The organism is Dyella japonica A8 (assembly GCF_000725385.1).
Classification (GTDB): domain Bacteria; phylum Pseudomonadota; class Gammaproteobacteria; order Xanthomonadales; family Rhodanobacteraceae; genus Dyella; species Dyella japonica_C.
The window spans coordinates 2760023-3221395 of record NZ_CP008884.1 but is presented as its reverse complement, the minus strand read 5'-3'; the positions used below and the strand labels follow the sequence as shown (position 1 = coordinate 3221395).

Annotated in this window: 392 protein-coding genes, 2 tRNA genes and 1 pseudogene (2 of these 395 only partly in view); 193 read left to right on the top strand and 202 right to left on the bottom strand. The window is 62.9% G+C overall.

The window, feature by feature from the left end; translation table 11 throughout:
• The 21 genes from HY57_RS13445 to HY57_RS13345 all read left to right on the top strand — a co-directional run.
• A protein-coding gene (locus HY57_RS13445) for a hypothetical protein (RefSeq protein ID WP_019467503.1) crosses the window boundary here: on the top strand, positions 1-1017 show its 3' portion. 471 nt of this gene lie to the left of the window's left edge; only the last 1017 of its 1488 coding nucleotides appear in the window; its start codon lies beyond the left edge, outside the window; the stop codon is at positions 1015-1017.
• Between the two features lie 366 nt (positions 1018-1383).
• Entirely contained in the window at positions 1384-2265 is an 882-nt protein-coding gene (locus HY57_RS21655; RefSeq protein ID WP_144240833.1) for a hypothetical protein, read from the top strand.
• A 131-nt stretch (positions 2266-2396) separates the two neighbouring features.
• On the top strand, positions 2397-2780 hold the full coding sequence (locus tag HY57_RS13435; protein WP_019467505.1) for a hypothetical protein: 384 nt from the start codon (positions 2397-2399) through the stop codon (positions 2778-2780).
• Between the two features lie 310 nt (positions 2781-3090).
• Positions 3091-4236, top strand: coding sequence for a Bd3614 family nucleic acid deaminase (locus tag HY57_RS13430; RefSeq protein ID WP_019467506.1), 1146 nt, complete (start codon positions 3091-3093; stop codon positions 4234-4236).
• A gap of 190 nt (positions 4237-4426) precedes the next feature.
• The gene (locus HY57_RS13425; RefSeq protein ID WP_026034318.1) at positions 4427-4714 is read left to right on the top strand and encodes a PAAR domain-containing protein; all 288 of its coding nucleotides are present in this window, start codon (positions 4427-4429) and stop codon (positions 4712-4714) included.
• Positions 4715-4725: 11 nt separating this feature from the next.
• Positions 4726-6105, top strand: coding sequence for a tetratricopeptide repeat protein (locus HY57_RS13420; protein WP_019467508.1), 1380 nt, complete (start codon positions 4726-4728; stop codon positions 6103-6105).
• Positions 6106-6288: 183 nt separating this feature from the next.
• Positions 6289-8295 (top strand): type VI secretion system Vgr family protein, encoded by a 2007-nt coding sequence (locus HY57_RS13415; RefSeq protein WP_019467509.1) that lies wholly within the window; start codon positions 6289-6291, stop codon positions 8293-8295.
• A gap of 10 nt (positions 8296-8305) precedes the next feature.
• Positions 8306-8845, top strand: a complete 540-nt coding sequence (locus tag HY57_RS13410) for a DUF6931 family protein (RefSeq protein ID WP_019467510.1) — start codon at positions 8306-8308, stop codon at positions 8843-8845.
• Positions 8846-8882: 37 nt separating this feature from the next.
• Complete coding sequence (gene tagH, locus HY57_RS13405) at positions 8883-10175, top strand: type VI secretion system-associated FHA domain protein TagH (protein ID WP_026034320.1); 1293 nt, start codon at positions 8883-8885, stop codon at positions 10173-10175.
• A 25-nt stretch (positions 10176-10200) separates the two neighbouring features.
• Positions 10201-10848 carry a response regulator transcription factor gene (locus HY57_RS13400; protein ID WP_019467512.1) on the top strand — a complete coding sequence of 216 codons (648 nt, stop codon included), beginning with the start codon at positions 10201-10203 and terminating at the stop codon, positions 10846-10848.
• Positions 10849-11232: 384 nt separating this feature from the next.
• Entirely contained in the window at positions 11233-11820 is a 588-nt protein-coding gene (locus tag HY57_RS20925) for a helix-turn-helix domain-containing protein (RefSeq protein ID WP_158407932.1), read from the top strand.
• A gap of 121 nt (positions 11821-11941) precedes the next feature.
• Positions 11942-13279, top strand: coding sequence for a type VI secretion system baseplate subunit TssK (gene tssK, locus HY57_RS13390; protein ID WP_026034321.1), 1338 nt, complete (start codon positions 11942-11944; stop codon positions 13277-13279).
• 37 nt (positions 13280-13316) lie between these two features.
• Positions 13317-14609 (top strand): type IVB secretion system protein IcmH/DotU, encoded by a 1293-nt coding sequence (gene icmH / locus HY57_RS13385; RefSeq protein ID WP_430536792.1) that lies wholly within the window; start codon positions 13317-13319, stop codon positions 14607-14609.
• A gap of 3 nt (positions 14610-14612) precedes the next feature.
• Positions 14613-18131 carry a type VI secretion system membrane subunit TssM gene (gene tssM, locus HY57_RS13380; protein WP_019467516.1) on the top strand — a complete coding sequence of 1173 codons (3519 nt, stop codon included), beginning with the start codon at positions 14613-14615 and terminating at the stop codon, positions 18129-18131.
• Positions 18132-18135: 4 nt separating this feature from the next.
• Positions 18136-18885 (top strand): type VI secretion system-associated protein TagF, encoded by a 750-nt coding sequence (gene tagF, locus HY57_RS20920; RefSeq protein WP_019467517.1) that lies wholly within the window; start codon positions 18136-18138, stop codon positions 18883-18885.
• Complete coding sequence (locus HY57_RS13370; protein WP_019467518.1) at positions 18882-19595, top strand: PP2C family protein-serine/threonine phosphatase; 714 nt, start codon at positions 18882-18884, stop codon at positions 19593-19595. Before tagF ends, HY57_RS13370 begins: the two co-directional genes overlap by 4 nt.
• A 2-nt stretch (positions 19596-19597) precedes the next feature.
• Positions 19598-23272 (top strand): bifunctional serine/threonine-protein kinase/formylglycine-generating enzyme family protein, encoded by a 3675-nt coding sequence (locus HY57_RS13365; RefSeq protein ID WP_019467519.1) that lies wholly within the window; start codon positions 19598-19600, stop codon positions 23270-23272.
• Entirely contained in the window at positions 23269-23598 is a 330-nt protein-coding gene (locus HY57_RS13360; protein WP_019467520.1) for a hypothetical protein, read from the top strand. Before HY57_RS13365 ends, HY57_RS13360 begins: the two co-directional genes overlap by 4 nt.
• A gap of 119 nt (positions 23599-23717) precedes the next feature.
• Positions 23718-25418 (top strand): ShlB/FhaC/HecB family hemolysin secretion/activation protein, encoded by a 1701-nt coding sequence (locus HY57_RS13355; RefSeq protein ID WP_019467521.1) that lies wholly within the window; start codon positions 23718-23720, stop codon positions 25416-25418.
• Between the two features lie 12 nt (positions 25419-25430).
• Positions 25431-33926 (top strand): beta strand repeat-containing protein, encoded by an 8496-nt coding sequence (locus HY57_RS13350; protein WP_019467522.1) that lies wholly within the window; start codon positions 25431-25433, stop codon positions 33924-33926.
• Positions 33927-33932: 6 nt separating this feature from the next.
• Entirely contained in the window at positions 33933-35030 is a 1098-nt protein-coding gene (locus HY57_RS13345) for a hypothetical protein (protein ID WP_019467523.1), read from the top strand.
• 31 nt (positions 35031-35061) lie between these two features.
• Here the strand turns inward: HY57_RS13345 and tssA are convergent, their stop codons facing one another.
• Positions 35062-36114 carry a type VI secretion system protein TssA gene (gene tssA / locus HY57_RS13340; RefSeq protein ID WP_038581068.1) on the bottom strand — a complete coding sequence of 351 codons (1053 nt, stop codon included), beginning with the start codon at positions 36112-36114 and terminating at the stop codon, positions 35062-35064.
• Positions 36115-36305: 191 nt separating this feature from the next.
• Positions 36306-37424, bottom strand: a complete 1119-nt coding sequence (gene ald / locus HY57_RS13335) for an alanine dehydrogenase (protein ID WP_019467525.1) — start codon at positions 37422-37424, stop codon at positions 36306-36308.
• Between the two features lie 164 nt (positions 37425-37588).
• Here ald and HY57_RS13330 point away from each other — a divergent pair, with 164 nt between their 5' ends.
• Positions 37589-38062 (top strand): Lrp/AsnC family transcriptional regulator, encoded by a 474-nt coding sequence (locus HY57_RS13330; RefSeq protein ID WP_019467526.1) that lies wholly within the window; start codon positions 37589-37591, stop codon positions 38060-38062.
• 306 nt (positions 38063-38368) lie between these two features.
• Here HY57_RS13330 and HY57_RS13325 read toward each other — a convergent pair whose 3' ends face one another.
• The 4 genes from HY57_RS13325 to HY57_RS21650 all read right to left on the bottom strand — a co-directional run bounded on the left by HY57_RS13325 (position 38369) and on the right by HY57_RS21650 (position 43027).
• Positions 38369-40453, bottom strand: a complete 2085-nt coding sequence (locus tag HY57_RS13325) for an FUSC family protein (RefSeq protein ID WP_019467527.1) — start codon at positions 40451-40453, stop codon at positions 38369-38371.
• A 174-nt stretch (positions 40454-40627) separates the two neighbouring features.
• Positions 40628-41152: a hypothetical protein gene (locus HY57_RS13320; RefSeq protein WP_144240832.1), complete on the bottom strand. Its 525-nt coding sequence runs from the start codon at positions 41150-41152 to the stop codon at positions 40628-40630.
• A gap of 431 nt (positions 41153-41583) precedes the next feature.
• Positions 41584-42516, bottom strand: coding sequence for a LysR family transcriptional regulator (locus HY57_RS13315; protein ID WP_019467529.1), 933 nt, complete (start codon positions 42514-42516; stop codon positions 41584-41586).
• Between the two features lie 244 nt (positions 42517-42760).
• The gene (locus HY57_RS21650) at positions 42761-43027 is read right to left on the bottom strand and encodes a hypothetical protein (protein WP_144240831.1); all 267 of its coding nucleotides are present in this window, start codon (positions 43025-43027) and stop codon (positions 42761-42763) included.
• A gap of 104 nt (positions 43028-43131) precedes the next feature.
• Between HY57_RS21650 and HY57_RS13310 the strand changes: the two genes are divergently transcribed.
• The 4 genes from HY57_RS13310 (at position 43132) to HY57_RS21280 (ending at position 54080) form a co-directional block, all read left to right on the top strand.
• A complete protein-coding gene (locus tag HY57_RS13310; RefSeq protein WP_019467530.1) occupies positions 43132-51126 on the top strand; it encodes a YDG domain-containing protein in 7995 nt (2664 codons plus the stop codon).
• Positions 51127-51169: 43 nt separating this feature from the next.
• A complete protein-coding gene (locus HY57_RS13305) occupies positions 51170-52846 on the top strand; it encodes a ShlB/FhaC/HecB family hemolysin secretion/activation protein (RefSeq protein WP_019467531.1) in 1677 nt (558 codons plus the stop codon).
• Position 52847: 1 nt separating this feature from the next.
• Complete coding sequence (locus tag HY57_RS13300; protein WP_019467532.1) at positions 52848-53681, top strand: sulfotransferase family protein; 834 nt, start codon at positions 52848-52850, stop codon at positions 53679-53681.
• A gap of 225 nt (positions 53682-53906) precedes the next feature.
• Positions 53907-54080, top strand: coding sequence for a catalase-related domain-containing protein (locus tag HY57_RS21280; RefSeq protein ID WP_200873940.1), 174 nt, complete (start codon positions 53907-53909; stop codon positions 54078-54080).
• 620 nt (positions 54081-54700) lie between these two features.
• On the opposite strand, the gene HY57_RS13290 is transcribed toward HY57_RS21280, so the two are convergent.
• The 3 genes from HY57_RS13290 to HY57_RS13280 are packed head-to-tail and all read right to left on the bottom strand — an operon-like array spanning position 54701 to position 56137.
• On the bottom strand, positions 54701-55183 hold the full coding sequence (locus tag HY57_RS13290) for an HAD domain-containing protein (protein WP_019467534.1): 483 nt from the start codon (positions 55181-55183) through the stop codon (positions 54701-54703).
• Positions 55184-55215: 32 nt separating this feature from the next.
• Complete coding sequence (locus tag HY57_RS13285) at positions 55216-55590, bottom strand: hypothetical protein (RefSeq protein WP_019467535.1); 375 nt, start codon at positions 55588-55590, stop codon at positions 55216-55218.
• Between the two features lie 52 nt (positions 55591-55642).
• Positions 55643-56137: a hypothetical protein gene (locus tag HY57_RS13280; RefSeq protein ID WP_019467536.1), complete on the bottom strand. Its 495-nt coding sequence runs from the start codon at positions 56135-56137 to the stop codon at positions 55643-55645.
• A gap of 249 nt (positions 56138-56386) precedes the next feature.
• Here HY57_RS13280 and HY57_RS13275 point away from each other — a divergent pair, with 249 nt between their 5' ends.
• Together HY57_RS13275 and HY57_RS13270 are read left to right on the top strand one after the other, a co-directional pair.
• Positions 56387-56869: a helix-turn-helix domain-containing protein gene (locus tag HY57_RS13275; RefSeq protein WP_081500772.1), complete on the top strand. Its 483-nt coding sequence runs from the start codon at positions 56387-56389 to the stop codon at positions 56867-56869.
• 535 nt (positions 56870-57404) lie between these two features.
• Positions 57405-58499 carry a tyrosine-type recombinase/integrase gene (locus HY57_RS13270; protein WP_019467539.1) on the top strand — a complete coding sequence of 365 codons (1095 nt, stop codon included), beginning with the start codon at positions 57405-57407 and terminating at the stop codon, positions 58497-58499.
• Positions 58500-58610: 111 nt separating this feature from the next.
• Here the strand turns inward: HY57_RS13270 and HY57_RS21645 are convergent, their stop codons facing one another.
• The 4 genes from HY57_RS21645 to HY57_RS13255 are packed head-to-tail and all read right to left on the bottom strand — an operon-like array spanning position 58611 to position 61445.
• A complete protein-coding gene (locus HY57_RS21645; RefSeq protein WP_144240830.1) occupies positions 58611-59279 on the bottom strand; it encodes a hypothetical protein in 669 nt (222 codons plus the stop codon).
• A gap of 11 nt (positions 59280-59290) precedes the next feature.
• The gene (locus HY57_RS13265; protein WP_019467540.1) at positions 59291-59821 is read right to left on the bottom strand and encodes a hypothetical protein; all 531 of its coding nucleotides are present in this window, start codon (positions 59819-59821) and stop codon (positions 59291-59293) included.
• Positions 59821-60135 carry a hypothetical protein gene (locus HY57_RS13260; protein ID WP_038579839.1) on the bottom strand — a complete coding sequence of 105 codons (315 nt, stop codon included), beginning with the start codon at positions 60133-60135 and terminating at the stop codon, positions 59821-59823. The genes HY57_RS13265 and HY57_RS13260 overlap by 1 nt, the downstream gene beginning before the upstream one ends.
• 2 nt (positions 60136-60137) lie before the next feature.
• Complete coding sequence (locus HY57_RS13255; RefSeq protein WP_144240829.1) at positions 60138-61445, bottom strand: hypothetical protein; 1308 nt, start codon at positions 61443-61445, stop codon at positions 60138-60140.
• A gap of 494 nt (positions 61446-61939) precedes the next feature.
• On the opposite strand from HY57_RS13255, the gene HY57_RS13250 reads away from it, so the two are divergent.
• The 3 genes from HY57_RS13250 (at position 61940) to HY57_RS13240 (ending at position 65314) form a co-directional block, all read left to right on the top strand.
• Positions 61940-62689 (top strand): DUF5131 family protein, encoded by a 750-nt coding sequence (locus HY57_RS13250; RefSeq protein WP_026034322.1) that lies wholly within the window; start codon positions 61940-61942, stop codon positions 62687-62689.
• 18 nt (positions 62690-62707) lie between these two features.
• The gene (locus HY57_RS13245) at positions 62708-64000 is read left to right on the top strand and encodes a three-Cys-motif partner protein TcmP (protein ID WP_019467545.1); all 1293 of its coding nucleotides are present in this window, start codon (positions 62708-62710) and stop codon (positions 63998-64000) included.
• Positions 64001-64144: 144 nt separating this feature from the next.
• Positions 64145-65314 carry a DUF3800 domain-containing protein gene (locus HY57_RS13240; RefSeq protein WP_019467546.1) on the top strand — a complete coding sequence of 390 codons (1170 nt, stop codon included), beginning with the start codon at positions 64145-64147 and terminating at the stop codon, positions 65312-65314.
• Between the two features lie 85 nt (positions 65315-65399).
• On the opposite strand, the gene tcmP is transcribed toward HY57_RS13240, so the two are convergent.
• Positions 65400-66233 carry a three-Cys-motif partner protein TcmP gene (gene tcmP / locus HY57_RS13235; protein ID WP_050997996.1) on the bottom strand — a complete coding sequence of 278 codons (834 nt, stop codon included), beginning with the start codon at positions 66231-66233 and terminating at the stop codon, positions 65400-65402.
• Between the two features lie 392 nt (positions 66234-66625).
• Here tcmP and HY57_RS21640 point away from each other — a divergent pair, with 392 nt between their 5' ends.
• On the top strand, positions 66626-66838 hold the full coding sequence (locus tag HY57_RS21640) for a hypothetical protein (RefSeq protein WP_158407931.1): 213 nt from the start codon (positions 66626-66628) through the stop codon (positions 66836-66838).
• Positions 66839-66884: 46 nt separating this feature from the next.
• Here HY57_RS21640 and HY57_RS13225 read toward each other — a convergent pair whose 3' ends face one another.
• Genes HY57_RS13225 through HY57_RS13215 form a run of 3 tightly spaced genes read right to left on the bottom strand, consistent with a single transcriptional unit; the run spans position 66885 to position 69629 of the window.
• Entirely contained in the window at positions 66885-67421 is a 537-nt protein-coding gene (locus HY57_RS13225) for a hypothetical protein (RefSeq protein WP_019467549.1), read from the bottom strand.
• Positions 67422-67470: 49 nt separating this feature from the next.
• Entirely contained in the window at positions 67471-67962 is a 492-nt protein-coding gene (locus tag HY57_RS13220; protein ID WP_019467550.1) for a hypothetical protein, read from the bottom strand.
• Positions 67959-69629, bottom strand: a complete 1671-nt coding sequence (locus HY57_RS13215; protein WP_019467551.1) for a DNA-binding protein — start codon at positions 69627-69629, stop codon at positions 67959-67961. Before HY57_RS13215 ends, HY57_RS13220 begins: the two co-directional genes overlap by 4 nt.
• A 205-nt stretch (positions 69630-69834) precedes the next feature.
• Between HY57_RS13215 and HY57_RS20915 the strand changes: the two genes are divergently transcribed.
• From HY57_RS20915 to HY57_RS13195, 4 genes are read left to right on the top strand one after another with little or no spacing between them, the layout of a single operon-like run.
• The gene (locus HY57_RS20915; protein WP_019467552.1) at positions 69835-70968 is read left to right on the top strand and encodes a hypothetical protein; all 1134 of its coding nucleotides are present in this window, start codon (positions 69835-69837) and stop codon (positions 70966-70968) included.
• On the top strand, positions 70958-71662 hold the full coding sequence (locus HY57_RS13205) for a hypothetical protein (protein ID WP_019467553.1): 705 nt from the start codon (positions 70958-70960) through the stop codon (positions 71660-71662). Before HY57_RS20915 ends, HY57_RS13205 begins: the two co-directional genes overlap by 11 nt.
• A complete protein-coding gene (locus tag HY57_RS13200; protein WP_019467554.1) occupies positions 71659-72822 on the top strand; it encodes a tyrosine-type recombinase/integrase in 1164 nt (387 codons plus the stop codon). The genes HY57_RS13205 and HY57_RS13200 overlap by 4 nt, the downstream gene beginning before the upstream one ends.
• Positions 72812-74419, top strand: a complete 1608-nt coding sequence (locus tag HY57_RS13195; RefSeq protein WP_157786214.1) for a DUF4365 domain-containing protein — start codon at positions 72812-72814, stop codon at positions 74417-74419. The genes HY57_RS13200 and HY57_RS13195 overlap by 11 nt, the downstream gene beginning before the upstream one ends.
• 98 nt (positions 74420-74517) lie before the next feature.
• On the opposite strand, the gene HY57_RS13190 is transcribed toward HY57_RS13195, so the two are convergent.
• Positions 74518-74862 carry a hypothetical protein gene (locus HY57_RS13190; protein ID WP_144240827.1) on the bottom strand — a complete coding sequence of 115 codons (345 nt, stop codon included), beginning with the start codon at positions 74860-74862 and terminating at the stop codon, positions 74518-74520.
• Between the two features lie 429 nt (positions 74863-75291).
• A complete protein-coding gene (locus tag HY57_RS13185; RefSeq protein ID WP_019467557.1) occupies positions 75292-76173 on the bottom strand; it encodes a DNA-binding protein in 882 nt (293 codons plus the stop codon).
• A 31-nt stretch (positions 76174-76204) separates the two neighbouring features.
• Here HY57_RS13185 and HY57_RS13180 point away from each other — a divergent pair, with 31 nt between their 5' ends.
• Complete coding sequence (locus HY57_RS13180; protein ID WP_200873881.1) at positions 76205-77365, top strand: tyrosine-type recombinase/integrase; 1161 nt, start codon at positions 76205-76207, stop codon at positions 77363-77365.
• Between the two features lie 541 nt (positions 77366-77906).
• Here the strand turns inward: HY57_RS13180 and HY57_RS13175 are convergent.
• Positions 77907-79823: an AI-2E family transporter gene (locus tag HY57_RS13175; protein WP_019467560.1), complete on the bottom strand. Its 1917-nt coding sequence runs from the start codon at positions 79821-79823 to the stop codon at positions 77907-77909.
• Between the two features lie 192 nt (positions 79824-80015).
• Positions 80016-80933, bottom strand: coding sequence for an MBL fold metallo-hydrolase (locus HY57_RS13170; protein WP_019467561.1), 918 nt, complete (start codon positions 80931-80933; stop codon positions 80016-80018).
• A 504-nt stretch (positions 80934-81437) separates the two neighbouring features.
• On the opposite strand from HY57_RS13170, the gene HY57_RS13165 reads away from it, so the two are divergent.
• The 5 genes from HY57_RS13165 (at position 81438) to HY57_RS13145 (ending at position 88632) form a co-directional block, all read left to right on the top strand.
• The gene (locus HY57_RS13165) at positions 81438-82931 is read left to right on the top strand and encodes a catalase (protein WP_081500773.1); all 1494 of its coding nucleotides are present in this window, start codon (positions 81438-81440) and stop codon (positions 82929-82931) included.
• A 285-nt stretch (positions 82932-83216) separates the two neighbouring features.
• The gene (locus tag HY57_RS20910) at positions 83217-83744 is read left to right on the top strand and encodes a hypothetical protein (protein WP_019467563.1); all 528 of its coding nucleotides are present in this window, start codon (positions 83217-83219) and stop codon (positions 83742-83744) included.
• Between the two features lie 777 nt (positions 83745-84521).
• Positions 84522-86009 carry an efflux transporter outer membrane subunit gene (locus tag HY57_RS13155; protein WP_050997998.1) on the top strand — a complete coding sequence of 496 codons (1488 nt, stop codon included), beginning with the start codon at positions 84522-84524 and terminating at the stop codon, positions 86007-86009.
• On the top strand, positions 86006-87607 hold the full coding sequence (locus HY57_RS13150; RefSeq protein WP_019467565.1) for an MFS transporter: 1602 nt from the start codon (positions 86006-86008) through the stop codon (positions 87605-87607). Before HY57_RS13155 ends, HY57_RS13150 begins: the two co-directional genes overlap by 4 nt.
• Before the next feature lie 29 nt (positions 87608-87636).
• Entirely contained in the window at positions 87637-88632 is a 996-nt protein-coding gene (locus tag HY57_RS13145) for an HlyD family secretion protein (RefSeq protein WP_019467566.1), read from the top strand.
• Positions 88633-88778: 146 nt separating this feature from the next.
• On the opposite strand, the gene HY57_RS13140 is transcribed toward HY57_RS13145, so the two are convergent.
• Entirely contained in the window at positions 88779-89732 is a 954-nt protein-coding gene (locus tag HY57_RS13140) for a sigma factor-like helix-turn-helix DNA-binding protein (protein ID WP_200873880.1), read from the bottom strand.
• A 675-nt stretch (positions 89733-90407) separates the two neighbouring features.
• Here HY57_RS13140 and HY57_RS13135 point away from each other — a divergent pair.
• Both HY57_RS13135 and HY57_RS21270 read left to right on the top strand, forming a co-directional pair.
• Complete coding sequence (locus tag HY57_RS13135; protein ID WP_026034325.1) at positions 90408-91160, top strand: SDR family oxidoreductase; 753 nt, start codon at positions 90408-90410, stop codon at positions 91158-91160.
• A gap of 905 nt (positions 91161-92065) precedes the next feature.
• Positions 92066-92632, top strand: coding sequence for an acyloxyacyl hydrolase (locus HY57_RS21270; protein WP_081500774.1), 567 nt, complete (start codon positions 92066-92068; stop codon positions 92630-92632).
• Positions 92633-93047: 415 nt separating this feature from the next.
• Here HY57_RS21270 and HY57_RS13130 read toward each other — a convergent pair whose 3' ends face one another.
• Positions 93048-93377, bottom strand: a complete 330-nt coding sequence (locus HY57_RS13130; RefSeq protein ID WP_019467570.1) for a hypothetical protein — start codon at positions 93375-93377, stop codon at positions 93048-93050.
• Positions 93378-94263: 886 nt separating this feature from the next.
• Here HY57_RS13130 and HY57_RS13125 point away from each other — a divergent pair.
• Both HY57_RS13125 and HY57_RS13120 read left to right on the top strand, forming a co-directional pair.
• Positions 94264-94893, top strand: a complete 630-nt coding sequence (locus HY57_RS13125) for an HD domain-containing protein (protein WP_235186566.1) — start codon at positions 94264-94266, stop codon at positions 94891-94893.
• A gap of 575 nt (positions 94894-95468) precedes the next feature.
• On the top strand, positions 95469-96290 hold the full coding sequence (locus HY57_RS13120) for an alpha/beta fold hydrolase (RefSeq protein WP_019467572.1): 822 nt from the start codon (positions 95469-95471) through the stop codon (positions 96288-96290).
• 364 nt (positions 96291-96654) lie between these two features.
• Here HY57_RS13120 and HY57_RS13115 read toward each other — a convergent pair whose 3' ends face one another.
• From HY57_RS13115 to HY57_RS13075, 9 genes are all read right to left on the bottom strand, one after another.
• Positions 96655-97077, bottom strand: coding sequence for a cupin domain-containing protein (locus HY57_RS13115; protein ID WP_019467573.1), 423 nt, complete (start codon positions 97075-97077; stop codon positions 96655-96657).
• A gap of 84 nt (positions 97078-97161) precedes the next feature.
• On the bottom strand, positions 97162-97641 hold the full coding sequence (locus HY57_RS13110; protein ID WP_019467574.1) for a carboxymuconolactone decarboxylase family protein: 480 nt from the start codon (positions 97639-97641) through the stop codon (positions 97162-97164).
• A 505-nt stretch (positions 97642-98146) separates the two neighbouring features.
• Entirely contained in the window at positions 98147-99220 is a 1074-nt protein-coding gene (locus tag HY57_RS21265) for a LysR family transcriptional regulator (protein ID WP_081500779.1), read from the bottom strand.
• 171 nt (positions 99221-99391) lie between these two features.
• Complete coding sequence (locus HY57_RS13100) at positions 99392-99979, bottom strand: TMEM175 family protein (protein WP_026034327.1); 588 nt, start codon at positions 99977-99979, stop codon at positions 99392-99394.
• Between the two features lie 570 nt (positions 99980-100549).
• Positions 100550-101446, bottom strand: coding sequence for an RNA polymerase sigma-70 factor (locus HY57_RS13095; protein WP_019467577.1), 897 nt, complete (start codon positions 101444-101446; stop codon positions 100550-100552).
• Between the two features lie 606 nt (positions 101447-102052).
• Positions 102053-103105: an FUSC family protein gene (locus HY57_RS13090; RefSeq protein WP_019467578.1), complete on the bottom strand. Its 1053-nt coding sequence runs from the start codon at positions 103103-103105 to the stop codon at positions 102053-102055.
• A gap of 636 nt (positions 103106-103741) precedes the next feature.
• Positions 103742-104635, bottom strand: coding sequence for an MBL fold metallo-hydrolase (locus tag HY57_RS13085; RefSeq protein WP_235186564.1), 894 nt, complete (start codon positions 104633-104635; stop codon positions 103742-103744).
• Positions 104636-105066: 431 nt separating this feature from the next.
• Entirely contained in the window at positions 105067-105693 is a 627-nt protein-coding gene (locus HY57_RS13080; protein WP_019467580.1) for a response regulator transcription factor, read from the bottom strand.
• The gene (locus HY57_RS13075; RefSeq protein WP_019467581.1) at positions 105686-108742 is read right to left on the bottom strand and encodes a sensor histidine kinase; all 3057 of its coding nucleotides are present in this window, start codon (positions 108740-108742) and stop codon (positions 105686-105688) included. The genes HY57_RS13080 and HY57_RS13075 overlap by 8 nt, the downstream gene beginning before the upstream one ends.
• 130 nt (positions 108743-108872) lie before the next feature.
• On the opposite strand from HY57_RS13075, the gene HY57_RS13070 reads away from it, so the two are divergent.
• The 4 genes from HY57_RS13070 to HY57_RS13060 all read left to right on the top strand — a co-directional run bounded on the left by HY57_RS13070 (position 108873) and on the right by HY57_RS13060 (position 111619).
• Positions 108873-109268, top strand: coding sequence for a hypothetical protein (locus tag HY57_RS13070; RefSeq protein ID WP_019467582.1), 396 nt, complete (start codon positions 108873-108875; stop codon positions 109266-109268).
• A gap of 123 nt (positions 109269-109391) precedes the next feature.
• Complete coding sequence (locus HY57_RS13065) at positions 109392-110375, top strand: LysR family transcriptional regulator (RefSeq protein ID WP_235186563.1); 984 nt, start codon at positions 109392-109394, stop codon at positions 110373-110375.
• Between the two features lie 409 nt (positions 110376-110784).
• Positions 110785-110958 carry a hypothetical protein gene (locus HY57_RS22300; RefSeq protein WP_019467584.1) on the top strand — a complete coding sequence of 58 codons (174 nt, stop codon included), beginning with the start codon at positions 110785-110787 and terminating at the stop codon, positions 110956-110958.
• A gap of 169 nt (positions 110959-111127) precedes the next feature.
• Positions 111128-111619, top strand: coding sequence for an Ohr family peroxiredoxin (locus tag HY57_RS13060; RefSeq protein WP_019467585.1), 492 nt, complete (start codon positions 111128-111130; stop codon positions 111617-111619).
• Between the two features lie 438 nt (positions 111620-112057).
• Here the strand turns inward: HY57_RS13060 and HY57_RS13055 are convergent, their stop codons facing one another.
• Positions 112058-112972, bottom strand: a complete 915-nt coding sequence (locus HY57_RS13055; RefSeq protein ID WP_430536793.1) for an alpha/beta fold hydrolase — start codon at positions 112970-112972, stop codon at positions 112058-112060.
• A gap of 354 nt (positions 112973-113326) precedes the next feature.
• Positions 113327-114457 (bottom strand): ATP-binding protein, encoded by a 1131-nt coding sequence (locus HY57_RS13050; RefSeq protein WP_019467587.1) that lies wholly within the window; start codon positions 114455-114457, stop codon positions 113327-113329.
• 960 nt (positions 114458-115417) lie between these two features.
• Between HY57_RS13050 and HY57_RS13045 the strand changes: the two genes are divergently transcribed.
• From HY57_RS13045 to HY57_RS13035, 3 genes are all read left to right on the top strand, one after another.
• Positions 115418-116836, top strand: a complete 1419-nt coding sequence (locus HY57_RS13045) for a cytochrome ubiquinol oxidase subunit I (protein WP_019467588.1) — start codon at positions 115418-115420, stop codon at positions 116834-116836.
• Positions 116837-116841: 5 nt separating this feature from the next.
• Positions 116842-117849 (top strand): cytochrome d ubiquinol oxidase subunit II, encoded by a 1008-nt coding sequence (gene cydB, locus HY57_RS13040; RefSeq protein ID WP_019467589.1) that lies wholly within the window; start codon positions 116842-116844, stop codon positions 117847-117849.
• 239 nt (positions 117850-118088) lie between these two features.
• On the top strand, positions 118089-118373 hold the full coding sequence (locus tag HY57_RS13035; RefSeq protein WP_050997999.1) for a hypothetical protein: 285 nt from the start codon (positions 118089-118091) through the stop codon (positions 118371-118373).
• Here the strand turns inward: HY57_RS13035 and HY57_RS21630 are convergent.
• Complete coding sequence (locus HY57_RS21630; protein ID WP_144240826.1) at positions 118342-118632, bottom strand: Tn3 family transposase; 291 nt, start codon at positions 118630-118632, stop codon at positions 118342-118344. The two genes, HY57_RS13035 and HY57_RS21630, sit on opposite strands and share 32 nt — an antisense overlap.
• Positions 118633-119161: 529 nt before the next feature.
• Here HY57_RS21630 and HY57_RS13030 point away from each other — a divergent pair.
• Both HY57_RS13030 and HY57_RS13025 read left to right on the top strand, forming a co-directional pair.
• Positions 119162-120721 (top strand): DHA2 family efflux MFS transporter permease subunit, encoded by a 1560-nt coding sequence (locus tag HY57_RS13030; RefSeq protein WP_019467592.1) that lies wholly within the window; start codon positions 119162-119164, stop codon positions 120719-120721.
• A gap of 48 nt (positions 120722-120769) precedes the next feature.
• Positions 120770-121219 (top strand): MarR family winged helix-turn-helix transcriptional regulator, encoded by a 450-nt coding sequence (locus HY57_RS13025; protein WP_019467593.1) that lies wholly within the window; start codon positions 120770-120772, stop codon positions 121217-121219.
• Positions 121220-121591: 372 nt separating this feature from the next.
• Here HY57_RS13025 and HY57_RS13020 read toward each other — a convergent pair whose 3' ends face one another.
• Positions 121592-122386: a hypothetical protein gene (locus HY57_RS13020; RefSeq protein WP_038579830.1), complete on the bottom strand. Its 795-nt coding sequence runs from the start codon at positions 122384-122386 to the stop codon at positions 121592-121594.
• A 172-nt stretch (positions 122387-122558) separates the two neighbouring features.
• Here HY57_RS13020 and HY57_RS13015 point away from each other — a divergent pair, with 172 nt between their 5' ends.
• Positions 122559-122834 carry a helix-turn-helix domain-containing protein gene (locus tag HY57_RS13015; protein WP_235186562.1) on the top strand — a complete coding sequence of 92 codons (276 nt, stop codon included), beginning with the start codon at positions 122559-122561 and terminating at the stop codon, positions 122832-122834.
• Between the two features lie 206 nt (positions 122835-123040).
• On the opposite strand, the gene HY57_RS13010 is transcribed toward HY57_RS13015, so the two are convergent.
• From HY57_RS13010 to HY57_RS12985, 5 genes are all read right to left on the bottom strand, one after another.
• On the bottom strand, positions 123041-124069 hold the full coding sequence (locus tag HY57_RS13010) for a hypothetical protein (RefSeq protein ID WP_144240825.1): 1029 nt from the start codon (positions 124067-124069) through the stop codon (positions 123041-123043).
• Between the two features lie 267 nt (positions 124070-124336).
• The gene (locus HY57_RS21625) at positions 124337-125710 is read right to left on the bottom strand and encodes a hypothetical protein (RefSeq protein WP_144240824.1); all 1374 of its coding nucleotides are present in this window, start codon (positions 125708-125710) and stop codon (positions 124337-124339) included.
• A 449-nt stretch (positions 125711-126159) separates the two neighbouring features.
• Positions 126160-127098: an ATP-binding protein gene (locus HY57_RS12995; RefSeq protein ID WP_019467600.1), complete on the bottom strand. Its 939-nt coding sequence runs from the start codon at positions 127096-127098 to the stop codon at positions 126160-126162.
• Between the two features lie 309 nt (positions 127099-127407).
• Positions 127408-129471 carry a hypothetical protein gene (locus HY57_RS12990; protein WP_019467601.1) on the bottom strand — a complete coding sequence of 688 codons (2064 nt, stop codon included), beginning with the start codon at positions 129469-129471 and terminating at the stop codon, positions 127408-127410.
• 76 nt (positions 129472-129547) lie between these two features.
• Entirely contained in the window at positions 129548-130228 is a 681-nt protein-coding gene (locus HY57_RS12985; protein WP_019467602.1) for a hypothetical protein, read from the bottom strand.
• Positions 130229-130569: 341 nt separating this feature from the next.
• On the opposite strand from HY57_RS12985, the gene HY57_RS12980 reads away from it, so the two are divergent.
• The 4 genes from HY57_RS12980 to HY57_RS12965 all read left to right on the top strand — a co-directional run bounded on the left by HY57_RS12980 (position 130570) and on the right by HY57_RS12965 (position 136991).
• Complete coding sequence (locus HY57_RS12980; RefSeq protein ID WP_038579826.1) at positions 130570-131517, top strand: hypothetical protein; 948 nt, start codon at positions 130570-130572, stop codon at positions 131515-131517.
• A 389-nt stretch (positions 131518-131906) separates the two neighbouring features.
• The gene (locus tag HY57_RS12975; protein WP_019467604.1) at positions 131907-133121 is read left to right on the top strand and encodes a tyrosine-type recombinase/integrase; all 1215 of its coding nucleotides are present in this window, start codon (positions 131907-131909) and stop codon (positions 133119-133121) included.
• A gap of 23 nt (positions 133122-133144) precedes the next feature.
• Positions 133145-134674, top strand: a complete 1530-nt coding sequence (locus tag HY57_RS12970) for a site-specific integrase (protein ID WP_019467605.1) — start codon at positions 133145-133147, stop codon at positions 134672-134674.
• Positions 134667-136991, top strand: coding sequence for a hypothetical protein (locus tag HY57_RS12965; protein ID WP_026034330.1), 2325 nt, complete (start codon positions 134667-134669; stop codon positions 136989-136991). The genes HY57_RS12970 and HY57_RS12965 overlap by 8 nt, the downstream gene beginning before the upstream one ends.
• A gap of 552 nt (positions 136992-137543) precedes the next feature.
• Here the strand turns inward: HY57_RS12965 and HY57_RS12955 are convergent.
• The gene (locus HY57_RS12955; protein ID WP_038581019.1) at positions 137544-137855 is read right to left on the bottom strand and encodes a hypothetical protein; all 312 of its coding nucleotides are present in this window, start codon (positions 137853-137855) and stop codon (positions 137544-137546) included.
• Positions 137856-138324: 469 nt separating this feature from the next.
• Here HY57_RS12955 and HY57_RS12945 point away from each other — a divergent pair, with 469 nt between their 5' ends.
• Entirely contained in the window at positions 138325-138651 is a 327-nt protein-coding gene (locus HY57_RS12945) for a helix-turn-helix domain-containing protein (protein ID WP_019467610.1), read from the top strand.
• Between the two features lie 292 nt (positions 138652-138943).
• Here the strand turns inward: HY57_RS12945 and HY57_RS12940 are convergent, their stop codons facing one another.
• Entirely contained in the window at positions 138944-139912 is a 969-nt protein-coding gene (locus HY57_RS12940) for an SOS response-associated peptidase family protein (protein ID WP_019467611.1), read from the bottom strand.
• Between the two features lie 235 nt (positions 139913-140147).
• On the bottom strand, positions 140148-140465 hold the full coding sequence (locus tag HY57_RS12930) for a hypothetical protein (protein ID WP_100218310.1): 318 nt from the start codon (positions 140463-140465) through the stop codon (positions 140148-140150).
• A gap of 522 nt (positions 140466-140987) precedes the next feature.
• Here HY57_RS12930 and HY57_RS12925 point away from each other — a divergent pair.
• The 11 genes from HY57_RS12925 to HY57_RS12885 all read left to right on the top strand — a co-directional run bounded on the left by HY57_RS12925 (position 140988) and on the right by HY57_RS12885 (position 149887).
• Positions 140988-141959 (top strand): AAA family ATPase, encoded by a 972-nt coding sequence (locus tag HY57_RS12925; protein ID WP_235186561.1) that lies wholly within the window; start codon positions 140988-140990, stop codon positions 141957-141959.
• Between the two features lie 5 nt (positions 141960-141964).
• Complete coding sequence (locus HY57_RS12920) at positions 141965-144169, top strand: S8 family peptidase (protein WP_081500777.1); 2205 nt, start codon at positions 141965-141967, stop codon at positions 144167-144169.
• A 63-nt stretch (positions 144170-144232) separates the two neighbouring features.
• Positions 144233-144433 carry a DUF2188 domain-containing protein gene (locus HY57_RS21255; protein ID WP_081500778.1) on the top strand — a complete coding sequence of 67 codons (201 nt, stop codon included), beginning with the start codon at positions 144233-144235 and terminating at the stop codon, positions 144431-144433.
• Positions 144434-144515: 82 nt separating this feature from the next.
• A complete protein-coding gene (locus HY57_RS12915; RefSeq protein WP_019467616.1) occupies positions 144516-145064 on the top strand; it encodes a hypothetical protein in 549 nt (182 codons plus the stop codon).
• 105 nt (positions 145065-145169) lie between these two features.
• Positions 145170-146081: a hypothetical protein gene (locus HY57_RS12910; RefSeq protein ID WP_144240823.1), complete on the top strand. Its 912-nt coding sequence runs from the start codon at positions 145170-145172 to the stop codon at positions 146079-146081.
• A 32-nt stretch (positions 146082-146113) separates the two neighbouring features.
• Positions 146114-146902 (top strand): FRG domain-containing protein, encoded by a 789-nt coding sequence (locus HY57_RS12905; protein ID WP_038579818.1) that lies wholly within the window; start codon positions 146114-146116, stop codon positions 146900-146902.
• Between the two features lie 323 nt (positions 146903-147225).
• Positions 147226-147810 carry a hypothetical protein gene (locus tag HY57_RS12900; RefSeq protein ID WP_019467619.1) on the top strand — a complete coding sequence of 195 codons (585 nt, stop codon included), beginning with the start codon at positions 147226-147228 and terminating at the stop codon, positions 147808-147810.
• 15 nt (positions 147811-147825) lie between these two features.
• The gene (locus tag HY57_RS21620; protein ID WP_144240822.1) at positions 147826-148296 is read left to right on the top strand and encodes a hypothetical protein; all 471 of its coding nucleotides are present in this window, start codon (positions 147826-147828) and stop codon (positions 148294-148296) included.
• 282 nt (positions 148297-148578) lie between these two features.
• On the top strand, positions 148579-148836 hold the full coding sequence (locus HY57_RS12895; RefSeq protein ID WP_019467150.1) for a hypothetical protein: 258 nt from the start codon (positions 148579-148581) through the stop codon (positions 148834-148836).
• Between the two features lie 28 nt (positions 148837-148864).
• On the top strand, positions 148865-149218 hold the full coding sequence (locus HY57_RS12890) for a hypothetical protein (RefSeq protein ID WP_019467151.1): 354 nt from the start codon (positions 148865-148867) through the stop codon (positions 149216-149218).
• A 57-nt stretch (positions 149219-149275) separates the two neighbouring features.
• On the top strand, positions 149276-149887 hold the full coding sequence (locus HY57_RS12885) for an OmpA family protein (protein ID WP_038579813.1): 612 nt from the start codon (positions 149276-149278) through the stop codon (positions 149885-149887).
• Between the two features lie 471 nt (positions 149888-150358).
• Here the strand turns inward: HY57_RS12885 and HY57_RS21250 are convergent, their stop codons facing one another.
• A complete protein-coding gene (locus tag HY57_RS21250) occupies positions 150359-150652 on the bottom strand; it encodes a UBP-type zinc finger domain-containing protein (protein WP_081500741.1) in 294 nt (97 codons plus the stop codon).
• Between the two features lie 119 nt (positions 150653-150771).
• The gene (locus tag HY57_RS12880) at positions 150772-152604 is read right to left on the bottom strand and encodes a GMC family oxidoreductase (RefSeq protein ID WP_019467153.1); all 1833 of its coding nucleotides are present in this window, start codon (positions 152602-152604) and stop codon (positions 150772-150774) included.
• 197 nt (positions 152605-152801) lie between these two features.
• Between HY57_RS12880 and HY57_RS21615 the strand changes: the two genes are divergently transcribed.
• Positions 152802-153266 (top strand): hypothetical protein, encoded by a 465-nt coding sequence (locus HY57_RS21615; RefSeq protein WP_144240821.1) that lies wholly within the window; start codon positions 152802-152804, stop codon positions 153264-153266.
• Between the two features lie 21 nt (positions 153267-153287).
• Here HY57_RS21615 and HY57_RS21245 read toward each other — a convergent pair whose 3' ends face one another.
• The 3 genes from HY57_RS21245 to HY57_RS12865 all read right to left on the bottom strand — a co-directional run bounded on the left by HY57_RS21245 (position 153288) and on the right by HY57_RS12865 (position 156078).
• Positions 153288-154136, bottom strand: a complete 849-nt coding sequence (locus HY57_RS21245) for an SDR family NAD(P)-dependent oxidoreductase (protein WP_026034253.1) — start codon at positions 154134-154136, stop codon at positions 153288-153290.
• A 125-nt stretch (positions 154137-154261) separates the two neighbouring features.
• Positions 154262-155257, bottom strand: a complete 996-nt coding sequence (locus HY57_RS12870) for an NAD(P)H-quinone oxidoreductase (protein WP_026034254.1) — start codon at positions 155255-155257, stop codon at positions 154262-154264.
• 80 nt (positions 155258-155337) lie between these two features.
• Positions 155338-156078 (bottom strand): PA1136 family autoinducer-binding transcriptional regulator, encoded by a 741-nt coding sequence (locus HY57_RS12865; RefSeq protein WP_019467159.1) that lies wholly within the window; start codon positions 156076-156078, stop codon positions 155338-155340.
• Positions 156079-156538: 460 nt separating this feature from the next.
• Between HY57_RS12865 and hchA the strand changes: the two genes are divergently transcribed.
• Positions 156539-157423 (top strand): glyoxalase III HchA, encoded by an 885-nt coding sequence (gene hchA, locus HY57_RS12860; protein ID WP_019467160.1) that lies wholly within the window; start codon positions 156539-156541, stop codon positions 157421-157423.
• A gap of 169 nt (positions 157424-157592) precedes the next feature.
• Here the strand turns inward: hchA and HY57_RS12855 are convergent, their stop codons facing one another.
• On the bottom strand, positions 157593-158012 hold the full coding sequence (locus HY57_RS12855) for a nuclear transport factor 2 family protein (protein ID WP_019467161.1): 420 nt from the start codon (positions 158010-158012) through the stop codon (positions 157593-157595).
• A gap of 435 nt (positions 158013-158447) precedes the next feature.
• Between HY57_RS12855 and HY57_RS12850 the strand changes: the two genes are divergently transcribed.
• Positions 158448-159314: a fumarylacetoacetate hydrolase family protein gene (locus tag HY57_RS12850; RefSeq protein WP_026034255.1), complete on the top strand. Its 867-nt coding sequence runs from the start codon at positions 158448-158450 to the stop codon at positions 159312-159314.
• Between the two features lie 257 nt (positions 159315-159571).
• On the opposite strand, the gene HY57_RS12845 is transcribed toward HY57_RS12850, so the two are convergent.
• Together HY57_RS12845 and HY57_RS12840 are read right to left on the bottom strand one after the other, a co-directional pair.
• Positions 159572-160558 carry an enoyl-CoA hydratase/isomerase family protein gene (locus HY57_RS12845; protein ID WP_019467163.1) on the bottom strand — a complete coding sequence of 329 codons (987 nt, stop codon included), beginning with the start codon at positions 160556-160558 and terminating at the stop codon, positions 159572-159574.
• A gap of 656 nt (positions 160559-161214) precedes the next feature.
• Positions 161215-162201 (bottom strand): LysR family transcriptional regulator, encoded by a 987-nt coding sequence (locus tag HY57_RS12840; protein WP_200873879.1) that lies wholly within the window; start codon positions 162199-162201, stop codon positions 161215-161217.
• Between the two features lie 50 nt (positions 162202-162251).
• Between HY57_RS12840 and HY57_RS12835 the strand changes: the two genes are divergently transcribed.
• The 5 genes from HY57_RS12835 (at position 162252) to HY57_RS12815 (ending at position 167976) form a co-directional block, all read left to right on the top strand.
• Entirely contained in the window at positions 162252-163283 is a 1032-nt protein-coding gene (locus HY57_RS12835) for an NAD(P)H-quinone oxidoreductase (RefSeq protein WP_019467165.1), read from the top strand.
• Between the two features lie 470 nt (positions 163284-163753).
• Positions 163754-164467 carry a gluconate 2-dehydrogenase subunit 3 family protein gene (locus HY57_RS12830; RefSeq protein WP_026034257.1) on the top strand — a complete coding sequence of 238 codons (714 nt, stop codon included), beginning with the start codon at positions 163754-163756 and terminating at the stop codon, positions 164465-164467.
• On the top strand, positions 164464-166239 hold the full coding sequence (locus HY57_RS12825) for a GMC family oxidoreductase (RefSeq protein WP_019467167.1): 1776 nt from the start codon (positions 164464-164466) through the stop codon (positions 166237-166239). Before HY57_RS12830 ends, HY57_RS12825 begins: the two co-directional genes overlap by 4 nt.
• A 50-nt stretch (positions 166240-166289) precedes the next feature.
• Positions 166290-167618 carry a cytochrome c gene (locus tag HY57_RS21240; RefSeq protein WP_085931567.1) on the top strand — a complete coding sequence of 443 codons (1329 nt, stop codon included), beginning with the start codon at positions 166290-166292 and terminating at the stop codon, positions 167616-167618.
• Positions 167619-167730: 112 nt separating this feature from the next.
• A complete protein-coding gene (locus tag HY57_RS12815; protein ID WP_019467169.1) occupies positions 167731-167976 on the top strand; it encodes a hypothetical protein in 246 nt (81 codons plus the stop codon).
• 533 nt (positions 167977-168509) lie between these two features.
• Here the strand turns inward: HY57_RS12815 and HY57_RS21610 are convergent.
• The 3 genes from HY57_RS21610 to HY57_RS12800 form a co-directional block, all read right to left on the bottom strand.
• On the bottom strand, positions 168510-170057 hold the full coding sequence (locus tag HY57_RS21610; protein WP_144240819.1) for a hypothetical protein: 1548 nt from the start codon (positions 170055-170057) through the stop codon (positions 168510-168512).
• 767 nt (positions 170058-170824) lie between these two features.
• On the bottom strand, positions 170825-172297 hold the full coding sequence (locus HY57_RS12805) for a mechanosensitive ion channel family protein (protein ID WP_026034258.1): 1473 nt from the start codon (positions 172295-172297) through the stop codon (positions 170825-170827).
• A gap of 322 nt (positions 172298-172619) precedes the next feature.
• Positions 172620-173084 carry a MerR family transcriptional regulator gene (locus HY57_RS12800; protein ID WP_019467172.1) on the bottom strand — a complete coding sequence of 155 codons (465 nt, stop codon included), beginning with the start codon at positions 173082-173084 and terminating at the stop codon, positions 172620-172622.
• A gap of 348 nt (positions 173085-173432) precedes the next feature.
• Here HY57_RS12800 and HY57_RS12795 point away from each other — a divergent pair, with 348 nt between their 5' ends.
• Both HY57_RS12795 and HY57_RS12790 read left to right on the top strand, forming a co-directional pair.
• Positions 173433-174263 carry an alpha/beta fold hydrolase gene (locus tag HY57_RS12795; RefSeq protein ID WP_019467173.1) on the top strand — a complete coding sequence of 277 codons (831 nt, stop codon included), beginning with the start codon at positions 173433-173435 and terminating at the stop codon, positions 174261-174263.
• 187 nt (positions 174264-174450) lie between these two features.
• On the top strand, positions 174451-175449 hold the full coding sequence (locus tag HY57_RS12790) for an alpha/beta fold hydrolase (protein WP_019467174.1): 999 nt from the start codon (positions 174451-174453) through the stop codon (positions 175447-175449).
• A gap of 147 nt (positions 175450-175596) precedes the next feature.
• Here the strand turns inward: HY57_RS12790 and HY57_RS12785 are convergent, their stop codons facing one another.
• Positions 175597-176871: an NADH:flavin oxidoreductase/NADH oxidase family protein gene (locus HY57_RS12785; protein ID WP_019467175.1), complete on the bottom strand. Its 1275-nt coding sequence runs from the start codon at positions 176869-176871 to the stop codon at positions 175597-175599.
• Between the two features lie 188 nt (positions 176872-177059).
• Between HY57_RS12785 and HY57_RS12780 the strand changes: the two genes are divergently transcribed.
• From HY57_RS12780 to HY57_RS12760, 5 genes are all read left to right on the top strand, one after another.
• A complete protein-coding gene (locus HY57_RS12780) occupies positions 177060-177530 on the top strand; it encodes a MerR family transcriptional regulator (RefSeq protein ID WP_038579797.1) in 471 nt (156 codons plus the stop codon).
• A 107-nt stretch (positions 177531-177637) separates the two neighbouring features.
• Positions 177638-178543, top strand: coding sequence for an acetoacetate decarboxylase family protein (locus tag HY57_RS12775; protein ID WP_026034259.1), 906 nt, complete (start codon positions 177638-177640; stop codon positions 178541-178543).
• A 35-nt stretch (positions 178544-178578) separates the two neighbouring features.
• Positions 178579-180060, top strand: a complete 1482-nt coding sequence (locus HY57_RS12770; protein ID WP_019467178.1) for a coniferyl aldehyde dehydrogenase — start codon at positions 178579-178581, stop codon at positions 180058-180060.
• Positions 180061-180324: 264 nt separating this feature from the next.
• The gene (locus HY57_RS12765) at positions 180325-181020 is read left to right on the top strand and encodes a type 1 glutamine amidotransferase domain-containing protein (RefSeq protein ID WP_019467179.1); all 696 of its coding nucleotides are present in this window, start codon (positions 180325-180327) and stop codon (positions 181018-181020) included.
• 188 nt (positions 181021-181208) lie between these two features.
• Complete coding sequence (locus HY57_RS12760) at positions 181209-182576, top strand: alpha-L-fucosidase (RefSeq protein ID WP_026034260.1); 1368 nt, start codon at positions 181209-181211, stop codon at positions 182574-182576.
• Between the two features lie 115 nt (positions 182577-182691).
• Here HY57_RS12760 and HY57_RS12755 read toward each other — a convergent pair whose 3' ends face one another.
• The 4 genes from HY57_RS12755 to HY57_RS12740 form a co-directional block, all read right to left on the bottom strand.
• Entirely contained in the window at positions 182692-185208 is a 2517-nt protein-coding gene (locus tag HY57_RS12755) for a glycoside hydrolase family 3 C-terminal domain-containing protein (RefSeq protein ID WP_019467181.1), read from the bottom strand.
• Positions 185209-185308: 100 nt separating this feature from the next.
• A complete protein-coding gene (locus HY57_RS12750; RefSeq protein WP_050997988.1) occupies positions 185309-187630 on the bottom strand; it encodes a family 20 glycosylhydrolase in 2322 nt (773 codons plus the stop codon).
• A complete protein-coding gene (locus HY57_RS12745; RefSeq protein ID WP_019467183.1) occupies positions 187617-188663 on the bottom strand; it encodes a glycosyl hydrolase family 18 protein in 1047 nt (348 codons plus the stop codon). The genes HY57_RS12750 and HY57_RS12745 overlap by 14 nt, the downstream gene beginning before the upstream one ends.
• An 8-nt stretch (positions 188664-188671) precedes the next feature.
• Entirely contained in the window at positions 188672-190300 is a 1629-nt protein-coding gene (locus HY57_RS12740; protein ID WP_019467184.1) for an alpha-L-fucosidase, read from the bottom strand.
• A gap of 286 nt (positions 190301-190586) precedes the next feature.
• Between HY57_RS12740 and HY57_RS12735 the strand changes: the two genes are divergently transcribed.
• From HY57_RS12735 to HY57_RS12695, 9 genes are all read left to right on the top strand, one after another.
• Complete coding sequence (locus HY57_RS12735) at positions 190587-191612, top strand: aldo/keto reductase (protein ID WP_019467185.1); 1026 nt, start codon at positions 190587-190589, stop codon at positions 191610-191612.
• Positions 191609-192457 carry an amidohydrolase family protein gene (locus tag HY57_RS12730; RefSeq protein WP_019467186.1) on the top strand — a complete coding sequence of 283 codons (849 nt, stop codon included), beginning with the start codon at positions 191609-191611 and terminating at the stop codon, positions 192455-192457. Before HY57_RS12735 ends, HY57_RS12730 begins: the two co-directional genes overlap by 4 nt.
• A 49-nt stretch (positions 192458-192506) precedes the next feature.
• Positions 192507-193253 (top strand): SDR family oxidoreductase, encoded by a 747-nt coding sequence (locus HY57_RS12725; RefSeq protein WP_019467187.1) that lies wholly within the window; start codon positions 192507-192509, stop codon positions 193251-193253.
• A 13-nt stretch (positions 193254-193266) separates the two neighbouring features.
• Positions 193267-194124, top strand: a complete 858-nt coding sequence (locus HY57_RS12720) for a fumarylacetoacetate hydrolase family protein (RefSeq protein WP_019467188.1) — start codon at positions 193267-193269, stop codon at positions 194122-194124.
• 54 nt (positions 194125-194178) lie between these two features.
• A complete protein-coding gene (locus HY57_RS12715; RefSeq protein WP_019467189.1) occupies positions 194179-195498 on the top strand; it encodes an enolase C-terminal domain-like protein in 1320 nt (439 codons plus the stop codon).
• A gap of 3 nt (positions 195499-195501) precedes the next feature.
• Entirely contained in the window at positions 195502-196647 is a 1146-nt protein-coding gene (locus HY57_RS12710) for an alpha-hydroxy acid oxidase (protein ID WP_038579781.1), read from the top strand.
• 217 nt (positions 196648-196864) lie between these two features.
• A complete protein-coding gene (locus HY57_RS12705) occupies positions 196865-198448 on the top strand; it encodes a family 20 glycosylhydrolase (RefSeq protein WP_158407930.1) in 1584 nt (527 codons plus the stop codon).
• A 273-nt stretch (positions 198449-198721) separates the two neighbouring features.
• Positions 198722-199132, top strand: coding sequence for an ACT domain-containing protein (locus HY57_RS12700; RefSeq protein WP_038579778.1), 411 nt, complete (start codon positions 198722-198724; stop codon positions 199130-199132).
• Positions 199129-199623 (top strand): GNAT family N-acetyltransferase, encoded by a 495-nt coding sequence (locus tag HY57_RS12695; protein ID WP_026034265.1) that lies wholly within the window; start codon positions 199129-199131, stop codon positions 199621-199623. The genes HY57_RS12700 and HY57_RS12695 overlap by 4 nt, the downstream gene beginning before the upstream one ends.
• Before the next feature lie 169 nt (positions 199624-199792).
• On the opposite strand, the gene HY57_RS12690 is transcribed toward HY57_RS12695, so the two are convergent.
• Together HY57_RS12690 and fucP are read right to left on the bottom strand one after the other, a co-directional pair.
• A complete protein-coding gene (locus tag HY57_RS12690) occupies positions 199793-200143 on the bottom strand; it encodes an L-rhamnose mutarotase (protein ID WP_019467194.1) in 351 nt (116 codons plus the stop codon).
• Positions 200140-201440, bottom strand: a pseudogene (gene fucP / locus HY57_RS12685) (L-fucose:H+ symporter permease). Before fucP ends, HY57_RS12690 begins: the two are co-directional and overlap by 4 nt.
• Positions 201441-201614: 174 nt before the next feature.
• On the opposite strand from fucP, the gene HY57_RS12680 reads away from it, so the two are divergent.
• Together HY57_RS12680 and HY57_RS12675 are read left to right on the top strand one after the other, a co-directional pair.
• Positions 201615-202394: an IclR family transcriptional regulator gene (locus HY57_RS12680; RefSeq protein ID WP_019467196.1), complete on the top strand. Its 780-nt coding sequence runs from the start codon at positions 201615-201617 to the stop codon at positions 202392-202394.
• Positions 202395-202942: 548 nt separating this feature from the next.
• Entirely contained in the window at positions 202943-205960 is a 3018-nt protein-coding gene (locus HY57_RS12675) for a TonB-dependent receptor domain-containing protein (protein ID WP_019467197.1), read from the top strand.
• Positions 205961-206272: 312 nt separating this feature from the next.
• Here the strand turns inward: HY57_RS12675 and HY57_RS12670 are convergent, their stop codons facing one another.
• Genes HY57_RS12670 through HY57_RS12660 form a run of 3 tightly spaced genes read right to left on the bottom strand, consistent with a single transcriptional unit; the run spans position 206273 to position 210426 of the window.
• Entirely contained in the window at positions 206273-207562 is a 1290-nt protein-coding gene (locus HY57_RS12670) for a c-type cytochrome (protein WP_019467198.1), read from the bottom strand.
• Entirely contained in the window at positions 207559-209820 is a 2262-nt protein-coding gene (locus tag HY57_RS12665; RefSeq protein ID WP_019467199.1) for a xanthine dehydrogenase family protein molybdopterin-binding subunit, read from the bottom strand. The genes HY57_RS12670 and HY57_RS12665 overlap by 4 nt, the downstream gene beginning before the upstream one ends.
• A gap of 42 nt (positions 209821-209862) precedes the next feature.
• On the bottom strand, positions 209863-210426 hold the full coding sequence (locus HY57_RS12660) for a (2Fe-2S)-binding protein (RefSeq protein WP_430536848.1): 564 nt from the start codon (positions 210424-210426) through the stop codon (positions 209863-209865).
• A 131-nt stretch (positions 210427-210557) separates the two neighbouring features.
• Here HY57_RS12660 and HY57_RS12655 point away from each other — a divergent pair, with 131 nt between their 5' ends.
• Entirely contained in the window at positions 210558-211652 is a 1095-nt protein-coding gene (locus HY57_RS12655) for an XdhC family protein (protein ID WP_019467201.1), read from the top strand.
• A complete protein-coding gene (locus tag HY57_RS12650) occupies positions 211649-212281 on the top strand; it encodes a nucleotidyltransferase family protein (RefSeq protein ID WP_019467202.1) in 633 nt (210 codons plus the stop codon). Before HY57_RS12655 ends, HY57_RS12650 begins: the two co-directional genes overlap by 4 nt.
• A 780-nt stretch (positions 212282-213061) precedes the next feature.
• On the opposite strand, the gene HY57_RS12640 is transcribed toward HY57_RS12650, so the two are convergent.
• From HY57_RS12640 to HY57_RS12600, 9 genes are all read right to left on the bottom strand, one after another.
• Positions 213062-213739 carry a YoaK family protein gene (locus HY57_RS12640; RefSeq protein ID WP_019467204.1) on the bottom strand — a complete coding sequence of 226 codons (678 nt, stop codon included), beginning with the start codon at positions 213737-213739 and terminating at the stop codon, positions 213062-213064.
• A 42-nt stretch (positions 213740-213781) separates the two neighbouring features.
• Positions 213782-215251: an alginate export family protein gene (locus tag HY57_RS12635; RefSeq protein ID WP_081500744.1), complete on the bottom strand. Its 1470-nt coding sequence runs from the start codon at positions 215249-215251 to the stop codon at positions 213782-213784.
• A gap of 21 nt (positions 215252-215272) precedes the next feature.
• The gene (locus tag HY57_RS12630) at positions 215273-216178 is read right to left on the bottom strand and encodes a hypothetical protein (protein ID WP_026034266.1); all 906 of its coding nucleotides are present in this window, start codon (positions 216176-216178) and stop codon (positions 215273-215275) included.
• Between the two features lie 40 nt (positions 216179-216218).
• A complete protein-coding gene (locus HY57_RS12625) occupies positions 216219-216659 on the bottom strand; it encodes a DoxX family protein (RefSeq protein WP_019467207.1) in 441 nt (146 codons plus the stop codon).
• Positions 216660-216668: 9 nt separating this feature from the next.
• The gene (locus HY57_RS12620; RefSeq protein WP_019467208.1) at positions 216669-218549 is read right to left on the bottom strand and encodes an amidohydrolase; all 1881 of its coding nucleotides are present in this window, start codon (positions 218547-218549) and stop codon (positions 216669-216671) included.
• Entirely contained in the window at positions 218546-218824 is a 279-nt protein-coding gene (locus tag HY57_RS12615; RefSeq protein WP_019467209.1) for a XapX domain-containing protein, read from the bottom strand. The genes HY57_RS12620 and HY57_RS12615 overlap by 4 nt, the downstream gene beginning before the upstream one ends.
• A gap of 27 nt (positions 218825-218851) precedes the next feature.
• The gene (locus tag HY57_RS12610; RefSeq protein ID WP_019467210.1) at positions 218852-219505 is read right to left on the bottom strand and encodes a hydrolase; all 654 of its coding nucleotides are present in this window, start codon (positions 219503-219505) and stop codon (positions 218852-218854) included.
• Positions 219506-219571: 66 nt separating this feature from the next.
• Positions 219572-220393, bottom strand: a complete 822-nt coding sequence (locus tag HY57_RS12605) for an alpha/beta fold hydrolase (RefSeq protein ID WP_019467211.1) — start codon at positions 220391-220393, stop codon at positions 219572-219574.
• A 459-nt stretch (positions 220394-220852) separates the two neighbouring features.
• The gene (locus tag HY57_RS12600; RefSeq protein ID WP_019467212.1) at positions 220853-221485 is read right to left on the bottom strand and encodes a response regulator transcription factor; all 633 of its coding nucleotides are present in this window, start codon (positions 221483-221485) and stop codon (positions 220853-220855) included.
• 218 nt (positions 221486-221703) lie between these two features.
• Between HY57_RS12600 and HY57_RS12595 the strand changes: the two genes are divergently transcribed.
• The 5 genes from HY57_RS12595 to HY57_RS12575 all read left to right on the top strand — a co-directional run bounded on the left by HY57_RS12595 (position 221704) and on the right by HY57_RS12575 (position 229141).
• Complete coding sequence (locus HY57_RS12595) at positions 221704-224757, top strand: sensor histidine kinase (RefSeq protein ID WP_019467213.1); 3054 nt, start codon at positions 221704-221706, stop codon at positions 224755-224757.
• Between the two features lie 305 nt (positions 224758-225062).
• Positions 225063-227273 (top strand): TonB-dependent receptor, encoded by a 2211-nt coding sequence (locus HY57_RS12590; protein WP_019467214.1) that lies wholly within the window; start codon positions 225063-225065, stop codon positions 227271-227273.
• On the top strand, positions 227273-227980 hold the full coding sequence (locus tag HY57_RS12585) for an acid phosphatase (protein ID WP_019467215.1): 708 nt from the start codon (positions 227273-227275) through the stop codon (positions 227978-227980). Before HY57_RS12590 ends, HY57_RS12585 begins: the two co-directional genes overlap by 1 nt.
• Positions 227981-228145: 165 nt before the next feature.
• Positions 228146-228730 carry an alpha-ketoglutarate-dependent dioxygenase AlkB gene (locus tag HY57_RS12580; RefSeq protein ID WP_038579771.1) on the top strand — a complete coding sequence of 195 codons (585 nt, stop codon included), beginning with the start codon at positions 228146-228148 and terminating at the stop codon, positions 228728-228730.
• A 129-nt stretch (positions 228731-228859) separates the two neighbouring features.
• A complete protein-coding gene (locus HY57_RS12575; RefSeq protein WP_019467217.1) occupies positions 228860-229141 on the top strand; it encodes a hypothetical protein in 282 nt (93 codons plus the stop codon).
• 23 nt (positions 229142-229164) lie between these two features.
• On the opposite strand, the gene HY57_RS12570 is transcribed toward HY57_RS12575, so the two are convergent.
• The 4 genes from HY57_RS12570 to HY57_RS12555 form a co-directional block, all read right to left on the bottom strand.
• Positions 229165-229752, bottom strand: a complete 588-nt coding sequence (locus HY57_RS12570) for a GIY-YIG nuclease family protein (RefSeq protein ID WP_144240818.1) — start codon at positions 229750-229752, stop codon at positions 229165-229167.
• A 50-nt stretch (positions 229753-229802) separates the two neighbouring features.
• Positions 229803-230234 carry a DUF6326 family protein gene (locus tag HY57_RS12565; protein WP_019467219.1) on the bottom strand — a complete coding sequence of 144 codons (432 nt, stop codon included), beginning with the start codon at positions 230232-230234 and terminating at the stop codon, positions 229803-229805.
• Positions 230235-230299: 65 nt separating this feature from the next.
• Positions 230300-231040: a DUF4440 domain-containing protein gene (locus tag HY57_RS12560; RefSeq protein ID WP_158407929.1), complete on the bottom strand. Its 741-nt coding sequence runs from the start codon at positions 231038-231040 to the stop codon at positions 230300-230302.
• A gap of 64 nt (positions 231041-231104) precedes the next feature.
• Positions 231105-231974: a helix-turn-helix domain-containing protein gene (locus HY57_RS12555; protein ID WP_100218286.1), complete on the bottom strand. Its 870-nt coding sequence runs from the start codon at positions 231972-231974 to the stop codon at positions 231105-231107.
• A gap of 43 nt (positions 231975-232017) precedes the next feature.
• Between HY57_RS12555 and HY57_RS22225 the strand changes: the two genes are divergently transcribed.
• From HY57_RS22225 to HY57_RS12540, 4 genes are all read left to right on the top strand, one after another.
• Positions 232018-232140, top strand: coding sequence for a hypothetical protein (locus tag HY57_RS22225; RefSeq protein ID WP_019467222.1), 123 nt, complete (start codon positions 232018-232020; stop codon positions 232138-232140).
• Positions 232141-232215: 75 nt separating this feature from the next.
• Positions 232216-233451 carry an NnrS family protein gene (locus HY57_RS12550; protein WP_019467223.1) on the top strand — a complete coding sequence of 412 codons (1236 nt, stop codon included), beginning with the start codon at positions 232216-232218 and terminating at the stop codon, positions 233449-233451.
• A gap of 26 nt (positions 233452-233477) precedes the next feature.
• Positions 233478-233897 carry a group III truncated hemoglobin gene (locus HY57_RS12545; protein WP_019467224.1) on the top strand — a complete coding sequence of 140 codons (420 nt, stop codon included), beginning with the start codon at positions 233478-233480 and terminating at the stop codon, positions 233895-233897.
• Between the two features lie 67 nt (positions 233898-233964).
• Positions 233965-235911, top strand: coding sequence for an FTR1 family protein (locus HY57_RS12540; RefSeq protein ID WP_081500749.1), 1947 nt, complete (start codon positions 233965-233967; stop codon positions 235909-235911).
• A 10-nt stretch (positions 235912-235921) separates the two neighbouring features.
• On the opposite strand, the gene fdxA is transcribed toward HY57_RS12540, so the two are convergent.
• Positions 235922-236245, bottom strand: a complete 324-nt coding sequence (gene fdxA, locus HY57_RS12535) for a ferredoxin FdxA (RefSeq protein WP_019467226.1) — start codon at positions 236243-236245, stop codon at positions 235922-235924.
• A 232-nt stretch (positions 236246-236477) separates the two neighbouring features.
• Here fdxA and ccoN point away from each other — a divergent pair, with 232 nt between their 5' ends.
• From ccoN to ccoS, 7 genes are read left to right on the top strand one after another with little or no spacing between them, the layout of a single operon-like run.
• Positions 236478-237944, top strand: a complete 1467-nt coding sequence (gene ccoN / locus HY57_RS12530; RefSeq protein WP_019467227.1) for a cytochrome-c oxidase, cbb3-type subunit I — start codon at positions 236478-236480, stop codon at positions 237942-237944.
• A gap of 11 nt (positions 237945-237955) precedes the next feature.
• Positions 237956-238612 carry a cytochrome-c oxidase, cbb3-type subunit II gene (gene ccoO, locus HY57_RS12525; RefSeq protein WP_019467228.1) on the top strand — a complete coding sequence of 219 codons (657 nt, stop codon included), beginning with the start codon at positions 237956-237958 and terminating at the stop codon, positions 238610-238612.
• The gene (locus HY57_RS12520; protein ID WP_019467229.1) at positions 238609-238800 is read left to right on the top strand and encodes a cbb3-type cytochrome oxidase subunit 3; all 192 of its coding nucleotides are present in this window, start codon (positions 238609-238611) and stop codon (positions 238798-238800) included. The genes ccoO and HY57_RS12520 overlap by 4 nt, the downstream gene beginning before the upstream one ends.
• Positions 238797-239705, top strand: coding sequence for a cytochrome-c oxidase, cbb3-type subunit III (ccoP, locus tag HY57_RS12515; RefSeq protein ID WP_019467230.1), 909 nt, complete (start codon positions 238797-238799; stop codon positions 239703-239705). The genes HY57_RS12520 and ccoP overlap by 4 nt, the downstream gene beginning before the upstream one ends.
• Entirely contained in the window at positions 239689-239904 is a 216-nt protein-coding gene (locus tag HY57_RS12510; protein WP_019467231.1) for a hypothetical protein, read from the top strand. The genes ccoP and HY57_RS12510 overlap by 17 nt, the downstream gene beginning before the upstream one ends.
• On the top strand, positions 239901-242093 hold the full coding sequence (locus HY57_RS12505) for a heavy metal translocating P-type ATPase (RefSeq protein WP_019467232.1): 2193 nt from the start codon (positions 239901-239903) through the stop codon (positions 242091-242093). Before HY57_RS12510 ends, HY57_RS12505 begins: the two co-directional genes overlap by 4 nt.
• A complete protein-coding gene (ccoS, locus tag HY57_RS12500; RefSeq protein ID WP_019467233.1) occupies positions 242090-242299 on the top strand; it encodes a cbb3-type cytochrome oxidase assembly protein CcoS in 210 nt (69 codons plus the stop codon). Before HY57_RS12505 ends, ccoS begins: the two co-directional genes overlap by 4 nt.
• On the opposite strand, the gene HY57_RS12495 is transcribed toward ccoS, so the two are convergent.
• The 9 genes from HY57_RS12495 to HY57_RS12455 all read right to left on the bottom strand — a co-directional run bounded on the left by HY57_RS12495 (position 242283) and on the right by HY57_RS12455 (position 252983).
• Positions 242283-243053 (bottom strand): helix-turn-helix domain-containing protein, encoded by a 771-nt coding sequence (locus HY57_RS12495; protein ID WP_019467234.1) that lies wholly within the window; start codon positions 243051-243053, stop codon positions 242283-242285. The genes ccoS and HY57_RS12495 overlap by 17 nt on opposite strands.
• Positions 243054-243149: 96 nt before the next feature.
• Positions 243150-246227, bottom strand: a complete 3078-nt coding sequence (locus HY57_RS12490; RefSeq protein ID WP_019467235.1) for an error-prone DNA polymerase — start codon at positions 246225-246227, stop codon at positions 243150-243152.
• Positions 246228-246375: 148 nt separating this feature from the next.
• A complete protein-coding gene (locus HY57_RS12485; RefSeq protein WP_019467236.1) occupies positions 246376-247788 on the bottom strand; it encodes a Y-family DNA polymerase in 1413 nt (470 codons plus the stop codon).
• Positions 247789-247797: 9 nt separating this feature from the next.
• On the bottom strand, positions 247798-248421 hold the full coding sequence (gene imuA / locus HY57_RS12480; protein ID WP_019467237.1) for a translesion DNA synthesis-associated protein ImuA: 624 nt from the start codon (positions 248419-248421) through the stop codon (positions 247798-247800).
• A 10-nt stretch (positions 248422-248431) separates the two neighbouring features.
• A complete protein-coding gene (locus HY57_RS12475) occupies positions 248432-249001 on the bottom strand; it encodes a LexA family protein (RefSeq protein WP_026034272.1) in 570 nt (189 codons plus the stop codon).
• 112 nt (positions 249002-249113) lie between these two features.
• Positions 249114-250220: a glycosyltransferase gene (locus HY57_RS12470; RefSeq protein ID WP_019467239.1), complete on the bottom strand. Its 1107-nt coding sequence runs from the start codon at positions 250218-250220 to the stop codon at positions 249114-249116.
• Between the two features lie 167 nt (positions 250221-250387).
• Positions 250388-251530, bottom strand: coding sequence for an adenosyl-hopene transferase HpnH (gene hpnH / locus HY57_RS12465; protein ID WP_026034273.1), 1143 nt, complete (start codon positions 251528-251530; stop codon positions 250388-250390).
• A gap of 121 nt (positions 251531-251651) precedes the next feature.
• Positions 251652-252212: an isopentenyl-diphosphate Delta-isomerase gene (gene idi / locus HY57_RS12460; RefSeq protein WP_019467241.1), complete on the bottom strand. Its 561-nt coding sequence runs from the start codon at positions 252210-252212 to the stop codon at positions 251652-251654.
• 213 nt (positions 252213-252425) lie between these two features.
• Entirely contained in the window at positions 252426-252983 is a 558-nt protein-coding gene (locus tag HY57_RS12455) for a DUF2147 domain-containing protein (protein ID WP_019467242.1), read from the bottom strand.
• Between the two features lie 45 nt (positions 252984-253028).
• Between HY57_RS12455 and hpnI the strand changes: the two genes are divergently transcribed.
• From hpnI to HY57_RS12430, 5 genes are read left to right on the top strand one after another with little or no spacing between them, the layout of a single operon-like run.
• Positions 253029-254195, top strand: a complete 1167-nt coding sequence (gene hpnI, locus HY57_RS12450) for a bacteriohopanetetrol glucosamine biosynthesis glycosyltransferase HpnI (RefSeq protein ID WP_026034274.1) — start codon at positions 253029-253031, stop codon at positions 254193-254195.
• Positions 254161-255687: a hopanoid biosynthesis associated radical SAM protein HpnJ gene (gene hpnJ, locus HY57_RS12445; protein ID WP_019467244.1), complete on the top strand. Its 1527-nt coding sequence runs from the start codon at positions 254161-254163 to the stop codon at positions 255685-255687. Before hpnI ends, hpnJ begins: the two co-directional genes overlap by 35 nt.
• A 22-nt stretch (positions 255688-255709) precedes the next feature.
• On the top strand, positions 255710-256540 hold the full coding sequence (gene hpnK / locus HY57_RS12440) for a hopanoid biosynthesis-associated protein HpnK (protein WP_019467245.1): 831 nt from the start codon (positions 255710-255712) through the stop codon (positions 256538-256540).
• Complete coding sequence (locus tag HY57_RS12435) at positions 256537-257556, top strand: lysylphosphatidylglycerol synthase domain-containing protein (RefSeq protein ID WP_019467246.1); 1020 nt, start codon at positions 256537-256539, stop codon at positions 257554-257556. Before hpnK ends, HY57_RS12435 begins: the two co-directional genes overlap by 4 nt.
• 11 nt (positions 257557-257567) lie before the next feature.
• On the top strand, positions 257568-258458 hold the full coding sequence (locus tag HY57_RS12430) for a hypothetical protein (protein WP_019467247.1): 891 nt from the start codon (positions 257568-257570) through the stop codon (positions 258456-258458).
• Positions 258459-258479: 21 nt separating this feature from the next.
• Here HY57_RS12430 and hpnA read toward each other — a convergent pair whose 3' ends face one another.
• Positions 258480-259445 (bottom strand): hopanoid-associated sugar epimerase, encoded by a 966-nt coding sequence (gene hpnA, locus HY57_RS12425; RefSeq protein WP_019467248.1) that lies wholly within the window; start codon positions 259443-259445, stop codon positions 258480-258482.
• Positions 259446-259785: 340 nt separating this feature from the next.
• Between hpnA and HY57_RS12420 the strand changes: the two genes are divergently transcribed.
• From HY57_RS12420 to HY57_RS12395, 6 genes are all read left to right on the top strand, one after another.
• Complete coding sequence (locus HY57_RS12420; RefSeq protein ID WP_235186558.1) at positions 259786-260925, top strand: phytoene/squalene synthase family protein; 1140 nt, start codon at positions 259786-259788, stop codon at positions 260923-260925.
• On the top strand, positions 260922-262922 hold the full coding sequence (gene shc / locus HY57_RS12415; protein ID WP_019467250.1) for a squalene--hopene cyclase: 2001 nt from the start codon (positions 260922-260924) through the stop codon (positions 262920-262922). Before HY57_RS12420 ends, shc begins: the two co-directional genes overlap by 4 nt.
• Positions 262922-263656 carry a hypothetical protein gene (locus HY57_RS12410; RefSeq protein ID WP_019467251.1) on the top strand — a complete coding sequence of 245 codons (735 nt, stop codon included), beginning with the start codon at positions 262922-262924 and terminating at the stop codon, positions 263654-263656. The genes shc and HY57_RS12410 overlap by 1 nt, the downstream gene beginning before the upstream one ends.
• A gap of 77 nt (positions 263657-263733) precedes the next feature.
• Positions 263734-266346, top strand: coding sequence for an MMPL family transporter (locus HY57_RS12405; RefSeq protein ID WP_019467252.1), 2613 nt, complete (start codon positions 263734-263736; stop codon positions 266344-266346).
• A 25-nt stretch (positions 266347-266371) separates the two neighbouring features.
• A complete protein-coding gene (locus HY57_RS12400; RefSeq protein WP_019467253.1) occupies positions 266372-266734 on the top strand; it encodes a copper resistance CopC family protein in 363 nt (120 codons plus the stop codon).
• Between the two features lie 56 nt (positions 266735-266790).
• On the top strand, positions 266791-268446 hold the full coding sequence (locus HY57_RS12395) for a copper resistance D family protein (protein WP_019467254.1): 1656 nt from the start codon (positions 266791-266793) through the stop codon (positions 268444-268446).
• A gap of 168 nt (positions 268447-268614) precedes the next feature.
• On the opposite strand, the gene HY57_RS12390 is transcribed toward HY57_RS12395, so the two are convergent.
• From HY57_RS12390 to HY57_RS12370, 5 genes are all read right to left on the bottom strand, one after another.
• A complete protein-coding gene (locus HY57_RS12390; RefSeq protein ID WP_019467255.1) occupies positions 268615-269553 on the bottom strand; it encodes a polyprenyl synthetase family protein in 939 nt (312 codons plus the stop codon).
• Positions 269554-269573: 20 nt separating this feature from the next.
• Positions 269574-270788, bottom strand: coding sequence for a 1-deoxy-D-xylulose-5-phosphate reductoisomerase (locus tag HY57_RS12385; RefSeq protein WP_019467256.1), 1215 nt, complete (start codon positions 270786-270788; stop codon positions 269574-269576).
• Entirely contained in the window at positions 270788-271714 is a 927-nt protein-coding gene (ispH, locus tag HY57_RS12380) for a 4-hydroxy-3-methylbut-2-enyl diphosphate reductase (protein WP_019467257.1), read from the bottom strand. Before ispH ends, HY57_RS12385 begins: the two co-directional genes overlap by 1 nt.
• Complete coding sequence (gene dxs, locus HY57_RS12375) at positions 271711-273627, bottom strand: 1-deoxy-D-xylulose-5-phosphate synthase (protein WP_019467258.1); 1917 nt, start codon at positions 273625-273627, stop codon at positions 271711-271713. Before dxs ends, ispH begins: the two co-directional genes overlap by 4 nt.
• 172 nt (positions 273628-273799) lie before the next feature.
• Positions 273800-274579, bottom strand: coding sequence for a ferredoxin--NADP reductase (locus tag HY57_RS12370; protein WP_430536791.1), 780 nt, complete (start codon positions 274577-274579; stop codon positions 273800-273802).
• A 548-nt stretch (positions 274580-275127) separates the two neighbouring features.
• On the opposite strand from HY57_RS12370, the gene ahpC reads away from it, so the two are divergent.
• Together ahpC and ahpF are read left to right on the top strand one after the other, a co-directional pair.
• Positions 275128-275691, top strand: a complete 564-nt coding sequence (ahpC, locus tag HY57_RS12365; RefSeq protein ID WP_019467260.1) for an alkyl hydroperoxide reductase subunit C — start codon at positions 275128-275130, stop codon at positions 275689-275691.
• Positions 275692-275845: 154 nt separating this feature from the next.
• Positions 275846-277435, top strand: a complete 1590-nt coding sequence (gene ahpF / locus HY57_RS12360) for an alkyl hydroperoxide reductase subunit F (protein WP_019467261.1) — start codon at positions 275846-275848, stop codon at positions 277433-277435.
• A gap of 95 nt (positions 277436-277530) precedes the next feature.
• Here the strand turns inward: ahpF and HY57_RS12355 are convergent, their stop codons facing one another.
• Positions 277531-278184: a glutathione S-transferase family protein gene (locus tag HY57_RS12355; RefSeq protein ID WP_019467262.1), complete on the bottom strand. Its 654-nt coding sequence runs from the start codon at positions 278182-278184 to the stop codon at positions 277531-277533.
• 116 nt (positions 278185-278300) lie between these two features.
• Here HY57_RS12355 and HY57_RS12350 point away from each other — a divergent pair, with 116 nt between their 5' ends.
• Positions 278301-278885, top strand: a complete 585-nt coding sequence (locus HY57_RS12350) for a TetR/AcrR family transcriptional regulator (RefSeq protein WP_019467263.1) — start codon at positions 278301-278303, stop codon at positions 278883-278885.
• 88 nt (positions 278886-278973) lie between these two features.
• Here the strand turns inward: HY57_RS12350 and HY57_RS12345 are convergent, their stop codons facing one another.
• The gene (locus tag HY57_RS12345) at positions 278974-279231 is read right to left on the bottom strand and encodes a hypothetical protein (protein WP_019467264.1); all 258 of its coding nucleotides are present in this window, start codon (positions 279229-279231) and stop codon (positions 278974-278976) included.
• 258 nt (positions 279232-279489) lie between these two features.
• On the opposite strand from HY57_RS12345, the gene HY57_RS12340 reads away from it, so the two are divergent.
• Positions 279490-280173 (top strand): aspartyl/asparaginyl beta-hydroxylase domain-containing protein, encoded by a 684-nt coding sequence (locus HY57_RS12340; RefSeq protein ID WP_019467265.1) that lies wholly within the window; start codon positions 279490-279492, stop codon positions 280171-280173.
• A gap of 112 nt (positions 280174-280285) precedes the next feature.
• On the opposite strand, the gene tssE is transcribed toward HY57_RS12340, so the two are convergent.
• Both tssE and tssH read right to left on the bottom strand, forming a co-directional pair.
• Entirely contained in the window at positions 280286-280723 is a 438-nt protein-coding gene (gene tssE / locus HY57_RS12335; RefSeq protein WP_019467266.1) for a type VI secretion system baseplate subunit TssE, read from the bottom strand.
• Positions 280720-283425 carry a type VI secretion system ATPase TssH gene (gene tssH / locus HY57_RS12330; RefSeq protein ID WP_019467267.1) on the bottom strand — a complete coding sequence of 902 codons (2706 nt, stop codon included), beginning with the start codon at positions 283423-283425 and terminating at the stop codon, positions 280720-280722. Before tssH ends, tssE begins: the two co-directional genes overlap by 4 nt.
• Before the next feature lie 171 nt (positions 283426-283596).
• Here tssH and HY57_RS21960 point away from each other — a divergent pair, with 171 nt between their 5' ends.
• Together HY57_RS21960 and tssJ are read left to right on the top strand one after the other, a co-directional pair.
• Positions 283597-283866: a hypothetical protein gene (locus tag HY57_RS21960; RefSeq protein WP_200873878.1), complete on the top strand. Its 270-nt coding sequence runs from the start codon at positions 283597-283599 to the stop codon at positions 283864-283866.
• A complete protein-coding gene (gene tssJ, locus HY57_RS21230; protein WP_019467268.1) occupies positions 283863-284390 on the top strand; it encodes a type VI secretion system lipoprotein TssJ in 528 nt (175 codons plus the stop codon). The genes HY57_RS21960 and tssJ overlap by 4 nt, the downstream gene beginning before the upstream one ends.
• 149 nt (positions 284391-284539) lie before the next feature.
• Here tssJ and fusA read toward each other — a convergent pair whose 3' ends face one another.
• Complete coding sequence (gene fusA / locus HY57_RS12320; protein ID WP_019467269.1) at positions 284540-286675, bottom strand: elongation factor G; 2136 nt, start codon at positions 286673-286675, stop codon at positions 284540-284542.
• 380 nt (positions 286676-287055) lie between these two features.
• On the opposite strand from fusA, the gene HY57_RS12315 reads away from it, so the two are divergent.
• From HY57_RS12315 to HY57_RS12295, 5 genes are all read left to right on the top strand, one after another.
• Positions 287056-289497 carry a TonB-dependent receptor plug domain-containing protein gene (locus HY57_RS12315; protein WP_019467270.1) on the top strand — a complete coding sequence of 814 codons (2442 nt, stop codon included), beginning with the start codon at positions 287056-287058 and terminating at the stop codon, positions 289495-289497.
• Between the two features lie 105 nt (positions 289498-289602).
• Entirely contained in the window at positions 289603-289980 is a 378-nt protein-coding gene (locus tag HY57_RS12310) for a TraR/DksA family transcriptional regulator (RefSeq protein ID WP_019467271.1), read from the top strand.
• An 82-nt stretch (positions 289981-290062) separates the two neighbouring features.
• Complete coding sequence (msrB, locus tag HY57_RS12305) at positions 290063-290551, top strand: peptide-methionine (R)-S-oxide reductase MsrB (RefSeq protein ID WP_019467272.1); 489 nt, start codon at positions 290063-290065, stop codon at positions 290549-290551.
• A gap of 27 nt (positions 290552-290578) precedes the next feature.
• Positions 290579-291871, top strand: a complete 1293-nt coding sequence (locus HY57_RS12300) for a thiolase family protein (protein ID WP_019467273.1) — start codon at positions 290579-290581, stop codon at positions 291869-291871.
• A gap of 57 nt (positions 291872-291928) precedes the next feature.
• On the top strand, positions 291929-293362 hold the full coding sequence (locus tag HY57_RS12295; RefSeq protein ID WP_019467274.1) for an amidohydrolase family protein: 1434 nt from the start codon (positions 291929-291931) through the stop codon (positions 293360-293362).
• A gap of 44 nt (positions 293363-293406) precedes the next feature.
• Here HY57_RS12295 and HY57_RS12290 read toward each other — a convergent pair whose 3' ends face one another.
• Positions 293407-294645, bottom strand: coding sequence for an OprO/OprP family phosphate-selective porin (locus HY57_RS12290; protein WP_019467275.1), 1239 nt, complete (start codon positions 294643-294645; stop codon positions 293407-293409).
• 228 nt (positions 294646-294873) lie between these two features.
• On the opposite strand from HY57_RS12290, the gene HY57_RS12285 reads away from it, so the two are divergent.
• The 4 genes from HY57_RS12285 to HY57_RS12270 all read left to right on the top strand — a co-directional run bounded on the left by HY57_RS12285 (position 294874) and on the right by HY57_RS12270 (position 299312).
• Positions 294874-296634 (top strand): amidohydrolase, encoded by a 1761-nt coding sequence (locus HY57_RS12285; RefSeq protein ID WP_019467276.1) that lies wholly within the window; start codon positions 294874-294876, stop codon positions 296632-296634.
• A 96-nt stretch (positions 296635-296730) separates the two neighbouring features.
• On the top strand, positions 296731-297456 hold the full coding sequence (locus tag HY57_RS12280; RefSeq protein ID WP_192813474.1) for an HAD family hydrolase: 726 nt from the start codon (positions 296731-296733) through the stop codon (positions 297454-297456).
• A 40-nt stretch (positions 297457-297496) separates the two neighbouring features.
• The gene (locus HY57_RS12275) at positions 297497-298309 is read left to right on the top strand and encodes an NAD-dependent protein deacetylase (protein ID WP_038580976.1); all 813 of its coding nucleotides are present in this window, start codon (positions 297497-297499) and stop codon (positions 298307-298309) included.
• 76 nt (positions 298310-298385) lie between these two features.
• Positions 298386-299312 (top strand): CHAD domain-containing protein, encoded by a 927-nt coding sequence (locus HY57_RS12270; RefSeq protein ID WP_019467279.1) that lies wholly within the window; start codon positions 298386-298388, stop codon positions 299310-299312.
• Between the two features lie 3 nt (positions 299313-299315).
• Here the strand turns inward: HY57_RS12270 and tadA are convergent, their stop codons facing one another.
• On the bottom strand, positions 299316-299804 hold the full coding sequence (tadA, locus tag HY57_RS12265) for a tRNA adenosine(34) deaminase TadA (RefSeq protein WP_026034284.1): 489 nt from the start codon (positions 299802-299804) through the stop codon (positions 299316-299318).
• An 83-nt stretch (positions 299805-299887) separates the two neighbouring features.
• On the opposite strand from tadA, the gene HY57_RS12260 reads away from it, so the two are divergent.
• Entirely contained in the window at positions 299888-300598 is a 711-nt protein-coding gene (locus HY57_RS12260; RefSeq protein ID WP_019467281.1) for an SDR family NAD(P)-dependent oxidoreductase, read from the top strand.
• Between the two features lie 27 nt (positions 300599-300625).
• On the opposite strand, the gene HY57_RS12255 is transcribed toward HY57_RS12260, so the two are convergent.
• The 4 genes from HY57_RS12255 to folD all read right to left on the bottom strand — a co-directional run bounded on the left by HY57_RS12255 (position 300626) and on the right by folD (position 305357).
• On the bottom strand, positions 300626-300979 hold the full coding sequence (locus tag HY57_RS12255; protein WP_019467282.1) for a gamma-glutamylcyclotransferase family protein: 354 nt from the start codon (positions 300977-300979) through the stop codon (positions 300626-300628).
• A gap of 71 nt (positions 300980-301050) precedes the next feature.
• Complete coding sequence (guaA, locus tag HY57_RS12250) at positions 301051-302631, bottom strand: glutamine-hydrolyzing GMP synthase (RefSeq protein WP_026034285.1); 1581 nt, start codon at positions 302629-302631, stop codon at positions 301051-301053.
• A 222-nt stretch (positions 302632-302853) separates the two neighbouring features.
• Positions 302854-304311: an IMP dehydrogenase gene (gene guaB / locus HY57_RS12245; RefSeq protein ID WP_019467284.1), complete on the bottom strand. Its 1458-nt coding sequence runs from the start codon at positions 304309-304311 to the stop codon at positions 302854-302856.
• Positions 304312-304490: 179 nt separating this feature from the next.
• Positions 304491-305357: a bifunctional methylenetetrahydrofolate dehydrogenase/methenyltetrahydrofolate cyclohydrolase FolD gene (gene folD / locus HY57_RS12240; RefSeq protein ID WP_019467285.1), complete on the bottom strand. Its 867-nt coding sequence runs from the start codon at positions 305355-305357 to the stop codon at positions 304491-304493.
• 78 nt (positions 305358-305435) lie between these two features.
• On the opposite strand from folD, the gene HY57_RS20890 reads away from it, so the two are divergent.
• The gene (locus HY57_RS20890) at positions 305436-306557 is read left to right on the top strand and encodes a GNAT family N-acetyltransferase (RefSeq protein ID WP_158407928.1); all 1122 of its coding nucleotides are present in this window, start codon (positions 305436-305438) and stop codon (positions 306555-306557) included.
• On the opposite strand, the gene moeB is transcribed toward HY57_RS20890, so the two are convergent.
• The 8 genes from moeB to ndk form a co-directional block, all read right to left on the bottom strand.
• Positions 306558-307724: a molybdopterin-synthase adenylyltransferase MoeB gene (gene moeB / locus HY57_RS12225; protein ID WP_019467287.1), complete on the bottom strand. Its 1167-nt coding sequence runs from the start codon at positions 307722-307724 to the stop codon at positions 306558-306560.
• A gap of 200 nt (positions 307725-307924) precedes the next feature.
• A complete protein-coding gene (gene der, locus HY57_RS12220; protein WP_019467288.1) occupies positions 307925-309325 on the bottom strand; it encodes a ribosome biogenesis GTPase Der in 1401 nt (466 codons plus the stop codon).
• A 24-nt stretch (positions 309326-309349) separates the two neighbouring features.
• The gene (bamB, locus tag HY57_RS12215; RefSeq protein ID WP_081500753.1) at positions 309350-310576 is read right to left on the bottom strand and encodes an outer membrane protein assembly factor BamB; all 1227 of its coding nucleotides are present in this window, start codon (positions 310574-310576) and stop codon (positions 309350-309352) included.
• On the bottom strand, positions 310573-311217 hold the full coding sequence (locus HY57_RS12210; protein WP_019467290.1) for a YfgM family protein: 645 nt from the start codon (positions 311215-311217) through the stop codon (positions 310573-310575). Before HY57_RS12210 ends, bamB begins: the two co-directional genes overlap by 4 nt.
• A 147-nt stretch (positions 311218-311364) precedes the next feature.
• Positions 311365-312348 (bottom strand): helix-turn-helix domain-containing protein, encoded by a 984-nt coding sequence (locus HY57_RS12205; RefSeq protein ID WP_100218291.1) that lies wholly within the window; start codon positions 312346-312348, stop codon positions 311365-311367.
• 71 nt (positions 312349-312419) lie between these two features.
• The gene (gene pilW / locus HY57_RS12200) at positions 312420-313217 is read right to left on the bottom strand and encodes a type IV pilus biogenesis/stability protein PilW (RefSeq protein WP_019467292.1); all 798 of its coding nucleotides are present in this window, start codon (positions 313215-313217) and stop codon (positions 312420-312422) included.
• A complete protein-coding gene (gene rlmN / locus HY57_RS12195; protein ID WP_019467293.1) occupies positions 313207-314349 on the bottom strand; it encodes a 23S rRNA (adenine(2503)-C(2))-methyltransferase RlmN in 1143 nt (380 codons plus the stop codon). The genes pilW and rlmN overlap by 11 nt, the downstream gene beginning before the upstream one ends.
• A 187-nt stretch (positions 314350-314536) precedes the next feature.
• A complete protein-coding gene (gene ndk / locus HY57_RS12190; RefSeq protein ID WP_019467294.1) occupies positions 314537-314962 on the bottom strand; it encodes a nucleoside-diphosphate kinase in 426 nt (141 codons plus the stop codon).
• Positions 314963-315197: 235 nt separating this feature from the next.
• On the opposite strand from ndk, the gene HY57_RS12185 reads away from it, so the two are divergent.
• The 3 genes from HY57_RS12185 (at position 315198) to HY57_RS12175 (ending at position 319681) form a co-directional block, all read left to right on the top strand.
• Positions 315198-315821, top strand: coding sequence for a TetR/AcrR family transcriptional regulator (locus HY57_RS12185; protein ID WP_019467295.1), 624 nt, complete (start codon positions 315198-315200; stop codon positions 315819-315821).
• 76 nt (positions 315822-315897) lie between these two features.
• Positions 315898-318282, top strand: coding sequence for a 3-hydroxyacyl-CoA dehydrogenase/enoyl-CoA hydratase family protein (locus HY57_RS12180; RefSeq protein WP_019467296.1), 2385 nt, complete (start codon positions 315898-315900; stop codon positions 318280-318282).
• A gap of 190 nt (positions 318283-318472) precedes the next feature.
• Positions 318473-319681: an acetyl-CoA C-acyltransferase gene (locus tag HY57_RS12175; protein ID WP_019467297.1), complete on the top strand. Its 1209-nt coding sequence runs from the start codon at positions 318473-318475 to the stop codon at positions 319679-319681.
• A 189-nt stretch (positions 319682-319870) separates the two neighbouring features.
• Here the strand turns inward: HY57_RS12175 and HY57_RS12170 are convergent, their stop codons facing one another.
• Entirely contained in the window at positions 319871-320254 is a 384-nt protein-coding gene (locus HY57_RS12170) for a YidH family protein (RefSeq protein ID WP_019466718.1), read from the bottom strand.
• Between the two features lie 137 nt (positions 320255-320391).
• Between HY57_RS12170 and HY57_RS12165 the strand changes: the two genes are divergently transcribed.
• The 3 genes from HY57_RS12165 (at position 320392) to cycA (ending at position 323254) form a co-directional block, all read left to right on the top strand.
• On the top strand, positions 320392-320937 hold the full coding sequence (locus HY57_RS12165; RefSeq protein ID WP_019466719.1) for a DUF2058 domain-containing protein: 546 nt from the start codon (positions 320392-320394) through the stop codon (positions 320935-320937).
• 89 nt (positions 320938-321026) lie between these two features.
• The gene (locus HY57_RS12160; protein ID WP_019466720.1) at positions 321027-321764 is read left to right on the top strand and encodes a 2OG-Fe(II) oxygenase; all 738 of its coding nucleotides are present in this window, start codon (positions 321027-321029) and stop codon (positions 321762-321764) included.
• Positions 321765-321841: 77 nt separating this feature from the next.
• Positions 321842-323254: a D-serine/D-alanine/glycine transporter gene (gene cycA, locus HY57_RS12155; protein ID WP_050997969.1), complete on the top strand. Its 1413-nt coding sequence runs from the start codon at positions 321842-321844 to the stop codon at positions 323252-323254.
• Between the two features lie 137 nt (positions 323255-323391).
• On the opposite strand, the gene HY57_RS12150 is transcribed toward cycA, so the two are convergent.
• The 4 genes from HY57_RS12150 to HY57_RS12135 all read right to left on the bottom strand — a co-directional run bounded on the left by HY57_RS12150 (position 323392) and on the right by HY57_RS12135 (position 326586).
• Positions 323392-323467 (bottom strand) — tRNA-Gly (locus tag HY57_RS12150).
• Positions 323468-323527: 60 nt separating this feature from the next.
• Positions 323528-324136 (bottom strand): CDP-diacylglycerol--glycerol-3-phosphate 3-phosphatidyltransferase, encoded by a 609-nt coding sequence (gene pgsA / locus HY57_RS12145; RefSeq protein WP_019466722.1) that lies wholly within the window; start codon positions 324134-324136, stop codon positions 323528-323530.
• A 129-nt stretch (positions 324137-324265) separates the two neighbouring features.
• Positions 324266-326095: an excinuclease ABC subunit UvrC gene (gene uvrC / locus HY57_RS12140; RefSeq protein ID WP_019466723.1), complete on the bottom strand. Its 1830-nt coding sequence runs from the start codon at positions 326093-326095 to the stop codon at positions 324266-324268.
• A 17-nt stretch (positions 326096-326112) separates the two neighbouring features.
• Positions 326113-326586 (bottom strand): low molecular weight protein-tyrosine-phosphatase, encoded by a 474-nt coding sequence (locus tag HY57_RS12135; protein WP_019466724.1) that lies wholly within the window; start codon positions 326584-326586, stop codon positions 326113-326115.
• A gap of 183 nt (positions 326587-326769) precedes the next feature.
• Between HY57_RS12135 and HY57_RS12130 the strand changes: the two genes are divergently transcribed.
• Both HY57_RS12130 and HY57_RS21955 read left to right on the top strand, forming a co-directional pair.
• Complete coding sequence (locus tag HY57_RS12130) at positions 326770-327186, top strand: energy transducer TonB (protein ID WP_019466725.1); 417 nt, start codon at positions 326770-326772, stop codon at positions 327184-327186.
• 56 nt (positions 327187-327242) lie between these two features.
• Complete coding sequence (locus HY57_RS21955) at positions 327243-327401, top strand: hypothetical protein (RefSeq protein ID WP_019466726.1); 159 nt, start codon at positions 327243-327245, stop codon at positions 327399-327401.
• Positions 327402-327405: 4 nt separating this feature from the next.
• Here the strand turns inward: HY57_RS21955 and kdsB are convergent, their stop codons facing one another.
• From kdsB to HY57_RS12105, 5 genes are all read right to left on the bottom strand, one after another.
• Positions 327406-328179 (bottom strand): 3-deoxy-manno-octulosonate cytidylyltransferase, encoded by a 774-nt coding sequence (gene kdsB / locus HY57_RS12125; RefSeq protein ID WP_019466727.1) that lies wholly within the window; start codon positions 328177-328179, stop codon positions 327406-327408.
• A gap of 157 nt (positions 328180-328336) precedes the next feature.
• Positions 328337-329641 (bottom strand): 3-phosphoshikimate 1-carboxyvinyltransferase, encoded by a 1305-nt coding sequence (aroA, locus tag HY57_RS12120; RefSeq protein WP_019466728.1) that lies wholly within the window; start codon positions 329639-329641, stop codon positions 328337-328339.
• A 43-nt stretch (positions 329642-329684) separates the two neighbouring features.
• Positions 329685-330773 carry a prephenate dehydratase gene (pheA, locus tag HY57_RS12115; RefSeq protein WP_026034176.1) on the bottom strand — a complete coding sequence of 363 codons (1089 nt, stop codon included), beginning with the start codon at positions 330771-330773 and terminating at the stop codon, positions 329685-329687.
• Between the two features lie 78 nt (positions 330774-330851).
• On the bottom strand, positions 330852-331937 hold the full coding sequence (serC, locus tag HY57_RS12110; protein ID WP_019466730.1) for a 3-phosphoserine/phosphohydroxythreonine transaminase: 1086 nt from the start codon (positions 331935-331937) through the stop codon (positions 330852-330854).
• A gap of 98 nt (positions 331938-332035) precedes the next feature.
• On the bottom strand, positions 332036-332803 hold the full coding sequence (locus tag HY57_RS12105) for an FHA domain-containing protein (RefSeq protein ID WP_019466731.1): 768 nt from the start codon (positions 332801-332803) through the stop codon (positions 332036-332038).
• Between the two features lie 151 nt (positions 332804-332954).
• On the opposite strand from HY57_RS12105, the gene HY57_RS12100 reads away from it, so the two are divergent.
• Together HY57_RS12100 and infA are read left to right on the top strand one after the other, a co-directional pair.
• Positions 332955-333233, top strand: coding sequence for a polyhydroxyalkanoic acid system family protein (locus HY57_RS12100; RefSeq protein WP_019466732.1), 279 nt, complete (start codon positions 332955-332957; stop codon positions 333231-333233).
• 304 nt (positions 333234-333537) lie between these two features.
• Positions 333538-333756: a translation initiation factor IF-1 gene (infA, locus tag HY57_RS12095; RefSeq protein WP_019466733.1), complete on the top strand. Its 219-nt coding sequence runs from the start codon at positions 333538-333540 to the stop codon at positions 333754-333756.
• Between the two features lie 288 nt (positions 333757-334044).
• Here infA and clpA read toward each other — a convergent pair whose 3' ends face one another.
• Positions 334045-336312, bottom strand: a complete 2268-nt coding sequence (gene clpA, locus HY57_RS12090) for an ATP-dependent Clp protease ATP-binding subunit ClpA (RefSeq protein ID WP_019466734.1) — start codon at positions 336310-336312, stop codon at positions 334045-334047.
• A gap of 121 nt (positions 336313-336433) precedes the next feature.
• Positions 336434-336760: an ATP-dependent Clp protease adapter ClpS gene (gene clpS, locus HY57_RS12085; RefSeq protein ID WP_019466735.1), complete on the bottom strand. Its 327-nt coding sequence runs from the start codon at positions 336758-336760 to the stop codon at positions 336434-336436.
• A gap of 132 nt (positions 336761-336892) precedes the next feature.
• Between clpS and HY57_RS12080 the strand changes: the two genes are divergently transcribed.
• Genes HY57_RS12080 through hflD form a run of 3 tightly spaced genes read left to right on the top strand, consistent with a single transcriptional unit; the run spans position 336893 to position 339154 of the window.
• Positions 336893-337384, top strand: a complete 492-nt coding sequence (locus HY57_RS12080) for an NUDIX hydrolase (RefSeq protein ID WP_019466736.1) — start codon at positions 336893-336895, stop codon at positions 337382-337384.
• A complete protein-coding gene (gene mnmA, locus HY57_RS12075; protein WP_019466737.1) occupies positions 337381-338520 on the top strand; it encodes a tRNA 2-thiouridine(34) synthase MnmA in 1140 nt (379 codons plus the stop codon). Before HY57_RS12080 ends, mnmA begins: the two co-directional genes overlap by 4 nt.
• A gap of 10 nt (positions 338521-338530) precedes the next feature.
• Entirely contained in the window at positions 338531-339154 is a 624-nt protein-coding gene (gene hflD / locus HY57_RS12070; protein ID WP_019466738.1) for a high frequency lysogenization protein HflD, read from the top strand.
• A gap of 27 nt (positions 339155-339181) precedes the next feature.
• On the opposite strand, the gene HY57_RS12065 is transcribed toward hflD, so the two are convergent.
• Positions 339182-340504 carry an MFS transporter gene (locus HY57_RS12065; protein WP_019466739.1) on the bottom strand — a complete coding sequence of 441 codons (1323 nt, stop codon included), beginning with the start codon at positions 340502-340504 and terminating at the stop codon, positions 339182-339184.
• A gap of 240 nt (positions 340505-340744) precedes the next feature.
• On the opposite strand from HY57_RS12065, the gene aqpZ reads away from it, so the two are divergent.
• Positions 340745-341449, top strand: a complete 705-nt coding sequence (gene aqpZ, locus HY57_RS12060; protein WP_019466740.1) for an aquaporin Z — start codon at positions 340745-340747, stop codon at positions 341447-341449.
• A gap of 76 nt (positions 341450-341525) precedes the next feature.
• Here aqpZ and gloA2 read toward each other — a convergent pair whose 3' ends face one another.
• From gloA2 to ligA, 3 genes are read right to left on the bottom strand one after another with little or no spacing between them, the layout of a single operon-like run.
• Positions 341526-341921 (bottom strand): SMU1112c/YaeR family gloxylase I-like metalloprotein, encoded by a 396-nt coding sequence (gene gloA2, locus HY57_RS12055; protein ID WP_019466741.1) that lies wholly within the window; start codon positions 341919-341921, stop codon positions 341526-341528.
• 4 nt (positions 341922-341925) lie between these two features.
• The gene (gene epmA / locus HY57_RS12050; RefSeq protein WP_019466742.1) at positions 341926-342882 is read right to left on the bottom strand and encodes an EF-P lysine aminoacylase EpmA; all 957 of its coding nucleotides are present in this window, start codon (positions 342880-342882) and stop codon (positions 341926-341928) included.
• The gene (gene ligA, locus HY57_RS12045; RefSeq protein WP_019466743.1) at positions 342879-345269 is read right to left on the bottom strand and encodes an NAD-dependent DNA ligase LigA; all 2391 of its coding nucleotides are present in this window, start codon (positions 345267-345269) and stop codon (positions 342879-342881) included. The genes epmA and ligA overlap by 4 nt, the downstream gene beginning before the upstream one ends.
• Positions 345270-345479: 210 nt before the next feature.
• Between ligA and HY57_RS12040 the strand changes: the two genes are divergently transcribed.
• On the top strand, positions 345480-346022 hold the full coding sequence (locus HY57_RS12040) for a phosphatase PAP2 family protein (protein WP_019466744.1): 543 nt from the start codon (positions 345480-345482) through the stop codon (positions 346020-346022).
• Positions 346023-346073: 51 nt separating this feature from the next.
• Here HY57_RS12040 and rnk read toward each other — a convergent pair whose 3' ends face one another.
• Positions 346074-346484 (bottom strand): nucleoside diphosphate kinase regulator, encoded by a 411-nt coding sequence (rnk, locus tag HY57_RS12035; protein WP_019466745.1) that lies wholly within the window; start codon positions 346482-346484, stop codon positions 346074-346076.
• 234 nt (positions 346485-346718) lie between these two features.
• Here rnk and HY57_RS12030 point away from each other — a divergent pair, with 234 nt between their 5' ends.
• Together HY57_RS12030 and HY57_RS12025 are read left to right on the top strand one after the other, a co-directional pair.
• Positions 346719-348194 carry an MFS transporter gene (locus HY57_RS12030; RefSeq protein WP_019466746.1) on the top strand — a complete coding sequence of 492 codons (1476 nt, stop codon included), beginning with the start codon at positions 346719-346721 and terminating at the stop codon, positions 348192-348194.
• Between the two features lie 62 nt (positions 348195-348256).
• Positions 348257-349447 carry a cation:proton antiporter gene (locus HY57_RS12025; RefSeq protein WP_019466747.1) on the top strand — a complete coding sequence of 397 codons (1191 nt, stop codon included), beginning with the start codon at positions 348257-348259 and terminating at the stop codon, positions 349445-349447.
• An 89-nt stretch (positions 349448-349536) separates the two neighbouring features.
• Here the strand turns inward: HY57_RS12025 and fabV are convergent, their stop codons facing one another.
• On the bottom strand, positions 349537-350742 hold the full coding sequence (gene fabV, locus HY57_RS12020; RefSeq protein WP_019466748.1) for an enoyl-ACP reductase FabV: 1206 nt from the start codon (positions 350740-350742) through the stop codon (positions 349537-349539).
• Positions 350743-351000: 258 nt separating this feature from the next.
• Between fabV and HY57_RS12015 the strand changes: the two genes are divergently transcribed.
• From HY57_RS12015 to HY57_RS12000, 4 genes are all read left to right on the top strand, one after another.
• Positions 351001-352332 (top strand): OprO/OprP family phosphate-selective porin, encoded by a 1332-nt coding sequence (locus HY57_RS12015; protein ID WP_157786201.1) that lies wholly within the window; start codon positions 351001-351003, stop codon positions 352330-352332.
• A gap of 125 nt (positions 352333-352457) precedes the next feature.
• Positions 352458-352727: a hypothetical protein gene (locus tag HY57_RS12010; RefSeq protein WP_019466750.1), complete on the top strand. Its 270-nt coding sequence runs from the start codon at positions 352458-352460 to the stop codon at positions 352725-352727.
• Positions 352724-352978, top strand: a complete 255-nt coding sequence (locus tag HY57_RS12005) for a hypothetical protein (protein WP_019466751.1) — start codon at positions 352724-352726, stop codon at positions 352976-352978. Before HY57_RS12010 ends, HY57_RS12005 begins: the two co-directional genes overlap by 4 nt.
• A gap of 16 nt (positions 352979-352994) precedes the next feature.
• Positions 352995-354566, top strand: coding sequence for a PepSY-associated TM helix domain-containing protein (locus HY57_RS12000; RefSeq protein WP_019466752.1), 1572 nt, complete (start codon positions 352995-352997; stop codon positions 354564-354566).
• Positions 354567-354648: 82 nt separating this feature from the next.
• Here the strand turns inward: HY57_RS12000 and HY57_RS11995 are convergent, their stop codons facing one another.
• Both HY57_RS11995 and HY57_RS11990 read right to left on the bottom strand, forming a co-directional pair.
• Positions 354649-354966: an antitoxin Xre/MbcA/ParS toxin-binding domain-containing protein gene (locus tag HY57_RS11995; RefSeq protein WP_019466753.1), complete on the bottom strand. Its 318-nt coding sequence runs from the start codon at positions 354964-354966 to the stop codon at positions 354649-354651.
• 249 nt (positions 354967-355215) lie between these two features.
• Positions 355216-356652: a PLP-dependent aminotransferase family protein gene (locus tag HY57_RS11990; RefSeq protein ID WP_019466754.1), complete on the bottom strand. Its 1437-nt coding sequence runs from the start codon at positions 356650-356652 to the stop codon at positions 355216-355218.
• 100 nt (positions 356653-356752) lie between these two features.
• On the opposite strand from HY57_RS11990, the gene HY57_RS11985 reads away from it, so the two are divergent.
• Entirely contained in the window at positions 356753-357190 is a 438-nt protein-coding gene (locus tag HY57_RS11985; RefSeq protein WP_019466755.1) for a carboxymuconolactone decarboxylase family protein, read from the top strand.
• A 16-nt stretch (positions 357191-357206) separates the two neighbouring features.
• Positions 357207-357671 (top strand): cupin domain-containing protein, encoded by a 465-nt coding sequence (locus HY57_RS11980; RefSeq protein ID WP_019466756.1) that lies wholly within the window; start codon positions 357207-357209, stop codon positions 357669-357671.
• Positions 357672-357678: 7 nt separating this feature from the next.
• On the opposite strand, the gene HY57_RS11975 is transcribed toward HY57_RS11980, so the two are convergent.
• The 18 genes from HY57_RS11975 to HY57_RS11895 all read right to left on the bottom strand — a co-directional run bounded on the left by HY57_RS11975 (position 357679) and on the right by HY57_RS11895 (position 376637).
• The gene (locus HY57_RS11975) at positions 357679-359340 is read right to left on the bottom strand and encodes an esterase/lipase family protein (RefSeq protein WP_019466757.1); all 1662 of its coding nucleotides are present in this window, start codon (positions 359338-359340) and stop codon (positions 357679-357681) included.
• A 132-nt stretch (positions 359341-359472) separates the two neighbouring features.
• A complete protein-coding gene (locus tag HY57_RS11970) occupies positions 359473-360144 on the bottom strand; it encodes an NAD(P)H-binding protein (protein ID WP_019466758.1) in 672 nt (223 codons plus the stop codon).
• Positions 360145-360153: 9 nt separating this feature from the next.
• Complete coding sequence (locus HY57_RS11965; protein ID WP_019466759.1) at positions 360154-361014, bottom strand: SDR family NAD(P)-dependent oxidoreductase; 861 nt, start codon at positions 361012-361014, stop codon at positions 360154-360156.
• Positions 361015-361071: 57 nt separating this feature from the next.
• Positions 361072-361644, bottom strand: a complete 573-nt coding sequence (locus tag HY57_RS11960) for a TetR/AcrR family transcriptional regulator (protein WP_019466760.1) — start codon at positions 361642-361644, stop codon at positions 361072-361074.
• A 70-nt stretch (positions 361645-361714) separates the two neighbouring features.
• Positions 361715-363286, bottom strand: coding sequence for a phospholipase D family protein (locus tag HY57_RS11955; protein WP_019466761.1), 1572 nt, complete (start codon positions 363284-363286; stop codon positions 361715-361717).
• Positions 363287-363459: 173 nt separating this feature from the next.
• Complete coding sequence (zipA, locus tag HY57_RS11950) at positions 363460-364512, bottom strand: cell division protein ZipA (protein ID WP_019466762.1); 1053 nt, start codon at positions 364510-364512, stop codon at positions 363460-363462.
• Between the two features lie 13 nt (positions 364513-364525).
• The gene (smc, locus tag HY57_RS11945) at positions 364526-368035 is read right to left on the bottom strand and encodes a chromosome segregation protein SMC (protein ID WP_019466763.1); all 3510 of its coding nucleotides are present in this window, start codon (positions 368033-368035) and stop codon (positions 364526-364528) included.
• Between the two features lie 324 nt (positions 368036-368359).
• The gene (locus tag HY57_RS11940; protein WP_038579746.1) at positions 368360-368623 is read right to left on the bottom strand and encodes a BolA family protein; all 264 of its coding nucleotides are present in this window, start codon (positions 368621-368623) and stop codon (positions 368360-368362) included.
• Complete coding sequence (locus tag HY57_RS11935) at positions 368620-368919, bottom strand: YciI family protein (protein WP_019466765.1); 300 nt, start codon at positions 368917-368919, stop codon at positions 368620-368622. Before HY57_RS11935 ends, HY57_RS11940 begins: the two co-directional genes overlap by 4 nt.
• 79 nt (positions 368920-368998) lie before the next feature.
• Entirely contained in the window at positions 368999-369487 is a 489-nt protein-coding gene (locus HY57_RS11930) for a hypothetical protein (protein ID WP_019466766.1), read from the bottom strand.
• 4 nt (positions 369488-369491) lie between these two features.
• On the bottom strand, positions 369492-371012 hold the full coding sequence (gene lysS / locus HY57_RS11925) for a lysine--tRNA ligase (protein WP_019466767.1): 1521 nt from the start codon (positions 371010-371012) through the stop codon (positions 369492-369494).
• A 105-nt stretch (positions 371013-371117) separates the two neighbouring features.
• Positions 371118-371480 (bottom strand): hypothetical protein, encoded by a 363-nt coding sequence (locus tag HY57_RS11920; protein ID WP_026034182.1) that lies wholly within the window; start codon positions 371478-371480, stop codon positions 371118-371120.
• Positions 371481-371521: 41 nt separating this feature from the next.
• A protein-coding gene (prfB, locus tag HY57_RS11915) for a peptide chain release factor 2 (RefSeq protein WP_100218269.1) occupies positions 371522-372647 on the bottom strand; the annotation gives its coding sequence in 2 pieces (ribosomal slippage) (positions 371522-372571 and positions 372573-372647; 1125 coding nt in all).
• Between the two features lie 288 nt (positions 372648-372935).
• Positions 372936-374609 carry an asparagine synthase B gene (gene asnB / locus HY57_RS11910; RefSeq protein WP_019466770.1) on the bottom strand — a complete coding sequence of 558 codons (1674 nt, stop codon included), beginning with the start codon at positions 374607-374609 and terminating at the stop codon, positions 372936-372938.
• 93 nt (positions 374610-374702) lie between these two features.
• Complete coding sequence (locus HY57_RS22220) at positions 374703-374831, bottom strand: hypothetical protein (RefSeq protein WP_019466771.1); 129 nt, start codon at positions 374829-374831, stop codon at positions 374703-374705.
• A 51-nt stretch (positions 374832-374882) separates the two neighbouring features.
• Entirely contained in the window at positions 374883-375275 is a 393-nt protein-coding gene (locus HY57_RS11905; RefSeq protein WP_019466772.1) for an STAS/SEC14 domain-containing protein, read from the bottom strand.
• 80 nt (positions 375276-375355) lie between these two features.
• The gene (locus HY57_RS11900; protein ID WP_019466773.1) at positions 375356-376294 is read right to left on the bottom strand and encodes a PD40 domain-containing protein; all 939 of its coding nucleotides are present in this window, start codon (positions 376292-376294) and stop codon (positions 375356-375358) included.
• 61 nt (positions 376295-376355) lie between these two features.
• Positions 376356-376637, bottom strand: coding sequence for a hypothetical protein (locus HY57_RS11895; protein ID WP_019466774.1), 282 nt, complete (start codon positions 376635-376637; stop codon positions 376356-376358).
• Between the two features lie 255 nt (positions 376638-376892).
• Between HY57_RS11895 and HY57_RS21850 the strand changes: the two genes are divergently transcribed.
• Positions 376893-377066 (top strand): hypothetical protein, encoded by a 174-nt coding sequence (locus HY57_RS21850; protein WP_019466775.1) that lies wholly within the window; start codon positions 376893-376895, stop codon positions 377064-377066.
• Positions 377067-377103: 37 nt separating this feature from the next.
• On the opposite strand, the gene HY57_RS11890 is transcribed toward HY57_RS21850, so the two are convergent.
• The 6 genes from HY57_RS11890 to HY57_RS11865 form a co-directional block, all read right to left on the bottom strand.
• The gene (locus HY57_RS11890; RefSeq protein WP_026034184.1) at positions 377104-377520 is read right to left on the bottom strand and encodes a GFA family protein; all 417 of its coding nucleotides are present in this window, start codon (positions 377518-377520) and stop codon (positions 377104-377106) included.
• A gap of 86 nt (positions 377521-377606) precedes the next feature.
• The gene (locus tag HY57_RS11885) at positions 377607-378716 is read right to left on the bottom strand and encodes an S-(hydroxymethyl)glutathione dehydrogenase/class III alcohol dehydrogenase (RefSeq protein ID WP_019466777.1); all 1110 of its coding nucleotides are present in this window, start codon (positions 378714-378716) and stop codon (positions 377607-377609) included.
• 63 nt (positions 378717-378779) lie between these two features.
• Complete coding sequence (frmR, locus tag HY57_RS11880) at positions 378780-379055, bottom strand: formaldehyde-responsive transcriptional repressor FrmR (RefSeq protein ID WP_020415530.1); 276 nt, start codon at positions 379053-379055, stop codon at positions 378780-378782.
• Positions 379056-379409: 354 nt separating this feature from the next.
• Entirely contained in the window at positions 379410-379634 is a 225-nt protein-coding gene (locus HY57_RS11875; RefSeq protein WP_019466779.1) for a hypothetical protein, read from the bottom strand.
• A gap of 168 nt (positions 379635-379802) precedes the next feature.
• Complete coding sequence (locus tag HY57_RS11870; RefSeq protein WP_019466780.1) at positions 379803-381086, bottom strand: sensor histidine kinase; 1284 nt, start codon at positions 381084-381086, stop codon at positions 379803-379805.
• 20 nt (positions 381087-381106) lie between these two features.
• Positions 381107-381781, bottom strand: a complete 675-nt coding sequence (locus HY57_RS11865) for a response regulator (protein ID WP_019466781.1) — start codon at positions 381779-381781, stop codon at positions 381107-381109.
• 122 nt (positions 381782-381903) lie between these two features.
• On the opposite strand from HY57_RS11865, the gene HY57_RS11860 reads away from it, so the two are divergent.
• The 4 genes from HY57_RS11860 to HY57_RS11845 are packed head-to-tail and all read left to right on the top strand — an operon-like array spanning position 381904 to position 386180.
• A complete protein-coding gene (locus HY57_RS11860) occupies positions 381904-382626 on the top strand; it encodes an ABC transporter ATP-binding protein (protein ID WP_026034187.1) in 723 nt (240 codons plus the stop codon).
• Positions 382616-383539: an efflux RND transporter periplasmic adaptor subunit gene (locus HY57_RS11855; RefSeq protein ID WP_038579740.1), complete on the top strand. Its 924-nt coding sequence runs from the start codon at positions 382616-382618 to the stop codon at positions 383537-383539. The genes HY57_RS11860 and HY57_RS11855 overlap by 11 nt, the downstream gene beginning before the upstream one ends.
• Positions 383536-384987, top strand: a complete 1452-nt coding sequence (locus HY57_RS11850) for an efflux transporter outer membrane subunit (protein WP_019466784.1) — start codon at positions 383536-383538, stop codon at positions 384985-384987. The genes HY57_RS11855 and HY57_RS11850 overlap by 4 nt, the downstream gene beginning before the upstream one ends.
• A complete protein-coding gene (locus HY57_RS11845) occupies positions 384987-386180 on the top strand; it encodes an ABC transporter permease (RefSeq protein ID WP_019466785.1) in 1194 nt (397 codons plus the stop codon). Before HY57_RS11850 ends, HY57_RS11845 begins: the two co-directional genes overlap by 1 nt.
• A gap of 82 nt (positions 386181-386262) precedes the next feature.
• On the opposite strand, the gene HY57_RS11840 is transcribed toward HY57_RS11845, so the two are convergent.
• Positions 386263-387072 (bottom strand): class I SAM-dependent methyltransferase, encoded by an 810-nt coding sequence (locus HY57_RS11840; protein ID WP_019466786.1) that lies wholly within the window; start codon positions 387070-387072, stop codon positions 386263-386265.
• 462 nt (positions 387073-387534) lie between these two features.
• Between HY57_RS11840 and HY57_RS11835 the strand changes: the two genes are divergently transcribed.
• Positions 387535-388722, top strand: coding sequence for an alkaline phosphatase family protein (locus HY57_RS11835; RefSeq protein ID WP_100218270.1), 1188 nt, complete (start codon positions 387535-387537; stop codon positions 388720-388722).
• Positions 388723-388789: 67 nt separating this feature from the next.
• Here HY57_RS11835 and galE read toward each other — a convergent pair whose 3' ends face one another.
• Positions 388790-389830 carry a UDP-glucose 4-epimerase GalE gene (galE, locus tag HY57_RS11830; RefSeq protein WP_200873877.1) on the bottom strand — a complete coding sequence of 347 codons (1041 nt, stop codon included), beginning with the start codon at positions 389828-389830 and terminating at the stop codon, positions 388790-388792.
• Positions 389831-390617: 787 nt separating this feature from the next.
• On the opposite strand from galE, the gene HY57_RS11825 reads away from it, so the two are divergent.
• Both HY57_RS11825 and HY57_RS11820 read left to right on the top strand, forming a co-directional pair.
• Positions 390618-391646: a polysaccharide biosynthesis/export family protein gene (locus HY57_RS11825; RefSeq protein WP_019466789.1), complete on the top strand. Its 1029-nt coding sequence runs from the start codon at positions 390618-390620 to the stop codon at positions 391644-391646.
• 341 nt (positions 391647-391987) lie between these two features.
• Positions 391988-393160 carry an undecaprenyl-phosphate alpha-N-acetylglucosaminyl 1-phosphate transferase gene (locus HY57_RS11820; RefSeq protein ID WP_019466791.1) on the top strand — a complete coding sequence of 391 codons (1173 nt, stop codon included), beginning with the start codon at positions 391988-391990 and terminating at the stop codon, positions 393158-393160.
• A gap of 63 nt (positions 393161-393223) precedes the next feature.
• On the opposite strand, the gene HY57_RS11815 is transcribed toward HY57_RS11820, so the two are convergent.
• The 21 genes from HY57_RS11815 to tpiA all read right to left on the bottom strand — a co-directional run bounded on the left by HY57_RS11815 (position 393224) and on the right by tpiA (position 417019).
• On the bottom strand, positions 393224-394666 hold the full coding sequence (locus HY57_RS11815) for a glycosyl hydrolase family 28-related protein (protein ID WP_026034189.1): 1443 nt from the start codon (positions 394664-394666) through the stop codon (positions 393224-393226).
• Between the two features lie 123 nt (positions 394667-394789).
• A complete protein-coding gene (locus HY57_RS11810; protein ID WP_019466793.1) occupies positions 394790-395950 on the bottom strand; it encodes a glycosyltransferase family 4 protein in 1161 nt (386 codons plus the stop codon).
• An 84-nt stretch (positions 395951-396034) separates the two neighbouring features.
• Positions 396035-397999, bottom strand: coding sequence for an asparagine synthase (glutamine-hydrolyzing) (gene asnB / locus HY57_RS11805; protein WP_019466794.1), 1965 nt, complete (start codon positions 397997-397999; stop codon positions 396035-396037).
• Entirely contained in the window at positions 397999-399084 is a 1086-nt protein-coding gene (locus tag HY57_RS11800; RefSeq protein WP_026034190.1) for a glycosyltransferase family 4 protein, read from the bottom strand. Before HY57_RS11800 ends, asnB (HY57_RS11805) begins: the two co-directional genes overlap by 1 nt.
• Positions 399081-400397, bottom strand: a complete 1317-nt coding sequence (locus HY57_RS11795; RefSeq protein WP_019466796.1) for a hypothetical protein — start codon at positions 400395-400397, stop codon at positions 399081-399083. Before HY57_RS11795 ends, HY57_RS11800 begins: the two co-directional genes overlap by 4 nt.
• Positions 400394-401674, bottom strand: coding sequence for a glycosyltransferase (locus HY57_RS11790; RefSeq protein WP_019466797.1), 1281 nt, complete (start codon positions 401672-401674; stop codon positions 400394-400396). Before HY57_RS11790 ends, HY57_RS11795 begins: the two co-directional genes overlap by 4 nt.
• 136 nt (positions 401675-401810) lie before the next feature.
• On the bottom strand, positions 401811-403271 hold the full coding sequence (locus HY57_RS11785; RefSeq protein WP_019466798.1) for a lipopolysaccharide biosynthesis protein: 1461 nt from the start codon (positions 403269-403271) through the stop codon (positions 401811-401813).
• A gap of 68 nt (positions 403272-403339) precedes the next feature.
• Positions 403340-404569 (bottom strand): glycosyltransferase, encoded by a 1230-nt coding sequence (locus HY57_RS11780; RefSeq protein WP_019466799.1) that lies wholly within the window; start codon positions 404567-404569, stop codon positions 403340-403342.
• A gap of 8 nt (positions 404570-404577) precedes the next feature.
• Positions 404578-405690 carry a hypothetical protein gene (locus HY57_RS11775; RefSeq protein ID WP_019466800.1) on the bottom strand — a complete coding sequence of 371 codons (1113 nt, stop codon included), beginning with the start codon at positions 405688-405690 and terminating at the stop codon, positions 404578-404580.
• A 22-nt stretch (positions 405691-405712) separates the two neighbouring features.
• Complete coding sequence (locus tag HY57_RS11770; RefSeq protein ID WP_019466801.1) at positions 405713-406807, bottom strand: DegT/DnrJ/EryC1/StrS family aminotransferase; 1095 nt, start codon at positions 406805-406807, stop codon at positions 405713-405715.
• Positions 406804-407391, bottom strand: a complete 588-nt coding sequence (locus HY57_RS11765) for an acyltransferase (protein WP_019466802.1) — start codon at positions 407389-407391, stop codon at positions 406804-406806. The genes HY57_RS11770 and HY57_RS11765 overlap by 4 nt, the downstream gene beginning before the upstream one ends.
• Positions 407388-408341, bottom strand: coding sequence for a Gfo/Idh/MocA family oxidoreductase (locus HY57_RS11760; RefSeq protein WP_019466803.1), 954 nt, complete (start codon positions 408339-408341; stop codon positions 407388-407390). The genes HY57_RS11765 and HY57_RS11760 overlap by 4 nt, the downstream gene beginning before the upstream one ends.
• A 219-nt stretch (positions 408342-408560) precedes the next feature.
• Positions 408561-410771 (bottom strand): polysaccharide biosynthesis tyrosine autokinase, encoded by a 2211-nt coding sequence (locus HY57_RS11755; protein WP_019466804.1) that lies wholly within the window; start codon positions 410769-410771, stop codon positions 408561-408563.
• A 37-nt stretch (positions 410772-410808) separates the two neighbouring features.
• The gene (locus tag HY57_RS11750; protein ID WP_235186557.1) at positions 410809-411225 is read right to left on the bottom strand and encodes a low molecular weight protein-tyrosine-phosphatase; all 417 of its coding nucleotides are present in this window, start codon (positions 411223-411225) and stop codon (positions 410809-410811) included.
• Between the two features lie 757 nt (positions 411226-411982).
• Positions 411983-412753, bottom strand: a complete 771-nt coding sequence (locus HY57_RS11745; protein WP_019466806.1) for a formyltransferase family protein — start codon at positions 412751-412753, stop codon at positions 411983-411985.
• On the bottom strand, positions 412743-413723 hold the full coding sequence (locus tag HY57_RS11740) for a polysaccharide deacetylase family protein (RefSeq protein ID WP_026034191.1): 981 nt from the start codon (positions 413721-413723) through the stop codon (positions 412743-412745). Before HY57_RS11740 ends, HY57_RS11745 begins: the two co-directional genes overlap by 11 nt.
• A gap of 580 nt (positions 413724-414303) precedes the next feature.
• Positions 414304-415089, bottom strand: coding sequence for a hypothetical protein (locus tag HY57_RS11735; protein WP_019466808.1), 786 nt, complete (start codon positions 415087-415089; stop codon positions 414304-414306).
• A 248-nt stretch (positions 415090-415337) separates the two neighbouring features.
• Positions 415338-415670 (bottom strand): hypothetical protein, encoded by a 333-nt coding sequence (locus HY57_RS21600; RefSeq protein WP_144240816.1) that lies wholly within the window; start codon positions 415668-415670, stop codon positions 415338-415340.
• A gap of 31 nt (positions 415671-415701) precedes the next feature.
• Positions 415702-415786, bottom strand: a tRNA-Leu gene (locus tag HY57_RS11730).
• Between the two features lie 11 nt (positions 415787-415797).
• Positions 415798-416244, bottom strand: coding sequence for a preprotein translocase subunit SecG (gene secG / locus HY57_RS11725; RefSeq protein ID WP_019466810.1), 447 nt, complete (start codon positions 416242-416244; stop codon positions 415798-415800).
• A 25-nt stretch (positions 416245-416269) separates the two neighbouring features.
• On the bottom strand, positions 416270-417019 hold the full coding sequence (gene tpiA, locus HY57_RS11720; protein WP_019466811.1) for a triose-phosphate isomerase: 750 nt from the start codon (positions 417017-417019) through the stop codon (positions 416270-416272).
• Between the two features lie 121 nt (positions 417020-417140).
• On the opposite strand from tpiA, the gene HY57_RS11715 reads away from it, so the two are divergent.
• Positions 417141-417956: an SDR family NAD(P)-dependent oxidoreductase gene (locus tag HY57_RS11715; protein WP_019466812.1), complete on the top strand. Its 816-nt coding sequence runs from the start codon at positions 417141-417143 to the stop codon at positions 417954-417956.
• A gap of 81 nt (positions 417957-418037) precedes the next feature.
• Here the strand turns inward: HY57_RS11715 and HY57_RS11710 are convergent, their stop codons facing one another.
• The 4 genes from HY57_RS11710 to orn all read right to left on the bottom strand — a co-directional run bounded on the left by HY57_RS11710 (position 418038) and on the right by orn (position 421995).
• Positions 418038-418973 carry an isopenicillin N synthase family dioxygenase gene (locus tag HY57_RS11710; RefSeq protein ID WP_019466813.1) on the bottom strand — a complete coding sequence of 312 codons (936 nt, stop codon included), beginning with the start codon at positions 418971-418973 and terminating at the stop codon, positions 418038-418040.
• A 121-nt stretch (positions 418974-419094) separates the two neighbouring features.
• Positions 419095-420447, bottom strand: coding sequence for a phosphoglucosamine mutase (gene glmM / locus HY57_RS11705; RefSeq protein ID WP_019466814.1), 1353 nt, complete (start codon positions 420445-420447; stop codon positions 419095-419097).
• 59 nt (positions 420448-420506) lie between these two features.
• Positions 420507-421415, bottom strand: a complete 909-nt coding sequence (folP, locus tag HY57_RS11700; protein WP_019466815.1) for a dihydropteroate synthase — start codon at positions 421413-421415, stop codon at positions 420507-420509.
• A gap of 19 nt (positions 421416-421434) precedes the next feature.
• Positions 421435-421995, bottom strand: a complete 561-nt coding sequence (gene orn / locus HY57_RS11695; RefSeq protein ID WP_019466816.1) for an oligoribonuclease — start codon at positions 421993-421995, stop codon at positions 421435-421437.
• 124 nt (positions 421996-422119) lie between these two features.
• Between orn and sbcB the strand changes: the two genes are divergently transcribed.
• Together sbcB and HY57_RS11685 are read left to right on the top strand one after the other, a co-directional pair.
• Positions 422120-423568 carry an exodeoxyribonuclease I gene (gene sbcB, locus HY57_RS11690; protein WP_019466817.1) on the top strand — a complete coding sequence of 483 codons (1449 nt, stop codon included), beginning with the start codon at positions 422120-422122 and terminating at the stop codon, positions 423566-423568.
• Between the two features lie 10 nt (positions 423569-423578).
• Entirely contained in the window at positions 423579-424265 is a 687-nt protein-coding gene (locus HY57_RS11685; RefSeq protein WP_019466818.1) for a DUF2461 domain-containing protein, read from the top strand.
• Between the two features lie 227 nt (positions 424266-424492).
• Here HY57_RS11685 and HY57_RS11680 read toward each other — a convergent pair whose 3' ends face one another.
• Complete coding sequence (locus HY57_RS11680; protein ID WP_019466819.1) at positions 424493-425404, bottom strand: LysR family transcriptional regulator; 912 nt, start codon at positions 425402-425404, stop codon at positions 424493-424495.
• A 293-nt stretch (positions 425405-425697) separates the two neighbouring features.
• On the bottom strand, positions 425698-428289 hold the full coding sequence (locus tag HY57_RS11675) for a bifunctional aconitate hydratase 2/2-methylisocitrate dehydratase (protein WP_019466820.1): 2592 nt from the start codon (positions 428287-428289) through the stop codon (positions 425698-425700).
• Between the two features lie 578 nt (positions 428290-428867).
• Here HY57_RS11675 and acnA point away from each other — a divergent pair.
• The gene (acnA, locus tag HY57_RS11670) at positions 428868-431618 is read left to right on the top strand and encodes an aconitate hydratase AcnA (protein WP_019463727.1); all 2751 of its coding nucleotides are present in this window, start codon (positions 428868-428870) and stop codon (positions 431616-431618) included.
• Positions 431619-431789: 171 nt separating this feature from the next.
• Here acnA and HY57_RS11665 read toward each other — a convergent pair whose 3' ends face one another.
• The gene (locus HY57_RS11665; RefSeq protein ID WP_019463728.1) at positions 431790-432236 is read right to left on the bottom strand and encodes a hypothetical protein; all 447 of its coding nucleotides are present in this window, start codon (positions 432234-432236) and stop codon (positions 431790-431792) included.
• A 117-nt stretch (positions 432237-432353) separates the two neighbouring features.
• Here HY57_RS11665 and HY57_RS11660 point away from each other — a divergent pair, with 117 nt between their 5' ends.
• A complete protein-coding gene (locus HY57_RS11660) occupies positions 432354-434039 on the top strand; it encodes a long-chain-fatty-acid--CoA ligase (protein ID WP_019463729.1) in 1686 nt (561 codons plus the stop codon).
• A gap of 161 nt (positions 434040-434200) precedes the next feature.
• Here HY57_RS11660 and HY57_RS11655 read toward each other — a convergent pair whose 3' ends face one another.
• Positions 434201-434569: a PilZ domain-containing protein gene (locus tag HY57_RS11655; RefSeq protein ID WP_019463730.1), complete on the bottom strand. Its 369-nt coding sequence runs from the start codon at positions 434567-434569 to the stop codon at positions 434201-434203.
• A 99-nt stretch (positions 434570-434668) separates the two neighbouring features.
• Positions 434669-435844 carry a DNA polymerase IV gene (locus HY57_RS11650; protein WP_019463731.1) on the bottom strand — a complete coding sequence of 392 codons (1176 nt, stop codon included), beginning with the start codon at positions 435842-435844 and terminating at the stop codon, positions 434669-434671.
• Positions 435845-436314: 470 nt separating this feature from the next.
• Here HY57_RS11650 and HY57_RS11645 point away from each other — a divergent pair, with 470 nt between their 5' ends.
• From HY57_RS11645 to HY57_RS21845, 5 genes are all read left to right on the top strand, one after another.
• Complete coding sequence (locus HY57_RS11645; RefSeq protein WP_026033675.1) at positions 436315-437229, top strand: segregation and condensation protein A; 915 nt, start codon at positions 436315-436317, stop codon at positions 437227-437229.
• Positions 437230-437279: 50 nt separating this feature from the next.
• The gene (gene scpB / locus HY57_RS11640) at positions 437280-438161 is read left to right on the top strand and encodes an SMC-Scp complex subunit ScpB (protein ID WP_019463733.1); all 882 of its coding nucleotides are present in this window, start codon (positions 437280-437282) and stop codon (positions 438159-438161) included.
• Positions 438158-439645: a pseudouridine synthase gene (locus HY57_RS11635; RefSeq protein WP_038579728.1), complete on the top strand. Its 1488-nt coding sequence runs from the start codon at positions 438158-438160 to the stop codon at positions 439643-439645. Before scpB ends, HY57_RS11635 begins: the two co-directional genes overlap by 4 nt.
• A gap of 14 nt (positions 439646-439659) precedes the next feature.
• Positions 439660-440007, top strand: a complete 348-nt coding sequence (gene arsC / locus HY57_RS11630; protein ID WP_026033868.1) for an arsenate reductase (glutaredoxin) — start codon at positions 439660-439662, stop codon at positions 440005-440007.
• Between the two features lie 158 nt (positions 440008-440165).
• A complete protein-coding gene (locus tag HY57_RS21845; RefSeq protein WP_019464933.1) occupies positions 440166-440333 on the top strand; it encodes a hypothetical protein in 168 nt (55 codons plus the stop codon).
• Between the two features lie 20 nt (positions 440334-440353).
• Here HY57_RS21845 and HY57_RS11625 read toward each other — a convergent pair whose 3' ends face one another.
• The 3 genes from HY57_RS11625 to HY57_RS11615 are packed head-to-tail and all read right to left on the bottom strand — an operon-like array spanning position 440354 to position 443304.
• Positions 440354-441157 (bottom strand): amidohydrolase, encoded by an 804-nt coding sequence (locus HY57_RS11625; protein WP_019464932.1) that lies wholly within the window; start codon positions 441155-441157, stop codon positions 440354-440356.
• Positions 441145-442290 (bottom strand): pyridoxal phosphate-dependent aminotransferase, encoded by a 1146-nt coding sequence (locus HY57_RS11620; protein ID WP_019464931.1) that lies wholly within the window; start codon positions 442288-442290, stop codon positions 441145-441147. The genes HY57_RS11625 and HY57_RS11620 overlap by 13 nt, the downstream gene beginning before the upstream one ends.
• 60 nt (positions 442291-442350) lie before the next feature.
• Positions 442351-443304: a LysR substrate-binding domain-containing protein gene (locus HY57_RS11615; RefSeq protein WP_019464930.1), complete on the bottom strand. Its 954-nt coding sequence runs from the start codon at positions 443302-443304 to the stop codon at positions 442351-442353.
• Positions 443305-443419: 115 nt separating this feature from the next.
• Between HY57_RS11615 and HY57_RS11610 the strand changes: the two genes are divergently transcribed.
• Positions 443420-444001 (top strand): FMN-dependent NADH-azoreductase, encoded by a 582-nt coding sequence (locus tag HY57_RS11610; RefSeq protein WP_019464929.1) that lies wholly within the window; start codon positions 443420-443422, stop codon positions 443999-444001.
• 38 nt (positions 444002-444039) lie between these two features.
• On the opposite strand, the gene HY57_RS11605 is transcribed toward HY57_RS11610, so the two are convergent.
• Together HY57_RS11605 and HY57_RS11600 are read right to left on the bottom strand one after the other, a co-directional pair.
• Positions 444040-445716 (bottom strand): amidohydrolase, encoded by a 1677-nt coding sequence (locus tag HY57_RS11605; protein ID WP_019464928.1) that lies wholly within the window; start codon positions 445714-445716, stop codon positions 444040-444042.
• A gap of 114 nt (positions 445717-445830) precedes the next feature.
• Entirely contained in the window at positions 445831-446067 is a 237-nt protein-coding gene (locus HY57_RS11600; RefSeq protein ID WP_019464927.1) for a hypothetical protein, read from the bottom strand.
• A 329-nt stretch (positions 446068-446396) separates the two neighbouring features.
• On the opposite strand from HY57_RS11600, the gene HY57_RS11595 reads away from it, so the two are divergent.
• Together HY57_RS11595 and ligD are read left to right on the top strand one after the other, a co-directional pair.
• The gene (locus HY57_RS11595) at positions 446397-446633 is read left to right on the top strand and encodes a hypothetical protein (protein WP_019464926.1); all 237 of its coding nucleotides are present in this window, start codon (positions 446397-446399) and stop codon (positions 446631-446633) included.
• A gap of 31 nt (positions 446634-446664) precedes the next feature.
• Positions 446665-447567, top strand: a complete 903-nt coding sequence (gene ligD, locus HY57_RS11590; protein WP_100218183.1) for a non-homologous end-joining DNA ligase — start codon at positions 446665-446667, stop codon at positions 447565-447567.
• On the opposite strand, the gene HY57_RS11585 is transcribed toward ligD, so the two are convergent.
• From HY57_RS11585 to HY57_RS11575, 3 genes are all read right to left on the bottom strand, one after another.
• Positions 447564-448001: a response regulator gene (locus HY57_RS11585; RefSeq protein ID WP_157786183.1), complete on the bottom strand. Its 438-nt coding sequence runs from the start codon at positions 447999-448001 to the stop codon at positions 447564-447566. The two genes, ligD and HY57_RS11585, sit on opposite strands and share 4 nt — an antisense overlap.
• A 137-nt stretch (positions 448002-448138) precedes the next feature.
• Complete coding sequence (locus HY57_RS11580) at positions 448139-448789, bottom strand: response regulator (protein WP_050997893.1); 651 nt, start codon at positions 448787-448789, stop codon at positions 448139-448141.
• Positions 448750-450348: a sensor histidine kinase gene (locus HY57_RS11575; RefSeq protein WP_100218185.1), complete on the bottom strand. Its 1599-nt coding sequence runs from the start codon at positions 450346-450348 to the stop codon at positions 448750-448752. The genes HY57_RS11580 and HY57_RS11575 overlap by 40 nt, the downstream gene beginning before the upstream one ends.
• Positions 450349-450827: 479 nt before the next feature.
• On the opposite strand from HY57_RS11575, the gene HY57_RS11570 reads away from it, so the two are divergent.
• The 3 genes from HY57_RS11570 to HY57_RS11560 all read left to right on the top strand — a co-directional run bounded on the left by HY57_RS11570 (position 450828) and on the right by HY57_RS11560 (position 452688).
• Positions 450828-451526 carry a response regulator gene (locus HY57_RS11570; protein ID WP_081500624.1) on the top strand — a complete coding sequence of 233 codons (699 nt, stop codon included), beginning with the start codon at positions 450828-450830 and terminating at the stop codon, positions 451524-451526.
• Positions 451527-451587: 61 nt separating this feature from the next.
• On the top strand, positions 451588-452166 hold the full coding sequence (locus HY57_RS11565) for a DUF4136 domain-containing protein (protein WP_019464920.1): 579 nt from the start codon (positions 451588-451590) through the stop codon (positions 452164-452166).
• 63 nt (positions 452167-452229) lie between these two features.
• A complete protein-coding gene (locus tag HY57_RS11560) occupies positions 452230-452688 on the top strand; it encodes a glycine zipper domain-containing protein (RefSeq protein WP_019464919.1) in 459 nt (152 codons plus the stop codon).
• Positions 452689-452736: 48 nt separating this feature from the next.
• Here HY57_RS11560 and HY57_RS11555 read toward each other — a convergent pair whose 3' ends face one another.
• The 3 genes from HY57_RS11555 to HY57_RS11545 all read right to left on the bottom strand — a co-directional run bounded on the left by HY57_RS11555 (position 452737) and on the right by HY57_RS11545 (position 456447).
• Positions 452737-453975, bottom strand: a complete 1239-nt coding sequence (locus HY57_RS11555; RefSeq protein WP_081500623.1) for a BamA/TamA family outer membrane protein — start codon at positions 453973-453975, stop codon at positions 452737-452739.
• A 169-nt stretch (positions 453976-454144) separates the two neighbouring features.
• Entirely contained in the window at positions 454145-455047 is a 903-nt protein-coding gene (locus HY57_RS11550) for a DUF2950 domain-containing protein (protein WP_019464917.1), read from the bottom strand.
• Positions 455048-455058: 11 nt separating this feature from the next.
• On the bottom strand, positions 455059-456447 hold the full coding sequence (locus tag HY57_RS11545; RefSeq protein ID WP_026033865.1) for a DUF3300 domain-containing protein: 1389 nt from the start codon (positions 456445-456447) through the stop codon (positions 455059-455061).
• A 246-nt stretch (positions 456448-456693) separates the two neighbouring features.
• On the opposite strand from HY57_RS11545, the gene HY57_RS11540 reads away from it, so the two are divergent.
• Both HY57_RS11540 and HY57_RS11535 read left to right on the top strand, forming a co-directional pair.
• The gene (locus HY57_RS11540) at positions 456694-457542 is read left to right on the top strand and encodes a hypothetical protein (RefSeq protein ID WP_019464915.1); all 849 of its coding nucleotides are present in this window, start codon (positions 456694-456696) and stop codon (positions 457540-457542) included.
• Positions 457543-457573: 31 nt separating this feature from the next.
• The gene (locus HY57_RS11535; RefSeq protein WP_019464914.1) at positions 457574-458743 is read left to right on the top strand and encodes a hypothetical protein; all 1170 of its coding nucleotides are present in this window, start codon (positions 457574-457576) and stop codon (positions 458741-458743) included.
• Between the two features lie 8 nt (positions 458744-458751).
• On the opposite strand, the gene recJ is transcribed toward HY57_RS11535, so the two are convergent.
• Together recJ and HY57_RS11525 are read right to left on the bottom strand one after the other, a co-directional pair.
• Complete coding sequence (gene recJ, locus HY57_RS11530) at positions 458752-460467, bottom strand: single-stranded-DNA-specific exonuclease RecJ (RefSeq protein WP_019464913.1); 1716 nt, start codon at positions 460465-460467, stop codon at positions 458752-458754.
• Positions 460464-461373 carry the 3' portion of a hypothetical protein gene (locus HY57_RS11525; protein WP_019464912.1) on the bottom strand. The gene runs 14 nt beyond the window's last position, so 910 of the gene's 924 nt are visible here — the last part of the coding sequence; its start codon lies beyond the right edge, outside the window — the gene reads right to left on this strand; the stop codon is at positions 460464-460466. Before HY57_RS11525 ends, recJ begins: the two co-directional genes overlap by 4 nt.

Sequence of the window (461373 nt, the reverse complement as noted above, 5' to 3'; positions counted from 1 at the left end):
AGCGTGGCCCCTTTATTCGTCATAGACAACGGAAGGTTGGCATATCGCCGCGCGCCCTTATGGGAGTACTTGGTTGACTGCACGAACTATAGTGACGGCAAGTGCTCCGAATCGAATCGCAGGGATGCGGTCAGCGCTTACGTGGACGCTCAGCTCGCCCGCCTGAAGAGCGGTGACTTCGTTGACCCCTATTTTGCGAATGAATATTTGCGAAAAGTTTATAAAACTGAGTTATTTCAGGACGATGGGAAGTGGAAGGCGGAGTTCGACTCCATCGATAAGCGTAAAGCCAGAAAATCCGATATTGGCAGCCTTGTCTTGCAAGGTGAGTCAACAAAGGGCGATCTCATCGCGACCTTCAAACTTCAGGAACAAGGGAAGTTTGATTTTCAGAATGCAATTACGACGGAATTTTCGGCTGGCGGGACGTATCGTTCGCCAAACAACGTCACTTACCTCGTGCGAAGCAAAGCCGATTGGTTCATAAATTCGTATCAGCTTCACCGTGCGGGGCGTCGGGCGCCGTTTGACGAGAGCCTGTATCCGTCACCGGAAGATAAAGACGGGGCCAAGCGTGGAGTGCTTGGACGCCGAGCAATGGAAGGTGTGGCGAAACTTGAAGATCAGTTCGGCGCATTGAGGGTCTCCACGCTGGATAGAGACAGACAGGTGACCGGGGAGCGAGCTCCTGGCAAGAGAGAGATCGCAAGCGGAACGGTTAAACATGTTAATGATCGCCATGGCAATTTGATCACAACGCCGCTGCCGACGGTGGCCCTGGATGTCCGTGGCCGCTCTGAAAGCTTTCGATCTACCAATCCGATCGAGGGGACACGGTACGCGCAACACAAGAACTATCTATCCAAGAATGGCTTTGTAGAAGTCGCGCCAAATGTTTATCGGCGAAGTGCTGATGCACGAGAAATAATCCGCAAGGAACAATTGTCCGCTGAGTATCACGGGGTGGCCGGCCTCATCAATGCCGGCTTGAAAGATTCAATCTCTATCAGCAAGTGAAGTGAGGGCGCGGGTAGCCTGTCCGGAAAACCCGGGGCAAAGTGAGCTCTGACCATGGCCCCCTAAGCAAGGGAAAGAGTGGGCATTTGAGCGGTAGGATTGCCGTTGATGACGACACATCGAAATAACAACGGTGCCCACTTGCAAGGTTCAGAGCGGATCCCGGAAAACCTGGCAGATACGCGCACTGGTCGAGAGCTTCAATCGGTAGCAAGTGGTTGTGCCAGCGCCAGTCCTCTATGTGCGCCAGGTTAGAAAAAGATGTGGGGCACGCGTTGCGCGGATTCGTGCGATTCCAGGTGCCGCCTGAATCATTGCGTCTCCTTGGGAAGTTGACCCGAAAATCTTTCTCAGGCAGGGAAAATCATGCGTGCCGAAGACATCAATATCGTTGCCAATCACCTCGATCCTTACTTGCATAGAACGATAATAAAAAAATCATACAACCCTGGCACCGGCAGGATGGCGGACGTTTCAAGATCGGTTATCGTCGATGATGGCGCGCTACCGGGTAATGACCCGATGATGACTGGCTCACAGGTGGCCACCGCCCAGTTGCTGGTTGGCATTCCTGGCAACGATTCCCAAGAAAGTTATTGGCTGGAGTACGGCCGCCGTATTCATCAGCGCTTCGTCGACAACGAACCGCTGGGTATCCGCTGTGACAGTTGCACCGCCCTGGCTTACTATCTTCTCCGCACCAACGGCTGCAGCGGACATATCTCCGTCATCGAGCAGGCCAAGGGCAATGCCAATGGCCATTGGTTTCTGCTGGTTGGCTGTCCACCTGGTGCAGCCATCAGCTATCAGAACAATTTTCCGCGTGGGAGTTTTGTCGTCGATCTTTGGGGGGTTGGGGTCAAGCGCCAACGCGCCGAGAGCCATAGTTTGACTTCGGTGATAGATCCGGCATCGTGCATCTATTCGTGCGGTGACGACAGCCTTAAGCGAAAGATCAACTATGCCGGATCGGTGACGGTGCCGAGTCAGGCTTCGTTCGTAGCTGAGACCACTGTATCTGGATGCTTTGGTGACAAGTCGCGCAGCGCCAAGCTCAAGGCGCTGGATGGCATGCTCGGCCAATACCACGCAGGCACAGCGACGCTGGAACAGCTCGCCACCACATTTACCGGCTGGATCAACAACAAGGATAAGCGACAGGGTGATGCTATCGATAGCATCCGAAACGCCACAGGGAAAATGGCTGAGCTCCGGCAAAGTTTGCGTTGGCTTGGCCGTGCAGTATGAAGAAATGGAAATAAACGGATCGGGTTCACTTGTGGTCCCCTTGGCTGACGGAGTCCGACCCCGCTTTTCCCTTTCTGGGGTGGCTGGCCACACATGAGTCAGTATTTGGGTTCTCCCACGCAGGGGCATCAATGAATCGCTGGCAGCTGAACATAACCAAGCAGGGAAAGGCGGGGTTTCTCGTATTCAGTTACGAGAATGGAAAGATCTACTGCATGACTCTGTACGCGGCGGATTCAGACGGCTACAGCCTGTTGCACGATGCCGTGGCAGCCGTGGCGGTCGAGGCTAAAGGACAGAATAAGATTCCATCAGATCACGAAGCGATTCACGTTCTTCTTGGTCAGAACCTTGGAGTGCATGCCGATCAGACTAAGGCCGAAGGTCGACACTTTCATTGGGTTTTCGCCGGACTGGATGCAGAGAATGGCTTCGTAACCTTGATCAAGGGCTTGAAGACCCAGAAGTTCGTCACATCGGCTGTTGCCCAGGAAATGGGTGCCCTAATGCTGTAGTGAGGGCTATTGCATCGGCAAGCGAGGCATTGCTGTAAGCGGTCCCAGAGAAGATGGTTGGATCCTGCACGGCAAAAGGGACATTGCCTGATGGCTATTCTTAGACAGGGAGTGCGCTGGCGTTTAAGGGGTCATGGCAAGTCACTCCCGAAGAGAGAAGCGGGGTCGGGTTCACTTACGGCATCCTTTGGGACTGAATTCGATTGGACTGCTCGCGTCGGACGTCAGGCGCGAAGTTCTCGGGCTTGCGGTCTGGCAAATGCGTTCCTGGCGAGCTTGATCTCGTCATTTTCTACAAGGGTGGTGACCCATGGATTTGGAGCAATTTCTGACGAAAGCAGCAAAGGCGTCCAGTTGGGATGAGCTGACGGGATGTTTTTCCAACGCCGAGAATCGAACGGCTTACTACCAGGTCGGAACCGTCACCTATTTCGCTTCCGAGCCAGTGATTTCGACCATCACTCCCTTGTGGCTACTGGTCATGTCGAGGACGAGTCGAAAAGTACTGAAGGGGAAGGATCTTCGGTCCAATTATCTCAGCCGCCAAGAGGACAGATCGGCGGCAGAGGTGGGGATTATGCAACTGACGCTCGATGGTTCGCCTCAGTACGTCAGGGTTGTTGCCCCCGGGGTGAATCCAAGCCCTGGTGGCGAAGTGAAGCGCATTTCCCTCGCTGAACTTCAAAGGAGTTTGGCGGACAAGTACAAAGTACTTGCACCTGGTGGGAATATCGTGAGTGATATTCAGTCCATTGTGGCGTCGGTGAAGTCAGACGAAGGCTATCGTGTGGCGGGAACGCAAACCGTCCATCGCCTCTATCTTGCGGCGGCGTATCTGCTGCTTCACAAGAAGCATGAGGACGGAAAGAAGGATGGCGTTGTCAGCCTTATTGTAGACAGGGGTGGAAACATCGTCAGCTGGGGTATGAAGAATAGTGACGTGTCGTGCTGGCATGGTGAGACCAGTGCCGTCATGGCGCTTGGCGGAAAAGTGCCTGACGGTGGATGTATCTTCTCGACGCTGAAGCCTTGCAAGATGTGCGCGGGCCTGATTGTCGGCGGTAGCGGCTCGGTACGAGTCTATTTTGGCCAGCAGGATTCAGGGGACGACGCCAGGAACACGGTACTTGATAGGGGTCGTCGCAATTTCTCCCTCGATGCCCACAAGCGTGAAAGCTTGCCCTACGGTTTGATGGTGAATCACGGGGACAAAAAGATAGCCCTGGCCGGCACGTTGCATGAAAATTTCGAAGGTCAAAAAGAGGGCGGCACGGTCAGCCCCATCGACTATGTCGTCAGCAACGAAGCAAGGGGCCTGATGGAGGCAACCGAGGCCGCCTTGAGGTCAAAGAGGACGAAGTATGCACTAACGGATCGCCCATTGAATCCAAACACGAAAAGCGTGGTGGATTACTTGGTGAGGTTTCTCGAATTTCAGGACATCAGGCTGGGATAGTTCTTCGTGTCGGTTTCATGCATGCGACGAGTGACCGAAACCCGCAAACATGCTTTGCCCCGCGCCCATTCGCGACAAGATATTCACGACCTTGAGCGAAAGCATATAAATCAGTGCGATTCATTTTACTGGATCGACAACAACGTGATATCGATATTCATCAATGACGTAGTCGATAGCCGGAGCACTCATGCAACCCGCTGCACGCCTAACTGATCTTCACACCTGTCCCATGGTGACCGGCGTGGTGCCGCATGTGGGTGGTCCGGTCTCCGCACCCGGTGCGCCGACGGTGCTGATCGGTGGTCTGCCGGCAGCGCGACTGGGTGACATGGCGGTATGCGTGGGGCCGCCGGATTCCATCATCAAGGGTTCGCCGACGGTACTGATCGGTGGTCAGCCAGCGGCGCGGCTGGGGGACAGTACGGCCCATGGCGGGGTGATTGTGCTGGGGTGTTTTACGGTATTGATCGGGTGAAGGGAGCGCACATGGATCAGCACTCGGCTCATGTCCTGGTGAACCTGTCGGCCTTGCGCCTGGAGGTGCCTGACTATCGCGACACCTTGCGCGAGGCCATGGAGGCGCACCGGGCGAATCAGCTGGACAGGGCGGAGCAGCTCTATCGAGCAGTGCTTGAGCGACATGCAACGCAACCGGATGCGCTGCATTACCTCGGCGTATTGCAGCATCAGCGCGGGTTGAGCGATGAGGGCGCGACGTTGATCCAGGCTTCGCTGCGCGTCACGCCGAAGCATCCCGACGCGCATAACAACCTCGGCAACATCCACAAGGAATGTGGACGACTCAAAGAAGCGGAGGCCTGCTACCGGCAGGCGCTGACATGCTCGCCGGGGCACCATCACGCGCAGAACAACCTCGCCATCGTGCTGGAGGCACAGGAGCGACCGGAGGAGGCTTTTCTTGCCTATGCCCGGCTCCTGGAAATCGCGCCCGAGTATGCTCAGGGCCATTACCTGCTGGGCCTCTTCCTGCGCAACTACGCGCAGAACATTGAGCACGTCGAGCAATCGGTCGAATGCTTTCGCATGGCCTACGCGCTGGACGACCGCAACCTGCGTGCGCTGGAAGGCATGGGCATCTCGCTGTACGCGCTGAACCGGCGCGAGGAGGCAGCGCAGGTGTATCGCGACTGGCTGGGTCGCGAGCCGGACAACCCGATTCCGCGACACATGCTGGCTTCTTGCGGCGGCGCCGAGACGCCACCACGGGCGGACGATGCCTATGTGCGTAACGTGTTTGACGGTTTCGCCGACAGCTTCGACGAGCAGTTGCTGAAGAACCTGGGCTATCGGGCACCGCAAGTGTTGATGGAAACAATGGCCGCGGTGCTGAACGGTCCCAACGCTACGCTGCATGTGCTGGATGCCGGTTGCGGCACGGGCTTGTGTGGCCCGCTGCTGAGCCCTTACGCGGCCCACCTCGTTGGCGTGGACCTGTCGCCCGGCATGGTGGAGAAGGCCAGGGCGCGTGGCGGCTACGACGAACTGGCGGTGGCTGAGCTGACGGCGTATCTGGAACGCCACCCGCAACAGTACGACCTGGTGTTGTCGGCCGATACTCTGGTGTATTTCGGCGACCTGCAGCAAGTTGTTGCGGCGGCCCACGCCGCGTTGCGCCCCGGCGGCTGGCTGGGCTTTACGCTGGAAGCGCTGGAAGCGCTGGATGCCGCGGATGACAGGGTGGAACTGACGCCCAGCGGGCGTTACCGGCATTCGCGCCGTCACGTGCAACGGGTACTGGATGACGCCGGCTTCACGGACGCCCGCATCGAGGGCGACGTGCTGCGCCGGGAGGGCGGCCAGCCGGTGCGGGGCTGGGTCGTGCGGGCCCGGCGCGCGAGCGCCTGACTACCCCATTTTCGGGACTGACCCGCCGAAGCGCTGGACGCTATGCTCGGCGGCGAGCCGCGCACGGCGCCGCGCTCATTCCGTGAGACGAAGTGACGGGCAGTCCGGCCCGGCTTTCGCTATGTATGCGGTTTACCGGCCGCTGCATGGGCGGCGTAGCGTTGCCTTCCTGGAAACCGACCGATGGCTCATGCGATCACCCTGTCCAGCGATCTCGGCGACAAGCTGCTGTTTGCCAGCATGCGCGCCGACGAGCCACTGGGCCGGCTGTTCCGCTATGAGTTGGAACTGCTGAGCCAGGACGACCAGGTGAATCTTCGCCAGCTACTGGGTACGTCCATGACAGTGAAGTTCGTCGCGGCGGACGGCTACACGCGGTACTTCAATGGCATTGTCATCGAGGCCGCGCAAACCGGCTTCCGCACCATCGACAAGCTCAGTTACGCGGTATACCGCGTGACCCTGGCGCCCAAACCCTGGCTGCTCACCCGCAAGGTGGACTGCCGCATCTTTGTGGACCAGAGCGTGCCGGACATCGTGCGCACGGTGCTGGGCGAGATCGGCTACGGCGACCTGAAGTTGAGCCTGAGCGGCAACTACGACAAGCGCGATTACTGCGTGCAATACCGCGAGGACTATTTCAACTTCATCAGCCGCCTGCTGGAGCAAGAAGGCATCTACTATTTCTTCACGCATGCGGACGGCGCGCACACCATGGTGCTGGCCGATGCGCTGGGTGCACACGCGCGCACGCCATCGTTCGAAAAGATTCCCTATGCGCCACCAGTGCAGCAGGGTAAGCGCAACGCGGCATCGGTCGATGCCTGGCGGCAACTGCGCGGGGTGCACGCCACCAAGGTACAGCTCACCGACTACGACCCCCTCAATCCGCGCACCTCGCTGCTGGCCACCGAGGAGATCGGGCAGGCGGGCGATTGCCATGAGATTTCCGGCCTGGAGGTATTCGACTACCCCGGCGCGCATGAGGTCACCGCCACGGGCGAGCGCTATGCACGCGTGCAGGCCGAGGCGCGCAATGTGCAGCGCTCGCGCTACGAGGGAAGCACCAATGCCTGCGGCATGGCGGTTGGCGCGTTGTTCGAACTGAAGGATTTTCCGCGTCGCGCATGGAACCAGGAGTACCTGGTCATCGCCACGCGCATCCGCCTGGCCGAAAGCGGGTATGCCTCCGGCGACAGCGACGGCGAACCGTTCACCTGCGAGCTGGAGGCGATCGAAAGCAAACTGCCGTTCCGCAGCCTGCCGCAGGCGATCCGCCCCACCATCGCCGGCCTGCAGACGGCCGTGGTCGCCGGCGATACCGCCGAGGACATCGCGGTGGACAAGCATGGCCGCATCCAGGTCATCTTCCACTGGAACAAGCTCGACAGGCAGAACGGCCGACAGTCCTGCCCGGTACGGGTCGCATCACCTTGGGCAGGCAAGAGCTGGGGTGCGGTAAGCATTCCGCGGGTGGGCCAGGAAGTGGTGGTGAGCTTCCTGGAAGGCGATCCGGACCGGCCGCTGATCATCGGTAGCGTCTACAACGCCGACAACCCGCCGCCGTACAGCCTGCCGGACAACAAGACCCAGAGCGGCATCAAGAGCCGCAGCCTGCAGGGCGGCACCGACGACTACAACGAGATCCGCTTCGAAGACAAGAAAGGCAGCGAAGAACTGTATCTGCACGCACAGAAGGACATGCGCGAAGAGGTGGAAAATGACCACTTCGTCGAGATCTCGCACGATGAGACGGTCACCGTCAAAAACGACCAGACCGAAACCGTGCAGCACGACCGCAAGCTCAGCGTCGGCAACGACGACAAGCTGGACGTGACCCAGAACGCCACTACCAGCGTCGGCCAAACCTTCAAGCTCACGGCGGGCAGTGAGATCCAGCTGGTGGCCGGCGCGTCCAGCATCGTGATGAAGAGCTCCGGCGAGATCGAGATCAAGGGCGTCAACGTGAAGATCACGGGTGACGTAAGCGTGAAAGTGGAAGGCCAGGTCGAAGTAGGCGTCAAGGCAGGAGCCACCATGGATATCGGCGCGGGCGCAAGCCTCAAGGTGCATTCCGACGGCATGCTGGAGGTCAATGGTGCCGCCATGACCACGGTGAAGGGCGCCATGCTCACCCTCAACGGCGAGGGCATGGCCAAGCTCGGTGGCGGCATCACCATGATCGGCTGAGGAAGCGCCCATGTCCGCCCTGATGCAGGCCGCCCGCCAGATGGATCTTTCGCCCGACGCCGTCGCGCGCCTGCACGCGGAGATGACGCCGCAGTCCGCCGTGCGGGAGCTGCTGGATGCCGGCATGACCACGGATGCGCTGAAGCTGCTGGCAAGGCTGCTGCCCAAGCGCTACGCCGTGGCCTGGCTGTGCCAGTGCGCGCGCGGACAGGCGCTGGACGGCGAAGCCCTGGCGGGCGCGTCGCTGGCGGAGAAATGGGTGCGCGATCCAAGCGAGGGCAACCGGCGCGCCGCATTCGAATTTGCGACCACCGGCGGATACCAGTCACTCGGCGCATGGCTGGCCGCGTCGGCGGGCTGGGCGGGCGGCAGCCTTGCACCCGCGACACAGGCCACGCCAGTTCCACCGGCCGACCATTTGACGGCGCGCGCCGCTGTCGCAGTGATCAACCTGTTGGCGGCGCTGGTGGCGGACGCGTTCGAGGCGCGCCGCGTGGCCTTCATCGGGCACGCCATGAACCTGCTCGAAACAGAACGTGCGGGCGCTTGAGCAGTACACGGCCATTGACTGGAAAAGGGATGAACGCGTGTCCAAGACCTTGATCCTCGCCGTTGTCGGACAGCAGGCCGCGCAATTCGGCAGCCGTCGCCACAAGGCGTTCGAAGGGCAGGGCGGCAGCATCGGCCGTTCGGACGACTGCGATTGGGTGCTCAACGCGTCCGGCGTGTCGCGCACGCACGCCATGATCCGCTTCCTCAATGGCCTGTACTTCGTCGAAGACCGCAGCACCAACGGCATGCTGCTCAACGGCATGGCGCTGGCCAAAGGCGAGCCATCCGCGCTGAATCACGGCGACCGCCTGCAGATCGACAGCTTCGAGGTGGAGGTGGCCTTGCGCGATGGCGCTGCCGCCGAACCTGACCGGACACACGTCGCGCCGACACCCGCGCCGGCACCGGCACCGGCTCCTGTATCGGCCCTGCCTGTGCACGAGGCCTTCGACCTGGACATGCTGGGCCCCGGGCCCGCCCCGGCGCACACGTCGTCACTGGACAATCTGATTGATGGCCCGGGTGCCGTCCTGCCCGGTGGCGATCTTGATCCGCTGAGCTTCCTCAACGCGCCGCTATCGTCCCAGCCGCCGGTCCGCGAGGCGGCGGCATCGCCCGGCTGGAATCACAGTCCCGGCATCGAGGATCACTTCCGTCCACCCCATGCGAGCACCCAGCACCAGGCCTTGCCGGAGAACTGGGATCTGACCATGGGCGACTTCGCGTCGCCACCGGTGGCGGCGAGCCCGGCGGCGGTCACGCCGGCTCCGGCACCCGCGCCTGCGGCGGCCTCCATGCCGGCGGAACTGGAACAGATTTTCCGTATCGTGGTCGACGGTGTGATGGACGTGCTGCGCGCACGTGCGGAGATCAAAAACACGTTCCGCCTGCCGGTCACCATCATCCAGCGTTCGGAGAACAACCCGCTGAAGTTTGCCGCGACGCCGGAGGAGGCCATGCAGAAGATCATGGCGCCGCCCAGCGCCGCCTTCCTGGCCGGCAGTGCCGCGTTCGACGATGCCTTCGACGATATCCGTTGCCACCAGATGGCGATGCTCGCCGGCATGCGCGCCGCGTTCGACTCGCTGCTGTTCCACTTCAATCCGGACCGCTTCGAACGGGAAACGGACAGTGCCGCGCGCCGCTCGGCGTTCTCGGGCAAGGGGCGCTACTGGGAGCGGTACCGGGAGAACTTCGACGAATTATCGAAAGATCCGGACGGCTGTTTCCGCCGTCTGTTTGGCGACGAGTTTGCGCGCGCCTACGAGGCCCAGCTGGCCCGGCTCAAGTCCGCGCGCCGGGCAGCCATGGCGCCGACACGTCGTTGACGGGCGATCACGAAGACGGGGGACGATGAAAGTGTCTGGCTTCCTGCTGATCGATGACCACGCCATGTTCCGCGAAGGTATCGCGCTGACCATCGCGCGGGAATTCCAGGACATGCCCATCCATGCCGTCTCCACCGGCAAGGAAGCCATGGAGGTGCTCAATGCGCACAAGGAAATCGATCTGGTGATGATGGACATCTATTTGTCCGACATCGCAGGCAATGTATTGCTTCGTTACCTGCGCCAATTGAGGCGCAAGCTGCGCATCCTGGTGGTGTCGGCGTCGCGGGATCCGGTCGATGTGCATCGCGCGCTGTCCGCTGGCGCGCACGGCTATATCCATAAGAGCGCCGACAGCCACGGCCTGCTCGATGCCATGGCGCGCGTGCTGTCAGGACAGGACTATGTCCCTGCCGCGTTTGCGCAGGCGGGCGTGCATGCGATGCGCGCGGATGATGCCGTGCTGCTCGGCAGGCTCACCCCGCGGCAGACCGAAGTGTTGCGATTGGCCTGCGAAGGCCTGCGCAACGGAGAGATTTCAAGCCGGCTTGGCATGGCCGAGAAAACGGTGAAGGCACACATGTCGGCCGTGCTGGCGGTGCTGGACGTGCCCAATCGCACGCAGGCAACCATCGTCGCGCGTCGCGGCGGCCTGTTGCGTCATTCGATGTAGATAGCAGGTTGTGTCGTGCGGTGACGCGATCGCGCGACGGTAACGCAGATAAAGCCAGGGAAAGGTTCGATCGCAGTGCAAAGAGCTGCTGTCGCGGTACTTCCAGTCATCGGATTGGAAGGCAGTAGAGTGTTGCCGAACGCAACGTCCACACCATCAGGCCTAGTGCTTTTTTGCCGAATTTCCGCCTCGAACTAGGACTTTGGTCCGATGCGCCAGGGCAAGCACGATCCTATGCTCTCTGGCGAACAAGAGGCTATCCGACGGATGCGCCACTTGTCCCGAGGCCAAGTCATCTCTCTGCTCCGCCCACCGATGACTTTGCCTCACACGCGCCACCCTTGGAAGGTTGGCGCGGTTTTGCCTAGCGACAGGGGGCTACCGATGAGCGTGGAAGGAACATGGCGCACGCCATGTGCAGCGGCGTTTTCGGAGGAAATACGGCATGCCACCACGACGATGGCCGGTGGAGTGCCGCCACCCCGCACCGTGGTATACCCAGATTTCGGGGTAGGCCTGCATCGGCGCATACGCGCCTACATCGATGCCAACCTTGGTGACGACTCTCTCGGCATCGCTTCGTTGATCCGTGCGTTCGGTGTATCGCGGTCCACCTTGTGCCGCTTGTTTGGCGACGAAGGCGGGGTAAGCCGATACATCCGCCAGCGACGCCTCGGCTATGCGCACAAGCATCTGATGGACGACCCCGGGTGCAGCATCACCTGGCTTCTGTACGAGCTTGGCTTTGCCTCGGAGCGCCAGTTCCAGCGCGCATTCCATGCCACGTACGGCATCTCGCCGGCACAGTGGCGCAAGCGTTGCCGCGGCTGCACCGTGCTTGTGCATGCCACCGATGACGAGCAGGTCGGCCATGTCATCGAAGAAGCGTATGACCTGGCGGTGGCGTCGGAGGCCGTCGCTTTCGCGCCGGACTCGGTGAGACGGAATGCCGGGTGCGTCACCAAACCATGAACCACACTTGCCGACAGTCGATCGTTCGCTCGCGCCGCAGTTCATTCCACGGCGCCTGCAGGAGTGGCCGGGTGCCGCGCGCGACGACCCGGACGGCCATCGCAATGGGCGGGCGCGACAGATGACCCAGAACAACAAAGTCGTTTGGAGCGAAGGCCTGTTCCTTCGTCCACAGCACATGCAGCAACAGGAGCGCTACCTCGAGCGCTTCGTTGCGTTGCGCAGCGAGGCCTTGCGGCCTTATGCATGGGGCTTCACCGAGCTGGAGCTGGAAACCAACCTGCTCGCCATGGGCAAGTTCGGCATTCGTCGTGCACGCGGCGTCTTTCCGGACGGCACGCCCTTCGCCATGCCGGGCGACGATCCGTTGCCGCCCGCGCTGGAGATCGATCTCAACTGGCGTGACCAGACCGTCTATCTCACCCTGCCGCTGCGCTCACCCTCGCAGGCGGAGAGCGGCTGGCCGGATGCGCCCGCCGACAAGCTGTTCCGTTACCGCGTGCGCGAGACCGAAGTAGGCGATGCCTCCGGCAGCGTCGAAGGTACGGCGCTGCTCGAGGTCGGCGGACTCAGTAGCCGCCTCCTGCCGCAGTCGCATCCGCTGGAAGGGCTTTCGCGCATTCCACTGGTGCGCGTACTGGAATGCCGGCCGGACCAGCGCGTGGTGCTGGACGAGGGTTTCATACCCAGTGTCATGAGTTGCCAGGCGGCGTCGCGCCTGAGCACCTTTCTGGTCGAACTGCTCGGGCTGCTGCATCAACGTGGGGAGGCGCTGGCCGGTCGCGTGGCGCTGACGGATCGCGGCGGTGCCGCGGAGATCGCGGACTTCCTCCTGCTGCAAGTAGTCAACCGCTACCAGCCATTGGTGGCGCACTGGTCCGCGGCACCTGTGGCGCACCCGGAAGATCTCTACCGCGTGCTGGTGGAGATGGCCGGTGAATTGGCCACGTTCACCACGGCCGGCAAGCGTGCACCCGCCTTTCCGCCGTACCGGCAGGATGCGCTGCAGGAAAGTTTCGAGCCGGTGATGCTGGCCCTGCGCCAGAGTCTGAGTGCGGTGATGGAACAGACGGCCATTCCCATTCCGCTGCAGCAACGCAAGTACGGCGTGTGGGTCGCTGTTGTTCCGGACCTTGGCCTGCTGGATACCGCGGCCTTCGTGCTGGCCGCCAAGGCGGATCTCAAGTCGGAGGACCTGCGTCGGCAATTGCCCGCGCAGGCCAAGATCGGGCCGGTGGAGAAGATCCGTGACCTGGTGAACCTCCAGCTGCCGGGCATCGTGGCCAATCCGCTTGCCGTGGCACCGCGCCAGATTCCCTATCACTCGGGCTACGTGTATTTCGAGTTCGACAAGAACTCGTCCATGTGGCGCGAACTGAAGACGTCGGGCGGCATCGCCTTCCATTTCGGCAGCGAGTTCTCCGGTCTGGATCTGCAGCTGTGGGCCATCAGGGGCTAAGCAGATGAATACCGAACGGCCTTACGACGACGAGTCCATGCGTGACGCCACGATAGTGCGTCCGCGCCAGAGCGGCGGGCCTGCCGCACAGCCATCCGCGCCAGCGGCCGGACCGGTGCCGGTCATGCCCGCGCCGGAGCCCGAGCGCACGGATATCAGCGAGCTCCTTGGCGGCGGCATGAACCCGCTGGTGCAGGCGGCCAGCCCCTTGTTGTTGCTGGGTGTGCAGCTGAGGCACAGCGTTGCGCCGCCCAACCCGGCGCATCTGCGCGAGCAGGCCGTGGTGCAGGTGCACAAGTTCGAGCATCGCGCCAAGGAGGCCGGCATCGCGACGCAGACCATCACCGCTGCGCGCTACGTGCTGTGCACCATGCTCGACGAGGCCGTACTGAGCGCGCCATGGGGCGAGCAGAGCGGCTGGTCGCAGAAGACGCTGCTGGTGACCTTCCATGGCGAGAGCTACGGCGGCGAAAAGTTCTTCCTTATCCTCGACCGGCTATGCCAGGACTTCGGTGCACACATCGACCTGATCGAGCTGATGTACACCTGTCTTGCTCTGGGTTTTGGCGGGCGTTACCAGGTAGAGGCCGGCGGGCGCGCCCGGCTGGCCGACCTGCAGGAAAGCCTGTATCGACAGATCAAGGCGAAGCGCCCGGCGCCGGCCGAAGAGCTGGCGCCGCACTGGCGCGGCATCGAAGACCGGCGCAATCCGCTGATGCGCTACGTGCCGCTATGGGTGGTCGGCGCGGCGGCGGCCAGTGTGCTGGTGGGTGCGTTCCTGTATTTCCACGTACGGCTGAATGCGCTGTCAGCACCCTTGAGCGCCCAGGCCGCGCGCATCGGCTTGTCCAGTGCCGTGCCGCCCGCAGATGCGGCGCGCCCGGCGCCTGTACACAAAAGCCTGCGGCAGCTGCTGGCGCCTGAAATCCAGGCCGGGCAGCTGGACGTGGACGAGCAACCGGATGGCAGCGCCAAACTGCGCCTCAACGCAGCCACCATGTTTTCGTCGGGCGGGGTCGAGGTCGATCCTTCGCAACTGCCGTTGCTGCGCAAGATCGCCGAGGCGCTCAACCAGGTGCCTGGCCGCGCCATCGTGGTGGGTCACACCGATGACCAGCCCGTGCGCTCGCTCAAGTTCAAGGACAACTACGAGTTGTCCGCGGCGCGTGCGAAGGCGGTCAGCGACATGCTCGCCAAATCGCTGGACAACCCGGCACGTCTCGAATCCAGCGGTGCCGGCGATTCGCAGCCGATCGCGCGCCCACCCGAACTGCCCGCCAACCGTACGCGCAACCGTCGCGTCGAGATCCTGTATCTGCCCGGGAGCTGAGTTGTGAAGAACATCGTCTCACTGCTCAAGGCAGGCTGGTTCATCACGCTGGTGGGTGTCGTGCTGCTGGCCCTGTTGATCTGGCTGGCCGGTCCTTATCTCGGCATCGGCGCCTCGCAGCCACTGGCTAGCGTCCAGGCACGCCTGGTACTGATCGTGCTGCTGGTGGTCGCATGGGCGGCGTGGCTGCAGATCCAGCAGCTGCGCGCGCGCCATCGGCAGCAGCAGCTCTCCAAGGAGATTTCGGGGCAGGACGCGCGTAGCGAGCAGGATCGTGGCGATCGCAGTGCGGCGGAGCGCGCGCAGCTGCAGGCGCGATTCCAGGAGGCCGTGGACACGCTGCGCAAGACGCGCCGCAGCGGCGCCAATCTCTACACGCTGCCGTGGTACGTGGTGATTGGCCCGCCGGGCTCGGGCAAGAGCACGCTGCTGCAGCATTCGGGCCTGCAGTTTCCGTTGTCCGACCGCTTCGGCAAGCAGGCGTTGCGCGGCATCGGCGGCACCCGCAATTGCGACTGGTGGTTCACCGACGAGGCGGTGTTCCTGGATACTGCGGGCCGCTACACCACGCAGGATTCCGACCGGGGCGCCGATGCGTCGGCGTGGAGTGAATTCCTCAAGCTGCTGCGTCGCTACCGCCGGCGGCGCCCCGTGAACGGCGTCATCGTGACCATGAGCCTGTCCGACCTGCTGACTATGGACGAGGCCAGCCGCGATGAGCACGTACACCTGATCCGCCGTCGCCTGGACGAACTGGTGGAGCATCTGCGCATCGGCGTGCCGGTGTACCTGGTGTTCACCAAGTGCGACCTCGTCGCCGGCTTCACCGAGTACTTCGACGATCTCAACCCGGACCAGCGCAGCCAGGTGTGGGGAGTGTCCTTCCCGGTCGGCAAGACCATGGACGGCAGTGCCGCCCGCCAGTTCGCCGACGAATTCCGGCTGCTGCTGGAGCGACTCAACACACGACTGCTGGATCGCCTGCATGGCGAGCGCGACCGCACCCGGCGTGCGGCCATACTGGCCTTCCCGCAGCAGTTCAGCGCCCTGGGCGACGTGGCGCGGCAGTTCGTGGAAGGGGTGTTCAGCGGGCACGCCTATGGTGCGCCACTGTTGCTGCGCGGCGCATATTTCACCTCCGGCACGCAGGAGGGCACGCCGATCGACCGCATGATGGGCGCGGTGGCGCGCACCTTCGGGCTGGAGGCATCGCAGGTGCATGCGCCGGGTGCGCAGAGCCGCACGTTCTTCGTCGAGCGCCTGCTCAAGGGCGTGCTGTTCAAGGAGTCGGGCTTTGCCGGCACCAATCCCGCACTGGAGCGCCGCAAGCTGTTGCTGCAGGCTGCCTGCTATCTGGCGGTGGTCGCCGCCACGCTGCTCCTGCTGCTGGGCTTTGCCGGCAGTTACGCGCGCAACAGCAGCTATCTCGCGCAAGTGCAGTCCGCGCTGAAGGATCTGCCGGAGCATGCCGACCTGTCCGGCGCGCACGACCAGAAAACCTATTTCGCTTTGGCGCTGCAGCGCCTGGAAGCCCTGTCGGGTGTCGTGGATATCGCCCGGCAATATCGCGGACAGGAACCGCTGTCGATGCGCTTTGGGTTGTACCAGGGGCGTGCGGTCGGCAGCGAACTGCAGGATGCCTACGTGCGCGAACTCAACGGGCTGTTGCTGCCCGGCGTGGCCGCCCAGTTTCGTGCGGGGCTGGTGGCACACGCCTCCGAGCCGCAGGCCTTGTACTACTACCTCAAAGCCTATCTGATGCTGGGCCAGCCCAGGCACGACAACGTCGATGAGCTGGCCGCGCTGACCCAGCTGGAGTGGCGGCGGGTCTTTCCTGATGACGTCGTACTGCAGAAGACGCTGGAACGGCACTTCCAGATACTGCTGGACGACCCCGGCAGGTTGCGCGCGATCACGCTGGACAACAGCCTGGTGGAGCAGGCCCGCAACACCTTGCGTTCGGCCGATCTGGCCAGCCTGATCTACGGCAACCTGCTGCTTACCGCCGAGGGCGGCGATCACGCACCGCTGCAGCTCGACAAGGAGCTGGGCCTGCTCGGCAATGTATTCCGTCGCCGCAGCGGCACACTCTTGTCGCAACCCTTGCCGCCCCTCTACACGCAGGCTGCGTTCGAGGACGAGGCAAACCAGGGCATCGAGAAGGCCGTGCAGGGGTTCGCCAAGGATGACTGGGTCTTTGGCGCCCAGCCCATCGACGCTATGCAGCGTGCGCGCCTGTCGCAGCAGGTGCTGGCGCTCTACGAGCAGGATTACATCAAGGCCTGGGACTCGCTGTTGGCCGACCTGCAATTGCAGCCGGTGAGCGACATGCCGTCCGCCAGCGCCCTGGCGGCAAAGTTGGCAGGCCCCAGTTCGCCCCTGAAGCTGCTGCTGAAGCTGGTGCGTGACAACACCAGCGACCTGATGCGCACGCCGCCGCCCGACGCAGCTGACAAGGCTGTGGCTGCCGCAGCGGGCGCGGCCCAGAAAAAAGCCACCAGCAACGCGCTGGCGGCGACGCTGGCCAAGGCGGCGGGCGGCAAGCCCGAAGCGGCGACCGACAAACCGGGGCAGGCGATCAGCGATCACTTCGCAGCACTCAACAAACTCAGCGAAGGTGCGCCCGGGGCCGCACCCATCGACCAGACGCTCACCGCGCTGGATCAGCTCAGCAAGACCATGCTGACCATGACGGATTTCAGCAGCGCCGCCAGCCAGCCCAATCCGCAACTCCTGCTGGCGCGCCAGCAGGCCGCGCAACTGCCGCCGCCGGTATCCGGCTGGGTGGATTCGCTCACCGGCAAAAGCGAAGCCCTGGTGGCTTCGGGCGCCAAGGGCGCGCTGGACGACCAGTTCCAGCAGACGGTGGTCAAGGATTGCGGCGACTTCATCCGCGGGCGCTACCCGTTCGCACCGGACAGCCGCACCGACATCCCGGTGCAGAACTTCGGCGAGATGTTCGGCTACGGCGGTCGCTTCGACACGCTCTACAAACAGAACCTGGACAAGCTGATCGACGCCACCGGCAAGACCTGGCGCTGGAAGAACACGCCGGGCGTGGTGACCGGCTCGCCGGCCATGCTGGCACAGGTGCAGGCGGCCGACCGCATCAAGCAGATGTACTTCCGCGGCGGCAATCTCCCCGAGGTGGATTTCACCGTGCTCACCCCCGTGCTGGATGCCGGCATCGCGCGACTGGTGGTCGATGTGGACGGACAGAAGTACGACTACCAGCCCGGTGGTGCGCCCAGCATGGCCATGAAGTGGCCGGGCCCGACGCCCGGGCATGTGTCGATTGCTGCCTATGACGCGAGCGGAACCCTGTTGAGCAGTTTCGATTACCAGGGCGACTGGGCCTTCTTCCGCGCACTCCAGGCCGCGAAACTGCAGAAGCAGTCGGACCTGCGCTTCATCGCCGGCTTCGATTTCGGTGGCCGTGGCGCCAGGCTGGGCATCCAGGCCAGCAATCTGCGCAACCCGTTCCTCAACGACGACGTGCAGCGTTTCCGCTGTGGCGGCTAGGCCGATGACCTATGCCGATGCAGCAGGGTTCTTCGGCAAGTTGCCCAGCGCGGGTGACTTTGTGCAACGCCGTCTGCCGGCCGCCTTTGTGGATGCGTGGGACCGCCATTTCGAGCACGCCATGGCAGCGCTTCCCGATGCACTCGGCCCCGGGTGGAAGAGCTGCTTTCAGGCGGGGCCGCCGTGGCGTTTCGTGTTGCCGCCAGGCCTCTGCGGCGAGAGCGCGTTCGCCGGCGTGATGCTGCCGTCGACCGACCGGGTAGGGCGCTGCTTTCCGATGGTGATCGCCACGCGGATCGCCCACGCGCCCGGTGCGGGTGCGTGGCGCGAAGACGATGGCTGGTATGCGCAGGCCGAGCGCATGGGTGTGGCGGCCTGCACCGATCCGGCATGGGGCGTGGACACATTCGACACGCAGATACGCGCACTGGCGGACCTTTCCGACGAAACGGCCGTGCCCGCGCGCGAACCTCCGTTTGCAGTGGACTGGGCAACCGCCGACCACTGGCGCTTCCCGTTGCCGCGACACGCCGACGCCACGGGGACGCTGCTTGGCTGGTGGTCGCAGCTCAGCGGCATGCCCCAGCCGTGGTGCCTGTGGTGGTCCGGCGGCGGTGCACGCGTGCCCGCCAGCGCGCTCGCCACGCGCGGGCTGCCCCGGCCCGAGGCCTTTGCGGGTTTCGTCGACGCCATTCATGCCGGCGCCGCCTGGCGTTCGCCGGATGTCCTGCAGCCATCGGAGGCCTGCTCATGATGACGCGCTACCAGTCCGCCGGACGCACGGACACCGGCAAAGTCCGGGCGCACAACGAGGACGCGATCCTGTTGCGCGACGAGGTGGGGCTATGGGTCGTGGCCGATGGCCTGGGCGGCCACGCGGCCGGCGACTATGCCAGCTCGATGATCGTGGAGCGGCTCGCGGCGCTTCCCCGCCAGGGCAACGTCGTCGATTTCATGGAGGCGGTCGAGGATGAGCTGCTGCGCATCAATGGCGACCTGCTGCAATCGGCCGCCACGCGCGGCGTCGACCTGATCGGTTCCACCGTGGTGGTGCTGTTGTACGGCGAGGAATACATGCTGTGCGGCTGGGTCGGCGACAGCCGCGCCTACTGTTATGAGAACGGCCGGTTGCGGCAGATCACCCGCGACCACGTGCATGGCGTCAAGGACGACGTGACGCAACTGCACCACGCCGCGCCCGGGCCTTCGCCCGGCGCACTCACCCGCGCCATCGGTGCCGAGCCGCAACTGTTTGTGGACTGGGTGGTGGCTGGCTCGCAACCCGGCACGCAGTTCGTACTGTGTTCCGACGGTATCAACAAGGAAATGTCAGACGACGAAATGGACGATGCCTGTCGACGCGTGCAGGAACCCCAGGCCCTGGTGGCCCGGTTGTTCGACCTGGCCATGAGCCGGGCCGCGCGCGACAACGTTTCCGCCGTGATCGTGCGTCTGGAGGAATGACCATGGCCGTGCCGCGCGCACTTCCCCTGAACGAGCTGCTGGATGAATTCCGCGCCGGCCGCATCGCGTTGCCCGCCTTGCTCGAGGCGATCAAGACGCGCGGCGTGCTGGACGAGGCCGACTACCGCGCGGAGGTGGCGCAGTTAGAGCAGATGCGCGACGCCGGCCAGCTGGATGCGGACGTGGTGCTTGCGATGATCGCCCGCCTGGGCGCGATGCGCATCATCGGCGCGCGGCCACCGGTGGATGCGGATGCCACCGTGGTGATGCCTGCCGTCACGCCAAAGCCCCCGCCGGCAACGCCAGCACCCGATCCGGAGTTGACCTTGGTGCAACCGACCGCACAGCCGGCGCCGGACGACGAGATGACCATGGTCAAGCCGCACGCGCCGGCGGCACCGGCGGGTGGCGCGTCCCCGGGTGATACCTCGACGCGCGGCACGACCAGCAGCCTGTCCAGCCTCGGCAGCTGGGAAAGCATCGCGGCGAAGGAGGGTGGCGACTATGTCACCGTGGGCTCGTTGCTGAAGGGTCGCTTTCACCTGGAGCGCGAGCTGGGTCGCGGCGGCATGGGTGTGGTCTACCTGGCGAAGGACGAGCGCAAGGTCGAAGCCCGCGACCGCGACCCGTACGTCGCGGTGAAAGTGTTGAATGACGAATTCCGTCGTCATCCCGATTCCCTGATCGCGCTGCAGCGCGAATCGCGCCGCTCGCAGCTGCTGGCGCACGACAACATCGTGCGCGTATTCGACTTTGACAAGGACCGAACCATCGTCTTCATGACGATGGAGTTCATCGACGGCTCGGACCTCAAGAGCCTGATCCGCGAGCGCGCGTACAACGGCATGCCGCTGGCCAAGGCGCGGCCATTGATCGAGGGCATGGCGCGCGCTTTGGCGCGCGCGCATGCCGCGGGCATCGTGCACTCGGATTTCAAGCCCGGCAACGTGATGGTGACGCGCGAGGGCGTGCCCAAGGTGTTCGACTTCGGCATTGCCCGCGCAGGCAAGTTCGCCGGAGATGCCGCCGGCGAACAGACCGTGTTCGATGCCGGCACGCTGGGCGCATTGACGCCGGCCTATGCCAGCCTGGAGATGATCCGCGGCGGCGAACCGTCTCCCAGCGATGACATCTACGCGCTGGGCTGCGTGAGCTTCGAGCTGCTGACGGGCAAGCATCCATTCGACAAGGTCAGCGCCGAGGTGGTACTGAAGGAGGGGCGCAAGCCGCCCGCCGTGCCGGGGCTGACCCGTCGCCAGTACCGGACGCTGTGCGATAGCGTGGCGCTGAACAGCGCCCAGCGCCTGAAGAGCGCCGAGGCCCTGATTGAGGGCTTGCGCGAGGTGGGCCTGAAGGAGCGTATGGGCCCCTACGTGCTCGGCGGATCGCTCGCACTGGTACTGCTGATGGCAGGCGGCTGGGGCGTGACGCGCTACATGCACAGCCACCACCTGGCCAAGGTGATCGCGAGTTTCTCCGCCACCGGCAAGCAGCGCTACGCGAACGAAGTGCAGGCCATGCAGGCCCTGTCGAGCCTGGATGAAGACGACCGCAAGCGCGTCATCATCGACCAGGGTGAGGCCATCCAGAATTATTTGCTCAGCCGCATCGATGCCTATTGGCAACCGGCGCAGAAACGGTTCGACTATGCGGGCGCCCAACGCGTACTGGCCTTGCGCGATCAGCTTCGCCTGTATTCGCCAGCGCTGGACATGAAGCGCGGCGAGCTGGAGCGGCAGCGCAACGAATTGCTCAACACGCTGGACACGCAGCTGAGCAAGCAGATCGATGCCGGCGCAATCTTCGAGAACCAGCCTGACAACGTCGTGGCCACCCTGACGCGCATCCGCGCGGTAGACCCGGGCAGTGCGCTACTGAAGAACGCCGAACTGGAATTGAAATACGACGTCGCGATCAGCCAGTCGCTGGCCGCCGACCGGCTCGACGAAGCGAAGCAACGCCTGCAGCTCGCCACGCGACTGTTCCCGGGCTCGGCCCGGTTGCAGCAACGCGACGCACAGCTCGCTGCGGACGAGCAGGCGGCGACGTTGCGTCAGGTCGCTGCCGCTGCCCAGGCCACGCCCGGCGCGCAGAGCCTGCCGGATGCCCGCCGCGAGCTGGCCAGCCTCGTAGCCAAGCCCGCCACCAGCGCAGATTGGGAGGCCGCCGTGACCCGCGCGGCAACCCCGCTGCAGAACGACAGCGCCGCGGAGACGAAGCGACTGTTCGACGCACTGGGTGACGCGATGGCAGGCGAGGCCTCCCGCGTCACCGATCCGATGCAGGTGCAACGCACGCTTGCCTGGGTGAACTTCGGCCTGCAGTACGCGCCGCGTTCGCCCAGGCTGCTCGAGCAGCGCAGCCGTCTGGATGGACTGCAACAGCAGATGGAGGCGCAGCTCGCCAAGGACAGCGTCGCGGCGGAGATCGATTCGCGCATCGAGTCGATGCGCCGTGCGGCGGCGGCCAACGACGTGGCCAAGGCGCAAGAATCGCTGGACCGCGTGCGCAGCTTGCAGGGCAACCATCCCTTCCTGGTGAACGAGGGCCCGCAACTGCTGGCGAGCGCCTATCTCGGGCAGGCCAGGGAGGCGTTCCAGCGTGGCCGCTACCAGGCTGCGGCGGATATCACGGGGCAGGGCGTACGCGCACTGGGCAATCGTGCCGACCTGCGCAGTGCGCGCGAACGCTACGGCTTTGTCGCCGAAGTCATGCAGGGTGGCACCAGCGCGCTGGCTGGCACGGATTACGATCGCCTGAAGAAGCAGCTGACGGACCTGCGCAAGACCGACAGCACCGCGCTGGATGGCCTGGAAGCCGACCTGAAGCAGCGTGGCCAGCTGCCACAAGGCTCGTTCTCCGCCAGGCTGGAAGCGCGCAAGCCGGCGCAGGCATCGACAGCGGCACCCGCCGAGGCAAGCTCCGCGGCGCCAACGGCCGCCGTCGCGACGAATGCCCCCGCAGCACAGGCCGCAGCCAAGGCAGCGGCAGGCACCACGGCTGCGCCGGCAACCGCAGCCAAATCCAATGCCAATACGCCGGCCGGCCCGGATCCCTGCGGGGTTCCGGCATTGGTCGGCGCCGGCAAGGCCTGTTTCGACATGCTGGACGGCAAGCGCGGCCCCGCCATGATCGTGGTGCCGGGCGTGGGCAGCGGCGGGGCCTATGCCTTGTCGCGCGCAGAGATCACCGTCAACGACTTCAACCGCTACTGCACGGCCACTGGACAGTGCCACGCGATGACCGTGGAGGATGCCGAACTCGGCAACCTGCCCGTGAGCAATATCAGTCTGAGCCAGGCCAAGGCCTATGCGGCATGGCTCACGAGCAGCAGCGGCTACACCTATCGATTGCCGACCGATGCCGAGTGGTTGCACGCCGCGCAGGCGGGCGGCAGCTGGAAGCAGTCGGAAGACAGCAATTGCATTCCACCGACGGCCAACGGCTCCGATGTGGCCGGCGCGCCCGTGGCCGCGCGGGGGCGCGAGCCCAATCCCTGGGGGCTGATCAACATGTCGGGAAACGTGTGGGAATGGGTCACCCATGACGGGGCCACCCTGGTGCGCGGCGGCAGCTTCAACAGCTATTGGTCCGATTGCACGGTGGAGGCCCGGCGCGCGGACAGCGGCGCCCCGCAGAAAGATGTCGGCTTCCGTGTGCTCCGGGAGCTGAAATGAGCGAGCGCGAGCAGGGCATCAACGAAGGACTGCGTGCGCTGGACGAAGCGCATCGGCTGGGCCGGCTCAACCGCGAGGAATACCGCGCGCGGCGCCGCCGGCTGCTGGGTACGCTGCATGGGGGCGATGGTGTCATCACGCGCCGCACCACGATGCGTGTACCGGAGCCGCAAGATCCGCCTTCGCCTTACGGCGGCGCCGGGCAGGCGGATGTGTTGCCGTCGATGTTTCCCCCGCGTCCCTGGTTGATGAGTGGACGCACCTGGGCCTGGGCGACCTGTGGTGTGCTGTGCCTCCTGCTGGCCTATTGGCTGCTGGCCGCATGACCAGGTTCGGCCGCCTCGGCATGATGTATCGTTCGGCATTCGATGGGCCGGGGGAGCCGGTCATCGCGGCGTCGATCGGGGGATCGAGGCGTCTTTTTCGAGGGGAATCGAACGTGCGAATGGCAGGCCTTGCGGCTGCCCTGGCCTTGGCCATGGGTAGCGGGCGAACGTATGCGCAGGACATGGAAGCCACGACGGCAGCGCCGACGCCAGGCAGCAGCGAACACGCCGTGCCACCGGTCAAAGACCGCGAGCAGGCGGGTGCCGGAACGATGTCGGTGCGCGGCTTCCGCGTGAAGGGCGTGGGCGAGCATGCCTCGGCACACATCACGCCCGAGAGCATGCAGGCGTTGGCCGATGAGCAGTACAGGCAGCTGGCCGGCACGAACGACCACGCGGTGCTTAGCATTGCGCAGCTGGAGAAGGTGGCCGACGCCATTACCAAGCGTTACCGCTCCAGCGGCTTCATCGTGGCGCAGGCCTTCGTGCCGGCGCAGTCCGTCGGCGCTGACCAGGTCGTCGAGATCCAGGTGCTGGAGGGCACCATCGGCAAGGTCGTGGTGAAAGGCGCCAAGCGCTACGGCACGGACATCATTGCCGCGCCGGCCGAACGCCTCAAAGGCCAGCCGCTGCAGAAGGACGAGGTGGATACCGCGCTGCTGTATGCGCGCGACCTGCCTGGTGTGGCGATCACGTCCACTTTCCAGCCGGGCGAGCATACCGGCGAGACGGACCTGGTCATGGTGACGCAGGAAGAGCGTCGCCCCTATGCGATCACCGTGGGCGCCAACAACTACGGCACCGACGTGACCGGCCGCTATCGCGCGCAGCTGGGCGTGGCGTGGAACAATCCGCTGGGCTATGGCGACGTCTTCAATGCCAACCTCGACTATGCGTTCGCGCCGGCGCAAAGCCTGTTCGGCGCGCTGAGCTATCGCGCGCCCATCGTCGCAGTACCCGGCCTGGCCGTGGTGGTGGGCGCCACGCGCAGCCAGCTGCAGGTGGACAATGGCGTGTTCGCTTCGTTGCGCGTACATGGCCCCACGTCCACGTGGTATGGCGGCGCCGACTGGAAGTTTGTCAACGATACCAACCTGCAAGCGCTGGGCACGTTTCGCCTGATCCGCGAGGAATCCAAGCTCAACAGCAGCGTGATACTGATGTCGGACGAGCGCTTCGACGTGGCCGAGCTCGGCTTCTCGATGAACCATACCGACACGCGCTGGCATGGTATCGACCTGCTGCAGGCCAGCGTGCGCCAGTCGATCAGCGACCGTTCGCCGTCACAGGTGGACCTGGTCAGCCCTGGGCACGACAGCAGCTTCCTGGTCGGCAAGCTGGCCTATACCCGCCTGCAATTCCTGACCCGCACGCAGCGCCTGTATTTCAAGGTCGCCGGCCAGTACACCAACGATGCGCTGACGCCGATGGAACAGTTCGTGATCGGCGGCCCGGACAACGTGCGCGCCTACCCGATTGCCGATGTGCTGAGCGATCGCGGCTATTACACCTCGGTGGAGTACCACGTCGACGCGCCCGGCTTCGCCGACAAGGTGTCGCCGTTCTACGCCCGGCCGTGGCGCGAACTGCTGGAGCTGGAGGCCTTCGTCGATTATGCCAGGGGCTGGTCCGTGGGTGGCAACAGGCTCAATGGCGTAACAGCGCAGGAAGTCAGCGATATCGGTGCGGGCTTCCTGTTTCGCCTGCCGCGCTTCCATCACTTTGAAATGCATGTGGATGCCGCCAAGGCGCTCAGCTCGTTGCAGGCGTCCGATGGCAAGGGTTACCACGTGTATGTGCGTTTTGGCATGACGTTCTGAGGGGAGACGACCATGAACCGTACCCATGACCGCACGCGTCACCCCGCATCCTCCTTGTTGCCACGCCTGAAGCGCAAGGCGCTGCCGGTCAGCCTGTCGTTGCTCGGCATGGTGGCGGGTTCGCTGCTGCCGTGTGGCGAAGCCGTGGCCGCAGGGCCTGCCGCCGGCACCCTGCCGACGGGCAACAGCATCGTCAGCGGCACGGCAACGGTAAACACCACGGGCACGACACTGACGGTGACCCAGACGTCGGCCCAGCTCGCCATGAACTGGACCAGCTTCGATATTGCTTCCAACGCCAACGTCGTTTTCGCTCAACCCGGTGCGAACGCGATTGCGCTCAACCGCATAGGCATTGGCTCGGGCTCTCCGACGGCCAGCCAGATCTTCGGCGGCCTCAACGCCAATGGCCAGGTCTTCCTGATCAACCCGGCCGGCATCGTGTTCGGCAGTTCGGCCAGTGTGAATGTCGGTGGCCTGCTGGCCAGTACGCTGGACATGAATCCTGCGACGCTGGCCGGCGGCGCGCAAACGTTCCACCTGGACAAAGGCACCGCGACGGGCAGCATCGTCAATCAGGGCACGATCAGCGCGGCCAGTGGCGGCGGTGTCGTGCTCGTCGGCGGCAGCGTGAGCAATAGCGGCTATATCCTGGCCGACGCCGGCCACATCTTCCTGGATGGCGCTGATCACGCCACCCTCGATTTCGACGGCAACAACTTGATCAATGTCACGGTGACCGGTGCACTCGCGTCGGGTTCGGGCACGGCGGTGGACAACGCTGGTCTGCTGCAGTCGAGCGGAGGCATGGTGGTACTGCAGGCATCCGCCACGCCAGGCCTGTTCACCCAGATGGTGAACAACAGCGGCGTGATCAAGGCGGATGGCATCAGCACCATCAACAGCGGCGCGGGCGGCACGGTGCAGCTGATTGGCAATGGTGGTGGCGTTGTGAGCACCAACGCGATGTCCGCCAATGCTGCCACGGGCGGCACCGCGGGAAGCGTGGCGATCACCAGCGACCAGGCCGTCAATGTGAGTGGAAGCATGTCCACCACCGGATTGGCGGGCAGTGGCGTGTCGCTCACCGGCAACGCACTGACACTTGGCGCGACGATCAATTCAGGCGCAAGCCCCACGACGCTGACCTCGCAAGGCGTCATCACCCAGACCGCCGGCTCGCTCAGCGCCGCCACGTTGACTGGCAGCTCGGCCGGAACCACCACGCTGACCCAGGCCGGCAATGCGATCAGCACGCTGGGCAACTACGCCAGTGGCGGCGATCTGTCTTTGGCTACCAGCGCCGGCCTGACGTTGAATGGTGCGGTAAGTGGCCATAACGTCACGCTGAATGCACTCGGTGGCTCGATCAATCAGACCGGAGGCGCGCTTAGCGCAGCCAGTTTGAGTGGCGGCTCCTCCGGCGCTACCTCGCTGGTGCAGACCGGCAATGCGATCAACGCCCTGGGCAATTACACCAGCGGCGGTGACCTGGCCCTGACCACCAGTGGCGCCCTGACACTGACGGGCCCAGTGAGCGGCAACAACGTCACGCTGACTGCGCTCGGTGGCGCGATCAGTCAGACCGGAGGCGCGCTCACCGCGGCCACGTTGAACGGCAGCTCGTCCGGTGCCACCACGCTGACGCAGGCCGGCAATGCGATCGGCGCCCTGGGCAACTACGTCAGCGCCGGTGATCTTGCGCTGAGCAGCATCGGCAACCTGGCTCTGAATGGCGCGGTGATTGGCAACAACGTGACGTTGAATGTCACGGGCGCCATCAGCGAAGGCGTCAACGGCAGCCTGACGGCGAGCGGCCTCACCGGCAGTACGGGCGGCAGCACGGCACTGGATCAGGCCAACAACCGAATTGCGCAGCTCAACGGCTTTTCCGCCAGCGGCTTCAGCCTGAAGAATGCGCAGGCGCTGAACGTCACCAACACATTGTCTGGCGGCAGCGCCGTGACGCTGACCACCACCAGCGGCGACCTGACCTTGAACGGGGCGGTGAGTGGCACCAACGTGGCGTTGAATGCGAGTGCGGGCGCCGTCAACCAGACGGGCGGCACGCTCTCGGCGGGCACGCTGAGCGGCGGCTCTTCTGCTGGCACCACACTGACCCAGGCCGGCAATACGATCAGCACTCTGGGCAACTACGCCAGTGGCGGTGACCTGGCCCTGGCCACCAGTGGCGCCCTGACACTGAATGGCGCGGTGAGCGGCAACAACGTCACGCTGACTGCGCTCGGTGGCGCGATCAGTCAGACCGGGGGCGCGCTCACCGCGACCACGTTGAGCGGCAGCTCGTCCGGCGCCACCACGCTGACGCAGGCCGGCAATGCAATCAGCGCCCTGGGCAACTACAACAGCGGCGGTGATCTTGCTCTGAGCGACACCGGCAACCTGGCCCTGAATGGCGCGGTGAGTGGCGGCAACGTCGCGTTGAATGTCACGGGCGCCATCAGCGAAGGCATCAACGGCAGCCTGACCGCGAGCGGCCTCACCGGCAGCTCGGGTGGCAGCACAACGCTGGATCAGGCCAACAACAAGGTTGCGCAACTCAACGGCTTTTCCGCCAACGGGTTCAACCTGAAGAATGCCCAGGCACTGAGCGTCACGAACACATTGTCCGGCACCAGCGCCGTGACGCTGACCACCACCAGCGGCGACCTGACCTTGAACGGGGCGGTGAGTGGCGCCAACGTGAGCTTGAACGCGAATGCGGGCGCCGTCACCCAGGCCGGTGGCACGCTCACGGCGGGCACGCTGAGCGGCGGCTCTTCCGGCCCCACCACGCTGACCCAGACCGGCAATGCGATCAGCGCGCTGGGCAACTACAGCACGGGTGGCAACCTGGCGGTGAGCACGGGCGGCAACCTGTCCGTGAGTGGCCCGGTGAGCGGTGCCAATGTCAGCCTGACGGGCGGCAACACGATTGGCCTGGGTGCCAACGTCACGGCAACCGGCACCCTGGGACTGTACGGCGCCGCCGTCACCCAGTCGGCGGGCACACTGAAGGCCGCCACGTTGACCGGCCAGTCAACGGGCGCTACGTCGTTGACGCAGCCCACCAACGTCATCGGTGCGCTGGGCACCTATACAAGCAACGGCTTCAGCCTGGTCAACGCGAGCGGGCTGCAGGTCACCGGCGCACTGACAGGCGGTGCCAGCGTGGCGCTGACGACCCAGAGCGGCAACCTGGTCATCAACAACGCAGTGAGTGGCGCCAGCGTTGCGTTGAATGCTGGCGGCGCCATCAGTGAAGGAGTGGGTGGCACGCTTTCCACCAGCGTGCTGACGGGCGGCTCGTCTGGCGATACCACGCTGGCCCAATCCGGCAACCAGATCGGCAGTCTTGGCAACTACAACAGTGGCGGCGGCTTCACCCTGACCAATGGTGCAGCCATTGCGCAGGGCACGGGCAGCACGCTGACCGTCGCCGGAGCCACCGCGCTGAATGCGGGCAGCAACGCCATTGTCCTCACCAACGGCAATCAACTGCAGCAAGGCGTGAGTGCGACCGGCAGCGGCATCGCCATCACCAACAGCGGCAACCTGGACATCACCAGCCTGAGCCCTGGCCTGAACAACCCGGTCAGTCTTGTCTCGCTCCATGGCGCGCTGAGCCTGCCAGGCGCCCCGATCAACACCGGCACCGCGGATCTGGCGTTGAGTTCGTACGCCGTGCTGGCTCCCTTAGTGGACCTGTCCGGCGCCAACGTCTTGCTGTCTGGCTACCTCGGCATCAGCCTGGCCCACAACGTCAATGCGACCAATACCTTGAGCCTGGTCAGCACGAATGGCGCCGTCGCACAAACGGGCGGTGCACTCAACGCGGGCGCGCTGACCGGCCAATCCGCCGGTGCGACATGGCTGACCCAAGGCAACAACAAGGTCGGCACCATCAGCGGCTACACCAGCGGCAGCGACTTCAGTCTCACCAACGCGCAGGCCATCGGGCAAACAGGTGCCCTTGTGGTGCAGGGCAATACCGCGCTCAATGCCGGCAACAACACGATCACGCTGGGTCTCAACAACGACCTGCACGGCGCCGTGGGCATCACCGGTGGCAGTACACAGATCAACAACGATCGTGGCTTGAGCTTCAACACCAGCAACGTGCTGGGCAATCTGACCGCGACAACCGCCAACGCGGCGATCACACAGGTCGGTGCGCTCACCGTGTCGGGCGCGAGTACGTTCAATGCAGGCGCTGCGCCGATCACGCTGGCCTATGCGAATGGATCGGGGCAGTGGGCCAACAGCTTCGGCACGCAGGTCAACGCGATCGGCACCGGCATCACCCTGGCCAGTCAGAGCAACCTGATCATGGGCACCTTGACCGATGGTGCGAATGGCGCGGTCAACCTGATGTCCGGCGGCACCTTGTCCCTGCCATCCACACCGATCAACACCGGCACGTCGGACCTGACGCTGGTTTCCGCTGGCGGCCCGCTGACAACGACGGCAAACCTGGCTGGCAACAACGTCTCGCTGTCGGGCAGCCAGGGCGTCACGCTCGCCAACAACATCACGGCGGCACGCAACCTGACGCTGACCAGCAGCAACGGCGCGATCACACAGACCGCGGGCACGCTGGTGGCGAACACGCTGAGCGGCCAGTCCGCAGGCGCGACATCGCTGAACCAGCCCACCAACGCGATCAACACCCTGGGCAACTACGCGAGCAACGGCTTCAGTCTGGCCGATGCCAACCCGCTGACCGTCTCCGGGACGCTGACGGGCACCGGTGGCAATATCGCCTTGACCACGACGGGCGGAAGCGATCTCACGGTGGCCGGCGCGGTGACCGGCGCCAACGTCACGCTGACTGCCGGCAATCAACTTGGCCTGAATGCCAACGTCAACGCCACCGGCGCCCTGGGGCTGTACGGCGCGGCCATCACCCAGTCGGCGGGTGTGTTGACCGCAGCGACGTTGACGGGCAAGTCAACCAGTGCGACGTCGCTGGCACAGGCCAACCAGATCACGCAGCTCAATGGCTTCATCGCCAACGGCTTCGCGTTGAACAATGCCGGCCCGTTGAATGTTGCCGGCACCTTGAGTGGCGGAAGCAGCGTGGCGCTGAGCGTGCAGAGCGGCGACCTCGCGCTGAATGGTGCAGTCACCGGCAGCACGGTCACGCTTGATGCCGCAGGCAATATCAGCGAGGGGACATCGGGAAGCATCGCCACGGCGAGCCTCGGCGGCAGCTCGGGCGGCAGCACCGCGCTCACCCAGGCCAACAACGCCATTGCGCAGCTTGGCGGTTTCTCGGCGAACGGCTTCAGCCTGGCCGATGGCACGGCACTGGCCATTACCGGGCCATTGAGCAGCAGTGCGGTCACCTTGAACGTCAACGGCGCCGTGACCGAAGGTGCCGGTGGCAGCATCGTCACCGGCACGCTCAGCGGCGCATCCACCGGCAGTACGACGCTGGACCAGGCTGCCAACAGGATCACCAGCCTCGGGAACTACTCTAGCGGCGGTGATTTCAACCTGGCCAACGGCGCGGCGATCGCTCAGTCGGGCCTGCTGGCGGTGCAGGGCAAGACCACACTCAACGCGGGCACCAACGCCATTACGCTCGGCAACAATAACACGCTGGGCGGTGCGGTAAGCCTCACCGGCGGAAACACGCTGATCAACAACGCTGGCGTCCTGACGCTGGACACCAGCAGCATTTCAGGAAACCTGACCGCAACCACGACCAGCAACGCGGCGATCACGCAGACGGCCGGTGCGCTGAGCGTTTCGGGGCAGAGCACATTCAACGCGGGTGCCGGCGCCATTACTTTGGGCAGTGGCAACCGCCTGCTGGGTGCGGTGAGCCTGACCGGCGGGAATGTGCAGATCAACAATGCTGTTGCGCTGGATCTGGGCGCCAGCACGGTGTCGGGCAACCTCAGTGCGAGCGCGGCCAATGCCGCCATCACCCAGACAGGCGCACTGGGCGTGATGGGCACCAGCACTTTCAACGCCGGCAGCGGCGCGATCGCGCTGATGTCCCCGGGCAATGCCTTCGGGTCGACCGTCAACGCCACGGGCACGGGCATCGCCATCGGCAGCAGCGGCGATCTGCACATGGGAGCACTGAGCGATGGCACGAACGGCGCCATTCGCCTGATCGCGGGCCGCACGCTTTACCTGCCGAACCAGGCGATCGACACCGGCGCGGCGGATCTGACCCTTAGTTCGCTTGGCGGCGTGCTCGCCACCGCAAGCGCACTGAATGGTGCCCATGTCTCGCTGTCGGGTAGCCAGGGCATGACGCTGGCACACGATGTCTCGGCCAGCCAGTCACTCAATCTCGCCAGCAGCAACGGCGCGATCACCCAGACAGCTGGCTCGCTGAAAGCCCCGCTGCTGACAGGCAGCTCGCAGGGCACCACGGCACTGACCCAGGCCAACCAGATCACGCAGCTCGGCAGCTTCGCCGCCAACGGCTTCAGCCTGACCAATGCCGGCGCGCTGACTGTCGCCGGACCGTTGACCAGCACCGGCAGCGTGGCGTTGACCACCCACAGTGGCGACCTGACACTGCTGGGCGCGATGAGTGGCACGGACGTGTCGCTCATCGCGGCCAACGGGGCGGTGAACCAAACCGGCGGCACGCTTACGGCGAACACGCTGAGCGGCCATTCCTCCGGCGCCACCTCGCTGACGCTGGGTGTGAACACGATCGGCAACGTCGGCAGCTACAGCAGTGGCGGTGATTTCAGCCTCGGCGATGCGAGTGCGTTGACGGTATCCGGCCCGTTGACCAGTGGCGGCAACATGACGTTGGGTACCAGCGGCAACCTCACGCTGGCTGGCTCCGTCAGTGGCCAGGCCGTGACCCTGAATACAGGCGCCGGCAACGTCAACCAGACCGCCGGCACGCTGACGGCAGGCACTTTGACGGGAGGCTCCTCGGGCGACACCCTGCTGACCCAGGCCAACCAGATTGGCCTTCTGGGCGGCTACAGCAGCGGCGGCAACTTCAGCCTCACCAATGGCGCCGCCATCGCGCAGAGCGGCGCCCTGCAGGTGCAGGGTGCGGCCACGTTGAATGCAGGTGGCAACGCCATCACGCTGACGAATACCGCGAACCATCTTGGTAGCGTGCTCAGCCTGACCGGGGGCAACACGCAGATCGTCAACAGCGGCCCGCTGACGCTGGGGGCGAGTCAGATCAACGGCAGCCTGAGCATCATCAGCAACGATCCGGCGATAGGGCAGACCGCTCCGCTCCACGTCAGAGGCAGCAGTTATTTCAACGCCGGCACCGGCAGCATCGCGCTGACCAACACCGGCAACCGCCTGGATGGACCGGTGACGGCCATCGGCACGGGCATCGCGATCACCAACGCCGACGACCTGGGCATCGCCTCGCTGTCCAATGGCCCGAACGGCGCCGTCAGCCTGATTTCCCTTGGCGGAACATTGACCCTGCCGGGCACCGCGATCACAACGGGCAGCGCGGATCTGCTGCTGACCTCCGGCGGCGGCGCGCTGAGCACGGCCGCCGACCTGAGCGGCGCGAACGTCACGCTATCGGGAAGCACCGGCCTCAACCTCGGCAACACCATCACGGCAGCAAACAGCCTGAACCTGCTCAGCAGCCACGGCGCCATCAACCAGAGTGCGGGCCTGTTGAATGCGGCCCTGCTGGATGGCAGTTCGGCGGGGGCAACCAGCCTGGGCCAGTCCAACCAGGTGCGCAACGTGGGCAGTTTCAGCGCCAACGGTTTCAGCCTGACCAATGCGGGTGGGTTGATCGTGGCCGGTCCGCTGCTCAGCAGCGGCGATGTATCGCTCACCACGCAGAGCGGCGATCTGGACATTGCCGGCACGCTGAGCGGCCAGCACGTGGCGCTCAATGCGGCGGGGGCGATCAGCGAAAATACCTCCGGCAGCCTGATCGCCACGGCATTGAGTGGCAACGCGGGCGGCACGACATCGCTGGGCACGCAAGACCAGCCCATCGCCAACCACATCGGCACGCTGGGTGGCTTTGCCTCACTCGCAGGGTTCAGCCTCACCAACGGCCCGACGCTGACCCTCGCCTCCGTGGGCGGCAGCAGCTACACCGTGAACGCGGGCACGTCGCCGCTCTATCTGTCGGTGCTGCATGGCGACCTGCTGCAGGCCGGCACCACACCGCTCTACGACAGCCAGGGCACGTTTGCCGCCAGTGGCCATATCGGCCTGGCGACGGCACCCATCTATGAATTTGGCACCTTGCCGTATCTGGTCGAATCCATCGGCCTTCCACCCGCGTATTTCTATGCACTGGATCGCGAGGGCAATGCCTTGCCCGACTTTGGCCTGCTGTCGATCAACGTGCCCATCACCATGTCGAGCGGCCACGCGCAGAACGGCAACAACCACCTGGATTCGTATATCGACGCCAGCATCATCACAGCCAGCTATCGCGCCTACGGCATCGTGCCTTCCGGTATCCGCCTGCCGCCCGACCAGCAGGCCTGCGATCCGCAGGACAGCGCCGATTGCCAGAGTGATTGAGCACCCATGCGCAGCCTGAGCTTCTGTCTGGCACTGTTCGCGCTGGCGGTCATCACGACCGCCACGGCCCAGACCGGACCGCGACTGACGGGCAGTGCAGTCATCGCCGAGTTGAAGGATGCGCAGCAGAAGCTGGATACGCGCATCCAGCTGCATCCCGATGAGCCACTCAAGACGGTGTCGCAGCGCCTGGCGCAATGGCAGGAAGCCCTGAAAAAAAGCCTGGGCACGGATGCCGCGCAGCCGGTGGACCTGATGGGCGACGCGCGTCGCGCACAAGCCATGCGCGCACATGCCGCGGCCATGCGCACGGCAGCCCTCATGGATAGCTGCACGCATTGCCTTGATGGCGACGCAGCCGTCATGGCCCAGGCACTGGCGTTGACCGTCGATCGACTGGCGGATGCGCGGGATGCGCCGTCCGCGCCGCCGCCGGTGGTCGAGTCCGTGGAGACGCCGGACCGACGCGCGATCTTCGCGGTGCGTAGCGGGGAAGGGGATAAGCACCTAGTCCTGGCAGGCAGGAACCTTGCCGATGCGCAATGCGCTGATCCGCAGGTATCCGCCACCGATGAAAAAGGCACACCTTCCGCCGTACAGCCCACCGTCACCAACGCCCAGCCGGGCCGCATCGAGCTGACGCTACCCGCTGGAAGCGGCCTCACGCCGGGCAGCTATGTGCTGCATGTCAAAAGCCAGCGCAAGGCATTCCTGGTGGGCTGCGTAGCACAGCCCGAGGCGCTGGGTGTGCTGCAGATCGCGCCCGCGCCACGGTTTGCCGTGACCTACACGCTGGATGCCCGCTGCTCCCCGCAGCCCGGCGGAGAGCCTGCAAAAACCGGGAGTCTGCCGGCGCTGACGGCCTATGGCGCGACACAGGTCGCGCAGGTGGAACCCGATGCCTGCCCAACGCCCGTTGGCTACACGCTGTCCGCCCAGGTGACCTACGCCGATGGCAGCCAGGCCGGGATTAGCCCCATCGCGCAACCGGCGGATGCCGCCATCACCGCCGGCCTGCCGGGCGGGTTGTCGCTGCAGTGGAATCCGGCCGTGCGGCAACTGGTGCTGCGCAGTGCGGCCAATGCGTGCACGGGCTTCTATTGAGCCGGCGCGTGCGCCGATCGCAGCGTGACGGCTATTCGTCGTCGCCTTGTCCGGAGACGACCTGCAGTTCGCCGAGCCCGCCGGGTGCGAGGTCTTTCAGCAGGTCGAGGAAGTTCTTGCCCACCAGGCGCTGGGCGCGACGCAGGAGCAGCGGCACCGGGCTGGAGGGCTCCTTGCGTGCGTAGTAGTCGCAAAGATCGTCCAGGCAGCGCAACACATCCTGCGGGCCCTGGATGCCCTGTGCCTGCACCGCGCCCGCGCTGACCGTGCCCGCATCCTGCGCAGCCGCTTCATTCGCGGCCATGTCATCCGTCGATGCTTGCGGCGCGCGCAGGCTGCGCTGGCTTTCAAGAAAACTTTTCAGCTCATGGGCGTCGCTGAGCAACGGCTTCAGTTCCGGGCCGGCCGTGCCTACGCGGTCCATGAAGATGGCATCGATCGCCTTGGCATGCTCCAGGGCCTCCGCTGCAGCCGCCGTGGTTTCGGCCAGCTGCTCATACGGGCAATCCATGCAGCAGGCTTCGATCTCGGTCTGTGTTGGCAGCTCGCCGCCATCCACCGACTGGGCGTCGGCGGTCTTCAGGCTGCCGTTGGCGATGCGCAGATCGCGCAGGCTGAAGCGGCCCAGTCGCGGCGACTGCACGAAGGGCGTGGTGCGAACATGGCCAAGCAGACCCACGGGATCGCTGATGGGCGCCACGGAGTTGACCCGGTAGGTCGGGTCGTCGTTGTCCTCGGCGTCCAGTTGTGGATGGACGGTGCTCCAGTGCTGTTCGAGCAGCCCGCGGATCAGGGCGAGGCCTGCGGTCCAGCCGGGGATGCCTGCCGTGCGCGTCCATGCGGCGGTCAGGTGCGTAGCAAGGCGCAGGTCCTTGGATCGTGCGAGCAGGGCCTGCGAGCGCTCCGCCACGCGGACCCAGTCGGGCTCTTCCGCCTGCTTGACGCTGTCGCCGACGACGCGCTCCGCCTTGGTTGCCGCCGCCCGCTCCAGGGCGAGGAAATCGGCGTCATATTCCAGGTTCTCACCCGAGGGCGCGTCATCGGAGATCGGGGCCAGCAGAGGTTCCAGATCGTAGATCGCCATGATGTCCACACTCGCTGAGCCTGCACGTCATGGTAAGCAGCACCGGGGGATGGCACCCGTCATTTCGTGTCGCTCGCCGCGTCGCGCTTGCTGGCGTCGGGCACAAAAAAAGCGGGCACCCGAAGGTGCCCGCCAAATGACGCCGTTGCGCTTCCCTCGTCATGCGAAGGAAGGCAACGCAGCGCGATGACTTACAGGCCGATCGCGGTTTCCGCCTTCACGTACGGCAGGTTGTGGGCCAGGGCCACCGGCTCACAGGTCACCTGGCCTTCGCTCACGTTCAGGCCGTTGCGCAGGTGCACGTCGTTTGCCAGCGCCTTCTTCCAGCCCTGGTTGGCCAGTGCAAGGGTGAAGGGCAGGGTCACGCTGTTCAGCGCGAAGGTGGAGGTGCGGGCCACGGCGCCCGGCATGTTGGCGACGCAGTAGTGCACCACGCCGTCGACCACGTAGGTCGGGTCGGAGTGGGTGGTGGCGTGCGAGGTTTCCACGCAGCCGCCCTGGTCGATGGCGACGTCCACGATCACCGAACCCGGCTTCATGGTGCGCACCATGTCATGCGTCACCAGCTTCGGCGCGGCGGCACCCGGCACCAGCACCGTGCCGATCAGCAGGTCGGCGCGACGCACCAGCTCTTCGATGGCTGCGCGGGTGGAGAACACGGTGGAGATGGCGGTGCCGAACTGGGCAGCCAGACGCTTGAGGGCATCGGCCGAACGATCGACCACGGTCACCTTGGCGCCCATGCCCACAGCAATCGTGGCCGCATGGGTGCCGGACACGCCGCCACCCAGGATCACCACTTCAGCCGCCGGCACGCCCGGCACGCCGCCGAGCAGCACGCCGCGACCACCCTGGGCCTTCTCCAGCGAATGCGCGCCGACCTGCGGAGCGAGGCGGCCGGCCACTTCGGACATCGGCGTCAGCAGCGGCAGCGAGCCGTTGGGCGAGGTCACGGTTTCGTAGGCGATGCAGATGGCGCCCGAATCGATTAGGTCCTTGGTCTGCTCGGCATCCGGAGCGAGATGCAGGTAGGTGAACAGGATCTGGCCCTTGCGGAGCTTCTTGCGCTCGACGGCCAGCGGCTCCTTCACCTTCACGATCATGTCGGCGTCGGCAAAGATCTGGTCCGCGCTCTCGATGATGGAGGCGCCCGCCGCGACATAGTCGGCGTCGGTGATGCCGGCACCCAGGCCAGCGCCCGCCTGCACCATCACCTGGTGACCGTTGTGCACGAGCTCCTGCACGGACGACGGGATAAGGCCCACGCGGTATTCGTGGTTCTTGATTTCTTTCGGCACACCGATGCGCATGGCTTGAATGCTCTCTAGCTGGGTAGGAAAGGTTGCGGACCCACCGGGGTGGGCGCCGGTGCAGCAGTATGATTGAGATATCAAGCAATAAAGTGCGGATTATTCATGGCGAATGGGTTCGCTGTAGAATAGTTGGCGACTTTTTGGATATTTCATGAAATCTTATGCTGCAATCAGAATTCGCCCTTGACGACCGGGATCGGGCGATCCTCCGGCTGCTTCAGCAGGACGGTCGACTGACCAACCTGGAGCTCGCCCAACAGATCAATTTGTCCCCCTCGGCATGCCTGCGCCGCGTGAAATTGCTGGAGGAGCGCGGACTCATTTCCCGCTACGTCATGCTGGTGGACGAAAAGGCCGCGGGGCTGCCGGGCACGGCCTTCGTGCTGATCACACTGGACCAGCAGGGGCGCACGGCGCTCGACTCATTCGAAGCCGCCATCCAGGACCACCCGGAAGTCACCGAGTGCTGCCTGCTGGCCGGCGCTGCCGATTACATGGTGCGCGTGGCGTATGCGGACTCCGCGGATTTCGAACGCATCCACACGGAGATCCTGACCCAGCTCCCCGGCGTGGTCCGTGTGCAATCCACGCTGGCACTGCGCACGGTCAAGAAGACCACCATGCTGCCGGTGTGAGCGGTGCTCGCGACGCCTGGTGAAGGCGGGGCGTCGGCAAGGGCCTTGGAGCTGCCAACAAAACCCCGCGGGACCCCAGTTTCATCATTCCGGCGCCCCACAGGGACTAGCTTCGCGTCGTGGGCCGGAATCCAGTGGCCTCTGTCGTAGGTTTTCGCAAGGCGCCCCAAAAAACATGGCCGGCTATCGCAACCACGCCATGTCTTCGCCACTGGATTCCGGCCTTCGCCGGAATGACGGATGGGAGATGTCACTACGTTTTGTTTGCGGCTCTTAGGGGAGGGCGACCACGCGCGCAACGAAACACTAGGCGCGCCGGTTGTCGGCATGTCCGACGATGTACGGCGCCAGTGCGGATTCGTCGTCGCGCAGGGCGTTGCGCAACTGCAGCAGATGGGACAGGACAGGCTGGCAGCTGGCGCGCGCCCTCGGCAGGCTGTGGCACACTCGCACGATGGCGCACTCCACCGCGCGATCGGCTTGCGTCCACCGGGCCTTGTCCGGCTCATCATAGAGCTGTGCCAGCGCCTGCACGGCTTGCTGTGCCAAGGCGCGCACGTCTGGCGGCAGCGCCGCGCTTTCCATGTCCTGCCGGAGTTCGAGCAGGGCGCGGCCGCACTCGTGTATCGCCAATCCCCATGCCATCAGGCTTCGCGACGACGCACTGCCATGCCGGGTGTGCTGCACGATCTGGTGAAAAAGATCGCGGTGGCCGCTTTCGAACGCGTAGAGCAGGCCGGGCATCGGCGCCGTTGCCGCCCGTTGCACCTGGCGACGCAATTGCTGCATCTGGCGCCGCCACAACCAGCGGGTGCCGACCACGGCGGGTATCACCATGAAGGCCATGCCGGTGACCATCAGGCCAAACAATGAAGCCAGCGCTTCGTTGATGAAGCGTTCCGACTCGTACGTCATCGGGTTCTTCAGCGCAAGCATGAGCACAAAGCCCAGCGTGTAGCCGGTGCCCACGCCCGGCAGGGTGGCGTTGCGGGTGGTCAGGTAGGGGCCGATCATCAGCAAGGGCAGGGTGCCCAGGACCAGCATGACGAAGCCATCGCCACCGGGCAGCAACACGAACGCCGACACATACGAGGCGAGCGCGCCCAGCGCGAAGCCGGCCAGCGTATTGGCGGTGGCGGCGACAGGCGCACTGGTGGTCGCGAGCAGTCCGCTGAACAAGGTGGCCAGCAGCATGGCCGTGGTGCCCGAAGGCCAGGCAGTCATCAGCCAGAACGCGCCAAGGCCAAGCATGGTGAAGAACGTGCGCGCCGCAGCGATAAGCGCGGCAACGCGGTCATTGGAACGCCTGAACACAACGCGCTCCGAGGCGCCAGGCAGGTGCCCTTGCGTGTCGCGCAGTGTGGCCTCGAGCGCCACGAAATCGCACAGCTCACCGGCGAAACGACGCAGCAGGGTGGCCCCGCTGTCAAATTCCAGCAGCAGATCCGGCTCCTGCCGGAGGGTGGCGCGCAACTGCGCCGCCCGTACCTGAAGCCGTTCTTCGCAGGCATCGAGCCGGGCGGCGAGTGGTCGTGGCGCAAGCGATCCAGCGGGCGCAAGCGCCTCCCCAACAGGGGCGTAGAGCTGAATCAGCGCCTGCGCCGTACGGCCGTGGTGGCCGCGCTCCAGCCGGTTGATCAGGTGGTGCAGGGATTGGAAGCTGGTCGCCGCGGCCATGTAGCGCAAATTCAACAGTCGCATGCGGCTACTGCGTGCGCGCGCCTGTGGATCCTCGAAGACTACCGATGCACGCAGATCTTCCAGCTGTACGGCGGCGCGGACGCAGCGCAGGTGCGCCTGCTCCAGCTGCGCCCGCGGGATGCTGCCGAGCAGGCTCTCGCGCGCCAACGCCATGAAGTCTTCATAGTGCTCGCGCTCGGTGCGCTGCAGGACATCGCGCAGGCCCTCGGGCCAGACCATATCGCTGACCAGTGCCGCGACGACGATGCCCAGCATCACCTCGCTGACGCGCAGCATCGCCGTGTCGAAGATGCGGTGAGGATCGCTGGCGGCCGGCAGCACCACCACCGCGGCGGTATAACCCGCCAGCACAAAGCCATAGGCCCGGAAGTTGCGATGGAACACGGCGCCACCCGAGCACAGCCCCACCCACAGCGACAGGCTGAGCACCAGCAACTCACTCTGCTGGGGAAAGAGCGCCATGAGCAGCAGCGCAAACAGGCTGCCGGTGACGGTGCCGATGGCGCGATAGAAGCTCTTGGCCAGCACCATGCCGCGCTGCGGATGCATCACGATGGCCACGGTGATCATGGCCGTTGCGGGCTGCTGCAACTGGAGCAGCATCGACAGCCAGGCCGTGAGGTAGAACGCCAGCAGGCACTTGAACACGAAGATCCAGGCTTGCCGTTCGCCCGTCAGGAAAAGGCTCATGCGGGAGCGTCGCCGCATGCCTGGGCGAACCGTGATTGCCGCGCTCATCGTGTCCTTGCTGCTAAGAAATGGAGAGACGGCATCACGGGTGCCGAGAAGCGACGGATGCCGCACGGCGTCCGTGCGGCATCACATGCGCGGCCCCGCCGCTGACGCGGGGATGGCCGGGCCGGATCAGCCCTGGATCTGGTATGCCTCGGTCTGTGTGTGTGCAATGCCGATCAGCGCGAGCTTCTTCAGGCTATCCAGGCGCTTGGGAAGTTCCGACACGGGCGTATGGGCAACATCGAGTGGCTTGCTCGACGTGGCCACCAGTCGCGCACCATCGCAAATCGTCAACGTCATGGTCTGCTGGGCCGGCGAGCCACCCGTTGCGACGGCCGGGGCGGGCTTGGCGCAATAGGCATCATCACGGGGCTTGGCGGGCTCGCCCAGTTCCACCACCAGTCGCGGCGAAACAAGGGTGCCAGCGCTGCCATCCATGGTTTTCGCGTTCGGAATGACCTGCGCGATCTGCTGGTTGGTGGCGCCGGGCAAGGCGCCGCGCACTTCCACCGGCAGACTCGGCATGGCCTTCTTCCAGTGGTCGACCGTATCGTCGGAGTTTGCCCAGCGCGCATCGACGGTGGCGTGGCAACCGGTCAGCAGCAACATGGCGGCGGCACAGGCAAAGGCGATCAGTCGGGATGGGATAGGCATGGCTTAGGTTCTCTTTTATGTCGACGGGGAGGCACGGCACGCGCCGCGCGTTGCGGGTGCATCGGTTCGCCGGACAACTCGCGTTCCCGGGAAAATCGATGCATGGGCAGGCACGGCCACAGGGCGCAGAAGCCCGTGCGACGCAGGTGTCGTCACGTGGTGCGTGACCTGTCTGTTCGGGGAAGGGGGAGGGACGTCAGCCGGCGGGCGCGCCCGGATGGCCGGGGTGTCCGGGCGCCCGGGCCGTGCCACCAACGATGGCGGGCATGCCCGGCGTGCACGACGCTGGCATCAGGCCAGTGCAGCGCGATGATCGCGCGGTAAACACAGAAGCAGTCATTGCTTGAACGTGCAGGGATCAGCGAGGGGCGCCAGTGTCATCGAATCGCCATCTTCGATAAATCACTGGTGGCGCCCGTCATAGGGTCCTGTCAGTCCCCAATGTTCATGGCCGCCGACTCCCATGGCGCGCCCGCGGCCCAGCGATCCACCAGAAAATCAATGAATGCACGGGTGCGGGGCGTGAGGTGCCGCTTGCTGGGATAGACGAGGCGAATGGGATCCGGCGGCGGGCGATACGCGCGCAACACTTCCACCAGCCGACCCGCCCGCAGGTCATCGCCGATCACGTAATCCGCAAGATGCGCAAGCCCGAATCCGGCGAGTGCCGATTCGCGTATCGCCTCGGAGTTGTCGACGCTGATCCGTCCGGGGCCTTCGTACAGATAAGCACCGCCTTCCGTCTGCAGGCGCCACGGCCGTGGCCGCTCCGCGTTGATGTAGACGATGGTGTCGTGATCGGCCAGGTCGTCCGGCTTCAGTGGCGCACCACGCCGCGCGAGATACTCGGGCGATGCGCAAACGATGAACTGCTGCCATGCCACGGTGCGCGTCAGGATCAGCGAGTCGTCCTTGGGTGCACCGATGCGCACGGCAATATCGAAGCCTTCATCGATCAGGCTCACGAAGCGATCGGTGAACCACAGCTCCGCACGCAGTTCCGGCCATTGCTTCAGGTAGTCATGGATCACCGGCAGCACATGGCGCCGCCCGAGCGATGGCGGCACCATCAGCCTGAGCGTGCCCGTGGGGTGGCTGCGGCGCAGCGCCATGGTGGCATCCACGTCTTCCAGCTCTTCCAGGATCTGTCGCCAGCGGTCATACACGACCGCGCCTTCGTCGGTAAGGCTCAGTTTGCGCGTGGTGCGATGAAGCAGGCGCACGCCGAGCTGGCTTTCCAGCCGCGTGATGCTCTTGCCCACGGCGGAGCGCGTAAGCCCGAGCCCGGTGGCGGCGGCAGTGAAGCTGCCGGAGCGGACAGCCGCCACGAAGGCGGCGATATCGCCGAATCGATAAGGTTCCATGATGAGGTGGGTCGTTGCTGCCGGGTTGCCGATGCAGAAGCACGTGCGAGGGCGACGAGCCGCCTTGCGGTATCGCCTTCATGCAGAAAGAAAGCACGGCGAGGGGGTGTCGGCCGTGTACCTGCGCCTATGGTACTAGCAGCCATGCAGTTCCAGGCCGCAACCGGGGCAACGGGTGGGCTGAGAGTCCTGTTTCACAAGGCCTCTGGCCGCTCCGCTGGGCGGATGCCTCAACCTTTGACGGTCATGGCGGCTTGCCAGTGATGCGCAATCTTTTGCGACGCCGCCCGGCATGAAGTGGGCTCATGGCCGGCATGGAGATGACCAAAGACATCTTGTGATCCACGTCACAAATGGGCAGCATGGCGGCCGCCCTGACATGGTCCTGGCGTGTCGACATTTTCAGCAGCAGCCGTTGCCGTTGATGCTCTTGCGACACCACGCCATGGCAGGTGCCAGACGAGGAAGTTGGCGCAAAAGCCGTATTGAGTTTTTGGATATCACCGCCCAAGGGGGCGCACCGTCGGTGCGTATCGCGCGTGATATCGGTCGAGCCATTACCGCATGACATGAAGTCTGGTGCTCAAGCGTGAGCGCCGTACAGGGGAAAATCTGGTGAACCATATCTTCCGGTTGGTCTGGAACCGCAGGCTGGGCGTGTTTCAGGTTGCGTCCGAATTCGCACGCGGCCGTACCAAAGGTGGTCGCAGCGCTGATGGCGGCATGCGGCGTGCCGCGTGGCTGGCCGGTGTCCCCCTGAGCTTGCCGCTATGGGCATGGGCGGCCGCGTTACCCACCGGCGTCGTCGCGGAGAGAACCGCCGCCACTGCATCCTCCATCGTCGCAGCCAACGCACTGCCTACCGGCGGCCAGGTCACCAGCGGCGCCGGCCAGCTCTCGCAACATGGCAACACGCTGACGGTCACCCAGCAGAGCCAGAACCTCTCGCTCAACTGGCAAACCTTCAACATCGGCAGCCAGTCCACCGTGGATTTCGTGCAGCCGGGCGCCAGCGCCATTGCGGTCAACCGCATCGCCGACACCCGTGGCAGCCAGATCCTTGGCCACCTGAACGCCAACGGCCAGGTGTTCCTGATCAACCCCAACGGCATCCTGTTCGGCAAGGGTGCGCAGGTGAACGTGGGCGGCCTGGTCGCCTCCACGCTGGATGTCGGCGACGAAGCGCTGGGCAGCAGCACGCTGACCTTCAGCGGCACTGGCAAGGGCAGCGTCATCAATCTGGGCACCATCAACGTCACCGGCGGCGGTTACGCAGCCCTGTTGGGCAACCAGGTTGGCAACCAGGGGGCGATCCATGCCCAGCTGGGCAGCGTGGCGCTGGCGGGCGGCAGTGCGGTTACGCTCAACTTTGGCGGCAACAAGCTGGTGAGCGTGCAGGTAGACAAGAGCACGCTCGACGCGCTTGCGCAGAATGGCCAGCTGATCGAAGCAAACGGCGGCCACGTATGGATGACGGCCGGTGCGCGCGACAGCCTGCTTGCCAGTGCGGTGAACAACACCGGCACCATCGAGGCGCAGACCGTACAGAACCAGAACGGCCATATCATGCTGATGGGCGGCATGGAGGCCGGCGCGGTCACGGTGGGCGGCACGCTCGATGCCAGTGCGCCCCATGGCGGAAATGGCGGCCAGATCGAAACCAGCGCAGCGAAAGTCAATGTTGCAGATACCGCAAAGATCACCACGGCCGCTCAACTCGGCCTGACGGGCACATGGCTGATCGACCCACATGATTTCACGATTGCGCCGAACGGCGGCAACATCACGGGCGCGGCGTTGTCGGGGGCGCTGACGAGTGGCTCCGTCACGATCGAATCGAGTGCGAGTTCGACAGGTGGCAGTGGCAACGTCAACGTCAACGACAACGTCAGCTGGAACGCGAACGCGCTGACGCTGACAGCGGCCAACAACGTCAACGTTAACGCGACGATGACGGCAAGCGGCACGGCGGGTCTTGTCGTCAATACGGCGACGACCAACGGCTCGGACGCGGCGGTGGCCGGCGGTACATTGAACATGGGACTGGGCGGCAGCGGGTTCGCAGGTCGCGTGAATTTCACCGGCGCGGGCCAGGCGCTGACCATCAACGGCACCCCATACACGATCGTCACGACGCTCGGCGTCGCTGGGGACGGCGGCACGACCACGCTGCAAGGCATCAAGAACAACCTCTCCGGCCATTACGCGCTGGGCGCCGACATCAACGCAAGCGTGACGAGCAGTTGGAACAGTGGCGCGGGTTTCACGCCGATCGGCGGCGGCAACGCCGGTACGGCGTTCTCGGGAGTGTTCGAGGGCCTGGGCCATACGATCAGCGGGCTCTACATCAACTACAACGCGACGGGTTCGGCTGCAGGCGTCGGCCTGTTCGGCGCTTCGTCAGGAGTGATCCGGAATGTTGGGGTGTCGGGGAGCGTTTCGGCCGGCGGCTCAGGGACGGCCATCGGCGGCTTGGTGGGGGCGAGCTACGGCACCGTCGTCAACGACTATTCGGCGGCATCGGTCAGCGGGTCAAGCTCAGGGGTACGCAACTGGGTTGGCGGGCTAGTCGGATGTAACGCGTGCAATGGGTTTGGCGACACGCCAATCTATTCGGCGAGCGGCCGCACGGTGACCGGTGGCACGATTGCCAACGCATTCGCCACAGGTTCTGTCCACGGTTTGTCAAACTTGGAGGTCTTGGGTGGGCTGGCGGGGACCAACTATGGCTCCATCAGCAATGCCTACGCTACGGGAGCGGTGATCGCTTCCTATGGTGGTGGCAACCCCGCCAATGACAATCTCGGTGGGCTCGTAGGCAATAACTACGGCACGATCACGAATGCTTACGCCACAGGCAACGTATCGTTCGGTCCTCGAAGCAACAACAACCAGAATTTTCTCGGCGGATTGGTGGGCAACAGCGCGGCCGCCGGCAGCACCGGCGCGATTACCGACACTTATGCCACGGGAACCGTGTCCAGTCCCGACTCGAGCGATATACGCGGCGGCCTGATCGGGCAACTCGTGAGCGGCCCAGTAACCTCCAGCTACTGGAATACCACGAACAACGCGGCGCCCGGTGGCGCCAGCGTCGGCGTCGGCGCTGGCGCTGGCAGCGCTAGCGGGATATCGGGCCTGACCACGCCCCAGATGGAGCAGGCCAATAACTTCTCAGGCTGGAGCATCGCCACGACAGGTGGCCAGGGTCTGACATGGCGCAACTACCTTGGCTACACCACGCCCCTGATCGAGAGCCTGCTGATCCCGTTGACGATCAATGCGAGCAACCAGACGGTTACCTATAACGGAACCAATCAGTTTGCTGCGGCAGTCAGCTCTTCGCTCGCATCGCCGAATTATTCCTACATCACGGCGCCCGGACTGACGGCGGCGCAGCACGCCGGCAGCTACAGCGAGAGCTTGGCGTCCGCCTATTCGTACAACTATGACCTGACCATTGGCACGCCGAGCGCGACCCTGACCATCAATCCGGCGACGTTGACGCCGACGCTGACCAACAGTGGCGTGATCAAGACCTATGACGGCACGACCAATGCGCCGACCGGTTTCACGCCGACGTATGGCTACAGTGGACTGATCGCCGGCGATTCCGTCACGCTGGCTAAAACCGGCGTGGCTTACAACAGCGCACACGTGGCCAGCGCCACCAGTGTCACGGTATCGGGCCTGAGCATCGCCAGCATTGCCGGCAGCAACGGCTCGCTGGTCAGCGACTACGCCCTGGCGTCCAGCAACGTGAGCGCCGCTGCATCTATCACGCCCATGACGCTGACGGCGTCGCTGTCCAATGCCGCCAACACCACCAAGACCTACGACGGCACGACAGCGGCACCGGTTGGCTTCATGCCGACGTACACCATCACTGGCCTGCTGGCCGGCGACAGCGCCTCGGTGAGCAGTTCGGCGGCGGCGGTATTCAATTCGGCGCACGTCGCCTCGGCCACGACGATCACGCAGGGTGGCCTGTCGCTGTCGTCCGTCACCGGCAACGGCAGCGATAACTCCGTGCTCAGTGATTACACCCTGGCAAGCACCACGGCTTCCACGGGTGTCGGCGTGGCCAACATTACGCCATGGGTATTGACGGTCACGGCGCCGACCATCAGCGGCACGCTGACCAAGGTCTACGACGGCACCACGGCGGCGCCTGGCGCAAGCCTGATCGGTGGCAGCATCAGTGGCGCGCTCAGCGGCGACAGCCTGTCGCTCAATGACAGCGGCATCACGTTGGCCTACAACAGCAGTCACGTAGCGAGCGCCAACAGCATCCATGCCAATGGCAGCCTGACGCTGGGCATCCTCAGCAGCACGAACGGCAGCCAGAGCACGGATTACAGCCTGCTGCCTCCGACCATTGCCTCAGTGGCAGGAACCATCACGCCAGCCGAGCTGACGATTGGCTTGTCCAACACCACCAACGTCACCAAGACCTACGACGGCACGACGACGGCGCCCGCCGGGTTCGCCCCGACGTACAGCATCTCGGGACTGATCTCCGGCGATAGCGCCTCGGTGAGCAGTTCGGCCACGCCGGTGTTCAATTCGGCACATGTCGCCTCCGCAGCGGACATCACGCAAGGTGGGCTGTCGCTGGTATCGGTTACCGGCAACGGCAGTGACAATTCCGTGCTCGGCGATTACGCCCTGTCGAGCACCACGGCCCGCACCGGTGTCGGCATGGCGGGCATCACACCCAGAACACTGACCGTGTCCGCCCCGACCATTGGCGGCGTGGCCACCAAGGTTTACGACGGCACCCTTTTTGCGCCAGGGGCAAGCCTGGTAGGCGGCAGCATCAGCGGGGCGCTCAGTGGTGACAGCCTGTCGCTCGACACCTCCGGCGTGACGCTGGCCTACAACAGCAGTCACGCCGCAAGCGCCAGCAGCATCAGCGCGAGCGGAAGCCTGGCGGTGAACATAGGCAGCAGCACAAACGGCAGCCAGAGCACGGACTACAGCGTGATACTGCCCACCATCGCCCCGGTGGCCGGAACCATCACACCTGCGCCTTTGATAGCGACGCTGGTCAATAGCGGCGTGACCAAGACCTATGACGGCACCACCCATGCGCCCACCGGCTTCACTCCGGTGTATACCTTCAACGGACTGGCCTCCGGAGACACCAACGCCAGCCTCGTCGACACTGGCGAGCTCTACAACAGCGCGCACGTGGCCGGTGCCACCAACCTCACGGCATCGGGCCTTGGCATCACCGGCATTGTCGGCAGCAACGGCTCGCAGGTCAGCGATTACCTCTTGGTGTCGACCAGCGTGAGCGTAGCGGCATCCATTACACCCGCGATGCTGACGGCGATACTGGCCAATAGCGGCGTGACCAAGGTTTATGACGGCACGACCGCCGCGCCGGCCGGGTTCACCCCGACATACAACTACATCGGCCTGGTTAGCGGCGACACCGGCGCCAGCCTGGCCGATACCGGTGCGGGTTACAACAGCGCACATGTGGCAGGCGCCACCGACGTCACGGTATCGGGCCTGAGCATCAGCAGCATCACTGGCTCCAGTGGCTCGCAAACCAGCGATTACACCCTGGCATCCAGTAACGCGAGCGTGGCGGCAACGATCACACCCGCCATGTTGACGGCAACGCTGACCAATAGTGGCGTGACCAAGACCTATGACGGCACGACCGCTGCACCGGCCGGTTTTGCCGCCATGTACAACGTCAGTGGCCTGATCGCCGGCGACACCGGCGCCAGCCTGACCGATACGGGCGCGGCCTACGACAGCGCGCATGTAGCCAGCGCCACCAGCCTCACGGTTTCGGGCCTGGCCATCGGCGGCGTCGCCGGGAGCCATGGCTCGCAGGCCAGCGATTACGCCCTGACGTCCAGCAACGCAAACGTGGCGGCGACCATCACGCCGGCACCGTTGACGGTATCGCTGCTCAATACCGGCATCACCAAAACCTATGACGGCACGACGGCAGCACCGGTCAACTTCAGCCCGATGTACGGTTTCTCGGGCCTGGTGTCCGGCGACAGCGCTACGGTAGGCAGCGCGGCAACACCGGTGTTCAACTCGGCGCACGTCGCCTCGGCGTCAACCATCACGCAGGGAGGCTTGTCGCTGCAGTCGATTACCGGCAACGGCAGCGACAACTCTGTGCTTGGCGATTACACCTTGGTCAGTACCAGTGCTTACGGAGCGGCAAGCATCACGCCGGCAACGCTGACGGCGAGCCTGACCAACCGTGGCGTCACCAAGATCTATGACGGCACGGCCGCCACGCCGCCTGGCTTTATGCCGGTATACAGCTATATCGGCCTGATCACCGGCGATACCAGTGCAACCCTGGGTGACACCGGTGCGGCCTACAACAGTGCGCACGTGGCCAGCGCCACCGATGTCTCGGTGTCGGGTCTGAGCATCAACGGCATTACCGGCGGCAACGGTTCACAGGCCAGCGACTACATGCTGGCCTCCACCAGCGCGAATGTGGCCGCAACCATCACGCCGGCAACGTTGACGGCAAGCCTGACCAACAGCGGCGTGACCAAGACCTACGACGGCACGACCGCTGCACCGGCCGGTTTTGCCCCGACCTACAGCTACGGCGGCTTTGCCACCGGCGATACCGGCGCGACCCTGGGCGACACGGGGGCGTCCTACAACAGCGCACATGTGGCCAGCGCCACCAGCATCACGGTATCGGGATTGAGCATCGGCAGCATCAGCGGCAGCGATGGCTCGCAGGCAAGCGATTACAGCCTGGCCTCCACTAGTGCGAATGTGGCCGCAACCATCACGCCGGCAACGTTGACGGCAAGCCTGGCCAATCGTGGCGTTACCAAGGTCTACGACGGAACGACGAGCGCACCGATCGGTTTTACGCCAATCTACAGCTACAGCGGACTGGTTTCCGGTGATACCGGCGCCAGCCTGAGCGACACCGGGGCGGCCTACAACAGTTCGCAGGTGGCCAACGCCACGGATGTCACGGTCACGGGCCTGGGTATCGGCAGCATTGTCGGCAGCGTCGGTTCGTTGGCCAGCGATTACGCCTTGGCATCCCGCAGCGCCAGCGTGGCTGCCGGGATCACGCCCGCCGCACTGACAGCCAGTCTTACTGGCCCGATCAGCAAGGTGTATGACGGCACCACGGCGGCAACGCTTGCGTCAGGCAATTACTTGCTGCGCGGTTTCGTAAGCGGGCAGGGCGCAACGGTGACGCTGTCCAGCGGCACCTACAACAGCAGCAACGTGGCGAGCGCCACATCGGCGACGGCAACGCTCGTCGGCGGCGACTTTGTCGCTGACAGCGGCACGAACCTGTCCAATTACATCTTGCCCATCAGCGCGAGTGGCGCCGCCAGCATCACGCCAGCGTCACTGCTGGTGACGGCAAACAACGCCGGCAAAGCTTATGACGGCCTGGCGTACACCGGCGGCCCCGGTGTGCTTTATAGCGGCTTCGTGAATGGTGAAGGCGCATCAGCACTCGGTGGTGCGCTGAACTACGGCGGAAACTCGCAAGGTGCGGTGAACGCCGGGCTCTACACCATCACGCCGATGGGACTGAGCTCCGGCAATTACACCATCAGTTACCGCGATGGCCTGCTGACGGTGAGCCCAGCCCTGTTGACGGCCGAACTTACGGGGACGGCCGGCAAGGCCTATGACGGCACCACGACGGCGACGCTGACGTCGGGCAATTACACCTTGATCGGCGTGGTGGGCAATGATGCAGTAAGCCTCAACGACCCCGGTACCGGCACTTACGCCACGGCCAATGCCGGCAGCGGCATCGGCGTGCAGGTGGGCGGGCTGGCGATCAGTGGCAACGGGGCGGGCAACTACATCCTGGGCAACAGCACAGCCAGTGCGGCTATCGGCACGATTACTCCGGCACCACTGACCGTCACGGCCAGCAACGCCAGCACCATCTACAACGCGAAGGCATACAGCGGCGGCAATGGTGTGACCTATAGCGGCTTCGTCGATGGACAGACCGCCTCCGTGCTGGGTGGCGCGCTGATCTATGGCGGCAATTCGCAAGGCGCGATGAACGTGGGTAACTACGCGCTTACGCCCGGCGGTCTTTCATCAGGCAACTACGCCATCACCTACGACAGCGGCACGCTCTCGATATCGCCCGCCACGCTGACCTATATAGCGACGCCGATGCAGGTTTATAACGGCCAGGCGATTCCACCCCTGACGGGCACGGTCACTGGCTTCCAGGGGAGCGATACCTTGGCCAATGCCACCACCGGCACGCCGACCTTCGCCACGCCCGCCACGGCGCAAAGCCCCGTCGGGCAGTATGCGATCAACGGCAACGGACTGGCCGCGAACGATGGCAACTACGTCTTCGTGCAGGCGGCCGGCAACGCACTGGCGCTCAATGTGGCACCAGGCGACACCTTGACCCTGCCTGGTGTGGCGTACATGCAACAGCAGCTGGGCCAGCCGGCAGCCGTCAGCCTGCTGGTGTCGACGACAGCCGCACCGGACGAAGCGTCCTCGGAGGCCGTGCCGTTGCGATCCGTCACCCCGGCTGCCGCACCGGACCTCTACACGCCGGATGTACGCGTGGTGGGCGGTGGCGTGCGCCTGCCATGACGACCTACACCATTTCTCCTGTTTGTTTTCCGGATGCTTGCCTGTGACCCGATTCACCGCGTTGCGCTTGTCGCCCCTTGCCATGGCATGGCTGGCCGTTCCCGCGTTTGCACAACAAGTGCCGCCCAGCAGCGGCCAGCTATTGCAGCAGGCCCAGCCCCCGCAGCAGCCGTTGCCCCGCCGTGACACGGGCGTGCAGATCCAGGCGCCCGTGGCCGCCCGCGCCACCGACAACACCTCTTTCGAGGTGAGGCAGATAACCATTGCCGGCAACACGTCGTTCGATACCCAGACGCTGCATGCACTGGTTGCCGATGGCGAGGGCCACACGCAGACGCTCGCCACGCTCACCGCCCTGGCGCAGCGCATTACCGATTACTACCGCAATCATGGGTATCCATTGTCCCGCGCGGTGGTGCCCGCACAGGCGCTGAATGATGGCGTGGTGCAACTGCGTGTCATCGAAGCACGGTACGACCAGGTGCAGGTGAGCAATCACAGCCGTGTCGATACGACCCTGCTCAAGGACACACTCAGCCCGCTGCAATCGGGTCAGCTGGTGACGCAGGACGCCCTGGATCGCCAACTGCTGTTGTTGAACGACCTGCCGGGCGTGCAGGGGCATGCGGTGCTAGGCCCGGGCAACACGCCTGGCACCAGCAACCTCACCGTCGATGCGCAACCGCTTTCACCTGTGACGGGCAATCTCTCGCTGGACAATGGCGGGGATCGTTACACCGGCCGCGTTCGCCTGGGCGGCAACGTGGCCGTGAACAATCTGGCGGGCCTCGGCGATCAGCTCAGCGCAGGCGTCTTGGCCTCCGACGGCCACATGCACTACGGTCGCGTCGCCTATGACTTCGCGTTCAATGGCGCAGGCACCCGCTTCGGCCTTGCGTACTCGGCGCTGTCCTACAAGCTGGGTGACGGCCTGTCGGAACTGGATGCCCGTGGCCATGCCGACGAAGCCAGCGCATGGCTGTTTCAGCCCATCGTGCGCAGCCCCAACACCAACTTCAGCGTGCGACTGGAAGTGGACAATCGCCATCTGTCGGACGACACGGGCAGCACCGGCATTCACGATGTCCGCCACTCGTGGGACTGGACGGCCAGCGGCACGTTCGACCATCGCGACGACTGGGGTGGGGGAGGGGTGACGCAGGCGCAACTGTCGCTGACGCGCGGGCAGTTGGGTTTTGACGATCCCGTGGCCAACGCCAGTGACGCGGCCACGGCCCACACGCAAGGCCACGAACTGCATTGGGATGGCAACCTGAGCCGCCTGCAGGTGATCACGGCCTCGACGCGCCTGTACGTGGCGCTCAGCGGTCAATACAGCCATCACAACCTCGATTCCTCCGAGCAATTCCTGCTGGGCGGCATGCAGAGCGTGCGGGGCTACGAAGTGAGTACGCTGGCGGGCGCATCCGGCTACCTGGCCACGATGGAACTGCGCCATGACCTGGGCCTGCCGGGCGGCGCCTGGCAAGGCAGCATGTTTGTCGATCAAGGCGGCATGTGGATCAACCCGCAGCCATGGGCTGGAACCACCGGCAGCAACCACGCTACGCTGGCCAGCGCGGGCCTGGGAGTGAACTGGGTCGGCCCCGATCAATGGTTGGCGCAAGTCCAGGTGGGGCAGCCGGTGGGCAGCACACCGGAACAGGCAGGCAAGCGCCCGTCCACGCGGGCATGGGTGCAGCTGAGCAAGGGGTTCTGAGGTGGCAGCGTCTACGTTCGTTGGTGTCACCGGCCTGCCGCGCGCAGGCTCGACACTGCTGTGCCAGCTGCTTGCGCAGCACCCCGACATCCATTGCGAAGGGCGCAGCTCGCCGCTGTGCAATGCGCTGCTCGGCATCCGGCGGATGATCAGCGACGATCAGTTTTTCCTGTCGCAGCTGGACTCATCGTTTGAGACGAGCTACGCGCACCTGGCCTCGGCCATGCAGGGATTCCTGCGTGGCTGGCATCACGACAGTGGCGCACACAAGGTGGTGATCGACAAGAACCGCGCCTGGCTGCACGCGGTGGAATTGCTTCTGCATATTGAGCCGAACGCCAAGTTGATCGTCTGCCTGCGGGAACTGGGGCAGATTTACGGATCGATCGAAGCGCAGCATCAGCGCACCATCCTGGTGGACTTCATCGATCACCTGGCGGACTACGACCGCTACGGCCGCGCCGATGCCCTGTTCGCGAAAGACCGCGTGATAGGTGCGCCGCTTATTTCATTGCAGGCCGTACTGGACCTGCCGGAGGCGGTGAAGCAGCGCCTGTACTTCGTGCGTTTCGAGGATCTGGTGGCGCAACCCGTGAGTTGCATGTCGCATCTGTATGCCTGGCTGGGGCTGGCGCCGTTCGAGATTGATCCGGACCAGCTCATGATGGGAACGCAGGAAAGCGACAGCCACTATCGGATGAAGTACCCGCACCGGCAGGCCACCCGCATCGTGGCGCCCACGCCGCATGCGGTGCCACCGCGGATCCAGAAACAGATCGAGTCGGTATGGGCATGGTTCTATCGACTCTATTACGGTGAAACGCTGCCCCGGTGACAATCATGGCGGACACGTGCCGCCGGGTAGTCACAGGCCGTGCCATTGCTACGAAGCAGCACCTTTTTTCCGCGCCGGTTTGCCCGACCGTTCCGGCTTTCCGTCCAGCGCCATTTTCCATTCCGCCGCAGCGAGTTTCGACACAAGGAAATCAGCCAGCGCGGTGATTTTGGCCGGTCGCGCGCGGGCCGTCGGCGTCACGAAATACAGGCCGCCTTCGGGCAGATGAGCCAGGCCCAACGCCAGCTGCTGTTCGACGACACGGCCCGGGCAATGGGCGACGCCCGCGATGAAGTGAAACAACGCCACATAGACAACTGCGCGAAAGCCGATCCCGCATACGGCATAGGCGTTGCCGCTGCGCTGGCCTGGCTCAAGCACAAACCGCCACAGCGCTGAGGCACTCCAAGAGCAGCATCCCGCCTGGCTAGCTAAGCGGGCGGGTTGCTGACGGTTGGTGGCACCAAGCGAGGTCTTGAGAGCATCCTTGGATAGGGAGAAGGCTTTGGAAGCAGGACGCTTACCGGCATCACGTCCAAATTATCTTATTTTACATAATATACATTATGCGAATTACTGGTACTTTGTGGAGTGTTGCGTCACCTAGGGCCATCCTAGACCCGAACCAAGTAATTTTGTTACTTGCCGCCAAGTAAAGTTGTTACTTGCTCGTCGATTGGCCCTTCGCGACCAAATAACGTTTTTGCTTGCAGCTGATCTGTTCTTCGCAGAGAACCCTCTTGTCTGTAGCACCGAGACATGAGCCACTGCTGCAGGCAACCTTTGCCATTTCTGCACCGAAACCTCGTCCATTTTTTTCAACTGCAGAAAAACATCGTCCAGTTCGAAAACTCTGCATTGAAACCTGCGCCAAAGTGTTCCATCCGCATTGAAACTTGCGCCAATTTTGTTGAGCGCAGATCACGGCTGTCATTCTATATGCTCTCTATATGCTCTGGACTCTACATGAGAGTCGAAGCCAGCTGACGGACATCTGAAGCCGGAAGCCTCACGTCTCGTTAGTTGTTCGAGTTACTCGCTTGGCGCTGTTGCATCAAAGCAAGAGGATTGACCAATGCCGCGCGCAAGGCATTGGCCTCCGCGTCCCCAAAGCCGTCTCGCGTGACCACGACTAGCGCGCTCGGGTCGTACAGGTGAGGCATGTCGTCGACGGCTATCCATGTCATGCCTGGCTCGGCGTTGCGCTCAAGCCACGCCATTGCCTCTTTGTGACGGGTGCCGCGATCGGTGTCACCTGCGGCCTGCGGAATGTCAGGCGTCACGTCTACGATGCGCGCGCGAAGATCGGAGCTAAAATACGAGCGTAGTGCGTCCAAAGTCTGTGTATGTCGCCACGAAGAGGCAATGACCACAGCCACACCAGGAAACTCGCGCAACACAGCCTCAAACGCAGGAAGGTCGACGAAATACGTTTCGGGCCCGCCGTCCTTCGGGTGAAGAACGCCATCGAAATCGAGCAAAATGTAGCAATCGGTGTGCATGTCGTAGCTCAGCTAACTGGATGGATCTCACTTTAACCATGCTCAACGGGTTGGTTTTCCTGGATGGCTGCGCTGGCGACAGCGGCAGGATCTCTGGGTAGCTCATCTTGTGGGCGCTTCCCTCCCAAATAGCTGTTCACGGACGCGAACCAGAATGCTAAGCGCCACCCATCCCCCACCCCGCCGAAGGCCCGGATCACCTGGTCGAGGCCCTGAGCAGGTCGGCCCGATGTGGGCTCGAATAGGTAGGCCGGGTACCAGTCCACTCCGTCGAGGCGAACACCAAATATCCGCTCCTCGCGGAGCCATTGCTTGAGGTGTTGGTGATCCAGGCTTTTGGCCGGAAGCCATTCGGTGCTGCGAAACGCCTCCTGGCGAGCGCCAGTCAATGGGTCACTGGGGTCCATGAGGCTACTCCTGGGTCAGTTCGAAACACATGACCAGAGTCGGTTGCTCGACCTAGCCCACTAGTTGGCTCAGTGCTTGTGTGAGCTGCTGGCGGACCGAAGCTTGCGCAATAGGGCCGCACACCAAGTGCTCCCGCTCTAGGGTTGGCCACGAATCCAGTGGCCATCGTTGTTCAAGTGCCAGCCAGCGCGTGCCCGGGCTACGGCGTCGGTCCAACCACAATCGAAGGCACGCATAGCGGGTGGCGAGAGCCGAGTGATAGTCGCTCCAGCACGAGTTCGTCAGCTCCTGCAGATACATGGAGTCGACCACCCGAGACGCTATGCGGTTGGGAAGCTTGCTCCGAAGCGTTTCGATCGGCGTGTGAAGGGCTCGCCGATCGGAGATCACAATCTCCAGTTGAGCCAGGTACGGCGCCAGTACTTCCTCCAGCTGCGACTCGGACGATCCGGTCATGTCGAGAACGCCATCCAGCTCGAGAAATAAGACGGCCATCGTCCGCGGCCCCGCTGATTGCTCGACGGTCAAGTCTGAATGGATCGACATGGCTTCTTCTGCGTGACTGGATGCGAATGAGCTTCGCCGGATGGTGTGATTTTAGCGCGGCCACTCGCTCGCGGAACAATCGGCTGACTTCCGGCGCATTGATTTGACGACGCTGTACGATTATTCGGATTGATTATTCCTTGTAGGGCATAAATGGCCACGTAGATTCCGCCATGTAGGGAACGACCATCTTGGCTGTTTGCGCCCTCCATAATCTGCTCTGCGGTTTCGTCCATACAGAGCATATCGATGGCCTTCCACACCACTCAGCAGATGCGCCGCCTCGCCCGCGCACGACTCGATCACGCCGGCAACTGGTGCCGGGAAATGCTTCCTCGGCTCCAAATCACTCCCCGAGGAGGCTGGATTGCCGCTACGCGCGATGCCCTGGGGATGTCGCAGTCAGAGCTCGCGCGCCGGCTGGGTGTGCGTCCCAGTTCAGTGGTTAAGCTGGAAAAAAGCGAGCGTGCCGGCACGGTGCGCATCGAAACCCTGCGCCGCGCGGCAGCGGCCATGGATTGCGAATTGGTGGTGTTGGTCGTACCTCAGCAGCCTCTGCAGTCCAGCGTGGATCAACAGCGTCTGAAGCTCTTCAACGCGACGCTCAATCGTGTCGCCGCCCACATGAAGCTCGAAGGCCAGTCGGTGTCCGATGACCTCTACCGGCATCTTCTGCAACAAGCGGAAGCCGAAATACCGGACACGGCGCTGTGGCGGGGCGAGCTTGACTGATGCCCTGGGGGCGATTCCCCGCTCGATGACGGGCAAACACTTCGACGCCCCGTGGAAGTGCGAGGGCCAACGCTGCCTTGGGCGACGACTCAGGGCGAATGGGCGTTCGACGCGTATGGGGGCGGCCAACGACTGGTCGGAGCACGGTGCAACGAGAATCCCGATCCCAACGGGGCGGCCTCGTGCCAGCCCGTCGGCGTTCACCCCCTATCGGCGGTGACCCGACTCGGGTCACACAAGCCTTTGACCCCTTGGCTGCCTCTGCTGTCCGGCTGAAGTCGCACATGTCGATTTTCGTGCGAAACATCGACATGTCGGCCGAACGTGTCGATGCCGTCGACATGAGGTTGCGGCGCCGATGCCAGATCTCGACAGCCTTCGATTCAGTCAGGTGATACCGTGCTTGCCACACCATGTGATGCGTTCATCCTATTGAAATTCATGCGATTTCAACCACAACAAAGATAGCGAATAATGGCACTTATTCGCTATCATGGGTCATCGGCGCCGCGCTGAGCGCCCCAGGATGCCTCCCATGGCCGAGCCGACTACCCTTCCCCTTCGTGTCGTCGATAGCCTCGAAGGTCTAACGACCGTGCCGGCGATTGCGCCCGAGATCCATGCACCACGTCCTGCCTTAGCCGCCTCCGTCGAGGCCGTACTCGCTCGACTTGCCAGTTGGTCGGCGGACTTTGCCGAAGGCAGCGCGCCGGCCACGGTCAAAGCGGTGCGTTCGGACTGGGTGCAGTACCTGGCCTGGTGCGAAGCGACCGGCGCGACACCCCTGCCCGCCTCCGTCACCCAACTGGAGACGTTCTTGTCGGCGGCGATTGATAAAGGTCGCAAACGCGCCACGGTGGATCGCTATCTCTATACAGTCGGTCTGGTGCATGTCGCCGCGGGCTTGCCGAGTCCGTCGAAGGATCCGGACTGGCCGGTGAAATGGAAGAAGCTGATCCGGCGCCTGAAGACGACTGGCGGTCATGCGCGCAAGCAGGCTGGCGAACTCGACATGGCCGGTATCGAGACCATTCTCGCGTCGCTGGGCAACAGCCCGCGGGACCTGCGTGACGCGGCGTTGCTGTCGATGGCGTCGGACACGTTGTGCCGTGAATCGGAATTGGTGGCTATTCGGGTCGAGCACCTGCACCACAACCGCCGGCGCAACACCTGGTCGCTGCACGTTCCGTTCTCCAAGACCAACCAGGATGGTGCCGCGCCGGACTATCGGTTTGTGAGTCTGGAAACGATCGTGCGCGTTCGCGCGTGGCAAGCGGCAGCTGGCATCGATGAAGGCGCCCTCTTCCGACCGATTGGTGGCCGCCCGAAGGCGAACGGTGATTCCGCCGATGCACTGCTACCGCAGGAAGTGGCGCGGATATTCCGGCGGCGTGCGAAAGCGGCCGGATTGGAGAACGCTGGGAGCATTAGCGGGCATTCGGCGCGGATTGGGTCGGCGAATGATCTGGCAGAGCACGGTGCAACAGGCACCCAGATACAACAAGCAGGCGGCTGGAAAACGGATCGCATGGTGACGTACTACACGCGACGGTCACAGGCAGGCGCGAATGCCATGACCGGCTTGCGCCAAGCGCGACGACCGACAAATGATAAAGAAAGGACGTCCTAAGTCACCGCCGGGTATGGTGATCCTTTAAAGTTCATGCCGTGCGTGAACGGGTTTCACTCCGGCGACTTAGGCTCGGCACCAATTTACGATGCGCGAAGCGAAGTCATGCGTTCACACCACAACCTTAAGTGGTGTGGTGGCGGACAAAATCCATCCCGGAGCACCTGCCACAGCCAATTGTCGCTCGTTTGCCAGTAGGGTCAGGTCAGGGTCGTTCAATCCGACACTTGTTAGGATCAAGCCACCGTTTGTGGCCGCTCTCAATTCATTTCCTTGCAATACCCCTCTTAGATACGGCAACTCAAGCGTGGCTCCACCTGGCATCCAGCGAACAAGACGCCTCGCTACATCAAGAGGGACATAGGATGTGGCGGCGGCTTTCGGGCTCTGGGCCTGAAAGTTCTGCATCTGAGCACCCTGAAAATGCGTCGAACAAATATCTGCCCTGGATGTCAGTTCCCGGTAAGCGCTCGTCTTTGCGACGAGCATGTATGTAGTTGCGTGGAGGCGAAGCTGGTCCGAAATGGGCTTGGATGTTCCCAGTGCGTGTACAGGTGTAGCTCGATGATTGGAGCTCTTGATGAACTGGATGGCGGCACTAACTGACGGCAGGTCATGAACAACTACAACCGGAAATCGATCGGCACTAATCATGAGCCTGTAGGGATTGCCAGTACCCGATAGATAGCTCTCATCGTAGATAGCTCCCGGATACTTCAGATGCAATTGCTCCCTGCCGGACGGTTGCTGAAGCCTCTTAACGGAACTTGCATAGCTCATGGCTCCCCCCGTTAGGTAACAATGCGAAGCCCAGAGCCATGGAGTGCGGCAGCCCTGTGAAGAATTGCCGCGCAAGCTGACGTAACATCGTCTATAAGCGGGCTGGTGGTGCCTCTTCCTCCGCGTAGCTGTGAAGACCCCAGGGCTTGAGCAAACTCGTCTTCCATCTGCTCCAAGCGTTCTTCGCAGAATGAGTAGAAGTCACCTTCAAACAGCTTTGCGATCCATAGACTCTGAAGAAGGCGAGTTGCATCCGAGCTCAAATCGCTAACCAGGGCTCGGCCGGCCTTTTGGGCAACGGGAGTCGCGCCGATAGCTGCGAGCTTCTGCTCCCATTTTTCTCTGAATTGAATTACCGGGTCCACGCAGCTTCGAGCAAAAACCTCGCGAAACCAAAACTGGTCCATGTATCCGCGCCTTTCTTGCCGACGATTCAAAATTATCGTCGCAATGATCGAGGCAATTGATACCAAGAGGGCAAAGATGGCTATGACATTTGATGCTGACGATGACGACTCGGCGCCAAAAACCAGGATATTCATCAAGGAGCCCTTCCGAAGATATCTCTCTTGTCGCGAAGAGCTCGCTGTATCCAATCTGGGATTTTACTTAGAATGAAATCTGGACCGCTGAATTGAAACTGCTTCTCAAATCCTTCGCCGCCAAGCTCGCGCACCGAAGGTCCAAAAAGGCCCAGAAAGTAAGAGCTAGTTACCGCGTAGGTTTCCTCTGGGATTCGGACCTGAACAACTTCTCCTGCTGCGAGGGAGTCAAGCTTGAGATCGTGGCGTGCCTTCTGGCCTCTGTCTCTGCCGGTAAAAACGGGCATACCAAGATTCTCGAAATCAATGACCATGATTAGGTACTCAATTTTTCTACGTCAAAGGAACTAAGCGGCGCAGCAATGCTTATCACGACACCGGGGAATCGCTGAGCTTGCAACGACTGCACTGCACTACTATCGGGCTTATTGAGAAGATCATTGGCTTGGTTGAACGCAATGACGGAGCGTTGCAATGATGGGTTGAATTGCATCTTATGGCGGCCATCAAACCTGATCGCCGTTGCACCGCTTGTGATAGTCATGCAAGTCGGCTTTCTCTTCATGGCTGCTTCTTCTGAAAGACCCTGAAAAAATTCAATAAAGTCAACCGTCCCTTGCCCGCGATTCGTGGCGGCACTGGTGTTGATGCTACTCACGTCGCCCTGAAGCGCCATCACGGTCAGCAAGTCCTCTTCATGCCAGTCACTGCTAAATAGGCCGGTGCGCTTGTGTTGCAGCAGATAGGGTTCCACTGAAGTCCAGGCAAAGCCCTCTCGGTCGAGCCTAAGAAATGTATCGGCCATGCTATTTCCGAAGCTGGCAATCACGCATCGATAGACAAGATCCTGATCTTCAAGATCAATGAACCCAACGATCACCCATTGCGCAAGTCCCGAATGAGTTTGGGCGTTGTCCAGAATTTCGCCTACGTACGTCAAAAGTTCAGACCTGGCCGCTGGCGTTAGCTTGTAACCCATGGCTGCGAGGCATGCCTGCAAGTGATCAGCAAAATCTGCGCACGTCTGCGATCGCTGATCGATCACCTGCCCCTCGATAACAAGCGCTTTTCCACGATTTTGGTGTCGAAACACCTTGGCCCCAGATTGAAGGCTGACCTTAATATCCTCCTCGGAGCCAGCGTTCAGCACGCGTACGCATCCAACCTCGTCCATCATGTTTCGAATTTTGCCGTCCCTTGGCTTGTACCCACGAATGTACGCGCCACGAACATGCCGAATTTCGAGCGAAATCTCTCTCAAGATCACACCCAAAATCGAGTCGGCCGCCAGGCCAAGGTAACGAACGTTTCTATGATCTAAGGCGAGTTTTGGAACCTTGGCTTGACGCACATATGCAATCACGTCGTGAAGGAATTGAATTGTGTCTTCCGGATTTTCAGATAGTGAAAATTTCTCTGGCAGCACAAACGTTTCCGGCCGCAAGTGTCTGCGTCCGCGGAAGTAGATATAAGGCTCAAAGAGATCAAGGATTCGTGAGCGGTACGTCCCTAGTGCCACCGGGTCCTCGGAAACCCGGTCTCCCGACATGCGCTTTCCCTTTCGTGAGAGGCGATGTTCCCAACGCTCTTTCTCAAGCCGGATAGTCCTTTGCCGCAGCTGCATCCCCGCCCCCTGTCTATCGAAGACCAATTATGGGTGTGGCGGTAACCGAAGTCGATGCTGTTTGATTCAGGGGCTGCCTACGACCGCAATCTGAAAAAAATCTCGCGTGGACATGCAGTTAGGTCTGCCAGAGCGCGCCACCATCAGGCCGTTCACGCGAGGACTCATGCCGCCGTTAGGTGTTGCTGCGCGGCTGCGTCGCTGACCATGGCCCGTTAGGAGGCCGCCAGTTCTGAGGTGTCGCTATCCGCTGCCAGTACGGAAGGCTCGTTGCGTGCAGCGGAGCCGCGTCCGCGACCCAGGCTGGGTCTTGCGACCCGGTCCCGGCAATGGGCTACTACCAGGCGGGGTGTATCGAGGATAATTTGGTGGAGTACCTAACGGACGTCCGGCACCTTGGGCTCGGGCTAGACTGGTGCGCGCCGACGAGGGATGCATGGCGGCTCAGCTCCTGCGACGATCGGGACGTAACGTAATTAGGGAGAGGCACTTCCATGGCAACGACGTCAAAAATCGAATGGACTGAGCAAACATGGAATCCAATCGTGGGCTGCACCAAGCTCTCGGCCGGATGCAAGCACTGTTATGCCGAGACCTTGGCTCGCCGTCTGCAGGCTATGGGGACGCCAGGCTATGAGAATGGCTTTGCCTTGACTCTATTGCCGGGGCGATTGGAAGAGCCCTTGCGCCGCAAGAAGCCCACGGTTTACTTCGTTAACTCCATGTCCGACCTCTTTCACGAGAAAGTGCCGGACGTCTACATCGAGCAAATTGTCGATGTGATGGCCAGGACTCCACGGCATTCCTATCAGTTGCTGACGAAGCGTGCGGCCCGCATGGCCCGATTCTTTAAGAATCGCCCGGTGCCGGAGAATGTCTGGCTTGGCGTATCAGTCGAGAACCGTCGTCACGGTGTGCCGCGCATCGACCATTTACGCGGCATTGCAGCACGCATCCGCTTTTTATCGGTCGAACCGCTGCTGGAAGACGTGGGGCCGCTTAACCTTCGCGATATCCATTGGGTCATCGTCGGCGGCGAGTCCGGGCCCAAGGCACGGCCGATGGCACCAGCGTGGGCAGAGGCTGTGCGCGTGCAGTGCAAAAAGCAAAAGGTCGCCTTCTTTTTCAAGCAATGGGGTGGCTGGGGCGCCGATGGTAAGCGCCGCGCTAAGGCTAAAAATGGCCGCTTACTGAATGGTCGTACGTGGGACGAGATGCCTGCTACCCTGCATTCCTGGGGGTAATCGGGAGGATCGCCTGGTATGGGCAACAAGGGATATGTCTGGTCCTTAGGCGGGCCGTTGCCGGTCATTGACGACCACAGCCTGGCCAAGCACGAGGTGTTGCGTTCATACCTAGTGAACTACCTGCGCATTCTCGCGCTCAGTGCGCGCAGCGAAGGAATCCGGGTCACCTTGGTTGACGGCTTTGCGGGTGGCGGTCGTTATAGGACCTCTCAGGGAGTGGAGGTTGGCGGGTCGCCACTGGTGCTATTGCATGCGCTGCGGGAGGCACGGGCCAAGATCGTGCTGGACCGGCAAGCGCGAGGCATACGCACCCCCTACACCATCGATGCACACATCCACCTCGTGGAACGCACGCCAAGCTCCTGCGCGTTCCTGCGAAAAGTGATTGACGAAAGCCCAGAAGCGCACGCGCCTCAGACGCAAGTAACAGTCCATCAGGGTGATTTTCACCAAACATTGCCAGCGATCTTGGGCGACATTCGAGTACGTCAGCGGCGTACCGGACGCAGCGTCTTCATCCTCGACCAATACGGCTGGAGTCAGGTCAATCTGGATAGCGTGCGCCAAATCTTTGCCGAGCTACCGCGGGCGGAGGTCTTCCTGACCTGGATGATCGACAACTTAGTGAACTTCCTGTCTGAGAAAACTGTGGGTGCGCTGAATCCTGCTCTCCAGCGTATCGGCCTAGGAGATGCGCTGACGGCCGAGCACTTGCTCACTATCAAGGCCGCAGACGAAACCGGGCTTGGCGACCTGACGTGGCGCCGTGCGATCCAAAGCTTGATGACAGATCAGATCCGTTTAAGTTCGGGAGCGACCTACAGCACGCCATTTTACATTGTGCCGAGGAACAGCCGGCGCGGGTATTGGCTGCTGCACTTGGCGCGGCATTTGCGCGCCAATGAAGAGATGAAACGAATCCACTGGCAGAACAATAACCTTCACCATCCGGGTGGCTCGGGTTTCAACATGCTCGGCTATTTGGGCGGCAACGGCCAGCTGACCTTCGACAATCGATTTGACCAACATGCCCAGCAGGTCACGCTGGAAGCGTTGCAAGAGGATATTCCGCAACGACTCCGCAGCTTGCGCGGCCCCATCCGTTTTGGGGACTTGGTTCAGCACACGGCCAATGAGACACCTGCCTGTCTGGCCCAGCTCCAAGAGGCGGTATTCACCCTGGCGCGAGAACGCCAGCTCATGCTCACCACGCAAGCCGGTGCAGCACGACGCACCGCACATAGTGTGGCAGAGGACGATTTGATTGAAGTGCCGCCTCAACTGTGGCTGCTTCCGATTCGTTCCTAGCTGATCGTTGCCTGGCATAGTGGATGGCTTCGAGGCAATGGATGCTTGACGCGAAGCTACTTTGGCCATTGGTTCTTCGTCCAAGACAAGACGTCCATGCTCTCTACAGACGCCCACTCTTCCTCGCTTTTGTAGGTGGATCACATGTATTTCCATATCGATGAGTCTGGCAACACTGGGAACAACTTGTTTGACCCCAACCAACCCCGCTTAAGCTATGGGCTGTTAGCGAGCGCCACGAATGTGGATGCGAGAGGTCAAGCGCTGCATGCTCGGATGTTAAAAACGCTTGGTGAGCCGACTCTTCACGCCAATGTACTGGGTGTCGAGAGATTGACGCGCATTGCCCCGCTACTCGCGGAACTGCAAACGAAGATGCAGTTCACTATGGACTATTACTTCATTCAAAAGCCGGTCTACGCCCTGGTTCTTTTGTTCGATGCGGTCTTCGACGCAGGTTTGAACAAGGCCGTGAAGTGGGACTCGTACTGGACACCGTTACGCTTCGTGCTGATTCACAAGTTGGCCTCGATTGTCAGCGACGATCTGCTCGAGGAGGGTTGGCGGCTTTGCACCCACAAACGCATCACCACGCAAGGCGAGGCCATCGTTGCCCTGCTTACCGAGCTAAGGAAGCGCGCGCTAGCATCATCGCTGGACGGACGATCCAAGGAGATCATGGCCGACGCCTTTGCCTTTGGCATTGCGCACCCACTGGAGTTGGATTTCGGCACTCAGGACGACAAGATCATGTCGCCGAATGCGGTGTGTTTCCAGTTTGTGCTTAGCTCCATGGCACGACGACTGCGCAAGAAGAGCCTCAAAGACGCGTCGTCGATCATTGTCGACCAGCAGGCCCAGTTCAATCGCGCACAAATTGGTACGCACTACCATCAAAAGTTGATTGCCCAAGGCATGAAGCGCGCATCGACTGAGGACCGCGCGTTTATGGTCGGACACCCCTTGTATGCCAATTTCGGCGCTGATGAAGTGCTGTTGCGCGGCATGCCTCGCGCGGAGATTCAAATCAGGAGGAGCAGCGAGAGCATTGGCTTGCAAGTCGTCGATATTTATCTATGGATCACCAATCGCCTTCTCCAGGACGCGCCACTGTCGGATGAGCTCACCGGTCTCGGATCAATGTTCCTGCCGCGATCGTTTATCGACGGCATTTCACTCGAGGGAATGGCACGGCGATTCGAGGAGTTCATGGCTGGCTTGCCAGAGGCTTCTGCACTCACCAAGCAACAGATGCAGATGGTGGCCGAAAACATTGCAGCGCATCATGCCCACGTCAAAACCTTGGGTCTCTAGCCAAGCAGCCTAATGAATTCTTGGGTACTTCAATGGCTACATGGATCTGAGGAAGAAGTGGCCGAGAGCATGTTCATGGACATCTTTAGCCCAGAGGGAGTCGCGCCTGGGGCTCAGTATTGCTGACCTCATCCCAAAACTGATTGGCCAAGGGGTGAAAGCCCGCCAAGACAAGCCAGTAAAGCGGCTGGTTCTTACGTCCTGTCACGCGCTCCACGTTATCACTGACCTTTAAGCCCAGTTCTCGCAACAGCATTCGCCAGTGACTGAACACGGCAAGTACCAACTGGTCGTTGCGCAAACGGGTGTCGATATGGGCTTCCCAGCCGGGTGCGAAATGGCTTAAGGCGCCCGACCGCATGAGCTGTTTTACATTCCGCTGCAAGTCCATCAGGCTCACGTGGATGAGAACATCCATTCGCGGCACGGTGGCGAGCCTGCGGATCACCGTGAAGGGCAGTGCTTCAATGCTGTATGGATCAAGAAAAGCCAGATGAAGAGCGGACTTGGATAGGCCGCGCACAATCGTGGCGACCGTTTCCTCAGCCCGGCCGGCATAGGTGGATACGTTTGTGATCTGCTGCTGTGCAAGGCGTGCGCGGCATGCATCCGTGTTGATGGAGTCAAGGTCGCCAATGTGGAGGTGACCAAATGGTGCCCGCCGAAGCCCTTCCAGACCTGCCGCGACGGCACTACCCTCGATGAGGGTTGGTTGGTCTTTAATCCTGGACCGCCCCGGACCGCAGTAGAGTTCGATGTAGCTAGAGTTTCCTTCGAACTTGCGTCGCGCCGCCGAGGAAATGTCGATGTAGTGCCGCAGGCGTTTATGCTTGTCTTGCGCCCAGCTTCCAACGATTTCTCGCCGAAACCCATCGATTGGGTCGGTTTCATATTTCTCGTCGGAGCGCTTGGTTGGCACGGTGATCCTCCTGATCGATAAAGCGGGTCGGTCGAGCACTCCCTCCGGTGCTCTACTAAGACTGAAAGGCTCCGGCCTCACCGGAGTCACCTGTGCCACGAAGGACATGCGCGATCCAAGGCACTCTGCCCCAATCACCCTATCGGCATCTAACAACAAGGATTAATAGGCCAAAAGCGCTATGTGACTGACCTCTCTTGCTGGCGAGGCGTCGACTCCTCTCCTCCCCTCCCCTGTGTCGAAATCATCGTCCATTACTGCCCCGCCTTGTTCCTTCCTGCTTTGCTCTTTGATGCCGTGGTCGCCTTGCGCGGCGCGCGCTTCGAAGGGGCGGCCTGTACGTGTCGCCATTGCTTGACGGTCGCCCCCAGCGCCGCCACTTGGCCTGCCTGATGAGCAAGGGCTTGCTCGGACGTTCGCAGAGCGGCCTGCAAGGTGTCACGCCCTGCCATGAGCTCGGTAACCTGCTTGGCGTGCTCGCGTCGCGTCCGCTCCTGCTGCTGCACGAGTGCTTTGATCTCCTGGCGGCCCTGGTCCACTCGCTGATGCGCTCGATCCTCCATCGCTCTTATATGCGTCTGCGTCGCCGCGTGCTCTGCCCGTAGCGCATTGAGCTCAGCTTGCTGCCGCTCGAGTTGCTCATGTGGCTGATCACGTTGGTGCCGCATATCGGCTGGCAGCGGACGACGTGAGCACTAGGACGTCCACTTGGGCCGACGGCCAGGTCGAGAAAAGCGCCGGCGTGTTCGGCTGCCGCGAGCCAGTAGCGATGTCGATTGCCTCGACAGAGATGCCGTTCTTCGGGTTCGACCATAACCCGTAGGCATCGGCCGTCATGCCTGCGTCGTCCCCCACGAGCACGCCGTAGTGGTCGGTCGCGGCCTGCAATACCCAACGTCCCAAGCCCGTGCCTCGGTGGGGTTGCTCCGTAAACTGCCGGATACCCTGCTTGTAGGGAACGCCCGCAATCATGAATTCCCGGCACACGAGAAAGCTGTGGCCGTTGTGGGTCGAAGGCCCGCCATAAAAGATCTCGTGGATCTGCCCGTCCACCAGGAATGAATCCTTCCAGATGCCCATGCCGCGCGTAGGGTCGTGGGCGACAGTGACCGCCTGAAGGGCGCTGATGGAGGCAATCCAGGCATTCATCTGCGACTGGTCGAGGATGTTCACGAGGCGCGGAATCATTCGGTTCTCGTTCGGGTTGGATTGGTTGCTAGGGAGTGTCGAGGGAATGTTAGGCGACGACCGGCGCGCGCCAGACTTTGATGCCGTACGCGGCCAGGCCGGCGCCGACCACGAGCACGGCGCAGAATTTGCCAAAGTTGATCCAGTCCTGGCGAGCGCGATGGCGATCCTCGGAGTCGCGATGGCGCTGATCGTTACGCTCGATGCGATCGGCCGCCTCGCGACGTTCCTCGGCGGTCTCGGCGTGGCGGTAGCCGTGAGCGAAGGTGTCGTGCGTGCCTTGGGTGCGTTGCGCCGCGCCTTCGGCGTGGACGCGGCGGGTGTCGGCGGCGGCCTGTTCGACCGCGTGGATGGTGCGGGCGAACGCGTCGGCGGCCCCCGCCATCGGTTGGCCCGTGGGCGCGCGCGGACCCGCGACGCGGCCGCGTTCGCGTGACGCCGCATCGGCGTGGGTGGCGCGAGGGGTCGGGCCGCGGCCGTGGCGCATCTGCTCGCGCACGTCGTCCAACTGCTCGTGGTAGGTGCGGTGCGGACGGCTCATGACGGGTCTCCGGAGGGGCTTGTGCGTTTGGCTTTGCGGGTGGTCTTGGGCTTTGGCGCGGCCTTGAGGGCGGTGACCTCGCCCTCGAGGCGCGCGATGGTCTGCTGCGCGGTGGCCAACTGGGCCGTCAGCGGACGCAGGGTCTTGCATTCCGCCTCGCGGGCGTTCAGGCGCTCCTCGAGCGCGCCCGACTGGCGGATGTCGCGGTCGCGCTGCTCCGACAGCCGGGTGACCGCGGCCGTCTGATCGATGAGTTGCGTTTCCGCGCTTGCCGCGCGCGCCGAGGCGGCTTCTGCCTGTTGCCGGGCGGTGGCCAACTCGGCGTTGCGCGTGGTGTGGTCGGTGACGAGGCGCCCGTGGCGATCCTGCAGGGCGGCCAGCTCCGAGGTCACGGCGACCCGGGCGGCCTCACCGGTCGCGGCGGCCGCTTGCGCCGCGTCGCGCTCGTCGACCGTGGCCTGGCGCGACGCGGTCAGTGTTTCGATGGTCTGGCGTGCGACCTCCAGCGCCTCGCGGTCCTTGGCGTGTTGCGCGTCGGCCGCCTGCAACGCCTGGCGCAAGCCGCTGGCCTCGTTTTGAAGACGCTCACTGGCGTCTTTCGCCTCGCGCAGTTCCTGCTGCAGCGTGGCGAGATGGCGCTCGCGTTCGTCGTTCGCGCTCGCGGCGGCTGCCTGCGCCTGCGCAAACTGATCCTGGGCCTGACGAAGCGCCTCGCGCTCGATGTCCAGCGTGGCGCGTTCGCCATCGAGTGCGCGCTGACCGGTTTCGGTGGCCGCGGCTTGCAGTGTCTGCCAGGCGTCCCAGAAGCCCTTGGGCACGTCCGGCGGCCGGGCCCGGCGGGCCGGCGAGAGCCGGGCCATGGCATCGGCAATCTTGGGATAGACCTGGTTGGGCGAACCGCGTCCCTCGGTCACCCCGTGCACGAGCTTGAGGCTGGGCACTTGGCCCAAGTCGAGCGCGGCTTCGACGATGGCGTCGACGTCGACCTGGCTGAGCGGGCGCGGGGTCGGGCCGCGCACCGCCTCGTAACGTGCGCGAATCCGGGCGAGCGCGTCTTCCTGCGCGACGCGTTCGTGGAGGGGCTGGTAGCTCGCACGGTGCCCGCCGGCGAAGGCCTGCTGCACGCCGTCGAGCTCGGACAGATCGGTGAGGTCGCCGGCACGCCGCAGCAGGTCAGGCACATCGAGTGCGGCGTCGACCAGCAGCAGCGCCTGTCCCTTGGGGAACTGCAACGCGTCGGTGGCCTGCGGAAATGGGATGCGCATCGGTGGCTCGCCGGCGAGCAGCTGGAAGCCCGATTGCGCGGGTGTGCGCCCGGGCAGGTACGTCAGTGCCCGGGGCGACAGAACCAGGGTCCGGCCATCGCCGCCGAGGGCGATGGCATGGTCAGCCGGGTTCTTAGGGTCGATGGCCCGGGGTGCGATCCCCATCGGGACGCGCGCGGTCACCGCCAAGGTGGCCAGCGGCACGCAGCAGACGCCGTGCTCGCTGAGCTTGTCGGCGTACCACGCCACGCAGCGGCCGGTGTCGATCAGGCGCTGTAAGAGCGTGCACACCGCATCGAATGGCGTCCACACGACGTCGCCGTCCGTCGACGCTCCGGCGGTGGCCGCCAGCACGGCGGCGTCCCAGCGGGTGGTCAGCAAGTGATCGGTGGGCGTAGCCATGGCGGCGGTCCGAGGCGGCAGTGGTCGCCACGGTACCTCCGGAGGGGCTAAAAGTAAAGTATGAAATGAAGGCTATGTAGCCCATAGTCTTGTATAGTCACAATGGTCAATAATTTCAGTTATTGCCCATTGTTGACCTTGTAAGGAGGATAAGGCCGGCGCATACTGGCCGCGTGGCCGGCACCGCGCCGGCGTGGAGGCAGCTATGACGACGCATGTGGCCGAGCGCGCCCAGCGCGCATCGTGGGTGGCGATGGAAGTCGCTGCGCATGGCGGCGTGAGTTACAACCGGGGCCCGTTGGAAAGCTTGACCGGCGGCGGCCGTCGACCGGAAAGCACCACCTTGCGCGTGCTGTGGCGCGCGGGCAGCTTGACCAAGGCGGTGATCAGCCAGCTCGACCGCATCGCCGACCACCTGGTGACGCGTAACGTGCATGCGCACGCACGCCGCGTGATCGAAGGCTACTGGTCGACCCATCCGTCGAAGCCGCACCTGTACTTCTTGTACGAGCGCAACGGCCAGCGCGTCAGTGCCGTGCCGGTCCAAGACCGTGAGGAGACCGCGTTGTCGTGGGCCGAGTTGCACCTGCCCGATCATGCGACGGCCGAAACCGGCGTGTTGATTGAGCTGCTGCGCAGCCGCTCGCCGGAACGGTTGGAGGCGGTGTGGGAAGAGTTGCGCCACACCCTGGACCTCGCACTGACGCCGCCGGCGGCGGAAATGCAGGTGACCACGACCGACCCGACGGTGGTGATTCAAACCGATCCCGCCGAGGCCCGCCGGGCCCGGCTCCTGGCGCTCGGCTGGCCGACCTCCGCAGAGGTCGCCGCGCGCGTGGGCAGCCAATCGCGCAATGCCGGTCAATGGGCAAAGGACAAGCGCGATGCGGGGCAGCTGCTCGGCGTGTGGGACGCGACCGTGCGGACCTTCCGCCATCCGGACTTTCAGTTCGAGGCGGACGGACAGTTGCGGCCCGAGGTCAAGGACCTGCTCGCCGCCTTGGCCGACCATCCGGACTGGACCAGTGAAACCGACACCAATGGGTGGCGCCGCGCGTACTGGCTGTACCAGCCCTTCCGCTCCTTGAGCCGGGCGGCACTGGCGTTCGCGACGCTCCACCCGGAAGGGCAAGGCTCCGCGTTGAACGATAGTCCCGAGGGGGCGCTGGAATACCTGCAGTCGCTGCGCGAGGCCTACGCCACGCCCGAGGATCAGCGCGCGCGGACGCCGGCGGAAGTGTTCGTCGAGCAGCCCGCGGCGGTCATTGCGCATGCCCGCCAGGCGGCGGCCGCGGCCCTGCCGGGTTTCGACGCCGAGGGCAATCCGCGTGCCGCATAACGTCCTCGAGCGCGTCAAGCTGCTGCCGCTGATCGCGCGCACCTACATCCGGGTGTTCGAACCCGCGCACGGCGACGTTTTGAGCGCCAACCCGCATGCCACAGGCCGTCTCTCACTGAAGCAGGACATGCCACGCGGGGCCACCCACGCGTCATCCTGGTACATCGCCGAGACCCTGCGCTCGGCGTTCTGGGAGAGCGTGTTGCGCGACGTCGATCCAGATGACGACGGCGGGGTCATCCTCGACCCGCGCGTGTTGGCCAAGTACGCCGTGCAATCGGTGCAATTGCTCGAACCGGCCAGCGTCTTGCGCCTGGAGCCCGCCGCGCGGCGCCACGTCATTGGACTCAATAACCATCGCCTCAACAGCGAGTGGGACCATCACCTCACCACGGCCATCTACGAAACCACCCATGTGATGGCGGGGCTGGCCCAGCTGCAGTGCCGCGCGGCCAATCCGCCCCTGGACCTACCGGGCATCTCCTGGCGTTCCCGCCAGGCCGACGCGGACCTCGCCTATGTCTTGTACGTGCCCCCTCGCGTCAGCGCCCATTGGGCTGCCTTGGACGACCTGGTGCTACTCAACACCCCCGCGGGGCACCAGCTGCTCCGCAGTGTCCTCGCGCAAGACCAGATGACGTGGCTCAATGATCCCGGCACCTCGGGTGGCACCCCGCCGCCAGGTGCGGTATGAGCGACGAGGGCCACGAACTGCTGGTCCTCGATGCGCTGCACAGCCTGCAGCGCGTCACGCCTGTCGGTCCCGTGGAAGTGACCACAGCAACCAGCACCGGGGACGTGCTCGATCGCCTGTCCCGGTGGGCACGTGAATTTGCCCGCGGCCAGGCCGAGGCCACCGTGAAGGCCGTACGCGGCGACTGGGGCCAGTACATTGCCTGGTGCGACAGCACGCGCCACAGCCCCCTGCCCGCCTCGCCCGACCAGCTGGAAGCCTTCCTGCATAACGCGGTCGCGCGCGGACGCAAGCGCACCACGCTCAAGCGGTATGTCTACACGGTCGGCCTGATCCACGAGGCGGCGGGCCTGCCCAACCCCGCCAAGGATCCGTTGTGGGGACCGAAGTGGGCGGCGCTCGGCAAAGATCTGGCGCGCCGCAAGGACGCGTACGGTCGTCCCGACAACGGCAACCTCAAGAAACAGGCCGGTGCGCTCCTCGAAGACGACATCGAGGCGATGCTCACTGGGCTGGGCAGCAGCCTGCATGACCTGCGGGACGCCGCGCTCCTGGCGCTGGCCTCCGACACCCTGCTACGCGAGGCGGAACTGGTCGGGGTTTGCGTGGAGCATTTCCAGCAGCAACGCGCGACTGGTAACTGGACCCTGTGGGTCCCGTTCTCCAAGACCAATCAGGCGGGCGAAGAGGCTGACTACCGTTTCGTCCAAGCATCCACCATGGCGCGCGTGCGCGCGTGGCAGGCGGCGGCCGGCATCGAGGATGGCTTGCTGTTTCGACCGATCGGCGGGCGGCCACGCCAGACCACCGGCACCGCCCCGCTGCCCGCGCTGACGGGCCCTGCCGGCGCCGGCGCCGATCCCTCCCAGGGCCTGCCCGCCCCGATCGTGGCGCTGAAGCCGCGCGAAGTGGCACGGATCTTCCGCCGGCGCGCCCACGCGGTGGGGTTGGACCACGCGGCCTCCATCTCGGGGCATTCGGCGCGCATCGGTTCCGCCAATGACCTGATCAACCATGGCGCCACCACCGCGCAGATCCAGAACGCCGGCAACTGGAAGAGCGCCGAGATGGTGACCGCCTATACCCGCCGCTCGCAGGCCGGCAAGAATGCTGTCGCGCTGCTGCGCCAGCGCAAGCACGGAGGCGGCGATGGCGCGTGATGCGGCCGCACTGGGGCGCGCGCGGCAACGCACCGGTCGCCTGGGCCAGGGTCAGGTCGAGACGCTGTTCATCCAGATGGACCTCACCCCCCGTACCGAACTGTGGGACGACGGCGAGGACTGCAACGTCGAGTTCACCCGGGCCGACGGCCGCTGGGAGCGGGTCTTCGTGCAGGTGAAAGGCACCGAGGCCGGTTTCCCCACCGCCCGCGATGGCACCTGGTCCGTGCGGCTCAAGGCGAACGCCGTGGCGCGGTACCGGCGCGCGGCGCACCCCGTGGTGTTGGTGGCGGTCGACGTGCGAACAGGCGAATGCCGCTGGGACGACTTGCGCGCGCTGGCCAGCGCGGCGCCCGGCCCGGTCACCCTTCGGGTGCCCACCGGCCAGCGCTTGGCCGTAGCGGACCGCGCTGCGTTCGTGGGTCGGCTGGGCCACTTAGCGGACGCCATGCGTGCCGAAGTGCTGCCGGCGCCCAACGCCCTGGCGCTCGAGGAAGCGCGGCTGCGGACGCTCGATCCTCGGCTGGGTGTGCGACTCACCGCGACCAGTGGCGCAATCACGCGCGAGATCTGGGCCGCATCGGGCTCGCCCGAGCTGCAGATGCAGGGGGAGCTCACGCCCGAGTTCGCCGATCTGATGGACGCGCACATCCGGTATGGCACACCGGTCACGGCAGAGTTCCGCAACTTCTCCGTCACCGGCTCACCGCTGTTCGAGGAGCTCGGGGTGGCGCCGATCGCGCTGATCGAGCTGGTCAGTCCGGGCAGCGTGCATCAGTTGGCCCTGGGCTGGCTCGATGCGGACGGCGCGTTCCAGTGCGCCGTCGAAGGTCCGGCGGTCGGCTACGCGGGGCAGGAAGGCCTCGAGGTGCGGCTGGAGGGCGCGGCGCTCCCTGTGGCGATCACCATCCGCGGCGCGACGGGCCCGCTCTCGCCCGGGCAGCGCCGCACCCTGACCGGGTCGTTCCGCTTCCAGTTCGGCGGCTGGGACGGCCACCTGTACCGCAAGCTGCCGTGGTGGGATAGCGTCTACGCGTTCCTTCAAGCGCTCGCGGGCGGCGCGATGTTCGCGTTGGCCCGGCGGGAGTTTGGCCAGTACGTCGACCTCAGCACCTTCCAGGTCACCGAGAACCTGCAGGCGTTCGCGCGCAAGGCGCTCGCGGGACTCGGCCCACTCCCCACGATCGTGGCGGCCGCGCGCCGGTGTGCGTCCGACCACTGTTGGCGGGAGGGCGTGATCCCGCACGACGAGATCCAGCGCTGGGCCAGGGTCGCGCGCATCCTCCAAGGCGAGGCCGTCGCCTTGGCGCCGCGACCCTGGGTGCTCCAAGGCATCGGCGAGCTGCCCGACGATCAAGAGGTGGCGCTCGCGCATCTCATCTCGCCCATCAGGCTGCCCCTCATGGGCGAGTCGATTGGTCAGCTCGAGGTCGTGTGGCGACTGGCCAACTATCGACTGGAGCGGGATCCGGACTCGCAACAGGTCATGCTGACCCCCATGCCGACGAGCACTGCCCACGCCGTGCTCCATGATCCATCCATCGCCAACGATGACCTCGTCGCGTCGGCGGAGCGCCGGGTGCTGGAACAGGCCTGAGCCACGACGGTACCCGGGCCCCTTTGCCGTGCGCAGAGGAGCCGGCGAAGCGACAATCCATCGCTTTCACCGCGCCTTCCCTCTTACCTGTCGTCGCCCTAGCCGCTGGTGTCGAAATCACTGGGCTCAACCGGCCAGCCCAGCACGCCACTGAAGTGGGCATACGCCAAATGCCCCAGGGTGTAACCATGCGGCTGCGGCAGCGTGATATGGGCACTTGGCGCCCATCGCGCCGTGGCCGCCTCGCCGGTGCCCGGCTTGCGACGGTGGCGCACCGCGGCCACCACTTTCCCTGCGCTATCGTGCTCAAACCACGCCTCGTACTCCCAGGTCACGCCGTCGGCAACAAACGTACTTTCGATCTTCTGTTTCATCGCTTGGAACCTCTGATATTGATGTCGATTGGCGACCGCTGATTCGGTCACCGCGATCAAATTAGTCATGCACAAATCAGGATGCTGAACGGGCCAACTTCGTTCGTAGCCATTCCAGCCGTGCGCCCGCCCCGTCAATCGGGGGTGCCCCCCCCCCGACGGCGATGCGGGTCGCGCGCGCATAGAACTCCAGCTCACTCGGCCCTGGTGCGAGGCGGTCAAGGAGTATCTTCATGTCCAATAGGTCTCCTGGTGATTCCAGCGGCCCCGGTCGATCCTCGATAACGCTGACCGCTACAGCCGGCGCCTTTTTCACTAGGTGCAACTCCCGGTCTGCGGTGGTGGCCACCCTTCTTGATGAGCAGCGGAGCATCCAAGCAAGCATGATGCGTGTCGCCCGCTGCCCGGTGAAATTGACTCGCCACGCGACGCAAGGCCTGCTGGTAGTGGGCAGCCACCTCTAGACTCGCTCGCAACGCGCCGCGCGAACAAGGTCATTCAGGGCGACATCTTGACCCGTTGTCGCCGAGGCTTGGCGGTTGGCGTCGTCGGCGTTTTGCGCGTGGTGTGTTTCGAATTGGCGGTTTGTGTGGGGCGCCATTGCTTGATGGCCGCCTCCAGGGCCGAGACTTGCCCGGCCTGGTGCGCAAGGGTTTGCTCAGCCGCTCGCAAGCCGGCCCGTAAGGCGTCTCGTTCCGTGGTGAGGCCGGCGAGGCGCTTGGCGTGTTCGTGCCTCGCCCGCTCCTGCTTCTGACCCAATGCCTTGAGTTCTTGGCGCGCCTGATCCACCTCCTGGTGCGCGCGGTCTTCCGCTGCGCGAATATGTGCCTGCGTCGCGATGAGTTCCGCGCGTAACGCGTCGAGCTCCGTCTGCCGGCGCTCAAGCTGCCCCTGGAGTTGATCACGTTGATGTCGCGTATCGGCCGCTTGGGCCACGAGTTGGTCGACTAAGCCTTGGCGTTCCGCGAGTTGCAGCTCAGTCTGTGCCAACTTACTCATGCCCTCGGCTAGGTCCGCCTGGGCCGCGGTGAGTGCGATCTCCCACAACTTGCGTTCTTGCGTTAGCGACGTTTGCTCCGCAAAAAGGGTGTTCTGTTGTTCCGTCAGGGCCGCCTCGGCACTCGTGGCGGCGTGCATGAGCGCCAGTCGCCAGGCTTCCGCGAACGCCTGTGCCACCTCACCTGGCAGCTCCGGCAACAGCGCATGACCCTTTAGGCGTTGCGCTAATTGCTCCCACCACTGTTCAAGCAACTGACCGACGCGGGCCGGGCTGCCGCGACCGAGCTCGGTGCGCACGCGCTCGACCGTCGGACGCTCCCCACGCGTCAACACCGCGTCCGCGGCCTTGAAGACGTCGGTTTCCGGCACTCCCGCAGCCATACCCTGCCCCTTACATCGATTAGGTCTGATAATGGCAGTTTATCCGACCTTAATTGAAAGAAACCGCTTTTTAGATACGGTGTACGTAATGAATCATACGCCTTTAGCACTCGACGCGATCACTACGCGACTGGACGTGGCCACGTTGGATGCCGCCAGTCAGGCGGCCGCGGCGGCGTTCGTGGCCGCAGGCACCGCCACGAACACAGTGCGCAGCTACCGCAGCGCCCTCGCCTACTGGGCCGCCTGGCTGCAAGGCCGCTACGGGATTCGGCTCGGCGACGGGCCATTGCCGGCCACGGTGGCGGTGCAGTTCATCGTCGATCACATGGCGCGACCGACCGAGGCCGGCACCTGGGAGTACGCCCTGCCACTCGCACTCGATGCCGCCTTGGTCGCTGCCGGCGTCAAGCATCGGGCGGGCCCGCTGACCCTCAACACGGTCAGTCACCGGTTGGCCGTGCTGGCCAGCTGGCATCGCGTGCGCGACTGGGAGGCGCCGACCGACGCGGTCGCGGTGCGGACCTTGTTGCGCCAGGCCCGTAAGGCCCAGGTCCGCCAAGACGTGGAAGTCCGTCGCAAAACAGCAATGACGGTCGAACCGCTGCAGGCCCTGCTCGCCACCTGCACTGATGGCCTGCGTGGCGTGCGCGATCGCGCCCTGCTCCTGCTGGCGTGGAGTAGTGGCGGCCGGCGGCGCTCGGAGGTCGTGGGCCTTCAGGTCACCGATGTCCGATTACTCGACGCCGATACCTGGCTGGTGGCGTTAGGGGCCACCAAGACCAACACCACCGGTACCCGCCGCGAAAAGCCCCTGCGCGGTGAAGCGGCCCAAGCGCTAGCGGCCTGGCTCGCCGCAGCGCCGGTGAGCACTGGTCCGCTGTTCCGCCGTCTACATCGGGGCGGCCGCGTCGGCACCACCGCGCTCACCGGCGATCACATTGCAAGGATGGTGCAGCGGCGCGCCCGGCTCGCCGGCTTAGCGGGGGACTGGGCGGCCCACAGCCTGCGCTCCGGTTTCGTCACCGAGGCCGGCCGCCAGGGCGTCCCGCTCGGGGAGGTGATGGCGATGACCGAGCACCGCGGCGTCGGCACGGTGATGGGCTACTTCCAGACGGGGAGCCTACTGGCCAGCCGGGCCAGCACCCTGCTCGCCGCGATGCCTGAGCCCGATGGACCTTCGCCAACTTAGTCCACACGAAAGCGAACGGATCGGTACCGCATGGAAGGTCTTCTCGCCATCCCCAATAAAAAGCCCGCAAGAGGGAGCTTGCGGGCTTCAGGTCATCCGTCTTCGCGCTTCGCAGGGAGGGGGGGCGACAAAGCAATGGGACCGGTGTCTCACGACATGCAATTACCATACTCTGCGGTATATTAATAATATGTGATGGGCGCCAAGGAACACACGTCCTTCGCCAAAAAGCTGAGGTTGCGAACGGTCTGGTGTCTCCGCGCGGCCTCGCCAACCTTGAGCAGGCATCATGTGGACGGACTGCATTTCGCGACAGGCCAGATGTCGTTGGCTCGAGAGGCCTCTGTTGCTGCGGGCCTGGGACGGAAACGCCAGCGTGCCGTGCCGAAGCCATCACTCTCGCAGATGCCGGTCATCTCTCAGATCGTTTAAGAGCCAGGCCCCATTTATGTCGGCGCGAACGGTGACACTGTGCGTCTCGCCTGCTTGGTTGTCGTCCTCGAAAGCAAGGTCGGCCACCAACTGTGGTGTTCGTCGCCGTCTATTGCGAAGAGACCGCCCTGCTCTTGGGCAACCTTCCCACCGCCTGCCGCGCGGCTGCCTCCAGCGAATTCACGATCTCATTTACGTCGGAACCCACAACTGCCTGTACCTCCCTTTGCCTCAATGAATCTGTGAGCAGCGCGGCAACAATGCATGCCTCGGGAAACCGCCCACGTAAGTCAAGTGCCAAACCATCAATGCGTCGCTCTGTGCATAGGTCACTGCAAATGATATAGAGCATTGACACGGCGTCTGGTGCCAATTCCACACGAGACTCGGAATCGAAAGCAGCAAAGTCATCTGTGGACAGATGCCGAGCATCGAGATGCATGTCACGCAAGATCCGAGTGAGAAGCTCCGCGGCCAGATCATCGGCCAGCGAGCCCAAACTCACGCAAAGAACCAACGAATGGGGAACCACCGACATCGGACCTTGCCAGCGACCGCTGATGCATTCGCGCTGCTGGCGCAGTCTTCGTCCTATGCTCATTTCGTCTAGGACAGAGGTCCTATGCTGCCTCCGGGTCCATCTACGGCCGTCACTACCGAGCATCTCAACGACCGTCACGATGACCTCACGAACGCCAGACTGCTGCTCTCGACTAATGACGCCTCGTGCGAGATCCGAGCGAGCGAGCTCCAGCGCCGGCATGAGAACCAGATCGCAATAGGCAACAAACGATCTGCGTTTAAGGAATGCACGCGCATCATCAAGAATTTCGTCAGCGTCGGCGGAAAGTGCCCGCTGATAGAGCCTCTGTTGCATTGTTAATGCCGGCGTGTCGCCCAATAGGACGCTAATCGAATCGAGCGCCTTTACGTTTCGTCCTGTAACCACGAGACACAGCGTCAATGGTGTCGACATCACTAGCCCAATCGGCCCCCACAGCCAACTCCAGAAGATCGCAGCCACAACGACCGCCAATGGAGACAAGCCCGTGGTATGACCGTAGAGAAAGGGCTCAACCAACTGAGATACCACCGTTTCGATAATGAGATACAACGCCAGGACTTGAAGTAGCAGCGACCACCCTGAATCCACAGCCGCCGCGAACAGCGCTGTGACTACTGCCACGATCCATACGCCAACATACGGCACGAATCGCAACGTTGCTGTTAGGGCAGCCCACAACGGTGCATTGGGAACACCGATGAGTGTCAATCCCAACCAAATACCGATGCCAACTCCGAGATTGACCGAGAACGTCGAGACAAAGAATCGCGATAATCGTCTTCCCGCGTCGTTAATCGCCGCCGTGGTTGCTCGAAGATCTGAACCACCGACAAGTCGTATAAAGCGATCGCGCAGGGATTCGTGCTCGAGCAAAACGAAAACCAGGACGACGAGCACAATGCCCGCTGTCTGCAATGGAGTCCAGGCCGTGAAGAGTATGCGAGTCAAGATGGCCATTGGCCTGCTCGGCGCCTTCGCTAACGCAGGGGCCTCAGTAGCTGTATTTGCCACTGTGATCGATGATCTGACATCTGACCTCCTAGGCAAGGTGGCACTTCGGCCGTCGATCGGGTTGATCACATCGCCAAATTCCCCTTGCATTACCTCGATGCGCCCGACGGTGATGGCACGCAACATATGAATCTTGGAGTGAACCGTCGCCTCGTACCGTGGTAGATCTCGAGCTATATGAATGACCTGCGAGCTAACCATGGCCACCAGTCCGGTGATTACGACGGCAAGACTCAGCACGGCGACAAACACGGAGCCAGCATGCCCTAGGCCCCACCGCCTGAGTAGGCGAACCCACGGCGCCATGAGCAGACTCAGGAATAGCGCAAGGACGATCGGAGTCAGCACCTCTCGTCCGAAATACAACAAGGCCAACACGGTGGCGTGAGCGACGATGGCAATCGCACGCTGGGGCGCCAAACTCGGCAACGTCTCGGAATCGTGAGCCATGGGAAAGAGTCCTCCCCTTGCTAACACTTGAGCTTGAAGAGCGCCGTGTTGGCACCCTGGCTAACCGTGACGCGGCTCTCGCGGAGGCGTGGTCATAACACACATCGCATGCCCCTCACGACAGCCGCGCGGCAAAGTGGATCCAGCCCCGCCTACGGCAGGCTGCCATCACCTCATCTCCTAGCCGAGAGGTCAGTAGTCCCAGGTCACCGGTACCCAACGAAAGGCGTCGCCAGCGACCGCCACTCGGCCGACAGAAGGAAACGGCAAGTGAGCGGCTATCACTGGCTCACTGGTCGCCGCCAGCTCGCGCAAAAGACCAAGCCGGACGCGAACCGCCTCTTCGGGGTCATGGTCGAAAGCGTTATGCCAGTCGGGGTGATCAAAGTGGTTCGGAAACACGGCATCGCCGAGGAACGTCAGTCGGCTGTCGCCGGACACCAGGCGAACCACGCTGTGCCCGTGGGTGTGTCCGCCGGTGCAGCAGACAACGACCCCAGGTGCCACCTCGTACTTCGTCTCGAATGGCCGAAGCTGGCTGCGATACATATCGACGAATCGCTCTTCGGCTGACTCGAGCACATCCGGGAACCCGCCAAACGTGTTGCGGGAGAAATCAGGCGCCGTCCAGAACTCAATCTCGGCAGCCGCCAGGTGAATCGGCACGTCAGGGCGCAGTCGATCTCGCAGTCCGCTGGCGAGTAGCCCGCCGACATGGTCCACATGCAGGTGCGTAAGTACCACGTCAGTCAAGGATGCGGGATCGATGCCCGCGGCGTCCAGCCGCGCCGCCAACCGTCCAACCCCCGGGGAGTCCGGAAATTCCGCTCCCGTCCCAGAGTCGATGAGTACCGTCCGGTCGCCACTACGCACCACGAGTACGTTCAGCGGCCACCTGTACACGTCCAGCGGCTGGAGCGTGTCATTCAGCCAAGCAGCCAGATCGGCCGGGGCAACATTGGTGGCCAACGTCGAGGCTGGTAGCGAGAACACCCCATCGCTGAAGACGATCACCTCGATCTCGCCGATCCGCAGCGCGTAGCGGGACGGAACCAGCTCTTCGAGCCGCTGGTGGCCGTCGCCCAAAGTGTTTTTTACGGAGGACATCATGGAATCTCCAGGAATACCGCCCGATCGCTCGGGCCAAACCAGTCGGGCGACTGGCAGAAAGTCTCCATTGAGAACCTGGCGTTATCGGACACGGTTCACGGCAGAAGGCCCTATGCCCCCAAACGTAGACGGGAAAAACGCAGTGCGCTAGGTCAGTAAACGGACTCACAGTGGTGACCAATACGCACCAGAGCGGAGATCGAAGAGAAAGCACCGCTGCAACTGCGCGCCACAAATCTATGTCTCGCACGTTTCCTTGCTTGCCCTAGCTGGCCCCAAGAAGCCTAGAGCTGACTGATTAACCATCGTAGCGATGCGGCTGGCTGCGCTCAGATCTGGCACTAGTGCAATTGATGCAACACCGTGGTGCCACTTGTAGATCTACCATTTTCCTCTTGCGCTACATAGCCTTCATCCTGCCGAACCCTCCTACCCTTTTCAGATCGCGCCGTCTTCGTTGGCCCTCATTAGAGAGCTGCTGTCCACCTTTCTTAGCCAATCGCCATGACTGACAAGACCCCACTTACCACCGCCTTCGGCGCTCCAGTCGTTGAAAATCAGAACAGCATGACAGCCGGACCACGCGGACCGCTGTTGATGCAGGATGTTTGGCTTCTTGAAAAACTAGCGAATTTCAATCGCGAGGTCATCCCCGAACGCCGCATGCACGCCAAAGGCTCTGGCGCCTTTGGCACTTTCACCGTCACCCACGACATCACGCGCTACACCCGAGCGAAGATATTCAGCGATGTTGGAAAAAAGACCGAAATGTTTGCGCGTTTTACCACGGTCGCCGGTGAGCGCGGCGCGGCGGACGCCGAGCGTGACATCCGTGGCTTCGCACTCAAGTTCTACACCGAGGAGGGTAACTGGGACCTGGTTGGCAACAACACACCGGTGTTCTTCCTACGTGATCCACGCAAGTTTCCAGACCTCAACAAGGCAGTAAAGCGCGATCCGCGAACCAATTTGCGAAGCGCCCGTAACAACTGGGATTTCTGGACCAGCCTTCCCGAGGCCCTTCATCAGGTGACGATCGTGATGAGCGATCGCGGCATTCCGGCCAGCTACCGTCACATGCACGGATTCGGCTCGCACACTTACAGTTTGGTCAACAGCGACGACCAGCGTTTCTGGGTCAAGTTCCATATCCGCACGCAACAGGGAATTCGAAACCTCACGGACGCGCAGGCGCAAGAGATGATTGGGCGTGACCGCGAAAGCCATCAACGCGACCTTTTCGATGCCATCGAACGCGGTGACTTCCCGAAATGGACGCTACACATCCAGGTAATGCCCGAGCTTGAAGCCCAAAAGGTGTCGTTCCACCCATTCGACCTGACGAAGGTCTGGCCCAAGAAGGACTATCCACTGATCGAAGTTGGCGTGATTGAGCTCAACCGAAACCCGGAGAACTTCTTCGCTGACGTCGAGCAAAGCGCTTTCGCGCCAAGCAATCTTGTTCCAGGCATCGGCGTATCACCGGATAAGATGCTGCAGGCTCGACTTTTCGCGTACTCCGATGCGCAGCGCTATCGTCTTGGCGTAAACCACCATCAGATTCCGGTCAACGCCGCTCGCTGTCCTGTCCACAGCAACCACCGCGACGGCGCGATGCGAGTCGACGGCAACTACGGTGGGGTGCTGCATTACGAACCTAACAGCTACGGGCAGTGGCAGGAGCAGCCGCTGTACCGGGAACCACCACAGAAGCTGCAGGGTGATGGCGACTTCTGGAGCTTTCGCGAAGACGACGCCGACTACTTCAAGCAGCCGGGCGATCTGTTTCGCCTGATGACGCCGGAGCAGCAGCAGGTGCTGTTCGACAATACCGCGCGGGCAATGGCTGACGCACCGGAGTTCGTCAAACAGCGCCACGTAGCCAACTGCGGCAAGGCCGATCCGGCCTACGGTTCCGGCGTAGCCAGGGCGTTAGGTTTGTCCGTGCCAGTGTCGGTAGCGGGCGACGGAGGGCCATCCGTCGAATCAAAGCTATAGCTGAAGGACACTACCATGATCTTCGGCGCGGATATCTCAGGCAACGGCTCCACTAGCCCGTAGGTTAGATCCGTGGTGTTAGCAAGGAATCTATCGAGGCGTTGAAACGAAGCTTGTGTGCGTACTTTGATTGCGTTGGCCGGGATAGGACAACGTGCCGAACTCGGCTACGTCACACCGAAAACAAGTCGTCTTTCGCACTTATGAAATGCGCACACGTCGTTCTGGATGCCATTACTTCTTCGCAACATCAATCGATTACTGGTCTTTCTCGTTGGAGGGGTTATGAGTATTTGGTTGGGAACGCTGACAGTAATTCACACACTTCTCAGCATCGCAGCGCTTCTGGATGGTATGGAAACTGTTCATAAGCTGGCCTTTGGTGGCATTTCATGGTCGCGACATTCCACTTTTATCGCGACGGCCCTGGCGACATCAATTACTGGGTTTCTCTTTCCTTTCCACGGAGTCACTCCAGCCATCGCTGTTGGCGTCGTCGCCACGATCGTTTTGGTCGTGGCGTTAATCGGCAGACCCAAAGCCGCACAATCTCGTGGCTGGGCCATTGGCTACTCGGCCTGCCTGATTGCCAGCGAGTACTTCCTGTTCTTCGTCGCTGTGGCGCAGGCTTTCACCAAGATTCCGGCCCTGCACGCGTTGGCGCCAACGCTCAAGGAGCCGGCGTTTGGCATTGTACAGATTATTGTTCTGTTGACCTTCGTCACGCTCGCAATCCTGACGATTCGTCGACTTTCGACACGACGCGGCATCGCCTCTTCTCATGACCGGGGCTTCTCAAGAGCACAGCATTAAAAATCTTTCCATGGCGCCCATCGAGACGCTAATAAGTTCTTTTGTATCAAACCAGACCTGGAAGTACGTCGCAATCACCCACCCTGGCTGGAGTCGTCTCGCACTGGCGAAAGTTAGTGCCCTGCACGCTGATATCTGCTTGTTAGAAGGTGGTCATCATGTCATCTAATTCTTCTGATTTCGGACGCATCATTGCATTTGCAATTGCCGTGGGCATTTGCGGCCTAGTGCTATTCGTAACTCGGGCCTACGCCGAGGGTGGTTCGCCCACCAATGAGCTAATGAAAATGACCATGCATGCGGATCAGGGCCCTCCTTCCTCACATCCATGATCGCCCCGCAACCTGCATCAAATGCACTAACGAAGTCGATGACTGAAGGATGCGCCTAGTGATCTATTTGTGCGGCTGATGATCGTGAATTTTATGGGCCAGTGTTTCCATGATTCCTTCGCCTCGAACCATACTCAGGAAGGAACCAGCTACTACTACGCCCCCTATGGAGGGAATGCTGATCTCCTCGGTCTGCGTGGCTGCATTCAGGCGGTGAGCTACTAGTGAGGTGGCCACTCTCGGGGCCGTCAGGCAGGACCGTACCCAATTTCCAGAGAGCGAGCGGTGTCGCTGGAGATGACTCGATGAAGCGCCAGCACCTCATGGGGGCAAAGCGATCTTGAGATGGAACGCGGCTACCGACCGCTTGGTGCCGGTCGGCACCCCTGCAGCACTTGGGGTAGCACGACTATCTGGCCCGCTCTTCACCGTTTCAGGACTCCTAATGAATCCCGCAGTTCGACGCCAAAACCTGAGATTTGCTGTCTATGTGGCTCCAGCCATCGCCCTGGCCCTCGCCGGCTGCGTAGGATCGGTAGACGTTCGGCCACCAACGCTTGCAGCGACGACAGTGGCCGAACAGGCACGCAGGTCGACAGTGGCGGCGGCACCCGCATTGACCGAGGATTCCCCTCCCTCCGAATGGTGGCAACTATTTGGCGATACGACGTTGACTACGCTGGAAGCCGAAGCCTCAGCGTCCAATCTGGATCTCCAGGCCGCCACCGCGCGCATTGACGAGAGCCGCGCACAGCTTGGTCTGGTCAACGCGTCACGACAGCCCCAGGTTGCGGCGGATGCCAGCTATGAGCGTGCGGGAATCAGCCAGCATTCGCCACTGGCTATGGTGGGCGCCCCAGCCAGCGCCACCAATCTATGGTCGATCGGTTTGGAAGCAAGTTGGGAGCTAGATTTGTGGGGCCACCTACGTCACCTGAGTGAATCAGCAGATGCACGCCTACAGGCCAGTGGTTTCGGCATGGCGTCAGTCAAAGTCTCTGTCGCGGGCAACGTGGCACGCACATACCTTTTACTGCGTGGTACGCAAGCGCAGATCTCGATCACCGAAGAGAATCGCCATATCGCCGAACACTTGGTGCAATTGGCGGATAGCCGTCTGCAGAACGGTGTGGCGACCCGCTTCGATGTAGCGTCGGCGCGCGCCGATGTAGCTAGCATCGAGGCTCGTCTGTCGCGACTTCAACAACAGCGCGACGCCTTGATGAACGCGCTAGCGCTACTTCTAGGAAAGCCACCACGAGAGCTGGATGCGCGCCTGAGCGGCACCCCCCTCCCTTCCATGCCCCACCGTCTGCCGATTGGCGTACCATCCGAACTGGCGCACAATCGTCCAGATATCCTTCAAGCCGAAGCCCGCTTACGCGCAACAGTCGCCGACATTGGTGCAGCCAAAGCAGATTTCTATCCCCGCATCAGCCTGACGGGCAATCTCGGCGTGCAAGCGTTCGATCTGAGCGACTTGGGGAGTTGGAACTCACGCCAGTTTTCCTTCGGTCCGACACTCTATCTGCCGATTTTTCAGGGCGGACGACTCGAGCGCAACTTGGAGTTGAGTGAGGCCAGGCATCGCCTGGCAGGCATTGCTTATCAGCAGACCGTTTTGAGCGCATGGCACGAGGTTGACGATGCGCTCAGCGCCTACACCACCGAGCTCAAACGACACCAGCAACTTCAAGAAGCACTGACGCAAAACCAGACCGCGCTCGATGTCGCTGAGCGCGGATATCAGCAAGGCACGGTCGACTTTACCTCCGTTTTGGTGGCAAGACGTTCATTGCTGGCAAGTCAGGCCGAACTAGTCGATTGCGCTACCGCATCCGCATTGTCTGTCGTGTCACTTTATCGAGCGTTGGGTGGGGGCTGGTCGCCCGATCTTCTGACGACGTCGGTGACTGGGGAGAGTCGCTCATGACGGCCGCCGCGTCTGCTCAGGCCGAGGCAACGGGCAGCCGCCCGTCAGCTGCGCCCCCCGAACCCGCGTTTGGTTTCCGCCTAGCCATGGGCTTGCTCGGTGTGTTGTTGGCCGCGATGGTGGCAGGACTGAACAGTCGTGTTCCAGGCTTGGTCCTGGAGGATTTGCAAGGCGCCCTGGGGTTTGCCCACGACGACGGCTCCTGGCTTAGTACCGCCTACGCTCTTGGCGAACTTGTGGCAATGCCCTTTGCGTCCTGGTTCGCCATCACCTTTTCGCTGCGGCGATTCCACCTATCCATGTTGTCTGGCGCACTGGCACTGGCAGCACTCATCCCATTTGTTCGCGAACTACATTTGCTGCTGGCTCTGCGTGCGCTTCAAGGCCTGTTTTCCGGCGCATTGATTCCGTTGCTGATGATGTGTGCACTGCGCTTCCTTCCTATGTCTCTTCGACTGCATGGCCTGGCGCTGTATGCATTAACCTCAACGTTCTCACCAAATATCGCACTTTGGCTGGCGACGCTAGCTGTGGACCGGTTAGCCGATTGGCGTTGGGCCTACTGGCATGTAATTCCCATCGGCATGGTGGCGATGGCGCTAGTGGCCTGGGGCTTGCCGAAGATGCCCACGGCGTTACCACGCTTGAGAGAAGCCGACTGGGCAGGTTTGGCGCTCGGCGCTCCTGGCTTGGCGCTACTCGTCGTGGGCCTGGACCAAGGGGTGCGCCTCGACTGGTTCCATTCGCCAATCATCACCGCGGCGTTGCTCGCTGGAACCATTCTCACTGCCCTGTTCATGGCATGCGAATGGCGACATCCGGCACCATTCATCAAGCTGCAGATGCTCCAGCGCCGCAATCTTGGCCTGGGTATAAGTGTGTTCGTCCTGCTGCTTCTCATCGGTGGAACCGCCGTAACTTTGCCCGCCAACGTGCTGGCGCAATTGCAGGGATTTCGTCTCGAGCAAAGCTCGACTATCGGGTTGATCGTCGGACTGCCACAGCTTTTGCTTGGCTCGTGCGTGGCGGGGTTGCTCTATCTACGATGGGTTGACGCCCGTCACATCTTTGCTGCGGGACTTGCGTGCCTTGCAACCGCTTGCTGGCTAGGGAGCTTTATTACCAGCGAATGGATGGTGGCGCAGTTTGTTGGTCCGGAAGTGCTGTACGCGCTCGGGTTGCCAATGACGATTGTTCCCCTTCTCTTCCTGATCACAAGCGTCGTGCAACCACAGGAGGGGCCCTATGTATCGGGCATCATCAATCTCTTCCGTGCACTCAGCGCCACGCTGGGCGGCGCCATGATCGGTCAACTTTCGGCCGTACGTAGCCGCTTTCACGCAGAAATGCTCCTCGACCAGGCAGGCGGCTGGGGCGCCCGGCTGCCCTCGGATGAACCACACTGGGCTTCCCTCGGGACCACTGTTGCGCAGCAAGCCGGCGTGCTCGCCAGCGCCGATGTCTATCGCGTTTTTGGGCTACTAGCCCTGTTGTTGATTCCCGTCGTACTGAACTTCGAGTACATCCCAGCACCCACGACAACCACCCATCGCACCCCTGCACCTTCTTTAGCTTCGTCTACAAGAGCAGCCTCCTGACATCTCTACTTCTTAGAAAGTGGTATCCCATGACTACGAACACCCTCTTTCGCATCATGGTCGGCATTATCGCGGCCCTTGCGCTCGCAGGCGCTTTCTTGATTGTGAATCGCTCCGAATCTTCTGCGTCAGAGCAAGGCACCGACGACGCTTACGTCCAGGCCGATTTCACCGTCATCGCCCCACAGGTGGCCGGCGTTATTACTCGCTTGGCGGTGGAAGATAATCAGGAAGTCCAAGCCGGCGCGCCCCTCGTGAACATCGACGAACGCGATCTACGCATCGCCACCGATAATGCGAAAGCGACCGCAGATGGCCTGCAGGGGCAACTTGATCAACAACAAAGTTTGATTGCACAGGCCCGCGCAACGGTCGCTGCTTCCAGCGCCAACCTGGCGCTAGCGGAGGCCAATCGGAATCGTTTCACAAACTTGGCTCGCGATGGCTCGGGCACTATTCAAGCCCGCCAACAAGCGGATGCCACCTGGGGTGCCCAGCAAGCCACACTGGAACGTGATCGCGCGGGACTACGGGCGGCAGAGCAGCAAGTAGCGATTCTTCGGGCCAACCTGGACAAGGCCAATGCGATCAAGGCGGATGCTGACCTAAAGTTGTCATATGCAACGATAGTTGCACCGGTCGGCGGCTTCGTGGCCCAGCGCAAGGCCCGCGTCGGTGCATACACGCATGTGGGTGAGCCGCTACTGACTTTGGTACCGCTTGGTGCCGTCTATGTGGAAGCGAATTTCCGTGAAACGCAGCTTGCCCACATGCGCGCGGGTCAGCCGGTGGACATTACCGTTGATGCCCTGCCTGACGCGCATCTCAAAGGCTCGGTGGAAAGCCTTGGCCCGGCCAGCGGTGTCAGCTTCTCTGCCGTGCCGGCCCACAACGCCACCGGCAATTTCACCAAAATTGTGCAGCGCTTGCCCGTGCGTATTCGTTTGGACCCAAACCAGGCCGACATTCGTCGACTGCGCGTTGGCATGTCGGTCCACCCCGTCGTCAGGGTTGATCAAAACTGATACTCCATTTTTCCTTTCGGCCTAAATCGCAGTGCCTTTTTTTAGATTAGGTTAGTCATCTTATCTGTTGAACGCGAGAGATCTTGGAGAGCGCAGAATTGAATCGCTCGGCTATAGTCAAAAGACGTAAAAGAGATGAGTTGGCTTCACTTTCGCGCCAAGCGCATGCCGTTATGGTCACAGATTGCCAACATGGCCCGGCCATGTGTAACAGCCGCCACCAGTTTGTCCAACTTTTTTTGGTTGCGTTGTTCTTGGATGTGAACAACGCGTTCGCCATTGGTCTCGCAGCAGTACGCAGACTTCAGGTTGCCGTTGATGTAGCGCAGTACGACGTACTTTCTGTCGATCATCGTCAGCTCGATCCGCAATGCATTCCCATAGTGACGTGGCTCAGCGCACAAGAACCGGGCAACACGCCACCCGCCGATGATTGGCTTGGAGAAGATCGTTGCCAGGCCGCCACCATCGCGCGCGAGCGTCGCCTCGTCATCAAGCATCAACGCCAGCGGGACCAGATTTCCTTGGGCGACGGCGTACGCGAAACGAAGCATCAGCTGCTGTTGCGCCTCGTTGGGCACGCGGCAAACCGGCCGCTCTTCACGCAGCAAAGTCCTGGCCCGATGCATGAGTTCGCGGCAGGCGGCCTCGCTCTTGCCAATCACATGGGCCACCTCATCGTAGTTTGCGTCGAACAATTCGAGCAAAAGAATGGCGACGCGGGCCTCGGGCGGCAGGCGTTCAAGCACACTCAGAAATGTCGCGTAAACCCCGTGGCAAAACGCATCGCCCTGCTCGGGCGTGGCAGGCGACTCAGCGGGCGCCGGTTCTTGGAGCAGATCGGCAACGTATGGCTCTCGCCCCACAGTGGCCGCACGCGTGCGGTCAATCGATATTTGGGTGGTGATCGCCACCAGCCATGCCTCTGGGTTGCCCAGGCTGGCTTGGTTCGCTTCATTCCAAAGTAACCAGACAGTCTGGACAACATCCTTGGATTCGGAAACGGAGCCGAGTATGCAATAGGCGATGCCCTCAAGCCTCGGCCGAAGTCGATCAAAAATGCTAGTAGTGAAGTCCATGCTCGGAAGACGGCTGTGCATGCATGTTTGTGACGGATCGCGCTGTCCGAAACGCCCCGCGGACAATTACTATGCCATTGTAAGTGCATGATATTTAGCGCTTATGTTTAGATTGGAACAGAGTGTCGCAGGCACGGCAAGGCTGACGTTTTGTCCGACCGTGTGGATACCGACCAACCCTTCGTACGAGGCCCAATCGAGGCCTGGCCCTCTAACCCTGTCACAAGCTGCCGATCTGAAACGTCTATCGAGTATCGGCAAGCCGATCCCGATATTTGATCGGCTCCAATAGGGGGCTACACGGCATGGAATCCAATTCGCGACGACTCAATTCTTATCCTGAATGTCGACACCGTTTCGCAATCTCGCCCCAAAGTGATCGCCCAGCATTCGGCGCGGATATTGCTATTGGCCTATTGTCTGCAAGCCACTCCTTGGATTGCAGTAGCACATTGGACACACCCGCATCGGTGGCGCAACTACTCTCACGCGCCGATCCTGCGGTCCGCGGCCCCCAAATAACCCGCTACGCCCCACGCCCGGGGCGCAACGAAGTAGATGATCGCGTGCAGATGTCGCGCGATTTCCGCGCTCATCGGCCGCGGCATCGATTCGGCATTTGCGGACTTCCGGCGATCTCGCGCTGGCATGAACAAAAGTCATTCCAACGGCCCCAACTCAAAGCGGAGACATTCCATGAAAATCCTTGTTATTGGCGGCACCGGACTCATTGGTAAAAAAGTTGTCGCGCGCCTGCGTAAACACGGGCACGAAGTAGTTCCCGCGTCACCGTCAACCGGTGTCAATACCATTAGCGGCGAAGGACTGAACGAGGCGATGTCTGACGCCGACGTAGTGGTGGACTTGTCAAACTCCCCTTCGTTCGAGGACAAAGCCGTCCTTGACTTTTTCGAGGTATCGGGACGAAACCTTGTCGCCGCGGAGACGAGGGCTGGCGTGAAGCATCATGTGGCCCTCTCAGTGGTTGGTACCGGTCGCCCGATTCTCGAGTCGAGTGGATACTTCCGCGCCAAAGTCGCTCAGGAACGACTGATACGCGCTGCCGGTATTCCGTACACCATCGTCCACGCAACCCAGTTCTTCGAGTTCTTGAGTGGTATCGCCGGGTCCGGCGGTCCGGGACCAGAGATTCGCATTTCGAGCGGACTTATGCAGCCCATTGCCTCGGACGACGTAGCCGACGCGGTCGCCGACTACTCTCTTGGCCCTGCGGTCAACGGCATTGTGGAAATTGCCGGCCCGGAGAAGGCTTCGATGGCCGAACTGGTACAGCGCTACCTCTCCGCCAAGGGAGATCCGCGCAAGGTCATCCCGGACCCGACGGCGCCGTATTTTGGGGCGTTGCTAGAGCCGGACTCCCTGCTGCCGGGCGGCGTCGCTCGCTTGGGCAAGCAAGACTTCAAGACCTGGTTCGCTCACTCGGCGTAAACCAGCCAGTGAGATGCGCCATGTCAGGCACCGAGGCTTGAGGCCTCTGCAGGCTTTATGGCCTCACGACGAGATCCGGCTCTCACCCGTGGAGCGGCTCTAACCCCCAGGTGGCCGGCACCCAAAAAAGGCGTTGCCATCGACCACCACCCGACCAGGGAGCGCGAACGGCAGGTGAGATGCGATCGGCATCTCACCGGTCGCCGCCAGCTCGTGCAGAAGATACTCCCTTACGCGAACCGCCTCCCCCGGTGTCGTGCTCGAACGCGCCATGTCAGTCCGGCTGATTCAAGTGATTCTGAAGAGCTGCATTGCCGAGAAACCTCATTTGGTCGCCACCAGACTCGATGCACACTGCGCTGTGTCCGCGGGTATGGCCGCCGGTGCAACGAACAACACTCCTGTCGCCGCCTCATGCTCTGCCGCGAATGGCTGAAGCCAACCTCGACACATATCGGCGAATCACTTTTCGGATGACTCAAGCACAACCGGAAACTCGCCAAACGGATCACGGGAGAAATCGGGCGATGTCCAGAACCCCGCCTCGGAGGCTGCCGCATGGACTGGCATGTTTGGATACAACTAACCCTTAGCGCGTCGAAGAGTAACCCGACAACGTAGTCCATGCGCAAATGAGCGATTGCCACTTCGGTGTTTCGATCACAAACCTGCGGTTCGCCCACGGGAAACGACTGAATCATCGATTGACACAGACATGATATCTCCGTCTGCACATGTCTTTGATGTTTGATGCGCATCAGGCAACACAGTAGTCACCCACTGACGCCTATCGCCAGATGCCGACTGCGACTACGCTGCGATCCACGACCAGCCTTCCTTCTGCGAAACATGCAGCTACTAGGTCCTCGTAAGGCACATCCCGTAGCCGCCAAAAGATCTCAATCATGCCAAGTGAATACCACCCTTCCCTGCTGCGTCTAGTAAAACCATGCGCGCGCGGAGGATTTGCCCTTTGTTTACTTATTGCGGCGAATGAAAGCTTTGCATCACAACGAATCGAAGTGCAGGTCGGCCGAAGCTACATGGACCACGCAGGTGCGACGACTGTGTTTGTCGATGACGTGTTTTCCGAGCAATCCATTGGATTAAGTCGCTTCAATTGGTCGCCAGAAATAAGCGCTGGCTGGATTGATGGTCGAGACCTTCAACGATACAAACGGTCCAACTACACCACTACCGACGCGATCGGGCTTGTTGCCGCCGGCGTTCATCTCAGCTATGGGACAAGGAGCGACTGGTATCACTCATTGTTCTTCAGCTTCCAACCCGCACTTCACACTGGCAAGACGCAGGCGTTGAGTAGCGTTTATGAGTTCGTGAGTTCGTTTGGATGGCAGAGTGATCGTTTTAGTCTCCAACTTCGACACATTTCCAACGGATCATTTCACCAGCCAAATCGTGGTGAAACAATGGTGTTATTTGGCATACGCCTGGATAGCTGGCGGCACTGAACCTCACCGTGACGCCGCCTGAGGCCTAGTCCCGCACGGAAATCACTGATGGCGGGAATTCGTTCTCACACCTGGATTGCACCCCGAGGCGCCACCCCACTGGCTCATGCGCCATCGCGCATTCGTCGCTATAAAGCGAGTTAAAACCGCCTCCTCGTTCGAGTCTCGAATGATGGCTAGTCCCGCAGACACCTTCGCGTGTTGCCTGCAATGAAGGGAATCTCGGTACACAAATGGCGCGCGCTCAGCACGCTTCGCAGGCCATGACGGAAACTCTTAGCCCTGTGGATCTGACCGTGTGCCTCTGGGCCACATCCCGCAGCCCACTTTGCTTCGAAACGCTGCTGGCCGCCACCCCAATGCGGTGCTCAAAGCGGCACTCGCCACAAGCAATATATGTGCATCCAGCTCACAATCAGGTGCGCGTTCCGTCGCGAATAGTTAGCAGGAACCCGATCACTACTTCTGCGCGACCCAATGCCACCAACTGTTCTGCAGTCAAGTGACCCAACTCCTCGATTGGTGTCGTCTGGTACCACTCCATCACCGCAGCCGGCTCTGGCTCAATCTCGGCGGCTACGCGCAATACGGCCAGGGACACTGGGATCAAGCTGAACAGAGTGCTGTAGCTGTGTTCACCCACGGGCGAGATCAGCTTGTCCAACGGGTCAGCTGCGTAAGCCGCCAGGAGCTGCGATTGCAGCGATGATTTGGCAATCGGTGTATTCGAATGTATTCCAGCCATAACAACAGGCTCCCACCATCGTTATCTTTTGCGTGATTTCAAAGCTTCACCAGCCTTCGGAAAAATCCCGCCGCGCGGCAGGCATGCCAAATGCCGAATCTGACAGGAGAGCAACATCGCCGCTGAACTAGAGAACCTTTGCTTGTTACCGTCCCGCATTATCTATTCCACTCAAACGCACCCGTGGCTTGCTCAATGATCGGCGAGGTAATCACGGAACGAATCGCACACGAGAAGAACTCTGCCAACGCATTACCAGCACTGGAACCGTCACGCGCTGATTTCGGCGTGATGGAAAGCGTATTTTTTTTCGTCGGCCGGCGGAAGCTACGCGCATGTGTTAGCAGTGTTGTTCATGGCGCAACATTTCCCATCGCCATACATGCACGACCTCGTGCGGCTGCTATAGCACCGCCGGCCAACTAGCTCGGAAGCCCGAGATTTCTCACATTGGTTCTCGAACGGCAACACCGTAAGGCCATACGAGTGCCTAGAGTTCGGCGATGCATCGGCTCAAAATTTCAACAGAGAGGTCATCAATAAACGAATGGGCGTGGCCACCGGCCGTGAATTCATGTCGGCGATGCAATCGCGCTTATGCCGCGCTACATCCATCGCTGGACGCGACATTGGGGTAGTGGTCGATGACGAAGAGTGATAATGACTTTGCCAAGGGGCAGTTGTGCGTGACCTATTGCCATGAGTGCTGCGCGGTCAATTACAAAAGATCGCCTAAGCCGCAGTACGCAACACGCTCGCCTTGCAATTTCTTTAAGCATTGCATGATCTTTCCGCCACCACACGGAAGAGACTTATGAAGACAATCGCAACTCAGGGACCAACCCAAGGTGAGAGCTCTTTCACGGGCCCAACGATTCCGCGGCGCTTGATCGCCAACATCTATGTCCCGGATACGGCCTTAGTAGCCCGAGCCATTGAGTACGTTCGAGATTGCTACGAACCCTACCTCTTCAACCATGTTATGCGCTCCTGGCTCTTCGCCAGCAGGATCGCCGAATTGCAAGGTGTTCCTTATGACGCCGAAATTCTTGCCGTGTCGACGCTCCTGCATGATCTTGGCCTCGTGAAGGCGTTCGATGGCCCGCTTCGTTTCGAGGTTGAGGGCGCAAACGCTGCCCGGGCATTTGCGCACAAAGAAGGTCTCGATGAGCGACGTACACAGCTTATTTGGGACAGTGTTGCACTCAACTCCACACCATCGATAGGACTCCATAAAGAGTCGGAAGTAGCACTCTGCACAATGGGCATCAGCGTCGATTGGGGCAGCGGATGGTGCTACGACTCCGTAGACACTCCCGCCATGAATTCAATCGTTGAGGCCTTTCCTCGATTAAGAATGAAAGAACGATTCGCGAGAGCCATTTGCGGCATAGTCGAGTCGCGGCCCGAAACGACCTACGACACATTCGCGCGCGACTTTGGCGAACGATTTGTCCCCAACTATAGGCCGCCATCACTTGTTGACTCCTTGTTCAATTCACCGTTCGAAGAGTAGATGTTCAAGGCCATCCAGCCCGCCTGCCATCGGACCGCGCATTACCGCAGCAAGCCGCAATCATCTCCGGCGAAGTATGGCGCAAGAATCATGGATCGCTGACGATGATGATCGCAAATCGTGCAACGCGGCGAAAATTGTGCCGCTAGCCTATCGAGTCGAGCTATGAGCGCCTTCAAGTTTTATCCAAAATGGAACGGCGGGCTTTTCTGTGTCAGTCCAAGCGGTACGCTTGAGGTCGAACTGCCCCCGGTCATTCTCACGGCATATCTGCCCACAGAGGAGTCGTGGAGAACTTCCGCGCCGGATTGGGCAAGGGATAAATGGTCCGTACTCAGATACGAGCTCGAAGCCTGGTGCCATAAGAACGAGATCAACTTCACCATAGATTCGATCGCCAGGATTTGCTGACGCCGCGATGTCATTGTGAGATCGCACGCAGCACCTCACAGAGGCGCTATCTCATGGCAAGTTTCCGCACAAATGAGATCGCCCACGACATAACGGACGAGCGATAGTGACACGCTCGAGATCAGGCGCTTTCATTTCGCCACAAAACCATTGGAGTTAGAGTCATGGGTACGATCACAACGAGAGATGGCACCGAGATCTATTACAAGGACTGGGGCTCCGGTCCCGCCATCATCTTCTCCCACGGCTGGCCCTTGACCGCCGATGCCTGGGATGGCCAGATGCATTTTCTTGCGCAAAATGGCTTTCGTGTCATCGCGCATGACCGTCGAGGGCACGGGCGCTCTAGCCAAACCACGCACGGCAACAATATGGACAGCTACGCCGACGATCTCGCCGCCCTAATCGAGGCCCTCGAACTGACGAATGTCGCTATGGTCGGTCATTCTACGGGCGGCGGGGAAGTCGCTCGCTACATCGGTCGACACGGCACCCGCCGGGTGGCCAAGGCAGTGCTTATTGGTGCCGTACCGCCGATCATGCTTCAAACGGACACGAATCTGGACGGAATTCCGCTGCAGGTATTCAACGAGATGCGAAGAGCAATCAATCGGGATCGATCGCAGTTCTACGAGGATCTCGCGCGGCCGTTCTATGGTGCGAATCGCCCGGGATCGGCGATCTCGCCTGGAGTCCTTCGCCAGTTTTGGCTCTGGAGCATGCAGGCGGGCCTGAAGAACGCCTATGACTGCATCAAAGCGTTCTCTGAAACCGACTTCTCAGAAGACCTTGCAAAGTTTGATATTCCCACGCTAATCCTTCACGGCGAGGACGACCAGATCGTGCCGATGAAGAACTCCGCCTTGAGGTCGTGGAATATGATTAAAGGTGCCAAAGCCATCTTCTATCCCGGCGCGCCCCACGGCATGACATCGACACACCAAGACCAGGTCAACGCTGACCTTCTCGCCTTCTTGAAGGACTGACCTTAAGAGGTCTGCATATCATCGGCTCCGGAGACATCGATGCAATGTTTCCGGCGCCATCGAAAAGCCATCATGCATCTCACCGTGACCGGGTGCCGACCCCATCTGCAAGAAAATAGCGCCCCACGCCTTGCTTCCATACGCTTTTCTTTTCAGGGGTCTTCCGAGAGTCGGATCCGATTACGCACTTCCAACAGCGCCATGCAAATGCACCGAACCTCCCAGGCGAGACCGGCTGTCCGGGTCAGCGCCAGTCGGCGCTGGATGATTCCGTCCTGCGCCGACATAAAGCGACTGATGCCCTACCACCATAGCGAACGACCGATAATCCGCACGCAGCCGATTGATGCACCCATTCAAGAGATCAATGCACCAGCGTCAACACCGGCTTGTTCTGATCCTTTAGCAGAAAGACCACAAACTTCGCTGGCTGGGTAAGGCTTGCATTGCGGCCAACGGTGTGGATATCGTTCGGCCCTTCGTAAAAAGTCTGCCCTGGCCCCAACGTCACCTCCTTGCCACCCTTCAGGCTCATCACAATGGAGCCTTCGATTACGTAAACGAAGGCATTGGCGTCATGGCGATGAACCGGATCGACCGAGCCGGGCGGGTACGTAACAAGGATCATTTTCCCTTCCTTGCCGGGGTAATCCCCGAGGGCCTTGGTCATGAGCTCTGCGACCTGCGCGTGAGCAGGAGTCGAGGCGCTCTGGGCCAAAGCCAGGAGCGGAACGGTTGCTGAGCAAGCAGCCAAGCTCATCAATCCGAATGTCTTAAACATACGCATAGCATGTATCCTCATGAAAGCCCGCGCGCGTGGTGTCGAGCGTCAATACAGCACTCGACACCACGCGATTGTGCCGATCACATATCAGGCGAGGCCAGACTTGTTGAGGCCGTACGCCGTATCGAGCGCACCAGGCACACACCTGAAGGCAATATTGATGCGGTTCCACGCATTGATTCCCATAACCACGTAGGTGAGATCAATGAGCTCCTGCTCAGAGAACTGATCGCGTACGCGGTCGTAGACGCTGTCTGGAACGCCGTCACTTGATAAGTGAGTCAATGCCTCGGTCCACGCAAGTGCTGCGCGCTCACGGTGACTAAAAAGCGTAGATTCGCGCCAAGCCGGTAGATGAAACAGGCGCAACGGTCGCTCACCATCAATCACGGCCTGCTTGATATGCATGTCAAGACAGAAGGAGCAACCGTTGATCTGCGATGCGCGGATCTCTACAAGGTGGCAGATGGACTTTTCGATACTTGCCTGGTTCGCCGCAGTACTAAAGGCAACCAGCTTCTTCAAAAGATCGGGAGATTGCTGCAGATAGTCGATTCGCTGGGTCACAGTAGACGTCCTCTATTGACGCGTGCTCATACCTCAATCGACTGAGGCGCCGGCTACGCGATGTTTGACATGGCAAGTCAGTTTAGATCTGTTGCGGCTTCCTCATTAGCACCTTCAAAGGACTCGCCATGTTACCTACCAAGCACCAATGCCCGGATGGTGTCACAAACGACGTAACTGAAACGTCTATCCCATATAGACACCTCAGAACGAATGTTAGATGCGCTTGCGGCACCTGATTCCACGCTGATATAGATAGACAGCAATGACGAATGAAATAATGGATCGACCACGCCCATAAAATGGCGACTCCTTCGCATCTAACCTATCTACGAATTTGGCAGTGCAACGCCGCCAACCATAGTCGCGCGCCCGCGACCCGGGCATTTTGTTCGCCTCATTGCTACTCGCGCCATGCGGCTCGTGGTCTTCGACCCATCGGCATCTCTACGCACTCATGCACAGGCCGGACAGGCAAGAGATTTCCCTCTTCGCCGATTTAACATCAGTCGATCGAATCCAGAGGGCATGGCTGCGGAGTGTACTCCTGGCTCGAACCGACAACGTGCAACGATTCGGCTTCGGCCATTGATGGTGCCGAAATGCACGGAACATACTTCATATCCAGTCCGCGTACCGCCTGGGTGACGTAGTCAATGAAGACGCGGATGCGGGCCGGCAAATGCCGCCTGCTTAGGTAGCACAGATAATGCCCGCGATCGTCGGGTGCATATGAATCAAGGCAGGTCACAAGCAAACCATCGCGCAAGTCTCCCGCCACCTGATAGCCTGCCAGCTGCGCGATACCGAAGCCATCTCGCACGCTTTGGTGCACCAACCCAACATCGTTGAATGTGCATGTAGAAGACGGCGACAGCTTGTGTTGCCGGCCGTCAACCTTAAATTCCCAATCAGAAATTCGCCCCGACGCGTTGCGAAAGTTGACGCATACGTGATTTTCAAGATCGTCCATGCTTTGGGGTGCGCCGTATCTACGGACGTACTCCGGGGATGCAACTACAAGCATCTGCATAGGAGCCAGGCGCTTGGCGACTATCTGACTATCCTCGAGATGACCGTCTCTTATAGCGACATCGACGCGGTCCGCGGTGAAGTCAGCAGGACGGTCGTCCAGCTGCAAATCGAGGGATATTTCCGGATAACGGGCGCAGAAGTCCGCAAGTAATGGAGCAACAATCTGACGACCAAAACCCATCGATGCACTAATGCGTAGATGCCCTCTTGGCGGACCGGTACGCAACTCACGCATGTCATCAAGGGCCCGCACTATGCGCTGCACCCCTGGGTGGCAGTTCTCGTAGAACAGTTCACCCTCTCTCGTTAGAGAAGTGCTTCGTGTCGTACGAAGAAAGAGTCTTGCGTTTAGTTGATCTTCAAGCTTCTGCACATTTCGACTGACTGCGGATCGGCCGATACCCAAACGATCAGCCGCGCGTGCAAAGCTTCCTTCGGCGACCACAGCAATAAATGCAACAACGCCGGTGTAACTGGCCGTAAAGCTCGCCGCCAGCGAGTCTGCGGCGTCCCTCTGCGGCTTGTCATGAACATCTAGAGTCATATGAGGCATACCTACTAAATTTCTGAATGACATGTGGGCGACGGCGCGCAGAAAGGCCAATAGCGACCAACCCTTACCCACTAGTCGTTTCAGCGAAGGCGTTTGTGACATGGATTCACGGCATCCCTGCTCATTTCGGTAGAGTCGCGCTGCAAAGCACCGATTCGAGTATTAGTCTCGGTCGTCCTTTTCCTCGATTCGACAAAAGGGGAAGCAAAGAACAGCAGCTACCGCGGCGTATAGGCCACACGACACACCAGGCCAGCGAAAAGCCATACCAATCGATGCGACATGAGCCCATATCGCAACCTTCGTTTTCCAATCGGAACCGAGCGCCTTCTGAAGCTCTGACACCGATCCGCCATTGACTCGAATCAAGCCAATGCAGAGGCATCGCCAGGAGAGCGTTGTCAGCAACAAGGTGATTCCGTAAAAAGCTGTCGGGACGCACGCCGGCACCGGCGTGGCTTTGTTGAGCCACGCAATGGAGAACGGGAACAACGACAGGCAGCCAAGGAATAGCAAGTTGAACCACATCACCGTGCAGTTGATGCGCTTGATCAAAGTGAGAACATGGTGATGATTGTTCCAGTAGATGCCCACGTAAAGAAAGTTGATGACGTAACTGAGGAACACGTTGCTCTCGTCCAAGAGAGAGCCCCAGGTCGGCGCCGACGGCACTTTTAGTTCGATAACCATGACCGTGATTACCACAGCGAACACACCGTCAGTGAACGTTTCGAGTCTTTCCTTTTCGATGACGGCACCTCACTGAATACTTCGTACCGGCTCGCCAAGCTGGCTAAATCGCGAGATGCGCGACATGAGGGTCAAACAATAGACCCACTGAGAACGACGATTACCGCATTTGGTCAACGCCCCAGTCACCTGCATTGTGCCCACGGCGAATGGCACACATTAAGCGAGTGGTGAAGAAAAGTGGGGGAATTATTGGTGCTTCATCGGCAATGCGGCATGTGCCTCATTGCATCTACCCGCACGCGGATGTGTCGTCCAACATGGACGCGCAATCTGGTGAGGCGCACATCGCCATCGGAGGAGTCGCTAGTACGGAGCTCTCTGAAGATATCGGAGTAGTCACAATTCGATCGTGGCGAGGATGACTAAATCGCAACGTCATAGGCCTGCTAAAGAGATCCAGCACTCACTACCGAAGGTTCACGAGGCCGCCATCATTCAGACAGATCATTGCGAGACCACGATCCAATCGGGTCATGCCAATCCATGCGAGCTCGCGTTAATTAGAATGTGACTATCGCGACAATCTAGCTACCCACGCACTGCGGCACGCCGCGCCGTGAATCGACATCAAAGCGGCACGAATAGCGGGACTCCCAGTTCAGACGCAATGCCGGCCAGCTTCTCTGGATTGCGCTGAATCAATAGGCGCACAATGAGATCACCATTCGTCTCCACCGTCAGGACCGACTCAAGCGAATCGTGAATATAGCGAAGAACGCTGACTTCACCGTTTATAGGAGCCAGCTTGGTTCGAACTTCACTTTTGTAACGAAGCGTGGATGCATACAGGAGTTGCGCTATTCGCTGACCGCCAAACAGTGGCGCGGCGACGCTCGACACCCTGCCGCCGCCGTCGCCAATCATTTCGGCATTCTCGGCCAAGATTGACTTTAGAACCTGGAATTGCCCCAGGGCCATTGCCTGCGCAAATCGCTCAACGATTCGGCAGTGCACCTCCGGCGTCACGGCGTACCGTGACCGACCTTCCCGCAGTTGAGACTTTGCTCGATGCACGATCTGACGAACGCTCGCCTCGTTCTTTCCGATTCCATCGGCAATATCGGCGTAGTCCACGTCAAAGATTTCGCGCAACAGAAAGGCTGCTCGGGCCTCCGGCGAGAGGCGCTCTAGAAGCGAAAGAAGTGCCATGGAAACCTCGCCATGACGCTCGTGAATTTGTTCAGGGGTGGCCGGACCATCGGCTAGTATCGGCTCGGGAAGCCATTGACCAACATAGTACTCACGCCGAGCCTTCAATGCGCGATAGCGGTCGATTGCCACTCGTGTAGTGGTGGTCACGAGCCATGCTTCGATGTTGTTTATCATGGACTTCTCGGCGTCATGCCACCGAAGCCAGACATCCTGCACGACGTCCTCGGCGTCCGCTATTGAGCCCAGCATGCTGTAGGCAATCGCCTGCAGACGGGGTCGAAGCAAATAGAAGGTGGCATTGATGTCGTTCACAGCGATCAGACACTCCCTACCTTGGCCCGCCGGCGTGATGAACCTATTTGTTAGCGTACAGTGAAGGCGGCGAATTACTCGCGGTGGTGCAGACCCAATACCTCATAATGCCGGGTAAATTATGCATGAATCGGGATAATCCAGTCATCGAACTTCTGCCATAGAGCCGCCGCCAGGAGGCGCGCAGGACACGTTGGTGTCGTGAAATTGCACTGCGGCCAATCACAGCGCCCGGTCTATCTCTTCACGCCGCCGAGCGGTGCCCCGTTGGCAAAAAGGATGTGGGAGACTCCGGCGGTTTCCAGGTCTCCGGCAATTGCCATGTTTTTGGACGTCCAATGGCTGGGGGCGGGCCTTTCTCACCCCAACCCTAGGCGACCAATGCACGGGCTTTTGGAGCGATATCGTCCCTATGGCGAGCAACTTTTCTCGCTGTGGCAGCTTCTTTCTGATTGAGCGCCTGACATTAGCGGAGATACACTGCTCCACTGTCATGCTGCCCTCGTCGGCAGGATTGATCACAAACGCACCGCAAAAGCCGGCCACAGTTTCTGTCCGCAAGAGGGATAACCTCTTCTCGCGCCACGCAACGAGCCGTCGCTGTCGCTAGTGTCGCGCTAGTGATCGCCTACGATTGATCGCGCCGAGCGCCATTCTGGCACCCCCAAACAGCACCTCCGTCAAGGCAAGCAGTCCGAAGCCAAGAAGGATGCCTAGAAACCGATGTTCGGCGGGAACGGTGTCGGCTAGCGCATAACGATCGGGCACCAGGACGACCAAAAAGGCCAGAGCAAACTGGACACCCACATATCCAAATGTGTGCGGGCCGTTCTCGACATACCGTCCTATCGCCACACCGAAACAGAGCCCCAGGGTGATCCATGCCGGGTTGTGTTGGCTCACAAGTAAAATCCCTGCTGCCAATAAAGCACCCATGGCGCAACCAAGAACTCGATGCAAGAGCCGGATGAACACGACCAAGCGTCCGTCGTCGAGAGCGGGCAATGGCACCGACATCGCCGCGATCACTGTGACTCCTGCCTGGATAAGCAGCGGACCAGAGATCCAATAGGGGAGTATGGCGAGCCAAAAGACGGTGAAGCCCGTCTCCACTGAGTGCCAGGCGCCACGCGCGTGCCAACTCAAACCCGGGGTATTTAGACAGGGTGAGCCGCAGGGGCTGGCCGACCTCCAAGTTCTTGATGCAACGTAACCTATCAACAGACTGGCCAGCGTGCCGATCAAAACTTCCTCTATGCGCGAGATGGCAAATGTGGCCGGTGTAACTTTATGTACCGACAGCCCCTCCACAAACACCATCAGAAAGGTCAGGCCAGTAAACAGCCACGCATATGGGTGGCGCCAAAGAAGCGTCAGGTACATCGTGACGAACACCAGTGTTCCCAGTAGAAGGCCGGCCACGAATCCAGGCCCCGCGAAATGGACGGCCATCAGCGCACCGGCAAATGCACCTGCGAGCGTACCAAGGATGCGAAGCCTGGCACGCTGGAGGCTGACTGCGAAGTTCGGTCGAATCACCATGAATGCACTAAAAGCGGCCCAACCGACGTGCGCCACACCCGCCCATTGCGCCGCCACTGTTGCCAACAGCACAGAGGCAACCGCCTCAGCGGCGTCGATCCATAGTTCTTTGCGCATCGGTTGGCTGCTGTTGATCCTTTGTTCATTTCGAATCACGACACCGCCACTTTTGAAGGCTGTGCGCCAGCACCGCCCCAGCGGACAAACATCGAGGGGTTGAAGTGAGATCCATCCACCAGCCTGCTTGATGTTGAAGGCAACTGACGAGGCGCCGTGCCCCCTTGATGCCAGGTGATGCCAGCCCTATTCGGGATGCGCCTGCTTCCGAGTCCACGCGAACCCAGCGGCGCATGATTGGCACATTGGCTGCACCGCCCGCTGACCGGAGGACGGCCTCCTAGTGGATAAGCTCACTCGAGCAGAAAACCATCAGAGAACTTTGACCAAGGCTTGCTTGCGCCGCGCGACGGCTATTGCTTGTCTCATTAGACGTCGTGTCGTTGACCATTGCTCTTTTCACTCAGGCTCACCTGGCGGCCGTTAGTGCAGTTCCACGTACGCCCCTGGGCGGACACCAATGCAGTCTTGCATCACGCCCGATATCTATCGCCTGACCACAGCCAGTCGTCAGAAAGGCGACGCACCACCCATCGATGCCCTAGAGCAAAAAGGGCTTGCCACTCAATCACCGTAAAGGCCGGGCGCCTCGAGCCACAATTCATCGCGCCAAGGGCGCCCTAAGGCAGCAAGTGTTCAGTATGCCCAGTTGGCGGGCACGTAGCGAAAGGCTTTGCCGTCGACCGCGACACGACCGAGGGTCGGGAACGACAGGTGACTGGCCATGAACAATTCACCGGTCGCTGCAGCCTCCTTCAGAAGGCGAACGCGGACGCGAGTCGCCTCCTCGGGCTCGTGATCGAAGGCATTCTGCCATTCGGGACACTCGACCCCGACCGGGACCAGGGCGTCGCCAGCAAACGTTAGCCGCTCGCCTCCGGATGCCACACGAACGACGCTGTGCCCGGGGGTGTGGCCACCGGTCCGGGTGACGATGACCCCCGGCGCCACCTCGTACTCCTTGTCGAATGGCCGCAGCTCGCTGCGGTACGCGTCAAGAAACTTCCGCGCGCTTGTCCGGATGATGTCTTGAATCCCGCCAAACGTATTGTGGGAAAAATCAGGCGATTCAAAGAATTCGACATCGGTGTGCGACACATGAATTCGCAAATCTGGACGCATGCGACTCCTCAATCGCTGATCGAGCAGCCCGCCAATGTGGTCCATGTGAATGTGGGTAGCCACCACGTCCGTCACCGATTCGGGATCGATACCAGCGCCCTCCAATCGCTGGGCTAACCGCCCGGCCCGTGTGGCGTCCGGCATCTCCGATCCTACGCCGGCATCGACGAGAATGGTGCAGCCTCCGCTACGGACCACGATAACGTTCAGCCCCCAATCGATCACGTCCGGTAGAAATCTGTTACGCAGTGCGGCGTCCCGGACGGCCGCATCGACGTTGGTGCCCAGGATATTGGCTGGTATCGGTATCGCCCCATCACTAATCACCAGTACGTCGATCTCGCCGATGCGCGTCGCGTATCGTGACGGGACCAACTCGTGGTCAGGATGGTGTGATTCGTGGCACATGCACATGTCTGACTCCTGTTTGCAACGTCGTTTGCCTGCCGACGATATCCATGGCACGGATGCCAATTCGCCGGACCATTCGCTTTCTCTGACAAGCAACTTACTGAGCCAGACCATCGTCCGGTAGATATGCAAATGGGCTCATCATGGTGCGCCACGGGAAACAATTGCGATTGGCAAGAGCACCAACCTGTGGCCGGTGGCCGGCGCGACTTGCTTGATCGTGCATTGATCGGCGGGCATTCCGATCCAGTCATACCAGGACCATGCGCCCTCGATAACACAGCCTGACTGCCCTATCCCGGCATCCCAAGCCTTAACTTTGGCGAGCGGGGATCGGTTGCACGTTGGCCTCTGTGGGCGTGGGGGCGACTGCCGGGCTCGCCGGGGCTCTAGCACCCGATCTGCAGGCGCCCACCAGGGGCAAGAGCTCAAAGCTCAATGATGCCTCGTCGCGCCGCCACCGTAACCGCATGCGTACGATCCGTGACGTCCAGCTTGGAAAATATGTTCTTCAGATGTCCCTTGACCGTCTCTTCGGACAGGCCAAGCATCGAGGCCACCTGCTTGTTCGCCTGGCCAGATGCCACGAGCTGGAGAATCGCGACTTCACGTTCGGTGAGCGCCTCATCGACCACATGCATCGCGATTTCGTTGGCGACATCACGATGCACATGGCGTTGGCCGCGATGGACGTTACGAATGGCATCGATCAACTCGGTCCGCAGGCCGCTCTTGAGCAGATATCCGACGGCGCCTGCCTTCAGTGCGCGCACTGCCTGCACATCACCTGTGTAAGTGGTGAGCACGATGATCCGGGCATCCGGATCATCGCGACGAATCGCTGCTATCGCCTCAACGCCATTCATCACCGGCATCTGTAGATCCATGAGCGTTACGTCCGGACGCAACGCCTGAAAACACTCGATCGCCTCTTTTCCGTTACGCGCCTCGCCGACCATAATCATGTCCTCATGGTTTCCCAAGGCAGCGGCAACACCATCACGCAAGACCGCGTGATCATCGACAACGAGAACTCGGATCTTCCGGTCATTCATCGATCGAACTCCTGCACATGAAATGCGACAGCCAAGACCGACGGGGCGGTCTACGCTTCGCGAACGCCAGCTTAGCCGGCATGGTGAGCGTGATATCCGCGCCTGCGCCAGGGCTACTGCTGATCATGATGTTGGCGCCGATCTTCTCGGCGCGTTCGCGCATGCCGAGCATGCCAAAATGGCCGTCCTTGTGTCCGAGCACCAATACGTCCCCAGGGATGCCGATACCGTCATCACGCACGCGTATCGCAAGGTGCCTCGATTCGAAACCGATTGCGACCTCGGCGAACGACGCCTGCGCATGATGGGCAATATTGAAGAGCGCCTCGCGCACAATCCTTTTTATCTCTTCCGCGACGGATGGATGCAGGAGCTGTGGCCTGCCCTCCACAACGATGCGTACCGGTATCGGCGGATCGAATGGCACATCGGCCGCGAGGTGTTCGATGATTGCGCAAAGATCATTAGTGCCTTCGACTCCACGCAGGTCGCGTACGCGATTCCTGGCCTCGATCACGACGTCGTCGGCCGTCGCCAGTGCGGCCTCGAACTGCTCACGCCACTTCTCGTCATGCGTCGTCCGCTCGGCGACCGCCTGGAAACGCAGCATCAGTCCCTGTACGCCCTGCAGCAACGTGTCATGTAGCTCGCGCGCGATGCGCTCGCGTTCCTTGGCCCGTTCATCCAGGCGACCATGGATATGGCGCGTGATCTGTGTTACCCGCACCTGATATGTCACCCAAAACAAAAAGAGGACAAGCACCGCGCAGAGTACTGGGAACCACGTCGACTGGAAGAAGGTCGGCGGAATCTCGAAATCGAGTATCGCGCCAGATCGGTTCCAGATTCCGTCGTTGTTGGCGCCGATGACGCGGAACCTGTACTTTCCCGGCGGCAGGTTCGTGTAGAACGCCTGCCGCCGGGTGCCTGGATCGACCCAGTCACGATCGAACCCCTCGAGCATGTACTTGGCGCGAACACGGCCGGGGTCGGCGAAGCTCAGGACGGAAAAATCGATTTCGATGTTGGCCGTATCGGCCCCCAGCTTCAGAGTCTTCGGGTCCCGATGCGCACGGCTGTCGGCGGTGATCGACTTGATCGCAATGCCGGGAGGCAGCGTGTTGCGGACAATATGTGAGGGGTCCATCCAAAGGGTCCCGGTCTCGGTCGCGATCCACAATCGGCCGTCGCCACCACGCACCATGGACCGTTGCGAATGCGAATGAGGCCGGCTCCTCAACCCCTCACTGAAACCAAGCGTCAGCGTTGGCGTCGGAAAGGTACCGTCGCGGAACGCGTGCTCGATGTCGCCGGATCGAAGCCGCACCAGTGACCTTGGGTATGCCAGCCAGGCATCGCCTTCCGGCGTCTGCACGATGCCGTTAATGCGGCTGCCCGGTGATACTGGATCGGCCCGAATCGTCTCGACCTGCGCCCCGCGGATGCGCGACAGGCCGAACGCGCCGGCTGCGTAAACATCCTCTCCGGCCGCATAGAGCGTCAGCACCGCAAGTTCGCTTCCACCGAAATCCAGGTATGTGGACGATCGCCGTCCGGCACTGTCGATCCAGACGAGCCTGTCTCCCGTTTGTACAATCACGCCACCCGATGGGGCTGCGATCATGGTGGTCGGATAGAAGTCAGATCGATCACCAGGGGCCAGGATCGTTTCCCATTGACCGTCCCTGTAGCGGCGCAAGCCACCGCCGGAAGCGGACATCCAGAAATCACCGGCCGCATCAAAGGCACAATCGTAGATCACTTTGTGGCTGGCGGCCTGATCGGGACGTTCGATCATTTGGCGTATGCCGCCATTAGCCCATACAACGATCCGGGTCGCAAAGCCAATCCAGATCGCGCCGTCCGGCGCCTCGCACATGCTCTGGGGCTCGATCACATTGCGCAGGATCGGCTCCGGCGTGCCGCCGGGCCTGACGCGAAAGATCGTGTGCGCCTCCCCGATATAGACGCTTCCATCCGAGGCGTCCAGTAGCTTGTCGCCAAAGATCGCAGGAAGCTCCAACTCAGGGTCTGCATTCAGCGTGGCGGACCGGAACTTGTCGAGGCCTCTATCGGTGCTGACCCAGATGTTTCCTTCCCGATCCTCAAGTAACTGGTTCGTGACATCTGAAGACAGGCCGCCGCGGCTCGTGAACGATTCGGCTGCTCCGCCACCACCACTTTCGAGAGTGGCGGCCGGCGTCGAAAGACGCTGCACACCGCCGTAGCGCGTCCCTATCCAGAGGTTTCCTTCACGATCGAACAGAGGCGTTCCCGGACTAAGTGCTCCACCAGTACGATACGGAGTGCGCAGCGACACAGGCGTACCGCGCCCGCCCAACCCGGTAATTGGATAGCTTCCGTGGCTCTCCGAAAGCCATATCCGACCCTCCCGGTCCTGGGAGAGTACGCCATAGGGCGCCTTGCGATAGATAGCGAACCGCTCGGCGCCGGGCGCCAGACGCGCAATCCCATCGCTACAGGCGATCCAGACCGCACCATCGGCTGCCACGAGCATATTCGAGGAGCTGTCCGACGGAAGACCGTCGGCCGCATTGAACGTTTTCCATTGTCCGTCGCGAAAGCGAAGCGCCTCCGCACTGAAGTTCGCCGTTAGCGCCCATATTTCACCATGTGCGCCCTCCACCATCTCGACGATCCGGCTTGAGGCAGGCGGTCCATCTAGAACGCGGAGCGCGCCCTGGCGATAGACCGCGAAGCGATGCGACGTCTCCAGGCTAATCCAGACATCGCCGCTCTTCGTCACCAACAGCGCGCCTGGCAGGTCATTTTTCTGGCCGCTGCCTTCCACCTCGATCCGTTCGAATCGAGTCCCATCGAATCGGAACAACCCCTCGCCCGTCGCAAGCCAAAGAAAGCCATCAGGCCCTTGCGCCATCGCCCCCACTGGCGCCGGCGCCCCACCTCCTTCGGTCCAGTGCTGGTGCGAGTAGCGCGCGAAGGAGCGAGGTGCGCCCGCAAACGACACCAAAGGCAGCGTTGTCAGGAATGCAGGCAAAAGGATCCTGAGTAGCCACATCGTCGCCATCAAACCCCTCCGGCTCTACCCGACAAGCCAGCTTGACCCTGCATCGACCTATATCTTATCCCCGATCGGGGGGCTGCGAGCCCCCTCAATAGGGCCTCGCGGCAGGGCGATATGGCGATATCGTAGCCAAATGAGCAACTACGTATGCCGCTACCCTGATGGCGCCGCCGGGCTGGCCCTGCTGTTCCTTCGCATGGGTTACGCCCTTGTCGCTTTTGGCATCGCCAGGACGGTGCCTGCAGGCCTTGTTGGCACCGTCTTTCCTTATCTGGCCACAGGATTGGTCGCCTTGTCCCTTGTGATTGGGTTTGCAACCCGGTGGGCCGCCCTGCTTCTCGGTATATCGGCTGCCATCGCCCTGACTGAGGGCGACTCGATCCAGCAAATGCTCCTTGCAGGCCATATCGGTGGCTGTGTGGCGATCGCCCTGATTGGGCCCGGTGCCTTCTCGATCGATGCCCAGCGCCACGGCCGCCGTGTCATCCACCTCCAAAGGAACACCCCTGATCGAGGGGCTGACGACTGACCCGTCTCGGGATGCCGTGGATGGCGCGTTGCTGGCAGGCTAGGTCAACTACACAGACGAGACTGGCGAGCCATGTCAAACATCTCGTTACCCTCAAGCTCACCTGACCACTCGGACCTTCTTGTGTCCAGCCTGTCGGCCAGTTATGCCGGCGTGGTCGCCTTTATCACCGTGGCCAACGAAGGCAGCTTCTCTCGCGCTGCCGACAGATTGGGGATAGGTCGCTCTGCGGTGAGCCGAAGCGTGCAAAAGCTCGAGGGCCAAATCGGGGCACGCCTGTTCTGCCGTACGACGCGCGCAACGTCCATCACTCGCGAAGGCGAGCTGTTCTACCAGAATTGCCGCCCAGGGGTCGATCGCATCCTGCAGGCGCTTGAGAAGATGCGCGACCTGCGCGAGGGCCCTCCGCGCGGCCTGCTGAAGATCAGCGCTCCCCATGGATTTGGCCGCAAAGTTGTTGCACCACTGATGCTGGAGTTCCATGCACATTTCCCCGCAGTGGCGCTTGAGCTGCTGCTTGAAGAGCGCATGGTCGACTTCGCGACCGACGGCATCGATATTGCCTTCCGTGACGGCTACCTAGACGACAGCCAGATCATCGCCAAGCAGCTAATCCCGATGCAAATGCACGTCTGCGCATCCCCAAATTACGCTCGCAAGCACGGTTTGCCGCAATCCATCGACGACGTAGCAGCCCACTCATGCATTAATCAACGTCTTGCCAATGGTCGCCTGCAATACTGGGACTTCAAGATAAACGGCCAGATACGCCATCTCGCGCCAGAGGGGAACATCGTCGTCAATGACCCTTCGCTTGCCCTACAGGCAGTGCTTGCCGACCTGGGATTAGCCCAACTGCCGGCTTACCAGCTTAGCGAGGCGCTTCGCAATGGCGAGTTGGTGACCTGCCTAGAACACATCGCGCCCGATGACCGCGGACATTACCTGTGCTATCTGAGCCGTCAGCAACTGCCCAAGCGGATCCGTGCATTCGTCGATTTCATGACTGCTCGCATCCGAGCGCTGGATCTCTCCAGCGTCGAACTGCAATCGCTAGACCCCATCCTGGCCACTGATCCGGCGACCACCGCTGTTGTTCTGCCATGACCCGCGAGGTTGACTGAGGTGATCCACGATGCAAGGCTGGCCAGCAAGGCCGATTTTTGCGCCAGCAGCTAGGCGAGGTGTGCCATTGGTGTCGCCAGCGCCAAGCCGACGACATGCACCAACCCATCGTACAACTGTCTGAACACGCTCTCGAAGACAGGATCGCCCAGGCGAGCGCGATTGTTAAGCGATGAATAAGGCACCGTACTGCGCCATTGCTGCCCGAGCATGACTCGCCTTGCTAAGCTCCCTCCTTAAGGGCGTTTGCCCCCCCCCTTGCGATGACCTGGAGCGGACCAGATGCCCATCCTCGCCCAATAGGTAGATTGGTGCATCAAATACAACACGGTGAGCCCGGCGCGCTACCTACTGGCTGCTTTCCACGAAACCTAGTATGGACTGAATCGCCATGTTCAGGGCGATCTTGTTGTTTCTGTTGCTACCAAGGATAGACCATCGCAAGGCCCACTCCCTACGCCACAGGAGAGCCGGGTTTCGGGTTGCCTTAAGCGTGTTCGTGGCGAGCTTCTCGGTCCATGGACCCGCTGGCGTCGGCGCCATCGGGGCGGACATCCTTGGTTGACTCTCAAGCATGAACGTGACTCTTGTTGAGAATGCCGCTTGACACCTGTTGCCAGCCGGATACTTCGGCCTCTTCGTATTTCTTTGTGTGTCTACCCGTTTCGGCCTGGAAAGGGCCCGCCCCGTACCAGGGCTCGCGCGCACCGAACCATGAAGTCTAGGGTCCCACTATGAGCAAACTGCAGCGCCCACCCACTTCCCTGCTCGACAAGTATCACGGCACGGAATTTCAGCCGCTCTATACCGCCACCGTGCGAGTTACTGGAGGTGAAAGCGGTCATGCCCGAACATCCGGCGTCGCCCGGTCCGATGACGGAATGCTGGACGTCAAGCTACGCCTGCCCGCGGAACTCGGCGGGCAAGGTGAAGGAACCAATCCCGAACAGCTCTTCGCGGCCAGCTACGCCACATGCTTCCACGGTGCATTGAGCCTTTTGGCCGCCCGCGCGAACGTGGACATTCCCGATGCCGACGTCACCGCCTCCGTCACGTTCGGCAGAGACCCGGTGGATGGACTGTTCTCACTGATCGCCCAGGTTCGAATCAGCCTCCCTGGCGTCGATCGGGCGATGGCAGCAAAATTGGTACGCAACACGGAGCGGATCTGCCCGTACGCGAAAATGGCCAGGAAAGGCATCGAATGTACAGTTTCGCTGATCTAGGCATCGGCGCACACTAGATCGCGCGCTGCGATGTCCGACATTGGGGGCATTATCTCGAATACTAGGCGCACCACGCGCAAACTGTCGCGCAGTAGCCAGTTGCTACCGTGCTTCGGCTCGCCATAGACAACACTTGGCGCCACCAGCCCACCTGGCATGCTACGCCCTGAGGGTTGGAGGCGTGGCAGGACCGAGGTGCAGGCCATCACGCAGGTAGGGCGTAAGCCACACCCCCCCAACCCTCTGACTACTTCACAAGGGACCGACCGCGCCGACGCCCCCGGGGGAGGACGGCATTCGGACATCGACGCGGTCGGTATAACCACACTATCTTTTTTAATCCGCATCTGAAATCGTACGGCGGTCACCACACTTGCATAGTGCAATGACGATTCCAGGTTCCATTGACTTGTCGCGTTGCATGACAAGCGTGGATCGTCAGCTCTTGATGAACTTAAGGATGTCCTCGTTGATGACCTCATGATGGGTGGTCAACATTCCATGAGGTAGTCCGGGGTAGATTTTCAGGGTTGCGTTCTGGAGGAACTTCGCCGAGCGCACTGCGGAGTCCTTGTATGGAACGACCTGGTCGTCGTCGCCATGTAGAACCAATGCGGGCAAGGTGATCTTTTTCAGATCACTGGTGAAGTCGGTCTCCGAGAACGCTTGTATGCAGTCATACTGCGCCTTGGCTCCGCCCATCATTCCCTGGCGCCACCAATTTCGGATGGTCCCCTCGGATACCTTCGCGCCCGTCCGGTTAAAGCCATAGAACGGCCCCGACGGAACGTCCAGGTAAAATTGACTGCGATTCTCAAGGAGTGCCTTCCTGAAGCCGTCGAACACCTCAATCGGCGTGCCATCAGGGTTGGCTCCGTTCTTCACCATAATTGGCGGAACCGCACTGATCAAAACGATCTTCGCGGTTCGTGCCAGACCGTGGCGTGCGACGTAGGCCACCACTTCGCCGCCACCGGTCGAGTGACCGATATGAATAGCGTTATGCAAATCGAGCGCCTCGGTAAGCGCCGCAAGATCTGCCGCATAGTGCTCCATATCATTGCCGTCATTCGTTTGTGTCGATCGACCGTGACCGCGGCGATCATGAGCGATTACTCGATAGCCCTTGGCAAGGAAGAACATCATCTGAGCATCCCAGTCATCAGCAGACAAAGGCCAGCCATGACTGAAGACGATGGGTTGGCCCGCCCCCCAATCCTTGTAGAAGATCTCAGTGCCATCCTTGGTCACGATCTTCCCGCTCGCCCTGCGATAGGAGGCTAGCGAGCCAGTTGGTTGATTGGTTGTGGAGGCATTCGCCGCCTCTTCGGAAGACAGAAGCGGAACCGTCATTGCTGCTGCAACTGCAGCACCGGCCCCAAGCACCACCTTGCGACGGGACGTACTAATGGCCGTGCCCTGATCTTTTCTGTTCATGATCTCTCCTTCAGTTGCGATTACGTAAATTGACTTTTCTATGAGAGCCCCTGGCAACTCGACCGTGAACACCGCATATCACCGGCACTGGAGGGTCTCGTCACTTTCATTTCATCGCTCTAGCGTGAGTCGTCAAAACAAATGGATCCGTGCCATGCAACTACCCACAACAAAGGCCACATAAAAGAGAGCGACCATGTGTGATCGCGAGTAAGAAATGGCGGCGTCTAGTTCGCTAGCCAGGCCAATGGCCATCGCCCGCCCGCCATGTCATGTAGCCGCGGGCCTTACCCACGATCCATCCGGTAGCTCGTCAGCCAGGGGGATCCAGACGGTAAACTGCGCACCACAGCCAGGGCCTTCCGATCGCGCGGTGATTCGACCTCCATGGATCCTAACTAGCTCCTGCGCCAAGGCCAGGCCAATGCCGAGCCCATCCGCTCTCGACCCAACGGAACGATCTTCCTGGCCGAACATGTTGAACACTTTGTGCAGAAAACTTCTGGATATGCCCGCACCGTCATCAGTGACCGAAACACGCGCAAAACCGTCTGATGATTCCACATGTACGTCGATGCGTCCGCCGGATTTACCAAACTTGATCGCGTTGTCAAGAAGATTGGAAAAGATTTGTTCGAGCCTGACCGGATCAGCCCAGCAATGCATGTTCGCTGATGCATCTAAGCTCAAACTGATATGCCGGTCCGGCGTACTGGCGGCGGCAGTAGAAACCAAGTACCCAACCACCTCTCGCATGTCGACGAGCATCGCATCCAGGCGAAGCTTCCCGTTCCGCGCCCGCGACAGCTCGAGAAGATCGTCGACGATCCGAGCCTGGCGACGAACCGCACCGCTCAAGGCCTGAAGTTCGCCCACCAGCCGCGAATCTCGAATGTCGGACGTGGCATCGAGCATCCTTTCGATGCTTATCATCATCATGGCCAATGGTTGCTTGAGCTCGTGCGATATCAGGGCCATGCACCGGTCCTTTGATTCATCGGCGAGAACCGCCTTCTCGCGTCGATCACGCTCGACCAGCTCCTTCTGCAATTGAAGGAATCGTTCTCGCAGAGGCGTGGTATCACAGATGCACCAAACGTAACCGCCAAGGCCGTCAGCGCACATGTCATGGATAGTCATCTTTTCTGTACATAACAAGCGCCGCCCGCTTTTATGGCGGTACCACCGGAACTGACCGAAATGTCCAATCGTTTCGCTAGCTATGTCGCCCGTCGCGGCATGTTCAATTAGCGAGTCAAATGGCTGCCCAAGCACCTCGTTCTCGCGATATCCAAACGTGCTCTTGGCGCCTTCGTTCCATCCGGAGATCTGGCCGTTGCGATCCGTAATTATGATTGCAATGACTCGCGTCGACAGAGCAACGGCGCCCCAAGAATTCATGGAATTCCTCTCATCGACTCTTGCGCACGATAGTTCGCTATTCATGATTCTTGTGCCGGCTTCGCTGAGATGTGAGACGATCCATGGCTAGATGCGATGGACAGGAACGATGAGTCGGGAGTGATGCTAGCCGCTATCCGTACGTCACAGTAGCGATAGTCAGTGGATAACTGCGTTGCACTCCCGACAACAATGACTTTGGGAGAGCCGAGTGGCGGACAGCACCTATGCATCCAATGGGCTCATCAAGAACGCATCTTTTTTTGCACCAGAGACACTTAGCCCTTCTTGGCGATCGAATCTTTACGCCATCAGGACAGAAGGACCAGAAAACGGTCAAGCGACACTTGATGTTGATAGTTGCGCTATATCGGCATCACGATGCGTATCGAGTAATAGCCACCAATCCTCGCTAGACATCGATCACGACCCGGCACGCATAGAGTAGTAGGCCTTGCTGTCTCACCAAAACTGATGAGATGCGAAAGTGCCGGCCGGATTGATGCAAGGACGGCAACACTGTGCGCCCATTGAAGCACCTAGCCGTTCGCTTGGCCGAAACCTAGCATGCCAGTGAAGCACAAAAGGCTTCACTTTGGTGGCATCACCATATCTAGATCGCACCCATCCGTGGCGAGATCGCATGATCTCAATTGCCTGAGTGCTGGCCATCAGTACGCCAGATGAGAACACTGAGATCTCCTGGCAATCGAATTGAAAATGAGTGGCGCATGGCTTCGCGTCAATCCATGCACGACATGCAAATCTCTCTCCGCGATACTCTACCGAATCGATGACAAACATACGTTCTTGCAGTCTTGCGGAAAGTAGCAAGCAACCGCATCAAGATCGGCTTACGCACTGGATGAACAGGTGCCCCTGTGTTCGCTGGACGAATTGCGTCGCGCTTCGAATGGCGACTTATCTTCAGTCGACTGATAAGCGCAGGAAGGGGTAGCCATGGCCATGCCTGGCGATGCGCTTCTTTTGGCGCGATGGCAGTTCGCGTTCACTGTCTCTTTTCACATCATCTTTCCGGCCATAAGCATTGGCTTGGCCAACTACCTTGTCGTTCTAGAGGGCGCCTGGCTAATGACCAAGCGCCCCGTCTATCGAGTGCTGTTCTTCTTCTGGTCAAAGATCTTCGCCGTTGGCTTTTCCATGGGCGTAGTTTCAGGTGTCGTGATGAGCTACGAGTTCGGCACAAACTGGGCTGGATTTTCTAATGCGGCAGGCAGCGTGACGGGGCCACTGCTCACCTACGAGGTGTTGACGGCGTTCTTCCTTGAGGCCGGCTTTCTTGGCGTCATGTTGTTCGGCTGGCACAAGGTCAGGCCATCCGCTCACTTTTTTGCAACGCTCATGGTCGCAACGGGAACGTTGATTTCAACCTTCTGGATCCTCGCATCCAATAGTTGGATGCACACGCCGCAAGGTTACATGTGGCAAGACGGCCGTATTGTTCCCGTCGATTGGATCAAAATTATCTTCAATCCATCATTTCCTTATCGATGGGTGCACATGACCCTGGCCTCGTTCATCGTCGCCGGATGCCTGGTCGTAGCCTGCTCAGCCTGGCACATGTTGGCGGGAAGACAGGACCGCCCCGTTCGGAAAGCTTTTTCGATGGGGCTGTGGCTTCTATTGGTCATCGTGCCAATCCAAATCGGTGTCGGCGACGCCCATGGCCTCAATACCCGCAAGTATCAACCCGCCAAGATCGCGGCTATTGAGGGCTTATGGGAGACCGAAAAGGGGGGCACTTCGCTCAATCTGGTGGGGTGGCCCGATATGGACCGAGAGGAAACCCGCTACGCGATCAAGGTTCCCCACCTTGGCAGCGTCATCCTCGCGCACTCATGGACGGGCGAAATCCAGGGTCTCAAGAATTTCCCACCCGAAGATCGGCCAAATTCGACCATCGTGTTCTGGAGTTTTCGATTGATGGTGGCCATGGGCTTGCTGTTGCTTGCCATGGCTCTTCTCGGCCTGGCATTGCGTCGCGGTGACCGGATCTATAACGCGCGCTTCTTTCTTCGGTTTGCGATGCTGATGGGACCATCGGGCTTGATCGCTCTCATCGCGGGATGGATCACCACTGAAAGCGGTCGACAGCCATGGGTTGTCTATGGCGTGTTGCGCACGCGCGACGCGGTGTCGGCGGTATCAGCGCAACAGGTTGGCACCTCTCTGATGGTGCTAGTGGTCGTGTACTTCGCGGTATTTGGTACAGGCATCTACTACATGCTCAAGCTGATGGTGAAAGGCCCGGCCCCCTTTAATGACGAAATGGACGAGGTGGGCACCGACACCGGCAAGGGCAACCAGCGGTTTGACCATCGTCCATTGTCGCGTCCGACTGAATTCATTGACGAGTAGCTTCTATGACCTTTGACATCGCACTTGTATGGGGTGCCATCATCGCTTTTGGCGTGTTTCTGTATGTTGTTCTGGATGGATTTGATCTTGGCATTGGGCTGCTATTCCCGCTCTTCCATCGGGAGCACGAGCGGCAAATCATGCTCAACACCGTTGCCCCGGTATGGGACGGCAATGAGACATGGATGGTACTAGGCGGAGCAGGCCTTTTTGCAGCCTTCCCCGTCGCGTACTCAGTCCTTCTTCCGGCAGCGTACCTGCCGGTCATTGGCATGGTATGCGGGCTCATCTTCCGGGGCGTGGCATTTGAAATACGCGCCAAGGCCCGCCGTTCGCAACACCTTTGGGATCTGGCATTCATGATCGGCTCGGCCACCGCCATCTTCTGTCAGGGCCTCATCCTGGGCACAGTGCTCCAAGGAATTCCTGTCGTTGGGCGCCAGTATGCAGGCGGGCCGTTCGACTGGCTCTCGCCCTTTGGTCTGCTGGTGGGCTTAGGTCTTTGGGTCACCTACGCCACGCTCGCGTGCGGGTGGCTCATCATGAAGACGGAGGGTGAGCTACAACGGCGTATGTATGTCGCCATGAAGCCATTAACGTGGCTTCTGTTTGTCTTTATCGTGGCTGTAAGCGTGTGGACGGTGCTTGGCCAACCAACCATCGCCCGCCGATGGCTCACGCTGCCCAATCTTTTTTACTTCCTCCCCGTACCGTTGCTCGTGGTTGCCTGCGTGATCGGCATCCAAGTCTCAGTAAGACGTCAACACGACCGTCACCCCTTCCTCCTGGCCCTGGGCATTATGTCTCTTGGCTATTCGGGGCTACTGATCAGCATCTTCCCAAACATTCTCCCTCCCTCGCTGGATCTGTGGGCGGCATCGGCACCCTATTCGAGCCAGGCATTCACCCTTGTTGGAGCGGCGATTGTCGTGCCCATCATCTTGGTATACACGGCTGCGTCGTACTGGATATTCCGCGGCAAGGTACGGGCTAACGACCCTGGTTACCACTGATGACCGTGCCACGGAAGGACAAAACATGGTTTTGGTTCTTCGCTTTGTACTCGGGCGGGGTTATTGCGGTCACGATGATTGCTATGGCAGTTCGATTGCTTGTGCCCAGCTAGAGGTGAGAAAGCAGGCAAAGTGACTCCGTGCTATTAGGAATAGGAACCGCCCAAACGCGGGCTAAAGGATCGCCAACTTCAAAGGTCATCTATTGGCCCTGGCAACGAGAGAGATTGGAGGTTGTAATGCGCGCTCGAATGGGCATTTTTGATGAGACTGTGGCCAGCCTTGCGGCGGTGGAATCACTACGAGATAAAGCACGAATGGAGGCCTTCGATTTGCTTGAAAATGAGGCAAACACGCTTGCAAACATGGTCATGCAGGCGCTCGGGACCCGAGAAAGAGCTGCAAGCTGGATGTGTCTTCGGCAGCGCCGTCTGGAAGGAAAGTCCGCATACGAGGTGCTGGCTGAGGGCGACGTGGACCGTGTGTGGGATCTCATGACTGGCGCCGGCAACGATTCGTATTGACTCCCAAGCCCGGCACCCGATATTCATCATGTTCATGAAGATGACGACGTAGCCGCCGCATACCCATCTCAACATCGGTGAACCCATAGGTGTCGACGGACAGCTGTTCGACCTCAATGCCCGGCTGCCGAATGACGTCCTCGATCGCGTCAACAGCCTGACGATTCATCAGTACGATCAGCAAGTCGTACACCACGCTCCATTGAACCAGTACGTGGTGATACGCACCAATGGCCGGAATGCGCTGATGCGGATTCACGCGCGAGCCACAAGTGACGCGAAGTCTGCAGGCTCATCATGTCCGATCACGTCATGATGCTCTCCAGGAGTTCGCGACGGGGCGCTGTATGAAATCAACAGCGACCTCTTCGGCGGAGCGAAAGGTGCGTTCGTCCTCCAGCCCTTGCGTGGCCGCCATGATCTGCGGCGCCTGTATTGCGGGCATCATCATGGCCATGCCCGAGGCATCGGTAGCTGGGTTTTACCCACGCCCTTGAATAGCTGATTGCGCGTCGCGAACAGCTCTCTAGGAAGCGCCCCGTGCGGGATCGGCGGCAGCGCAGTATGTCACCAGCCACCACCCCTGCGACTCATGCGGTCATGGTGTTGAATATATCTGATAAGTCAGATATATTCAACACCATCGATAGGCGAGATGGCGCCCTGATCGCAAACGCATGAACTCCAGGCGTTCGTGAAGAGTGGTCTCGCCTTCTTTCCGACCATTTATCTGACTAGTCAAATAAATGGTCGGGAGTGCATCCACAGGTACCTCGCCGGATCCCACCATGACCACGCAGTTGCCCCCTTCCGTCCCCGCACCACTGACTGGAGCGCGGTTTGCGCTCGGTGCCATTGCGGTGGCGCTCGCCACCTTTATGAACGTCCTGGACTCCTCCATTGCCAACGTCGCCGTACCGACCATTTCTGGAAACCTTGGCGTATCCGTGGACGAAGGTACCTGGGTCATTACACTGTTCGCTGCTGCCAACGCTATTTCCATTCCACTCACGGGCTGGCTTACTCAGCGCATTGGCCAGGTGAGGCTGTTCACAGGGGCGATCCTGCTGTTCGTGCTCTCCTCCTGGCTGTGTGGCCTGTCTCCAACCCTGCCCATACTGCTCGGCGCCCGTGTTCTGCAGGGCGCTGCCGCAGGCCCACTAGTGCCGTTGTCACAGGCTCTGCTACTCACCACGTTCCCAAAGGAAAAGAGCTCTAGCGCTCTGTCTTTGTGGGCGATGACAGCGACTGTCGGCCCCATCGCAGGTCCAGCACTGGGCGGATGGATCACGGACAGCTATAGCTGGTCCTGGATTTTCTATATCAACGTGCCGGTGGGCCTGTTCGCGGCAGCCGTTGTCTGGTTCCTTTATCGCGACCGGGAAACAGCAACGCATAGGTTGCCCATAGACAAAGTAGGCCTGCTGTCGTTGATTGCCTGGGTGGCCGCTCTACAGATCCTGCTCGACAAGGGTAAGGATCTCGACTGGTTCAACTCACCGGTGATCTGCCTTCTGGCGGTTTTCGCTGCGGTAGCCTTCGTATTCTTCCTCATCTGGGAACTGACCGAACAAAGGCCTATCGTTGACCTTCGACTCTTTGCGGGAAGAAATTTCCTTGGCGGCACAGTCGCCATCTCGGTCGCCTATGGGATCTTCTTCGCCAACCTGGTGCTGTTGCCACAATGGATGCAGGAATTCCTCGGATATCGATCGGTGGATGCCGGCTTGGTTACCGCCCCCTTGGGTATCTTCGCTGTCGTGTTGGCGCCGATCATGGGCAGGATCATGCCGAAGTCCGACCCTAGGGTCCTTGCCACGCTGGCCTTCATCGGCTTTGCCCTGGTGTTCCTTATGCGGTCGAACTACACCACGGGCGTCGATGCTCACACCCTAGTAGTACCTACCCTGCTGCAAGGAATCCCCACGGCCCTGTTCTTTGTGCCCTTGACGGCCATCATTCTTTCCGGTCTATCGCCAGAGAAAATACCTGCGGCCGCGGGCCTGTCGAATTTCGTTCGCGTGTTTGCGGGTGCCGTAGGAACGTCCCTGCTCAGCACGGGCTGGAGCAATCGCACGATCATGCACCACGCCCGTTTGATGGAGCAGGCGACTCCATATAACCCCGTGTTCCTCGACTCGATCACATCACTGGAGCGATCGCTCCATGTTAGCGCGGACCGGGCTGTGGCATTCTTCGAAACCAAGCTGACGGCACAAGCCGCCATGCTCGGCCTCAACGACATCTTTTGGCTGTCTGCGGTGACGTTTATCGCCATCATTCCTTTGATCTGGGTAACCAAGCCCGGCAAGGGCGCGGGAGCCGGCGCTGCGGCAGCCGGACATTAGACGGCGACAGTTACGGGCAGTTAGGTTTCAAACAGCGAGGTGCGTGCCATGGAGCACTACAACAAGAAGAACTTCACCGTCACGCAGAGCATTGGCTTCATGCTTTCCAAATCCCGCAACCTTGTAGCGGCCGACCTGGATTCAGCCCTGAAAGATCTTGGCATCACCAGTCAACAGATGGGCGTGATTCTTTCAGTAGCTCGTGGTCTGGCACAGACCCCTCTCGAGCTATCTAGGCTGCTAGCCATCGATACTGGCCTGATGACGCGCATGCTCGACAAGCTTGAATTGCAGGGTTGGCTGACACGTCGCCGGAGTGATCAAGACCGTCGAGTTATCCATTTAGGGCTGACCAGGGCCGGTCATGCATTGGCCGAAGAGGCCTCGGGAATCGCACCGCAGGTGCTGAATCGTCGGCTTCGGCATTTCAGTAAGACCGAGTTCGCCGAGCTCCAGCGATTGCTCGCCAAGTTCATTGATGGAACTGACAGTAGTTGATGCGCCCAGGGAGGCCCTAAATCCACCTTGTAGCCGCAAAGGCCGCCCATAGGACTCATTTGAGTGCCTGATCCAGGTGCCACCGACTGATTGTGCTGCCCAAGCAGCCCGCCAAGGTGATCAGCGACCAGATGATCGCCCAAGGGCGCGCCTGCCCTCAGCTGTGCCCTATTACCGACGACCTGAACAGCAAATCTGACTACGCCCGATAAGCGCTGGTTATCGCCGGTGCGTCGCAATCAGCCAGATCCGTCTACCACGCAGAACTGTGGCGCCTATGACGCCTCAACTTCTCACCCTGGCATTGAGCAATTTGCCATTACCGAACCAGTGGAGCTGCACGGGTGTTGACGCGGCGAAAAATCGGGCAGCTCAATGAAGGGTTCGGAATCGAAGCAGCCCATTGAGCAGTGCATCCGCGTTGGGGCACCGAGAAAAATAGTCCTCATCCAGACGAGTGACCTCATACGCAAATATCGACGAGATTTCGCTCAGAGGTAGCTCCGATGGGCGCGCCAGGTCCTTGACGTCCCACTTTTCGGCAACGGCCCTTCGATTGAGGCTGCCTACCGTACTGACAAATACCTCACCGAGTCGCTGACTCCCTGCCCCACTCTGCTGATGCGTCTTTGCGACAATCCGAGCCGCCTGTAGGACGAGGTACATCACTTGCCCGACACTGAACCACTCCAGTGCCTGGCTGAGCTCTACGGCGGCAGCCATACCCCATTGAGGGTTATAGCCGAACCTGTCCAAGCTCCACCCGGCGTACTGAATGGCCTCCCCGAGCGCCAGATCCCTCCAAATAGCCAGCAGCGCTTCCAGAGTTTCTTCGGATGGCTCGATATCGCTGAGCAGCCGCCTCGCGTCGTCATGCCGCTGTCGGCAATCCCGGGGGCTCCATCGGATTCGCCACGCCACACTGTCAAAACCATACCGCTGCCAGTCCTTGGCGAGCAGCCAGTCCTCAGCTTCGGCCTGACCGAGTTCCGGCTCAATCACTCCAAGGGCCTGAAGAGCTAACAAGATGCGCTGGGAAAAATTCTCATGCGGAGACAATGACTTGCGAGTCATCCCCAGAGGCATTAGTCGCGTCATAGCCACGTCGCCGGCGACACGTAAGGCTGCGGACAGATAGAGGTTGGCGGTTAGATCACTGGGATTCACGACGTTCCTCAATCGATCGGCGCTAGGGGGTGGGGTCATGATACTAAGGAAGTCTTAGTATGCAGCCAAGCCGTGCCACTCAAAGCTTTGCCCTGTCACAAACGGGGTGCATGAGTTGGCAGGACGGAGTTCAAAACAGGCCGTTGTGGGCGGGCGTCTCAAGGAGGCCCGCTTGGCTGCTGGGCTGTCCCAGCGCGTTTTGGGGATCAACGCGGGTCTCGAGCCGTCGGTGGCATCCGCCCGCATCAACCAATATGAGCGCTCGACACACATGCCTGGGGTTGGCACCCTGGCCAATCTAGGACTCGTTCTGGATGTCCCGCTACCCTATTTCTACGCCGAGGACGACGCTCTTGCCATGTGCATCCTCGCCTTCCATCGCGGATCAGGCGCACAACGAAGACAATTAGTTCATCTGGCGAAGGGCATCAACCGCCCGAAGAGTTAATCACTTCCAGATTGCTCTTCGCATGCCCAGGGGCGCAGGCATCCCATACCCTCTCGGTCTTGACTGAACGACCGACCATACAGTCGCTAAGGCGATGAGCAGACACCACCTTATTCAGGCGATTTGCAACCGCCCTCCTTCTCGGCTGACGCGCCATGAATGTTGAACGTTAAAGACGCGATCGATAAGCGACGCGTCACAGGCAACTAGGGGTGGCCGCTTAGCATCTCCTCGGCAAGCCGCTCCAAGTTATCGAAGCGTCCGTCGCCACGCCCTTTGAAGGAAAAACTTTGCTGAGAGCTTTGACGCAAATATTTAGTAACCGCAGCCTCTAGGACGTCGGACACAGTGCCTGACGGCCTAAATCCGAGGCTTCCGAAACATCGCTTATCATTCACGACGACCTGCGTGTAAGCAATCTCCGTTAGAGCCAAGCCGATGCTTACGTCGCCAGATGCTACATAGCAGAAATTGAATTCCGACGTCTCGTGATTGAAGAATATTTCGGCAGGTGCGCTGAGCAACATTAAGTCGGACGCCAGATTCCTGAGGTGAACCCGTTCTTTTTTCTTATCCGCGTAAACGCACATGTCGCTTTGCACTTTGCTTACTATCGCGGGCGGGAACTGCCCTGGATTGTCGCGGACGTAGAAATAGACGCAGCCGAGCAGAAAAGCAAATGCCAACACCGGCACGTTTCGCTCACGCACTAGCTCAGCAAACTCCTTAACCTTTCTATCCACGGACCAGCGCTTGTTATAGAAGTGCTTAATCAACACGAAGTAGTTCGCAATAAAATTGACGTTATCAGCTACTGCCGGCGAGAACTCCTTGAATACCCCCAGCAGTCTATCGACCTCCTGAGTCGGAAGATCATAGAGATAGTCGGTCCGAAGAACGTCAACGTAGTGTCGAAACGCCTTATCCGGAGCGCCATGGGTCCGATGTTGCTCAGCCACGGCGACAATCGGCGTTACTTCCAGTCCTTGGCTTGCCGCCCAAGCAAACAAACTCCGAACGTTTGTTACGTTCTTCCGCGCCCGGATAGCTCCAAGAATATTCACGTCGAGCAACAAAAGGCAGTTAAGTGGTGCTGGCGGCCGGAAACAATCGACCTCGCTGGACGGTAGTCCAAAAAAAGGGGAGCCGACCCAAATTGGAACCTCGTCATCCGAGGAGTTGAAACAACCCAATGCGATGGACTCGGAGTGAGACAGCGTATAGAACTTGCGCATATGCATACTACGAATGTCTACCCTTGGAGGACAACAAACCCCTGTGTTCGCTTATACATGCCGCACTGCTCACCGACAACCGCAGTCGACCCGGCGCGCGCCTACAGCTACCGGTCACCTCACCTCGTATTGGTATGCCCGGGGGCACCGAACTCGGCCGCACACCCATTTGAGAATACCCGTGCGTCTTCCAATGTCGTGACCCAGGCAACCGTTCCTTCCGATGATCGCTCGCGGGCGAACTGTCGGCGATTCCAAACAATGCCGCTAAGCGCCCGCTTCGCCGCCAAAGAATAGCCACGCATCGTGTGCCGTAGGAACTGGACTAAACGGACGTTCGCTGTACTCCGTCCACGCGTGCTCGAAGTCTTTGTATCGAGTCTCTCCTATCGGACGATCTGCGGCCGGAATGGCGCGAAGCCACTTACGCAGGGCGTGAAAATAAGGCTCCATACCCGTGCATTTCACTGAACGCATAAGGCATGTCGCATCAGCTCGTACAAACGTCGCGGCATGTGCCTGTTCGCCATAGTCCAGCCACATTTCATGCTCCGCGCTGAAGTAGTGCCGCCCACCACGCCAAAGGTCTAGTGCATGCAGGTAGCTAGCCTCCTCTTCGGCCCGGATTTTTCCTGTGAGGCAATAGTGTGCGGCTATGACACTCGCGTGAAGATCGCTCCGCTCCAGCGCATAGAGGAGCACATCCAGATTTGCTGCATCCATCCGCGAGCCAAGGCCACCAGACAATTCCGTGCAGCGATCTTGTACGTCACCAAAGACCCAGGTAGCGCGGTCTCGCCATAACCAAAACCCGAGAGCCAAAGGGCAGCAATCCAGCAGCTCAGGTTCCAAACGATGACCATGGCCCGACAGGCCACGAATCTTATCGACAACTTCCCAGCAGTCTCCATGGTTTGGCGCGATGCTCTTGAGGAACGTTGCTGTCACGCGCCGGATCGCCAAATGCTGCCGCTCAACAAACCGCCTAGAGACATGATCGCGCGGAAGATCGTCCAAGTCCGCTTTGACCGATGGCTCACAAATCGAAAGCAGGGGTGCCATGAGCTTTTGTACATCGCTGCGCCATTGCTTGGGTGTGAAACCGTCGCACCGTCGCTTATAGCTCAAGAGCCCGTGCGCGACCTGCTGCAATGCCTCTGGGTCGGGTCGGCCATCTCCCAACAAACCAGCGAGTGGGTTTTGATCCTTGACGTCCCGGATCACCCAGCGACGTACCTTGCTGGCGCAAGCAAGGCCTTTCCCAGGACGGCCATCCGCCCGATGCACGCTTGCAATGGACAACTCTCCCTCGAAGGCTACCGGCTCCCGCAGCCACGACGGGACCGAATCCGATGATCGCCGAAGCGCACTAAGATAGAGATCGCGGGTATCCAGCCGACCGTCCCTGCCCCACGCAAACGTCGAGATTACCCCTTTTTTCACGATGCCATACTCGATGCAATCGACCCGGACTCCAATATTCAGGGCATCAAGCCATTGTTGCGCGCTCTCACACGCGTGATCGACGAATGCGCGATCGTGATCCAAGTGAAAAAACTGAATATCCCCGTTGCTCAAGAAGCAATGACCGCACTGGCCACAAGAGAAGGCGTGCCGCTTCTTTGCGATCGAGTAGTACAACGTGCTTCCACACGATGAGCATGTCGACCGGAGGGGTCGATCATGCAACGGGCAGCGCATCACAGCACTGTGTTGATGAAGGCGCAAATGAACGCCAAGGCCGATACAAACCTCACATACGCGGAGGTTATCGCACCACCACTGCCGCCCAACTTCTGCTTGCGCTTGCTCTGCCAATCTACGAATCATATCGACTGCAGAATGGCCATTCACAGCAGGAAGGATCGAGTCATTATCAATGGCAGAGATCCAGTGACTTGGATCTCTATAACAATACCCTTCCCATCCTGTCATCTTGCCGCCACTGACCAAGCGGCATGCCTTGACCAACTTCATGGGCGCCACCCCGGAAAACCAGGAAATCTTATTCCATAGCGCATAAGCAGATTCCTGACTGAGTAGTGAGTCATCGCGCCAAGGGACGAAGCGATTGCGACCATGACTCACGATCAATCCTGCAGGGCAAGCTTGAGGGCTTTATCGATGACAGGCTCCGAGATCGTCATTTCGGGTCCGTCATGTCCCTTTTGCTCCATGCAGATGTTCGCCAAGAACGCCGCCACGATATCCATGGGAAGACCAGCGGACAGCATCTTCTGAGGAACCATCAAGGCCAGCCGATCCCAGAATGCACCCAGCCAATTGTGGAACCTAAATCCACCCTCAAACGCCTCAGGGAATAGATTGGAGGTGTAACAGGCCTCTTTTCCGTCATCGCCGGATGGCTTATCCAATGACTCCAACAATGTCGACAGATCCTTCCGAACACGAAGCCCACGAAATGGAACAAGCTTCTTCATAAATCGTTTCGCAAGATCCGATCGGCCATGGGCGTCAAGATCTGTCTTTCGCGCCACCAACTCGCGTTGACCAAATAGTATCGTCGTCACCTTGACTCCGCTTTCAGCCAGGCCGTTGATCACCGCCTTCATCCATACAAACTCGTCGTTGCTCACTTCCTGTGCCTCATCAATCACAATAACGATATGCCGGGCGTCTCCCGAAAGAGCAATCAGTGCGCGCTTCACCTGCTCTCGCTTCATCGCAAGGTCGCGATCGATCTTCCCTGCGAAATCGATCGCATTCAGGATGCCAATCAGAAGCCTCCCTTCCGCTTGCTGCTTGTCATCTACCGCCTCTAGCGAGACGATACCGACCCCGGGAATGCGTCTTTCAAGCTCTCTTTTAATGGCCCGGATGCAGGAGGATTTTCCGGTCTGCGGGTCAGCATAGAAGGCAATGGAAGCACGCGCCTTTCTTGTTATGCGTAGAACCCTGGCGACAGCATCCCGAACCGAGCGAGTGGGCAGCACGGCGCACTCGCAGATGATAGGGTGCTCATGCCAAACCTTCTCACGCTTGGCATCACGCTCGTTCAACACATCCATCATCCACTCCTGTATTTTTCATTGAACTTCTTCTCGACACCCGCCACTAGGCGATTGACGACACTGCGCGGGTGCGCGCAAAAACAGTGACGCAACCTACCACTGAAGACTTAGACTAAGCCGCCGGTGGCGTGACGCATTCGGACGAAGACAGAATGGACTAAACCTTCAGCACCACCAGTGGAGCCTGGAATCGTTTGACGGTTGCGTCGCAATTCAAGTTCGCCAGATGCGCCACACTGATTAAGCCACTCGACGTTCGTCGCCTTCCGGCCAGCAAGCGCTTTCACGCATAGACGTCGACCATCTTCAGAATGCATTGAGATCGTCGTAGTCGAGGTAGTCATCTTCCTCAGCCGTAGTTGCCACCTCGGGAGCGCTTGCCGGTAGATGCTGAAGGCCGCTCGGCTTACTGGATTGAGACAGGCTGGAATCGGTACGAGGATCAGGCCCATGCACAACCGGAGGTGGGGCCGATGGTTCAACGTGAGGCGCAGGGATTTCGCGACCTTCTACCGCGTTAGCTCGCTGACTAAGTTCGTGTTCTGCCAAATGGGCAAGGTCTTTGCGCGAAATCGATTTCGCGGACTTTTCGCTTCGTGACTTCTCTCGAATGCGTTCAAGCCACTGATGCACGGGATCGTCCAAGAAACCAATGGCCAGGTATCCCTCTTCGATCAGATCATTGATATGCTTCCGGACATCTCGCGAATGCTCGGTGTGCCGCCAGCGCCCTTGAACCTTGGCAATCCCGATAAATGTGCCATCTTCTGCAAAAAGCGGAAACTCGCGAATCGCATCGCGACTGATGTGCCCTATGACGCGCCGATTCAACCACTTCCAATCGCTGGCGAGTTCTACGGTGGTGTAATCCGCTCCTTCGAAATGAATATAGGGGCGGCGCCCATCGCGCTGGCTCCCCCTGACAGTGAACTCAGCTACAGAGACGTTGAGTGCCTTCTTTCCTGGTGCCAATGGCGGAAGGGCGGGCACAATGAGGCCGAACTTGTCCGTGTCATGCCACGCAGCTTCCAGCCGCGACATGGGATCCGATCCAAAGTTGGATTTCGAGTTCCGTCGATTGTGGTCGACAATGATACTTTCGATGAGTTGTACGATATCAATGATTGGGACCTTCGCCGCGATAGCCTGGCCCTCAGCATCTTGCCGCATGGGATCCAGTGGTGATGTGCCCACCGTGCTGCGGATTCTTCGAAATCCAAGTCGTTCCATCCCGCCGAATATGCCTTCGACGGTCGGCCTTCGATCGAATCGCCGAATCGGCCCAAAGTTGATGTCGCAACCAAGGAGATCACGCGAACGCAGACCGACCTCCTCAGCAAGGTGGATTAATGCATTGTCAACAAGCAGTTGATTCCAACCGCACCACGTAAAGGGATCTCCAAGCTCACTGGGAAGACCTGCGCTGGACTGCTCCTCAAAGCCTTCACAAAACGTCCGCGGGCGCCCATTTCCCATGGCGCTATTGAGCGCATCCAAGACGTCATCCGCATTCGCTTCTCTGCGGAAGACAATCTTGTAGCCAAGGATGGTTCGTAGCCAGCGATCAATGACCAAGATGATGGTGATACGCTCAATCGGCAGCCAACGCATTCCTTCTGGCGACGGAATACCAATGGATCCTATGAACTGACATTTGTGCTCGTCCATCTCGACGATGTCGAATGGACGGTTCGCCATCAATCGACTATGCATGCCCGTGCCTGTCTTTGAACGGGCAGCAGCACGACTACCGAACTGAGTTGCGACGATATCGTCGTAACGAAGATTGATGAAATTGTGCAGATAGCCCCGAATCGATTCGCGACCAAGCTTCTTGGTAGAAAATGGCCACTCCCAGCTGTTTACACCACCCTTCTCGCACAACTCGAGAAATTTTTGGTGCGCGGACTTCTCGCGTAACCGCGCCTCACACCCTTCGGCGCGCCTTGCGCTATTTAGTAGGTATTTCTCAAAGTCAGCGGCAATCTCCTTATGCTGACGAAGAAATTGCGCAAGGGCGCCAGCCAAACCTCCCTTCTTACTGCGCCCACTCGCCATAGGTGGCTTCCGGCGCTCCGGTGGACGAAATCGAAGGTTCTTGATGAGTCCGCGCCAACCCACGAGCTCTCCACTTCCGTCGGGCGTAATGCAGCGCCTGAAGCTACGGAGCAGTGTCTGAATGTAGATATTTTGGGATTTTAGTTCCGCATCGAACGGGCGCCCCTCGATGTAGTCAATGACTGCTTGGTAAAGAAGGTTAAACCGCTTCTCCTGCTTCTCTGGCCAGCCCTCCGTGCTAACCTCGACCCATTCGCGATAGTTCAACCAATCGCGAGGAGCATTCTCGCGCGTGTATTTGATGTCACTCATCGCCCGGCACCAGCGAAAGCGCAGTGGCAACTTTGCCGAAAGCTCGCGATCTGCGAGTGATCTGCGCTTCTTGGGTTCAGCATGCCTCTGCACTCCACACGAGAGTGTGGGTGGACCAAGGGTGTGTATCGAGGTTGGCACACAGGTCGCGCCGCCTGAGCAGCGTTGCGACTGCCCCATAGAAGATGCCCACTTCGACATCCGAGAACTCGGCCTGCAGTTTCCCGAGCGTCGAGCGTTTGAGAGAATTCAAGCGGATCAGTATTTGACGCTCCACGCTTCTGGTCGAATGCACCCGCACGCGGCGAATGCAAGGAACAACTCGCCGCCAGTTCTCGACGCGCTGGACGTGACTGTTAAGGACATGGAGGTTGACGGTGACGATACCGTCCACTGGCGCCAACTCTCTGGCTGCGTCTCCCTTGGGAGCTGCTGCATCAAATGCCAGCTCGACTTGCAGCGTGCCGCCAGCTAGCGTGGTCACGGACGCGAATGGCTTGGAGGGCTGCCATGCCTGCTTCACATCTTGGACTTCATACCAATGCGGCAGGTAGCGGATGTCTTTGAAATCTGGCTCGCCTTCGAGCAAGTAGAAAGCCTCGAACGCCGGATCGCTATTTAAAATCAGATCCTTTTGCTCAAATGGTGGCCGAACCAGCCAAATGTTGGTTCCTTTGTCACCTCTCTTTCGAATCGCCTCAGCGATTTTGCTGCGCTGCGCTTGCGCAGGCGTCTTTTGCTTCTTGTTCGCCACCACCAGTCGCACCCTCCAATATGGGCGCGGCGCGTGACTACGCTGTCCAGCTCGGGGCAATAGCTGCCCTTGACGCCTTATTAGAAGCGCCGTAAGCTCAAACACGCAGTACACGGGTCCGCTATACCCGTGCCGATAGCCAGCCCCTGACCGAGCTGGCTATTTTTTTATCTTGATTTTTAATGAGTATTTAACAAATAAGCTCGCGACCCGAATAGACCGAAACGGATCGGACGCTCCCCGTAAGAGTGCATCCGCCTGACCTTAAAAGAAAGCCTGTGTTTTGAAGAAAAAACTCTCGTAAGCGACTGATTCTTTGCATTTTTCCTAATGTGTACTGAATAATGGTCTACAGCCGCACAGGGATAAACGAGCGCCGCGCTAGCCAGCTATGGCCTGCATTCCAACGGGATTTGCGAAGAGCGCGGACCGCAACTTGGGCTGCAACAGCCCAGGAAGAGCATGACCGCCTGCGTGTCGACCTCAGGCGGCAGCACGCACAGTTATCCACCACGCGATTCGAACTGCCCTGCGAGGGCTGGTGGGCGATTCCAAAGCCGAAACGGACGAACTATCTAGACGGTCGGCAACACCCGCAGATCCGTACTATCGAAGCAGTGACGAAACACTCGCCACGGAGCGCAAAAGTATGGGAGAGCGTTCTTTGGGTCGTCCTGTCACCACAATGTGAGCTGCGCTTCCTCACCCATCTGGTCAACGCGTTTGATGAGAGCCGCCTAGACCGGATCGTTGGAGGCCTCCGCGATGGCGATCCCTACAACGTCGCGAATGATTTGCAGGACCTCAATGCGACCGCCATGGTGGTCGCCAAGATTCGCCTCTTGGTCAACGAGAAGAGGATCCCAAGAGCCTTTGACCTGGCGTGCGCACTCGTTCAGATGTTGTGCTATCACGCAATCAACCCCCTTTATGGGGCAGCTGCAATGAAGCTGTGGCACCTGACCTCGAAAGTTGTTCTCGAGGGGCTAGTGAAAGATGGATTGCAGTTTTCGCGATGCCTGGATGGCTTCGCAGGCTTCACTTCTGCCTTACGAGATCGGATTCACCGGGCGCACACGCTTTACGGAGTTGAGCGCCTAGGCACCGGCCCGCGATTTCGCTGGGAAACCCTGGTGGACCTGAGCCATCACGGCATTTTCGGATTCGCAACTCCGGAACTTGGCGGAGCTGAGGGTCTTCATTCGCTTTTGGACTCCAAGCCAACCCCGGATGGCGCAAGCTTGGCGCAAAGAGACCCCCTGTTCCGACCTGCTATACGTCAAGCCGAGTAAAAGTGCGCTGGAGCGGCATCGACCGAATGGCTCCAATGTTGAACTTTCGCACCGCCTGGGCGGGGTGAGTGGAGCTCAGCCACCGAGTTTTGGAGCGCACTGGCGCAGTGCCTGGTTGAGCGTCCGCCAATATTCATCGGCGTCGAATTCGGATCTGCCGCGTCCCGCATGAGCAACGACCAAATAACATGTTTACTTGCGGGCACGAGCAAATAACATGTTTACTTGTTTTCACGGACAACTAAAAACGTTACTGACCGAAGATGTTGCGGTTTAAGTGACTGATTTTACTTGTGTAACGAAATAACATCTTTAGTTGCTTCGGGTCCTAGCCAAATGACCTGATTCTCTTTTACTTTTAGGTCGTTTCCATCGTTGCGGCTGTGGCTATGTTCACTCGGCTGACGCTTACGGATTTGCCAGGCCCTCTCAGGGGGCCGGTCATCGTCGACGATCTGGGGCGCCCGCGGTTTTGGGCAGTTGCATGGAGCGTTCTTGCTCTCAATGACACAGCCCCAGCGACAAAGGAGAAGCGGCTCCGCTACTTAGAGAGCCTTTACGCGCACAGCGACAGCAAGTTCGGCCTAGGTTCTTTAGATTCCTCCCTGAGCCTTCTCGACATGGACCGGCTTTCTCGAATCCTGGAGACCTGGTTCATCTCAATAGCCAATCAACCCAAGCAAAGTTCGTCCGACGAAGCTCGTTGGCAAACGGGATACGAGTTCGTCAAATTTGTAGTTTCATGGAAGGTCCGCTCGCCCGTGTCCAATGTGCACCTAAAGGGTTTGCAGAGCTCTCTAGATCGCCTCACGCACCTGTATAAGCAGCTTCGTGTCCAGAAGCCGCGCCAAGCTGACCGAATACGATCGCTACCGGCGAACATAGTTCAAAGCCTGTACGAGCATCTTGATCCGTCGTCTAAAGCGAATCCGTTCACCCGGAACCACACGCGGTGGCTTGTCTACGCAAGTTTCATACTGCTGCTTCATCAAGGCCTTCGCCGTGGCGAGCTCCTTCTTCTACCGCTCGATGCCATAAAATCTGGCTTCGATGGCGAGAGAAATCAGGAGCGCTTCTGGATCAATATTCAAAGCAATCCCTATGAAGGTGAAGACAGTGACCCTCGTTTCACGAGACCAAGCATAAAAACCGATCATTCGATCCGGCAGCTACCGGTGAGCAGCGCCGTTGTCCATATAGTCCAATCTTACGTCGACAATTATCGCGGTCGCCCAGGCCACTCCTTTCTTATGAACTCACAGAAAGGGCATCCGCTATCGACCGAATCATTGACGAAGATCTTCGTCAAAGCTTGCCTTGCCCTTCCCAAGGACATACAGGCGCAAATAAAGGCCCACCTTGGGAGACCCAATATCACCCCGCACGATCTTCGCCACACGTGTGCTGTCATAAGACTCAATCAGCTTTTACGACAGGGCGACTCGATGGATGAGGCGACGCAGAAACTCCGGACATTCTTCGGCTGGACGCGCGCATCAACGATGCCGCTGAAGTACGCAGCAGCGGTGTTCGATAACAGGCTAACCTCCGTGTGGTCTGAAAAATTTGACAGCCAAATCGAAGTTCTTCGCGCGCTTTCCTAACCAACTTAAAGGAGCGGTGGAATATGGAGAATGGGGATCTATTCGCACCAGGAATCGAGCGAGATCGACTCCACGAGATAGAAGGCCAGATCCCTTCCCTGCCCTCGCGAATCAGCTATTTCGATGACTTCGATGAAATGCGGCGGTCGATCGATAGGTTGAATGAGTCAAACGTATACGAAATCCGCTACAACGGAACTACTCTGGCGGCAGACTTCTCCCGCTTTCATCCCGCTATTGCCAAGCTCCTCAAGCATGTATTCGTTCGTCTTATTTCCCGAGGCGTCACTTCCCACACCGCCTACGGCCGTGTAACGGATATCGTTCACTTTACACCCGATGAGCTTGCCGATCTGGCAACCTTTGGACCGCATCAGACTGCCAAACTCTGGTCGCGGCTTCTTTCAAAGGCCTATCCAAGGGCCGCGTATGAAGCGGCGAAAGCTCTGCTTCGAACCCTTTGCGACCTGCGTATTGCAGACTGGTCACCGGCATATCTCGAATTCGTCGGCAAGTCACTGCCTGGCGCACCGTTTGAAAAATATGCGGCGCTAAAAACCGGCGACGCGTTTCTCTCAATCGAACAGGAGGCATTGATTGTTGGCCTGATTGATGAGGCGTCGCTATCTGTAAACGTCGAGCGTGAACGGTGGCCCTACCGCGATCTGGCAGACATAGCGATGCTTGTTTGCGCATTTCAATTTGGTCTTAGGCCCGTCCAAATAGCGCGCCTAAAGATCAAGGATGTGAAACACAGGGCCCACGTCGAAAGTGGCGCCAACTCCGTCCACTTGTCTTTCCCCATGGTCAAGCAAAGGGCGGGAGTCCGTGCCCTGCCAATGGTTCGACGTGTAAAGCCTGAGTGGAACGCCATCTTTATAGAGCTTCTTACTCGAGCACATGAGTTAGGCCTAGAGGCCGACAGAAGGATATTCGCGGTAGATTCTGGCCGCGAGGCCGGCCTCCGGATTGCCACTCGTGCGCGGCATCTTCTCAGCAACGACAGCGTATCGACATACACATTCAGGCATTCCGCGGCGCAGCGCATGGTAAACGCCGGCGCAAATCACGAGGAATTGGCCGCCTTTCTTGGACACTCGGACATCACCACGGCGCTTGTCTACTTCAAAACTTCGGCGAGCCAAGCGGAACGAATTAACGAAGCTCTCGGGATCTCGAATACCTATGTCAACGTCGCAAGAATAGCGAAACAAAGGTACATCACGGCCGAAGATCTCGCACAACTGAAAGCCGACCACCAAATTGGCGGAGTGCCACATGGGATACCAATCTCAGGAATTGGTGGCTGCACATCGGGCCAACGCGCATGCCAATACAATCCTGCAATATCGTGCTACACCTGCCGTCGATTCATGCCCTTGCATGACGCCTCGATACATAGGCAGGTATTGCGTGACCTGCGGGAGGTTGTCTCACAATTTCAGCGCGCGTCGCACGACGAACAGGCATCGCCTGCCTATCTGCAGCTAAAGAGGACGATCGATGGCGTGCAAGGCGTCATCGCTGGCATCGAGGGCGATTGGCATGAATGACAATTTCTCCGCGTTTGTTGCGCTTTCTCGATCGATCGCTAGCGACCAGCAAGTCGCTTGGGATATCCCGTTGTCAGAAGAAGGAAAGGCCTTGCGAGGCCGGGGATGGAACCTCACGCAGATGGTCGGTGGTGTTGTGACGCCGGCACACCATCTAAACCATCTTGGCTGCGACGACGCCACTCTCAAGGCGTTGGCGGGTCAGGCGCCAGAATTGAGCGGCGGCGTGAGAGTTCTATCTGATGGGTGGCAGAACCTCATCAAGGCGGCGGTGATCGAACAACTACTCGTACGAAAAAATTCCACAGGTCACGTCGTCAATTGTGTGATCAGACCACTGCGCGTACTTGCCACAGTCGCACGAGACAAGGAGCCCTGGGAAATCAACTCCGACGACATTGCTGCCGCAGTCAAGGTGGCGGCGGGACTTCAATCATGCGGAGTTCTAGGCGACCGAGTGGCCGCATTGGCCAAGATACTATTCGACCAGAATCACCTCGCCGATGCCGGCCCAATTTACGCCGTTGTAGCTAGCGCAAGATTGAATCCCGGAAAGAGTCGGCGCGCAAAGTTCTTGAAATCTGCCGAGACGATCCGAAGCTCCCTGGAGGAGCGAAAACGATCCGAACGACTTCCCTCACAGCGCGCCTTTTGGGAGCTGATCCGCATTGTGATGACGGAAGAGCCACGGAGCCTTGTCGACGAACTGCGCTTTGCGGCGATACGCCTAATGATCGTCACAGGCTTTCGGATTGGCGAGGCGACTAGACTGCCTTCCGATTGGCTGCGCCGCCGTAGCCACGTATCACCGTCCGGGGCGCCCGCCTCTGCGTTTGGCGGTGTTGATAGCACTATGATGATTCGGCACTTCGCCGAAAAGCAGAATACGGATGGGGGCTCATCACTAACGCTTAGCGAGGCAACCGCATTCGTTCCGCGAATGTTTGAGGACTTTCTACAGGAAACTCTCGGTCGAGTTAACGCCATCACCGAGCCGCTGCGCAAGACACTCAGGGCCCAGGTCGAATCTGGGCGCCTACTGCCGTCATTTGGAGCGACGCAACTTGTCCCGATGCTTCACCTCTACCCTTACCTTTCGGGAAGCCCCTACTGGACAGAGTTTGACGAGAAAGAGCGCGAATCTTGGCGATCAACATGTCGCGCCGACGTCTCTGGTGGCCAGTTTGATCGGCTCTTTGAATTGCAGGTGGCGGATTTCGCCAGCGGCAAGCGATCGATCTCAAACGCCGCCTACGTCTACTTCAATCGAATGAGAGCAGCTGGCTTGAAAGAAGGCGCCCTATATGTCCGTCGCGAGGACGGATCCGAGTATGGCGCCACGGATCGGATTCGCTGGCAATTGGCCTTTTTTCGGATCGGTGAGCTAGAGGAATACCTTAAGGATGGAAAGCGAACAAAGGCGAGCGATGTCGAGCCATTGAGACTCGAAGGGGGCCTCATCCAGACTTGGGACCTTATGTTTCTCCACCCGAAACGGTCTCTAGCGGAAGAGAGAAACGAGGGAATCTGCGACATCACTAGGTACGCCTCTGTCAATCGCCCCTCCCCCGACTTCTTAACCGCAGCACTGGGAGAAAGCGATCAATTTGAATCCATCTTTCAGCGCTATGGGGCAACTGTCGAAGATCGATCCCTGGTCATCCGATCACACATGCTTCGCCATCTGTTGAACAATGAGCTGTATCGGCTAGGGGTAGCAGACACGATTATTACGAAACAATTCAACAGACGGAGTGTCACTCAAAGCTATCAGTACGATCACCGATCACTGGCCGAGGACCTGAACGCCATCGAGATACCCGAAGAGGTGGAGTACGCCCTCGGCGAGAAGACCTCCACCGTCTATAAAATGATTAGGGCCAACAAATCATCCGGCCCCATCGTCGATGATTTTAGGCGTATCCAGGCAGATGAGGGCGAAGAAGCGGCCTTGACCTTTCTCAGGGCGGAAGCGGATGGATTTCACGCCACGCCTTACGGCACTTGCGTGTCTAGCTTCACAGTAAGTCCATGTCCTAAACACCTGCAGTGCTTCGCGGGTTGTAGGCACTTGACGAGTAGCCAAGATCCGGTGGCACACGCAAATCTGCGGAAACTTGAGATCAAGCTCGTCGCCGCTGTCGACGACATTGAGGAGCGTGGCATCAGGAACGTCGGCTGGCAGAATCAGCTAGATCATGCGAGAAGCACGCTTCAAGGTGTCCGCTCCCTGCTAGCCACAGAGCCGGGGCGCGCTGCATTTCCTGATGGGAAGGACTATTCAAAACCGGAAGCAACTGACGGCAGCCAGAAATGATCACTGACAACTCAGAAGAAATTGATCAACTGTTGAGGCAAATGCTCGAACTGGATGTGGACATTACAGCCAGAGAACTCGCTAGGCGTCACCCCACCCTCAAATCAGCGAGCTCGTTTACTCGATTGCCCGGCCGCCGAGCCGCCCTCCTTCGCTATCAGGAGGAGCAGAGACGAATACGTTCGATATCTCAAAGAGTCCAGCACCGGTCGCGAGCTTCTGTCTCAACTGACATCGCTGCAAGAGATGCCCGAATCGAGGCACTTGAACGTGAAGTTCAAGTGTTAGTCGCTTCACATATGGCCATGATTCGCGCGGTAGGCGAGATCGGGGGATTCGCAGCTTGGGCTAAGCTATTCGAAGGCTTTGAGGATGCCAGGGAGACGCTAGTTCGCCTAAACGCCATGCCGACCAATAACATCACAATGTTAGCGGAAAGAGGCGAATCCACTCATCTCCAGAAGCGCCGCTAAGCTTTCAGGGCGCCGCAGGACGTCGCAGGCGTATCGGGGCTTCGGATACGACATCCGCGCCGCACGCTAATCATTCGAGTTAGACCTTGAGATATTCATCGCATTCGTAGATCAGTCGCTGAAGTTCGGGGTCGTCAGCATCGGGCCTCTCTGCAAGAATAGATCGCACTGCGGCAATTTGCTCATTGTTCGGAATCAGCTCACTCGGACTCTCCCACATCCAGTCGATGAGAATCCCCCTCAGATCATCTACGGGCAGCCTCGCGACCTCGCCGCGCGTCGGCACGTACATCCCGACTCGATAAACGGGATTGTCTCGACCATGACTATCGAGGGCTGCTTCGAAAGCGCTGGGCGGCATTCCAAAGCGATCGTCGTCGTCGGGTGACATAAGCACCTCTATTCTCGAAGGTAGGTTTCGCGTTTGGCACGCAGTGCATCTGCGAATCTGTCGATGAAGTCGGACATCGTGCCACGGAAGCGGAGCGCCTCATATGGCAGCGCAACGCCCAATTCTCGAGCTATGGATGTTGCGTACTGCATTTGTGCCGCCGTTGGTGGCTGGAGATCAGTGTCCAGGCAAGCGGCCAGGCTATTCGCAAAGCAAACTGCAAGGCGCTCTCGAAAATGGTCCATACCACCTCCGTGATGCGCTCTATCGTACTGAAGGGCCCAGGCCTCCCGGATCACATCATCTATCGGGATGGGTACAGGGTCATCTTCGTCGTTGAGTAAGAGCCGCATGACCGCTTCCTAAATTTCTGCCGTACGGGCCTTGTGTTGCATGCTACGAAATTCGTAGTATCCGACTCAAGGCAAAATTACGAATCTCGTAGCATCCGTCTACGAGACCCGTACGCATGCCCAGTGATGCCGATATCCGCCTGACTTTCCAGCGGCGGCTGAAAGAGGCCAGAGAAGAGCGGGCCCTTTCTCAGAAGAACCTTGGAATTGAAGCAGGGATCGACCCATTTGTGGCCAGCACCCGCATCAACAGGTATGAACAGGGGGTCCACGAGCCTGACATGGCCACCATTCAGCGCCTGGCAAAAGCGCTTCAAGTTCCCCTCCCGTACCTATTTGCAACCGATGATCGGCTTGCTGCAATGATCCTTGCTTTCGATAAGCTCACTTCCAGCGATAAGGATCGCCTTCTGCGAGACTTGGGACAGCGAAAAGGAAAGTAATGCCATGGCTCGGACAAGCATCAGCGTGGATCAAGAGATACTGTCTGAGGCCCGAATACTGCTTGGAGATCGAGAGGGCCTGGAGGAATTCGTTGACTCAGTCCTGCGCCAGGCAGTGACACGTCGCCGGGCAAGGACCGAGTTTCTCGCTCGAGCCATTGCTTCTAGCGAACGAGCGCGCCAGTCCGGTCGATATGTGGATTCGGAAGTAGTCTTGTCTGAGCTAGAGTCCATTCTGCGTGCCCATGAGGCTCCGCAGCGATAGGGTCTCTGCCTGGAGGGATAGGGCTGCTTATGCAGCGAGCTTGTGCGCGTAATAAGGCCGCACCCGGTCATCCAGGATGGCGTACAGGGCTTCTAGGTTGTTCGGATCTGGGCTTAGCCAGGCTTCGAGGTGCTCCGGCTTGATCGGGACAATGCAGCGGTCGTGGCCAGCTTCTGAGACCTCTGGCGGCGGCTCGTCCGTGATGGCGGCGAATGAGAACAGGTCAGTGTCGTGGTCACCATGAGGTGACAGGTTCCATAAGCAGGCTACGAGCATTTCCTGGGGCGGCTGCGGGGCGAACTCGAGGATGACGTTCTCTTCCTCCTCGTTCGGCGCAAGCTCCCTCCCCTCCATCTTGTGCCGTGAGACGTTCTCGTAGAACTTCGTCACGATCATGATGCCGTGACGATGGCCAAAGAGCTTGCCCCATGTCTCTTCCAGCTTGTCGCGCCGCGCGTTATAGGTGCCCGGGTATTTCCGCTCAGTCCTTTCGTCCCAGCCGGGCAGACGGCATTGGTAGCGCATGGGGACAACGATGCGCTGGCCGTCTTTCTCGATCATCACCGGGGCATAGCTGCCCGGGTAAATGCGTGAGTCGTCTGGCTCCGGCTCGCGGCGCAACAGATCATCCAGGTTCCGCTCGGCGGCTTTGATCTTCTTTTTGGCTATGCGCTGGTCTTCGGCGGCTTTCTTGGTGGGCTTGGGTCCGGCCAATACGGCTTCAGCTTTGGCGAGCCGTTCGGTTTGGGTGGCATGCTCAGCCTTGAGCTTCTCCTCAAGTTCGCGATCACCCTCGGCGACGATCTTGGCGAGTTCAAAGCCTTCTTCACCATGGGGCTTGCGGAACGCCTCGCGCATGGCCTTGGGAATCTTGGTCCAGCCGCCGTCTTTGCGCTTCTCCCAAAACAGCTCAACGAAACGCTTGATGCTGATGATGGCGCCGTACGTACGGACAAACTTTTCGTAGTCGGCTTCGACCTGGGCGGAGTAGCACATGGCACGACCCCTAACGCGGGGACGGTGCCCCGTGAAAGCGCAGCATACTCTCCAGCCTGTCCGCGACCCAGTCGTGGTCATGAGCAGGCGCACCATCTAGGACGGGATCGGCCTCGCCGGCGAACGCCGGCCAGAAGTTCTCGGGCTCTGGGAACTGATCCAAGAGGTGAGGCAGATAGGCCTCAAGGCGATTCAACGCCTTTTGGAGCTGAGCGCGGGTAGTCATGTCGGCAAGCTATAGGCGCCTGATCTCATAGCTTGAGAAGGCGCAGTGGCCTGGGTGACCTTGAGGGCTGGGTCTCAGGGTTGTTCCATGATGGCTTGCCCACTTCTCGACCCAGGCTGTCCCCTTCTCTCTTGAGCCAATCTCAAACGACTTGTTCTTGCTTGAGTCGGTGCTTGGATACCAAAACAGGTGCCACTGCCCGTCGATGCGCATATGGACCAGCGTGGCGAAGTTGCCGGTGACATGCGGCTCCACAATCCTGGCGAGCCAAAGCTCGTGATCGGCAGTGAAGCCGGGCTTCGACCATTCGATGACGATGTTGTTCATGCGTTCAACGTACGCCGTCATCGTCTCAGCACCTGACCCGAACAATTGTCACGTCGATCACCGCCGCCCGCGGGTTCGGCGCAACTGAGCTCCCTGTCGCAGCTCTGTGCGGCTCAGTCCTGCGAACAAGCCATCAGGTCATCAGCCGAGCCGGCGCAAGGTTAGCGAATTGGCAAGGCTGGTCTGGTGAAATGCCCTTGTTGCGCTGCGGCGCCCTCGGCCCTTGCGGGGCGATTCCTCTGGGGCCCCAGAAACTCTCGCCCAGGATTGTGTTTACCAAGGTATTGATTTTACGAATAAACGACACCGGTTGCGCGAGGGATTCAAGGACTTGTAGTGTTGCATTGTTATGTGCAACACTTCGCAACACACGCAACAAACCCGAGAATACATGTGGCAACACCTACTGCATCCCAGGTCGAATGGATCGCTTTGGTGCGAGAGGGCTGCGCTGGCAACGCGACAGCGTTTCAACTCAGGCTATCTCGTTTGATCGCCAGGCTGCGGCGCGAAAAGTCCCCCTTGGCAGCCATCCTCTCGAAGGCTTTATCCGAGGCAAGTGAGTCGCGCCTAACTCTTGCTCGCGATTCTGCTGCTCAACAAGCAACGCTGAGTCCCGTTGATGCCGACAGCAACCTCCCCCTCACAACCATCCAGTTCCCGGCGCACCTTGGCGTACAACCAGTATGGGCGCCGGAAATTGAGGCCGGGCTCGAGAGTGTGATCCAGGAATGGCAACAAGCGGACAAGTTGATCGCGTTCGATTTGGAGCCATCGCGTACATTGTTGTTGTCTGGTCCGCCAGGTGTCGGCAAGACACTTGCCGCCACTTACCTGGCGGAACAGCTTCACATCCCCCTAGTTACCCTTAACTTAGCGGCAGCCGTGAACAGCCTTCTAGGTAAGACCGGCAACAATCTTGTGAGGGTGCTTTCTCACGCACGATCACAGCCTTGCGTGCTCTTACTCGATGAATTCGACGCGTTCGCCAAGCGAAGGGACGATGGGCAGGATGTGGGAGAACTAAAGCGAGTAGTGAATGTTCTCCTGCAGGCTATAGATGAGTGGCCATCGACGTCTCTTCTTGTTGCGGCAACTAATCATGAGGAGTTGCTGGATCGCGCGGTTTTCCGCCGGTTCGATCTCTGGTTGCGCTTTCCTGAAAGCACAAAGTCGCAGGTGGAAACACTCTTGCTTCGCCTGGGGTGCGATCAAGGGTTGGCGGCACAAATCGCACCCGCGCTTGCAGGACACCCGTTGTCTGATACACCTCGTCTTATAAATCGTGCGCGGCGGCAGGTGGCTCTCAACGGGGTAACGTTTGAAGAAGCCGCGCTGAGCCTAATCGCCCCCGAGACTTTGAAGGACGAAGAGGTGAAGCGCTACTTGCAGGTTAAGCGCATGCAAGCCGAAGGCAAATCAATGCGCGCCATAGGCAAAGAGCTTCATATCAACGCATCAACGGTATCTCGATTGCTAAGCCGAAAAGGATAAAGGTTATGGCAGAGAAGCAGCGAAATGTATTGATCTCCAATGGCCAGGAATTGATTGGACAGCTATCGTGGCCAGCAGGGGGCGGATCCAAGTGGCTCCCCTACTCTATCGAGGATGCGCGAGAGGCCTTGCATCCACAATTGGTCGCTGTTCAAAATTTTGCGGAGGCAACACCGCTGCGCTTTGCCCCTAGGCGAGAAGTGACCGCAAAAGTGGTCCTTCATCCCGCCTTCCTGGCCAAGACGTACTTCCCTGCCAGTCTTCTGCGTGATGCAGGGCTGACCATTCTTGGTTCGCGGCCAGTGAAAATCAGCCCTCGAAAGCAACGCGGGGGAGCGACCTCGTCGCTTGAGACGGCTTCAATTTTTGTGTCGGGGACGGCGGATGACTTTCTGTCGATGGATGGAAAGCTCCGCGACGCAACTACGGCAGTGGGAAAGCAGGAGCAGTTTGCTCGAATAGAACTTATTGATCCCTACCAGAACGAAGAGAAGCTAAGAATCAGGAGTGATTCCAAGTGGCCCAACCATGTCCACATCACGCTGCATGCAAACGAGTCAGATGCAGATATCTTGGTAGCCTTCAGATCGCTGGTAGAAGAACTTGGGGGGAATGTCACTGCACGAGGCCTAAGATTCGTTCCGGGACTCACTTTCGCGGGTGTTCAAATTGCTCCTGAGAAGGTAGCAGAGCTTGCCAAGTTTTCCCGTATTCGCGTAATCCGCTCGATGCCTCAATTGCAGGGTGACTGGCAACTGAAAGGCACACTCACAAAGACCTTCAATAAACTCAAGATCCCAGAGCAAACAGCAGGATCCAACGTAAAAGCTGCGATCTTTGACGGTGGCATCGCAAACGCCTTTCCCGGTCACGCTAGCGAGTTCGCGAGCAGCAACCTTCAGCCCCCATTACCTGGTGAACTAGCTCATGGTCTCAACGTCACGTCTGCGTTCCTATTTGGGCATGTGGAGCACGCCACAATCGCGCTACCGGTTCCCTTTTGCAAAGTCGATCATCATCGAGTACTTCCCACATCCGACAGCCCCGAGCAAGCGCTGGATGTTCTGGATCGCATCGTAACGGCGCTCCGAAGTGCACGCGTATCTGGTTCCCCGTATCGTTTTGCAAACGTAAGTCTGGGGCCGATCGCAACCTTCTTTGATGATGATGTGCACGAATGGACATCTCGACTCGATACGGAGCTTGCAGACGGGCGTACCTTGTGCACCGCCGCGGTCGGAAATAACGGGCTACTTGACGGAGAGTTGGCGCGAATCCAGCCTCCCGGCGACGCAGTCAACGTGTTTTCAATTGGCGCCGCTGGCTCAACGAAGAGGAAGTGGGGGCGCGCACCGTATAGTGCGGTAGGTCCAGGCCGGAGTCCTGGCTATGTGAAGCCTGACGCGGTGGCATTCGGAGGATCGGACGAAGAACCTGTGCCGGTATTTAATCCAATTGCCGGCGGCGTTGTCGCAGTGGCGGGTACCAGCTTCGCGAGCCCCTTGGCACTACGCGTTGCTGCAGGGGCGGACTCGATGAGTAGATCCTCTTTCGACCCAGTCACCCTTCAAGCACTCATAATCAATGCCTGTGAATACAGTCCGCGCAGCCACACTCGCCCGGAGGTCGGCTGGGGGCGCATTCCTCTTAATCCGGAGGAAATTCTCTACACCCCACTAGATGTCGTGCGTGTCGTATACCAGGGAGTAACCCGGCCGGGTCATCCTCAGAAAGCTCAGATCCCGATCCCCACTGGACTTCCGTCCGGCAGCTTCATAAAGCTGGGGGCGACGTTTTGCTATCGCGCCCCAGTTGATTCCGCCCACGCCATCAACTACACGCGAGCGGGCTTGTGGGTGCGATGCTACAAGGGTCCGAAGAAGTCACTGCCCCTATTTGGCAGCGGAATGTATAAAACTGAAGAACAGCTCAGGCGAGATTCCATGCGTTGGGACACGGTGCTACACAATAAGTGTCGCGTTGGCGTGGATGACCTTGAAGATCCATATTTTCATATCAACTACCAGGTTCGCGATGAAAGCGAGGCCGTCAGGAGCGAGGATGCCGTGCCAATGCCCTTCGCCCTGGTCGTGACGATCGAAGCACCTGGTGTCACGGATCTCCTAACGAGAATCCAGACGCAGTTTCCCATTCTGCAGACACTTAGCGTCCAGTCGCACGCAGAAGTGACTTCAGGCGGTGCTCCTTGAGATTTCGCGAGTCAAATGATTCCTCTGGTACGCGACTCCCCTAACAGCCAGGAGAAAAGCGGCATGAGCAAAAAGTTGTTTGTCGAACGGCGTGATCAAGGTGACTATGCGGTGCGCAAAGCAGGTGCCAAACGCGCAAGTGCGACCGCCCCCACTCAGGCAGAGGCCATAGAAATGGCTCGAAAGATGGGATCTACAAATCCGGACGTAGAGCGCGTGCGCCACACCAAAGCCGGGAAACCGGATCAATGGCGCAAGGCGTGACTGTTTTGGGCTGGTCATTGACACGCAACGAATATCCGCATTACCACTGCAACAGTCGCTAGCCTTCTGCGCGCAACGGGACATGGAGAGAGTTGCGTACTTTGATGAATTTGAGGAAACACAGAGGTCAATCGCGCACATCAAGGAATCCGATAGCATTAGGGTGCACTACAGCGGTAATGAAATTGTCGTAGATTTCCGAAAATTTCCTGGTCCTGTTGCCCTACTCCTCAAGCACTCCTTTGTCAGGCTTCTTAGTCCCGGATCTTCCCAAGGCACGGCGGCTAGCTACTTGAACTTTGTCAGTTACCTGGCTCCTGGCGAAGTAGAGGAGCTTGCCCTGGCAAGCCCGCAAACCATTGCTTCGCTTTGGTCTCGCCTTCTTGCTCGCGATTATCCACTGAACTTCGACCCTGCCCTGATTAAAGACTACCTTGACTGCTTCAAGTCTGATGCATCCAAGGCCGAGGTCATGGATGAGCTGGAGTCGCACTACGAAGACATGGATCCGGAGAAGAGGAAGGCACGACTCGAAATTATGGGGCTCATCGCCAACCCGCAAGTCTTCTTTGATGAATTTGAAGATGACAGCGAGTACGTAGCGGATGGCAGCGCGGCCGATGAGTGGTAAGGGCGTGGTAAACCCTTGTATCGGGAAAGTTATGCCTTTACCAGCACGGTTGGCGGAGTCAGGAGCGATAGGGCGTTAACGGGGAAGAGCACAAGGGGAAAGTTCGTGATCAAGGCGCTGTACAACTACATGCGGGTGCAACATCTTGAGACTTGGTTGACAAAGGGTGTCTATTTTGGTCTCGCCTGCTGCTTTGATGACCAAAGGGAGGGTCATCTGACTCGACAGGCGGTAAACGCTCTTGTCGAGGACATGGCGCGGGAGGCGCACTGCCTTGGAAATGGACCAGACGATGGCACCCTGGCGCGAGTTGGATCTCTTACGCATAGAATGGCCCTTGCCTCGAAGCGCCAAACATTTATTAGCTGTTGGCATGAGAACTCAGCCTTCTCCCCACGTATGTCGGCCATGTATGGTGAGGGTGGTGTCTATATCAAGACGTCGAATGACCGACTGATTCGTTCGATTCGTCGCGAGCTGCTGATGCTGTTGGACCCCGCAGACGGTGAACAGGACCCGCCATTCTTCGAGGCACGCTATATTCCCCGGCTTCTAGCGCCTGAAGCGATCAAAGCGCGCATGGACCTACTGTCACTAGTTTTCCACAAGAACAAGCGAACGCGCTGGGAATTTCAGCGGGAGCATCGGCTCATTGTGGACGCGTCCCAAATCGCGGTACGGACGGGCATTGAGGTCAATGGCGCGCAAGCTGTTCACGGCGCAGACCATCTTCGCATCGACCACGCAGGCCTAACGGTGGATTTTGAGACCGATGGGTTGGTGAGGCACCTGTATCTTCAGGCAGATCCGCAAGTTCTGGCCGAAGAAATTGGCGTGATACACCCAGAGCACTTCGACGAAGTTGCGTCCTTGTGCGGACGCTTGGGCCTTCCTTCCCCGAGATTGGTCACTGACGCTGAGAAATTGCAACGCAATGACGACACCAAGAATAATGAGATCGATGGCATGTGGCTGACTGATCCCCCGCACAAGGTAAGTGCGGAACGCCATACATAGTCCCCAAGGTTCATTCAAATGAGTAACACCCCATGTTGGAACAAACATTAGACGAGTTGTGGTCAAGGATCATGGCGGCAGGAGTCTCCTCATCAGGAGGGGGAGAGATGCTTTATCGTGGCATTTCCGATGAGAGCTACGAGCTTATCTCGTCGCTTGGGCGGAAGACCGGGGAAAACACCGGTGGCGATGTGAGCACGCTCGAACGCAGTTTGATGACCGAATTTCGTCGACTCACAGTACCGTTGCTGGTGAATCCTCCGCGCACTGACTTCGAGTGGTTGTTCCTTGCGCAGCACTATGGGCTGCCGACACGCCTTCTGGACTGGTCAACCAATCCACTTGTCGCTCTTTATTTTGCGGCAGCAGAAGGCGACACTACGGATGGCGCATTCATCCACGTACAGACAGCGGTCACTGACCAATACGAGCTGTTTGACCCATCGACTGCACAATTCACGGTTGAGCACCGCGCAAAGCCCATGGGGCTTTTCGCTCTTCAGCCACACCAGGGAACGGTCATCTTTGTTAGGCCGCGTTACTCCGATGCGCGGTATCTAAACCAGAAATCGGTCTTCGCGTGTCCTGCAGACCCTTTCACGCCACTGCGCATCCCCGGCATCAGCACAATCACTATACCGGCGAAGTGGAAGCCGGAAATCAGAAAACGCCTCCGCGTATTGGGAATATCGACGTCCCACATCTACCCGGGACTCGCTGGGGCGGCGTCGGAAATCAAATCGCTGATGTTCAATCCCGTCGCATCGGGTCAGGCCCGGATGATCACGCTTAAAGTCGACTTGAGACTCGATTTCGCTTAATCGCACGTGGTAGCAACGACGTACCGCCAGGTCGTCGCGGGCAGGCGCTTCGCCCCATGCGGGTGTACTACACGGAACGGACTAATCACCCTGCCCCGTGGCGGAACAGTCGCATCTTCCGCGCAGGGCATCGCCAACAACTTCGTCAATGAAACCATCGACAAATCCATTTTCGATCGTTGGCGGCGCGGCAGCACCTGCCGCCCCAAGAACCTTGTCGACTGGGCAACGCGGGCCAAAGTGGATCCAGGCGTTTTATTGATATCCGTTCGAGCGGACAATCCGTCGATTACAATCAGCGACGACCAAAGGCATACGCAGCCATGGCTTCCGCAACTCCCAAGCAACTTCACTGGTTTGAGAAGACGGTCGAATATGCGTTTGTAATGAACCATGCCCGACACCTGACATGGGCCACGCCCTTGGATGGCAATCATGAGCGGGCAGCCGATGCCATTTTCACGATCGAAGATTCCAAATGGTTGCTGATCGAGTTCAAGCGCGCAGCCGGTGACTTTAGCAGTGAGGAGCGCAAGTTCGCATCACACGCTCTTGCCAAAGAGGCACTCAGTGGGGATGGGGAGTGTCTTCATTTCTTCGTCTACGGAACGTTGCCAAGCGGCGGCCGTCAGCTGGAACTCACTGCCACGCCCTATTGGAAGCAATCGCCCATGCTTTCCGTGAGCGAACTATTGGACACGAAGGGGACCCGTGACCGCGAGTTCTTTTGGGAATATCTGCATAGGCTCGTGGAACAAAAAGAATCGGCACAGGGCAGTCAGGGCGGCCCTGACTACTCCCTTATCGCGGCCGTGACGAATGAGGGACACATACGAGCAATCTCATCGCTTTCAGAAATTTTTGCTCCAACGCCAGTCAATGAACCTACCTTCGCACTCCGTTTTTGAGCCATCAATCAATTCATGAAGAATCACATCAAACGCGCTCATCAGAACGAACACCAGCAACGAAAACAGACTGAAAGCCAGCGTCGCGAGCAAGCCGAAAAAAAATGGAGCAAATTTCTCAATGAGTCATTGGGTTTTTTGGGGTTCCCGCTAGGGCTTGCCTGTCTCACAACCAAAACGCCTTCGATCAATGCAACTTTGTGCCTCGCCTTCATCTTGGCGGTATGGTTTTCAGGGATTGACCTGATGCCGAAGCACTTCCGTGAGCGAGCGCCGACAGGGCCGTCGGAGCCCCAGGGTCAACGAATCAGCTTTAGATCGAGGCATCAGTTCTGGTTGCAGACACTTCCTGCAATTCTCGGCTATGCCTATTTGATCGTCATTGCACTCAGCTATGGCATAGAGCGGCATTGCAACATTCCCGCTGAACCATGCGCGACAGTAAGAGCGATGCTCCAGGCCTATGTGGGCGCCCCTGGGCTCTGAGCGCAACCCTTGAGAGTTCGGACACCCCCATTTGGGCCGAGGGTTGAGCCCGGAGGCCGAGTAGAGGCGCCCCCTGGCGTCTCACGGTTAAATAAGACAGGGCTCCGCCCCTCCCCCCCCCCCCCGTCGTCAACCGGCCTGTTCCGCATTGGCTCGGAGGCAGCCCCGAATCGGGTCCGTTTGGCGCGAAACCGGATAAATTATGGATGAATTTTCCATTGACAATGGGAGGTTTTAGGACTATTTATACGTTACCTGTAGAGCGACTGGAGGTGTGCCGCTATGGCTGAGCTGCGATTGAATGTCCCTAGCGCCGTCGTCGAGGGGATTAACAACAATTTGAAAGAAGTCTTGGGTGCCGAGGCCAGCGATAAGCCGCTGTCAGTCAATGACATTGGCCGAGAAGCGCTGGCGGTCTATAAATGGTTCGTTGAGCAGACCAAGGCAGGCAAAGCAGTGGTCGCAGTCGATCCGGACCTCACTCATTTTGTTCAGATATCCACCCCGCACTTGCCAGCAAAGATTTCGCTAAACCGCTGATTGATTTGCAGCCTTTTGGGGGTGTCCGGTGCCAATTACGGAAGGCGACGGTATTAGTGTAGTTAAGAGTGCGGTCGACCCGATCGGGAGTCCGCCCATCGTCGATGAAGTCGACAAGGTGACTCCGATCGGGGACCCCTATGAGGAATCTCATAATCGCACCAGAGAAATTATCGCTCTCTGGCTCGTTGGATTGCTGTGCTCAATCGTGGCACTCGCTTTCGTCGGACTCTTTTTCGTAGAGCGGGCCATTGATCAGAAACAAGCGTTTGAGAACCTCAAAGCTGTTCTCGATGTGCTTGTGGGACCTATTGTCACCCTGCTTTCGTCGGCCATCGGTTTCTACTTTGGCTCACGAACGGCGCAATTGAATCGCAAATAGAGGATTCTCGGGCTGACATCGGAGCAACACGATGTCTTTGGACTAGGGGGAGCCAGCTTGCCAGATAGCAAACGAACGGACGATGGGGGTGCCTATGGTTTCCTTCAGAAAGTATTGCCCGCTGCCGCGCCGGCGCTTGTCATTGCGTCCGTTCTTCTTTTTATCGCCATTCTCTTTCCCGTTCTGGAGTATGCGTCTCGGGCAGCACCCCCCGCGCAGCCCACCGTTGTCTATGTTGACGCGGCAATAGGCCCAGGCCTCCCCCAGGCCGCCGCTCACATTGTTCTTCCGAGCGACTCCCTTTTCGAGTTCAATTCAGCCAAGCTGACCGAAGACTCCGCCAAGCTCCTCCAGCCGGCCATATCTGAAATGCGAAAGGCTGGCGACGCTGACTCCATCCTCGTGATTGGTCATTCCGACTCCATCGGCGGGCAGTCGTCTTACAACGACAAGCTGTCCCTGGAGCGAGCCCAGGCCATTCAGTCCTATGTCGAAAGTGCAGGATTTGCGCACGACAAAATTGAAGCAATCGGCGTGGGTGATCGTGCGCCCGCAAAGGCTTCAGTCCAGTGCGACGGATTGTCTCTCGACAAGAAAATTGCCTGCGAAGCTCCCAACAGGCGAGTAGAGATCTGGCTTCGACTCGCACACGCGCCTGACCACGCTTGATTGCAGTCACCAATGTCCGCATGCCGGCGAAGGCGACTGCAAGTGTGGATTCAGCGGAGCTGCAGGACGGCGTGTTCGCAGGGTGCGCCATTTTTTACAGCAATCGGGATTGGCTCGGCATGCTGAATAGCGGCACGCTACCTAATTGCCCTGGCTGAATGAGCAGCAGGGTCTTGGCTATAGCGAGCGCGGAGGTCCTACGACTGGCGCGCCGCATGGCAGGCGTCCGCTTGGAGCCGAAGGCAATCGCCCCTTACCCCTGATAACTTGCCCCAATCGCCCCACCTTCCACTTCCGGCCAGGAGTTCACGGTGGCAACTGCTCACCAGTTCGCAACAATGCCATAAGCATCAAACCAAACGATGCGTATGTTCGGCACTCGGCGCGAAGCAATGGCCTTCAGCGGTTGCAATCGTCGGGTCACCATCTGCGATAGCTAGAATGTCCAACCCGCGTAGAAAGTCCGTTCAATCAACGAAGAAATCTTTCCCAGTCTTTCGGTAGATTTCCGGCTGGGCCGGGTACCGCTTGAGCCAAGGGGTGGGACGTCGGAGGCGCCAATTGCGGACCGTCGAAGAATTGTTGGGTACGATAGTCGTAGAACCAGTCCTCGCCTGGTTCAAAGCTAGCAATGACATGATGCCCGGTTGCCAAAGCGTGCTTCGTGGCATGCTGATTGGGCGAATTGTCGCAACAACCTATGTGACCACACTCCGCACAACGTCGAAGATGGAGCCACCACTGGCCTGATGCAAGACACTCCATACACCCAGTCCCACTGGGCGGGGTATGCGGCTTGATACCAAGATGTTCCGTAACCACAATTCACCTCCTTTGCTCTGGGTTTCTTCCGGAGCGTGAGCGCCCTACGCAGAGGCGGCGGACTATCCCAATTGATTATGCTGGCGAATGAGGACGTCGCTCGCACGTTCGCTCACCATGTAGACCGCGCTGCAGATGAAAATTCCTGGGATGCGCGGAAAGACGCTGGCATCCACGACACGCAAACCCCTTACGCCGCGCACCCGGAAATCGCCGTCTAATACCGCTTGCGGATCATCGCTCGAGCCGATCTTGCAGGTGCAGGAAGCGTGGTGCCCCCAAGCGTTGTTGTGGACCCAGTCGCGCAGTCCCTGCTCGTCGGTGTCCTTTCCAGGCATCACCTCGGCGGCAATGATGTCGTCCAGACGCGCGGCGATCCGCCTAGCAACTGCGATGCCGTCCAGCACGCCCTGCATATCCCGTCCCTCGACGTCGGTGCCTTCCTCGAAATAGCGGAAGTCAATCTGCGGCCGATCTCTTGGGTCGGTACTCACCAGCGTCACCTGGCCACCACGATTCCGGGTATGGCCCTTGAGCACCAGCAACGTCAGTCTGTCATGCTCTAGCGCGCCTTCGGCGGCATAGCCGGGATAGTAGCCGTGAAAATCAATCGGCAGTGCCATGACGTACAGGTCTGGATCCTCTTCTGCGACACTGGATCTGGCAACAAAGGCTGCAAGCGAGCCATTGGTGCTGTACGGCCCATCGCGGTCTGCGTCCCACTCCGCAAAGAGGCTATCAGCCTTGCCATCGCGGCCCGGTACGTTCAGCGTCTGATCTTTGAAGATCGCGTAGTCATGGATCAGTCGATGGACCACGCAGACCTCGTAGCGGTCCTGTAGGTTCGCGCCCACACCGGGCATGTCGAGGCGCACGGGGATGCCATGGCGCTCAAGCTCTGCCCGAGGACCGATACCAGACAGCTTGAGGATCTGAGGCGTGTTGTAGGCCCCGCCGGCGAGGATTATCTCGCGCCTGGCGTAGGCCCTCTTAGGGGTGCCGGGGCCATGTGCGTCAGCAGCGCTTGGATCCCCCATGTAGAGGCGCGCTCCGGAGAGAAACGCCACGCCCACGGCAAGATCGCCCTCGAACAGCACTTCGGATACCAGTGAGTGAGGGCGAATCTCCAGCTTGTCAGGGTGCTTGCGCTGAGCCGCCAGGATACGCTCGCGCGAGCCATTACGGTTGCCATCGTCTACTGCGACGGGGACGAAGATCATGCCCTCCCCCCGCTTCTCGACAAAACCCCAGTCGTTCGGGTCGTTAGGCAGAACCACCTCGTCGGGCGTGCGGTAGGTGGCACGGCTCTCGGCGTCGATAGCGTTGATGATCTTTAGAAACCACGGCTCGCGCGAGGCAATCTTTGGATTGGCGCGACTGATGGGCAGCCAGCCGTTAAAACCGTGGCGCGAGCCGTCGCCAGGCCGCGCCGGATGGGTAGGATCGGGGTCGGGTCCACGCCACGATTCCAGCCGCTCGAAGCGGCGACGCATGGCCTCTGGGCTCCAGTCGTCGTCTCCGGTCAGCTTGGCGAGATACTCCCAATCCGAATTGCTTGGGTAAAGGGTGATCATGGCGCTAATGGCAGTAGATCCGCCCAACGTCGCCCCACGCGGATAAAGGATGCCATCCTCGTTCTCGACATATTTCGGATCGCGCACGCGCTTGTCACGTTCGACATAATGCCGAACGAAGAAGTCCCAGCGCATGTCCGCGTCCTCGCTTGCGCGGGCCTGCATGATCGGAACCTGATAATAGGGGCACTCGTGTTCGCCACCGGCCTCTAGTAGCAGGACCGAGAAGCCCGCCTCAGCCAAATTAGCTGCGAGCGGGCCGCCGCCGGCCCCTGAGCCTACGATGATGAAGTCATGTTCCGCAGTAGTATGGTCCGCCATAATCATCTCCAGAAAAGACAGGGCGGTAGGCCAGTTGCGCACTTAGTTCGACTTTACGCTCCGGTAGCGTATATGGCTCGTCATTGGCGTCGCCGTGCTCTCTGTCATACCAACAATGGCTCTACATCGACGTCGATGCCACCCGTCCGTCGTCCAGCGTTGGCTCCGAACCCTTTTCGAAAAGCACAGAGCGCCATATGAGCAGTGATGTGACTGGTTCTTTTGAGGGATCCTGGATTCTCCAGCCAGAACTGTCTCGCTACCAGTTGGGTCTCCCGCCTCGGAGCGGGATTTACATCGTTTGGCTCGGAAGAGATGGTGAAATCACGATTGAATCTGATTGGGTAAGCGCTTCAGGGCGCCGCCACCAAATCGAGTTCAGCGGAAGGATAGATGGGCATCCTTATCCGTATAACAGTACATCGATCGCCGATAGCCTGAAGTTTGAGCTCACTTCAACCGGACTACTCCGTTCCAGTGCATGGCTAAACGGACGCGTGATGATGTGGGCGGAGCGTGAGCTTGCGGATGACAAGCTACTGACAATACATGTGCATGGCAGACTTTCCGACGGCTCGGTCTATACGAACACCGACGTCTATCGTCGTGATATTGATGCTGAGGCGATCGTCAATCGAGGACCGCTCGAACCCGATCATTGACCACTGTTACACGACCTACACTCAATGCTTGGCAAATCCCGTGCTGAGGCTGAGTTCACGGTAGCGCTGTAATCCCTGAGTGAGGCGATCAAGCTGCTTCTCCATCGCCCGCACTGCGTCCGCACCGACATAGAGTCGCGTCGGCGGATGAGCCATCTGACTCAACTGAATCATGAGTTCGGCTGCCTTGTCTGGATCCCCGCCCTGGTGCTTGTTCAGTTGCCGATAGAGCTCAAGCACCTGGTGGACCGATTCGTATTCGGGAATGGGGGCGCTGGCACGCCTGGAAGAGCTGTGCTCGTCCAGGAAATCAGTACGAAATCCACCAGGACAGATTGCCGTCACCGAAATACCGAATTCGGCCACTTCGTCCGCGAGAGACTCAGAGAGGAGAATGACCGCTGCCTTGGTGGCGCTGTAAATACCCGTCGACAGACCACCGATCGATCCGGAGATCGATCCAACATTGATAATGTGGCCGGAGTGCCGCTGCCGCATGACGGGCAGCACGGACCGAAGCATATTCAGCAGACCGAAAACATTGATATCAAAATTGGCCCGCGTCTCATGGTCAGTGACCTCCTCTACGGCTCCAAGCACCGCATAGCCCGCATTGTTGACCAACACATCGACGCTTCCGAATTGTTGGACGACATCCTGGACGGTCTTCTCCACGCTCGATGGATCGGGCAAATCTGTCTCAAGTGCGAGAAATTGCCCTGGAGCACCATTCACTTGAGCGGCAAGGTGTGCAGCATCACGTGAGGTTCCAGCGACACGATCGCCCCTCGCGAGAACGGCCTTTACCAACGCCAACCCAAGTCCCTTCGACGCCCCAGTTATTAGCCACACCTTTGACTGAAGAGACATGCATGCGCTCCGATCTGTTTAGGTCTTTGCCTTGGTGAGGCGTGGTTCGACTATCAAGAAGTCTTTGAGTAGCACGTCCCTGCTTATCCCGTGATATTCGTGCTCCTGAATCATCAGGCACTCCTTCACGAATGAGTGTCTTTGACCACGAGCACGATGCGACCGGTGTAACCGCCCGACTCCATCATTCGATGAGCACTGGCAGCCTCGGCCAGTGGAAAGGTCTTTGCAATGACCGGGCGGCACAGTCCCCGATCAAGTACCGGCCAAACCTTCGCCCTTAGTTGGCGGGCAATTTCGCCCTTTTCGGCGATCGTACGTGGTCGCATGGCCGAGCCAGTAATGACGAGTCGCCGGGCAAGCACTTCCACGAGGTTAAAGTAGGTGACGATCTCTCCGCCAAGAAAGCCGAGCAGGATTAGGCGACCGTCCGTAGCCAGGCAATCGAGATTGCGCTGAAAGTAGTCAGCACCCACAACATCGAGGATGACATTGACCCCGTGGCCGTGGGTCTCCTCTTTGACAGCAGCGACGAAATCTTCAATCGAGTAGTCAATGGCGCGGTCAGCACCGAGCTCCACGCAGGCTCGGCAGGCATCGGCACCACGCGCCGTAGCAATGACGCGCGCTCCAAAAGCTTTTGCCAGTTGAATCGCGGTCGTCCCAATCCCGCCGCTACCACCGTGGATCAAAACTGTCTCGCCCGACTTCAGGCGTCCCATCTGGAATAAATTGGCGTACACGGTGAACAGCGTCTCTGGCAAGCACGCCGCCAATTCGGCGCCATACCCCTCTGGCCACCGCAACATCTGCGGTATCGGTGCAACAGCATATTCGGCATAGCCGCCCGCCGGTATTAACGCGCAAACGCGATCCCCGACCTCAAATTCTTCTGAGGCGCTCCCCATAGCAACGATTTCACCGGCTACCTCGAGACCCAGCACTGGGGTGGCATGCGCTTGAATCGGATATCGCCCCTGCCGCTGCAAGACATCGGGGCGATTGACGCCCGCCGCTTGCACACGAATCAAAGCCTCTCCCTTTCCCGGGATGGGGACCGGTTCAACCGATAGTTTCAACACTTCGGGCACGCCTGGCTCTTGAAATGTCACCGCGTGCATAACTTTTGGGAGCGCAGACATTGACCACACCTCAAAGTATTGCCCGTCAACAATCACCGAAAGCTGTCGATAAGAAGGGCTTATAGCTCGATTTCACCGAGCGCCAGTGCCCTGGCTACGGCATGTGCTGTCGATGACGCATTAAGTCGACGTCTAGCTGATCGGAGATGGTTCTCAACGGTTCTCTCTGAGATCGAGAGTATGGAAGCCACCTCTGACTGTAATCTTCCTTGAGCCGTCCAGCGAAGGATTTCCCGCTCGCGCTCGGTCAACTGCTGATGAACCTCTTCGATAACCTTGGCGCGGCGTCGCCTGAACTCATGAAAGGCAAACGTGCAGACAGACTGAAGTAGTAAGCGAAGGTCCGAACTCATATCCAGGATCTCACCAGCGAAGGAAATCGCTCCCTCCAGACCGGTGCGGCCGAAGATGGGAACCTGAATTCCATTCACCTCGCCGAGATCACGTGCGCTGTGCACGATGCGATAGACCATTCGATCCGGTGAAGACGAGGTGCTCTTGGACCAGAAGAAAGGTTCATCGAACTCCAGGACATGCCGCGTGACGGGGCAATGGAGCAGGTACGCATCTCTTTCTCGCGCGCTACGCCCTTCGGCCCAATCGCCGTGGACGAAAAAGATTTCATCAACAAGACGGTCAGACGATCTCGGCGAGACGCTGCACACGATGACTCGGTCAAAGCCGATTGCTTTCGCGAACTCGACGAGCGCGCCGCATACAGCCTCGGCCGTGGGGGCCCTGCGAATGCGCGACGAAGCCTCAAAAAGGACCTTGGCAAGCTCTGTGGTCGATGCGCTCATGGGCACTATCATCGCGCCCTCGGCGTTTAGCCGACATGAGGGATATCCCCTATATCCCGACTCTTGAAGTCGGGCTTACTGTTGACCGGGCCAGGCGATCACCTCGTGATCGCGCACGAAGGAGCATCGTCGGCAAATGCCCCGGCACCATTGGAAACCCAGCGCAAGTCTTCACTATTGTGCTCGGCAACTACTTGGAGATCGCGATATCGGCGAATGCGAACCAGCCCTTTTCAGGTTCCGGCACATAACGGCCTGAATTTCCGGCCAAACCCCGCCGCAGCCCCGTGAAAGCGGCGGCCCCACGGTCGAGCGTGCCCCTGAAGGTGCGGTTATGTGTTGCATTCCCGATACACCTATCCCGGTCACGCGGCAGCACGCTTTCCACCTGTCGCCCAGTCGAACCATTGGTACGTGAGCTTAGATTCCTGAATCGACGTCAATCACAGAGGATGCAGTCATGACCAAACAAAGCGCCGACGCGGATAGAACCCCAACTCCGGATCCGGCGGAAAACAATGCGTATTTCCCGTCCCCCTATTCGCTCCATACGTACACCGCACCCAAATCCGATCTGAGCGATGCCAACTACCCGGACCCCTACAAGGGAGGGAAGTGGAAAGTGCTCATGATCGCGACGGATGAACGGTACGTTCTCATGGAGAACGGCACCATGTTCTCGACGGGTAACCATCCGTGGGAGATGTTGCTACCGATGTATCACATGGCTAAGGCGGGATTTGACATCGAGATTGCGACGTTGTCTGGCAATCCCGCCAAGCTGGAGCTTTGGGCATTTCCAACAGAAGACAAGGAAGTGCAAAGCATCTATCAGCAGTACCTCGCGCAGCTCAAGAGTCCACAGAAGCTGTCTGACGTCATCGAGAAGAAGCTTGGAGATGACTCGGACTACATTGCTGTGTTCATACCGGGAGGGCACGGGGCGCTTGTCGGTATTCCACACAGCAAAGAAGTCAAGTCGGTGCTCAAGTGGGCCATGGCCAATGACAAGTATGTCATTACTCTTTGCCACGGACCGGCATCACTTCTGTCTGCTGCGGTGGGCGAAGCCAAAGAGAACTATATGTACAAGGGATACAAGATCTGTGTGTTTCCTGACTCTATCGACCGACAAACTCCAAATATCGGCTACATGCCAGGCCAGCTCACGTGGCACATCGGTGAGGAATTGAAGAAGCTTGGCGTCGAGATCCTAAATGGCGACATTACTGGCATGACTCACCAGGACCGGAAGCTGATTACCGGCGACAGTCCTTTGGCGTCCAATAATCTTGGCAAGGCGGCCGCCAAGGCACTCCTGAAGGAAGTAGGCGTCACCGTTTGAGTGCACTACTCAGACCGCAGATGCATCGCCTTGCAGTCTGATCCATACCCGAGCGAGTGGGGCGCATTGGCCCCACTCTGCCCTTGATGGTCGTGTTTCGGACGGCTGAGCTAGACAGTTAATGGCCGTTGCTCACACCAGCCAGTCAGATATTCACCCTGTCGATCCTTCAGGTGGGAACCTGACCACCCAGTTCCTTAAGAAGTTTCAAATTGTCCCAGTAGGCGGTCATGCGTGAGATCTTTCCGTCGGAGCCGCACGTGATAATAAACGCGTGCTCCAGGCGAAACGATCGACCCTGGCTGGCAATCCCCATAAATTCTTTTGCTTGTCGTCCACCGATGACGACCTCAACGGTGGCGTAACCTTCGGCGTCTGATGCATACATCCGACTAACGACGTTTGTCAGATCAGGGAATGCGTCGATCAAAGCGCCCCATACTCCCTTTCCTTCTTTCGAGGCCGTACCTCGCATCTCCAAAGGCACGTACTCGACCAATCCGTCAGCTTCGAATAGGTCGACCATGGTTGCCACATCGTGCGATCGGTATGCGGCGAAGAACGTATTTGCAAGCTCTCGGATTTGCATGATGGATCTCCGAAGTGTTGAGGAAAATCCTGCTGCCCCGTAACTCATCAGCACTTGGTTTACCCCCAACTATGATCATTATCCATCTCTCCGCCCTCTCACATAGGGGAAAACCCTCACATGTGGAGCGGCGGATATGGCAGGTTTGCTGTGCCATGCCATAAAGGGCATCTCCAACAGGAGCCCTGTGATTGTCGCCACACGACTTTCACCCGTGTCAGCGTAAAGATGACTATGGCATCGCCGAGGTGCGATGTTGGTCGGCACGTGCCGCTTTAGGCTTGGTTGAAAACACAAGCCGGCGGTATGGTGCAGTTGCCTGAGGGGTCTATTTGGCCGCGCCGGGACCCGTCAAGTGTTCAACCAGCTTCCGCCAACCAAAGATCAAATCACGCTGGATGTCACTTCGGAACATCAACGCTCTGAGATACCTCAATGCGCTTCGCAAGATTCCTTAATTCAGATGGGCATCTTGGACTGGCTGCCAAAGCACGCACAGGGGAGTTCTTTGGTATCGCCGAAAGTTCTCCAGACTTCCCTGGTGATTTGGATCGCCTAGTTGCTTCAGGCCTTGAAGCCATGAAGAACGCAAGTACCACCCTATTAGCAAAGGGGGCGCCGATTCCACATGACGACATTGGACACATCCCGTTGCTGATGCGTTCCGGAAAGATCATTTGTGTCGGCCTGAACTACGCCGAGCATGCCGCAGAGACCCATTTTGAAGCTCCGGAGTACCCGACGATTTTCGCCAGATTTACGACTAGTCTTCTCGGCCACCAATCCACCTTGCAGGTCCCTCTGGAATCCGACCAGCTGGATTACGAAGGGGAGCTGGCCGTCGTCATAGGCCGAGCGGGTCGACGAATTTCGCGACAGTCCGCCCTGTCGCATGTCTGCGGTTACAGCGTGTTCAACGATGCCTCCGTGCGCGACTACCAGATGCGGACGCCGCAGTGGACGCTAGGGAAGAATTTTGACCATACCGGCGCGTTCGGGCCGGAGCTTGTGACAATTGATGAGCTACCGCAGGGTGCATCCGGACTTGTGCTTGAAACCACCCTCAACGACAAGATCGTCCAGAAGGCCAACACCAATCAGCTGATATTTGACGTATCCACCCTAATTGCCCTCTTGAGTGAAGCAATGACTTTGGATCCCGGCGACGTGATCGTCACCGGAACGCCTGGCGGTATTGGCATGACGCGTACACCACCTCTATGGATGAAGCCGGGCGACATCTGCCGCGTGCGTATCGATGGGCTAGGTACACTAATCAATCCTATTGGATCCGAAGCGTGAAGCCCGACGACGACCGTGGCCATTGGTAAGCTTTAAGCCAGTGGCGGTTCGACCTTTTGAGCTACCGCGTTTCGATGCAGCGGTGCCTGCGATTGGCCATCAGCACCACGTTTCCACTCCATCAGGGTGTTATTCAACCCCTTTTCTGCGCAATTCTTACTTACGAGAAAAGCACGCGGACTGCCCTCTCATCCGCTTGTGAGGACCGTAGACCTTGTCTGAGCGCCTAATTTCCGGATCGCAGGAAGCTCGAATGTCTAGCTCGCAGGAGGCAGTTTTGAAAACAAGTCGGGAAGATTGAGCTCGACATCGTACGTCTCGGCGCCGGCGGCGATGGCCGCCTTGATGCGCTCCTGAACCAAATCATTGGCCACGCAGAGATCGGATTCGTGTGCTTCCACAAGTAGCGCCTCAGAAAACGGGGCGTCTGCGCCCATGTCCACTGCTCTTTTGATGTGCTCGATCGCGACTGACGGGTAAGTTGCGATGCGCCTCGCAAGCTTGTCCACAAACGGTCCAAGTTCCGCCGCTGGCAGTGCACGATTGATGTAGCCGTAGTGATCAGCCAGTTCGGCCGAGAAATCTTCGCCTCCCAAGAGTGCCTCCATAGCACGCGGCCGCCCCATTCGGCGCGGCAAACGCTGTGTGCTGCCGCCGCCTGGGACGAGCCCAAACCCCACCTCTGGCTGTCCGAAAATGGCCTTCCCCTTGGCAGCGAAGCACATGTCCGCAGCCAGGGCGATCTCGGAGCCTCCTCCGCGGGTAATGCCTTCAACTTTGGCGATCACTACCTTCGACATGTTGCGCAGGCGCTCCCCGAGCAGCTGGGTCAGGCGAAAACTGCGTGTATTGGAAACCGTCTTTGGCGCCTGCGCTACGCGATGTAGACCAGAGTGAGCGATGAAGAATTTCGGCAGGGCACTCTGTAAAACAATGACGCGAATGTGGGTATCGATCTCCAGTTGTCTGGTGAGGCGATCGAACTCATCCGAAAGCGCCTCGTCAAGTAGATTCAGTGGCGGATGATTCAACGTCACCATTGCAACGCCACTGTCTACTGCGACTTGGATGAGCTTGTATCCCGAGTAGCCGTCGGTTGCGGCTGAAGCCTGGAGCGGCATTGCGCCACTGGTATCATGCGACCCAGTGCTCTCGGCCGCCATCAGGGCAGAGGGTAGGAGCGCAGGGGCGAGGGTTGCGCTACCCATGAACTTGACGAACGAACGCCTTGAAATGCTAGACATAGCGGACTCCTCATGGTTCATCTTGATTGACCGGTTTCGGCAATTGTTTTGCGCCGAAGACGGCCGACGTGCCTGGCTTCCACGGAAACTTCACGTGCAACTTTCATCAGGGTTGGCCGCGAACCTGCTGCATCGCTTCTCCCGCCACGAGTTTGATTGCGGCCGTGGCGCCATACATACGCGACCTCTTTTTACGAGCGCTATTGCCAGTAGCGATTGATCATCCGGCCATCTCGGCGATCGCGGCTTGCGCCTGCGACATCGCAAACAGGGCCCAGCGGTGGCATCAATGCTCAGCGACGATTCAATGGTGTCTGGGCTAGCTCGATCGCAGATGCATTCCCGGCCACCATAGTCTCGCCCTTGGCATCCAATCGACATGAGGGATATCCCCTACTGCTCAACCCGGCAGCCGAGGCTGATTGCGGAAAGGGGGTGCTGACAGAGAGCTGGCTCAGGGATTGCACCCGAATCAAAACTGCAGAGAGCAACCTGACGTGCAGTCATGGCGCGATATAGGTAAGCAAACGGCCTGCAACCATGCCGAAATCCTATAATTGTCTTCGTGAGCAAGCCGCATATTCACGACGAAGCGAAATGACCGCATCAGGGGCTTCGCAGGCGAAGCCCTGACGCTGGAGGACTTTCCCATCAAACTAGCTGGAGGGTGGGAATTCCACGGAATTTTTCTTGTCGCCGGGCGTCTCTTCAAAAACCTTCGCGATGTGATCGATCATCGCACTGACGCGCGCGGTATGTCGCAGGTCTTTGTGGGTCACCATCCATACTTCGTACGCCATTGCGCTGACGCGATCAGGCCATATGCGCACGAGGCCGTCGCGCTCTGCAATTGGAACTGCGAGTTCGCCAAGACCGAGACCTGCGCCTACGGCCGCGCGCAACAGCAGGCTCGAATTCAGCCCCGAGACAATTCGGCCCGCATGAATAGGCTCTCCCACGAACGTGAGCAGCCGGCGCGCCTGCATGTGCGGTAGGTAGCAGACCAGGTCGTGCCCTTCAAAGCTTTCCCCTGGGACAGGCTCTCCATGCCGCTCAAGATAGTCGACCGACGCATAGAGTCCCACTGGCCACACAGCGAGCCGGCGCGTGAGAAGATCGGGATTATCAGGCTTGATCGTACGAACCGCGATGTCGGCTTCCCGCCTCGCCAGATTCTGCACCTGAGTTGACGTGTCGAGCAGTACGCGCACATTTGGATGCTCGTCATGGAGGTGTCGGATCGCTGACATCACGAATTCGAGCCCAATCGCATCCGTCGTCGTCACGCGGACTTCGCCCGCCAGGCGCTCGTCCACGCCCTGGGTTTGTCGTACGAGATCGATTGCTGACTGCTCCATTTTTTCTGCCCACCGCAAGGCGACCTCGCCGACCGGGGTCAGCACGTACCCATTGGACGTGCGTAAGAAGAGCGTCGCGCCGAGCGCACGCTCGAGCGCTGCCAGGCGTCTACCGACCGTGGCTTGATCGAGGCCGACCAGTCGTGCGGCGCCTCGCAGGCTGCGCTCCCGATAGATAGCGAGAAAGATTCGAGTGTCATCCCAGTTCAAGGACGAGCCCTCCGCTTCGATGCAATTTTGCATCAGTGGACGTGAAAATCGCTGCGCGATTTCATCATTGGCCAAGCATATGCTTCCCCTCGCCAAAAATCCCTTAGCTTCTTCGGAGGTTTCCCATGTTAGACACCATGCCCATCCTGCCCGCCGAAATGACGGCCATTGAAATTAGCCGACCTGGCGGCCCGGAGGTCCTGGTGCCAAGGCAGCGCCCAGTGCCGACCCCGGGCCACGACGAAGTGTTGATCCGCATTCACGCCGCGGGCGTGAATGGCCCCGACGTGTTCCAGCGAAAGGGCCAGTACAACCCACCGCCGGGCGCATCGGACATCCCGGGGCTCGAAATTGCCGGTGAGGTCATCGCCGTAGGGTCCGCCGTAAATCGCTTTTCCCAAGGTGACATGGTCTGTGCGCTCGTGACCGGCGGCGGATATGCAGAATATGCAGTCGCCAATCACAACGTCACGATGAAACTACCTATTGGCCTCGGCGTGGCAGAGGCTGCGGCGATGCCAGAAACATTCATGACCGTATGGCTCAATCTTATCCAGCGCGGCAAGTTGAAGGCTGGCGAATCGGTACTAATTCACGGTGGAGCGTCTGGAATTGGGACGGCCGCGACGATGATTGCGAAAGCCATGGGCGCTTCGAAGGTCATCACCACCGTGGGGTCGGACGCACATCGTGAAGCTAGCGTGCGCCTCGGGGCAAACCACGCGATCAATTACCTTGAAGACGACTACGTGACAAAGGTGGAAGAATTCACGCATGGCAAGGGTGTGGACGTCATTCTCGACATCATTGCGGGAGATTACGTGGCCCGAAACCTCCAGGCCGCAGCCATGAATGGGCGCATCTTGCAGGTCAGCGTGCTAAAGGGGCCGGCAAAGGAGCTTGACCTATGGCCATTGATGACCAAGCGCCTCGCACTCATCGGCTCAACGCTACGTTCGCGCACCTACGAGGAAAAGGCCGCCATCATTGCCGATCTCGAGGCGCATGTTTGGCCCCTCATCGAAAGTGGCAAAATTAAGCCCCAGGTATATCGGTCCTTTGCGCTTGAGGATGCGCGCTCTGCTCACGCGCTGATCGACTCGGGCATACATTTTGGCAAGATCGTGCTCACTACCGCCGCGCAGCGCTCTGTATGACCTGACCAGATAACGAGCCACGGCGATATGACCATCGACCTGCACGCTCACGACGGTAAGCCAGATTTGGATTAATGCCCAACGGCTGCAATGGACATATTTCGCGTGGATGTGCGTGTCCTTCCCTAGGCGGTCTCTATTGGACCGCCTAGGGGAAACAAGAAGCCACTGAGCAGGTAGCGCCGGGTTTCCTAGGGGAAATAGGAAATTTTCAGGTGATTTGTCTAGGTCTTTCTAGGGGAAATAGGAAGGCCTCGAATCCTAGGTTGCGTTCGGTGAAGCGGCCAAGGTTTTCGCTCTCCACGCCCCCCTGATGACGTCGATTTGAAACTCGTCGTTAGTTGTTCGCGTCGATCTATGGTCGAGCGTGCTACAGATAAGTGGCTGCTTGGGAAGCCAACTTCACGCTTTGCTCGCACCTCGCGCGCCACGATGACTCACGCTTTCGTTCGATCGTGTTGGGGAGCGCCATGTCGAACAAACCTCGCTCTACACAGCGCCGTGAGTTTCTCCGAAAGTCGCTCGTTGTCGTGCCGGCGATCGGCCTATTGGGCCCAGCGTCGCTTTCGCAAGCGCGGAGTGCATCGATTGCATTCACCGAAGCCGCATACACGCCACGTTACTTCACTGCCCCAGAGTGGCAATTTCTGCAAGCTGCGGTTGACCGGCTAATTCCTTCCAACGAAGACGGTCCAGGGGCACTCGAATCGGGCGTTGCTGAGTTTATTGATCGCGAGATGGAGACCGCGTACGGCCATGGCGGGCTCTGGTATATGCAGGGACCGTTTACGCCCGAAGCACCGCCAACGCTCGGTTACCAATTGCGGTTTACTCCGCGTGAACTTTATCGTGCCGCCATTGCTGCAGTAGATGGGTGGTGCAAAAAGCAACATAACATGGTGTTTGCGTCACTCGCGCAAGAAATGCGCGATGAGGTACTTCATCAGCTGGAGAAGGGCCAGATTGTGCTGGAGGCAGTACCTTCCCAGATCTTCTTCGCGCAGTTGCTTCAGAACACCAAGGAAGGCTATTTCGCCGATCCCATGTATGGCGGAAACAAGCAGATGGGCAGCTGGAAAATGATTGGCTTTCCCGGTGCCCGCGCCGACTTTGCCGACTGGGCTGAGCAGCCGGGAAAAGTGTATCCCATTGGCCCTGTATCGATTCGCGGAGACAAGTCATGATCCGCATGAAGTCGGTCGATGTGGTGATCATTGGGTTTGGTTGGACCGGTGCGATCATGGGCATCGAGCTGAGCGATGCTGGCGTGAGCGTACTTGCGCTCGAGCGCGGTGATTACCAGGACACATCGCCGGATTGGGCCTATCCGAATATTGCCGACGAATTGGCATACGGCATCCGGGGTAAGTTGTTCCAGCCATTGGCGCGGGAGACGGTCACTGTCCGCCATGCAGTTGGCGACACGGCGGTACCCTACCGTCAATACGGATCATTCCTACTTGGTAACAACGTGGGTGGTGCGGGTACGCACTGGAACGGCCAGCACTACCGCCCCTCTCCGGAAGATTTGGAGTTCCGAAGCCATATCCGTAATCGTTATGGCGAACGATTCATGCCGGCAGATATGCAAATTCAAGACTACGGCGTTACATACGATGAGCTCGAGCCGTTTCTTGAGAAGTTTGAGTATGTGTGCGGAACCTCCGGTCGCGCAGGCAATCTCAACGGTCGCCTCCAGGAGGGCGGGAACCCCTTTGAAGGACAGCGCAAGAAGGAATATCCCAATCCGCCGGTTGCCGACGGCTACGGTGCCAAGCTGTTTGCCGACGCGGCGCGCACGCTGGGTTACCACCCCTTTCCGCAACCAGCATCAAATGCATCGCGGCCATACACCAATCCATACGGCGCCCGCCTCGGACCATGCAATCTATGCGGCTATTGCGAACGATTCGGTTGCTTCATGTACTCCAAGGCATCGCCGCAGACCACTATCTTGCCCATCCTAATGCGCAGACCAAACTTTTCTCTGCGTACCAATAGCCACGTTACGCGAATCAACCTCGACTCCACTGGCAGGCGCGCCACCGGCGTGACTTATATCGACGCCAAGGGGCAGCAAGTGGAGCAGCCGGCAGATCTGGTCATCGTAGCCGCATTCCAGATGCATAACGTACGGCTGATGCTCCTTTCCGGTATTGGTCGGCCTTACGACCCGGCCACCGGCGCGGGCGTCATCGGAAAGAATTACGCCTACCAAATGATGAGCAGCATCGGCGTGTTCTTCGATAAGGATGTTGCCATCAACCCCTTCATTGGAGCAGGCGCCGGGGGCGTCCAGATTGTCGACGACTTCAATTCCGATCACTTCGATCATGCCAGCCATGGCTTCATTGGCGGAGCGTATATCTTCGGTGGGCAAACAGGCGGCAGGCCGATTCAGCAGCTAAGTGTTCCACCTGGCACCCCGTCGTGGGGCGCTGCTTGGAAGCGTGCGGCAAAGGACAGCTACCTGCATTCCACCACGGTGGCTACGCACGGCTCAGTGATGTCCTATCGCGATCGATACCTGGACTTGGACCCTACGTACAAAGACGCGTTTGGACTTCCATTGCTTCGCATAACCTTCGACTGGCACGAAAACGAGTACAAGATGTCGCGCTTTGTGACCGACCGCGCGAAGGATATCGTCGATCAGATGAAGCCCAAGGCTTCGTCTTTGAATTTACGCAAGCCCGGAGATCATTACGACATCCGCCAATATCAGACCACGCATACCACCGGAGGCGTGATTCAGGGTAATGATCCAAGTACAAGTGCATTGAATCGATTCCAGCAGAGCTGGGATGTACCTAACGTGTTCGTGACGGGCGCGTCGGCGTTTCCGCAGAATCTCGGGTATAACCCGACAGGCCTGATCGGCGGCCTCACCTATCTGTCAGCCAAGGCCATACGCGAGATCTACCTCAAGCGCCCGGGCCCATTGGTGCAAACATGACTGCTCGGCTAGCTCCCCTATTCCGTCGCAACGCCTTGTGGCGCGTGATCATGGTTCTGATCGCGCTACTTTTATTGGCGTGGCTGGTGACGCTTTTGGTTCCGCGAGGCGGGGATGCGACCGCCACGGCCCCCCCACCAACGGAAGAGCAAATTAGGCAGGGAGAATATCTGGCGAAGCTAGGCGATTGTGTGGCTTGTCACACAGCGAAGGATGGCAAACCTTTCGCGGGAGGGCTACCCATCGCGTCGCCCATTGGCGTCATCTATAGCACCAACATTACTCCTGACCGCGACACTGGTATCGGCAGGTATAGCTATGGTCAATTCGAGCGTGCCGTGCGGCGTGGCGTTGCCGCTTCGGGAGACACGCTCTATCCGGCCATGCCATACCCCTCATATGCGAAGGTGAGCGACGAAGACGTCCAGGCGCTGTACGCCTACTTTTTACATGGTGTGGCGCCGGAGAAACAGGAAAATCACCGCAACGGCATCACTTGGCCACTCTCAATGCGCTGGCCGCTCACGTATTGGCGTTGGTTATTTGGACCAAACGTCACTTCACCGCAAACGGCTTTAACACTAACTCCGGAGCAGCAGCGTGGTGAATACCTCGTCGAGGGGCTCGGCCATTGTGGCGCCTGCCATACCCCGCGGTCCGTGACATTGCAGGAGAAGGCGCTTGGCACGTCCGGCGGTTTGGTGTACCTCAGCGGCGGCGAAAGCGACAATTGGATTGCACCTAGTCTGAGGGGAGAGAGTGAGAGCGGACTCGGTAATGTCAGCGCAGACGATCTTGTCGTCTTGCTTAAAATGGGGCGAAGCGATCGCAGTGCCATCTTTGGTGGGATGGCTGATGTAGTGCAACACAGCACCCAGTACATGAATGATGAGGATCTCCGCGCTGTCGCCCTCTTCCTGAAATCGCTCCCACCCGAGAGAAAGGAGGCCACATTGGTCTATGACCAAGCGACGCAAAGCGCGCTACATGCGGGTAACGTCAGTGCGCCTGGATCCCAGCTCTACCTTGATAATTGCGCGACCTGCCACCGCACAGATGGTCGAGGTTATGTACAGGTCTTCCCAGCATTAGCAGACAATCCATTGCTCAATAGCGACAACCCGGATTCATTGATTCGCCTGGTGCTGCAGGGCGGCACGATGCCCTCGGGACGAGATGCACCGACGCAGTTCAGTATGCCTGCTTTTCGCAATCGCTTAAGTGATGCGCAAGTGGCAGCGTTGCTTACCTTCGTGCGCTCCAGCTGGGGAAATCGTGGCGGTCCGGTGGATCCCCGTCAGGTGGCGCGCCTGCGCGCACTTCCGTCTACTGACGAGACTATGATGAGTAGTTACGATCCCCGAATGAAGCATCCTTAGGGTGTGGTCATCCGTGAGTTGGGGATCAATTTCTCCTGGTGCGCATCCTGACGAGGAGGACCAGAGGTCGTCGGTGAAGTAGGCTGTCAATGGTAAACGGAGCGGGTGCGTCATGAGCCTCTCGAGAGGAGAGCTGTCGGAGACATTCAATCTGCTGGAGGTTGAGCTGACCAAGCTTGAGGTGGAAGGGCAGCCCGAGGAGGCTCTGTGGGACGCGTTCGAGCGAATGGTTCAAATGCCATCGCTCGCCATCGATCAGCGAGACCGCGTCTGGTGGTGGGAGCAGGTCTACTCGATGATGGAGCGACACTCCCTGACCGAATTGAGTCGCAGGCGGACTGTTCGGGAGTTTCCCTGAAGACAATGAACACCTCGCTGAGATGTCCCTCAATAGCCGGAATACCAGCTTTACAATGTTCACCTTGGGGCAAATGGGCGCTCGCCCTACCCCCGAAGCGCGTCCGAATCACCAGCCTCAAATGGCGATCAAGGCGGGTCGACCCAGCTCGATGAATTTAAACGGGTATTAGTGTTTCTTCGTGAGGCAAATGCAGTGCGCCGCTGACTTCTCGTCCACAACAAGGACATCATCGATGCTTACCGCCAGCGACCTTCTCTCCGTAGACGCCTGATCTGAAGGTGTGCGCGCAACCTGTGACTGGTTGACGTTGCCCCGAATTCGCCCCTGGCCCGAGCTATCGGATGCACCTACTCACATCCCCGTGCTGGACGATCCGTGGCGCCGCTGCAGCTAGACGCAGCGGGACGGAACGGTCGCAAGAGAGCGGGGTGTTCCCTGGGTGGTGCGGGCTACGCCGTTCGCCCTTTACCACTGGATTGCCTACCAATACCGCCCGGTAGGTTGTCGATCGTGTTCATAGCCGCTACTGGTCACGGCTGCGATGGAGACGTTGCTCCGGTCGGTCCGCTTTCGTTTGCTGTCTGGCTTATGATTTGTAAAGGAGAAGGAAGGCTTGCCACCCCCTGTTCTTCATCTCGCCCCAATGTCGGCTGGCTCGTACACATGGGTTTACTGTGCGCATCCGCAGGAAGTCCACCACCAGGACCGGAAAACTCTTCCGCGTAGGGCTTTGCGCCAGCCTTGATGGTTTCCAATGATTGGCAAATCACGGCAACCGTGCCCGCATGAAGAAGCGCTCCAGTCTTCGCGTCCACAACTTGATAGCGTGCATGCACCGCCGCATGCATCACAAGATCATATGTTCCCCACCAGTGAGTGTATGTCCCTCGATCGACGGCACTACTGCCCAGATCTACTTGGAGCACAAGATTCTTGTTGATCGCTGCATTCTGGCGATACATCGCTGCCTGGTAGGCCTCATCTGCAAGCATGGCAGCAGACATTTCTCCAGGATCTTTCTCTGGATCAGTGGCGGGAAGTGCGCTGTCGAGGTTTACCGTAAGTTTGGTGGAGACGCTGCCAATGTCGTCATCCAGGTCTGTCAGGGCTTTCTTGATCGCCGAGCATTTCTGTGGCGTCGCTGGGCCAAGCGCATTTAACTTTGCATTAATCTCGCTCTTCAATTTGCTTAGTTTACCTCGTACATCTTCTGCGCGAGTCTCGATATCGTCGCTCGCGCCATCGGGCAATTTGGCTACTAAGCCTCTAGCCTCCATGGACTGCAAGACGTCCGCCATCAAGTCGTCGGAAACCAACCCGCTAGCCGAGTCGGGTGACATCGACACTGTTGGCGCAAACGACTTCGCTATCGCAACTACTCCGGTGCCTAGAGCCCCAACAGCCGTTACCCAAGCATTCGCATGAAGCAGTGGTGTAAAGACAGGTGCAGCCGCTTCAGTCGTCGCCCCGGTGGACGATGTACTGTTAGCTAGGGCTTCATACGCCGAGCCGTAATTGTTCTTGAGGGCATCGATAACCCTTTCGTCGAGGACTTTATTTGTTGCAGATGACCACACCATGGCCTGGCGAGGTATCACGTGAGCGGGCTGTGGAATGATTGGGGTTGGTGTCGAGCATGCTGTGCTGTCAATGCCGCGGATTTCCTGTTGTGCTTTGGAAAATCCGCGACTAGCTTCATCGAATTGCTCGACTATCTTTCTGCCTCTCAGGGATGCGGCACGAAAGGTTTTCCAGTTGCTAATCAGGCAGGAGTTGCCCTGGCTGCATAGATTCTTTACCGCATAGGCGATTTCGTAGCCCGCCCGTTGAGCGGCGACGCTCGCCAGCCAGGATGCCACCTCGGCGTCGCCGCCTTTGCTGTTTTGCTGAGTGGACTCATCCTTGGATTTGTTTGTCGTTTCTTGTTTAACGTCGGCATTCTGATCAGATTTCGAGCCTCCCACTTTGCTCGAAACGTTTGTATTCTTCCCCGCGCCATTCGACAGGCCATTGGCTTGCATAGGAATCAACGCCAAGGCAAGCAGCGCGAGAACTGGCAACTTATCTAAACGATGCATTGCAACGACCTCCCGACTTGAACGCCAATGGCCGCGATAAAGCCGCTGAACGTCATTTCAAACAACTGGCCGAAAGTTGGGTGTATTTGATGCTGGTTCTGTGTTGAATGAGGCAGGGATGTCGCTCACAGGCGGCTCTGGAGTTTAGGCTGCTTGCTCCAGGTTTTGAGTGGAATGTCGTCATGCACCTGGCAGCGCTTCTTCCAATGGAGCAATAGCGCCTCGCGTGGGCGCGAGGCTGATGCTCCATCCATACTCCACTTTATGGGCCAGGGATGGTAGCTCCTGGGGTCAGGTAGGCAATGCTTCGCCCCCGGCGCCTGCAACAGTGCAAAACTATCGAGTGCAACACCTCGAACTTACCCGTTGCGCGCAGGCCGGGCGTGGCGCAACACAGCGCCCCGCGTTCGCGCGCAACGGCATAAGAGGCACCATGCGCTCAAATTCCTCACAGGAACTAGAATTCCGAAGGCGCAACGGCATCCACAACTACCAAGAATGTACAATTATTGATAATTGGAACTATAGTCAGTTTCCGAATTGGGTTCGTACTGGCGATAAGTGATGATTGTCGTGGGTAGACGCCCTGTGGTCGTGCACGAGCACTGGATGTCCAGTGGGTTTGCCGGCACCGACCTCGATACGCTTTGCAGCCGAGCCTGGCTACGAGGCAACCGTCATCAGGGATGCCGTTGGAAGTTTCGGGGGCGTGGAGATGGATGCCACGCAGCCTTTTGTTCGCACCTGGCCTTAGCTGCCGCACCTGGCTACCTGGGGGCCATCCCGTGAAGCCGCCGCAAGCCCTCCATCAGTCGCTGAAAAAGCCCTTCCCTCCCCATTGCCTGGGCGGGGATTTCTCTAAGGACCTCCGCCTCCCGCGCCTGAACCTCCAGCATGTCGCTGAGCATGGTTTTCGCGAGATCCGGAAACTGCTGCAGCAGAGGTGTAATCGCATCCTTGTCGAGTCGAAGGATCGAGACGCTGCTCAGCGCGCGCAGCCTGATCGAGCTGCTGACGCCGGCGAGAATGCTTGATCGACCAACCGCATCCCCGGGCCCCAATCTTCTTAGCTCGATGTTCTCTCCTTCGTGCGGAGCCAGGAGCACGGCAACCCCTGATGCCACGATACACAGGGCCCGTTCCTGATCCGGGCAATCGGACTTGGCGTCGTAGATCATCTCTCCAGCGGAAAACTGCTGCCTCAGGGAGGCTGCAGCCAATTGCCCGATCTGAGCCTCGCTCAAGGACTTGAACATTTCGATATGGCGGAGAAGCCTCTCCGGATCGCTCATGAATTCACCACCCTGCTGCTCCTGCCCCAAGCAGATGCCATGGGCATTCAGATGACGATGCACCTGATCCACCATTTCGTTCTGGGTGGTCGCCTTCCTGTCGGCCGACGCAACATAGGCCTGGATCTCGTACTCGATGTACTTTCGGTGCACCTCCAGCGCGGTGATCACCGGCCCGGGATCGGCCAATAGTTCAGAAGCACTTCTGACTGCATCTTCGAGCGCAGAGATAACTACCGCAGGGCGGATCGTTGGCGATATGCGAATCCGCATGGTCAGTCCATGAATCTGCGGTGGCCGACTCAGGTTGACTATGTTGGCTTTGGCAGCAGCGCTGTTGGGCACCTGGACAAAATTCCCCTGGCTGTTCAACAAGGTCGTCGCCCGCCAGTTTCTCTCCACGACCTTGCCCTGGATGTCACCGATCGCCACCGTGTCGCCCAGCTGGAATGGCTGGGTGGCACTGAGTACCAGACCTGAAAATACGTCACTGAGCGTGCTCTGGACGGCAAGACCAAGAATGATTGCCAAGGCGCCCGATGTGGCGAGCAACCCGCCGAGGGGAAGTTCCAGAACATAAGCCACGGCGGCCACCGCCGCCGCCAGAAAAACGATGGCTCGCAGCAGGTCCTGAAACAATCGCTCCCGGTGCAACGCCGAGGGCAGCACAATTCTTCCGAGAACCGCGGCTGAGATCTGTGCGGCCTGCAGCCACCAGAGAAATTCGAGCCCTTGCGCCAGGATGTGCCGTACGGGTTGATCCGCCCAGGGCGCCACCTGAAAGGGACTGATCGGCACAGTCCACAACACATAGCTAAGAAGCAGGAAAAGCGCCGACCGAATCCCGAGGCGCGCCAGCTCATGGTTGAGCTTCAGGAAGCGCCAGGTCAGGAAGTCTATGAGCAGGACGCCGAAGCCAAATATCATGCCGCGATCAATGGGATTCATGGCAGCTCAGACCCGGAAAGTTAAGCGCGATCCGTCACCCTTGCCTTCGCATCCAACGATAGGGCAAGACATCTTGCCACTCATGTTGGCGCCAACGGCATCCCCGGCGAGGAGTCAACTCAAACCAGTCAGGAAATCCGGCAGTCGGTGTATTGATCTGACGCGGCCGCGTCGACTTTCGTAGACCGCGCTGGATGCCCCCTGACCCTTCTCCGTCATAGACGCTCCAGTCACGCACCTTAAGGCTCAATATGCCTTTAAGGTCAAGCCATCCAGACGAGTTACAAAGATGAAACGCAGGCCGAAACTGCTCTGGCGAGCGTCAACGCGTGGGCGAGCGACGGGCTTCAGGTGTCACTGCATGATGCGCGGAGATGGCGTTCCGCTCATGGAGGCGATCCAACACCCACTGGGTTCGATCGACACAACCGAGGTTCTTGGGCCGGTTCCTGATGTCTTCGTCTGCCATGAGCAGTCGGGCCTTGTTTGAGTCCAGGCGCGTTTGCAACGACTCGATCTCAACCATCTTCCGCTCAATCACGCTCGGCCATTCCTCCTGATGCCAACCAGCGCCCAGCGTGATCGGCAGCAAGTGGCGGATGTCATCAAGTAAGAAACCTGCAGCCTGGGCGCATGCAATGACACTCAGGATCGACACCACGTCGGGAGGGTAATTGCGATGGCCATGGGCCTGACGCTCGACCGTCCGCAGCAAGCCACTGGCCTCATAAAAGTGGATGCGGGAGGCGCTCAGACCGCTTAGTTTTGCCGGCTCTCCGATCTTCATCAGTTACATCGATGAAACAGTTGACATTGAAGTCAACTTTAAGCCTACAGTCGAACGGCGGTCCAACAAGGCGGCACGATGAATGGGCTCGACCAGCGAGTACCTCTGCGGCTCGAATCATTCGAGCCGCCCATCCAGGTCGTCCCCTGGATTTCCTTGGCGGACGTTTGCCTTGCGAAAAACAGCGGCACCCTCCCCTCGTTCTGCATACCTCGTTGCCTCAACCATCGGCGACCAGGTTCCTTCTCATCCTTTTCCATCAAGGAGCAACACTCGACCACTCACCAGCAGCCATCAGCAATGTGTGCCTTCGACCGATAACTGATACCTCACTTGGGAGTAGCGACCATGGGATACGTCACAACGAAAGATGGCGTTGACATCTTCTACAAGGACTGGGGTCCGAAGGACGCCCCGGTCATCTTCTTTCACCATGGCTGGCCACTCAGCGCGGACGACTGGGATGCCCAGATGCTCTTTTTCCTGCAGCACGGCTTTCGTGTCATCGCGCATGATCGGCGAGGCCACGGCCGATCCAGCCAGGTATGGGATGGGCACGACATGGATCACTACGCCGACGACGTGGCGGCGGTCGTCAAACACCTCGGCGTACAAAAGGCGGTTCACGTCGGGCATTCCACGGGCGGCGGCGAAGTCATCCACTACGTTGCGCGGCACGGCGAAGACAAGGTCGCCAAAGCTGTCCTGATCAGCGCCGTGCCACCCATCATGGTGAAGACGCCAAACAATCCGGGCGGCCTGCCCAAGAGTGTCTTCGACGACCTCCAGGCAAAGCTGGCCGCCAACCGCGCCCAGTTCTACCACGATGTACCGGCGGGGCCGTTCTATGGTTACAACCGGCCGAATGCGAAGCCTTCCGAGGGCATCATCTGGAACTGGTGGCGCCAGGGCATGATGGGCAGCGCCAAGGCCCACTACGATGGCATCGTCGCCTTTTCGCAGACCGACTTCACGAACGACCTGAAGGGCGCCACGCTTCCCGTGCTGGTAATGCATGGCGACGACGATCAAATCGTCCCCTACGAGGATGCCGGCGTGCTTTCCGCCAAGTACGCCAGGAACAGCACCCTGAAGATCTACAAGGGCTTTCCGCACGGTATGCCCACCACCGAAGCAGAGACCATCAACGCGGATCTCCTGGCGTTCATTCGCAGCTAGCCGGCGGATCCCTGTCGCTCACCGGCGCTTGTGGAAACCGTGGGCTGCCCATCGGCGGCCCATCGCCCTTTTCAACGGTGGCTGAGTTAAGAGGGGGCACTTGCCCATGGCTCGATGGCCTTATCGAGGCGTTTGATCGTGCGCATGGACGGGTGTAGCGCCGCATCATCACGAGAGGAGTGTTGTCATGAGTGACAAAGACAAGGTCGACATCGTCAGCCAGTCCCGCCGCAGAGTGGTCGTTGGCGCGGGCGTGGTGGCTGCCGCTTCTGTTGCGCTGCCCCTGCTTTCTTTCACGGACGCAGCGAGCGCGGCGACACCGGAGAAGCCGGCACACCCGTCGGCGAGTGGCCGGCAAGAAGGGAACAAGATCGTCACGAAAGACGGCGTCGAGATCTTCTACAAGGACTGGGGCAAGGGCCAGCCCATTGTCTTCAGTCATGGCTGGCCGCTGTCCGCGGATGACTGGGATGCCCAGATGCTGTTCTTTGTCGAACACGGCTTCCGGGTAATCGCCCATGATCGTCGAGGTCACGGGCGCTCCACCCAGACGGCCGATGGCAACGACATGGTTCACTACGCCGCCGATCTGGCGGCCCTGACGGAAGCGCTCGAACTGAGGGACGCCATCCACATCGGGCATTCCACCGGTGGTGGCGAGGTGGCGGCCTACGTTGCACGACACGGCATGCAGCGCACCGCCAAGATCGTGCTGGTTGGCGCAGTGCCTCCGGTCATGGTGAAGAGCGCAAGCAATCCGGGCGGAACGCCCATTGAAGTCTTCGATGGCTTCAGGAAGCAGCTCGCCGCCAACAGGGCCCAGTTCTTTCTCGACGTGCCGTCGGGTCCGTTCTACGGATTCAACCGACCGGGCGCCAAAGTGTCCGAAGGCATCATTCGCAATTGGTGGCGCCAAGGCATGATGGGTGGAATCAAGGCGCACTACGACTGCATCAAGGCGTTCTCGGAAACGGATTTCACCGAGGATCTGAAGAAGATCACCCAGCCCGCCCTGGTGCTGCACGGCGACGACGATCAAGTGGTTCCGTACAAAGATGCCGGCGTGCTGTCCGCCAAGCTCCTGAAGAACGCCAAGCTGAAGATCTATCCGGGCTACCCGCACGGCATGCTGACGACCAACGCAGATGTCCTCAACGCGGACATCCTGGCGTTCATCAAGGGCTAGGCGTCAAGGCGGACTCTCCGCGGAGAGTCCGCCTTTACCACCACCCGACCACTCACCTGCCCTCACCCGCCGCTGAAACTCCCGGAGCGGCGCAGAAGCCAGCCCGCGCATCGCGCAGGGCGCGGCCACCTTTCCCACTGCGCTCGCTCATGCAGCCGGCTGTTGGGCGGGCGAGCCCTTTGCACCCACGCGCTTCAGCTGATCCGCCATCCAGCGGCGGTATTGCCGCGTGCGACAAGCCGTTGAGACCTGCTGCACCACAAGTGCGCGCAACGGCGAGACCTTCGGATTGGGCGACTTGCCCATGCTGATCTTGCGCAGTTGAAACTTGACCGCGGCCATGTTGGCGAGCGACGCAAGCGGCTTGTTCTTCCAGGTGATCGGCGCCAGCTCAGGCGTGTTGTTGGCGCCCATGCGCCAGTCGGCAGGCAACTGCGGATCGATCGCCAGCGCGGTTCCGATGCCCACCATGTCCACGCCGCTCTGAATGACCGCCTCGGCAACCTGCCGGCGTCGAATGCCACCGGTCACCATTACCGGCATGGCGGCCACCTTGCGGATATCGCGCGCGAACTCGACGAAGTAGGCTTCACGCGCGAGCGTGCGCCCATCTCTTGCCTGCCCTTGCATGGCCGGCGCTTCGTAGCTGCCACCCGAGAGCTCCACCAGATCCACGGACAACGGGTTCAGCAGGGCGACCACCTGCCTGGCGTCTTCCGCACTGAATCCACCGCGCTGGAAGTCGGCCGAGTTGAGCTTGACGGCCACGGCAAAGGTCGGCGATACGACCGCCCGCACAGCGGTGACGATCTGCAGAAGCAGCCGCGCACGATTCTCCAGCGTGCCGCCCCATTGATCGGTTCGACGGTTGCTCAGCGGCGAGAGAAACTGGCTCAGCAGGTAGCCGTGCGCCGCGTGGATCTCCACGCCGGTAAATCCCGCGCGCTCAGCCAGGCTTGCCGTGCGGGCGAAACGCTGGATGACCTCTTCAATCTGCTCCTGCGTCATGGCCTTCGGCGTGTTAAAGCGCTTGGACAACTTTCCCAGGTCCAGCGCCACCGCGGAGGGCGCCAAGGTCGGCTGGCCCAGATTGGCCTGCATCTGCCGACCCGGATGATTGATCTGCAGCCAGAACTGGGCGCCCTTCTCCCGCCCGATCTGCGCCCAGCGCTTGAACTGATCCAGGTGGCTAGCGTCTTGCAGCACCACGCCGCCGGGCCCCGTCATCGCGCGGCCATCGACCATAACGTTACCGGTGATCAAAAGCCCCGCGCCCCCGTTGGCCCAGGCCTGGTACAGGCGCATCAGGGGTTCGGACGGCGCCTGGTTGGCGTCGGCCATGTTTTCTTCCATCGCGGCCTTGGCGATGCGGTTGGGGATGCTCGATCCATTGGGGAGAGCGAGCTTGTCGAACAGGTTCATGGGGTGACCTCTCATAGGCAATGGCTTAACTATAAAGTTAAAGTTAACTTTAATGTCAAGCCCCAATGGCCCGCTTATTCCCTTCTCCTGGCCTCGTTCAACCGTGAGTCACCGGAGATAACCCTTGACAGTCTTGTCGGGCACAGGCTTAAAGTTGACTTGCAGGTCAACGTTTCTCGATGCGATGTATGAAAATTGGTGAATTGGCAAAACTGAGTGGCCTAAGCGCCTCACGTATCCGCTTCTATGAGGCCAGCGGCCTGATCCATGCCGTCGACCGCAAAGCCAACGGCTACCGCGATTACCCGCCCGAAGCAGCCGCGATGCTGGACATCATCGCCAGCGCCCAGAGCGCCGGGTTCACGCTGGACGAAATTCGCCACCTGCTCCCGATTGCCTCCAAGGGCCACTGGCAGCACGAGGAGCTCCTGGAAGCGATCCAGCGCAAAGTGGTCGAGATCGAGGCCATGCAAAAGCGCCTGGAAGCGACCAAGGCCCAACTCCTGACGGCCTACGAAAGCATCAAGAACCGCCCCGAAGACCTCAGCTGCATCGACCGGGCCAAATGGGTGATGGAACGCCTCCACGGAGACGGGATAGCTCCGAGCCCAAGCGCCACACACAAACCGCCCAAGCCCCGCCGTTCCTCCGGGGGCTGAACCGCCCTGGCCGGGCAGCTTGACATTAAAGTTGAATTGAACCTTAGAGTTGTGGAGCTGGGGCACTCGAAACCCGGCCTTTCTCCCTCTCTAAGGTCATGGCGTACATGGAAAGGCGGTTCACTCAGGTCAACTACGGTCCTTACCTTGTTCCGGTACGGGAAGGCGGGTATTACGACCGCTTTCGGATGAACCCGAATCTGGACGAAGTCGCCCGCGATCCCGCCGCCGGCAACATCGATTTCTTTCGCCGCATTCCCAAGCAGCAGGTGCCCTCCCGCGTGGGCCCAACCTGGGCGCCGAACTTCTACTATCGAACCAGCAACGTCCAACTCCTGATGCAGGCGCCGCTTGCACGGCTGCGCGCCATGCTTCCGGCACCCCTGGAACCTTTGCGCGCCCTGCCCGGCACCGGCCTGGTGGCGCTGACGTTCTTTTCGTATGCGGTCTGCGATAACGACCCCTATGACGAGGCGTCGATCGCCGTAGTAATCCGCCGACCCGGCGCCACGGGCTCGCCAACACGGGAGTTGCTGTCTTCCATGCGGCGACGCAGCTTCTGCGCGCATGTGCTGGCCCTGCCGGTCACGACCGAAATTGCACGCGTGCGTGGCGTCCAGGGCTATCAATTGCCCAAGTGGCTCGCGGATATGGACGTCTCGATCGATGACGAGGTTCGCGCATGCATGTACGGCCCGGACGGCAGGCCCGACCTTTCCGTTCGCTCGCCGCTTCCCGCCCTCCGGCGTGTCACCCCTCAGTCCCGCATGAGCACCGCCACCATGGTCCATCAGATCGACGGGGCCTGGCATCAAACGGTTGTGCAGACCAATACGCTGGCCTTTGCCCAGCGCCTGTTTCCTCAGGACGTGGAACTCCTGCGTCAAGGCGGCCCCATGAGCCAGCTGCTGGACGGACTGGGCGCATCAAGGATCGTTCGATACGACGTGATCAAGGACGCCCAGGTGGTGTTGAACATGCCCACACCGCTGAACGCCTTCGATCCGCATTGAATCCGTTTTCGTTGCCGTTGCCCGACAGGTGCATCATGACGCTCGCCCCAGAAGCCACTTCCCAGATTGACGCTGCAGCCCTGCTGACTCGGCAGCGCGCCGCTTTTCTCCGCGAAGGCGCCCCGTCGATCCAGCAGCGAAAAGATCACCTCGCCCGCCTGCGCGCCGCGGTGCTGGCCTACCGCGACGAACTGGAGGCAGCCGTGAGCGCCGATTTCGGACACCGCTCGCGACACGAGACGGCGGTGATGGAACTGGTCGGCGTGATCCAGTCCGTCGATTACCTGACCCGGAAACTGCGCCGCTTCATGAGGCCCGAACGTCGACATGTCGCCTTCACCTACCGCAGCGGCAAGGCTTACGTAGAACACCAGCCCAAGGGCGTCATCGGCGTGATGGCGCCGTGGAACTATCCGATCTCGTTGACGCTCATCCCGTTGGCGACGGCCCTGGCCGCAGGCAATCGCGCGATGCTCAAGCCCTCGGAACTGACGCCGCGCACCAGTGACGTATTGAAAAAACTGCTGACCGAGACGTTTCGCCCCGATGAAGTGGCGGTGGTGCTCGGCGGGCCGGAGGTGGGTGCGGCATTCAGCGGCCTGCCCTTCGACCATTTGCTGTTCACGGGAAGCACGCAGGTGGGTCGCAAGGTGATGAAGGCTGCCAGCGACCATCTTGTACCCGTCACTCTGGAACTGGGCGGCAAGAGCCCGACGGTGGTGGCGCGCGGCCAGGTCAACGAACGCACCATGGGAAGCATTGTCTTCGGCAAGCTGGCCAACGCCGGGCAGACCTGCGTGGCTCCCGACTATGCGCTGGTGCACGAAGATGATGCCGAAGCATTCATCACGCAGTTCGATGCCACGGTACGCCGCTTCTATCCGGCTGGCCCCACCAGCGCGGACTACACATCCATCGTCAGCCACGGTCACTACGAGCGCCTGAAAAATCTGCTCGAGGATGCACGTGGAAAAGGTGCGCGGGTGATCAAGGCGGGCAATCATCCGGAGCACGCCGCCAATCGCGTGCGCACGCTTGCCCCCACGCTGGTTGTCAGTGCCGGTGACGAGGCCGCCATCATGCAGGAGGAGATCTTCGGCCCCATCCTGCCAGTGCGAACCTATCGGACGATGGGCGAAGTCATCGATTACATCAATGCCCGCCCCCGGCCACTGGCGCTCTACTACTTCGGAAACCGTGATGCCGACGGCGAAGAACTGCTGGCCCGCACCACCTCGGGCAATGTCGGCATCAACAACACCATGATGCACGTTGCGCAGGATGACCTGCCCTTCGGAGGCATCGGGCCGAGCGGCATGGGTGCGTATCACGGCATTGAAGGCTTCCGGGCGATGAGCCACGCCAAGGGCGTGTTCATCCAGGGCCGCTGGAACCTGCCGAGCCTGCTCCGGGCGCCGTTCGGCAAATTCATGGATCTGGCCCTGGCGGCGACACTCAAATCCAGGCGACTGCCGCCTCCCGAAACACCGGCCCCGGGGCTGCATCAAGGGGCTTGATGCTCCAGGGTTGATGAAGCCCTGGGTTCGACATAAACCCGTAGACGGTCCGCCGGATGGATGCCGGCGGCCGTACTCACCTGAAGCCATGGTTCTAGTATGGGCGCCAAAGATAACGTCGACGTCGTCAACAGGTCTCGCCGCAGGGTGGTGATCGGTGCCGGTGTCCTGGCCGCGGCCTCCGTGGCGCTACCCCTGCTTTCTTCCAGAAGCGTGGCGAGTGAACTCACCCCAGACCGCACTCCCTTGAAGGATGGTTCCACCATGGCCAAGCGCATTCTGCACGTCGTCACCAACGTGTCGCACTATGCCGACCCCCATCACCTGACTGGCCTGTGGCTTTCTGAACTTACGCATGCCTGGCACGTCTTTGCGGAACATGGCTTCGAACAACACCTGGTAAGCCCCAAGGGTGGCGTATCGCCACTGGAGCCGCGCTCCCTGAAATGGCCGTTGGCGGATGCCTCGGTGAAGCAATGGCTGACCGACCCGCGCAGCCAGGAACTGCTGAGGACCACAGCGCGCCCCGAAGACATCAACCCCATGGAATACGATGCCATCTATTTCACCGGTGGCCACGGCGTCATGTGGGATTTCCCCGATGATGCCGGCTTGCAGCACATCACCCGGGACATCTACGAGCGCGGCGGCATCGTCTCCTCCGTGTGCCACGGATATTGCGGCCTGCTTAACACCACACTCTCGGACGGCACCCTGCTGGTCGCTGGCCGCAAGCTCACCGGCTACGCCTGGCCAGAGGAAGTTCTCGCCGGAGTCGCCAAGGACGTGCCCTACAACGCCGAGCAGGCCATGAAGGATCGTGGCGCGCTGTACGAAAAGGCGCTGCTGCCCTTCGTGTCGAACGTGGTCGTCGATGGGCGGCTGGTCACGGGCCAGAACCCCGGCTCGGCGAAGGCCACGGCCCGAAAGGTTGCCGCCCTCCTGCAAGCGGGCGCTTGAGTCCACTGGCCACGACTCAAGGCTTGGTCACGCAAGCCGGCAGGCAAAGAAAAACCCTGGCGAAATCCAGTTGATTTCACACAAGAATTCTTACTGCAATTCATTGACAGTACGCTTTTATGTAGCCTTTAATGACCTCTATCTTATGGACGTCTTTACGTCCCGATGACCCATGTCAAAGGTAGAGCATGACGCGACTTGCCCGCACACTTCTTGGCGCCGCCATGGCCTGCGCCCTCCTGCCACATGCGGCGATGGCGCAAGGCACGACTGACATCAAACCCTCTCCCCAGCAGATTCATTGGCAGGATCTTGAATTCGGCGTGATCGTGCATTTCGGCACGAATACCTTCCTCGACCGGGAATGGGGAGATGGCAAGGCCGACCCCAAAGTGTTCGATCCCGACCACGTGGATACCGTGCAATGGGCCCGGGCCAGCAAGGCTGCCGGGGCGCGCTACATGGTCATGGTGGCCAAGCACCACGACGGCTTCGCGCTGTACCCGACGACCCAGAGCGACTACTCGGTGAAGAGCAGCCCGTGGATGGGTGGCAAGGGCGACCTGGTCAAGCTTGCCTCCGACGCGGCGCGCGCCGAGGGACTTGAGTTTGGCGTCTATCTTTCGCCCTGGGACCGACACGAGCCCCGCTACGGCGAACCAAAGGCCTACGACGCCTACTACCAGGCCCAGGTCGAGGAGCTGGCGCAACACTACGGCCCGCTCGTCGAGTGGTGGCTCGATGGCGCGGGCAGTGCCGGGCACGTTTACGACTTTCCGCGCTACATCGAAACGCTGCGAACCTATCAACCGAACGCCATGGTATTTGCCGACATGGGCCTGTTCGAGTACGGCGACATCCGCTGGGTGGGCCAGGAGGACGGCTATATCCGTGGCGAGAACTGGAACGTCATCGATCGGCATGGCTACCAGCGCTGGCGTCCGGTCGAGGTCGACACGCCACTGCATGACCTGCACTGGTTCTGGCACCCCCATGACGAAAGCACCCTCAAGAGCGTGGCCAAGCTCGTGGACACGTGGGAAAACAGCGTGGGGCGCGGCGGACAATTGATGCTGGGCATCGCGCCGGATCGCCACGGCCAGCTCCCAGAGGCCGACGTCGCCCGCCTCGATGCGTTCGGCAAGGCGCTGCGCGAGCGCTACGGTGACGCGAGCAACCTGGCCCGCCACCATGCAGCCACGGATGAAAACACTGAAGCGGCACTGGATGGCAACAAGGACACGTTCTGGTCTGCACCCGCCGGCTCGCGACACGCGACGATCGAGGTGGATTTCGGCCACCCGGTCACGTTCGACCGCACGCTCGCCATGGAATGGCTGGACGACGGTCAGCATGTGCGCAAATACGCCATCGAAATCTTCGATGGCAAAGCATGGCATGCCGTCGCGGGCGCCGAAGCCATCGGGCACATGAAGATCGACGTGTTCCCCAGGGTCACGGCGCAGCGCGTGCGCCTGAACATCCTGTCCAGTGTGGGCGCCGCATCCATCCGCGAATTCCAGGTCTTCAACGCGGCACCGCTGCCCTCGCCCTGAATCGCCACCGGCGCGCGACGGTGCTCGCGCGCCGGCCATCGATAACCCGGCTGGCGGAACGGCGTGCTGGAAAACGTGCGGGGATCGGTGCATGTCTTCCGCCGAACTGGCGCTCTCAGCGCGGCAGGTCCGCGTGCCCGGTGATGGTGAATGTCACCGGCGCTTGCCCTGCCGTGGGCTGGCGACCGCCCACGAACAGTTCGTAACGCCCCTCCCTCACGGCACGCACGCCTTCTGCATCCACCAGACTCAGGGCGCGCGAATCAAGATGAAACGGCACGGCCCGCTGCTCACCCGCCGCCAGTGACACACGCTGAAAGCCCACCAGGGCGCGGCGTGGCGCATCAGTCGCATCGGGATACGCCAGATACACTTGCACCACCTCATCGCCACGACGCGTGCCGGTGTTGCGCACATCCACGGTGACGCCCAGTGGTTCGCCCGCCCTCAACTGCCGGGCGGACAGACGCGGCGCGTCATAGGCGAAAGTCGTGTAGCTCAACCCATCGCCAAACGCATACAACGGCTCACCCTGGAAATACCGGTAGGTGCGTCCCCTCATGCCGTAATCGATGAAAGGCGGCAGATCGCGGGCGTCTCGATAGAACGTCACTGGCAGGCGCCCAGCGGGATTCAAGACGCCAGCAAGCGTCTGCGCGATGGCGGTGCCGCCCTGCTCGCCGGGATACCATGCCGCCAGTATCGCGTCCGCATGATCCCTGGCCCAGGTCATGGCTACGGCGCTGCCGCTCATCAGGACCACCACCAGCGGCTTGCCACGACCCGCCGCTGTTTCGAGCAACCGCTGCTGCGTGGGCGGCAGGCCAATGTCCGTGCGGTCGCCGCCCAGAAAACCGGGCACATCGACCTTGAGTTCTTCGCCCTCGACATCCGGCGACAGACCCACGAATGCAACCACGACATCGGCGGCATCCACGACTCGCTTCGCCTCGGCGAGCTGGGCATCCTCCGGCGCGATCCATTGCAGGTGGATGCCCTGGTCTTCGCCCGTGTGCTGCCATTCCAGCCGGAGATCATGTGGCCGCACATCATCGACATGGACTTTCGCTGACGGCGATTCCTTGTCGCCACTCGTGGCGGAGATCAAACGGCCGTCCAGATACAGGCGCACCGGGTCATGCCCGCGGCAGTCGAAGCAGCGATCCACGCGCACGAACAAGGTGTAGTCGCCGGGACCCGGCGGCAACAACTGCCCCGTCCAGCGAACGGCGTAGCCCCGGCCATCCAGATGCTCTTCTGGCGGCAGGTGGTCCGTGTCCATGTCGACGGTGCGATCGATGCGCGTGGCGGAAGGCCTGCCGGAAAAGCTCACGCTCTGGAAGTATTCGCCCTTCAGGCCGGGAACATCCCCGCCCTGCCCGGCACGCAGGGCCGTGCCAGGCACCGGTACGGGCACGCCTTCGGCAAGCGTGGCACCTTGCGCGTACAGCACATGCTTTGCACCGAATTGCCGTTGCATGCCCTGAAGCGGGGTCACGGGATCGCGTGCGGTGCCATGGTAGTTGGCTTCCAGCACGGACAAGGCGTCGGCATTCGGGCCGATGACGGCAATGCGCGTATCGGCCTTCAATGGCAAGGTGTTCGCGCGATTCTTGAGCAGCACCATCGACTCGCCCGCCGCACGCAGCGCCAGTGCCCGGTCCGCTACGGGATCGTCAGGCAACCGGGGCGCGGACGCATCGAACATGCCCAGGCGATAGCGCGACGCGAACAGGCGAATGGCCGCCGCATCCAGGTCGCGTCCGCTGATCTGGCCGCCCGCCAGGGCGGAGCGAAGGCCGTCGTAAGCCACGCCACAGTTGAGGTCCGCGCCCGCACGCAGCGCGCTTGCCGACGAGCCTGCATTGTCCTTGCGGTAGTGATGGAACGCCGTCATGTCGTCCACCGCATCGCAATCGGTGACCACAAAACCCTTGAAGCCCCAGTCGCCGCGAAGGCGCTCGCCGAGCAACCACGGCGAGGCGCAGGCGGGCACGCCACGAATGGCGTTGTAGGCACACATGATCGATCCGGCACGCGCATCCACGATGGCTGCGCGAAAGGCTGGCAGGTACGTGTCTTCCAGATCGTGCGGGGACACATCCACATCGAATCCGTGCCGCCCCGGCTCCGGCCCGGAATGCACGGCAAAGTGCTTGGGCGTGGCGATGACCGTGGGATGAGCAGCATCGTCGCCCTGCAATCCCTCGATGAACGCGACACCGAGGGCGGCCGTCAGACGAGGGTCTTCCCCATAGGTTTCCTGCCCCCGCCCCCAGCGCGGATCGCGGAAAATGTTGATGTTGGGCGACCAAAGGGTGAGGCCGTTGTAGCGCCCGTGATCCTTGCGCAGGCCCGCTGCCATGAAATGCTCGCGCGCCTGCGCCGCCACCACGCCACCAACGGCGTGCAGCAGCGCGGGATCCCAACTGGCGGCCAGGCCGATGGCCTGGGGGAAAACGGTGGCATCGCCATGGCGCGCGAACCCGTGCAGGCCCTCGCTCCACCAGTCATACGCCGGCACACCCAGGCGAGGAATGGCCGGCGCCGCGCTCTGCAGTTGCGCGATCTTTTCTGCCGGCGTCATCTGCGCCACCAGCCGGCCCGCCTGCTCGTCCGCCTGGTCCGACATGGCTGAAACCGTCACAGCCACACCCCACAGCAAGACACCGAACCATGGGCCGGCAATTCGCCTTCGAATCGGGCGCCTCAACCTCATCGCCGCTGGCATATCACGGTGTTGCGCCAGCTGTCGCGGGGGAGATGAAGGACACGCGACCAACGGCAGACAGCGGCCCATGAATCGGTGCCGTGGACAACACGCATACATCGTGTGTTCCGGTGAGGGCCAACCATGTCCCGTCGACACGGAACGTTCTGCCTGGCGCGGCCGCCGCCGGCAATGGCAGACTGACCATCAGCGGTCCGTCGCAACGGTCCAAGTGGACCTCGAATTCACCCAGAGGCGTATGTGCGGCGCGGGAAACCACCTTGGACGCATCGCCCGCCAGTCCGTAATTGCGCGCCAGCCATGCACCGTCGATGACGATCGCGGATGCATCATCCAGCGCCACCTTCGGCACGATCCAGCAACTGTCCATGATATCGACGTTGTAGACCGGCGCCGGATCCGTCGCGTCCGGCAGCAATCGCACGCGCAGGCCAAGGCCGCCCTTGGGGCATGCCTCCATGGCACTGCTGTCGATGCTTGCGAGCGTCTGCGCATCGAAACGATGCGTGCGTGCGCGCGCCAGCGCATGCCCATCGGCGGCAAACGACGTCGCGTTGATGGTGACGGGAAGCGTGACCTTGATCGGCTCGCGATACATCGCCGAACCGGCCACTGGCAGGCTGCCATCCGTCGTGTACCGGATCGTGCCGGACGGCACCTGCGTCACGAGCGACACGACAGCCTTGTTCCCTGCCCCGGCGGATCGCTGCGCCTGCATGTCCACGGCAAAGGCGCTGTCGGCGTAGGTGATTCCCAATCGCTGGTAGCGATCGAACTGGGCAGGCAACCGCGCCACGAAATCATCGAAATGCCGCTCATTCACGGGCGTCCACACCGCCTCGGCAAGTGCATCCAGACGCGGAAAGGCCATGTGCTCGACCTGCCATGGCGCGGTGACGTACTCGGTCCAGAGATTGGCCTGCGCGCCGAGCACGTGCTTTGCCTGCTCCGCGGAGAGTTCCGCCGGCACGGCCTCGAAACGGTAGACGCTGGCGAGTGTCTGGAATGACACGCGCCCGGCCGGCTCATCGCTGCGCGCGCTTTGCAGGTTGTCGAGGTAAAGCGTCGGCGCGGGTGACAGCACCACGTCGTGCCCCAGGCGCGCCGCATCGATCGCACCCTGCGTGCCGCGCCAGGACATGACCGATGCGGAAGGCGGCACGCCACCCTCGAGGATCTCGTCCCAGCCGATCAGGCGCCGGCCATGCTGTGCCAGATATTGCCCCATGCGCTCGATGAACCAGCTTTGCAGCGCATTCTCGTCCTTGATGCCCAGCGCATGCATGCGCGCCTGCACGGCGGCGGAGGCCTGCCACTGGTTCTTGATGGCTTCGTCGCCACCGACATGAATGTAGGTGGAGGGAAAGAGCTCCATCACCTCATCCAGCACGTTGTGCAGGAAGGTGATCGAGTGCTCGTCCACGTTGAACAGATAGGGGTTCACGCCCCAGTCGATCGATACGGCCGGCCGCTCGCCCGTCACGCCGACATCCGGATAAGAGGCCACCGCGGCCTGCGCGTGCCCCGGCATGTCGATCTCCGGCACGACGGTAATGTGGCGGGTCGCGGCGTAGGCCACGATGTCCTTCACCTCGGCCTGCGTGTAGTAGCCACCGTAGGGCTTGGCGCCCTCGCCCGGCGGCTGGCGCCACGCACCGATCTGCGTCAGCTGGGGATAGCGGCGGATTTCCAGCCGCCAGCCCTGGTCATCGGTGAGATGCCAGTGGAAGACATTGAGCTTGTGCTGGGCCATCACATCCAGCAGGCGCCTGACCTCGTCCGGCGACTGGAAGTGGCGCGCCGAATCGAGCATGAAGCCGCGCCAGGCGAAGCGCGGCCAGTCGGCGACATGCATATAGGGCACGGCGACCGCACCTTGTGCGCCATCGGGCGTCAGCAATTGCCAGGCGCTGATGGCACCGTAGAACAATCCCGCGGCATCGCGCGCACGGATGTTCATGCCGCGTGCATCGACATCAAGCACGTAGCCTTCCGCCTGGGTGACGCTGGCGGCGGCATCGCTGCGAATCACGATGCCGCCACGACTCGTCGCTGCCGCATCCTCGATCACCGTCAAGGACAGGCCGCGCGTGCGCCCCAGCAGTTCCGCCAGGTAGCGTGCCGCGTCGGCGGCAGGGCGATCGCCCGGCCCCACATGGATGGCGACAACGTTGGTAACCGTATAACTGCCCTGCTCCACCTTCATCTGCGCAGGCAAGGGAATGATGGCCGGCGTGGCGGCATGCGCAGCGCCACCAAAGGCCAGCAGCCAGGCGAGCGCCGCTCCCTGTACGCCGTTGCACAACGGCCTAGCGAATGGCATCGGGCAACTCCTCCCAGACCTTGGGATCTTCCGCGCCCAGCACCCAAGCGCAAAAGCCCTCCAGACCGTACTGCTTGACCACGTCGTACCGGTCCCGGAAGGCATGGGCATCAGGCAGGAAGACCCACTCACGCATGCCATCGCGATAGAAGTAGAACCACGATTCGTGCTCCACCGGATCCCACTGCATGGTGGCATGGAACTGTTTGGCCAGCGGGAACGACTCATCCGCGTCGATGTACTCGGCGGTGATGTGCGAACTCTCCTTGCCGTCCTCCCCCACCGGGTTGCCAGCGAACCAGTGGTAACCGTACAGACCGATGCCCAGCGAGAGCTTTTCCTTGGGCACCAGCTTCAGCGCGTACTGAAGGTTGTCCATCACCCACGGCATGCCCGCCACGGGTCCGGGCGTGGTCCAGCGGGTGTGCTGGTCGTAGGTCATCAGGCAGACCAGGTCGAGCACCTGCCCCAGCGCCTTCAGGTCGTAGGCGCCGCGCCAGTATTCCCACATCCATTTGCTGAAGGGACCATTGCCGGCCTGACCCGGCGCATTGGGCACCACCGCCATCGACAGCTTCAGGCCATGCTTGTGCAGCGCATCGGCCGTCTGCCGGGCCAACAGGGTGAGCGCGTCGCGATCGGTCCAGGCGATGTTCTCGAAATCGAACTGGTAGCCGGAGAAGCCATACCGCTTCGCCTGCTCGACCATGCTGGCGATCATGGCGCGCTTTGCCGTTTCGTTGCCAAGCAGGTCGTGGAACTTCTTGCGATCGCCATTGGCCGAGATGATCGGCATCACCGGCAGGTGATGCGCCTTGGCAAGATCGAGCACATACATGTTGGGCCCGCCGGACACCAGGCCGTTTTCATCCACCCCGAACCACGTCGGCACCAGCAGGTCGATCTTGTCGATGTGCGCTTCGAACGAGTTGATCGATTTCTGGCTACCCATCATGTAGAACAACGCCGTGGGCGCTTTGGCAAAAGCGCTCGTCGACGCCAGTGCGAGACACAGCCACAGGGCTGGGAACATCCATCGTTTCATGGTGCGGCCTTGAGCGAGTTCGGCGTGGAGAAGCTGATGCGGTAGACGTACGCATCCGTGCCGATGGGGTGGGAAGGAAGATGCAGATGCAAGCCGTCGGCATCCTGCGTGAACGGAATGGAGCGGCGGTCAGCCACCGACTCGACGCTGGCCACCTTGTCGGCAGGCTTGATCGAATGGATCACCGCCTGCGCTCCGGCGGGCCAGCCCAGCTCGATCGCATAGAGCTTGCCGTGGCCGGTGGTGAAGCGGAAATCCTCGGCGGTGTATGGCTTGGTCTTGGTGTCCTGGAAGGTACCGCTGGCCACTTCGGTCGGCCCTTCGCCAAACGTGCGCCACGGCCTGCTGCCGTAGATCGCCTCGCCATTGGCCTTCAGCCAGCGACCGATGCTGCGCAGCGTGTCCTGCGCTCCCTCGGGAATGGTGCCGTCCGCGCGGGGTCCGACATTGAGCATCAGGTTGCCGTTCTTGCTCACCACATCCGCCAGCAGATGGATGATGAAGGTCGGCGACTTGTATGTGTCGTGCTCGATGTAACCCCACGAGTCGTTGCTGATCGAGGTATCCGTCTGCCAGTGCGCGGCATGGATGCCCTGCAACTGGCCACGCTCGATATCCAGCGTGCCGGCGCCTTCCGGGAAATCGCCCAGCTTGTAGTTCACCACCACGCCGTCGCGCTTCGCGCCCTCGTTGTAGTAGTACGACAACAGGGTCGGCAGCGTGTTGCGGAAGGTCGGGTGGCCGATCCACCAGTCGAAATAGATCAGGTCCGGGTGGTAGGTATCGACCAGTTCCGCGGTGCGCGCGAGCCAGTCGTCCAGCCAGGCCTGGGAGACATAGGTCCAGTCATCCGCCAGGTTCTGGTCGTCCTTGCTCAGATGGGCGACCGCGGGGCCATACAGCTCCGCGTTGTGCGGATCGTTGACGTCCGAGTCGAACCGGCGGCCACCATCGAAGAACCAGTCGTGCTCGGCGCGATGGGAAGACACGCCAAAGCGCATACCCTGCCCTCGCACCGCGTGCTCAAGCTCGCCGATCACGTCGCGCTTCGGGCCCTTCTTGACGGCCGTCCAGTCCGACAGCTTGGAGTCGTACATGGCAAAGCCATCGTGATGCTCGGCCACGGGCACGACATAGCGGGCACCGGCATCATGGAAAAGCTGCGCCCATGCCCGCGGGTCGAAGTGCTCGGCCTTGAACATCGGCACGAAGTCCTTGTAGCCGAACGTCGACTGCGGGCCGTACGTCGCCACGTGGTGGGCGAACTCCTTCGTGCCCTGCTGATACATGTTGCGCGAATACCACTCGCTGCCGAACGCCGGCACTGAATAGACACCCCAGTGGATGAAGATGCCGAACTTGGCATCGTCGTACCACGCAGGCGAGCGGTAGGTCTGCAGCGACACCCAGTCGCCGCGGAATGGCCCCTGGCCGGCAGCCTTCGCCACGCGATCGAGGACGGCCTTTCGCTGCGGGTCGAACTTTGCTGCAGCCTGCTGCCACGCATGGTCCTGCGCGGCAGGCGACAAGGTATCCGCGGTGGGCGCAGTGGCGGACTGCGCCAGCGCGGCGGTGCACGCGAGCCAGCCGGCGAGCACGGCGCAGCGGGCGACGGGTTTCATCATGGTTGCTTGCCCCGGTTGGAAGGAAGTGGGCGCCGCCGAAGCGTGGCCGGGCACATCTGCTGACAAACAAGCATTAACAGGCGATCAGGAGGGGCTTCATCGCGTACGGCAGCCAGCGCCATCCCCATGCGCCGCACTGCGTCACCCCTCACCTTTCGCGATCATATATAAACCTAGTTTTTATCAGTGCACAAGTAGTAGGATGGGGACGAGACAGCCCGACCCACGCGGCCGGGGCGCCATCACGCACTTTCTCGCCTCTGGGGAGGCAAGCCCGGGAGCTTCGATGCCGGCTCAGCAGCAAGAACAGAATCCACCCGGCAAGTCCGAGGCAGGCAGCCACCGGCTGGCAGCGCTCGCGTTTGGCGGGGCCCCGGCCGGCAATCTCTACACCGGCGTAGACGACGAGGCCGCCCGCGACGCCATCGCACACGCCTGGCGCGCAGGCATACGGCATTTCGATACCGCGCCCTATTACGGCTACGGCCTTAGCGAAACCCGCATCGGCAACGCTCTCGAAGGCGTCGAGCGCTCCAGCTATACGCTGTCGACCAAGGTGGGCCGGCTCATCGGCGCCGACCATGATCGACGGGATCGCAGTGACGGTTTCGCAGTCGACGGGTGCCGCGCGCATTTCAATTACACGCGGGACGGGGTACTCCGCAGCCTGGAAAGCAGCCTCCGGCGATTGCGCACCGAACGCATCGACCTGCTGTTACTGCACGACATCGGCGAACTGACGCACGGTCCGCGCCACCCTGAAGTGCTCGCGCAAGCACTGGACGAAGCACTGCCGGCGATGGCCGAGCTGCGCGACCAGGGTGTCGTTGGCGCGATCGGCCTTGGCGTCAACGAGGAAGCCGTGTGCCTGGAGGTGATGCAACGCTTCCCGCTGGACGCCATCATGCTGGCGGGCCGCTATACGCTCTTCGAGCAGGCACACAGCAGGTCGGTGATGGCAAGAGCCCAGGCGGGCGGCGTGGCGGTACTGATTGCGGGCCCCTATAACTCAGGCCTGCTCGGCGCAGACACCGGCCCCGGCGACACCTACGACTATGCACCCGCATCGCCTGCCACCCGGGCACGCGCACAGCGGTTCTATGACGTATGCGCATGCACCGGCGCCACCGTGGGCGAGGCCGCACTGCAATTTCCGCTGGCGCATCCGGCCGTGGCGAAAGTCGTGTGCGGCCTGCGTTCCGTCGACGAAGTCGACAGCGCCATCGAACGCATGCGCGCGACGGTTCCCGCGGCCACCTGGGCAACCCTGGTCGAGGAAGGCCTGCTCGATGCGGGAGTGCCCACGCCATGATCATCGACGCGCACCGCCATTACTGGGATCCCTCGCGACTACAGTACGACTGGCTCGCGCACGCCCCGGCCGCACTGCAGCGGCCGTTCCTGCCCGCCGACATGAATGCAACGCAAGACGCCTGCATCCTCGTGCAGGCGGCACCGGATGAGCGCGAGACCTTGTTCCTGTTCGATCTCGCGCGCCAGACCAAAGGCGTGCTCGGCGTGGTCGGCTGGGTGGATATGGAGGCCGCGGATGCGACGCAGCGCATCGCCGCGCTCGTCGAGCAGGGCCAGGGATTGCTGTGCGGCATCCGCCCGATGGTGCAGGACATTCCCGATACGGAATGGCTGGCCAGGCCCTCGCTCGACCGCGCCTTCGACTGCGTGCGCGACCACGGCCTGGTGTTCGACGCACTGGTGGACAACCGGCACCTGCGCGCGCTTTCCCAGCGACTCACCCGGCACCCCGGGCTGATCACCGTGGTCGATCACGGCGCCAAGCCGAACATCGCTCGCCGGGCATTCGCGGAATGGGCCGGCGCCATCGCGCGCGTCGCCCAGGTGCCCGATGTGGTCTGCAAGCTGTCCGGCCTGTTGACGTTGACCGACGCGCAGGGCGACACGACGGCCATCGAGCCTTACGCCGCGCACATCTTCGAGAGCTTTGGCGGCCAGCGCGTGATGTGGGGCAGCGACTGGCCCGTGCTGACCACACACGCGACGTACGAGCAGTGGAAGGCCTGCGCGCAAGCACTGACCCGACGGTTCGCGCCGCGCCACGAGGCAGCGGTGTTCGGCGCCACCGCCAGGGCGATCTATTCACTCAACGGCCGCACGACGGCATCGGCGAGAACAGCATGAACACGCACCCCACGACGGGCCATGCTTCCATCCACGCAGGAGACCACGCATGAGCGGACGCCTGAGCGGCAAACATGCACTGGTAACGGCCGCCGGCGCGGGCATCGGGCGGGCCACCGCCCTCGCCTTCGCCGAAGCCGGGGCCACGGTACTGGCCACGGACATCTCCCAGGACAGCCTCGCCTCGCTCGCGCAAAGCCATCCGTCCATCCGCACGCAGACGCTCGACGTCACCGATGCCACGGCGATCCAGTCGCTGGCCGGCGTCGCCGGGCGCGTCGACGTGCTGTTCAACTGCGCCGGCTACGTGCACGCCGGCACCATTCTCGAGACGGACGACGCCAGTTGGCGACGCTCGTTCGCCATCAACGTGGACAGCATGTTCCACCTGTGCCGCGCCTTGCTTCCCGGCATGATCGAACGCGGCGCCGGCAGCATCATCAACATGTCCTCGGTCGCATCCAGCATCAAGGGCGTGCCCAACCGCTTCGCCTACGGCACGACCAAGGCGGCGGTGATCGGGCTCACGCGCGCCATCGCCGCCGACTACGTCGCCGCCGGCATCCGCTGCAACGCCATCTGCCCGGGCACGGTGAAAACACCCTCGCTCGCCGAGCGCGTGCGCGCACTGGGCGGCGATGAAGAGGCCGCATGGCGTGGCTTCACCGCGCGGCAGCCCATGGGGCGCCTGGGCTCGCCCGAGGAAATCGCCGCGCTCGCGCTCTACCTCGCCTCCGACGAATCGTCCTTTACCACCGGCACCATCCACGTCGTGGATGGCGGCTGGTCGAACTGATGGAAGCATCTGCATGAAACTCTGCCGTTACGGAAACCCCGGCGCGGAAAAGCCCGGCCTGATCGATGGCCATGGCGCCATCCGCGATCTCTCTGGCGTGATCAGCGACATCAGCGCCGACGTGCTTGGACGCGACGGATTGCGCAAGCTGATGGCGATCGCCCCTGCCACCCTGCCCCTGGTCGAAGGCTCGCCGCGCTTCGGCACGCCCGTGGCGCACGTGGGCAAGATGCTCTGCGTGGGCATGAATTACGCCGACCACGCCGCGGAAACGAATGCACCCGTGCCCGAGCAGCCCGTGCTTTTCATGAAAGCCACCACGGCCATCGGTGGCGCCAACGACCCCATCGTGATTCCTCGCGGCTCGGTGAAGACCGACTGGGAAGTGGAGCTTGGTGTAATCATCGGCGAGGTGACCCGCGATGTCTCCATCGACCAGGCTCTCGATCACGTGGCCGGCTACGCCGTCATCAACGATGTGTCCGAACGTGAGTTCCAGCTCGAGCACGGCGGCCAATGGGTCAAAGGCAAGAGCTGCGACAGCTTCGGGCCGATCGGCCCGTGGCTGGTCACCAAAGACGAAGTCGCCGACCCACAGAACCTTTCTCTCTGGCTCGAAGTGAACGGCCATCGATACCAGCACGGTAATACGCGCACGATGGTGTTCGGCGTGGCGCACCTGGTGAGCTACATCAGCCGCTACATGACCTTGATGCCGGGCGACGTCATCAGCACGGGAACGCCCGCGGGCGTCGGCCTAGGCCTGCATCCGCCCACCTACCTGAAGCCCGGCGACGTGATCGAACTGGGCATCGAAGGCCTTGGACGGCAGCGGCAGGACGTGATCGCCCATCCCGCGTCGCGCGCATAAGCCCTTCCCGGGCCATTCCCTACATTGAGCACCCGGCACCGGAGGCCGGACACGATGGTGAAGATCACCGCCCTGGAAACCTTCGACGTCCGTTTTCCCACGTCGCTGGCGCACGATGGCTCGGATGCCATGAACCCCGACCCTGACTATTCCGCCGCCTACGTCGTGCTGAAAACCGATGCACCCGATGGCCTGGCGGGCTACGGACTGGTGTTCACCATCGGCCGCGGCAACGACATCCAGACCGCGGCGCTATCCGCACTGCGGCCCCTGGTGGTCGGCCGCGGCGTCGCAGATATCGCGGACAACCTGGGCGCCTTCGCACGCGACCTGACCGGCGACTCGCAACTGCGCTGGCTCGGCCCCGAAAAAGGCGTGATGCACATGGCGATCGGCGCCGTCATCAATGCCGCATGGGATCTGGCCGCACGCAGGGCGAATAAGCCCGTGTGGCGCTTCATCGCGGACATGACGCCAGAGCAGATCGTCGAGCAGATCGACTTCCGCTACATCACCGATGCACTCACGCCCGAGCAGGCGCTGGCCATCCTGCGCGAGGCCGAGCCCCACAAACAGGCGCGCATCGCGCAGCTCGAAGCCGAGGGCTACCCCGCCTACACCACCTCGCCGGGCTGGCTGGGCTACTCCGACGAAAAGATGCAGCGCCTCGCCATCCAGGCCGTGGCCGACGGTTTCCGCACCATCAAGCTCAAGGTGGGGCTGCGCATGGAGGACGACCTGCGGCGCTGCCGGCTCGCCCGTGAAGCGGTAGGCCCGGATATCGCCATTGCCGTCGACGCCAACCAGCGCTGGGACGTCCAGACGGCCATCGAATGGCTGAAGCCACTGAAGGACATCGGCCTGGCCTGGGTCGAGGAGCCCACCAACCCCGACGACGTACTCGGCCACGCCGCCATCCGCCGCGGCGTATCACCCACCCCCATTTCCACCGGCGAGCACGGGCAGAACCGCGTACTCTTTAAGCAATTGCTACAGGCTCAGGCCGTCGATCTCATCCAGATCGACGCGGCACGCGTGGGTGGCGTCAACGAGAACCTCGCTATCCTGCTGCTGGCCGCCCGCTTCGGCGTGCGCGTGTTCCCGCATGCGGGCGGCGTGGGGCTGTGCGAACTGGTGCAGCATCTGGCGATGGCGGATTTCGTGACGATCACCGGCAAGAAGGAAGATCGCGCCATCGAGTTCGTCGACCACCTGCACGAGCATTTCGAGGACCCGGTGACCATCGCCAAGGGCCGCTACCTGGCGCCGACGGCGGCGGGCTTCTCCGCCCGCATGCACGAAGCCTCGGTGCGCGACCACCTGTTTCCCGACGGCATCGTGTGGAAGGACGCACCCAAGACCGCAGTGGGGTAAGCCATGAAAACGCCTGTGACGAATATCGCCGACCTCCGCGAGCTCGCCCGCCGGCGGGTGCCCCGCGCCTTCTTCGAATACGCCGACCGCGGCTCGTACGATGAAACCACGCTGCACGAGAACCGTCGCGCGCTGGACCGGCTGCAGCTTCGCCAGCGCGTCATGCAGGACGTGGACAACCGCTCGCTGGCGACGACCCTTCTCGGCGCGCCGGTCAGCATGCCGCTGGCCATTGCACCAACCGGCTTGACCGGCCTGCAGCACGGCAGCGGTGAAATCCACGGCGCACGCGCGGCGGCCGACGCGGGCATCCCGTTCTGCCTCAGCACCATGTCCATCTGCTCCATCGAGCAGGTGCGCGCCGCCTGCGATACGCCGTTCTGGTTCCAGGTGTACGTGATGCGCGACCGCGGCTACACCCGCGAACTGATCCGGCGCGCCCGCGCCGCACAGTGTTCCGCACTGATGCTGACGGCCGACCTCACCGTGCAGGGACAGCGGCACCGCGAGATCAAGAACGGCCTCTCCGTGCCGCCCAAGGTCACGCTGCGCAACCTGCTCGACATCGCCAGCAAGCCGCGCTGGGCCTGGCACGTACTCAAGGCACCCAGTCGATCGTTCGGCAATCTCGAGGGACGCATCGGCGGCGCGGACAGCCTGACCACGCTGGCGCAGTGGATCGCCAGCCAGTTCGACCCCACCTTGAACTGGGACGACCTGGCGTGGATCCGCGAGGAATGGCCGGGCAAGCTGATCATCAAGGGCATCCTGGACCCGGAGGACGCGCGCCTTGCCGTGCAGCACGGCGTCGATGCCATCGTGGTATCCAACCACGGCGGCCGGCAACTCGACGGTGCGCCCGGCACCATCGATGTTCTTCCTGCCATCGTCGATGCCGTCGAGGGCCGCACGGAAGTGTTGTTCGACAGCGGCATCACCAGCGGCCAGGATCTGCTCAAGGCCTTGGCGCTGGGCGCACGGGCCGGGCTGATCGGCAAGGCGTTTCTCTACGGCCTGGGCGCAAACGGCCAGCAAGGCGTGACACAAGCGATCGAACTGATCCGGCGCGAACTGAGCGTCACCATGGCGCTGACCGGGCAGCGCGATGCCGCACGCATCTCGCGTGACGTCATCTGGCGCGGCAGCTGACTGCGGACTCTCGTCAGGTTAAACGTCGATTTCGCCACGTTCTGAATTCCCCTCTGGTGTCCGTCATGGGTGCAAGAGGTGCTGGCGGCGATATTCGGGAAAGGTCTGCTCTCGATCCACAGCGGACACCTCGGCATCCGCGGATTGATTGAGGGTACGATCGGCCATCGAAAGATCATGGATACCCTGGAGCGGAGGTGGCGTTTCAATGGCGGGGATGAGTCGCAGGGTCGCGTGGGGAGCGTGTTTATTCCTGCTTGCCACACAGAGCATCGCTGGTGAAGCAAAGGTGGGCGGCGCGTCCGCGGAATCGGGCAACGCCGCGCCGCTGGTGGTGCCAACCCTCCAGCAGTGGCAAGGCGGAGAAGGTAAATGGGGGGTAGACGGCCACACCCGCCTGCTCATCGACCCAGCGCACGCCACTGCACTCAAGCCGATGGCTGAAGAGCTGGCCCGCGATATCCAGTCACTGACCGGGATGAAGGCAGCTGTGGCGATCGGAAACCACGCCACGCGCCATGACATCGTTCTGCGTATCGGCGAGTGCGGGTCTTCGTCCCCGTCCATTGGTCCGGAGGGGTACACGCTTGATATCGATGCTCACGTCACCCTCTGTGCGAACACCCAGAATGGCGTGTTCTACGCCGGGCGCACGTTGCTCCAGATGCTCGTGCTGGAGAGCCGGCCCGAGGGAAAACTCCACGCGCTTCCTCGCGGCCATGCCGTCGACTTTCCGCGTTATCGCGAACGCTCCGTCATGTTCGACGTCGGGAGGAAATTCGCTGACGTCGCCTTCTTGCAGAGCTATATGCGCTTCATGGGTTGGTACAAGCTCAACACGCTGCATCTCCACCTCAATGATCAGGTGCATAGCGACGACAAGAAATCATGGTCGAGCCGGGCGTTTCGCCTGAAGAGTGACAACCCTGCCTTTGCCGGGCTGGTGCCTGTGGATGGTCACTACTACACCCGTGCCGACTGGAACGCGCTGGAACAGACCGCAGCCGCCAACGGCGTCACCATTGTTCCGGAGATTGACACGCCAGGGCATTCGGGGGCGTTTGTGCTTGCGCGCCCGGATCTTGCTTATCCGGGTGACTCGCCTGCGGGCGGCACACTTGATCCGACCAAGCCGCAAACACTCGGCTACGTCGAGTCGGTCTTTACTGAATTCCTTCCCTGGTTTCGATCCAGCGTCATCCACATTGGCGGGGACGAGGTCAACGTCAACGGCGGCAAAGTCGATCTGGCGGCGCAGGTTGACTACCTGAATAAGCTGGGCCATTTCCTGCAGCAACACGGCAAGAAGATCGAAATCTGGGGTAGTGCCGAGATGGCTGGCGGGCTGGACAAATCCTTCGTCGTCCAGCGCTGGATCAACTGGGGAGACGAGGCAAAGATCAATTGGGGCGACCGGGGATTCACCTGGGTCGAGTCATTCGGCGACTGGTATGTCGTCCCGCTTGGCCCTTCGTACTTCAATCCGAACGGCCTGCGCGGCGATGCGCTGTACGACGGTTGGGACAAGCGCCTGCCAGCAGGCAGCAGTGCATCGACCGGGCCGGTCGGTGGGCAGATTGCCGTGTGGAATGACAAGGGCACCAAGGACTACAGCTACGCGACGACCGTCAACGGACTCATCAAGGACGCCATCCCTGCGGCTGGCCAGTTGTTCTGGCGCGGTCAGGCCGAGGATGCTTCCGGGAAACGCGTGGACTACGCCACACTGCATCCAAGCATCCAGTTGCTCCAGTACGGTCCCGAGGCGACCCGCGAGCAGGGAAACAGTCCACTTCTCTAAAGGGGTGTATTTCCGTCGGTGCGGTGTTCAAAAGAAACGGGACGGGTTCACTTCTTTGCATGGCTCGGAAGTGAGCTTGACCCCGGTGTTTGGCCAGTAACGGACGCTTAAGTACGTTCCGCGCTTTCCCCGCCAGAGTTCAATTGATCGCCAAAGGGATCACTAATGTCCGCTTTCGACCCGAAGCGGACTCATCGAATGGGACGAGCAAGTGGCGGCACCGCCATTTTGGGAACGGCTTCGGCACATCACATCATATGACGCGGGGACGACATGCCTGCAGCACGAAAGTCGGTAAGGCTTGAGCTTCTGGAAGGTAACTACAGTGTGTCCCGACTGGATGGGAGCGACGCTGTGCCGGCGTGGGCGGATGGCGCGGGCTTTGTTTCCATCTCACGCCATGGTGATGAGTTGTCGATCGTTTGCCTTCAGGAGCGCGTGCCGCCCGGCGTTCGATCCGATCCCGGCTGGCGCTGCATCAAGTTTCTCGGACCGTTCGCGTTTGACGAAACAGGCATCGTGCTTTCGGTCATTCAACCTCTCTCGGAAGGCGGCCTTGGCGTGTTTGTGGTTTCCACCTTCGATGGCGACTGCCTGCTTCTGAAGAAGGACTGTCTCGACAGGGCATGTGTGCTTTTGCAGGAAGCTGGCCACAGGATCGTCAACATGAGGATCCCCGCTTGAAGGTCCATATGCAGGATGCCGCGCTTGAAGGTGCCGAAAGCCTGTGGCCGTTTCTCGCCATGGCCGCGCAGGAGGACAACGTGGAGACGGCGCGCACGACACCTCTCGTCGCATCGCATCTGGTGGGATGGCCGCGTGCAGGCGATTTCGGTGTTGTGGCAAGGCACCAGGGCCACTTGGTTGGAGCAGCCTGGGCCCGCCAGTTCACCCCGGAGGAGCCCGCCGGTTATTACATGGACGAACGAACCGCCGAGCTGGCGATGGGTGTTTCAGCGCCATACCGAGGCCAGGGCGTGGGGCGGAAACTGTTGTGCGGCCTGATTGAAGCAGCGCGTAAGCGACATGTTGGACTATGCCTGAGTGTCAGAGAAGGCAACCCTGCTATTCACCTTTACGAGAGCGTCGGCTTCCGCAAGGTTTCCGGATCTCGCAGCGCGAACCGGGCGGGTGGATTTTCATGGGGTATGGTGCTGCCCACGATGGCCAATTGACAGGTCGCCGGTCTTGGGCGGATTCGGATACAGCACTACGCCTGCTTTCGATCCAAAGCGGACCCTTCTGAGGGCCCGGGCTGGCCAACCGCAGCCGGTTGGCCAACGCTAGCGTTTTGTCCGCAACGTGCCGGAACGCTGTCCGGTCGTCACCGTCATCCGCAGCGGATCAGGCCCGGCATTCGGCCAGGTCGAAAATCCGCTGCATCGGCACCCACTTCTGTCCCGCGGCCGCCCACGGCAGCGGCTGCTGGAAGGTGGACATCAATGCCTCCCATGCCTGCACGCGCTCGCTGGCCGCGTCCGCTGCCGCCTTGGCGCCGGCATCGAAATCCGGCGACACGCGCATCAGCATGACCAGCCGTGTACCCGTGCGGAAGATCTGCATGTCCAGGATGCCCGCCTCGCGAATCGATGCGACGATCTCCGGCCAGATGTGCTCGCGACGATGCCAGCGTTCGTACTCGGCAATGAGCGCGGGATCGTCGCGCAGGTCCAGCGCCAGGCATTGCCAGTTCATGCCACCGCCCCGGCCGTCACGCGCTGCCACTGCTGCTGCGCAAACAGGAAGATCGCGATGAAACAGACGGCCGGCACGAGCATCGCGTGCGCGATGCCGACACGGTCCGATGCCACGCCCATGGCCGCAGTGAGCACCGCGCCGCCGATGATGGCCATCACCAGCAGTGCGGCGGCGAACTTGCGCTCGTCATCGCCACGCCCCTCCACGCCCAGCGCGAAGATGGTGGGATACATCACCGACATGAAGAAGCTCGACACCACCAAGGCGTAGATGCCCAGACGGCCAGGAACGAAGGCCGCCATGACCATCAGCACCACGTTGATCAAGGCGAACAGCGCGAGCACGCGCGACGCCTTCAGGTGTTTCATCAGTGCCGCACCGGCAAAGCGCCCCACCATGAAGCAGACCAGCCCCGCCGTGACGAAGCCGGCGGCGGCCTTGTCCACGGTGCCCGGCATGGTCGCCTCGGCGTAGCGGATCATGTGACTGAACACGGCGACCTGCGCACCCACGTAAAAGAACTGCGCCGCGACAGCGCCGAGCAGACGCCCGTCACGCAGCAGGCGCCTGAGCACGTTGAGCGGCGCTGGCGCGCCCTCCTCGTGGTGCGCCACCGAAGGGAAGCGCGTCAACACGATCACCACGGCCCAGACGATCACGCCCAGGCCGATCACCAGGTAAGGCAGCTGCACGGCCGCGGCCTCGCTCTTCATGAAGGCCTCGCGTGCGCCCGTGCTCATGGCAGCGAGTTCCGCAGGCGTGTGCTCCACGCCCGTAAAGATGAAATGCTGTCCGATCAGCACGCCCGCGATCGACCCCAGCGGATTGAAGGCCTGGGCGAGATTGAGTCGTGAAGCCGCCGACGATGCCGGCCCCAGTAAGGTGACGTAGGGGTTTGCCGAAGTCTCGAGAAACGCCAGCCCGCACGCGATGACAAACAAGGCCGCAAGGAACATGGCATAGGTGGCGTATGCCGCCGCCGGCCAGAACAACAAGGCGCCCACGCCATACAGGCACAAGCCGAACACCACGGCGGACTTGTAGCCATATCGCCGCATGTAGGCACCCGCGGGGAGCGCGACGATGAAATAGCCAAGATAGAAGGCGCTTTGCACCAGCGCGGCCTGGAAATCCGATAGCGTGAACGCCTTCTTGAACTGCGCCACCAGCACATCGTTGAGGTTGTTAGCCACGCCCCACAGAAAAAAAGACTTACGATCAGCGCAAGCGGCAGCAGTGGCGTGCTGCTCCGGAAGTGACCACCCGCCGTTGTCGATGCGGCTTGTGGGTGCATAGATGTCATCCTCCGTCGATTGGCGAATGTGGCCCTGCTGCACCGGGCGCGACATGTGTGCAAATATGAACTTATAATTCACTGGCATAACAAGCTGCAGCGCAGCATGGCAGTACGCGGACGCAACGGCACGCCAGCGTCCGCACGACGAGCCACCCAACATCATGGACGCCTATGGCCGCAGAGTCTCCCAAATACCGCGCTCCCGCCCTCGACAAAGGGCTGGACATCCTTGAGCTGCTGGCGCGCGCCGTCGCCCCGCTGACCATTGCGGAAATTTCGGAAGGCGTGGGTCGTTCGCGCGGCGAAATATTCCGCATGCTCCAGGTGCTGGAAGAACGCGACTACATCAGCCGCCCCGATGGCGAGGGGCGCTATTCGCTCACGCCCCGGCTGTTCCGGCTGGGGATGGAACAGCCGCCGGTAAAGAACCTGGTGGAAACCGCCCTGCCCGTCATGCACCGGCTGGCGGATGACATCGACCAGTCCTGCCACCTGGTCGTGCCTTCGCAGGAGCAGATCGTGGTGATTGCGCGCGTCGACCCGCCAGGCGAGATCGGACTGGTGGTGCGCGTGGGCCACCGCCGGCCGATGTCCCACTCCGCCTCCGGCCACGTGCTGCTGGCGTGGCAGGACGACGCCACGCGCGAACGCTGGTTCGGCATGATGATCGAGCACGAACCCCAGCTGCGCCGCCCGACGCTCGACAAGGCGATCAGCGGCATTCGCGCTGCCGGCGTGGCCACCATCCCCAGCCAGGTGGTCGATGGCGTCACCGATATCTCGGCACCGGTCATGCAACACGGCCATGCCATCTGCGCGATGACCATTCCCTTCATCGAGCGGCGCGGCTCCACGATGAACATGGCCACCACCACCCGGCTGCTCATCGAGGCAGCCAACGAAGTGACAGAAGCGCTGGCCCATCGCCCCACGGCTTCGCTGGGGAACTGAGGGCACCCGGCCAAACCATCCCGCAGGGTGTGGCGTCCACGATGCCGTAGCCGCCCCGGGGCTCACCGGGCTAACCGTTCCGCCCATCCATGGAAAGACTGGCTGTCGCGCCGCGACTACACCCAATGCTGCGCTGCAACTTGCATCGATCCAGTTTCGGCCTTTAACTCACTCAGGAATCAAATATGAACCATTAGTTCGTATATGAATCCAGCCTGACGAAAACCCGGAACGCGGCGCAGCAAGGCCGCCTGTAGCGACCGCATGCGGGGGCATGCGCCGGAGATGCAGCCAGGCAGCGGCTCATGCGGGAGGGAAGTCCAGAACAACAGAGATCGCATCGCTAGCGGACGGCAAGGAGAAAAGCCGACGGAGCCGATTCATGGCTTTGTCGCGGGCAAGGCAGCCCGAAACGCCTGCCCCGGTCAGGGGACTGCAACAGCAGGCCGGTGCAGGCAAAAGAACACAGCGCACAAGAAGTGAATCGAGCTGGCGAGCGCTTACTCAACAGCAATCACAACATTGAAGCTTCCCGGGGAGGAACCACCATGAACAACATCGGTTTGCGACGCGGCGTACTGGCCAGTTCTCTGGCACTGGCGCTTTTCACGCCACACGTTTTCGCGCAGTCGGCATCGTCCGGCAGCGATCAGCCGGCGGCACAGCAGCCGTCGCCGCAAGACGACACCCAGTCGTCCGGCAAGACGAAGAAAGCGATCAACCTGAAGGAAGTCACCGTCACCGGCTCGATGATTCCGCGCGCGCAGGTCGAAGGACAGGCCCCCGTGATCGCCATCACCGGCGAGCAGATCAAGCAGCAGGGCTTCACCACCTTGTGGGAATTCCTCGACTCCTTGCCGCAGGTCGGCCAGCAGCAGTCGGACTCGGCCTCCTGGGGTTCCAGCTCGGTCAATGCGCGCTCGGTCAACCTGCGCGGCCTGGGCCCCGGCTTCAGCCTGCTGATGATCGACGGCCATCGCATCGTCGATTACCCCCAGCCGCTGAACAAGCAGAGCAACTTCCAGAACTACAACAACATTCCCACCGGCATGGTCGACCGTGTCGAGATCCTGGCCACCGGCGCCTCGTCGATCTACGGTTCGGACGCCGTGGCGGGCGTGGTCAACGTGATCCTGAAGAAGAACTACCAGGGTGACGAGCTGCAGGTCACCGGTGGCACCGCCACGCGCGGCGGCCGCAACTACGGTGACATCAACTTCTTCGGCGGCCATTCCGGCAGCAACTGGAAAGTGCTCTACAACCTGGAGAAGTCCAACCGCACCGCGCTGTGGGGCATGGATCGTCCGTACCAGGACTCGGTGTCCAGTGCGGGTTACGGCGCCTGGGGTCCGGCGGCACGCATGTTCGGCTATCAGTACGACGCGGCCGGCGCCATCGCCCTCTCCGCGATGAACGCCAACGGCCAGTACATCACGCCACCGGCGGGCACCTGCGGAAAGTTCACCAACTCGCAGCTGGCCCAGTCGCATAGCGTCACCACCAACGGCACGCAGATCACCGGCGTGACCGACAACGGTTATTACTGCGCGCAGCCGCACCTGTTCCAGAACTGGGTGCTCACCGGCGGCAGCCGCAACACCGATGGCTACGTGTCCGGCGAGTACGACTTCAGCAACGGCCTGCAGGCTTATGCCTCCGCCGCCCTGTACGACACGGTGGGCATCTCCAACACCCAGTTGAACGGCTATGGCACCGGCCAGTTCTTCGACCAGACCACCGGCCAGGTCATCAGCCAGGCCATCCGCCAGCTGACCGCGCAGGAAATCGGCTCCACGGCCAACACCCACGACCGCGAGCAGAACTGGAACCTGCAGGTCGGCCTGCGCGGCACGGTATTCGACGGCCGCTTCAACTGGGACCTGAACCTCAACAGCCAGAAGTACACCGTGCGTGAGGACTTCACGGGCTACAACGCCCAGGCCATGAACAACTTCTTCCTCGGCCCGCAGCTGGGTACCGACGGCAGCGGCAACCCCATCTACGCCATGAACTGGCAGCGCTGGTGGAACCCGATCACCAAGCAGGACTACGGCCAGTTCGCGGTCAGCGGCGAGAACACCTCCTCGTCGTGGCTGGACCAGGCACAGTTGCGCGTCAACGGCGACCTGTTCAAGCTGCCGTGGGCAGAAGAAGCCATCGGCTGGGCGGCCGTGCTTGAAGCTGCGCACAACGGCTTCAAGCTCTCGCCCGATCCGCGCGCACAGGACCCCAACACGTTCCAGAACCCGTTCGGCGCATACCTCACCGGTGGTGGCACCCGCCAGCGTTATTCGCTGGGCACCGAGTTCCGCGTACCCATCCTCGATTCGGTGACCTGGACCATTTCCGGTCGCGGCGACCAGTACAACGACGCCAGCAAGGCCGACCTGGCCAAGACCTGGGGCACGGGCATCGAATGGCGCCCCTATGGTGGCCTGCTGCTGCGCGGCAGCTACAACACCAACTTCAAGGCGCCTGACATGCAGGCGATCTACCTGACTGGCTCGACCTCGCCGGTGGGTGATTACATCGACCCCCTGCAGTGCATCAACGCCATCAAGGCAGGCCAGTCCAACAGCACGTGGTGCAACCTGGTACAGCGCCCGACCTCGCAGTACTACACCCTGTACACGAACGGCAGCCGCTTGCTTGAACCGCAGACCGGCCACTCCTGGACCTATGGTTTCGTGTGGCAGGTCCCGGGCGTGCAAGGCCTGTCGGTGTCCGCCGACTACTGGCACCTGGGTGTGGACAACTCCATCCAGTACCTGGACAAGGACACGGTGCTGGTCGACGAAGCCGGCTGTCTTACCGGCCAGCAGGCCAGCGGCACCTCGGCCCTGTCGCCGTATACGGCACACGTGCCGGGCTCGGCCTACTGCAGCATGGTCACCCAGATGGTTCAGCGCAACGCGGCTGGCCAGATCATCTCGGAGGAATCCGGCCCGATCAACGAAGCGTCGCTGTACGTCAGCGGTATCGATGCCACGCTGGATTACAAGTACCACACCGACAGCTACGGTGATTTCCGCGCCAACATCAACTACACCGACAACCTCTCGTACAAGCAGCGCGTGCTGGCTTCCGACCCGCTGCAGAACACGCGATTCAACAACGTGGCTAGCCGCGTGACATGGATCGGTGACTGGACCAAGGGCGACTGGGACGTGTCGATCTCCGGCGTGCGCGACGGCAGCATGCGTGCTCCCAACTACGCCGGCTGCAACGTGCTGCCCAACGGCATCCAGCCGGGCATGGTCAACATCCAGAACGGTGCCGAGTCGATCAGCACCGGCGTGTGCCAGGTAACGCTCAACGGCAACCCCGTGACCGTCGCCGACACCACCTACCGCGGCCGCACGCCGGTGTGGATCACCTGGAACACCGCGATTGGCTGGCAGATCAACCCGGACACCAAGCTGAAGCTCACCGTCTCCAACATCTTCGACAAGGTCGGTGCGATTCCGTACTACTCCGGCGGCTTCGAGTTCGTCACCACGGGCCAGACCGCCAGCGAGTACAACGGCCGCGAAGTGTTCCTGACGTTTGACTACAAGCTCGACTAGAACCGGCTCGACTAAACCCGGCTCGACCAAAGCCGGCTCGACTCGAGCCGGCTTGACCAAGACTGGACCCGTTCAACGCAACGTTTCACCGCAGGTGGCCCGATGGAGGATGACTTCGCGCCCCTCCCCGTTCGAGTCATGACTCCACGGGCCTGCTGAAAGGGTCGGCCCCGGTAACGCCGGGGCCGACCCACTCATGCGTGACAAGCCTCGAGGGTACGCAAAAGCCAAAGGGGTATGCGCGAATTCTTCTCGCGAGCGGCGATCGAATGCGCCGCGCTTCTTCTCATGCAGCAAACGACCTTCTGAACTTCAGCGCCGCCGCGCCACCTCGGAGGCGCTCAACGCTCCCTGCTGCCCGCCAAAGTGACTGACGACATAGTTGGACAACGCAGCGACCTCGGCGTCGGAATAGGCGTGTCCGAACGACGGCATGAACACCTCCTGGCCGCCCACGTGCAGTGACGATCCATTGAGGATGATCTGCGTGAGGTTGGTGGCGTGCGGATCGCGCACGGATCGCAGGCCGGTCAGCATGGCGTAGTCGGTCTGGCGACCCTGGCCGCTTTGCGTGTGGCAGCCGGCGCAGGCGCCGACGAACAGCTGCGCGCCCAGGCTGGCGGTGCCGGCAGCCGACGCCACGGTCGAACCCATGGGTGACGGCACGGGCGCGCCGCTCTGCTGGGGTTTCACGTCGCGCAGATAGGTGACAAGCGCGGACAGGTCCGACGGGGTGAGGTATTGCAGGCTGTAGCCGACCACCTCGCTCATTGGACCGGAAGCCGTGCCGCGGCCGGCAGCATGCCCCTTGGAAAAATAGTCGACCAGCTCCTGGTCGCTCCACGCACCGATGCCGTGATCCTTGTCGGCGGTGATGTTATAGGCGAGCCAGCCTTGCAGTTCCGTGCCTGCCAGCGCCTTGCCGTTGTCCATGGCGAAGGCGGCATTGCGTGGCGTGTGGCATTCGCCGCAATGACCCAATGCCGTCGCGAGGTAGGCGCCACGATTCCACGCCGCCGACTTGCCCTGCTCCGGCTGGAACCGCTCCTTCCGCAGGAACGCGGCGTTCCACAGGCTCAGCGCCCAACGCTGGTTGTACGGGAACGATAGTTCGTTGGGCCGGGCCGGCGCATGCGCGGGCGGCAGACTGAAGAGGTAGGCCTTGATCGCCACGATGTCGTCACGACTGAGCGCCGTGTACGAGGTATAGGGAAAGGCGGGATACAACGGCCGCCCGTCACGATCGACGCCGGCATGCAACGCGCGCACGAATTCCTCGTCGCTCCAGTTGCCGATGCCGGTGTCCTTGTCCGCCGTGATATTGGACGAATAGATCGTGCCGAACGGCAGTTTGAACGCCACGCCGCCGGCAAACGGCTGCCCGCCCGGCGTCGTGTGGCAGGCCTCGCAATCGGCGGCGCGCGCCAGGTATTCGCCGCGCGCCATCTGCGACGGGAGGTCGGTTGGCGCCCCCGCTCCCACGGGTTGCGCGGCCTGCTCGTTGCCGCTGTGGGTGACGGTGACCAGCGCATAGCCCGTGAAGCCGACGGCAACCACGACGATGACACCGACAAGCCTGCCGATGGTGCGTCCGATCTTCATGCAAGCCTCCCCGCCGGTGATTCCGACGATGCTGCCGACAGCACGGATTTGAGCGCATCCTTGTCCTGCACGAGCAGCGACCGGTCGATGGGCAGCGTGCGCAGGCGCACACCCGTCGCCGCGAAGATCGCATTGGTCAGGCTGGGCATCGCCATCACCGTGCCGGTTTCGCCAATGCCACCAGGCAGTGCCTTGCTGGGCATCAGGTGCACTTCGATCGGCGGCGTCTGGTTGAGCCGGAGCACGCGGTAGTCGTTGAAGTTGCGCTGCTCGACGGCGCCATTCTTCAGCGTGATGCCGCTGTACAGGGCCGCACTCCAGCCGAACACCAGGCCGCCCTGGATCTGCGCCTCGACCGTATTGGGATTGACCACCGTGCCACAGTCGACCACGGCCACGGCACGTCGCAACATCACCTCGCCCTGCGGCGTGACTTCCACATCCGTCACCACGCACAGGTAGCTGCCGAAGGGCGCCGCGAGCGCGATGCCGCGGCCATGACGCGCCGGCACCTCACCCTTGCCCCAGCCCGCCTTGTCCATGGCCATCTCGAGCACGGCCCTGGCGCGCGGATTGTCGCCGAGGATGCTGTGCCGATACGCCGCGGGATCCTTGCCGGCGACATGCGCCAGTTCGTCGACGAAGCTTTCGACCACGAACACGTTGTGCGTCGGCCCCACCCCGCGCCACCAGCCGATCGGGATGCCGTAGGGCATGTCGTGCCGCACCCATTCCACTCGCAGGTTGGGCACTTCATAGGGAAGCTCGGCGGCACACTCCACCAGATCGGAATCAAGGCCGTTCTTGCCCATGGCCTCCGGCGCGAACGTCGCCATGACCGAAGCGCCGGTGGTGCGATCGGTCCACGCCTGCGGCCTGCCCTGGTCATCGAGCGTGGCGGAAATGCGGTCGTAGTACGCCGGGCGGTAACGGTCCTGCGCGATGTCTTCCTCGCGGGTCCAGACCACCTTGACGGGATAATCCACCTGCCGCGCAATGCCCACGGCCTGCCCGACGGAATCCTCGAACAGGCGCCTGCCGAAGCCGCCACCCAGGTACTGGTTGTGCACCTGGATGCGCTCGGCCGGCAGACCCGTCACGCGCATGGCCACATCAACGCAGCGCGCCGGCACCTGCGTACCGACCCAGATGTCGCAGCCGTCCGGTCGCACATGCACGGTGGTGTTGATCGGCTCCATGGTGGCGTGCGCCAGCAGGGGCAACTGATAGGTTGCCGAAACCACCTTGCCCTGGACCTTGTCCACCTGGCCGACTTCACGCGCGACGATGGGCTTGCCGTGCTCGGACGCATCGGCCATGTCCTTGAACAGCTGTTCGGTGGTGAAGTCGGCGCCGGCACCGCGATTCCATTGGATATCCAGCGCCTCCAAGCCTTTTTTGGCCGCCCAGAAGTGCTCGCCGATGACGGCGACAGCATTGTCCAGCTTCACCACCTTGAGCACGCCGGGCACCGCGCGGGCGCGCGTATCGTCCACCGAGGCCAGTGTGCCCCCGAAGGTCGGGCACGCCTTCACGGTCGCCACCTTCATGCCCGGCACGCGGATATCGAGGCCGAACGGCAAGCTGCCATCCACCTTCCCTGGCGTGTCCACGCGGCGCATCGGCTTGCCGATCAGCTGGAAGTCCTTGGGGTCCTTCGGCATGGGCTTGGCCGGTGGAGCCACTTTCGCCGCCTCGTCGGCGAGCTCGCCATAGCGCAGGGTGCGTCCGCTGGCGGTATGGGTCACCACGCCGCGTACCACGGTGCATTGCGAGGGATCCACCTTCCAGCGCTGTGCCGCCGCCGACACCAGCATGTAACGCGCCACGGCACCGGCATCGCGCAGACTCGTCCAGCAGAAGCGGATGGTGGTGGACCCGCCCGTGGCCTGGTCGCCCAGCAGGGTGTTGGCGTAAAGCTTGCGATTGGCCGGGGCATGTTCGACGGTGACCTGGTCGAGCCCGACATCAAGCTCCTCGGCCAGCAGTGTCGCCTGCCCCGTATACGACCCCTGCCCCATCTCCACGCAGGGCATCACCAGTTGCACGCTGCCATCGCTGCCCACGCGTACAAACGCGTTAGGCTCGAATCGCGGATGGCCCGCCTCCAGGCGCGTGCCCTCGGCAAAGCCCCAGACGCGGCTGGCGCCACCCAGCCACATGAAGGCCACCACCAGCCCGCCTCGCTTGATCAACTCGCGACGCGCGGGGTTCTGCGGTTCGATCTCGTCCTGGGCAGGATCAACACGAAGCATCATGGCGAACTCTCGGCAGTCGGCAGGGGACGAAACAGCGGCAGCTCAGGCAACGGTCTGCGGCACGGTGATCTGGCCCGTAGCCGCCTGCTTGATCGCCGCGCGGATGCGCACATAGGTGCCGCAACGACAAAGATTGCCGGACATGGCCGCATCGATGTCTTCGTCGGTCGGCGACGGCTTCTGCGCCAGCAACGCGGCGGCCGACATGATCTGCCCGGTCTGGCAATAGCCGCACTGCGCCACTTCGATGCCCAGCCAGGCCTGCTGCACGCGCTTGCCCAGCTCGGTGGCGCTCAGGCCTTCGATGGTGGTGATCTTCTTGCCGACCGCGCCAGCCACGGGCAGTACGCAGGATCGCACCGGCTGGCCGTCCAGATGCACCGTGCATGCGCCGCACTGCGCCATGCCGCATCCGAACTTGGTGCCATTCAGGCCAACGATGTCACGCAGCACCCACAGCAACGGCATGTCGTCGGGCGCATCGACCTGGGCATCCTGGCCGTTGATGGAAAGCACGATCATCGGAATCTCCCCGGCAGACCAGTACGCACTGGCAACTCGTTGCAGGAAGCGCCACGGACCATGGCCGCATCGCAGCACCGTCATGAACCCCTGAAATATTCCTCCCGGCCAACGAAAAGACAAGTGAAGACACTTTCATGGTGCAAGCGACCCCCACTGGCGCCCATCCCCGGGCTTGACGGAACATCGACGCCAACCATTGCTGACTGCAGCCCATGAACGTCGCCCAGGAATTCGAGCCGCTCTACCACGCCGCCCGCAGGCTGGACCTTCGCGGCGACACCGGCGAAGCGGCGCTGGTCACCATCACCCGCACGCAGGGCTCCACCTTTCGCCGCGCTGGCGCAAGCATGCTGGTGCATCGCGATGGACGACTGGTGTGCGAACTGTCGGGCGGCTGCCCGCAGCGGGATATCGTGCTGCGCGCGCAGCACGCCATGGAGACCGGCGAACCCGTCGTGGTCGCGTATGGGCGCGACAGCAACTACGACGTCATGATCGAAACCGGCTGCGGCGGCGAACTCGAGGTGCTCATCGAACCGTGGCGGCATCCCGACGACGTGCAGTTCCTTGACGCCATCGAGTCACTGCGGACGCAGCGCGTGCCTGGCGTCATGGCCTCGCTTTTCGCTGTCGCCGGCCGCGCGCTGGCACCGCGCCCGTATCGCCTGATTCGCGGCAACGACAGCCTGTGGACGAACATCGGGGATCCATCGCTCCGCATGCAAGTTCTTGCGGGCATGGCCTCGCAGTCACCCTCCTCTTCGTCCGCCATGGCTACGCATGTGGCGCATGAGGGTCATCGTTACGATGCCCTGCTGGAATCCCTGCACCCGCCACACGCGCTCGTCATCATTGGCGACGGCATCGGCGCGGACATGCTTGCCGCCCTGTCCCTCCAGCTCGGATGGGATACGACCCTGGTCAGCACCAGCGAACCGGACAAGCAGACTCCCGCCGGAGCGCGGCACGTCGTGGCACTGCCGCATTCACTCACCTCCACTGTGGCGTTCGATCACCAGACCTCGGCCGTGGTGATGACGCATCGCCTGGAGCGCGACCTTGCTTACGCGACCTCACTGATGGCAACCCCGGTGCGCTATATCGGCGTGATCGGCTCCCGTCAGCGCGCGGGGCAGATACGCGCCATCTTCCCGGAAGACGACCGGCTGCACGTGCCTGCCGGACTGGACATCGGCTCGGAGACGCCCCAGGAAATCGCACTCGCGATTGCCGCCGAGATCCTCGCCTTGCGCAACGGACGGCTTGGCGGGCCGCTCGCCCACTCGCAATCACCCATACATCCATGACCTCGCCACGCAGCGGCACCGGCGCCGTCATCCTCGCAGCGGGCAACGCCAGCCGTTATGGCGCCCTCAAGCAGGTGATCGCCATCGATGGCGAGCCGATGGTCCGCCGCATCGCGAGAAACGCCCTGGCGGCGGGCCTCTATCCGGTCGTCGTCGTGGTGGGCGCTGAAAGCGCGCGGGTCATCGAATGCCTCGCTGACCTTGACGTCCATGTCGTGACCAACGCCGGGTGGGCGAGCGGCATGGGCAGCTCGTTGTCCACCGGCACGAAAGCACTGATCGATCAGCCCGTGGCAATGCAATCACTCATGGTGCTGCTGGCCGACCAGCCGGCGATCAGCGTCGATGAACTGGAACGCATGCTGGCGGCGCATGCGCCATTCGCGGACCGCATCCTGGCCTGCCGGCATCAGGGCAACCTTGGCCCGCCGTGCATCTTTCCACTCTCCTATGCCGATGAACTCATCGCCATGAGCGGCCCCGACGGCGCACGCGCTTTGCTGGACAGGCATGCGTCGCACGTCGATGGTTTCGACCTGCCCTCCGCCTTCCGCGACATCGATACACCCGAGGACTACGCCGCCTGGCTGGCAGCTCGCGACAAGCCGTTATCCAGCGAGCCTGAGTAGGCGCCGCTGACAGAACACCGCAACGCCTCAACTCCGTCATTCCGGCGCAGGCCGGAGAGGCTGGTCATCCAGTTGCGGAAGCACTCGGTGGTCGCGATAGTCCCCAAAAGCTGTAGCCGCAACGCGACAACCATCCCCGCGGCCACTGGATTCCGGCCTGCGCCGGAATGACGAGGTTGGAGCATGAGGGATCTTGTCGACGACTCCACGAGTCACCAGAAAAACGACCACACGATCCTTGGTATACGCTTGTAGACCCGCGTCACGCTCAGCCGAGATGTTCTGGGGTGACGACCGTCTGGAAGACGCGCTGGCCTTTGCGGCCAATGCGGGTGCGTTCCCCGCTACCGCCTCATCCGTCACATGAACCAGTCACGGCGATCGCAAATGCCTGAGACATCGTAAGCACAGCCAACCAAGTCAGGCGGCGTTACAGGTACCGGAGGCCTGCGCAAGTATGCTCGGAGCATTGTCTTGCCGAGCCATGCCAGATGACGAAAGCCCACGAGCTGAGACAGGAAGACCTCTGCCACCTCTTCTGACTGGATGACGGCCGCGTGAGGGAGATCCCGAAAATCGTCGCCGAACGCCTCGTGGCGCACGACCTCGTTCAGGCGGTCGCTCCGTTGCGGGGCGACCACGCGCCAGACATGGAGCCCCCGTCATGTGGGGGTATCCATGCAGGGCCGCGTATTCATGGCCTCCGTGCGGTCCGGACTGGATGCACGCTTCCGCGTTCCCGAGCCTTGAGGCGTTCGCGCCGACGGTGAACCGCGACGGTTACGCTGTCGCGTCACCATGGCGCAACAAGGCTGCCGTCGCCAACACCGGCGGCACCACAAAGCACCACATGCCACCGAAGGCATAACACAGCGCGCCACCCGCGCAGCCCACCGCGAATGCGAGCACGGCCACGCCCATCTTCTTCAGCCGGCTGTTGATCACCTCCCGCTGGTCACTGGGTGCGCCACACAGCCGATCGCCGATATCCAGCATCATCTGCGTGGTGGTGCCGGTCATCAGCGTGGACGGCGGTGAGCTGCCCAGGTGCACGCGATGCAGCGCGTTCTGAATGGCCATGGCGCCCACCAGGATCATGCCCGTCAGCGTCGATGACCAGCTGTCCACGTGCGGGAACGGCCCGTAGCGCAAGGCCAGGATCATTGCCGCCACCAGCAACGCCAGCTTGATCGCCAGCAGCGAGCGCACCACGCTCAGCCCCCGGTCCATCAGGCGATATCGCAGCAGTCGCGAGCCGATCACGAACAGACAGAACACGGGCAGCGCGAGCAGCTTGGCGATGACGCCGGACGTGCCCGACACCAGCGCCGCGCCGATCGTCACGAAGTTGCCCGTGACATGCGCGGTGAACAAGCCATGCAACGCGAGGAAACCCGCCGTGTCGACATAGCCGGCCATCACACTGAGGATGGTTGGCAACCAGGGCTTCTCAGTCATGCGTACAGATTCCCTCCGGATTTCGCCCGGCTGCGAGTGGTTTCACCACATGAACTTCCCTTCGACGCCGACGTAGTCGCCGTCGCGCCCGCCCGCCATGCGTATGGCGCGCCCCGCGTCATAGTGCACAGCCTCCACCGCGCCGGTGAAGTTGGCGTTGAAGACAACATCCGCACGCACCTGCCCATACACGCCCGTCCAGCTCCCTCCCCTGCCCGCCGTGCCGGGCAACGGGATGTTCGGTTGCACGTACACCGCGTCCGCCGTCGTCTGCCGCCACTGGAACCCTACGGCGGTCATCAGGGTAAGTTTCGACCATGGCTTCAGCGTCAGGCTCGGCTTGACGTGGATGAGGTTGGTGTAGCCCGTGAAACCGGCCAGGGTGAAGTAGTAGCCGTTCGGGAACAGCGGATTGAACGTATCCAGCGTGTGGTCGCCGGGGTGGCGATCGCCGGACGCGGCATCCACCTGCAGCCCCACGCGCGGCTGCCATCGCAGGTCCAGCGTGTAGCCCGCGCGTGCGCCGGAACCCCAGGCATCGATGTCCTTGCCGCCCACGTGGCCGCGCTGGAGCATACCCTCCACATCCCAGTCGATGCCCGCGCGGTTGCCGGCGAAACGCACGTCGTAGACGTCGCGATGCTCGTTGCCCGTGGCATCCAGGTAGCGGGCATCGTCACGGACGTAGCGGGAGTAGTACGCCGAAAGTTCGTTCCTGCCCCAGACCAGGCGCTCGACACGCAGCGTGTCGAAGCGGAAATGGTGATTGGACGTATCGTCGAACGGATGAAGGGCCGAATACTGCACGGGCTGGCTGATGAAGGCGATGAAGCGCCACTTTCCCGTTTCCCAATCCACCCATGCCGCATCGAACGACTGCCGCACGTTGGGACCGTCGCGCAGCGACACGAAACGCTGCAGGTCGAACGCGAAATCCTGGCGACCGACGCGCACCTTGAACGTGTCGTCACCGAACTTGCGCACATAAGCCAGGAAGGCCAGCCGCAGGTCCCACGGGTTGCGGTCGGCGCCGCCGATCACCTGCTTGCCCACCGTGCGCGCATCCTCGAATTGCACGAAGGCCTGCCAATACGTGGCGAAACGCAGGTCGGCATGCAGCTGGAAGCGTTGCAGCAGATAGGTGTCATTCGGGTTGCGCCCGATACCGAAGGCCGCGGCGTCCGACATTTCCACACGCTCGCGCAGATTCACGCCCAGCGAGAGATAGGTGCCCTGATCGTCCGCGCTCAGCGGGATGTACTTGAGCGCATCACCCCACTGCGTGCGCAAAGAGGGGTCGGCGAGCACCGACCAGTCCTCCTGCCATCGATTGCTGCTCACGACGGGACGCACGGAAGCATCCTGCACTGGCGTGGCCTGGGTGGAATCCGCCGACACCTCCTGTGCGTGCAGGGGCGCGGCACTCGCTACCAGGGCAGCGAACGCACCGGTCGCGGCAGCCCGGCCCACTGCCCTCCGTCCCCACGCCGGGCCGAGGGAAAGGCGAAGCATCCCTCGCCTTCGCATGACCAATCAGTGAGCCGCGCTGGCGTGGATCTCCGCGACGTATCCGCCCGGGAACTCCACCACCGCCGACTCACGCCCTTCACTGGTGAACGGCTCCACCAACACCTTCGCGCCATGATCCTTCGCCTTGGCCAGCGTATCGGCCAGGCTGCTCACTTCGTAGCCGGTCATCTCGTGTCCATAGGGGTACGGCAGATGGCCGTCCGTCACGAACACGGTCAGTTTGCCAAAGCTGGACTCGATGCGGATGCGGCGATACGTGTCGCCGGGGCGGCCGATTTCCACGCCAGGCGCCTTCGCCTCGTCGGAAACCACCTTGCCATGCGAGAACGCGGCGAAGCTTTTCGCGAAGGCCTCGGCGCGTTCGGGCGACACGTACACGCGATTCTCGGGAACGGTCTGGAACGCGGCATAGTTCGGCGCCGTGGTGTGCCAGTACAACTGCATGTTCACGCCACCGGGCCACTGGATCACGGCGTCGCGGCCGATGGGGTCGGGGAACGGCTGCACGATGACGTCGGCGCCGGTAGCGCGGGCCGCCTTGATCGCCACGTCCAGATCCGTCACCAGGTAGCCGGTACGCTCGCTGCCGAAGGGATGCGGCACCGGCGTGCGGAAACCGAACAGCGACACCGTGCCCACCGGTGTCTGCAGGAGCTGCGTGCTGGTGCTGCTCGGCGTCGGCGTGACGGTCGCAATGGCCTGCTTCGTGCTCTGGCCACCGAACGTGCCGAGGAAACTGGCGATGAAGCGATCGACATCGGCGGGCGCCACGTAGACGTGGGTGGTGTCGTATTGCGGGCCCACCGCCACCATCGGTGAAGGCGCCTCTTTCGCGACGACCGGCGACGCGGTGGCACCGGCAAGAACCAGCCCGAGGGCCAGTGCCCATAGCCCTGAGTATGTGCGCATGGAATGTCTCCCTGTGGATGTCATAGAGGTGTCGGTCCGGTCAGATGGCCTGCTTTTCGCGCAGATCCTGCCAGGCCACCAGCAGGAAACCGCCTACCAGTCCCAGATGTTCAAAAAACGCATTAGCGGTGACGAAGCGCTCGGCGACTGGCACCGACCAGAAGCGATTGGCGAGAAACGTGGCAGCGAGCGTGAATGCGGCCAACGCCAGGGCGCCCAGCCAGCGACAGCGCCCGGTGAGGATCGCCAGCGACGCACCCAGCTCCAGCACGATCACCGCCAGGGTCATTGGCCCCGCAGGCTGAAGACCGAAATGCGCCGATTCGGCGACAGCACCGCTGAAATCCAGCGCTTTCTGGATGCCGCCCTGCAGATAGGCCGCACACAGACCCAGCAACGCGATCCAGTGCACGACTGGCGTGGCGAACGGCCGCGCCCAGCGCGGCCGGGTTGGAAGCGAGGGTGTAGGCTGCGATGCCATGGCGTGCTCCTAGACCGCCCAGCACGCGCAACCCAGCGCGCCCCAGAACGACTTGAGATCGGACACGGGCAAGCGGCTCGACCAGGCCGTCGCGTGCTCGTGTCCGTGCACGCCGCAGGCATGACCGCAGCCACACGCCACGCGCTCCGCCACGGGCGATGCCTGCCGCTGCTGCGCCCACGCGCCGTAGCCGCCATAGGCGCGCACCGGCGACCATTCGGGCATGGCCGGTGGCACGGTCACGTCTTCGTACTGGCTGAAACCACCACTGCCGTAGACCACGCGCCCACCCACGATGGTGAGCAGCGAGGTGGTATCGGCGATATCCGCTTCCGGACAGGCGAAGAAATCACGATCGGGCACGATCAGGTCGGCCAGCTGGCCCGTCTTGATCTGACCCTTCTTGCCCTCTTCGTTGGAGAACCAGGTGACATGCTCGGTCCACATGCGCAGCGCCGTGTCGCGGTCGAGGCAGTTGCTGCGCGGATACATCGACAGACCGCCCACGGTCTTGCCCGTCACCAGCCAGGACAGCGACACCCACGGGTTGTAGGACGCCACGCGGGTGGCGTCGGTACCGGCCGAGGTGCGCAGGCCTTTTTCCAGCATGCGCTTCACCGGCGGCGTGGCCTGTGCGGCGGCAGCACCGTAGCGCTCGACGAAATACTCGCCCTGGTAGGCCATGCGGTGCTGCACCGCCACGCCACCACCCAGGGCGGCGATACGGTCGATGGAGCGCTCCGAAATGGTTTCGGCGTGATCGAAGAACCAGTTCAGGCCCTGCAGCGGAATGTCGCGATTGACCTTCTCGAACACATCCAGCGCGCGGCTGATGGTTTCATCGTAGGTGGCATGCATGCGCCACGGCCAGCGATTCTCCGCCAGGATGCGCACCACCTCTTCCAGGTCGCCCTCCATCTGCGGCGACATGTCGGGACGTGGCTGCCGGAAGTCCTCAAAGTCCGCCGCGGAGAACACCAGCATCTCGCCGGCGCCGTTGTGGCGGAAATAGTCGTCGCCCTGCTTGTACTTGGAGGTGCGCGTCCAGTTGAGAAAGTCGTCCTTCTCCTGTTTCGGCTTCTGCGTGAACAGGTTGTAGGCAAGGCGAATGGTCAGCTGGTTGTCCGCCGCCAGCTGCTCGATGACGGCGTAATCCTCGGGATAGTTCTGGAAGCCGCCGCCGGCATCGATGGCACCCGTCACGCCGAGACGATTGAGCTCGCGCATGAAGTGGCGCGTGGAATTGAGCTGATACTCCACCGGCAACTTCGGCCCCTTCGCCAGCGTGGCGTAAAGGATGGCGGCATTCGGCTTGGCCAGCAGCAAACCCGTGGGGTTGCCCGCGCCGTCGCGCACGATCTGTCCGCCCGGCGGCTCGGCCGTGTCCTTGGTGTAGCCCACCGCGCGCAGCGCCGCGCCATTGAGGATGGCTCGGTCGTACAGGTGCAGCAGGAATACCGGCGTATCCGGCGCCACCGCGTTGAGTTCCTCGATGGTCGGCAGGCGCTTCTCGGCGAATTGGTGCTCGGTGAAGCCACCCACTACACGCACCCATTGCGGCGCAGGCGTGATCGCCACCTGTTGTTTGAGCATGGCCATGGCGTCGGCCAGCGAGCGCACGCCATCCCAGCGCAGCTCCAGGTTGTAGTTGAGGCCGCCACGAATAATGTGCAGGTGGTTGTCGATCAGACCAGGCAGCACACGCTGCCCTTTTAGATCGATCACGCGGGTGCGCGGGCCGGCCAGCGGCATGACATCGGCGTCGCGTCCCACGGCCACGAAGCGACCATCGGCCATCGCCACCGCTTCTGCCTCGGGCTGCGCACGATCGAGCGTAGTGATGCGCCCGCCATGAAGAATCAGTTCGGGTGCCTGGGTAACGGGCGTCATGACTGCGGCTCCTTGGCTTCGCTCTTGCTGGCGGCGACCTGCGCACCGGGCAGCTCACCGCACATGTGCGGCTTGACCTGCTCACGCAGCCAAACCGTGGGTGTCGCCTCGCGATGCAGCACGTTCCTCACCAGCGGAGGCAGCTGCTCACCACAGAGGATGCCCAGCAGGCCAACCAGCGCCACCAGGGGCGGCGCCGGCGAGCGAACCTGCAACAGGCCATAGATGACGCCGACCAGTATGCCGGCGGCAAGCGAAATGACATAGATTTTCATGGCCTTGCTCCAGAACAGCGTCAGCGATCAGCCTTCGTGCGCACCGAACATGGTCTTGGCATAGGTGATGCCCAGGCCATACGAACCGCCGAAGCGCCTCGCGATGCCGGTGGTACTGTCATAGCTCTCGGTGCGCGCCCAGTCGCGCTGGAGCTCCAGCAGGTACTGCACGGAGGTCATCGGGCGCACGCCCGCCTGGATCATGCGCTCCATGGCGCGGTTGTGTGCCTCGGTCGACACGTCACCGCAGGCATCGGCGATCGCATAGACCTCGAAACCCTGGTCCAGCGCCGACAGCGTCGGCCCGACGATGCACACCGAAGTCCACAGGCCGGCGAACACCAGACGGCTCTTGCCGATCTCGTTGACGCGCTTGATCACGGCGGCGTCCTCCCACGTATTCATCGACGTGCGATCCAGCAGCGCCTGCCCCGGGAATGGGTCGGTAATCTCATTGAACATCGGGCCGGAGAAGCTTTTCTCGGCCACCGTGGTGAGGATGGTGGGCACCTTGAAGCTGGCCGCCGCATTCGCGATGAGCGCGGCGTTGTTGCGCAGGGTGATGGCATCGATCGAATGCGTGGCAAACGCCATCTGCGACTGGAAGTCGATCAGGATCAGGGCGTGATCCTTCGGGGTGAGCAGCGTTTTGGCGGGGGTCGGCGTAGCGGTGATGGACATGAGCGTTCTCCATGGTGCGAGAGGGAGCGCGCCGCAGGCCGAAGCCGGCGGCGCGTCCGGGTTGGATCAGGAACGGATGAACTCGAGCAAGTCCTTGTTGAGCTGCTCTGCATGGGTTGCTGCCAGGCCGTGCGGCGCGCCCGGATAAACCTTCAGCGTGGCGTGCTTGACGATCTTGGCCGTCAGGCGACCGGAGTCGTCGATCGGCACGATCTGGTCGTCGTCGCCGTGGATCACCAGCGTGGGCACCTCGATCTTCTTCAGGTCGTCGGTGTAGTCGACCTCGGAGAACTGCTTGATGCAGTCGTACTGCCCCTTGAGGCCGCCCATCATGCCCTGCGCCCAGAACGAGTCACGCATGCCCTGCGTGGCCTTGGAGTTGGGATGGTTCGCGCCGAAGAACGGGCCGGACAAGTCCTTGAAGAACTGCGAGCGGTCGGCCAGCGTCTTGGCACGGATGTCGTCGAACACTTCCATGGGAAGGCCGCCGGGATTGTTGGCCGTCTTCAGCATGATCGGCGGCACGGCGCCGACCAGCACTGCCTTGGCGACACGGGCATTGCCATGACGACCGATGTAATGCGCCACTTCGCCACCGCCGGTGGAGTGGCCCACCAGCACGATGTTCTTCAGGTCCAGCTTTTCGATCAGGGTGGCAAGGTCGTCGGCATAGGTATCCATGTCGTTGCCGTGCCACGGCTGGCCCGAACGGCCGTGGCCGCGGCGGTCATGGGCAATGGTGCGGTAGCCATGCGAACTCAGGAAGAACATCTGCGCGTCCCACGCATCGGCGCTCAGCGGCCAGCCGTGCGAAAACACGACGGGCTGCCCTTGGCCCCAATCCCTGTAATAGATCTCGGTGCCATCTCGGGTGGTGATCGAGCTCATGCTGTTTTTTCCTTGCTGGGGTGCGCGGGGGCCGTCGCTGCGACGGCCGGTGATGACGTGGAAAGGCCTGCCATGGGCAGGACCAAGGCGGCAGATGCGGCGGCGACGCCTCCAAGAAAGGCGCGCCGGGCGGGATCCATGTCCGCCTGAGGGTCTTTGCTCGACATACGGACTCTCCTGGTGCACAGGCCGGATGCAAAACACGCGACGGGGAATGCCCTCGCGCGTACCGGCGTGCGATGCGGTCAAGACATGAAAACGAAGTCATTCATGGGCAACGGCGATGGCCGCTGTCCTTCGTCATTCTTGACTGTCACGCCGTGGAGACGTACCCCCGATCACGGCAATCTTGCCTACCCGATCAGGTAAATGACGTGAAGCTCACGTCTGCCAAACGCGCACGCCCGCCTTGCGTCAGGCTGATGTAACCGGAGCGTTACACCGCCATGACGCGCCGGGTCAGCCGTCGAAGAAGCCGCGATTGCGAGCCAGCGTGACGGCGTGCGTGCGATCGAGCGCGCCGAGCTTGGTCATGATGTTTTTCAGGCGCGCCTTGACCGTGTCTTCGGATACGCAAAGAAGATCGGCGATGCGCTTGTTGGTGTGGCCGGTGGCCACCAGGCGCAGCACGCTCAACTCGCGGTCGCTCAGCATTTCAGACCAGGCATGCGAGGCGATCTCGCCCGCCACCTCGGTCGCCACCACGCGACGGCCTTTCATGACGGAGCGGATGGCGGCAAGGATCTCGTCGCGCGTGGCGGTCTTCAGCAGGTAGGCACTCGCACCGAACGTGAGCGCACGCTTGACCCGTGCGTCGCCCGGGTAGGAGGTGACCACGATGATGCGGGCCTGCGGAAACTCGCCGCCCAGTGTCGAAATGGCCTGCAGGCCGTCGACACCGGGCATCTGCAGATCGATCAGGGCCACATCGGGGCGCAGCTCGCGGTAGCGCACGATGGCCTCGGCGCCATCCGCCGCCTGGCCGACCACGGCCATGTCCGGCGCACTGCCGATCGCAGCAACAATGCCGTCGCGCATGATCGGATGATCATCCGCAATGAGAACCCGGATGCGCTCGGCATCGGCTGTCACGATGTGGACCTTCGATACATGGCTGCCTTCCCTGCGCGGACGGAGGCGGGGAGTCGCCCGGCATGCCGTGGCACTATCCCGTCCCGCCTGCGGGTGATCAATGCCCATTCGGGTGATTCTGTGTTCGCGCCGCGGCACCTATGGCCAGGGCACACGGAACGATATGCTGCCTCCCGTCGGCATGCATCATGCCGCGCACACTTTTCCACGGAAACCCTATGTCGATGCCCGGATGGCTGGCCCGTGCCGGTCGCCACACGCTGCCACTGATCGTCGCCGTGTTGCTGGCGTGCATGACCGCCAGCCACGCCGACGAATCGCCCGGTTTCCGTCGCCGGCTGTGGACGACCGAAGCCGGCACGCCCGCCGACATCTGGACCATGGCCCAAGGCAAGGACGGTTATCTCTGGCTGGGAACCGGCAGCGGGCTCTACCGCTTCGACGGCTTCCGCTTTGAACGCTTCCAGCCCGCAGCCGGCGAACGCCTGCCGTCCAACGACATCACGGCCCTGGGCATGCAGGAAGACGGTGCGCTGTGGATCGGCTTCTATTACGGCGGCGCCAGCGTCGTCCGCAACGGCCACCTGCACCACTACGCCACCGAACAGGGCTTCCCGCGCGGCATGGTGCTGGCCTTTGCACGAACCGGCGATGGATCGCTGTGGGCCGCCACCGAAGGCGGTCTCGCACGCTTCGACGGCACACAGTGGCAGGTCGTGGGCGCCGACTGGAATTACCCCACGGCGCGCGCGGACTGGCTGCTGGTCACGCGTGACGGCACGCTCTGGGTCACCACCGGGGAGTCGCTGGTGTTCCTCAAGCCAGGCGAACACCGCTTCCAGCGCACTGACCAGGCGGTGGCCAAGTACGCCATCGTGGCGCAGGCCAACAACGGCACGCTGTGGCTGTCCGACCATCTGCATGGCACGCGCGCCCTGCCCGGCCTCACCGCCGACCATCCCGAGAGCTCACCCGCCGAATCGCCCGACGACACCGATTTCAGCTGGGCCAACCGCCTGCTGTTCGATCGCTACGGCAACCTGTGGGCGACTCGCGTGGACAAGGGCGGCATTTATCGCGTGAACGCGGTGGACCCGTTGGCCAGCGGACGATCGCTGCGCGCCGCGGACTTCTCGGAATCCATCGGCCGCACCAGCGGACTGGTTTCCGAGCGTGCCGTGCCGCTGCTGGAAGACATGGAAGGAACCGTGTGGGCGGGCACCAACATGGGACTGGCCAGCTTCCATCGCAACAGCTTCCAGACACCCGACTTCGTGCTGCCCGGCGCGGCGGCGAACTACGCCATGACAAGAGACGCCAGTGGCGCCGTCTGGATCGCCAATGGCGGCACGCTGTTCCGTTTCGATGGTGAGACCGGCAAGGTGGTACGCCGCGACCTGAACGACGTGATCGACATGCAGTTCGATCGCGCCGGTGACCTGTGGCTGGTCGGCCGGAACCGGTTTTTCCGGCTGCACGATGGCGTACTGAGCGCGAATGACTGGCCCGTCTCGCCCGACCTTACCCGTGCCAATGCCTTCGCCATCGACAGCAAGGGCGAACCCTGGCTGGCCCTTGCCGAGCGCGGCCTCTACCACCTGCACGAGGGCCGGTGGTTGCGCGTGATGCCCGTGCCGTCCGTCGCCGATGACACGCCCGCCTCCCTGGGCAGCGACGAAAGGGGCGGGCTCTGGATTGGCTATACCGGTAATCGACTGGTGCGGCTCGACGACAAGGGCGCGCGGCTGTTCACCGAAGCGGACGGACTGCACATAGGCACCATCACCGCCATCCGCGCACGCGGGGACGAGGTGCTGATGGGTGGCGAACAAGGGTTGGCGCGCGCAGCGCATGGGCGGATCACCTCACTGGACGTTGCCGATGACGACGCCTTCATCGGCGTCACCGGCATCGAGCGCACGCCCGGCGGCGATCTGTGGCTCAACACCGGCAAGGGCGTGGTGCATATTGACGCCGACGAAGCAGCAGAAAGCTTTGCACAGCCCAACCACCGCCCCGCATACCGCCTGTTCGATTACCGCGACGGCTTGCCCGGCATCGCCAAGCAGGCGGCGATGTTGCCGACCACCCTGGTCGACGGCCGACACCGCCTGTGGTTCCTGACCAACCAGGGCCCGGCATGGATCGAGCCGGATGCGCTGAGCAGAAACCCCCTGCCGCCGCCGGTGGCCATCGTCGACATCATCGCCAATGGCAAGCACTACCCGGCAGACAGCCGCATCCACTTGCCCAAGGGCACGACCAACCTGCAGGTGCGATACAGCGCGGCCAGCCTGGCCATTCCCGACCGCGTGCGCTTCCGCTACCGCCTCGACGGCGCGGATGCCGGCTGGCAGGACGCCGGCATCCGGCGCGATGCGTTCTACGCCAACCTGGGCCCTGGAACCTACGAGTTTCGCGTCATCGCCGCCAATGACGATGGCGTGTGGAACATGCAGGGCGCCGAGACCCGCCTCACCATCGCCCCGTGGTTCTACCAGTCCGCGTGGTTCTACGCGCTGTGCCTGCTCGGCATCGTCGCCCTCGCCGCCAGTTTCTTCGTCTGGCGCACGAGACTTGCCGCCGACCGGGTACACCTCCAGCTGACGGAGCGCATGAATGAGCGCGAGCGCATCGCCCGGGAAATCCACGACACCCTGCTTCAGGGCGTGCAAGGGCTATTGCTGCGACTGCAGGCACTGATGGCCGGCCCGAACAGGAGCCAGGCGCACGACGAAGCCCTGCACGCTGCCATTCAGCAGGCCAGGAACATGGTGATCGAAGGTCGCGACAAGATCATCGCGCTGCGCGGCGAAGCGTCCCGACAGAACGAACTGGTGCAGTCGATCCTCGCCGTCGGCGAGGATCTGGCATCCATCCATGCGCCCACGGCCTTCCGCATGACCACGGACGGAAAACCGCGGCTGATACTGGCCAGTGCGCGCGACGAGATCGTGGACATCGTCCGCGAGGCGATACGCAATGCCTTCCTGCATGCGCGGGCAGACCATGTGGACGTGCAGGTGGATTACCAGAAGCGCGCCTTGCACATAAGCATTGCCGACGACGGCAGCGGCATCGGCGACGGCATACTCGAATCGGCAGCCAAGGCGGGCCACTGGGGCGTGGTCGGCATGCGCGAACGCGCGGCACGGCTCGGCGCCACGCTCACGCTCCGGCAACGCCGCCCGCAGGGCACGGAATGGCAGCTCCGCATTCCCTGCCGCGCCGCCTACCTGCCGCCCCGACAGAACACCTGCAGCATCGAGTAACAGCGGGCGTCTTCCGTGGCGCGATCGCCATCGCGCCGGCCGCACCATCGATACCCTCTAGCCGCGAATATCGCGTCGAGACAACGCGCCCTGTCTTTTCGGCACGCTCATTGAGCCACCCTGAAAACGATAAGGCTTATATTTAGCTTATTAATTGTCTTAACAAAACTTATAATCGTCTTAGCGTAACTAAATGCGATTATTATCGCGATTTTCGAATAATCATTTTGTTGTCAACCTGTCATATGCCCGCCCTACGGTGTCGCCCCGCTTTGACACCTTTCTGATAATCAAACGGGCATCTCATGACACGGCAACTTTCAGCGCCCATCGCGCTCGCTCGCACCACGCTTGCTCTCTGCCTTACCGCTGCCATCGCGGCGCCTGCCTGGGCGGGCGACAATGCCGCCACGGATACCAGCGCCACGCCGCAGCAGGCCAAGAGCCTGGATGCCGTGCAAGTGACGGGCACCGACGCGGTGACCAACATCGCGCCCTCGCAGGGCTCCATGGTTGCCACCCAGCCGCAATCGATCATCGGCCGCACCTACATCCAGGAAAACGTTCCGCCGACCGGCGACTACACCGACATCGCGTCCATCGCGCCGAGCGTGTACACCGTCGCGCCGAATGGCTCCGGCCTGATGGAGGCGGCGGTCGTCTCCATCCGCGGCTTCCAGGATGGCCAGTACAACGTGACGTTCGACGGCATCCCGTGGATGGACTCCAACGACTTCACCCACCACTCCACCTCGTACTTCACCAACCAGCAGACCAATGCCGTGACGGTGGATCGCGGCCCCGGCACCGCCAGCACGCTCGGCAACGCCACGTTCGGCGGCACCATTTCGGTGGACACGATCAACCCGCAGAAGCAGTTCGGCATCAGCCCCTACGTCAGCTACGGCAGCTGGGACACCGCCGTGGAAGGCGCCACCATCAACACCGGCGCATTCACCAACAGCGGCACCAGCGCGGTGCTCAACCTGCAGAACAGCACGTCGGATGGTTACCTCACCTATGCCGGCCAGCGCCGCCAGAGCGTGTTCGCCAAGCTGATCCAGCCGCTGGGCGAGAACACCACGCTGACCTTCGTCGCCATGGCGAACAACCTGCACCAGTACGTGCCGTTCGGCGCGACCAAGGCGCAGATCGCCCAGTATGGCAACAACTATGGTCTGAACGACGACCCGACCAGCCAGGCGTACTACGCCTACAACAAGGACGAGATCAACACCAATCTCGGCTATATCGGCCTGCACTCGGCGTTCGACGGCTGGACGTTCGACAACAAGGTCTACACCTACGGCTACAACCACTTCGGCTACAACGGCCTGGACCCGAACGGCGAAACGCCGAACGGCACGGCCTATGGCACCGACAATGTCCCAGGCCAGCACATGCGCAACACGAACCGCTCGTGGGGCGACATCTTCCGCGTGGGCAAGGAACTGGGGCCGGGCGAACTGCGTGCCGGCGTGTGGTACGACCACCAGGACGATATCCGCTGGCTGTATGAGTTCGACGACACGCTCAACCAGCTCAACCCGATCAACAACCCCGGCGCGGCCACCTTGCAGGATGCCGCCGTCGATCGCCGCATGAACGACACGCTGATCACCATCCAGCCGTTCATCGAATACCAGTGGAACATCACCGACAACGCGTATGTCATCGGCGGCGTGAAGTACAACAACTTCGAGCGCGACCTGAGCGCCACGGTGAACCAGAAGACGGGGACGCCGCTCGACTATTCCAAGAAGTGGAACGCCACCCTGCCCTCGGCCTCCTTCCACTACGCCTTCACCTCCAGCTGGACGGCGTACGCGCAGTGGGCCAAGGGTTACCTCGCGCCCAACCTCAACCTGCTGTACGTGCCCAACCCGGCGGTTTCCGACAGCGCCGTGGCCCCGGAAAAGACCACCAACATCCAGCTCGGCACCACCTGGACGAATGATCGCCTCACGTTGTCCGGCGACGTGTACAAGATCGACTTCAACAACTTCGTGCAAAGCCACAAGGTCGGCGGCATCACCGAGTTCTACAACGGCGGCGGCGTGCACTACAAAGGCATCGAACTGGAGGGCACCTACCTGCTAGGCGCCGGTTTCAGCGTCTATGCTAACGGCTCGCTCAACCGCGCCATCCAGACCACCGACAACCAGTGGAACGCCAACACGCCCCACAAGACCGCCGCCCTGGGCTTCACCTACAGCAACGGCGCCATCTACGCCTCGCTGGTCGACAAGTTCGTCGGCAAGACCTACTACACGGCCAACGCGGAAGATGACACGCCGATTGGCGGCTACGCGATCACCAATTTCGCCGCCAGCTACAAGTTCGATCCGCACATCACCGACGTGAAGGACTTCAAGATCGGCGTGCAGCTCAACAACCTGTTCAACAACACGCACATCAACGCCCTGGCAGGCACCACAGGGGCGGACAACACGCCGCTGTACTGGACCATTCCGGCGCGCAACTTCAACTTCACGATCTCGGCGGACCTGTTCTGATGAAGCGCTCCGCCCTCTTGTTGCTGGCACTGCTGGCCAGCCAGTCCGCGATGGCCGATGGCGGCACGCCCAGTCATGCCCTCATCGCACTGTCGAACCTGCTGCCGCCACCGCCGGCGGCAGGCACGACGGAGGCCAGCCAGGATCTGCAGGCAGTGCTTGCGGCGCAGCAGTCCCGGACGGCCGACGAACAGTCGGCCGCCACAGCGGATACCGAGCGCTCCGTATTCCGCTTTGCGGATGCGCTCGGCCTGACCGCACAACCTGCCACCTTGCCGAAGACCGCCGCGTTCTTTGAGCGCGTCGCCAAGCTCGACAAGACCGAGGCGGCGGACGCCAAGCTTTACTGGCGACGCCCCCGCCCCTCGGTGACGTCCGACCAGGTGCATCCGCTGTCCAAGGAGAAGCCGGATGACTGGAGCTATCCGAGCGGGCATGCCACTTTCGGCTACACCACGGCGATCCTGTTGGCCAACATGGTGCCGGAGCGGCGCGCGGCGATCTTTGCCCGCGCCGACCTGTATGCGCAACACCGCATCACCATGGGTGCGCACTTCCCAAGCGACGTGGAAGCCGGCCGACTCGCCGGCACGGTCATCGGCGCGCAACTGCTGCAACAAACCGACTGGCAGCCGGACTACCAGGCAGCGCGCGCCGAACTGCGCACCGCCCTGCATCTGCCAGCCTCGTCTCCAACATCACCCTGAAACAAAACCAGCGGAAGCGGCCGGCGCCCATTCAGGGCGCCGGCCCATGCCAGCGAACGAACGGGCGTCGCGTGACGGTGGAACCTGGCGTCCGGTGTCTCTCGATTTGATCCGGGGCGCCCCTATATTGGGGAACGCATCGCTCTTTCGACGTCCGCTCAGCCCGTGTCCCAGCTTTCGCTATTCACCCAAGGCCCTCTCGTGCTGCTGGACGATGCCAGCGGCCGGATCGTGTACGAGGAAAACGTGATCGGCGCCCAGGAAGCCGCGCGCTGGCATGAGCGGTTGCTCGACAGCCCGATCTGGCGACAGCAGCGCCGCATGATGTACGAGCGGGAACTGGACGTGCCGCGCCTGACCTCCCATTTCTCCGCTGCCGACCCCGGCTTGCCATGGCCATTGGATGTGGCACTGGAGCGTGTCCGCGCACTCACCGGCGAACGGTTCAACAGCATCGGCCTGAACCTCTATCGCAACGAACATGACAGCGTGGCGATGCATAACGACCGGCTCGGCGACCTGCAGGAAGGCCACCCGATCGCCCTGATCTCACTGGGCGCCACGCGACGCATGCACATCCGCAACAAGAAGCACGCCGCCGCTCGACGCCTGGACCTGGACCTTGCCCCCGGCAGCCTGTTGCTGATGAGCTTGGACACCCAGCTGCATTACGACCACGGCATCCCCAAGCAGGCCCATCCGGTGGGTCCGCGCATCAGCCTGGCCTTTCGCACGCGCAAGCCGGAGTGACGCCGTTGGCGCGACGAGACATGGGCATCGCGCTGAACTCCATCCATACGATTCCTTGATCCGGCCATCACCTTCGCACTGGCTACCATGCCCCCAGACGCCACGCCGGCGTTGGCAGGGGAAACGCGAATGCGAACGTTGGCCACGCGTGAACGGAGCACACCATCGATCGCCGAGCGGGCGGCCTTTGACGAAGCCGTGGCCATCTATACGCGGAAGGTCGCGGACTGCCGCCGTCGCCGGCTGGGCGCGGACCTGCTGCTGGTACTGGCCTGCGTGATGCTGGCCAGCAGCGGATTGTTTCCTCCCGTGTTGAGACTGGCCGCCCTGCCGGTGGCATTCGGCCTGGCCTGGGCCGGCGTTCACCTGGGGGAATGCGCCGCCCGCGCACGGGCACGCCTTCGCTGGTAGCCGCAAGCCCGCTACAGGCGCACTCACTGCAAGGCGCGCCACGCCAAGGCGGCATCGGGAAAAATCGCCGATAGCGGCAGCCCCACCGCCTCGCAGGCATCCATCACATAGCGCAACGAACGTGCCGCCTCGCCGTGCTGCAGCGCCACGGGCACATTGAAGATTTCATACTCGATGGCCTCCAGCATGCGCAACGACCACTCGTACAAGCCATCCGAGCGGCCGTCGAACCATTGCCGCAACCAGTCCCGCAGGGAGCGCAGCGCAAGCCCCTCGCGTTCCGCCACCTCGTGTAGCTCGGCGGTCACCTCCGGGCAAACTCCGCGAAACCATTCGCTATAGCCCGCGGCGGCATCCGGCACGGCGAGTGGCGGCGGCGAACGCTGGTCGGCATGCCGCAGGATGATGTCGCGCTCGATCTTGCGCGCCTGCGCCAGACGCCCGGTTTCCAGCAGGCGGCCGCGATCCAGATCGAACACGTCGAAGAATCGTCGATGCAGGGCGCGCAGGCGCACCAGCGGCTGCCGCGAGTAGCCGATCTTCAGCAGATCCTGCTCCCGCCACGGAAACAGATAGACATAGGTACGCCCTTTGCCGAGCGTCCTGGGCATGGAGAATTCGTCCATGGTCACGATAGTGACATCAACACCCGCGGCGCGCGTTACCCCGATACGCGCGGCCACTTCCATGCGTACCAGACGATCAACAAGGAGAGGATGATCTCGATGACGCCAAGGAACAGATAGAACGTCCAGGCGCCCGGCATCGACACGGCCATGATGAGTGCATACAGCAGACCGAGGATCATGTTCACTGTGCGCCCCAGCGCCGGCTTCATCACCAGCGAGAGGAACACCATCACGCTGGGCACAGCCATCAGCACCGACGTACCCAGCAATACGCCCTGTGTCGTCGGCCCGAGCGGCCCCATCTTTCCCTGCAGCATGTCCTGCAGTATCCCGGGCTGATAGAGCCCGAAGTAGTCGCCATAGATGTAGCAGAACATCAGGCTCGCCCACAGCCCGGCAAGCTTCAACTTGACGGGAACCGGCAGGTCTTCGAGGGCGGACTTTCCATGGGGAGCGGGTGCCATGCGTATTCCTTGCCGACAGATGGAAGTCAGTGCGACGGCGACGGCATACGCCATGTCCGTCGTTGTCAGTTTTCCTTGCTGAGCTTCAGATCATTGAACTTGCGCCGCTCGATCAGGGTGGTGACCCTGCCGCGCTCATCGCGCTGGAAGATCAGCAGATTCCGCTCGTCGTCGGCACCCATGAACACATCCTTCGCCACGGGCTGCAGCGTCGTGACCGGACCGCCCTGCCGGGTGGCAACACCCAACGCGCCGTGGTCGACGGATACCGTCCACGCACGACCCGGTGCAAAACGATACGTTCCCGCGTAATCGCCAGGCATAAGGCCGGGAACGTCCAGCGTCGGTGGCGCTGTCGGAATGGTCACGTCCTGCGCGCCCGCCAGCTTCCACTGCCCACCTTGCCTGACAAAGGTCAACAGCGACCGGTAGCGCACCACGAACGACTGGCCGAAATAGGATTCGCGCTCGTACTGCTCGACGCTGAGCAGCGCGCTATCGCCATGCAGCCAGGCATGCGGATCGCGCATCTCCATGCTGCCCGTGACGCCGGTGGGAAACCGGTGCAGCGAGGCGATGGTTTCAGCTTTGCTGGCCACCCGCCCGAATTCGTCGATGATCACCGCATCGTCGGTCACCGATTGCTCCCATGGCGTCTTGTCACCCACAGGCAACGCATCCATCAGCCGCTGGGTGGTCTTGACCAGCTCGTCGCGCAAGGCCGTGGGCGCCTCCCCGGCATGTGCCGCCAGCGCCCCGCACAACCCAAGGACAAGCATCGTTGCTGCAACTCGCTTCGTTGGCATGCCGGCTCTCCCGCAATGCCCCGAAGCATGCACGGCGGGCACCACCGCAAGCCCGTGCTTGAAGTCACTGCGAGCGCGGATCACTGCCCGAGTGTGGCGAGTTCTGGCACAGGCGCTGGAGTGCCCCGGCATCCAGCAGGCGCACCGTGCGGCCGGTGACGTCGACCCAGCCTCGCGCACGGAACCGGCCAAATACCCGGCTCACCGTTTCGGCCGCCAGCCGCAGATAGTTCGCCATGTCCCTGCGCGACATCGTCAGGCGCATGACATGGAGCTTCCCGCTGCCGGCAGGGTCGCGGCGCGTCAGATCGAGCAGGAAGGACGCCACGCGCTCCTCGGCGTTGAGGTCACCCGCCAACTGGCTCGCACGCCCCAGTTCGCGACTGACCAGCCGAAGAAGCTGCTGCTGAACGGCGGGCATCCGCGATGACAACGACAACACGTCATGGAACGACAAGCGGCAGAACTCGGAGGACTCCAGCGCCACGACGTCGCCGGGATGACAGTCCAGGTGGATCGCATCGAGCCCGATCAGTTCGCCCGGCAGATGGAAGCCAAGCACCTGTTCGCGCCCGTCGCTGGCAACGACGAACGCCTTGACGCCTCCCTTGCGGACCATGTGCACCTCGCGCAAGGCGTCACCACGCCGGATCACGACATCGCCGGCACCGCAGGACCACGCACGCCCCAGCCCATCGGCGCGCATCTCGGGCGACTGCTCCAGCGTCGCCAGGCAACTGCCGGCAAACGCACAATCCAGGCAAGGTGGCAATGGATCCGTGGTCGTCGATGGCTGCCGCCGGTGCGGCTTCGGGCGCTGTCGCTTGCCGATGGATGGCGCGTGCCCATGCTCGCGTTGCGCCAACGCCTCGCCGTCGGCATGAACGACGTCGCCGGGCACGCCTGGATGTCCGTTGTGGGAAAGCCTGTGCATCGTGGCCCCGTCCCCGCCGTCCCCTGTGTGGCGACAGTAGCATATGGGTTGGCGCATCCGCGCTCCCGAGGCCAGCCAGCATCCGCCGGCCAGGGAGGCTGGCCCGGCGTGGCGCCGGCATGCCTATCCCGCGCCGGATATCGCCCTGGTCATGCCTGAGATCTGACGCAGATCAGGGCGTCGGATTGGCGGCGACGCGGACACTACGGCCCCGGCGCACCGCGCGGGCATCCAGCACATCATGCAAACCACACCTTCACCCACGGCCGGGACGTCCGGCTCCACCTTCCTCCTGCTGGCCGCGCCGCACCGGGCGATGTTCTTCATCGGCGCCACGCTGCTGGTCACCGGCATGGGCTGGTGGCTGTGGATGTTGCTGGCGCCGTGGCTTGGCTGGCCGGCTGCCGCACAGCCGATGCCGGCCGTGTGGATGCATGGTTTCCTGATGCAATACGTCACCCTCGCCCCTTTCGTGATGGGCTTCCTGCTCACCGTGTTTCCGCGCTGGATGAACGTGGCAGTGGTGCCACGCCGCGTCTACGCCGCCGTGTTCGGCCTGATGCTCACCGGTGCGGCCCTGGTGCTGTCGGCCGCGTGTGGCGCGCCGCGCATGTTGCCGGCGGGGCTGGCTGCCATGCTGCTGGGCTGGCTCATCGCGACAGGGACACTGGCGGACCGGCTGCGACAGCACGGCTTTCGCGACACCTGGGCACGCTCCGCCTGGTGCGCGCTGGCCATGGGTGCGGCGGGGCTCTTCCTGGTGCTGTGCGCCAGTCTTGGGGCGCCGCCTGCATGGGTGGCAACGGCCAACCGCATCGCCACGTTCGGCTTCCTGCTGCCCATGTACTTCACGGTCGCCCATCGCATGGTGCCGTTCTTCTCGGGCAACGTGGTGCCAGGCTACCGCGTGGTCCGGCCGGCCTGGTCACTCTGGGCGCTGTGGGTGCTGTGCCTTGCCCACCTGGTGCTGGACCTGTCCGGCCTGAGCGCATGGCGCTGGCTGCCGGACGCCTCCCTGACCGCGCTGCTGCTGTGGCAGTGGGTGGCGTGGCAACCGTGGAAGGCCCGCCGGCCCGGGCTGCTGCTGGTGCTCTACATCGCACTGGCGTGGTTGCCGCTGTCGTTCCTGCTGTACACCGTCGACAGCCTGCATGTGCTGGCGACCGGTATCGACTCGCGCGCGGTGGCGCCGCTGCATGCGCTGACCATTGGCTTTTTCAGCGCCATGCTGGTGGCGATGGTCACGCGCGTGACCCACGGCCACTCCGGCCGGCCGCTCGCCATGGGCGCGATTCCCTGGCTGGCCTTTCTTGGCATGCAGCTCACGGCCTTGATTCGCGTGGCGGCGGAATACACTACACAGCCGTGGCCCTGGTATATCGCCGCGGCAACGCTCTGGCTGCTCGCCCTCATCCCTTGGGTGGCGCGCTCGCTATGGATCTATCTCACCCCACGGCGCGATGGCGCGCCCGGCTGACAGGCTTCACATTCACGTATCCGCTTATGGCTCTCTTTCCTACTGCCAACGAGGTCGGCATCGCGACGCTGGTCGACCGCTTCTACGACAAGGTCCGCGCCGATGCGGAGCTTGGTCCGGTGTTCAACACGGCCGTGCACGACTGGACCGAGCACAAGCACACGCTGCGGGATTTCTGGTCGTCCGTGATCCTGCGCACGGGCCGCTACCACGGCAACCCGATGGGCGTGCACCGCGCCTTGCCCGCGTTTCCGCAGATGCTGTTCCACCGCTGGCTGGCGCTGTGGCGCGAAACCGCCCGCGAGGTCTTCGAGCCGCCGGCGGCCGAGCTTTTCATCGCCACGGCCGAACGCATTGCGCAGAGCATCAGCATAGGCATTGGCCAGGGCAAGCTGACCGTGGAGCACCCCTCGCGGATCCTGGGCCCGCTGCACATCACCTCGTAATGCCGCGCTGAGCCGCCACCCACTCCCACCCGCGACATATCGCCGGAAACGGGAGTACACTTTACAAATGAGAATTACTCGCGTTTGTAGAGTCATCCCGGCGTGGCTGATCGCGCTGCTCCTGATCGGGCTGGCCCTGCCGACCGCGCGGGCGCAACAAGGCACCACTGATCCCGCCGCCAGCGTGCCGCAGACCTGGCAGATGCTGGATTACCTCGCGGCGGACTATGCCGGCGCCGTCAGGAACGGTGAAGTCGTCAGCGCGTCGGAATATGCCGAGATGCGCGAGTTTGCGCGCCACGCCCGCGAACGCGTGCTGGCGCTGCCACCATCGCCGGCCACGCCCGCGCTGCATGAACAGGCCGACCAGCTGGTGGCGCTCATCGATGCGAAGGCTCCCGAGGCCGACGTGTCACGGCAGGCACATGCGCTGACGGACACCCTGCTCCAGGCCTACCCCATTCCAACCGCGCCGGGCCGCACACCCGACCTCGCACGCGGTGCGTCGATCTACCAGGCGCAATGCGCGGCCTGCCACGGGGCCACCGGACACGGCGACGGCCCGGCCGGGCTGCCGCTCTCCCCCCGCCCGATCGATTTCACCAACACCACGCGCGCCGACCAGCGCAGCGCGCTCTCGCTGTACGAAGTGATCACGCAGGGCGTGACCGGCACCCCGATGGCCAGCTACGCGCAGACCCTCTCAGCCGACGACCGCTGGTCGCTGGCGTACTACGTGGGCACGCTGGCGTATCCCACACCAGGCTCGCAGGGCGAACAGGCGTGGCGGGACGATCCACGCGCCCGTGGCGCCATCGCCTCGCCGAACGAACTGGCCCGCGCCCGCGTCGCCGGCCTCGCCGACACGCTGGGCGATACGCAGGCGCGCCTCATCATCGGCTACCTGCGTGGGCATCCCGAAGCGATCCACGAGGCGCTCACCGGCCTATCGCTGGCACGCGTCCGCCTGGCGGACAGCCTGGAGGCCCATCGCCATGGCAAGAGTGAAGAGGCCAGGCAACTCGCCCTGTCCGCCTATCTCGACGGGGTCGAGCCGGTCGAGGCGCAACTGGATGCCCGCAACGCCTCGCTGCGGGCAAGCATCGAGACGGCGATGGGGGCGTACCGCACGACGCTGACGCGATCCCCGGACGACGATGCCGCCACCCGCCAGGCGCATGAAGTCGACAGCCTGCTGGGACGGGCGCAGACCCTGCTGTCCGGAACATCAGCCAGCCCGATGACCACCTTCGTGGGCGCACTCACCATCCTGGTGCGCGAGGGGCTGGAGGCCCTGCTGGTCGTCGTCGCCCTGCTGGCCTTCCTGCGCAAGGCCGACCGGCATGACGCCACGCGTTACGTGCATGCGGGCTGGGCACTCGCCCTGCTGGCGGGCGCGGTGACATGGGCGGCCGCCAGTTATGCCATTTCGATCAGCGGCGCCAGCCGCGAGCTGACCGAGGGGCTGTCGTCCCTGTTCGCCGCCGCCGTGCTGCTGGGCGTAGGCTTGTGGATGCACCAGAAGAGCATCGGTGGCCGCTGGCAGTCCTACCTGAAGGCGAAGATGGCGACCGCCCTGAACCGTCGCTCGGCCTGGTTCGTGTTCGGCCTGACCTTCATCTCGGTCTATCGCGAAGTCTTCGAAACCATCCTGTTCTACACAGCGCTGTGGAACGAGGGCCAGGGCCTCTGGCTGTTCGCCGGGCTCGCCGCCGGCGCAGTCATCCTGGGGGTGATCGCCTGGGTGTTGCTGCGTACCAGCCAGCGCCTCCCGCTGGGGCTGTTCTTCTCCGTCAGCTCGCTGGTGATCGCCGTGCTGGCCATCGTGCTGACCGGCAAGGGCGTGGCGGCACTACAGGAGGCCGGCTGGGCCGCCGTTACCGTGGCGCCGGCGCCATCCATCGACCTGCTGGGGATCTACCCCACGTGGCAGTCGCTGCTGGCGCAGCTCGCGGTAGCCCTGATGCTCGCCACCGGTTTCGCCGTCAATCGCTGGCGGGCGCGCACCGCCTGAGCGGGCGCGATCAGCGAATCAGCAAAGCCAGCTTGTGCGGGCGCCCGTTCCACTCGGCCGCGTCGGGCATGGCAGGGATCCTGGCCGAGATGACCGGCCACTGCTTCGCCAGCTCGGCATTCAAGGCCAGGAGGGGCTCCTGTCCCGCCGGCACGTCGTCCTCCGCATAGATGGCCCCCACCGGGCACTCGTCGACGCATAGCGTGCAGTCGATGCATTCATCGGGGTCGATCACCAGGAAGTTGGGGCCCTCGTGGAAGCAATCCACCGGGCAGACCTCGACGCAGTCGGTGTGCTTGCAGTTGATGCAGTTCTCGGTGACGACATGGGTCATGGCGGCTCTCGCGCGAAATCCACGCGAGCTTGCCCCGCCTGCCCGGCGCCGGCCCTGACGGGGGTCAAAAACCGCTCCCGGGCACCACGGCCGCGCCAAGTCATTGACCCGGATCGACTGCGTCAAAACGTCTGACAGGCATAACAGCCATGGCCTACAAAAATTGACTTAGGTCATCGATATGCGACGACCCTGCGGCGCACCATCGCGCCATCGTCCAGGGTGAACCCATATGCCGAATACCGAGTATTACGACGACAAGGTCGTACGCCTGTTCCTGTTGGCAGCGGCGGTGTGGGGCATCATCGGCATGTCGGTCGGCGTGTACGCCGCCGCCGAGCTGATGTGGCCCGCCCTCAACTTCGACATTCCCTGGCTGACCTTCAGCCGCATCCGGCCTGACCATACCTTTGGCGTGATCTTCGCCTTCGGCGGCTCCGCGCTGATGGGCACCTGCTACTACGTCGTGCAGCGCACCGGCCACACGCGCCTTGCCATGCCACGGCTGGCCGAACTCACCTTCTGGGGCTGGCAACTGGTCTGCGTGCTGGCGATGACCACGATGCCGCTGGGCATCACACAGAGCAAGGAATACGCCGAACCCGAATGGTTCGTCGACATCCTGATCGCGGTGGTATGGGTCTCGTTCGGCGCGGTGTTCTTCGCCACGCTGGCGCGCCGCCGCATCAAGCACATCTACGTGGCGAACTGGTACTACGGCGCGTTCATCATCGCCGTGGGCCTGCTGCATATCGTCAACAACATTGCGCTGCCGATCAGCCTGACCAAGTCCTACCCGGTCTATTCGGGCGTGGTCGATGCCATGGTGCAGTGGTGGTACGGCCACAACGCGGTAGCGTTTTTCCTCACCGCCGGCTTCCTGGGCATGATGTATTACTTCGTGCCGCGCCAGGCGCAGCAGCCGCTGTGGAGCTACCGCTTCTCCATCGTCAATTTCTGGGCGCTGATCTCGGTGTACATGTGGGCCGGCTCGCACCACCTGATGTACACCGCCCTGCCCGACTGGGTGCAGTCGGTGGGCATGGCTTTCTCGCTGATCCTGCTGATGCCGAGCTGGGGCTCCGCCGCCAACGGCCTGTTCACCTTCAACGGCTCGTGGGCGCGACTGAAGAACGATGCCGCCGCCAAGTTCATGGTGATGTCGCTGGTGTTCTACGCCGCCGCCACCTTCGAAGGCTCGATGATGGCGATCAAGACGGTGAACTCGCTGTCGCACTACACCGACTGGACCATCGCCCACGTGCACTCGGGTTCCATCGGCTGGGTGGCGATGATCACCATCGGCTCGCTCTACGCCATGGCGCCGCGCGCGCTGGGCCGTCCGGAGATGTATTCGCAGAAGGCCATGGAGCTGCACTTCTGGCTGCACATCATGGGCCTGCTGCTTTACATCGGCTCGATGTGGACCGCAGGCGTCACCGAGGGCCTGATGTGGCGCGCCACCAATGCCGACGGCTCGCTCACCTATTCGTTCCTCGACAGCCTGATCGCGATCAAGCCGATGTACCTGATCCGCTGGATGGGCGGCCTGCTGGTGCTCTCGGGCATGGTGGTGATGGCCTGGAACCTGTGGCACACGGCGGCCGATGCGCGTGCCCGCATCATCAAGCCCATTCCCGTTCCCATTCCCGAGCCCGAGCCGGACCAGATTCCTGCTCCGTTGCCGGCGGCGGGTTGAGGAGCGCGATCATGGCCTATCGACACTTTGAAGCTATCGAGAAGCACGCCGGCCTGCTCGGCATCCTTACCGCCGTGATGGTGTCCATCGGCGGCCTCGCCGAAATCACCCCGTTGTTCATGCGCGCGCACGAGGTGCATGCGCCCTCCGGCGTGAAGCCTTATGACCCGCTGCGACTGGCGGGCCGGGACATCTACGTACGCGAGGGCTGCTACCTCTGCCACTCGCAAATGATCCGGGCCCTGCGCGCCGAAACGGAACGCTACGGCCATTACTCCATCGCCGAGGAATCGGTGTACGACCGGCCGTTCCAGTGGGGCTCCAAGCGCACCGGCCCGGACCTGGCGCGCGTGGGCGGCAAGTATTCGGACCAGTGGCATGTGCTGCACCTGATGAATCCACGCCAGGTGGTGCCGGAATCGAACATGCCCGGTTATCCGTGGCTGGCCAAGACGCCGCTGGACGCCTCGGACATCCAGGCGCGCATGCGCGGCCTGCGCAAGCTGGGTGACCCCTATTCGGATGCCGACATCGCCGGTGCGCCCGACGCCGTCAAGGACAAGACCGAACTCGACGCACTGGTGGCCTACCTGCAAGGCCTGGGCATCAAGAACGAACCGACCGGTACGTCATCCGGTACGGCAGCCACCGACGGAGGCGAGCCATGAACGAACTGTGGGGACACCTCACCGGCGTGATCATTGTGGTGATCATGGTCGCCTTCATCTGCATCTGGGCATGGGCGTGGAGCGGACATCACCGCCGCACGTTCTCGCGCATGGCGGCCCTGCCCATGGAAGACGACCCTCCGCCGGGCCACGCCGCACCCGCCCCTGCCAAGGACGCCGACGCATGAGCCTGTTCTGGTCGCTGTGGATCATGCTGTTGGTGGTGCTGAACCTGGGCATCACCTTCTTCCTCTACCTGTGGGCGCCACGCGCGAAGATTCCCGTGCGCGAGGACGGCACCAGCGGACACGTCTGGGCCCATGGCGTGCTGCGCGAAGGCGTGCACCGCCTGCCGACGTGGTGGGTGGTGATGTCTGGCGCGATGTTCGTCAGCGGCTTCATCTACCTCGCGCTGTTTCCCGGCTTTGGCGCCTTCAAGGGCCTGCTGCACTGGACCTCGCATGGTGAACTGGCGGAGAACGCCGCCGCCAACAACGCCAGGCTGGACGAACTGATGAAGCGCTTCTCGCTTTATCCCATCGAACAGCTGTCGAACGATGCGGAGGCGCAGCAACTCGGCAAGCGGTTGTTCCAGGACAACTGCGCGGCGTGCCACGGCCGCGCCGGCAAGGGCAACCAGTTGCTGGGCGCACCCGACCTCACCGACAGCGACTGGCTGTACGGCGGCGAAGGCAAGGACATCTACACCTCCATCCACGACGGCCGCAGCGGCGTCATGCCGCCATGGGCCAGCCTGGGCGAGGACAACGTGAAGAACCTCGCCCAGTACGTGCTGAGCCTGTCCGGCCGCCCGCACGACGAGAAAGCCGCCGAGGCCGCCAAGCCGCTGTTCGCTACCTGCGCTGCCTGCCACGGCCCGGACGGCAAGGGCAACACGGCGCTGGGCGCACCCAACCTGACCGACCAGATCTGGCTGCATGGCGGCTCGCTCAACGACATCGAAACCAGCATCCGCGACGGACGCACCGGACATATGCCCGCCTGGAGCCCGCGCCTGACGGATGACCAGATCCGCGTCCTGGCCGCCTACGTGTATCACCTCTCCCGCACGGATCATGAGCCGTCGCCATGACCTTGCCGCCGATACCGGTGACCGCTGGTATCGGCAGCCCATCCTGTGGCTGGGCGCCGCTATTTTCGCAGCGTCGCTGGCCGGCTGCGTGTGGATGATCGTGCTCGGCGCGCACCATGCGGATGACCCCGTGGACGCGCCGTCGCCGCTGATGGGCGTGCCATCCACCACGCACGACCATCGCCCGGCCAAGCCATGAACACCTACGACGTGTGGTCGCACCCGCAGCTTGCGGCACAGGTCATCCGTCCACGCCGGGATGGCCGGCAGGAGGCCGTGTTCCGCCTCGCCTCGCTGCAGGACGCACGGCAGATCATGCAGCTCGACCAGATGCTGCACGCCCTGCCCGGCGTCCAGCGCGTACGCATCGATGCCGCCTCGCGCCGCGCACACGTGATCTGGGATGGTGCGCGCACCACCCTGCCCGCGCTGCTGCGCAGTTTCGAAAGCATGCGCTGCCCCGCGCAGCCGCTGGGCAAGGACGTGGCGGACGACACCCAGGCCCGCGAAGCGCGCGACCTGCTCAAGCGCCTGCTGGTGGCCGGCATGTTCGCCATGCAGGTGATGACCTATGCCTTCGTGATCTACCTGGGCGTAGTGGATTTCGTCGACTTCACCACCCGGGGCCTGTTCCGCTGGCTCGGGTTCCTGTCGTCCGTGCCGGTCGTTTTCTACGGCGCGCATCCGTTCACCCGCGGTGCGCTGAAGGAAATCCGCAGCGGCCGGCTCGGCATGAACATTCCCATTGCCGCGGCGGTATGGCTGGTGTTCCTGGCCAGCGCGCTCAACACCCTGCGCGGCCAGGGCGAGATCTATTTCGACTCGATCACCATGTTTGTCTTCCTGCTGCTGGCGGCGCGCTATGTCGAGCTGCGCGCCGAGCACCGGAATACGGCGCTGGGCGATGCCGTGTCCGACGGCACGCCCCTGCTCGCGCAACGACGCCGTGCCGACGGCATGCTCGAACTGATGCCGGCCATGGAACTGCTGCCCGGCGACTACGTGCACGTCGCCGACGGCGCCGCCGTGCCAGCGGATGGCGTACTGGAGAGCGAGGCCGTGCAGGTCGACGAATCCTTGCTTAGCGGCGAGTCGCTGCCGGTGACCCGCCGCCGCGGGGAACGCCTGACCGCCGGCAGCATCGTGATCGATGGCCCGGCGCAATTGCGTGTCGAGCGCAGCGGCAAGCACACGGCAGCCGCACGCATCGGCGCGTTGAGCGCACGCACGCGGCTGGCGCGCGAAGCGGCCGCCCGCGTGGATCATGCCGACCTGCGCCGCTTCGTCGGACGCGTCCTGCTGCTGACGCTGCTGACGGCGGCGGGGTGGCTGGCCGTCAATCCGTCCCGCGCGTTCGAATCGACCATCGCCGTCCTGGTCATCGCCTGCCCCTGCGCCTTCGCGCTCAGTGCGCCAAGCGCACTGGTGCGGGCCCTCGGCGTCCTCGCCCAGCGCGGCGTGCTGGTGGTCGACGGCGCGGCACTTGAAACCCTGGCCCGCGTCGATGTGGCCGTGTTCGACAAGACGGGCACGCTGACGACGCCGCGCGTCGATCTGGCCGCGGCACGCGTGCACCGCCCCGGCATCTCCTCGTGGGCCGGCTGGGCCGGCGCCCTCGCCGCGCAAAGCGCCCACCCCATGGCGAAGGCCGTGAGCGCTGCCACGGGCGGCGACCACGCAGGCCGTGCACACCACGTCTCCATCCTTTCCGGCAGCGGCATCACCGGGGAAATCGACGGCCACACCCTGCACCTCGGCCGCGCCATGGAGCGGACGGACAGCGAGGATCTTTGCCTCTCCGACGATCGCGGATTGCTGGCAACGCTGAGCGTGGACGAAACCGTGCGCGCCGATGCCGTCGCCACGCTGCACGAGTTGCGCGCCGACGGCGTCGATACGGTGATCGCCAGCGGCGATGCCCCGTCGCGCGTTGCCGTCGCCGCAGCCAACCTCGGCGTGCGCGAAGCCCATGCGCGGCAGACACCGCTGAACAAGCTCGCGCTGCTGAAGCGCAAGAAGGCACAAGGCCATATCACGCTAGCTGTAGGCGACGGCAACAACGACGCCCCCATCCTCGCTGCCGCCGACGTCTCCGTGGCACTGGCTTCCGGCACGGAACTGGCCCAGGCCAACGCGGACCTGCTGCTGTTGCACGGCAGGCTGGGCGGCCTGGCCGAGGCTCGCCAGATCGCGCGGGAAGTACGCACCGTCGTGGCACAAAGCCGTCGCTGGTCACTGGCCTACAATCTGTGCGCCGTGCCGTTCGCCGCCTTCGGCCTGGTTCCGCCATGGCTGGCCGCCATCGGCATGTCGGCCAGTTCGCTGGCCGTGGTAATCAATGCGCTGCGGGTGGGCCGGACCGGTGCACGCAGCGGGACCCAGGCATGAACATCATCCTCGTGCTCATCCCCGTCACGTTCATGATCGTGGCCGTGGCCATAGGCGTGTTCTTCTGGGCGGCCAACCACCAGCAGTTCGACGACCTGGAAAGCCCCGGCGTGCTTCCGCTGATGGAGGAGCGCGATGCGAACGTGGCGGCCCAGCCCGCGGACGAGCCGGAACCCGCCAAGGATGGGTTCACGCCGCCGCCGTAAGCTGGCAGAGCGAATAGCCGGTTTCGCGCAATGCATCCACTTCCTGCAGGTGCACGCGGCGCCCATGGATGCTCACCCACTGCTTTTCGCGGAAGCGGCCGATCACGCGGCTCACCGTCTCCGGTGCCAGGCGCAGGTAGCTGGCGATGTCGCTGCGTGACATGGCCAGCCGGAACACGGTTGCCGACTGCCCGCGACGGGCGAAACGGTCGCCCAGGTCCAGCAGGAATGCCGCCACGCGCTCGTCGGCCGTATGGTCGCCGGCCAACAGGCTGGCCACGCCAAGCTCCCGGCTCAGCATGCGGAACAGGTGCTGCTGCACCACCGGCAACGCCGTCGCCAGGGTGCTCATCGCCGGAAAAGCGAGATGACAGAAGGACGAGCGCTCCAGTGCGATCGCGTCGCAGGGGTAGCTTTCCGGATAGATGCCATTGAGCCCCACCACATCGCCCGGCAGGTAGAAACCCAGCACCTGCTCGCGCCCGTCACGCGTGAAGACGGAAGTCTTCACACTGCCCGAGCGAACCGCATAAATCGCGCGAAACGGCTCGCCCCGGCGAAACACGTGCTTTCCGCTGTCCACCATGGGCACGTGCTCCACCACGCACTGCAGCGCCGCCAGCTCCTGCTTCCCATAACCCTCGCCCTCACAGGCGCTGGCGAAGGCACAGCTGGTGCAGAACCGCACGGCATCGCCCTCCTGGCCGGCCGTGCCTTCGGGAACACGGGGAATACTCAGCAGCGGGCTATGCATAACGTGCTCAGGTGCGGGGTTGGGGATGCCTCATTTTATGGATTGAGGCAGCGCAAACGGCGCATGCGTCCCGATGTCGCGGCCGCCGGATCGCCATCAATGGAAATCGCGCGAGCGGCTATCGAGCGCGCCCAGCAACTCGCTCAGGTCATGCAGCCGATGCGCGATGAGATGACTCACGCCATCGACGTGTTCCCACCGGCCGTCCACGCCCAACAGGCGTGATTCGAGGAAGATGCGCCGCTGGCGTTCGGCCACGTGGCTCCACACCACCACGTTGATGGGGCCGAACTCGTCTTCCAGGGTGATGAAGGTGACACCGCTGGCGGTTTGCGGCCGCTGCCGCTGCGTGACCAGGCCAGCCGCCCGCACGTGGCTGGCATGCGGCCGGTGCTGCAGGCTGCGCGAATCCACGCATTGCGCCGCGCGCAGGCGCGCACGGATCTGCTGCAGGGGATGCGGCCCAAGGCTGAGCCCCATGCGGGCGTAGTCCGCCAGCGTGTTCTCGCCTTGCGACGGTGGCGGCAGGGCCACATCGTCTTCCTGCGGACTGGTGTTGCCGAACAGCGGCAACTGCGCCTCGATGCCAGCCATCGCCCAGCGCGCGCGATGACGATGGCCGGCCAGTCCACGCAACGCATCCGCTTCGGCCAGTGCCTCCTGCTGATGGCGATTGAGTCCGGCACGGGCACACAGGTCGGCCACGTCGCTGAAGGGACGCCGGGCACGCGCGATCATCAACTGTTCCATCACCTCCTGCCGGCAGCCACGCACCTGCCGGAACCCCAGGCGCAACGCAAAGCCGCCGCGCGAGGAAGGGTCGTCTTCCAGCGCGTTGTCCCAGCCGCTGTAACGCACGTCCACCGGCCGCACCTTGATGCCGTGGCGCTGCGTGTCCTGCACGATCTGGCTGGGGCCGTAGAACCCCATCGGCTGCGCATTGAGCAGCGCACACATGAAGGCCGCGCGGTAATGGCATTTGAGCCAGCAGCTGGCATACACCAGCAGGGCGAAGCTCGCCGCATGGCTCTCGGGAAATCCGTAGGAGCCGAAGCCCTTGATCTGTTCAAACAGGCGCGCGGCGAACTCCGGCGTGAAGCCATTCTTCAGCATGCCTGCCATCAGCCGCTGGCGATGGATTTCCATATCGCCATTGCGCCGCCACGCCGCCATCGAACGGCGCAACTGGTCCGCCTCGCCCGGCGTGTATTCGGCGGCCTCGATGGCCAGCTTCATCACCTGTTCCTGGAACAGCGGCACGCCCAGGGTACGCTCGAAGACGCTGCGCAGCTTTTCCGAGGGATAGGTCACCTCCTCCTCGCCGCGCTTGCGGCGCAGGTACGGATGCACCATGTCGCCCTGGATGGGCCCGGGGCGCACGATGGCCACCTGGATCACCAGGTCGTAGAAATTTTGCGGCCGATGCCTTGGCAGCATGGCCATCTGCGCGCGCGACTCGATCTGGAATACGCCAATGGTGTCTGCCGCCTGGATCAATCGATAGGTATCCGGATCTTCCTTGGGCATCGAGGCCAGCGTTTCGACGCGGCCATGATGAACCTCCAGCAGCGCCAGGCATTTTCGGATGCAGGTCAGCATGCCCAGCGCCAGGCAATCGACCTTCAGCAAGCGCATGGTGTCCAGGTCATCCTTGTCCCATTGGATGATGGTGCGGTCGGGCATGGATGCGTTTTCCACCGGCACCAGATGCGACAGCGGCTGATCGGAAATGACGAAGCCGCCGACGTGCTGCGACAGGTGGCGCGGAAAGCCGATCAATTCCGCCGTCAATGCAATCACCCGGCGCAGCAGCGGGCTTTCGGGATCGAAGCCGCGCTCGCGCAGGCGATCGTCCACCGGGTCGTCTCCGTCCTGCCAGGCGAAGGTGCGCGACAGCAGGTCGATCTGGTCGGACGGCAAGCCCAGCACACGCGCCACATCACGCACAGCGCTGCGGCCACGGTAAGAGATCACCGTGGCGGCCAGCGCGGCACGCTCGCGGCCGTACTTCTCGTAGATGTGCTGGATGACCTCCTCACGCCGCTCGTGCTCGAAGTCGATGTCGATGTCAGGCGGTTCGTTGCGCTCGGCGGAGATGAAGCGCTCGACCAGCAGCGTGGTGGTGGCCGGGTCCACTGCCGTGACGCCCAGCGCATAGCACACGGCCGAGTTGGCCGCCGAACCGCGCCCCTGACAAAGAATGTCCTTGCTGCGCGCGAAGGACACGATTTCGTGCACGGTGAGGAAATACGACTCGTACTGCAGCTTCTTGACCAGATCCAGCTCGTACTCGACCTGATCCCTCACCTTCTTCGGCTCGCCCTGCGGCCAGCGCCATTTCAGGCCTTCCTCCGTCAGATGCCGCAGCCAGGTGGTCGGCGTTTCGCTCTCTGGCACCAATTCGGCGGGATAGCGATAGTTGATGTCGGTCATCACAAAGTGGCAGCGCTCGGCGATGCGCACGCTTTCGGCCAGCAGTTCCGCCGGATAGATCGCCGACAAGGCCTCGCGCGTGCGCAGGTGCCGCTCGCCATTGGGAAACAGCAGGTCGCCAGCATCGGCCACGGTGCGGTGATGGCGGATGGCTGTCATCACATCCTGCAGGGCGCGGCGGCGGCGCACATGCATGTGTACGTCGCCTGCCGCCACCATCGGCAACGCCAGTGCTGCAGCAAGCGCACGCAGCGCGTCGAAGCGGCGCGCGTCATCCGGCCCGTGGTGCAGCTCGACGGCCAGCCATAGGCGGCCATCGAACAAGGTCTTCAGCCAGGCACCATGCTCCTGCCCCGAGTCATCCTGCGGCAGCCACAGCGCCAGGGTACCCGGCAGGCCACCGGCAAAGTCATCGCGCGTCACGCGATACGAACCCTTTTCGGCCACGCGCCGCCCGCGGGTGATCAAGGCGCATAGCGCGGTGTAGCCCTGCAGGTTCTCGCACAGCAGCACCAGCTTCGGGCCATCCTCGACCTGGAACTCGGCGCCGACGATCAGGGGAAGGCCGGTGTCGCGCGACGCCTCGTAGGCGCGCACGATGCCGGCCAGCGAGCATTCGTCGGTGATGGCCAGCGCGCGATAACCACAATCCTTCGCCCGTTCGAACAACTCACGCGCGCTCGACGCGCCACGCTGGAACGAAAAATTCGACAGGCAATGGAGTTCGGCGTAGTCGTTCATGCACAACCCCACAACACTTGACTTCGTCATTCCCGCGAAAGCGGGAATCACGTAGTCTGCCTTGAAGTGCAATGATTCCCGCTTTCGCGGGAATGACGGTTTCTTTGAGGACACACGCAAGCCATGTAAGTCATGCGAACCACTCGTGTCATGCAAACCACCCATGCAGCATCCAGCTCCCCTGCTCGCCCGGCGCGCAATACACCCAGGCGCACTGTCCCTGCGTGGTACGCACCACGTAGTAATCCCGCCGGATGTCGCCACCATCCCACCAGCCGGTTTCGATGCGCTCGGGGCCAGCAAGCACCTCGGGCGGCGAGCCACGTAAGGGGCGCGGCGTATCCAGCAGCCAGGTCGGACGCGGCAGGGTTTCCGGTTTCGTCGCCGCTTTCACATGCGCCATATCGGACTGCGCTTTCTCCGGACGGGGATCCACCGTGCGGTGTAGATGACGGATGGCCTGCTCGCCCAGCCGTGCACGCAGGCGTTCGCGCAACTGTTCCAGCGGCACGGCGTTGACGGGGCGCATGTCGAACAGGTCACGCCCCGCCGGCACGAACGGCGGCAACTCGCGCGCCACCAGCCGCATGGCCAACACCGGCTGAGGCAATTCGATGCGCTCAAGCCGCCCGCGCGCACAATCGAACAACAGTGCGGCATCGCGCGCGGCAGCCAGCATGCCCACCGTCACGCGGGTCGGCGGCCCGCTGCGATGTTCCAGCTCCAGCTCGAAACGCTGTACGCCACCGTCGCGACCAGCCAGGTAGGCAGCAAGATCGCCAGTGAGGCGGCGCAACGGAAACACCAGGGCCTCGACGTGCTCAATCTCGTGCGTCCACTCCATGCGCTGCTCGAACGCGTCGGGCGGACGGTAGCTGTCCATGGGCGTGGGTTCGTCACCGGCAAGGCGATCGAGCTGCGCCACCAGCTCGCCCCCGAAACGCCGCTGTAATCCAGCGCGCGGCAATGTGAGCACCTGCCCCAGCGTACGGATGCCCATCGACGGCAGGCCCTGCGCGGCCTCTTCCGGCAGGCGCGCACGCGCAATGGGTACGGGAGCCAGCGCCTGCCGGAGCGTATCCGGCGACGTCACCGCCAGGCCGTCATGCACGCCGGCCAGGACATAGGCGGCATGCGGCGTTGGCGCGAGCGCGATGCGATGACGGAACCCCAGCCCCTTCAGGCCATCGCGCAGCAGCGATTCAAAGCGCGGCCACGGCCCAAACAGATTGAGGCTGCGACTGACCTCCAGCACCACGGCATGCGCGCACAAGCCGACTTCCGCGCTATAGCCATATGCCCAGGCGGCGATCAGGCGATGCCAGTGCGCTTCGTCCTCGGCGTCGTACTCGATCATCGCGAATTGCTGCAGCAAGGCCTGCGCGGCCATCAGCCGCTGCCCGCGATAGATGCCTGCCGCACGCGCCGGCGCATTGGCGGCGTGCACGATGCGCGCCTGCGCGGGACCGCTCACCAGCACCAGCGGCTCGTCCGACGGCGGACGCCGCCGGAGGACACCGTCCAGCGCCAGTTGCGGCAGCAGAATGCAGGCCCAGAGCACGGCGCGACCTCACGACCAGCCGGAGGCCAGCGGCACCGCCTGCACCGGCGGGTTGCCGCCACGGCATTTGCGCACGCACACCTGCCACGTGGGCGTGCCATCCAGTTCCAGCCGCAAGGCTGCTGGCGAGGCCTGCACGGCATGGCGGCGGTCGCGAAACACAAAGGCCATCGCCTTGCCGGTATCGGCCGCCACCTGCAGGCGGCGCAGGGACCGATCATCCGCGTGCATGGGCCACGCCAGCACGGCGGCGCAACTGGCCGAGCGCAGGCATTGTTCGGCCGCCCACAGCACATCGCGTTCGTCCGCCTGCACGATGTCCACGCACGACATCACCACGCCACGCGCCTCCCATCCCGCCACGTAAGGCACGTAAGGCGGCGAGATGACCACGACCGGACGCGCTTCGCGGGTCAGCCTCGCCAGTGTGGGCAACACCAGCTGCAATTCGCCCACACCATCGGCGGGCAACAGGATTTCCGTCATCGCATGCTCGGGCCAGCCCCCCGTCGGCAAGGCGGCATCGAGCGCCGGCCAGCCGGTCGGTTGGCTGGCCGGCGGTGCCGGCGCGGCGCGCCCTTGCCAGACCTGGCGGCTATGGAAGAGCGAATCGAGCGCGACGACCTGGCCCACGACACGTGCCTCAACGCAGCGTACGAAGACAGCGGGTGACCACGCCCCAGACACTGAGCGTCTCGCCCTCGCGGAACACGATAGGCTTGAAGTGCGCGTTCTCCGGCAACAAGGCGATGTGTCCGTCCACCTTGCCCAGCCGCTTGATGGTCAACTCGTTGTTGACCACCGCCACCACAATGTCGCCCTGGCGTGGCGCGAGCGCGCGATCCACCAGCACTTCGTCGCCGTCGAAAATGCCGGCGCCGATCATCGACCAGCCCGACACGCGGATGATGAAAGTGCTCGGCTCATGGCCAGGCAGCACGAGATGCTGGTTGAGGTCGACCACTTCGTCGACATCGTCCTCCGCCAGCGAAGGCACGCCGGCCGGCACGCGACTGAGGAAGGCCGTCAGCGCGACGGTGGACGGATCCTGCGAGACGGGACGCGGCGCCTCCAGCGAAGCCGGGCTGCGGTAGGCATCCAGATAGGCCAGCACCGCCGGCACCTGGCTTTCAGGTACGCGAATGCGCTGACTGGGTTCACCGGCGGGGCGACCGGCGCCAGGGCGACGTCCACCGTGTTCGGAAGGAGGCATGGGACGACTTGATTACCGGGACGGCATTCAAGATACCACGATGGCATTCTCATGGACCGAGATTCAGCGCCCCGCCCCGAAATAAATTCAAGTTATTGTTTCAAATGGTGATTCAGGCGCCCGTGCCATACACCCGCCCCTTCCACTGGGAGCGCACGCCGCGCCAGTAGCGGATCGCCGAGCTCCAGGTCATGCCCAGGTACAGGGCCGCCCCCAGCGGCAGCAGCAGCGCCCACCACAGGGGCATGCGGTAGTACCTGAGCATGGGCAGGTAGCCCAGCATCATGGCCAGCAAAGCCACCCAGGCCAGCGGCCATAGGTGGGGCGCACCGAGCAGGGCCAGCGGTGCGCCGTAAGCGAGCAGGAACAGCATCGTCACCACCAGCAGCAACGCGGTCGAGTAGCCCAGCTGGGTAAACGCCGAGCGCGCCACCATGCGATGGATCGAATCGAAGCTGCCGTACGGCCGCAGGCTCACCACGTCGCGGCTCAGGCCGATCCAGGTACGGCCACCGGCTCGCTTCACCTGGCGCGCCAGCGTGCAGTCGTCGATCAGCGCATCGCGCAGGCTGGCGAAGCCGCCGATGCGCTCCAGCATGTCCGTGTCCAGCAGGATGCAGCCACCCGCGCCTGCCGCCACCAGCGTGGAGCGGGAGTTAGAAACAGCGAACGGATAAAGCAGCTTGAAGTAGTAGACGAATGCCGGCAGCAACAGACGATCCCAGAAGCTGGTGCGGCGCAGGTCCGCCATGATCGAGACGAACCGTCGCTGCTCGCGCTGCTTGTGTGACAGCAAGGTCGTCAGCATGCCGGGGCGCAGCTCGATATCCGCATCCAGCAGCAAGGTCAGCGGCGTATGCACGTGTTGCCTGCCCTGCTCCAGCGCCCACAGCTTGCCGGCCCAGCCATCAGGCAGTGGCGTGCCCGGAATCACGCGCACATTCGCAAACGCGCTCGCCACGGCAGCTGTGCCGTCGGTCGACTGGTCATCAATCACGATGATTTGCAGCCCTGCGCCCTGCGCCTGCAAGGCGCGCAGCGTCGTGCCGATCACCTCGGCTTCGTTGCGCGCCGGGATCAACACGGTGATGTCGTCGAGCCGCGCGCTCGATGACGGATCCGCTTCAAGGTGCTCGCGCGTGCTCCATGGACGCCAGGGCACGAGTAGCAGGCCCAGCCACATCAAGGCCGGGACGATGGCGCAAAGGAACGCCCACATGGGTCAGAGCCTATTTAGAGTCACCACTCGCCGCGCCGTCATTCCCGCCTCACCGTCATTCCCGCGAAAGCGGGAATCCAGCGTCTTTGCTCGAGGCGGAAACCAAAGGCACTGGATTCCCGCTTTCGCGGGAATGACGGTGAGGGAAAACAAAAGGTGATGGACCGTCAATGCCCTACATCAGTCCCATGAGACGAATGAGGCCGCTGAATCGCACTGATCGGAATCCGAATCGCCGTGGCATCCGCGCGATCGCCATAGAGCACCGGCAGGTCCGGCGCCATCGCACCGTCGATGCGCGGACCAAACGTCGCCACGCGTGCCGCCTTCAGCGGGTGCGCGAAGGTATCGTCCACCGCCGTGCCCTCGAAACCGCAATGCGCCATGCAGTTGTCGCACTTGGGGTTGATGCCGACGCCGTACTTGTCCCACGCGGTGCCTTCCATCAGCTCCTTGTACGAACTGGCGTAGCCTTCATCGACCAGGAGGTAGCACGGCTTCTGCCAGCCGAAGATGTTGTAGGTGGGGTTGGACCATGGCGTGCACTGGTAGCTCTGGTTGCCCGCGATGAAGTCCAGGAACATGGACGACTGGTTGAACACCCACTTGCTCTTGCGCTCGCGGCCAATGCGGAACACGTCGCGGAACAACTGCTTGCTTTCCGTGCGCCCCAGGAACACATCCTGCCGCGGCGCATGCTGGTAGCTGTAGCCCGGCGACACCGTGATGCCCTCGATGCCCAGCGACATGGCGAAGTCAAAGAACTTCGCGATCTCCTCCGGCTCCTCGTTGTTGAACAGCGTGCAGTTGATGGTGACGCGGAAGCCGCGCGACAGGGCCAGCTTGATCGCCGCCACCGCCTTGTCGAACACGCCCTCCATGCATACCGACGCGTCGTGCCGCTCCTGCAGGCCATCCAGGTGCACTGACCAGGTGAAATACGGCGACGGCGTGTACTCGTCGATGTGCTTGGTCAGCAGCAGCGCATTGGTGCAGAGATAGATGAACTTCTCGCGGGCGATGAGGCCCTGCACGATCTGCGGCATCTCCTTGTGGATCAGCGGCTCGCCACCGGGAATGGACACCACCGGCGCGCCGCATTCATCCACGGCGCGCAGCGCATCTTCCACGCTCATGCGCTTTTGCAGGATCTCTTTCGGATGATCGATCTTGCCGCAACCGGCACAGGCCAGGTTGCACTGGAACAAGGGCTCCAACATCATCGCCAGCGGATAACGCTTCTGTCCGCTCAGCTTCTTGCCAATGATGTAACGCGCGATCTTGGTTTGCTGAATAAGAGGAATGCCCAACGGAATCTCCTCATCGCTGTTCGATGGATCATGACGTGCCGCGCCATCCGGCGCGGGCAACTGAATTCCAGTCGTTTACATCGCTGTCCTGAAGTATAGCCACCTGGGAGCCGCGTGGCGTTCAGGACGCCAGAGTGGCCGGCGGCGCGAACACATGCGCATGCTCGCGCCGCAACCGGTCCCATTCGATCTTGAACCAGGGCGTGAAGCGCTCCGGGTGCCCGGCGATCTCGCGATCGAGCGCATCCGGCGCGATGTATCGCAGCGCCGCGATCTCATGGATGTTGGCGACAGGCGCCGCATCGCTGCGGCCAGCATAGACCCAGCAGAGCTCGTTCTCCGCACCGTCGGCGTCGAATTGCGCCTGGTACTGGAACTTGAACTGGAACTGGAATTCGCAGGCCATGCCCAATTCCTCGCCGAGCCGGCGCTGGATGGCCGTCTCCATCATTTCGCCACGGCGAGGATGGCTGCAACAAGTGTTCGACCAGTAACCCGGCCACAGGCGCTTGCCTTCGGCGCGCTGCTGCAGCAGCAATTCACCATGCGCATTGAACACGAACAGTGAAAAGGCACGGTGCAGCGTGCCCTGCCCATGATGGGCGGACGCCTTGTCGAGGAAACCGGTTTCGCGGTCGTGCTCGTCGACCAGCACCAGGGGCTCGTCCTGAAAGGAAACCACGTTCCTCGACCAGGATCCTTCGTTATTGTCCAACTCGCGGCTAGCCAAGGTCCAAACCTCTCTGTTCCGGCGAACGGCACTCATCCGGTCATCACATCTTCGTCACAAATGACGCAACGCGCGTTCGACCGTCGAACGAATACACCATCAGGCTAGCAAGGATGGACGAAGCCGAGTAGCCCCTCGCAAGTCATTACGTGATGCTGGCAGGCATTACTGCACCGGATGGACACGGGTGGCCGCCGCGGGAAACGGTTCATGCGTGCGCGTCCAGGTCGTGCTTCCACCCAGCAGGGGGATGCCGATATACCCGCGCAGCACCAGCCGATCGGGCGCCGGCACATGAACTTCGCAGTGGTATTGCTTGCCGTTGTCGGCGTTGTAGACGAAGCCGTCCACCCAAGCCTGCGCATCGGCGTCGTAATGCAGGCCCCATAGCAGGCGCAGCCCGGTGAGAGGGCGCGAGCGCAGGGCAGGATCGGGATTGTGGCGGTCCGTGACAATCTTGCCGTTGAGCTCAGGCCCATCCTCAGGCCCATAGGTATCGTGCAGCTGCCACACAATGGTGCCGATGAACGTGTCGCCTTGCGCCTCGATGCGGATGATGGCGTCACGGCTCGCGACCAGCCAGTCGCCCTCGATGGCCGAGGCAGGCGTGCCGTCATCCTGCGGCGTCTGCGCGAAGGCCACGCCACAGCACCCCACCCACAAGAGGGCCAGCCCTACCCAGCGGCGCCAACCCGAAGAGAGATAAGCATTCACGAAGCGCATGCAGTAACTTTGCAAGGAATGGTGGATCGCGTCCGAACCGACTTCATGCCGCCTCATCCTGCCGATATATCGCCGCTGTCCTGGTTTGGCATCGCACTGGCCCTGTGCGCCACGGCCTATGCCTGCCTGAGCCTCTGGGCCTGGTTCCGCTGCGAACGCCTGAGCAAGCATCGGCGAGCGGATGTGAACGATCAGGCAAGCCTTCCGGTCAGCGTCCTCAAGCCACTGCATGGCGCCGAGCCGCGGCTCTACGAGAACCTCCGGGGCTTCTGCGAGCAGCAATACGCGGACTATGAACTGCTCTTCGGAGTGCGCGACCCGGAGGATCCGGCCATCGCCGTGGTGCAGCGGCTGCAGCGCGAGTTTCCACGGCTATCCATGGCTCTGGTGATCGACCCCATGGTGCACGGTGCCAACCTCAAGGTCAGCAACCTGATGAACCTGTTCCCGCACGCACGCCACGGTTGGCTGGTGCTGGCCGACAGCGACATCAGCGTGACACCGGACTATCTTGCGCGTGTCACGTCACCGTTGAACGATCCGCGCGTAGGCATCGTGACCTGCCTCTACCATGGCGTAGCGGGCGACACGATCTGCGCCCGGCTGGGCAAGCTGTTCATCGACGACTGGTTCGCGCCTTCGGTGCGTGTGTCGCACGCGTTCGGCTCCACGCGCTTCGCGTTCGGCTCCACCATCGCGCTGCGGCGCGACGCACTGGAAGCCATCGGCGGCTTCGACGCCCTGAAGGACACACTGGCTGACGATTTCTGGCTGGGCGAGCGCACGCGCGAGCTGGGCATGCGCACCGTGCTCAGCGACCTGATGGTAGGCACCGACGTCAGCGAAACGCGGCTCGCCAGCCTCTGGCCGCACGAACTTCGCTGGTTGCGCACCATCCGGGCGATATCGCCGACCGGCTTCTTCTTCAGCGTCATCTGCCTTACCTGGCCCTTGCTGGCGCTGGCCTTGTGCCTTTCACCCTCCGCGCCCTGCTTGGTGCTCGCCCTGCTGGCCGGCACGGCGCGCCTGGCGCGTTACGCCGTTGCCTGGCGGAGCGCCGCAAGATCCTCCCGTTGGCGGGACGCCTGGCTCACCCCTTTCCGCGACACGCTATTGCTGGTGGAATGGGCGGGTGCGCTGATCCACTGGCGCGTGAAATGGCGTGGCCAGGATTTGCATGCGCGCGACCACGCGCCATCGCGGTATCCTTGACGACGTGGTCGACAGTGCGATGAACAACTCGTTGCGGAATGAACTGCAGGAGCTTGGCAATCCCATGAAGACGCTTTTTCTGCAAGCCCCTTCGTTTGACGGTTTCGACGGTGGCGCTGGCTCCCGTTACCAGGCCAAACGGGAGATCAAGAGTTTCTGGTACCCCACCTGGCTGGCGCAGCCGGCCGCGCTGGTGCCCGGCTCACGCGTACTGGACGCCCCGGTGGAAGAGTTGTCGGTGGAAGAGACGCTCAGCATTGCCGGCGTGTACGACCTGGTGATCATCCACACCAGTACGCCCTCCTTCCCCACGGACGCGAAGTTTGCCGAGCTCCTGAAGGCACTCCACCCCGACATCCTCATCGGCATGGTGGGCGCCAAGGTCGCGGTGGAACCGGATGCCTCGCTGCTGGCATCGGCTGCCATCGATTTCGTGGCACGTGAAGAATTCGACTACACCTGCAAGGAAGTTGCCGAGGGTCGCGCGTTCAAGGACATCGCCGGCATCAGCTACAAGCTCGCCGACGGCAGCGTGCAGCACAATCCGTCGCGCGCCACCATCGAGCACATGGACGACCTGCCCTTCGTGGCGCCGATCTACAAGCGCGACCTGAAGATCGACCGGTATTTCATCGGCTACCTGATGCACCCGTATGTGTCGATCTACACCGGCCGCGGCTGCCGCTCCAAGTGCACGTTCTGCCTGTGGCCACAGACCGTGGGCGGCCATCGCTACCGCGTGCGTTCGGCCGCCAACGTGCTGGCCGAGGCGAAGTGGATCAAGGAGAACATGCCCGAGGTTCGCGAACTGATGTTCGACGACGACACCTTCACCGACAGCTCCAACATGGAGCGCGTGCACGAGATCGCGCGCGGCCTGCACGCCATGGGCTGGACCTGGAGCTGCAACGCCAAGGCAAACGTGCCGTACGAATCGCTGAAGATCATGAAGGACAACGGCCTGCGCCTGTTGCTGGTAGGCTACGAGTCGGGCGACGACCAGATCCTGCACAACATCAAGAAGGGCCTGCGCACCGATATCGCGCGCACCTTCACCGAGAACTGCCGCAAGCTCGGCATCACCGTGCATGGCACCTTCATCCTCGGCCTGCCGGGCGAAACCAAGGAAACCATCGCCCGCACCATCGAGTACGCCAAGGAGATCAACCCGCACACCATCCAGGTGTCGCTGGCCGCGCCCTATCCGGGCACCACGCTGTACAAGCAGGCCATCGAGAACGGCTGGCTGGAAGAAAACACCTCGGCGCACCTGGTCAACGACAAGGGCGTGCAGCTGGCCATGATCAGCTACCCGCACCTGTCCAAGGAAGAGATCTTCCACGGCGTGGAAACCTTCTACCGAAGCTTCTATTTCCGCCCGTCCAAGATCTGGGAGATCGTCAAGGAAATGGCCGGCAGCTGGGAAATGACCAAGCGCCGATTGCGCGAGGGCGTGGAGTTCTTCCGCTTCCTGCGTGCGCACGAGGCGTGACCTCGCTGCCTACGCTGGCCCCATGACTGCGTCACCCGCATCCTCGCGACCGCGACTGATTGTCACCGCGGACGATTTCGGCTTGCATGCCGCCGTCAACCAGGCGGTGGAGCGCGCCTTCCTCGACGGCGTGCTGCGCGCGACCAGCCTGATGGTGACGGCACCGGCCGCGGCCGATGCCGTGGCGCGCGCCAGGCGCCTGCCCGGCCTGGCCGTGGGCCTGCACCTGGTGCTCGCCGACGGGCCATCCGCGTTGCCGCCCTCGCGCATACCCGCACTGGTGGATGCGCGCGGCCAATTCGGCAACCATATGGCGCGCGACGGCGTGCGCTTCTTCTTCCTGCCGCATGTAAGGCGGCAACTGGCAGAGGAAATACGTGCGCAGTTCGAAGCGTTCGCGGCGACCGGCCTGCCACTGGACCACGTCAACGCGCACAAACATTTCCATCTCCATCCGACGGTGCTTTCCTTGATACTTTCCATTGGGCGCGACTACGGCTTGCGCGCCGTACGCTGGCCAGCCGAACCCGGCTCCGGCCCGTGGCTGAAACCCTGGCTTGCGCTGATGCGCCACCGCCTGCGCCGCGCGGGCATGCTTTCCAACGACCATGTCTTCGGCATCCACCAGACCGGCGGCATGGATGAACAGGCATTGCTCGACGTCGTGCAGCGCCTGCCCGACGGACTGAGCGAGGTTTACCTGCACCCGGCCACTCACGGGGAACTGACCCCGGCCATGGCCGACTACCGGCATGCCGATGAGCTGGCCGCCCTGCTGTCGCCGCGCGTGCGGCAGGCCGTGGAGGAACGCTGCCAGCTTTGCCACGGCTTCAGTGATCCGGCGGCGGCATGAAGTACTTCGTTTACATCGCCGGCCTGCTCGGCTTGATCGCCGCGATCATCCTGGTGACGCACCAGAACTGGTCCGCGATCGAGAGCGCGTTCAACCACGCAGGCTGGGCGCTGCTCTGGCTGTTGCCGTTCCATGCCCTGCCGCTGTTGCTGGACGTGCTCGGCTGGCGCGCACTGCTGGCACCCTGCGACCCGCAGCGCCGCGCCGGCACGCCCTTCCTGTTCTGGGTCGCCACCGTGCGCGAGGCATGCAACCGCCTGCTGCCCGTCGCCAATGTCGGCGGCGAGATCGTGGGCATCCGCCTGGTCAAATGGCGTGGACTGGAAGGCGCCCCGGTGGCGGCCAGCGTCATCATGGAAGTCCTGCTGACCCTGGTCAGCCAGTACATCTTCGTGGCGCTCGGCCTGTTGTTGCTGATCGGCATGGCGGGCCATATCGGCACGCTCAATTCGGTCATCGGCGCGGTCGCAGCCTCGCTCCCCTTGCCCCTTGGGTTGATCTGGATACTGCGCCACGGCCAACTGTTCTCGCGACTGGAAGCCTTCGCGGAAAAGCTGCTCGGCGGCCCCTCGCGCTTTACCGAACTGCTGGACGGCGCCCGACTGGACGAGGAAGTGCGCAAGCTCTACGCCATGCCCGTCCGCCTGGCCATCGCCTGTGGATGGCAGGTGGCCGGCTTCGTGGTGGGCAGTTTTGAAAGCTGGCTGGCGCTGCAGTTGCTGGGCTACCCCATCTCCGTGTGGGATGCCATCGCCATCGAAGCGACCACCCAGGCGGTGCGCCACATCATCTTCTTCGTCCCGGCGGGACTGGGCGTGCAGGAAGGTGGACTGGTGCTGTTCGGCAACATCATCGGCCTGCCGGCCGATGCCGCCATCGCGCTGTCACTGGTCAAGCGCGCGCGTGAAGTAGGCTTCGGGGTGCCCGCCCTGCTGTCGTGGCAATGGGCCGAGGCGCACCGGTTTCACCGCCGCTGGCTTTCGCGCCGCAAGCCCAAGCTTTCCGAGATCCCCTGAGCGAGGTGAGCATGTCCCATGACGCCGTAGCTGCCGCCGATCACACCATGCGCCATTGGACCGGCAACGATCCAGGGCACATCAAGATCGGTTCGGATGCCCACAAGCGGCTGTTCTGCCGGATGCTGCTGGACACGCACAACCCGTACAAGCCGGCCGTGATCGAATGGCCGGCACTGACGGCCGATGCGCTACACCGCATCACCTCGCTGCCCATCTGGGACATTGCCGTGCAGACCGAGGGCAAGGCCAAGCTGCGGGTGGCCACTTATACGAACACCGTGAGCGACCCGCTGCTGCACGAGGCGCTCACCATGGACGGCGATGAAGAGGCGCGCCACAAGGTCGTGCTCAGCAAGATGGTCGCCGCCTACGGCATCGAACTGGCACCCGAACCCGAATACGAAGTACCCAAAGACCCCGAATGGGGCTGGCTGGTCACCGGCTACAGCGAGTGCATCGACAGCTTCTTCGCCTTCGGCCTGTTCGAGTCCGCCAAGCGCACTGGCTACTTTCCCTCCGAACTGGTGGAAACCTTCGAACCCGTCATGCAGGAAGAGGCGCGCCACATCCTGTTCTTCGCCAACTGGGTGGCGTGGTATCGCAAGCAGCTCCCGTGGTGGCGACGCCCCGCCTTCGAGCTGAAGGTCATGCGGGTGTGGCTGTTCCTCATCTGGGAGCGCATCGGCATCGCCAAGGGCCTGGACGGCAACGGCGAAATGCAGGACGCCAACTTCACCCTGACCGGGCACGAGCAGATTGGCCTGGACCTGAAGATCAGTGAATTGCTCGACCTGTGCCTGGCGCAGGACAGTTTCCGCATGGGTGGTTACGACGAACGCCTGCTGCGCCCGACCTTCGTACCCCGCATGGCCAGACTGGCACGGCGCTTCTTGAAATAACCCGGGACAAGGCCCCTCGCCTCAGCGGTGCAGACTGAACCACGCCACCGCGTCTTCCAGCGCCAGCCGCACCGGCCCCGCCGCGTAACCCAGTTCACGCTCCGCCTTGGCGCTGGTGAAGAACATGCGCTTGCGCGACATGCGCACCTCTTCCACCGTGGCGATGGGCGGCCTGCCGCTGAGCTTCGCCCACGCTTCGGCCACGTACGCCACCGGCATGACCACCCCATGCGGCAGCCGCCAGCGCGGCGGCGGACGGCCCACGATGTCGGCGATTTCAAACAACAACTCGCGCAGGCTCATGTTGGTGCCACCAAGGACATAGCGCTGCCCCACCACGCCTTTCGCGAAAGCCAGCCAGTGCCCGTCCGCCACGTCATCCACATGCACGACGTTGAGCCCGGTATCCACATAGGCCGGCATGCGGCCCGCCATGGCGTCACGCACGATGCGCCCCGTCGGCGTGGGCTTGATGTCGCGTGGACCAATCGGGGTCGACGGGTTGACGATGACCACCGGCAGCCCCTGCGCGGCGTACTCGCTCACCAGCTGTTCGGCCAGGAATTTGGACCGCTTGTAGTGACCGACCATGTCGGCCAGTGACACCGCTGTCGTTTCGTCGCCGGGCGTGCCGTCCCTCGGAATGCCCAGCGTCGCCACGCTGCTCGTATAGACCACGCGCGGCACGCCGGCACGCCGCGCAGCATCGAGCAGGGCGCGCGTGCCTTCGACATTGGTCTGGTACAACTCCTGCGGCCGCGGCGCCCACAGGCGGTAGTCTGCCGCCACGTGGAACAGCGCATCGCAGCCGTCGCAAATCCTTGCCAGCGACTCGGCATTGGCAAGGTTGCCCTCCACCACCTCCACGTCCAACCCCAGAAGGTTGCGCCGGTCGGACCCCGGCCGGGCCAGCACGCGCACGCGATGATCTTCGCGCAGCAGTCGCCGGGCGACGGCTGAGCCGACGAAGCCCGTGGCTCCGGTCACCAGCGACCTCATCGGCGGAACACCAAGGTAAGCCCGACCACCGCCCGCATCGCGCCTGGACACATAAGGCTGCTTTTCCCTGAACCCGGGGAGGAGTTGGAGTTCATTATGTACGAACGGCACACGGCGCCGACGCCCTTCCACCGTAACCAGTTCGTGGTATGCCACACCAGTGCCAGTGGCCGGGGGGCGTGCTTTCCCCAGCCTTTCAGCAGGCACCGGACGTCTCGACGAACCGAAGACATTGGCTCTGGTCAGATGACTGTGTCGATCACGAACAGGGTGTTACCATGCCGGTGTCGCTGGTTTCTCTGTATGTGAATACTAAGAAGGCCGAGGCATGCCCATGTTCGAAGCGAAACAAGCTGCTGCGATCGCCCCGAGCAACGCCAGCGCTTACCAGGAAGCGATACTTCCCAAGGTGTCACGAACGTTTGCGTTGACGATTCCGCAGTTGCCACCGGCGCTGCGCGATGTCGTCGCCAATGCGTACCTGTTGTGCCGCATCGCCGACACCATCGAGGACGAACCCGCCTTCAGCGCGGAGGAAAAGGGACGCTACGAGAACGCCTTCGTCGATGCCGTGACCGGCCACCTCGACGCACGCGAATTCGCCGCCAGCATCGCGCCAAGGTTCTCCGACGCCACGTCGGAAAGCGAACGCGACCTGATGTCCCACCTGCCACTGGTGCTGGAGATCACCGAGACGTTCAACCCCACGCAACACGAAGCCATCGTGGAATGCCTGCGCGTCATGTCGCAGGGCATGCACGACTTCCAGCGCGTCGTCGGCCCGCAAGGCCTGGAGACGCTGCGCGACATGGACCGCTACTGCTACCACGTCGCCGGCGTGGTCGGCGAAATGCTCACCAAGCTGCTGGTCGATTTCGAACCGGAACTCGCAGCGCAGTCACGCACGCTGATGCGCCTGGCCATTTCGTTCGGCCAGGGACTGCAGATGACCAACATCCTCAAGGACCAGTGGGAAGATCGCAGCCACGGCGTGTGCTGGCTCCCCCACGACGTCTTCGCGCGTTACGGCGTGGAACTGAGGGATCTCACCCCCGGCCGGCAGGACGCACACTACGCCGACGCCATGATCGAACTGATCGGCGTGGCGCACGCGCACCTGTGCCGCGCCGTGGAATACACCCTCATCGTGCCCGCGCGCCACGCCGGCTTCCGCCGGTTCTGCCTGTGGAGCATCGGCCTGGCCGTGCTCACGCTGCGCAACCTGCAGGATCGCCTCGACTTCTCGTCGGGCACCCAGGTCAAGGTATCCCGCGCGGCAGTGGCCCAGACCATTGGACTGACGCGCCTTACCGACAAGTACGATCCTGCCGTCCGCTTCCTGTTCGGCGCCGCCGCGCGCAAGCTGCCGCTCACGCCACTGGCGCCGGAGTGGGACATGCCGCAGGCACGCCATGCGGCATGGCCATGGCGAAGGGCATCGCATCTGAAAAACGCCCGTTCGCTATGACGGATACGCCTGCCTCTGCCGCCTCCTTCGCCCCGCCCCACTTGCGTCAGCCGCAGCACACATCCGACCGCATCGACCAGGCCATCGAGCGCGCACGCCGCGCGCTCATGGACCGGCAGCAGGCGAATGGGCACTGGTGCTTCGAGTTCGAAACGGACTGCACCATCTCGTCCGAATACATCCTGATGATGCACTTCATCGACGACATCGACGATGTGCTGCAGGAAAAGCTGGCGCGATACATCAGGCTCAAGCAACGACTCGACACGCATGGCGGCTGGCCGCTGTACCACGATGGCGCGCTCGATGTGTCGTGCACGGTAAAGGCCTATTACGCGCTCAAGGCCGCCGGCGATTCACCCGATGCGCCGCACATGCGCCGCGCGCGCGAGGCCCTGCTGTCCCGGGGCGGCGCCGCGAAGAGCAATGTCTTCACCCGCATCCTGCTCGCCATGTTCGGCCAGGTGCCGTGGCGGGCCGCACCCTATGTGCCGGTGGAGATCATGCTGTTTCCGCGCTGGGCGCCCTTCCATCTCGACAAGGTGTCGTACTGGGCGCGCGCCACCATGGTGCCGCTCTTCATCCTCTGCTCGATGAAGGCGCAGGCAAGGAACCCTCGCAAGATCGGCATTCCCGAATTGTTCGTGACGCCACCCGATGAGGAGCGCCACTACTTCGCCACCACCACCTTCATCAGCAAGCTGTTCCTCGTGCTGGACAAGGTAGGGCGCGCCTGCGATCCGCTGATGCCCGCGTCGCTGCGGCGCAAGGCCATCAAGCGCGCGGAGGAATGGTTCCTGCCGCGATTGAATGGCGACGACGGCCTGGGCGCCATCTTCCCGCCCATGGTCAATGCGCTGGAGGCGATGGTGTTGCTTGGCTACGCCAAGGATCACCCCGCGCGCGCCACCTGCCTGAAGTCGCTGCAGAAGCTGATCGTGCATCGCGACGACGGCACGGCGTTCTGCCAACCCTGCGTGTCGCCGGTGTGGGACACGGGCTGGGCGGCGATGGCGCTGCTGCGGGCGTCGCCCGATGCCGCCACGCAGGATGCCGTGACGCGGGCACTGGAATGGCTGGCGCCCCTGCAGGAACTTGAACTCAAGGGCGACTGGGCCGTCCAGGCACCCGACGTTCCACCGGGCGGCTGGGCCTTCCAGTACGCCAACGCCTATTACCCGGACCTTGACGACACCGCCGTGGTCGCCGGCCTGCTGCATGTCGCCGTGCGGGGCACACCGCGCGAAGGCATGTATCGCGACCGCATCGAACGTGCGGCCGACTGGCTGATCGGCATGCAATCGGACAACGGCGGGTTTGCCGCTTTCGACCGCAACAACACGCACTACCACATCAACGAGATCCCCTTCGCCGACCACGGCGCGATGCTCGACCCGCCAACGGAAGATGTGTCCGGACGCGTACTGGCCTTCCTTGGCGTAATCGACCGCCCGCAGGACAAGCCCGCCATCGAGCGGTGCATCGCCTACCTGCGCGGCACACAGCTGCCTGACGGTTCGTACTGGGGGCGCTGGGGCACCAACTACATCTATGGCACATGGTCAGTGTTGGCAGGCCTGGCACTGGTCGGCGAGGACATGCAACAACCGTGGATCCGCCGGTCCGTTCAATGGCTCATGGCGAAACAGCACGCCGACGGCGGCTGGGGCGAAACCAACGACACTTATTTTGATGCACAGCTGCGCGGCACCAACGGCGGCGCAAGCACCGCACACAGCACGGCCTGGGCCTTGCTTGGCCTGTTCGCCGCCGGCGAGCACGCCTCCGACGCAGCACGGCGCGGCATCCAGTGGCTGCTCGACCATCAGCAACCACCGGGCGAGATGGAGGCGGATCTCTGGTACCACCCCAGCTTCAACGCCCCCGGATTTCCCCGCGTGTTTTTCCTGAAGTACCACGGCTACACCGCTTACTTTCCCTTATGGGCACTCACCCGCTATCGCCAACTGCTTGCGCGCTCGCAGCCAGCCCAGTGATGCCTGGACACGTAGGCATCGTGACGGCGCTTGCGCCGGAAGCGCGCGTGCTGACGCGGCAATCCTTGCGCGTGCGTGAGGTATCGACACTCACCCCGGACAGCTCGATCTGCCTGACGGGCATGGGGCCGGAGGCAGCACGGGAAGGCGCGCTGGCCTTGATCCAGGCAGGCGCGAATGCGCTCGTTTCCTTCGGCGTGGCCGGCGGCCTTGCGCCGGGGCTGCGCAGTGGCACGCTGCTGTGTCCGTCCTGCGTGCTCGACGAACGCAGCCATGATTACCGCCCTGACCCGGCATGGCGCGCCTCGCTGCTGCTTCGGCTTGCCGCTGCGAACCTGCCACTACTGAAGGACGGCAGCCTGCTGAGCCTGCCGCACCCGCTGCTTACCGTGGCGGAAAAAGGCGCCATGCGAGAGCGGCACCAGTCGGTGGCCGTGGACATGGAGAGCGCCGCCGTCGCCAAAGTGGCCGATGAGCAGCAGATCCCCTTCGTCGTGCTCCGGGCCATCGTCGACGAGCGCGATGATGATGTGCCCGCTCCCTTGCAGGCGGGCATCGATGCGTGGGGTCGGCCGCGGGCTGGCCGCATGCTCGCCACCCTTCTGCGTCACCCTCAGCTGCTGGCGGAACTTCCAGGATTGGCGATACGCATGGGCAAGGCGACGCGAACACTGCGCGCCGCGGCGGAAGCCGCCGGCACGACATGGGGACGCGACGCGACCCAGCCCTGCTAATCTCTCATCAGCAACCCGGATGTCAGACTGGGCCTTGACGCACGGCCCACGGCATCGAAGCACGGAGGTCCGGCAGCGTGTTCAAAGCGATTCACAAAGGACTGGTTGTCACGGTGGACCGCAGCGGTCGCCACCACTACACCGTGCTGTTGCTGGCGGCGCTGTTCGTGGTGCTTAGCCTGTGGGGCGCCTCGAAGCACCTGAGCATCGATACCGACTCCGATCACCTGTTCTCCGACAAACTGCCGTGGCGACAGCAAAGTCTCGCCTTCGCACGGCAGTTCCCCCAGTTCAGCGACACGCTTACCGCCGTGGTGAGCGCACCCACGCCCGAAGAAGCCCGCATCGCGGCGCAGGCGTTGAACGCCAAGCTGGTGGCCGACAAGGAACACTTCCGCTCGTCCTCCACACCCGGCATCAGCCCCTTCTTCAATCGCGAAGGCCTGCTGTTGCTGCCGCAGGACGAACTGGAAAGCACACTGGACAGCATGCTCCAGGCGCAGCCATTACTGGGACCGCTGGCGAAGGATCCTTCCGCGCGCGGCCTGTTCAAGGGCCTGGACTTGATGGTGGAGGGTGTGCGCCGTGGGTTTGCGGAGGACCTGTCCTCCTATGACGCCGCACTCGGCAACGTGGCGCAGACCATGGAAGATGCTGCGGCGGGCAAGAATGCGCCGCTGTCCTGGCAGGCCCTGCTCACGCCGGATCTGGTGAACAGCAACGGAGGACAGGAATTCATCCTGATCCATCCAGTGCTCGACCACGCCGCCCTCGAACCTGGGCAGGCCGCCACCGAGACGATGCTGCGGCTGGCCAACGAACTGCCCGAAGTGACATCCGGACGCGTGCGCATCAATTACACCGGCTCGGTGCCACTGGCCGACGAAGAGTTCGCCTCGCTCACCGACCGTGCCGGCCCCATCGCCATCGGCAGCAGCCTGTTGCTGGTGTTCTGGCTGGTGCTGGCGCTGGGCACCTGGCGACTGATCGTGCCGGTGGTCATCACCCTGGTCGTCGGCCTCACTTATACGCTGGGTTTCGCGGCACTCGCGGTAGGACGCCTCAACCTGGTATCGGTCGCGTTCGCGGTGTTGTTCGTGGGACTTGCCGTGGATTTCGGCATCCAGTTCGGCGTGCGCCTGCATGCCCGCCAGTACAGCGACCGCACCTTCGACGACTCGCTGCATGAAACCGCCAACCGCGTGGTCAGCCAGGTCGGCCTGGCCGCGCTCGCCACGGCCTGTGGCTTCCTGGCCTTCGCACCCACCGATTTCACCGGCGTGGCGGAACTGGGCATCATCGCCGGCGCGGGCATGCTGCTCGCACTCATCTGCACGCTGACCGTATTGCCTGCCCTGCTGCGCCTGTTGTCGAAGGGATCGCCGCACGCGGAAGTGGCGCTACCGGGCGGCACCGCGGCCGATGACTGGCTGAACCGCCAGCGCAAGGCCGTGCTGGTGCTATTCGGCGTGCTCGGCGCCGTCGGCATCTGGTGTGCGATCACCATTCCTTTCGACGCCAATCCGCTGCACACCAAACGCGCGGACACCGAGGCGATGCGCACGCTCACCTCGCTGATGGATGACCCGAACACCAACCCGTTCACCATGGACGTGCTGGCCAAAGACCTGCCCTCCGCCAAGACGCTCAGTGAACGCCTCGGCAAGCTGCCGGAAGTGGCGCAGGTGGTTTCGGGTGTCGACTTCGTGCCCACGGGGCAGGACGACAAGCTCAACCAGCTGCAACAGGCGTCCGACCTGATGTATGCGGTGTTGAACCCGGGTGAGAAGGTCGCCCCGCCCAGCGCCAACGACATGCGCGAGGCCGCAAAGGACACCAGCGAAGGCATCGCCAGCGTGACGGACAAGCTGCCGGCGAACTCCCCGCTGCGCCGCATCGGCAAGGCACTGGCCGTGCTGTCCCATGGCACCGACCAGCAGATGGCAACGGCCAACCAGGCGCTGACGCAGTTCCTGCCCTACACGCTCCACCAGCTCGCCGATTCGCTCTCGGCCGAGCCCATCACCATGCAGAGCCTGCCGGATGATCTCAAGCGCGACTGGTTCGCTCCAGACGGCCGCGTGCGCGTGCAGGTGACGCCAACCACCAAGGCACAAAGCACGGCCGGCCTGCGCGATTTCGTCAAAACGGTGCAACAGGTCGCGCCCGACGCTGCCGGCTCTGCCGTCGATACCATCAAGGCGGCCGATACCATCCTCATCGCCTTCCGCGAGGCGGCCGTGTATGCCACCGTGGCCATCGCCATCGTGCTGATGCTGGTGCTGCGCCGCGTGCGCGATGCCGGGCTGGTGCTGGCCACGCTGCTCATGTCGGCCCTGCTCACCGCCCTGCTGGCGCGGCTGTTCGGCATATCCATCAACTTCGCCAACATCATCGCGTTGCCGCTGTTGCTGGGCGTGGGTGTCTCGTTCAACGTCTATTTCGTGATGAACTGGCGTCACGGCGTGCATCACTTCCTGGGTTCACCCACCGCGCGCGCCATCCTGTTCTCCGCACTCACCACCGGCACCGCCTTTGGCAGCCTCGCCATTGCGCGCCACCCCGGCACGGCCAGCATGGGCACGGTGCTGCTGCTCAGCCTGCTCGCGGTGCTGCTGTCCACCTTTGCATTCCTGCCCGCCATGCTTTACTCGATTGGGCACTGCAAGCAGCCGATCAGCCAACCCTGACCCTTGTCCTTGCCGGAGTCATCGCATGCAGCTCAACCATCGTGTCGCGATTGCCATCCTCGCCCTTGCCGTCAGCATCAATGCCAGCGCCCACGCCATCCTCACCGACAGCACGCCCAAGCCCAACGGCAGCGTGCCGGCGGGTCACCTGGCGCTGATGCTGAAATACAACAGCAAGATCGACCAGGCGCGTTCGCGGTTGATACTCATCGCCCCTGACAAGAGTGAGACGCCGCTCGCCATCACCGCCAACACCGGCAAGCCCAACGAACTGGACAGCGCGGCCGACCTGAAGCCAGGCGCCTACACCATTCGCTGGCAGGCGCTGGCGCTGGATGGACACATCACGCGCGGCGACCTGCCTTTTACCGTGACGGCTGCGCCGTAAGCGCACTGCCCACCACTCGCCCGTTCCATCACCACCGCTGACCCAACGGGGGTTCCGTGGCCCTGCTTGTCGACATTTTCGGGTACCTCAGCGTCATCCTGCATGGCTTCGTCATCGTCACCCAATCGATGACGTTGGGGGGATTGCTGTTCCTCATGCTTCTGCTGCACCCGCTATCGCCCCGTCTCCCGCAGGGCGACGTGCTCGAGCAACGCGTCGTGCGCCTCACGCGTTGGAGCGCCTGGGGCTTGCTGCTGTCGGAACTGGCGACCACTGCGCTGCAGGTGTCGGTATTGATGTCGACGGTGGACCTGTCCTTCGCGAACGTCATGCAGGCATCGTTCGCGGTGGCGGGCAGCATCAAGATCCTGTGTGCGCTGGCCATCGCGCTTGGCCTGGGCCGGCGCAGCATGGCGCAACCGCTTCCGCGCGTACTCCTGCTGCTGGTCGGCCTGCTTGAACTTGTCGCGGCCACGGCCACCACGCACGCCTACGCGCGCCTGGACCACAACGCCTTGCTAATGGCCGTGGAAGGCCTGCACCAGTTCGGTGCCGCGATATGGATCGGCGCCATCCCCTGCTTCGTGCTGGTGTTGCGCCATCTGCAGGATACTGATGGCCTGACCCTGGTCGGTGCGCGCTTCTCGCGCATGTCGATGATCGGCGTGGCCTGCATCCTGCTGTCGGGCATCACCATGTGGATCTTCTACGTGGGCGATGTGCAGGGTTTCTACGGGACCGCCTACGGTGTGATGGTCGGGGCCAAGGTGGCGATGTTCATCGGCCTGCTGGGCCTGGGGCTGGGCAACTTCCTCGTCACCGAGCGGCTGCGCAAAGGCGCCAACGCTTCCGTGATCCGCCTGCGCCGCTTCGCCGAGGTGGAGATCGGCATCGGCTTCACCATCTTCTTCGCGGCCGCGTCGCTGACCTCGGTGCCGCCCGCGGTGGACCTGACCACCGACCGCGTATCGCTGCACGAGATCGCCGAACGCAACGCACCCGCGTGGCCGCGACTAAGTTCGCCAGACCACGACACACTCGCCATCTCGCAATTGCAGACACAACTTGACCGTGAAGCGGCACGCGACCATCAGGTCGCCCAGTCGGCCACCACGCCCGGCTCCGGCGTCATTCCGCCGCGCAACGCCGAGGACATCGCGTGGTCGGAGTACAACCACCACTGGGCGGGCATCTTCGTGCTGCTGATCGGCTTCATGGCTTTGCTCGGGCGTGCGGGCGCGGGATGGGCCAAGCACTGGCCGTTGCTGTTCCTGGCCATGGCCGGCTTTCTGCTGATCCGCTCGGACCCGGAAGTGTGGCCATTGGGACAGGAGGGCTGGTGGATCGCGTGGCGCGATGTAGAAGTGGCGCAGCACCGTTTCTTCGTGCTGCTGATCATCCTGTTCGGCGCGTTCGAGTGGTCAGTACGCACCGGGCGCCTCAAGAGCGAACGCGCGGCCATGGTGTTTCCGCTGCTGGTGGCGGTGGGCGGCGCCATGCTGCTCACCCACAGTCACCAGATTTCCAACGTGAAAGACCAGATGCTGATCGAGCTGACCCATACGCCGCTGGCGCTCGCCGGTGTCGCCGCCGGCTGGGCCCGGTGGCTCGAATTGCGGCTGCCAGGGCGTGGCGGCCGCATCGCGGGTTACGTGTGGCCGGCGTGCTTCATGCTGATCGGCGTGATTTTGCTGTGGTATCGCGAGGCTTGAGGACATCACGACAGGCGACGCCCTACCGCCGCCTGTCATTCCCGCGAAGGCGGGAGGTGCTCTTCAACAGCCGAAGGGCTGGTCATCCAGCGTCTTTGCCTGTGAGCCCGCACGTCACTGGATTCCCGCTTTCGCGGGAATGACGTGAAGACACACGACGCGCCGGCATCAGCGGATACGGTGAACCACCATGTCGGCCAGGCCGTGCAGATGCGCGGCGCGCTCGCCCAGCGGCGCCAGAGCGGCACGTGCGCGCTCGCCCAGCGCTTCGGCCAGTTCGCGCGATGCGTCCAGGCCAAGCAGCGACACATAGGTGGGCTTGTTGTCCTGCGCGTCCTTGCCGGGAGTTTTACCCAGCGTGGCCGCGTCGGTGGTGACGTCCAGAATGTCGTCGACCACCTGGAAGGCAAGTCCCACGGCGCTCTGGTAACCATTCAGCGCGGCATGGAGCTCCGGCGACATGGGTTCGGCGCCGCAATGCGCCCCCATGAACACCGAAGCGCGCAGCAAGGCGCCCGTCTTCAAGCGATGCATCTGCTCAAGCTGGTCGCGAGCCAACACATGGCCCACGCTTTCCAGATCAATCGCCTGCCCGCCGACCATGCCCTGCGAACTGCTGGCAGCAGCCAGTTCCTTCAGTAGCGCCACGCGCTGGGCGGCGCTCGCGGGTAGCTCGCCAATCGCCGCGAACGCCTGGGCCTGCAGGCCATCGCCCACGAGGATGGCCATGGCCTCGCCATAGCGCACATGTACGGTGGGCTGCCCGCGACGCAGCAGGTCGTTGTCCATCGCGGGCAAGTCGTCATGCACCAGCGAATAAGCATGGATCATCTCGATGGCACTGGCGGCGCCATCGAGGATGGCGGGATCGGCATCCACCAGCTCGCCCGCGGCGTGGCAAAGCAAGGCGCGCAGGCGCTTGCCGCCCCCCAGCGTGGCATAGCGCATGCCCTCGTGCAGCGTCGCCGGCACGGTGTCCACCGCGGGCAGGTAATGCTCCAGCGCTCGCTCGGTACGCTCAAGGATCCGTGGCATCCATGCAGCCAGCGGCTCGGGCACCACGGTCACACCGGTCGAGGCAGGCCACAGCTGAATCGCTTCACTCACAAGCTCGTCTCCGCATCACGTCAATGAATGGCTTTCGCCACGGCCCGCCGGGCGGGCAGCTGCGCCATGATCTGGCGCGAGGTCACGCGCGCAAGCTCATCGGCCGCAAGAATGTCGTCCAGCTGCGCCGAGGCAGCAAGCGCCGGCAACCGGTCCAGCGTCTGCTCCACCACGCGGGCGATGTCGGTGAAGCGAATCTGTTCGTGCAGAAACGCATCGACGGCCACTTCATTGGCGGCATTCAGCGTTACGCTGGCGGCGCATCCGTCACGCAATACCTGCAAGCCCAGTCGCAGACAGGGAAACCTGGCCAGATCCGGCGCACGGAAACTCAGCTCGGCCATGCGCGTGAGGTCCAGCGGCGCCACGCCCGAATCGACGCGCTCCGGATGGGCCATGGCATGCGCAATCGGCGTGCGCATATCCGGGTTGCCCAGTTGCGCCAGCACCGACTGGTCGGCAAAGGCCACCATCGAGTGGATCACGCTCTGCGGGTGGATCAGCACCTCGATGCGCCCGGGCGGCATGTCGAACAGCCAGCGGGCCTCGATCACCTCCAGCCCCTTGTTCATCATGGTGGCGGAGTCGACGGAGATCTTGCGTCCCATCACCCAGTTGGGATGTTTGCAGGCCTGATCGGGCGTCACGTCATCGAGCGAGGCCAGTTCCCGATGAAGGAACGGACCACCCGATGCAGTGAGGATCAACCGCTCCACTCCCACGCCCGCGCTGCGGCACGCGCCCGTACCCAGGCACTGGAAGATCGCATTGTGTTCGCTGTCGAGCGGCAGCAGCGTGGCACCATGCTCGGCCACGGTGCGCATGAACAGCGCGCCGGACATGACCAGCGCCTCCTTGTTGGCGAGCAGGATCTTTTTGCCGGCACGCGCGGCAGCCAGCGACGAGGCAAGGCCTGCCGCACCCACGATGGCAGCCACCACCGTATCGCAGCCCGGCGCGCTGGCCACGGCACTCAAGGCTTGCGGGCCATAGGCCACCTCGGTGGAAAGGCGGGCCGTGCGCAGGCGTTGCGTCAGTTCGGCCGCGCCCTCGGCATCGCCGACCACGGCGACCTCGGGCAGGAAGGTCCTGCACTGTTCGAACAACCGGTCGATCTGCCGGTGCGCCGTCAACGCGAAGACACGGAAGCGGTCCGGATGCCGCGCCGCCACGTCCAGCGTGCTGGTGCCGATGGATCCGGTCGAGCCAAGAATGGAAAGACGCTGCATGCTCATCACACGGCCTCCAGCACCACCGGAAGGGGAAACACCGCACGTTCGCGGCGCCCTTCCATGGTGACCAGCTCGACCGGAGCCAGCTGCCGCAAGGCACGGATCACGTCGGCGACGGAGGCCTCGGGTGCCGAGGCCCCTGCCGTCAGACCAATGGTACGCGCATCCGACACCCATGACGGCTGAAGTTCACTGCCATCGGCCAGCAGGTAACCGGGCGTACCAAGTTCCTCGGCGATTTCCTGCAGCCGGCGCGAGTTGGAACTGTTGGGCGAGCCGACCACCAGCATCACGTCCACCTGCCCCACCAGCTCGCGCACCGCGCTCTGGCGATTCTGCGTGGCATAGCAGATGTCGCCCACGCTGGGCCCGGAAAGCCGGGTGAACCGCCGACGCAGTACATCGATGATGCGCCGGGTGTCATCCACGCTCAGCGTGGTTTGCGAAACATAGGCAAGCGGTGCGTCCTCGGGGAAATCCAGCGCTTCGGCCTCGTCGACGCTCTGCACCAGCACCACGGGCCCGGGGATCTGGTCGAGCGTGCCCACCACCTCGGGGTGCCCGGCATGCCCGATGAGGATCACCGTGCGCCCCTCCTGCGCGTAGCGCTGTCCCTGGTGATGCACCTTGGACACCAGCGGACAGGTCGCATCGAGCACCTGCAGGCCGCGCCGTGCCGCCAGCGCCTCGACGGAACGCCCCACGCCATGCGCACTGAAGATCGCATGCGCACCCTCCGGAACCTCGGCGAGGTCGTCGACGAAAATCGCGCCCTTGTAGCGCAGCTCATCGACCACGTGCCGGTTATGCACGATCTCATGATGCACGTACACCGGCGCGCCGAAACGCTGCAGGGCGCGTTCGACGATGTCGATGGCGCGGACCACACCGGCGCAGAACCCGCGTGGCTGGGCGAGTATCACCTTCATTTGGAACGCGCCTCCCTTGCCACGGCGCAACTCGGCCCGGCACCCAGTACCTTGTCGGTGAAGCGCTGGATGGATGCACGGATACCGTCCGCGTCCAGTCCGTAGTGATTGAGCAGGCCCGCCGGATCGCCGTGCTCGATGAACTCATCGGGCAGCCCCAGGCGCAACATCGGCACGCTGACGCCCGCGTCGGACAGGCATTCAAGACAAGCGGAGCCGGCGCCGCCCTGCAGGCACCCCTCCTCCACCGTCACCAGCACGTCGTGGGTCTGCGCCAGCTGCCGCACCAGCGCCTCGTCCAGCGGCTTCACGAAACGCATGTTGGCCACCGTGGCATCCAGCGCCTCGGCCGCGGCCAGGCTCGGCGCCACCATCGAGCCGAACGCAAGCATGGCCACGCGCTGGCCTGCCGCCTTGCCACTGTGACGACGCACCTCGCCCTTGCCGATGGGCAGCACGGTCATCTCGGCTTCCGTGGCTATGCCCGGGCCGGTGCCGCGTGGATAGCGCACGGCGCATGGCGCCTGGGTATGCACGGCGGTGTGCAACATCTGGCGGCACTCGTTCTCGTCCGAGGCGGCCATCACCACCAGGTTGGGGATGCAACGCAGGTAGGCCAGATCAAACGCCCCCATGTGGGTGGCGCCATCCGCGCCGACAATGCCCGCGCGGTCGATGGCGAATGCCACCGGCAGGTTCTGGATGGCCACGTCGTGGATCAGCTGGTCGTAACCGCGCTGCAGGAAGGTGGAGTAGATCGCCACCACCGGCCGCAGCCCTTCCGTCGCCAAGCCGGCGGCAAAGGTCACGGCATGCTGCTCGGCGATGGCAACGTCGAAATAGCGCTCCGGAAAACGCTTCTCGAACTCCACCAGTCCTGAGCCCTCGCGCATGGCCGGCGTGATGCCGACGATGCGCGGATCCTGCGCCGCCTCGTCGCACAACCATTCGGAGAACACCTGCGTATAGCTCTTGCGCGACGCCTTGGCGGAGGAGACCAGGCCGATGGTCGGGTCGAACTTGCCCGGCCCGTGATACTGGATAGGATCGGCCTCCGCCAGTTTGTAGCCATGCCCCTTCTGCGTGATCACGTGCAGGAACTGCGGACCGCGCAGGGTCTTCAGGTTCTGCAATGCGGGAATCAGCACGTCGAGGTCGTGCCCGTCGATGGGACCGGTGTAGTTGAAACCGAACTCCTCGAACAGGGGCGAAGGCACCACCATGCCCTTCATCTGCGACTCCAGCCGGGATGCCAGGTGGCTGATGGGCGGCATCGGCCGCAAGGCATAATGCACACCCCGCCGTGCGTGCTGGTAGAAGCGCCCGGAGATCAGGCGCCCGAAGCAGTAACGCAGCGCGCCCACCGGCGGCGAGATCGACATGTCGTTGTCATTGAGCACCACCAGCAGCGGCATGTCTTCGGTGACACCGGCATTGTTCATGGCCTCGAAGGCCATGCCGGCGCTGAGCGCGCCATCGCCGATCACCGCGATGCTGTGGCGCGGCTCGCCCTGCAGGCGCGCCGCATGCGCCATGCCCAGCGCCGCGGAGATCGACGTACTGGAATGCGCCGTGCCGAACGTGTCGTACGCCGACTCGGTGCGCCGCGGGAACCCGGAAATGCCACCCAACTGCCGTATGCCGCCCATCGCCTCGCGGCGGCCGGTAAGGATCTTGTGGGGATAGGACTGGTGCCCGACGTCCCACACCAGGCGGTCACCCGGCGTATCGAACACATAATGCAGGGCAATGGTGAGCTCGACGCTGCCCAGGTTGGAGGACAGGTGGCCGCCGGTGCGCGACACGCTTTCCAGGATGAACGCGCGCAACTCGCCGGCCAGCTGGTGGAGCGCCGGCATGTCCAGTTCTCGCAACTGCGCCGGTGAATCGATGGTTCGTAGCAACTCGTACACGACGGACTCTCCTCGGGGCTACCGGAGTCTCTAGCCAGACGGTTTTTGTTGTGAGCACTTGTGCCTGCCCTGGCCGCTTCCGGCAGCGACATGACGCTGCCACCTACCATCGGTTGATATCGGCTACACCGCCGGGATCACCCGATCCATCCTGCATCCTCCTTGCCTGCATTCACCTTTCGACGAAGGCGCGCTCGATCACGTAATCACCCGGCTCGCGCGTGCGCGGCGACGCCTGGAATCCGCGACCGTCCAACAAGGCGCTGGCGTCCTCCAGCATCGCCTGGCTGCCGCACAGCATCACGCGGTCCGTGCCCGGATCCAGCGGCGGCAGCCCCGCGAAGTCGCTCATGCGTGCATCCACGATGGCATCCGTAAGACGCCCGCGATGGTGAAATGGTTCACGCGTGACACTGGGGTAATAGACCAGCTTCTCGCGCACCAGGTCGCCCAGGTACTCGTGGCGCGGCAGTTGCTGCTCCAGGTACTCGGCAAACACCAGGTCGCTGGCGCGGCGCACGCCGTGTGCCAGCACGATCTTGTCGAAGCGCTCGTAGGTTTCCGGGTCGCGCACGATGCTCAGGAACGGCGCCAGCCCCGTGCCCGTGCCCAGCAGGTACAGATGCTTGCCGGGCTTGAGGTCGTTGAGCACCAGCGTGCCCGTGGGCTTGCGGCTGACGATGATGGGGTCACCGGGCTTGAGGTGCTGGAGCCGCGAGGTGAGCGGGCCGTCCGGCACCTTGATGCTGACGAACTCCAGGTGTTCCTCGTAGTTGGCGCTGGCGATCGAATAGGCGCGCAACAGGGGCTTGCCTTCCACTTCCAGGCCAAGCATCACGAAGTGGCCGCTGTCGAACCGAAACCCCGGGTCCCGCGTCGTACGGAAACTGAAAAGACTGTCGTTCCAGTGGTGAACTTCGATCACATATTCCGTCGCCAATGCCACCATCACAGCCACCGTTGCCAAGTGAAGAGATGCCTGCACGCGACCACACCCTTCGACGCGACGGGTCTGGCTGGCGTCGAGTGGCTTGACCGTTATTGTCTAGGTACAAGTACGGACCTACTGAAGTCAATCCTGCGCGACGATCTCTTTCGTCTATCGCCGCTTTCATGCAAGCCCATGGCGTAAAAGCACAAATCGTCACGCGTTTATCACGTTGCAGTTGCTAACGCGACACGATCGACATCGCTGTCATCCCTCTGCAAGACCCGCCGCGTTTCATGCCACGCATGCGCGCAACAAACACATCGCCACCACCGCATCGATGACAGCCCGCGCTGACCAGGGCGGATCGTCGCGCTACCTTGCACCCGCCGATCGCGATGCCACGCTGCATGGATGCAACAGGTGCGGCGGGCTCGCTGGTGCGCGTGATCGGGATGACCGGACAGCCATAGCCACTGTCAATGACCATCATCCCAACAATCAATTAGACCTATTGAAGCCAAACCCGTATTCTTAGGCTTCCACCAACCACAACCGACGGAAAAACAACGATGTCGTTGATCAATACCGAAATCAAACCGTTCAAGGCCAGTGCTTTCAAGGACGGCCAGTTCATCGATGTGACCGATGCCTCGCTCAAGGGCAAGTGGTCCGTGGTGGTGTTCTACCCCGCCGACTTCACCTTCGTCTGCCCGACCGAGCTGGAAGACCTGGCTGATCATTACGAGCAGTTCCAGAAGCTGGGCGTCGAAGTCTATGGCGTGTCCACCGACACGCATTTCGCCCACAAGGCGTGGCACGACACCTCGGATGCGATCAAGAAGGTGAAGTACACCCTGATCGGCGATCCGACCGGCACCCTCACCCGCAACTTCGATGTGATGATCGAAGAAGAGGGCCTGGCCCTGCGCGGCACCTTCCTGATCAACCCGGAAGGCCAGATCAAGCTGTGCGAAATCCACGACAACGGCATCGGCCGCTCGGCTTCCGAGCTGCTGCGCAAGGTCAAGGCCGCGCAGTACGTCGCCGCCCACCCGGGTGAAGTGTGCCCGGCCAAGTGGCAGGAAGGCGACAAGACCCTGAAGCCGTCGCTCAGCCTTGTCGGCAAGATCTAAGTTCACCACTGCATCACTGTCTTGCGGCCCGCTGCATCGGGCCGCACCGGACCCGGCGTCCTGCCGGGTCCAACTTCCGAATTCCAAAGCGCGCAACGCCCGGCCAGGCCCGGGTGCCGGTGGCGCTCACCCCGAATAAACGACGGAGTCACCCATGCTGGATGCCGATCTGAAGTCCCAACTGCAGGCCTACCTTGAAAAGGTCGTACACCCGATCGAGCTGGTGGCCTCCCTCGATGCTGGCGCGAGCTCGCAGGAGCTGAAGGCGCTGCTGGAAGACATCGCCCCGCTGTCGGGCAAGATTTCGCTGCGCCTCGACGGCACGGCGGCACGCAAGCCGTCGTTCACCATCAACCGCGTCGGCACCGACGTGGGCGTGAGCTTTGCCGGCATTCCGATGGGTCATGAGTTCACCTCGCTGGTGCTGGCCCTGCTGCAAGTGGGCGGCCACCCGTCCAAGGCCACGCAGGACGTGATCGAACAGGTGCGCAACCTCGACGGGCAGTTCCGTTTCGAGACCTTCATGTCGTTGTCCTGCCACAGCTGCCCGGACACCGTGCAGGCGCTGAACCTGATGAGCGTGCTCAACCCGAACATCTCGCACGTCGCCATCGACGGCGCACTGTTCCAGGACGAGGTAAACGAGCGCCAGGTGATGGCGGTTCCCACCGTATTCCTCAATGGCGAATTCTTTGACACCGGCCGCATGGAGATCGAGCAGATCGCCGCGCGACTGGACACCAACGCCCATGAACGCGCTGCCGAACGCCTGAACGCCAAGGCGCCGTTCGATGTCCTGGTGGTCGGCGGCGGCCCCGCCGGCGCGGCGGCGGCCGTGTATGCGGCGCGCAAGGGCATCCGCACCGGCGTAGCGGCGGAGCGCTTCGGCGGCCAGGTGCTGGACACCATGGCCATCGAGAACTTTATTTCCGTGCCGTATACCGAAGGCCCGCAGCTCGCCGCCTCGCTGGAGCAGCACGTGCACGAGTACGACGTGGACGTGATGAACCTGCAGCGCGCGGAGCAACTGATTCCGGCCACCACCGAAGGCGGCCTGCATGAAGTGCGGCTCGCCAACGGCGCCACGCTGAAGGCGAAGACGGTGATCCTTTCCACCGGCGCCCGCTGGCGCAACATGAACGTGCCGGGTGAACAGGAGTACCGCAACAAGGGCGTCACCTATTGCCCGCACTGCGATGGCCCGCTGTTCAAGGGCAAGCGCGTGGCGGTGATCGGCGGCGGCAACTCCGGCGTGGAAGCGGCCATCGACCTGGCCGGCATCGTCGGTCATGTCACCCTGCTCGAGTTCGACGGCAAGCTGCGCGCGGACGACGTTCTGCAGCGCAAGCTGCGCAGCCTGCCGAACGTGGACATCATCGTCAGCGCGCAGACCACGGAAGTAGCCGGCGACGGCCAGAAGGTGACGGCACTGCACTACACCGACCGCGCGAGCGGCCAGCATCACCAGGTGGCGCTCGAGGGCGTGTTCGTGCAGATCGGCCTGCTGCCCAACACCGACTGGCTGAAGGGCACAGTCCAGCTGTCCCCGCGCAACGAGATCGAGGTGGACGCGCGTGGCGAGACGTCCGTGCCGGGCGTGTTCGCCGCCGGCGATGTCACCACCGTGCCTTACAAGCAGATCATCATCGCGATGGGCGAAGGCTCCAAGGCCTCGCTGAGTGCCTTCGACTACCTGATCCGCCTGCCGGTGGATGAGCCCGCGAAGGAAAGCGTCGCCGCCTGACGCTGCTTCACCGCCCGGTCCCGCGTAGCCGCCCCCTCACGGCTCGCCGGGCCGGGCTTTTTTTATGCGCGAACGCAGCCCATGTGCGGCAACCTTCAGGCCACCACGGCATCCGACGGCTGTCCTGACCCGGCTGTCACCGGCCACGGATCGGCCCAGGCTGGCAGGCGGTCCAACCCATCCAGCCAGCGGACGATGTTCGGATAGTCCGCCAGCGGCATCTGCGCCCGGCGCCAATCGCATGCCATGGCAGCAAGCTGGAAATCGGCGACGGTCAGCCGGTTGCAGGCCACGAAGTCGCGCCCTTCGAGCCAGCCATCGAGGATGCCAGCGAGGCTTCTCACCTGCGGCATCATCGGCTCCAGCTCGTTCGGATCCGGCGGCCCCAGCTCGAAGGTGGCCTTCACCACGTGCTCGAAATAGAACGCGCCCACGGCGCGGGCCCAGTGATTGTCGTTCCATGACAGCCAACGCAGCACCTGCACCTGTTCATCAGGCCGGTGCGCTGGCCACATGTCCGAACCTGCCTTGTGGCAGAGATAAGCCATGATGGCCGACGACTCCCACAGCACGAAGTCACCGTCGACCAGCGTCGGCGCCTTGCAGTTGGGATTGAGCGCAGCGTAGTCGGCCTGCCGCATGGCGCCGACCTTCGCATTCATCCAGACGAACTCGGCCTTGAGCCCGAGATGCTTCACCAGGGCCAACACCCGGCGCGGCGCCTGTGCCTTGATCCAGTAGATCTTCATGCTGTCCTCCGTTGGTGTGAGTTGCCACCTGCGGCGACCCAGCATACGCAGGGCCAAATTATGTTAAAGAACATATTCTGGGGTGCTGCTATACCCACAGGCAGGAGGTACTCGCCATGCCCTACAGCCCTGAACACAAGGCCCAGACGCGCGCACGCATCGTGGAATCCGCACGGCGCCTGTTCAACCGCCATGGTTTCCAGCAGGTCACCATCGATCAGATCATGGCCGAGGCCGGACTGACCCGCGGCGCGTTCTACCATCACTTCGAAAGCAAGGACGAGCTATACGCCGCCGCCGTAGCGAGCTTCGCTGCGTGCAATCCTTTTTCGGTGAAGGTATCCAGGGGCGGCGTACCGCTCGACGACCCACGCCGTCTCGCGTACATGCTGGTGGACCTCTACCTCAGCGATGAAGTGCTGGACGACATCAACATGCATTGCCCGCTATACGCGCTGCCATCGGATGTGGCGCGGGCGGGGCTCGAACCGCAGCAGGCGTATACCGACCTGATCCGTGGCATGAGCGAGGTGTACCGCTGTGCACTCCAGGGCGCGAGCGATGCGGATCGCCGCGCCGAATCCATGGTGTCCCTGTGCGTGGGCGGCATGGTGCTGGCGCGCACCACCAACGACCCGGGCCTGCGTCGCTCGCTGCGCGCCTCCGCCAGGCACCAGGCACTGGCTCTGCTGAACGCCTGATCGGGCGACACACGGGCGTGCAGCCGCCCGCAGCGGCCACGCCGTCGTGATGACCCGCACAGCAGCGTGCCGCTGCAGCCGGCCCGTTTTATGACTGCAACTGCAGCAGCAGGCGCTCCAGCTCGGCGCGCATCTGCTTTACCTGGAACAGCGCCTCGTCGCGCTCGCGCACCACGTCACTGTGCACCGCCAATGACACGACGTGCGTCGCCAGTGTTTTCTTTCTTGCACGGTAACGACGCGCGCGCTCCGCCGCCGTCAGTGCATTGGGCTTGCGCGGACGCCCGCGCGGACGCTTGAACGTCAGGGGCAAAGCAAGCGTGCCCGGATCTAGTGGGTCAACCATGGCGCATCCTCCTCGTTTGCGCATACTTTACGTGACGTCACGTAAAATACAAGAAAAATCTTATAGAAAATCAGCCAAAAAGGAGACTTTCTTGATCTGAATTCACGTGATTTTCGTGTCGGCCCGCGTCCGCCTGGCGCGTTCACATGACGAGGAGCTGGCCATCGCTACCGTGCCAGACACCGACTACCAGACAAGGCGACCGGGCGGCCTCCTGGCGAGCGCGCCCACCGCGAAGAAGAACAAAGGAAACCGAAGATGGATTCGCTCTATGAGCTGTCATCACGGGCCATCCGCCGCCTGTACGACGCCCGCATCAACACGCCGCCCGTGCTGGACCTGGACACCTGCTTCCCCGACGGTCGGCGCTTCCAGAATGCATGGGAGGTGATCCGCGGCGAGGCGATGGCGATCCTGGAAGGCGCCCAGCCAATTCCCCGCTTCCACGAGATCATGCCGGCGCAGGCGGAGATATCAGCGACCGATGGGCGTGACTGGCGGATGTTCCTGCTCAGGGTCTACGGACAGGACATTGCGTCGAACCAGGCGCACTGCCCGTTCCTGTCCGAGCTGCTGGCCGCGTGCCCCGATGTGCTGTCGGCAACCCTGTCTTTTCTGGCGCCACACAAGCACATCCCGCGTCATTGCGGACCATTCCGGGGCATCCTGCGCTACCAGCTCAACCTGGAGGCCCCACTCGCCGACGATGGACGGCCTGCTGCCGTGTTGTGGCTGGCCGGCGAAGAGCACCGCCTTGGCAATGGCGAACAACTGCTGTGGGACGACACCTATCCGCACGAAGTGTGGAACCACTGCGAACAGACCCGCATCGCGCTGCTGCTGGACGTGCATCGCCCAGGCATGCCGCTGGACCTGCGCCTATTGTCGAGCGCGGTCACCAAGGGGGTCGGCATGGTCGCGCGGTGGCGTGGCTACGGCTGACCGGCTTCCATAGGGGCGGCACAAGACCGCCGCAAAGCGTCAGGGCGACGCGTCCGCACGGATGCAGTGGAATGTCGCTGCACAGCAGAGGATGGCGGCGCGAGCATCGCTTTTATCCATAGCGATCCCGCTCACCCTTGAGCAGCGTCAAACGCGTCCTGCCGTCCGGTTGAAAATGCGTGCCAAACCGCACCAGCCCCGCCTGGTGCAGATGACAGGTCATCATGAAGCTCAAGAGCATCCCCGGTTCGGCATCCGCGATGTCGATATCGACCGCCTTCAGGCGCGGCTCGTAGGTGAGCAACGTCTGCTCCATCACGCGCTTGAGGCGTAACGTGGAAGCCGGCAGATCCCGATACACCTCGGTCAGATCATCCAGACCATAATCTGGCAGATGCAATAGCCCGTGGCGACGACTGTTGAGAATGCGCTGAATGTTGTCCTGCACCGACAAGAACGTTTGCGTCGCCGGGTCGAAGTCGTCCACTGCCGCGCCATGGGCGAAGTACCCAGTCACCTTCTCGAACAATCCCGGCCCGCCACGACTCACGCCACCAATTCCATGGTCGCATCGAAGTCCACCGTCACGCCTTCGTCGTCCGCGTAACCGAGACGGAAGCACGACGGCAGCACATCATGCGCTTGGCGTACGAGCAGCTCGCGCGAGAGCACTGGCAGAATCTGCTGATCCAGCAGGTGGTCGATAAGGCGTGCGCCAGCATCGGGCAGTTGACAGGCGCGTACCAGGGTGGCGATCAAGGCATCGTCCCACCGCATCGCAGCCCCGAACCGCTGCGCGATGCGCTGCGCCACGGTGGCCAGCTTCATGCGCACGATGGCGGCCAGCGCGTCGGTCGCGAGTGGCTGATAAACGATGGTCTGAAAGCGCGCGAGCAGTGCCGGCTGGAAGTGATCCACCAGCGCGGGACGAATCACCTCCATAAGCTGGCCAGACGTGACCTCGCCCCCGGCATCCCGCAGGGTGGCTGCCGTGGCCAGGATAGCGTCGCTACCGAGGTTGGACGTCATCAGAATAACGGTGTGCCGGAAATCGATCTCTCGCCCCTCACCATCCCGCATCACGCCTCGGTCAAAGACCTGATAGAACAGGTTCAAGACGTCGCGATGGGCTTTTTCCACCTCATCGAGCAGGATCACGCTGTAAGGCCGCTGACGCACCGCTTCCGTCAGCACGCCGCCCTGCCCGTAGCCCACATAGCCCGGCGGAGAGCCCTTGAGCTGGGACACCGTGTGGGCTTCTTGATACTCGGAAAGGTTAATGGTGATGAGCGCTCGCTCCCCGCCAAACATCAGGTCGGCCAACGCCCGTGCCGTTTCCGTCTTGCCGACACCCGAGGGGCCAACCAATAGAAACACGCCGAGCGGCGCCTGGTCGGACGTGAGGCCCGCTTTGGCCGCGCGCAGGTTTTGCCCCAGCGTCGCCAACGCATCGCGCTGCCCCACCACCACGCGCCCCATGCGCGCCTCGAGCTCCAGCAAGGTTTCCAACTCGTCTTCCAGCAGGCTGCCAACGGGCACACCCGTCCAATCAGCGATCACACTGGCGACCGTGGTTTCGTCGACCTCGGCATGCACCAGCGCCTCCGCGCCACGCTTCGACAGCGAGCGATGCAGCTCCCCGATGGAGGACTCCAGGGCATGCAGCGTGAGGCCGTCGTCAGTGGCTTGCCATTGCTCACGCAGTGACTGCAATTGCGATACCGCCTCGCGCTGCGCGGCGCACCGCTCCGCCAACCGCTCCTGCTCCACGTCCAATACATCGAGCTGCTGATCAATCGCCGCCAGCCGTTCCGTCACCTGAGCGGCGAGGATCCCCTGATCCTGCCGCAGTGCCTCACGCTCGATCTCAAGGGCCCGGCGAGTCGCCTGGCACGCAGCCAACGGCACCGGTGTCGCCTCCATACTCATGCGCGCGCGGGCAGCCGCCGTATCGATAAGGTCCACTGCTTTGTCGGGCAACTGCCGCCCCGTCAGATATCGGCGCGACAGGCGAACGGCCGCGCCGATGGCGCCGTCGGTGATGTGCACCTGGTGGTGTTGTGCATAGCGATCTTTGAGGCCACGCAACATCAGACACGCGTCCGTATCATTCGGTTCGTCGACCTTGACTCGCTGAAACCGCCGCTCCAATGCGGCATCGCGCTCGAAATACTGCTTGTATTCAGACCATGTGGTGGCCGCGATGGTACGCAGCTCGCCACGCGCCAAGGCGGGTTTGAGCAGATTCGCCGCGTCGGCGCCACCGGCGGTGTTGCCCGCGCCAATCAACGTGTGCGCCTCGTCAATGAACAGCAGAACCGGCGTGGCCGAAGCCTGCACCTCATCAATGACGTTCTTCAATCGTTGCTCAAACTCCCCCTTCACGCCCGCCCCGGCTTGCAGCAGGCCCAGGTCAAGGGTGAGTACGCTGACCGGGCGAAGCGTCGCGGGAACGTCACCCTCGGCAATCTTCAGCGCAAGCCCTTCGACAAGGGCCGTCTTGCCCACGCCCGGGTCCCCCACCAGGATGGGATTGTTTTTGCGCCGGCGTACCAGGATGTCGACCATCTGACGAATTTCGATATCACGACCAAACACCGGATCGATGCGGCCATCCCGCGCCTTTTGCGTGATGTCGGTGGTGAAGCGACTCAACGCACTCGCCGTCGCCGAGGATGCCCCGGTGCGCGGAGCAACTGGCCCGACCTTGGCCGCCGCCGGCTCGCTCACCGTGGAATTCACCGGTGCCTCCACGGCGCCTGAGGCCTCCAGCGCTTCGATGGAGATGACGTCAAGCTCAGGCATCAACCGCGCGATCTGGGCTGACGACACCGTCAACAGCGGCCAGGCCTCGGGTGCGCGCAACAAATGCGGCTGGTCCGCCAGAGCAGCCAACAGATGCGCCGAGCGGATCGACGGTGCACCCGCGTGCGCTTCCAGAGAGGCACGCAGCCACGCGGCCTCCAGCCACTCACCGAGCCGTGATGACAGGCCCGGCTTGCCCCGGAGATCATGCGGCAAGCGATCGATCGCACTCAGCAAACCGTTCCAGATCGCATCAAGGTCAAGTTCGTAACGGCGCGAGATCGCCAGAAGATCACCTTCGCCTCGTTCAAGCAGCTTGATCAGCCAATGCTCGACCTCGATGTCGCGATGGGCGCGCGTCTCGCACAAACCGGCCGCATCACTCAGCGCACGTGCGCAGGTATCGTTGAGGCGGCGTAGAAACGCTGAAGGGTCGCGGGAAGTCATCGCAGGCATCTCGTGGAAAGGAAGATTCAAAGGAGGCCATCGGGTGCGACCGCCATAGTGGGCACGAAGCCCGGACCCGAAGGTCCAGGCTTCCACGGGAATCGGCCGCCTATCGGGCGACCGCCCGCACACGCGCTTTACGAGCGCTCGTTCCAGGTATCGGCATGCACGATGTTGCCGTCCTTGTACGCCCAGGTGATCTTTTCGTACGAAGCCAAGGCCGTACTGGAAATGGTTGTCTCTCCCCATCTGATGCCGGCACCGATATTGGACGAACGCGCGAGCAGCCTCGGCTATACCAGCTTGCTTCCCTCGGCGCCCGCCCAGCCTGCCCGTGGCCCGATCCGTATCCGGCTGGGCGCATGGAACCTACCGTCATGGCAGCCTTCAGACGGACGCGACCATCTCATCGAGGTGCGCTCACCGGATGCACGCGCATGACGCCTTCTTGCCTCCTGCGCCTGCCCCTGCTCGGGCTCGCTATCTTCGGAGTGACTGCCTGCGGTGTGGGTCAGGCGGTTCACGACGGCACCGTCAACACCTACCGGCGGGTATCGCCGGGTTACGTCAGCAACGCACGGATTGATCTGCGTTATATCCCTTCCACGCCACCGAGTGGAGAGCCGCCGCCGACCATCGTCGTCCGCGTCTATCAGCTCCGCGCGCCGGAGGCGTTTCTTGCGCTGAGCGACGAGCAGTTGCTGACGAACGATAGCCAGGCGTTGAAGGACGATCTGCTGTCCGCACAGGGCACTCGGCTGAGACCGTACGCGAGCCAAAGCCTCCACGAGCCGATGCACGCGGAAACGCGCGCTGTCGGCGTGGTGGTGTTCTTTCCGACACCCGACCAGCCGGCTGCCGCACGCCTGATCGTGCCCCGGAAAGGCTGGCCCACCACCGACCCGGTGACCATCGACATCACCGAACGAACCCTTCGTCGTCGCGACGGTGTAAGTGAGAAGTAGCATGGCCCCTCACCCGGCGGCTTAGGCGCCTGTCATGGCCATGTCGCCACGGGCCCGGCCTACCGACTGCAGCCACACCACACGCTGCATGTTGGGGCATCCCGCCGCGCCGTGAACCCCGCGAGGCCACGGCGCGGCAGTGAAGGCGACTACTTCGCCTTCGCTTCCTTCTCCATCAGCGTATCGACCAGGTTGGCGGGCACCTCTTCGTAGTGGTCGAACTCCATGGTGAAGGTGCCGCGGCCACGCGTGGCCGAGCGCAGGAAGTTGATGTATCCGAACATTTCCGCCAGCGGCACGAAGCCCTGCACGAACGCCTGCGTGCCCTTCTGTCCCTGGTCGCTCACCGTGCCGCGACGCCGGTTGATGTCACCGATGACATCGCCGAGGTAATCGGCCTCCATCACCACCTCCAGCCGCATGACCGGCTCGAGCAGCTTGGGCTTGCTGAGCCTCTGGGCTTCGCGGAAGCACTGGCGCGTGGCGATTTCGAAGGCGAGCGCGGACGAGTCGACGTCGTGGAACTTGCCGTCGATCAGGCGCGCCTTGAAGTCCACCACTTCGTAACCGGCGACCTGCCCTTCCTGCGATTCCACGTCCACCGCGTGCTCCACGGCCGGGATGTACTCGCGCGGCACGCGGCCGCCGACGATCTCATCGGAGAACACCACGCCGCTGCCCGTCTCGCCCGGCTCGAACACCATGGTCACCTCGGCGAACTGGCCCGAGCCGCCTGACTGCTTCTTGTGCGTGTACGTGTGCTCGACCGCGCGGCCGAATGCCTCGCGGAAGCTCACCTTGGGCTTGCCCATGTTGGCGTCCACGCCCAGTTCCGTGCGCATGCGGTCGATGGTCACTTCCAGATGCAGCTCGCCCATGCCCTTGAGCACGGTCTGCCCGGTTTCCTTGTCCACTTCCAACCGCAGCGACGGATCGGCCTTCACCATCTTGTAGAGCGCGGTGGAAAGCTTGTCGACGTCGTGGCGGCTCTTGGGCTCCACCGACACACTGATCACCGGATCGGGGAAGCGCATGCGCTCCAGCAGCGCAGGGTGCGCCGGATCGGACAGCGAGTCGCCGGTTTCGGTTTCCTTGAGCGACACGAACGCGCAGATGTCACCCGCGCGCACTTCGTCGATTTCCTTGGTCGCGTTGGCCTGCACCTCCACGATGCGGCCGATGCGTTCCTTCTTGCCGCGCGTCACATTGAGCAAGGTGTCCCCCTTGCTGATCACGCCCGAGTAGATACGGCAGAACGTGAGCGTGCCGAACTGGTCGTTGATGACCTTGAAGGCGAGCGCGCGGGCGGGCGCGTCGTCGACGACGCCCTGGTCGCCCGTGATGTGGCCATCCTCGTCGACCAGAGCGATGCCGCCGTTTTCGCCCGGGTACGGCAGGTAGTCGATCACGCCGTCCAGCAGCTGCTGCACGCCCTTGTTGCGGTACGACGAGCCACAGAAGACGGGCACGAGCTTGCCCGACACGCAGCCCTTGCGGATGCATGCCTTGAGCACTTCCGGATCGAACTCGCCCGTCTCGATAAGGCGGTCGAACGCTTCATCGTCCATCGCCAGTGCGTATTCCAGGGTCTCTTGGCGCAGCTTTTCGAGGTTTTCCACCCAGGCGCGGTCGCCCGCGGCCGTGAAGTTCACCCGGCCGGCGATCTCGCTCAGCGGCACCGTGTCCCACGGGCTGTCCTTGTCATCGCCCTTCCACAGGTAACCGACGCCCGCCACCAGGTCGGCCATGCCGATGAACTCGTCGTGGCTGCCCAGCGGCACCTGGCACAGCAGCACGTTGGCACCCAGGCGCTCGCGGATCCCCTTCACGCAGTGCTCGAAGTTCGCACCGATGCGGTCCATCTTGTTGACGTAGCACAGGCGCGGCACGTTGTACTGGTCGGCGAGGCGCCAGTTGGTCTCGGTCTGCGGCTCCACGCCGGCCACGCCGTCGAACACCACCACGGCGCCGTCAAGTACGCGCAAGCTGCGATTCACCTCGATGGTGAAGTCGACGTGGCCCGGGGTGTCGATCAGGTTGATCTGGTGGCCCTTCCACTCGGTGGACACCGCCGCCGACTGGATAGTGATGCCGCGCTTGCGCTCCTGCTCCAGGTAGTCGGTGGTGGTGGAACCCTTGCCGTCCTTGGTGTCGTGCACGTCCACGATCTGATGCTTCCTGCCCGTGTAGTACAGGATGCGCTCGGTCGTGGTGGTCTTGCCGGCGTCGATGTGCGCGATGATGCCCAGGTTCCGGTAAAGCTGAAGCGACTTCTTGCGTGCCATGGTTTCCGCCTTGAATGAAGGTGCAGTCCGGCCGGGCTGGCGTTGAACAAACGCACGCCGCACGGCGACCCGCCGGATATAGGGTCGTTCAGCGAAGCATCAATGCCGCGTGAATTTCTTTAAAATCAACAACTAATCATTTTCAACACCCGTTCGGGTGAAACGCGGACCCAACTCCGCCTGTCGCCACCCTGTCACTTTTGTCACGTGACGGCGGCGCTGCCCTGCCCCATGCTCATGCCATCGCGTCATGAGGAAAAAACCAGAATTCATTGGACATGTTTGGACGTCTATACCGCTGTTGACTCGAACGGACCAACACCGCTAGCCTGCCGTTGTTGCACTGCGTCACCGCTTTATTAGACCGGGGAAACCACAACATGAATAAGAATTTCGTCGGCCACAAGGCCGCGCCAAGCCTGCTTGCCCTTGCACTGCTCTCCATCCTCTCCCAGGCATCCGCCCAGGACGCCACGCCACCACCCTCCTCCGAGAACGCCAAGAAACTCGACACGGTGATCGTGACCGGCACGCGTGCCGACAACCGCACCGAAAGCAGCTCGCTCACGCCGATCGACGTGGTCTCGGCGCAGACGCTGAAGGAGACCGGCACCACGGAACTGACCACCGCGCTGGCGCGCATCATTCCGTCGCTGACCTTCCCGCGCCCCGCCGCCGCCGATACCGCCGACTCGCAGCGTCCCGCGCAGCTACGTGGCCTGTCGCCGGACCAGGTGCTGGTGCTGGTGGACGGCAAGCGCTGGCACCCCGGCGCCATCCTGCTCACCAATGGCGTACTGGGCCGTGGATCGCAGGCGGTGGATCTCAACACCATTCCCATCGGTGCCATCGACCACATCGAGGTGCTGCGTGACGGCGCCTCCGCGCAATATGGCTCCGATGCCATTGCCGGCGTGATCAACATCGTGCTGAAGAAGGGCGCCAAGGGCGGCGAGGTCGACGTTACGGGCGGCCAGTATTCGGCCGGCGACGGGCGCCAGTGGCAGGGTTCGGCCAACTTCGGCATCCCGCTCAGCGACGACAAGGGCTGGCTGCGCTTCACCCTGCAGGACGGCAACCAGGATTACACCAACCGCTCCGAGCCCAATCGCACGCGCCCATGGGAAGGCACCACCCAGCGCTACGGCGACCCGGCGGTGAAAGACCACAACCTGTTCCTGAACTCGCAGTTCGACCTCGCACCGAACGTGCAGCTCTACGCTTTTGGCCATTACAGCGAGCGCAACACCACCTCGCCGGCGTTCTTCCGCAATCTCGCGAGCAGCAACTCGGTGCCGTCGATCTATCCCAACGGCTACCTGCCGCTGGAGCACGCCGACTCCACCGACCGCTCGCTGGTGGTCGGCATCCGCGGCAAGACGGAAAGCGGCTGGCGCTGGGACGTGAGCGGCAACTACGGCGGCAACCGCGTGTCGTATGCCACCGAAAACAGCGTGAACCGCGCCTTCCTGCACGACTTCGGCTACAGCCCCACCGAGTTCCATGACGGCATCCTCAAGGCCTCGCAGCAGTCCTTCGACGTGGATATCGCCAAGGAATTTTCCACCAGCTGGCTGCCCAACCCGGTGACGCTGGCCTTCGGTGCGGAATACCTGCGCCAGACCTACCAGATCGACGCAGGCGACCTCACCTCGTGGTACACCGGCAAGTCCGGCGTGTCGGGCGGTGCGCAGGGCTTCGGCGGCTACCAGCTGACCGACGCGGGCTCGTACAGCCGCCACGACGTGGCCGAGTACATCAGCCTGGAATCCAACCTGACCGATCGTTTCAGCGCCTCGGCGTCCTTGCGCCATGAGGATTACAACGACTTCGGCAGCACTACGTCCGGCGCACTGGCGGGCCGCTTCGACTTCACCGACCGCTTCGCCCTGCGCGGCAGCGCTTCCACCGGCTTCCGTGCACCGTCGCTGGCCCAGCAGCATTATTCGTACACCTCGTCGCTCTACTACGGCGCGGGCAACTCGCTGCATCTGCCTGCGGGCATCTACAACACGGGCATCGTGCCGGTGAACAGCCAGGTCGGCACGCTGCTCGGCGCCCAGCCGCTGGAGCCGGAGAAGTCGCACAACTACACGCTGGGCGCGGTGTGGAACCCGCTGGACCCGCTCAACCTGAGCGTGGACATCTACCAGATCACCATCGACAACCGCATCACGCTGTCCAGCAACCTGGCGACCACCTCGCCCACGGTGCGGGCTTACCTTGCCGCCAACGGCGTCACTAACCTCAACTACAGCGGCATCGCGTATTTCACCAACGCGGTGAACACCCGTACGCGCGGCGTGGACCTGGTGACCAGCTACCTGAGCGACTTCGGCGATGCCGGCTCGCTGCAGAGCACGCTGAGCTACAACTACAACAAGAACAAGGTGACGGACGTCAAAGCCAACCCGGCGATCCTCAACCAGCTCGGCGTGAACCTCAAACGTGTCGATCGGCGCGACCAGTACGGCCTGCTGGCCGATACCACGCCGCGCAGCAAGCTGATCCTCAACGAGGTGTACAACCTTGGCCACTGGAGTTTCGACGGCACGGCGACGCGTTACGGCAGCTTCGTGTCCTACAACTCCACCACGGCTGCGCTGGACCAGACGTTCGGCGCCAAGTGGATCTTCGACTTTGCGGTGAACTACAACCTGGACCGTTGGACCTTCACCCTGGGCGGCGACAATATTTTCAACACTTACCCCGATCGGGTCATCCCGGCCAACGACAACAATGGCACCCTGCCGTACTCGGTGTTCTCGCCGTTCGGTTTCAATGGCGCCTACGTCTACGGCAAGGTGGCCTATCGCTGGTGAGCGCACCGCACCGGCCCGTCCTCGCGGGCCGGTGCGTAGCCCTTCACCGCACACGAACGAGGCGTGTGCCATAGCTACGGGAGGTTTCTCCCGATGGAGTCCGCTATGTCTGCCGAGCAGTCCCTCAGTCCTGAATTCATCGCTCAACAGCGCAAGCGCCTGGAAGCGCTGCAACGCCAGGTGCTTGGTGGCGAGCTGAACGTCAACGCGCGCAAGCGCGGCTTCACCGAGGAGCACGGCGACGAAGCCGAGGAGTTCGAGGACACCGCGCAGGATCTGGCGCAGGAAGAAGTGCGCCAGGCCCAGCATGACGTGGACGAACAGCGCGTCAACGACATCCAGCGCGCGCTGGAGAAGATCGACGACGGCACTTACGGCTACTCCGACGACTCCGGCGACCCGATCCCCAAGGCGCGCCTGGAAGCCAAGCCCGAGGCGGTGCTTACCGTGGCCGAAGAAGAGGCCCGCGAACGTCAGCGCTGACCCCTTGCACCGGACGCGTTCGCCCCGATCATGTGGGGCACCCGGGCTCCCGTCCGGGAACGTTTGCCGAGGAGATCACGCCGTGAGCCATCGCTCCACCTTCGACCTGTCCCCTCCCACCCCGCTGCAGTTCGACGCCCTCGCCGCCACGCTGACCCCGGACGAGCGCCAGGTGCTGCTTGACCACGGCACGGAATCGCCGTTCTGCGGCGTGCTGCTCACGGAGAAGCGCGCCGGTGTCTATGCCTGCCGCCTGTGCGGCCTGCCGCTGTTCCTGGCCGGCAACAAGTTCGACAGCCGCACCGGCTGGCCGAGCTTCACCACGCCCTTCAACGAGCAGCACCTGAGCTACGTGCGCGACACCAGTTACGGCATGGTGCGCACGGAAATCCGCTGCGCGCGCTGCGGCAGCCACCAGGGCCACGTGTTCGACGACGGTCCGCCGCCGACCCACCAGCGCTACTGCATCAACTCGGTATCGCTCCAATTCGTGGCCGATACCGACCCGCTGCCCGACAAGCTGGGCCGGGGCGCGCCGGAAGGAGCGGTCTGGCAAGCCCCTGCCGCCTGATTCTTCCCACCTCGCCAGGACACGCCCATGCCCCTGAAGTCCCGTTACGACCGTCCCGTCTGGCTGGCTTCCGGCCTGCGCACGCCGTTCGCCAAGGTCGATGGCGCACTGGCCTCGTACGATGCCATCGCGCTGTCGGTGCCGGTCGTGCAGCGCATGCTCGCCAGCCTGCCGGAGGGGAAGCGCCCCGACTTCGCCACCTGGGGCACGGTGGTGCCCAACCTCACTTGGAGCAACATCGCGCGCGAAGTGCTGATGGATGCGGGCGCCCCGGCGACCATTCCCGCCTTCTCCACCATCATGGCCTGCTCCACCAGCATGATCGGCATGATCGAGGCGGCCGGCATGCTGGACGACGACAGCATGCAGCTGGCGCTGGTCGGCGGCGTGGACAGCCTCAGCCGCGTGCAGCTGGGCCTGCCGCAACGCTTGTCCGACTGGATCCGGCAGTTCCAGACGGCCCGCTCGGTGGGCGAAAAGGTTTCGCACGCGCTGTCGCTGAAGCTGGGTGACATCAGCCTGTACATCCCCGGCATCGTGAACCGCACGACCGGCCTGAGCATGGGCGAACACACCGAGATCACCGCCAAGGACTGGCACCTGCGCCGCGAGGACGAGGACGCGCACGCGCTCGCCAGCCACCAGCACACCGTGGCGGCCTGGGACAACGGCTTCTTCGACGACCTGGTCATTCCGGTGGGCGAGTTCCGCCGCGACAGTATTCCGCGCGCCGACACCTCGCTGGAAAAGCTCGCCAAGCTCCCGCCCAGCTTCGACCGCACCAGTGGCCAGGGCACGCTTACCGCGGGCAACTCCTCGCCGCTTACCGACGGTGCCGCTGGCTTGTGGGTCGCCAGCGACAAGGGGCTGGCGCGCGTTCCCTCGCACGTGCCGCGCGTGAGGCTGGTGGACTGGGAGGTCGCTGCCGTCGATTTCCGCATCGAAGGCCTGCTGATGGCGCCGGCGTTCGCCATTCCCAAGCTGCTGGCGCGGCACAACCTGCGCTATGACGACGTGGCCCTGTGGGAAATCCACGAGGCCTTCGCCGCGCAGGTGCTGTTCCACATGGCAGCGCTGGAGAGCCGCGAGTTCCTCACCCGCAAGGCAGGCGTGGATCGCGACTTTGGCCCGTTCCCGCGCGATCGCGTGAACCCGAACGGCGGCAGCCTTGCCATTGGGCATCCGTTTGGCGCCACCGGTGCGCGCATCCTGAGCCAGGCGGTGAAGGAGCTGGCGGCGATGCCCTCCGGCACGCTGGCCATCGTCAGCATCTGCGCCGACGGCGGCCAGGGTACGGTGGCACTGCTCGAAGCGGCTTGATCGCCCGCTGGCGCCGCTTGTTAGGATGCTCCCCATGTTTGAGATGGGGGAGCATCCATGACGTTGAAGCCTGCGCTTTTCACCCTTGCCATGACCGGCCTGCTGGCCTCGGCCGCCGTTTCGGCGGCTGACGGCAAGCCACCTTCGGACAAGGATTTCATCGCCTACGACCAGCCGCTGATCGCTTTCACGCATGCCACCGTCATCGACGGAACCGGCGGAAAGGCGGCGCATGACCAGACGCTGGTGGTCGACAAGGGCCGCATCACCGCGCTCGGCAAGAGCAGCAAGGTGAAGGTACCGCAGGATGCCAAGGTCATCGATGCCCACGGCAAGACGCTGATGCCCGGCTTCGTGATGGTGCACGAGCACATGTTCTACCCGGCCGGCGGTGTCGAATACAACGAGATGAGCTACAGCTTCCCGCGCCTGTATCTTGCCGGCGGCACCACCACCATGCGCACGGCGGGCTCGATGATGCCGTACGCCGACCTCAACGTGCGCGACGCCATCGCCAAGGGCAGCGTGATCGGGCCGGACATGGACGTCACCGGCCCCTATCTCAACGGGCCCGGCCTGCCGATTCCCGCCGTCCACGCACTCAGCGGCCCGGACGATGCGGAGCGCACCGTCAACTACTGGGCCGACGAGGGCGTGACCTCGTACAAGGCCTACATGCAGATCACCCGCGAGGAGCTCAAGCGCGTGATCGACACGGCACACGCGCGCAAGGCGAAGGTCACGGCCCACCTGTGCTCGGTGACGTATCGCGAAGCGGTGGACATGGGCATCGACAACCTGGAGCACGGCTTTTTCGTGTCCAGCGATTTCGTGAAGGACAAGCAGCCCGACACCTGCCCCAAGAGCCCCGGCGTTTCCGATTCGCTCGCCGCCGTGGACGCCAAGTCCCCGGAAGTGAAGGCACTGATGAAGGACATGATCGACCACCACGTGGCGCTCACGTCCACGCTGACGGTCTTCGAGACTTTCGTGCCCAATCGTCCGAAGGCACCGCAGGGCGCGCTGGACCTCATGCTTCCGGAAGTACGCGCGCAATACGAGGCAAGCTGGAACAAGGTGCAGGGCAGCAAGGGCCGGATGTCACCCGACACTTACCTCAAGCTCGCCCGCATGGAAAAGCAGTACGCCGATGCGGGTGGCCTGCTGCTCGCCGGCACCGACCCGACCGGCTATGGCGGCGTGGTGCCGGGCTACTCGTCCAAGCGCGAGATCGAACTGTTGGTGGAGGCGGGCTTTGGTTTCGAACAGGCCGTGAAAATCGCCACGTTTAACGGCGCGAAGTACCTCGGCCGCGACGCCGACGTCGGCACGCTCGCCATCGGCAAGCGCGCCGACCTGGTGGTGATCGATGGTGACCCCGCAAAGAACACCGCCGACATCGAGCACATGCCCTACGTGTTCAAGAACGGCGTGGGCTACGACACGCAGAAGATGTTCGACGCCACCCACGACACGGTTGGCCTGCACTGAGGCATACGGCCGGCGCCCTGACGCGGGCGCCGGTCATGCCGGCATCAGAAGTACACTTGCGCGCGCATCTCGACGATGTGCGGATCGACCTTCAGCTTTCCCTTGTCGCTGAAGGCCCACACGTAGTTGGCCTGGAATTTCAGGTGCTCGCCCAGATACCAGTTGGCGCCCACCGTCCAGTCATGCTCCTTGCCGCCGGTGATGGCGCCATCGCTGAGGTCCAGCTCGCTGTAGCGCACGGCCAGTTCCACCGCGCCCCACGCGTGCGCGGGCCGCACCGCCTGCAGGTCGCGGCCGTTGTAGCGGCGGTCCGCCACGTTGCCGTCACTGTAGGCCCGCGATTCGCCTGTCAGGGTCCATGTGGTGAACACGTAGAAGCCGCTTACGTCATAGTCGGGCTTGCCTTTGTAGCGTTCGACCTGCGCCTGCAGGTATTCACCCTGCAAGGACCACGGCCCTTGGATCCACAATCCCTCGAACCCCTGGCGGCTCACGCTCTTGCTGTATGGCAGGTTGCCCGAATCCACCAGCCGGACCGGCGACAAGCCGTCCTCGGGACGGGCGCGCAAGCGTGCCGATGGCGGCACGGCGCCACTGTCCGCCCAGTCCAGCGTCTCGCGTGAGGCGGAAACGCCCAGATGCAGCACGTTCCCGGGTGCATTGAGCGGTATCCACGCCGCACGTCCGGCCCAGGTGCGGCCTGGATTATTGCCATCCAGATCCTTGCGCCAGAAATAGTCACCGACGTTGATGATGAAATGCGGTCGCACCAACGCCCAATCCACGCCGGCACGACGCCCCTCCCACACGGCCTGCGTCGGCAAGGCCGTTTCAATAAAGGTGGTGGCGGATGTGCTCGTGACGCCCTCGAAACCCACTGGCGTCTTGGAATAACCGAAACGGACGTTGCCTACGTCCTGGCCGATCACGCCGCTACTGCGGAAGCGCACGAAGGCATCGGCCCATTGCTTCGCCTGGAAGTCGTATTGGGCGATGGCGTCGTAGACACCGGGTTTGCGCAGGTACAGGCCAAGGTAGCGGCGCCGGTTCGTGCTGGCATCCTCGAAGCGGCCACCGTCGTTGGAGAAGCGGTTGACGTCGTACTGGTACAGCACGGCAAGGCCAAAGTCCGTGCCGTCCGACGCCGTCACGTGCGTGGGCCAGTTGCCGTAGACGTCATAGTTGTCCGCAAGGCAACACACCGGCGCCGCACACAGCAACATGCCTGCGGCAAGCGCGCGGCGAAAAGCGAAGGCGGTGTGTGCGGATGCAGTTCGGTTCATGGTCTCGCCTCCCAACGAGTCAAGGCATGCTGTCCAATCGCTGTCATGGCGGGAAATGACTTTTGTGCATATGCACATGACCCGTATCGAGCGCTGCCAGCCGTGCCACGGCGCAGGAATCTAGCGGCTGGCGACGATGAGGCCCTGACCAAACGGCTTGACGCCTCCTAAACGCGCAACCCCGTACATCTGTTCGCGAAGGGAACGATTGTCATCAAGGCGACGCCTATGGCCGTGTACCCGACACTGATCGTCCACAATGCGAAAATCCACACCGGTGTCGCGCACCGGCCCGAAGTGCAGGCGCTCGCGGTCAGTGGCCGGCGCATCGTCGCCGTGGGCACCAGTGGGCAGATACGCTCGCTTGCGGGGCCTGCGACCCTGGTCATCGATGCCGGGAAACGCCGCGTCATTCCCGGCCTGATCGATGCCTGCCAGCACCTGATCGCCACCGGCCTCGACTACAACCAGCAACTGCGCTGGGACAGCGTGCCGACCCTGGATGAGGCCATGCGCCTTCTCGCCGAACAGGTGCAACGCACGCCCGCGCCACAGTGGGTGCGCGTGATGGGCGGCTTCTGCGAACAGCAGTTCGCCGAACGGCGGTTGCCGACACCGGCAGAGTTGAGCCATGTGGCGCCGTCCACGCCGGTCTATATCCAGCACCTGCAGGACCGGGCCGTGCTCAATGCGGCCGCACTGGCCCTGTGTGGCTTTGACGCGCAGACGCCCGATCCCGCCGACGGCCATATCGACCGCGACGATGCAGGCCAGCCGACCGGCCTGCTCATCGCGACACCGGGCACTGGCGTCTTTCAGCAGGCGTTGGCCCATGCCCCCGTGCTTCCCCACGAATACCAGATCAACAGCACGCGCCAGTACATGCGCGAACTCAATCGCCTGGGCATCACCAGCGTGATCGATGCCGGCGCGCCGTACCTACGCTACCCGGAGGACTACCGCGCCATCGAGGAACTGGCGCAACACCACCTGCTCACCGTGCGTATCGCGTACCACCTTGCGGCACACACGCCGGGCGCGGAGGTCGCCGACTACCTGCACTGGTCCACCATCAACCGTTACGGCGATGGCGACGAGCTGTTCCGGTTCAATGGCGCGGGCAACGTGCTCGTCCATGCCGCGCAGGACCGGCCCAACTTCCGGCAACCGCCGCCGGGCATCACTCTTCAGGCAACGGCGGACCTGGAAGACGTGGCCAGCCGGCTCGCGGCGCGCCACTGGCCATGGCGTCTGCAGGCCGCCCATGACGAAACCATCGACATGGCGCTCGACGTTTTCGAGCGCATCGATGCGCAGATGCCGCTGCGGGCATTGCCCTGGTTCATCGATGGCGCGGAAACCATCAGCCTGCGGAATATCGAGCGCATCGCACGCCTGGGCGGCGGCATCTGCGTACAGCCGAACATGGCCTATCAGGGTGAATACGTCATCGGGCGATACGGAGAAACGGCGGCAGCGCGCTCCCCACCGCTGCGCCACCTGCTCGACGCCGGGCTGCCGGTGGGTGTCGGCTCCGGCGCTGCCGAACAGGCCAGCATGGATCCCTGGACGACGCTGTACTGGCTGACCACGGGACGCACGATGGGCGGCGTCACGCTTTATCCACCGGAACAGCGACTGGATCGCACCACCGCACTGGCGCTGCACACGCGCGCCAATACGTGGTTTTCCGGCGAGGAAGGCAGCAAGGGGCAACTCGACGTTGGCCAGTTCGCGGATTTCGCCGTGCTCACGGACGACTATTTCGCCGTGCCGGACGAAGACATTCGCCATATCACGGCAACGCTTACCGTCATGGATGGCCGCGTCGTCCATGCTGACGGGCATTTCCAGTCGCTTGACCTGCCGCCACCGGCGCCATTGCCAGAATGGTCACCCGTGCTCCATGGCAGCCGCGTCTGGCGAGCCCCCATCCACGCCATGGATCACGAATATGTCCTGCCGGACAAGGTTCGTACGCACCCTTGAGCCCGGCCGGGTCTCAACGCGCTCCGGACGCTGGCGCCAAGGTGTTTTCTGGGAAAATGCCCCCATGTGATGGGGCTGGCCCTGCATGGCGGACGGATGAACAACGTGATTGAGTTGGTAGGTTTCGACGGCGACGACACGCTGTGGCATAGCGAAGGCTATTACCAGTCGGCGCACGGTGAGTTCGAGCGCATCATCGGCGAATACGTTGATCTGGCGGATGTACGCGTGCACGACCGGCTGCTCGCCACCGAGCGCCGCAACATCAAGCTGTTCGGCTACGGCGCCAAGGGCATGACCCTGTCGATGCTGGAGTCGGCCATCGACATCACCGGGCAGCGCATCAGCGCCACCGACCTGCATCGCATCATCGAACTGGGCAAGCAGGTGCTTGCGCACCCGGTGGAGCTGCTGCCGGGCATCCGCGCGGCCGTGGAAGCCGTGGCGCAACACCACCGCGTGGTGCTCATCACCAAGGGCGACCTGTTCCATCAGGAGCAGAAAGTCGCCAGCAGCGGACTGGCTGACCTTTTCCATCGCATCGAGATCGTTTCGGAGAAAGACGAGCGCACCTATCGCAACGTGCTGGACGAGTTCCAGCTCGCGCCTGCCCGCTTCGCCATGGTGGGCAATTCGCTGCGCTCCGACATCGCTCCCGTAGTGGAGATGGGTGGCTGGGGCGTGTACATGCCCTATCACGTCACCTGGGCGCACGAGACCGACACCGACTTCGTCGACCGTGCCTCCCGCGTGATCCAGGTGGAGGGCCCGACCGGCATCGCCGGTGCCATTGAGGAGTTGCAGGGCCGTGCTGCAGCCTGACATCACCCTCGACGCATCCGCCGTGTCGCCCGCAGGCGACATCGAGATCGATCGCGCGCGCCTGCGTGATTTCATCGAGGCGCATCCGCGCCTGTTCGTGCTGACCGGCGCCGGTTGCAGCACGGATTCGGGCATTCCCGACTACCGCGACACCCACGGTGGCTGGAAGCGACCGCAGCCGGTGACGTATCAGGCCTTCATGGCTGAAAAAGCCACGCGCCAGCGCTATTGGGCACGCAGTCTGGTGGGCTGGCGCCGCTTCGGACGCGCCCGGCCCAACGCCACGCATCACGCGCTTGCGCGGCTGGAACAGCATGGGCGCCTGACGACGCTGCTTACGCAGAACGTCGACGGATTGCACCAGGCGGCGGGGCATCGCGAGGTCATCGATCTGCATGGCCGCCTGAACGAAGTACGCTGCATGGGCTGCACTGTGCGCCTGCCGCGCGACACGTTCCAGCAGGCATTGGTGGAGCTCAATCCCGCGTGGGCCTTGCTGGATGCCGGCGATGCACCGGATGGCGATGCGGACCTCGAAGGCCGCGATTTCTCAACCTTCGATGTACCGCCCTGCCCGCATTGCGGCGGTGTGCTGAAGCCCGACGTGGTGTTCTTTGGTGAAAACGTGCCGCGCGAACGCGTTGACGCTGCCGTCACATCGCTGAACGAAGCAGACGCCATGCTGGTGGTCGGCTCGTCGTTGATGGTGTTTTCCGGCTACCGCTTTGCCGCCGCCGCTGCGCGGGCGGGCAAACCGATTGCCGCGGTAAACATGGGGAAAACACGGGCCGACCCGCTGCTCAGCCTGAAGATCGAACAATCTTGCGCGGAGGCCCTCGCCTTCGTGTCATGACGCTGCGCCCTCAAGTCGCTCGCGTAATGTGACAACTTGATGCAAAGTAGACATCCCGGTCGTCCGGAATGACTGCATGAATGCCAGGTTGCAGCAACGCGTCACCCCATCGCGTGTGCCCGTGGTTTCGCCCCGAAAGCGGTCGGAGTCGCTTTCCGAGTTCGATCGCATCCGGCACACCATCGACGGCTATCTGGCGAAGGCGGCCGAATCACGCAAGCGCCTGCTGGAAGAACCCTACGACCCGAAACTGCTGCACGCATGGCGTGTCAGCCTGCGCCGCGTCACGGCCACGCTGAAAGACGTGGCCTCGGTGTCCGACGACGACCTGCACGACGTGCTTGGCTATCTGCGCGCCTGCCGCGAAGCCACCGGCCAATGCCGCGACATCGATATCCTCGCGCTGGAAACGCTGCCAGCCTTCCTCGACAAGGCGCACGGCAAGCCCGCTGACGCGGAAGGCCTGCGCAACATCCTCGGCAAACTGCAACAACAGGACCACCAGCAGGCGCTGGCGCAGCTCAGGAGGCACAGCCTGGCGACACCGTTGCGGGCGTGGCGGCACTGGGTTCACACGCTGGAGCCGCCCACCGACGGGCGCATCCGTGACATTGCTGCCGCCACCCTCGAGAAGCGTTTCGGCGAGCTGAAGAAGCGCGCCGGCAAGCTGGACGGTGGCCAGAAGCGCCTGCATCGCCTGCGCAGCGCCACCAAGAAGCTGCGTTACAGCATCGAGCTGTATGAGCATGCGTTCCCCAAGCAGGCCACCAGCCAGTGGCTGAAGTGCCTCGCCGACCTGCAGGCGCACCTGGGGTTGGCGCATGACCGCATGATGGCGCGCAAGCTGATGGGCGGGGTGACGGATGGCAAAGACGCCAAGGTGCGACTGAAGGCCTTTCGCCGCTGGACCAAGCGCACTGCCTTTGAGGCCTCTGAGAAGGCCATGCATTCACTCGCCAAGCTGGAACAGCTGAGCGCCTGGTGGCGCCCGCCCGCGCACTGACGCCTAGCGCCGGGCGCGGAAGAATTCGCGCAGCATGGTCGATGCCTCGTCGGCCAGCAGGCCGCCTTCCACGGCGACGCGGTGGTTGTGGCGATCGGAAATCAGCGTATCGAACACGCTGCCGGCCGCCCCTGTTTTCGGATCCGTCGCCGCGTACACCACCCGTCCGATGCGGGCGTGCACCAGCGCCATGGAACACATCGCGCACGGCTCCAGCGTCACGTACAGCGTGGCGCCCGGCATGCGGTAGTTGGACAATTTCTCGCCCGCAGCGCGCAGCGCCATGATTTCCGCGTGCGCACTGGGATCATTCAGCGTGATGTTACGGTTCCAGCCGAGCCCGATGATTTCCCCGCCCTGCACCAGCACCGCACCCACCGGCACTTCGTTCTCCGCATCGCGCGCGTGCGCGGCCAGCTGCAAGGCATGGCGCATGTAGCCTTCGTCTTCGGTGGAGAACAAGGGCGGCGTGGGCAGAAGGGTGTTGGTCATCGGGTCGGTCACAAACGGCAGACCTGCCATTCTATCGCCCGCGGTGCCGGCGCAAAGCGCCCGTACGGACAGAGGACAGCCCCATGACATCCAGTGCGCAGCAAAAGCGGCAAACGGCGCTGATCGTGGGCGCTTCCCGCGGCCTTGGCCTTGCCCTCGCCGCCGAATACCTCAGGCGCGGCTGGCAAGTCATCGCCACCGTGCGCAGGGCGGCCCGCACGCCATTGCACGACCTTCAGCCGTCTGCCGGCAACCGGCTGGAGATCGAGCAGCTCGACATCGATATGCCGGCCGGCATCAGGGCGCTGCGCCAACGGCTGACAGGCCGCTCGCTTGACGTCCTGTTCGTCAACGCCGGCATCTCGGTCGAGCCGGACAAGACCGCCGCCCGGATGGATACAGATGCCTTCACGCGCATGATGGTGACCAACGCACTCAGCCCGATGCGCGTCATCGAGGCCCTCGATGCGCTAGTAGCACCTGACGGCGTGATCGCCGCCATGTCGTCCGACCTGGGCAGCGTGGGCAACAACACCGACGGCGGCTGGGAGGGCTATCGCGCCAGCAAGGCGGCGCTCAACACCTTGATGCGCAGCTACGCCGCACGCCAGCCCGTTCCCACCCGTGCGCTGCTGCTGATCGCGCCGGGCTGGGTCCGCACGGACATGGGGGGTGCGGATGCGCCACTGGAGATCAGCGACAGCATTCCCCGCGTGGTCGACGTGGTGACTTCCCGGGCCGGCTGCGGTGGCCTGCAATACCTCGACTACCTGGGCGCGGTCGTGCCGTGGTAACGTGGAAGGTCGCGCAGGCAGGCCGAATCAGGCCCGGATGTAGACCCAAGCCTGTTTACCGGACTTGAGCCGCACGGCGACCCGCTTGTAGTCCGCGACCTCGTACAGGTCAGCCGCCGCAAGCTCGGCGGCGGTCACCTGGAACACCTTGCCCGCGACTTCATCGGCCGGGTCGCCGCTAGGCGCAACGATCGGATGGAAGCGCTCGCCGCTCTTGCGCAGGACCTCCGGGTCGGTGATCTCCACCATCGTCCGGCGGAAACCCGGCATGGCGTCCTCTTCGCCCTCCAGCAACCGGCCGAAGGACTCGAGCTGGACGCGCTCGAGCTGCAGCGTCCCGTAGGAGAACAGTAGCTCGTGGCGCGCACCGGAAGAAGACATTACGAATCCCTTCCTATCAATAAATTACGGGCAATTCCTGATAATGCCGGACCAGCCATGGCTTGTCCGGCTCACTCCCACTCGATCGTCGCGGGCGGCTTGCCACTGATGTCATAAACGACACGAGAAACACCGCGCAACTCATTGATAATGCGATTGGAAACCTTGCCAAGAAACTCGTACGGCAAGTGCGCCCAGTGCGCGGTCATGAAGTCGATGGTTTCCACCGCGCGCAGCGCGATCACCCATTCGTAGGCGCGGGCGTCGCCCACCACGCCCACCGACTTCACCGGCAGGAACACGGCGAAGGCCTGGCTGGTCTTGTCGTACAGGTCCCAGGCGCGCAGCTCTTCGATGAAGATGGCGTCGGCACGGGCGAGCAGTTCGGCGTACTCGGGCTTCACTTCGCCCAGGATGCGCACGCCCAGGCCGGGGCCCGGGAACGGATGGCGGTAGACCATCTCACGCGGCAGGCCGAGCTCCACGCCGATGCGGCGCACCTCGTCCTTGAACAGCTCGCGCAGCGGCTCGATCAGCTTGAGCTTCATGTGCTCCGGCAGGCCGCCCACGTTGTGGTGGCTCTTGATCACGTGCGCCTTGCCGGTCTTGCTGCCAGCGGACTCGATCACGTCCGGGTAGATGGTGCCCTGCGCCAGCCACTTCACCTGGCCATGGCCGGCGTTGGTGACCTTGACCGATTCCTCGTCGAAGATCTCCACGAACAGGCGGCCGATGATCTTGCGCTTGGCCTCCGGGTCGGCCACGCCTTCCAACGCGCTGAAGTAGCGCTCGGCGGCGTTGACGCGGATGACCTTGACACCCATGTGCTCGGCCATGGTGGCCATCACCTGGTCGCCTTCCTGCCAGCGCAGCAGGCCGGTGTCGACGAACACGCAGGTCAGCTGGTCACCGATGGCCCGGTGCAGCAGCGCAGCCACCACGGACGAATCCACACCGCCAGAGAGGCCGAGCAGCACGTGGTCATTGCCGACCTGCTCGCGCACGCGGGCGATCTGGTCCTCGATGATGTGCGCGGCGGTCCACAGCGTCTGGCAGCCACAGATTTCCGTGACGAAACGCTTGAGCAGGCTGGTGCCCTGCTTCGTATGCGTCACTTCCGGGTGGAACTGCACGCCGTACCAGCGCTTGTCTTCGTTTTCCATCACGGCGACCGGGATGCGATCCGTGGTGCCGGTGATGGTGAAGCCCGGCGGTGCCTTGGCGACGTGGTCGCCGTGGCTCATCCACACATCCAGGCGATGATGGCTGTCGTGGTCGCTCAGGCCGGCGAACAGGCGGCTGGTCGCCACGATGTCCACTTCGGCATGACCGAACTCGCGCGCGTCAGCCGCTTCGGTGGCGCCACCGAGCTGGGCAGCCAGCGTCTGCATGCCGTAGCAGATGCCGAGGATCGGCAGGCCGGAGTCGAACACTTCCTGCGGCGCCTTGGGCGCGCCCGGCAGCGTGGTGGACTCGGGGCCGCCGGACAGGATGATGCCCTTGGCGCCGAACGCGGCGATCTCTGCCGGGTCGTGGTCCCACGCCCAGATTTCGCAGTACACGCCGATCTCGCGGACGCGACGGGCGATCAGCTGGGTGTACTGCGCGCCGAAGTCGAGGATGAGGATTTTGTCGCTATGGATATCGGTCATGGCGGCGAAAGTCAGGGTTCGGAAAAGAGAAAGGCCGGAACGCAGCAACGTCCCGACCTGCGAATACATTCATGACCGTCATCCCGGCGAAGGCCGGGATCCAGCGACTTTTCTCGCAGCGCCGAAGGCGCTGGATTCCAGCTTTCGCTGGAATGACGACTCAGCATGGATCGGGAGTTGCGAGACATGGAGGACAGCACTCGCAACACCCTTGCCCCAGCCTCAGGAATTCAGCCGGTAGTTCGGCGCTTCCTTGGTGATCTGGATGTCGTGCGGGTGGGCTTCGGTCACGCCGGCGCTGGTCACCTTCACGAACTGCGCCTTCTGGCGCACGTCCTCGACTGTGGCAGCACCGAGGTAACCCATGGACGCACGCAGGCCACCGATCAGCTGGTGGATGATGTTACGCAGCGGACCACGGTACGGCACGCGACCTTCGATGCCTTCCGGCACCAGCTTGTCGGCGTCGGCCTCGTCCTGGAAGTAGCGGTCCTTGGAGCCCAGCGCCATCGCGCCCAGCGAACCCATGCCGCGGTAGCTCTTATAGGAGCGGCCCTGGAACAGCTCCACATCGCCCGGCGATTCTTCGGTGCCGGCGAACATCGAGCCCAGCATCACGGTGGACGCACCGGCAGCCAGCGCCTTCGGGATATCGCCCGAGTAGCGGATGCCGCCGTCGGCGATCAGCGGGATTTCGTCCTTCAGCGCCGTAGCGACCAGGTCGATGGCGGTGATCTGCGGCACGCCCACACCAGCGACCACGCGCGTGGTGCAGATCGAGCCCGGGCCCACACCAACCTTCACTGCATCGACGCCCGCATCGAGCAACGCACGCGCCGCTTCGCCGGTGACGATGTTGCCGGCGATCACCTGCACCTGCGGGTAGTTCTTTTTCACCCATGCCGCGCGCTCGATCACGCCCTGCGAATGGCCGTGGGCGGTATCGACCACCAGCACGTCCACACCGGCATCCACCAGCGCTTCCACACGTGCCTCGGTGTCGCCACCCACGCCCACCGCGGCGCCGACCAGCAGGCGCTCGAGGCGATCCTTGGCAGCGTTCGGGTTGTCGCGGGCCTTCTGGATGTCCTTGACGGTGATCAGGCCACGCAGCTGGTAGTCGTCGTTGACCACCAGCACTTTCTCGATGCGGTGCTTGTGCAGCAGCTGCAGCACTTCGTCCTGGCTGGCGCCTTCACGCACCGTCACCAGCTTCTCCTGGCGGGTCATGATGTTGCGCACGGGGTCTTCGTGCTTGCGCTCGAAACGCAGGTCGCGGCTGGTGACGATGCCGACCAGCTGCTCGCCTTCCACCACCGGCACGCCGGAGATGTTGTGCGAACGGGTCAGGCGCAGCACGTCGCCAATGGACGTATGCGGGGCAACCGTAATGGGGCTGCGGATGACGCCGGCTTCGAACTTCTTCACCAGGCGCACTTCGGCGGCCTGCTGCTCGGCGGTCATGTTCTTGTGGATGATGCCGATGCCGCCCTGCTGGGCCATGGTGATGGCGAGGCGGGCTTCGGTCACCGTGTCCATGGCGGCGGACACGATGGGGATGTTCAGGCGCAGGTTTCGGGTGAGCCGCGTGGAAGTGTCTACGTCACGTGGCAGAACGGCCGAATGGGCCGGAACGAGGTAAACGTCGTCGTAGGTGAGAGCCTCGGCGAGGATACGCATGCGATTTGTCCCGCTGCAAAGAGGAGATTATACGCGGACGGCCCGGGGGCCGCCACTCCTTGCATGAACGAAACCCCGAACCCCCTGTAGGAGCGCACTTGTGCGCGACAAGCCAACAGGACGGAGAATCCGTGGGCCGCGGTCGCGCACAAGTGCGCCCCTACACGAGGATTCGGCGCTCAACCGTGATGCGCCACGTCCCGCGCCTCGGCCGCTTCCAGCGTGTTTTCCAGCAGCGTTGCCACGGTCATCGGGCCGACGCCACCGGGCACCGGGGTGATCCAGCTGGCGCGCTCGGCGGCGGGGGCGAAATCGACGTCGCCCACCAGACGGCCGTCCTCCAGGCGATTGATGCCCACGTCGATCACCACGGCGCCCGGCTTGATCCACTCACCCTTGACCAGCCCCGGCTTGCCTACCGCGACGATCACGATGTCGGCCTGGCGCACGAAGCTCTCCAGGTCGCGGGTGAATTTGTGGCAGCAGGTGGTGGTGCAGCCGGCGATCAGCAGCTCCAACGCCAGCGGACGCCCCACATGGTTGGACACACCGACGACCACGGCATGCTGGCCGCGCACCGGGCGATCCGTATGGCCGAGCAGCGTCATCACGCCACGTGGCGTGCACGGACGCAGCCCAAAGCGGCGCAGCGCCAGGCGGCCCACGTTGACGGCCTGGAAGCCATCCACGTCCTTGCCCGGGTCGATGCGGTCGACCAGCGCGTCCTCGTCGATGTGATCGGGCAGCGGTGACTGCACGAGGATGCCGTGCACGGCCGGATCGGCATTGAGCCGGTCGATCAACGCGATCAGCTCGTCCTGCGTGGTGCTGGACGGCAGGTCGAAGTCGAACGAACGGAAGCCCACCTGATGGCAGGCCTTGCGTTTGTTGCGTACGTAGACGGACGACGCGGCGTCGTCCCCCACCAGCACGACGGCCAGGCCGGGCACATCCAGGCCCTTGGCCTGACGCTCGGCCACGCGCTGCCCGATGCGATCCATCAGTTCCTGCGCGATGCGTTTGCCGTCGAGGATGCGTGCGGTCATGATCGGGCCTACCTGCAAAGAGACGTATTATCCCGGCTCGGCCGCACTCATACAAACGACATCCCGGGGAGCATGCCAGTGGCTGACACGATGGACATCACCACCCCTTTCGAGCTGGACGCCCAGGGCATTCGCCTGCGCGCCTGGCAACCCGGCGATGCCCAAGCCCTGTTCGAGGCGGCACGCGAATCCATTGCCTCCGTATCACCCTGGCTGCCCTGGCTGCATGAAGGCTATAGCCAGGACGACAGCGCAAACTGGATCGAGGCCTGCCGATCCGCCCGCGAACGTGGCGATGCCTATACCTTCGGCATCTTTGACGCGGATGGCCGGGTACTGGGCGACGTCGGCCTCAACCGCATCGATCCCAAACGGGGTAGCGCCAATCTCGGCTACTGGGTGCGCGAGTCGGCCCAGGGGCAAGGCGTGGCGGCACGCGCGGCCAAGGCCCTCGCTGCGTTCGGGTTCGACGTGCTGGGGCTGGTCCGCATCGAGATTGTCGTTGCGGTCGACAACAAGGCGAGTCGAAGCACCGCGCAGCACCTGGGTGCCTACTTCGACGGTATGTCGCCCAACCGCATCATGCTTCAGGGAGAGGCCAGCCCCGCCGCGGTGTATTCGCTGCTGCCTCCCGAGCAGGGCGAGACGTCGCCGGGCCCGGTCCTGGAAGAAGGCAAGCTGCGCCTGCGCCCATTCCGCCACAGTGACGCGCCTGCGCTGCACGCATCCCTGCATGAATCCATGGAGAGCATCAGCCGCTTCCTGAGCTGGTGCACTCCCGGCTTCAGCATGGAGGACGGCCTGCACTGGATCACGAAGACGCGTCTGGCTTGGCACGGCATTGGCGATCAACGCGCCGTTGCCATCGTCAACCGCGAGACGGACGAATTGATGGGCAGCATCGTGCTCAACAACTGGCAGTCCGACAACGGCACGGCCAATGTCGGCTGCTGGATACGACGAAGCTGCCAGGACCATGGCGTGGGGACCAATGCAGTACGTCTGCTGGCCAGACATGTGCTGCACAAAACGGAATTGAAGCGACTGGAAATGGTGATCGCCACCGACAACCTGGCCAGCCGCCGCGGCGCCGAGAAATCAGGTGCACAGTTCGAGGGTATCGCCCGCAAACGACTCATGCTGCGCGGGGAAGCCTTGGACGCGGCGATCTATTCGCTTGTTGCCAGCGATCTGGACTGATCAGCCTGCCGACGCGCAGAGCTCCACCAGATCCTGGTAGCCCTGGAACACAGCGGCCTTGCCGCAACCGGGGCAAGCGGGATCACGGGGCAAGCGCGTCTCGCGGAAACGCATGCCCAGCGCATCGACATGCAGCAGGCGCCCGACCAGCGGCTCGCCCATGGCAAGGATGAGCTTGAGTGCCTCGGTTGCCTGCAACAGGCCAACGATGCCGGGCAGCACGCCAAGCACCCCCGCCTCGCTGCAATTGGGCGCATCCACGGCTGCGGGTGGCTCGGGGAACAGGCAGCGATAACACGGCGAATCCGCGCGACGTGGATCGAACACGCTGACCTGCCCGGTGAAACGCTCGACCGCTCCGTAAACCATTGGAAGCCGCAGGCGCTGTGAGGCAGCGGCCACCAGGTAACGCGCCGGGAAATTGTCCGCGCCATCGATGATCACGTCGTGATCCGCCAACAGACGCTCGACGTTGTCGGCCTGCAGGCGCTCGTTGCGAATCTCTACCCGCACGCGAGGATTGAGTGCGGACAGCGCGATCCGTGCGGATTCCGTCTTAAGCATGCCCACGCGGGCATCTGCATGGATGATCTGCCGATGCAGGTTGGAGCGCTCGACGCGATCGTCGTCGATCAGGGTGAGCTGCCCAACGCCGGCAGCCGCCAGATAGAGCGCCGCCGGCGCACCCAGGCCACCGGCGCCCAGCAGCGCCACGCGCGCCGCCGTCAGTTTTGCCTGCCCCGCTTCGCCCACCTGCGGCAACTGCAACTGTCGCGCGTACCGCTCGGCGGCGTCGCTGTCCATGGCCGCTGCGGCGATCGGCAAGCCCTCGGCCTTCCAGCGCTGGAAGCCGCCGGCCACCGATGCTACCCGGGCGTACCCCATGCGCTGCAGCGCTTCGGCCGCCAGCAGCGAGCGCTGGCCACTGCCGCACAACACGAGGAGGGAACGATCGCGATCCGCCTCGATCTGTTCAATGCGCAGTTCAAGGAAACCACGGGACAAACCCACCGCGCCCACCGGCGTGCCGCCGGCGCGCTCGCCGTCCTCACGCACGTCGATCAACAGGCCGCCTTGCGCCTGCCCCGCGAGTGCCTCGGCGGGGGAAATCTCGGGAATGCTGGCCCGCAGGGAATCCAGCCAACGGTCGCGATTGAGGCTTGTCATGGGGCTAGCTTACGGCGGCGCGGCGGTGCGTCCAAGCGTGCCGCTACTTGTGGGAGCGCACCCTGTGCGCGACGGGCGCGAGGCAAACATCGCGCTCACCAGCGCGACATGCCCCAAAACCAGCGCAGGAATGAATGCCGAGGAAAACCGTTACGCCGCGGTCGCGCACAGGGTGCGCTCCCACAGGCAAGGCAAGAGGCTTAGCGCTTGCGCTTCTTCATCTCGCGGATCATGCGCTGGCGCTTGCGCTTCTGGCTGTCCGTGAGCACGTTCTTCTTGCCGGCGAAGGGATTCTCGCCGTCGCGGAACTCGATGCGGATTGGCGTGCCTTCCAGGCGATAGCGCTTGCGGAAGAAGTTTTCCAGATAGCGGCGGTAAGCCGGCGCGATGTGCTTGGTGCGGCTGCCGTGAATGACGATGGTCGGCGGGTTGGTGCCGCCCGGATGCGCGAAGCGCAGCTTGGGGGCATGGCCACGCACCAGCGGCGGCTGATAACTCTCGTAGGCGCGCTCGAGCGTCTTGGTGAGCTCGGACGAACCCAGCTCCTTGGTCGCCGCCTGGTGGGCGCGCACGACGGATTTCATCAGCTCGCGCAGACCTGAACCATGCAAGGCCGAGATGAATACCGTCTTGGCCCAGTCGACGAACTGCAGGCGGCGTTCCAGCGCCTTCTGGCACTGCTCGCGCTGGTAGCTATCCATGCCGTCCCACTTGTTGACGGCGATGACCAGCGCCCTGCCCTCGTCCACGGCATGACCGATCAGGGTGAGATCCTGGTCAGCCAGGTTCTCGCGCGCATCGATCATCACCACCACGACCTGCGCGGCGGCCATCGACTGCAGCGTCTTGATGACGCTGAATTTCTCTACCGCCTCTTCGACGCGCGCCTTGCGACGCACGCCAGCGGTATCGATCAGGGTGTACTTGCGGCCGTCGCGCTCCAGCGACACTCGGATCGGGTCACGCGTGGTGCCGGCCACGTTGGAAACGATCAGGCGATCCTCGCCCAGCAGGCGATTGATCAGGGTGGACTTGCCCGCGTTCGGGCGGCCCACGATGGCGACGCGGATGCTGTCCGCGTCACCTGGTTCGACTTCTTCGTGCTCGTCCTCGGGCAGCAGCGTGAGCGCCGACGCCACGAGATCCTCGGTGCCGCGGTTGTGCGCAGCAGCCAGCGGCAACGTGTTGGCGATGCCGAAGGCGGCGAACTCCGCCATGGCGTTCTGCAGATCAAGGCCATCGGTCTTGTTGACCGCCGCGATGATCGGCTTGCCGCTGCGGCGCAGCTCGTCGAGGATGGTGCGGTCCTGCGGCAGCAGGCCATCGCGTGCATCCACCACGAAGACCAGCACGCTGGCCTCCTCGATAGCGAGGCGCACCTGCTGCGCGGTAAGGCCCTCGATGCCCTCTTCTTCACCGGAAAGACCGCCGGTATCCACCACCACGAACGGGCGTGCACCAGTGCGGCACACGCCGTAGTGACGATCTCGCGTGACGCCCGGCATGTCGGCCACCAGGGCGTCGCGGCTGCGCGTCAGTGCGTTGAAGAGGGTCGATTTACCGACATTGGGACGACCGACCAGGGCAACGACGGGCAGCATGAGTCAGACAACCTTTGGATACGATCAGCGACCGCCGAGACGGTAAGCGCCGATGCGGCCCTTCACGTCCTCGACGTACACGATGTCACCCACCACCAGCGGCTGGGCGCGAATAGCCTTCTTCGACAGTCGCTCGCGCGCGGCCAGCGCACCGTCGCCGGTCTGCAGGAAGTGCACGTAGCCCTCGATGTCGCCAACCACGACGTAGTTGCCCAGCACGGCCGGACCGGTCAGCCAGCGATACTTGAGCGCATCGTTCTTCCACATGTCCGCGCCGCCGCTCTTGTCGAACGACCACACCTGCGACTCGTCGTTCACGCCATAGATGGCGGTGTCGGTGACGTCCAGCGAGGTGAAGGTGGAGAACGGACGCCCCCACAGCGGGCGACCGCTGGGGCCGTCGATCGCGGCGAGGTTGCCGTGAAAGGCGGCGCCGTACAGGGTGGTGCCGGAGAGCAGGATGCCGCCGTCGGCATCCGCCAGGCGATCGATCTCGGTGCGGCCTTCGCCGCTGGCGAGCGTCTGCTCCCACAGCTTCTCGCCATTGTCCAGGCGCAGCGCGACCAGCTTGCCGGCGTCGCTGCCATAGAACACCACGCCGTTGGCCACCAGCAGCGGGCCATTGCCGCGCAGGCTGAGCAGCGGCACGGTGTCCTGATCGTAGACCCAGCGGCGCTCACCGGTGGCACTGTCGAAACCGTAAAGGCGACCGTCCTGGGTACGGGCGACCACCAGGTTGCCGGAGATGACCGGCGCGGAAATCATTTCGGAGTTGACGACCGATTCCCAGCGGGGGCTGCCGTCCTTCGCACTGATGCCGTAGACGTGGCCATCGAGCGTACCGACTACGAGCAGGTCGCCGGACACGGCCGGACCGCCTGCATACAAGGCGTCGGCGCGCTTCTTGTCGCCCCAGCCGAACCAGCCCTTGGTACGCGAACTCTTCGACCACAGCGTCTTGCCGCTGGTGGCGTCGATGGCGGCGACCTTGCCGTCGGTGCTGCAGGCGTAGAGGACACCGTCGGCGAACGCCGGACGCAGGCGCACGCCGCTGTCGCCAGCACCATCACCCACGCTCGTGGTCCACAGCTTGGAGACCTGGGCGGTGGGCTTGAAGTCCTTGGCCAGCGGGGTCGGCGGCTGGACGTTTTCCTTCTTGAACGAGTGGCAACCGGCGAGGACCACCAGGGAGGTCAGCGCCACCAGCCATACGCGACTCATCGCACCGCGCTTCTTCACTTCAGGTTTCATGCACCCTGCTTCCCGGCCACGGCCAGATCATCGATTTTCATCTGCACGCTCTGAGGCGCGGTCTCACCCATTGCCGCCTTGGCGGCTACGTATGCCTTACGGGCATCGTCCGGGCGCCCAAGCTTGACCAGCACATCGCCGCGTAGTTCCTCGGCAACGCCTTCGTAGGCTTTTGCCGGCATGCGGTCCAGCGCGGCCAGCGCATCCGCGCCCTTGCCCTGCGCCAGCAGCACTCGCGCAATGCGCATCTGCGACAGCGCCTTCAGGTTGGGATCGGAAGCATGGGTCTCGGCCCAGCCCAGCGTTTCCAGGGCCTTGTCCAACTGCTTGGCCTGCGCCTGGCGCTCGGCCCGATCGCCCATCGCAAAAATGGCGTAGGTCGAATCGGTGTAGTCCTTGGTCAACTGCTCGGTCAGCTGGTCGGCGCTGTCGGTCTTGCCGGACGCCACGGCCACCTGGATCTGCTGGTAAAGGTTGGCCGCCTCGGCCTGGTGCTCGTCCTTGTGCTTGTTCCACTGCTGCCAGCCAAAGATGCCGACCAGACCAATGGCGATGCCGACGACGATGGACAGGCCGTTCTGGCGCAACCACTGCTGTACGCGTTCGCTCTGTTCGTAGTCGTCGTACTCTTCAAATGCCATGCAATCACCCTGGGGGAACCGCACGCCAAAGGCCCTGCGGGGCACCTGTCATGCGAAAAAGAAATCAGCCCGACTTGCCCGCTCGTGACCGAGCGGACAATGGGCAAGCATAACCGATTGCGTCAGGCCGCACAGGCCCGGCATGGTTCAGGCGCCAGCCGGCGCGGCCTTGCCGTCACGCACTTCCACGCGGAAATGGGCGACGTTGGAACGACGGTAGCTGTCCAGCGCCATCGGCTGGCCATCCAGCATGACCTGTGCGCCACTGGCGTTGCCGATGCGCACTTCCAGCGGCTGGTCGCTGTGATAGGTCTTGGAGCTGCCGGCCGGCAAAATACCGTATTCGAGACGCGCGCCATCCTTGGTGGTGACTTCAACCCAGCTGGCCCCTTGCAGGCTCAACACCAGGCTGTGTGCACCATTGCCGACCGCGTCGGCAGCTGTCGGTACGGCAGGTTGCGTCGCGGGCGTGGTGTGGGTGTCGCCACCCAGGTTCGGGAACGGCGTCATGGACGCCATCAACGGCTGATCCTGCGGCGGCGTCGCATCCGGCTGGGCAGCCTGAGGTGCGGCGGCAGCAGGTGCCCCGTCCTGCGGGCCGGCCGGGGTGGATGCCACGGCGTCCGTCGTCGTCAGGGATGCCAGGACGCTGGCACTGCTCGCCGGCGCATCGACCTGCGCCACGGGTGCGGCATCCAGCGGAGCCAGGTGGCTGACGTCGTGATCCAGCGTGCCACGCACGCCCAACCAGATGGTCGGTACCACGATGGCAGCGGTCAGCACCACATAGGTCGCGGCACGCGCATAGTTCTCGAGCAGGTAACGGGAGTGCGAGATGCCACCGGTGGCCACCAGCGAGGGCTGCGGCGGCTTGATGCGCTCAAGCTCACCCTTCACCTCGCCCTCGTCCACGCCGAGATAGCGCGCGTACTTGGTGAGGTAACTGCCCAGGTAGACCTGATAGTCGATGCCACCGTACTCGCTGCTTTCGATCTGGCGAAGCACGCGCGTCGGCAGGCGCAGCGTATGCGCGCACGACTCGATGTCCAGCCCACGCGCCTCGCGCGCTGCGCGCAGACGCCCGCCAAGGCTGCCCTTGATCGCTTCCAGCGAGGAATGTTCGGTATCCATGGTGACGTCGGGTGCTTGGCTGAAGTGGAATTCTCGGTTGCCGCTATTGGCCGAATTTGACTGCTGGGAGGTCATTGGCGTGCGGTTGCGTCGAGGGCGCGCGCCTGTTCCGAATCCGGGAACTGGCTTTGCAGTCGCCTGCTGTAGTTGAGAGCAGCATCCCTGTTGCCCAACCGTGATTCGATGTCATGCCCAAGCTTGAGCGCCGCCGCCGTCGGCTGACCCAGCGCATCGAATCGCTGGATGAAGGCACGAGCACGGAACGCATCATTCTGAAGATAAAGCACATGGGCGAGCTGATACAACGCCCTGCCGTTGTTCGCGTCAATTTCGATGGCCTTGCGGAAGTCCGCTTCGGCCGCCGGCAGGTTCTGGCCCTTTTCCTCGCAGGCCCCGGCGTTGGTCCAGGCCAACACGGGCGTCTGGTAGAACGGGTCGGCCACGGCCTTCTGGAAATACGGCAAGGCCTCGGCCGTCTTGCCCTCGGCACTGCACAGGAACCAGCCGAGGTTGTTGTTGGTGTCACCCTTGTCCGACGCCAGCGACTGCGCCTTGCGGTAGTGCAGCTCCGCGTTGGGCAGGTCGTTGATGCGCTCGTAGATCACGGCGGACACGGTGTGTGCGGGCACATAGTTCGGATCGAACTGCAGCGCCTTGGTGACCTTGACCAGCGCGTCCTGCAGGTCGCCGTTGACCAGGTATTGCTGGGCCAGCTCGGTATGCACCCGGGCGGCCTCCTGCTTCTGCTCGGCCTTGCTGGTGTGGGGGATCTTGTCGGGCGGCGCGCCGTTGTTCGTGTTGGCCACGGGCACGCAAGCCGCCAGAAGCACGGCCACGCTCGCACTCAGCAGGGTTCGATCAAGCCGCATGACTCGCACCTTCGTCCAGACGCTTGCGGAATTCGGCCTGGCGACGGGTGCGATCCAATACCTGCCCCTTGAGCTGACCACATGCCGCGTCAATGTCGTCACCGCGGGTACGGCGCAACATGGTCAGCACGTTGGCATTGAGCAACTGGGTCTGGAAGGCGCGAATCGTTTCGGCGTCCGAGCGCTCGAAACGCGTACCAGGGAATGGATTGAACGGAATCAGGTTGACCTTGCAGTTGGGCATGCGACGCATCAGCTTGATCAACTGGCGGGCATGCTCGGGCTGGTCATTGACACCCTTCATCAGGGTGTACTCGAAGGTGATGGACGTGCGCGGCTTGCGGTCCAGCCAGCGCTGGCACGCCGCCATCAGCTCGGCAATGGGGTAACGCTTGTTGAGCGGCACCAGCTCGGTGCGCAGCTCATCGTTTGCAGCGTGCAGCGACACGGCCAGCGACACGTCGATGGTTTCCGACAGCTTGTCGATCATCGGCACCAGGCCTGCCGTCGACAGGGTGACGCGCTTGGACGCCAGGCCAAAGCCCAGGTCGTCGCGCATCAAGCTCATCGCCTTGGTCACGTTGTCGAAGTTCAGCAGCGGCTCGCCCATGCCCATCATCACCACATTGGTGATGCGGCGGTTCTGGTGCGTGACGTTGCCGAGGTATTTGGCCGCCACCCACATCTGCCCGATGATTTCGGACGTGGCGAGGTTGCGGTTGAAGCCCTGCGTCGCGGTGGAGCAGAACTGGCAGTTCAGGCCGCAGCCCACCTGCGAGGACACGCACAGCGTGCCGCGGGTGGGCTCGGGGATGTACACCGCCTCGACGGCGTTACCGCCGTCCATGCCGAGCAACCACTTGTGCGTGCCGTCGGCAGCGCCCTTCTCGAACATGGTCTTCGGCGGACCGACATAGCACGACGCTTCGAGCTTCGCTCGAAGCGCCTTGCCGACGTCGGTCATGTTTTCGAAGTTGTCTTCCAGGCGATGGTAGATCCACTTCATCACCTGCTCGGCGCGATACGGCTTCTCGCCCAGCTGAGCGAAGAAATCACGCAGGCCCTGTCGATCGAAATCGAGCAGGTTGACCTTTTCGTTGGTGGTGGTGGTGGATACGGCCTGGTCAGTCATCTTCTAATCGCGGCGCGATGCCGCCCTCTATTCCTTACGCCATCAATGAAACGCGTTGTTTGGTGAAGAGCGCGGCCATGGAAGGCCGCTTTTTGATCTTCGCGTTCAAGGAAGAACGCTTTTACCTTTCAAGAGTGCGGTCATGGATGGCCGCTTCTTGATCTTCCGCGCTCACGGATGAGCGCACTTACCTCGAATGAACTTCGGTGGTCGCGAAGAAGTACGCGATCTCGACGGCGGCCGTTTCGGCAGCGTCGGAACCGTGCACGGCGTTCGCGTCGATGGAATCGGCGAAGTCGGCGCGGATCGTGCCCGGCGCGGCTTCCTTCGGGTTGGTGGCACCCATCAGGTCACGGTTCTTCAGAATCGCGCCCTCACCCTGCAGCACCTGGATCATCACCGGGCCGGAGATCATGAACTCGACGAGCGCCTTGAAGAACGGACGCTCCTTGTGCACGGCATAGAAGCCTTCGGCCTCGGCACGCGACAGCTGCGTCATCTTCGATGCGATGACCTTCAGGCCAGCCTTTTCGAAGCGGGCATAGATTTCGCCGATCACGTTCTTGGCAACAGCGTCGGGCTTGATGATGGAAAGGGTGCGCTCCAGCGCCATGAGGGTCTGCTCCGGAAAAAACTGGTATCTGAGTGGGCGGGTCGGTCGTTACCGACGAACTTACGCGAAATCCTGCCTAGATATGCGGATTTAGCTCACGAAAGTTTGACAGATTCTACCTGATACGCAAGTCGGGCGCTGGTTTTAGGATGGGTCTTAAAACGACCGTTTGACGGCCGCAAATCGACCCGCGTATCCTCAAACGATCGTTTGATTCCTGCCGGGGTAGCGGACCATGCCAGTCGCCAGTGCTTCCATGCCAACCAAGGAGCGCATCCTCGGCGCGGCGGAGGAATTGTTCGCCCGCCACGGCTTCGAAGGGGCCTCCCTGCGCCAGCTCACCGCCGCCGCCGGGGTCAACCTGGCCGCCGTGAACTACCACTTCGGCTCCAAGGACCGCCTGATCGAAGAGGTGTTCCGCCGCCGCCTGGACCAGCTCAACAGCCGCCGCCTGGCTGGCCTGCAGAAGATCGCCGGGGAGCCGGGCACGACCATCGAAGATGTGCTGGCCGCCTTCATCGCGCCTGCACTGGAGCTTTCCCACGATGGCAATGGCTCCCTGTTCATGCGTGTGCTGGCCCGCGCCTTCGCCGAGCACGACGACACCCTTCGCAAGTTCCTGTCGGACAACTACGGCCACGTGATGCGCCAGTTCACCGCCGAATTCGCCCGCCTGCTGCCGCACCTGAGCAAGGAAGAGCTGTACTGGCGGGTGGACCTGGTGACCGGCGCCCTGACCCATGCCATGTCGGGCTTCGGCATGATCCAGCGCAAGAGCGACGTGCCCGAGCAGCGCCACCGCGAGCAGACCGCCGAGCACCTCATCCGCTTCGCCGCCGCGGGTCTCAAGTCCCCCTGATTTCGATCCACCGACTCCCTTCGGCCGGCCACGGCCGCCTGTCTTACCACCAGCGTTTCGTATTACGGAGAAGCCAATGACCGCTCCATCCACCCCCAAAGCGCTACGTATCCGCAAGGCTGCGGTACTGGGCGCCGGCGTCATGGGCGCGCAGATCGCCGCGCACCTGAGCAATGCCGGCGTCGAAACCGTGCTGTTCGACCTGGCCGCCAAGGAAGGTCCCAAGAGCGGCATCGCGCTGAAGGCCATTGCCAACCTGCAGAAGCTGTCCCCTACCCCGCTGGCCGACAAGAACGTCGCCGCTACGATCATTCCGGCCAACTACGACGAAGACCTGGATCATCTGAAGGACGTCGACCTGGTGATCGAGGCGATTGCCGAACGGATGGACTGGAAGCTGGATCTCTACAAGAAGATCGCTTCGCACCTGTCGCCGACCGCCGTGATCGCGTCCAACACCTCGGGCCTGTCGATCAATGGCCTGACCGAAGCGCTGCCGGAAGAGATGCGGCACCGTTTCAGCGGCGTGCACTTCTTCAACCCGCCGCGCTACATGCACCTGGTCGAGCTGATCCCGACCAAGCTGACGGACAAGAACGTGCTGGAGGGCCTGGAGGCGTTCCTCACCACCGCGCTCGGCAAGGGCGTGGTGTATGCCAAGGACACGCCGAACTTCATCGGCAACCGCATCGGCGTGTTCTCGATGTTGGCCACCATGCACCACACGCAGCAGTTCGGCCTGGGCTTCGACACCGTCGACGCGCTGACCGGCCCGGCCGTGGGTCGTCCGAAGAGCGCCACCTACCGCACCGCGGACGTGGTGGGCCTGGACACCATGGCGCACGTGATCAAGACCATGGCCGACACGCTGGCCGACGATCCGTGGCACGAGTACTTCAAGGCGCCGGTGTGGCTCTCTGCCCTCATCGAGAAGGGTGCGCTGGGCCAAAAGACCGGCGCGGGCTTCTACCGCAAGGCCGGCAAGGACATCGTCGTGCTCGACGTGGCCAAGCAGGATTACCGCCTGTCTGAGCAGAAGGCCTCGGATGAGGTGTCCGCCATCCTCGCCATCAAGGATCCGGCCGAGAAGTTCGGCAAGCTGCGCGCGTCCAGCGACCCGCAGGCGCAGTTCCTGTGGGCGACCTTCCGCGACCTGTTCCACTACACCGCCTACCATCTGGCCGACATCGCCGACACCGCGCGCGACGTCGACTTCGCCATCCGCTGGGGTTACGGCTGGAAGCTCGGCCCGTTCGAGACTTGGCAGGCTGCCGGCTGGCAGCAGGTGGCCGGCTGGATCGCCGAAGACATCGCCGCCGGCAAGGCCATGAGCAAGGCCCCGCTGCCGGCCTGGGTCACCGACGGCCGCACCGGCGTGCATGGCAAGAACGGCTCGTACTCGGCCAGCGCCAACACCGACAAGCCGCGCTCGCAGCATCCGGTCTACCAGCGCCAGCTGTTCCCCGATCCGATCCTGGGCGAGAAGTTCGACCAGGGCACCACGGTGTGGGAGAACGACGGCGTGCGCCTGTGGACGCTGGGCGACGACGGCGTGGGCATCATCTCGTTCAAGACCAAGATGAACACGGTCAACGACTACGTGCTCGACGGCGTGCAGCAGGCGATCGACATCGCCGAGCAGCAGCTCAAGGCCGTGGTGATCTGGCAGGCCGGCGAGCCGTTCTCGGCCGGCGCGGATCTGAAGGGTGCACTGGGTCTGCTGCAGGCAGGCAAGTTCGACGACTTCGAGAAGATGGTCGCCAACTTCCAGGCCACTAGCATGCGCATCAAGCACTCGCTGGTACCCGTGGTGTCGGCCGTGCGCGGTCTCGCCCTGGGCGGCGGCTGCGAGTTCCAGATGCATTCGGCACGCACCGTGGCCGCACTGGAAAGCTACATCGGCCTGGTCGAGGCCGGCGTCGGCCTGCTGCCGGCCGGTGGCGGCCTGCATGAGCTGGCCATCCGCGCCGCCAAGGCCAATCCGGAAGACCCGTTCGAGGCATTGAAGAAGGTGTTCGAAACCGTCGCCATGGCCAAGGTCTCCGGCAGCGCGATGGAAGCCAAGCAGTTGGGCCTGCTGCGCGACAGCGACATTGTCGTGTTCAACGCCTACGAGCTGCTGTACGTCGCCAAGAAGGTGGCGCTGTCGCTGGCCGAAAGCGGCTGGCGCCCGCCGATGATGAACCGCAACGTCCCGGTTGCCGGCGATGTGGGCACGGCCACGTTCCAGGCCTCGCTCGCCAACCTGGCCGAGGGTTACTTCGCCTCGCCGCATGATGTGGCCATCGCCACGCGCATCGCGGACACGCTGTGCGGCGGAAAGATCGAGCGCGGTTCGCTGGTCGATGAGGAATGGCTGCTGCAGTTGGAGCGCAAGCACTTCGTGGAGCTGGCCAAGACCGAGAAGACGCAGGCTCGCATCGCGCACACCATGACCACCGGTAAGCCGCTGCGTAACTAAAGGCCCAATGCTCGTCATCCCCGCGTAGGCGGGGATCCAGCGACTTGAAGGCACTGGATTCCCGCCTACGCGGGAATGACGAGCAAAAAAAGGCGAAAACCGTTATGGCTCGTCACACCTGAATTCGAGTGACGATCAAAAACACCAATAGCGTCGCCGCGAACCACGCGCGACGCCACGGAGCAAACCCATGACCAAGCAAGTGCAAGACGCCTACATCGTCGCCGCCACCCGCACCCCGGTCGGCAAGGCGCCGCGCGGCGTATTCCGCAACACCCGCCCGGACGACATGCTCGCCCACGTGATCTGCGCCGTGATGGCGCAGGCGCCGGGCATCGATCCGCATCGCATCGAAGACGTCATCGTCGGTTGCGCCATGCCGGAAGCCGAGCAAGGCATGAACGTCGCCCGCATCGGCGCGTTGCTCGCCGGCCTGCCGTACACCGTGCCGGGCGTCACCATCAATCGCTTTTGTTCGTCGGGCGTGCAGGCCATCGCCATGGCCGCCGATCGCATCCAGCTCGGCGTCGCCGACCTGATGATCGCGGCCGGTACCGAAAGCATGAGCATGGTGCCGATGATGGGCCACAAGGTGGCGATGAACCCCGCTATCTTCGCCAACAAGGAAGACGTCGCCATCGCCTACGGCATGGGCATCACCGCCGAGAAGGTGGCCGAGCAGTGGAAGGTCACGCGCGAGCAGCAGGACGCCTTCGCGGTGGAAAGCCATCGTCGCGCGCTGGCCGCCATCGCCGCCGGCGAGTTCAAGGACGAGATCACCCCGTTCCAGCTGGATGATCACTACCCCGACCTCGCCACGCGTGGCATCACCACCGACAGCCGCCTGATCGACACCGATGAAGGTCCGCGCGCCGGCACCACGCTGGACGTGCTGTCCAAGCTGCGCACGGTGTTCCGCAACGACAAGTTCGGTGGCTCGGTGACGGCCGGCAACTCCTCACAGATGTCCGACGGCGCCGGCGCGCTGCTGCTGGCCAGCGAGAAGGCCATCAAGGAGTTCAACCTCACCCCGATCGGCCGCTTCGTCGGCTACTCGGTGGCAGGTGTGAAACCGGAGATCATGGGCATCGGTCCGAAGGAAGCGATTCCGAAGGCGCTCAAGCAGGTCGGCCTGACCCAGGATCAGCTTGACTGGATCGAACTCAACGAAGCCTTCGCCGCGCAGGCGCTGGCAGTGATCGGCGACCTTGGCCTCGACCCGTCCAAGGTGAACCCGCTGGGCGGCGCCATCGCGCTGGGCCACCCGCTGGGCGCTACCGGTGCCATCCGCGCCGCCACGCTGCTGCACGGCATGCGCCGCCGCAAGCAGAAGTACGGCATGGTGACCATGTGCATCGGCACTGGCATGGGCGCGGCGGGCGTGTTCGAAGCGCTCTGATCTCTCGCGCCGCTGAAGTCGGAAAAGGCGCCGTGGCAACACGGCGCTTTTTTTATGTCGATACCTCCCCTACCCGTCATTCCCGCGAAAGCGGGAATCCAGCGACTTTGCTCTAACGCAGCGCATAAAGACGCTGGATTCCCGCTTTCGCGGGAATGACGGTGAGGGGTGACGGGACCTTTCTCGCGATCAACTCAGCGCCGCGATCTGCCTCGCCACATACACGGTCAGGAAGATCGCCATCAGCACGAGCAGCACCGCCATCGCACGCGCTACCCAAGAGTCGCCATACATCGACGACTCCGATGCCTGGATGGCGCGCCGGTTGCGATAGAAACGCAGCGTGGCACCCACGATCATCAGTGCGCCAACCAGCAACAAGCCCAACCCCAGCCATTGGGACGCGCGGGTATGCAGGCCTTCTGCCGCATGTTCGGCGGAACGCGTGGCAACGAGAAGGAAAATATCGAAACGCTCCAGCAGAAAGCCGAATGCCATCACCGAGATCGCGGTGCGGACCCATGCGAGATAAGTGCGCTCGTTGGCCGAGTGATCTGAGAAATTCGGAATCACGGCGGGTCCTCTTCCGGGGGCTTCTGCACCTTGGCCTCGCCATCATGCCACGAGCCGTCTCAATGTCGTCGAGAGGGACGCGGGTTGGGCCCGCCTTGCGCGCTACAATTGGCGGACAGGCACCATGGACATCTTCGATGCGTAACCCCCTGCAGGAACAACTACTCAAGGCCGGCCTTGCCAAGAAGGGTAAGGTGGATCAGGTTGCACGAGAGCAGGCCAAGCAGCGCCAGGGCAAGGGCGGAGCGTCGGCGCCCGCCGACAAGATCGACGCCCAGCGCCTGCAGGCGGAAAAGGCCGAACGTGACCGCGCCATCGCCGCCGAACGCAACGCCCAGGCCCACGCGCGCGAGATCGCCGCGCAGGTGCGGCAGATCATCGACGCCAACAAGGTGAAGCGCGAGGGCGAGATCAGCTACCGCTTCAATGATGGCGAGGCGATCCACAGCGTCCTCGTGAACGAGACCCTGCGCACGCAGCTGGCCAAAGGTGCCCTGGTCATCGCACGTTCGGGCGAAAACTACGAATTGCTGCCGCGCGCCGCCGCTGCGAAAGTCCGCGAGCGTGACGCATCGGTCATCGTGCTGGATCACGGCAAGCCGGGCGACGACGCACCAGCCGGCGAAGAAGACGAGTTCTACAACCAGGACCAGTTCAAGGTGCCCGACGATCTGGTCTGGTGAAAGCGCGGACCGTGTAATCGCAAGAAACGGAGTGCGTCGGACCGGGCACGGCACTAGCCTGCCTGTTCCACTCTTCGGCGCACACGGTCATGCACGCACGCTCCATCGACATCCAGGGCCAGGCGCTCGTCTCACGCATTGACGGCATCGACTGGGTGGCCGTGCGCGAACAACTAGACGCGCGCGGCCACGCCATCCTTCCCGGCCTGCTGGATACGGACGCCTGCCTCGGCATCACCCATGGATATGGGGACGCATCGCTGTACCGCTGCCGCGTGGTCATGGCCCGGCACGGCTTTGGCCTCGGCGAGTACAAGTACTTCCGCTATCCCCTGCCCGCTCTTGTGCAGCGGCTGCGCGACTCGCTCTATCCGCACCTGGCCCCGCTGGCCAATGACTGGAACGCGCGCATGGGCATCGATGTCCGTTATCCCGATACGCATGCCGCCTTCCTTGCCCGCTGCCACGCGGCCGGCCAGACACGCCCGACCCCGCTACTGCTCCAGTACGGCGCGGGCGACTACAACTGCCTGCACCAGGATCTCTACGGCGAACATGTGTTTCCGCTACAGGTGGCCATCCTGCTGTCCGAGCCGGCGACGGATTTCACGGGCGGCGAGTTCGTCCTGACCGAGCAGCGTCCACGTATGCAGTCCCGCGCCGAGGTGGTGCCCCTGCACCAGGGCGACGCCGTGGTGTTCGCCGTCAACCAGCGCCCGGTGGCCGGCACCCGCGGCTCGTATCGGGTGGCCATGCGCCACGGTGTCAGCCGCCTGCGCAGCGGCCGGCGCCACACGCTGGGCATCATTTTCCACGACGCCGAATAGGTCGACCGGGCACGCGCGGTCACGAATCCTTTAGGATGGCCCCTTCGCATATCGTCACCGAGGGGATCGTGCCGCCCATGCAGAACCATGAACCGACCGTCGCGCCCGGCACTGCAGACCACCACCTGCAACGGAACCTGCACAACCGCCACCTGCAGTTGATCGCCATCGGCGGGGCCATCGGCACCGGCCTGTTCATGGGCTCGGGCAAGACGATCAGCCTGGCCGGCCCTTCCGTGATCTTTGCCTACGCCATCATCGGCAGCGTGCTGTTCTTCATGATGCGCGCGATGGGCGAGCTGCTGCTCTCCAACCTGCACTACAAGTCGTTCGTCGACTTCAACTATGACCTGTTGGGCCCCTGCGCGGGCTTCTTCACCGGCTGGACGTACTGGTTCTGCTGGGTGGTCACCGGCATCGCCGACGTGGCCGCCATCACGGGCTATATCCAGTTCTGGGCACCGGGCGTGCCGTTGTGGCTACCCGGCGCCGTGTGCATCGGCCTCTTACTCAGCCTCAACCTGCTGACGGTGAAGCTGTTCGGCGAGATGGAATTCTGGTTCGCGCTGGTGAAGATCATCGCCATCGTCTCGCTCATCGCCATCGGCATCGTGCTGATCGCCATTGGCTTCACCTCGCCCTCCGGCGCCAAGGCAGCCGTGTCGAACCTCTGGAGCAACGGCGGCTGGTTCCCGCATGGCGGCGCAGGGTTTCTGGCGGCCTTCCAGATCGCGGTATTCGCTTTCGTGGGCATCGAACTGGTCGGCACGGCCTCGGCAGAAGCGCGCGACCCGGAGAAGACGCTGCCCAAGGCGATCAACTCCATTCCGATCCGCGTGATCGTGTTCTACGTGCTCGCCCTGCTGGTGATCATGACGGTCACGCCGTGGAACCGGGTGATGCCGGACCGCAGCCCGTTCGTGAACCTGTTCATGCTGATCGGCGTGCCGATTGCCGCCAGCCTGATCAACTTCGTGGTGCTGACCTCGGCCACCTCGTCGGCTAACAGCGGCATCTATTCCACCGGCCGTATGCTCTACGGCTTGTCGGCCGGCAAGCTCGGCCCGAAGCCGTTCGCACGCCTGAGCAACAACAACGTGCCGGCCAACGGCCTGGCCTATTCCTGTGTGCTGCTCTTCATCGGCGTGTTCCTGCTTTACCAGGAAGGCAACGTCATGAAGGTCTTCACCATCGTCACCACCATCTCCAGCATCTGCTTCATCTTCGTGTGGTCGCTGATCATGATCGCGTACATGCGCTACCGGAAACTGCATCCGGAGCGCCATGCCACGTCGATCTTCAAGATGCCTGGCGGCGTGGCCATGTGCTGGCTGGTGCTGGCCTTCTTCGCCTTCGTGCTGTGGGTGTTCGCGCAGAAGGAAGACACCCTGCAGGGCCTGATCTATACGCCGATCTGGTTCGTGTGCCTGGCCATCTGCTACCCGTTCTACCGGAAGCAGGCGATCGAGCATCGCAAGGAGACGCACTGAGAACATGTTCCGTCCGTGGGGCCCCGCGCGTCACGGACGGAATGGTCGTATCGGCCATCCTGCTTTTCCCGCAGGCAATAAAAAAGCGACCCTAGGGTCGCTTTTTTGTGGATTGCGATGCTTCAATCCACGGAATCTGGAGCGGGAAACGAGACTCGAACTCGCGACCCCGACCTTGGCAAGGTCGTGCTCTACCAACTGAGCTATTCCCGCATCGGAGTCGCGCATTGTAATGGCTAATACGCGGCCGTCAAGCATCCGTCATAAATTAATTCAGTCTTCGCCCCGGGGCAGCGGATGGCCGGCGCCGTCGCCCTGCAGGCTGGGCCACGCCGCGCGCAGATAATAGAGCCCGGACCAGATGGTGAGGATGCCGGCAATAACCAGCAGCGCCTCGCCGATGTGGTACAGGCGCAGGGCCTCGGCGCTTTTTTCATGCTGAACGATCAACACCACCAGGGCCACCATCTGCATGGTGGTTTTCAGCTTGCCGATGAAGGCCACCCGGACCGTCGAGCGCATGCCAATCTCCGCCATCCATTCACGCAGGGCCGAGACGCTGATCTCACGCCCCACGATGATCGCCGCGGTGACCGCCATCAGGATGCCCGGCCAGCCGCCGCGATGGGTTTCCACCAGCAGGAACAGCGTGACCGCCACCATGAGCTTGTCGGCCACCGGATCGAGGAAGGCCCCGAACGCCGAGGTGAGGTTCATGCGGCGCGCCAGGTACCCGTCCAGCCAATCCGTGATGGCCGCGAGCAGGAACACGATGGCGGCGGTGATGTTGTGCCCGGGGAACTGCCAGTAGAACACCACCACCATCACCGGCAACAGCAGCACGCGGAACAGGGTCAGCCAGGTGGGCAGGTTGATGTGCATAAATCCTTTCCGGGTTGAAGCCGTTGGCAGGGTGACCCCGCCATCATCACAGTTGCATGGTCCCCGCGTTCGATCATGCGGGATTTTGGCTTTCGGCGGAATGACGGTGGGCCGTCCGATTCCGGCCGGTCAGCCGTGAAGTGCAGCATAAATGCGTTCCGCCAGTCCGCGATCAATGCCTTTCACACGGGTCAGCTCTTCCACGCCGGCGGCTTCGACGCCCGCGAGGCCGCCAAAGGCCTTGAGCAGCGCGGAGCGGCGACGCGCGCCCACGCCGGGAACATCCTCCAGCACGCTGCGCTCCCGTGCTTTCTCGCGACGCTTGCGATGGCCGGTGATGGCAAAGCGGTGCGCTTCGTCACGCACCGCCGCCACCAGGTGCAGCGCAGGTGACGACGGCCCCGGATGCAGGTTGCGACCGGAGTCGGCCAGCACCAGTGTTTCCTCGCCAGCCCGGCGGCCCGGCCCCTTGGCCACGCCGACCACCTGGATGCCGGTGACGCCCAGCTCGCGCAGCACGTCCAGCGCCTGCGCCACCTGTCCGCTGCCGCCATCGATCAACAAGATGTCGGGTTTTGCGCCGTCGCCCTCGGCCACCTTGCGGAAACGTCGGACCAGCGCCTGGTGCATGGCAGCGTAGTCGTCGCCCCCGGTAATGCCGGTGATGTTGAAGCGACGGTAATGTGATTTTTCCGGACCTTCGGGCCCAAATACCACGCACGAGGCGACCGTCAGCTCGCCCTGGGTATGGCTGATGTCGAAACACTCGATACGGCGCGGCGGCTCGCTCAGCTCCAGCAGTTTCTGCAGGTCGTCGAAACGTGCACCCAGCGTCTGGCGGCTGGCCAGCCTGGCCGTCAGCGATGCCTGCGCGTTGCGCTCGGCCATTTGCAGGAAACGGGCACGCTCGCCGCGCACGCTGGATTTCAGCTCCACCGCATGGCCCGACTGCTGCACCAGCAGCTCGCCCAGGATCTGCTGGCTCGGCAAGGTCTCACCCAGGATCAGCTCACGCGGCACCGGGCGATCGAGGTAATACTGCGCGACGAACTGCTCCAGCACGTCGGCCGGCTCGGCATCCAGCGGCAGGCGCGGGAAGAAGTCACGCGTACCCAGGCTGATGCCGTTGCGGAAGAACAGCACGCTCACGCAGGCCATGCCCGCCTCGATACGGCAGGCCAGCACGTCCATGTCCGCGCTGGCGCCCTGCACGTGGTGCTCCGCCTGCAGTTTGCGCAAGGCGGCCACCTGGTCGCGCAACGAAGCCGCGCGCTCGAACGCCAGCGATTGGCTGGCCTGCTCCATTTGGCCGGCCAGTTCGTCGATGACCGCACTGCTGCGCCCCTCGAGGAACATTTCCGCGTGACGCACGTCATTGCGGTAATCCTCGATGGTGATCAGCTGCACACAGGGCGCCGTGCAGCGGCCGATCTGGTGCTGCAGGCAGGGGCGCGAGCGGTTCTTGAAATAGCTGTCCTCGCACTGGCGCACCTTGAACAGCTTCTGCATCAGGTTGAGGCTTTCGCGCACGGCGAAGGTGCTGGGATACGGGCCGAAATACCGGCCCGGCATGTTGCGCGCCCCACGATGGAACGCGAGCCGCGGATAATCCTCGCCACCCGACAGATAGATGTACGGGTAGCTTTTGTCGTCGCGCAGCAGGATGTTGTAGCGCGGTTTGAGCGACTTGATCAGCTGCGATTCCAGCAGCAGCGCCTCGCCCTCGGTGCGCGTCACCGTGATCTCGGCACGGGCGATCTGCGACACCATCGCCGCAATGCGCGGCTCCATGCGCGGCTTGAGGAAATAGCTGCCAACGCGCTTCTTGAGGTTGCCCGCCTTGCCCACGTACAGCAGGTCGCCGTCCTCGTCGAAATAACGATAGACGCCGGGCGAGGTGGAGAGCGTTTTGACGAAAGCCTTGCCGTCGAAGGCTTGCGGCGGCGGAGTGGACTGCATCAGGCAATTCTATCCGTTCACCGGTCGCGCAGGCGCGCGATCAGGCCATCCACGCCCTGCTCCGCCAGCGCCACGGCACGGCGAAAGCCTTCGTTGTCGCCAAAGTACGGATCCGGGAATTCCTCCGGCCCGGCCACGCCCGCCCAGGGCAGGAACAGGGCCGGTTCCACGCCACGACCACGACGCAGGCCCTGCAGCGTTTCCAGGTTGTCCTGATCCATCGCCAGCACCCAGTCGAAATCCTCGAAATCGGATGCCCGCACCTGTCGCGCCCGGTGCGGCGACAAGTCGTAGCCCGCATCCGCGGCGGCGCGCACCATGCGCGGATCGGCACCCTTGCCCACATGCCAGTTCCCCGTGCCGCAGGAAGCCAGCGTCAACGAAAGGCCAGCCTGTGCGCTGCGCTCGCGCGCCACCGCCTCCACCAGCGGCGAGCGGCAAATGTTGCCCAGGCAAACGAACAGGATGGATGGCTTGTCGCTGGCTTTCATGGGTGGAAACGTTCCTTTGAAACCTTGTGGCGCGACGGTGTGCAGCATCGGCAGCACTGGCGGAAACCAGCGTTATGGCTGCGCCGAAGGCCGCTATCAAGCCCTTCGACCGTGCCGGACGGCACGATTGTTGTGTCATGAGGGCCCCGACTATGCTTGGCCGGTCGACAGGGGAGACAGAAAGTGAAAAGCAAGCTGATCACGCTCGCGCTCTGCGCGGCTGCCATGATCCTGAGCCAGGCCGCGGTTGGCGCCGTCGCGCAGGACGCCCAGGCACCCGCGCCGGCTTCATCCGCCGCGGGCCATGGCGACACTGCCCTGGCCGATCGTCCAGCCAGCATCGACGAAGACCGGCCCTTGCCCCAACCGCACTATTCCGCGGCCATGAAAAATACCGCCGGCTCGGGCACCGTCGTCGTGATGGTGCAGGTGGATGCCGAAGGCAAGATCCAATCTGTCCATGTGATGATGTCTTCGGGCGCTCGGCAGCTGGACGATGAAGCCATCCGCACGGCGAAGAGCTGGTCGTACAAGCCGGCCATCAAGAACGGCGTCGCGACCGGTGGCTATGTGCAGGTACCGATCACGTTCAACAAATGACCCCGCGCGCCGCTGCCATGTGCTGGCGAAGGCGGCGATAGGCCCGGAAAACGCCCATGGGTTGCCTGCCACTCCCCATCCTGTTCGTGCTCGGCTTCCTGATCGGACGGGCGGTCGCCGGCAACAACGGCGCCCTGTGGGGCGCCGGCATCGGACTCGTGCTGGGTATCGTGCTGGGCGGCCTGCTGGTGATGATGATCCGCCGGCGCCGCTGACCCGTCAGTGCCCGGCCAACCAGCGCTCGGCGCGTTCAAGATCGGCCTCGGTGTCGATACCTGGCGGGAACGGCTCGGGCGTCAGGCGGGCCGCGATCGGGAAGCCGTGCTCCAGCACGCGCAACTGCTCCAGCGACTCGGCCTGTTCCAGTGGCGTGCGATCCAGGGTCGTGTAGCGCTTCAGGAAGCTTGCGCGGTAGGCGTAAATGCCGATGTGGCGCAGGAACGGAACATCGGCCGGCAGCACATCGCGATCCAGTGCGAAAGCGTCGCGCGCCCAGGGCGCCGGCGCACGACTGAAGTACAGCGCACGCCCCGTGATTGAACGCACCAGCTTGACGACGTTGGGATCGAACAGCTCATGCGCTTGCGTGATGGGCGTGGCCAGCGTGGCCATGGGGGCGTCGTCTTCGGCCAAGGCACGCGCCACTTCGCGAATGCCGGCAGCGGGTGCGAATGGTTCGTCACCCTGCAGATTCACCACGATGGCGTCATCTGCCCAGCCATAGTGCTCCGCGCACTCCGCCAGGCGATCGCTGCCCGAGGCGTGGTCGGCGCGCGTCATGCAGACGTCCACGCCCTGCCCCTGCAACGCATCGACGATGCGCTGGTCGTCCGTGGCCACAACCACTTGCGAGGCACCCGCTTCCAGTGCGCGCTGCGCCACGCGCACCACCATAGGCACGCCGGCAATCTCCCGCAGCGGCTTGGCTGGCAACCGGGTGGAGCCATAGCGGGCGGGAATGGCGACGATAAAGGAAGGCGTGGCGGTGGGCATGGCAACCTCGACAGGAAGCGCCAAGCGTAACGGTTAGGCCACCGTGCGGCGAGTGGCACACGCCTCTTGTGGGAGCGCACCCTGTGCGCGACGGCCGCCTGCGTCGGCGCCGGGGCCACCGTCGCGCACAGGGTGCGCTCCCACAGGCCCGCGTCGCTCAGGTATTCCTTAGGTCGAACCCGCACCCGTTGGCGAGCTCAAGAAAGCCGGGGAATGATGTCGCCACGTTGCTGCAGTCGTTGATCCGCACCGGACCGTCAGCGATAAGTCCTGCTACGGCGAAACTCATGGCGATGCGATGGTCGCCGTGGCTCTCGATCGTGCCGCCACGGAGCGCACCGCCGGTGATGGTCGCGCCATCCGGCACTTCGTCAATGAACGCGCCGAGTGCGCGCAAGCCATCCGCCATGGTGGCAAGGCGATCCGATTCCTTCACGCGCAACTCGGCGGCACCACGCACCACGGTCTTGCCGCTGGCCGCCGTCGCCGCGACGAAGAAGACCGGGAACTCGTCGATCATGTCTGGCACCAACGCTTCCGGCAGCTCAATGCCATGCAACGGCGCGTGTCGCACCACGAGGTCGCCCACCGGCTCGCCGCCGCTTTCGCGCTCGTTCTCCACGCGGATGTCCGCGCCCATCAGGCGCAGCGCCTGCAGCAAGCCGGTGCGGCGCGGATTCAGGCCTACGGCCGGCAGGCGCAGCTCGGCCCCCGGCACAATGCTGCCGGCGACCAGGAAGAAGGCAGCAGACGAAAAATCGGCCGGCACATCCACATCCGTGGCGCGAAGTGTGTGGCCGCCGCTCAGTCGCGCACGACCCGGCGCGAAATCGATGGGCCAGCCAAAGGCCGCCAGCATGCGCTCGGTGTAGTCGCGCGTCGGATGCGGCTCGATCACTTCCGTCTCGCCGTGTGCGTACAGGCCTGCCAGCAACAGCGCCGATTTCACCTGCGCACTCGCCACGGGCAGCGTATAGCTGATGCCCTGGAGAGACTGTCCGCCGCGTACGCGCAGCGGCGGCAGGCCATCCTGCGTATCGATCCTGGCGCCCATGCGGGCAAGCGGATCGGTCACGCGGCGCATCGGGCGCCGGGACAGGGACTCATCGCCTACCAGCGTGCTGTCGAACGTCTGCCCCGCCAGCAAACCGGCCAGCAAACGCATGCCGGTGCCGGCGTTGCCGCAATCGAGCAACGCCGTGGTGCCGCGCAGGCCATGCAGGCCAACACCATGCACGATGCGCTCGCCATCAGCCGGCGCATCGATGCGCACGCCGAGCTGCTGCAGCACGGCGGCGGTGGCGCGCGTGTCCTCGCCCTCCAGGAAGCCGCGGATATGCGATGTGCCATCAGCCAGGGCGCCCAGCATCAGCGCGCGGTGCGATACCGATTTGTCACCGGGCACGCGCACGCTGCCCTTGAGCACGCGAGCGTGTTGACTGGTCCAGTCGAGTCGGGTCACAAAGGATTCTCCATGGGCCGCCAGGCAGCGGCCGTTGCATGCATCAGGGCAGAGCGACCGGGTACGAGCCAAGCACGCGCACCTGCGCGGCGGCTTCGCCCATCTCCTTCATTGCGGCCTGCATCCGCTCGTCGTTGATGTGGCCGGACACATCGATGAAGAAGGCGTACTGCCACTTGCCCGAATGCGCCGGGCGTGACTCGATGCGGTTGAGGCTGATGCCATGCTCGGCGAACGGCTTGAGCACGTGGTACAGCGCGCCCGGCTTGTCGTTTACCGTGATCAGCAGCGAAGTACGGTCATTGCCCGAGGGCGGGAACAGCGAGCGGCCGATCACGAGGAAGCGCGTGGTGTTGTCCGCGCGGTCCTCGATGCCGGTGGCCACCGTCTTCAATCCGTACACACGGCCAGCAGTTTCACCCGCGATGGCCGCGGCATCGTCCGCATGGCGGGCGAGGCGCGCCGCCTCGGCATTGCTGCTCACCGCGACGCATTCCACGCCGGGCAGGTTGATGCGCAACCACGTCTTGCATTGCTGCAACGACTGGGCGTGCGCATAGACGCGCTTGACCCCGTCGAGCTTGCCGCCCAGTGAGTGCAGGCACTGGTGCACGCGCAGCTCGACTTCGCCGCAGATGGTGGCTTCCGAAGTGAGAAACATGTCCAGCGTTACCTGGATCATGCCCTGGCCGGAGTTCTCCACCGGCACCACGCCAAAATCGGCATGGCCGGCGGCCACTTCCTGGAACACCTCCTCGATGCTGCCCAGTGGCAGGCCATAGGCGGCATGGCCAAAGTGCTTGCGCACCGCCTGTTCGCTGAAGGTGCCCTCGGGACCGAGGAAGCCGACTTTGAGGGGATCTTCCTGCGCCAGGCACGAGGACATGATCTCGCGGAACAAGCGCACCATCTCCACGTCGGAGAGCGGGCCGTTGTTGCGGTCGACCACCATGCGCAGCACGTGCGCCTCGCGTTCCGGCCGGTAATAGTCGATCGCCGAAAGCCCCTCGCCCTTGACGCGAGCCACTTCCTGCGCCCAGCCGGCGCGCTCGGAAATCAGCTGCTGGATCTGTTGGTCGATACTGTCGATGCGTTCGCGTACATCGGAAAGCGAGGACTTTTTGTCAGTCATGTCGAGCGGCTTGGAGGGAAAGAAGTCCAAATGGGGAACCGGGGACTATCCCCGATGCCCCATCACCGTGCAACGGTTTCATCCGTGACGTTTGGCAAAATCCTGCATGAAGGCCACCAGCGCCTGCACCGCCTCGAGCGGCACGGCGTTGTAGATCGAGGCGCGCATGCCGCCCAGCGCCTTGTGCCCCTTCAGCGCGAGCAGGCCGGCGGCCTCGGATTCCTTGAGGAAATCCGCATCCAGCGCGCTGTCATGCAACGTGAAGGGCACATTCATGCGCGAACGCGAGGCGAGTTCAATCGGGTTGCGGTAGAAGCCGCCGGAGCCGTCGATCGCGCCGTACAGTAACGTCGCCTTCGCTGCATTGCGCTCGCGCATCGCCGCCAGCCCGCCCTGTTCCTTGAGCCACTCGAACGTCAGCCCCGCCAGGTACCAGCCCCAGGTGTTGGGCGTGTTGAGCATCGAGTCGTTCGCGGCGTGGTCCGCATAACGGAAAATGCGCGCCATCGGACGCGAGGCGCGTTCCAGCAGGTCGCGGCGGATGATCAGGATCACCAGGCCCGAGGGGCCGATGTTCTTCTGCGCGCCCGCATAGATCAGGCCGAATTTCGACACGTCGATCGGGCCGGAGAGAATGTCCGACGACATGTCCGCCACCAGCGGCACGTCGCCGACGTCGGGGATGTCATGAAACTCCACGCCATGGATGGTTTCGTTCGGCGTGTAGTGCACGTACGCGGCGCGCTCATCGAGCTGCCACGTCTCGCGCGGCGGCACGCGCCGATAGCTCTCGCCCTTGCTGCTCGCCGCGAGGTTCACCTTGACGTAGGGCGCTGCCTCGCTCGCTGCCTTCTCGCCCCAGTGGCCGGTGACGACGTAGTCGGCGCTGGCGCCCTCGGCCGCGAGGTTCATGGGAATCTGGGCGAAATGCTGCGTGGCGCCGCCCTGCAGGAACAGCACGGCGTAGTGCTCGGGAATCGCGAGCAGCTCGCGCAGATCCGCCTCGGCCTGCCGGGCGAGCCCGGTAAAGAGCTTGCCGCGATGGGACAGCTCCATCACGGAGGCCCCGCAACCCTGCCAGTCCAGCAGTTCGCGCTGCGCGCGTTCGAGTACGGGTTGCGGCAGCGCGGCCGGGCCGGCGCTGAAATTCCACAGTCTGCTCACTGACGACGCCCTAGGAAAGATAGTCGTCGCATTATGCCGCGACGCAACAACGCGGCGTCAACAGCAGGCCGGCATTGGCGCGGCGCGCGAAAAGCCCCTTAGAAGCGCACCAGCAGGGCCACGGCGATACCCAGCGCCAGCACAGCGGCAGTGGCGATCAGCCACCACACCTCTCCACGGGGGCCGGCGTCCTCTTCGGGCAGGTGCGGATGCTCCGGCTCGGGATGCACGATCTCCGGCTCGGGCTCCAGCCCCGGCGCATCGACCACGAAGCGGTGCATGCCCAGGCCGATCTGGTCACCCGGCCGCAGGGCCGCCTGTGTCACGGGCACGCCATTCACGCGCAACGGATAGCGCCCGGACTGCTGGCCCGCCTCCAGCATCAGCTGGCCGTCGCGCCAGAACACGGCCAATGACGCTGTTTCGCCCTGGGGAAGTTCCAGCGGAATACGCCCGTGCGGCCCCAGCTCCAGCTTGTTCTGCAACGACAGTACGCGACCGGAAAGCGGCCCCGCCACGGCGCGCAGGGCCACCGTGCAACGCCCTTCGGCAGGCACGGTGACAGGCAGGTTGTGGGCGGGTTCTTCGTCAGTGCGCAGCAGCATGCGGCAGTCGCCCACGCTGAGGATGTCGCCAGCGCGCAGCAGCGCCTTCTCCCGCACCGGGCGTGCATTCACGTAGATGCGGTTGCCCTGCGGCAGTACCTGCAGCACCCAGCCGCGACGATCGAGCTGAATGCGCAGGTGGTACGCACCCGCCTGGTGCGCCGCCAGGATCAGGTCGTTGTCCGGCGCACTGCCGATGCGCAAGGCAGGGCTGTCCCAGTGGAAATCCTCGCGGGGCGAATTGGGAAACTCGATGCGCATCAGTGAACCAGTCGATGGACGGCCGGGACTCTAGCAGATGCCCATGTGTTTCAGCGCCTGTTTTCCGGTGAATCACGCGATATACAACAGTCAGCCTATCCGTGCCGGTCTGGCATACCATGCGTCTTTTGCCCCGCACAGGAATTCGTCCATGCCCAAGATCGACATCCGCCGCCCGCACCAGCTCTCCGTGGCCGAGGCCCGCGCGGTGGTCGACAAGGTTGCCGCGCGCATGCAGGAGAAGTTCGGCATGGAAGGCCAGTGGCAAGGCGACACGCTGCGCTTCGCGCGACCGGGCGTAAACGGCAGCATCGCCGTGGCCAGTGATGCCATCCACGTGACCGCCGAACTGGGCATGATGCTGGCGCCGCTGAAGGGCATGGTCGAACAGGAGATACGCCGCAAGCTCGATGAGCATTTTGGCGGATGATCCGATGACCCGGGCGGCGCCCCGTCCCCATCCGTGCAGCGGCAAGATGTTCATGGCCGCGATCGGTCCGAAGGGCGCGGGCCTGCTTTGATATCAAGGTGTTGGGGCCGCCATGCCGGCCCGGCACCATGGCGAGAGCCGCCCTCAATACGCCGTCGGCTCGCCTTCGCCGGAGCACCCCGGCTTGCGGACGAACCAGGCCCGCCGCGCCCGACCTGAATCGAAAAGAGCATCTGGCGAACTTCCGTGGCATAATCGACGGCTTACGCAGCCATGACGGCTGCCCCTGCCCTCACCGGAACGCATGGCCAAAGACGACGTCATCGAAATGGAAGGCACGGTCCAGGAGACCCTGCCCAACACCATGTTCCGCGTACAGCTGGAAAACGGCCACGTCATCACGGCCCACATTTCCGGCCGCATGCGCAAGCATTACATCCGCATCCTCACCGGCGACAAGGTGAAGGTGGAGATGACCCCCTACGACCTGACCAAGGGTCGCATTACCTACCGCATGAAGTAATTCCATGTCTGCTGCACGACCGCACCGCGGGTGCGTCGGGCCAGCCTGGCACTGAAGGCTCCATCCGGTTCGCCCTGATCAAGTGCAGACCCCAAGAAGGCCGTGCTCTGTGCGGCCTTTTTTTGTGGCCATGTGCCCTTCGAGGCGCCCGACCAGCCGCGCCAGGCTGCGGGTTTCGCCGTTTCCGGGTGCAACCTCACGCCGACGAGCCGTTGATGCTCGCTTCATGCAACAAGGGCGCCTTGCGGCGCCCTTGTCGTGTCATTTCAGCGATGGGTCCTGCCGGGCTCAGTTCACCGTGGCCGGCAAGGCCTCCGCCGCCTCGGTGGTGACCACCAGCTCGCCCTCGTTCACGCTCAGGCGCACCTTGCCACCATCGGCGAGCTTGCCGAACAGCAGCTCGTCGGCGAGCGGACGCTTGACCTTCTCCTGGATGACGCGGGCCATCGGGCGCGCGCCCATCTGCGGGTCGAAGCCGTGCTCGGCCAGCCAGCGGCGGGCATCCGCATCGACATCCAGGCTCACGTGCTTCTCGGTGAGCTGGGCTTCCAGTTCGATCAGGAACTTGTCGACCACGCGCAGGATGTGGTCGAAGTCCAGCGCGTTGAACTGAATGATGGCATCCAGGCGGTTGCGGAACTCCGGCGTGAACATGCGGCGGATCACCTCCATCGCGTCCATCGTATGGTTCTGCTTCACGAAGCCGATGCCGCGACGCGAGGCCTGCTGCGCACCCGCATTGGTGGTCATCACCACGATCACGTTCTTGAAGTTGGCTTCGCGGCCGTTGGTGTCGGTGAGCACGCCGCGATCCATCACCTGCAGCAGGATGTTGTAGACATCCGGGTGCGCCTTCTCGATTTCATCGAGCAGCAACACGGCATGTGGGTGCTTGGTGACCGCCTCGGTCAACAGACCACCCTGGTCGAAGCCCACATAGCCCGGGGGCGCACCGACCAGGCGCGACACCGAATGCGCTTCCATGTACTCGGACATATCGAAGCGGATCATCTCGATGCCGAGCTGCATGGCGAGCTGCTTGGTCACTTCCGTCTTGCCCACGCCGGTGGGGCCGGCGAGCAGGAAGCAGCCGATCGGCTTGGACGGGTCGGCCAGACCCGAGCGCGCCATCTTGATCGACGCGGCCAAAGCCTCGATAGCCTGGTCCTGGCCGAACACCACCATTTTGAGGTTGCGCTCGAGGTTCTTCAGCACGTCGCGATCCGACGCCGACACCTGCTTGGCCGGGATGCGCGCCATCTTGGCGACGATGTATTCGACCTCCGGCACGTCGATCTTACCGGTGCGCTGGTCGACCGGCAGCAGGCGCTGGCGGGCACCGGCCTCGTCGATCACGTCGATGGCCTTGTCGGGCAGCAGGCGGTCGGGAATGTGCTTCACCGACAGGTCCACCGCAGCCTTCAGGGCTTCGCTGGTGTAGGTGACGTTGTGGTGCTCTTCGAAGCGCGAACGCAGGCCCTTGAGGATCTCGAAGCTGTCGGCCACGGTGGGCTCGACCACGTCGATCTTCTGGAAGCGACGGGCCAGCGCCCGGTCCTTCTCGAAGATGCCGCGGAATTCCTGGAAGGTGGTGGAACCGATGCAGCGCAGCTCGCCCGACGCCAGCATCGGCTTGATCAGGTTGCTCGCATCCATGGTGCCGCCGGAGGCGGAACCCGCGCCAATGATGGTGTGGATCTCGTCGATGAACAGGATCGCACCCGGCTGCTTCTTGAGCTGGCCGATGACCGCCTTCAGACGCTTCTCGAAATCGCCGCGATACTTGGTGCCCGCGACCAGCGCGCCAAGATCCAGCGACCAGATGGTGGCGTTCTCCAGCACCTCCGGCACGTCGCCATCGACGATGCGCTTGGCCAGACCTTCGGCCAGTGCCGTCTTGCCCACGCCGGCCTCGCCCACGTAGAGCGGGTTGTTCTTGCGGCGGCGGCACAGCACCTGGATGGTGCGCTCGATCTCGTCCTGGCGGCCGATCAGCGGATCGATCTTGCCTTCCAGCGCCAGCTCGTTGAGGTTGCTCGCGTACTCGCTGAGCGGGTTGCCCTTGGGATCGCCGTCCTCCGGCTCACGCTCGGAACCGGGCATGCTCTGCGAGGGCTCGTCGCCGATCTTGGCGATGCCGTGCGAAATGTAGTTGACCACGTCCAGGCGGGTGATCTCCTGCTGATGCAGGAAATACACGGCGTGCGAATCCTTCTCGCCAAAGATGGCCACCAGCACGTTGGCGCCGGTGACTTCCTTACGGCCCGACGACTGCACGTGGTACACCGCGCGCTGCAACACGCGCTGGAAGCCCAGCGTCGGCTGGGTATCGCGCTCGTCCCCGTGCGGCAGTACCGGTACGGTTTCGGCAATGATCTTTTCCAGCTCGCGCGTGAGGCGCGGCAGGTCGACGCCGCAGGCGCGCAGCGCGCCCAGGGCCGACTGGTTTTCGGTAAGTGCGAGCAGCAGGTGTTCCACCGTCATGAACTCATGACGCTGCTCGCGGGCCTGCTTGTAGCACTGGCCGATGGTGACTTCGAGATCCTTGCTGAACATCCGGACCTACTCCGCTTTGTGGCAGGGCGGCATTGCCGCGATGGTTACGAGATGGGGGGTACTCGTAGCCTCTTCAATATCCATGCCATGAGTGGCGGGAATCAAAGCTTTCAACCCGCTCTCAGAGCTTTTCCATAGTGCACAACAACGGGTGTTGATGAGCACGTGAATATTCGTTCACCTGGGTCACCTTGGTTTCAGCGACTTCCCGGGTGAACACCCCGCAGACTCCCTTCCCGCGCGTATGGACGTGCAGCATCACCTGCACCGCCCGCTCCTGGTCAAGGTTGAAGAAACTCCTCAACACCTCCACCACGAAATCCATCGGCGTGAAATCGTCATTCAACAGCACCACTTGGAAGAGCGGCGGGCGGGCCACCTCCGGACGGGAGGTTTCCAACGCCAGGCCGTGACCGCTGCCTTGTTCGTGTTCGGGTTCGTGAGCCATGGTTCTACGTGAGATTTCCTTGGGGAAAGTATACCGCCCGGCACCCGGGGTGCCCCGTCAAAGGCAGATCGCTTTCAGGTAGTGGCACAATGGGCGCTTTTCTAGCCCCGCCGCCGTCGCCATATGTCCCCCATGGCCGATCCCACACCCATTCCCCTGCAAGTCTGGTGCCCGCACGTCACGGTGGCCTGCGTGGTCGCCGACGGTGACCGCTTCCTCATGGTCGAAGAGGAGGTGAACGGCCGCCTGGCCTATAACCAGCCGGCGGGCCACCTGGACGACAGGGAGAGCCTCGCCACCGCCGCCGTGCGCGAAACACTGGAAGAAACCGGCTGGACGGTGTCCCTGGAGCACCTCATCGGCATCCACCAGTGGCGCAGCACCGAGCACGGCGACGGCGTGGTGCGTTTCAGCTTCGCGGCCCGGGCGGTCAGCCATGACGCCACGCGTCGGCTTGATGACGGCATCCGCCGGGCCCTTTGGCTCACCCGCGACGAAATCGCGGCACTAGGTGACAAATTGCGCAGCCCCCTGGTGCTCCTGAGCATCGATGCGTGGCTGGCCGGCCAGCGCCACTCGCTGGACCTGCTCCACAGCCTGCTCGTGGAGGACAGCTACCCGTGAAAGTGATGCTGGGCATCTCCGGTGGCGTGGACTCGTCCGTGGCCGCCCTGCTGCTGCAACAGGCCGGATACGAAGTGGAAGGCCTGTTCATGCAGAACTGGGAAGAGGACGACCGCGACGGCCCCTGCACGGCCGACGTGGACCGCAAGGATGCCGTGGCCGTCTGCGGGCGGCTGGGCATTCCGTTCCACGCCCGCAATTTCGCCGCCGAGTACTGGGACGGCGTGTTCGAGCACTTCCTCGCCGAATACCGCGCGGGGCGCACGCCGAACCCGGACGTGCTGTGCAACCGCGAGATCAAGTTCAAGACCTTCCTGGACGAAGCGCAGGCGCTGGGCGCCGACAAGATCGCCACCGGCCACTATGCCCGCGTGGATTTCCACCAGGGCAGGTACCGCCTGTTGCGGGCGGTGGACGCATCCAAGGACCAGACCTATTTCCTGCACGCGCTGGGGCAGCAGCAGTTGGCCGCCACGCTGTTCCCGGTCGGCGAGATCGAGAAGTCGCTGGTGCGCCGGATGGCCCAGGACGCGGCCCTGCCCACGCACGCCAAGAAGGACTCCACCGGCATCTGCTTCATCGGCGAGCGCGATTTCCGCAGCTTTCTGGCCCAGTACATCCCGGCCCAGCCGGGCCCCATGCGCACGCCCGAGGGAATGACTGTGGGCGAACACCAGGGCGTGATGTATTACACCCTCGGACAGCGCAACGGCCTGGGCATCGGCGGACGCCATGGCGCCAGCGGCGAGGCGTGGTACGTGGTTGGCAAGGATGTTCCCGGCAACGTGCTCTATGTGGCCCAGGGCGGCGAGAACCACTGGCTGTACTCGCGCCGCCTGCACGCCGAACCGCCCAGCTGGGTGGCTGGCGAGCCGCCGGCCCGGCGTTTCCGCTGCACCGCCAAGACCCGCTACCGTCAGGCCGACCAGGCCTGCGAGGTGTTGGTGTTGGATGACGGCCTCGAGGTCGTGTTCGACGAACCCCAGCGGGCGGTCACCCCTGGCCAGTCGGTAGTTTTCTATGATGGCGAAGCCTGTCTGGGCGGCGCCGTGATCGACCGCACCGACGCCCCCTTCGGCGGCTGGAATGATGCCGCTGCCCTCCCCGCCCCAAGCGAGTCCTTATCCGGTGTTTGAAGCTTTCGCGATGAACGAAGAGCGCGTGCTGGCCCTGGCGGGTCTGTTCCAGGCCACCACGCTCGCCCAGCAACTGGCCAATGACGGCCGCTGCGACGACATCGCCATGGCCGCGAGCATGGCCAGCGTATTCCGCATCGACGCGCCGTCGGTGGTGGGGGTCTATGGCGACGTCTCGGCGGTACGGCTGGGCCTGCGCCAACTGATCACCCTGCTGGACGAGAGCAACCGCGACGTGGCGGTGACTCGCATGGCTTTCACCGTGATGCGGCTGGAGCGCAGCCTCTCCCGCCGCGGCGACCTGCTGGATCGCCTGCAGCAAGGCGTCGTCGCCGCACAACGCCAGGTGGAGCACTTCGGCGCGGATTCACCGCAGGTGGTCAAGCGCCTCGCCGAGCTTTACGCCACCACACTTTCCACGCTGAAACCGCGCGTGATGGTCACGGGCAGCCCCCAGCAGCTCCAGCAACCGGCCGTGGTGGAGAAGGTACGCACCAACCTGCTCGCCGCCGTGCGCTCGGCCGTGCTGTGGCGCCAGCTGGGCGGGCGCCAGTGGCAACTGCTGCTCTATCGCCGGCAGTGCAGCATGCTGGCGCGCGGGTTGCTGACGGGTTCGACGATCAACAACACCTGATTTCCGCCAGACGACACCAGCGTCGACTCAGTCCGCCAGTTCGCCTGCGCCTTTTCGTTTCGCCAGCAGCCACAGCGACGCCACCACGCTGACCACGGCCGTGATGGCGACGTAATGCGCGGGAGCCATGCGACCGGCGCGCTCGGCAAGATAACCAATCAACGTGGCCGTGCTGGCGCCGAACACCGCATAGGCCACGTTGTAGGCGAAGGAAATGCCCGAATAACGGATAGGCGCCGGAAACGCCGCCACCATGATCGTCGGCACCACCGCCACCGTGCCCACCAGGAAGCCCGTGAGCGCATACAGCGGCAGGAAATGCGCACCACCGGCGGCCAGGTCGCCAAACAGCGCGTAGGTCACCATCACCAGGGCAACGGAACCCAGCAGCAACGCCCAGGCCGCGCCGATGCGGTCCACCAGCCAGCCGAAGGCGATACATCCCACGCCCAGGCCGAAAGCCGCGATGCTGTTGCCCAGGAAAGCCGTGTCAGGGGCGATGCCGAACGATTTCTGCACCAGATTCGGCAGCATCAGGATCAGCACGAGGATGGCTGCGGTAAGCATCCACGTCACCGCCATCGACAACGCGACGCCACCGCCATGGCCCGCCAGCACGTTGCGCAACGGCAATTCACGGCTGAGTGCCTTGCGCTCGCGCAGTTGCGCAAAGACTGGCGTTTCGCTCAGCCAGCGGCGCAACCACACGGCGATGAAGCCGAACACGCCCCCCAGCAGGAACGGCACGCGCCAACCCCAGGCCAGCACCTGGGCCGGCGCCAGATGGTGATTGATCCACGCCGCCGTGAGCGAACCGATCAGGATGCCGGCCGTGAGACCCGAGGTCAGGCAGGCACAGGCAAAACCGACCCGACCGCGGGGCGCGTGCTCAGCCACGAAGACCCAGGCGCCCGGCACTTCGCCGCCAATGGCCACGCCCTGCACCACGCGCAGGATCAACAGCAACCATGGCGCCAGCAGCCCGACGTTGTCATAGACCGGCAACAGGCCGATGGCCAGGGTGGGCAGGGCCATCAGGAACACGCTGAGGGTAAACATGCGTTTGCGACCCTGCCGGTCGCCGAAATGCGCCATCACGATGCCGCCCAGCGGACGGGCCAGGTAACCGGCCGCGAAGATGCCGTAGACCTGCAGTTGCGCCAGCCACGGGGCCGTGTCCTGCGGAAAGAACAGGTGGCTCAGCGGCAACGCGAAAAATATGAAAACCACGAAATCGTAGAACTCCAGCGCGCCACCCAGCGAGGCCAGCAACAGCGTCTGGATGTCACGGGCGCCCAGGCGGCGCTCCGGGGAAGCGAGAGCGGGCGTGGTCGGAATGGCTTGCGTCATCAGTAATCCTACGGTTGCGGACAAGAGCGCCGGAGCAGCATATAGCCAGACAATTCCTATTCAATGCTTCATTCCTTGTCGTTAGCATGCCCCGCCCGCACGATTCGGCAGAACGTTTTGCTAGCCTATGGGCACCTGGGCCAAGCATTAAGCGCCTGTTTCAATTCGGGATCGTTGTGGAAATCACGCAGGGACGCCGCCCAGGCCAACCCCTGAAAAATTCTGGCAAGGAGAGTCCGTATGAGCATGGGCAAGCGTTTGGGAGCAGAGTTCTTCGGTACGTTCTGGTTGGTGTTCGGCGGTTGCGGCAGCGCCGTTTTTGCCGCAACGTTTCCTGAGCTGGGCATCGGCTTTGCCGGTGTTGCCCTGGCCTTCGGCCTCACCGTGGTGACCATGGCCTACGCCGTGGGTCATATTTCCGGTGCCCACTTCAATCCGGCCGTGACCGCCGGCATGTGGGCCAGCGGGCGGTTTCCCGCCAAGGATGTGGTGCCCTACTGGATCGCCCAGGTGATCGGCGGCGTCGCTGCGGGCGCCGTGATCTACATGATCGCCAGCGGCCGGCCCGAGTTCGATCCCGTCGCTGGCGGCTTTGCGTCCAACGGCTATGGCGAGCATTCACCGGGCCACTACTCGCTGATGGCCTGCATGATGGCCGAGTTCGTGTTGACGGCGTTCTTTCTCATCGTCATCAACGGCACCACGCACAAGCTCGCGCCGACCGGCTTTGCACCGCTGGCCATCGGCCTCACCCTTACGCTCATCCACCTGGTCGGTATTCCGATCACCAATACCTCGGTGAATCCGGCACGAAGCACGGCCGTGGCCGTATTCCAGGGCAGCTGGGCCATGGGCCAGCTGTGGATGTTCTGGGTCGTTCCGCTGATCGGTGGCGTCGTCGGTGGCCTCATCTATCGCCACCTGCTGGACTCGCGCGAAAGCTGAGCGTATCGCTCATCGCCAAGGCAAAAACCGGCGGCTCGCAAGGGCCGCCGGTTTTTTTATGGGCGTTGGCGAAGAATCAGGCCTCGTACAACTCGATCGGCAGGCCGTCCGGATCGGCGAAGAAGGTGAAGCGCCGATCGGTGAATTCGTCCACGCGGACAGGTTCGCAGGTTACGCCACGCTCGAGCAGCGTAGCGATGACCGCATCGACATCGGGCACCGAAAACGCCAGATGACGAAGACCCTGCGCCTCGGGCCGCGAGGGTCGCGGCGGCGGCGAGGGGAACGAAAAGAGCTCGAGGCTGACGCCGGGGGAGACTTCCAGGTCAAGCTTCCACGAATCGCGCTCCGCCCGATAGACCTCGCGGATGATGCGAAAGCCCAGCGTCTCGCTGTAAAAGGCCTTCGAGCGCGCGTAATCCGAACAGATCAGCGCCACGTGATGGATCGCCGGCAACAAGGTCGAAGCCATCCGCTCAGGCCTCCGCAAAGGGGAACGTGAGGACGTCGGCAATGGCATCCGTGCCGACCAGGCACATCAGCAGCCGTTCGATGCCCAGCGCCACGCCGGCACAATCGGGCATGGCATCCAGCGTTTCCAGCAGGCGCTCGTCCATCGGGATGGCCGGCTGCCCGCGCGAGCGCCGCACCTCATTGTCGCGCTCGAAGCGTCGGCGCTGCTCGGTCGCGTCGTTGAGCTCGTGGTAGCCGTTCGCCAGCTCGTAGCGACCCAGGTACAGCTCAAAGCGCTCCGCCAGCGGTGGATCGCCCGGCCGCACCTTGGCCAGCGCGCACTGTGATGCAGGGTAATCGTGGATCACGGTGATACGGTTGGCGGGAAACGAAGGCTGCAGGCGATGCGTGATCAGCAGGTCGAGCCAGTCGTCACGCGTGAGGCCGTTGGGGTTGATGTTGAATTCCTCAAGCGGAACCTGCAGCTGCTCGATCGGCGCATGGGCGGGGTCGATGCCCAGTTCGTCGATGAAGAGCTGGCGATAACCTTCAATCCACACCTCTGCCCTCGCCCCCTTCATCGCCAGCGCGGCTTCCACCAGGGCGATGGTTTCCTCCATCAGCTGACGGTGATCCCAGCCGACGCGGTACCACTCCAGCATGGTGAACTCGGGGTTGTGACGACCACCGGCCTCACCATTGCGAAACACGCGGCCAAGCTCGTAGCAGTCGCCGACACCGGCAGCCAGCAGGCGCTTCAACGGGTATTCCGGCGAGGTGCGCAACCAGCGTTGTCGCGCACCGGCATCCACATGCCCGCTGAAGCTGGCGCTGAAACTCTCGATGTTCGGATCGGTGTTGCCGGCCGCCGACAGGATCGGCGTTTCCACCTCGAGCACGTTGCGCTCGGCGAAGAACGCGCGGATCAGCGCGTACAAGCGCGCACGCAGGTGCAGGCGCCCGGCCATGTGCAGGTTCATGCGCCGCCCTCATGCGTGGCGAGCAGTTCGAGCAGGCGTGCTTCGTCCCACACGTCCACGCCCAGCTCCTGCGCCTTGTCGAGCTTGGAGCCAGCGGCTTCGCCGGCCACCACGAAGCTGGTCTTCTTGGAAACCGACCCAGCCACCTTGGCACCCAGAGCCTCCAGCCGCTCCTTGGCTTCGTCGCGGCTGAGCGAGGTCAGCGTGCCGGTGAGCACCACGGTCTGCCCTTCAAGCGGCGCCGCCACCGTCTGGGTCGCCTTAGGGATGGCGTCGAGCAGCTCCCACATGGCGGTGTCCGCCTCACGCAGCTGACGGAGGTTCGCCTTGTCGTGGAGAAATGCCTCCAGGTTGGTTGAAGCCGCCGATGGCAGCCCGGCCGTCACCCAATGCGAAGGGCCGGCATCGATGAGCTTGTCCAGCGAGCGGAAATGTTCGGCAAGCAACTTCGTGCTCTTCGGACCTAGCTTGCTGACGCCCGCCATATCCAGCAACACGGCCAGATCAAGGCGCTGGCGCAGCTTGGGCGAAGGATGGGTCTCGTCCGCAAATACGATGCCGGAGGCCAGCAGCGCGTCGACCACCTTCTGGTTGCCCTCCTGCGCGAAGAAGCCGGCGATGGAGCGCGCCACCTCGTCACCGATATCCGGCAGCACGCGCAGCACCGCGGCCGGCATGCGGCGAATCACAGCCAGGCTGCCCAGCCAGGCGGCAAGGGTCTTCGCCGTGCTTTCGCCGATGTGCATGATGCCAAGGCCAAACAGGAAGCGCGGCAAGGTGGTGCGTTTGCTCGCCTCGATGGCCTCGATCAGGTTTTCGGCCCATTTGGTGGCCACCTTGCCCTGCCTGACGGTTTCCGGCGTGGTGCCATCGCGCTCGTCGGCGCGGCGCTTCATCTCCAGGAAATCATCAAGCGTGAGCTTGTACAGATCCGCAGGCGTGTGCACGTAGCTGAAATCGACGAGCGCATCCACGAAGCGCTCGCCGATGCCTTCGATGTCCATGGCGCGTCGCGCAGCGAAATGGATCAGGGCTTCCTTGCGCTGCGCGGGACAGATCAGGCCGCCCGAGCAGCGCCAGGCGGCCTCGCCTTCCTCACGCAGCAGTGCCGAGCCGCATACCGGGCAATGCGTCGGCATATGCCAGGGATGCGTGTGCGCGGGGCGCAGCTCCGGCATTACGCGCACCACCTCCGGGATCACGTCGCCCGCGCGGCGCACCATCACACTGTCACCCACACGCACATCCAGGCGCGCCACCTGGTCGGCATTGTGCAAGGTGGCGTTGGTGACGGTGACGCCCGCCACCTGCACCGGCTTCAGCCGGGCCACCGGCGTCGCCGCACCGGTGCGTCCGATCTGGATCTCGATAGCCTCGACCGTGGTGGTCTGCTCCTGCGCCGGGAACTTGTGCGCAATGGCCCAGCGCGGCGCGCGCGACACGAAGCCCATGACGCGCTGGCCTTCGTAGTCGTCCAGCTTGTAGACCACGCCGTCGATGTCGTAAGGAAGCTGGTCGCGCTTGGCGCCGATGCGCCGGTAGTAGGCGATGAGTCCTTCGAACCCCTTCGCGGTATCCACTTCCGGCGATACGGGGAAGCCCCAGTCGCGCAGCTTCGCCAGCATCTTTGAATGCGAGGCAGGCAGCTCGCCGCCCTGCACATCGCCCACCGCGTAGGCAAAGAAACTCAGCTTGCGCCGGGCGGTGATGGCAGGATCGAGCTGACGCAGCGAGCCGGCCGCGCCATTGCGGGGATTGGCCAGCGGCTTCTCGCCGTGCGCACGGGCATGCTCGTTGAACGCCTCGAAATCCTTGTGCAGCATGATCACTTCGCCGCGCACTTCCAGCACGCGCGGCCAACCTTCGCCACGCAGACGCAGCGGGATCGCGCGCACGGTGCGCAGGTTGGCGGTGACGTCCTCGCCCGTTTCGCCATCGCCACGCGTCGCGCCCTGCACGAACACGCCGTTCTCGTAGCGAAGGCTGATCGCCAGGCCATCAAGCTTCGGTTCCACCGAGAACACCGGCTGGCGGCGATCCAGCGTCTGCTCAATGCGGCGCTCGAATTCGGCGACCTCGCGGAAGCGCTCCCGATCGCCGTCGCCATCCAGCTCAAACGCATTGTTGAGCGAAAGCATGGGAATGGCATGCCGTACTTCGGCAAAGCCACCCTGCGCGCGCGCGCCGACGCGCCGCGTAGGCGAGTCGGGCGTGGCCAGTTCTGGATGAGCCAGCTCAAGCGCTTCCAGCTCGCGCATCGCGCGGTCGTACTCGGCATCCGTGATCTCGGGATCGTCCAGTACGTGGTAGCGGTAATTGGCGCGCTCGATCTTCTCGCGCAAGGCGCGGGCTTGGGCTTGCCAATCGTTGGCCGGGCTATGACTCATGCGGGTTTCCTCGTGTCCGCCGAGTTTAACGTCTCAACGCCGCTTTTCGCCCCGTGTAAGGCGGAGGAAAGCGGCCCGGCGTAACGTTTTTCGAGACAACTCAAGCCGTTTCGCACTCTGGAGGGTGAGCTTATGCATACTCGACAGCTGGCGGCTCTGGCGCTTGTCTTTGCCCTCAGCCCTGCCTGGGCGGGCAGCGGCATTCTAGGCATGGACCACGTCGTGCCCTACGACAACAGCGGCATCTGGAAACGCAGCAACCAGGAAATCCTGCTCTACGGCACCGTACTGTCGGTCGCCGGCGGCGCCATCTGGCTCGGCGACAACGACGAGTTCGGCGACACCCTCTGGCGTTCCGTGGATTCGATGGCCGTCACCGCGGCCGGCACGCAGGTGCTCAAATGGACGTTCCAGCGCGAGCGCCCCTCGCAAACCAGCGATCCCAACAAGTGGTTCCAGGGCATTCATAACCAAAGCTTCCCCAGCGGCGAGGTCGCGGCCGTGTCGGCCGCCGTCACGCCGATCATCGCCAGGTACGGCAGCGACCATCCCACCGTGTACCTGCTGGCACTGCTGCCCGCCTATGACGCCGTGGCGCGCGTCAAGACGCACGGACACTGGCAGAGCGATGTGGTGTTCGGCGCGGCCATCGGCGTCGGCGTGGGGCTGTGGGCGTCGCACCGGGATTCACCGTGGATCGTTTCCCTGCTGCCTGGCGGCTTCCAGGTGGGCTACGTGCACCACTTCCACTGACACGCCGCGGGATTCACGCCAGCGACACGCTGGCGTGACGTGACGATGACGTCAACGATGCAGGTCGCCCGAGGCTTCGGGCTGGTATTCGATCTCCAGCACGCGCAGCTGGCGGCGACGGCCGTCGGGCGTGGGCCATTCGATAGGCTGCCCCACCTTCAGGCCCAGCAGCGCGCTGCCCACCGGCGCAAAGATCGACACCGTGCCTGGCACGCCCGCACCGGATGGATACACGAGGGTGATGGTGAGTTCGTCCCCCGAATCGTCGTCCTTGAAGGTGACGACGGAGTTCATGGTGACCACATCCGCCGGGATCTGCACCGGCTCCATCACATCCGCCCGGTCCAGTTCGCCACGCAACGCCTCGTACTGCGCCGCCTGCGCCGGCGGCATGCGCTCCAGCAGCGCTTCGATGCGCTCCAGGTCGAGCGAGGAAATGACGATGGGTGGCTTGCTGCTCATGGCGACTCCTGTCGTTCGGCGGGCGGCGCATCGACCGCATGCTGTCGCAAAAGACGACGCGCCGGGACGGTGCCGCCCCAGCGCGCTCATTCCTTCGCTGTTTGTCGTTCATCCCGGGGTGTCGCGGCGCGATTGACGCTGTCCGCACGATCGACCATCAAAGATGAAGCCCAAGCGACTTTGGACGCTTCGATACGCAAAAGCAAGCTGCCATAACAGTTATCATAATGAGACATGCCCGAGAATCTCGCAGCCACGCAGACCAGCCTCCCCGTTCCACCAGCCGGCGAGGAGGCGCGGGATCCAGGGTCACCGACGGAATCTTCACGCGAGCGTTATCGCGGACTGATCTGGCTGGTCGCCGCCGCCTTTTTCATGCAGGCGCTGGACTCGACCATCGTCAACACCGCCGTGCCCGCCATGGCCGAGGCGCTCAACGTCACGCCGCTGGGCATGCGTACCGCGCTCACCAGCTATGTGCTGACGCTGGCCATCTTCATTCCGGCCAGCCCTTGGTTGTGCGACCGCTTCGGCACGCGGCGCATCTTCGCCGCTGCCATTGCCACCTTCACCATCGGCTCGCTGTTGTGCGGCATCGCGCAGACCTTGCCGCAGCTGGTGGCCGCACGCGTCCTGCAGGGCCTTGGTGGCGCGGCGCTGATGCCGGTCGGGCGCTACGTGCTTGTGCGCAGCATCGACAAGCGGGAATTCGTGCGGGCGATGAGCACCGTCGCCACGGTGGGTCTGCTCGGTTCGGTTTTGGGCCCGTTGCTGGGTGGCGCGCTCGCGGAATACACCTCGTGGCGACTGATCTTCCTGATCAACGTGCCCGTGGGCCTGGTGGGCATGTGGATGAATCGCCGCGACATGCCTGACTACCGGCTCGACGACGTGCACCCGTTCGACCTGTTGGGCTTCCTGTTGTTCGCCGCGTCATCGGCCATGTTGCTGACGGCGTCCGAAGTGGCCAGCGGCGGTGGCGGCCAGTGGGCGCGGATCGCCATCTACGGCGTGCTCGCCATCGTGTTCGGCGCAACCTACGTGTGGCACAGCCGCCGCACGGATCACCCGGTGGCGGACCTGAGCCTGCTGCGCGTGCGCAGCGTGTGGGTGTCGCTAGCCGGCAACCTGTTCACGCGCCTGGGCGTGTCCGGCATGTTCCTGCTGCTGGTGCTGTTCCTGCAGGTCGGTTGCGGCTGGTCGCCGCTGATGGCCGGCCTGATGATGGTGCCACAGGCGTTGGGCTCCATTGCCGCCAAGTGGGGCATCAACCGGCTGTTGCAACGCTTTGGCTATCGCCGCCTGTTGTTCACCAACACCTTGATGGTGGCGGTGCTGTTGGCGTCGTTCGCGCTGCTCGGCAAGGGTTCGCCGATGTGGCTGATTGCCTCGATGGTGTTTGTCTACGGCGGCTTCATGGGCATGCAGTACACGGCCATGAATACGCTGATCTACAACGACCTGGACGTGAAGTTCGCTTCACAAGCCTCGTCCATGGCATCGACGGCTCAGTACCTTTCCATGAGTTTCGGCATCGCGCTGGCCTCGCTGCTGATGGAGGCGTTGCTGCAAGGGCATGCCCATGCCGACTACATCCCGGCCTTCCGCTGGACCGTGCTGCTGCTGGCCATCGTGACGGCCACGGCAAGCTGGGTCTTCAGCCGCCTGCAGAACGAGAGCGCCCCTCGATCGGAAACGGCACCCGGTTAGCGCCACGCCCCGCATTGAACATGTAGCATGCTCCGGATCCAATCACGGGGCCGCTACTGTCCATGCACCACGCCAGCGACATCCTGTTCACGCTCTTCATCGTCTTCCTCGCGGCCCAGATCGGCAGCGAGGTGGCGCAGCGCCTGAAGCTGCCCGGCGTGGTGGGCGAAATTGCCGCCGGCTGCGTCATCGGCCCGTCCGTGCTTGGCTGGATCACGCCTGATCAGGTCGCGGCGGGAACACCGCTGGACGTGCTGTCGGAAATCGGCGTGGTCCTGCTGCTGTTTTCAGTAGGCCTGGAGACCCGCCTTGAAGACCTGAAGAAGGTCGGCAAGGTGGCCTTCCTGGTCGGTGTACTGGGCGTGCTGGTGCCGTTCGGCATGGGTGGCGTGTGGGCCCACGCCAGCGGATTCGACTGGAGCCGCTCACTGTTCATCGCCGCCGCCTTCGTGGCGACCTCGGCCGGCATCACCGCGCGCGTGCTGCAGGAACTGGGCGCACTCCAGCGTATCGAAAGCAAGGTGATCCTGGGCGCCGCCGTCATTGACGACATCCTGGCCATGCTGCTGCTCGGTGTCGTGGTATCGCTGCAGGGCGGCGAAGGTATCGACGTGGTCCACCTCGTCGCCGTGCTCGCGGGCGCCATCGGCTTTATTGCCATCATCGGCGTGGGCGGTGCGCGCGTGATGCGCTGGAACTCCAGCTGGCTGGACAAGCCACAGAGCCCGCATTCGGCGCTCGCCATCGTGCTGGCGCTGTGCCTGGGCCTTGCCTATGTGTCCACGCTGTTCGGGCTGGCCGCGATCATCGGCGCGTTCCTCGCCGGCATGATCGCCTCGGAGACGCGCCAGCAGCACACGCTGGAGAAACAGACGCAGCCGTTGCTTGCCCTGCTCACGCCGTTCTTCTTCGTCATCACCGGCAGCAAGATCGACCTGCAACAGCTGGCCAACGGCGACGCCGCCGTCATGTTGCTGGTAGTTACCCTGATCGCCATCGCCTCGAAGCTGATCGGCGGCTTCCTCGGAGCGCTCTCGCTCGGCACGCGCGGCGCGACGGTGGTGGGCTTCGGCATGGTGCCGCGTGGCGAGGTCGGCGTGGTCATCGCGAGCCTGGGGCTGTCCGCCGGCGTTTTCACCGGGCGCATCTACGCCATCATCGTCGCCATGTCGTTGTTGACCGCGATGGTGACGCCGCCGGTGCTGGCATGGATGCTGCGAAAGTCGCCGGCAGTGGGCGACGACACGCGCTGATCACGCGTTTGATGCTGCCCTGGCCCATGCGCGCCCGGCGCTGAGTCGAGCCGGATGCCGCCGCGAGGACGGCATCCGGTCATGACCGGTCAGAGCTCGACGACGTCGAAGCGACGATCCGGGTTCACGTCTTCCTCGTAGTTCACGTCGTTGCGGCCAAAGCCGAACAGGTGCAGGAAGTCGTTCTTGTATCCGACGTAGTCAGTGAGCTGGTTCAGGTTCTCAGTGGTGATGGTCGGCCACAGCGCCTTGCATTCCTGCTGCACGTCCTCGCGCAGCTCCCAGTCGTCCAGGCGCACGCGGCCATCGCTGTCGGTTGCCGTCGGCTGATGATCCTTGCGGTACAGGCGATCGCGGAACAGGCGGTTGATCTGCTCGATGGTGCCTTCGTGGATGCCCTTTTCCTTCATGACGCGGAAGGAAATGGCGATATAGAGCGGCAGCACCGGAATCGCCGCGCTCGCCTGCGTCACCACCGACTTCATCACGCCCACGTAGGCATCGAGATGCTCGGCCTTGTGCTCGGCCACCAGTTGCCTGGCGGTGTTGTCCAGGTGCTGCTTGGCCTGGCCCAGCGTGCCGTGCCAGTACATCGGCCAGGTGATTTCCGTACCGATGTAGCTATAGGCGATGGTCTTGGCATGATCGGCCAGCACGCCGGCATTGCTCAGCGCGTCAATCCAGAGCTTCCAGTCCTCGCCGCCCATCACGGTGACGGTGTCCTTGATCTCCTGCTCGGTCGCCGGCTCCACCGACGCCTGCACCACGGTATCGCGGTTGGTGTCGATCGAGTTGGCCGTGAAAGTCTCGCCGATGGTCTTGAGCGAGGAGCGCACCACTTCACCGGTGTCCGGCAGCTTGCGTACCGGCGAGGCCAGCGAATAGACGACCAGGTCGATCTTGCCGCCCATCTCGTTCTTGATCATCTCGATGGCGCGTTCGCGGGTTTCGTTCGAGAACGCGTCGCCATTGATCGAACGGCTATACAGGCCCGCTTCTTTGGCGAGCTTGTCGAATGCGGCGGAGTTGTACCAACCGGCCGTGCCCGTCTTGGTCTCGCTGCTGGGTTTCTCGAAGAACACGCCCAGGGTGGCCGCACCGTAACCAAAGGCCGCAGTGATGCGCGAGGCCAGGCCGTAGCCGGTGGAGGCGCCGATCACCAGCACGCGCTTGGGGCCTTCGCCCAGGTCGCCCTGCGCCTTGGTGATGTTGATCTGTTCGAGCACGTTGCGCTCGCACCCGACCGGATGGGCCGTCACGCAGATAAAACCACGCACCTTGGGGTTGATGATCACTCGAGGACTCCTGGAAGGGCATTGCAAACCACCATAGTAACCCGCGGGCCTTGCCATGCGCTTCCGTAGGGACGCCTGAAGCCCAGGTGGGCCAAGCCTTGGGCGGACGGCAAAAAGCGCCGGCAAAGCAGTAGTTTTGCGGTTCGTTCCTACAGACCAAAGCCTTACGATCCCTGCACTATGACCCCCGAAACACCGGGCATGGAGCGCCGGTCCGTGGGATCAACGGCAGCATGTGGCAAGAGGACGTCGGGCACCATGGCTGATAGCAGGCACAAGACACTGACCCGTCGTGCCCTGGCCAGGTCTGTTGCCGCTCTCGCCTGTGCGGTGGCCGCCGGCTGCGTCCATCAGCCCGCCAAACCCTCCACCCCATCGTCCTCGACGGCCATGCCCGGCGCATCGAGCGCGTCGACGGAACCCAGCGCCAGCGGCACCACGCCAGCTCGCAGCGACAACGCGGCGCTCGACGCCCTGCGCCGACTCTCCCTGCTTCGTCCCTTCGAAGGTGGTATCGACACGCCGTTGGTCCACAACCAGATCCACGGTTACGTGATGATCGATGCGGCCAACTACACCAACCACGGCCTGGGCGAAACGCAGTTCTCGATCCGCCGTGCGGACCTCAGCCTGCTGCACGACCTGGGCTTCGGCTGGCTGTTCTACGCTGATGCGCAGATCGTCGACCGCAACCTGGAATTCAAGGACGTCTACGTCAGGAAGCAGACCTCGACCTTCGGCGTCGTAACCATCGGCAACCAGCAGGAGCCGTTCGGACTCGAGCAATACGGCAGCTTCCGCACCACCACCTTCCTGGAGCGCGCCACCACCAACGCACTGGCACCCAGCCGCAGCGTCGGCATCACCTCCAGCGACTTCCGCGGCCCCTGGATATGGAGCTATGGCTTCTTCACCGCCGGCACCAAGGACGAAGGGCGCACCCAGCGCGGCGTCGCCCTCACCGGCCGCCTTGCCTATCTGCTGAAAACCGACAGCGGCCTGTATCACCTGGCGCTCGACTACTCCTCGCGCCGTGCCGGGCCGAACAACGACCAGCACTTCAAGTCCTCGCCGGAAGTGGCCCTTTCGTCCGGCGACGATTTCCTCGACACCGGGAGCATCACCGGCTCGAACAAGGTGCAGCGCTACGGGCTGGAAGCCGCCCACGTGAACGGCCCTTTTTCCTGGCAGGCGGAATACATGGAAGCCCACCTGCAACGGGACGACGGCCTTCCGCCCCTGCGCTTCCGCGGCTGGTATGGCTATGCCAGCTGGATGATCACCGGCGAAAGCCGTGAGTATCGCGAGAGCAACGCCACCTTCGGCGCGGTCGTGCCCCATGTCTCATGGAACGGTCATGGTGGCGGCGCGCTGGAAGTGGGCGTGCGCCTGAGCATGACCGACCTCAATAACCGCGATGTCGTCGGCGGCAAGGAAACCAACCTCTCCGTCGGGGTGAACTGGTATCTCGATAAGTCCGTCCGCCTGTCCGCCAACCTTGTACGTGCGATCGACCTGAACAAACCCGGCGACCCGAGCAGCGGCAAGCACCCTTCGGCCATCGTTGGACGTCTTCAGTACCAGTTCTGAGCGCCTTCCCCTTTGTGTTCCGGCGCGATGCCGATCAAGGTACGCCGGCACGCGGTTGACGCCCTGTCGTCAAATGCGAATAATTCTCAATATTATGAAACTCCAGTCTGGCTCAAGACCCTGACGTGATCACCCTGCTTGCCCTGCTGTGGACCCTGTCGGGCGCCGTGCTGATCTATCTGGCCAGCGCGCAGCAACGGCTGCGCGCATGCGCCCTGCCGGCGGCGGCCCGGCATGCGGGATGGTTGCTGGTGATCGCGGGAACGGGCTGCTGGTGGTACGACGCGGGCATGGGCCCCGGCATGGCGGCAGCGCTGACTCTGCTGATGTTCACCTGGGTGGTCCTGCCTTACGCGGCATGGTGGCGCACCGCCGCCGCGGAAGCCGGGGAATGATCGCGCGCTGCCTCGCCGGCACGGTGCTCGGTTTTCCGCTCGCGGCCCTGTTGCTCGCCTTGTTGCTGCACGTGCTGCCGCGCCACGGCGACGCCTTCCTCATTCCGGGACTGATCCTGTTCTTCCCGTTGTGGACGGCATTCATGGCTGGCGCCTATCTGTTCCGCAGCGGCGCCCGTGCGTGGCTGGTGATGGGTGGTGCGAACATCGTCGTCTTCTCGACGTTGTGGCTGCTGCGCCTGCCGGCTTGATACAGGGACGTCGTCGATGAAAGCCGCCACCATCCGCACCTTCCAGACGGTGCACACCTGGACCGGCCTGCTCGCCGGTTTCGCGCTCTTCGTCGCTTTCTATGCCGGCGCGCTGACCGTGTTCCACGACGACATCGCCGCCTGGCAGAACCCGCCGTGGCGTGTCGCCACGGATTCCGGCGTATCGATGGATGCGCTGATCGAGCGCCTGCTTGCCCGGCACCCCGGTGCGCGGGATGACTTCGGCGTCGTGTTGCCGCGCGACAGTTCGCACGCGGCCTACGCCTATTGGCAGGACAAGGACGGTGCGCGCTTCGCCACCGCCAGCCAGATGGAGGCGCCACGCACGGATGCCTCCGAGAACGAGCTTGCCGATTTCATCTACGCGCTGCACGACTCGCTGGGCTTGCCGGTGATCGGCCTATACCTGATGGGCATCGTCAGCGTGCTGTACGGCCTGGCGCTGGTGTCGGGCATCCTCATCCATCTTCCGCAACTGGCGAAGGACTTTTTCGCCATGCGCGTGGGGCGCAACCTCAAGCGGCTCTGGCAGGACGCGCACAATGCCATTGGTGTGATCAGCCTGCCGTTCCACGTCATCTTCGCGGTCACCGGCGCGCTGTTCTGCCTGTTCACCATCACCCTGGCCGCACTCAACACGGTGGCCTTCGACGGCAAGCTGTTCGAGGCTTTTGCCCGGGCGACGGAAACCACGCCGGCCATCACCCTCAGCGGCACCCCCGCCACCATGCTGACGACCGATGCGCTGATGGAACTCGCCCGTGCCGAAGCCCTGAAGAACGGCGTGCGCACCTTCGAACCTGACTACATGCACTTCGTGCACTACGGTGATCGCAACGCGGTAGCCGAGGTGCGTGGACTGTCGCAGCACACGCTGGGCTCCTACGGCACGGTGGCGATGTCGGCGCATGACGGTACCGTGCTGGCCACCTATGTGGGTGACCGCTACAGCCTCAATGGCATCAGTTATGCCTCGTTGTTTGGCCTGCACTTCGGCAGTTTCGGCGGGCGCACGGTGCAGTGGTTGTACTTCATGCTCGGCCTGGCCGGTGCCTTCCTGTTCTACTCGGGCAACCTGTTGTGGATCGAGTCGCGCCGCAAGCGACGCCATGTCGACCAGCCGCGCAAAACCCGCATCATGGCGCGCGCCACCATCGGCGTCTGCATCGGCACCTGCCTGGCGATCACCGGCGCGTTCGTGGCGACATGGATCGCCGTGCGCATGGATGTCGATGCGGGCCTGCCACAACGGGTGGCCTGCTATGGCCTGTTCCTCGGCGCCTGTGCCTATGCCTGCCTGCGCCCGGTCGCGAAAGCCACGATTGAATTGCTGGGGATAACCGCTGTGGCGACCGTGGCCATGGCACTGATCGACCTGGCCACCAACATGGGTGCCATGGCGTCATCGTGGTCGCCGCTCGCCTGGCGTGTGATCGGCGTCGACCTCACCGGCATCGCGCTGGGTATCGTGTTCGCGCTGTTTGCCCGTGCCGCGGCACGGCGTGCACGCGATGGCGACGCGAACAGCGTGTGGTCATCGCGCGCACCCACGCCGTCCGCGCCGTGACCAGCGCTATCAATCGCAGCGGCCAGCCCGGCGCGCTGTCACATGGGCGATGGTCGCCCGTCCGCGGGGACGGGGCCACGGCTCAATAGGCCATGCGAACCGCATGGGATTTTGCCGCCACTGGCGCTTCCCCCAGCAACGCGATCTCGTCCCAGACGGTGTCCTCCTCGCCATCGGCGAGCAGTTCGTAGGCGGTGCGTCCGCTGAAGGCATTCTGGTGGCGACACATCCAGCGCACGGCGCGCTGTCGATCCCCCAGGCTCTGCACCAGCATCGCGGCAAGCGTGCCATGGCGTTGCTCCAGCATGATGAAGGCGCGCTCCATCACGTCGTCACGCAACGCGTTGATCTGGGCTAATTCGGTGGCGACGTCCTGAAACCTGATCGTAACCTTGCGCATGCGCTCACTCCCTTTCCCCCACGCCGTCCGTCCATGCCGCCCAGGTCGCGCCGCCTTCGAGGGAAAGCTGCGCCCGGGTTCCTGTCGCTCTTCCCTAAGCCACGCCTTGCTCGATGCGCCATGACCGCTGACCCTTCAAGCGATCATGACGCGGCCCGATCATGCGCAAGCAAATGCTGAATTGGCGTGAATTCCAGGGGCGCATCGTCTAATACTTTTGGAGGGTCACCCGCCGGTCCCATCCCGCCTTCAACACGTGCGCGACGCAAGCAACGCCGCCAGCCGTTCCATGGATGCATGGATGTCGTCCACCGGCGTGTCGCCATAGCCGAACAACAGGCCTTGCCGCTGGCGACGCCCTGCATGGAAGCCGCTGATGCCGTAGAGCGCGATCGATGCCGCGCGGGCTTTCGCGATCAACACATCCTCGTCCACGCCCTTGCGCAGCACGGCCGCCATGTGGATGCCCGCCACCGGCGCGATGGGCTCCATCCAACGTGACAGCGGACCGCCCAGATGTTGCAGCAAGGCCTCCCTGCGCTGCGCGTAATGCTTCTGCATGCGCCGGACATGGCGACCGAACTCGCCATCCAGCATGTAACGCCCCAGTGCCATCTGGATGAGGCTTGATCCGTGCCAGTCGCTGAGTTGCCGGGCCTTGAGGAAAGCCGCCGCCAGCGACGGTGGCGGCACCACGTAGCCCGTGCGAAGCTCGGGGAAGATGGTCTTGGAGAACGTGCCGACATAGGCCACCACACCGCTGCGATCCAGGCTCTTGAGCGATTCGACCGGCCGGCCTTCGAAGCGGAACTCGCCGTCGTAATCGTCCTCGACGATCAACGCGCCACGGCGTGACGCCCACTCCAGCAACGCCACCCGCCGCTCCAGGCTCATGGGCATGCCCAGCGGAAACTGATGCGAAGGTGTTACATAGACCAGCCGCGCATCGTCGGGAAGCTCGTCGACACACAAACCTTCCCCGTCGACACGCACCGGCTTCACCCGCGCACCCTGCGCCAGCAGGCAGCCGCGCGCGGGCGGGTAGCCGGGCTCCTCCACGGCGACCGTGTCACCGGGTTCGATCATCACGCGGGCGGCCATGTCGATGGCCTGCTGCGCGCCCTGCGTCACGATTACGTCCCGCCAGTGGCAGGTGACACCGCGACTGAAACCCACGTAGCGCGCGATGGCCAGCCGCAATTCCTCCTCGCCGGCCGGGTCACGATAGAAGCCCCGGCCACGCGCCTGCACGCGCAGCGCATGGGCCACACACTTGCGCCACGCATCCATGTGGAAAAGCGACTTGTCGGTCACGCCGCCCAGGTAGTCATAGCGAAGACGTTCCGAGAACACCGGCATCGACAGCGCCTCGGGCACGCGTTGCCAGATCCGCGCCGCCCTGGGCGCCACCGCTCCCCGGGTCCGCGCGCGCGGCGGCATGGCAGGGAGCCCCTCGGCCACGAAGGTGCCATCGCCCTGCCGGCCGGCAAGAAAGCCCTCGGCGATCAGCCGCTCAAATACCTCAAGCGTGGTCTTGCGCGATACGCCCAACTGGCCCGCGAGATCGCGCGTGGAAGGCAGGCGCGCGCCCGCGGCGAGGCGCCCGTCGACAATCGCCGCGCGCAACTGCTGGTAGAGCTGGCCGGCCAGATCCCTGCGCCCGGCGATGACAAGCTGGATATCCATCAGTGGCTACCTCAAATATCCAGAAAATGGACATTCAACAAGGCCAGTGGAAAGTCTAGCCTGATCCCCGACCCATGAAACCCCTACCGAGGATCAAGCCATGAACCAGCGTCTCGATTACGACAAGGCCAGCCCCGAAGCCATCAAGGCCATGGTGGGCCTGGAGCAGCGCATCGGCAAAAGCAGCCTGGAGAAATCGCTCGTCGAACTCGTCCGCCTGCGGGCTTCCCAGATCAACGGTTGCGCCTATTGCGTGGACCTGCACTCGGCGGATGCTCGCAAGGCGGGCGAGAACGAGCGCCGCCTGGCCACGCTCAGCGTGTGGCGCGAAACGCCGTTCTTCACCGACCGGGAGTGCGCTGCGCTGGAGTGGACCGAGTCACTCACCCTGATCGCCGGCAACCACGTTCCCGACAGCGTGTGGCAAGCCGTGCAACCTCACTTCTCCGAACAGGAACTGGCGGACCTTACCCTGCTGGTCATCGCCATCAATGGCTGGAACCGCTTGGCGATTGCTTTCCGCAAACTGCCGGCATGAGTGGAGGGACGCCATCATGACGACCACGTTTTCGCGCGCCGCGTCCACCGTGTTTTCGCTGATCGCGGCTTTCGGTCTCGCCACCACGGCGTTCGCGCACGACGGTGGCGAGGAACATGTCCAGCCACTGATGAAGCAGCCACTGCCCGACGTGCCGGGCAAGGACGTGATGATGGCCACCGTCACGCTCGCCCCGGGACAAGACGCGGCACCGCATCTGCATCCGGGCTCCATCGTTGCCTACGTGCTCGACGGTGAGGTGGTATCCCAGCTCGAAGGCCAGCGGCCCAAAACGTATGCGAAGGGCGAGAGCTGGTACGAACCACCGCGCGCCCATCATCTGGTCACGCGCAATCCAAGCCGGGCCAAACCGGCGACACTGCTCGTATGGGCCATCGTGGCGCCGCAGGATCCGATCAAGCTGCCGCTACAGCAGACCTCGTCACGCGCGCCCGCCCTGCCCTCACTCGCGGCGCACTGACGGGACGTCAGGGCTGGCGAAGAATATCCAGGATCTTCGCCAGCACTTCGTCGTTGAGATACAGCTGGTGGCCGTCCTTCACAATGGTGGTGGAAACGGCACCCGGAATCACTGCGCTCTTGAGCGGCACGATGCCATCGCCGGGCGGCGTCGTGCCAGGCAGGTCACCGGCGAACGTGTAGTAACGCACCCCGGCGGCGGGCATCAGCGACTGCGCCGCGCGACTCACCGGCTGCGCGGCACGCAGCGTGCTGATGCTGCTCAGCCCGTGGCTGGCATAGTCCTGCGCCAGGAGCGGGTTTTCATGGGTGCCGTTCTCGGCGACCACGCGATGCAATGCCTCCAGTTCCGGCGCATGGGCATGCACGACGCGCAACGCCAGCCATCCGACGAAACTGTCTGCCAGTGGACTGCCCAGGTGCGGCGTCGCCAGGAAGATCACGCGTGACACGCCGGGGTAAGGATGGAAACGGAACACCGAGTCGAGCGTGGCGATGTCCGCCGGCGTGCCCTTCAAGCCCTCCGGCGGAATGTCGAATACCGCCTTCCACACCACATCGTTGCTGTCGGACACCATCAGCCGGGAAATGACACCTCCCATGCTGTGCCCGACCAACACCATGTCCTGATGGGCCGGTGCGGTGCCGTCGGGATCCAGGACTTGCCACGCACGGTCCATCATGCGCTGCACGTACATGCGGTTGAGCAGCACCGGCGTGTTGGTGGGATAGACGATGTGCCACACCTGGTAACGGGCACGCAGCTCCGGCGTGCCATCGATGAGGTTGGTCAGCCGTGCCCAGATCAGCGGGCTGCGCCCCAGGCCGTGCACCATGATCACCGGCGTCTTGGCCGGGTCGTAGTCCTGCAGCAGGTAGAGCCCCTCTTCCTGCGCGAACTGGCTTCCACCGAGCAGGTTCCACAACGCCAGCCGGTTGATGTGCGAGCGGTCGAACAAGGCGGCATACGGCGCCGAAAAGTCGCTGGCCAGCGGCACGCTGCGATGGCCGATGGCCATTTCCGGATGCTTGCGCGTGCCCGTCACCACCAGCTGCGCGACGCCGTCATCCCCAGGCTCCACCCATGCCGTGAGTGCCCGCGTGACGCCATCCGGCGGATAGAGTTTGCAGATGGGCCGGTCACGACACGGCGCCCGCCATCCCACCAGTGGCACGCCGTAGCCCGGTGTGGTGAAGCGTTCGCCCATCACGGGCGGCATGGTCACCTCGTCCGCACGGCCCAGCACCACCGGCCCGTCGTCCAGGCTGTCGGGCAGGTCGCGGAATACCACCCGCAACGGCTCGTCCACCACGCGGATGGTATGCGGACGCCACGGCACCGGCTCCTGATCCAGCAGGTAGCCCACCAGCTCGTGCGTGCAGTTGTCGGCCATGGCCTGCGCCTGCTGCTGGCGCGCCGCGTCGTCGGCCTCCGACGCGTGGTAAGCCAGCATGGCGCAATGCATCCAATTGCGCGCGGCCATGTCCTTGCGCTGGATTTCCGCCGCATCGCGCCACAGGCGTTGGGCGACGACCAGTGAATCACCTTTCTCCGGGGCACCGGTCTTTACCGCGCCACTGCACGCCGCCAGCAGGGCCAGGCCCGCGAGCCACGCGTAGCCCCACCAAGGACGCGAACGTGGCTTGCCGGAAGCAGGTGAGCGGTACATGCGGGCACTCAATCGCCGGAGAGATGGCAGACAACGCAGGCCGTTCTGCATGGCCCACGGCCGTAGGAACGCGGCGCCAAGCTACGACATTCGCGCCGTTTGCGCACCACCCTTTTGAACGCGCCGCCGGCCCTACGCCCGGCCGGCCGCGTCGCGGATGTCTGCCACCTCCAGCATCGGCCGTGGTGCCCCATGCCTCGCCACCGACAGCATGGCCTGCCCGATGTCCACCGTGCTGAGGATGTGGCGCGGAAAGAGCCGCCGCAGCACGGGAAACAGTGGCCGCAACAATGTGTAAAGCAGTCGGTATGCGCCTGTCTTGGAGCGCTCGCCGTGGACGGGCTCGATGAAGCCCGGCCGGAACAGATACACCGCGCGCAACGGCAGTCGCTGCAAGGCGTTCTCTGTCCGCCCCTTCACCCTGGCCCACATGCTGCGCCCCTGCTCGCTGGCATCCGTGCCGGCGCCGGAGACGTACACGAACACCATTGCCGGATTCAGGCGGGCCAGCGTGCCCGCCGCGGCCAGGGTCAGGTCATGGGTCAGCCGGGTGTAGCGCGGCTCGTCCATCCCGCCCGCGCTGACACCCAGGCAGAAGAAGCAGGCGTCATAGCCCTTGAGCGCCGGCTCGATCGACGCGTAGTCGAAGAAATCCGGATGCACGACCTCCCGCAACTTGGCATGGGTCACGCCAAGCGCGGATCGCCCTACCACCAGCACCTCGTCCACGTCGGGTGCCGCCAGGCATTCGCGCAGCACGCCCTGGCCGACCATGCCGCTGGCACCGAACAGGATGATCTTCATCGCCTGGCCTCAATACGCGGGAAACGAAGGAGTGACGTCCTTGCCGGCATCGGTGGACAGGCTCACCTCGCGCCAGCGCTCCGTGGCGGCGACGCGCTCCTGCTCCACCAGGCTGAAGTAGTGCATGGCATCGCTGCCCAGCAACAAATGCAGCGGCGGCCGTTCGTGGTAGGCAAGCTTCAAAACCACCTGCGCCACGCGCGCCGGATCACTGGCCTCCTTGCCCTGATGGTCGCGGATCAGTTCCCGGAACGCGCCCACCGAGGCTTCGTAGTCCGGCAACAATTCACCCAGCGTGCTGTTGGCCTCGGCGCCCCAGCCCGTGCGCATGCCGCCCGGCTCCAGCGAGCAGAGGCGGATACCCAGGTGGGCGACTTCGGCGGCCACCACTTCGGTGAAGCCACCCACGGCCCACTTGGCCGACTGGTAAGCGGCAAGCCCCGGCGTACCGATGCGTCCACCCACCGAGGAGACCTGCAGGATGTGCCCCGACCGTTGCGCACGCATCACCGGCAAGGCCGCGCGCGTCAGGTTCACCACGCCATGGAAGTTCGTCTCGATCTGCGCGCGGAAACCGGCGTCGTCGCTCTGCTCGAACGGCATGGCATGGCCGTAGCCGGCGTTGTTGACCAGGACGTCAAGACGTCCAAACGCCTCTACCGTGAACTGCACCGCCGCCTGCGCGGCGTGGGCGTCGGCCACGTCCAGCGCGACGGCACGCACCTGATCGCCGTAGCGCTGGACCAGATCGGCCAACTGCTCCGGCCGGCGGGCCGTGGCCACGACTTGATCGCCGTGCGCCAGCGCAGCCTCGGCGATGTCGCGGCCCAGGCCGCGGGAACTACCAGTGACAAGCCAGACTTTCGACATGAGGTTTCTCTTTCGAATATTGAGTGCTTACACACTCATTAAATGGATACAAAAGAATCAGCTCTTGCTGATCGCATTCCAGAACGCCTCGAAGCCCGCCGCCCGGTACGGCTCGGCCCGCTTCGGTTCCCGCTCGATAAAGCTGATCGTGGCCTCCGCCATGGCAGACAACAACGCCCCGACGAAGGCCGGCGCCATCTCGCGCAGCACCCCCTTGGCCATCGCCTCCCGCAGCATCTCCTGCACGCCGCCAAACGGAGCGGAGCCCACGGTCTTGCTGTCCTCCGTGATGCGCTCGGACACCGTGAGCTGGGCCATCACCTTGCGTCCTTCCGGATGGGCCACGCCCCAGTCCACATACCCGTTCCAGGCGTGGCGGGCCCGCTCCCGGGCACTGGCCCGATGCGGGTAGCCCTCCAGCATCTGCTCCCGCAACCCGCTTTTCAGCGTGAGGTAGAGCTCGTTGAGCAGCACGTCCTTGCTCTCGAAATAAGTGAACAGGGTGCCCTCGGCCACGCCCGCCATGCGGGCGATCCGTGCGGTCGGCGCGCTCGTGCCCTGCTCCGCGAACACCTTGGTTGCGGCCTCCAGGATGGCGTTGCGCTTGTCTTCGCTGCGGGGACGGGCCATGGGGCAAGGATCAATAATTGAGTGTGTACTCAATCATATGTTCACCCGACCCCGCTTTCAAGCCCCCTCCTCAGAGCAGGCTCTCGATCGGCAGCAGACCGCCCGCGTTCACCTTGAAACGGCGCCACCAATTGGTTTCAGGTGCCGTGCCGTAGCGGATCATGGGCTGCCCCGGTTCCTTGCCCTGCCAGTAGACCTTGCCGCTGTCGTCCAGCAGCACCCGATAGCTGTGGATGGGCTGGGTCGCGTCCGCGAAGATCGCCAGCAATGCCCGGGCGAGCTCGGGCGAATCCACGATCACGCCGTCCTCGGTATTGAGGTGCACGGAACGCGGGTCGAGGTTCATCGAACCGACGAAGGCGTGCTGCTCGTCCACCACCATGGCCTTTGCGTGCAGGCTGTTGCTGCCCGTCGACGATCCGAAGAAATGGCTGCCGTGCCGGCCGCGCCGGACATCGGGCTTCAGTTCGAAGAGCTGCACGCCGGCCTTGAGCAGCGGCACGCGATACGACGCATAGGCCACGTACACATTGCCGGCATCGGTGGAGGCCAGCGAATTGGTCAGCACGCCCACGGCGACGCCGCGTTCGCGCATGCCCTGCAGATAGGCCACGCCCTTGTTGCCAGGCACGAAGTACGGCGAGATCAGCGTCAGGCGATGCTGTGCGCCGTCCATCCAGGCGCGGATCTGCGGTGCCATGTGCAGGTCCTTGCCGCCCGCGTCGGGGTTGCCCTTGTCGGGGTCATCCGCGAGATAGATGGTTGGCCCCCAGGCCCAGTCGGTGGCGGGCGCCTCATGGGCAAGGTCGCCGACGCGCGCGACCAGGCTCTGTGCGTAACTGCCCTGGCTGAATCGTCGTGCATGCGCGGCCATGTCCTTGCGCAGCTGTTCCAGTTTTTCCGGCCCAGGCACATGGCGATGGAACGCCCCGATGGGATAGGACAGGTCACTGTTCCAATAGCGGTCGAACACCTGCTCGACCTGTGCCACCACGGGACCGACCGCCAGCACGTCCAGGTCGCGGAAGTTGACGCTCTCGTTGGCATCGAAATATTCGTCACCGATATTCCTGCCGCCGACGATGGCCATGGCGCCGTCGGCAACGAACGCCTTGTTATGCATGCGCCGGTTGAGGCGCGAGAAGTCCCCGGCGAATTGCTTGCCCATGCCCCATAGCGACGGGTCGCGCTCGAGGAATGGATTGAACAGGCGTATCTCGATGTTGGGATGGCCATCGAGGACACGCAGCAACTTGTCGTTGCCGGCCACGTGCAGATCGTCCAGCAACAGGCGCACGCGCACACCGCGATCTGCCGCGGCCAGCAACCGCTGCGCCAGCAGGCCGCCGGTCGCATCGCTGTGGAACATGTAGTACTGCAGGTCGAGCGAACGCAAGGCGCGGTCCGCCAGCGCCATGCGCGCCAGCAAGGCGTCATTGGAATCGCTGATCAGGCGCAGGCCGCTGTCGCTGCCATGCCCCACGGTCATGCGCGAGGCGTAAGCCACCAGCGGCGCGTCCGCTTTTACCGGAAGGACGGTGCTGGGAACGCGCGGGTAATCAGGGCGAAGGTCCGAGTGGGTGCAACCGGCCAGGGCCAGCAACGCGAGGCAGGCAAGGCTGCGCCACAAGATGTTGGCCATGGTCCCTCCTTGGGATGGACTCTGTGGGAGGTGGTGAGCGGGCGCAAGAGTGGCGCTTGGCCGGGGAGACGCCACAACGCTTGCCGCCATCCTACCTATCCGTCATTCCGGCGCAGGCCGGAATGACGGTGAGGGAAACCGGCCCGCCCCATCACACCGTCACTCAAGGCCGATCAACGCCCGAAGGTAATTTCCTTGCCTTCGTGGTCGCGATCCCATCCGCGCAGCTCGTCGCGGATGTGCGCTACGCGCTGACGCCCCAGCGCATTGCGCTCTTCGTCCAGTACCTGGCCGTCCAGCAGTTCGGCCAGACGCTGCGCCGTGGGCAGCATGGCGTCCCACGCATCGAGCGCGGGGATGGGGGCCGGCAGCGTCATGAAGAAGCTCAGGCCCGGCGTGCGCAACGCGTCGACACGGCTCAGGTCGAAATTGCCGGGCTTGACCATGTTGGCGATGCTGAAGATGGGGCCAAGCTCGCGCTTGCCGTCCACGAGGCGGTGGTAGATGCCCATGTCGCCGAACTCCAGGCCCGTCTTCTCGGCGGCCACGATCAGGTCGGCGCCGTGGAATACGTTGCCTTCGCGCGCCACCACGAACAGCGTGACGATGCGCTCGACCGGCATGCGTTCCGGGCGGCGGCCAACGTCGGAGCGCGGCGGCACGCGCGGTGCTTCCGGCGCAGGCGCGGGTGCGGGCGCAGCAACGGGAGCCGGGGCCGGCGCGGGGGCCGCCACCGGCTCGGGCTCTTCCGCGCGCGGCAAATGAACGTGCTCGGCACCGGTCGCCTGCGCCAGGCTCTGCTCGAATTGTTCCGGCGGTGCGCGCAGCGCATCGACGATGGACGCAGCGATACCCTGCGGCCTGGGCTTGCCGACCGGCGCCGGTTCGACGTGTCCCTTGTCGCCGGCCAGCGTGGCGCCCAGGCGCTCCAGTTCTTCGCGCAGGCCGACGTCCAGCTCACCCTGATGCGGTTGGCGCTCGTCCAACGGATCCATGTGGAAATCGTCGCGTGCGCTGAAGGATGGCTCGTCGAGCGCGTCGCCTTCCCCGCCGAAGGTCGGCTCGCGGCGCTCGCCCGTCGGGTTCGGCACCACGCGCCGCTTGCCCTGCTCCTTCTTCGGCTTGCCGAACAACCACATCGCCGCGAGAACGATCAGGCCAAGGATGAGCATCGGAATGCCAACGGCGGCATTCCAGGCGAAAGCGAGTACGGGTTGCGCGGTCATATCCATGAAATCCTCAAGCTGCGCCCGCAAGTTTAGCTGCTTCGGCGAGATCCACCTGCACCAGTCGCGACACGCCCGGCTCGCGCATGGTCACGCCGCACAGCTGGGAGGCCGCTTCCATGGTGGCCTTGTTGTGGCTGACGAAGATGAACTGCACCTTCTCGCTCATCTCCTTCACCATGTTGGAGAAGCGGCCCACGTTGGCCTCGTCGAGCGGCGCGTCCACCTCGTCCAGCAGACAGAACGGCGCAGGGTTGAGGCCGAAGATGGCGAACACCAGCGACACCGCGGTGAGCGCCTTTTCGCCACCCGAGAGCAGCGTGATGTTGGACACGCGCTTGCCCGGCGGGCGCGCCATGATGGCCACGCCGGTATCGAGCAGGTCGTCGCCGGTGAGTTCCAGATACGCATGGCCGCCGCCGAACAGGCGCGGGAACAACTCCTGCACGCCGGCATTCACGCGGTCGAAGGTTTCCTTGAAGCGCTGGCGCGTTTCGCGGTCGATCTTCTTGATCGCCGCCTCCAGCGTTTCCATCGCGCTGGCCAGGTCGGCGAGCTGGTTGTCGAGGTAGGTCTTGCGCTCGCTCTGCTCGGCATGCTCCTGGATCGCGGCAAGGTTCACCGGCTCCAGGCGGACGATCTTCTGGCCGATGTCGACCAGCTGCGTGCGCCACTGGCTCGCGTCGGCGTCTTCGGCCAGCTCGGCCAGCAGCGGCTCCAGCTCCAGGCCGGAGGCGGTGATGGCTTCGGCCAACTGCTCCGCACGCAATTGCAGGGCCTGCGCCGCCAGGCGCTTCTGCGACAGGTTTTCGCGCAGGCCATTGAGCAGGTGCTCGATGCGCTGGCGCTCCTGTTCCAGGCGGCGGAATTCGCCGTCGCAATCGTCCAGCGCACGGCGTGCGTCCACCAGTTGCTTGTCGACCAGCAGGCGCTGGTCCAGGTAGGTCTGGCGTTCGGCTTCCAGCTCGGCGATGGGGTCGGAACCGGCCGCCAGCTGCTCGGCGATCTCGCTGCGGCGCGCGTCGATCTGGCGCAGCTGCGTTTCCATGCGGGACAGCGACTGTTCCAGCGACGTCAGCGAGGAGCGCTTGGATTCCATGGACAGCGCCAGTGCGTGCGCCTGATCCGCAGCCTCGCGTGCATTCATGCGCGCTTCCTCGCGCGCTTCCAGCAAGGCGCGACGCTCGTTTTCCAGCTCGCGGCGCTGATCTTCCAGGTCGCCCATGTAACCCACGGACTCATCCAGGCGGGCGCGCGCGTCGCGCGTCTGCGTCTGCAACTCGTCGAGCTGGGTGGTCAGGTCGCCAAGTTCGCCAGCAACCTTTTCCGCACGGGCGCGCGCGGTTTCCATCTTGCCGCGATGACTCTGCACCTGCCCGGCCAGCTCCGACTGGCGGCGGTGCGCGTTGTACAGCTCGCGCTGCGCATCGTCGCGCGCGCGCTCGGCTTCGAACTTGCTGGTACGCAAGTCGTCCAGCGTATTGGTGGCTTCCTCGATGCGCTCTTCCAGCGCCAGGATCTGCTCCGCCAGCGTGCGCATCTCACGCTCGCGCGCCAGCACGCCCACCTGGTTGCCCTGGGCACGACGCACGCGCGCCCAGCCCGGGCCCAGCCATTCGCCGTTGCGGGTCATCACCGACTGGTATGGCGCCAGCGCGGACAACCCGGCGACGACCTGGTGCGCGTGCTCGATGGAGTCGGCCGTCAGCACATGATTGAGGATGGACAGCGCCGCTGCCGGCCCACGCACGTGTGCGGCCAGCGTGCCCGCGGTGTTGGCGCCGCCCTCGGCTACGTTGACCAAGGCGACGTCGGCATTCTCGAGCGCGCCGAACTCGGCCGCCAGCGAGTGGGATTCATCCACCAACACCGCGTCGAGGAAGCCGGCAAGCGCGGTTTCGACGGCCGTTTCCCAGCCCGCTTCCACCTGCAGCGCCTCGCCAAGGCGACGCGACTTGTCCAGCCCCAGGCGGGCGAGCCAGCCACTGGCGGCGCTTTCCTCCTGGCCGAGCGCCGCATGCTGCAAGGCTTCCAGTGAAGCCTGGCGGCCGCGCGCGGTCTGCAGCTGCTGGCGCGCCTCGTTGAGCGAGGACTGCACCTGGCGCTCTTCGTCGAGCACCTTCTCATAAGCCGACTTGTGCTGGTCCAACAGACTGCCCAGCGATTCGACGCGCTCGCGCTGTGTATCGTGCTCGGTATGCAGCTGTTCGGCGGCGGCATCGAGCGCGGCGATGTCGGTGGCCTTCTGCTCGGCCTCCAGCGTTTCGCGGCGACGCGACAGGTCCACAGCCTGGCGGTCGAGGTAATTGAGCTTGGTGCGTTCCACTTCGGCCGCGCGGCTGGATTCGCCCGCGGTGCGCGTGTGCGCGTCCCAGCGCTGCTGCCAGTCGGCCAGCTTGGTTTCGGTGTCGCGCAGCGACTCGGACGTATCGTCCTGCATCTGCTGCAGCGCTTCGAGCTTGGGCTCGCCTTCGGCCAGCGCCATGCGCAGCGTTTCCACCTGCGTGCGGTCGTTGCCGATGTGCTCGGCCAGTTCCGCGTGCTCGCGCTCGGTCTCGCCCTGTGCGCGCTGCAGGCGTTCGGCGGTTTCGCGGTTGAAGCGGACCTGCTGCTCGACGCGGGCGATCTCGGAGCCGACCTTGTACACCTCGGCCTGCACCTTGTTCAGGTGCTCGGTGGCGTCGGTATGGCGCTCGCGTATCGTTTCCATCTGCGCCTCGTGATGGCGCTGCGTGGCAACGTGCTTTTCGATCTCCACCTCGGCCGCGTTGAGCCCGGAGCCTTCCTTGTCGTGCTGGCCCTTCAGGCCGCGGTACTCGAGCGCGCGCAGCTCGGCTTCCTTGCGCGTCTGCTCTTCCTTCAGCGCCTTCCAGCGCTCGGCGGCACGGGCCTGGCGGTTCAGGTGTTCGAGCTGCTTGTCCACCTCGTCGCGCACGTCGCGCACGCGGTCCAGGTTCTCGCGGGTGGACTTGATGCGGCTCTCGGTTTCCTTGCGGCGCTCCTTGTACTTGGAGATGCCGGCGGCTTCTTCCAGATGCGTGCGCAGCTCGTCGGGCGCTGCCTCCACGATCTGGCTGATCATGCCCTGCTCGATGATCGAGTAGCTGCGCGGACCCAGGCCGGTGCCGAGGAACAGGTCGGTAATGTCGCGGCGACGGCAGCGCGCGCCATTGAGGAAATACGCGGACTGGCCATCGCGCGTCACCTGGCGCTTCACCGAAATCTCGGCGTACTGCCCGTATTCGCCCTGGATGGTGCCGTCGGCATTGTCGAAGATCAGCTCGACCGTGGCCTGGCCCACCGGCTTGCGCGCGTTGGAGCCGGAGAAGATCACGTCGGTGAGCGAATCGCCGCGCAGGCGGCTGGCCGCGCTTTCGCCCATCACCCAGCGGATGGCGTCGATGATGTTGGACTTGCCGCAACCATTGGGCCCCACCACGCCGGTCATATTGGTCGGCAGATGGAGGGTGGTCGGGTCCACGAAGGACTTGAAGCCGGCGAGTTTGATCGTGGTCAGGCGCATGCGGGCGTCAGCAGCCAAAGAGAGTGGGGCCCGGGATGATCGGGCGATGGGTCACTGTGCCAAACGCAGGTCCCTGTCGCAATGCGTTTCGGCCATATGTTTCACTTTAACACTGACTTGTAAGTCAATGTTATGAAAGGGTTTACTTTCTAAACCAATATCGTCATTCCTGCGAAAGCAGGACAAACGCAGTGCAGAACGCCCAAAGGACGGCCCCGTGAGGGGCGAGCGAAGCGAGTCATCCAGCGCCGTTTGAGCCACAGGAAGCCGAAAGCTACTGGGTCCCGGCATTCGCCGGGACGACGCCGGGCGAAGGAACAGGCTTTATTCGCCCGGCGCCTTCGCGTCGATGGAAAGCGCGTGGATGCCGTTGTCCATCAAGCCCTGCAGGGCGGCGTACACCAGACGGTGACGCTTGATCGAGAGCTGGCCGGCGAAAGCCTCGCTGACGATGCGCACGTGGAAATGCCCCTTCCCTTCGTTGGCGTGCCCGGCGTGCTTGTAGCCCTCGTCCAGCACCTCCAGCGCGGACGGGGCGAGCGCCTGCTGCAGGCGCTCGCGGATCTGCTCCACCATCGCCGCGCTCATGGCAGCGCTTTGCGGAACGGCTTGATGCTGACGCTGGCGTAGACACCGGCGGCAACGTAGGGATCGTCCTTGGCCCAGGCTTCCGCGTCGGCCTGCGAAGGGAATTCGGCCAGGATCAGGCTGCCGCTGAAACCGGCGGGGCCCGGATCTTCCGCGTCGATGGCCGGGAACGGGCCCGCGATCATCAGGCGACCCTCGTCCAGCAACTTCTGCAGGCGCTCGATGTGCGCCGGGCGGGCGCCCTTACGCTTTTCGAGCGAATCAGGCACGTCCGTGCCGACAATCGCATACCACATGTCCAACTCCTGGGCGGTCCGAGCCGCACATTGTAACGTGGCCGCGGGTTCGGGCGGCCGATACCGGGCCCGCCGGCCATCATTGGATCGGCTGGAAATCGCCGTCCGCGAGATCGAGCGCATCGGTGGTGAGCTGGCCGCTGGCGCGATCCAGCTTGAACGAGAACAGGCGCGGCGAGGTTTCCGGATCCCCACCGCAGACCGTATCGTGCTTCTCGTGCACATCGACGTTCACTGTGGCGCCATCGGCGTTGTCGACGAGGTAGTCCAGGCAGGTATCCGCCAGCGAGGTCAGCTGGTGTCTGCGGATCACCGCGCCGACCTGGCGGATCACCGCCTCGTCGCCACCGGTTGCCGGCGACACCGCGTCAGGCGCACTGCTCGCCGACGGCAGCAGGGTAACGGGGCCCGTCGGCGTATCCACTTTCAACGGCCCACCGGGCGCCGATGCCGTGGCGTGCTCATCCTGCGACTGCGAGGGTGAGCACGCGACCAGCGCCAATATCACGAATCCGGCCGCCAGCAGGCCGGATGCCTTCCCTCGTACAAACGCGCGGAAAGGCTTCATGGGTTCACGCCTCGGGGCGCATGTACGGGAACAGCAGCACGTCGCGGATCGAGACCGAGCCGGTCAGCAGCATCACCAATCGATCGATGCCGATACCCAGGCCGCCGGTCGGCGGCAGACCCACCTCCAGCGCGCGGATGTAGTCCGCGTCGAAGTGCATGGCTTCGTCGTCGCCGGAAGCCTTGGCTTCCACCTGCGCCTGGAAGCGCGCCGCCTGGTCTTCCGGATCATTCAACTCGGAGAAGCCGTTGGCCAGCTCCTTGCCGTTGACGAACAGCTCGAAGCGATCGGTGATGCCAGGATCGGTGTCGCTCTCACGAGCCAGCGGGGAAACTTCCACCGGATGCTGGATGATGAAGGTCGGCTGGATCAGGGTGTGCTCCACCGTCTTCTCGAAGATCTCCAGCAGCAGGCGGCCCCAGCCGAACTCGTTCTTCACCTGGCACCCCAGGCGCTTGGCATGCGCGGCCATGGCGTCACGGTCGCGCAGTTCCCCGCGCTTGATTTCCGGGTTCAGCTCGAGCACGGCGTCTTCCATGCTCCAGCGACGGAACGCGGGACCGACGTCGATCTCGTTGCCTTCCCACACCAGTGTGGTGGTGCCGATGACGTGCCTGGCCGCCTCGCGGATCACTTCTTCCGTCAGGTCCATGATCTCGGTGTACGTGGCGTAGGCCTGGTACAGCTCGAGCATGGTGAATTCGGGGTTGTGGCGCGTGGACACACCCTCGTTGCGGAAGTTGCGGTTGATCTCGTACACGCGGTCGAAACCGCCGACCACCAGGCGCTTCAGGTACAACTCCGGCGCCACGCGCAGGAACAGATTCATATCCAGCGCGTTGTGATGCGTGACGAACGGACGCGCCGTGGCGCCGCCCGGGATCACGTGCATCATCGGCGTTTCCACTTCCATGAAGCGGCGCGGCTCGGCTTCGAGCCACTGGCGGATGAAGCCGATGATCTTGGAGCGCTGCGCGAACGTGCGGCGCGCCTCTTCGGTGACGATCAGGTCGACGTAGCGCTGGCGATAGCGCTGCTCCACATCGGCCATGCCGTGGTGCTTGTCCGGCAGCGGGCGCAGGCTCTTGGTCAGCAGGCGCAGCGTTTCCACCTTCACCGACAGCTCGCCGGTGCGGGTGCGCATCAGGGTGCCTTCGGCGCCGACGATGTCGCCCATGTCCCAGCCCTTGAACGCCTTGTAGGTGTCCTCGCCCACCGTGCCCTGGTGGATGAACAGCTGGATGCGGCCGTTGAAGTCCTGCATCTGCACGAAGGCGACCTTGCCCTGGTCACGCTTGAGAATGACGCGACCAGCCACTTTCACCTTGCGGTTCAGGGCTTCGATGGCCTCGGCGGTCCACTTTTCCACATCGGCGAACTCGGCCTGCAGGTCGCCGGCAAACGCATCCATCTTGAAGTCGTTCGGAAACGCCACGCCCTGTCCGCGCAACGCCTTGAGTTTCTCGCGGCGCTCGGCGATCAGCTTGTTCTCGTCGATGGGCTGGATATCGGTCGGTTCAGTCATGAGGTTTCCGTAGCTGCTGGCGCCCGCGCTGCTCGGCGGACGCATCTCTAATGTGTCTTGCGATCATCGGATGGGCGCGGCCGTGCTTTCCCGCCGCGCCGACCGTCAATCGTCCTTGCCGACCGCGTGCTTCACCGCGTGCTTGGTGGCGTTCCAGCCATCGCGGGCACCGTGGCCGATCTTCAGGCCGACGTCCTTCGCGCCGTGGCCGATCTCCACGCCGGCATCCCGTGCACCATGCCCCACCTCCACGCCGGCATCCCGCGCGCCGTGGCCGACCTTGACGGCCGTGTCCCGGGTTGCATGGCCGACGTCCCGTCCGGCGTCACCGACCGCATGGCCCGCCGCCTTGGCATCCTGCTTGATGCCCTGGCTGGCGGAACCATCGTCCTGTGCGCTGGCCACACCCTGGATGGCCACCAGGGCGACACAGGCCACCAGAATCCGGAAAGTTTTCCTGCGGTTCATGCGGGTGTTACCTCCGTCGTAGGCTGGTCCATGGCTGGCGATCAGGCATCCACGCGCTTGGCGCCGGCATCCAGGCCCGACTTGAGGCTGGCTTCGACAAACTCGTCGAGGTCGCCGTCGAGCACCTTCTGCGTATCCGAACGCTCGATGCCGGTGCGCAGGTCCTTGATGCGGCTCTGATCCAGCACGTAGTTGCGGATCTGGCTACCCCAGCCGATGTCGGACTTGGAGGCTTCCAGCGCATCCTTCTCGGCATTGCGCTTCTGGATCTCCAGCTCGTACAGCTTGGCGGCCAGCATCTTCATCGCGCGATCGCGGTTGGCGTGCTGGCTGCGCTCGGTCTGGCAGGCCACCACCACGCCACTGGGAACGTGCGTGATACGCACGGCCGACTCGGTCTTGTTCACGTGCTGGCCACCGGCGCCGGACGAGCGGTACACGTCGGTCTTGAGGTCGGCCGGGTTGATGTCGATGTCGATGTCGTCATCCACTTCCGGCGACACGAACACCGAGGTGAAGCTGGTGTGGCGGCGGTTGTCCGAGTCGAACGGGCTCTTGCGCACCAGGCGGTGCACGCCGATCTCGGTCTTCAGCCAGCCATAGGCGTAATCGCCTTCCACGCGGAAGGTGGCGGACTTGATGCCAGCCACTTCGCCGCCGGAGACTTCCAGCAGCTCGGTCTTCCAGCCGCGCGACTCAGCCCAGCGCAGGTACATGCGCAGCAGGATTTCAGCCCAGTCCTGCGCCTCGGTACCGCCGGCACCGGCCTGGATGTCCACGAAGGCGTTGTTGGCGTCCATCTTGCCGGAGAACATGCGCTGGAATTCCAGCTTGCCCACCTTGGCCTCGAGGCCGGACAGATCGGTCACCACCGACTGGATGGTGTCCTCGTCGCCATCGGCGGCGGCCATCTCCAGCAGTTCGCCGGCATCGGCAAGGCCGCCAGTCAGCGAGTCGATGCCGCTGACGATGGTGTCCAGGCGGGCGCGTTCGCGGCCCAGTTCCTGCGCGCGCGGCGGATCGTCCCACACGGTGGGACTTTCCAGTTCGCGGCTTACTTCTTCGAGACGCTCACGCTTGGTGGCGTAGTCAAAGATACCCCCTAAGCGACTCGACGCGGCCCTTGAGGTCCGCGATCTGCGCAAGGATCGGATTGGTTTCGATCATGGATGGGAAATCATGGGAAAACGGCCCACCATGGTAGCAGAGCGGGCTAGAAGCGGGGCAGCGCGGCGCCGGCTTCCTGCGTTCTCTCCCCTCTGGGCCAGCCGAAGGTAGTCCCTGTGGGAGAGAGGGCTGGAGTGAGGGGCCAACCTGGCCTCACGAGCCGGCCACCTTCCCTGTCATTCCGGCGCAGGCCGGAATGACAGGGCAGGAAAGGTTACCCCTCGCCTCGGGCCTCTCTCCCACGGGAACTGCCTTCGGGTCGCCCGGCGGGGAGAGGAAGCTGAAAGCTCAAGCCAGCGCCTGCTGATGCACCCCCTTCACCGCCCGGCCCGACGGATCCGCTGCCGCCGCAAACGCCGGGTCCCACGCCAGCGCGGCCGGCGACGAGCAGGCAATGGACTTGCCGCCCGGCACCGTCTCCGCACATGCCTGCCCCGGATAGAAGCGCTCGAAGATGCGCCGGTACAAATACGCCTCCTTGGTGGCTGGCGGGTTGTGCGGAAAGCGTGTGGCAGCTGCGGCGAACTCGCGATCGCTCACGGCCTGCTCGGCATGCGCCTTGAGGCCATCGATCCACCCATAGCCGACGCCATCGCTGAACTGCTCTTTTTGCCGCCACAGGATCTCGTCCGGCAGCGCGCCCTGGAACGCTTCGCGCAGCACGGCCTTTTCGATGCGTCCCTGCCCGGCCATCTTGTGTCGCGCGTCCATGCCCATGGCGACATCCAGGAACGCCAGGTCGAGAAACGGCACGCGCGCCTCCACGCCCCAGGCCATCATCGACTTGTTCGCACGCAGGCAGTCGTAGCTGTGCAGGGCGTCGAGCTTGCGCACGGTTTCCTCATGGAAGGCTTCCGGCGACGGCGCCTTATGGAAATAAAGGTAGCCGCCGAAGATCTCGTCCGACCCCTCGCCCGACAGCACCATCTTCACGCCCATCGCCTTGATGCGTCGGGCGAGCAGATACATCGGGGTGGAGGCACGGATGGTCGTCACATCATAGGTCTCGATGTGGCGTATCACCTCGGGCAGCGCATCCAGTCCTTCCCAGAAGGTATAGACGAAGCCGTGGTGCACGGTGCCCAACGCATCCGCGGCCACTTGCGCCGCGGCAAGATCCGGCGAGCCTTCCAGGCCGATCGCAAAGGAATGCAGGCGCGGCCACCAGGCTTCCGCGCGGTCGTCGTCTTCCACGCGATGACGGGCGAAACGCGCGGCACAGGCCGCCACCAGCGAGGAGTCCAGCCCACCGGACAGCAGCACGCCATAAGGCACGTCGGTCATCAGCTGGCGATGCACGGCCTGCTCGAAGGCCTCGCGCAGGTCCGCAGGCGCCACCTCGCGCCCCTGTGTCCGGGCGTAGTCGCGCCAGGGCTTGTGGTAGTAGCGACGCAGCTCACCGTCGGCGCTGTCATAGACATGCCCTGGCGGGAACGGCGCGACGTCGTTGCACAGCCCCACCAGCGACTTCATTTCCGAGGCCACACACAAACGCCCTTCGCCATCGTGCCCCCAATAAAGCGGGCAAACGCCGATGGGATCGCGCGCAATGACGTAACGCGACTCGGCACTGTCCCATAGTGCGAACGCGAAGATGCCGTTGAGCTTCGACACCCAATCGGCCGGCGCGCCGGCTTCGCGATACAGCGCGTTGATCACCTCGCAATCGGAACCCGTGGTGAAGTCATAGCCGCTGGCCGCGCGCAGCTCGCGATGGTTGTAGATCTCGCCGTTCACCGCCAGCGCCAGTACGTCATCGCGCGAACGCAGCGGCTGCGCGCCACTGGCCGGGTCGACGATGGCCAGGCGCTCGTGCACAAGAATCACGCCCGCGTCGACAAAGACGCCGCTCCAGTCCGGGCCGCGATGGCGTTGCCGCTGGGACAGCTCCAGCGCCTGCTGGCGCAACGTCGCCAGATCATCGCCGGGTTGCAGATCGAACATGCCGAAGATCGAACACATGTGTGGATTCCCTGGTTGCTTTTCAGACGTCGGAAAAACAAAAAGGCCCGCTGGGAGCGGGCCTTTTTGCGTGTGTATGTGTGTTGCTGCTGCTTACACGCCGGCCCACCCGTTCATGCGGGTATTGTTATTGGCGTTATTGTTGTTCAGCGCGCGCAGGCACACGGCCGCCGACGCGGATGCGGCGGTCATGGCGAAGAGCGTGGCGTGGATGCTGGACATGTCGCCGACTTCAACACATGTTGCGCCGCCACACAAGTACGGTGAAAAGTTTCATTTGTTCCCATCGTCCTCGGCGGGACGCGGCTCACCAATCCATGCCATCGCCTCGTCGAACTGGGCGTTGTGGAACAGCTTGAACTCCGCCGGCACCGCAAACCCCATGGCGGCGGCCGTCACGCGCAGCCACTGCACGTCGGTCACCAGCGCCACGCGGTCCCACCCGCTGAAGTGGCGAAAACCCAGTTGCGCGTCTTCCCACATGGCGCCCGCGTCGAAGCCGGTGAAATCGGGGCCAATCTGGTACAGCAGGCGCAGCTTGCGGTTCACCGCAAAGGCCGCCTCGATGTCCGGCACCAACACGCCGGAATAATCACTTGCGGTCACCTGCCCGCTGGCGCGAAACCCCAGCGCTCCCGCCGGCAATCCAGGAATCTGCTCGATCATGGTCAACGTCCCGGTAGCTTTGGACGTCTGTATCGCAGAAGACGCGTTACGGACGCGTCACGGCTGCACCCGCGGCGCGATCAGCGTGGGGATCGCGTGTGCGCATCCAGCCAGTATCCCAGCGGCACCTGCCATATGTTGTACTTGCCGTTGTCCCAGCCTGCGCGCACGGTGCCGGGCGCGATCTCTTCCAGGCGATCGCTGGCGAAGAACAAGGTCTGGTGATCGGGGCTCAGGCGCGCTTCCGCGTCGGAGCCTGCGCTGTTCACGCCGTTGCCCAGGTGAATGGGCGTGCCCCATTCACCGTGGTCGCGAAACACGATGAAAAGGTCGATCTGCCGTGCCGGCGAACGGCTGGAGCCGAACACCACGAACGATTCGTCGGGTGCCACTGCCGGATCGACATCGGTCACGTGCCCATCACTGAAAGGCAGGGCTTGTGGTGTGTCGTAACCGTTGCGATGCCAGGCCGCACGGAACAACTGGAAGTGCTTCGGATCAGGGCCCGGATGCATGAAATACAGGGTGCCATCGGATGCCACGGCGGGCGCGAAGGTCGAATCGCTGCGGTTGACGTTGTCCGGCAGGCGCGCGGGACGACTCCACTTGCCGTTCTCCCACGTCACCTTCCAGAGGTTGCCGCCGTGCCCGGGAAAACTGCGCCCCATGAAGAACCCGTCCAGCGGCTTGCCCGCCGGCGTCTTCGGCCGGTTGGATATGAAGACAAGGAAACGACCGTCCGGCGACATGGCCGGCTCCATGTCGCTCCACTGTCCCGAGAACTCGGCAACCGTCGGCGTGGACCAGTGCCCGTTGTCGAGATGGCTGACCAGGATGCTGGAGTTCGTGCCATCGCTGCGCGTGAAATAGACGGTGCAACCGTCCGGGGTAAAAGCGGGTGCGCTGTCGTGCAGCGGACCGGAAATCACGCCCGGCGCGAAAACGGTGGGCGCGACATCCTGTGCGGCGACATCGGCACACAGCAGGGCGAGTACGGCAGCGAACACGAAACGCGACATCCGGACACCTCGCGAAGGGATGGCGGATGCTATCGCCCCCGCGCACGCACGCAAAGTGCGCTTAGTCCTGCTCGGCCACCTTGCGACTGACGCGGCGCTTGCGCGGCGGCGCCGACTCCGCCGCGGCGATCAGCCCCTGCAGGTAGACAATGCCCTCTTCCTCCGGGAAAAAGGCCACTACGTCGGCCACGCTCAGCTTGTAACGCTCGCGCAACGCCAGGAACTCGCGCCGGGCACGCTCCTTCGGTACTTCTTTCGATTCCGTTCGACGCTTTTCCTGATCCTTGTCGAGTGCGGCCAGCTCTTCCTGGAACTGCCGATAGGCGTCTTTGTTGATGGCCATCGCAAGCGGCGCCGTGGCGCGGAGGGGCACTCATTCTTGCACGCTTCGCCCGTGCGCGATAAAGAGCCAGGGCCTGCAGCGCATGGCCACGCCATCCCGGCCCTGCCATCGCGCCGTCATCATGGCGTCAAAAACCCCTATTTCCCGGCAATTTCATAAGAATTGCGTTCGCCAAAACATGCTGTTGCTTTAACCGGCGACCAACGATCGGCTCGCTAGGCTGACCTTCCCACGCGACAACCGACAGGAGTGCATATGGATCCCACGACCCTTGATGCGCCGATTGCCAGCGCGGAACACCCCCAGGTCCGGCGTGTATCGCAGGAACCCACCGAGGGTTATGTTCTGGATCCCTGGTCCGGCCTCTACAAGGAAACGGACGCGACTTATCACCGTCGCCTCCAGGCATTGCCCGGGCTCAGCGCCTGATGCAGAAAACCCCGCCAAACGCGGGGTTTTCTCTCTCTCAGCCGGGGAGTTCGACGTACTGCGGAAGGTCGTCCGTGATATCAAACCACGGCGCCTTCGAACCCACGAAAATATGTTTCTGCGGGCGAATGGCCGGCGTATCCACCAGCGTTCCCATGGTTACGTGGACGAACGCACCATCGCGCACCACCGAATAGAGCAGCGACCCGCAACGGCCGCAATGCGCGTCATGCCCGTTCGCTTCGCCGACGACCAGCAAATACCCGCCGCCCTGCGTCACACGCAATTTCTCCCGCTCGATGCCCGCGAAGGGCTTGAAGGCCGAGCCGGTTGTCCGCCGGCATTGTGAGCAGTGGCAATTGGCCGCGTAAAGAAACGCGTCCTCCACCTGATACCTCACCTCGCCGCAATAGCACCGCCCCGTCAGCGTCTTGAAGACATGCTGGGTCGTCACGACACGCTCTCACCGTCACCGTTGACCGGGCCATCTTAGCGGCATCGCATCGCCGTCATCGCGGCGATGCGATGCGCCTTGTCACTTCAGAAATGCACCACGGACCGGATTGACTTGCCTTCATGCATCAGGTCGAACGCCTCGTTGATGCCGGTCAGCGGCATCGTGTGCGTCACGAAAGGCTCCAGTTTGATGTTGCCAGCCATGGCATCTTCCACCATGCCCGGCAACTGCGAGCGCCCCTTCACGCCGCCGAACGCGGTGCCCATCCACTTGCGCCCGGTCACCAGTTGGAACGGACGGGTGGAGATTTCCTGCCCCGCGCCGGCCACACCGATAATCACCGACTGGCCCCAGCCACGGTGCGCGCATTCCAGCGCCGCGCGCATCACGTTGACGTTGCCAATGCACTCAAAGCTGTGGTCAACGCCCCAGCCGGTCATCTCCACGATCACCTGCTGGATCGGCTTGTCGAAGTCCTTGGGGTTGACGCAATCGGTCGCGCCAAAGCTGCGTGCCAGCTCGAACTTGCCCGGGTTGGTGTCGATGGCGATGATGCGACCGGCCTTCGCCAGCTTCGCTCCCTGGATCACGGCAAGACCAATGCCGCCAAGGCCGAACACCGCCACCGTATCGCCTTCCTGCACCTTGGCGGTGTTCTTCACCGCGCCCAGGCCCGTGGTGACGCCGCAGCCCAGCAGGCAGACGTGCTCCGGGTTGGCATCCGGGTGGATCTTCGCCAGCGACACCTCCGCTACCACGGTGTATTCGCTGAAGGTGGAGCAACCCATGTAGTGATAGATCGGCTGGCCGTTGTAGCTGAAACGAGTGGTGCCATCCGGCATCAGCCCCTTGCCCTGCGTCGCGCGCACGGACACGCAAAGATTGGTCTTGCCGCTCTTGCAGAACAGGCATTCGCCGCACTCGGCGGTGTACAGCGGAATCACGTGGTCGCCCGGCTTCACGCTGGTCACGCCCTCACCCACTTCCACCACAATGCCCGCGCCTTCGTGGCCAAGCACCGCCGGGAACACACCTTCCGGATCATCGCCGGACAGCGTGAACGCATCGGTATGGCACACGCCGGTGTGCGTGATCTTCACCAGCACCTCGCCCTTGCGCGGCGGCGCGACATCGATCTCGACGATTTCCAGGGGCTTGCCCGGCCCGAAGGCAACAGCGGCGCGTGATTTCATGACGGTTCTTTCCTGAGGCAACAAAGAAGGATCGGCCGCCGGCACGGCAGCCGGCGAACGTGGTTAACGAAGATAGGAGCGCACCAGGGACACCACCTCGTCGATGGACTTGTCCGGCGTGCCGTTAGCTTGCGCCAGGTGCGAGAACTCCTCGCGCAGGTGGCTCTCCAGCACGCCGGCCATCAGCCCGTTGATGGCCCCTCGCACGGCGGCAATCTGCTGGAGGATGGGCCCGCATTCCGCCCCCTTCTCCAGCGCCAGCTCCAGCGCATCAAGTTGGCCCCGCACCCGGCGGACACGGGCAAGGACGCGTTTCTTCTCTTCGGCGGTGTGCGGCATGGCGGGCCTCGCCAGGTACTGGGTAGGAATATATCTTGCATACTCCCCAGGAGTATTTCAACACGACGCGCAGCGGGGCCTGCGCCCGGCAACATCCATTCCCGCCCTGACGCCGCAAGCGACCGGCCACCGGGCACGAAACGGCATGCCATCACAGGGCATCACGGGGAATGAGCGTTGCGGATGTCCGGTGTTGCGGGGGTGAACAATGGCGTGCTCCCACGGCCATGACGGCGGGAACAGTCCTCACCTGCGCAGGCCGGGCCTTGCCCGGAGTCACGAACCGACTCGTGCCTTGCATGCCCGCATGCGTGACCAGCGACAGCAACCGCTGGTCACGGTGCGTAGTGTCAGTTATTGCCCTTCCGGGTCAGCATGCGCGCGAATGCCGCGCACCATGATCTCCGCCTGGATCTGCCCCGGAATGATCGATTCGTGCGCGGCACGACCTTCCAGCGTTTCCAGCAGCGTGGCAAACCCATACAGCCACGCGCGCCAGTACACCGCCTCGCCGCGCTCGAACACCTCGCAGAACACCTCGACAGGTTCGCCAAGCTCGTCGACAAGGGTGAAATTCATTTCCATTGCAGCAGCCGCTGAGTAACGCATAGCCCCTCCCATCGCCGCCCTGGATGGCGACGCCGATCAGGCGTGGAACTTGATGCGGGGATGACGTGGTGGTTCTCTGGGCAAAGGAGATTCAAGGAACGTGCCAGCGGCAGCGAAACCTTCACCACATCCGGAATGTCAGCCCTGGGGCACGGGAACACGCAGGCCGGCCACCAGACCGTGGCTGGTGGAGGCCAGCGTCAACTCCCCTCGCATGCTGCGCGCCGCGTTCTGGACAATGGCCAAGCCGAGGCCGCTGCCGGTTTCACCGGAGCCCTGCCCGCGAAAGAACGGCTCACACACCCGCGCCAGGTCTTCCGGCGGAATGCCTGGTCCGTTGTCTTCGACCTCGATGCGCAGCCACGCATCCGAGCGCTGGACGCGTATATCCACCCGGCCGCCAGGTGGCGTATAGCGGATGGCGTTGTCGACCAGGTTGCGCAAGGCGGCATGCAGCGCCTGCCGGTCGATGACGAGTTCCACGGCATCGAGCCTTTCCACGCCCAGGTCGATGTGCTTGCTCACGGCATAGGCATCCGCCTCGTTCACCACCTGCCCCACCACCTCCCGCAGGGAGGTTAGTTCAGGCGTGGGCTGCGCATCGTGCTGGAGGCGTGCCAGCGACAACAGCTGACCGATCAGGTGTGTGCTGCGGGAAAGGCCTGCCCTCACGGACTCCAGCCGCGCCTGCGTATCGGGGGGAAGGTCCGCCCTGCCAAGGTTTTGCATCTGCAGATTGAGCGCAGCGAGCGGTGAACGCAGTTCATGGGCCGCATCGGCCACGAAACGGCGCTGCTGTGCCATGGAATCCCGCAATCTGGCAAGCAGGCGGTTGATCGAGCGGACGAAGGGCGCGACTTCGGAAGGAATATCGTTCTCTGGCAGCGCGTCGATGACATGGTCGCCGGTGTTGTCGAGTCGCTCGGCCAGCCGTGCCACCGGCGACAACATGCGGCGAACGATCAACGCCATCAGCGGAACAAGAGCGGCCAGCAGGCAAAACATCAGCATCACGATGCGCAGCGAGCCGTCCCGGGCAATCTCGTCGCGCAGGGATGTCGGCTGGGCAATGGCAAGACGCCGCCCTGTTGTATTGGAGGCCACGAGCACACGCCAACGGGCGCCGCCCAGGGGCAGCGTGTGAAAGCCATCGTGCAGGTCACAAGGCAGCGCGATACCTTGCGGTGCTCCGCAGGCGCCGTGTGTATTGCTATTACCAAGGCGGACGACGACCACGGATTCGGGCGAGGCGGCGTCCTCCCCCAACACACCCCATGGATCGACCAGCTCTGGCGGCATGCGGGTGATGATGCGGCTGACCTGCCGCAGGGTTTCGTCCTGCAGGCTGTGGGCCTCGTCAAACGCGAAGTAGAACGACGCGATACCCGCGACGCTGCCCACCACCAGGATAGCCGCCGCCATCCACAGCGAAAGCTGGATCCTCAGGGATCGCGTGTTGGCGGGTTGCCCAGTGTCCATCCGACGCCTCGCACGTTGCGAATCACCGATACGCCCAGTTTTCTGCGCGCACGGTGGATGAGAAATTCCACGGCATTGCTCTCCACTTCCTCGTTCCAGCCGTAGATCGCCGTTTCCAGATTCTCGCGCGAGACGATGGCGCCACGACGCAGCACCAGCGCCTGCAGCAACGCGAATTCGCGCGCCGACAACTCGCATTCGGTCTCGCCGAAGCGCGCGCGATGCGTGCCCGGATTGAGCGAGAGCGCGCCATGCACCAACTCACTGGTGGCCTGCCCCGCGAGGCGGCGCCCCACGGCACGCAGGCGAGCGAGCAGCTCGTTCACGTCGAACGGCTTGACGAGGTAGTCGTCAGCGCCCAGGTCCAGCGTGGCGATGCGTTCGGCGACGGCATCACGCGCCGTCATCACCAGCACGGGAACTGCGTCTCCGGCCTCGCGGATATGACGCAGCACGTCCATGCCGTCCTTGCGAGGGAGGCCAAGGTCCAGCAGCACCGCGTCGTAGTTGTGCCCGGATAACGCGGCCATCGCCGACTGACCATCCCCGACGCGGTCGGCCGCGTACGCGGCATCGCGCAGTGCCTGCAGCACCGCGTCGGCGATCATCGCGTCGTCTTCAACCACCAGTATGCGCATGACCCATTGTAGGGGGCGCGATGCGGTTGTGGACAAGTCGCACACGCACGGCGAGAGTTCTAATGCTCAGCTAAGTCTCCGCGTTCAAGCTTGGGGTTGCTTTCGGACACCCCTCGACACGCATGACCTGGCCGTCTCATCTCGCTGTTCGCTGCAGGAACGTCCACAAATCCTATGGAACGGGCGATGCCAGCGTGCCGGCGCTGCGCGGCGTGGATCTTGAGGTACACAAGGGTGAGTTGCTGATGCTGGTCGGGCCCTCGGGATGCGGCAAGACCAGCCTGATCTCGATTCTCGCTGCCCTGCTCGACCCGGACACCGGCGAGTGCCAGATTCTTGGCGAGAACATGCAGCAGATGAAACGGCAGGACCGCGCCGTTTTCCGCGGTCGTCATATCGGTTTCGTGTTCCAGGCGTTCAACCTGCTGCCGGCGCTATCGGCGCTGGACAACGTGGCGGTTCCCTTGCTCATCCAGGGCACGCCACGCCAGCAAACCGAAGCCAGGGCACGCCAGTTGCTTGAACGCGTCGGCCTGGCCGATCGCGCCCATCTACCGCCACTGAAACTTAGTGGCGGACAGCAGCAGCGCATCGCCATCGCGAGGGCACTCGTGCATGGTCCCGACATCATCCTGTGCGACGAGCCCACCAGCAGCCTTGACCACGCCACGGGACACGCGGTGATCCAGCTGCTGCGTGAACTGGCCAGGGAAGAGGAACGCGCCCTGATCATCGTGACGCACGACACCCGCATTCTTTCGTTCGCCGACCGTATTGCGCACATGGATGACGGTCGCATCGTCGACATGAGCAAGGCTTCACCCGAGGGTTTTCATGAAAGCTAGTTACCTCATCCCCGCACTGGCCGTGCTGGGCGTCGGCATAACGGTGGCGTTGATCGTCTTCGACGACCAGGGCCACGCCCCCGCCGTGACCGCACCCGCGAACTTCCCCGCCATTCCGTATGCCGCGTATGTCGCCGGCCCGGGCGTGGTGGAGTCGCAGGCGGAGAACATCGCCATCGGTTCCCCGGTCAGCGGCATCGTCACGGCCATCGCGGTGACCTGGGGCCAGCGCGTGGACGCGGGTGCGCCCCTGTTCCAGTTGGACAAGCGCGACCTCGAGGCGCAGCTCATGCCGGCGGCAGCCAGGATGCAGGAGGCCAGGGCCGCCGCCGAGCAGGCTGCCGGACAACTGAAGGTAGCCGAGCAGGTGCCCGATCCACGGGCTGTCAGTACGGAGGAAATGAAGAATCGCCGCGCCCATGTCGCAATGGCATCCGCCGCCGTCGCGAGCGCGCAGGCCGAGGTCGATCGCCTTCGCAAGGAGTTGGAGTTGCGCACTGTGCGCGCGCCGGTGGCCGGCAAGGTGCTGCAGATCAACATTCACCCCGGCGAGTCCGTGCCGGGTGCCGGAAACACGCCACTGATGTTGCTGGGTGACGATCGCCGTCTGTGGGTGCGCGCGAACATTGACCAGAACGACGCCTGGCGCGTACAGGCCGGCGCCAGGGCGACCGCCTTCTTCCGCGGCAACGCGCGCCTCAGCATTCCACTGCGCTTCGAGCGTATCGAGCCCACCATTATTCCCCGTGCCGTGGTTACCGGCGACAGCACGGAGCGGGTCGACTCACGCGTATTGCAGGTCGTCTACAGCTTTGATCCCGCCAGGATGCCCATCTACGTGGGTCAATGGATGGACGTCTATATCGAGGCGCCTGCCACATCCACGAGCAACAGCGCGGGGGCGGGTCAGTGATCGGTCGGCTGCCCGCCCCGCGTGCGCTGGTTGCGACGGCGATCGCCGTGATGCTGGCCGGTTGCACGGTAGGTCCGGATTACCAGCGACCGTCCGAACCGTTGCCCACGCAATGGAGCGAAGCCGCCCCGCAGGCGGGTTCGCACGCACCCGTCTCTGCAACATGGTGGTCCGCTTTCGGCGACCCCGAGCTGGATGCGCTGATCGAGCGTGCGCTCAGCGCCAATCCCGGCCTGCAGCTCGCTGATTCGCGACTCAGGGAAGCGCGTGCGTTGGCGGCCGCCGATTCTGCGGCGGAGTGGCCCCGTGTGGATGCGCGTGGCTCGGCCCAGCGCGGCAGTCAGAGCAAGCACGCGCCGGGCGTATCACCGTTTGGACAGGGCGGCGACCTGGGCAACGGAGAGGGCCTGGAGAATCTGTTCCAGGCCGGGTTTGACGCCAGTTGGGAGCTGGACCTGTTCGGTGGCACGCGGCGAGGCATCGAGGCGGCCAGGGCAGATGCCGAGGGTGCCGCCTTTGACCGTGAGGCCGTGCAGTTGTCATTGATGGCTGAGGTGGCTCGCAACTACATGGCGCTTCGCGGTGCCCAGGCGCAGCGCGTGCTGGCCCAGCGCGGCAGCGACCTGCAACGCGACGCCCTGTCCCTCGCCCGGGCCCGCTACACCGGTGGCATGGCGACCGACCTGGAAGTGGCGCAGGCCGAAGCGCAACTGCGCGATGCCGACGCGGCCGTTTCGCCGTGGGAAGTGCAGGCCAGGCAGGCCATGCACCGATTGGCCGTGTTGCTTGGCGCATCGCCTGTTGATCTCGCCGGCGAACTGGCCGAGCCGCGCGACGAAGGGCCCATGCCAACCCTGCCCGATGCCGGCCTGCCTTCGGACCTGCTGCGTCGACGACCCGATCTTCAACTTGCCGAGCGACAGGTTGCGGCAGCGAGCGCCCGCATCGGCGAAGCGACCGCCGAACTCTATCCACAGTTCTCGCTGAACGCCTCGCTGGGCCTGGCCAGTTTCACCACCAGTGATTTCTTCAATCGGCAAAGCACGCTCTGGTCCGTCGGCCCCGCTTTCAGCTGGCCGGTATTCCGGCATGGCCAGGTCAAGGCCATGATCCACGTAAGGGACGAGCAGGCCCAGCAGGCGTTGATCGCTTATCGCCAATCCATCCTTACCGCCCTGCAGGAGGTTGAGGATGCACTCGCCGCCAGCCAGGAGGAACAACACAGGCAACAGGCGCTGCTGGCCTCCCACGCGGCCAGCCTGCGTGCACTGGATCATGCGCGCGCGCTCTACAAGGGAGGCATGACGGACTTTCGCGCCGTGCTCGACCAGCAACAGCGGGTGCTGCAGTCGGAGGGTGCCATGGAACAGAGCAGGATGACGCAGCGCACGAATCTCATTGCGCTTTACAAGGCGCTTGGCGGCGGCTGGAACGGGGAGCGCCACTGATGTTCCGCCTTGCCATCCGCATGTTGCTGGGTGATCGCGCCAAATATGCCGGATTAATCTTCGGCATCACCTTCACGTCGTTCCTGGTGACTTTTGCGCTGTGCTATTTCTGCGGCTTCATGACCTGGGGCTTCGCCCTGGTCGCAGAGCATCCCTATGCCGACGTGTGGGTCATGGACCCGGCCGTGGAGTCGGTGGAACAGACCATCAACATGGCAGATTCCGCGCTGTATCGCGTGCGCAGCGTGGAGGGCGTTCGTGCCGCAGTGCCCATGGCGCTCGGCACCACGGACATCCATTTTCCCAATGGAAGCTTCCAGCCGTACCAGGTTATCGGCGTGGATGACGCCACGCTCGCCGGCCTGCCCAACATGGGCAACGGCGCCACCAGCGCCTTGCTGCATACGCCCGATGGCGTGCTCGTCAGCGCGGGCGGCACCGACGACAAGCTCAACACGCCCTTGCGGAAGAAAGACCAATGGCCCTATGGCCGGCCGCACCTCAATGTGCCCATTCGGGAGCTGCGCGGCGGCGACACCCTGCAGATCAATGATCGCCGCGCGCTGGTGGTGGACAACGTGCAGGCGCTTCCACGCTACCCTGCCCGGCCATTGCTCTATACCACGGTAGCGAATGCCAGCCGCTTCCTCCCCTCCGAACGCCACCACCTGACCTTCGTGCTGGCGAGCGCGGCGCCTGGGACTGACCCAGGCCTGCTGGCCAGGCGCATCGAGGCACGCACGGGCCTGCGGGCCCGCACGGCCTCGGATTTCAAGACCGACACGGTCTACTGGTTTCTGTTCAACTCCGAGGATGTCGGTGATGTCGCCACCATGTTGATCCTGGCGATGATCGTCGGCTTCGGCGTCACCGGCGTGATGCTCTACATCTTCACCAGCGAGAATCTCAAGCAGTACGCCGTGCTCGGCGCCATGGGCGCCACGTCAAGGCAACTGGTGCACATGCTGTTCGCCCAGGCGGGCGTGTGCGCCCTGCTGGGTACCGGGCTCGGCCTCGGTTTATGCAGCATCGCCGGCAAGGCACTCAACGGGCTCGACTACCCCTTCCGCATGATGTGGTTCACGCCCCTTTTCGGCATCATCATGGTGTCGCTGGTGAGCCTGGCCGCGGCGTTGCTTAGCGTGCGCCCCGTGTTGAAGCTCTCGCCCGCGGTCGTTTTCGCCGGGCGCTGACGCGTACATCATAAGCGGCGAGTAAAAACGCGCGGCTTGTTGCCGCGCGCTTTCACGACATGCCGAATGGAGGGAACGCAGGTTATGGCTTGACGAACTTCAGCGTCATCCGGTCGGACTCGCCGATGGCCTTCATCCTGGCGTGCTCCTCTTCCGGGCCCGAGAGATCCGGCGGCAGGCGATGCACGTTGATGTCTTCCGGGTCATTCGGGTTGGCATTGATTTCCGAGACGTCGGCAAGCCTGAAACCCGCCTTGATCGCCTGCGCGATCATGTAGTCCTCGGAAATACGATGCAGCGCGCCGGCCGTGGCCTGGCCTTCCGCGAACGGTTTGGCGCGGTGTTCCTCGATGCCGAGGACGCCGCCGGGCTTGAGCACGTCATAAGCGGACTTGAATACGGCGGCGAGCGTGTCCGGGCTGTTGATCAGCCAGTCGTGCGTATTGCGGAAGGTCAGCACCATGTCTGCCGACTGGGCGGGGCCGAGATTCACCTGCTCGGGCGGCGCAAACGGAATGACCTTGGCGACATGGCCGAAGACAGCCGGGTTGCTCTTGAGCTTGTTGTTGAACTTCTCGGCCTTTGGCGGCGCCGCCTCGATGAGCTGGCCGTGCGCGGCGAGATAAGGCGCCAGTATCTCGGTATACCAACCACCTCCCGGCGACAGCTCGATCACCGTCATGCCAGGCTGGATGCCGAAGAACTGCAGGGTTTCCACGGGGTGCCGGTAGACATCGCGCGCCTTGTTGGCGTCGGAACGCCAACTGCCGCTGGCGGCCTGTTGCAGCGACATCTCCGGTGCCGCCGTCTTCGTGTCGGCGGCGCAAGCGGCAGCGGCAAACAGGAACAGGGCGGGAAGCAGGACCAGCGACTTGCAGGTACGGCGGAACATGGCTCGACCCTCCTGGCGGTGAGGCCCCTAAGCGTACGCCCAAAAGCTGGACCGCATGAGACATCGGGCCCGTGGGTGACCCTGTCCAGGCCATCCCACAATGCCGGGCCTGCCGTTGATACCGCACTCGCCTTGCGTGAACGTGGCGTCTGCTTGCTGAAAAGAAATAGTTTCGGTGTGAACAGGCAGGCCTCGCCTGTCCGATGCAGTAGGTACGTTCAGAGGGTCGAACGAGGCCCGAAAACCCGCTGATGACGCTTGGCATCTCAGCAGGGACAGCCTGACCGGACGTCACACCTGGCTGCCGTAGTTAAGAGCAGCGTCAGCCTTGCCAAGGTAACAAGGTGCATCATTGCCCCGGTTTGAACCGGCATCCGCCCTGATAGTCGCCAGCCATGCGCGGTACACAACAGCTTGCGCATCAGTGCATGACGACAGGCCGATGGCCTGCGGGATGTATCCATGACCCTGCCTCGATGGACGTCATCGTCCAGCCACCTGAATCCTTTGCTTGCGCTCCTGCTGTTCTTCGTCGCCTCCGCGGGCTTGGGCAACCCCGCTTCTGCGCAGGCCGCCCCGGCGACCACGCCCATCCGGCACGTGTTCATCATCGTGCTCGAAAACGAAGCCTATGAATTCACCTTCGGGCCAAAGACACTCGCGCCCTATCTTGCGCACGACCTGGTGCAGCGCGGCGCCCTGCTGACCCATTACTACGGCATAGGCCATAACAGCCTGGGCAATTACGTGGCACTGATCAGCGGCCAGGCACCCAACGCCGCGACACAGGAAGACTGTCCCGACTTTGTGGACTTCGCTGCAACCGACGGCAAACCCGATGGCAATGGCCAACTTGCTGGCCAGGGATGCATCTACCCGGCATCAGTGAAGACAGTCGCCGACCAGCTGCATGACGCAGGCTTTGCCTGGAAGGGATACATGGAGGGCATGGGAAGCACGCCCTCGCGCGAACCGACGCGCTGTGGGCACGTCGCCCCCGGTACGCGCGACAGCACCAATCAGGAAACCATCGGTGACCGCTATGCGGACAAGCACAACCCGTTCATCTACTTCCACTCGATCATCGACGACCGTGCCTATTGCGATCAGCACGTCGTACCGCTCAAGGATCTCGCCGTTGATCTGAAGCAAGTGCACACCACGCCCAACCTCTCCTTCATCACACCCGATCTCTGCCATGACGGCCACGATGCCCCATGCCTGAACGGAGAGAAAGGCGGCCTGATCTCGGCGGATGCGTTTCTCAAGGCATGGGTTCCACGCATCATGACATCGCCCGCCTTCAGGCAAGACGGAATGATCATCGTGACGTTCGACGAGGGCACCGATGCGAACGCGTGCTGCGGCGAGCTTGCGCTGCCTGGCGGGCCCGCGCCGGGCAAATATGGTCCCGGCGGCGGCCGCATCGGCGCCGTGTTGATCTCGCCGTCCATCAAGCCCGGAACCGTATCGAGCACGCCGTACAACCACTACTCGACGCTGCGCAGCCTCGAGCAGTGGTTTGGCCTCGGTTTTCTCGGCTATGCCGCTCACCCGGGCCTGCGCACCTTTGGCCATGACGTCTTCAATCTCCCCGACAGGCTCGACTCCGGGACGGCCAACGCGTCGACGCCTGCCCCGTCCAGGTGACGTCTGGCGCTTCCGCCGCGGTGATCGCTGATAGCGCAATGCGTCGCGTCTGTTGCCCTCGGCAGCGCTACCGGTAGCCGTATGGATGCGCCGATTGCCAGCGCCATGCGTCTTCGCACATGCGCGGCAATCCAAACCTGGCGCGCCAGCCAAGCGTTCGTTCCGCCAGCGACGGGTCTGCCCACGCTTCCGCGACATCACCTGCGCGGCGTTCCACGAACTGATAGGGCACCGGGCGACCCGACGCATGCTCGAATGCCTCCACCACATCGAGCACGCTGTAGCCACGTCCTGTCCCGAGGTTCATGGCCATGCAGCCGCCGTGATCCATGATGCCAAGTGCCTTTACATGCGCATCCGCCAGATCCATCACATGGATGTAGTCGCGCACGCCGGTGCCATCGTGGGTCGGGTAGTCGTGCCCGAATATGCTCAGGTGATCATGCAGCCCTGCGGCCACCTGCGCCACGTACGGCACGAGATTACTGGGCGTGCCGCCCGGGTCTTCGCCAAGGTGGCCGCTGGGATGCGCGCCGGCGGGGTTGAAATAGCGCAGCAGGATGGCACTGAACGCCGGGTCCGCATCACACAGCTCCCCGATCAGCTGCTCCATGACCAGCTTGGTGCGGCCGTAGGGATTCTTTACCCGCAGCGCAGCGTCCTCGGCAATCGGCATCCGTTCGGGATCGCCGTAGACCGTCGCCGATGAACTGAACACCAGCTTCTTCACGCCGGCGGCCTGCATCGCCTGCAGCAAGGTGATCGTACCGGCGATGTTGTTTTCAAAGTAAGTCAGCGGATTCTCGTAGCTCTCGCCCACCGTTTTCAGACCGGCGAAATGAAACACTGCATCGATACCGACCGACATCACCGCATCCAACGCGTCACGATCACGAATATCGCCACGCACGAAACGTGCCTTCGCCCCGCCCAGTGTACTGATGCGCTCCACGGTCAATTCGGAGCTGTTGACGAGGCTGTCGAAGATAAGCACGTCGTAGCCGCGCTCAAGCAGCGTCACGCAGGTGTGACTTCCGATATAACCCGCACCGCCGCAGACAAGTACCTTCATGCCTTCTCCTCGCCCCATCAAGCAGACCACCGACACGGACCACTGCCCTGTCCTGGACAACCCGCTGGGCGCCGGCCGGTGTATCGCATGGGCGGCTACCTAGTCTTCCTGTGAGCGACATCCACGCTTGAACAGCCATCTGGCGCTTCAAACGATCGCCCGGCACGCGGCCACCGCGGTTGCCGACAAGCTGCAAGTCATCCGTGACCGCGTCGCGATGTGCAACAACGCTGCCACCATGCATTCGCCATGCCCGCGCCATGTCGCAATGACAGTCTGTCGACAGCAAACACAGCGGCGTGCCTGTGATGGAGCCAACACAGCAAGCAACGTACACACCGGAGTCTAGGAAATTGCAGCGCTGGTCCAATACATCATGACGAGCAACGTTTCACTCAGATTCATTGAATGCACACGTCATCCACATCGAATGAACAGCAGCTATCCGCTCGCCCCCATCATGATGGATATTCATCGACATCACTCCGCGGTTGAGCCGCTGTTCACGAGAAGTGTGTCATTTCTCCACAACCACTTTTCGTGCTGCTAACGCGTCGACGCTCCGAAATGCAACACATGGAAAGCTCGTTCACGAAGGTGATGATCACGTTTTGCGGCGACGCCGGCATCGGGCTTTAGGCAAGACTCAAAACACAACGGACTTGTGGTCCGGCGACCTCTTCATCCGCTCTGGCGATGAGGGGGCCTCCCCCGGTTTTCCTTTTCAAAGAGGAGTTCACAGACCGTGAAAACAAAATTCGCCTTGCTTATCCTTGGCAATGCATTGCTGATACATGGATGCGTCTGGGCACCTGGGCAACGCATGTCCAGTGATGGAGTCGTTCGCGGCACTCCCAAGGACAGCAGCGAGATCGAGTTGGTGGACATCACCCCGCAGCTGCTCTCGGCCAGCCAGCCGGCAAAGCTGAACGCGGCGGTGCCGCAGGAACTTCTCTCGTACAAACCGGAGCCTTATCGCATCGGCCCCGGTGATCAGCTCTACATCACCGTCTGGGATCATCCCGAACTGACATCGCCCGCTGGCGTGCAACAACAAACAGCGGCCAACGGACGACTGGTCCGCTCCGACGGCACGCTCTACTACCCCTACCTGGGCTCCACCAAGGTCGAGGGGATGACCATCGAAGAACTGCGCCAGGCCCTTACGTCCAAGCTCGCGAAGTACATCGAGAAGCCACAGGTCGACGTCAATGTCGTCGGCTTCAACAGCCAGCATGTGCTGTTCCAGGGGGCCTTCATGAAGACCGACCCCCAGACGATCACCGCTGTTCCGCTCACGCTTGGCCAGGCCATCGGCTTCGCAACCATCAATGCCGACCAGGCCAACCTGTCCGACCTGATACTCAGCCGCGATGGACACGACTATCACATCGACCTGTCGAGCTTCGGCGACCTGCCGAACATCCCCAACGACATCTATCTGAAACCGGGAGACCGCCTGTTCCTTCCCTATAACGACACCAAGGAAGTGTACGTGGTGGGCGAAGTGGTTCGCCCCGCGCCTGTCGGCTTCCGCACCGTCGCCAGTCTTTCACTGACTCAGGCGCTTGGCCGCGCGGGTGGCCTCAATCCCGCCACGTCCGATGGCAAGGAGGTCTACGTGATTCGCGGTGCGAAGAACCTCGAGAACACACCGCCCAAGGTGTTCCAGCTTGATGCGCGTTCGCCAACTGCGTTTGCGCTGGGCGACCAGTTCATGGTCCGACCGGGCGACGTGGTGTTCGTGGGCGCCGCAGGCATCACCCGCTGGAACCGCGTCATCAGCCAGATTCTCCCCTCTGCGAGCCTGGTGACCAGCGCAGCCGCCGCCAACTACAGCGCGACGCACTGATGTAGTTCACACATGTTGACGGTTTCGCAGCGACCAGCAAGACGCTCACTTTCGCCTGAGATGGTCGGCGTCAAGCATCGAAGACGATGCACGGCAGAAGCCGCGTTTGACAGATCAACCACCTGAACAACGGAGCGCTGAATGAATCGCCGGTTACGCAACAAAGACTTCATCAAATGATGCTAGGTTCCAGGTGAGCGCGACGAGCACGCGCTCCATCACCACTGGCCAGATGAGCAACATCATCCGCTTCATGCTGGCCACGCAGCGTAAGGAAGCAAAGAGCGACCTCATACACCGCCCGAGATGACGTGGGCGAGGCCGTGCGAATCAGGGGGCTCATGCAACACCTGCGGGAGGGACATGCCGTGCAGGAGCCTCGCATCCTTGTTGATTGCCTGCTTGCAACGTGTACTTCGACGATCGCCATCGTGGTGTTACGGCGCTATGCCATCTTGTTCGGCCTGGTGGACCACCCTAGCAAGCGCAAGCAACATGTCGGGCATGTGCCGCTGGTAGGCGGGCTCGCCATCTTCATGGGCGTCACGGTGGGCGCCGCCTGTTACGGGCAATTCCACTGGTTCGAGAAATCCATCATCAGCACGGCATTCCTGCTCACGCTGATCGGCGCGCTGGATGATCGCTTCGACCTGAGCGTCCGCGGCCGACTGTTCGTGCAGGCCATCGCCGTCATCGCGGTCATCGCGGTATCAGGCGTTTACATACATACGCTGGGCAACCTGTTCGGCCACGAGATCAACCTCGAATGGCTGGGTCCACCCCTGACCATTCTCGCCATCATCGGCCTGGTCAATGCCTTCAACATGATGGATGGCATCGATGGCCTGGCCGGCAGCCTGGAACTGGTTTCCATCGCGGCCATCGCGCTGTACTCGGGGGCGGACAACCTGCGGGGGTCGCTCATCCTGCTGATCCTGCTCGGCACGGCCTCGGTGCCCTATCTGATGGCCAACCTCGGCATGCTTGGAAACAAGATATTCCTCGGCGACGCCGGAAGCATGCTCATCGGCTATCTGCTTGCGTGGACGCTGATCCATATGAGTCAGGCGCCGCAAGCGCATCTGTCTCCTGTCGACGTCCTGTGGTGCGTCGGCCTGCCGGTATCGGACACGCTCGCGGTAATGTGCCGCCGCATGAGCCAGGGAAAATCGCCCTTCAAGCCCGACCGCGGCCACGTTCACCATATCCTGCTACGAGCGGGCCTGAGTCATCGCGCCACGCTGCTCTCGCTTATCGCCATCGCGGCTTCGTTCGCCTGTGTCGGCGCTGCCCTGCGGCACCTTACCGCCTCGTCCGGCCTTCACCTCGCCGCCTTCATCGTCATCATGTTCGCCTACGGCCTGACGGCCACCATTGCCTGGTTCCGTCAGGAGGCGGCCCAGAAGAAGCAGGCCGACGTCATCCCGCTCAAGAGCATTCCCCGGCCCCTGCCATCCACCGCAAGCGGTTCGCTCAACAGCGCCCGCTCGCCCATGGTGGCCGGTCGGCAGTAGTTCATCCGCGCGCAACGGCCCTCATCGGCCCAATCCAACGGGGCGGCATGCCGCCCCGTTGGATCACGTCGGTGCGCCGGGTCCGAGAAACTTGATCACCGCCGCATCGGCAACCTTCCTCACCCCGCCGCGGACATCATTGCTGTATTCGTAGGAGCGATCGAGCGACAGGTCGCCCCGCGTGATTCGCATCTGCACGCTGGTGCTGAGGAACGACATCGGCACGGCCTTCGCCATGGCCACCGTGCTCAGTCGGGCGATGTTGCCCGATATGACGACCTGCTCGATCTTTCGCCCGTCATCGGGGGATTCGTCCTGCGAGAAGTTGATGCAGGAGCCATAGATGTCGACGAAGACATTGCCCGCACACACCAGCCCCGTCGTGCCGAGCACGCCAATGGCGCCCATCTGCGGACGGATACCGGTGAACTGGTTGCCCGTGATGACCGGCTTGATCGCATTGCGGCTGGTCTTGGATGCAATGGCGCCCAGGCGGATGGCATCACCGCCTGGCCCGGAGCCCGGATCCCGCTCGAAGACGCAGCCGCTCACCTGCGCCTGGCTCAGGCCACCCAACGAGATATCCCAGCGCACCGAATTGGTGAAGCGGCAATTCAGTACCGTGAGGTAGTCGGGCGCGCTGTCGATGGTCTTTGGCTTCGCCGAGGTGTCGATACCCCAATAGCAGTTCTCGAACTGGCAATCGGATACGACCCAGTCGTGGATGTTGTCGTTCTTCTGGTGGCCATTGAAGAAGGTGATGCCGGCGGTGTTGGTGCTGCTGATGTCGATGAACTTGCAGCGGGTGATGAGGATATTGCGGTAGACGCTCCAGTCGTGGTCGGGCTCGAAGTCGATGCCGCCGACGGAATGCGACAGCTTGGCATTACCGATGTTCTTGAAGACGCAGCTGTCGACGATCAGGTGGTCGCAGTCGATGATGGAGAGCCCGTTCCGGTTGTCCTTCACCACGCCGTCGAACGTGCAACCGCGGACCAATACGCGCTGGTTGTGGCGCTCGGTCGACTTCAGCGTGCCAGAGCCGACGTACATGCCGTCACCACGAAACCCACGGAACACCATCCGCTCGACCGTCAGGTCCGACGTCGCGTTGACGGCGAGGAGGTAGTAATACTGGGCGTAGCCGAACTCATCGACGCGTCCATTGAGCATCAGGTCATGCAGAAGGATGTTCCGCATGTTGTCGGCCGGGTTGCTTGTTCCGCCGTCCCGCACGTAGGTAACGAGCATGAACTCGCAGGGCAGCGAATCATCCAGCGCCTTTAGCTCGCTGGTTTCGCCGTCGCCGTACATTTCGAAATTCGACTTCAGGTTCAACTGCGTGACCGGGTAGATCCCGGAAGGAATGTAGACGCGCGAACTGGCATCGATCGCCGACTGGATATTCCGGGTGCAGTCGTACGTGCTCCTGCCTTTCTGAATGGCGTCGTGCTCGGGCTTCGGAATGAAGTCCAGCACGTTCACTACCCTGGTTAAAGACGACATGACAACGCTCCGTTGGTGTTCAAGTCAGGCATCCGGTGCTGGGTGGACATCCCTGGAAGCGGCCTGGCAGGCCAGGTGCGAGCGCTTGGCGTGGGATACGAGCATCCATCCACTGCGACGCCATCAGGCATAACGCCTTATCTTTTCCGCCTCGCCCGGACCGCACAGCTCGGCATAGACGCCCAGCGTGCGCGCAATGACGATGCGCTCGTCGAAGTAGGTTCGTGCTTTGTTGCGCGCCGCTTCGCCCAGACGGCGCGCGAGGACGGGATCATCCAGAAGCCGGCGGATGGCCCGCGCAATCGCCTTGCCGTCCTGCACCGGCACGAGCAGGCCATCGATGCCATCGGACACCACCTCGCGGCAGCCGGGTACATCCGTGGTGACCAGCGGCAAGCCACACGCGGCTGCCTCCACCAGGCTCCTGGGCAAACCCTCCCTGTAGCTTGGCAACACCACGATATCCACGGCCCCGAACAGGGTGACCATGTCGTCGACATGACCCAGCCACGTGACCAGCCCTTCATCCACCCAACCTTGTATGGTTTCCTCGGGAATCGCGGCGGGATTGCCGGCGTCCGGGGTGCCCGCGAGCATCGCGTGCACCGAGTACCCCTGGGCACGCAACTGCCGCAACGCCAGGACGTATTCGCCCACGCCCTTGTCCCACAACAGGCGGCTCGCCAGTAGAACGCGCGTTCGGCCATCGCCGGCCTTGCGCGCGGTGGCGCCGGCGTACTTCGCGCAGTCCACGCCGGAACCCCTGATCAGGCGAATATGCGCTGGATCGACCAGTGCTGCCCGCCGGAACAGTTTGACGTCGTCGGAGTTCTGCAGGATGAGGCGCGCCCTCTCGCCACCCAGCGCCAACCGCAGCAGTCCGCGGACAACCGGCCGCAGCAAACGGGCCTTCAGCTGGCTGCTGGTGAACACGTACCCCATGCCGGCCACGGCGTTGACCCGAGCGGGAATGCCCGCCATTTTCGCGGCCAGCGATCCATACACGGCGCACTTGATGGTGAACCCGTGCACCACATCCGGCTGTTCGCGCCGCAGCAGGCGAAACAGATGCATGAGCAACGCAAACTCGCGCAGCAGGTTGAGGCTGCGTCGCTGCATGGGCAGCGGCTCCCAGCGCAGGCCAAGGGCACGCAGCTTTTCGCCATACGGTCCGTCCGGGGAGATCAGGAGGACGTCATAGCCAACCCTGCGCAAGGACAACGCCAACGCGCGGCGAAAGTTGTAGAGATACCAGTCGGTGTTGGCGAAGAGTACGGCTTTCATGGATGCACCTCATGCGCGCCCTGCGGCACGGCCTTGAAGGCAGCGATCGGCCATGGATGAGGCCACGGAAATAACCAATCGCTGTCACGATGCCCCCTGGTTTTCCTCCAGCCATCCCTGGAACATGAGGACCGTCCACAACTGGCGCTGCCAGTTCCGCCGGCCGCTCAAGTGTTCTTCCCATGTCTTGCGGATCGGCACCGGATCGAAGTAGCCCTCGTCCCGCAACCGCCTTTCATCGAGCAATGCTTCGGCCCATTCGCGCAGCGGACCGCGCAACCAATGGTCCATCGGCAGGGCGAAGCCCATCTTCGGGCGTTCGATCAGCTCCCTCGGCACGTAGCGATGCAACACCTGCCGGAGAATCCACTTGCCCTGCCCGTCGCGGATCTTCAGGTGCAAGGGCATGCGCAGGGCGAACTCCACCACGCGATGATCCAGCATGGGCACGCGGGTCTCGAGGCTGTTGGCCATGGCGGAGCGGTCCACCTTGACGAGGATGTCGTCAGGCAGATAGCTCTGCGCGTCCATCGCCATCATCCATTGCGCCAGATCGTCGGTGCGGGGCCAGGAGGTCGGGTCGGTCAGCACGGTAATCGGCTCGGACGCACCGGCAACGACGCCTTCGGGATTTTTCCAGCAGCTGGCCAGACTGAGCAGATACGCCTGACCGGACGACAGGGTCAGTACTTCGGACAACTTGTGCGCCTTGTCACCCGCCATGGCGAGATGCCAACGACGCGGCAGCAAGGGCTTGGCCCGCTCCATCATGTGGTCCCACGCCTCGGGCGTCACGGCGCGCAGCACGCCCGCCAGGGCGCGCCGCGAGGACAGTGGCAGCCGCTGCACCCTTCCCCAGGTCGTGCGCGCAGCAAGATAACGGTTGTAGCCGCCGAACAGCTCGTCGCCACCATCGCCACTGAGCGCCACCGTCACGGTTCGACGCGCCAGCTGGCTGATCAAAAAGGTAGGTATCTGTGAGCTGTCCGCGAAAGGTTCGCAGAAGATCGACGGCAGACTTGGAATCACCGACAACGCATCGTCGGGGCGAACGTAGAGCTCGGTATGGTCCGTGCCAAGATGGTCGGCCACCGCGCGCGCGTGCATGGCCTCGTCATAGCCGCTTTCCGCGAAACCGATGGTGAAGGTCTTTACCGCACGATGGCTGCGCGCCTGCATCAGGGCCACCACGGTGCTGCTGTCGATGCCACCACTGAGAAAGGCGCCAAGCGGCACGTCGGAGAGCAGCTGCGTGCTTATGCTGTCGCCAAGCTGCTTTTCGAGCGCATCGGCAGCTTCGGTGTCCGTGCCGTCGAACGGGCTGGCGTAGCCGGAGGCGACCGCGTCGTTGTATCGCCAGTAGGACCACTGCTGTGTATCGCGCCGATCCTTCGGGCCAATGCGCAGGAGATACCCCGGGCGCAACTTGTAGATACCGTTGTAGATCGTGTGGGGTGCCGGCACGCAATCGTGGCGAAGGAACAAGGCGAGCGCATTCCGGTCGATGGCGGCATTGAACGCAGGATGGGCGCGCAATGCCTTGAGCTCCGAACCGAACAGCAAGGTGTCACCCTGCCAGCCGTAGTACAGCGGCTTCTCGCCCATGCGATCGCGCGCCAGGGTGAGCTCACGGCGCTGGCGATCCCAGAGTGCGAAGGCAAACATGCCCACGCACGACCGCAAGGTCTCCTCGACACCCCAGGCCACGAGGCAGGCCAGCAGGGTTTCGGTGTCCGAATGGCCACGCCACGCCACCGCCTCGCCCTCCCCGGCGAGACGATGGCGCAGGTCGACGTGGTTGTAGATCTCGCCATTGAACACGACGACGTAGCGCCCGCACGCCGAGTGCATGGGCTGGTGGCCTGCCGCCGACAGATCCAGTACGGAAAGCCGCTGCTGGGCCAGTGCGAGGCCCGCCCGTTCATCACACCAGACGCCGCAGTCGTCGGGCCCCCGATGCCGCAGCCGGGCCGACATCGCCTCGGCCTGCCCCCGGAGGCCATCGCCACCGTCACCCCCCATGCGCCAGAAGCCCGTGATGCCGCACATCAGCTGCCCCCTGCGCTGCGAAGCAAGGCGGCCAGCCGGGGCGCCTGCTGCCTGATGCTGTAGTGCTCCTCAACGCTCCGGCGGCCCGCGCTCCCCATGTGATGCCGCAAGGGCGGATCGGCGATCAGTCGTTGCAGGTAATCCCGCCACTCCGCGTCGTTCGAGGCGAGAAAACCATTTTCACCGTGTCGCACGATGTCGACGTTCGCGCCCACCGCCGACGCCACCACCGGCAAACCGCACGCCATGTACTGCACGATCTTGTAGCCACACTTGCCCCGCTCCCACGGGCTGTCGCGCAGCGGCATGATGCCGATATCCATCCCGGCGATGGCGCCGGCCTCGGTATCCTCAGACCACTCGACCACCTCGGGCTGCGTGACCTCGAACTGGCCGGCCACGGCTTTCTGCGCTCCGACCAGCCGGAGGCGGGCCTGGTTGCGTTCGCAGACCTTTTCCAGCAGCTCGCGGTAATCGAGCACGTAACTCTCCGTGGCGGGTGACCCGATCCAGCCGATCACGGGTTTCCCGGCACCGTCGTGCGTCGCGACGTCATACCGGTCGTCGTCGACCACCGTGGGAATGATTTCGATGCGGCGGGCACCCGCGCTCGACGCGCGCTCCGCCAGATACCCGTTGCCGACCACCACGCAAACGGCCCCACGCATCACCTGGTCGATCTTGCGCCCGAGCAGGCGCCTCACCAGCGCGCTCGACGACATGTCGTAGCGATGGAAGAGCGCATCGTCGTAGTCCACCACGTAGGGCCGCCTTGATCGAAGCAATGCCGATTCGATCCACATCGGAAGATAGGGAAACAGTTCACCCTCGAGCCAGATCAGGTCGAAATCCGCTTCCCGAAGCAGCTGCAGCAGCCGCTTTCCGCCGTACCACAATCCCCGGTATCGCGCGGATGTCGCCTTGCCGTGGTAAAGCAAGTCGAGGTACGCATCCGGAAACAGCTCGTGCGTCCGAACGTCGATGCCATGCTCCTGCAGGAGAGGCAGGTACTGCAGGCTGCGCAGCCTGGAGCTCGGGCCGCGCCGCGAATACTTTGAAAACAGCAGCACCTTTAGTCGCCTCATTTGGGCATCCGCTTAAGGATCATCGGGTAGTCCATGAACATGGCCACCAGCGGAAACACATACATCCACTGCAGCGCGAAGGCCTCGATGTACGGGTTCGTATTGGTTCCAAGGAAGGCGCAGACAAACCCGCTGAACATGAACTTGTGCTGCGGGGTGAGACGGCAGCTGAGCGCCAACTTCACCACCCACGCCACGTAGAGGAAGAACGGCAGGACATAGATGATCGTCCCCAGCAGACCCACCCTGAAGAGCGTGGCGAGCCAGACCAGCTCATAGCGCCACGGGTGGATCGAGTCGCTGATGAATCGCACGCCGATGCCGTGGCCAGAACCGAGGCCACCATTTTCGAGTATGCCCTGATACAGCGAGACGGCCATCTGCGACCGCGCGCTGCCGCCGCCCGATGCGACCTTCGTCGTCACGGCATTGATCACCACCGGCAAGCTGATCTTGGTGTAGGTCTGGAGCAGGAAGAGCACGGCGACAACTGCGATCAACAACGGCAATCCGTAGCGCACGGTACGGGTCATCACTGACGTGCGCGCGTGCCCGGCCGTCCGCGAGGAAAGGATCCAGCCAAGCACGAAACCGGTGGGCACGGAAAGAATCAGGGCGGAGCGACCGGAGGTAATCGCGCAGATCAGCAGCATCGCCAGCAGCGCGAAGCGGAACGGCCTGTGCTTGATGAGCTCCGGCGAGCTGAAGAAGCCTCCGCACAGAAAGATCATCGAACCATAGACATGCATGGTGGCGCCCGAGAATCCCTCGTTGAGATTGACGTTCGCCCCTTCGAAGAAGAAGGCGACGGCGGCGGCGCCATGCCGGAGATACAGGTAGAAGAACACGGCCACACTGAGTGCACACAGCAGGCTGAGCAGGGTGAACCAGTCGACCAGCCGACTCACGTCGAGGTACCTGCACAGGCCATTGGCGATAAGCAACCAGGCCAGTGGCGAAAGGATATAGACGGCTGCAATCTGGGCCAGCCCCATCAGTGGCGCATCATGCAGGCCGCCGACAATCAGGTAGATGACGGTGACGATGACGCTATAGAGATACAGCGTCAGCAAATTCCGGAGGCCTTGCCCCAGTCGAATGCCGGGCAAGGCCAGCATGCAAGTCAGCGCCATCATGATCGCGGTGGGGATGGGCAGCGAGTTGGGTATCACCACCGCCAGCACCAGCAGCAGGAACGCCGAAGCCAGGAAGCAGTGCCTCACTGTCAGCCGGTAGGAGCCCGCCATCGGCAGCTGCGACGGTGACGCCGAATGCATCGCGGGACGTGGCATGGGGCCTTCACCGGTGTTCATGCCAGCACCGCCTTGGACAGCCACTGGTCAAGCACCCGTGCCTGCTCGATCTTGCTGTAGGCGCCGATATCGCGCCGGTCGACCACCGTGGGTGCCGCCAGGGCCCGGCGCAGCTGCAGGGCGCCCTGCGTGCCCTGGCTGGTGAGCACGGCCTGCCCGGCCTTCGTTTCGGCAAGGATGGCCGTGGCGGCATTGCGTATCCCGGAGACGCAAACGACGTCCACGCCCACCGCAAGATACTCGAACAACTTTCCGGTGGCGCAGCTGGCGCGGGAACCCGTAAGCAGCAACAGCCGATCGCAGCGCTTCATCAGATGCAGCGCCAGGCTCCGGTCGACCGAACCCAGGGCGACGACCGGAAAACGGGCGCGCTCGAGCACCTCGCGTTCGAAGGCGGTCAGTTCCCCGACGAAGATCACCACCCTTCCTGACGATGCCCCGTGTTCGTCCGCATTCATGGCATCGACGAAGTACTCGAGGCTTTTCGATGCCGAGCCATCGCTGGCCCCGATACGACCGAAGTGGCCGACCAGCTGCCCCCCTTTCGGGGCAGCCGCCGCCAGCATCGCCTCTGCCTGCTTGCCTCGTTCCGCATCGTGATCGAGCGCGATGAAGTCCGCCGGATCGTAGCCATTGGGGAGAATCGCCACGGGCTTGTCCGGGTAGCGACGCTTGAAGTCGTCTACCAAGGGTCCGCTCACCGAGGTGATCAACCCGCGCGTACCCACGACGCGCCGCTCGATGACGCCCCGCACCAGGCCCGGCAACCAACCGGGCCGCCCCAGGGATTCGAAGACCAGGCCATCCCTGAAGTCCTGGATACAAGGCACCCCGCGCCTGTTGGACAGGCTGGCCGCTGCGATCAGCGAATCAACCGGCGAATAGGTGCCGATAGCGATGCATCGTTCACCGGCGACCAGCTTCTCGCGGCACAAACGATCCGCCTCGGAAAGCGCCGACACCAGCCACTGCCCCGTGGATAACCGGCTGCGTGCAACCAGGAACGGCAGCGTGCGGAAAAACGCAGCGGCCAGAATGGGCATGGCCGTCAGCGAGGAAGATTCACTGCCCACGCAATGCCCTGGAAGCGCGTAGACGCCCACGCCGCCGTCCTCGACATCCCGCGGGCCGGGTACCGCTTTCTCCGTGCCGCGTGCGAAGACGAACACCCGGTACTTCGCCGGATCGAGGTACTTCAACAATCCCTTGAAGCGCTGTGCCGCGATGTTGTTGGACAGATGGTGCGCGGCAAAGACAAACAAATTGATCTTGCTCACATGCTTGCCCTCGTTCTGGCAGCAGGGTCACCGGCCGGTCAAGGCACCGAGGCAACACCGCATGGGTACGCATCGCCCCGCAGGCCTCTGGGTGCCTGCCGGAGCGCGCGACCGCCGGTTAGGCCAGCCCTGGCGCTCATGAAACCGTCCCGGGCCCACTACCGGGCTCGACGGAAAAGAACTCCGACCTGATCGCCGCACGCAGCGACCGGTACATCCCCAGCCATTCGGCGCGGAAGCACCAGGCCACCACGGGCAGCAATGCCACCCACACCAGGAGCACCTGCAGCGGGTAGCCCGGCCCGAAGGCCAGCGTTGCGATGGACAGACCCACCGCCGCCGTGACAAACACGTAAAGTCGTGCGCGCGGAAAAGGCCGCCACACATGCGCCGACGCTTCGGTACGGGCGACGAAGAAGGCCAGGAACGCCACCGCGTTTGCCGCCGTCGCACCGGCCGCGCCGTATGAAGGCACCAGCAGGATGCTGCCGGCCACGTTCACCAGCAGGGCCGCGACGGTCGACCACAGCGAGAGCATGGATCGACGCGTGATGCCGATACCGACGCAAGTGATCTCCGACAGCGTGTACAGCAACGGCTGTCCGATGCAGCAGAGCATGAGGTATTTCACGGGTGCGTAGTGGGCCGGAAGCACCCACTCGGTCAGCCAGGAGAGGCTGCCGCTCAGTACCCAGATGGCACAGACGACGGCCAGCGCCTGATGCGCTATGTCATCGACGCGACGCATGTCCACGCCATTGGCCACCCATTTGTAGACCATGGGTGCCCACAGCACAGTGAAGATCGTCTGAAAGACAACGCCGACGCCGGCAAAACTCATGGACACCGAATAGATGGCCAATTCGGGAAGCGTGGAAAGGCTTCTGAGCGCGAGCGAACTGGTGGCATCCAGCCCCCAATAGGCCACGCCGGCAAAGATCAACGGAACCCCATAGCCAAGCAGATGATTCACCTGCTGTCGCGAAACGGTGGCCTTCAGCGCGGGCGACCAGTCCCGCCAGGTGTTCCAGCTGTAGATGAACAACACCGAGAGCAGCGACAGAAGATACGCTACCTCAAGCTCACCGAATGATCTCTTGAATATCGGCAAAAAGAACACGCCCATCACCACGAGAAGAATGATCTTCGGCAAGATCTGGCTCAGGGAGAAGGCAATGCCACGATCTTGCATTCGCAAAATAAGCGACAGAAACCGCGATACGAAGCTCACGACAACGCAAGCGACGAGTACCCAGTAGTACGCCACGTGGCCAACGCCAAACAGCCACTCGGCAATGCGTTCGTCAAACGGAATGCTGATCAGCACGACGGTCAGCATCAGCGCTAGACCGGGCGCAAAACATGCCTTGAGCAGGGCGCCGCGATCGCTTGATTCGTGATATTCGCGCACGTAGGCGCGATCAAGACCAAGATTGAATAGTAGTACGCCAAACGACACCGACACCTGAACCATGTTCAGTCGACCCACATCGTTCGGCGAAAAAATCCAGGCAATCGCCGGCACCGTCATCAGTCCTATGGCCGCACTGGCCACCGGCCCCATGGCGAATGCAAGGATGGTCCTGATATTCACCATGACATGCTTCCCAGTCGACCGGCGGGGCGACCTTCATGACGAGTGGAAGGCATGCGCACGGGTAACATTCAGGTCGCCCCCATGCTCAACACGTTGCTGACGAAATCGCGGTAATTCCTCGATGCGTCGAACCGCTTCTCGATCACCTGTCGCGCGTTCGCACGCAAGTCATCCCTCTCCTCCCCAAGGGCCACCCTCGCAATGGCCTTCGATATTTCACGGCCATCCGGGCTTCCACTCATCAAGGCGCCACAGCGGTCCGATACCACGTAGGAAATGCCACCGACATCCGGTGCCACCACAGGAACGCCGGTGCTCATGGCCTCCATCATGGACACCGGCGTACCTTCCGATTCACTGGTATTGACCAGGACATCGACCGGGACCTCAAGAAAAACCCGCCGGACATGCTCGTGCGGGACATACCCCCGAAATTCGAAAGACAGATTGGTGATGCCATCCAGCTTTCGCTGCGCCAGCGATCGGGTTTCTTCGAGCAACGGGCCACCGCCGACGTGCGTCCACTTCACTGCCACCCCGGGGTTGTCACGGGCAAACATCGCCAGCCCGTCGACAATGCGCCCCAGGCGCTTCACCGGCAGGCAAAACGAAACGGAGACGACGTGGACGCAGCCTGCAGGACTGGGTTGCGACAGCAGGTCGTCGAACGGTACGCCGAGCGGAATCAGTTCGAGCTTCTCCGGGAGCGCTCCATAGGTCGCCTGCATGTACGCCGCGGCATGCAACGACAGCACGAATATCCGGTCGTATCCCCGAATGAACTGCCGTTTCAGCGGCATGTATTCGCGATACCGGCGTGGCTCGTACAAGTCCACCCCGTGCACACGGGACACCACCCGCCGCACCCTGCCCCGCGCCTTCGCGAGAATGGCCGCATAGGACTGGGTATCGTTCCAGTAGCAGTAGGCCACGTCGATATCACCGTTCTTCTCGGTGTACCGCATCAGCTGACCGGCCTGCTGCAGGACCTTGGAACTGTGCAGCAAGGCGCGCAAGCCCGTACGCCAACCAAGCTTCCTGGTCCGCCACAGATGCGCCAGCTCGTTGCGGAACATGCGGTCGAACAGCGCTGCCAGCACGGCCACCAGCCGGCCGAGCAGCCGGCCCGACGTGAACGTGGTGTCGATGGCCATGCCGGCGGGTATGTCCCGCGGCACGCCGTGCGCGACCGCCGGCATCAAGGTCACATGCGCCTCGGCATGCTCCGCCCAGAAGCCGATCTCGTCATCGATGAACTGTTCGCCCGGCAGGTAGGGATAGGCGTTGGTGAGGATCACAATTCTTATCATGGGTTCGTCACCTCACCCATGAGTATGTCGACCATGCGGCGCCGGTACATGGCGTGGTCCATGTCGAATGGAACGCTCAGCTTGAAACAGGCGATCTGGGAGAGACACTCCGCCAGCACCGCCCGCCAGTTGGCCACCACTTCATCCATGGTGAGCATGGCGGTCCGCCCGGTCGCTAATGCGTTGTATTTCTCCCAATGGAGATGATCGTGGAAAATGCTGTACTCGGCGCCGACAACGGCCACGGTCATTTCCACCGCGCTGTCTGCACCCAGGTTCGACAGGCTGATGTCGGAGATGCCCTCGCGCACCACGTAGTAAAGGCGTGACGCTGGGGCGGCGACGGGTTCGATTTCCCGGTAGAGATGGTCGGGACGGATCTTCCTGCGAACGATCGCCGGATCGATCCAGTTCTTCACCCGGAAGTGGGTCCGGTCCACCCAGCCACGCCCTTCCAGGATCAGGTCACCGAGTTCATTGCCGAAACAGTCGTAGCCATAGATTTTTGGCCAGGCCATGTTGGCGTGGACCACCGAGCGCGACGAAGGCGTAGCCGACATGATGGCGATGTCATCGCAAACAAAGCCGACGCGATCGTTGCTTCTCATGGCCAGCATGGCGGCCGATTTGCCGGCACCGCCAGTGCCCGCGAGCAGGCAGGCCGCACCATCCACCGTCATGCAGGATGCATGGACGGGCGCCAGGTCGTTGAAGAAATAGGTCGACGGAACCAGCACGAACTCGTGGAGTATCTGCTCGAAGTACTCCACATCGGTGGCGTACTCCATCGACAACAACTTCTTGACGCGATGCTTGATGCCATCCCTCATCTTGAAAACAGCGTCGACCATCAGGCAACCGTTCTTCCCCCACCGCCAGGTGACGTCCACGGCGGGAAACGACGTCAGCATTCCATCCTCGAGCTTGCGGTGGAACCGGGGATTGATGGCCAGTGGCGCATCGGAAGAAACATCTTTGGAAATGCACACCTCCACCTGCGCCTCGCGGTGGCCCGCATCGGCATAGAGCGCCAGGCATTCGGCCAGCCAGACCTCATGCTCCGCCGTACCGGAGAAGGAGTAGCACTTTCCAAAGATGAGCTTTTTCATACGCCCGCCCCGGAACGCATAGTCACCTTGCGACGCCCGACAGCAGCGCGGAAGCGATGAAGTCTTGTTGAGTCGCGTCCAGATAGGGGGACATGGGCAAGCTGAGCACCTGCGCCGCCGCTTCGTCACACATGGCCAGGCGACATTCGCCGTCCATCAGCGCGGGCTGCCGGTGCAAGGGAATCGGATAGTGCACCGCGGTAGGCACCCCCGCCGCGTCGAGGTGCTTGCGCACCTCGTCCCGTCTGGGTACCCGCACTGTGTACTGCGCCCATGCGCTGGTGTTGTGATCTTCAAGGTAAGGCACGCTGACCAGGTCGGATCCGCCAAGCAGCGTGTCGTAGCGGCGCGCGACTTCCGCACGGCGTGCCATCTCGCTGTCGAGTATCTCCAGCTTGAGCAGCAGGATGGCTGCCTGCAGCGTGTCCAGCCGGCTGTTCACGCCGATGCGTGCATGGTGGTAGCGACGGTCCTGTCCGTGGCGGGCGATCTGTCGCCCGACCCGTTCAAGTTCGGTGTCGCTGGTGAATATGGCGCCACCATCGCCATAGCAACCCAGGGGCTTGCTGGGGAAGAAGCTCGTGCAGGCGATGACGCTCAGGTTGCAGCTCTTGCGCCCCTTGTAGGTAGCGCCAAAGCTCTGTGCGGCATCCTCGATGACGTGGATGCCATGCCTTTCGGCGACGTCGTGGATTGCGTCGAAGTCGGCGCACTGGCCGTAGAGCGACACGGCGATGATGGCCTTGGTCCGCGGCGACACCAGCGCCTCAAGCTGATGGACGTCAAGATTGTAAGTACACGGATCAATGTCCACGTAGACAGGCTTCGCACCCAACAGCACCACGACCTCCGCGGTGGAAATGTGGGTAAAGCCCGGCACCATCACCTCATCACCCGGCCCTATGCCCAGCGTCATCAGGGCGATCTGCAGGGCATCGGTGCCATTGGCCACCGATATGCAAAACCTGGCACCGGCGTATTCGGCCAGCTTGTCCTCGAGCTCCGCGACCTCGGGACCGAGTATGTATTGCCCGTGCGCCATCACCCGGGCAATACCCTCGTCGATACGGTCTCTGATCAGCGTTTGCTGCTGTCGAAGGTCGATGAAGTCGATCATGCGATCGCCTCCTGAGCTTCCAGAGTCCGGCCGCGCAACACATAACGCTTGCCGGAATGAACGCAGACTTCTTCAGCATGGCCTTCCAGCGGCAGGTTGAGCTGTTCGCCAAACTCGCTCATCCAGCCAACCTGCCGTGCCGGGACCCCGACCATCAGGGCATAGGCAGGCACGTCGTGGTTGACCACGGCGCCTGCACCGATGAAGGCGAACTCGCCAATGGTCACCCCACAGATGATGGTGCAATTGGCGCCCAGCGTGGCGCCCTTCCTGACCAGCGTGTCGCGGTACTCGTGCTTGCGCTCGACCATGGCTCGCGGGTTGTAGACGTTGGTGAACACCGCGCTCGGCCCGCAGAACACGCCGTCTTCCAGCGTGACATTGTCGTAGACGGAAACGTTGTTCTGGATCTTGCAGTCGTTGCCGATAACCACCTTATTGCCAACGAAAACGTTCTGCCCCAGTGAAACGTTCCGGCCGATGCGTGCCCCGCCGCATACATGCACGAAGTGCCAGATGCGGGATCCGTCGCCGATCCTTGCTCCCTCGTCGACGATCGCGGAGGGATGCTGATAGTGACTCATGCGATCTTCCTTGTCAGGAACGGATGGATGTCGCCCTCGAACGATATCGGCGTGCTGGTGCGAATCGATGCCACCGTTTCGATGGACGTGCGGCAAGCCTCCAGGCCGAACCCCCGGCCCGACAGAATTTCCGCGTAGCTGCGATCGTGCAGATCGGTGAATCCGCCGGAGAATTCGATCTCCTGGCCGTCGACGGTGATCGAACGGTAGGTGCGTTGGCCGCCGTCGCGAATCGCCGCGGGCACGTCTTCAATGTCGACCGACAGAAACCAGCGAACGCGGGCTTTTTCGTACTCGAGATAGCCCGCCGCCTTGGTTTCGCTACTCAGGTGGACCACATTGGACTGCAGCTTGCCGAAGATATGGTGCAGCATGTCGAAGAAGTGCACGCCGATATTGGTCGCTATGCCACCCGACTTCTTTGGATCACCCTTCCAGCTCTGCAGGTACCAATGGCCGCGTGATGTCACGTAGGCGAGATCCACCTCGTACTTCGTGTCCCTGCGCTCGCGCGCCACCTTATCGCGCAGCGCCACGATGGCCGGGTGCAGCCGCAGCTGCAGGATGGTATTCACCCGCCTGCCGGTCTCACGCTCGATTTCCTCGAGACCATCGATGTTCCACGGGTTCAGGACGACGGGCTTCTCGCATATGGCGTGTGCGCCGGAACGCAGGGCGAACCGCATATGTGAATCGTGAAGATAGTTTGGCGAGCAGATGGACACGTAATCGATCTGGCCGCCGTTCCTGGCGCGTCTGCGCATGTCGACATGGCGGTCGAAGCGCTCGAACTCGGTGAAGAAATCCGCGTTCGGAAAGTGACTGTCGATGATGCCGACTGAATCGTTGGGATCAAAAGCCGCCAGGAGCGCGTTGCCTGTCGCCTTGATCGCCTGCATGTGACGGGGAGCGATGTAGCCTGCGGCGCCAATCAGCGCAAAATTCTTCATGGACCTTATCCCGGTTCTGCGATGTCTTCGCGGTTATCGACGACGGTGACGGGTTCCCTGATGCCGCCGACTGGCGTGAGGCGCCGCCCTTGCCTGCCCGGCTCCCTGGAACGAAGTTGGCGTCATCGGCAGGCCACCCGGCCAGACTATGAATCGACCGTCGCGCGCCGGTGCGCGTCGAAAAGCGGGGAAGCCTGCGCGCGCAGAGGGTGGCCCCACTCATGAGGCCGCCTCGTCAAGCTCGTAATAGGCATAGGAGTAGTAGCCACTGCTCCGTTTCTCCACCGCGTTGAAGATCGCGCCCTTGATCACGACGCCATCGTGCTCGAACCGCTGCTTGGCAACGGCAAGCTCACGCGCCTGGTTGAGGCCGAAGCGCACCACCAGCAGACCCGTGCCGCAGTGATGGCCGATGACCGAGGCGTCCGTCGCCACCAGGATCGGCGGCGTATCGATGATCACCAGGTCATAGCGCGACTTCAGGTGATTGATGAGCTCCGAAAACCGGGCGTTCATCAGGAGCTCGGAGGGGTTGGGCGGCACCTTGCCCCGCGAGAGAAAGTGCAGGTTGTCCAGCGATGCCACCTTGCGGACCGCATCGCTCAGCTCCGCCTGCCCCGATATGACATCCGACAGGCCCACATCCGCCCTGCCACCGAGCACCCGGTGCAGCGAGCCCATGCGCATGTCGCCATCGATAAGCAGTACCCGCTGCCCGCTCTGCGTTACCACGGCAGCGAGGTTGGCCGCGACAAAGGTCTTGCCGGCGTTCGGACTGGCACCGGAGATCATGAGCACGTTGTTCTTCGCCTCCAGACGGGCAAAGTGCAGGCTCGTCCTCAGGCTGCGCAAGGCTTCGGTGGCGAGATCCTTGGGCGCATCCACCACCAGCATGTGTTGCCTGCCATCGCCCCGCGCCCGCCTGGCCTGCAGCGATCGTTCGCGCACGCTGACCGGGATGGTGGCGTACACGGGCAAACCGATGCGCTCGATCACGGAGGGATCTTCGATGCCGCGATTCAGCGCCTCGCGCATGAACACGTAGACCAGCGCCACAAGCCCACCGAGCATGGCTCCACCCAGCAGCACGAGGATCTTCTTCGGCCAGATGGGGTCGGTCACATCGACGGCGGCCTTGTCGATGATGCGAACGTTGCCTACCGTGCCTGCGCGGGCAATGTCGAGCTGCTGCGCCTGGTTGAGAAGACCGGTGTAGGTATCGTTGGTGACCTGCACGTCACGGTTGAGCTTCAGCAGCTCCTGCTGCGTATCGGGAAGGCTGTTCACCTTCTTGTCGATCGCGGCCTTCTGGCCCTGCAATTGCCCGATCTGTTGCATCAGCGACTTGTAGGCCGGGTGCTGCGGCGTGAACTGGCGCTGCATCTGTGCCTGCTGCAGCTGCAGCTGTTCGATGTTGGTTTCGATGGACACCGACTGATCCAGCAGGCTCTGCGTCTGCATGCTGACGTCAACCGAGTGCGCCTGGTTCTGGAAGGCGTTCAGTGCGGCGGTCGCCTTCTCCAGGTCACGCCGGACGTTGGGCAGCTGCTCTCTCACGAACTTGAGACTGCTGGCTGCTTCCGCGGAATTACGGTCGATATCCTGACGGACGTAGAGCTCGCCAACCTGCCTGAGAAATTCGGCGGCCAGTTCCGCATTCGTGTTGTTGTAGGTGAGCTGGATGATGCCGGAGTCCTTGCCGAGCTCACTGGTATTGATGGCTTTCTGGAGCTTGTTGATCACCGTAAGTTCGCGGTGGCGGATGACGCGGAAGCGCGTTCCGGGATTGGCCACGAGGGTCCACACCTGGGCGGCCACGCCATGGTCCTGCGAAAACTGTCCCACCTTACCGATCAACAGCACATTGCCATCGTCGTCCTGCAGTACGTAGGAGCCGCCTTCCCCCGCCGTCATTCTCAGCGGCTTGTCGAGCAGGCTGTCGGGAACATCCAGCTGGAAGATCTCCAGCTTCGACCCGCCCCAGTCATACCGCGACATGCCAAACGCGGGCGCCGCGAGCTTGCCTGGATTCTTGGAGGCGAAATGACGGGCGAAGAAGCTGCCAAGAATCGGAAAGCGCTTGGGCTCCGCTTCGATCTTGAGGTTGAGCTTGTCCACCGCCGCACCCACCACCATGCGCGAGGTGATCAAGGCGGATTCCGTCGTCGACTCCGAATCGGAAGCACCAAGGGTCTGGGTCAGTGCGCTCAAGCCGGGCAGGCTGGGTACCTTCTGCTCGACCTGCACTATCGATGTGGCCTGATAGATCGGCGTTGCCAGCAGAACGTACGCGATGCTGAGCACGATGAACGCAAGGACGATGAAAATGATTCGCCACTTGTGGTCATGGAGCTTGCCGATCACCTCCCGCAAGTCGATTTCGTCATCGCGCGACACGGGATCTTGGATGGTGGCTAGTTGGACGGTCATTTCGTTGCCTGGATTCTCGCCACGGAAAGGAGCCGGTTCACAGATAGCGCATCCAGCTTTCGACACCGCGCGCTATCAACTCGTGTGTATGCTCGAAGACGGGCCGCTTCTTCCGATAAGGGTCGGGTATGTCGCGCTCGTCGAGCCATTTGCCGAGCAGGTAGATTTTTCCCCGCGCTTCTGGCGAAACCTGGATCATCTCGGCGATGTGATCCTTCTCCATGCCAATCACCAGATCCGCGCCAAGCAACATCGATGGCACGAGCTGGTGAGCGCGATGCGATGAACCGTCAACGCCATCCTTTTCGTTGAGAATTTGCAGCGCCGTCGCATCCATGGGGCTGCCGATGACCGCATTGAGGCCGGCGCTTCTCACTTCAACGCCACGCAAATTCATGCGACTCTGAAACAGATACTGGGCCGTAGGGCTGCGACAGATATTGCCCCGGCACACGATCAATATCCGTTTAAACACAGTGTTTCGGGCTCCTGTGATGACATCGACCGACGTCAACGACGCCAGCCATGGGGCCCCTGTCTGATGAGGGAATCAACAACGAGCGGAATCCCAAAATTCTGCAACGCCTGGCTGTTGCGTTCCGACGATTGCCAGGTACATCGATCCGTCGAGAAGAACTAACTAACTACGATTCTTACCGTGAACCTTTGCCGAACAAGACCGGAAAAATTCCCGCATTTACCGCGCCATTCGCGTGCAGCAAGGGTTTCGCGATATCCAAGCGATTCAGTATTCATCGCTTGAACAAGCGTCAAGCCGACTCGCAAAGAGCGCAATGACCACGCTGATCATGAATGGTCTTTCGTGGCACTGACGAAACGCCTTCACCGTTTGGACACGAAGCGCTCCGTGAGCACGCACGGGTCATGAACTCGCCGCGGTGACCACGGAACCATCACTCAAGATATTCAACGTGAATGACGCGGAACGAATCGATGGGCGTCGCCACTTTCACACGCGCGTTCGTGCGGTACGCGCTCGTCCTTGGCCCGCAGCCCGATGGGTCGACGCCGACCATATGAGAGCATCACCTTGGCTACGCTCGAAGAAGCGCGGTGAGCCTTCATGTAGTGGCAACGCTCCACAGGGCTCATGTATAGCGCAGCTTCGCCGGCACTCTCTCAGCCCCAACGGGAGTACTGCGCGCATGGTGCACGCTGCGGATCATGGCGCCGCACAGGTCAGCGGGCAGTCACTTGATGCCCTTCAGCAGCCGCTGCTTGAGATAGAACAGAAGCGTGGGGTGATACCACTGCTTCGACGTGCCACCCTCGACACGAGGGTCCAGTCGTCCCTCCGCCGCGTCCTGGATTGCCGCCTGCATCAAGGGGATCGCCTTGGCCATTTGATGGATGGGATAGGTGGTGAAGTTGTCCCTGTCTTCGACATCGATGGTGGATTGATACAGAACACCGCCCGTGTCGACACCTTCGTCAACCATATGTACGGTGACACCGCAGCGTGCGCGATCATTCATGGCAAGGGCCCAATACCCCCCATGCACGCCCCGATAAGCGGGCGTGATGCCCATGTGAGTATTGATGAAAGGGGCGTCGACGGAACCCAGCAATTTCCCCGAGAGAATGCGCGTGCCGTTCACCACGATGGCATCGGGCGCCCACGTCTTGAGCAGGCGCATGACTTCGCGTCGATTGGCACTGGCTACGCGCGTGGTGACTTCGCCAGGAATCGGCGCATCATCCAGCCCGTAGCGCCGCAGAAGCTCCTGCAGCCTTGCCTGTGAGGCCTTGCCGAGCCATCGGCTGTAGGCGATGAAGGCGACCTGTCCCAAGGTGGTGAACCACCCAAGCGTCTTCATCCGGTGCCGGATCATCGTCACGGACGAAGGTTTCTCCTCCATTACCACTGCGACGATATCGCAGTTGGCACGCAAGCCGTTGTACATGAGCTTCGTGGAAAGGCCATCCCCTGCCAGAAGCACGACGCGCGGCCTATCCGGCATGCATGTGCTCCAACAGGTTGGATATTTCCCCCATGTTCAACGACTGCATGCCGTAGCGCCGCTGCAGCTGCTGGTAGTACGCAAGGATCTTGCCCAGAAAACGCTGGTTCTCTGCCACGTGCGCACCGAAATTGTGCGGATGCCACCACAGATGGAACAGACGATGATGGATCGCTGCGTGCCGCATGGCACGCTTGATGCGATGCAGTCGTAGCTCATCCATCCACGCAAACGACGGAGAGTACGGGCGAAGGAAGCGACTGGAGGGTATGTTGAACGGACGCGTCTGCGCGCATTCCTCGAAGCTGTAGGTGTTGTGCCCGGTCACGTTGAGGTAGGCATCCAGCAATCGCAGGCCGCGAACGATCGCCCCTTGCTGTTCCTGGTTTCTCGCCGTATAGAACGGCGCAGCTTCGTTGCCTCGATAGCAGCGGATCCCAAGCTCCTGCAGCAAGGATAGGTACTCAGGATTGCCCTGGTTGCGCGGAAATACCAGGCTCTGGATCTCGATGCCTCGCGCCCTGGCCGTATCGATCGCCGCGGCCATGTCGGCCCGGAACGCCTCGGCCGTCTGTCCCGGCTCCAGGCAGTAGTAGTGCGAGAACGTATGCGTCCCGATCTCCTGTCCCGTGTAGCCCCGGATCAGGTCGATCACCTCAGGTGCGAAGTGATATTGATCATCCGCGCCCCACTCGTGTTCCTCGATATAGCGATAGGGTGACAGTTTGCTGTTGCGATACGCTGGTGTATCGCTTGGCAACCGCGCACGAAGTTCGACGATATCGGTGAAAAACAGGAAACCCAACGTCGCCCAGGTGGCATGCACCCCATGGGCGTCGAACGTGTCGAGCATCTCGCTGATGGCCCGACGCTCACCACGCAGGTTCTCTTCGTAGTCCTGGATGCTGCGCTTATCGCGCACGCCCCAGTACAACTCAAGATCCAGTGAGACGGTAAATATACCTGGCATGAGGTTGCACCCATCCCTTCGATCCGACGTCTGGCCATCCAGCCGGCTATCCGGCCAGTGCCTGGCGTCAGGTTCATGTTCTGCACAAGCCCACCGCTTGCGACCAAACATGACCGATTGTTCTTGCGGAATCGTGAAGGGAGGCTGACGCGTAGGTAACGCAGGCCTCGTGCTCAAAGAGGGGCGAGATGCAGGCCATGCCCGTGTACGGCGATCCTTGATCGCTGTGACGGATCGGCGTCGGCATGACTAAAGGCATGAGTCCATAGGGCCGACCTAGAACCTCCATATGGCCAGGTTGAGGGAACGTGTCTTTTTTTGCTCGGCAACGCTGACGCGGCATTGCCTTCGCCAGCGAAGCTCACTCCACAGTCAGCTGCTTGTTTTGCCATTCGGCGAGCGGCTCACCGGCCACAGAGGATCAGCCTGCGGCGTGACTGCCGAAGAAGGAGCTGGAGAGTAATTGCTCGCCCTACCTTGAGACGACCGCGAGCGCCGTGGATTCGTTGAGCCCTTAATGACGCCGCATCGCTAGACGGTCGCTCAAGGTACAACACGACCCTGAAAACTTCTACGACAACTAATGAGCGAGCGACTTGGAGCCAGATGTAGCCCGGTCCAAAAACTCCTTGGTTTGCTTCGTGATGCGCTTCTGAATCGTGAAATCACCCTGAGGTGCCCACAGGTGTGTGCGTGCCTCAGTCGGGTTCTTGTAGCTCTGGTCAACCACAAGAGGCTCCCCGTCGTGATATGCCTTCCACAGTGCTTGGTGGAACGCAATCAGGAACCCCAATAACTTCTCGATCTGATCGATGGAAGTGACCGCGAATAGCTTATTGGCCTCGTCCTTATCGGAGTCTCGGTGGGCGAACCACTTGTCCCTGATCGCATCCAACTTCTCGGCATAGACCTGTCGGTGGGGCTTGATCTGCTTCCTCAACTCCCGGAAGTGTTGATCGGTCGGCTCGTGCTTTCCCTCCATGAAGGCCTCGATCCACTCAGCCCAATTGGCTGCCGCCCGCTCTTTGCGCGCACGAAGCGCGATGTGTGAGAACAACCTGCGGTTCTCATTGGCGCACTTGAGTAGCGAATGGATGGTGTGCCTGGAGCGATCATCAAAGATACGCCCAAGAGCGAGGAATAAGGCCGCCTGTAGGCTGGACAGCAAAGTTCTTGTAACGAGATCGTGGTTGTCGAAAAGCGTCCGCACTTCCGCACGCTGAGCGTATTCTGCGTGGAGCGTCATGAAGGCAAAGAAGTATTGGTTAGCCGCCTCCACCTCATCGCAAAACACTTGCAACCGATTCTCGAACTCCCGCTCCAACTGTGAATAGTCGGCGGACATGGCGTTCGTGAGGTTGCTCATAACGTTCATCCCAAAGGAGCCGCCAATAACTTACCAGCTCCCTCCCCGTCTGGAGGCGTTCCTCGTGGAGCTTCACCACCGAGAATGACGAGCTGTAGCATGATCGTGGGCTGGGCCGCTTTTGGACGCAGCGCGGTTCTGGAGGGAGTGCTTCGTACCATGTCGGCCCCTTCGTGTTGTACGTGGGACGACATTCGGACGAGATACGAATCCACCACAAGCCGCGCCTTACGATAGGTCTGCTGCGCTCAGCTTGGACGCTTCTCAGCAAGCCAGCGAACAGACACCGCACGAAGGGACGCCTGCTCAGCCTTAGCCTTGGCAAGTTGTTCCGCAGCCTGTCCGGCACCCACCGCATCCGCAGCGGCCTGCATCACCTTGCGCGTGCCCGCCGTTACCTTGCCCTGCTTGGCGTCGCGCTGCGCTTCGAGAGCGCGTAGGCATTTGCGGGGACCATTTTGTGTATGAAATTCGCTTTCATACACAAGAGCATACACAACAATCTGAGATTCGCTGAGACACCCTGAGAACCGCAGACACAAAAAAAACCCGCATATGCGTCGGGTTTTTTTGTGTTCCATGAGACTCACAGAGACTCGCTGAAACTTCGATTGGTGCCCAAGGGGGGACTCGAACCCCCACGCCTCTCGGCGCTACCACCTCAAGGTAGTGCGTCTACCAATTCCGCCACCTGGGCAGGTGTCTTACTTAGTTTTTCTTCGCCGGTTCCGTCGCGGCCGGCACGTCACCCGAGGGCTTGGCCGGAGCCGTGGCAGCGGGGACATCGCCCTGCGCCGGCTTCGTGGCCTGCGGGATTTCCGCGTTGGCCGGGGCGGCGGGCTGCGCATTCTGCGTTGCCGCCGGCTTGTTGGCAAGACCCGACATCACGCCCAGATCACTGCCGGTGTCGCTCTGCGCCTTGCCGTTGTGGCCCAGGTAGATACCCATGCCAAGGCTCAACGCGAAGAACAGCGCAGCGAGCACCGCAGTGGTGCGGGTGAGGAAGCTTGCCGAGCCACGCGCACCGAACACGGTGGCGGATGCGCCGCCGCCGAAACCGGAGCCCGCGTCCGCACCGGCGCCGCGCTGCATCAGGATCAGCACGATCATCGCCGCGGCGATCAGAATGTAGAAGACGCTGAAGATGACGAACATGGTTCTCTTTAAGAGTCCGTGGTGCTCAGTAGGCCGCCGCGCAGATCCCGAGAAAATCGGCCGATGCCAGCGAGGCGCCCCCGATCAACCCACCATCTACGTCCGGCTGCGCGAACAAGTCCGCAGCATTCGCCGCTTTGACACTTCCGCCGTAAAGCAGTCGGGTCAGACGGGCAATCATAGCATCTTCTTTTTCCAGTTGGCTACGGATGAACGCATGAACATGCTGGGCCTGCTCCGGCGTGGCGGTATGGCCAGTGCCAATGGCCCAGACGGGCTCGTAGGCGATCACGGCCGTATCGAAGCTGGCGATGCCGTCCAGCTCGATCACCGCCTTGAGCTGGCGCGCGACGACGGCTTCGGTAAGCCCGTTTTCGCGCTCGGCCAGCGTTTCACCCACGCAGAGAATCGGGGTGAGGCCACCGGCGCGCGCGGCTGCAAACTTGCGCGCCACCAGTTCGCTGGTTTCGTGGTGATACTGGCGACGCTCGGAGTGCCCGACCAGCACCCATTGCGCGCCCACGTCGGCCAGCATCGCCGCGGACACTTCGCCCGTATAGGCGCCCTGCCCCTGGTGCTCGCTCACATCCTGGCCACCGAAGCCGAGGCCGGAACCCGCATGCTGCGTCGCCAACTCGCCCAGGTACGGGAACGGCGGGATCACCACCACGTCGATATCGGGAGGCAGGGCCGCGGCGATGTCACCGACCAGGGCGGTCGCCATGCTGCGGCTACCATGCATCTTCCAGTTGCCGGCGACGAGTTTCTTGCGCATGCGCGTCTTCCCTTGCGTATAAACCCGAAAGCTTAACGTCCGACCATGCCACTGGCAACGAGGCAACGACAAGCCCTTGCCTTTACGGAAAAAATCAGAAGAACCACAAGGAGACCACTTGATGCCACCCAGCCGCCCACTCAGCCTGGTCACCGGCGCCTCTGCCGGCATCGGCGCCGCCTTTGCCCGCGAGCTTGCCGCCCAGGGCCACGACCTGGTGCTGACCGCACGCCGGGTGGAGCGGCTTGAGGCGTTGGCGCAGGAACTGCGAGACCAGCACCAGACCACAGTGACTGTGCTCCCTGCCGATCTGGCCGGCCCCGCCGCGGTACCCCGCCTATGCGAGGCACTGGATGCACGTGGACTTAGGGTGGACTGGCTCATCAACAACGCCGGTTACGGCGTGCCGGGCACGTTCGACGCCGCGCCGTGGCCAGTCCACGAGGCCTTTTTCCGTGTGCTGATGATCGCGCCTGCTGAACTGGCCTGGCGCCTGCTGCCGGGCATGCGCGAGCGCGGCTACGGCCGCATCGTCAACGTGGCCTCGCTGGCGGGGCATGCACCCGGCTCGGCGGGGCATACGCTGTACGCGGCGAGCAAGGCCTATCTGATCAAGTTCTCCCAGTCCCTCGCGCTGGAGAACAGGCAGCACGGCATCCACGTCTGTGCGCTCTGCCCGGGCTTCACATGGTCGGAATTCCACGATGTCACCGGCACTCGCCAGCTGATGAACAAGCTGCCGACATTCATGTGGCAGAGCGCCGAGGCGGTGGTGCGGGAGGGTTATGAGGCCACCGAGCGCGGCGACGTGGTGCACGTGACCGGACGCGTGAACCGCTTCATCAAGGCGATGATGAAGCTGCTGCCAGACAAATTCACGCTGTGGCTGTCGGCGAAGGAGTCGAAGCGGTATCGGGATCTGGGTGCGCTGGATTGAGGCATTTTTGAGCGGCCGTGGTGGGCTAGCCCCTCGCCCGAACCCTCTCCCCTAGGGGAGAGGGTGCCCATCCTGGCGTGATCAGATCAGCTTGATCTCACGCAAACGCTCAAGCAGATACTCGTGCGACGTGATGCTGGTGTCGTAGCGACTCGGATTGTCCGCCGTCACCGTCTGCGGCAGCGGATCCAGCACCACATCCGGGTTCGGATGCAGGAAGTACGGCACCGAGTAACGCGGCTTGCGCGAGTTCTCGTTCTGCGGATTCACCACGCGGTGCGAAGTGGACGGGTACACGTGGTTGGTCAGGCGCTGCAGCATGTCGCCGATGTTGACCACGATGGCATCGCCCTCGGTGGTGATCGGCAGCCACTCGCCCTCGCGCGTCAGCACTTCCAGGCCTTCCGCGCTGGCCCCCACCAGCAGCGTGATGAAGTTGATGTCCTCGTGGGCGCCTGCGCGCACGTTGGGGACGTTGTCTTCGGTGATGGGCGGGTAATGGATCGGGCGCAGAATGGAGTTGCCCTGGTCGATCTTGTCGTCGAAGAAATGCTCGGGCAGGTCGATGTGCAATGCCAGCGCGCGCAGCACGCGCGAACCTAGCTGGTCCAGCGCCTCGAACAGGCCGTAGCCGTTCTTCTGGAAATCCTTGATCTCCGACGGCCAGATGTTGGGCGGCATCACGTCGGCGAACTTCGAGTCGCGCGCGATCTCGCGGCCGATGTGCCAGAACTCCTTGAGGTCTGCGTACTTGCTGTCCTTCGCCGTTTCCACCTTGTACGGCGTGTAGCCGCGCGCGCCGCCACTACCCGGCACGTTGTACTTCATCTTCGTTTCGGCGGGCAGTGCGAAGAACTGCTGGAACGACTCGTAGGCGCCGTCGATCAGCTCGCGCGGAATGCCGTGCCCGCTGATGCAGCAGAAGCCGTATTCACGGTACGCGTTGCCCAGCTCGGCGACGAACGCGGCACGGTCCGTGTCGTAACGACGGATGTCGAGGGTTGGAACTTTCTTCATGGCTTGTCCACAGGTTGTGCGTGCGGTCCACTTGTCTGTCCGCCACCGCAGGGGCGGGGCACGTCGGGCCAATCCTTGGCGACCTGGGTGGGGCCTCTAGGCCCCCGAACTTCTTACAGGCTCACGAACGTTCTGCGGTGGATTTTACGACACCGGCCAGCTTTTCGGCCAACTGTCGGACTTCCGCCTCATCGGCCGCTTCCACCGTCACGCGGACCAGGGGCTCAGTACCGGAGGCACGCAGCACCACTCGGCCGCGACCGGACAAGGTGCGCTCGGTTTCGGCCAGCGCCTCACGCACCGGCTCGCTGTGCAGGGCCTCGCGGGCGCCATCGGCACGCACGTTGATCATGATCTGGGGCATCTTGCGCAAGCCTTGCCGCGCTTCGGCCAGGTCGGTGCCGGCATAGGCCAGTGCCTCAAGCACGGCCAGCGCGGAGACGATGCCGTCACCGGTGGTGGCGCGATCCAGGCACAGGATGTGACCGGACGTTTCGCCGCCCAGGTTGCCGCCATGCGCCTTGAGCTGCTGCAGCACGTAGCGGTCGCCTACATTGGCGCGGATCAGCTTCACATCGTGCTGGGCCAGCGCCAGTTGCAAGCCGTAGTTGCTCATCAGCGTGCCGACCACCGGGCCCAGCAGCAGTCCCTGTGCATGCCATGCGTTGGCCAGCACGAAAAGAATGTCGTCGCCGTCCGCCGGCTTGCCGTGGCGGTCGACCAGTTGGACGCGGTCGCCGTCGCCATCGAAGGCAATGCCGATGTCCGCGCCCTGCTCCACCACTGCACGCGCCAGCGCCTGCGGGTGGGTGGAGCCCACGTCGCGGTTGATGTTGAAGCCGTCGGGCCTGTCGCCGATGGTGGTCACCACCGCGCCGAGTTCGGTGAACACCTTGGGTGCGACTTGATAGGTCGCGCCGTTGGCGCAATCCACCACCATCCGGAGTCCGCGCAGGCTGAAATCCTCGGACACCGTCGACTTGCAGAACTCCGCGTAGCGCGTCACCGCATCCGCGATGCGGGTGGCCTTGCCGAGCTGTTCGGACGGAACCGTGGTGAACTCCAGCTCCAGTTCCTCCTCGATGGCCTGCTCCACATCGTCGGAGAGCTTCTCGCCGTTGGCCGAGAAGAACTTGATGCCGTTGTCGTGATGCGGATTGTGCGACGCACTGATCACGATGCCTGCATCGGCGCGCAGCGAGCGCGTCAGGAAGGCGACGCCCGGCGTGGGCATCGGCCCGAGCAGCGCCACGTCCGCCCCGGCGGCCACCAGCCCGGCCTCAAGCGCCGATTCGAACATGTAGCCGGACACGCGCGTGTCCTTGCCGATCAGCACCTTCGGCCTGGCACGGCCGGTGCGCACCAGCACCACGCCAATGGCGCGGCCCAGTCGCAGCATGAAATCCGCACTGATCGGCCACTGGCCCACCAGGCCGCGGATGCCGTCAGTTCCAAAATACTTCCGTTGCGTCATGGCACTGCTCCTACGGGCATCGGCGCCTGCCTGCACCGGCGCCCCCTGCTTTCCAATGTTTATTCGTCGTCCGGCCAGCGCGGCGCGGAAGGTTTGTCGTCCCGGCGCGCCGGCTTGTCACCGGCCTGCACGGCATGCCACACGGCCAACGCGTCGACCGTAGCCGCCACATCATGAACGCGAACCATGCGGGCACCGCGCTGCACCGCGATGACGGCAGCCGCGACGGACCCGGCCACGCGGTCGGCAGGCACCTGCCGCCCGGTCATCGCGCCGATCATGGATTTTCTCGACATGCCGACATAGACGCCACTGCCAAGATTCGCAAAGCGCTCCAGCGCGCGCAGCAGGGCGAGATTGTGTTCCAGGTTCTTGCCGAAGCCGAAGCCAGGGTCGACCATGACCTTGCGGCGATCGATGCCGGCCAGCTCGCAGGCGAACAGCCGGTCGGTGAGGAAGCGGTGCACGTCGCCGACCACATCATCGTAGTGCGGGTCGTCCTGCATGCCGCGAGGCTCGCCCAGCATATGCATGAGGCACACCGGCACGCCAAGCGTTGCGGCGGCATCCAGCGCGCCTTCGCGCCGCAGTGCATAGACATCGTTGATCATGCCGGCGCCGGCGGCCACGGCGGCACGCATCACCTCCGGCTTGGACGTATCGATGGCGAGCGGCACGCTCGTGCGCGCAGCCAATTGCTCGATCACCGGCAGGACACGGGCGAGTTCTTCCTCGAAGGGCACATCCTCCGCACCGGGCCGGGTCGACTCGCCGCCGATGTCGAGCATGTCCGCCCCCTCTTCCACCATGCGCAGGCCGTGCGCGACGGCCTCGTCGACCGACGCATGGCTGCCGCCGTCGGAAAACGAATCGGGCGTGACATTGAGGATGCCCACCACGCGCGGGCGGTCGAGTTTGAGCGAGCGACCGTTGCAATCAAGCACGGGAGCAAACAGATCAAGGGACATGATGACTCCCGGAAAGGCGTCAGGACTCGCCGCCGAGCGGCCCCATGAAGCGTCGGTAATAGCGCAGCTCGTCGATGGAGTCGCGAATGTCGGACAAGGCCGTATGCGCCGACTCCTTGGAAAAGCCCTTGCCGATGGCCGGCGCCCAGCGGCGCGCGAGCTCCTTCAGCGTGGAGACGTCGAGATTGCGGTAATGGAAATAGCGTTCGAGGCGTGGCATCTGGCGATGCAGGAAGCGGCGGTCCTGGCAGATGGAGTTGCCGCACATCGGCGACTTGCCGGCCGGCACCCAGTCCTTGAGGAAATCGAGCGTGGCCTGCTCCGCGTTGAGATGGTCGTCAGCGGAGGCGACCACCTGGTCCCACAGGCCCGAGCGGCGATGCTGGTTGCGGTTCCACGCATCCATGGCTTCCAGCCGTTCCAGCGGGTGCCGGATCGCGAACACCGGACCTTCCGCCAGAACGCGAAGATCCTTGTCAGTGACAATGGTGGCGATCTCGAGGATGGAGTCGTTGTCCGTGTCGAGACCGGTCATTTCCAGATCGATCCAGATCAGGTTGTCTTCGTTCGCTTGGCTCATGCGCCCTCCTGGCCGTGAAGTCTAGCAGCAGCCGGCGCGCCGGGCCCCTGATTCCGGGCGCATTCCCGCAACGTCACCACGGAGCCGCATGGAGCAGGCAGGAAGGCCATGCGATGATCGGCCCATGCAGACCTTCTTCTGGCACGACTACGAGACTTTCGGCGCCGACCCCTGGCGCGACCGCCCGGTCCAGTTCGCCGGCATCCGCACCAACATGGATCTAGAGGTCGTCGGCGAGCCCGTGATGTTTTTCGGCAAGCCCCCGCGCGAGATGCCGCCGCATCCCGACGCCTGCCTGATCACCGGCATCACCCCACAGCAAGCCGAGCGAGAGGGTTGCCTGGAGGCGGATTTCGCGGCCCGCGTGCACGAGCAGCTTGCCCAGCCGGGCACCTGCGGCGTGGGTTACAACTCGCTGCGGTTTGACGACGAAATAGGCCGTCAGCTGTTCTACAGAAACATGTTCGAGCCCTACGGACGCGAGTGGGAGAACGGCAACTCGCGCTGGGATCTGATCGACCTGGTGCGCATGTGCCAGGCGTTGCGCCCCGAAGGCATCGAGTGGCCCAGGCGCGAGGATGGCTCACCCAGCTTCAAGCTGGAGCACCTGGCCGCCGCCAATCACCTGCGGCAGGAGCGCGCACATGACGCCCTGTCCGATGTGTACGCACTGATCGACCTGGCGCGCCTGCTGCGGGTCCGCCAGCCCCGCCTGTGGGACTGGTATTTCAACCTGCGACGCAAGCAGCGCGTGTTCGAAATGCTCGACGTGGTCGCCATGACGCCGGTCGTGCATGTGTCCTCGCGCTATCCGGCCAGCCGGCATTGCCTGGCCGTGATCGCGCCACTCGCCGCGCATCCGAGCCGGCCGGCGGAGATCATCGTGTACGACCTCGCGGGGGATCCTTCCGAACTGCTGGCGCTGGACGAGGACGAGATCGCCGATCGCGTGTTTACGGCACGCGCCGACCTGCCCGAGGGCGTCGAGCGGATTCCGCTGCGTACCGTGCGCGCGAATCGCGCGCCCGCACTGGCGCCACTTTCAACGCTGAAAGGCGTGGATCTCCAGCGGCTGCAGATCGACCTCGACAAGATCCAGGCGCATCGCGACATGCTCGCTTCCGCCGATGGGCTGGCCGCCAAGTTGCGCCGGGTCTTCCAGCGTGCGGCGGACTTGCCGCCCCCGTCGGACCCGGAGCTCGCCCTTTATGGCGGGTTCCTGCCGGATGCGGACAAGCGCTTGCTCGCCGACATCCGTGCCACGCCACCGGAACAACTGGGGCAGCGCGCCTTTCCGTTCCGCGACCCGCGCTACCCGGAACTGCTGTTCCGCTACCGCGCGCGTAACTGGCCCGAAACGCTCAGCCTTGACGAACAGGCGCGCTGGCTGGCCTTCTGTCGCGATCGCCTGACCCGCCCCACGCCGTTGACCAATCTGACGCTCGACGAGTATTTCGTACGCATCGCAGCGCTGCGTACGGACGCCGCGCATCAGGACAAACTCGGCATCCTCGACCAGCTGCAAGCCTGGGGCGAGATGCTGTCCGCCGATATCGCCCCACTGACCGCCTGACCACCTCACCATGGCCAAGACCTATTTTTCGCCTGCCACCTTTCGTTTCCTGCGTTCGCTGGACCGCAACAACAATCGCGAGTGGTTCCACGCGCACAAGGCCGAGTACGAGCGTGACGTGCGTGATCCTTTCCTTGCGCTGATCACCGACCTGCAAGCGCCGTTGTCGAAAATCAGCAAGCATTACCGGGCCGACCCGCGCAAGAACGGTGGCTCGCTGTTCCGCATCCACCGCGACACGCGCTTTTCCAACGACAAGCAGCCCTACAAGCCGTGGCAGGGCGCGCGCTTTTTCCATGAGCGCCGCCATGAGATTCCGGCGCCGTCCTTCTATGTGCATATCCAGCCGGGCGATTGCTTCGCCGGTGGCGGCATGTGGCATCCGGAATCGGATGCGCTGAAGAAGATCCGCGAATTCCTTGCCGACAATCCCGAGGCATGGAAGCGTGCCACGCGCAGCAAGGCCTTTCGCGATCACTTCCAGTTCTGGGGCGAGTCGCTCAGTCGGCCGCCGCGTGGATTCGACGCGAACCACGAGCTGATCGACGACATCAAGCGCAAGGATTTCGCCTGCGGCGAAGGGTTCGACGAGAAGCTGGCCTGCTCCACTGAGCTATTGCCATGGCTGGCGGATACGTACAAGCGCGTGGCGCCGATGATTGATTATCTGTGTGCGTCGCAGGAACTGGATTTCTGACGCCCCCTCGACCTCTCCTTCTCGTCATCCCGGCGCACCCCAAAAAGGGGCAAGGGCCGGGATCCAGTAGACGTATCGTTAGGTTTTCGCCAAGGAGCAACTGCCTTCTGGCCTGCGCGACAACCGGTGCTCATCGCTACTGGATCCCGGCCTTCGCCGGGATGACGGCGTGGGGGCTGAGGCCTAGCTGTCTTTGCCCCTGACCACGGGCGCGACACACGCGCCGCTCAACTCGCCTCGTCCACCAGCTTCAACCCCGGCCTCTGCTTGGCGAGCTTGCGCAACAACACCGCGAAGTTCTGCAAGTCGACATGCCATGGCGAGGCTTCACGCCAGTACAGAGCGATCTCGCGTCCGGGCGCCTGCCCCTTGAGCTTGGCGAGCACGACGTTGGGCATGGAGGCGAGACGGTCGTGGGCCAGTGCGGGCACAAGCGCATAACCGCCACGCAGCTCCACCAGCGCGGCCAGGCTTTCCAGACTCACATCCTGCACGTGGCCGCCGCCGAGTACGTCTTCGCAGTGGCTTTCGGTCATCAGCGTGGCGTCGCTGGCCTCGAGCTGCTCGATGCCCACGCTGCGCTTGCCGGCAAGTGCGTGATCGGCACGGAACATCACTTCCCAGGGTTCGAAGAACAGCGGACGCATCGCCACGCCACTGACCGGGGCAACACGCGGCGCAAGTACGGCGTCGAGTTCGCCTTCGTTCAAACGGCGCAGCAGGCCACGCGGCTTGCCTTCGGACAGGCTGAGGCGCGTACCAGCGAAATGCTGGGGAAACGGCGCAATCAGATGCGGTAGCAGGTAAGGACCCAACGATGCGGGTACACCGAGCCGCAGCTCGCCACCGAAGGCGACCTCACCCGCACGCGCCACCTGTTGTAGATGCTCAGCCGCAGCCAGTACGGCGTCGATCTGTTCGAGTAGTCGCTGTCCACCCGCCGTCGGCACAATGCGGCGACCGCCGCGCTCGAACAACGGTGCACCCAGCGCCTGCTCCACCTTCTGCACCTGATGCGAGAGGCCCGACGGGCTGATGTGCATGGCTCGCGCGGCGCTGTTGAAGCTGCCGTGACGGCGCACGGCCTGCACCAGCATCAGGTCGCGGAGCGAGACTACCGAGAGGTGGGAGGAGATCATCCGCGGGGTGCTGGCCTGGCCTTTGACGGTGAAAGCATAAACGACGACGCGCCGAACCGCCCCTCACCGTCATTCCCGCGAAAGCGGGAATCCAGTGTCTCCCTCCCCTTTCGTCTGCGTCCCTCCAAGAGCAAAGGCGCTGGATGACCAACCATTCGGTTGTTGAAATGCACATCCCGCTCTTGCGGGAATGACGGTGAGGGATGTTTTGGCGGTCGAACGAAATCCGGCACAAAAAAGAAAGGGCGGCTTGCGCCGCCCTTCCCTAGCCATCTTGCGAAGGCTTACCGCTCTCAGGCGCTGACCGTATTGGCCACGTCCTGGTAGTCGGCGATCTTGTCGAAGTTCATGTACTTGTAGATCTTCTCGCCATTGGCGTTGATCACGCCGATGTCCGCCATGTACTCCGCCTTGCTCGGGATCTTGCCCAGACGCGAGCAGATCGCGGCCAGTTCGGCCGAACCCAGGTACACGTTGGAGTTCTTGCCCAGGCGGTTGGGGAAGTTGCGGGTGGAGGTGGAGAACACCGTGGCACCCTCGCGCACCTGCGCCTGGTTGCCCATGCACAGCGAGCAACCCGGCATTTCCATGCGGGCGCCAGCGGTGCCGAGCACGCCGTAGTGGCCTTCCTCGGTCAGCTGCTCCTGATCCATCTTGGTCGGCGGAGCCACCCACAGACGGGTCGGGATGTCGCGCTTGCCTTCCAGCAGCTTGGAAGCTGCACGGAAGTGGCCGATGTTGGTCATGCACGAACCGATGAACACTTCGTCGATCTTGGCGCCAGCCACGTCGGTCAGCGTCTTCACGTCGTCCGGATCGTTCGGGCAAGCCACGATGGGCTCGTGCACGTCGGCCAGGTCGATCTCGATGACCGCGGCGTATTCGGCATCCGCATCGCGCTCCAGCAGCTGCGGATTGGCGAGCCAGGCTTCCATCGCCTTGATGCGGCGCTGCAGGCTGCGCGGGTCCTTGTAACCCTGGGCGATCATGACCTTCAGCAGCGTGATGTTGCTGGTCATGTATTCAATGATCGGCGCCTTGTCGAGGTGCACCGTGCAACCAGCGGCGGAACGCTCGGCCGAGGCATCGGACAGCTCGAACGCCTGCTCCACCTTGAGGTTCGGCAAACCTTCGATTTCCAGGATGCGGCCGGAGAAGATGTTCTTCTTGCCCTGCTTGGCAACGGTCAGCAGACCCTGCTTGATGGCGTACAGCGGGATGGCGTTGACCAGGTCACGCAGGGTGACGCCCGGCTGCAGCTCGCCCTTGAAGCGCACCAGCACGGATTCGGGCATGTCCAGCGGCATCACGCCCGTGGCGGCGGCGAAGGCCACCAGGCCCGAGCCGGCCGGGAACGAAATACCGATGGGGAAGCGCGTGTGGCTGTCGCCGCCGGTGCCGACGGTGTCGGGCAGCAGCATGCGGTTGAGCCAGGAATGGATCACGCCGTCGCCCGGGCGCAGCGAGATGCCACCACGGGTGCTGATGAATTCCGGCAGCGTGTGGTGGGTCTTCACGTCCACCGGCTTCGGATAGGCGGCGGTGTGGCAGAACGACTGCATCACCAGGTCGGCCGAGAAGCCCAGGCAGGCCAGGTCCTTCAGCTCGTCGCGGGTCATCGGGCCGGTGGTGTCCTGCGAACCCACCGAGGTCATCTTCGGCTCGCAGTAGGTGCCCGGACGGACGCCCTGGCCTTCCGGCAGGCCGACGGCGCGGCCGACCATCTTCTGCGCCAGCGTGAAGCCCTTGCCGGTGTCGACCGGCTGCTGCGGCAGGCGGAACAGCGTGGAGACCGGCAGGCCCAGCGCTTCGCGCGCCTTGGCGGTAAGGCCACGGCCGATGATCAGCGGAATGCGGCCACCGGCGCGCACTTCGTCGAACAGCACATCGGACTTCACCTGGAACTCGGCGATCACTTCGCCGTTCTTCAGCGCCTTGCCTTCATAGGGGCGCAGTTCGACCACGTCGCCCATCTCCATCTTGGAGACGTCCAGTTCGATCGGCAGCGCGCCAGCGTCTTCCATGGTGTTGTAGAAGATCGGGGCGATCTTGCTGCCCAGGCACACACCGCCGAAGCGCTTGTTCGGGATGAACGGGATGTCTTCGCCGGTCCACCACAGCACGGAGTTGGTGGCGGACTTGCGGCTGGAGCCGGTGCCGACCACGTCACCCACATAGGCCACCAGGTGACCCTGCTTGGTCAGGTCCTGGATCAGCTGGATCGGACCGCGCTTGCCGTCTTCTTCCGGCTGGAACGGCGCGCCGTCGCGCTTGTTCTTCAGCATGGCCAGCGCGTGCATCGGGATGTCCGGGCGCGTGGTGGCGTCCGGGGCCGGCGACAGGTCGTCGGTGTTGGTTTCGCCCGGCACCTTGAACACGGTGACGGTCAGGCTTGCCGGCACTTCCGGCTTGCTGGTGAACCACTCGGCGTCGGCCCAGCTCTGCAGCACAGCCTTGGCGTTGGCGTTGCCCTTGTCGGCCTTTTCCTTCACGTCATGGAAGGCGTCGAACATCAGCAGGGTGTGCTTGAGCGCGTTGGCGGCGACGGTGCCGATCTGAGCGTCGTCGAGCAGCTCGATCAGCGGATGGATGTTGTAACCGCCCAACATGGTGCCGAGCAGTTCGGTGGCCTTCTCGCGCGAGATCAGCGCGCTCTTCTCGGTGCCGAACGCCACGGCCGCCAGGTAGGACGCCTTGACCTTGGCCGCGTCGTCCACGCCGGCCGGCACGCGGTTGGTGATCAGGTCGACCAGGAAGGCTTCCTCACCGGCGGGCGGGTTCTTCAGCAGCTCGATCAGGTCGGCGGTCTGCTGGGCCGACAGCGGCAGCGGCGGAATACCCAGCGCGGCGCGCTCGGCAACATGTTGGCGGTAGGCGTTAAGCATGTGGTCTCGTCCGGTGAACTAGATCAAAGAGTTGGCGGGCGGTTGTTCGCACAACCGCGGCGGAGGTCGCCCAAGGGGAGGTTTCCGCGTGGCCGCCATCGGCGCTCGACAAGGCGCAAGGCCTTGTCGCCATGCCGTTTTTGGCAGCATGTCAGCCCGCTATTTTGCCAGCCGGACCCTAGGCGCCGCAACGCGAGACAACGCTTCCGGCAGCGTTCGAAATCTTGCAATGCGAATGTGGCGCAATCCCCATTCGGGTCTCTTGCGGGATCCGGCTTTTGGCCCAAACTGAATGGCAAAGCACGCCAACGGAGATGTCATGCGTCCCTCGGTCCCCACGCTCGTCATTCCGGCGCAGGCCGGAATCCAGAAGCGACCGTGTCCGGTTGTCGCGGGGCGTCAGGTGGCTGGGGCCTTCGCGAAAACCAAACCATGACGTCACTGGATCCCGGCCTGCGCCGGGATGACGGCATTGAAGGGTGAGGTCATTCTTGCAATTCCCCTCACGTTCCGTGCCTTAGGATCCCCAAGCTACGCGTCCGCGCGTTCGCCAGACTCACGCAACAGGAGTTAGCCCCATGCTGGATTCATTCGCCACCCGCGACACCCTCACTGTCAACGGCAGCCAGTACCAGATCGCCAGCCTGACCAAGCTCGGCCAGCGCTTTGACCTCAAGACCCTGCCCTTTTCGCTGAAGATCCTGCTGGAGAACCTGTTGCGCCACGAGGACGGCGTCAACGTCACGGCCAAGGAGATCGAGGCCGTGGCCAACTGGAACGCCAAGGCCGAGCCTGACACCGAAATCGCCTTCATGCCCGCCCGCGTGGTGCTGCAGGACTTCACCGGCGTGCCTTGCGTGGTGGACCTGGCCGCCATGCGCGACGCGGTGGTGAAACTGGGCGGCGATGCCAAGCAGATCAATCCCTTGGCGCCGGCGGAACTGGTGATCGACCACTCCGTGCAGGTCGACGTGTACGGCTCCGAGTCCGCGCTGGAGAAGAACGTCGAGATCGAGTTTCAGCGCAACCAGGAGCGCTACGCCTTCCTGCGCTGGGGCCAGAAGGCGTTCGACAACTTCAAGGTGGTGCCGCCGCGCACCGGCATCGTGCACCAGGTGAACCTGGAGCATCTGGCCCGCGTGGTGTTCACCGCCCAGAAGGACGGCGCGCGGTGGGCCTATCCGGACACCGTGTTTGGCACCGACTCGCACACCACCATGATCAACGGCATCGGCGTGCTGGGCTGGGGCGTGGGCGGTATCGAGGCGGAAGCGGCCATGCTAGGCCAGCCCTCGTCCATGCTGATTCCGCAAGTGGTGGGCTTCAAGCTGAAGGGCAAGCTGTCCGAAGGCGTCACCGCGACGGACCTCGTACTCACCGTCACCCAGATGCTGCGCAAGCTCGGCGTGGTGGGCAAGTTCGTGGAGTTCTTCGGCAGCGGCCTGAAGCACCTCGCCCTGGCCGACCGCGCCACCATCGGCAATATGGCCCCGGAATACGGCGCCACCTGCGGCATCTTCCCGATCGACCAGGAAGCGCTGAACTACCTGCACCTGTCGGGCCGCAGCGAGGAGCAGATCCGGCTGGTCGAGGCCTATGCCAAGGCCCAGGGCCTGTGGCATGACGAAAACGCGGCGGAACCGCGCTTCACCACCACCCTGGAACTGGACCTGGCCGACGTGAAGCCCTCGCTGGCCGGCCCCAAGCGCCCGCAGGACCGCGTGTTGCTGGAAGGCGTGCAGAAGAGCTTCCAGGATGCCGTTGGCCCGCTCACCGCGAACCGCCGTCCGCGTTCTGAGGACGCCTCGGCTTTCATCGCCGAAGGTGGCTCCGCAGCCATCGGCAATCCAGCCAACGACATCACCGATACCGGGGTGCGCGTGGAGAAGGACGGTGCATCCTTCAAGCTCGGCGACGGCGCGGTGGTGATCGCCGCGATCACCTCGTGCACCAACACCTCCAACCCCAGCGTGATGCTCGGCGCGGGCCTGGTCGCCAAGAAGGCCGCGGCCAAGGGCCTGAAGGCGCAGCCGTGGGTGAAGACCTCCATCGGCCCGGGCTCCAAGGTGGTCACCGACTACCTGGAAAAGACCGGCCTGCTGAAGGAGCTGGAGAAGGTCGGCTTCTTCATCGTCGGCTACGGCTGCACCACCTGCATCGGTAACTCCGGCCCGCTGCCGCCCGAGATCAGCAAGGGCATCGCCGAGGGTGATCTGGCCGTGGCGTCGGTGTTGTCGGGCAACCGCAACTTCGAAGGCCGCGTGCATCCCGAAGTGAAGATGAACTACCTGGCCTCGCCGCCGCTGGTGGTCGCCTACGCGCTGGCGGGCACGCTCGACGTCGACCTCAGCAAGGATCCGCTGGGCACGGGCAGCGATGGCAAGCCGGTGTACCTCAAGGACATCTGGCCGACCAACCAGGAGATCTCGGACGTCGTGGGCAGCGCCCTCAATCCCGAGATGTTCGAGAAGAGCTACGCCGATGTGTTCAAGGGTGACACCCGCTGGAATCACATCGCCTCGCCGGATGGCGACGTGTACAAGTGGGACGACTCCACCTACATCAAGAACCCGCCCTACTTCGAAGGCATGAGCAAGGAGCCGGGTACCATCGAGGATGTCCACGGCGCGCGCGTGCTCGGCCTGTTTGGCGACTCGATCACCACTGACCACATCTCGCCGGCCGGCTCGATCAAGAAGGACAGCCCGGCGGGTCGTTTCCTTATTGCCAAGGGTGTGGATCCGAAGGACTTCAACTCCTACGGCTCGCGTCGCGGCAACGACGACGTGATGGTGCGCGGCACCTTCGCCAACATCCGCATCAAGAACCTCATGCTGGACGGCGTGGAGGGCGGCTACACCCTGTACGTGCCGAGCGGCGAGCAGATGGCGATCTACGATGCGGCCATGAAGTACAAGGCCGACAAGACGCCGCTGGTGGTCCTCGCCGGCAAGGAATACGGCACCGGTTCGTCACGTGACTGGGCGGCCAAGGGCACCCTGTTGCTGGGCGTGAAGGCGGTGATCGCCGAGAGCTTCGAGCGCATCCACCGCTCCAACCTGGTGGGCATGGGCGTGCTGCCGCTGCAGTTCGAGGACGGCCAGAACGCGCAGTCGCTGGGCCTGACCGGCAAGGAAACCTTCGACATCACCGGCCTCGACGGCGGCGAATCGAAGACCGCCAAGGTCACCGCCACCGGTGCCGACGGCAAGAAGAAGGAGTTCACCGTGAAGGTGCTGCTGCTCACGCCGAAGGAGCGCGAGTTCTTCCGTCATGGCGGCATCCTGCAGTACGTGCTGCGGCAGCTGGCGGGGAAGAACGCGACCTGATTGTTGGGCTAGTGCCTCCGGGTAAGGAGAAAACGCCGCCATCGTGCGGCGTTTTCCTTGGTCGCGACACACTCCCTGTAGGAGCGCACTTGTGCGCGACCGTAGCGTTGGGTCGTCACAGCTCCGTAGGCTTGTCGCGCACAAGTGCGCTCCTACAGGGAAGCGCGCAACCTACCCACCGGAGGTCCACGTCGCCGAATAACACCGCCATTCGCGCCCATCCTTCCGCCACCCCGTCTCGACCTGGTAAACCCCGATGTTGGACGGCAGCATCCGGCCGCCGCTGGTGAGCGTGACCGTGAAGCGGGCGACATAGCGATCCCCATGCGGCTCGACCTCGATAGGCCCGGTCAACGCGTGGATGGTTTCGCCACGAAACGATGCGGCGCGCAGCAGGTCAAGCAGCCGCCGGCGTTCCATCTCGTCATGGTTCCCGTTGAAATCATCGCTCAGGACATCGCCGAGCGCCGAAGCGTTGGCTTGCTCGGCCGCATGCTCGGCCTTTTCGATACCCAGCCGAACCCGACTTTCGTCGGGCGTGCGGTGACAGGCCGAGAGGCCGGCCACCAGCAAGAGGCAAAGCAGCGGATTTGCAAGCCATTTTGGCAGCTGGGACATCAAGAATCCTCGTTGCGGCGCGGCTTGCCGCTGTACGCGAGCGTATGCTCCAATGCCGCGTCACTATCTTGCCCTACGTTGCGGCGGGCAGACACATACAGGAGCGTTGGATCCAACATGAGCATTGAGCGTCCGTGGCTGGCCCATTACCCGGAAGGCGTTCCCCCGCAGATCGACGTCAACCAGTACGCCTCGGTCGCAGCGGTCGTGGAAGAAGCCTTCGAACGCTTCCGCCACCGCCCCGCGTTCACTAGCTTCGGCAAGATTCTCAGCTACGGCCAGGTCGATGAGCTGAGCCGTCAGTTCGCCGGCTACCTCACCGGCACGCTCAAGCTGAGCAAGGGCGACCGCATCGCGATCATGATGCCCAACGTGCTCCAGTACCCCATCGCCCTGTTCGGCGCGCTGCGCGCCGGTCTGGTGGTGGTGAACACCAACCCGATGTACACCGCGCGCGAACTCAAGCACCAGCTTGAGGACTCCGGCGCCAAGGCCATCGTGGTGCTCGACAATTTCGCCTCGACGCTGCAACAGGTGGTGGCGGACACCCACGTCGAGCACATCATCACCACCGGCATCGGCGACCTGCTGGGCGCCAAGGGCGTGCTGATCAACTTCGTGCTCAAGCACGTCAAGAAGATGGTGCCAGCCTATAGCTTGCCGACCGCCGTGCGCTTTGCCGACGCCCTGTCGCAAGGTGCCCCGCACCCGCTGCCGAAGGTGCAGTTGGGTCACGACGACCTCGCCTTCCTGCAGTACACCGGCGGCACCACCGGCGTGGCCAAGGGCGCGATGCTGTCGCACGGCAACATGGTCGCCAACATGATGCAGGCCGGCGCCTGGATCGGCAAAAACGTGAAGCCGGGCGAAGAGGTCATCATCACCGCCCTGCCGCTGTACCACATCTTCTCGCTCACGGCGAACGGCCTGGTGTTCATGCGCCTGGGTGGCCTGAACTGGCTGATCACCAACCCGCGCGACATGCCCGCCTTCGTCAAGGAGCTGAAGAAGTCGAAGTTCACCGCACTCACCGGCGTCAACACGCTGTTCAACGGCCTGCTCAACACGCCCGGTTTCGCCGACGTGGATTTCTCGCGCCTGCATCTCACCCTGGGCGGTGGCATGGCGGTGCAGCGCGCCGTCGCGGAGCGCTGGAAGAAGGTCACCGGCTGCACGCTGGCCGAAGCCTATGGCCTCACCGAAACCTCGCCGGCCGCCTGCATCAATCCGCTGGACCTGAAGGATTACAACGGCTCCATCGGCCTGCCGATTCCTTCCACCGATGTCGCCATCTGGTCGGAAGACAACCAGCCGTTGCCTATCGGCGAGGTGGGTGAGCTGATGGTGAGCGGCCCGCAGGTGATGAAGGGTTACTGGCAGCGTCCCGATGAAACCGCCAAGGTGCTGGGCCCCGATGGCTGGCTGCACACCGGCGACGTCGCCCGCATGGACGAGAGCGGCTACGTCTACATCGTCGACCGCAAGAAGGACATGATCCTGGTGTCCGGCTTCAACGTGTATCCCAATGAAGTCGAAGACGTGGTCATGCAGCACCCCGGCGTCGCCGAGGTCGCGGCCGTCGGCGTGCCGGACGAGCATTCCGGTGAAGTGGTGAAGCTGTTCGTGGTGCGCAAGGATCCCAAGCTCACAGTGGAAGAGCTCAAGAAGTTCTGCCACGACAACCTCACCGGCTACAAGCGCCCGAAGATCATCGAGTTCCGCGATTCGCTGCCCAAGAGCAACGTGGGCAAGATCCTCCGCCGCGAGCTGCGCGACGAGAAGAAGACCGCAGCGGCGAGCTGATGGCCAGCAGTTGAATGCAGCGGGGTGAGTGGCGAAAGAAAACCTCGCTCCCGCCCAAATAAAAAGCCCGGCATCATGCCGGGCTTTTTATTTGACAACCGTGGTAATCAGAGCAGGGAGCGGAGGACGCGAGGGTCTCTCTCTCTACTCACTCCTGCCCCTCAGTCGTGCCACATCTCCAGGATGTCCGCATAACCGCCCAACAGGTTCCACAACGGCACCTGCTTGTCCTCGGGAATGCGCGTATAGGCAAACCCGAGGTGACGGTCGGAGATCCGCGCCACCTGCGCCTCCAGATGAATGTGCAGGTCGTGCCCGAAGATCATGTCGAGGATCCAGCTCTGCCCCTGCTCGCCATGCCAGCCCAACGGGCGGCGCAGCAGTACGCCAGTCGCGGAAATATCCACCAGCTCGGTAGGGTGCGATTCGTCGCCACGGCTCATCAGCACTGTGGTTTCGATCCGCATGCGCGCGGGGCGCAACTGCTCCGAATCGGAGCGGCTCCTGGCTTTGTCTTCCGCCTTGCTCATCCTGTTCTTTCTCCCCACGTCAGGCGCCCGAAGGCACCGCGATCGCTTCATCCTGAAGAACACGTCCCATTAGTCAATGTGGCGTGCCTCCGTCCAACTTCAATCCCGCCCCCGCGTCCTCAGCACGCCTGCTCGAACCAGGCTCCCCGTGCCAAACCGCGAGTTGATCCGGTCCTGCACCTGGTCGGTCACGCGCCGGTCGGGCGCATCATCGAACAGATCCTGCTGTCGCTTGGCCGCAAAGCCCGACAGGCTCACGCCCAGCAGGCGCAGCCGCGGTCGCCGCTGCGCCCTCCACCACGTGCCAAGCAAGGCTTGTGCCAATTTATAGAGATCGCCGGCAGATGCACTGGGCGCCGGCAACTGGGCCTGCCGGGTATACGTCTCGAACGGCGGCTCGCGGAGCTTCACCACCACGGTGCGCCCCTGCAGCCCCTGCTGTCGCGCCCTCGCCGCGATCCGCTCGCAATGCCGGAGCAGCCAGGCTTCGGCCATCGCCAGCTCCGCCACATCCACGTCGAAGGTGTGCTCCGCACCGATGGATTGTTCAGCCTGCGCCGGTTCGACGCAACGGTCGTCCTCTCCCCGCGCAAGCGCCTGCAGGCCCGCAACCTGACGCCCTAGCGCACTCGCCAGACGTACCGTGTCACATGCTGCCAATTCACCAATGGTGCGGATGCCCAGCCGATGCAGGGCCTGCTCGGTCACCTTGCCTACGGTCCACAGCCGCCCCACCGGCAACGGAGCCAGCTCCGCGGCGGCGCTCCCGGCCGCCATGCGATGGAAGCCATCCGGCTTGGAGATCTCGCTGGCCAGCTTGGCCAGCAGCTTGTTGGGGCCCATGCCCACCGAGGCGTTCAGCTGCGTGCGTTCTCGGATGGCCTGCTTGATCCGCCGCCCGATGACCTCTATCGATCCCAGCAGGCGCTGGCTGGCGGTGACGTCCAGAAAGGCCTCGTCGAGCGAAAGCCCCTCGACCAGCGGCGTCACCTCATGGAACACCTCGAATACCTGGTCGGAAACCGCCTCGTAGCGGGCCAGGTCCGGCCACACGTAGACCCCGTCAGGGCACAGGCGGCGCGCCTGCGCCGTGGACATGGCCGAGCGCACCCCGAAACGGCGGGCCTCGTAACTGCAGGTCGAGACGACGCCGCGAGGCCCCAGTCCGGCCACGATCACCGGGAGCCCGCGCAGCTCCGGGCGGTCGCGCTGTTCCACGGACGCATAGAATGCGTCCATGTCGACGTGGATGATGGCGCGTTCATCGGGCAGCATGACGGCTGTATTTTGCCGTTACGCGCGGGCGCGGTGTACTGGACTTGCCCGGCGGCAGCGGCTAATCTTGGAGTCGCCAGGGTTACAAGGGTGCGCGCACGATCGGACAGGATCGACCGCTACGGCACCCGTCCCGATGCACTCAGCCGACCGATTGAGAAGCCAGTGACGCAGGTTTCGTCACGTTATGGCTCGCGCCTATTGTCGTGGTCCAGACACGCCAGAGACGCTCAAGGGTCGCTCACGGCCAGCCTGATCGAAACGCCGCCCGCGCGATTTCATCATGCATGCCCGCGACGGTGACGCCATGCGCACCGGCTAGGCATCGCGCAAGTCAGTTTCAACGGATCGCGCCTCTTGGCCACGATCCGGGCGGGGACATTCGTCCAGCGAATGCCGGTGGGACAAACCGTTTCCTAACGTGTTGAACGCAGAGCAAGCCGTCGTGGACGGCCCAACGACATGCATTGATGAGCACTGAGCCAGTCGAGCCTCAGGCGGTCACCGCACCGCAGGACGCGTTTGCGTCGGTACCTCAACAGCAGGAAATGCCGCTGGCCATCGTGCGCGGCGAACCGCTGTTGCAGATGCCGCAGGACCTGTACATCCCGCCGGACGCGCTCGAGGTCATCCTCGAATCGTTCGAAGGGCCGCTCGACCTGCTGCTGTACCTGATCCGTCGGCAGAACCTGGACATCCTGGACATCCCTGTCGCCGAGATCACCCGGCAGTACATGGATTACATCGAAATGATGCGCGACGTGATGCGCCTGGAGCTGGCCGCCGAATACCTGCTGATGGCGGCCATCCTCGGCGAGATCAAATCGCGCTTGCTGCTGCCCCGGCCACCGGCTGAGGAAGGTGTGGAAGAAGACCCCCGCGCCGACCTGATCCGTCGCCTGCAGGAGTACGAACGCTTCAAGAAGGCCGCGGAGGATATCGACGCCCTGCCCCGCATGGAGCGCGATTTCGCCCCCGCCCACGCCGAAACGGGCGAGCGCAACGTGATCAAGCTGCCGCCGCCGCTCGATCTGAAAGAGCTGCTGCTGGCCCTGAAGGACGTGATGCGCCGGGCCGAGCTGTTCGGTCATCACGCCATCAAGCGCGAGGCGCTGAGTGTTCGACAGCGTATGGGCGAACTGCTGGGCCGCCTGACCAGCGACCGGACGTTCCAGCGCTTCGAAACGCTGTTCGACGTCACCGAAGGTCGCCTGGGCGTGGTCGTCACCTTCTTGTCCGTGCTTGAGCTGGCCAAGGAAATGCTGGTGGAGATCGTGCAGGAAGAACCACTGGGACCGATTTACGTCAGGGCGAAGGTAACGAGCGCTGAAGAGGCCGCCGAAGACCTGTTCGCCGACGACGAGCCGGCCACCGCTGCCGAATAAGCAGCCTGGCCTTTCACCATTCACCGAAGCATCGCATCCCATCCGAGGCTATGCAGATCGAACAACTCAAACCCATCATCGAGGCGGCGTTGCTGGCATCCACCCAGCCGATGACCGTGCCTCAACTGCTGGAACTGTTCGGCGAAGAGGACGAGGTCGGCCGCGAAGAGATCGGCAGAACCCTCGAGGCCCTCGCGGAAGACTGCGCCCACCGCGGCGTCGAGTTGCGCGAGGTGGGCTCGGGTTTCCGCTATCAGGTGAAGCAGCACGTGCATCCGTGGATTTCCCGGATGTGGACCGAAAAGCCCAGCCGCTACTCGCGCGCCCTGCTGGAAACCCTGGCCCTGATCGCCTATCGCCAGCCGATCACCCGCCCGGAAATCGAGCAGATCCGCGGCGTGGTGGTGTCCTCCAACATCATCAAGACGATGGAAGAGCGCGAATGGATCCGCGTGGTGGGCTACCGCGACGTGCCCGGCAAGCCCGCGCTGTTCGGCACCACGCGCGCCTTCCTCGACTACTTCAACCTGAAGTCGCTCGATGAGTTGCCGCCGCTGTCGGAAATCCGCGACATGGAGGACCCGCAGATGAGCATCGCGCCGGAACCGCTGCCTGCCCATGTGGCGCGCGACCTACCGATCGACCCGGACGAAGAAGACGAAACCCTGGTGGTTGCCGGCGAAGACACCGAAACCGACGTCACCGAACCCGCCGGGCATCATGCCCCGGCAACCCACGGTACTGAGGGCGAAGCCCCCGGCGCCGTCGAAGAGCCCCATCATGAAACACCCGAGGCGATGGAAGTCGCCTCTTCCGAACCCGGCGCTGCCACGCACGCCGAGCCCCAAGCTGACACTGCCGACGAGGCAGCGACCCACGCGGACGCCGACCAAGGCGACGCCACGCAAGACACCGAGGAGTACCGCGCATGACTGCGCCACAGAAATCCGTTTTGACCCTCAAGCGCGCACCGCGCGACGAAAGCACCCCCGCCATCGAGGAGCGCCTGCACAAGGTGCTCGCCAACGCAGGCCTCGGCTCGCGCCGCATGCTGGAGCAGCGTATCCAGGCCGGTGAAGTCGAACTCAACGGCACGCCCGCCACCATTGGCGCCAGCGTGCACGCGGGTGACCGCGTCGTGCTCGACGGCAAGCAGTTCATCGTTGCCACCGACAACCGCGACGAGACCGAAGTGCTGGTCTACCACAAGCCCGAAGGCGTGGTGACCACGCGCGAAGATCCCGAAGGCCGCCCCACCGTGTTCGAACAGCTGCCGCGCCTGAAGGGTGCGCGCTGGGTCGCCGTGGGTCGCCTGGACATCAACACCACCGGCCTGCTGCTGCTCACCACCGACGGCGAACTCGCCAACGCGTTGATGCACCCCAAGAGCGGCCTCGAGCGCGAATACCTGTGCCGCGTGCACGGTGAAGTGCCTGACGAAATCATCGAGAAGCTCAAGGCTGGCGTGGAACTGGAAGACGGTCCCGCCCGCTTCGACGAAATCGCCGTGATCAGCCGCGGCGGCAGCCATAGCTGGTTCCGTGTGGTGATCCGCGAAGGCCGCAACCGCGAAGTGCGCCGCCTGTGGGATTCGCAGGGCTTCCTGGTGAGCCGCCTCAAGCGCATCCGCTACGGCAGCGTGGAACTTCCGCGCGCACTGCGCCGTGGCGATTGCGAATCGCTGGGCGAGGAGACCGTCAAGGAACTGCGCAAGACCACTGGCCTCGGCGCACCGCAGCCGGTGCTCACGCTGAGCCCGGTGCTGCACCAGCGCCGTGCCCCGCGCAACGTCACCGAATATCGCCCCGCAGGCGGCGCCAGCGGCTCCTATAGCGCGGGCTACCAGGACGAAGCGCGCGAACTGCGCGCCTATGACCGCATTCGCGAAGAGCCTGCGCGCGGCAAGCAACAGCGCCGTCGCCCCGGCAAGGAAGTGAACGGCAACGTTGCCCGCCCGGAGCGCTCGGGCGGCGGCGGCATGCAGCGCAAGAACCGTCGTGGCGTGGCCCCGGGCCAGGAGCTGCCGTCGGTGCGCACCTGGTTCGCCGGTGAGTCGCGCGAAGGCGGCGGCGCTGGCGGTCGTGGCGGCGCGGCAGGTAACCGTCGCGGCCCGGCGGCGGGCGGTCGTGGTGGCGCAGCGGGCGGCAAGCCGTTCGGTAACCGCGCTGGCGGTGCGGAAGGACGCAGCGGCAGCCCCTACGGCGGCTTTGGCGGCGGTGCCGGTGGCAACCGTGGTGGCAAGCCCGGCGGTCGCCCGGGTGCTGGCCAGGGTGGCCAGGGCGGTCGTCCGCAGGGTCGTGGCGGCAACCGTCCGCACGGCGGTGCGGGTGGTCGTCCGCAGAGTGGTGGCCGTCCGCACGGCGGTGGTGGTGGTGGTGGCGGTAGCCGTGGCGGCAACCGCTCGGGTAATCGTTGAACGAGCCAGACACCGTGACCGTCCGCATCTATCACAACAGCCGCTGTTCCAAGTCGCGCGCCACCCTGGCGTTGCTCGAAGAGCGTGGCGTGGCGTGCGACGTGGTGAATTACCTCGACACGCCGCCCAGCACCGTCGAGCTGACGCAGCTGCTCGACATGCTGGGCATGACACCGCGTGAGCTGATGCGCAAGAGCGAGGCCGAGTACACCGAACTCGGCCTCGATGATCCCTCGCTCGACGACACGACACTCATCGCAGCGATGGCGAGCCACCCGCGCCTGATCGAACGCCCCATTGTGGTGTCGAACGGCAAGGCCGCGCTTGGACGTCCGCCCGAAGCGGTGCTGTCCATTCTGTAATACCGATGAATCCCTGCCGGTGGCAGGGATTCATCCATCACGCTTCCACTTTTCTGCCCTTCCCTTCGGGCTCATGCGCCAGCACGTCGCCCGACTGGCATCCGAGGAACTCGCCGATCTAGCTCAGCGTTTCGAAACACGTCGGCGATCAACTGATCGTGCTACCGGCCATCGCCATCACGCTCGGCAGCGCCGGCCAGGGCACCAACTTGCTCGGCGGGGGCATCCTGCCATCCTTCGATCAAGGAACCATCGATTTCCGGCGCATGCAGTTCGAGGCGGGAAAGCCATTGTCGAAAACAACGGCCAGGCCGCGCGCGGCATAACCACGCACGGCCGAATAGGATCAACCCAGGTCGATCGAGAAACGATCCGCATCCATCCATGCGGGGAAGCGCTCGCGATGCGCAAGCAGCGGCGCGGGGTCAATGGTCACCGTCACCACCTGTTCCTGGGGGCCCAACTCCACCAGCGGTTCACCCACGGGATCAAGCACCGCGCTGTCGCCGGCATAAGGCAGGTCGTTGCCATCCACGCCCACGCGGTTGAGGCCCACGACATAGCTCAGGTTCTCGATGGCACGCGCACGCAACAGCGTGCGCCATGGCTGCCGGCGCGGTGCGGGCCAATTGGCTACGAATAGGGCGAGGTCGTAGTCCATGCCGCCCGTGGCTTCCTCGCGACGACCGTTGCGCAGCCACACTGGGAAACGCAGGTCGTAGCAGACCTGCGGCAGGATGCGCCAACCCTTGAGCTCGACGATGAGGCGCTCGTTGCCGCCGCCGTAGCGCGTGTGCTCGCCCGCCATGCGGAACAGATGGCGCTTGTCGTACTGCGCAAAGCTGCCGTCCGGGCGCGCCCAGATCAAACGGTTGTAGACCGTGTCGCCTTCGCGGATCGCCAGGCTGCCGCACAGCACGGCACCGACTTCCTGCGCCAACGCGCGCATCCAGGCCACGCCTTCACCATCCATGGTCTCCGCGCTGGCACGCGTGTCATTGCTGAAGCCGGAAAGAAAGGTTTCCGGCAGCACGACCAGATCGGTCTGCCCTGCCACGCGACGCACCAGCTCGCCGTAGTACGCGCGATTGGCGGGCGCATCGTGCCAGCGCGTGGCGCCCTGGACCAGGCTGATCCTCAAAGCTTGCATAGACGCTCCGCGGCGGCTTCCATGGTGGCATCGCTCTTGGCGAAACACAGGCGCAGCAGATGCGTGCCCGGCGCCTTCTCGTAGAACGGAGTGAGCGGAATCGCGGCCACACCTCCCTCCTTCACCATCCACTCGCAGAACGCCACGTCGTCCTTGTTGCTGATGGCGGAGTAGTCGACCAACTGGAAGTAGCCGCCGGGCACGTCGAGCAACTTGAAGCGCGAGGGCTTGATCAGCTCGCGGAAACGATCGCGCTTGGCCTGGTAGAAGGCGGGCAATTCCAGGTAGTGCTCCGGCGTGCTCGCCATGAACTCGGCAAACGCCACCTGCGCAGGATGGAATGTACAGAACGTCAGGTATTGGTGCACCTTGCGGAATTCGGCGCTGAGCGCCTTGGGCGCCACGGCATAGCCGAGCTTCCAGCCGGTGCAGTGGTAGGTCTTGCCGAACGAAGACACCACAAAGCTCCGCGCCGCCAGCTCCGCGTGGCGGAGCACGCTCTGGTGCTGCTCGCCGTCATACACGATGTGTTCGTACACCTCGTCCGATAGCACCACGATCTCGGTGTCGCGAACGATGGCTGCCAGCTCATCCAGGTCAGCGGCGGACAGCACCGCGCCGGTCGGGTTGTGCGGGCTATTGATGAGGATCATCCGGGTCTTCGGCGTGACCGCGTCGCGCACGCGCTGCCAGTCGACGGCAAAGGTGGGCGCCACCAGCGGAATGTGCACGGCGCGCGCGCCCTGTAACTCGATGGCCGGCTCGTAGCTGTCATACGCCGGGTCGAACACGATGACTTCGTCGCCAGCGCGCACCACGGCAGCGATGGCGGCGAACAAGGCTTCGGTGGCGCCTGACGTCACCGTCACTTCGGTATCGGCGCTCAACTTGTGGCCGTACATGCGCTCCGTCTTCAGCGCGATCTGCTCACGCAGGGGCTGCAGGCCAATGCCCGGCGCGTACTGGTTGCGACCTTCGGACATGGCGCGCGTGATGGCGTCGCGCAGCGGCTGCGGCGGTTCGAAATCCGGGAAGCCCTGCCCCAGGTTGACCGCTTTGTGCTCCATCGCCAGCTGGCTCATGACGCTGAAGATGGTGGTGCCGACTTTCGGAAGCTTGGTTTCGATCTGCATGGTCCGGATGTCTGGAAGGCTAAACGGCGATCCTAGCACGCCCCGCATGGCGGGCCGGCGTCAGAGATATTTGCCGCACTGGGCGTGGTTCTCGCGCACCGCGTCGGGCAGTTTCTCCGCGAGGAAATCCACGAAGGCTCGCACCCCCGGCAACAGGCCGCGCCGGCTGGGATAGACGAAGTGCATGGTGCCCTGGGGCACGCTCCAGTCGGGCAGCACGACTTCCAGTTCGCCACGCGACACGGCCGGGCCGCATACGAACTCCGGCAGCAACGTCACGCCGATACCGCGCTTGCAGCTTTCCAGCAACGTCGCGAAATCGCCGCAAACCAGGCGCGGCTGGATATCGACCAGCGCCCGCTCGCCTTGCGCGTCATAGAGCTCCCAGCTATGTGCACCTTCGTGCTCATCCATGGTGAGCGCGGGCAGACTGGCCAGGTCGGCCGGCTCCTTGGGATGCCCCAGGCGCTTGAGCAGCTCCGGGCTGGCTACCGGCAGCACGCGCGATTGTCCGAAGGTGCGCACCACCAGGGTGGCATCCGTATCGAGCTTGCTGCGCACGCGGATCGCCACGTCGAACCCCTCACCGATCACATCGACACGGCGATTGGTGGCTTGCAGGCGCACCTGCATCTTCGGATGCAGAGCAAGAAACTCCGGAAGGACGAAACTCACGACCGATTGCACGATGGAAATCGGACAACTCACGCGCACCACGCCGCGCGGCTCGGAACGCACTTCTTCCACGGCCTCCTGCGCCGCCCGCGCCTCTTCCAGTACGGCGCGGCAATGGCCATAAAAACGCTCGCCGACCTCGGTGACGACAAACCGGCGCGTGGTTCGCTGCAGGAGGCGCACGCCCAGGCGCTCCTCCAGTTGAGCGATGCGCTTGCTCAGGCGGGACTTGGGGATACCCAAGGCACGGCCAGCGGACGAAAAGCCCCCGTGTTCGACGACTGCGGCGAAGAAGTACAGATCGTTGAGATCCTGCAGGGCGCCATCCAGCACGGTCATCGTTGTTTCCTTATCTGAACAATACGTTCGATTTTACCCGGCTTATCAGCCGATTGTTCGAAGAATACCTTAGTCACGTCGCCGGTCGACCCGGCCCGTCAACTGAGGAAATACCATGAAACTGCTGCATCTCGACGCAAGCGCCCTGGGTAGCCACTCCGTTTCGCGCGGTCTGACTGCTGCCATCGTAGCCGAACTGACCGCCAACAACCCTGGTACGGAAGTGATCTACCACGATCTGGCCGCCAACCCCCTTCCCCACTGGACCCCGGTGGCTGATGCCAGCGACCCGGTCGCCGTGCAGGGTAGCCAGATGATCGACGAGTTCCTGGCCGCCGACGTGATCGTGATCGGTGCCCCGATGTACAACTTCTCGATTCCCAGCCAGCTGAAGGCGTGGATCGACCGCGTGGCCGTCGCCGGCAAGTCGTTCCGCTACACCGCCAACGGCCCTGAGGGTCTGGCCGGCGGCAAGCGCCTGATCATCGTGTCGTCGCGTGGCGGCGTGTACAGCCAGGGCCCGGCCCAGCCGATGGACTTCCAGGAGCCGTACCTGCGCGCTGTCTTCAGCTTCCTGGGCATCACCGACATCGAGTTCGTCCGCGCTGAAGGCGTGAACCTCAGCGAAGACAACAAGGTCGCGTCGATCAAGTCGGCCCACGCCTCGATCGGTGACGTCGCCCGCAAGGCGGCCTGAGCAACACCGGCACCACCGTCCCCGGCAAACGCCACACCTCAGGGTGTGGCGTTTGTTTTTTCCGCACGATAAACCGCCTTGCCATCCACCCAGGTGCTGAGCGGCTTGAGATCGGCGATCTGCCGTGACGGTACCGTCATCAGGTCCGCGCTGAGCACCACGAAGTCCGCGCGCATGCCCGGCTTCAGTGCACCGACCTGATCTTCCATGAAAGACGCATACGCGGCGCCACGGGTGAATCCCGCCAACGCCTGGATGCGACTCACTCGCTGGTCCGGCAGCCAACCGCCCGGCGGCTGGCCGTTGAGATCCTGCCGGGTCACCGCAGCGTAAAGACCCAGCATCGGGTTCACCTGCTCTACCGGGAAATCCGAACCGAACGCCAGCGGCACCTTGTCCTGGATGAAGCGCTGCCACGCGTAGGCACCTTTCAGCCGTTCGGGGCCTAGGCGCTGCTCTGCCCATGGCATGTCCGAGGTGGCATGGGTCGGCTGCATCGAGGCAATCAGATGCAGCGAGGCGAAGCGCGGAATGTCATCCAGCGCGACGATCTGCGCGTGCTCCACGCGCCAGCGATGATTGCTGTCCGCATGATCACCCAACACGGCTTGGTAGGTGTCGAGCACCTGGCGATTGCCACGATCACCGATGGCATGCGTGGCGACCTGCACGTGGCAGCGGTAGGCCTTTTCCACGGCCGTGCGATAGGCCTCCGGCGAGGTCACGAAGATGCCGCGGTTGCCGTGATCGTCGCTGTAATCCGCGAGCAGGGCAGCGCCCCGGCTGCCCAGTGCGCCGTCCATGTAGAGCTTGACGGTGCGCATCTGCAGCCGGCCACTGGCATCGGCCCAATGACCGCCCTGTCCACACAGCCACTCAAGCGCTTCGTGATTGCCGTTGGCCATCTCATAGAGCCGCAGCGGAATCTCGCCGGCAGCGGCCAGCTCCTGCAGCACCTTGAAATCTTCCAGGCTCACGCCCGGATCGTGTACGCCGGTCAAGCCTGCGGCGACGGCGTCGGCGAAGGCCGCCTTGTACGCATCGCGCGTCTGCTCGTGGGTCAGCGGCGGAATGGACTTCTCGACCAGCGCCTTCGCACCATCGATCAGGACGCCGGTTGCCTTCTTGCCAGCACGCACGATGCGACCGCCCTCAGGCTGCCAGTCGCCATCGAGCGCCTTCGTGGCCTGCTTCATCGCCGCTGTGTTCACCCATGCCGCATGGCCATCCACGCGATCGAGGTACACCGGGCGATCGGGGAATGCGGCATCGAGATCGGCCGCTCCGGGAAACTGCTTGTCCGTCCATCGGTTCTGGTCCCAGCCATAACCGACCAGCCAGGTCCCCTTTGGAAATTTCGCCTCCGCGGCCTTCAGTCGGGAAACCACCTCGGCGCGCGAGGCGCTGCCCATCAGGTTCACCTGGATATGCGTCATGCCCAGACCGAGCATGTGGCCGTGCGCATCGATCAGGCCAGGGATGACCGTCGCCCCCTTGGCATCCTCGACGTTTGCATCGGGGTACTGTTTTTTCAGGTCCGCGGTATCGCCAACGGCGAGCAGGCGTCCGTCCTCTTTCCACGCCAGCGCGGAGGCCTCGGGACGGGCCGGGTCCATCGTGTGGATGCGGGCGTTGACCAGTAGGGTCGTCGCCTGCAGCGGGAGCGCGGCAAGGGCGAGGCAGGTGATCGAAGTCAGGCGAAGCAGCTGGCGCATGGACGGCCCCGGACGGAAGTATCCCCCGACTTTGCCCAGCGCCGCCCCGACACACAAGCGGCCATGCAACATGCCTGGCGGGCCGGGGCGCCCCTACGCCCCGGTCACAGGTACTTACGCGGCCCGCTCCAGTGCCTTGGCCGGGCGAGCGTATTGCGCCAGCCGGATGGCGTTTTCCACGCCGGGCATCTCCACGCATACCGAGCGGCCGGAACGAAGATGTTCATCGCGCGCCACTTCCCTGGCCAGCTTGATGGCGGCGCCTAGCCGCAGATCACTGAAAAGCGAAAAGCCAAGTCGACACACGCTCCACGACCCGTCTGCACACTGCTTGAGCGAATAGGTGACCATGATTCAACCCTGAGGGGAAAGGTGTCCTGCCACCAGCGGATCGCTTACGCCTCTCACGCAGCGATCTGTCCGTTGTCTGCAGAAGAGCATGCCGTTGTTACACCAATACTCCTATCGGTCCCACGCCTTTCAACGCGTAGGAAAGCGACTACGACCATCGGTCTAGGGAGAACCCGCCGACTGTTTCACGACAGATACACGGACGATGGCCGTCCATGAATGACAGGGCATCCCCACATGAACGCCTGCCGCCGATGACATCGTCGCGTCACTTGTCGTTAACCGCCGCCACGTCAGCTTCGTAGCCCCAACGTCAAGGAGCCCAACCGATGACGGACGGCATGCGAGAGTCACATTCCCGGCTGCACGAAGCGTTTGACGACCTGCTCCGGCTCTATCGACTGCTGGAGAGAGAGAACGAGCTCCTGCGCGGCCAGTTGCGTAGACACCCCGTGGGCGAAATGCAGATACGTGAAACCGAGCGCGAGATGGCGCCCCTGCGCCACAAGGTTCCACCCGCAACGCCCGAACAATTGATCGCGCTTATCAGCGCGCACGTGGAATGAAGCCACACGCGGGGAGAGGAGAGCAGCGGCCATGACGACACCACCGCCGTCAACCGTGATGTTGACCCATCCCGAGCGCATCGTATTTCCCGATTGCGGCCTCACCAAGCAGGACGTCGCCCATTACTACCAGAGCGTGATGTCGTGCTTTCTCCCTGGGGTGAAGGGCCGTCCTACGTCGGTGTATCGCTTTCCTGAGGGCATCGCCAAACCCGGGTTTTTCCAGAAGCACCCGATGCGGGGCCTGCACCATACGGGCCATGTCAGCTTGCGCGAGGAAAGCGGTGAACGGGATGACTACCTGTGTCCGACGGATGCAGCCGCCATCATCGAGCTGGTCCAGTATGGCGCGCTGGAGTTCCATCCCTGGGCGGCGCGGGCGGGCTCACTTGAAGAACCGGACTATCTTGTTTTCGATCTCGACCCGGGCGACGGCGTGCCATGGCAGGACGTGATCGAGGCGGCGCGGCTGGTTCGCGACCGGCTAGCCAAGGTCGCGCTCAAGAGTTTCGTGCGTACCACCGGCGGGAAAGGATTGCATGTACTTGTGCCCCTTCACGCATCGTGCCGATGGGAAGACGCCAAACGTTTCAGCAGTGCATTTGCCCACCACCTGTCGGATCGGCAGCCCACTGCATTCACGGCGACCTCCGTCCTGGCCGAACGGAAAGGCCGGATTTTTGTCGACTATCTGCGCAATACGCGTGGCGCCACCAGCGTCGCTTCCTGGTCACTGCGCGCACGTAGCGGCGCACCGGTCGCCATGCCACTGCGCTGGCAAGAACTCGGCCGATGTGCGAGTGGCGGGGCGTTTGATCTCCCATCGGCCATGCGCCGGCTATCACGCCTGCGTGGCTCCCCGTGGGAAGGATTTTCCACGATGCGCCAGCCACTCGACCGTGCACTTCAGGTGTACGCGCCGACCGAAGGCTAGTGGCTGTCGCCCGATGCCGACCGGCCGTCCATCAAGGTTTCGAAGCGGCCCAATGCGGGTGACAGGAATTGGCCACCCTGCAGGACAAGCCGCACGGCATCGATCAGCTCATCGCCCGCCGATGCCTTCAGCACATAACCCTTGCCAATGGACAGAGCAGCGCGTGCCAGCGTGGCGTCGTCGTGCACGGTGATGAAAACCACCGGCAACCCCGGCCTGTCCCACAACAGCTCCCGCGCAGCCTGCATGCCGTCCATGCCCGGCATGCTGATGTCGGTCACGATGGCATCCGGCCGCAAGCGACGCGCAGCCTTGACCAAGGCCTCTCCGTGGGCCACGACGGCGAGCACGTCGAACGCTTCGCCGAGCAGCTCCCGAAGTTGCTCGGCGATCGGAGGATGGTCCTCTGCCAGCACGACAGTGGCTCGATTCACACGGGTTTCCAGGGCAGTCTTTGGCATTGGATGCAGGATCGGCCAACACGAGAATTTCCGCCACCGAAAGAGAACTCAATCGCCGCTAGGTAAAAATACCGCCAGGGGCCACGGCCTGCCCCATCGCCTCCGCCAGCTCAGAAAAGCAGACCGAGATCTTCCGCGCGACGCACCAATTCCAGCGTCGAGTGCACGCCGAGCACCTGCATCATGGTGTACTTGTGCGCCTCCACCGTGCGTACCGACAGCCCGAGCTGCAGGGCGATCTGCTTGGAACGCAACCCCGAACCCACCAGACGCAACACCTGCAGCTGCTTGGACGTCAGGTTGCGCATGTCCGTCATCTGGCCGCTGATGTAACGTGCGCCAAGCGCGGGCGTTACATAGGTCCCCCCTGACATGACCTGCTGCGCGGCGTTACGCAGATCCTCGCCGGCCGAGTTCTTGAGAATGTAGCCGCGCGCACCGGCGCGAAGCGCTGCCACGGCCAGCGCCGGCTCCATGTGCATGGTCAGGAACACGAAGCGCGTTTCCACACCCGCCTGCCGCAGGCGCTTGAGCGCGTCCATTCCATTGCAACGCGGCATGTTGATGTCCGCGACCACGATGTCGGGCTGCAAGCGCTGCACGGCATCGATCAACGCCTCACCATCGGCAACGATCTCCAGAAGTTCGAAATCTTCATCGAGAATATGCTGCACGCCTTCGGCCACCATGCGATGGTCGTCGGCGATGACGAGCCGGGGTTTCAGGCTGGCCCGTGGGCTCCTAGCGGTATTCGTATGCATAACTCGGTTCCTTTTCCAAGAGTTGATTGCAGTCGATAGCTGCCACCCAGCAGCTTTGTGCGCTCGTCGATACTCACCAGGCCAAGGCCACGACGCCCACCTCCCTCGGTGACAAACCCCTTGCCGTTGTCCGTGATGGTGAGATCTACCTGTCTGTGCGCAATCTGCACCGCCACCTCGATGCGCTCCGCCTCCGCATGGCGCATGGCGTTGCCCAGTGCCTCCTGCGTCACGCGATACACGCAAAGCGCCACGTCCTCGGGAAGGTCTTTGGCGTACGGCGATACACGCAACTCGATGGCGGGACCATTCCGATGGCGGACGTTCTGGCACAGGCCCGCGAGTGCAGCCGTGAGCCCGGTCTGGGTGAGCATGCTCGGATGCAGGTCGTGGGAGAGATGGCGCACGTCTTCGGACAAGGCAATCAATTCACTTTGAAGCTGGCTGACGTCCTGCCGGTTGTTCTCGTCCACCCTGCGACGTAGCGCGCTCAAACGGATCGATGCCACGGCCAGGCGCTGGTTGATGTCGTCGTGCAGGTCACGGGCGATGCGGGCGCGCTCCTGCTCCTGCGCTACGATCAATCGCCCTGCCAGTTCGCGCACTTCCGTGCTGCTGGCGACCAGTGCCTGCTGCGTGGCGCGGCGCTGTTCCACCAGGGCAGCGAGGTACAGCGACGCGACGGATATGCCCAGCATCCATAGCTGCACACTAATGGTGGTAAGGGTGGACTCGGTCTGGACGAACGGCCCTTCCTGGGCAAGGCTCAGCTGGATCGCCATCAACCCGACCACCAGATTGACCGCGCAAGTCCCGGTGACCTGCGCGCGCAAGGCGACGAAGATGGCGAGGGGCACCGGCGCAAGCAGGAGCAGCGGCCTCAGGGTGGCGAAGACCCCAAGCTCGCGCCAACCGAACCAGAGCATCGCCAGTGCGCCCGCCGTCACCACCCACACCCGCCAGCCCGGCAGGAAAACTCGACGCAGCGATGCGCTGGGATTGACCACGCTCAGGAGAGCGGGTGTAAGCAGCACATAACCCAGCGAGTCCGCCAGGGCCACATGCCACCATTCCCGCGACAGCCAGTTCGGCAGATTCACCACCGCCGCCAACTGAGAAAGCACGCCCCCCGTTGCCGCGGGCAAGGCAGTCACCGCCACGGCCAGAAACAGAAGGAGTCCAAAAAAGTGGTGGATCGACTGCTCTCTGCTCAGACGACTCAATGTCCACGCCGCCGCGTTGATGAGACCGAGCACGACCAACGTCACGACAAAGATGCCGCCCATCGGCAGCCGGAACATCACCGCGAAAATCAGCATGCCGGCCGCCCAGCCGGCGTCATAGGCCAACCAGTATCGGTGGCCTTCGCACAACAGCAGTGCAAGCAATAATGGCCCAGGCAGCCAGATAATCTGGGAATCACGCGAGTGATCCCAAAGCACCATGGAAATCCACTGCGCCAGCAGCGCGGCAAGGCCGACGCCTACGCCACGCGACAGGTGTTGGGACCACGCACCGGCTGGTGCTCTCCCGCTGAAAAACCCCTCTGCTCCGTGCATCCTTTCGTCCTGCTGCCGATGAGCAGCCGCCGCCCTATGAATAAACATCACTGGACAATCGAAGCCAATCCGCATTTCTCCATAAGAACCGTCATTACTTCGTGACGATTTACGTAGTTCTACGAGTCACTTTGTAGGCAAATCGCAGATAAGGCTTCGGAAAGGCCTTACGGAATCGAATACAGCTAAAAAATTCCGCGTATTTGGGCATGTCAGTCGTCGAAAAAGCCGCCAATGCACCGAAGAAAACCCGGAGTATCTCAGTAAATTTACCGACTCCATTTGAGTGAAAGTTCGCTTACCAAGCACGCATCGACAAGCGAAGCTGCATCAGGACGATCCTGACCTGATGGGGTCCTGCCGACCATGATTCCGATATGCGCCCGTCCCGCGTCCGGACACCCTCGCGAGCGTTGGCGCGCCTTTGCCGCGCCCAGGACGCCCTGCTCGGGGAGCCTTTCGCCGGCCATCGCTGACGCATGAAAGCGAACGCACGAACCGTGTCCAAAAGCATCCGCAAGCTTCGCGTCCTGCTGGCTGACGAGCATCGCTGCGTCGCTGAGGGGCTGGCTGGCCTGCTCGCCAAGCGAGCCCACTCCGTGCTGCTCGTGCATGACGGCGCCGCACTGATGGAGGCCGCCGTTGCCGGTCAGGTGGATATCCTCGTCACGGACATCGCCATGCCGCCTTTCAGCGCCCTGCAGGCGTTGCGCCGTTTGCGCCAGCAAGGCAGCGACCTTCCCGTCGTGGTGCTCTCCACCCACAGTGAGCCGCTGATCGTGCGCGAGGCCATGCAGGCCGGGGCAAATGGCTATGTTCTTAAACAGTCGCCAAGCACTGAGCTGTTCAATGCCATGGCTGAAGTTGCCTCAGGCAATCAGTTCATCAGCCCTCAACTGATGGCGTCGCTGCTCGAGGCCCCCGAATCGTTGCATCGGCTCACCCGGCGACAGCGGGAAGTGATCGAATCCATGGCCAAGGGCAAGCGCACCAGCGAGATCGCTGCGGACCTCGGTATTTCCGTGCGCACGGTGGAAAGCCACCGGCAATCGTTACTCGATCTCCTGGGCGTGCACAGCGGCGTGGCGCTCATTCGGGAGGCGGAACGGCTGGGACTTATTCCCACCGGTCTCCATGACATGAACTTGGCATCGGAGGACAAGCCGGCTCCCCAGTAACCCAACATGCTCCCTCTCGCATCCCGCTCTTCCCGCACCTTATTCAAAGGAGAAACATCCCATGAGCCTGTTCCGTTATGCCGCTCCGCTGGGAGCCTTGCTGCTCGCCGCCTGCTCGACCTTCAGCGTCAGCAATCAATGGAAGGATCCGTCGTGGCCCGGCCCGCCGGCGTCCAACGTGCTTGTCCTCGGCGTCACCAAGAGCGACACCTATCGCCATGTGTTTGAAGATACGTTCGTGCAGCAATTGCAGGGTGCCGGCGTGCAGGCCGAGCAGAGCTATTCCCAGATTCCCGCCGGTTCCAATTCGGAAAAGCTCGGCGACGTGATCAAGTCCACGGGTGCCCAGGTCATCCTCACCACGCGCGTGCAGCGCGTCGAGCAAAAGCTCAATGTCACACCGAGCGGCCCCGCCTGGGGTGGCTTCTATGGCTGGTATGGCGGCGCGTGGGCGTCGACACCCGACGTGACGCAGTACGACCAGGTCACGCTTGAAACCACGGTGTGGGATGCTAAGAGCCAGAAGGTGATCTGGTCGGTCACCACGGAAGGCGTGGGTACGAGCAATATCCCGCAGGCCACGCAGGATCTGGCCAAGACGATCATTCCGAAGCTCAAGTCGGACGGCATCATCCGCTGATGTCCACAGGGGCTGCGGCCACGCCCGGCCCCTTTCCTTCAAGACTGCCAAGGGAGCATGTCCATGAAAGCCTATCGTTTGAGGAACATCGGTTTCTCGCTCCTGTGCGTGGCCGGCGTCGCGTCAGCACAGCAGTTGCCCGTTGCCTATCCCGCCAACGGACAAGACGCCAATCAGCAGCAAACCGACAAGAGCGCCTGCATGTCATGGGCGCAAACCAACGCGCCCGCACAGGCAACTCCGCCACCCCAGACCGGGCCTGCCGTTGGCGGTGGCCAGCGCGTAGGTGGCGCGATGCGTGGCGCGGCGGCGGGCGCCGTGATCGGCGGCGTTGCCAACGACAATGCCGGACATGGCGCGGCAGTCGGCGCCGCAGCGGGGGTCGTGGCTGGTGGCGTTCGTGCGCGCGAACAGCGCCGGGAACAGAACGCCGCCTCGGCGGCCGCGCAGAACCAGAACACGGCTAACCTCGCCCAGGCCTATGGCGCCTGCATGAAGGGCAAGGGATACACCGTCAACTGACAGTGGAACATCGGTGATGCGGCCGGCCTCCGATGGAATCCGGTCGCCTTACCGCCAGGCGCTTCCCACCTGGATGTAATAGGCGTGGTCACTCTCGCTCCAGGCCCAGTCAACGCCTACATAGAGCCCCAGCGCTTTGGCAATCAGGTAGCGAAAACCGACGCCCTCGGCCGTGTGCGTACTGGCATCGCCAAAGTTCAGCGTGCGGCCCCAGGCCTTTCCCGCACCACCGAAACCCAGCAGTGCCCAGCGGGGCGTGACATTCCAGCGCAGCTCGGCTTCGAGCATGCCCACGTTCTGGTCCTGATACCGTCCGTAGGAAATGCCACGCAGGTCGATGGAAGGTTGCTGATAGAAGGGCGCATCCCCTCGCACCGCGCGATAATCGGCGCGCGTGCCCAACACCCAGTCCTGCCCCAACCTGAAATAGCCGTATGCGTGGGCCCGGTAAGCCTGGAATGTATTGTCGCTGCCAAATGCAGGCGCGTACTCGGTTGCCTCAACCCGCCACAACCAGCCCTTGGACGGCGTCAGCGTGTTGTCGCGTGAGTCGTAGCTCAGGCCCAAGCCAAGCCCCGACGCGCGCTGCGCGAATTCCTTGGGTTTGAAGTATTGATTGTCGCCGGGAATATTGAGGCGACTATCAATGTCCATGTAAAGCCAGCGCGCCGATACGAACAGGTCGCTCACGCCCAACCGACGTGATACCTGCTGGTAGGAAAAAAGCCCGTTGAGGTTGTAGCCAATCTCCTTGGGCGCTCCCAGCAAGCCCTGCGTGTAGTAATTCAGATTGACATTGGTCTTGCCGACGGCCCCCACATATCGCCAGGTGTCGTCTTTGAAGTGGAACGACCCGGCCACGCCGTACCCCCAGGTGCCGTTCTCGGTCTTGAACGCCGCGATGCCGTAGATATCCGGGGGAATGCGCCGGCCGCTTTCCTTCGACTCTTCCGACTGCTTCGGCTGGTGAAAAAACACGGCCGCCAGTCCGCCACCATTGCCTACGGCAGGCTCTGTGATGATGATCGGTACGAACAGGGCGCCCTTGTGCTTCAGCAGCCAACTCGACATGTCGAGCGCGCCATCCTTGGGATCCTTAAAGTTGCTCCACCAGGATGTTTTCTTTTCGCCGCTGGATGAGGAAGGCGGTGAATCGGGCGATAGCGGGGATGGCGTCGTGCCGGCCGGTGGGTTTTCGGCGGCCTCCTGCGCGCGAAGCCCAGCGGCGCTCAACAGCGACATGCCGCAGAGCAGAAACCACACTCCCGTCGCGAGAAAGGCCCTCATCAAAACTCCATCCATCGGCTATCGCTGCCATGCCTGACGGAGATAACTTTGCCGAATCGTCGCGCCCTCGGACAGCGCAAATACTCGGAACTATCTTAGGTAAAAGCACCTAAAGAACATGGCGCCAGACAGGCGCCATGTCGGGGATTCCAGCCCAATCCGCGCAAGATCAATTGGCAGGTAATACGTCGACCTGTTTCCAGCTGCTATCCGGATCGAACGCCTTCATCGCCTGCGCCGTGTTGCTACCGTTCTTGCCAAGATCTTTTTCGAACACCTGGCCGTCGTGGCTCACCATGAAACTCATTACACCGGTTTCGCCGTACTGGACCGGCCACGCGACGAGGGCAAACCCGTTGGTCATGCGCCCACCCTGCACATAGTTGTACGCACCTCCGGGTGCGGACGCACCTTGAGTGGTCAGGATCTTGTAGTGGTAGCCGTAATAGCCCTGCCCGGGCACGACCGAGGCGAACGCCGGACCGAGCGGGCTTTGTTGTTGATCACCAGACGCCGGCCAATACAGGCCGTCGTGTTTGCCGGGAGAACTGACAAGGCGCTGCGCGTACTGCAGCACTTTGTCACCGTCCCGGTCTTCGGAGGCGTAATCGCGCTGGGCATCGTAGTAAGCCAGCAGCGCCTGCTGCACGGCCAGTTCGTTCTGCCCGATGTCCCGCGTGCGTATCTCCTGCTGGGCCGCCGCCATGTCGAAATGCCAGCCACCACTGCCCTGCACCAGCGGCAGCGGGAGAACCCAGTTCTCCGAACCCACATCGAGATGGGCCTTGCCATCCGCCGTATCGATACGGTGGCTTTCGTCGTAGCGCTTCAGGAAAAGATCCACGTCCTCCTGATGAATACCCTCGACGGGAATGTAGTCCTTCCAGTTGCTGCCCAGCACTTTGGCCAACGCGGCCTGGTCATGGTTGCGCACCGCCTGCACGAACGCATTGGCGGCATCGTCAGCCGTGGGATACATCGCCTGCTGCGCAAGGGCGACACCGCACACGGCGCAGCCGGCCCAGAACACCACGCCCATCGCAAGTCCACGGATCTTGGGAAAACGAGTCATGGTCTGTCTCCTCAACGACGATGGAATCCGCCACCGCCCCGGCTGGGTGCGGGTCGGGAGACCTGCCGGCCGGCACTGGCACCGGCGCCATGGAACTGGGACATCGAGCGTTGGCTGGCCGAGCCGCGATCAAACTGCGACCGCGACGAGCCCGGCGACTGCACGCCGCTGAAGGCGTTGTTGCGAGGTCCCGCGCTGGATGGATGACCCGAGGACCCTCCACGCGTTTCGCCACCCAGATTTCCACGCGTCTGGCCGCCGATATTTCCGCGTTCGCCGCCACCGATGCCTTGCCCACCCGCCCGGCTGCCACCTGACGGGCGATGGAGCGCCGCGCCGGTTTCGCCGGCCGACCGCCTCGCCGCCATGGACGAGCCGTTGTTGGTGGAGCGGTCGAAACTCTGCAGGGCGCGCTGGCGATTGGCATTCATGGAGGCATCGTTGCCGCGGAAGGCCTGGCGCTGATTGGCACCGCCCACGCCCTGACCGTAGCGCTGACGGCTAGCCTGATCACGATAGGGCGTGCCCCGTCGGTTGTCGGGATTGTGGTTCCAGGACACGTTGCCGTTGCCGGTGATGCGATTGTTGACGTTGATGTTGTTGTAGCGATTGACGTTGATATTGACGTCGTTGTGGCCCCAGTCGAAGCCACCCCACAGCGAGTTGGCGATCGCCACGCCCGCACCGAACGCGAGTCCGGCCGCCAACCCACTCGCCACGGGATACGCGTAGCCCGGCGGCGGTGGCCAATAGGTCGGCGGATAGGTGGGATAGGCCCAGGTGCCATACACCACCGTCGGGTTGTACGTGGGCACGTAGACGACCTGCGGATTGGCAGGCTCGATCTGGATCACCGTCGTGCTGGGTGCGCTGGCCGCGGCCGGCGCCTGCTGCACCACTACCTTCTGCTGGTCGGTCGATTTCAGGTTGCCGGCCTTCTGCGCCTGAGCGCGCAAACGCTGGATGGATGCCATGACGTCGTCCGACTGCGCAAGGAAAGCGTCACCGATGTTCTGCACCCAGTCGGGGTGTTGTTTCATTTGCGCGAGCACCTGCGGAAAGGCCACCAGTGACTGGACGCTCGGATCCCACGGCTGGCTGGCGACCTGTTTCACGGCGTCATCGCCCTGCGCTTTCGGGTGCGCTGCGGACCAGGCGGCGGCGTCCGCCACATTGCTTGGATAAGTGCACGCCATCAACACTTGCGACAGCAGCGCATCGGGATACAGCGCCACGGGCGCGAGCATCTGATCGAGCTGCTGGTTGTTGTAGATCTTCTGCCCGCTGCTACTGGAGCCTTGCGGGCTCTGCGGGCTCTGCGCGATCACCGGCCCCGTCAGCACCAAGGGCACGCATAAAGAACACAGCAGGAAGATCCGCCAGATTCCAAGGGACTTCATCGTCTTCATCGTGTCGCTCCGATGCAGCTCTTGCGCTCGCATCAGCTTGGTACGCAGGGAGACGACTTGACCACTGCATTTATGCGGAACAAAACCGGGTAAAAATACCTAAGCGGGCAACCTGGCGTAAGACTGACTCCGGAGCCACGTAGATTTACTAATTGATGCGTAGGTAGTAGTTCGCTGTAACTGTCAGCAGCGGCGCGGGACGATATCGGCATTCGCCGACAGAGAAGGATGACAGTCATGCCCCGCGTCGCGTTTCATCGCCTTGCATCTCCCCGCGCCCTCGTCGCCATGGTCTGCCTTGGCCTTCTTTCGATCCCTGCCGCCAAGGCCGACACGCCCGACTACTGGGATGGCGATTGGCATGGCAGCATCCAGCCCTACGGGTGGTTGCCGGGCATCAGCGCCCAGACGCGCTATCAATTGCCCGACAACGGTGGCACGGTCGAGCAGAAGTCCAACAACAACATCTTCAGCTACCTCAGTGGTGCCTTCATGCTCGACGGCACGGTTCGCAAGGGGGACTGGGGCTTCTATGGCGATGTTGACTGGGTGAAGTTTTCCGACGAAAAGGGCCGTTTCACCAACATCGGCAGCCAACGATTCGGCGCCAACGCGAATCTGGACACGCGTTGGAACATGAAAGGCGGCATGGTGACCCTGGCAGGGCTCTATTCCCTGGCCCATGGCCAGCAGGGCTACATCGACCTCGTGGTCGGCATGCGCTATCTGTGGATCAAGGGCAACCTCAACTGGAACTTCAGCCTCTCGGGCAACCGCGGCAACCTGGCCATCAACGATAGCGGCCATCTCCACAACCAGACCCATGTCACCGATGGCGTGATCGGCGTGCGCGGACGCTGGGCTCCGTTCGCGGGCAGCAATTGGTTCTTCCCCTACTACGCCGACGTCGGTGCGGGCGGCTCGGACAACACCTACCAGCTCATGGTTGGTGTGGCCTATGGCTTCCACTGGGGTGACATTGCCCTCAACTACCGGGATGTGGAATACAAGAAGAACAGTGGCAACGAATTCCTGAAGAGCATGGAGCTCAGCGGACCGGCCCTCAGCCTGACCTGGCACTTCTGAGCCTAGCCGCACGGATGCCGGAGCGCATCGGATGAGCGAAGACCCCTCCAGCATCTTCGAAGAACCGAAGCACGTTGCCGTGCTTCGGCGTCTTCACCTGATCAGACCGGAGCATCGCGCCCAGGCCCTTCGGCGCGTGATCATCGCCATCGCCGTCGCGTGGCTCCCTCTTGCGTTGCTGAGCATGCTGCATGCGCTCGCCCCAGGACATGGGGAGCTGCTGCATGCGTTCCTCACCGATATAGCGGTGCATGCGCGCTACCTGCTGGCGGTACCGATCCTCATCTTGTCGGAATACATCATCCTCCCTCGCCTGGACCTTACCGCCCGGCATTTCCTGGTTTCCAGAATCATCGACACGTCCGAGCAGGCGCGCTTCAACGATGCCGTGATATCGACACGGCGGCTCAGCATTGGCATCTGGCCCTCGGCGAGCATGACCGTCTTGGTCTATGCCATCGTCGTGGCAATAGCCCTGACGGTTCATCCGGGCGTGTTTCCAGCCTGGCATCACGCCGATGACGCCACACACCTGTCGCTCGCCGGATGGTGGCATATGCTCGTCAGCCTTCCCCTGCTGCTTGGCCTGCTACTGAGCTGGGTATGGCGGGTGGGCGTTTGGACGCGCTTTCTGCACCAGGTATCGCGCATGAACCTTCACCTGATCTCGTCGCATCCTGACAAGGCCGCCGGTTTGCAGTTCGTCGCGTTCTCGCCGCGGATGTTCACGTCGCTGGCCTTGACCATCGGCATCATCACCGCAGGGACGTTTGCAAACGAGGTCTTTCACCTGGGGCTCAATCCGATGGACCACCCTGCCGTGCCGATCGCCACGGCCATCGTGGTGGTTGCCATCTTCATCAGTCCACCACTGGTGTTCGGTCGCTCATTGTTGGTGACGTGGCGGCGCGGTGTTTTCGAGTACGGCGCGCTGGCCAGCCGGCTCGGTACCCAGTTCGAGGACAAGTGGCTGGGCCCCGATAGTCTGGTCGACCGCGAATCACTGGAGAAGCCCGACTTCTCCTCGACGACCGACCTGTACAGCGTGACGGCCAATGTCTACGCTATGCGTCCGGTGCTGTTCGACCCACGCGCGGCCATGTCGCTTGCCGTGGCCACGCTGCTGCCTTTCGCGCCCATCTGGCTGTCGGTCATTCCCGCCAAGGTCATTCTTACGCAGCTGCTGAAGCTGGTGGTTTGAGCCGGGGTTTAGGCGGGCTCCATGTACCGCAGCAGCAAACGCGCGCTCTCGCGTCCTTGCCAGTCGTTGATGACGAGCTCATAGGCAGCACGCAGCATGACGGGCGGTGGCGCACCTTCGTAGCCATTGAACATCACCGCGTCATGCACGGAGCCATCGCGCGGATCACGCAGGCTCAGGCGCAGGTGTCGTTCACCCATGACGCGCCAGCTCGCGCATTCGAACAGGTTGTCGAATACCGGCTCGGGAAAAGCCTGTCCCCAGGGCCCAGCGGCACGCAGCTGGCGGGCCAGCTCCAGCGTCGCGGCGCCCGGGGGCAGCTCGCCATCCGTGTTCTGCACGGCCTGCAGGTGGTCCTCGTCCAGCCATTCGCGCGCAATGGCGTCAAAGGCCGCCGCAAAACGCGGATAGTCTTCCGTCTTCAGGCTGAGGCCCGCCGCCATGGCGTGACCGCCGAAGCGCGCGATAAGGCCAGGATGGCGTGCATCGATCATCACCAGCGCATCGCGGATATGGAACCCGGCAATGGAACGCGCGGAGCCGCGCAATTCCTCCGGCTGATCCTCACTGGCTGGCGCGAAGGCGATCACCGGCCGATGCAACCGTTCCTTCAGCTTCGACGCCACCAGCCCCACTACACCGGCGTGCCAGCTCGGCTCGAACAAGGCCACGCCCACCGCATCGATATCGGCTGCGCGCGATACCATCACTTCGGCCTCCGCCACCATGGCGGCCTGCAGCTCACGACGCTCCTGGTTGATCGAGCTGAGCAGTTCGGCGTAGCGGCGCGCCTGCATTGGATCGTCGGTCAGCAGGCACTCGACGCCGATGCGCATGTCTTCGAGTCGACCGGCGGCGTTCAGCCGTGGCCCGATGGCGTAGCCCAGGTCGCTTGCACACAAGGTGGCGGCACTACGCTGGCTTGCCTCCACCAGCGCCATCACGCCCGCATGGCCGCGACCGCTGCGCACGCGCCGCATGCCGGCTTCCACCAGCACGCGATTGTTGTAGTCCAGCGGCACCAGGTCGGCGACCGTACCCACGGCCACCAGGTCGAGCAGCACCGAGAGATCCGGTTCACTACCCGCCGCAAACACACCCTGCTCGCGCAGCGAGGCACGCAGGGCCAACAGCAGGTAGAACATCACGCCCACGCCGGCCAGCGCCTTGCTCGGAAAGGTATCGCCGCCGAGATTGGGATTGACCATCGCATCAGCGGCCGGCAACTGTTCGCCGGGCAGATGGTGGTCGGTCACGATGACGCGCGTGCCACGCGCATGCGCGGCGGCGACGCCGGCGATGCTCGCGACACCATTGTCCACGGTGACGATCAACTGTGGCGTTGGCTCCAGCGACTCCACCAGCGCAGGGCTGAGGCCGTAGCCATGCACGAAGCGATTGGGCACCACGTAATCCACGTTTCGCGCACCGAGCATGCGTAGTCCACGCACGGCGACGGCAGTCCCGGTGGCTCCGTCGCAGTCGTAGTCACCGGCGATCAGGATGGACCAGTTGTCGCGAATCGCCTCCGACAACAACGCGACCGCGCGATCGACGCCGCCCAGCTGTTGTGGCGACAACAGGCGTGCGAGGCGGTACTCCGCATCGGACGGCGAGAGCACGCCCCGCGCCGCGAACACCTGCTGCACAACAGGATGGACGTCTGCACCCCACCCCGTGGGCACGCCCACGGCCTCACGCCGACGCAGGCTGACCCGCTTCACGGGCCGCTCCCGCGCCAGAAGCGCAGCCGATGCCAGGGCTTGTGCACCCAACGTTCACCGCTGGCGAAGCTGAGCTGGAGCGGCTGCTGACCTGCCAGTGCGAGCAGGCTCGGCGTCCAGCGTGCGGCAATATCCTCCACCGGCAGATCCTGCAGGTCGATCAGCGTCCCCGGCGTGGCGGAGGCCACCGCGACCTCTGTCCGCGATGTGCGTGGCACCTTCGCCTGGCTGGCAAGCGCTGCCAGCAATGTGTCGTCACCGACCACCTCTGTGACAGGCGTGCGTACGGTGCCAGGCAAGGTTCCGGCGCCCCACAGCCACACGTGATTGACGGGCGGCAGGCCGCGCTGGCGCCGTTCTGCATTGAGCGGATGCTGATGCAGCATCACCTGCACCTCGTTGAGCAGGATGCGCCACGGGCGCCCTTCCGGCCCTTGTGGCAGGTGGTAGTACAGGTCCTCGCCCAAGGCCTGTTCGGGCGCCGCGAAGTCCGGTGCCGCTGCGCCCGCCGGCAGGCGCACATGCCAGTGATCGGGCGCCGATACCATCAACGCCATGCCGGCTTCATCGAACAACGGCTTCAGCGGCTCGGCGAATGCCTGTGCGTCGTCCATGGACAACTGCATCTGGCCGCAGGCCAGCAGGCGCGCGCCGTTCAGATCGGGCTGCACCCAGGCTGGGTCGGCGCATAGCCACGAGGCCGTTCCCGCGTCGCCCGCCATCCATTCGCGCGTGAGCGCACCCGACGGCATGGCGACACCCGGCAGATGGAAGCGCGCGGCAAGACCATCCATGTAGCCACGCGCGCCGTGTGCGAGTGGATCAGCTTTGCGCAGCAGGGTTCGCAACGGGTGGTCTGGCGCAAACCGCGCGAGGTCCGGCAGCCAGACATCGACAACGTGGGAA

Coding starts and splice junctions, on each gene's coding strand:
- pheA (WP_026034176.1), bottom strand. CDS start 330,773: ATGACTGACAAAAAGTCCTCGCTTTCCGATGTACGCGAACGCATCGAC.
- HY57_RS21640 (WP_158407931.1), top strand. CDS start 66,626: ATGAGCAAGGGCTTGCTCGGACGTTCGCAGAGCGGCCTGCAAGGTGTC.
- HY57_RS12495 (WP_019467234.1), bottom strand. CDS start 243,053: ATGCATAGCCCGCTGCTGAGTATTCCCCGTGTTCCCGAAGGCACGGCC.
- HY57_RS13360 (WP_019467520.1), top strand. CDS start 23,269: ATGAGCGAGCGCGAGCAGGGCATCAACGAAGGACTGCGTGCGCTGGAC.
- HY57_RS12590 (WP_019467214.1), top strand. CDS start 225,063: ATGACACGGCAACTTTCAGCGCCCATCGCGCTCGCTCGCACCACGCTT.
- HY57_RS20910 (WP_019467563.1), top strand. CDS start 83,217: ATGAGTATTTGGTTGGGAACGCTGACAGTAATTCACACACTTCTCAGC.
- HY57_RS22220 (WP_019466771.1), bottom strand. CDS start 374,831: ATGTCCAGCATCCACGCCACGCTCTTCGCCATGACCGCCGCATCCGCG.
- HY57_RS13190 (WP_144240827.1), bottom strand. CDS start 74,862: ATGACTAATTTGATCGCGGTGACCGAATCAGCGGTCGCCAATCGACAT.
- HY57_RS12205 (WP_100218291.1), bottom strand. CDS start 312,348: ATGGATACCGAACATTCCTCGCTGGAAGCGATCAAGGGCAGCCTTGGC.
- HY57_RS12785 (WP_019467175.1), bottom strand. CDS start 176,871: ATGAACCTGTTCGACAAGCTCGCTCTCCCCAATGGATCGAGCATCCCC.
- HY57_RS22225 (WP_019467222.1), top strand. CDS start 232,018: ATGGGTTGGCGCATCCGCGCTCCCGAGGCCAGCCAGCATCCGCCGGCC.
- tpiA (WP_019466811.1), bottom strand. CDS start 417,019: ATGCGCAAGAAACTCGTCGCCGGCAACTGGAAGATGCATGGTAGCCGC.
- HY57_RS13330 (WP_019467526.1), top strand. CDS start 37,589: ATGCTGCAATCAGAATTCGCCCTTGACGACCGGGATCGGGCGATCCTC.
- HY57_RS12410 (WP_019467251.1), top strand. CDS start 262,922: ATGCCTGGACACGTAGGCATCGTGACGGCGCTTGCGCCGGAAGCGCGC.
- HY57_RS13135 (WP_026034325.1), top strand. CDS start 90,408: ATGAAAATCCTTGTTATTGGCGGCACCGGACTCATTGGTAAAAAAGTT.
- HY57_RS12420 (WP_235186558.1), top strand. CDS start 259,786: ATGCCCATGTTCGAAGCGAAACAAGCTGCTGCGATCGCCCCGAGCAAC.
- HY57_RS13280 (WP_019467536.1), bottom strand. CDS start 56,137: ATGTCGATCCATTCAGACTTGACCGTCGAGCAATCAGCGGGGCCGCGG.
- HY57_RS11570 (WP_081500624.1), top strand. CDS start 450,828: ATGAAAGCGAACGCACGAACCGTGTCCAAAAGCATCCGCAAGCTTCGC.
- tagF (WP_019467517.1), top strand. CDS start 18,136: ATGACCTATGCCGATGCAGCAGGGTTCTTCGGCAAGTTGCCCAGCGCG.
- HY57_RS12575 (WP_019467217.1), top strand. CDS start 228,860: ATGCGAACGTTGGCCACGCGTGAACGGAGCACACCATCGATCGCCGAG.
- HY57_RS12295 (WP_019467274.1), top strand. CDS start 291,929: ATGACGTTGAAGCCTGCGCTTTTCACCCTTGCCATGACCGGCCTGCTG.
- HY57_RS21955 (WP_019466726.1), top strand. CDS start 327,243: ATGGGTTGCCTGCCACTCCCCATCCTGTTCGTGCTCGGCTTCCTGATC.
- HY57_RS21645 (WP_144240830.1), bottom strand. CDS start 59,279: ATGAGCTATGCAAGTTCCGTTAAGAGGCTTCAGCAACCGTCCGGCAGG.
- ispH (WP_019467257.1), bottom strand. CDS start 271,714: ATGAAGGTGATACTCGCCCAGCCACGCGGGTTCTGCGCCGGTGTGGTC.
- HY57_RS11755 (WP_019466804.1), bottom strand. CDS start 410,771: ATGACCGTCCAACTAGCCACCATCCAAGATCCCGTGTCGCGCGATGAC.
- HY57_RS12435 (WP_019467246.1), top strand. CDS start 256,537: ATGAAGTACTTCGTTTACATCGCCGGCCTGCTCGGCTTGATCGCCGCG.
- HY57_RS11650 (WP_019463731.1), bottom strand. CDS start 435,844: ATGCTGCCCGATGAACGCGCCATCATCCACGTCGACATGGACGCATTC.
- HY57_RS12735 (WP_019467185.1), top strand. CDS start 190,587: ATGCCGGCTCAGCAGCAAGAACAGAATCCACCCGGCAAGTCCGAGGCA.
- HY57_RS12710 (WP_038579781.1), top strand. CDS start 195,502: ATGAAAACGCCTGTGACGAATATCGCCGACCTCCGCGAGCTCGCCCGC.
- HY57_RS11785 (WP_019466798.1), bottom strand. CDS start 403,271: ATGGTGAATATCAGGACCATCCTTGCATTCGCCATGGGGCCGGTGGCC.
- HY57_RS13320 (WP_144240832.1), bottom strand. CDS start 41,152: ATGCCTATCCCATCCCGACTGATCGCCTTTGCCTGTGCCGCCGCCATG.
- HY57_RS12615 (WP_019467209.1), bottom strand. CDS start 218,824: ATGAAAATCTATGTCATTTCGCTTGCCGCCGGCATACTGGTCGGCGTC.
- HY57_RS13115 (WP_019467573.1), bottom strand. CDS start 97,077: ATGCGTATGTTTAAGACATTCGGATTGATGAGCTTGGCTGCTTGCTCA.
- HY57_RS22300 (WP_019467584.1), top strand. CDS start 110,785: ATGTTCAGGGCGATCTTGTTGTTTCTGTTGCTACCAAGGATAGACCAT.
- asnB (WP_019466794.1), bottom strand. CDS start 397,999: ATGTGCGGCATCACGGGCTTCTGGCGCATGGGGGGTGACGGTGGCGAT.
- HY57_RS13220 (WP_019467550.1), bottom strand. CDS start 67,962: ATGAGCCGTCCGCACCGCACCTACCACGAGCAGTTGGACGACGTGCGC.
- HY57_RS21960 (WP_200873878.1), top strand. CDS start 283,597: ATGTTGCCGTCCTTGTACGCCCAGGTGATCTTTTCGTACGAAGCCAAG.
- HY57_RS11600 (WP_019464927.1), bottom strand. CDS start 446,067: ATGGTCACCTATTCGCTCAAGCAGTGTGCAGACGGGTCGTGGAGCGTG.
- HY57_RS13285 (WP_019467535.1), bottom strand. CDS start 55,590: ATGGACCCCAGTGACCCATTGACTGGCGCTCGCCAGGAGGCGTTTCGC.
- HY57_RS12290 (WP_019467275.1), bottom strand. CDS start 294,645: ATGAACCGAACTGCATCCGCACACACCGCCTTCGCTTTTCGCCGCGCG.
- HY57_RS13090 (WP_019467578.1), bottom strand. CDS start 103,105: ATGCGCAAAGAACTATGGATCGACGCCGCTGAGGCGGTTGCCTCTGTG.
- HY57_RS12650 (WP_019467202.1), top strand. CDS start 211,649: ATGACCTCGCCACGCAGCGGCACCGGCGCCGTCATCCTCGCAGCGGGC.
- HY57_RS11550 (WP_019464917.1), bottom strand. CDS start 455,047: ATGACTCGTTTTCCCAAGATCCGTGGACTTGCGATGGGCGTGGTGTTC.
- HY57_RS21240 (WP_085931567.1), top strand. CDS start 166,290: ATGGTTCTGATCGCGCTACTTTTATTGGCGTGGCTGGTGACGCTTTTG.
- HY57_RS13255 (WP_144240829.1), bottom strand. CDS start 61,445: ATGCAGCTGCGGCAAAGGACTATCCGGCTTGAGAAAGAGCGTTGGGAA.
- moeB (WP_019467287.1), bottom strand. CDS start 307,724: ATGACAAGCCTCAATCGCGACCGTTGGCTGGATTCCCTGCGGGCCAGC.
- ligD (WP_100218183.1), top strand. CDS start 446,665: ATGACGACACCACCGCCGTCAACCGTGATGTTGACCCATCCCGAGCGC.
- zipA (WP_019466762.1), bottom strand. CDS start 364,512: ATGACCGCGCAACCCGTACTCGCTTTCGCCTGGAATGCCGCCGTTGGC.
- HY57_RS11625 (WP_019464932.1), bottom strand. CDS start 441,157: ATGCAAGCTTTGAGGATCAGCCTGGTCCAGGGCGCCACGCGCTGGCAC.
- HY57_RS12850 (WP_026034255.1), top strand. CDS start 158,448: ATGCGCTTCGCAAGATTCCTTAATTCAGATGGGCATCTTGGACTGGCT.
- HY57_RS21280 (WP_200873940.1), top strand. CDS start 53,907: ATGAGCCAGGCCCAACGCCAGCTGCTGTTCGACGACACGGCCCGGGCA.
- HY57_RS12015 (WP_157786201.1), top strand. CDS start 351,001: ATGGCTGATAGCAGGCACAAGACACTGACCCGTCGTGCCCTGGCCAGG.
- HY57_RS11820 (WP_019466791.1), top strand. CDS start 391,988: ATGCAACACCTGCGGGAGGGACATGCCGTGCAGGAGCCTCGCATCCTT.
- HY57_RS12725 (WP_019467187.1), top strand. CDS start 192,507: ATGAGCGGACGCCTGAGCGGCAAACATGCACTGGTAACGGCCGCCGGC.
- HY57_RS11555 (WP_081500623.1), bottom strand. CDS start 453,975: ATGAGGGCCTTTCTCGCGACGGGAGTGTGGTTTCTGCTCTGCGGCATG.
- HY57_RS11995 (WP_019466753.1), bottom strand. CDS start 354,966: ATGCGCAAGGTTACGATCAGGTTTCAGGACGTCGCCACCGAATTAGCC.
- HY57_RS12560 (WP_158407929.1), bottom strand. CDS start 231,040: ATGCCAACGAAGCGAGTTGCAGCAACGATGCTTGTCCTTGGGTTGTGC.
- HY57_RS12905 (WP_038579818.1), top strand. CDS start 146,114: ATGTTGGAACAAACATTAGACGAGTTGTGGTCAAGGATCATGGCGGCA.
- acnA (WP_019463727.1), top strand. CDS start 428,868: ATGCTGGATTCATTCGCCACCCGCGACACCCTCACTGTCAACGGCAGC.
- HY57_RS11905 (WP_019466772.1), bottom strand. CDS start 375,275: ATGATCGAGCAGATTCCTGGATTGCCGGCGGGAGCGCTGGGGTTTCGC.
- hpnI (WP_026034274.1), top strand. CDS start 253,029: ATGCCGCCTCATCCTGCCGATATATCGCCGCTGTCCTGGTTTGGCATC.
- der (WP_019467288.1), bottom strand. CDS start 309,325: ATGCTGCCCGTCGTTGCCCTGGTCGGTCGTCCCAATGTCGGTAAATCG.
- HY57_RS13170 (WP_019467561.1), bottom strand. CDS start 80,933: ATGATGTCCTCCGTAAAAAACACTTTGGGCGACGGCCACCAGCGGCTC.
- HY57_RS11675 (WP_019466820.1), bottom strand. CDS start 428,289: ATGCTTAACGCCTACCGCCAACATGTTGCCGAGCGCGCCGCGCTGGGT.
- HY57_RS13370 (WP_019467518.1), top strand. CDS start 18,882: ATGATGACGCGCTACCAGTCCGCCGGACGCACGGACACCGGCAAAGTC.
- hflD (WP_019466738.1), top strand. CDS start 338,531: ATGAACGAAGAGCGCGTGCTGGCCCTGGCGGGTCTGTTCCAGGCCACC.
- HY57_RS13050 (WP_019467587.1), bottom strand. CDS start 114,457: ATGAATTCTTGGGGCGCCGTTGCTCTGTCGACGCGAGTCATTGCAATC.
- HY57_RS21610 (WP_144240819.1), bottom strand. CDS start 170,057: ATGCATCGTTTAGATAAGTTGCCAGTTCTCGCGCTGCTTGCCTTGGCG.
- HY57_RS11810 (WP_019466793.1), bottom strand. CDS start 395,950: ATGAAAGCCGTACTCTTCGCCAACACCGACTGGTATCTCTACAACTTT.
- HY57_RS12605 (WP_019467211.1), bottom strand. CDS start 220,393: ATGAGCTCGATCACCACCCGAGATGGCACCGAGATCTATTACAGGGAT.
- HY57_RS13345 (WP_019467523.1), top strand. CDS start 33,933: ATGCGCAGCCTGAGCTTCTGTCTGGCACTGTTCGCGCTGGCGGTCATC.
- HY57_RS12770 (WP_019467178.1), top strand. CDS start 178,579: ATGACGCTCGCCCCAGAAGCCACTTCCCAGATTGACGCTGCAGCCCTG.
- HY57_RS12620 (WP_019467208.1), bottom strand. CDS start 218,549: ATGACGCCCGTTACCCAGGCACCCGAACTGATTCTTCATGGCGGGCGC.
- uvrC (WP_019466723.1), bottom strand. CDS start 326,095: ATGCAGTCCACTCCGCCGCCGCAAGCCTTCGACGGCAAGGCTTTCGTC.
- HY57_RS12765 (WP_019467179.1), top strand. CDS start 180,325: ATGGCCAAGCGCATTCTGCACGTCGTCACCAACGTGTCGCACTATGCC.
- ahpF (WP_019467261.1), top strand. CDS start 275,846: ATGCTGGATGCCGATCTGAAGTCCCAACTGCAGGCCTACCTTGAAAAG.
- HY57_RS12855 (WP_019467161.1), bottom strand. CDS start 158,012: ATGCAAATCCGAGAGCTTGCAAATACGTTCTTCGCCGCATACCGATCG.
- ald (WP_019467525.1), bottom strand. CDS start 37,424: ATGCGCATCGGTGTGCCGAAAGAAATCAAGAACCACGAATACCGCGTG.
- HY57_RS11760 (WP_019466803.1), bottom strand. CDS start 408,341: ATGAAGAATTTTGCGCTGATTGGCGCCGCAGGCTACATCGCTCCCCGT.
- HY57_RS11595 (WP_019464926.1), top strand. CDS start 446,397: ATGACGGACGGCATGCGAGAGTCACATTCCCGGCTGCACGAAGCGTTT.
- HY57_RS12625 (WP_019467207.1), bottom strand. CDS start 216,659: ATGGCATCGCAGCCTACACCCTCGCTTCCAACCCGGCCGCGCTGGGCG.
- HY57_RS13270 (WP_019467539.1), top strand. CDS start 57,405: ATGGCCGAGCCGACTACCCTTCCCCTTCGTGTCGTCGATAGCCTCGAA.
- HY57_RS11540 (WP_019464915.1), top strand. CDS start 456,694: ATGCCCCGCGTCGCGTTTCATCGCCTTGCATCTCCCCGCGCCCTCGTC.
- HY57_RS11840 (WP_019466786.1), bottom strand. CDS start 387,072: ATGTTCCGCCGTACCTGCAAGTCGCTGGTCCTGCTTCCCGCCCTGTTC.
- gloA2 (WP_019466741.1), bottom strand. CDS start 341,921: ATGGCTTCGACCTTGTTGCCGGCGATCCATCACGTGGCGCTGATCTGT.
- HY57_RS12795 (WP_019467173.1), top strand. CDS start 173,433: ATGGGATACGTCACAACGAAAGATGGCGTTGACATCTTCTACAAGGAC.
- HY57_RS12660 (WP_430536848.1), bottom strand. CDS start 210,426: ATGACGGTGCTGCGATGCGGCCATGGTCCGTGGCGCTTCCTGCAACGA.
- HY57_RS12570 (WP_144240818.1), bottom strand. CDS start 229,752: ATGCCCAGGACGCTCGGCAAAGGGCGTACCTATGTCTATCTGTTTCCG.
- kdsB (WP_019466727.1), bottom strand. CDS start 328,179: ATGCCCACCGCCACGCCTTCCTTTATCGTCGCCATTCCCGCCCGCTAT.
- HY57_RS11765 (WP_019466802.1), bottom strand. CDS start 407,391: ATGAGTCACTATCAGCATCCCTCCGCGATCGTCGACGAGGGAGCAAGG.
- HY57_RS21620 (WP_144240822.1), top strand. CDS start 147,826: ATGAAGAATCACATCAAACGCGCTCATCAGAACGAACACCAGCAACGA.
- HY57_RS12385 (WP_019467256.1), bottom strand. CDS start 270,788: ATGAGCATGCAGCGTCTTTCCATTCTTGGCTCGACCGGATCCATCGGC.
- HY57_RS11970 (WP_019466758.1), bottom strand. CDS start 360,144: ATGAAGATCATCCTGTTCGGTGCCAGCGGCATGGTCGGCCAGGGCGTG.
- sbcB (WP_019466817.1), top strand. CDS start 422,120: ATGCAGACCTTCTTCTGGCACGACTACGAGACTTTCGGCGCCGACCCC.
- HY57_RS13425 (WP_026034318.1), top strand. CDS start 4,427: ATGCAACCCGCTGCACGCCTAACTGATCTTCACACCTGTCCCATGGTG.
- HY57_RS12920 (WP_081500777.1), top strand. CDS start 141,965: ATGGCAGAGAAGCAGCGAAATGTATTGATCTCCAATGGCCAGGAATTG.
- HY57_RS13130 (WP_019467570.1), bottom strand. CDS start 93,377: ATGGCTGGAATACATTCGAATACACCGATTGCCAAATCATCGCTGCAA.
- HY57_RS12100 (WP_019466732.1), top strand. CDS start 332,955: ATGCCCAAGATCGACATCCGCCGCCCGCACCAGCTCTCCGTGGCCGAG.
- HY57_RS11860 (WP_026034187.1), top strand. CDS start 381,904: ATGACCTGGCCGTCTCATCTCGCTGTTCGCTGCAGGAACGTCCACAAA.
- HY57_RS12040 (WP_019466744.1), top strand. CDS start 345,480: ATGGACCACGTCGTGCCCTACGACAACAGCGGCATCTGGAAACGCAGC.
- HY57_RS12755 (WP_019467181.1), bottom strand. CDS start 185,208: ATGTCGGACCAGGCGGACGAGCAGGCGGGCCGGCTGGTGGCGCAGATG.
- HY57_RS13060 (WP_019467585.1), top strand. CDS start 111,128: ATGAGCAAACTGCAGCGCCCACCCACTTCCCTGCTCGACAAGTATCAC.
- HY57_RS11620 (WP_019464931.1), bottom strand. CDS start 442,290: ATGCAGATCGAAACCAAGCTTCCGAAAGTCGGCACCACCATCTTCAGC.
- HY57_RS11895 (WP_019466774.1), bottom strand. CDS start 376,637: ATGGCCATCAACAAAGACGCCTATCGGCAGTTCCAGGAAGAGCTGGCC.
- guaA (WP_026034285.1), bottom strand. CDS start 302,631: ATGACCGATATCCATAGCGACAAAATCCTCATCCTCGACTTCGGCGCG.
- HY57_RS12775 (WP_026034259.1), top strand. CDS start 177,638: ATGGAAAGGCGGTTCACTCAGGTCAACTACGGTCCTTACCTTGTTCCG.
- HY57_RS12675 (WP_019467197.1), top strand. CDS start 202,943: ATGAACAACATCGGTTTGCGACGCGGCGTACTGGCCAGTTCTCTGGCA.
- HY57_RS13155 (WP_050997998.1), top strand. CDS start 84,522: ATGAATCCCGCAGTTCGACGCCAAAACCTGAGATTTGCTGTCTATGTG.
- HY57_RS12475 (WP_026034272.1), bottom strand. CDS start 249,001: ATGCCTCCTTCCGAACACGGTGGACGTCGCCCTGGCGCCGGTCGCCCC.
- HY57_RS12630 (WP_026034266.1), bottom strand. CDS start 216,178: ATGCGCACATACTCAGGGCTATGGGCACTGGCCCTCGGGCTGGTTCTT.
- HY57_RS11645 (WP_026033675.1), top strand. CDS start 436,315: ATGAGCACTGAGCCAGTCGAGCCTCAGGCGGTCACCGCACCGCAGGAC.
- HY57_RS12900 (WP_019467619.1), top strand. CDS start 147,226: ATGGCTTCCGCAACTCCCAAGCAACTTCACTGGTTTGAGAAGACGGTC.
- HY57_RS13290 (WP_019467534.1), bottom strand. CDS start 55,183: ATGCACACCGATTGCTACATTTTGCTCGATTTCGATGGCGTTCTTCAC.
- HY57_RS12995 (WP_019467600.1), bottom strand. CDS start 127,098: ATGGATGTGTTGAACGAGCGTGATGCCAAGCGTGAGAAGGTTTGGCAT.
- ahpC (WP_019467260.1), top strand. CDS start 275,128: ATGTCGTTGATCAATACCGAAATCAAACCGTTCAAGGCCAGTGCTTTC.
- HY57_RS12520 (WP_019467229.1), top strand. CDS start 238,609: ATGAACGAACTGTGGGGACACCTCACCGGCGTGATCATTGTGGTGATC.
- HY57_RS11815 (WP_026034189.1), bottom strand. CDS start 394,666: ATGTCGTCTTTAACCAGGGTAGTGAACGTGCTGGACTTCATTCCGAAG.
- HY57_RS12280 (WP_192813474.1), top strand. CDS start 296,731: ATGAACAACGTGATTGAGTTGGTAGGTTTCGACGGCGACGACACGCTG.
- HY57_RS12430 (WP_019467247.1), top strand. CDS start 257,568: ATGTCCCATGACGCCGTAGCTGCCGCCGATCACACCATGCGCCATTGG.
- epmA (WP_019466742.1), bottom strand. CDS start 342,882: ATGAACCTGCACATGGCCGGGCGCCTGCACCTGCGTGCGCGCTTGTAC.
- HY57_RS12135 (WP_019466724.1), bottom strand. CDS start 326,586: ATGAAAGCCAGCGACAAGCCATCCATCCTGTTCGTTTGCCTGGGCAAC.
- HY57_RS11885 (WP_019466777.1), bottom strand. CDS start 378,716: ATGAAATCACGCGCCGCTGTTGCCTTCGGGCCGGGCAAGCCCCTGGAA.
- HY57_RS11655 (WP_019463730.1), bottom strand. CDS start 434,569: ATGAGCAAGGCGGAAGACAAAGCCAGGAGCCGCTCCGATTCGGAGCAG.
- HY57_RS11605 (WP_019464928.1), bottom strand. CDS start 445,716: ATGCGCCAGCTGCTTCGCCTGACTTCGATCACCTGCCTCGCCCTTGCC.
- HY57_RS11715 (WP_019466812.1), top strand. CDS start 417,141: ATGCCACCCAGCCGCCCACTCAGCCTGGTCACCGGCGCCTCTGCCGGC.
- HY57_RS13085 (WP_235186564.1), bottom strand. CDS start 104,635: ATGTGCCACGAATCACACCATCCTGACCACGAGTTGGTCCCGTCACGA.
- HY57_RS13430 (WP_019467506.1), top strand. CDS start 3,091: ATGGATTTGGAGCAATTTCTGACGAAAGCAGCAAAGGCGTCCAGTTGG.
- HY57_RS12310 (WP_019467271.1), top strand. CDS start 289,603: ATGTCTGCCGAGCAGTCCCTCAGTCCTGAATTCATCGCTCAACAGCGC.
- HY57_RS11635 (WP_038579728.1), top strand. CDS start 438,158: ATGACTGCGCCACAGAAATCCGTTTTGACCCTCAAGCGCGCACCGCGC.
- HY57_RS13195 (WP_157786214.1), top strand. CDS start 72,812: ATGGCGCGTGATGCGGCCGCACTGGGGCGCGCGCGGCAACGCACCGGT.
- HY57_RS13035 (WP_050997999.1), top strand. CDS start 118,089: ATGCGCGCTCGAATGGGCATTTTTGATGAGACTGTGGCCAGCCTTGCG.
- HY57_RS13025 (WP_019467593.1), top strand. CDS start 120,770: ATGGAGCACTACAACAAGAAGAACTTCACCGTCACGCAGAGCATTGGC.
- HY57_RS12745 (WP_019467183.1), bottom strand. CDS start 188,663: ATGTTCCCAGCCCTGTGGCTGTGTCTCGCACTGGCGTCGACGAGCGCT.
- HY57_RS11865 (WP_019466781.1), bottom strand. CDS start 381,781: ATGCGCATACTGGTGGTTGAAGACGACGCGATGATCGCCGACGCGGTG.
- HY57_RS11770 (WP_019466801.1), bottom strand. CDS start 406,807: ATGATCGACTTCATCGACCTTCGACAGCAGCAAACGCTGATCAGAGAC.
- HY57_RS12165 (WP_019466719.1), top strand. CDS start 320,392: ATGCGTAACCCCCTGCAGGAACAACTACTCAAGGCCGGCCTTGCCAAG.
- HY57_RS11775 (WP_019466800.1), bottom strand. CDS start 405,690: ATGAAAAAGCTCATCTTTGGAAAGTGCTACTCCTTCTCCGGTACGGCG.
- frmR (WP_020415530.1), bottom strand. CDS start 379,055: ATGCCGCACACCGCCGAAGAGAAGAAACGCGTCCTTGCCCGTGTCCGC.
- rnk (WP_019466745.1), bottom strand. CDS start 346,484: ATGAGCAGCAAGCCACCCATCGTCATTTCCTCGCTCGACCTGGAGCGC.
- orn (WP_019466816.1), bottom strand. CDS start 421,995: ATGAGCCAAGCGAACGAAGACAACCTGATCTGGATCGATCTGGAAATG.
- fdxA (WP_019467226.1), bottom strand. CDS start 236,245: ATGACCCATGTCGTCACCGAGAACTGCATCAACTGCAAGCACACCGAC.
- HY57_RS11935 (WP_019466765.1), bottom strand. CDS start 368,919: ATGTGGTATGCGATTGTCGGCACGGACGTGCCTGATTCGCTCGAAAAG.
- tssK (WP_026034321.1), top strand. CDS start 11,942: ATGACCCAGAACAACAAAGTCGTTTGGAGCGAAGGCCTGTTCCTTCGT.
- HY57_RS13145 (WP_019467566.1), top strand. CDS start 87,637: ATGACTACGAACACCCTCTTTCGCATCATGGTCGGCATTATCGCGGCC.
- HY57_RS13045 (WP_019467588.1), top strand. CDS start 115,418: ATGGCCATGCCTGGCGATGCGCTTCTTTTGGCGCGATGGCAGTTCGCG.
- HY57_RS20925 (WP_158407932.1), top strand. CDS start 11,233: ATGAGCGTGGAAGGAACATGGCGCACGCCATGTGCAGCGGCGTTTTCG.
- HY57_RS12730 (WP_019467186.1), top strand. CDS start 191,609: ATGATCATCGACGCGCACCGCCATTACTGGGATCCCTCGCGACTACAG.
- ndk (WP_019467294.1), bottom strand. CDS start 314,962: ATGGCGCTGGAGCGCACCCTTTCCATCATCAAGCCCGACGCTGTTGCC.
- HY57_RS21245 (WP_026034253.1), bottom strand. CDS start 154,136: ATGTCTCTTCAGTCAAAGGTGTGGCTAATAACTGGGGCGTCGAAGGGA.
- HY57_RS11980 (WP_019466756.1), top strand. CDS start 357,207: ATGACGACCACGTTTTCGCGCGCCGCGTCCACCGTGTTTTCGCTGATC.
- scpB (WP_019463733.1), top strand. CDS start 437,280: ATGCAGATCGAACAACTCAAACCCATCATCGAGGCGGCGTTGCTGGCA.
- HY57_RS12080 (WP_019466736.1), top strand. CDS start 336,893: ATGGCCGATCCCACACCCATTCCCCTGCAAGTCTGGTGCCCGCACGTC.
- HY57_RS12005 (WP_019466751.1), top strand. CDS start 352,724: ATGATCGCGCGCTGCCTCGCCGGCACGGTGCTCGGTTTTCCGCTCGCG.
- HY57_RS12160 (WP_019466720.1), top strand. CDS start 321,027: ATGCACGCACGCTCCATCGACATCCAGGGCCAGGCGCTCGTCTCACGC.
- HY57_RS12740 (WP_019467184.1), bottom strand. CDS start 190,300: ATGATGAAACCCGTCGCCCGCTGCGCCGTGCTCGCCGGCTGGCTCGCG.
- HY57_RS12105 (WP_019466731.1), bottom strand. CDS start 332,803: ATGCGCATCGAGTTTCCCAATTCGCCCCGCGAGGATTTCCACTGGGAC.
- HY57_RS12865 (WP_019467159.1), bottom strand. CDS start 156,078: ATGAGCGCATCGACCACAGAGCTTGCCAAGGTCCTTTTTGAGGCTTCG.
- HY57_RS13185 (WP_019467557.1), bottom strand. CDS start 76,173: ATGGCTGCGGGAGTGCCGGAAACCGACGTCTTCAAGGCCGCGGACGCG.
- infA (WP_019466733.1), top strand. CDS start 333,538: ATGGCCAAAGACGACGTCATCGAAATGGAAGGCACGGTCCAGGAGACC.
- HY57_RS21655 (WP_144240833.1), top strand. CDS start 1,384: ATGCGTGCCGAAGACATCAATATCGTTGCCAATCACCTCGATCCTTAC.
- HY57_RS12610 (WP_019467210.1), bottom strand. CDS start 219,505: ATGTCCATCACCGCTACGCCGACCCCCGCCAAAACGCTGCTCACCCCG.
- HY57_RS12915 (WP_019467616.1), top strand. CDS start 144,516: ATGGAGAGAGTTGCGTACTTTGATGAATTTGAGGAAACACAGAGGTCA.
- HY57_RS12970 (WP_019467605.1), top strand. CDS start 133,145: ATGGAGAATGGGGATCTATTCGCACCAGGAATCGAGCGAGATCGACTC.
- HY57_RS13150 (WP_019467565.1), top strand. CDS start 86,006: ATGACGGCCGCCGCGTCTGCTCAGGCCGAGGCAACGGGCAGCCGCCCG.
- HY57_RS13415 (WP_019467509.1), top strand. CDS start 6,289: ATGGCTCATGCGATCACCCTGTCCAGCGATCTCGGCGACAAGCTGCTG.
- HY57_RS13070 (WP_019467582.1), top strand. CDS start 108,873: ATGAGCAACTACGTATGCCGCTACCCTGATGGCGCCGCCGGGCTGGCC.
- asnB (WP_019466770.1), bottom strand. CDS start 374,609: ATGTGTTCGATCTTCGGCATGTTCGATCTGCAACCCGGCGATGATCTG.
- HY57_RS11685 (WP_019466818.1), top strand. CDS start 423,579: ATGGCCAAGACCTATTTTTCGCCTGCCACCTTTCGTTTCCTGCGTTCG.
- ccoP (WP_019467230.1), top strand. CDS start 238,797: ATGAGCCTGTTCTGGTCGCTGTGGATCATGCTGTTGGTGGTGCTGAAC.
- HY57_RS12815 (WP_019467169.1), top strand. CDS start 167,731: ATGAGCCTCTCGAGAGGAGAGCTGTCGGAGACATTCAATCTGCTGGAG.
- HY57_RS11745 (WP_019466806.1), bottom strand. CDS start 412,753: ATGCCGGATAGGCCGCGCGTCGTGCTTCTGGCAGGGGATGGCCTTTCC.
- HY57_RS13030 (WP_019467592.1), top strand. CDS start 119,162: ATGACCACGCAGTTGCCCCCTTCCGTCCCCGCACCACTGACTGGAGCG.
- pilW (WP_019467292.1), bottom strand. CDS start 313,217: ATGCGGCTTGATCGAACCCTGCTGAGTGCGAGCGTGGCCGTGCTTCTG.
- HY57_RS11835 (WP_100218270.1), top strand. CDS start 387,535: ATGACCCTGCCTCGATGGACGTCATCGTCCAGCCACCTGAATCCTTTG.
- HY57_RS21600 (WP_144240816.1), bottom strand. CDS start 415,670: ATGGAACACAAAAAAACCCGACGCATATGCGGGTTTTTTTTGTGTCTG.
- HY57_RS11610 (WP_019464929.1), top strand. CDS start 443,420: ATGAAACTGCTGCATCTCGACGCAAGCGCCCTGGGTAGCCACTCCGTT.
- HY57_RS11955 (WP_019466761.1), bottom strand. CDS start 363,286: ATGGCCAACATCTTGTGGCGCAGCCTTGCCTGCCTCGCGTTGCTGGCC.
- HY57_RS11800 (WP_026034190.1), bottom strand. CDS start 399,084: ATGAGGCGACTAAAGGTGCTGCTGTTTTCAAAGTATTCGCGGCGCGGC.
- HY57_RS20915 (WP_019467552.1), top strand. CDS start 69,835: ATGACGACGCATGTGGCCGAGCGCGCCCAGCGCGCATCGTGGGTGGCG.
- HY57_RS13325 (WP_019467527.1), bottom strand. CDS start 40,453: ATGAGCCTTTTCCTGACGGGCGAACGGCAAGCCTGGATCTTCGTGTTC.
- HY57_RS12565 (WP_019467219.1), bottom strand. CDS start 230,234: ATGGCACCCGCTCCCCATGGAAAGTCCGCCCTCGAAGACCTGCCGGTT.
- HY57_RS12715 (WP_019467189.1), top strand. CDS start 194,179: ATGGTGAAGATCACCGCCCTGGAAACCTTCGACGTCCGTTTTCCCACG.
- HY57_RS13350 (WP_019467522.1), top strand. CDS start 25,431: ATGAACCGTACCCATGACCGCACGCGTCACCCCGCATCCTCCTTGTTG.
- HY57_RS13175 (WP_019467560.1), bottom strand. CDS start 79,823: ATGGCTCACGATTCCGAGACGTTGCCGAGTTTGGCGCCCCAGCGTGCG.
- HY57_RS12555 (WP_100218286.1), bottom strand. CDS start 231,974: ATGCACAGGCTTTCCCACAACGGACATCCAGGCGTGCCCGGCGACGTC.
- HY57_RS13120 (WP_019467572.1), top strand. CDS start 95,469: ATGGGTACGATCACAACGAGAGATGGCACCGAGATCTATTACAAGGAC.
- lysS (WP_019466767.1), bottom strand. CDS start 371,012: ATGACTGAACCGACCGATATCCAGCCCATCGACGAGAACAAGCTGATC.
- HY57_RS13180 (WP_200873881.1), top strand. CDS start 76,205: ATGGCAGTTTATCCGACCTTAATTGAAAGAAACCGCTTTTTAGATACG.
- cycA (WP_050997969.1), top strand. CDS start 321,842: ATGCAGAACCATGAACCGACCGTCGCGCCCGGCACTGCAGACCACCAC.
- rlmN (WP_019467293.1), bottom strand. CDS start 314,349: ATGACTGACCAGGCCGTATCCACCACCACCACCAACGAAAAGGTCAAC.
- secG (WP_019466810.1), bottom strand. CDS start 416,244: ATGTTCGTCATCTTCAGCGTCTTCTACATTCTGATCGCCGCGGCGATG.
- tadA (WP_026034284.1), bottom strand. CDS start 299,804: ATGACCAACACCCTTCTGCCCACGCCGCCCTTGTTCTCCACCGAAGAC.
- HY57_RS11975 (WP_019466757.1), bottom strand. CDS start 359,340: ATGTACCGCTCACCTGCTTCCGGCAAGCCACGTTCGCGTCCTTGGTGG.
- HY57_RS13245 (WP_019467545.1), top strand. CDS start 62,708: ATGGGCAACAAGGGATATGTCTGGTCCTTAGGCGGGCCGTTGCCGGTC.
- HY57_RS13080 (WP_019467580.1), bottom strand. CDS start 105,693: ATGAATGACCGGAAGATCCGAGTTCTCGTTGTCGATGATCACGCGGTC.
- HY57_RS12845 (WP_019467163.1), bottom strand. CDS start 160,558: ATGTCTAGCATTTCAAGGCGTTCGTTCGTCAAGTTCATGGGTAGCGCA.
- hchA (WP_019467160.1), top strand. CDS start 156,539: ATGACCAAACAAAGCGCCGACGCGGATAGAACCCCAACTCCGGATCCG.
- clpA (WP_019466734.1), bottom strand. CDS start 336,312: ATGTTCAGCAAGGATCTCGAAGTCACCATCGGCCAGTGCTACAAGCAG.
- HY57_RS21850 (WP_019466775.1), top strand. CDS start 376,893: ATGGATCCCACGACCCTTGATGCGCCGATTGCCAGCGCGGAACACCCC.
- HY57_RS12300 (WP_019467273.1), top strand. CDS start 290,579: ATGCCCCTGAAGTCCCGTTACGACCGTCCCGTCTGGCTGGCTTCCGGC.
- HY57_RS11575 (WP_100218185.1), bottom strand. CDS start 450,348: ATGCACGGAGCAGAGGGGTTTTTCAGCGGGAGAGCACCAGCCGGTGCG.
- HY57_RS12980 (WP_038579826.1), top strand. CDS start 130,570: ATGGTCTACAGCCGCACAGGGATAAACGAGCGCCGCGCTAGCCAGCTA.
- HY57_RS12470 (WP_019467239.1), bottom strand. CDS start 250,220: ATGTGGGCGTTCCTTTGCGCCATCGTCCCGGCCTTGATGTGGCTGGGC.
- ccoN (WP_019467227.1), top strand. CDS start 236,478: ATGCCGAATACCGAGTATTACGACGACAAGGTCGTACGCCTGTTCCTG.
- folP (WP_019466815.1), bottom strand. CDS start 421,415: ATGTCCCTTGATCTGTTTGCTCCCGTGCTTGATTGCAACGGTCGCTCG.
- HY57_RS12270 (WP_019467279.1), top strand. CDS start 298,386: ATGAATGCCAGGTTGCAGCAACGCGTCACCCCATCGCGTGTGCCCGTG.
- HY57_RS12930 (WP_100218310.1), bottom strand. CDS start 140,465: ATGAACAACATCGTCATCGAATGGTCGAAGCCCGGCTTCACTGCCGAT.
- pgsA (WP_019466722.1), bottom strand. CDS start 324,136: ATGCACATCAACCTGCCCACCTGGCTGACCCTGTTCCGCGTGCTGCTG.
- HY57_RS12835 (WP_019467165.1), top strand. CDS start 162,252: ATGTTAGACACCATGCCCATCCTGCCCGCCGAAATGACGGCCATTGAA.
- HY57_RS12210 (WP_019467290.1), bottom strand. CDS start 311,217: ATGGCATTTGAAGAGTACGACGACTACGAACAGAGCGAACGCGTACAG.
- tssA (WP_038581068.1), bottom strand. CDS start 36,114: ATGGCGATCTACGATCTGGAACCTCTGCTGGCCCCGATCTCCGATGAC.
- HY57_RS11990 (WP_019466754.1), bottom strand. CDS start 356,652: ATGGATATCCAGCTTGTCATCGCCGGGCGCAGGGATCTGGCCGGCCAG.
- HY57_RS13165 (WP_081500773.1), top strand. CDS start 81,438: ATGACTGACAAGACCCCACTTACCACCGCCTTCGGCGCTCCAGTCGTT.
- HY57_RS11580 (WP_050997893.1), bottom strand. CDS start 448,789: ATGCATACGAATACCGCTAGGAGCCCACGGGCCAGCCTGAAACCCCGG.
- HY57_RS12030 (WP_019466746.1), top strand. CDS start 346,719: ATGCCCGAGAATCTCGCAGCCACGCAGACCAGCCTCCCCGTTCCACCA.
- HY57_RS12805 (WP_026034258.1), bottom strand. CDS start 172,297: ATGAATCCCATTGATCGCGGCATGATATTTGGCTTCGGCGTCCTGCTC.
- glmM (WP_019466814.1), bottom strand. CDS start 420,447: ATGACGCAACGGAAGTATTTTGGAACTGACGGCATCCGCGGCCTGGTG.
- HY57_RS12595 (WP_019467213.1), top strand. CDS start 221,704: ATGTCGATGCCCGGATGGCTGGCCCGTGCCGGTCGCCACACGCTGCCA.
- HY57_RS12455 (WP_019467242.1), bottom strand. CDS start 252,983: ATGCGCTTCGTGAATGCTTATCTCTCTTCGGGTTGGCGCCGCTGGGTA.
- HY57_RS13215 (WP_019467551.1), bottom strand. CDS start 69,629: ATGGCTACGCCCACCGATCACTTGCTGACCACCCGCTGGGACGCCGCC.
- HY57_RS13055 (WP_430536793.1), bottom strand. CDS start 112,972: ATGACGGTTCCGCTTCTGTCTTCCGAAGAGGCGGCGAATGCCTCCACA.
- HY57_RS13435 (WP_019467505.1), top strand. CDS start 2,397: ATGAATCGCTGGCAGCTGAACATAACCAAGCAGGGAAAGGCGGGGTTT.
- HY57_RS13260 (WP_038579839.1), bottom strand. CDS start 60,135: ATGGTCATTGATTTCGAGAATCTTGGTATGCCCGTTTTTACCGGCAGA.
- ligA (WP_019466743.1), bottom strand. CDS start 345,269: ATGAGTCATAGCCCGGCCAACGATTGGCAAGCCCAAGCCCGCGCCTTG.
- HY57_RS11825 (WP_019466789.1), top strand. CDS start 390,618: ATGTCCAGTGATGGAGTCGTTCGCGGCACTCCCAAGGACAGCAGCGAG.
- HY57_RS12780 (WP_038579797.1), top strand. CDS start 177,060: ATGAAAATTGGTGAATTGGCAAAACTGAGTGGCCTAAGCGCCTCACGT.
- HY57_RS21615 (WP_144240821.1), top strand. CDS start 152,802: ATGAGCAGTGATGTGACTGGTTCTTTTGAGGGATCCTGGATTCTCCAG.
- HY57_RS12665 (WP_019467199.1), bottom strand. CDS start 209,820: ATGATGCTTCGTGTTGATCCTGCCCAGGACGAGATCGAACCGCAGAAC.
- HY57_RS11940 (WP_038579746.1), bottom strand. CDS start 368,623: ATGAGCGCGGCGATGGTGGAGCAGATCCGCGAGCGCCTGCAGCAGGCG.
- HY57_RS12640 (WP_019467204.1), bottom strand. CDS start 213,739: ATGACTGAGAAGCCCTGGTTGCCAACCATCCTCAGTGTGATGGCCGGC.
- ccoO (WP_019467228.1), top strand. CDS start 237,956: ATGGCCTATCGACACTTTGAAGCTATCGAGAAGCACGCCGGCCTGCTC.
- HY57_RS12800 (WP_019467172.1), bottom strand. CDS start 173,084: ATGAAGATCGGAGAGCCGGCAAAACTAAGCGGTCTGAGCGCCTCCCGC.
- HY57_RS12790 (WP_019467174.1), top strand. CDS start 174,451: ATGAGTGACAAAGACAAGGTCGACATCGTCAGCCAGTCCCGCCGCAGA.
- HY57_RS13275 (WP_081500772.1), top strand. CDS start 56,387: ATGGCCTTCCACACCACTCAGCAGATGCGCCGCCTCGCCCGCGCACGA.
- HY57_RS11855 (WP_038579740.1), top strand. CDS start 382,616: ATGAAAGCTAGTTACCTCATCCCCGCACTGGCCGTGCTGGGCGTCGGC.
- HY57_RS13410 (WP_019467510.1), top strand. CDS start 8,306: ATGTCCGCCCTGATGCAGGCCGCCCGCCAGATGGATCTTTCGCCCGAC.
- HY57_RS21250 (WP_081500741.1), bottom strand. CDS start 150,652: ATGGAGTGTCTTGCATCAGGCCAGTGGTGGCTCCATCTTCGACGTTGT.
- folD (WP_019467285.1), bottom strand. CDS start 305,357: ATGACCGCACGCATCCTCGACGGCAAACGCATCGCGCAGGAACTGATG.
- HY57_RS12690 (WP_019467194.1), bottom strand. CDS start 200,143: ATGAACTGGCAATGCCTGGCGCTGGACCTGCGCGACGATCCCGCGCTC.
- HY57_RS12315 (WP_019467270.1), top strand. CDS start 287,056: ATGAATAAGAATTTCGTCGGCCACAAGGCCGCGCCAAGCCTGCTTGCC.
- hpnJ (WP_019467244.1), top strand. CDS start 254,161: ATGCGCGCGACCACGCGCCATCGCGGTATCCTTGACGACGTGGTCGAC.
- HY57_RS12175 (WP_019467297.1), top strand. CDS start 318,473: ATGACCAAGCAAGTGCAAGACGCCTACATCGTCGCCGCCACCCGCACC.
- HY57_RS12895 (WP_019467150.1), top strand. CDS start 148,579: ATGGCTGAGCTGCGATTGAATGTCCCTAGCGCCGTCGTCGAGGGGATT.
- HY57_RS12025 (WP_019466747.1), top strand. CDS start 348,257: ATGCACCACGCCAGCGACATCCTGTTCACGCTCTTCATCGTCTTCCTC.
- HY57_RS21255 (WP_081500778.1), top strand. CDS start 144,233: ATGAGCAAAAAGTTGTTTGTCGAACGGCGTGATCAAGGTGACTATGCG.
- HY57_RS12545 (WP_019467224.1), top strand. CDS start 233,478: ATGGCTCTCTTTCCTACTGCCAACGAGGTCGGCATCGCGACGCTGGTC.
- HY57_RS12750 (WP_050997988.1), bottom strand. CDS start 187,630: ATGCCATTCGCTAGGCCGTTGTGCAACGGCGTACAGGGAGCGGCGCTC.
- HY57_RS12340 (WP_019467265.1), top strand. CDS start 279,490: ATGGATTCGCTCTATGAGCTGTCATCACGGGCCATCCGCCGCCTGTAC.
- HY57_RS11565 (WP_019464920.1), top strand. CDS start 451,588: ATGAGCCTGTTCCGTTATGCCGCTCCGCTGGGAGCCTTGCTGCTCGCC.
- HY57_RS12550 (WP_019467223.1), top strand. CDS start 232,216: ATGCAAACCACACCTTCACCCACGGCCGGGACGTCCGGCTCCACCTTC.
- tssJ (WP_019467268.1), top strand. CDS start 283,863: ATGACGCCTTCTTGCCTCCTGCGCCTGCCCCTGCTCGGGCTCGCTATC.
- smc (WP_019466763.1), bottom strand. CDS start 368,035: ATGCGCCTGACCACGATCAAACTCGCCGGCTTCAAGTCCTTCGTGGAC.
- HY57_RS11660 (WP_019463729.1), top strand. CDS start 432,354: ATGAGCATTGAGCGTCCGTGGCTGGCCCATTACCCGGAAGGCGTTCCC.
- HY57_RS12945 (WP_019467610.1), top strand. CDS start 138,325: ATGCCCAGTGATGCCGATATCCGCCTGACTTTCCAGCGGCGGCTGAAA.
- HY57_RS13240 (WP_019467546.1), top strand. CDS start 64,145: ATGTATTTCCATATCGATGAGTCTGGCAACACTGGGAACAACTTGTTT.
- hpnK (WP_019467245.1), top strand. CDS start 255,710: ATGACTGCGTCACCCGCATCCTCGCGACCGCGACTGATTGTCACCGCG.
- HY57_RS11545 (WP_026033865.1), bottom strand. CDS start 456,447: ATGAAGTCCCTTGGAATCTGGCGGATCTTCCTGCTGTGTTCTTTATGC.
- HY57_RS12825 (WP_019467167.1), top strand. CDS start 164,464: ATGATCCGCATGAAGTCGGTCGATGTGGTGATCATTGGGTTTGGTTGG.
- HY57_RS12355 (WP_019467262.1), bottom strand. CDS start 278,184: ATGAAGATCTACTGGATCAAGGCACAGGCGCCGCGCCGGGTGTTGGCC.
- HY57_RS12990 (WP_019467601.1), bottom strand. CDS start 129,471: ATGAGTGACATCAAATACACGCGCGAGAATGCTCCTCGCGATTGGTTG.
- cydB (WP_019467589.1), top strand. CDS start 116,842: ATGACCTTTGACATCGCACTTGTATGGGGTGCCATCATCGCTTTTGGC.
- HY57_RS12400 (WP_019467253.1), top strand. CDS start 266,372: ATGCAGCTCAACCATCGTGTCGCGATTGCCATCCTCGCCCTTGCCGTC.
- HY57_RS12655 (WP_019467201.1), top strand. CDS start 210,558: ATGAACGTCGCCCAGGAATTCGAGCCGCTCTACCACGCCGCCCGCAGG.
- HY57_RS12705 (WP_158407930.1), top strand. CDS start 196,865: ATGAGTCGCAGGGTCGCGTGGGGAGCGTGTTTATTCCTGCTTGCCACA.
- HY57_RS11845 (WP_019466785.1), top strand. CDS start 384,987: ATGTTCCGCCTTGCCATCCGCATGTTGCTGGGTGATCGCGCCAAATAT.
- guaB (WP_019467284.1), bottom strand. CDS start 304,311: ATGCGTATCCTCGCCGAGGCTCTCACCTACGACGACGTTTACCTCGTT.
- HY57_RS12510 (WP_019467231.1), top strand. CDS start 239,689: ATGAGCCGTCGCCATGACCTTGCCGCCGATACCGGTGACCGCTGGTAT.
- HY57_RS12880 (WP_019467153.1), bottom strand. CDS start 152,604: ATGGCGGACCATACTACTGCGGAACATGACTTCATCATCGTAGGCTCA.
- HY57_RS12260 (WP_019467281.1), top strand. CDS start 299,888: ATGACATCCAGTGCGCAGCAAAAGCGGCAAACGGCGCTGATCGTGGGC.
- HY57_RS11930 (WP_019466766.1), bottom strand. CDS start 369,487: ATGAAGCCTTTCCGCGCGTTTGTACGAGGGAAGGCATCCGGCCTGCTG.
- HY57_RS12255 (WP_019467282.1), bottom strand. CDS start 300,979: ATGTCTTCTTCCGGTGCGCGCCACGAGCTACTGTTCTCCTACGGGACG.
- HY57_RS12345 (WP_019467264.1), bottom strand. CDS start 279,231: ATGGTTGACCCACTAGATCCGGGCACGCTTGCTTTGCCCCTGACGTTC.
- HY57_RS12505 (WP_019467232.1), top strand. CDS start 239,901: ATGAACACCTACGACGTGTGGTCGCACCCGCAGCTTGCGGCACAGGTC.
- icmH (WP_430536792.1), top strand. CDS start 13,317: ATGCGTGACGCCACGATAGTGCGTCCGCGCCAGAGCGGCGGGCCTGCC.
- tssH (WP_019467267.1), bottom strand. CDS start 283,425: ATGACTTCCCGCGACCCTTCAGCGTTTCTACGCCGCCTCAACGATACC.
- HY57_RS13355 (WP_019467521.1), top strand. CDS start 23,718: ATGGCAGGCCTTGCGGCTGCCCTGGCCTTGGCCATGGGTAGCGGGCGA.
- HY57_RS12760 (WP_026034260.1), top strand. CDS start 181,209: ATGACGCGACTTGCCCGCACACTTCTTGGCGCCGCCATGGCCTGCGCC.
- HY57_RS12965 (WP_026034330.1), top strand. CDS start 134,667: ATGAATGACAATTTCTCCGCGTTTGTTGCGCTTTCTCGATCGATCGCT.
- HY57_RS12065 (WP_019466739.1), bottom strand. CDS start 340,504: ATGACGCAAGCCATTCCGACCACGCCCGCTCTCGCTTCCCCGGAGCGC.
- HY57_RS13075 (WP_019467581.1), bottom strand. CDS start 108,742: ATGGCGACGATGTGGCTACTCAGGATCCTTTTGCCTGCATTCCTGACA.
- HY57_RS11795 (WP_019466796.1), bottom strand. CDS start 400,397: ATGAACACCGGTGAAGGCCCCATGCCACGTCCCGCGATGCATTCGGCG.
- HY57_RS12285 (WP_019467276.1), top strand. CDS start 294,874: ATGGCCGTGTACCCGACACTGATCGTCCACAATGCGAAAATCCACACC.
- HY57_RS11870 (WP_019466780.1), bottom strand. CDS start 381,086: ATGGCGGCGGCTATCCTGGTGGTGGGCAGCGTCGCGGGTATCGCGTCG.
- HY57_RS11740 (WP_026034191.1), bottom strand. CDS start 413,723: ATGCCAGGTATATTTACCGTCTCACTGGATCTTGAGTTGTACTGGGGC.
- HY57_RS12490 (WP_019467235.1), bottom strand. CDS start 246,227: ATGAACGACTACGCCGAACTCCATTGCCTGTCGAATTTTTCGTTCCAG.
- HY57_RS11900 (WP_019466773.1), bottom strand. CDS start 376,294: ATGTCGCGTTTCGTGTTCGCTGCCGTACTCGCCCTGCTGTGTGCCGAT.
- HY57_RS12940 (WP_019467611.1), bottom strand. CDS start 139,912: ATGTGCTACTCCGCCCAGGTCGAAGCCGACTACGAAAAGTTTGTCCGT.
- HY57_RS13265 (WP_019467540.1), bottom strand. CDS start 59,821: ATGAATATCCTGGTTTTTGGCGCCGAGTCGTCATCGTCAGCATCAAAT.
- HY57_RS11680 (WP_019466819.1), bottom strand. CDS start 425,404: ATGATCTCCTCCCACCTCTCGGTAGTCTCGCTCCGCGACCTGATGCTG.
- HY57_RS11920 (WP_026034182.1), bottom strand. CDS start 371,480: ATGAACCGCAGGAAAACTTTCCGGATTCTGGTGGCCTGTGTCGCCCTG.
- HY57_RS12000 (WP_019466752.1), top strand. CDS start 352,995: ATGAAAGCCGCCACCATCCGCACCTTCCAGACGGTGCACACCTGGACC.
- HY57_RS11615 (WP_019464930.1), bottom strand. CDS start 443,304: ATGACCGTGCTGGATGGCGCCCTGCAGGATCTCAACGATCTGTACTTC.
- HY57_RS12830 (WP_026034257.1), top strand. CDS start 163,754: ATGTCGAACAAACCTCGCTCTACACAGCGCCGTGAGTTTCTCCGAAAG.
- HY57_RS11665 (WP_019463728.1), bottom strand. CDS start 432,236: ATGTCCCAGCTGCCAAAATGGCTTGCAAATCCGCTGCTTTGCCTCTTG.
- HY57_RS13200 (WP_019467554.1), top strand. CDS start 71,659: ATGAGCGACGAGGGCCACGAACTGCTGGTCCTCGATGCGCTGCACAGC.
- HY57_RS12180 (WP_019467296.1), top strand. CDS start 315,898: ATGACCGCTCCATCCACCCCCAAAGCGCTACGTATCCGCAAGGCTGCG.
- HY57_RS12185 (WP_019467295.1), top strand. CDS start 315,198: ATGCCAGTCGCCAGTGCTTCCATGCCAACCAAGGAGCGCATCCTCGGC.
- HY57_RS12870 (WP_026034254.1), bottom strand. CDS start 155,257: ATGCACGCGGTGACATTTCAAGAGCCAGGCGTGCCCGAAGTGTTGAAA.
- HY57_RS12680 (WP_019467196.1), top strand. CDS start 201,615: ATGGCCGCAGAGTCTCCCAAATACCGCGCTCCCGCCCTCGACAAAGGG.
- HY57_RS13140 (WP_200873880.1), bottom strand. CDS start 89,732: ATGCACAGCCGTCTTCCGAGCATGGACTTCACTACTAGCATTTTTGAT.
- HY57_RS21270 (WP_081500774.1), top strand. CDS start 92,066: ATGCCAAGTGAATACCACCCTTCCCTGCTGCGTCTAGTAAAACCATGC.
- HY57_RS11735 (WP_019466808.1), bottom strand. CDS start 415,089: ATGAGCAACCTCACGAACGCCATGTCCGCCGACTATTCACAGTTGGAG.
- HY57_RS12585 (WP_019467215.1), top strand. CDS start 227,273: ATGAAGCGCTCCGCCCTCTTGTTGCTGGCACTGCTGGCCAGCCAGTCC.
- HY57_RS13250 (WP_026034322.1), top strand. CDS start 61,940: ATGGCAACGACGTCAAAAATCGAATGGACTGAGCAAACATGGAATCCA.
- shc (WP_019467250.1), top strand. CDS start 260,922: ATGACGGATACGCCTGCCTCTGCCGCCTCCTTCGCCCCGCCCCACTTG.
- HY57_RS12635 (WP_081500744.1), bottom strand. CDS start 215,251: ATGCTTCGCCTTTCCCTCGGCCCGGCGTGGGGACGGAGGGCAGTGGGC.
- HY57_RS13315 (WP_019467529.1), bottom strand. CDS start 42,516: ATGGAACCTTATCGATTCGGCGATATCGCCGCCTTCGTGGCGGCTGTC.
- HY57_RS11560 (WP_019464919.1), top strand. CDS start 452,230: ATGAAAGCCTATCGTTTGAGGAACATCGGTTTCTCGCTCCTGTGCGTG.
- HY57_RS11535 (WP_019464914.1), top strand. CDS start 457,574: ATGAGCGAAGACCCCTCCAGCATCTTCGAAGAACCGAAGCACGTTGCC.
- HY57_RS12540 (WP_081500749.1), top strand. CDS start 233,965: ATGAGAATTACTCGCGTTTGTAGAGTCATCCCGGCGTGGCTGATCGCG.
- HY57_RS11875 (WP_019466779.1), bottom strand. CDS start 379,634: ATGAATTTCACCCTTGTCGACGAGCTTGGCGAACCTGTCGAGGTGTTC.
- HY57_RS11710 (WP_019466813.1), bottom strand. CDS start 418,973: ATGAAGAAAGTTCCAACCCTCGACATCCGTCGTTACGACACGGACCGT.
- HY57_RS12670 (WP_019467198.1), bottom strand. CDS start 207,562: ATGAAGATCGGACGCACCATCGGCAGGCTTGTCGGTGTCATCGTCGTG.
- HY57_RS13420 (WP_019467508.1), top strand. CDS start 4,726: ATGGATCAGCACTCGGCTCATGTCCTGGTGAACCTGTCGGCCTTGCGC.
- HY57_RS21265 (WP_081500779.1), bottom strand. CDS start 99,220: ATGACTCTAGATGTTCATGACAAGCCGCAGAGGGACGCCGCAGACTCG.
- HY57_RS12700 (WP_038579778.1), top strand. CDS start 198,722: ATGCCTGCAGCACGAAAGTCGGTAAGGCTTGAGCTTCTGGAAGGTAAC.
- HY57_RS11960 (WP_019466760.1), bottom strand. CDS start 361,644: ATGGCCCGTCCCCGCAGCGAAGACAAGCGCAACGCCATCCTGGAGGCC.
- HY57_RS11985 (WP_019466755.1), top strand. CDS start 356,753: ATGAACCAGCGTCTCGATTACGACAAGGCCAGCCCCGAAGCCATCAAG.
- aqpZ (WP_019466740.1), top strand. CDS start 340,745: ATGAGCATGGGCAAGCGTTTGGGAGCAGAGTTCTTCGGTACGTTCTGG.
- ccoS (WP_019467233.1), top strand. CDS start 242,090: ATGAACATCATCCTCGTGCTCATCCCCGTCACGTTCATGATCGTGGCC.
- HY57_RS12350 (WP_019467263.1), top strand. CDS start 278,301: ATGCCCTACAGCCCTGAACACAAGGCCCAGACGCGCGCACGCATCGTG.
- clpS (WP_019466735.1), bottom strand. CDS start 336,760: ATGGCTCACGAACCCGAACACGAACAAGGCAGCGGTCACGGCCTGGCG.
- HY57_RS13010 (WP_144240825.1), bottom strand. CDS start 124,069: ATGCGCAAGTTCTATACGCTGTCTCACTCCGAGTCCATCGCATTGGGT.
- HY57_RS13400 (WP_019467512.1), top strand. CDS start 10,201: ATGAAAGTGTCTGGCTTCCTGCTGATCGATGACCACGCCATGTTCCGC.
- HY57_RS13225 (WP_019467549.1), bottom strand. CDS start 67,421: ATGATTCCGCGCCTCGTGAACATCCTCGACCAGTCGCAGATGAATGCC.
- bamB (WP_081500753.1), bottom strand. CDS start 310,576: ATGAAACCTGAAGTGAAGAAGCGCGGTGCGATGAGTCGCGTATGGCTG.
- fusA (WP_019467269.1), bottom strand. CDS start 286,675: ATGGCACGCAAGAAGTCGCTTCAGCTTTACCGGAACCTGGGCATCATC.
- HY57_RS12720 (WP_019467188.1), top strand. CDS start 193,267: ATGAAACTCTGCCGTTACGGAAACCCCGGCGCGGAAAAGCCCGGCCTG.
- HY57_RS13365 (WP_019467519.1), top strand. CDS start 19,598: ATGGCCGTGCCGCGCGCACTTCCCCTGAACGAGCTGCTGGATGAATTC.
- HY57_RS12955 (WP_038581019.1), bottom strand. CDS start 137,855: ATGTCACCCGACGACGACGATCGCTTTGGAATGCCGCCCAGCGCTTTC.
- HY57_RS12975 (WP_019467604.1), top strand. CDS start 131,907: ATGTTCACTCGGCTGACGCTTACGGATTTGCCAGGCCCTCTCAGGGGG.
- HY57_RS11965 (WP_019466759.1), bottom strand. CDS start 361,014: ATGTCGAAAGTCTGGCTTGTCACTGGTAGTTCCCGCGGCCTGGGCCGC.